Source organism: Variovorax paradoxus NBRC 15149 (assembly GCF_001591365.1).
Classification (GTDB): Bacteria; Pseudomonadota; Gammaproteobacteria; order Burkholderiales; family Burkholderiaceae_C; genus Variovorax; species Variovorax paradoxus.
This window is the reverse complement of the sequence record NZ_BCUT01000001.1, coordinates 2,512,148-2,951,954: the sequence shown is the minus strand read 5'-3', so window position 1 is coordinate 2,951,954 and position 439,807 is coordinate 2,512,148. Positions and strand designations below refer to the sequence as shown.

General features: G+C 68.3%; 430 protein-coding genes, 2 tRNA genes, 1 pseudogene and 1 riboswitch (2 of these 434 cut by a window edge). Of the genes and pseudogenes, 171 read left to right on the top strand and 262 right to left on the bottom strand.

Features of this window, described 5'->3' with window-relative positions; translation table 11 throughout:
* Positions 1–198: the end of an MBL fold metallo-hydrolase gene (locus tag VPA02S_RS13760; RefSeq protein ID WP_062364160.1), read on the top strand. The gene continues 852 nt to the left of window position 1, outside the view; the window shows 198 of its 1,050 coding nt (coding positions 853–1,050); the start codon falls outside the window, past its left edge; the stop codon is at positions 196–198.
* 85 nt (positions 199–283) lie between these two features.
* Here VPA02S_RS13760 and VPA02S_RS13755 read toward each other — a convergent pair whose 3' ends face one another.
* From VPA02S_RS13755 to VPA02S_RS13740, 4 genes are all read right to left on the bottom strand, one after another.
* Positions 284–541, bottom strand: coding sequence for a hypothetical protein (locus VPA02S_RS13755; RefSeq protein WP_015867751.1), 258 nt, complete (start codon positions 539–541; stop codon positions 284–286).
* Positions 542–563: 22 nt separating this feature from the next.
* On the bottom strand, positions 564–1,331 hold the full coding sequence (locus VPA02S_RS13750) for an SDR family NAD(P)-dependent oxidoreductase (RefSeq protein WP_018905145.1): 768 nt from the start codon (positions 1,329–1,331) through the stop codon (positions 564–566).
* Positions 1,332–1,392: 61 nt separating this feature from the next.
* Positions 1,393–1,866, bottom strand: a complete 474-nt coding sequence (locus tag VPA02S_RS13745; protein WP_015867753.1) for a hypothetical protein — start codon at positions 1,864–1,866, stop codon at positions 1,393–1,395.
* Positions 1,863–2,648: a Crp/Fnr family transcriptional regulator gene (locus VPA02S_RS13740; RefSeq protein ID WP_062364158.1), complete on the bottom strand. Its 786-nt coding sequence runs from the start codon at positions 2,646–2,648 to the stop codon at positions 1,863–1,865. Before VPA02S_RS13740 ends, VPA02S_RS13745 begins: the two co-directional genes overlap by 4 nt.
* 84 nt (positions 2,649–2,732) lie before the next feature.
* On the opposite strand from VPA02S_RS13740, the gene VPA02S_RS13735 reads away from it, so the two are divergent.
* From VPA02S_RS13735 to VPA02S_RS13705, 7 genes are all read left to right on the top strand, one after another.
* Positions 2,733–4,688: an AMP-dependent synthetase/ligase gene (locus tag VPA02S_RS13735; RefSeq protein ID WP_062364156.1), complete on the top strand. Its 1,956-nt coding sequence runs from the start codon at positions 2,733–2,735 to the stop codon at positions 4,686–4,688.
* Positions 4,685–5,470, top strand: coding sequence for an ABC transporter ATP-binding protein (locus tag VPA02S_RS13730; protein ID WP_015867756.1), 786 nt, complete (start codon positions 4,685–4,687; stop codon positions 5,468–5,470). The genes VPA02S_RS13735 and VPA02S_RS13730 overlap by 4 nt, the downstream gene beginning before the upstream one ends.
* A 168-nt stretch (positions 5,471–5,638) precedes the next feature.
* Positions 5,639–6,568, top strand: a complete 930-nt coding sequence (locus tag VPA02S_RS13725) for a branched-chain amino acid ABC transporter permease (RefSeq protein ID WP_015867757.1) — start codon at positions 5,639–5,641, stop codon at positions 6,566–6,568.
* A gap of 3 nt (positions 6,569–6,571) precedes the next feature.
* Complete coding sequence (locus tag VPA02S_RS13720) at positions 6,572–7,636, top strand: branched-chain amino acid ABC transporter permease (protein WP_018905148.1); 1,065 nt, start codon at positions 6,572–6,574, stop codon at positions 7,634–7,636.
* A gap of 51 nt (positions 7,637–7,687) precedes the next feature.
* Positions 7,688–9,019, top strand: coding sequence for an ABC transporter substrate-binding protein (locus VPA02S_RS13715; protein ID WP_015867759.1), 1,332 nt, complete (start codon positions 7,688–7,690; stop codon positions 9,017–9,019).
* A gap of 86 nt (positions 9,020–9,105) precedes the next feature.
* Complete coding sequence (locus VPA02S_RS13710) at positions 9,106–9,918, top strand: ABC transporter ATP-binding protein (RefSeq protein ID WP_015867760.1); 813 nt, start codon at positions 9,106–9,108, stop codon at positions 9,916–9,918.
* 91 nt (positions 9,919–10,009) lie between these two features.
* Positions 10,010–11,260, top strand: coding sequence for a phenylacetate--CoA ligase family protein (locus tag VPA02S_RS13705; RefSeq protein WP_018905149.1), 1,251 nt, complete (start codon positions 10,010–10,012; stop codon positions 11,258–11,260).
* A gap of 44 nt (positions 11,261–11,304) precedes the next feature.
* Here VPA02S_RS13705 and VPA02S_RS13700 read toward each other — a convergent pair whose 3' ends face one another.
* Together VPA02S_RS13700 and VPA02S_RS32300 are read right to left on the bottom strand one after the other, a co-directional pair.
* Positions 11,305–11,880, bottom strand: coding sequence for a type 1 glutamine amidotransferase domain-containing protein (locus VPA02S_RS13700; RefSeq protein ID WP_018905150.1), 576 nt, complete (start codon positions 11,878–11,880; stop codon positions 11,305–11,307).
* Between the two features lie 145 nt (positions 11,881–12,025).
* Complete coding sequence (locus tag VPA02S_RS32300; protein ID WP_018905151.1) at positions 12,026–13,216, bottom strand: M48 family metalloprotease; 1,191 nt, start codon at positions 13,214–13,216, stop codon at positions 12,026–12,028.
* Positions 13,217–13,420: 204 nt separating this feature from the next.
* On the opposite strand from VPA02S_RS32300, the gene VPA02S_RS13690 reads away from it, so the two are divergent.
* Entirely contained in the window at positions 13,421–14,395 is a 975-nt protein-coding gene (locus tag VPA02S_RS13690) for a tripartite tricarboxylate transporter substrate-binding protein (RefSeq protein ID WP_018905152.1), read from the top strand.
* A gap of 76 nt (positions 14,396–14,471) precedes the next feature.
* Here the strand turns inward: VPA02S_RS13690 and VPA02S_RS13685 are convergent, their stop codons facing one another.
* Entirely contained in the window at positions 14,472–16,598 is a 2,127-nt protein-coding gene (locus VPA02S_RS13685; RefSeq protein ID WP_062364154.1) for a carboxypeptidase-like regulatory domain-containing protein, read from the bottom strand.
* A 181-nt stretch (positions 16,599–16,779) separates the two neighbouring features.
* Here VPA02S_RS13685 and VPA02S_RS13680 point away from each other — a divergent pair, with 181 nt between their 5' ends.
* Positions 16,780–17,760 (top strand): helix-turn-helix transcriptional regulator, encoded by a 981-nt coding sequence (locus VPA02S_RS13680; RefSeq protein WP_062364152.1) that lies wholly within the window; start codon positions 16,780–16,782, stop codon positions 17,758–17,760.
* A 30-nt stretch (positions 17,761–17,790) separates the two neighbouring features.
* Here the strand turns inward: VPA02S_RS13680 and VPA02S_RS13675 are convergent, their stop codons facing one another.
* Positions 17,791–19,884, bottom strand: a complete 2,094-nt coding sequence (locus VPA02S_RS13675) for a PQQ-dependent dehydrogenase, methanol/ethanol family (protein WP_015867766.1) — start codon at positions 19,882–19,884, stop codon at positions 17,791–17,793.
* Positions 19,885–20,043: 159 nt separating this feature from the next.
* On the opposite strand from VPA02S_RS13675, the gene VPA02S_RS13670 reads away from it, so the two are divergent.
* Positions 20,044–21,315, top strand: a complete 1,272-nt coding sequence (locus VPA02S_RS13670; RefSeq protein WP_062364150.1) for a helix-turn-helix domain-containing protein — start codon at positions 20,044–20,046, stop codon at positions 21,313–21,315.
* Positions 21,316–21,319: 4 nt separating this feature from the next.
* Here the strand turns inward: VPA02S_RS13670 and VPA02S_RS13665 are convergent, their stop codons facing one another.
* The 5 genes from VPA02S_RS13665 to xylF all read right to left on the bottom strand — a co-directional run bounded on the left by VPA02S_RS13665 (position 21,320) and on the right by xylF (position 28,372).
* On the bottom strand, positions 21,320–23,758 hold the full coding sequence (locus VPA02S_RS13665) for a membrane-bound PQQ-dependent dehydrogenase, glucose/quinate/shikimate family (RefSeq protein ID WP_062364148.1): 2,439 nt from the start codon (positions 23,756–23,758) through the stop codon (positions 21,320–21,322).
* 116 nt (positions 23,759–23,874) lie between these two features.
* A complete protein-coding gene (locus VPA02S_RS13660; protein ID WP_018905158.1) occupies positions 23,875–25,041 on the bottom strand; it encodes an ROK family transcriptional regulator in 1,167 nt (388 codons plus the stop codon).
* Between the two features lie 19 nt (positions 25,042–25,060).
* A complete protein-coding gene (locus tag VPA02S_RS13655) occupies positions 25,061–25,837 on the bottom strand; it encodes an ATP-binding cassette domain-containing protein (RefSeq protein WP_062364146.1) in 777 nt (258 codons plus the stop codon).
* A 211-nt stretch (positions 25,838–26,048) separates the two neighbouring features.
* Positions 26,049–27,239: a sugar ABC transporter permease gene (locus VPA02S_RS13650; RefSeq protein ID WP_015867771.1), complete on the bottom strand. Its 1,191-nt coding sequence runs from the start codon at positions 27,237–27,239 to the stop codon at positions 26,049–26,051.
* A gap of 110 nt (positions 27,240–27,349) precedes the next feature.
* The gene (gene xylF / locus VPA02S_RS13645; protein ID WP_015867772.1) at positions 27,350–28,372 is read right to left on the bottom strand and encodes a D-xylose ABC transporter substrate-binding protein; all 1,023 of its coding nucleotides are present in this window, start codon (positions 28,370–28,372) and stop codon (positions 27,350–27,352) included.
* Positions 28,373–28,624: 252 nt separating this feature from the next.
* Here xylF and VPA02S_RS13640 point away from each other — a divergent pair, with 252 nt between their 5' ends.
* The 3 genes from VPA02S_RS13640 to VPA02S_RS13630 are packed head-to-tail and all read left to right on the top strand — an operon-like array spanning position 28,625 to position 30,883.
* Positions 28,625–29,056, top strand: coding sequence for a VOC family protein (locus VPA02S_RS13640; RefSeq protein WP_026284081.1), 432 nt, complete (start codon positions 28,625–28,627; stop codon positions 29,054–29,056).
* Positions 29,057–29,065: 9 nt separating this feature from the next.
* Positions 29,066–29,977 carry an amino acid ABC transporter substrate-binding protein gene (locus VPA02S_RS13635; RefSeq protein ID WP_062364143.1) on the top strand — a complete coding sequence of 304 codons (912 nt, stop codon included), beginning with the start codon at positions 29,066–29,068 and terminating at the stop codon, positions 29,975–29,977.
* 39 nt (positions 29,978–30,016) lie between these two features.
* Positions 30,017–30,883, top strand: coding sequence for a LysR family transcriptional regulator (locus VPA02S_RS13630; RefSeq protein ID WP_062364142.1), 867 nt, complete (start codon positions 30,017–30,019; stop codon positions 30,881–30,883).
* Here VPA02S_RS13630 and VPA02S_RS13625 read toward each other — a convergent pair.
* Positions 30,877–33,435, bottom strand: a complete 2,559-nt coding sequence (locus tag VPA02S_RS13625) for a PepSY domain-containing protein (protein WP_062364140.1) — start codon at positions 33,433–33,435, stop codon at positions 30,877–30,879. The two genes, VPA02S_RS13630 and VPA02S_RS13625, sit on opposite strands and share 7 nt — an antisense overlap.
* A 53-nt stretch (positions 33,436–33,488) precedes the next feature.
* Positions 33,489–35,615: a TonB-dependent siderophore receptor gene (locus VPA02S_RS13620; protein ID WP_062364487.1), complete on the bottom strand. Its 2,127-nt coding sequence runs from the start codon at positions 35,613–35,615 to the stop codon at positions 33,489–33,491.
* 211 nt (positions 35,616–35,826) lie between these two features.
* Between VPA02S_RS13620 and VPA02S_RS13615 the strand changes: the two genes are divergently transcribed.
* Genes VPA02S_RS13615 through VPA02S_RS13605 form a run of 3 tightly spaced genes read left to right on the top strand, consistent with a single transcriptional unit; the run spans position 35,827 to position 38,229 of the window.
* Positions 35,827–36,840, top strand: a complete 1,014-nt coding sequence (locus VPA02S_RS13615) for a thiamine pyrophosphate-dependent dehydrogenase E1 component subunit alpha (RefSeq protein ID WP_062364138.1) — start codon at positions 35,827–35,829, stop codon at positions 36,838–36,840.
* Complete coding sequence (locus VPA02S_RS13610) at positions 36,831–37,793, top strand: alpha-ketoacid dehydrogenase subunit beta (RefSeq protein ID WP_062364136.1); 963 nt, start codon at positions 36,831–36,833, stop codon at positions 37,791–37,793. Before VPA02S_RS13615 ends, VPA02S_RS13610 begins: the two co-directional genes overlap by 10 nt.
* Before the next feature lie 13 nt (positions 37,794–37,806).
* Positions 37,807–38,229, top strand: coding sequence for a MarR family winged helix-turn-helix transcriptional regulator (locus tag VPA02S_RS13605; RefSeq protein ID WP_062364134.1), 423 nt, complete (start codon positions 37,807–37,809; stop codon positions 38,227–38,229).
* 3 nt (positions 38,230–38,232) lie between these two features.
* Here the strand turns inward: VPA02S_RS13605 and VPA02S_RS13600 are convergent, their stop codons facing one another.
* Positions 38,233–38,994, bottom strand: a complete 762-nt coding sequence (locus VPA02S_RS13600) for an SDR family oxidoreductase (protein ID WP_015867781.1) — start codon at positions 38,992–38,994, stop codon at positions 38,233–38,235.
* 116 nt (positions 38,995–39,110) lie between these two features.
* Here VPA02S_RS13600 and VPA02S_RS13595 point away from each other — a divergent pair, with 116 nt between their 5' ends.
* Together VPA02S_RS13595 and VPA02S_RS13590 are read left to right on the top strand one after the other, a co-directional pair.
* Positions 39,111–40,037 (top strand): LysR family transcriptional regulator, encoded by a 927-nt coding sequence (locus tag VPA02S_RS13595; protein ID WP_062364132.1) that lies wholly within the window; start codon positions 39,111–39,113, stop codon positions 40,035–40,037.
* Between the two features lie 63 nt (positions 40,038–40,100).
* Positions 40,101–41,120: a Bug family tripartite tricarboxylate transporter substrate binding protein gene (locus VPA02S_RS13590; RefSeq protein ID WP_018905171.1), complete on the top strand. Its 1,020-nt coding sequence runs from the start codon at positions 40,101–40,103 to the stop codon at positions 41,118–41,120.
* 112 nt (positions 41,121–41,232) lie between these two features.
* Here VPA02S_RS13590 and VPA02S_RS13585 read toward each other — a convergent pair whose 3' ends face one another.
* Both VPA02S_RS13585 and VPA02S_RS13580 read right to left on the bottom strand, forming a co-directional pair.
* Positions 41,233–41,556, bottom strand: coding sequence for a DUF1840 domain-containing protein (locus VPA02S_RS13585; RefSeq protein ID WP_015867784.1), 324 nt, complete (start codon positions 41,554–41,556; stop codon positions 41,233–41,235).
* A gap of 12 nt (positions 41,557–41,568) precedes the next feature.
* Positions 41,569–42,837 (bottom strand): class I SAM-dependent methyltransferase, encoded by a 1,269-nt coding sequence (locus VPA02S_RS13580; RefSeq protein ID WP_062364129.1) that lies wholly within the window; start codon positions 42,835–42,837, stop codon positions 41,569–41,571.
* Positions 42,838–42,992: 155 nt separating this feature from the next.
* Here VPA02S_RS13580 and VPA02S_RS13575 point away from each other — a divergent pair, with 155 nt between their 5' ends.
* The 6 genes from VPA02S_RS13575 to VPA02S_RS13550 are packed head-to-tail and all read left to right on the top strand — an operon-like array spanning position 42,993 to position 49,896.
* Positions 42,993–45,341, top strand: coding sequence for a bifunctional salicylyl-CoA 5-hydroxylase/oxidoreductase (locus VPA02S_RS13575; protein WP_244883459.1), 2,349 nt, complete (start codon positions 42,993–42,995; stop codon positions 45,339–45,341).
* Position 45,342: 1 nt separating this feature from the next.
* Complete coding sequence (locus VPA02S_RS13570) at positions 45,343–45,819, top strand: MarR family winged helix-turn-helix transcriptional regulator (RefSeq protein ID WP_015867787.1); 477 nt, start codon at positions 45,343–45,345, stop codon at positions 45,817–45,819.
* Positions 45,816–46,670 carry an enoyl-CoA hydratase family protein gene (locus VPA02S_RS13565; RefSeq protein WP_018905174.1) on the top strand — a complete coding sequence of 285 codons (855 nt, stop codon included), beginning with the start codon at positions 45,816–45,818 and terminating at the stop codon, positions 46,668–46,670. Before VPA02S_RS13570 ends, VPA02S_RS13565 begins: the two co-directional genes overlap by 4 nt.
* A gap of 3 nt (positions 46,671–46,673) precedes the next feature.
* Positions 46,674–47,867 carry an acyl-CoA dehydrogenase family protein gene (locus tag VPA02S_RS13560; RefSeq protein ID WP_062364119.1) on the top strand — a complete coding sequence of 398 codons (1,194 nt, stop codon included), beginning with the start codon at positions 46,674–46,676 and terminating at the stop codon, positions 47,865–47,867.
* 5 nt (positions 47,868–47,872) lie between these two features.
* Entirely contained in the window at positions 47,873–49,501 is a 1,629-nt protein-coding gene (locus VPA02S_RS13555; RefSeq protein WP_062364117.1) for an AMP-binding protein, read from the top strand.
* Positions 49,498–49,896, top strand: coding sequence for a RidA family protein (locus tag VPA02S_RS13550; RefSeq protein ID WP_015867791.1), 399 nt, complete (start codon positions 49,498–49,500; stop codon positions 49,894–49,896). The genes VPA02S_RS13555 and VPA02S_RS13550 overlap by 4 nt, the downstream gene beginning before the upstream one ends.
* A 152-nt stretch (positions 49,897–50,048) precedes the next feature.
* On the opposite strand, the gene VPA02S_RS13545 is transcribed toward VPA02S_RS13550, so the two are convergent.
* The 18 genes from VPA02S_RS13545 to rplN form a co-directional block, all read right to left on the bottom strand.
* A tRNA-Met gene (locus VPA02S_RS13545) sits at positions 50,049–50,125 on the bottom strand.
* Positions 50,126–50,143: 18 nt separating this feature from the next.
* Positions 50,144–50,542: a 50S ribosomal protein L17 gene (gene rplQ, locus VPA02S_RS13540; protein ID WP_015867792.1), complete on the bottom strand. Its 399-nt coding sequence runs from the start codon at positions 50,540–50,542 to the stop codon at positions 50,144–50,146.
* 83 nt (positions 50,543–50,625) lie between these two features.
* The gene (locus tag VPA02S_RS13535) at positions 50,626–51,615 is read right to left on the bottom strand and encodes a DNA-directed RNA polymerase subunit alpha (protein ID WP_009124827.1); all 990 of its coding nucleotides are present in this window, start codon (positions 51,613–51,615) and stop codon (positions 50,626–50,628) included.
* Positions 51,616–51,743: 128 nt separating this feature from the next.
* Positions 51,744–52,367, bottom strand: coding sequence for a 30S ribosomal protein S4 (gene rpsD / locus VPA02S_RS13530; protein WP_013544104.1), 624 nt, complete (start codon positions 52,365–52,367; stop codon positions 51,744–51,746).
* Between the two features lie 130 nt (positions 52,368–52,497).
* A complete protein-coding gene (gene rpsK, locus VPA02S_RS13525; RefSeq protein WP_009124825.1) occupies positions 52,498–52,902 on the bottom strand; it encodes a 30S ribosomal protein S11 in 405 nt (134 codons plus the stop codon).
* 12 nt (positions 52,903–52,914) lie between these two features.
* On the bottom strand, positions 52,915–53,280 hold the full coding sequence (gene rpsM / locus VPA02S_RS13520) for a 30S ribosomal protein S13 (protein ID WP_013544105.1): 366 nt from the start codon (positions 53,278–53,280) through the stop codon (positions 52,915–52,917).
* Positions 53,281–53,303: 23 nt separating this feature from the next.
* A complete protein-coding gene (rpmJ, locus tag VPA02S_RS31360) occupies positions 53,304–53,417 on the bottom strand; it encodes a 50S ribosomal protein L36 (RefSeq protein WP_013544106.1) in 114 nt (37 codons plus the stop codon).
* Between the two features lie 74 nt (positions 53,418–53,491).
* The gene (gene secY / locus VPA02S_RS13515; RefSeq protein WP_018905177.1) at positions 53,492–54,805 is read right to left on the bottom strand and encodes a preprotein translocase subunit SecY; all 1,314 of its coding nucleotides are present in this window, start codon (positions 54,803–54,805) and stop codon (positions 53,492–53,494) included.
* Positions 54,806–54,831: 26 nt separating this feature from the next.
* Positions 54,832–55,263, bottom strand: a complete 432-nt coding sequence (gene rplO / locus VPA02S_RS13510; RefSeq protein WP_062364115.1) for a 50S ribosomal protein L15 — start codon at positions 55,261–55,263, stop codon at positions 54,832–54,834.
* An 11-nt stretch (positions 55,264–55,274) separates the two neighbouring features.
* Complete coding sequence (rpmD, locus tag VPA02S_RS13505) at positions 55,275–55,460, bottom strand: 50S ribosomal protein L30 (protein ID WP_009124818.1); 186 nt, start codon at positions 55,458–55,460, stop codon at positions 55,275–55,277.
* Between the two features lie 35 nt (positions 55,461–55,495).
* The gene (gene rpsE, locus VPA02S_RS13500) at positions 55,496–56,014 is read right to left on the bottom strand and encodes a 30S ribosomal protein S5 (RefSeq protein ID WP_015867795.1); all 519 of its coding nucleotides are present in this window, start codon (positions 56,012–56,014) and stop codon (positions 55,496–55,498) included.
* 18 nt (positions 56,015–56,032) lie between these two features.
* Positions 56,033–56,398: a 50S ribosomal protein L18 gene (gene rplR / locus VPA02S_RS13495; protein ID WP_021012927.1), complete on the bottom strand. Its 366-nt coding sequence runs from the start codon at positions 56,396–56,398 to the stop codon at positions 56,033–56,035.
* Between the two features lie 14 nt (positions 56,399–56,412).
* Positions 56,413–56,946: a 50S ribosomal protein L6 gene (gene rplF / locus VPA02S_RS13490; RefSeq protein WP_013544111.1), complete on the bottom strand. Its 534-nt coding sequence runs from the start codon at positions 56,944–56,946 to the stop codon at positions 56,413–56,415.
* A 24-nt stretch (positions 56,947–56,970) separates the two neighbouring features.
* On the bottom strand, positions 56,971–57,366 hold the full coding sequence (gene rpsH, locus VPA02S_RS13485) for a 30S ribosomal protein S8 (protein ID WP_015867797.1): 396 nt from the start codon (positions 57,364–57,366) through the stop codon (positions 56,971–56,973).
* Between the two features lie 20 nt (positions 57,367–57,386).
* Positions 57,387–57,692 (bottom strand): 30S ribosomal protein S14, encoded by a 306-nt coding sequence (gene rpsN, locus VPA02S_RS13480; RefSeq protein WP_015867798.1) that lies wholly within the window; start codon positions 57,690–57,692, stop codon positions 57,387–57,389.
* Between the two features lie 8 nt (positions 57,693–57,700).
* On the bottom strand, positions 57,701–58,240 hold the full coding sequence (gene rplE / locus VPA02S_RS13475; RefSeq protein WP_013544114.1) for a 50S ribosomal protein L5: 540 nt from the start codon (positions 58,238–58,240) through the stop codon (positions 57,701–57,703).
* An 11-nt stretch (positions 58,241–58,251) separates the two neighbouring features.
* Entirely contained in the window at positions 58,252–58,584 is a 333-nt protein-coding gene (gene rplX / locus VPA02S_RS13470) for a 50S ribosomal protein L24 (protein ID WP_015867799.1), read from the bottom strand.
* A 13-nt stretch (positions 58,585–58,597) separates the two neighbouring features.
* Positions 58,598–58,966, bottom strand: coding sequence for a 50S ribosomal protein L14 (gene rplN / locus VPA02S_RS13465; protein ID WP_009124801.1), 369 nt, complete (start codon positions 58,964–58,966; stop codon positions 58,598–58,600).
* A 247-nt stretch (positions 58,967–59,213) separates the two neighbouring features.
* Between rplN and VPA02S_RS13460 the strand changes: the two genes are divergently transcribed.
* Both VPA02S_RS13460 and proC read left to right on the top strand, forming a co-directional pair.
* Positions 59,214–60,356 carry an esterase-like activity of phytase family protein gene (locus VPA02S_RS13460; RefSeq protein ID WP_062364485.1) on the top strand — a complete coding sequence of 381 codons (1,143 nt, stop codon included), beginning with the start codon at positions 59,214–59,216 and terminating at the stop codon, positions 60,354–60,356.
* On the top strand, positions 60,353–61,210 hold the full coding sequence (gene proC / locus VPA02S_RS13455) for a pyrroline-5-carboxylate reductase (RefSeq protein WP_062364113.1): 858 nt from the start codon (positions 60,353–60,355) through the stop codon (positions 61,208–61,210). Before VPA02S_RS13460 ends, proC begins: the two co-directional genes overlap by 4 nt.
* Before the next feature lie 6 nt (positions 61,211–61,216).
* Here the strand turns inward: proC and VPA02S_RS13450 are convergent, their stop codons facing one another.
* The 4 genes from VPA02S_RS13450 to VPA02S_RS13435 all read right to left on the bottom strand — a co-directional run bounded on the left by VPA02S_RS13450 (position 61,217) and on the right by VPA02S_RS13435 (position 64,296).
* Positions 61,217–61,684: a MaoC/PaaZ C-terminal domain-containing protein gene (locus VPA02S_RS13450; RefSeq protein ID WP_062364112.1), complete on the bottom strand. Its 468-nt coding sequence runs from the start codon at positions 61,682–61,684 to the stop codon at positions 61,217–61,219.
* A gap of 19 nt (positions 61,685–61,703) precedes the next feature.
* Complete coding sequence (gene ubiA, locus VPA02S_RS13445; protein WP_062364110.1) at positions 61,704–62,564, bottom strand: 4-hydroxybenzoate octaprenyltransferase; 861 nt, start codon at positions 62,562–62,564, stop codon at positions 61,704–61,706.
* A gap of 58 nt (positions 62,565–62,622) precedes the next feature.
* Positions 62,623–63,189, bottom strand: a complete 567-nt coding sequence (locus VPA02S_RS13440; protein WP_062364108.1) for a Dps family protein — start codon at positions 63,187–63,189, stop codon at positions 62,623–62,625.
* A 141-nt stretch (positions 63,190–63,330) separates the two neighbouring features.
* The gene (locus tag VPA02S_RS13435; protein WP_015867805.1) at positions 63,331–64,296 is read right to left on the bottom strand and encodes a LysR substrate-binding domain-containing protein; all 966 of its coding nucleotides are present in this window, start codon (positions 64,294–64,296) and stop codon (positions 63,331–63,333) included.
* A 92-nt stretch (positions 64,297–64,388) separates the two neighbouring features.
* Here VPA02S_RS13435 and VPA02S_RS13430 point away from each other — a divergent pair, with 92 nt between their 5' ends.
* Complete coding sequence (locus tag VPA02S_RS13430; RefSeq protein WP_018905182.1) at positions 64,389–65,021, top strand: LysE family translocator; 633 nt, start codon at positions 64,389–64,391, stop codon at positions 65,019–65,021.
* 9 nt (positions 65,022–65,030) lie between these two features.
* Here VPA02S_RS13430 and recG read toward each other — a convergent pair whose 3' ends face one another.
* Positions 65,031–67,160 (bottom strand): ATP-dependent DNA helicase RecG, encoded by a 2,130-nt coding sequence (gene recG, locus VPA02S_RS13425; protein WP_027730904.1) that lies wholly within the window; start codon positions 67,158–67,160, stop codon positions 65,031–65,033.
* 82 nt (positions 67,161–67,242) lie between these two features.
* On the opposite strand from recG, the gene queA reads away from it, so the two are divergent.
* Genes queA through tgt form a run of 3 tightly spaced genes read left to right on the top strand, consistent with a single transcriptional unit; the run spans position 67,243 to position 70,735 of the window.
* Complete coding sequence (gene queA / locus VPA02S_RS13420; RefSeq protein ID WP_062364106.1) at positions 67,243–68,289, top strand: tRNA preQ1(34) S-adenosylmethionine ribosyltransferase-isomerase QueA; 1,047 nt, start codon at positions 67,243–67,245, stop codon at positions 68,287–68,289.
* Entirely contained in the window at positions 68,286–69,539 is a 1,254-nt protein-coding gene (locus tag VPA02S_RS13415) for a PQQ-dependent sugar dehydrogenase (RefSeq protein WP_062364104.1), read from the top strand. Before queA ends, VPA02S_RS13415 begins: the two co-directional genes overlap by 4 nt.
* Positions 69,536–70,735 (top strand): tRNA guanosine(34) transglycosylase Tgt, encoded by a 1,200-nt coding sequence (gene tgt / locus VPA02S_RS13410; protein WP_062364102.1) that lies wholly within the window; start codon positions 69,536–69,538, stop codon positions 70,733–70,735. Before VPA02S_RS13415 ends, tgt begins: the two co-directional genes overlap by 4 nt.
* A gap of 9 nt (positions 70,736–70,744) precedes the next feature.
* Here the strand turns inward: tgt and VPA02S_RS13405 are convergent, their stop codons facing one another.
* A complete protein-coding gene (locus VPA02S_RS13405) occupies positions 70,745–71,113 on the bottom strand; it encodes a hypothetical protein (protein WP_244883457.1) in 369 nt (122 codons plus the stop codon).
* Positions 71,114–71,250: 137 nt separating this feature from the next.
* Here VPA02S_RS13405 and VPA02S_RS13400 point away from each other — a divergent pair, with 137 nt between their 5' ends.
* Complete coding sequence (locus tag VPA02S_RS13400) at positions 71,251–72,036, top strand: SDR family NAD(P)-dependent oxidoreductase (RefSeq protein WP_062364098.1); 786 nt, start codon at positions 71,251–71,253, stop codon at positions 72,034–72,036.
* Between the two features lie 133 nt (positions 72,037–72,169).
* Here VPA02S_RS13400 and VPA02S_RS13395 read toward each other — a convergent pair whose 3' ends face one another.
* The 7 genes from VPA02S_RS13395 to VPA02S_RS13365 form a co-directional block, all read right to left on the bottom strand.
* Positions 72,170–72,547 carry a DUF3597 domain-containing protein gene (locus VPA02S_RS13395; protein WP_015867813.1) on the bottom strand — a complete coding sequence of 126 codons (378 nt, stop codon included), beginning with the start codon at positions 72,545–72,547 and terminating at the stop codon, positions 72,170–72,172.
* 91 nt (positions 72,548–72,638) lie between these two features.
* The gene (locus VPA02S_RS13390) at positions 72,639–73,751 is read right to left on the bottom strand and encodes a zinc ribbon domain-containing protein (RefSeq protein ID WP_062364096.1); all 1,113 of its coding nucleotides are present in this window, start codon (positions 73,749–73,751) and stop codon (positions 72,639–72,641) included.
* 1 nt (position 73,752) lies between these two features.
* Positions 73,753–74,577, bottom strand: a complete 825-nt coding sequence (locus VPA02S_RS13385; protein WP_062364094.1) for a DUF2145 domain-containing protein — start codon at positions 74,575–74,577, stop codon at positions 73,753–73,755.
* On the bottom strand, positions 74,574–75,032 hold the full coding sequence (locus VPA02S_RS13380) for a hypothetical protein (protein WP_155736567.1): 459 nt from the start codon (positions 75,030–75,032) through the stop codon (positions 74,574–74,576). The genes VPA02S_RS13385 and VPA02S_RS13380 overlap by 4 nt, the downstream gene beginning before the upstream one ends.
* 41 nt (positions 75,033–75,073) lie before the next feature.
* Positions 75,074–75,580, bottom strand: coding sequence for a YiaA/YiaB family inner membrane protein (locus tag VPA02S_RS13375; protein WP_062364091.1), 507 nt, complete (start codon positions 75,578–75,580; stop codon positions 75,074–75,076).
* A gap of 125 nt (positions 75,581–75,705) precedes the next feature.
* Positions 75,706–77,664 carry an MFS transporter gene (locus VPA02S_RS13370; RefSeq protein ID WP_062364088.1) on the bottom strand — a complete coding sequence of 653 codons (1,959 nt, stop codon included), beginning with the start codon at positions 77,662–77,664 and terminating at the stop codon, positions 75,706–75,708.
* Positions 77,665–77,678: 14 nt separating this feature from the next.
* The gene (locus VPA02S_RS13365; protein ID WP_062364087.1) at positions 77,679–78,539 is read right to left on the bottom strand and encodes a hypothetical protein; all 861 of its coding nucleotides are present in this window, start codon (positions 78,537–78,539) and stop codon (positions 77,679–77,681) included.
* A gap of 138 nt (positions 78,540–78,677) precedes the next feature.
* Between VPA02S_RS13365 and VPA02S_RS13360 the strand changes: the two genes are divergently transcribed.
* Positions 78,678–79,412 (top strand): helix-turn-helix domain-containing protein, encoded by a 735-nt coding sequence (locus tag VPA02S_RS13360; protein WP_015867820.1) that lies wholly within the window; start codon positions 78,678–78,680, stop codon positions 79,410–79,412.
* 3 nt (positions 79,413–79,415) lie between these two features.
* Here VPA02S_RS13360 and pyrF read toward each other — a convergent pair whose 3' ends face one another.
* The 6 genes from pyrF to VPA02S_RS13330 all read right to left on the bottom strand — a co-directional run bounded on the left by pyrF (position 79,416) and on the right by VPA02S_RS13330 (position 84,238).
* Positions 79,416–80,240 carry an orotidine-5'-phosphate decarboxylase gene (pyrF, locus tag VPA02S_RS13355; protein ID WP_015867821.1) on the bottom strand — a complete coding sequence of 275 codons (825 nt, stop codon included), beginning with the start codon at positions 80,238–80,240 and terminating at the stop codon, positions 79,416–79,418.
* A gap of 33 nt (positions 80,241–80,273) precedes the next feature.
* On the bottom strand, positions 80,274–81,068 hold the full coding sequence (locus VPA02S_RS13350; protein ID WP_062364085.1) for a uracil-DNA glycosylase family protein: 795 nt from the start codon (positions 81,066–81,068) through the stop codon (positions 80,274–80,276).
* Positions 81,065–81,607 (bottom strand): ribosomal protein S18-alanine N-acetyltransferase, encoded by a 543-nt coding sequence (gene rimI / locus VPA02S_RS13345; protein ID WP_062364083.1) that lies wholly within the window; start codon positions 81,605–81,607, stop codon positions 81,065–81,067. Before rimI ends, VPA02S_RS13350 begins: the two co-directional genes overlap by 4 nt.
* 61 nt (positions 81,608–81,668) lie before the next feature.
* Positions 81,669–82,388 carry a tRNA (adenosine(37)-N6)-threonylcarbamoyltransferase complex dimerization subunit type 1 TsaB gene (gene tsaB, locus VPA02S_RS13340; protein ID WP_062364081.1) on the bottom strand — a complete coding sequence of 240 codons (720 nt, stop codon included), beginning with the start codon at positions 82,386–82,388 and terminating at the stop codon, positions 81,669–81,671.
* On the bottom strand, positions 82,381–83,397 hold the full coding sequence (locus VPA02S_RS13335) for a DMT family transporter (RefSeq protein ID WP_018905198.1): 1,017 nt from the start codon (positions 83,395–83,397) through the stop codon (positions 82,381–82,383). The genes tsaB and VPA02S_RS13335 overlap by 8 nt, the downstream gene beginning before the upstream one ends.
* A gap of 76 nt (positions 83,398–83,473) precedes the next feature.
* Complete coding sequence (locus tag VPA02S_RS13330) at positions 83,474–84,238, bottom strand: DeoR/GlpR family DNA-binding transcription regulator (protein ID WP_062364079.1); 765 nt, start codon at positions 84,236–84,238, stop codon at positions 83,474–83,476.
* A gap of 79 nt (positions 84,239–84,317) precedes the next feature.
* Here VPA02S_RS13330 and VPA02S_RS13325 point away from each other — a divergent pair, with 79 nt between their 5' ends.
* From VPA02S_RS13325 to VPA02S_RS13315, 3 genes are all read left to right on the top strand, one after another.
* The gene (locus tag VPA02S_RS13325) at positions 84,318–84,908 is read left to right on the top strand and encodes an NUDIX hydrolase (protein WP_062364483.1); all 591 of its coding nucleotides are present in this window, start codon (positions 84,318–84,320) and stop codon (positions 84,906–84,908) included.
* 8 nt (positions 84,909–84,916) lie between these two features.
* Positions 84,917–86,350, top strand: a complete 1,434-nt coding sequence (gene dacB, locus VPA02S_RS13320) for a D-alanyl-D-alanine carboxypeptidase/D-alanyl-D-alanine endopeptidase (protein ID WP_062364077.1) — start codon at positions 84,917–84,919, stop codon at positions 86,348–86,350.
* Positions 86,351–86,478: 128 nt separating this feature from the next.
* Positions 86,479–88,062 carry an alpha/beta hydrolase family protein gene (locus tag VPA02S_RS13315; protein ID WP_062364075.1) on the top strand — a complete coding sequence of 528 codons (1,584 nt, stop codon included), beginning with the start codon at positions 86,479–86,481 and terminating at the stop codon, positions 88,060–88,062.
* A gap of 15 nt (positions 88,063–88,077) precedes the next feature.
* Here the strand turns inward: VPA02S_RS13315 and VPA02S_RS13310 are convergent, their stop codons facing one another.
* From VPA02S_RS13310 to purE, 3 genes are read right to left on the bottom strand one after another with little or no spacing between them, the layout of a single operon-like run.
* The gene (locus VPA02S_RS13310) at positions 88,078–89,079 is read right to left on the bottom strand and encodes an L-threonylcarbamoyladenylate synthase (protein ID WP_062364073.1); all 1,002 of its coding nucleotides are present in this window, start codon (positions 89,077–89,079) and stop codon (positions 88,078–88,080) included.
* A complete protein-coding gene (locus tag VPA02S_RS13305; protein ID WP_062364071.1) occupies positions 89,076–90,272 on the bottom strand; it encodes a 5-(carboxyamino)imidazole ribonucleotide synthase in 1,197 nt (398 codons plus the stop codon). The genes VPA02S_RS13310 and VPA02S_RS13305 overlap by 4 nt, the downstream gene beginning before the upstream one ends.
* Positions 90,269–90,820, bottom strand: coding sequence for a 5-(carboxyamino)imidazole ribonucleotide mutase (purE, locus tag VPA02S_RS13300; protein WP_062364069.1), 552 nt, complete (start codon positions 90,818–90,820; stop codon positions 90,269–90,271). The genes VPA02S_RS13305 and purE overlap by 4 nt, the downstream gene beginning before the upstream one ends.
* Before the next feature lie 36 nt (positions 90,821–90,856).
* Between purE and VPA02S_RS13295 the strand changes: the two genes are divergently transcribed.
* Positions 90,857–91,777: a tetratricopeptide repeat protein gene (locus VPA02S_RS13295; protein ID WP_062364067.1), complete on the top strand. Its 921-nt coding sequence runs from the start codon at positions 90,857–90,859 to the stop codon at positions 91,775–91,777.
* 115 nt (positions 91,778–91,892) lie between these two features.
* Positions 91,893–92,345, top strand: coding sequence for an META domain-containing protein (locus VPA02S_RS13290; RefSeq protein ID WP_018905205.1), 453 nt, complete (start codon positions 91,893–91,895; stop codon positions 92,343–92,345).
* A 19-nt stretch (positions 92,346–92,364) separates the two neighbouring features.
* On the opposite strand, the gene VPA02S_RS13285 is transcribed toward VPA02S_RS13290, so the two are convergent.
* The 3 genes from VPA02S_RS13285 to VPA02S_RS13275 all read right to left on the bottom strand — a co-directional run bounded on the left by VPA02S_RS13285 (position 92,365) and on the right by VPA02S_RS13275 (position 95,072).
* Complete coding sequence (locus VPA02S_RS13285) at positions 92,365–93,270, bottom strand: phosphoribosylaminoimidazolesuccinocarboxamide synthase (protein ID WP_015867835.1); 906 nt, start codon at positions 93,268–93,270, stop codon at positions 92,365–92,367.
* Positions 93,271–93,376: 106 nt separating this feature from the next.
* The gene (gene fba, locus VPA02S_RS13280; protein WP_018905207.1) at positions 93,377–94,441 is read right to left on the bottom strand and encodes a class II fructose-bisphosphate aldolase; all 1,065 of its coding nucleotides are present in this window, start codon (positions 94,439–94,441) and stop codon (positions 93,377–93,379) included.
* Positions 94,442–94,553: 112 nt separating this feature from the next.
* Complete coding sequence (locus tag VPA02S_RS13275; protein ID WP_062364065.1) at positions 94,554–95,072, bottom strand: Lrp/AsnC family transcriptional regulator; 519 nt, start codon at positions 95,070–95,072, stop codon at positions 94,554–94,556.
* 136 nt (positions 95,073–95,208) lie between these two features.
* Here VPA02S_RS13275 and VPA02S_RS13270 point away from each other — a divergent pair, with 136 nt between their 5' ends.
* Positions 95,209–96,225 (top strand): 1-aminocyclopropane-1-carboxylate deaminase, encoded by a 1,017-nt coding sequence (locus tag VPA02S_RS13270; RefSeq protein WP_015867838.1) that lies wholly within the window; start codon positions 95,209–95,211, stop codon positions 96,223–96,225.
* A 6-nt stretch (positions 96,226–96,231) separates the two neighbouring features.
* On the opposite strand, the gene pyk is transcribed toward VPA02S_RS13270, so the two are convergent.
* From pyk to VPA02S_RS13255, 3 genes are all read right to left on the bottom strand, one after another.
* Complete coding sequence (gene pyk, locus VPA02S_RS13265) at positions 96,232–97,680, bottom strand: pyruvate kinase (protein ID WP_062364063.1); 1,449 nt, start codon at positions 97,678–97,680, stop codon at positions 96,232–96,234.
* An 84-nt stretch (positions 97,681–97,764) separates the two neighbouring features.
* Positions 97,765–98,958 carry a phosphoglycerate kinase gene (locus VPA02S_RS13260; RefSeq protein ID WP_062364060.1) on the bottom strand — a complete coding sequence of 398 codons (1,194 nt, stop codon included), beginning with the start codon at positions 98,956–98,958 and terminating at the stop codon, positions 97,765–97,767.
* 94 nt (positions 98,959–99,052) lie between these two features.
* The gene (locus VPA02S_RS13255; protein ID WP_062364058.1) at positions 99,053–99,961 is read right to left on the bottom strand and encodes a LysR family transcriptional regulator; all 909 of its coding nucleotides are present in this window, start codon (positions 99,959–99,961) and stop codon (positions 99,053–99,055) included.
* Between the two features lie 88 nt (positions 99,962–100,049).
* Between VPA02S_RS13255 and VPA02S_RS13250 the strand changes: the two genes are divergently transcribed.
* Genes VPA02S_RS13250 through VPA02S_RS13225 form a run of 6 tightly spaced genes read left to right on the top strand, consistent with a single transcriptional unit; the run spans position 100,050 to position 105,575 of the window.
* On the top strand, positions 100,050–100,598 hold the full coding sequence (locus VPA02S_RS13250) for a VOC family protein (protein WP_062364056.1): 549 nt from the start codon (positions 100,050–100,052) through the stop codon (positions 100,596–100,598).
* The gene (locus tag VPA02S_RS13245; RefSeq protein ID WP_062364054.1) at positions 100,591–101,712 is read left to right on the top strand and encodes an alpha/beta hydrolase family protein; all 1,122 of its coding nucleotides are present in this window, start codon (positions 100,591–100,593) and stop codon (positions 101,710–101,712) included. Before VPA02S_RS13250 ends, VPA02S_RS13245 begins: the two co-directional genes overlap by 8 nt.
* A gap of 6 nt (positions 101,713–101,718) precedes the next feature.
* Complete coding sequence (locus VPA02S_RS13240) at positions 101,719–103,371, top strand: FAD-dependent monooxygenase (protein WP_062364052.1); 1,653 nt, start codon at positions 101,719–101,721, stop codon at positions 103,369–103,371.
* Entirely contained in the window at positions 103,368–103,574 is a 207-nt protein-coding gene (locus tag VPA02S_RS13235; protein ID WP_018905213.1) for a DUF2783 domain-containing protein, read from the top strand. The genes VPA02S_RS13240 and VPA02S_RS13235 overlap by 4 nt, the downstream gene beginning before the upstream one ends.
* On the top strand, positions 103,571–104,560 hold the full coding sequence (locus tag VPA02S_RS13230; RefSeq protein ID WP_062364050.1) for an MBL fold metallo-hydrolase: 990 nt from the start codon (positions 103,571–103,573) through the stop codon (positions 104,558–104,560). Before VPA02S_RS13235 ends, VPA02S_RS13230 begins: the two co-directional genes overlap by 4 nt.
* A 40-nt stretch (positions 104,561–104,600) precedes the next feature.
* Positions 104,601–105,575, top strand: a complete 975-nt coding sequence (locus tag VPA02S_RS13225) for a Bug family tripartite tricarboxylate transporter substrate binding protein (RefSeq protein ID WP_062364048.1) — start codon at positions 104,601–104,603, stop codon at positions 105,573–105,575.
* A 13-nt stretch (positions 105,576–105,588) separates the two neighbouring features.
* Here the strand turns inward: VPA02S_RS13225 and VPA02S_RS13220 are convergent, their stop codons facing one another.
* The 5 genes from VPA02S_RS13220 to def are packed head-to-tail and all read right to left on the bottom strand — an operon-like array spanning position 105,589 to position 108,632.
* Positions 105,589–105,924 (bottom strand): AzlD domain-containing protein, encoded by a 336-nt coding sequence (locus VPA02S_RS13220; RefSeq protein ID WP_015867848.1) that lies wholly within the window; start codon positions 105,922–105,924, stop codon positions 105,589–105,591.
* Complete coding sequence (locus VPA02S_RS13215) at positions 105,921–106,661, bottom strand: AzlC family ABC transporter permease (RefSeq protein ID WP_062364046.1); 741 nt, start codon at positions 106,659–106,661, stop codon at positions 105,921–105,923. Before VPA02S_RS13215 ends, VPA02S_RS13220 begins: the two co-directional genes overlap by 4 nt.
* Positions 106,661–107,617 carry a methionyl-tRNA formyltransferase gene (fmt, locus tag VPA02S_RS13210; protein ID WP_081247517.1) on the bottom strand — a complete coding sequence of 319 codons (957 nt, stop codon included), beginning with the start codon at positions 107,615–107,617 and terminating at the stop codon, positions 106,661–106,663. Before fmt ends, VPA02S_RS13215 begins: the two co-directional genes overlap by 1 nt.
* Positions 107,614–108,114 carry a hypothetical protein gene (locus tag VPA02S_RS13205; protein WP_062364044.1) on the bottom strand — a complete coding sequence of 167 codons (501 nt, stop codon included), beginning with the start codon at positions 108,112–108,114 and terminating at the stop codon, positions 107,614–107,616. The genes fmt and VPA02S_RS13205 overlap by 4 nt, the downstream gene beginning before the upstream one ends.
* Positions 108,111–108,632, bottom strand: a complete 522-nt coding sequence (gene def / locus VPA02S_RS13200) for a peptide deformylase (protein WP_015867852.1) — start codon at positions 108,630–108,632, stop codon at positions 108,111–108,113. The genes VPA02S_RS13205 and def overlap by 4 nt, the downstream gene beginning before the upstream one ends.
* A 160-nt stretch (positions 108,633–108,792) precedes the next feature.
* On the opposite strand from def, the gene VPA02S_RS13195 reads away from it, so the two are divergent.
* Genes VPA02S_RS13195 through VPA02S_RS13185 form a run of 3 tightly spaced genes read left to right on the top strand, consistent with a single transcriptional unit; the run spans position 108,793 to position 111,768 of the window.
* Positions 108,793–110,010, top strand: coding sequence for a LysM peptidoglycan-binding domain-containing protein (locus VPA02S_RS13195; protein ID WP_062364042.1), 1,218 nt, complete (start codon positions 108,793–108,795; stop codon positions 110,008–110,010).
* A 33-nt stretch (positions 110,011–110,043) separates the two neighbouring features.
* Positions 110,044–111,198 carry a DNA-processing protein DprA gene (gene dprA, locus VPA02S_RS13190; protein WP_062364040.1) on the top strand — a complete coding sequence of 385 codons (1,155 nt, stop codon included), beginning with the start codon at positions 110,044–110,046 and terminating at the stop codon, positions 111,196–111,198.
* Between the two features lie 51 nt (positions 111,199–111,249).
* Positions 111,250–111,768, top strand: a complete 519-nt coding sequence (locus VPA02S_RS13185) for a Smg family protein (protein ID WP_018905222.1) — start codon at positions 111,250–111,252, stop codon at positions 111,766–111,768.
* 4 nt (positions 111,769–111,772) lie between these two features.
* Here the strand turns inward: VPA02S_RS13185 and VPA02S_RS13180 are convergent, their stop codons facing one another.
* From VPA02S_RS13180 to VPA02S_RS31705, 6 genes are all read right to left on the bottom strand, one after another.
* Complete coding sequence (locus VPA02S_RS13180) at positions 111,773–114,178, bottom strand: DUF1631 family protein (RefSeq protein WP_062364038.1); 2,406 nt, start codon at positions 114,176–114,178, stop codon at positions 111,773–111,775.
* 140 nt (positions 114,179–114,318) lie between these two features.
* A complete protein-coding gene (gene secF / locus VPA02S_RS13175) occupies positions 114,319–115,278 on the bottom strand; it encodes a protein translocase subunit SecF (protein ID WP_015867857.1) in 960 nt (319 codons plus the stop codon).
* 18 nt (positions 115,279–115,296) lie between these two features.
* Positions 115,297–117,180, bottom strand: a complete 1,884-nt coding sequence (gene secD, locus VPA02S_RS13170) for a protein translocase subunit SecD (protein ID WP_062364036.1) — start codon at positions 117,178–117,180, stop codon at positions 115,297–115,299.
* Between the two features lie 101 nt (positions 117,181–117,281).
* Positions 117,282–117,617: a preprotein translocase subunit YajC gene (yajC, locus tag VPA02S_RS13165; RefSeq protein ID WP_018905224.1), complete on the bottom strand. Its 336-nt coding sequence runs from the start codon at positions 117,615–117,617 to the stop codon at positions 117,282–117,284.
* 272 nt (positions 117,618–117,889) lie between these two features.
* On the bottom strand, positions 117,890–121,498 hold the full coding sequence (locus tag VPA02S_RS13160) for an indolepyruvate ferredoxin oxidoreductase family protein (RefSeq protein WP_062364034.1): 3,609 nt from the start codon (positions 121,496–121,498) through the stop codon (positions 117,890–117,892).
* Positions 121,495–121,659, bottom strand: a complete 165-nt coding sequence (locus VPA02S_RS31705; protein WP_155736566.1) for a hypothetical protein — start codon at positions 121,657–121,659, stop codon at positions 121,495–121,497. The genes VPA02S_RS13160 and VPA02S_RS31705 overlap by 4 nt, the downstream gene beginning before the upstream one ends.
* Before the next feature lie 179 nt (positions 121,660–121,838).
* Here VPA02S_RS31705 and VPA02S_RS13155 point away from each other — a divergent pair, with 179 nt between their 5' ends.
* The 4 genes from VPA02S_RS13155 to VPA02S_RS13140 all read left to right on the top strand — a co-directional run bounded on the left by VPA02S_RS13155 (position 121,839) and on the right by VPA02S_RS13140 (position 125,585).
* A complete protein-coding gene (locus VPA02S_RS13155; protein WP_062364032.1) occupies positions 121,839–122,315 on the top strand; it encodes an Lrp/AsnC family transcriptional regulator in 477 nt (158 codons plus the stop codon).
* A 64-nt stretch (positions 122,316–122,379) separates the two neighbouring features.
* Complete coding sequence (locus tag VPA02S_RS13150) at positions 122,380–123,138, top strand: basic amino acid ABC transporter substrate-binding protein (RefSeq protein WP_015867862.1); 759 nt, start codon at positions 122,380–122,382, stop codon at positions 123,136–123,138.
* Between the two features lie 32 nt (positions 123,139–123,170).
* Positions 123,171–123,941: an amino acid ABC transporter permease gene (locus VPA02S_RS13145; protein ID WP_062364030.1), complete on the top strand. Its 771-nt coding sequence runs from the start codon at positions 123,171–123,173 to the stop codon at positions 123,939–123,941.
* Between the two features lie 15 nt (positions 123,942–123,956).
* Positions 123,957–125,585, top strand: a complete 1,629-nt coding sequence (locus VPA02S_RS13140) for an MFS transporter (protein ID WP_062364028.1) — start codon at positions 123,957–123,959, stop codon at positions 125,583–125,585.
* A gap of 17 nt (positions 125,586–125,602) precedes the next feature.
* Here VPA02S_RS13140 and VPA02S_RS13135 read toward each other — a convergent pair whose 3' ends face one another.
* From VPA02S_RS13135 to VPA02S_RS13110, 6 genes and pseudogenes are all read right to left on the bottom strand, one after another.
* On the bottom strand, positions 125,603–125,917 hold the full coding sequence (locus tag VPA02S_RS13135; RefSeq protein WP_062364025.1) for a cytochrome C oxidase subunit IV family protein: 315 nt from the start codon (positions 125,915–125,917) through the stop codon (positions 125,603–125,605).
* Between the two features lie 17 nt (positions 125,918–125,934).
* A complete protein-coding gene (locus VPA02S_RS13130) occupies positions 125,935–126,639 on the bottom strand; it encodes a heme-copper oxidase subunit III family protein (protein WP_062364022.1) in 705 nt (234 codons plus the stop codon).
* An 11-nt stretch (positions 126,640–126,650) separates the two neighbouring features.
* Positions 126,651–127,280: a cytochrome c oxidase subunit 3 family protein gene (locus VPA02S_RS13125; RefSeq protein ID WP_062364020.1), complete on the bottom strand. Its 630-nt coding sequence runs from the start codon at positions 127,278–127,280 to the stop codon at positions 126,651–126,653.
* Complete coding sequence (ctaD, locus tag VPA02S_RS13120; RefSeq protein WP_062364018.1) at positions 127,277–129,049, bottom strand: cytochrome c oxidase subunit I; 1,773 nt, start codon at positions 129,047–129,049, stop codon at positions 127,277–127,279. Before ctaD ends, VPA02S_RS13125 begins: the two co-directional genes overlap by 4 nt.
* Positions 129,046–130,206, bottom strand: a complete 1,161-nt coding sequence (locus VPA02S_RS13115; protein WP_062364016.1) for a cytochrome c oxidase subunit II — start codon at positions 130,204–130,206, stop codon at positions 129,046–129,048. The genes ctaD and VPA02S_RS13115 overlap by 4 nt, the downstream gene beginning before the upstream one ends.
* Before the next feature lie 46 nt (positions 130,207–130,252).
* A pseudogene (locus VPA02S_RS13110) lies at positions 130,253–130,767 on the bottom strand (DUF1269 domain-containing protein).
* Between the two features lie 196 nt (positions 130,768–130,963).
* On the opposite strand from VPA02S_RS13110, the gene VPA02S_RS13105 reads away from it, so the two are divergent.
* The 8 genes from VPA02S_RS13105 (at position 130,964) to VPA02S_RS13070 (ending at position 138,638) form a co-directional block, all read left to right on the top strand.
* Positions 130,964–131,785, top strand: coding sequence for a creatininase family protein (locus VPA02S_RS13105; protein WP_062364014.1), 822 nt, complete (start codon positions 130,964–130,966; stop codon positions 131,783–131,785).
* 13 nt (positions 131,786–131,798) lie between these two features.
* Positions 131,799–132,599, top strand: coding sequence for an ABC transporter ATP-binding protein (locus VPA02S_RS13100; protein WP_062364012.1), 801 nt, complete (start codon positions 131,799–131,801; stop codon positions 132,597–132,599).
* Positions 132,577–133,461, top strand: a complete 885-nt coding sequence (locus VPA02S_RS13095) for an ABC transporter permease (protein WP_015867873.1) — start codon at positions 132,577–132,579, stop codon at positions 133,459–133,461. The genes VPA02S_RS13100 and VPA02S_RS13095 overlap by 23 nt, the downstream gene beginning before the upstream one ends.
* Before the next feature lie 4 nt (positions 133,462–133,465).
* Complete coding sequence (locus VPA02S_RS13090; protein WP_081247516.1) at positions 133,466–134,830, top strand: FAD-binding oxidoreductase; 1,365 nt, start codon at positions 133,466–133,468, stop codon at positions 134,828–134,830.
* Between the two features lie 381 nt (positions 134,831–135,211).
* Complete coding sequence (locus VPA02S_RS13085; RefSeq protein ID WP_015867875.1) at positions 135,212–136,240, top strand: ABC transporter substrate-binding protein; 1,029 nt, start codon at positions 135,212–135,214, stop codon at positions 136,238–136,240.
* A gap of 145 nt (positions 136,241–136,385) precedes the next feature.
* Positions 136,386–136,976, top strand: a complete 591-nt coding sequence (locus VPA02S_RS13080; RefSeq protein WP_015867876.1) for an NAD(P)H-dependent oxidoreductase — start codon at positions 136,386–136,388, stop codon at positions 136,974–136,976.
* Between the two features lie 25 nt (positions 136,977–137,001).
* Positions 137,002–137,979, top strand: a complete 978-nt coding sequence (locus VPA02S_RS13075; protein WP_062364008.1) for a PDR/VanB family oxidoreductase — start codon at positions 137,002–137,004, stop codon at positions 137,977–137,979.
* Complete coding sequence (locus VPA02S_RS13070) at positions 137,976–138,638, top strand: TetR family transcriptional regulator C-terminal domain-containing protein (protein ID WP_018905243.1); 663 nt, start codon at positions 137,976–137,978, stop codon at positions 138,636–138,638. The genes VPA02S_RS13075 and VPA02S_RS13070 overlap by 4 nt, the downstream gene beginning before the upstream one ends.
* Here the strand turns inward: VPA02S_RS13070 and VPA02S_RS13065 are convergent.
* The 10 genes from VPA02S_RS13065 to mdeB form a co-directional block, all read right to left on the bottom strand.
* Entirely contained in the window at positions 138,631–139,098 is a 468-nt protein-coding gene (locus VPA02S_RS13065) for a RidA family protein (RefSeq protein WP_062364006.1), read from the bottom strand. The genes VPA02S_RS13070 and VPA02S_RS13065 overlap by 8 nt on opposite strands.
* On the bottom strand, positions 139,095–140,294 hold the full coding sequence (locus VPA02S_RS13060; protein ID WP_062364004.1) for an amidohydrolase family protein: 1,200 nt from the start codon (positions 140,292–140,294) through the stop codon (positions 139,095–139,097). The genes VPA02S_RS13065 and VPA02S_RS13060 overlap by 4 nt, the downstream gene beginning before the upstream one ends.
* Complete coding sequence (otnI, locus tag VPA02S_RS13055; protein ID WP_062364002.1) at positions 140,291–141,109, bottom strand: 2-oxo-tetronate isomerase; 819 nt, start codon at positions 141,107–141,109, stop codon at positions 140,291–140,293. Before otnI ends, VPA02S_RS13060 begins: the two co-directional genes overlap by 4 nt.
* 25 nt (positions 141,110–141,134) lie before the next feature.
* Positions 141,135–141,803: a class II aldolase/adducin family protein gene (locus VPA02S_RS13050; RefSeq protein WP_062364000.1), complete on the bottom strand. Its 669-nt coding sequence runs from the start codon at positions 141,801–141,803 to the stop codon at positions 141,135–141,137.
* Positions 141,804–142,138: 335 nt separating this feature from the next.
* Positions 142,139–143,407: a 3-oxo-tetronate kinase gene (gene otnK, locus VPA02S_RS13045; RefSeq protein WP_062363993.1), complete on the bottom strand. Its 1,269-nt coding sequence runs from the start codon at positions 143,405–143,407 to the stop codon at positions 142,139–142,141.
* Positions 143,408–143,410: 3 nt separating this feature from the next.
* Positions 143,411–144,433 (bottom strand): D-erythronate dehydrogenase, encoded by a 1,023-nt coding sequence (gene denD / locus VPA02S_RS13040; protein WP_062363991.1) that lies wholly within the window; start codon positions 144,431–144,433, stop codon positions 143,411–143,413.
* Positions 144,434–144,454: 21 nt separating this feature from the next.
* On the bottom strand, positions 144,455–145,378 hold the full coding sequence (gene ltnD, locus VPA02S_RS13035) for an L-threonate dehydrogenase (RefSeq protein ID WP_015867885.1): 924 nt from the start codon (positions 145,376–145,378) through the stop codon (positions 144,455–144,457).
* A 16-nt stretch (positions 145,379–145,394) separates the two neighbouring features.
* Entirely contained in the window at positions 145,395–146,717 is a 1,323-nt protein-coding gene (locus VPA02S_RS13030; RefSeq protein WP_062363989.1) for an MFS transporter, read from the bottom strand.
* A gap of 175 nt (positions 146,718–146,892) precedes the next feature.
* Positions 146,893–147,669, bottom strand: a complete 777-nt coding sequence (locus VPA02S_RS13025) for a FadR/GntR family transcriptional regulator (RefSeq protein WP_062363987.1) — start codon at positions 147,667–147,669, stop codon at positions 146,893–146,895.
* A gap of 67 nt (positions 147,670–147,736) precedes the next feature.
* Positions 147,737–150,403: an alpha-ketoglutarate dehydrogenase gene (gene mdeB / locus VPA02S_RS13020; RefSeq protein ID WP_062363985.1), complete on the bottom strand. Its 2,667-nt coding sequence runs from the start codon at positions 150,401–150,403 to the stop codon at positions 147,737–147,739.
* Between the two features lie 105 nt (positions 150,404–150,508).
* Between mdeB and VPA02S_RS13015 the strand changes: the two genes are divergently transcribed.
* Entirely contained in the window at positions 150,509–150,973 is a 465-nt protein-coding gene (locus tag VPA02S_RS13015; RefSeq protein WP_015867889.1) for an Lrp/AsnC family transcriptional regulator, read from the top strand.
* Between the two features lie 24 nt (positions 150,974–150,997).
* Here the strand turns inward: VPA02S_RS13015 and VPA02S_RS13010 are convergent, their stop codons facing one another.
* Both VPA02S_RS13010 and mltA read right to left on the bottom strand, forming a co-directional pair.
* On the bottom strand, positions 150,998–153,259 hold the full coding sequence (locus VPA02S_RS13010; protein ID WP_062363984.1) for a PhoX family protein: 2,262 nt from the start codon (positions 153,257–153,259) through the stop codon (positions 150,998–151,000).
* Between the two features lie 109 nt (positions 153,260–153,368).
* Positions 153,369–154,517 carry a murein transglycosylase A gene (gene mltA / locus VPA02S_RS13005; RefSeq protein WP_018903531.1) on the bottom strand — a complete coding sequence of 383 codons (1,149 nt, stop codon included), beginning with the start codon at positions 154,515–154,517 and terminating at the stop codon, positions 153,369–153,371.
* Between mltA and VPA02S_RS31990 the strand changes: the two genes are divergently transcribed.
* From VPA02S_RS31990 to VPA02S_RS12995, 3 genes are all read left to right on the top strand, one after another.
* Positions 154,516–154,680 carry a hypothetical protein gene (locus VPA02S_RS31990; protein WP_018903530.1) on the top strand — a complete coding sequence of 55 codons (165 nt, stop codon included), beginning with the start codon at positions 154,516–154,518 and terminating at the stop codon, positions 154,678–154,680. The genes mltA and VPA02S_RS31990 overlap by 2 nt on opposite strands.
* A 197-nt stretch (positions 154,681–154,877) precedes the next feature.
* Entirely contained in the window at positions 154,878–155,537 is a 660-nt protein-coding gene (locus tag VPA02S_RS13000) for a YiaD family glycine zipper/OmpA-like lipoprotein (RefSeq protein WP_015867893.1), read from the top strand.
* A 98-nt stretch (positions 155,538–155,635) separates the two neighbouring features.
* Positions 155,636–156,199, top strand: a complete 564-nt coding sequence (locus VPA02S_RS12995) for an OmpA family protein (RefSeq protein ID WP_018903529.1) — start codon at positions 155,636–155,638, stop codon at positions 156,197–156,199.
* A 4-nt stretch (positions 156,200–156,203) separates the two neighbouring features.
* Here VPA02S_RS12995 and VPA02S_RS12990 read toward each other — a convergent pair whose 3' ends face one another.
* Genes VPA02S_RS12990 through VPA02S_RS12975 form a run of 4 tightly spaced genes read right to left on the bottom strand, consistent with a single transcriptional unit; the run spans position 156,204 to position 163,942 of the window.
* Positions 156,204–156,830 (bottom strand): response regulator transcription factor, encoded by a 627-nt coding sequence (locus VPA02S_RS12990; protein ID WP_015867895.1) that lies wholly within the window; start codon positions 156,828–156,830, stop codon positions 156,204–156,206.
* Between the two features lie 43 nt (positions 156,831–156,873).
* Positions 156,874–158,925 carry a two-component system sensor histidine kinase NtrB gene (locus tag VPA02S_RS12985; protein ID WP_062363982.1) on the bottom strand — a complete coding sequence of 684 codons (2,052 nt, stop codon included), beginning with the start codon at positions 158,923–158,925 and terminating at the stop codon, positions 156,874–156,876.
* On the bottom strand, positions 158,926–159,741 hold the full coding sequence (locus VPA02S_RS12980) for a carbon-nitrogen hydrolase family protein (RefSeq protein WP_062363980.1): 816 nt from the start codon (positions 159,739–159,741) through the stop codon (positions 158,926–158,928).
* Positions 159,742–159,757: 16 nt separating this feature from the next.
* Positions 159,758–163,942 carry a YhdP family protein gene (locus VPA02S_RS12975; RefSeq protein ID WP_062363978.1) on the bottom strand — a complete coding sequence of 1,395 codons (4,185 nt, stop codon included), beginning with the start codon at positions 163,940–163,942 and terminating at the stop codon, positions 159,758–159,760.
* A 25-nt stretch (positions 163,943–163,967) separates the two neighbouring features.
* Here VPA02S_RS12975 and glnE point away from each other — a divergent pair, with 25 nt between their 5' ends.
* Both glnE and VPA02S_RS12965 read left to right on the top strand, forming a co-directional pair.
* Positions 163,968–166,763: a bifunctional [glutamate--ammonia ligase]-adenylyl-L-tyrosine phosphorylase/[glutamate--ammonia-ligase] adenylyltransferase gene (gene glnE, locus VPA02S_RS12970; RefSeq protein ID WP_062363976.1), complete on the top strand. Its 2,796-nt coding sequence runs from the start codon at positions 163,968–163,970 to the stop codon at positions 166,761–166,763.
* On the top strand, positions 166,756–167,925 hold the full coding sequence (locus tag VPA02S_RS12965; RefSeq protein ID WP_062363973.1) for a septal ring lytic transglycosylase RlpA family protein: 1,170 nt from the start codon (positions 166,756–166,758) through the stop codon (positions 167,923–167,925). Before glnE ends, VPA02S_RS12965 begins: the two co-directional genes overlap by 8 nt.
* 9 nt (positions 167,926–167,934) lie before the next feature.
* Here the strand turns inward: VPA02S_RS12965 and VPA02S_RS12960 are convergent, their stop codons facing one another.
* The 3 genes from VPA02S_RS12960 to VPA02S_RS12950 all read right to left on the bottom strand — a co-directional run bounded on the left by VPA02S_RS12960 (position 167,935) and on the right by VPA02S_RS12950 (position 170,273).
* Positions 167,935–168,402, bottom strand: coding sequence for a carboxymuconolactone decarboxylase family protein (locus tag VPA02S_RS12960; protein WP_062363971.1), 468 nt, complete (start codon positions 168,400–168,402; stop codon positions 167,935–167,937).
* Positions 168,403–168,493: 91 nt separating this feature from the next.
* The gene (locus VPA02S_RS12955; RefSeq protein WP_018903522.1) at positions 168,494–169,375 is read right to left on the bottom strand and encodes an RNA polymerase sigma-70 factor; all 882 of its coding nucleotides are present in this window, start codon (positions 169,373–169,375) and stop codon (positions 168,494–168,496) included.
* Between the two features lie 40 nt (positions 169,376–169,415).
* On the bottom strand, positions 169,416–170,273 hold the full coding sequence (locus VPA02S_RS12950) for a ferritin family protein (protein WP_015867903.1): 858 nt from the start codon (positions 170,271–170,273) through the stop codon (positions 169,416–169,418).
* 130 nt (positions 170,274–170,403) lie between these two features.
* Here VPA02S_RS12950 and VPA02S_RS12945 point away from each other — a divergent pair, with 130 nt between their 5' ends.
* Positions 170,404–171,021, top strand: a complete 618-nt coding sequence (locus VPA02S_RS12945) for a glutathione peroxidase (protein ID WP_155736565.1) — start codon at positions 170,404–170,406, stop codon at positions 171,019–171,021.
* Between the two features lie 289 nt (positions 171,022–171,310).
* Here the strand turns inward: VPA02S_RS12945 and VPA02S_RS12940 are convergent, their stop codons facing one another.
* Complete coding sequence (locus VPA02S_RS12940) at positions 171,311–171,922, bottom strand: glutathione S-transferase N-terminal domain-containing protein (RefSeq protein ID WP_015867905.1); 612 nt, start codon at positions 171,920–171,922, stop codon at positions 171,311–171,313.
* Between the two features lie 121 nt (positions 171,923–172,043).
* On the opposite strand from VPA02S_RS12940, the gene purB reads away from it, so the two are divergent.
* From purB to VPA02S_RS12920, 4 genes are all read left to right on the top strand, one after another.
* On the top strand, positions 172,044–173,423 hold the full coding sequence (purB, locus tag VPA02S_RS12935) for an adenylosuccinate lyase (RefSeq protein ID WP_015867906.1): 1,380 nt from the start codon (positions 172,044–172,046) through the stop codon (positions 173,421–173,423).
* 134 nt (positions 173,424–173,557) lie between these two features.
* Complete coding sequence (locus VPA02S_RS12930; RefSeq protein ID WP_028256440.1) at positions 173,558–174,700, top strand: PepSY-associated TM helix domain-containing protein; 1,143 nt, start codon at positions 173,558–173,560, stop codon at positions 174,698–174,700.
* An 82-nt stretch (positions 174,701–174,782) separates the two neighbouring features.
* Complete coding sequence (locus VPA02S_RS12925; RefSeq protein WP_049809420.1) at positions 174,783–176,921, top strand: TonB-dependent receptor family protein; 2,139 nt, start codon at positions 174,783–174,785, stop codon at positions 176,919–176,921.
* 34 nt (positions 176,922–176,955) lie between these two features.
* Positions 176,956–177,516 (top strand): YaeQ family protein, encoded by a 561-nt coding sequence (locus VPA02S_RS12920; RefSeq protein WP_028254001.1) that lies wholly within the window; start codon positions 176,956–176,958, stop codon positions 177,514–177,516.
* Positions 177,517–177,518: 2 nt separating this feature from the next.
* Here VPA02S_RS12920 and VPA02S_RS12915 read toward each other — a convergent pair whose 3' ends face one another.
* Entirely contained in the window at positions 177,519–177,824 is a 306-nt protein-coding gene (locus VPA02S_RS12915; protein ID WP_015867910.1) for a putative signal transducing protein, read from the bottom strand.
* Positions 177,825–177,837: 13 nt separating this feature from the next.
* Positions 177,838–178,302 carry a DUF3717 domain-containing protein gene (locus VPA02S_RS12910; protein WP_062363969.1) on the bottom strand — a complete coding sequence of 155 codons (465 nt, stop codon included), beginning with the start codon at positions 178,300–178,302 and terminating at the stop codon, positions 177,838–177,840.
* 484 nt (positions 178,303–178,786) lie between these two features.
* Here VPA02S_RS12910 and VPA02S_RS12905 point away from each other — a divergent pair, with 484 nt between their 5' ends.
* The 3 genes from VPA02S_RS12905 (at position 178,787) to VPA02S_RS12895 (ending at position 180,494) form a co-directional block, all read left to right on the top strand.
* Positions 178,787–179,536, top strand: coding sequence for a TerC family protein (locus VPA02S_RS12905; RefSeq protein ID WP_025569529.1), 750 nt, complete (start codon positions 178,787–178,789; stop codon positions 179,534–179,536).
* 54 nt (positions 179,537–179,590) lie between these two features.
* Positions 179,591–180,055 (top strand): hypothetical protein, encoded by a 465-nt coding sequence (locus VPA02S_RS12900; RefSeq protein WP_018903515.1) that lies wholly within the window; start codon positions 179,591–179,593, stop codon positions 180,053–180,055.
* Positions 180,056–180,140: 85 nt separating this feature from the next.
* The gene (locus VPA02S_RS12895; protein WP_015867914.1) at positions 180,141–180,494 is read left to right on the top strand and encodes a phage holin family protein; all 354 of its coding nucleotides are present in this window, start codon (positions 180,141–180,143) and stop codon (positions 180,492–180,494) included.
* A gap of 30 nt (positions 180,495–180,524) precedes the next feature.
* Here VPA02S_RS12895 and VPA02S_RS12890 read toward each other — a convergent pair whose 3' ends face one another.
* Positions 180,525–182,090, bottom strand: a complete 1,566-nt coding sequence (locus tag VPA02S_RS12890; protein ID WP_025569526.1) for a M48 family metalloprotease — start codon at positions 182,088–182,090, stop codon at positions 180,525–180,527.
* A gap of 54 nt (positions 182,091–182,144) precedes the next feature.
* Between VPA02S_RS12890 and moaC the strand changes: the two genes are divergently transcribed.
* Complete coding sequence (gene moaC / locus VPA02S_RS12885; RefSeq protein WP_018903513.1) at positions 182,145–182,636, top strand: cyclic pyranopterin monophosphate synthase MoaC; 492 nt, start codon at positions 182,145–182,147, stop codon at positions 182,634–182,636.
* Here the strand turns inward: moaC and VPA02S_RS12880 are convergent.
* On the bottom strand, positions 182,633–184,375 hold the full coding sequence (locus tag VPA02S_RS12880) for a PglL family O-oligosaccharyltransferase (protein WP_025569524.1): 1,743 nt from the start codon (positions 184,373–184,375) through the stop codon (positions 182,633–182,635). The two genes, moaC and VPA02S_RS12880, sit on opposite strands and share 4 nt — an antisense overlap.
* Before the next feature lie 157 nt (positions 184,376–184,532).
* Here VPA02S_RS12880 and VPA02S_RS31355 point away from each other — a divergent pair, with 157 nt between their 5' ends.
* Genes VPA02S_RS31355 through VPA02S_RS31350 form a run of 6 tightly spaced genes read left to right on the top strand, consistent with a single transcriptional unit; the run spans position 184,533 to position 191,439 of the window.
* Positions 184,533–184,994, top strand: coding sequence for a type IV pilin protein (locus VPA02S_RS31355; protein ID WP_027729495.1), 462 nt, complete (start codon positions 184,533–184,535; stop codon positions 184,992–184,994).
* Positions 184,991–185,581, top strand: a complete 591-nt coding sequence (locus tag VPA02S_RS12875) for a GspH/FimT family pseudopilin (RefSeq protein WP_081247515.1) — start codon at positions 184,991–184,993, stop codon at positions 185,579–185,581. The genes VPA02S_RS31355 and VPA02S_RS12875 overlap by 4 nt, the downstream gene beginning before the upstream one ends.
* Before the next feature lie 53 nt (positions 185,582–185,634).
* Positions 185,635–186,057, top strand: a complete 423-nt coding sequence (locus VPA02S_RS12870) for a type IV pilus modification PilV family protein (RefSeq protein WP_049805750.1) — start codon at positions 185,635–185,637, stop codon at positions 186,055–186,057.
* A 4-nt stretch (positions 186,058–186,061) separates the two neighbouring features.
* The gene (locus VPA02S_RS12865; RefSeq protein WP_081247514.1) at positions 186,062–187,201 is read left to right on the top strand and encodes a PilW family protein; all 1,140 of its coding nucleotides are present in this window, start codon (positions 186,062–186,064) and stop codon (positions 187,199–187,201) included.
* Positions 187,198–187,887 (top strand): pilus assembly PilX family protein, encoded by a 690-nt coding sequence (locus VPA02S_RS12860; protein WP_027729493.1) that lies wholly within the window; start codon positions 187,198–187,200, stop codon positions 187,885–187,887. The genes VPA02S_RS12865 and VPA02S_RS12860 overlap by 4 nt, the downstream gene beginning before the upstream one ends.
* 33 nt (positions 187,888–187,920) lie before the next feature.
* Positions 187,921–191,439 (top strand): pilus assembly protein, encoded by a 3,519-nt coding sequence (locus tag VPA02S_RS31350; protein ID WP_081247513.1) that lies wholly within the window; start codon positions 187,921–187,923, stop codon positions 191,437–191,439.
* A 1,056-nt stretch (positions 191,440–192,495) separates the two neighbouring features.
* Here VPA02S_RS31350 and VPA02S_RS32355 read toward each other — a convergent pair.
* From VPA02S_RS32355 to sucC, 8 genes are all read right to left on the bottom strand, one after another.
* A complete protein-coding gene (locus VPA02S_RS32355) occupies positions 192,496–192,987 on the bottom strand; it encodes a pilin (RefSeq protein ID WP_027729490.1) in 492 nt (163 codons plus the stop codon).
* A 205-nt stretch (positions 192,988–193,192) separates the two neighbouring features.
* A complete protein-coding gene (locus VPA02S_RS12850) occupies positions 193,193–193,996 on the bottom strand; it encodes a 3',5'-cyclic-nucleotide phosphodiesterase (RefSeq protein ID WP_025569723.1) in 804 nt (267 codons plus the stop codon).
* A gap of 32 nt (positions 193,997–194,028) precedes the next feature.
* Positions 194,029–196,305, bottom strand: coding sequence for a CHASE2 domain-containing protein (locus VPA02S_RS12845; RefSeq protein ID WP_028254154.1), 2,277 nt, complete (start codon positions 196,303–196,305; stop codon positions 194,029–194,031).
* A gap of 36 nt (positions 196,306–196,341) precedes the next feature.
* Positions 196,342–196,998: an FHA domain-containing protein gene (locus VPA02S_RS12840; RefSeq protein WP_018903498.1), complete on the bottom strand. Its 657-nt coding sequence runs from the start codon at positions 196,996–196,998 to the stop codon at positions 196,342–196,344.
* 24 nt (positions 196,999–197,022) lie between these two features.
* A complete protein-coding gene (locus VPA02S_RS12835) occupies positions 197,023–197,823 on the bottom strand; it encodes a Stp1/IreP family PP2C-type Ser/Thr phosphatase (protein ID WP_062363967.1) in 801 nt (266 codons plus the stop codon).
* A gap of 32 nt (positions 197,824–197,855) precedes the next feature.
* Positions 197,856–198,542 carry a TerC family protein gene (locus tag VPA02S_RS12830; RefSeq protein WP_015867929.1) on the bottom strand — a complete coding sequence of 229 codons (687 nt, stop codon included), beginning with the start codon at positions 198,540–198,542 and terminating at the stop codon, positions 197,856–197,858.
* Between the two features lie 102 nt (positions 198,543–198,644).
* A complete protein-coding gene (gene sucD / locus VPA02S_RS12825) occupies positions 198,645–199,538 on the bottom strand; it encodes a succinate--CoA ligase subunit alpha (RefSeq protein WP_015867930.1) in 894 nt (297 codons plus the stop codon).
* 10 nt (positions 199,539–199,548) lie between these two features.
* Positions 199,549–200,715: an ADP-forming succinate--CoA ligase subunit beta gene (gene sucC / locus VPA02S_RS12820; RefSeq protein WP_015867931.1), complete on the bottom strand. Its 1,167-nt coding sequence runs from the start codon at positions 200,713–200,715 to the stop codon at positions 199,549–199,551.
* A 206-nt stretch (positions 200,716–200,921) separates the two neighbouring features.
* Here sucC and argC point away from each other — a divergent pair, with 206 nt between their 5' ends.
* Complete coding sequence (argC, locus tag VPA02S_RS12815; RefSeq protein ID WP_015867932.1) at positions 200,922–201,845, top strand: N-acetyl-gamma-glutamyl-phosphate reductase; 924 nt, start codon at positions 200,922–200,924, stop codon at positions 201,843–201,845.
* Between the two features lie 48 nt (positions 201,846–201,893).
* On the opposite strand, the gene recX is transcribed toward argC, so the two are convergent.
* A complete protein-coding gene (gene recX, locus VPA02S_RS12810) occupies positions 201,894–202,346 on the bottom strand; it encodes a recombination regulator RecX (protein ID WP_062363965.1) in 453 nt (150 codons plus the stop codon).
* 27 nt (positions 202,347–202,373) lie between these two features.
* Positions 202,374–203,492, bottom strand: coding sequence for a recombinase RecA (recA, locus tag VPA02S_RS12805; protein ID WP_062363963.1), 1,119 nt, complete (start codon positions 203,490–203,492; stop codon positions 202,374–202,376).
* 145 nt (positions 203,493–203,637) lie between these two features.
* Here recA and VPA02S_RS12800 point away from each other — a divergent pair, with 145 nt between their 5' ends.
* The 3 genes from VPA02S_RS12800 (at position 203,638) to VPA02S_RS12790 (ending at position 206,351) form a co-directional block, all read left to right on the top strand.
* Complete coding sequence (locus tag VPA02S_RS12800; RefSeq protein WP_018903493.1) at positions 203,638–204,123, top strand: MarR family winged helix-turn-helix transcriptional regulator; 486 nt, start codon at positions 203,638–203,640, stop codon at positions 204,121–204,123.
* 65 nt (positions 204,124–204,188) lie between these two features.
* Entirely contained in the window at positions 204,189–204,860 is a 672-nt protein-coding gene (locus VPA02S_RS12795) for a response regulator (protein WP_015867936.1), read from the top strand.
* A gap of 45 nt (positions 204,861–204,905) precedes the next feature.
* Positions 204,906–206,351: a sensor histidine kinase gene (locus tag VPA02S_RS12790; protein WP_015867937.1), complete on the top strand. Its 1,446-nt coding sequence runs from the start codon at positions 204,906–204,908 to the stop codon at positions 206,349–206,351.
* A 21-nt stretch (positions 206,352–206,372) separates the two neighbouring features.
* Here the strand turns inward: VPA02S_RS12790 and VPA02S_RS12785 are convergent, their stop codons facing one another.
* From VPA02S_RS12785 to VPA02S_RS12775, 3 genes are read right to left on the bottom strand one after another with little or no spacing between them, the layout of a single operon-like run.
* Positions 206,373–206,561: a hypothetical protein gene (locus VPA02S_RS12785; RefSeq protein WP_015867938.1), complete on the bottom strand. Its 189-nt coding sequence runs from the start codon at positions 206,559–206,561 to the stop codon at positions 206,373–206,375.
* 11 nt (positions 206,562–206,572) lie between these two features.
* The gene (locus VPA02S_RS12780) at positions 206,573–207,400 is read right to left on the bottom strand and encodes a biotin--[acetyl-CoA-carboxylase] ligase (protein WP_018903492.1); all 828 of its coding nucleotides are present in this window, start codon (positions 207,398–207,400) and stop codon (positions 206,573–206,575) included.
* A 2-nt stretch (positions 207,401–207,402) separates the two neighbouring features.
* Positions 207,403–208,035 carry an SET domain-containing protein gene (locus VPA02S_RS12775; protein WP_062363961.1) on the bottom strand — a complete coding sequence of 211 codons (633 nt, stop codon included), beginning with the start codon at positions 208,033–208,035 and terminating at the stop codon, positions 207,403–207,405.
* A 182-nt stretch (positions 208,036–208,217) separates the two neighbouring features.
* Between VPA02S_RS12775 and VPA02S_RS12770 the strand changes: the two genes are divergently transcribed.
* Positions 208,218–211,160 (top strand): DNA topoisomerase III, encoded by a 2,943-nt coding sequence (locus tag VPA02S_RS12770; RefSeq protein WP_062363959.1) that lies wholly within the window; start codon positions 208,218–208,220, stop codon positions 211,158–211,160.
* Positions 211,157–212,155, top strand: coding sequence for a tripartite tricarboxylate transporter substrate binding protein (locus tag VPA02S_RS12765; protein WP_062363957.1), 999 nt, complete (start codon positions 211,157–211,159; stop codon positions 212,153–212,155). Before VPA02S_RS12770 ends, VPA02S_RS12765 begins: the two co-directional genes overlap by 4 nt.
* 19 nt (positions 212,156–212,174) lie before the next feature.
* Here the strand turns inward: VPA02S_RS12765 and VPA02S_RS12760 are convergent, their stop codons facing one another.
* Positions 212,175–213,104 carry a LysR substrate-binding domain-containing protein gene (locus VPA02S_RS12760; RefSeq protein ID WP_015867943.1) on the bottom strand — a complete coding sequence of 310 codons (930 nt, stop codon included), beginning with the start codon at positions 213,102–213,104 and terminating at the stop codon, positions 212,175–212,177.
* Between the two features lie 112 nt (positions 213,105–213,216).
* Between VPA02S_RS12760 and VPA02S_RS12755 the strand changes: the two genes are divergently transcribed.
* The 3 genes from VPA02S_RS12755 to VPA02S_RS12745 all read left to right on the top strand — a co-directional run bounded on the left by VPA02S_RS12755 (position 213,217) and on the right by VPA02S_RS12745 (position 215,365).
* A complete protein-coding gene (locus VPA02S_RS12755; protein ID WP_018903487.1) occupies positions 213,217–214,182 on the top strand; it encodes a tripartite tricarboxylate transporter substrate binding protein BugE in 966 nt (321 codons plus the stop codon).
* Between the two features lie 12 nt (positions 214,183–214,194).
* On the top strand, positions 214,195–215,067 hold the full coding sequence (locus tag VPA02S_RS12750) for an N-formylglutamate amidohydrolase (RefSeq protein ID WP_062363955.1): 873 nt from the start codon (positions 214,195–214,197) through the stop codon (positions 215,065–215,067).
* A gap of 115 nt (positions 215,068–215,182) precedes the next feature.
* Complete coding sequence (locus VPA02S_RS12745) at positions 215,183–215,365, top strand: hypothetical protein (protein ID WP_018903485.1); 183 nt, start codon at positions 215,183–215,185, stop codon at positions 215,363–215,365.
* Positions 215,366–215,378: 13 nt separating this feature from the next.
* Here VPA02S_RS12745 and VPA02S_RS12740 read toward each other — a convergent pair whose 3' ends face one another.
* Entirely contained in the window at positions 215,379–216,266 is an 888-nt protein-coding gene (locus VPA02S_RS12740) for a gamma-glutamyl-gamma-aminobutyrate hydrolase family protein (RefSeq protein ID WP_062363953.1), read from the bottom strand.
* A gap of 128 nt (positions 216,267–216,394) precedes the next feature.
* Between VPA02S_RS12740 and VPA02S_RS12735 the strand changes: the two genes are divergently transcribed.
* From VPA02S_RS12735 to VPA02S_RS12715, 6 genes are all read left to right on the top strand, one after another.
* Entirely contained in the window at positions 216,395–217,450 is a 1,056-nt protein-coding gene (locus VPA02S_RS12735) for a sugar phosphate isomerase/epimerase family protein (protein ID WP_062363951.1), read from the top strand.
* Positions 217,451–217,838: 388 nt separating this feature from the next.
* Positions 217,839–218,099, top strand: a complete 261-nt coding sequence (locus VPA02S_RS12730; protein ID WP_015867949.1) for a hypothetical protein — start codon at positions 217,839–217,841, stop codon at positions 218,097–218,099.
* A 61-nt stretch (positions 218,100–218,160) separates the two neighbouring features.
* On the top strand, positions 218,161–218,433 hold the full coding sequence (gene infA, locus VPA02S_RS12725; protein WP_015867950.1) for a translation initiation factor IF-1: 273 nt from the start codon (positions 218,161–218,163) through the stop codon (positions 218,431–218,433).
* A gap of 88 nt (positions 218,434–218,521) precedes the next feature.
* On the top strand, positions 218,522–219,952 hold the full coding sequence (gene dbpA, locus VPA02S_RS12720; RefSeq protein WP_062363949.1) for an ATP-dependent RNA helicase DbpA: 1,431 nt from the start codon (positions 218,522–218,524) through the stop codon (positions 219,950–219,952).
* 99 nt (positions 219,953–220,051) lie between these two features.
* The gene (locus VPA02S_RS31985; protein WP_015867952.1) at positions 220,052–220,222 is read left to right on the top strand and encodes a hypothetical protein; all 171 of its coding nucleotides are present in this window, start codon (positions 220,052–220,054) and stop codon (positions 220,220–220,222) included.
* Between the two features lie 87 nt (positions 220,223–220,309).
* Entirely contained in the window at positions 220,310–220,624 is a 315-nt protein-coding gene (locus VPA02S_RS12715) for a hypothetical protein (protein ID WP_015867953.1), read from the top strand.
* A 21-nt stretch (positions 220,625–220,645) separates the two neighbouring features.
* On the opposite strand, the gene VPA02S_RS12710 is transcribed toward VPA02S_RS12715, so the two are convergent.
* The 24 genes from VPA02S_RS12710 to VPA02S_RS12595 all read right to left on the bottom strand — a co-directional run bounded on the left by VPA02S_RS12710 (position 220,646) and on the right by VPA02S_RS12595 (position 245,881).
* Positions 220,646–221,569 (bottom strand): fatty acid desaturase family protein, encoded by a 924-nt coding sequence (locus tag VPA02S_RS12710; protein WP_062363947.1) that lies wholly within the window; start codon positions 221,567–221,569, stop codon positions 220,646–220,648.
* A 53-nt stretch (positions 221,570–221,622) separates the two neighbouring features.
* Complete coding sequence (locus VPA02S_RS12705) at positions 221,623–222,291, bottom strand: GntR family transcriptional regulator (RefSeq protein ID WP_062364477.1); 669 nt, start codon at positions 222,289–222,291, stop codon at positions 221,623–221,625.
* A gap of 38 nt (positions 222,292–222,329) precedes the next feature.
* Positions 222,330–223,625: an NAD(P)/FAD-dependent oxidoreductase gene (locus tag VPA02S_RS12700; RefSeq protein WP_062363945.1), complete on the bottom strand. Its 1,296-nt coding sequence runs from the start codon at positions 223,623–223,625 to the stop codon at positions 222,330–222,332.
* Positions 223,622–223,870 (bottom strand): (2Fe-2S)-binding protein, encoded by a 249-nt coding sequence (locus VPA02S_RS12695; RefSeq protein ID WP_062363943.1) that lies wholly within the window; start codon positions 223,868–223,870, stop codon positions 223,622–223,624. The genes VPA02S_RS12700 and VPA02S_RS12695 overlap by 4 nt, the downstream gene beginning before the upstream one ends.
* The gene (locus VPA02S_RS12690; protein WP_062363941.1) at positions 223,867–224,973 is read right to left on the bottom strand and encodes an NAD(P)/FAD-dependent oxidoreductase; all 1,107 of its coding nucleotides are present in this window, start codon (positions 224,971–224,973) and stop codon (positions 223,867–223,869) included. Before VPA02S_RS12690 ends, VPA02S_RS12695 begins: the two co-directional genes overlap by 4 nt.
* Before the next feature lie 11 nt (positions 224,974–224,984).
* Positions 224,985–225,935, bottom strand: coding sequence for a 4-hydroxyproline epimerase (locus tag VPA02S_RS12685; protein WP_062363940.1), 951 nt, complete (start codon positions 225,933–225,935; stop codon positions 224,985–224,987).
* A gap of 14 nt (positions 225,936–225,949) precedes the next feature.
* Positions 225,950–227,089: a branched-chain amino acid ABC transporter substrate-binding protein gene (locus VPA02S_RS12680; RefSeq protein ID WP_062363938.1), complete on the bottom strand. Its 1,140-nt coding sequence runs from the start codon at positions 227,087–227,089 to the stop codon at positions 225,950–225,952.
* 45 nt (positions 227,090–227,134) lie between these two features.
* A complete protein-coding gene (locus VPA02S_RS12675) occupies positions 227,135–228,052 on the bottom strand; it encodes a dihydrodipicolinate synthase family protein (RefSeq protein ID WP_062363936.1) in 918 nt (305 codons plus the stop codon).
* A gap of 436 nt (positions 228,053–228,488) precedes the next feature.
* Positions 228,489–229,463 (bottom strand): tripartite tricarboxylate transporter substrate-binding protein, encoded by a 975-nt coding sequence (locus VPA02S_RS12670; protein ID WP_244883455.1) that lies wholly within the window; start codon positions 229,461–229,463, stop codon positions 228,489–228,491.
* 48 nt (positions 229,464–229,511) lie between these two features.
* Positions 229,512–230,717 (bottom strand): M20 aminoacylase family protein, encoded by a 1,206-nt coding sequence (locus tag VPA02S_RS12665; RefSeq protein ID WP_062363932.1) that lies wholly within the window; start codon positions 230,715–230,717, stop codon positions 229,512–229,514.
* A gap of 84 nt (positions 230,718–230,801) precedes the next feature.
* Positions 230,802–232,085, bottom strand: coding sequence for an aspartate aminotransferase family protein (locus tag VPA02S_RS12660; RefSeq protein WP_062363930.1), 1,284 nt, complete (start codon positions 232,083–232,085; stop codon positions 230,802–230,804).
* A 10-nt stretch (positions 232,086–232,095) separates the two neighbouring features.
* Entirely contained in the window at positions 232,096–233,151 is a 1,056-nt protein-coding gene (locus VPA02S_RS12655; RefSeq protein ID WP_062363928.1) for a phosphotransferase, read from the bottom strand.
* Positions 233,148–234,176: a histone deacetylase family protein gene (locus VPA02S_RS12650; RefSeq protein ID WP_062363926.1), complete on the bottom strand. Its 1,029-nt coding sequence runs from the start codon at positions 234,174–234,176 to the stop codon at positions 233,148–233,150. The genes VPA02S_RS12655 and VPA02S_RS12650 overlap by 4 nt, the downstream gene beginning before the upstream one ends.
* An 18-nt stretch (positions 234,177–234,194) precedes the next feature.
* Positions 234,195–234,983: a GntR family transcriptional regulator gene (locus VPA02S_RS12645; protein ID WP_062363924.1), complete on the bottom strand. Its 789-nt coding sequence runs from the start codon at positions 234,981–234,983 to the stop codon at positions 234,195–234,197.
* Positions 234,970–235,896, bottom strand: coding sequence for a DMT family transporter (locus VPA02S_RS12640; RefSeq protein WP_018903467.1), 927 nt, complete (start codon positions 235,894–235,896; stop codon positions 234,970–234,972). Before VPA02S_RS12640 ends, VPA02S_RS12645 begins: the two co-directional genes overlap by 14 nt.
* Before the next feature lie 49 nt (positions 235,897–235,945).
* Complete coding sequence (locus VPA02S_RS12635; RefSeq protein ID WP_062363922.1) at positions 235,946–237,316, bottom strand: aminotransferase; 1,371 nt, start codon at positions 237,314–237,316, stop codon at positions 235,946–235,948.
* A gap of 30 nt (positions 237,317–237,346) precedes the next feature.
* On the bottom strand, positions 237,347–238,309 hold the full coding sequence (locus tag VPA02S_RS12630) for a 2-hydroxyacid dehydrogenase (RefSeq protein ID WP_062363920.1): 963 nt from the start codon (positions 238,307–238,309) through the stop codon (positions 237,347–237,349).
* On the bottom strand, positions 238,309–239,967 hold the full coding sequence (locus VPA02S_RS12625) for an ABC transporter ATP-binding protein (RefSeq protein ID WP_062363919.1): 1,659 nt from the start codon (positions 239,965–239,967) through the stop codon (positions 238,309–238,311). The genes VPA02S_RS12630 and VPA02S_RS12625 overlap by 1 nt, the downstream gene beginning before the upstream one ends.
* On the bottom strand, positions 239,964–240,815 hold the full coding sequence (locus tag VPA02S_RS12620; protein WP_062363917.1) for an ABC transporter permease: 852 nt from the start codon (positions 240,813–240,815) through the stop codon (positions 239,964–239,966). The genes VPA02S_RS12625 and VPA02S_RS12620 overlap by 4 nt, the downstream gene beginning before the upstream one ends.
* On the bottom strand, positions 240,812–241,783 hold the full coding sequence (locus VPA02S_RS12615) for an ABC transporter permease (RefSeq protein WP_018903463.1): 972 nt from the start codon (positions 241,781–241,783) through the stop codon (positions 240,812–240,814). Before VPA02S_RS12615 ends, VPA02S_RS12620 begins: the two co-directional genes overlap by 4 nt.
* A gap of 40 nt (positions 241,784–241,823) precedes the next feature.
* Complete coding sequence (locus VPA02S_RS12610; protein ID WP_062363915.1) at positions 241,824–243,392, bottom strand: ABC transporter substrate-binding protein; 1,569 nt, start codon at positions 243,390–243,392, stop codon at positions 241,824–241,826.
* Between the two features lie 95 nt (positions 243,393–243,487).
* Entirely contained in the window at positions 243,488–244,279 is a 792-nt protein-coding gene (locus tag VPA02S_RS12605) for a class II aldolase/adducin family protein (RefSeq protein WP_174545060.1), read from the bottom strand.
* A gap of 315 nt (positions 244,280–244,594) precedes the next feature.
* Positions 244,595–245,455, bottom strand: a complete 861-nt coding sequence (locus VPA02S_RS12600; RefSeq protein ID WP_062363911.1) for a pirin family protein — start codon at positions 245,453–245,455, stop codon at positions 244,595–244,597.
* 36 nt (positions 245,456–245,491) lie between these two features.
* The gene (locus tag VPA02S_RS12595; protein ID WP_018903459.1) at positions 245,492–245,881 is read right to left on the bottom strand and encodes a DoxX family protein; all 390 of its coding nucleotides are present in this window, start codon (positions 245,879–245,881) and stop codon (positions 245,492–245,494) included.
* Positions 245,882–245,966: 85 nt separating this feature from the next.
* Between VPA02S_RS12595 and VPA02S_RS12590 the strand changes: the two genes are divergently transcribed.
* Positions 245,967–246,890, top strand: coding sequence for a LysR family transcriptional regulator (locus tag VPA02S_RS12590; RefSeq protein WP_062363910.1), 924 nt, complete (start codon positions 245,967–245,969; stop codon positions 246,888–246,890).
* A 19-nt stretch (positions 246,891–246,909) separates the two neighbouring features.
* On the opposite strand, the gene VPA02S_RS12585 is transcribed toward VPA02S_RS12590, so the two are convergent.
* Genes VPA02S_RS12585 through VPA02S_RS12560 form a run of 6 tightly spaced genes read right to left on the bottom strand, consistent with a single transcriptional unit; the run spans position 246,910 to position 251,679 of the window.
* Entirely contained in the window at positions 246,910–247,593 is a 684-nt protein-coding gene (locus VPA02S_RS12585) for a GntR family transcriptional regulator (RefSeq protein ID WP_062363908.1), read from the bottom strand.
* 37 nt (positions 247,594–247,630) lie between these two features.
* Complete coding sequence (locus tag VPA02S_RS12580) at positions 247,631–248,299, bottom strand: amino acid ABC transporter permease (protein WP_015867980.1); 669 nt, start codon at positions 248,297–248,299, stop codon at positions 247,631–247,633.
* A 2-nt stretch (positions 248,300–248,301) separates the two neighbouring features.
* Positions 248,302–248,982: an amino acid ABC transporter permease gene (locus tag VPA02S_RS12575; protein ID WP_062363906.1), complete on the bottom strand. Its 681-nt coding sequence runs from the start codon at positions 248,980–248,982 to the stop codon at positions 248,302–248,304.
* Positions 248,983–249,015: 33 nt separating this feature from the next.
* The gene (locus VPA02S_RS12570) at positions 249,016–249,867 is read right to left on the bottom strand and encodes a transporter substrate-binding domain-containing protein (protein ID WP_062363904.1); all 852 of its coding nucleotides are present in this window, start codon (positions 249,865–249,867) and stop codon (positions 249,016–249,018) included.
* Positions 249,868–249,920: 53 nt separating this feature from the next.
* Positions 249,921–250,874 (bottom strand): aminotransferase class IV, encoded by a 954-nt coding sequence (locus tag VPA02S_RS12565; protein WP_062363902.1) that lies wholly within the window; start codon positions 250,872–250,874, stop codon positions 249,921–249,923.
* Between the two features lie 19 nt (positions 250,875–250,893).
* Positions 250,894–251,679, bottom strand: a complete 786-nt coding sequence (locus tag VPA02S_RS12560; RefSeq protein ID WP_018903453.1) for an amino acid ABC transporter ATP-binding protein — start codon at positions 251,677–251,679, stop codon at positions 250,894–250,896.
* 138 nt (positions 251,680–251,817) lie between these two features.
* On the opposite strand from VPA02S_RS12560, the gene VPA02S_RS12555 reads away from it, so the two are divergent.
* Together VPA02S_RS12555 and VPA02S_RS12550 are read left to right on the top strand one after the other, a co-directional pair.
* Entirely contained in the window at positions 251,818–252,294 is a 477-nt protein-coding gene (locus tag VPA02S_RS12555; protein WP_062363900.1) for an FKBP-type peptidyl-prolyl cis-trans isomerase, read from the top strand.
* A gap of 14 nt (positions 252,295–252,308) precedes the next feature.
* Positions 252,309–253,145: a DUF6216 family protein gene (locus VPA02S_RS12550; protein ID WP_062363898.1), complete on the top strand. Its 837-nt coding sequence runs from the start codon at positions 252,309–252,311 to the stop codon at positions 253,143–253,145.
* Here VPA02S_RS12550 and VPA02S_RS12545 read toward each other — a convergent pair.
* On the bottom strand, positions 253,142–254,761 hold the full coding sequence (locus VPA02S_RS12545) for a CYTH and CHAD domain-containing protein (protein ID WP_062363897.1): 1,620 nt from the start codon (positions 254,759–254,761) through the stop codon (positions 253,142–253,144). The genes VPA02S_RS12550 and VPA02S_RS12545 overlap by 4 nt on opposite strands.
* A 75-nt stretch (positions 254,762–254,836) precedes the next feature.
* On the opposite strand from VPA02S_RS12545, the gene VPA02S_RS12540 reads away from it, so the two are divergent.
* The 3 genes from VPA02S_RS12540 (at position 254,837) to VPA02S_RS12530 (ending at position 257,990) form a co-directional block, all read left to right on the top strand.
* The gene (locus VPA02S_RS12540) at positions 254,837–256,210 is read left to right on the top strand and encodes an amidase family protein (protein ID WP_062363895.1); all 1,374 of its coding nucleotides are present in this window, start codon (positions 254,837–254,839) and stop codon (positions 256,208–256,210) included.
* Positions 256,211–256,317: 107 nt separating this feature from the next.
* The gene (locus tag VPA02S_RS12535; protein WP_015867988.1) at positions 256,318–256,740 is read left to right on the top strand and encodes a VOC family protein; all 423 of its coding nucleotides are present in this window, start codon (positions 256,318–256,320) and stop codon (positions 256,738–256,740) included.
* A 77-nt stretch (positions 256,741–256,817) separates the two neighbouring features.
* Complete coding sequence (locus tag VPA02S_RS12530) at positions 256,818–257,990, top strand: pirin family protein (RefSeq protein ID WP_081247534.1); 1,173 nt, start codon at positions 256,818–256,820, stop codon at positions 257,988–257,990.
* 19 nt (positions 257,991–258,009) lie between these two features.
* Here VPA02S_RS12530 and VPA02S_RS12525 read toward each other — a convergent pair whose 3' ends face one another.
* Entirely contained in the window at positions 258,010–258,300 is a 291-nt protein-coding gene (locus tag VPA02S_RS12525) for a YciI family protein (RefSeq protein ID WP_015867990.1), read from the bottom strand.
* 147 nt (positions 258,301–258,447) lie between these two features.
* On the opposite strand from VPA02S_RS12525, the gene VPA02S_RS12520 reads away from it, so the two are divergent.
* Positions 258,448–259,518 (top strand): M4 family metallopeptidase, encoded by a 1,071-nt coding sequence (locus VPA02S_RS12520; RefSeq protein WP_062363893.1) that lies wholly within the window; start codon positions 258,448–258,450, stop codon positions 259,516–259,518.
* Positions 259,515–259,856: a protealysin inhibitor emfourin gene (locus VPA02S_RS12515; RefSeq protein WP_062363891.1), complete on the top strand. Its 342-nt coding sequence runs from the start codon at positions 259,515–259,517 to the stop codon at positions 259,854–259,856. Before VPA02S_RS12520 ends, VPA02S_RS12515 begins: the two co-directional genes overlap by 4 nt.
* A 21-nt stretch (positions 259,857–259,877) precedes the next feature.
* Here the strand turns inward: VPA02S_RS12515 and VPA02S_RS12510 are convergent, their stop codons facing one another.
* Positions 259,878–261,206 (bottom strand): Nramp family divalent metal transporter, encoded by a 1,329-nt coding sequence (locus tag VPA02S_RS12510; protein WP_062363889.1) that lies wholly within the window; start codon positions 261,204–261,206, stop codon positions 259,878–259,880.
* A 102-nt stretch (positions 261,207–261,308) separates the two neighbouring features.
* Between VPA02S_RS12510 and VPA02S_RS12505 the strand changes: the two genes are divergently transcribed.
* From VPA02S_RS12505 to VPA02S_RS12495, 3 genes are all read left to right on the top strand, one after another.
* Entirely contained in the window at positions 261,309–261,617 is a 309-nt protein-coding gene (locus VPA02S_RS12505; protein ID WP_015867994.1) for a putative quinol monooxygenase, read from the top strand.
* 103 nt (positions 261,618–261,720) lie between these two features.
* On the top strand, positions 261,721–262,290 hold the full coding sequence (locus tag VPA02S_RS12500; RefSeq protein ID WP_244883454.1) for a hypothetical protein: 570 nt from the start codon (positions 261,721–261,723) through the stop codon (positions 262,288–262,290).
* A 29-nt stretch (positions 262,291–262,319) separates the two neighbouring features.
* The gene (locus tag VPA02S_RS12495; RefSeq protein ID WP_081247512.1) at positions 262,320–262,916 is read left to right on the top strand and encodes a hypothetical protein; all 597 of its coding nucleotides are present in this window, start codon (positions 262,320–262,322) and stop codon (positions 262,914–262,916) included.
* Positions 262,917–262,986: 70 nt separating this feature from the next.
* On the opposite strand, the gene gap is transcribed toward VPA02S_RS12495, so the two are convergent.
* The gene (gene gap, locus VPA02S_RS12490) at positions 262,987–263,988 is read right to left on the bottom strand and encodes a type I glyceraldehyde-3-phosphate dehydrogenase (RefSeq protein WP_015867997.1); all 1,002 of its coding nucleotides are present in this window, start codon (positions 263,986–263,988) and stop codon (positions 262,987–262,989) included.
* A 63-nt stretch (positions 263,989–264,051) separates the two neighbouring features.
* Positions 264,052–266,157, bottom strand: coding sequence for a transketolase family protein (locus VPA02S_RS12485; RefSeq protein WP_062363886.1), 2,106 nt, complete (start codon positions 266,155–266,157; stop codon positions 264,052–264,054).
* Positions 266,158–266,293: 136 nt separating this feature from the next.
* Between VPA02S_RS12485 and speD the strand changes: the two genes are divergently transcribed.
* From speD to VPA02S_RS12470, 3 genes are read left to right on the top strand one after another with little or no spacing between them, the layout of a single operon-like run.
* On the top strand, positions 266,294–266,674 hold the full coding sequence (gene speD / locus VPA02S_RS12480) for an adenosylmethionine decarboxylase (protein ID WP_015867999.1): 381 nt from the start codon (positions 266,294–266,296) through the stop codon (positions 266,672–266,674).
* 26 nt (positions 266,675–266,700) lie between these two features.
* Positions 266,701–267,411, top strand: a complete 711-nt coding sequence (locus tag VPA02S_RS12475; RefSeq protein WP_062363884.1) for a nucleotidyltransferase family protein — start codon at positions 266,701–266,703, stop codon at positions 267,409–267,411.
* Positions 267,408–268,802: an aminopeptidase P N-terminal domain-containing protein gene (locus tag VPA02S_RS12470; RefSeq protein ID WP_062363882.1), complete on the top strand. Its 1,395-nt coding sequence runs from the start codon at positions 267,408–267,410 to the stop codon at positions 268,800–268,802. Before VPA02S_RS12475 ends, VPA02S_RS12470 begins: the two co-directional genes overlap by 4 nt.
* On the opposite strand, the gene VPA02S_RS12465 is transcribed toward VPA02S_RS12470, so the two are convergent.
* From VPA02S_RS12465 to VPA02S_RS12435, 7 genes are all read right to left on the bottom strand, one after another.
* A complete protein-coding gene (locus VPA02S_RS12465; RefSeq protein ID WP_062363880.1) occupies positions 268,744–269,718 on the bottom strand; it encodes a LysR family transcriptional regulator in 975 nt (324 codons plus the stop codon). The two genes, VPA02S_RS12470 and VPA02S_RS12465, sit on opposite strands and share 59 nt — an antisense overlap.
* 49 nt (positions 269,719–269,767) lie before the next feature.
* The gene (locus VPA02S_RS12460; protein ID WP_062363878.1) at positions 269,768–271,126 is read right to left on the bottom strand and encodes an esterase-like activity of phytase family protein; all 1,359 of its coding nucleotides are present in this window, start codon (positions 271,124–271,126) and stop codon (positions 269,768–269,770) included.
* Between the two features lie 87 nt (positions 271,127–271,213).
* Entirely contained in the window at positions 271,214–272,845 is a 1,632-nt protein-coding gene (locus tag VPA02S_RS12455; protein WP_062363875.1) for an FAD-dependent oxidoreductase, read from the bottom strand.
* A 4-nt stretch (positions 272,846–272,849) separates the two neighbouring features.
* A complete protein-coding gene (locus VPA02S_RS12450) occupies positions 272,850–274,394 on the bottom strand; it encodes a polyamine aminopropyltransferase (protein WP_062363873.1) in 1,545 nt (514 codons plus the stop codon).
* Positions 274,395–274,408: 14 nt separating this feature from the next.
* On the bottom strand, positions 274,409–274,627 hold the full coding sequence (locus tag VPA02S_RS12445) for a DUF350 domain-containing protein (protein WP_015868006.1): 219 nt from the start codon (positions 274,625–274,627) through the stop codon (positions 274,409–274,411).
* Positions 274,628–274,689: 62 nt separating this feature from the next.
* The gene (locus VPA02S_RS12440; RefSeq protein WP_062363871.1) at positions 274,690–276,171 is read right to left on the bottom strand and encodes a DUF4178 domain-containing protein; all 1,482 of its coding nucleotides are present in this window, start codon (positions 276,169–276,171) and stop codon (positions 274,690–274,692) included.
* A 9-nt stretch (positions 276,172–276,180) separates the two neighbouring features.
* Entirely contained in the window at positions 276,181–277,230 is a 1,050-nt protein-coding gene (locus VPA02S_RS12435; RefSeq protein WP_015868008.1) for an SPFH domain-containing protein, read from the bottom strand.
* 165 nt (positions 277,231–277,395) lie between these two features.
* Between VPA02S_RS12435 and VPA02S_RS12430 the strand changes: the two genes are divergently transcribed.
* The 3 genes from VPA02S_RS12430 (at position 277,396) to VPA02S_RS12420 (ending at position 280,805) form a co-directional block, all read left to right on the top strand.
* Positions 277,396–279,738: an NADP-dependent malic enzyme gene (locus VPA02S_RS12430; protein ID WP_062364473.1), complete on the top strand. Its 2,343-nt coding sequence runs from the start codon at positions 277,396–277,398 to the stop codon at positions 279,736–279,738.
* A 180-nt stretch (positions 279,739–279,918) separates the two neighbouring features.
* A complete protein-coding gene (locus VPA02S_RS12425; RefSeq protein WP_015868010.1) occupies positions 279,919–280,329 on the top strand; it encodes a guanyl-specific ribonuclease in 411 nt (136 codons plus the stop codon).
* 50 nt (positions 280,330–280,379) lie between these two features.
* Positions 280,380–280,805, top strand: a complete 426-nt coding sequence (locus VPA02S_RS12420) for a barstar family protein (RefSeq protein ID WP_086012221.1) — start codon at positions 280,380–280,382, stop codon at positions 280,803–280,805.
* Between the two features lie 359 nt (positions 280,806–281,164).
* Here VPA02S_RS12420 and rsmA read toward each other — a convergent pair whose 3' ends face one another.
* The 3 genes from rsmA to VPA02S_RS12405 are packed head-to-tail and all read right to left on the bottom strand — an operon-like array spanning position 281,165 to position 285,941.
* Positions 281,165–281,932: a 16S rRNA (adenine(1518)-N(6)/adenine(1519)-N(6))-dimethyltransferase RsmA gene (gene rsmA / locus VPA02S_RS12415; RefSeq protein WP_062363868.1), complete on the bottom strand. Its 768-nt coding sequence runs from the start codon at positions 281,930–281,932 to the stop codon at positions 281,165–281,167.
* Entirely contained in the window at positions 281,932–283,341 is a 1,410-nt protein-coding gene (locus VPA02S_RS12410; protein ID WP_062363866.1) for a peptidylprolyl isomerase, read from the bottom strand. The genes rsmA and VPA02S_RS12410 overlap by 1 nt, the downstream gene beginning before the upstream one ends.
* Positions 283,342–283,358: 17 nt before the next feature.
* The gene (locus tag VPA02S_RS12405; RefSeq protein ID WP_015868014.1) at positions 283,359–285,941 is read right to left on the bottom strand and encodes an LPS-assembly protein LptD; all 2,583 of its coding nucleotides are present in this window, start codon (positions 285,939–285,941) and stop codon (positions 283,359–283,361) included.
* Positions 285,942–286,175: 234 nt separating this feature from the next.
* Between VPA02S_RS12405 and VPA02S_RS12400 the strand changes: the two genes are divergently transcribed.
* From VPA02S_RS12400 to VPA02S_RS12380, 5 genes are all read left to right on the top strand, one after another.
* The gene (locus VPA02S_RS12400; protein ID WP_015868015.1) at positions 286,176–287,351 is read left to right on the top strand and encodes an aminoglycoside phosphotransferase family protein; all 1,176 of its coding nucleotides are present in this window, start codon (positions 286,176–286,178) and stop codon (positions 287,349–287,351) included.
* Positions 287,352–287,359: 8 nt separating this feature from the next.
* On the top strand, positions 287,360–288,094 hold the full coding sequence (locus VPA02S_RS12395) for a 16S rRNA (uracil(1498)-N(3))-methyltransferase (RefSeq protein ID WP_015868016.1): 735 nt from the start codon (positions 287,360–287,362) through the stop codon (positions 288,092–288,094).
* Positions 288,095–288,155: 61 nt separating this feature from the next.
* A complete protein-coding gene (locus VPA02S_RS12390) occupies positions 288,156–289,520 on the top strand; it encodes a M20/M25/M40 family metallo-hydrolase (RefSeq protein ID WP_015868017.1) in 1,365 nt (454 codons plus the stop codon).
* 100 nt (positions 289,521–289,620) lie between these two features.
* On the top strand, positions 289,621–290,085 hold the full coding sequence (locus VPA02S_RS12385; protein ID WP_015868018.1) for a YidB family protein: 465 nt from the start codon (positions 289,621–289,623) through the stop codon (positions 290,083–290,085).
* Between the two features lie 142 nt (positions 290,086–290,227).
* Positions 290,228–291,406, top strand: coding sequence for an MFS transporter (locus VPA02S_RS12380; RefSeq protein ID WP_015868019.1), 1,179 nt, complete (start codon positions 290,228–290,230; stop codon positions 291,404–291,406).
* Between the two features lie 12 nt (positions 291,407–291,418).
* Here VPA02S_RS12380 and VPA02S_RS12375 read toward each other — a convergent pair whose 3' ends face one another.
* Both VPA02S_RS12375 and VPA02S_RS12370 read right to left on the bottom strand, forming a co-directional pair.
* The gene (locus VPA02S_RS12375; RefSeq protein ID WP_015868020.1) at positions 291,419–292,285 is read right to left on the bottom strand and encodes an alpha/beta hydrolase; all 867 of its coding nucleotides are present in this window, start codon (positions 292,283–292,285) and stop codon (positions 291,419–291,421) included.
* The gene (locus VPA02S_RS12370) at positions 292,282–293,793 is read right to left on the bottom strand and encodes a M20 family metallopeptidase (protein WP_015868021.1); all 1,512 of its coding nucleotides are present in this window, start codon (positions 293,791–293,793) and stop codon (positions 292,282–292,284) included. Before VPA02S_RS12370 ends, VPA02S_RS12375 begins: the two co-directional genes overlap by 4 nt.
* 88 nt (positions 293,794–293,881) lie before the next feature.
* Here VPA02S_RS12370 and VPA02S_RS12365 point away from each other — a divergent pair, with 88 nt between their 5' ends.
* Positions 293,882–294,667, top strand: a complete 786-nt coding sequence (locus VPA02S_RS12365; RefSeq protein ID WP_015868022.1) for a DUF72 domain-containing protein — start codon at positions 293,882–293,884, stop codon at positions 294,665–294,667.
* A gap of 13 nt (positions 294,668–294,680) precedes the next feature.
* On the opposite strand, the gene VPA02S_RS12360 is transcribed toward VPA02S_RS12365, so the two are convergent.
* Positions 294,681–295,196, bottom strand: coding sequence for a bactofilin family protein (locus tag VPA02S_RS12360; RefSeq protein WP_015868023.1), 516 nt, complete (start codon positions 295,194–295,196; stop codon positions 294,681–294,683).
* Between the two features lie 135 nt (positions 295,197–295,331).
* Between VPA02S_RS12360 and VPA02S_RS12355 the strand changes: the two genes are divergently transcribed.
* Positions 295,332–296,264, top strand: coding sequence for an ion transporter (locus VPA02S_RS12355; protein ID WP_015868024.1), 933 nt, complete (start codon positions 295,332–295,334; stop codon positions 296,262–296,264).
* On the opposite strand, the gene VPA02S_RS12350 is transcribed toward VPA02S_RS12355, so the two are convergent.
* The 4 genes from VPA02S_RS12350 to VPA02S_RS12335 all read right to left on the bottom strand — a co-directional run bounded on the left by VPA02S_RS12350 (position 296,209) and on the right by VPA02S_RS12335 (position 299,294).
* Positions 296,209–296,799, bottom strand: coding sequence for an IMPACT family protein (locus tag VPA02S_RS12350; protein WP_015868025.1), 591 nt, complete (start codon positions 296,797–296,799; stop codon positions 296,209–296,211). The two genes, VPA02S_RS12355 and VPA02S_RS12350, sit on opposite strands and share 56 nt — an antisense overlap.
* A 37-nt stretch (positions 296,800–296,836) precedes the next feature.
* A complete protein-coding gene (gene metW / locus VPA02S_RS12345) occupies positions 296,837–297,424 on the bottom strand; it encodes a methionine biosynthesis protein MetW (RefSeq protein WP_015868026.1) in 588 nt (195 codons plus the stop codon).
* Positions 297,421–298,596, bottom strand: coding sequence for a homoserine O-succinyltransferase MetX (gene metX / locus VPA02S_RS12340; RefSeq protein WP_015868027.1), 1,176 nt, complete (start codon positions 298,594–298,596; stop codon positions 297,421–297,423). The genes metW and metX overlap by 4 nt, the downstream gene beginning before the upstream one ends.
* Before the next feature lie 134 nt (positions 298,597–298,730).
* Positions 298,731–299,294 carry a TMEM165/GDT1 family protein gene (locus VPA02S_RS12335; protein WP_015868028.1) on the bottom strand — a complete coding sequence of 188 codons (564 nt, stop codon included), beginning with the start codon at positions 299,292–299,294 and terminating at the stop codon, positions 298,731–298,733.
* 6 nt (positions 299,295–299,300) lie between these two features.
* Positions 299,301–299,485, bottom strand: a riboswitch (yybP-ykoY riboswitch).
* Positions 299,486–299,748: 263 nt separating this feature from the next.
* Here VPA02S_RS12335 and rbp point away from each other — a divergent pair.
* A complete protein-coding gene (gene rbp, locus VPA02S_RS31340; protein ID WP_015868029.1) occupies positions 299,749–300,294 on the top strand; it encodes an RNA-binding regulator in 546 nt (181 codons plus the stop codon).
* Between the two features lie 81 nt (positions 300,295–300,375).
* Here the strand turns inward: rbp and VPA02S_RS12325 are convergent, their stop codons facing one another.
* The 4 genes from VPA02S_RS12325 to VPA02S_RS12310 are packed head-to-tail and all read right to left on the bottom strand — an operon-like array spanning position 300,376 to position 303,344.
* Positions 300,376–301,158 (bottom strand): SDR family oxidoreductase, encoded by a 783-nt coding sequence (locus tag VPA02S_RS12325; RefSeq protein ID WP_015868030.1) that lies wholly within the window; start codon positions 301,156–301,158, stop codon positions 300,376–300,378.
* Positions 301,159–301,165: 7 nt separating this feature from the next.
* Complete coding sequence (lptC, locus tag VPA02S_RS12320; protein WP_015868031.1) at positions 301,166–301,801, bottom strand: LPS export ABC transporter periplasmic protein LptC; 636 nt, start codon at positions 301,799–301,801, stop codon at positions 301,166–301,168.
* The gene (locus VPA02S_RS12315) at positions 301,798–302,346 is read right to left on the bottom strand and encodes a KdsC family phosphatase (protein WP_015868032.1); all 549 of its coding nucleotides are present in this window, start codon (positions 302,344–302,346) and stop codon (positions 301,798–301,800) included. Before VPA02S_RS12315 ends, lptC begins: the two co-directional genes overlap by 4 nt.
* Complete coding sequence (locus tag VPA02S_RS12310; protein WP_015868033.1) at positions 302,346–303,344, bottom strand: KpsF/GutQ family sugar-phosphate isomerase; 999 nt, start codon at positions 303,342–303,344, stop codon at positions 302,346–302,348. Before VPA02S_RS12310 ends, VPA02S_RS12315 begins: the two co-directional genes overlap by 1 nt.
* 87 nt (positions 303,345–303,431) lie before the next feature.
* Between VPA02S_RS12310 and VPA02S_RS12305 the strand changes: the two genes are divergently transcribed.
* Complete coding sequence (locus tag VPA02S_RS12305; RefSeq protein ID WP_018903420.1) at positions 303,432–305,417, top strand: monovalent cation:proton antiporter family protein; 1,986 nt, start codon at positions 303,432–303,434, stop codon at positions 305,415–305,417.
* A gap of 22 nt (positions 305,418–305,439) precedes the next feature.
* Here VPA02S_RS12305 and VPA02S_RS12300 read toward each other — a convergent pair whose 3' ends face one another.
* The 7 genes from VPA02S_RS12300 to rpmH all read right to left on the bottom strand — a co-directional run bounded on the left by VPA02S_RS12300 (position 305,440) and on the right by rpmH (position 311,186).
* Positions 305,440–306,408 carry a hypothetical protein gene (locus VPA02S_RS12300; RefSeq protein ID WP_018903419.1) on the bottom strand — a complete coding sequence of 323 codons (969 nt, stop codon included), beginning with the start codon at positions 306,406–306,408 and terminating at the stop codon, positions 305,440–305,442.
* Positions 306,409–306,503: 95 nt separating this feature from the next.
* Positions 306,504–306,968: a Crp/Fnr family transcriptional regulator gene (locus VPA02S_RS12295; RefSeq protein WP_015868036.1), complete on the bottom strand. Its 465-nt coding sequence runs from the start codon at positions 306,966–306,968 to the stop codon at positions 306,504–306,506.
* 90 nt (positions 306,969–307,058) lie between these two features.
* Entirely contained in the window at positions 307,059–308,477 is a 1,419-nt protein-coding gene (gene mnmE / locus VPA02S_RS12290; protein WP_018903418.1) for a tRNA uridine-5-carboxymethylaminomethyl(34) synthesis GTPase MnmE, read from the bottom strand.
* 69 nt (positions 308,478–308,546) lie between these two features.
* Positions 308,547–310,244, bottom strand: coding sequence for a membrane protein insertase YidC (gene yidC / locus VPA02S_RS12285; RefSeq protein WP_062363864.1), 1,698 nt, complete (start codon positions 310,242–310,244; stop codon positions 308,547–308,549).
* A complete protein-coding gene (yidD, locus tag VPA02S_RS12280) occupies positions 310,241–310,528 on the bottom strand; it encodes a membrane protein insertion efficiency factor YidD (RefSeq protein WP_015868039.1) in 288 nt (95 codons plus the stop codon). Before yidD ends, yidC begins: the two co-directional genes overlap by 4 nt.
* The gene (locus tag VPA02S_RS12275; RefSeq protein WP_062363863.1) at positions 310,525–310,950 is read right to left on the bottom strand and encodes a ribonuclease P protein component; all 426 of its coding nucleotides are present in this window, start codon (positions 310,948–310,950) and stop codon (positions 310,525–310,527) included. Before VPA02S_RS12275 ends, yidD begins: the two co-directional genes overlap by 4 nt.
* Before the next feature lie 101 nt (positions 310,951–311,051).
* Positions 311,052–311,186, bottom strand: a complete 135-nt coding sequence (gene rpmH / locus VPA02S_RS12270) for a 50S ribosomal protein L34 (protein ID WP_007834827.1) — start codon at positions 311,184–311,186, stop codon at positions 311,052–311,054.
* A 287-nt stretch (positions 311,187–311,473) separates the two neighbouring features.
* Here rpmH and dnaA point away from each other — a divergent pair, with 287 nt between their 5' ends.
* From dnaA to VPA02S_RS12250, 4 genes are all read left to right on the top strand, one after another.
* Positions 311,474–312,853 (top strand): chromosomal replication initiator protein DnaA, encoded by a 1,380-nt coding sequence (gene dnaA, locus VPA02S_RS12265; RefSeq protein ID WP_012745166.1) that lies wholly within the window; start codon positions 311,474–311,476, stop codon positions 312,851–312,853.
* An 89-nt stretch (positions 312,854–312,942) separates the two neighbouring features.
* Positions 312,943–314,049, top strand: a complete 1,107-nt coding sequence (gene dnaN / locus VPA02S_RS12260) for a DNA polymerase III subunit beta (RefSeq protein WP_012745167.1) — start codon at positions 312,943–312,945, stop codon at positions 314,047–314,049.
* A 134-nt stretch (positions 314,050–314,183) separates the two neighbouring features.
* Complete coding sequence (gene gyrB / locus VPA02S_RS12255; RefSeq protein WP_012745168.1) at positions 314,184–316,808, top strand: DNA topoisomerase (ATP-hydrolyzing) subunit B; 2,625 nt, start codon at positions 314,184–314,186, stop codon at positions 316,806–316,808.
* A 287-nt stretch (positions 316,809–317,095) separates the two neighbouring features.
* Positions 317,096–318,082, top strand: a complete 987-nt coding sequence (locus VPA02S_RS12250; RefSeq protein WP_012745169.1) for a JmjC domain-containing protein — start codon at positions 317,096–317,098, stop codon at positions 318,080–318,082.
* A gap of 99 nt (positions 318,083–318,181) precedes the next feature.
* Here the strand turns inward: VPA02S_RS12250 and VPA02S_RS12245 are convergent, their stop codons facing one another.
* The gene (locus tag VPA02S_RS12245; RefSeq protein ID WP_012745170.1) at positions 318,182–318,469 is read right to left on the bottom strand and encodes a hypothetical protein; all 288 of its coding nucleotides are present in this window, start codon (positions 318,467–318,469) and stop codon (positions 318,182–318,184) included.
* 302 nt (positions 318,470–318,771) lie between these two features.
* Between VPA02S_RS12245 and VPA02S_RS12240 the strand changes: the two genes are divergently transcribed.
* The 3 genes from VPA02S_RS12240 (at position 318,772) to VPA02S_RS12230 (ending at position 321,281) form a co-directional block, all read left to right on the top strand.
* Positions 318,772–319,284 carry a hypothetical protein gene (locus tag VPA02S_RS12240; RefSeq protein ID WP_012745171.1) on the top strand — a complete coding sequence of 171 codons (513 nt, stop codon included), beginning with the start codon at positions 318,772–318,774 and terminating at the stop codon, positions 319,282–319,284.
* A gap of 129 nt (positions 319,285–319,413) precedes the next feature.
* Positions 319,414–319,902 (top strand): hypothetical protein, encoded by a 489-nt coding sequence (locus VPA02S_RS12235; protein WP_012745172.1) that lies wholly within the window; start codon positions 319,414–319,416, stop codon positions 319,900–319,902.
* Between the two features lie 131 nt (positions 319,903–320,033).
* Complete coding sequence (locus VPA02S_RS12230) at positions 320,034–321,281, top strand: metallophosphoesterase (RefSeq protein WP_012745173.1); 1,248 nt, start codon at positions 320,034–320,036, stop codon at positions 321,279–321,281.
* Between the two features lie 15 nt (positions 321,282–321,296).
* On the opposite strand, the gene VPA02S_RS12225 is transcribed toward VPA02S_RS12230, so the two are convergent.
* A complete protein-coding gene (locus VPA02S_RS12225) occupies positions 321,297–321,797 on the bottom strand; it encodes a polyhydroxyalkanoate granule-associated phasin (protein ID WP_012745174.1) in 501 nt (166 codons plus the stop codon).
* A 204-nt stretch (positions 321,798–322,001) separates the two neighbouring features.
* On the opposite strand from VPA02S_RS12225, the gene VPA02S_RS12220 reads away from it, so the two are divergent.
* Entirely contained in the window at positions 322,002–322,577 is a 576-nt protein-coding gene (locus tag VPA02S_RS12220) for an acyloxyacyl hydrolase (protein WP_012745175.1), read from the top strand.
* Here the strand turns inward: VPA02S_RS12220 and VPA02S_RS12215 are convergent.
* The 3 genes from VPA02S_RS12215 to VPA02S_RS12205 are packed head-to-tail and all read right to left on the bottom strand — an operon-like array spanning position 322,574 to position 325,626.
* Positions 322,574–323,545: a lysylphosphatidylglycerol synthase domain-containing protein gene (locus VPA02S_RS12215; RefSeq protein ID WP_062363862.1), complete on the bottom strand. Its 972-nt coding sequence runs from the start codon at positions 323,543–323,545 to the stop codon at positions 322,574–322,576. The two genes, VPA02S_RS12220 and VPA02S_RS12215, sit on opposite strands and share 4 nt — an antisense overlap.
* Complete coding sequence (clsB, locus tag VPA02S_RS12210; RefSeq protein WP_012745177.1) at positions 323,542–324,810, bottom strand: cardiolipin synthase ClsB; 1,269 nt, start codon at positions 324,808–324,810, stop codon at positions 323,542–323,544. Before clsB ends, VPA02S_RS12215 begins: the two co-directional genes overlap by 4 nt.
* Before the next feature lie 33 nt (positions 324,811–324,843).
* Positions 324,844–325,626, bottom strand: a complete 783-nt coding sequence (locus VPA02S_RS12205; RefSeq protein WP_018903409.1) for an endonuclease/exonuclease/phosphatase family protein — start codon at positions 325,624–325,626, stop codon at positions 324,844–324,846.
* Positions 325,627–325,837: 211 nt separating this feature from the next.
* Here VPA02S_RS12205 and VPA02S_RS12200 point away from each other — a divergent pair, with 211 nt between their 5' ends.
* Positions 325,838–326,266: a hypothetical protein gene (locus tag VPA02S_RS12200; protein WP_012745179.1), complete on the top strand. Its 429-nt coding sequence runs from the start codon at positions 325,838–325,840 to the stop codon at positions 326,264–326,266.
* 92 nt (positions 326,267–326,358) lie between these two features.
* On the opposite strand, the gene VPA02S_RS12195 is transcribed toward VPA02S_RS12200, so the two are convergent.
* The 8 genes from VPA02S_RS12195 to VPA02S_RS12160 form a co-directional block, all read right to left on the bottom strand.
* Complete coding sequence (locus VPA02S_RS12195; RefSeq protein WP_012745180.1) at positions 326,359–326,937, bottom strand: Spy/CpxP family protein refolding chaperone; 579 nt, start codon at positions 326,935–326,937, stop codon at positions 326,359–326,361.
* 149 nt (positions 326,938–327,086) lie between these two features.
* Positions 327,087–328,178 carry a flavodoxin family protein gene (locus VPA02S_RS12190; protein WP_012745181.1) on the bottom strand — a complete coding sequence of 364 codons (1,092 nt, stop codon included), beginning with the start codon at positions 328,176–328,178 and terminating at the stop codon, positions 327,087–327,089.
* 75 nt (positions 328,179–328,253) lie between these two features.
* Entirely contained in the window at positions 328,254–329,153 is a 900-nt protein-coding gene (locus VPA02S_RS12185) for a pirin family protein (protein ID WP_012745182.1), read from the bottom strand.
* A 56-nt stretch (positions 329,154–329,209) separates the two neighbouring features.
* Positions 329,210–329,962, bottom strand: coding sequence for a GNAT family N-acetyltransferase (locus VPA02S_RS12180; protein WP_012745183.1), 753 nt, complete (start codon positions 329,960–329,962; stop codon positions 329,210–329,212).
* Complete coding sequence (locus VPA02S_RS12175) at positions 329,959–331,233, bottom strand: biosynthetic peptidoglycan transglycosylase (protein WP_012745184.1); 1,275 nt, start codon at positions 331,231–331,233, stop codon at positions 329,959–329,961. The genes VPA02S_RS12180 and VPA02S_RS12175 overlap by 4 nt, the downstream gene beginning before the upstream one ends.
* A 10-nt stretch (positions 331,234–331,243) precedes the next feature.
* The gene (gene xrtQb / locus VPA02S_RS12170) at positions 331,244–331,813 is read right to left on the bottom strand and encodes an exosortase Q subunit 2 (RefSeq protein ID WP_012745185.1); all 570 of its coding nucleotides are present in this window, start codon (positions 331,811–331,813) and stop codon (positions 331,244–331,246) included.
* Positions 331,794–332,723 (bottom strand): exosortase Q, encoded by a 930-nt coding sequence (gene xrtQa / locus VPA02S_RS12165; RefSeq protein ID WP_012745186.1) that lies wholly within the window; start codon positions 332,721–332,723, stop codon positions 331,794–331,796. Before xrtQa ends, xrtQb begins: the two co-directional genes overlap by 20 nt.
* Before the next feature lie 18 nt (positions 332,724–332,741).
* Entirely contained in the window at positions 332,742–334,817 is a 2,076-nt protein-coding gene (locus VPA02S_RS12160) for a VIT and vWA domain-containing protein (RefSeq protein WP_062363861.1), read from the bottom strand.
* A gap of 210 nt (positions 334,818–335,027) precedes the next feature.
* Here VPA02S_RS12160 and creD point away from each other — a divergent pair, with 210 nt between their 5' ends.
* The 3 genes from creD (at position 335,028) to VPA02S_RS12145 (ending at position 339,651) form a co-directional block, all read left to right on the top strand.
* Positions 335,028–336,509 carry a cell envelope integrity protein CreD gene (creD, locus tag VPA02S_RS12155; protein WP_012745188.1) on the top strand — a complete coding sequence of 494 codons (1,482 nt, stop codon included), beginning with the start codon at positions 335,028–335,030 and terminating at the stop codon, positions 336,507–336,509.
* Between the two features lie 48 nt (positions 336,510–336,557).
* Positions 336,558–338,966 (top strand): penicillin-binding protein 1A, encoded by a 2,409-nt coding sequence (locus VPA02S_RS12150; RefSeq protein ID WP_012745189.1) that lies wholly within the window; start codon positions 336,558–336,560, stop codon positions 338,964–338,966.
* Positions 338,967–339,045: 79 nt separating this feature from the next.
* The gene (locus VPA02S_RS12145) at positions 339,046–339,651 is read left to right on the top strand and encodes a hypothetical protein (RefSeq protein WP_012745190.1); all 606 of its coding nucleotides are present in this window, start codon (positions 339,046–339,048) and stop codon (positions 339,649–339,651) included.
* A 6-nt stretch (positions 339,652–339,657) separates the two neighbouring features.
* Here VPA02S_RS12145 and creC read toward each other — a convergent pair whose 3' ends face one another.
* Both creC and creB read right to left on the bottom strand, forming a co-directional pair.
* A complete protein-coding gene (creC, locus tag VPA02S_RS12140) occupies positions 339,658–341,100 on the bottom strand; it encodes a two-component system sensor histidine kinase CreC (protein WP_012745191.1) in 1,443 nt (480 codons plus the stop codon).
* A complete protein-coding gene (gene creB / locus VPA02S_RS12135) occupies positions 341,097–341,879 on the bottom strand; it encodes a two-component system response regulator CreB (protein ID WP_012745192.1) in 783 nt (260 codons plus the stop codon). Before creB ends, creC begins: the two co-directional genes overlap by 4 nt.
* 567 nt (positions 341,880–342,446) lie before the next feature.
* On the opposite strand from creB, the gene VPA02S_RS12130 reads away from it, so the two are divergent.
* A complete protein-coding gene (locus tag VPA02S_RS12130) occupies positions 342,447–343,406 on the top strand; it encodes a YcjF family protein (protein WP_062363860.1) in 960 nt (319 codons plus the stop codon).
* A gap of 12 nt (positions 343,407–343,418) precedes the next feature.
* Here VPA02S_RS12130 and cueR read toward each other — a convergent pair whose 3' ends face one another.
* Both cueR and VPA02S_RS12120 read right to left on the bottom strand, forming a co-directional pair.
* Positions 343,419–343,823 carry a Cu(I)-responsive transcriptional regulator gene (gene cueR, locus VPA02S_RS12125; protein ID WP_012745194.1) on the bottom strand — a complete coding sequence of 135 codons (405 nt, stop codon included), beginning with the start codon at positions 343,821–343,823 and terminating at the stop codon, positions 343,419–343,421.
* Complete coding sequence (locus VPA02S_RS12120; protein WP_012745195.1) at positions 343,820–344,014, bottom strand: heavy-metal-associated domain-containing protein; 195 nt, start codon at positions 344,012–344,014, stop codon at positions 343,820–343,822. The genes cueR and VPA02S_RS12120 overlap by 4 nt, the downstream gene beginning before the upstream one ends.
* Before the next feature lie 135 nt (positions 344,015–344,149).
* Here VPA02S_RS12120 and VPA02S_RS12115 point away from each other — a divergent pair, with 135 nt between their 5' ends.
* Positions 344,150–346,393, top strand: a complete 2,244-nt coding sequence (locus VPA02S_RS12115) for a heavy metal translocating P-type ATPase (protein ID WP_012745196.1) — start codon at positions 344,150–344,152, stop codon at positions 346,391–346,393.
* Positions 346,394–346,406: 13 nt separating this feature from the next.
* Here the strand turns inward: VPA02S_RS12115 and VPA02S_RS12110 are convergent, their stop codons facing one another.
* The 4 genes from VPA02S_RS12110 to VPA02S_RS12095 all read right to left on the bottom strand — a co-directional run bounded on the left by VPA02S_RS12110 (position 346,407) and on the right by VPA02S_RS12095 (position 349,378).
* Positions 346,407–346,889 (bottom strand): GNAT family N-acetyltransferase, encoded by a 483-nt coding sequence (locus VPA02S_RS12110; protein WP_012745197.1) that lies wholly within the window; start codon positions 346,887–346,889, stop codon positions 346,407–346,409.
* Positions 346,890–346,956: 67 nt separating this feature from the next.
* Positions 346,957–348,183, bottom strand: coding sequence for a beta-ketoacyl-[acyl-carrier-protein] synthase family protein (locus VPA02S_RS12105; protein ID WP_062363858.1), 1,227 nt, complete (start codon positions 348,181–348,183; stop codon positions 346,957–346,959).
* Positions 348,180–348,482, bottom strand: coding sequence for an acyl carrier protein (locus tag VPA02S_RS12100; RefSeq protein ID WP_012745199.1), 303 nt, complete (start codon positions 348,480–348,482; stop codon positions 348,180–348,182). Before VPA02S_RS12100 ends, VPA02S_RS12105 begins: the two co-directional genes overlap by 4 nt.
* Before the next feature lie 17 nt (positions 348,483–348,499).
* A complete protein-coding gene (locus tag VPA02S_RS12095) occupies positions 348,500–349,378 on the bottom strand; it encodes an alpha/beta hydrolase (RefSeq protein ID WP_012745200.1) in 879 nt (292 codons plus the stop codon).
* A gap of 142 nt (positions 349,379–349,520) precedes the next feature.
* Between VPA02S_RS12095 and VPA02S_RS12090 the strand changes: the two genes are divergently transcribed.
* Positions 349,521–350,210: a response regulator transcription factor gene (locus VPA02S_RS12090; protein ID WP_012745201.1), complete on the top strand. Its 690-nt coding sequence runs from the start codon at positions 349,521–349,523 to the stop codon at positions 350,208–350,210.
* Entirely contained in the window at positions 350,207–351,619 is a 1,413-nt protein-coding gene (locus VPA02S_RS12085; RefSeq protein ID WP_012745202.1) for a sensor histidine kinase, read from the top strand. The genes VPA02S_RS12090 and VPA02S_RS12085 overlap by 4 nt, the downstream gene beginning before the upstream one ends.
* On the opposite strand, the gene VPA02S_RS12080 is transcribed toward VPA02S_RS12085, so the two are convergent.
* From VPA02S_RS12080 to gstA, 5 genes are all read right to left on the bottom strand, one after another.
* Complete coding sequence (locus VPA02S_RS12080; protein ID WP_062363856.1) at positions 351,616–352,101, bottom strand: RidA family protein; 486 nt, start codon at positions 352,099–352,101, stop codon at positions 351,616–351,618. The genes VPA02S_RS12085 and VPA02S_RS12080 overlap by 4 nt on opposite strands.
* A 22-nt stretch (positions 352,102–352,123) precedes the next feature.
* Entirely contained in the window at positions 352,124–353,227 is a 1,104-nt protein-coding gene (locus tag VPA02S_RS12075; protein WP_012745204.1) for an alkene reductase, read from the bottom strand.
* 84 nt (positions 353,228–353,311) lie between these two features.
* Positions 353,312–355,162, bottom strand: a complete 1,851-nt coding sequence (locus VPA02S_RS12070; RefSeq protein WP_012745205.1) for an acyclic terpene utilization AtuA family protein — start codon at positions 355,160–355,162, stop codon at positions 353,312–353,314.
* Positions 355,159–355,950: an enoyl-CoA hydratase/isomerase family protein gene (locus tag VPA02S_RS12065; protein WP_012745206.1), complete on the bottom strand. Its 792-nt coding sequence runs from the start codon at positions 355,948–355,950 to the stop codon at positions 355,159–355,161. Before VPA02S_RS12065 ends, VPA02S_RS12070 begins: the two co-directional genes overlap by 4 nt.
* Positions 355,951–356,102: 152 nt before the next feature.
* Entirely contained in the window at positions 356,103–356,711 is a 609-nt protein-coding gene (gene gstA, locus VPA02S_RS12060; RefSeq protein ID WP_012745207.1) for a glutathione transferase GstA, read from the bottom strand.
* Positions 356,712–356,899: 188 nt separating this feature from the next.
* Between gstA and VPA02S_RS12055 the strand changes: the two genes are divergently transcribed.
* The 9 genes from VPA02S_RS12055 to VPA02S_RS12020 all read left to right on the top strand — a co-directional run bounded on the left by VPA02S_RS12055 (position 356,900) and on the right by VPA02S_RS12020 (position 364,170).
* The gene (locus tag VPA02S_RS12055) at positions 356,900–357,085 is read left to right on the top strand and encodes a DUF1328 family protein (RefSeq protein ID WP_012745208.1); all 186 of its coding nucleotides are present in this window, start codon (positions 356,900–356,902) and stop codon (positions 357,083–357,085) included.
* On the top strand, positions 357,085–357,231 hold the full coding sequence (locus tag VPA02S_RS31980) for a hypothetical protein (RefSeq protein ID WP_012745209.1): 147 nt from the start codon (positions 357,085–357,087) through the stop codon (positions 357,229–357,231). Before VPA02S_RS12055 ends, VPA02S_RS31980 begins: the two co-directional genes overlap by 1 nt.
* A gap of 184 nt (positions 357,232–357,415) precedes the next feature.
* Complete coding sequence (gene mnmG, locus VPA02S_RS12050; protein ID WP_012745210.1) at positions 357,416–359,374, top strand: tRNA uridine-5-carboxymethylaminomethyl(34) synthesis enzyme MnmG; 1,959 nt, start codon at positions 357,416–357,418, stop codon at positions 359,372–359,374.
* On the top strand, positions 359,371–360,012 hold the full coding sequence (rsmG, locus tag VPA02S_RS12045; RefSeq protein WP_012745211.1) for a 16S rRNA (guanine(527)-N(7))-methyltransferase RsmG: 642 nt from the start codon (positions 359,371–359,373) through the stop codon (positions 360,010–360,012). Before mnmG ends, rsmG begins: the two co-directional genes overlap by 4 nt.
* 115 nt (positions 360,013–360,127) lie before the next feature.
* A complete protein-coding gene (locus tag VPA02S_RS12040; RefSeq protein WP_012745212.1) occupies positions 360,128–360,742 on the top strand; it encodes a LysE family transporter in 615 nt (204 codons plus the stop codon).
* A 7-nt stretch (positions 360,743–360,749) separates the two neighbouring features.
* Complete coding sequence (locus VPA02S_RS12035) at positions 360,750–361,664, top strand: ParA family protein (RefSeq protein WP_012745213.1); 915 nt, start codon at positions 360,750–360,752, stop codon at positions 361,662–361,664.
* Complete coding sequence (locus tag VPA02S_RS12030; protein WP_012745214.1) at positions 361,664–362,215, top strand: RBBP9/YdeN family alpha/beta hydrolase; 552 nt, start codon at positions 361,664–361,666, stop codon at positions 362,213–362,215. The genes VPA02S_RS12035 and VPA02S_RS12030 overlap by 1 nt, the downstream gene beginning before the upstream one ends.
* A complete protein-coding gene (locus VPA02S_RS12025) occupies positions 362,215–363,162 on the top strand; it encodes a ParB/RepB/Spo0J family partition protein (RefSeq protein ID WP_012745215.1) in 948 nt (315 codons plus the stop codon). Before VPA02S_RS12030 ends, VPA02S_RS12025 begins: the two co-directional genes overlap by 1 nt.
* A gap of 108 nt (positions 363,163–363,270) precedes the next feature.
* Positions 363,271–364,170, top strand: a complete 900-nt coding sequence (locus tag VPA02S_RS12020) for a CsgG/HfaB family protein (RefSeq protein ID WP_012745216.1) — start codon at positions 363,271–363,273, stop codon at positions 364,168–364,170.
* A gap of 82 nt (positions 364,171–364,252) precedes the next feature.
* Here VPA02S_RS12020 and VPA02S_RS12015 read toward each other — a convergent pair whose 3' ends face one another.
* The gene (locus VPA02S_RS12015; protein ID WP_012745217.1) at positions 364,253–365,677 is read right to left on the bottom strand and encodes an FAD-binding oxidoreductase; all 1,425 of its coding nucleotides are present in this window, start codon (positions 365,675–365,677) and stop codon (positions 364,253–364,255) included.
* Positions 365,678–365,763: 86 nt separating this feature from the next.
* Here VPA02S_RS12015 and VPA02S_RS12010 point away from each other — a divergent pair, with 86 nt between their 5' ends.
* The 4 genes from VPA02S_RS12010 to VPA02S_RS11995 all read left to right on the top strand — a co-directional run bounded on the left by VPA02S_RS12010 (position 365,764) and on the right by VPA02S_RS11995 (position 368,109).
* Positions 365,764–366,270 (top strand): DinB family protein, encoded by a 507-nt coding sequence (locus VPA02S_RS12010; protein ID WP_012745218.1) that lies wholly within the window; start codon positions 365,764–365,766, stop codon positions 366,268–366,270.
* Between the two features lie 16 nt (positions 366,271–366,286).
* On the top strand, positions 366,287–366,895 hold the full coding sequence (locus tag VPA02S_RS12005; RefSeq protein WP_012745219.1) for a cob(I)yrinic acid a,c-diamide adenosyltransferase: 609 nt from the start codon (positions 366,287–366,289) through the stop codon (positions 366,893–366,895).
* Positions 366,892–367,260: a hypothetical protein gene (locus VPA02S_RS12000; RefSeq protein ID WP_012745220.1), complete on the top strand. Its 369-nt coding sequence runs from the start codon at positions 366,892–366,894 to the stop codon at positions 367,258–367,260. The genes VPA02S_RS12005 and VPA02S_RS12000 overlap by 4 nt, the downstream gene beginning before the upstream one ends.
* A gap of 330 nt (positions 367,261–367,590) precedes the next feature.
* A complete protein-coding gene (locus tag VPA02S_RS11995) occupies positions 367,591–368,109 on the top strand; it encodes a class IV adenylate cyclase (protein ID WP_012745221.1) in 519 nt (172 codons plus the stop codon).
* A gap of 9 nt (positions 368,110–368,118) precedes the next feature.
* On the opposite strand, the gene VPA02S_RS11990 is transcribed toward VPA02S_RS11995, so the two are convergent.
* Both VPA02S_RS11990 and VPA02S_RS11985 read right to left on the bottom strand, forming a co-directional pair.
* Positions 368,119–368,757, bottom strand: coding sequence for a GDSL-type esterase/lipase family protein (locus tag VPA02S_RS11990; protein WP_012745222.1), 639 nt, complete (start codon positions 368,755–368,757; stop codon positions 368,119–368,121).
* Positions 368,758–368,770: 13 nt separating this feature from the next.
* Complete coding sequence (locus VPA02S_RS11985) at positions 368,771–368,953, bottom strand: hypothetical protein (protein ID WP_012745223.1); 183 nt, start codon at positions 368,951–368,953, stop codon at positions 368,771–368,773.
* 178 nt (positions 368,954–369,131) lie between these two features.
* Here VPA02S_RS11985 and VPA02S_RS11980 point away from each other — a divergent pair, with 178 nt between their 5' ends.
* A complete protein-coding gene (locus VPA02S_RS11980) occupies positions 369,132–369,563 on the top strand; it encodes an RcnB family protein (RefSeq protein WP_012745224.1) in 432 nt (143 codons plus the stop codon).
* A 19-nt stretch (positions 369,564–369,582) separates the two neighbouring features.
* Here the strand turns inward: VPA02S_RS11980 and VPA02S_RS11975 are convergent, their stop codons facing one another.
* Together VPA02S_RS11975 and VPA02S_RS11970 are read right to left on the bottom strand one after the other, a co-directional pair.
* Complete coding sequence (locus tag VPA02S_RS11975; protein ID WP_012745225.1) at positions 369,583–369,843, bottom strand: hypothetical protein; 261 nt, start codon at positions 369,841–369,843, stop codon at positions 369,583–369,585.
* A gap of 114 nt (positions 369,844–369,957) precedes the next feature.
* Entirely contained in the window at positions 369,958–370,902 is a 945-nt protein-coding gene (locus tag VPA02S_RS11970) for a CysB family HTH-type transcriptional regulator (RefSeq protein ID WP_012745226.1), read from the bottom strand.
* 195 nt (positions 370,903–371,097) lie between these two features.
* On the opposite strand from VPA02S_RS11970, the gene VPA02S_RS11965 reads away from it, so the two are divergent.
* Both VPA02S_RS11965 and VPA02S_RS11960 read left to right on the top strand, forming a co-directional pair.
* Positions 371,098–371,700 carry a TetR/AcrR family transcriptional regulator gene (locus tag VPA02S_RS11965; protein ID WP_012745227.1) on the top strand — a complete coding sequence of 201 codons (603 nt, stop codon included), beginning with the start codon at positions 371,098–371,100 and terminating at the stop codon, positions 371,698–371,700.
* Between the two features lie 209 nt (positions 371,701–371,909).
* Positions 371,910–372,827 (top strand): alpha/beta fold hydrolase, encoded by a 918-nt coding sequence (locus VPA02S_RS11960; RefSeq protein WP_012745229.1) that lies wholly within the window; start codon positions 371,910–371,912, stop codon positions 372,825–372,827.
* A 57-nt stretch (positions 372,828–372,884) separates the two neighbouring features.
* Here VPA02S_RS11960 and minE read toward each other — a convergent pair whose 3' ends face one another.
* The 5 genes from minE to VPA02S_RS11935 all read right to left on the bottom strand — a co-directional run bounded on the left by minE (position 372,885) and on the right by VPA02S_RS11935 (position 376,737).
* Positions 372,885–373,163, bottom strand: a complete 279-nt coding sequence (gene minE, locus VPA02S_RS11955; RefSeq protein ID WP_012745230.1) for a cell division topological specificity factor MinE — start codon at positions 373,161–373,163, stop codon at positions 372,885–372,887.
* A 3-nt stretch (positions 373,164–373,166) separates the two neighbouring features.
* Positions 373,167–373,982, bottom strand: coding sequence for a septum site-determining protein MinD (gene minD / locus VPA02S_RS11950; RefSeq protein WP_012745231.1), 816 nt, complete (start codon positions 373,980–373,982; stop codon positions 373,167–373,169).
* 55 nt (positions 373,983–374,037) lie between these two features.
* Positions 374,038–374,811 (bottom strand): septum site-determining protein MinC, encoded by a 774-nt coding sequence (gene minC / locus VPA02S_RS11945; protein WP_012745232.1) that lies wholly within the window; start codon positions 374,809–374,811, stop codon positions 374,038–374,040.
* Between the two features lie 121 nt (positions 374,812–374,932).
* Entirely contained in the window at positions 374,933–376,219 is a 1,287-nt protein-coding gene (locus VPA02S_RS11940) for a solute carrier family 23 protein (protein WP_062363854.1), read from the bottom strand.
* 95 nt (positions 376,220–376,314) lie between these two features.
* Positions 376,315–376,737: a hotdog fold thioesterase gene (locus VPA02S_RS11935; protein WP_012745234.1), complete on the bottom strand. Its 423-nt coding sequence runs from the start codon at positions 376,735–376,737 to the stop codon at positions 376,315–376,317.
* 83 nt (positions 376,738–376,820) lie between these two features.
* On the opposite strand from VPA02S_RS11935, the gene VPA02S_RS11930 reads away from it, so the two are divergent.
* Positions 376,821–378,161: an AsmA family protein gene (locus VPA02S_RS11930; RefSeq protein ID WP_012745235.1), complete on the top strand. Its 1,341-nt coding sequence runs from the start codon at positions 376,821–376,823 to the stop codon at positions 378,159–378,161.
* Positions 378,162–378,175: 14 nt separating this feature from the next.
* On the opposite strand, the gene VPA02S_RS11925 is transcribed toward VPA02S_RS11930, so the two are convergent.
* From VPA02S_RS11925 to VPA02S_RS11910, 4 genes are read right to left on the bottom strand one after another with little or no spacing between them, the layout of a single operon-like run.
* Positions 378,176–379,993: a feruloyl-CoA synthase gene (locus tag VPA02S_RS11925; RefSeq protein ID WP_012745236.1), complete on the bottom strand. Its 1,818-nt coding sequence runs from the start codon at positions 379,991–379,993 to the stop codon at positions 378,176–378,178.
* 1 nt (position 379,994) lies between these two features.
* The gene (locus VPA02S_RS11920) at positions 379,995–380,936 is read right to left on the bottom strand and encodes a 3-hydroxyacyl-CoA dehydrogenase NAD-binding domain-containing protein (RefSeq protein WP_012745237.1); all 942 of its coding nucleotides are present in this window, start codon (positions 380,934–380,936) and stop codon (positions 379,995–379,997) included.
* A gap of 10 nt (positions 380,937–380,946) precedes the next feature.
* Positions 380,947–381,939 carry a Bug family tripartite tricarboxylate transporter substrate binding protein gene (locus VPA02S_RS11915; RefSeq protein ID WP_012745238.1) on the bottom strand — a complete coding sequence of 331 codons (993 nt, stop codon included), beginning with the start codon at positions 381,937–381,939 and terminating at the stop codon, positions 380,947–380,949.
* 23 nt (positions 381,940–381,962) lie between these two features.
* Positions 381,963–382,889, bottom strand: a complete 927-nt coding sequence (locus VPA02S_RS11910) for a beta-keto acid cleavage family enzyme (protein WP_012745239.1) — start codon at positions 382,887–382,889, stop codon at positions 381,963–381,965.
* Between the two features lie 131 nt (positions 382,890–383,020).
* Between VPA02S_RS11910 and VPA02S_RS11905 the strand changes: the two genes are divergently transcribed.
* Positions 383,021–383,731 (top strand): Crp/Fnr family transcriptional regulator, encoded by a 711-nt coding sequence (locus tag VPA02S_RS11905; RefSeq protein ID WP_012745240.1) that lies wholly within the window; start codon positions 383,021–383,023, stop codon positions 383,729–383,731.
* Positions 383,732–383,774: 43 nt separating this feature from the next.
* On the opposite strand, the gene VPA02S_RS11900 is transcribed toward VPA02S_RS11905, so the two are convergent.
* The 4 genes from VPA02S_RS11900 to VPA02S_RS11885 form a co-directional block, all read right to left on the bottom strand.
* Complete coding sequence (locus tag VPA02S_RS11900) at positions 383,775–385,577, bottom strand: NAD(P)/FAD-dependent oxidoreductase (protein ID WP_012745241.1); 1,803 nt, start codon at positions 385,575–385,577, stop codon at positions 383,775–383,777.
* 203 nt (positions 385,578–385,780) lie between these two features.
* A complete protein-coding gene (locus VPA02S_RS11895) occupies positions 385,781–387,727 on the bottom strand; it encodes a sigma-54-dependent Fis family transcriptional regulator (RefSeq protein WP_012745242.1) in 1,947 nt (648 codons plus the stop codon).
* A 144-nt stretch (positions 387,728–387,871) separates the two neighbouring features.
* The gene (locus tag VPA02S_RS11890) at positions 387,872–388,093 is read right to left on the bottom strand and encodes a tautomerase family protein (RefSeq protein ID WP_012745243.1); all 222 of its coding nucleotides are present in this window, start codon (positions 388,091–388,093) and stop codon (positions 387,872–387,874) included.
* Between the two features lie 10 nt (positions 388,094–388,103).
* Positions 388,104–388,844: an SDR family NAD(P)-dependent oxidoreductase gene (locus VPA02S_RS11885; protein ID WP_012745244.1), complete on the bottom strand. Its 741-nt coding sequence runs from the start codon at positions 388,842–388,844 to the stop codon at positions 388,104–388,106.
* Positions 388,845–388,955: 111 nt separating this feature from the next.
* Between VPA02S_RS11885 and VPA02S_RS11880 the strand changes: the two genes are divergently transcribed.
* The gene (locus VPA02S_RS11880) at positions 388,956–389,867 is read left to right on the top strand and encodes a LysR family transcriptional regulator (RefSeq protein ID WP_012745245.1); all 912 of its coding nucleotides are present in this window, start codon (positions 388,956–388,958) and stop codon (positions 389,865–389,867) included.
* Between the two features lie 12 nt (positions 389,868–389,879).
* Here the strand turns inward: VPA02S_RS11880 and VPA02S_RS11875 are convergent, their stop codons facing one another.
* The 11 genes from VPA02S_RS11875 to VPA02S_RS11825 form a co-directional block, all read right to left on the bottom strand.
* Positions 389,880–391,790, bottom strand: a complete 1,911-nt coding sequence (locus VPA02S_RS11875; protein WP_012745246.1) for a tannase/feruloyl esterase family alpha/beta hydrolase — start codon at positions 391,788–391,790, stop codon at positions 389,880–389,882.
* A gap of 108 nt (positions 391,791–391,898) precedes the next feature.
* Entirely contained in the window at positions 391,899–392,777 is an 879-nt protein-coding gene (locus VPA02S_RS11870) for a helix-turn-helix domain-containing protein (RefSeq protein WP_012745247.1), read from the bottom strand.
* A 27-nt stretch (positions 392,778–392,804) separates the two neighbouring features.
* Positions 392,805–393,506 carry an ABC transporter ATP-binding protein gene (locus VPA02S_RS11865; protein WP_012745248.1) on the bottom strand — a complete coding sequence of 234 codons (702 nt, stop codon included), beginning with the start codon at positions 393,504–393,506 and terminating at the stop codon, positions 392,805–392,807.
* Between the two features lies 1 nt (position 393,507).
* Positions 393,508–394,254 (bottom strand): ABC transporter ATP-binding protein, encoded by a 747-nt coding sequence (locus VPA02S_RS11860; RefSeq protein WP_012745249.1) that lies wholly within the window; start codon positions 394,252–394,254, stop codon positions 393,508–393,510.
* Positions 394,255–394,393: 139 nt separating this feature from the next.
* Complete coding sequence (locus VPA02S_RS11855) at positions 394,394–395,368, bottom strand: branched-chain amino acid ABC transporter permease (RefSeq protein ID WP_012745250.1); 975 nt, start codon at positions 395,366–395,368, stop codon at positions 394,394–394,396.
* Entirely contained in the window at positions 395,365–396,237 is an 873-nt protein-coding gene (locus VPA02S_RS11850) for a branched-chain amino acid ABC transporter permease (RefSeq protein ID WP_012745251.1), read from the bottom strand. The genes VPA02S_RS11855 and VPA02S_RS11850 overlap by 4 nt, the downstream gene beginning before the upstream one ends.
* A 155-nt stretch (positions 396,238–396,392) precedes the next feature.
* Entirely contained in the window at positions 396,393–397,577 is a 1,185-nt protein-coding gene (locus tag VPA02S_RS11845) for an ABC transporter substrate-binding protein (protein WP_012745252.1), read from the bottom strand.
* Positions 397,574–398,377, bottom strand: coding sequence for an alpha/beta fold hydrolase (locus tag VPA02S_RS11840; protein ID WP_012745253.1), 804 nt, complete (start codon positions 398,375–398,377; stop codon positions 397,574–397,576). The genes VPA02S_RS11845 and VPA02S_RS11840 overlap by 4 nt, the downstream gene beginning before the upstream one ends.
* 139 nt (positions 398,378–398,516) lie before the next feature.
* Complete coding sequence (locus VPA02S_RS11835) at positions 398,517–400,064, bottom strand: benzoate-CoA ligase family protein (RefSeq protein ID WP_012745254.1); 1,548 nt, start codon at positions 400,062–400,064, stop codon at positions 398,517–398,519.
* A gap of 28 nt (positions 400,065–400,092) precedes the next feature.
* Entirely contained in the window at positions 400,093–401,643 is a 1,551-nt protein-coding gene (locus VPA02S_RS11830) for a 3,4-dehydroadipyl-CoA semialdehyde dehydrogenase (protein ID WP_012745255.1), read from the bottom strand.
* Entirely contained in the window at positions 401,640–402,113 is a 474-nt protein-coding gene (locus tag VPA02S_RS11825; protein WP_012745256.1) for a 4-hydroxylaminobenzoate lyase, read from the bottom strand. The genes VPA02S_RS11830 and VPA02S_RS11825 overlap by 4 nt, the downstream gene beginning before the upstream one ends.
* A gap of 200 nt (positions 402,114–402,313) precedes the next feature.
* Between VPA02S_RS11825 and VPA02S_RS11820 the strand changes: the two genes are divergently transcribed.
* The 5 genes from VPA02S_RS11820 to VPA02S_RS11800 all read left to right on the top strand — a co-directional run bounded on the left by VPA02S_RS11820 (position 402,314) and on the right by VPA02S_RS11800 (position 408,408).
* Positions 402,314–403,264, top strand: a complete 951-nt coding sequence (locus tag VPA02S_RS11820; protein WP_012745257.1) for a helix-turn-helix transcriptional regulator — start codon at positions 402,314–402,316, stop codon at positions 403,262–403,264.
* 129 nt (positions 403,265–403,393) lie between these two features.
* Positions 403,394–405,070: a 2,3-epoxybenzoyl-CoA dihydrolase gene (gene boxC, locus VPA02S_RS11815; protein WP_012745258.1), complete on the top strand. Its 1,677-nt coding sequence runs from the start codon at positions 403,394–403,396 to the stop codon at positions 405,068–405,070.
* Positions 405,071–405,111: 41 nt separating this feature from the next.
* On the top strand, positions 405,112–406,539 hold the full coding sequence (boxB, locus tag VPA02S_RS11810; RefSeq protein ID WP_012745259.1) for a benzoyl-CoA 2,3-epoxidase subunit BoxB: 1,428 nt from the start codon (positions 405,112–405,114) through the stop codon (positions 406,537–406,539).
* A 128-nt stretch (positions 406,540–406,667) separates the two neighbouring features.
* Complete coding sequence (boxA, locus tag VPA02S_RS11805; RefSeq protein WP_012745260.1) at positions 406,668–407,954, top strand: benzoyl-CoA 2,3-epoxidase subunit BoxA; 1,287 nt, start codon at positions 406,668–406,670, stop codon at positions 407,952–407,954.
* A gap of 10 nt (positions 407,955–407,964) precedes the next feature.
* Complete coding sequence (locus VPA02S_RS11800) at positions 407,965–408,408, top strand: MaoC family dehydratase (protein ID WP_012745261.1); 444 nt, start codon at positions 407,965–407,967, stop codon at positions 408,406–408,408.
* 51 nt (positions 408,409–408,459) lie between these two features.
* Here VPA02S_RS11800 and VPA02S_RS11795 read toward each other — a convergent pair whose 3' ends face one another.
* The gene (locus VPA02S_RS11795) at positions 408,460–408,999 is read right to left on the bottom strand and encodes a hypothetical protein (protein ID WP_012745262.1); all 540 of its coding nucleotides are present in this window, start codon (positions 408,997–408,999) and stop codon (positions 408,460–408,462) included.
* A 251-nt stretch (positions 409,000–409,250) separates the two neighbouring features.
* Here VPA02S_RS11795 and VPA02S_RS11790 point away from each other — a divergent pair, with 251 nt between their 5' ends.
* From VPA02S_RS11790 to VPA02S_RS11780, 3 genes are all read left to right on the top strand, one after another.
* Positions 409,251–409,712 carry an RrF2 family transcriptional regulator gene (locus VPA02S_RS11790; RefSeq protein ID WP_012745263.1) on the top strand — a complete coding sequence of 154 codons (462 nt, stop codon included), beginning with the start codon at positions 409,251–409,253 and terminating at the stop codon, positions 409,710–409,712.
* The gene (locus tag VPA02S_RS11785; RefSeq protein WP_012745264.1) at positions 409,702–410,610 is read left to right on the top strand and encodes an NAD(P)/FAD-dependent oxidoreductase; all 909 of its coding nucleotides are present in this window, start codon (positions 409,702–409,704) and stop codon (positions 410,608–410,610) included. The genes VPA02S_RS11790 and VPA02S_RS11785 overlap by 11 nt, the downstream gene beginning before the upstream one ends.
* Positions 410,611–410,664: 54 nt before the next feature.
* A tRNA-Gly gene (locus tag VPA02S_RS11780) sits at positions 410,665–410,740 on the top strand.
* 62 nt (positions 410,741–410,802) lie between these two features.
* On the opposite strand, the gene fahA is transcribed toward VPA02S_RS11780, so the two are convergent.
* The 7 genes from fahA to VPA02S_RS11745 are packed head-to-tail and all read right to left on the bottom strand — an operon-like array spanning position 410,803 to position 416,993.
* Positions 410,803–412,128: a fumarylacetoacetase gene (gene fahA / locus VPA02S_RS11775; RefSeq protein ID WP_062363852.1), complete on the bottom strand. Its 1,326-nt coding sequence runs from the start codon at positions 412,126–412,128 to the stop codon at positions 410,803–410,805.
* Positions 412,129–412,147: 19 nt separating this feature from the next.
* Entirely contained in the window at positions 412,148–412,954 is an 807-nt protein-coding gene (locus VPA02S_RS11770) for a cyclase family protein (protein ID WP_062363850.1), read from the bottom strand.
* Positions 412,955–412,993: 39 nt separating this feature from the next.
* Positions 412,994–413,785: an ABC transporter permease gene (locus VPA02S_RS11765; protein WP_062363848.1), complete on the bottom strand. Its 792-nt coding sequence runs from the start codon at positions 413,783–413,785 to the stop codon at positions 412,994–412,996.
* Positions 413,782–414,552: an ABC transporter permease gene (locus tag VPA02S_RS11760; RefSeq protein WP_018903341.1), complete on the bottom strand. Its 771-nt coding sequence runs from the start codon at positions 414,550–414,552 to the stop codon at positions 413,782–413,784. The genes VPA02S_RS11765 and VPA02S_RS11760 overlap by 4 nt, the downstream gene beginning before the upstream one ends.
* Complete coding sequence (locus VPA02S_RS11755) at positions 414,545–415,327, bottom strand: ABC transporter ATP-binding protein (protein WP_018903340.1); 783 nt, start codon at positions 415,325–415,327, stop codon at positions 414,545–414,547. The genes VPA02S_RS11760 and VPA02S_RS11755 overlap by 8 nt, the downstream gene beginning before the upstream one ends.
* Positions 415,324–416,268: an ABC transporter substrate-binding protein gene (locus tag VPA02S_RS11750; RefSeq protein ID WP_012745270.1), complete on the bottom strand. Its 945-nt coding sequence runs from the start codon at positions 416,266–416,268 to the stop codon at positions 415,324–415,326. Before VPA02S_RS11750 ends, VPA02S_RS11755 begins: the two co-directional genes overlap by 4 nt.
* Positions 416,265–416,993 (bottom strand): TetR/AcrR family transcriptional regulator, encoded by a 729-nt coding sequence (locus tag VPA02S_RS11745; RefSeq protein WP_012745271.1) that lies wholly within the window; start codon positions 416,991–416,993, stop codon positions 416,265–416,267. The genes VPA02S_RS11750 and VPA02S_RS11745 overlap by 4 nt, the downstream gene beginning before the upstream one ends.
* Before the next feature lie 99 nt (positions 416,994–417,092).
* Between VPA02S_RS11745 and VPA02S_RS11740 the strand changes: the two genes are divergently transcribed.
* Positions 417,093–419,108 carry an acetoacetate--CoA ligase gene (locus VPA02S_RS11740; protein WP_012745272.1) on the top strand — a complete coding sequence of 672 codons (2,016 nt, stop codon included), beginning with the start codon at positions 417,093–417,095 and terminating at the stop codon, positions 419,106–419,108.
* Here VPA02S_RS11740 and VPA02S_RS11735 read toward each other — a convergent pair.
* The 10 genes from VPA02S_RS11735 to VPA02S_RS11690 all read right to left on the bottom strand — a co-directional run bounded on the left by VPA02S_RS11735 (position 419,087) and on the right by VPA02S_RS11690 (position 429,803).
* Positions 419,087–421,033 (bottom strand): adenylate/guanylate cyclase domain-containing protein, encoded by a 1,947-nt coding sequence (locus tag VPA02S_RS11735; protein WP_012745273.1) that lies wholly within the window; start codon positions 421,031–421,033, stop codon positions 419,087–419,089. The genes VPA02S_RS11740 and VPA02S_RS11735 overlap by 22 nt on opposite strands.
* A gap of 189 nt (positions 421,034–421,222) precedes the next feature.
* Positions 421,223–421,936 (bottom strand): 2OG-Fe(II) oxygenase, encoded by a 714-nt coding sequence (locus VPA02S_RS11730; protein ID WP_012745274.1) that lies wholly within the window; start codon positions 421,934–421,936, stop codon positions 421,223–421,225.
* 83 nt (positions 421,937–422,019) lie between these two features.
* Positions 422,020–422,805, bottom strand: a complete 786-nt coding sequence (locus VPA02S_RS11725; RefSeq protein ID WP_244883452.1) for a 2-keto-4-pentenoate hydratase — start codon at positions 422,803–422,805, stop codon at positions 422,020–422,022.
* Positions 422,781–424,160 (bottom strand): amidase, encoded by a 1,380-nt coding sequence (locus VPA02S_RS11720; protein WP_012745276.1) that lies wholly within the window; start codon positions 424,158–424,160, stop codon positions 422,781–422,783. The genes VPA02S_RS11725 and VPA02S_RS11720 overlap by 25 nt, the downstream gene beginning before the upstream one ends.
* A 25-nt stretch (positions 424,161–424,185) precedes the next feature.
* Complete coding sequence (locus VPA02S_RS11715) at positions 424,186–425,478, bottom strand: TRAP transporter large permease (RefSeq protein ID WP_012745277.1); 1,293 nt, start codon at positions 425,476–425,478, stop codon at positions 424,186–424,188.
* Positions 425,475–426,134 (bottom strand): TRAP transporter small permease subunit, encoded by a 660-nt coding sequence (locus tag VPA02S_RS11710; protein ID WP_012745278.1) that lies wholly within the window; start codon positions 426,132–426,134, stop codon positions 425,475–425,477. The genes VPA02S_RS11715 and VPA02S_RS11710 overlap by 4 nt, the downstream gene beginning before the upstream one ends.
* An 11-nt stretch (positions 426,135–426,145) precedes the next feature.
* The gene (locus VPA02S_RS11705; RefSeq protein ID WP_012745279.1) at positions 426,146–427,228 is read right to left on the bottom strand and encodes a TRAP transporter substrate-binding protein; all 1,083 of its coding nucleotides are present in this window, start codon (positions 427,226–427,228) and stop codon (positions 426,146–426,148) included.
* A 175-nt stretch (positions 427,229–427,403) separates the two neighbouring features.
* Positions 427,404–428,243, bottom strand: a complete 840-nt coding sequence (locus VPA02S_RS11700) for an IclR family transcriptional regulator (protein WP_012745280.1) — start codon at positions 428,241–428,243, stop codon at positions 427,404–427,406.
* Between the two features lie 184 nt (positions 428,244–428,427).
* Positions 428,428–428,832 carry a phage holin family protein gene (locus tag VPA02S_RS11695; protein WP_012745281.1) on the bottom strand — a complete coding sequence of 135 codons (405 nt, stop codon included), beginning with the start codon at positions 428,830–428,832 and terminating at the stop codon, positions 428,428–428,430.
* Between the two features lie 62 nt (positions 428,833–428,894).
* Positions 428,895–429,803 carry a LysR substrate-binding domain-containing protein gene (locus VPA02S_RS11690; RefSeq protein WP_012745282.1) on the bottom strand — a complete coding sequence of 303 codons (909 nt, stop codon included), beginning with the start codon at positions 429,801–429,803 and terminating at the stop codon, positions 428,895–428,897.
* A 176-nt stretch (positions 429,804–429,979) separates the two neighbouring features.
* Between VPA02S_RS11690 and VPA02S_RS11685 the strand changes: the two genes are divergently transcribed.
* Genes VPA02S_RS11685 through VPA02S_RS11675 form a run of 3 tightly spaced genes read left to right on the top strand, consistent with a single transcriptional unit; the run spans position 429,980 to position 432,885 of the window.
* A complete protein-coding gene (locus VPA02S_RS11685; RefSeq protein ID WP_012745283.1) occupies positions 429,980–431,179 on the top strand; it encodes an acyl-CoA dehydrogenase in 1,200 nt (399 codons plus the stop codon).
* An 11-nt stretch (positions 431,180–431,190) separates the two neighbouring features.
* A complete protein-coding gene (locus tag VPA02S_RS11680; protein WP_012745284.1) occupies positions 431,191–432,432 on the top strand; it encodes a CaiB/BaiF CoA transferase family protein in 1,242 nt (413 codons plus the stop codon).
* 15 nt (positions 432,433–432,447) lie between these two features.
* Positions 432,448–432,885 carry a VOC family protein gene (locus tag VPA02S_RS11675; RefSeq protein ID WP_012745285.1) on the top strand — a complete coding sequence of 146 codons (438 nt, stop codon included), beginning with the start codon at positions 432,448–432,450 and terminating at the stop codon, positions 432,883–432,885.
* On the opposite strand, the gene VPA02S_RS11670 is transcribed toward VPA02S_RS11675, so the two are convergent.
* The gene (locus VPA02S_RS11670) at positions 432,882–433,340 is read right to left on the bottom strand and encodes a CopD family protein (RefSeq protein ID WP_062363846.1); all 459 of its coding nucleotides are present in this window, start codon (positions 433,338–433,340) and stop codon (positions 432,882–432,884) included. The two genes, VPA02S_RS11675 and VPA02S_RS11670, sit on opposite strands and share 4 nt — an antisense overlap.
* 98 nt (positions 433,341–433,438) lie before the next feature.
* Here VPA02S_RS11670 and VPA02S_RS11665 point away from each other — a divergent pair, with 98 nt between their 5' ends.
* Positions 433,439–434,269 (top strand): isocitrate lyase/PEP mutase family protein, encoded by an 831-nt coding sequence (locus VPA02S_RS11665; protein WP_012745287.1) that lies wholly within the window; start codon positions 433,439–433,441, stop codon positions 434,267–434,269.
* 16 nt (positions 434,270–434,285) lie between these two features.
* Positions 434,286–434,864: a uracil-DNA glycosylase family protein gene (locus VPA02S_RS11660; protein WP_012745288.1), complete on the top strand. Its 579-nt coding sequence runs from the start codon at positions 434,286–434,288 to the stop codon at positions 434,862–434,864.
* On the opposite strand, the gene VPA02S_RS11655 is transcribed toward VPA02S_RS11660, so the two are convergent.
* From VPA02S_RS11655 to VPA02S_RS11635, 5 genes are all read right to left on the bottom strand, one after another.
* On the bottom strand, positions 434,861–436,534 hold the full coding sequence (locus tag VPA02S_RS11655) for an amidohydrolase (protein WP_012745289.1): 1,674 nt from the start codon (positions 436,532–436,534) through the stop codon (positions 434,861–434,863). The two genes, VPA02S_RS11660 and VPA02S_RS11655, sit on opposite strands and share 4 nt — an antisense overlap.
* A gap of 2 nt (positions 436,535–436,536) precedes the next feature.
* Positions 436,537–437,532 carry a tripartite tricarboxylate transporter substrate binding protein gene (locus VPA02S_RS11650; protein ID WP_012745290.1) on the bottom strand — a complete coding sequence of 332 codons (996 nt, stop codon included), beginning with the start codon at positions 437,530–437,532 and terminating at the stop codon, positions 436,537–436,539.
* Positions 437,533–437,586: 54 nt separating this feature from the next.
* A complete protein-coding gene (locus tag VPA02S_RS11645) occupies positions 437,587–437,949 on the bottom strand; it encodes a cupin domain-containing protein (protein WP_012745291.1) in 363 nt (120 codons plus the stop codon).
* A 25-nt stretch (positions 437,950–437,974) separates the two neighbouring features.
* Positions 437,975–438,973: a quinone oxidoreductase family protein gene (locus VPA02S_RS11640; RefSeq protein WP_012745292.1), complete on the bottom strand. Its 999-nt coding sequence runs from the start codon at positions 438,971–438,973 to the stop codon at positions 437,975–437,977.
* 372 nt (positions 438,974–439,345) lie between these two features.
* On the bottom strand, positions 439,346–439,807 hold the 3' portion of the coding sequence (locus VPA02S_RS11635) for a beta-keto acid cleavage family enzyme (RefSeq protein ID WP_018906670.1). The gene runs 429 nt beyond the window's last position; 462 of the gene's 891 nt are visible here — the last part of the coding sequence; its start codon lies beyond the right edge, outside the window — the gene reads right to left on this strand; it ends in the stop codon at positions 439,346–439,348.

The following is a 439,807-nucleotide window of genomic DNA, read 5'->3' as shown; positions in this document are numbered from 1 at the left end:
ATCGCGCAGAGCCAGCGCATCGACGTGATGCTGTCGAACCATTCGAACATCGACGGCTCGCAGGCCAAGCTCGCCGCGCTGCGGCAGCAGCCTGCGCCGGCGGCGAACCCCTTCGTGCTCGGCACACCGACGGTGGAGCGTGCGCTGGCCGTGATGGGCGAGTGCGCGCAGGCGCAGCGCGACAGGTTCTTGCTGTAGCCCCTTCGGCACTGCGCGGAAGTTGACGTCGCCGTGCCCCCATCCCGGCCCTCCCCCGGGAGGGGAGGGAGAAACACGGAGAGGATCAGTCCGGCGTGAACTTCTTGTTGAAGATGTCGACGTCCGATGCCAGCTCGAAGGTCGCCACCTGGCCCATCTTGCCGTCGCTGAGGCGGCAGGCGGAGAACAGGCTGTAGCGGCCCTTGAAGTAGAACTCGTCCATCACGATCAGCGCGTACGGATACGGCACGAAGACCTGGTGCTCGAAGATGACGCGGTGCACGTTCCTCGGCGACGGAAAGAGCTTGTAGTCGCCGGTATCGATCGACTTTGCGGTGGCCATGGTGTGCTCTCCTTGCCGGCGCTCAGGCCGGGTCGCGCACGTCGGCCACGGGGTTGCGGCCGAAGTCTTCGCGCGCCAGGTACCCAAGCACCTTGGCCGCGGCGGCGGCCGGGCTGTCGAGCCGGCCTTCCTCCTTCATGCTCACGAAGCGCGTGCGGTCCGGAAAATTCTCGGCCGATGCGCCGCGCAGCTGCACCTGCATGTCGGTGTCGATGATGCCGGGCGCGAGCGAGACGATGCGCGCGCCGTTCGGCGCAGCCGCCTCCTCGAGCGCCACGGCGCGCGAGAAGTGGTCCATGCCGGCCTTGGCCGCGCAGTACGGCGCCTGGCTGCCCATGGCGTTGCGCCCCAGGCCCGAGGAGATGTTGAGCACCTTGCGCGCGCCGCGCCATCCGCGCGTGGCGCCCAGGAAGGCGGCCGTCAGGAGCATCGGCGCCTCCAGGCCGATGCGCAGCGCCTGCGACAGCTCGGCGCCGACCGCGCTCGCGAGCGGTGCGGGGTTGCCGACGGTACCGGCGTTGTTGATCAGGGTGACGCTGTCGAAGCGCTGGCCGTCGAGCGTCTTGAGCCAGGCCGAGAGGCGCGCCGATGCGGCCACCGGATCGGACAGGTCCTGCTCCCACTGGATGAGTTCTGCGCCGGCCTGTTGCGCGGCTTGCGCAAGCTGCGGGTCCTGCCTGCGCGAAATGCCGAGCACCGTGTGGCCGGCCTGCAGCAGCTGTTCGGCCATGGCGCGGCCCAGGCCGCGCGAGGCGCCGGTGATCAGGGTGAGGTGGGAAGAAGCGGTCATCGGGAAAAGAGTCTTTCTGGAACGAAGGCGCGAGGTTAAGCGGTATCGGGAGGCCCCGGGCTCAGCCGGTGCGGAACTGGTTGCGCAGGAAGTTGCGGTGCCGCGCGATGTGCTGCAGCTGCGCTGGCGCGATGGTGCCGCCAAGGTCGACCTCGTCGGCCCCGTTGAGCACCGCGTTGGCATGGGTCATTGCACGCGCCACGACTTCTTCCTCGCTCAGGCCGAGCTGCGCCGCCAGGTCGAGCGCCACGCGGCGCATGGCGCGCTGCGAGAGCATCCACATCGCGCCGAAGCGGTCCCAGGCGAGCGCGGCCTCGTCGGCCTTCTCGCGCTCGGCAAGGATCTCGGCGAGCGGCTTGGCCAGCACCGCGTCGAGCGCGTCGATCTTCTCGGTGAGCGCCTCGCTGCGCGCGATGGCTTCCTCGAGCGTCGGGCCGGTGTCTGCGGCCTTGGCCTTTGCTGGCGCCTCGGGCGGCGGAATGAAGGCGGCCTGCGCATCCGCGGGCACGATCTGGAGCTGGTCTTCGAGGGTCATGGGTTTTCCGTTTCGGGTGAGCGGCTGTTGCTGCTGTTCTTCTTGTTCGACATCGCGCTCGCGCGCAGGCCCGGCAGGTCGAGCACGCGCAGCCCACCGTACTCCACCCGGATCAACCCCTCTGCCGACAGGCCGTTGAGCGCCTCGTTCACGCGCTGGCGCGACAGGCCGACCAGGTAGGCCAGCTCCTGCTGCGTGATGCGCAGCACTTCGCCCACGCCCGGGTAGAGCACCGGGTTGAACAGCGACACGAGGTTGCGCGCCACGCGCGCGTCGGGGTTGTTGAGCCGGTCGATCTCCAGCGCCGCAATGAACTGGCCGAGCCGCTCGTTGAGCTGGTTCATCACGAAGCGGTTGAAGCCGATCGAATGATCGAGCAGCCAGTGGAAGCTCTCGATCGGCAGCCCCGCCACCACGCTGCGCCGCAGCGCCTGGATGTTGTAGCGGTAGGGCTCGCGCTTCATCACCGTGCCTTCGCCGAACCAGCCGCCGGGCGGCACGCCGGTGTAGGTGACGGAGCCGCCGTCGGCGTTGTCGTTGCTCATCTTGAGCAGGCCCTCGACCACGCCGAACCAGTAGGTGGGCGAGCGGCCGACGCGGCAGACCAGGTCGCCAACCTCGGCCTCGCCCACCACCAGCGCGGCTTCGGCGCGGCGGCGCTCGGCCGGCGTGAGCGTGGGCAGCCACGGGATGCCGCCGAGTTCGGCAGCGTTGGCGGGACGCACGCGGTCCTTGATGGAACCGCCCAGCACGTTGCGTTGATTGGGATTGCCGTGAGGCATCGGGAAACTCCGGGGAGTAGTGTCCCTAGGATTGTCGTTGGAACGACAACACGGCGTCAAAGTGGGGCCTACGATCCGCCCACTGTGCAAACCACCGCCCCCACCTTTCCCCGTCTGCTGCTTGCGCATGCGCAAGCCCAGCCCCAGGCGCCCGCCATCCGCGAGAAGGATCTCGGCATCTGGCAAACCTGGAGCTGGAGCGCCGTGGCGCAGGAAGTGCGCGAAATGGCCTGCGGCCTCGCGAGCCTGGGCTTCAAGCCCTTCGACAACCTGTCCATCGTGGGCGCCAACCGCCCGCACCTGTACATGGCGGTGCTCGCGGCGCAGAGCCTGCGCGGCGTGCCGGTGCCGCTCTACCAGGACGCGGTGGCCAGCGAGATGGTCTTCATGCTGCAGGACGCGGCCATCGACTTCGTGATCGTGGAGGACCAGGAGCAGGTCGACAAGCTGCTCGAATGCCGCGAGCTGCAGAAGGACCAGCAGCACGGCATCCGCCACATCATCTACGACGACCCCAAGGGCCTGCGCCACTACGACCAGCCCGGGCTCATGAGCTACGAGCAGCTGCGCGAACTGGGCCGCGAATTCGACAAGACCCACGTCGGCTACTACGACCGCGCGGTGGCCAGCGGCGAGGCCACCGACGTCGGCGTGATCCTCTACACCTCGGGCACCACCGGCCGGCCCAAGGGCGTATGCCAGACGCATGCGAGCTTCATCGCGGCGGGCCGCGGCGGCGTGGAGACCGACAGGCTCGGCCCCGGCGACAACATCATGAGCTACCTGCCGATGGCCTGGGTCGGCGACCACCTGTTCTCGGTGGCGCAGTGGCTGGTGGGCGGCTTCACGCTCAACTGCCCCGAGTCGTCCGAGACGGTGATGAACGACATGCGCGAGATCGGCCCGAGCTACTACTTCGGTCCGCCGCGCACCTTCGAGGGCCTGCTCACGGCCGTGTCGATCCGCATGGAAGACGCGGCCGCGCCCAAGCGCTGGCTGTACGGCAAGTTCATGGCGCTCGCGCAGCGCGTGGGCGCCGACATCCTGAACGGCGCGCCGGTGGGCACGGGCGACCGGCTGATGTACAGCCTTGGCAACCTGCTGGTCTACGGGCCGCTGCGCAACGTGCTGGGCATGAGCCGCATCCGCGTGGCCTACACGGCCGGCGCGGCCATCGGGCCGGACCTGTTCCGCTTCTACCGCTCGATCGGCGTCAACCTCAAGCAGTTCTACGGCCAGACCGAGACCTGCGCGTACGTGTGCCTGCAGCAGGACGGCAAGGTCAAGCTGCAGACCGTGGGCACGGCCGCGCCGGGCATCGAACTGAAGATCGCCGAGGACGGCGAGGTGCTGGTGCGCGGCGTCTCGGTGCTCAAGGAATACTACAAGCGCCCCGACGCCACGGCCGAGGTGCTCGACGCCAACGGCTACTTCCACACCGGCGACGCCGGCGTGCTCGACAGCGAGGGCCACCTGCGCATCATCGACCGCGCCAAGGACGTGGGCCGGCTCGCGAGCGGCGCGATCTTTGCGCCCAACTACATCGAGAACAAGCTCAAGTTCTTCCCGCAGATCAAGGAAGCCGTGTGCTTCGGCAACGCACGCGAGGAGGTCTGCGCGGCCATCAACATCGACTTCGAGGCGGTGGGCAACTGGGCCGAGCGCCGGGGGCTGGCCTATGGCGGCTACGTCGACCTGGCCGGCAAGCCCGAGGTGCTGGCGCTCGTCGCCGAATGCATCGCCAAGGTGAATGCCGACCTGGCGAGCGAAGACGGCATGGGCGAGACGCAGATCGCGCGCTTCCTGGTGCTGCACAAGGAGCTCGACCCCGACGACGACGAGCTCACGCGCACGCGCAAGGTGCGGCGCGGCTTCATCGCCGAGAAATACGCGGTGCTGGTCAGCGCGCTGTACGGCGGCAAGAGCGAGCAGTTCATCGAGACCCAGGTCAAGTTCGAGGACGGACGCACGGGGGTTGTCAGCGCCAAGCTGAAGATCACCGAAGCCAAGACCTTCCCCATCGTGAAGGCCGCTGCATGAGCAATCGGAAAATCGGCGACGTCATCCTCGACGTCCAGAACATCAGCCTGAGCTTCGGCGGCGTGAAGGCGCTCACGGACATCAGCTTCAACGTGCGCGAGCACGAGGTGCGGGCCATCATCGGCCCCAATGGCGCGGGCAAGAGCTCGATGCTCAACTGCATCAATGGCGTGTACTGGCCGCAGCAGGGCTCCATCACTTTCCGCGGCCAGACCTTCAAGCACATGAACTCGCGCCAGGTGGCCGAGATGGGCGTGGCGCGCACCTTCCAGAACCTGGCGCTCTTCAAGGGCATGAGCGTGCTCGACAACATCATGACGGGGCGCAATCTCAAGATGAAGAGCGGCCTGCTCGCGCAGGCGCTGCGCTGGGGCCCGGCCGAGCGCGAGGAGCTGCAGCATCGCGAGTTCGTCGAGCACATCATCGACTTCCTGGAGATCCAGGCGCACCGCAAGACGCCGGTGGGCCGCCTGCCCTACGGCCTGCAAAAGCGCGTCGACCTGGGCCGCGCGCTCGCGATGGAGCCGCAGGTGCTGCTGCTCGACGAGCCGATGGCCGGCATGAACGTGGAGGAAAAGCAGGACATGAGCCGCTTCATCCTCGACGTGAACGACGAGTTCGGCGCGACCATCGTTCTCATCGAGCACGACATGGGCGTGGTGATGGACATCTCCGACCGCGTGGTGGTGCTGGACTACGGCAAGAAGATCGGCGACGGCACGCCCCACGAGGTGCGCAACAACGAAGACGTGATCCGGGCATACCTGGGCGTGGAGCACTGACGCCATGCCACACCCGACCCTGGTGCATTGCTCCTTCCCTTCCCGGGGGAAGGCTGGGATGGGGGCACGACAGCCCTCGCAATACAGCCGCGCTTCATCGAGCGCCGCGAGCCCCCACCCCAACCCTCCCCCGGAAGGGGAGGGAGAAAAACAAGAGAGACATTGACCATGGGCTTTTTCCTCGAAACCCTGTTCGGCGGCCTGATGGTCGGCATGCTCTATTCGCTGATCGCGATCGGCTTCGTGCTGATCTACAAGGCCTCGGGCGTCTTCAACTTCGCGCAGGGCGCGATGGTGCTGTTCGCGGCGCTGGCCATGGCGCGCTTTGCCGAATGGTTCCCGCAGTGGTTCGGCTTCGAGAGCCAGGTGCTCGCGAACATCCTGGCCTTCATCGCGGCCATGGGGGTGATGGTGATCGTGGCCTGGCTGATCGAGCGGCTCGCGCTCAGCAAGCTGGTGAACCAGGAAGGCATCACGCTGCTGATGGCCACGCTGGGCATTGCCTACTTCCTCGATGGGGTGGGCCAGACGATCTTCGGCAACGACATCTACAAGATCGACGTGGGCATGCCCAAGGAACCGCTGATGGTGCTGCAGGGCACCTTCCAGGGCGGCCTGCTGCTGAGCCAGGAAGACCTGGTGGCCGCGCTGGTGGCCGCGGGCCTGGTGGTGGTGCTGGCCGTGTTCTTCCAGAAGACCGCCACGGGCCGCGCCCTTCGCGCCGTGGCCGACGACCACCAGGCCGCGCAATCCATCGGCATTCCGCTCAAGCGCATCTGGGTGATCGTGTGGTCGGTGGCGGGCTTCTCCGCGCTGGTGGCCGGGGTCATCTGGGGCTCGAAGCTGGGCGTGCAGTTCTCGCTCTCGCTGGTGGCGCTGAAGGCGCTGCCGGTGGTGATCCTCGGCGGCCTCACCTCGATCCCGGGCGCGATCATCGGCGGCCTGCTGATCGGCGTGGGCGAGAAGCTTTCTGAAATTTATCTCGGCCCCATGCTCGGTGGCGGCATCGAGATCTGGTTCGCGTATGTACTCGCACTGGTGTTCCTGCTGGTCCGTCCGCAGGGGTTGTTCGGCGAAAAAATCATTGATCGGGTCTGAGTAATGTTCTACAGAGAGAACGGCCAGTTCAAGTCGAGCTACCGCGCCGACCAGCAGATCTTCCCGATCGCGCAGGACCGCATCGCCATCCTGGTGCTGCTGCTCGCGGCCTTCGTCGCGGTGCCGCTGGGCGTGTCGGACTACTGGATGCGCGCCATCCTCACGCCCTTTCTGATCCTGTCGCTCGCGGCGCTGGGCCTCAACATCCTGGTCGGCTATTGCGGGCAGATCTCGCTCGGCACCGGCGCCTTCATGGCGGTGGGCGCGTACGCGGCCTACAACTTCCAGGTGCGCATCGACGGCATGCCGCTGATCGCGTCTCTGCTGCTGGGCGGCCTGTGCGCCACGGTGATCGGCGTGCTGTTCGGCATTCCGAGCCTGCGCATCAAGGGGCTGTACCTCGCGGTGGCCACGCTGGCGGCGCAGTTCTTTACCGACTGGGCGTTCCTGCGCATCCAGTGGTTCACCAACAACTCGTCGTCGGGTTCGGTGAGCGTGGCGGGGCTCAATGTGTTCGGCGTGCCGATCGAATCGCCGGTGCAGAAATATCTGTTCTGCCTCGTCTTCGTGGTGGTGTTCGCGCTGCTCGCGAAGAACCTGGTGCGCAGCGCCATCGGCCGCGAATGGATGGCGATGCGCGACATGGACGTGGCGGCCGCGGTGATCGGCATCCGCCCGGTGTACGCCAAGCTCACGGCCTTTGCGGTGAGCAGCTTCATCGTGGGCGTGGCGGGCGCGCTGTGGGGCTTCATCCACCTGGGCGCGTGGGAGCCGGCGGCGTTCAGCATCGACCGCTCGTTCCAGCTGCTGTTCATGGTGATCATCGGCGGGCTCGGCTCGATCATGGGCAGCTTCTTCGGTGCCGCGTTCATCGTGCTGCTGCCGCTCTTCTTGAACCAGTTGCCGGGATGGCTGGGCTTCTCGATTTCCACGGCGCTGGCCTCACACCTGGAGACCATGATCTTCGGCGCGCTGATCGTTTTCTTCCTGATCGTCGAGCCGCACGGGCTGGCGCGGCTGTGGTCCACCGCCAAGGAAAAGTTGCGGCTCTGGCCCTTCCCCCACTGATTTTTCCGTTCGTAGAAACCGGCACCGAGGTGCCCACATAAGGAGACAGGCATGAAACTGAAATCGCTCGCTCTGACCGCCGCCCTGGTGGCCAGCACCCTCGGCGCGCTGCTTGCGCCATCGCTCGCCCAGGCGCAGGCCAAGGAACAGTTCTTTCCGCTGCTGGTGTACCGCACCGGCCCCTATGCGCCCAACGGCACGCCCTGGGCCAACGGCAAGCAGGACTACATCAAGTACATCAACGCCACCGGCGGCATCAACGGCGTGAAGATCACGTACGAAGAGTGCGAGACCGGCTACGCCACCGACAAGGGCGTGGAGTGCTACGAGCGCCTGAAGGGCCGCCCCGGCGTGACGCTGTTCGACCCGCAGGCCACCGGCATCACCTTTGCGCTGACCGACAAGGTGCCCACCGACAAGATCCCGCTCATCACGCTGGGCTACGGCCTGTCGGCGTCGCAGGACGGCAGCGTGTTCAAGTGGAACTTCCCGCTCATGGGCAGCTACTGGACCGCGGCCGACATCCTGATCCAGCACATCGGCAAGAAGGAAGGCGGCATGGACAAGCTCAAGGGCAAGAAGATCGCCCTCGTGTACCACGACTCGCCGTTCGGCAAGGAGCCGATCCCGCTGCTGCAGGAGCGCGCCAAGCAGAACGGCTTCGAGCTGTCGCTGATTCCGGTCACCGCGCCCGGCGTGGAGCAGAAGTCCGCCTGGCTGCAGGTGCGCCAGTCGCGGCCCGACTACGTGCTCTTGTGGGGCTGGGGCGTGATGAACTCCACCGCGCTGAAGGAAGCCGTGGCCACCGGCTATCCGCGCGAGAAGATGTATGGCGTGTGGTGGGCCGGCGCCGAGCCTGACGTGAAGGACGTGGGCGCCAACGCCAAGGGCTACAACGCGCTGGCGCTCAACACCTCGGGCACCGAGCCGAAGGTGATCCAGGAAATCCTCAAGCAGGTGCACGACAAGGGCCAGGGCACGGGGCCGAAGGACGAAGTGGGCTCGGTGCTCTACACCCGCGGCGTGATCATCCAGATGCTGGGCGTCGAAGCCGTGAAGCGCGCGCAGGAGCGCTTCGGCAAGGGCAAGGTCATGACCGGCGAGCAGGTGCGCTGGGGCATGGAGAACCTCGCGCTCGACCAGAAGAAGCTCGATTCGCTGGGCTTCTCGGGCGTGCTGCGCCCGCTCGGCACCTCGTGCCAGGACCACATGGGCTCGACCTGGGCCCGCGTGCACACCTGGGACGGCGCCAAGTGGGGCGGCATGTCCGACTGGTACCAGGCCGACGAGCAGATCATCAAGCCGATGGTGAAGGTGGCGGCCGAGAAGTACGCGGGCGAAAAGAAGCTCACGCGCCGCGACGCGGCCGACTGCAGCATGTGACGGCTTGAGGAACCGTGGCGGCTCGCGAGAGCCGCCATTCGAAAGAACAGCCTCCTGTTGTTCTTTCGAATGCTTCGGACCACACCATGAGCGAACCCAACATCATCCTCAATGTCAACGGCATCGAGGTCATCTACAACCACGTGATCCTCGTTCTCAAGGGCGTGTCCCTCACGGTGCCCGAAGGCGGCATCGTGGCGCTGCTCGGCGGCAACGGCGCGGGCAAGACGACCACCTTGCGCGCGGTAAGCAACCTGCTCGCGGGCGAGCGCGGCGCGGTCACCAAGGGCACGATCGAACTGCGCGGCGAGCGCATCGAGGCGCTGTCCCCGGCCGAGCTGGTGAAGCGCGGGCTGATCCAGGTGATGGAAGGCCGGCACTGCTTCGCGCACCTGACGATCGAGGAAAACCTGATGACCGGCGCCTACACGCGCAGCGACGGCAAGGCCGCGGTGCAGCAGACGCTGGAGAAGGTGTATGCGTACTTCCCGCGCCTGAAGACGCGGCGCACTTCGCAGGCGGCCTACACCTCGGGCGGCGAGCAGCAGATGTGCGCCATCGGCCGCGCGCTGATGGCCAACCCGAACATGGTGCTGCTCGACGAGCCCTCGATGGGCCTGGCGCCGCAGATCGTGGAAGAGGTGTTCGAGATCGTGAAGGACCTCAACACCAAGGAACGCGTGACCTTCCTGCTGGCCGAGCAGAACACCAACATGGCGCTGCGCTATGCCGACTACGGCTACATCCTGGAGAACGGCCGCATCGTGATGGACGGGCCGGCCAAGAGCCTGCGCGAGAACGAGGACGTGAAGGAGTTCTACCTTGGTGTGGGCGGCGCGGACCGCAAGAGCTTCCGCGATGTGAAGAGCTACAAGCGGCGCAAGAGGTGGCTTGCATGACCGTCGTGGCTTCGAGGCACCGGCCCTCACCCCAGCCCTCTCCCCAAGGGGAGAGGGAGCAAGACCGAACAGAAAGACAAAGGGTACGGACATGACCGACCACTACGACGCCCTCGAAATCCGCGACCCCGCCGAGCGCGAGCGCGACCTGCTCGCCGCGCTGCCGAAGCACATCGCGCAGGCCCAGACCGCCGCGCCCGCGTTCGCCAAGATCCTCGATGGCGTGAAGCCCGCCGACATCACCACGCGCGAGGCGCTCGCCAAGCTGCCCGTCACGCGCAAGGCCGAACTGCTCGAATTGCAGAAGCAGCGCCGCGCCGACGATCCCTTCGGCGGCTTTTCCGCCATCGGCCGCGGTGCCCGCATGCCGCGCGTTTTCGCGAGCCCCGGCACCATCTACGAGCCCGAGGGCGAGGCGCGCGACTACTGGCGCACGGCGCGCGCGCTGCATGCCGCGGGTTTTCGCGGCGGCGAGCTCATCCACAACAGCTTCAGCTACCACATGACGCCCGCCGGCTCCATCATGGAAAGCGGCGCGCGCGCGCTGGGCTGCACCGTGTTCGCGGGCGGCACCGGCCAGACCGAGCAGCAGCTCGAAGCCATGGCCGACCTGAAGCCCGAAGGCTATGCGGGCACGCCGAGCTTCCTCAAGATTCTGCTGGAAAAGGCCGAGGAAAAAGGCCTGAAGCTGCCCTCGCTCACCAAGGCGCTGGTGTCGGGCGAAGCCTTTCCGCCGAGCCTGCACGACTGGATCGCCGCGCATGGCGTGCAGGGCACCCAGTGCTACGCCACCGCCGACCTGGGCCTGGTCGCCTACGAGACCAGCGCGCGCGAAGGCCTGGTGCTCGATGAAGGCGTGCTGGTCGAGATCGTGCGGCCCGGCACCGGCGACCCGGTGCCCGACGGCGAGGTCGGCGAGATCGTCGTGACCACCTTCAACCCCGACTATCCGCTGGTGCGCTTTGGCACCGGCGATCTTTCCGCCGTGCTCGCGGGCACCTGCCCCACCGGCCGCACCAACAAGCGCATCAAGGGCTGGCTCGGCCGCGCCGACCAGACCACCAAGGTGCGCGGCATGTTCGTGCACCCCTCGCAGGTGGCGGAGATCGCGCGCCGCTTTCCGGAAGTGCAGCGCGCGCGCCTCGTGGTCTCGGGCGAGATGGGCGACGACCAGATGACCTTCAGGCTCGAATGCGCAGCCGGTACGCCGGCCGGGCTCGATGCGCGCATTGCCGATGCGGTGCGCGAGGTGACCAAGCTGCGCGGCACCATCGAGCTGGTGGCGCCGGGCACGCTGCCGAACGACGGCAAGGTGATCGAGGACGCGCGCAGCTACAAGTAGCGGCGGTCCCGGGCAGGCGCCGCGCGCGCTTCACCGCCCCATGCTCAATGGATCGCAGCCTCGTGCGCGAGCTCGAACATCGTCGTCATCTCGCGGATGAACGCGGGCAGGTCGCCGGGCCTGCGGCTCGTCACCAGGCCGCTGTCGACCACCACCTCCTTGTCGACCCACTTTGCGCCGGCGTTGTGCAGGTCGGCGCGCAGCGAAGGCCACGAGGTCATCCTGCGCCCCTGCACGCCGCCGGCATCGATGAGCGTCCAGGGCCCGTGGCAGATGGCCGCGATGGGCCTGCCCGACTCGACGAAGGCACGCACGAAGGCCACGGCCTTCTGGTTGATGCGCAGCGCGTCGGGGTTGGCGACGCCGCCGGGCAGCAGCAGCGCGTCGAAGTCGTCGGCATCGGCGTTCTTGAGCGGCACGTCGACCTCGAAGGTGCCGGCGGGCTCGAGCTGCTTCCAGGCGCGCACGCTGCCGTCGAGCGGCGAAACGATCTGCGTCTGTGCGCCGGCCAGCTCAAGCGCCTTGCGCGGCTCGGTCATCTCGGCCTGCTCGAAGCCGTCCGCCACGAGGATGGCAACCTTCATTCCGTCCAGTGAAGAAGAAGAGATGGTGGTGGGCATGGGTGAGTCACTCCTTGAAGGTGGTTCTTTTGATGGCAACGACACTTCACCCTAGGGCCCGCGCCCGCGGCGCGCATCGGCGCGCGCCGGGTCCGCCTGTCGGACGGTTCGACGGGCGGCAACCTTCTTTTACGGCGTGCCGCTGCTATTTGCGGCAGCTGGCCGGCAGCGCCTTGTCCTGGAGGCCGTCGCCGGCCACGCAGTTCCACGCGATGCCGTCCTCGGTGGCCGAGGGCTCCATGCGCAGCGTGCCCTTGGCCTTTGGAAGCACCGCCTCGACCACCATGGTGTCGGGGTCGAGCGTCAGCTCCGAGCCGCCTGGCAGGGTTTCGGGTGCGCCGGCCGCAGCCAGGGAATCGGGAATCTCTTCCTTCTGCTTGTAGTAGCTGCCGAGCGCTTCGCGCACCGGTGCGGCTTCGGACCAGGCCTGCGAAACGGCCGCGCGCGACTCGTATTGCTGATAGGCCGGCAGCGCCACCGCGGCCAGCACGCCGATGATGGCCACCACCACCAGAAGCGCCAGCGCGCCGCCGCCGGCTCGGCCGGCGTACGGCACGAAGACCGCGAGCAGGTAGGCCACCGGATTGCGGCTCGGCAGCTTCGCGCCCGGATCGATGGCGCGCGCCACGCGCTTGGTGAGCCAGGGGTAGCCGGCGATCAGTTCATGGAACGAGGCCCAGAAGCCGCTGTTGCCCACCGACTGGTCGGCGTAGCGCTGCAGGTCGACGTGGCGCCACTGCTGCGCGCCGGCGGCCAGCGCCACGAGCGCGCGGGGCGCGGAGTCGGTCTGCGTGCAGCAGGCGGCGCCATGCAGGTCGCAGGTGTATTCCTGGGCCCGCGAATAGGCGGCGCCGAGCAGCGGCAGCCACAGCACCGGGGCGCGCCAGATGTGGCCCGTGAGATGGCCGCGCCGGATATGGCCGAGCTCGTGGCCGATGTAGAAGTTGATGCCGTCGGGCTGGGCTTCCATGGCGTCGACCACGTCGGACAGCAGCACCACGAAGTTGCGGCCGAAGAAGCGCGTGGCAAAGGCATTGAAGATGCCGTCGCCGTGCAGCAGGTAGGCCTCGGGCGGGTTCTGGATGCCCAGATGGCCGCAGCAGGCCAGGAACCGCGCATGCAGTTCCGGCAGCTGGGTGGGGGAGAGCTTCACGGCCGTGCCCTTGATCCAGGCGATGACGGCCGATTGCGCGAACACGTAGGCGATGAAGCCGAGCAGCACATAGACGAGCGCGATGCCCAGGGTGCCCAGGACCAGCAGCGCCCAGACCAGCAGGCCAAGCCCGAGCGTGATGTTGCCGAGCCAGCGCTCGCGCGGATAGACCCATGGATCCATTGGAATTTCCTCCTCGATGCGGCCCGAAGGCCTGCGGTGTTGTGGTTTTTCTTCGCGCCCCTCCAGGCGCGGCTTGCGAGCCGCATCATGCCCCAGGAAGGGGCGCATCTCGGCCCACCCCTAAGGGCTATTCGCTATTCGTCAGGTCATGGTCAGCCTTTATGATCGCGGCCATTTTTGAATTTCACCAACCGAGAGACACTCATGAAGAAACTGCTTGCACTCACGGCATTCGCCGCTGCTGCCGCCGGCGCCCATGCCCAGGATTTCCCCGCAGGCAAGACCGTCACGCTGGTGGTGCCTTTCTCCGCCGGCGGCCCGACCGACCGCGTGGCCCGCGACCTGGCCGAAGCCCTGCAAAAGACCCTGGGCACGACGATCGTGGTGGACAACACCGCGGGCGCCGGCAGCTCCATCGGTACCGCCAAGGTGGCCCGCGCGGCGCCGGACGGCTACACGCTGCTGCTCAACCACATCGGCATGTCGACGATGCCTGCGCTCTACCGCAAGCTGCCGTTCAACGTGGAGAACGACTTCGAATACCTGGGCATGGTCAATGAAGTGCCGATGACGCTCATCGGCAAGCCGACGCTGCCGGCCAACAACTACAAGGAGCTCACGGCCTGGATCGCGGCCAACAAGGGCAAGATCAACCTCGGCAATGCCGGCCTGGGCGCCGCCTCGCACCTGTGCGGCCTCTTGTTCCAGAGCGCGCTCAAGGTCGAGATGACGCCGGTTCCCTACAAGGGCACCGCGCCGGCCATCGCCGACCTGCTGGGCGGCCAGATCGACCTCCTGTGCGACCAGACCACCAACACCACCTCGCAGATCGAGGCCAAGAAGGTCAAGGCCTACGCCGTGACCACCAGCAAGCGCCTGACCACGCCGGCCCTGAAGGACCTGCCGACGCTCGCCGAATCGGGCCTGAAGGACTTCGAGGTTTCGATCTGGCACGGCGTGTACGCGCCCAAGGGCACGCCGGCACCGGTGCTGAAGAAGCTCAACGAAGCCATCAAGGCCGCCATGAAGGACCCGGGCTTCATCAAGCGCGAGGAAGCGCTGGGCGCGGTGATCACCACCGACAAGCGCACCGAGCCGGCCGAGCACAAGAAGTTCGTCTCGGCGGAAATTGCCAAGTGGGGCCCGATCATCAAGGCCGCCGGCGTGTACGCCGACTGATTTCCCCCGCGCTCAAAAAAAGAGCCGCCGGCCCTCGGGACCGGCGGCTTTTTTCATGGCGTGACAGCAGAAAAAATCAGGGCAGCGTGACCGTCCACACCTCGAAGTTCTTGCGCACGTCGACCTGGCGCGTGGTGCGGGCCGTGAAGCCGAAGGTGCTGATCGAGGAGCCCTGGGCGTACTGCCAGCTGCTGTTGCCGGCCGGCACGCAGTGCGTGTCGCTCGCGCCCACCGGCTGGCAATAGACCATGGCCTTGCGCGCGGTGCTGCGCACGGTGACGGTTTCGCTGAAGCGCGCGCCGCCGGCGCCCGGCGCCCTGCCGAAGACGCTGAACGAGGTGGGCGCGAGCGCACCGGCCGGAACCGTCCAGCCGTCGAGGCCGCCGTCGGCGCTGAAGTCGACGTTGTTGGGCTCCGAAGGCGTGGGTGCCGCAAAGACGATGCCGCGCGGGCTGCCCAGGCTTTCCGCGAGCACTTCCGCACGCAGCGCGGGCGTGAGTTCCACCATGGGCGTCTGCACGGCTTCCGCGATGGTGGGCACGCGGGAGAAGGTGCGCACGTACTGCACCACGTTCGGCGTCGCGCCGTCGGCGTGGAAGAACTCGAGCTTCCACACCGACTGGTCGGCGATCTTGCCAAGCTCCTCGTCGGTGTACGCCGGCGTGGCAAAGAGGTTGGCGTTGTCGAAATCGCTCGGGCTGCCGGGCTGGGCCGGGTCCAGGTAGCGTGCGGACATGCGCCATACCGCCGAATTCAGGGCCGAACCGGCCGTGCCGTCCGGCGTGAGCACCAGCGTGTTGAGGCCGGCCTTGGGCACCAGCACCAGTTCCTTGCCGGGCAGCGATGCGGTGGTTGCCACCACCTTCGACAGCACCGGGTTGCCATTGCCGTCGCGCACGTTGTCGACCGAAACCGCGTAGCCGACCGAATGGAACACCAGGTTCTGGTGCTTCAGGTAGTCCTTCTTGTCGAGCTGGGGACGCACGAAGGCGCGGTAGGTGTTGCCGTTGCCGGTGAGCTTCAGCGCACCGTCCACGATCTTCGCGTTGAAGACGTCGTTGTCGGTGTTGCCCAGGACGTCGGTCCAGCGGTAGGTGAGAGCGATGTCGCCGTTCTTGTGGAAGTATTCGAAGTTGCCGCGGTCGTGCTTCAGGTTGGTGGGGCCGGAGCGGAACAGGCTTTCGAACGAGCGGCGCGCACCGCTGCTCACGCGGCCGATGGGCGCGCCGGCCGCCACGAAGCTGGCCGGATCGTCGTTCACGAACAGCGTGCGGCAGGCCGGCGCCACCACGTTGGCGGCGCTGCCGTAGGCATTGCCGTCGGCCTCGATGGGGCTGTCGACGCGCTGTGCGAGCGGCAGCGCATAGCAGGCGTTGATGCGATCGAGCAGCGCCTGCACCATGGCCGGCGTGGGCGGCTGCACCAGCGTTGCGGCATCGATGGCGGGCAGCTTTGCAATGGTGGCGTCGCCGCTGCGAAAGACGATGGACACCGGCGGGCTGTCGTCGCCGGCGGGCAGCGCCTTCACCGTGATCTCGATGTTGGATGCCGTGCCGTCGGGGCGCACCGACACGTTGAGCGCGTCGAGCACGCGGTCCTGGCCGGTGCCGTTGGCCTGGAACTCGCCGCTCATCGGGTCGATGCTCGCGTCGAGTGCGCTCAGCAGCGGCTGCAGCGCAGCCAGCAGCTTGGACACCTGGTCGCCGATCGACCCTGCCGTGACGGCGCCGGCGTCGGCCTGGATCGCGGCGGCCAGCTTGGCCGGATCGCCGTTGGGCGCGAGCTGCGCCACCACGATGGTGGTCAGCGGCGTCACGTTGGTGGTGCCGGTGGCGGTGCTGGCGGTGGTGCTGTAGAGGGTGAGGTCGTCGCGCACGGCCTGGATCACCAGCGGCGCCTTGGTGCCGGCGGGCAGCGAGCAGCTGTAGCTGCCTTCGGCCGTGGTGGTCACTTCGCAGACCTTGGCGCCGGTCTGGTCGAACACCGTGAGCACCGCGCCGGCCAGGGCTGCGCCGGTGGCGACGGTGCCGCTCAAGGTGGTGCCGGCCGCCGCGGGCGGGTCGCCGCCGTTCGAGGCCGGCGGGATGAAGCCGAACCCGCCGCCGCCACCACCACCACCTCCACCTCCTCCGCCGCACGCGCCAAGCAGCGCCAGGGTGACAACGGACAGCGCATGGGGAATCTTGCGGGTGAGAGAGGGCATCGGTGGGCTCTTCGAAAAGGTTTGAAAGCCCCGGACCATCCGGGGCCTGCAAACAATAGCTTTCACTTTTCCAAAAAAAATGATGCAAATGCATCATTCTTGAAATCCGCCGGCGGGCCGCAGGATGGAATCACCTGAACATGGGATGCGCGCTGCGCGGGCGCGATGGAAAACTTCGGCGATGACCCGGCCTGCCGCCCTGCACGACTTCAGCGAGCTGCTGCTGCGGCTCTACCGGCTCTCGCACGAGCTGCCGATCGATGCCTTCCAGGATGCCGCGCTCGATCTCATCAAGCCGGTGCTGGCCTTCGACTCGTCGATGTGGGGCACCGCCACCCGCACCGACAGCGGCATCGACATCCACACCATCCACCTGCACAACCAGCCAGCGGAAATGCTGGCGGCCTATGAAGAGGTGAAGCACCTCGACACCGCCGCGGTGGAAGTGGGCAAGCGGCCGAAGTCGACGCTCTCGTTCAATGCCAATGCCTGGTTCCACCGCAAGGACCAGGCGCAGCTGCGCGCATATGGCGAGCGCTTCGAGCAGTCCAACTTCTTCATCAGCTCGGACGTGCACCCGCAGACGAATTTCGTGCACTGGCTCAGCCTGTTCCGCTCGGACCCCGATGCGCACGGCACCGAAGACGAACGGCAGCTGCTCGCGAGCCTCGCGCCGCACGTGATGCAGGCGCTGGCGCTCAACCGCATCGTGCACCTCGACCGGCTCGAGACCGGTGGCCAGGCGCCCGGCGGCTCCGCCATCGGCGACCTGCGCGGCGTGCTCTATCACGCCGACGGCCCCTTCGAGGCGACGATGAAGGCCGAGTGGCCGTCCTGGCACGGGCGGACCCTGCCCGATGCGCTGCTCAAGCACTTCCTCGGCGGCCATGCGCGCTACAGCGGCCGGGCGGTCGTGGTCACGCACCACGTGGAGCAGCGGTTGCTGTTCCTCAAGAGCCGCATGCGCTGCCTGGCCGACAGCCTGACGCCGCGCGAGCACACCATTGCCGAGCTGCTGGCCCGCGGCGACACGCACAAGGACATCGCGGCCATGCTGAACCGCTCGCCCGCCACCGTGCGAAACCACATCCAGTCGATCTACGACAAGCTGCAGGTGGGCAACGTGGCGGGCCTGATCCAGGAGCTGCGGCTCGCGGGCTGACCGGCCCGCGCCGCTTGCAGCCCCGCGGCCTCACTTCGGCCGGATCGCGTCGGCCGTGCCCTGGATGAAGGCCTTGATGCTCTCGATGTCCTCGCCCGAGAGCTTGCCCGTGAAGTCGGGCATGCCGCGCGCCATGGCCGGGCCCTTGAGGATGAACTTGTCGAGGTTCTCGATGTAGGCCGCATCCATGTAGCCGAGGTTCGGGATGTTGCCGCCGCGGTCCACGCCCGGCACGCCGTGGCAGAACACGCAGTTGCTCACATAGAGCATGGTGCCGGCCTGGACCTTGGCGGGGTCGTACTTCACGCCCTGCACCAGCTTGTCCATGCGGTACTGCACGAACTCGGGCATCTTCGCGCTGCCGCCCACGGCAAAGGTGTAGACCGTGCCCGGACCCTGCCGCTCGGTGGCGCGCTGCGCGAGGCCGTACACGCCGCCCCAGCCCACCGCGACCGACACGTACTGCTTGCCATCGACCATGTAGGTGGTGGGCGCGGCCACCACGCCGGTGCCGGTGGCCGTTTCCCAGAGCTTCTCGCCGGTCTTCGCGTTGTAGGCCACCAGGCGGCCGTCGGCCGTGCCCTGGAACACCAGGTTGCCGGCGGTGGTGAGCGTGCCGCCGTTCCAGGGCGAGACGTAGTCCACGCCCCAGGCCTCCTTCTGCGCCACCGGGTCCCAGGCGACGAGGCGGCCGAAGGGCTTGCTCTTGGGCGGCTCGGCGTTGGCGAACATGGCGGTGTTCCAGCCGAGCGCGGCGTGCGGCCGGCCCGGTGCGTTCTGGTCGAACTTCCAGTCCTTGTCGTCCATCAGGTTGATCGGGATGTTCTGCGCCGGCAGGTAGGCCAGGCCGGTCTGCGGGTTGAACGACATCGGGTGCCAGTTGTGCGCACCGAAGGGGCCGGGAATGCTGTCGCCGGGCTTGTCGTTCTGGCGCGCGGCCGCGATCTCGATGGGGCGGCCGTTCTTGTCGTAGCCCGTGGCCCAGTTCACGTCGACGAAATTCTTCGCCGAGATGAACTTGCCGTTGGTGCGGTCGATGACGAAGAAGAAGCCGTTCTTCGGCGCATGCAGCAGCACCTTGCGCGCCTTGCCGCCGAGCGTGACGTTGGCCAGGATCATCGACTGGGTGGAGGTGTAGTCCCAGTTGTCGCCGGGCGTCTCCTGGTAGTGCCACACGTACTTGCCGGTGTCGGGGTTCAGGGCCACCACCGAGCCCAGGTAGAGGTTGTCGCCGCCCTTGGGGCTGCGCTTCTTGTGCGCCCAGGGCGAGCCGTTGCCGGTGCCCACGTACATCAGGTTGAGCTCGGGGTCGAAGGCGAAGCTGTCCCATGCGGTGCCGCCGCCGCCGGCCTCCCAGTACTTGCCCGAAGGGTCCCAGGTCTTGGCGGCGCGCGCCATCGATTCGTCCTCGAAGGGCTTGGCCGGGTCGCCCGGCACCACGAACCAGCGCCACTTCTGCTCGCCGGTCTTCGCGTCGTAGGCCGTGACATAGCCGCGCACGCCGTACTCGGCGCCGCCGTTGCCGATGATGACCTTGCCCTTGAAGACGCGCGGCGCGCCGGTGATGGTGTAGCTGCCCTTTTGCCCCTCGATGGTGTTCTTCTCCCAGACCTTCTGCCCGGTGGCCGCGTCGAGCGCGATCAGCCGTCCGTCGAAGGCGCCGACGTAGACCTTGCCCTCGTGCAGCGCCACGCCGCGGTTCACCACGTCGCAGCAGCCCCTGAAGCCCTTGGACTTGTCGACCTGCGGATCGAAGCTCCAGAGCTTCTGCCCGGTGCGCGTGTCGATGGCATGCACCACGCTCCACGACGCGGTCACGTACATGACGCCGTCCACCACCAGCGGCGTGGCCTCGACGCCGCGCGTGGACTCGAGGTTGTAGGACCAGGCCAGCCCCAGCTGCTTCACGTTGCCGGCATTCACCTGGTCGAGCTTGCTGAAGCGCGACTCGGCGTAGTCCAGGCCGTAGCTCGGCCAGTCGGGCGTCTTCTTCTGGGCCGCATTGGCGCGAACGAAGTCGCCGTTCACCTGCTTGGCGGCCGAGGCCTGCGCCGCGGCGGGCGAGCTGCCCAGGCACAGCAATGCACCGGCGAGCGCAAGCCAACCGGAGTGGATCTTTTTCATCGTGGGTCTCCTTTGTGGCGCAAGGATCGGTTGTGCCGCGCTCGCGTTCACCTTCGGGATTTCCCCAGTCCGGCGCTGTTCCATTGCGGAACACATTCGACGGGGGCAGCGATCTCCCCTTCCTTCCTGATCCCCCCATTTCGAGGAGCGGCGAACAGCATGGCTTTCGAACGGCTGGGCACGGCAACCGCGCCGCGCCAACTTTTTTCCAGCACGCCGGCGCAGCGCGTGGCGCTCGCGCGGCAGCAGTTCTTCGAGGAAGGCGTGCGGCCATCGGGCCTGGTCGGCGAGGCGGTGATCCAGTCGTGGCTGCGCTGCACCCGCAACCACAGCGACCGGCAGCGCATCGTGCCTTTCGATGCGGTCACGCCGAGCCGCCTGCACGCCACGCTGGCGCGCAACCGCGAGCTGCTCGAGGTGGCGCGGCAGGAACTCGCGAGCATGGAAAGCGCGCTCGCGGGCACCGACTGCCGCGTGATCCTGACCGACGGCGAAGGCGTGGTGGTGCACGTCACGCACCAGCCGGCCGCCGCGCACCAGCCGGTGCTGCGCAAGACCGCGCGCGTGGGCGTGAACATTTCCGAGCGCATCGTCGGCACCACCGCGCCGGGCATCGTGGCGACCACCGGGCTGGCCTGCACGGTCGACGGCGCGGAGCACTACTTCGACGTGCTGTCGCAGATGCAGTGCGCCGCGGCGCCGATCCGCGACGTGGCGGGCCGGCTCGCGGGCGTGCTCGACATCACGATGGAGGCGCGGCGCTTCGGCTTCGATGCGGCCTCGATGGTGGCGCTCTACGCCACGACCATCGAGAACCGCCTGCTGCAGGCGCAGTCGCGCGACCACCTGATCCTGCGTTTCCAGGCCAGCCCCACGCTGCTGGGCACGCCGATGGAAGCGCTGGCCGGCGTGGCGCCCGACGGCACCATCGCCTGGCTCAACGGTGCCGGCGCGCGGCTGATCGGCCGCCTGCCCGAAGAGGCCTGCGAGCGGGATGTCGAATCGATGCTGGGCCACGACCTCGCGAGCCTGCTGCGGCTCGAAAGGCGCGAAGCCGCGCAGCCGCTGCGCCTGGCGAGCGGCCTGGGCGTGTGGGTGCAGGCGCGCCTGAAGGCTGCGGATGGCGTGGACTTCAGGCATGCGGTGGCGATGCCCGGCGACGCCGGCGCGGTGTTGTCCGCCGAGCCCGCGGCGGCGGCCCAGCCGTTGGAGGCGCACGAGCACACGCCAGCCATCGCCTCCCACCACGTGCCGGTGGAAGCGCTGCAGGGCGAAACGCTGCGCGAGCACAGCCGCAAGCTGATCGAGGACACGCTGGCGGCGCAGGGCGGCAACGTCTCGCAGGCGGCGCGGCAGCTGGGCGTGTCGCGCGGCACGCTGTACCGGCGGCTGCGCGGCTGGCGCGAAGAGGACAAGGTCGCGCCGGACTGAAGGTTCAGCGCCTGGGCAGCGCGTAGGCGATCACGTGGTCGCCGGTGCGCGTGCCCAGCGAGCCGTGGCCGCCCGCGGCCACCACCACGTACTGGCGCCCGTCGCTGCCGCGGTAGCTCATCGGCGTGGCCTGTCCGCCCGCGGGCAGGCGGCTGCGCCAGAGCTCCTTGCCGCTGGCCACGTCGTAGGCGCGCAGGTAGTAGTCGAGCGTGCCCGAGAGAAAGGCCACGCCGCCGGCCGTCATCATCGGCCCGCCGAGGCTGGGCACGCCCATCGCAAAGGGCAGCGGCAGCGGCGAGCTGTCGCGCACGGTGCCGTTCTTGTGCTTCCACACCACGCGGCCGGTGCGCAGGTCGGCCCCGGCCACATGGCCCCAGGGCGGCGCCTGGCACGGCAGGCCGAACACCGAGGTGAAGGCGCTCAGCTGCACCGCGAACGGCGCGCCGAAGTTCTCGTTGAGCGCGGGCAGGCTGTCGTTGGGCCGGTCCTTGCCCTGCACGTAGAGCGAGGTGTCGTCGGCGCGCGGAATGAGCCTGGACACGAAGGCCAGCGAGGCCGGCGTGGTGAACGCCATCTGCCGCACCGGGTCGACCGCCACGCCGCCCCAGTTGAAGACGCCGAAGTTGCCGGGGTAGATCAGCGAGCCCTCGGTCGACGGCGGCGTGTAGCGGCCTTCGTAGCGCAGCCGGTGAAAGGCGATGCGGCAGGCCAGCTGGTCGAACACGGTGCCGCCCCACATGTCGGCCGGCGTGAGCGCGGGCGGATCGAAGGACAGCTCCGACACCGGCTGCGTGAGCGAGGTGTGGTCGCCCGCGGCCGGCCCCTGCGGCGCGGGCCGTTCATGAACCTTGGTCAGGGGCTTGCCGTCGCGCCGGTCGAGCACGAACAGCTCGCCCTGCTTGGTCGGCTGCACGAGCGCGGGCACCGTCTCGCTGCCGATGCGCAGGTCGACGAGGCTGGGCTGCGAGGGTACGTCGTAGTCCCAGAGGTCGTGGTGCACGGTCTGGAAGCTCCAGCGCACGCGGCCGGTGGCCAGGTCCAGCGCCACCACCGAGGACGAATAGCGCTCGGCCCCTTCGGTGCGCTTGCCGCCCCACTGGTCGGGCGGCTGGTTGCCGGTGGGCACGTAGACCAGCCCGAGCGCCTCGTCCACGCTGGAGATCGACCAGCTGTTCGGCGAGTTGGCCGTGTAGCTGCGGTCGGCCGCGATGGGTGCGGTGTCGTCCGGGTTGCCCGAATCCCAGTTCCACACCAGCGCGCCGGTGTCGATGTCGAAGGCCCGGATCACGCCCGAGGTCTCCTTGGTCGAGACGTTGTCCAGCACCGTGCCGCCCACGATGACGAGCGAGCGCGTCACCACCACGGGGGAGGTCGAGTAATACGAGCCGGGCTTCACGTTGGGCATGTTCTTCCAGAGGTCGATCTGGCCCGTGCCGCCGCCAAAGCGCATGCAGGGCTTGCCGCTCCCGGGGTCGAGCGCGATGACGCGGCCGTCGGCCGTGGGCATGAAAAGCTTGGCGTCGCAGTCGCCGCCGGCCGCGGGTGGCGATGAAGCAGCAGCCGCTGCGGGCGCGGGCCGCACCGCGCTGCCCGGATCGTAGGACAGGCCGCGGCAGGTCAGGTGCTGCAAGGCCAGCGGGCGCCGGATCTCGGGCGTGTAGCGCCAGAGCTGCTGGCCGGTGGTCGCGTTCAGCGCCACCACCGACTGGTGCGGCGTGCAAAGAAAAAGCCGCTCGCCGATCTTCAGCGGCGTGACCTCGAAGGTCGTCTCCTCGGGGTCGCCGCTCTGGCCGCGCACGTCGCCGGTGCGGAAGTGCCATGCCTCCTGCAGCTCGCCGACGTTGGCCGGCGTGATCTGGTCGAGCGCCGAATAGCGCTGGCCCATGCCGTTGCCGCCGTAGGCCGTCCAGTCGTCCTTCGGCGGGGCCGGTGCGGCATTGCCCGATGCCGCGGCGGGTGCCGCGGCCGCCGGCATGGTGCCTTCGATGCGCGTTGCATCGCGCGTCCACGAGAACACCGCGGCGGCCAGGAAGGCCAGCAGCACCACGCCGAGGAAGCCGCGCGCGGGCGCCACGCCCGCGGCGCTGCGGCGCGCGAGCGCACGCGCCACCCAGGGCGTGAGCAGGAACAGGCCGAGTACGAAGAACACGTCGCCGCGCGCTGCCAGCGGCCACCAGTCGAAGCCCACTTCCCACAGGGCCCACACCAGCGTGAACGCCACCACGGCCGCATAGGCCCAGAGGCCCGCGCCGCTGCCGCGCGGCAGCAGCACCGCGCAGGCGATGAGCCCGAGCCCTGCCACCAGGTAGTACCACGAGCCGCCGAGCACGACGAGCCATGCGCCTGCCGCCCCCAGCCCCAGGCCTGCAAGGCCGATGACGGCGGCAGTGATGTTGAGCAGCGCGGAAGAAGGCGCACGGACGCGCGCGGGGGCATCGGGCATGGCATGGGCTCCAAGGTTTTTGATCGAACCTAGGCCAAGGCCGCGGCGATGCGCGTAGGCGGTTTGCGCATGTCGCCGTGCATCACCGGAGGCGCGGCCGCTTGCCGCCCGTCTTCTTAAACAGAAGGTATTCGGTATTCGTCGTTGCGCGCGGCGCGGGCCCGGCGCGTGCGCGCATCGGGCTGCAGCGGCCGGAGGTATTCGTGCAGCGCCAGCGCGGCGGCACCCACGGCGGGTGCAAGCGCAAGGTAGCGCGCGATGCGCAGGTCGGGCGCGGGCATGCCGGCCGCATCGGCATGGCGCCCGACCCACTCGAAGGCCGCCTGCGCGAGGCCGAGATGGCCGGTGCAGGACTTGCCGCCGAGCACGATGGCGCGCGGATCGAAGGTGACCCACAGGTTCTGCAGCAGCACGCCGAAGAAGGCCGCCGCATGCGCCATGCCGGGCGCCTCGCGCTCGAGCGCGCGCGAGCCGAAGAAGGCCTCGGCGCAGCCGCGCCGCCCGCACGAGCACAGCGGCCCATCGAGCTGCAGGATGGTGTGGCCGATCTCGCCCGCCATGCCTTGCGCGCCCGTGAAGAGGCGGTCGTTCAGCACCACGCCGGCGCCCACGCCCACGTCGCAGCTCACGAAGATCAGCGGGTCCGCGCTTTCGCCGCCGGAGAACTCGTACTCGCCGAGCGCGGCGGCATCGGCGTCGTTCTGCAGCTGCACCGTGACACCCGGCAGCCCGGCCGCGGCAAAGGCTTCTTCCAGCGCGGGCAGCAGGCTCACGTTGCGCCAGCCGAGGTTGGGCGCAAAGCGGACCATGCCGGTGCAGTCGTCCACCGCGCCGGGCACGCAGACGCCGATGCTCGACAGCCGCAGCCCCAGTGCGTTGAGCTGCCCGTGCGCCGCCGCGGCCATGCGCGCGACCTGCGCACAGGCGCCGGCCGGTGCGCTGTCGGCCAGCGCCTGCGTGTCGGCATGCAGCACCTCACCCTGCAGCGAGACGCACACCAGGCGCACCGTCTCGACCGCGATCTCGACACCCATCAGCGCGCGCACGCCGACGTTGATCCGCAGCGGCGTGGAAGGCCGCCCCAGGCCATCGGCAACGGTGGTGCCGGCTTCGCTGAGCCAGCCCTCGTCGAGCAGTTCGCGCACCAGCAGGCTCACGGTCGACTTGGTGAGGCCGCTCTCGCTCGCGAGCCGTGCGCGCGACAGGCCCGGGCGCGCGCGCAGGAGCCGCAGCAGCACGCTGCGGTTCATGCGCTTGAGCAGCTGCTGGTCGCCGATGGTCACGGGGCCACCCTGCCTTCGTTCACCTGTGGGCCTGCTCTTTTCCTTCGGGGCGCTTGCCGGCGATGATCATGCCGAGCACTTCGTCTTCGGTGACGTCCGCGGTGCGGTAGGTGCCCACGAGCCTGCCGTTCTTCATGACCGCGACGCGGTCGCTCAGCGAGAACACGTCGGGCATGTCGTGCGTGATCAGGAAGATGCCGACGCCGTCGGCCTTGAGCTGCTTCACGAGCCCGCCGACCATCGCGGTTTCCTCGGGCCCGAGCGCGGCGCAGGGCTCGTCCATGATCAGGATGCGCGCGTTGAAGTACAGCGCGCGCGAGATCGCCACCACCTGCCGCTGCCCGCCCGAGAGGCGGCGCACCGGAATGCGGATGTTGGTGAAGTTCTTGTTCAGGCGCTGGAACACCTTGCGCGCCTGCACTTCCATGAAGTGGTCGTCGAGCGTGTTCCAGCGCGTCATCTTCTCGCGGCCGAGAAAGAGGTTCGATACGGAGTCGAGGTTGTCGGCCAGCGCGAGGGTCTGGTAGATGGTCTCGATGCCGAGCGCCTGCGCCTCGGCGGGCGTGCGGATGTGGACCTTCTCGCCCGCGATCAGCGTGTCGCCCGAATCGACCGGGTAGGCGCCCGCGAGCATCTTCATGAGCGTGGACTTGCCCGCGCCGTTGTGGCCGAGCACGGCCACCACTTCGCCGGGATGGAGGTTGATGCTCACGCCGTCCACGGCCTTCACGCCGCCGAAGGCCTTGCGGATCTCCTTCAGTTCGACCAGGGGGTGCGAGGTGTCGACCGTGGTCATTTGAATTCCTTTTGCGGTGCGGCGCTTTTTGCGTGCGGGGCTCCGATGTTCAGGGCGCGTGCCCAGGCCACCGGGTACTCCCCTCCGCGAATGTCCCCCGCCTTCGGCTCCTCCTTGATTTCGCTGCGGGGAGCACCCGATGCCCTGTGCACAGAGCACGCTCGTGGTGTACCGCCGATCAACGACTGCTCTGTCCAACGCACTTTCATCTCTAGTTCTCCCCGAACTTGCGCCGGTACAGCACGTCGAACACCACCGCCACGATCAGCACCTGCCCGATGATCACCATGCGCTTGCCGATCGGCACGTCGAGCAGCAGCATGCCGCTGTCGAGCGACTGCATGATGAGCGCGCCCAGCACCGAGCCGAAGATCGAGCCGGTGCCGCCCGCGAGCGCCGTGCCGCCGATCACGGCCGCCGCGATCACGTACAGCTCCATGCCGGTGCCGAGCGAGTTGGTGCCCGCATTGAGCCGCGCGATCGACACAATGGCCGCCACCGTCACCAGCACCGCGAGCAGCGCGAACAGCATCAGCGTGACGCGCTTGACCGGAATGCCCACCAGCGCCGCCGCATCGGGGTTGCCGCCCATCGCGAACACATAGCGGCCGAAGCGCGTGCGGTGCACGATGAACGACAGCACGATCGCCACCACGGCCCAGATCAGCACCGGGATCGGCAGGCCCTGCGGCGCGTCCTTCGAGGCGATCTGGTAGTTGTTCATGACCGCCGCGAAGACGAACACCACGGCCGCCGGCACCGCCGTGAGAAGCAGCTCCAGCCACAGCGGCTCGTTGGGCATCCCGTGGTGCGCGCGAGCGCGGCGCTTCTGCAGCATGCGCGCGAACAGCACCAGCGCCACGAAGGCCGCGAGCACCCAGGTCATGGTGGTGCCGATGCCGCCGTCGTAGCCGCCGCCCAGGCGCTGGAAGAATTCGTCGTTCACGGGCTGCGTCTTGCCGTCGGCCACCAGGAAGGCCGCGCCGCGGAACGACATCAGCCCGCCGAGCGTGACCACGAACGAGGGCACGCCCAGCATCGCCGTGAGCCAGCCCTGGTAGATCGACACCAGCAGCGCCACCGCGAGCCCCGCGAGGCAGGCCGCGGGCCACGACCAGCCCGAGGTGTATTGCAGGTAGGCGATCAGCACGCCGACAAAGCCCATGACCGAGCCGACCGACAGGTCGATGTGGCGCGCCACGATCACCAGCACCATCACCGTCGACACGATGCCCACCACCGCCGTCTGCTGCGCCACGTTGTAGAGGTTCTCGGGCGACAGGAACACGCCGCCCGACATCACGTTGAAGACCACCCCCATGGCGATCAGCAGCACGCTCATCAGCAGGAGCCGCAGGTCGACGCCCGTGCGCCGCCACCAGCCTGGCGTTGGATTGCTCATTTTTCAGGTCCTCTCGAAGGAACAACAGGTGCGCGGCGGCGGTCCGGACAGGCCCGTGGGCCCGCCGGACGCGGCAGTGCGGCGCGGATCGGCGGCGCTTCTTCTTGCTGCTACTTGCAGGCCGCGGGTGCGCTGGCGGCCGGGACGCCCTTGCAGAGCTCGTCCTTCTTGATCCAGCCGGCCTTCACGACCACGTCGAGGTTGTCGCGCGTGATCGGCACCGGCGTGAGCAGGCGCGACGACAGCGAGATCTTCTTCGGCCCGGAATTCCAGGGCGCGGCCTTCTCGACCGGCTTGCCCTGCGACAGCGCGATGGCCGCGCTGGCGGCCTCGCGGCCGAGTTCGCGCGAGTCCTTGAAGATGGTCGCGGTCTGCGTGCCCAGCGCAATGCGGTTGAGCGCCGCAAAGTCGGCGTCCTGCCCCGACACCGGAATGCCGCGCAGGCCCTTGGCCGTGAGCGCGGCCACCGCGCCGCCGGCCGTGCCGTCGTTGGCCGCCACCACCGCGTCGACCTTGTTGGCGTTCTTGGTGAGGATCTGCTCCATGTTCTTCTGCGCCACCTCGGGCTTCCAGCCTTCGGTGTATTCGTCGCCGACGATCTTGATGTCGCCCTTCTTCACCGCCGCGTCCAGCACCTCCTGCTGGCCCGCGCGCAGGAAGTCGGCGTTCGGGTCGCTCGGCGAGCCCTTGATGATCACGTAGTTGCCCTTGGGCTTGACCTTGAAGACCTCGCGCGCCTCCATGCGGCCGACCTCGACGTTGTCGAAGGTGATGTAGAAGACGCCGGGCGCCTCGATCAGCCGGTCGTACGCCACCACGGGCACCTTCTGGCGCGTGGCCTTGGTGACGGCCGGAAGGATCGCGTCCTTGTCCATGGCCAGCACGATGAGCGCCTTGGCGCCCTTCGACATCAGCCCCTCGATGTCGCCCAGCTGCTTCTCGGGCGAGCCGCCCGCGTCCGCGCTGATGTACTTGGCGCCGAGCTTCTCGAGCTGCGCCTTGATCGCCGCCTCGTCGGTCTTCCAGCGCTCTTCCTGGAAGTTGGACCAGCTCACGCCGACCACGGTCTGGGCCACTGCGCCCACGGCAGAAAGGCCGAAGGCCATGGCGGCCAGGGTGTGCTTGAGTTGCATGGATGTCTCTCCTTGGAAGGGTGTGCCTGGCGAAGAACGCCGTGTAAGAAATTAGTTAGTTTGAAGGGCGAACTAACTATCCCATCGCGGCCGCGCGCTGGGCACCCGGGAATTCCCGGGGGAATGCGCTTGGCCTGCGGGCGCGTCGAGCATCGAGAAGATCGATGCTCAGCAAGAAAATATATCGTTTTCGGTTATGAGGCGCGCTGCTTAAAGTCCGGGCCATCCTGAACTCACAGACCGATGGCCGCCATGAATGCATCCCCCACGAGAATTCCGTTCCACCTGGCTTTCCCCGTCCGCGACATTGCCGAGGCCCGCGCCTTCTACGGCGAGCTGCTCGGATGCCCCGAGGGCCGCAGCGCGCCCGAATGGGTCGACTTCGACTTCTACGGCCACCAGATCGTGGCGCACCTCGCCCCCGATGAATGCGGCCACAAGGCCAGCAGCGCGGTCGACGGGCACGACGTGCCGGTGCGCCATTTCGGCGCCATCCTCCCGATGGACCAATGGCAGGCGCTGGCCGACAAGCTGGTTGCGCGCCAGACCCGCTTCGTGATCGAGCCCTACATCCGCTTCAAGGGCGAGCCGGGCGAACAGGCGACGATGTTCTTCCTCGATCCGTCGGGCAATGCCATCGAGATGAAGTCGTTCGCGAATCTCGATTCGCTGTTCGCCGTCTGAGGGCGCCGCGTGAAGACACGACGCTTTCTTGCAGCCGCGGCTGCCGCAGCACTGCTGCTGTCCGCCGCAGGCGCCAGTGCGCAAACCGACACCTTGAAGAAGATCAGGGAGTCCGGCGCCATCACCATGGGCGTGCGCGACGCCTCGGGCGCCATGTCCTTCACGCTCGGGCCGGGGAGCTACACGGGCTTTCACGTCGAAGTCTGCGAGCGTGTCGTCGCTGACATCGGCCGGGCGTTGCAGATCGAGAAGATCCACGTGAAGTACCAGCTGGTCACGCCGCAGAATCGCATTGCCCTGGTGCAGAACGGCACCGTCGACATCGAGTGCGGCACCACGACCAACAACACGGCGCGCCAGAAAGACGTGGCGTTCGCGCCCACGCTCTACGTCGAAGGGGTTCGCATTGCCGTGAAGGCGGCCTCCGGCATCGTGTCGCCCGCGCAGCTCTCGGGCAAGGCGGTGGCCGCGACAACCGGCGCCACCTCCGTCCAGCTCCTCAGGAAGCTCAAGCGCGAGGGTGCGGGCGAGATCGCGGAAGTGCTCGCCAAGGACAACAGCGAAGGCTTCCTGCTGCTCGAATCGGGCCGGGTGGATGGCTTTGCGGCCGACGGCCAGATCCTTGCCACGCTGATCTCCAAGAGCAGGGAGCCGGCGCAGTACAGGCTGCTCGACCAGGTTCTCAGTGTCGAGCCGATCGCGATCATGCTTGCGAAGGGCGACCCCGCGTTCAAGAAGCTCGTCGACCAGAGCGTGCTGTCGCTGGCCAGGAGCGGAGAAGCCGCGCGGCTCTACGACAAGTGGTTCATGCAGCCCATTCCTCCGCACAACTCGAAGGTCGGGCTGCCGGCCAGCGCGTTGACGAAGGCCGCCTGGGCCAGTCCGAGCGACAAGCCGATGGAAGCGTACGAGGCGCGATGAATCATTGAACCTTGCATCGATTCTTGAGATGCTCGGTTCATGATCAACGAACTCAGAACCTTCATCGCCGTCTGCCGCCACGGCACCTTCGCCGCCGCGGGAGAGCGGATCGGCCTGACGCAGTCGGCGGTCAGCAGCCAGGTCAAGCGGCTCGAGGAAGCGCTGGGGTTCGCGCTGTTCGAGCGCACCGGGCGCTCCGCCACCTTGAATGCGGCCGGCCAGACGACGCTGGCGCGCGCGGAGGAGATCTGCGCGCTCTACGCCAAGCTCGGCGAGCTTCCCGATGACGCCGCGAGCGGTGGGCTGCTGCGCATCGGCGCGATTGCCTCGGCGCAGTCGACGCTGGTCGCACGGGCGCTTGCAAGGCTGCGCAAGCAGCAGCCGCTGCTGCGCGTGCATGTGTCGCCCGGCGTGTCGATGCGGCTGATGGACGAACTCGATGCAGGCACGATCGATGCCGCGGTGATCATCCGGCCGCCGTTCGGCATTCTTCCGGAGCTGGCGTGGCAGCCGCTGGTGCAGGAGCCGTACGTGCTCATCGCGCCCAGGAAACTGCCGGGAAAGGACTGGCGCGCGCTGCTCCAGGAGCAGCCCTTCCTGCGCTACGACCGCGCATCATTCGGCGGCCGCATGGTGGAAAGATTCCTCCGGCGCGAAGGCATCGCGGTCAACGATTCGATCGAACTCGACGAGATCGCCGGGCTCATCCACATGGCGTCCAAGGGGCTGGGCGTTGCGCTCGTTCCGCTGGTCGAGGCGCACCTTCCGCTGCCCGCGGGTGTTCGCATGCTCTCGCTCGGCGAGCTCACGTTCCACCGCGAGGTGGGCCTGCTGCTGCGCAAGCCGCGCGCCAGCCCGCCTGCCGCCGCGCAGTTTGCGCAGTGCCTGCGGGAAGCCGCTCAATAGACATCGCGCCGGTAGCGGCCCTCTGCCACCAGCGCGTCGCAGGCCGGCGCGCCCAGCAACTCGCGCAAGGCCAGGTCGACGCCCGGCGCCATGCCTTCGAGGCTGCCGCAGACGTAGACCACCGCACCCTCGGCCACCCATTGGCGCAGCAGGCCGGCCGCCTCGCGCAGCCGGTGCTGCACATACAGGCGCTCGGCCTGGTCGCGGGAGAACACCAGGTCGACGCGCTCGAGCGCCGCGGCCGCCTGCCACTGCGCGATCTCCTCGGCGCAGAAGGCGTCGTGCGCGGCATTCCGCTCGCCGAACACCAGCCAGTTGCGCCCGTGGCCCCGGCGCACGCGCTCGCGAAGATGCGCGCGCAGGCCGGCAAAGCCGGAGCCATTGCCGATGAAGACGCAGGGCACCTCGTCGTCGACGAGCGCGAACGCGGGATTGGGCAGCAGGCGAAGCTCGACCTGCGCATCCAGCGGCGCCCCGTCGGTCAGCCAGCCCGAGGCCACGCCCATGCCGTGCGCGTGGCGCGCCTGGCGCACCAGCAGCTGCACGCAGCCGTCGGCCGTGGTCGAGGCCACCGAATAGCGCCGCGGCGCAAGCGGCACCAGCATGTCGGCCAGTGCCTGCGCGCTGGCCGCCGGCGCGGCCGGAAGCATGCTGCGGGACAGCGCATCTTCGAGCGTGCACGCGCGGCCATCGCAGCGCACGTGCGTTCGCCCGTCGAGGCCGGCGCGGCGCAGCAGTTGTTCGACCGCGTGGCCGGACTGGCGCGGCAATAGTTCGACGAGCGCGCCCGGCGCCCAGTCGGCCGCGCCCGCATGCGCGAGCTCGACCTCGAAGAGCGGATCGCCCTGGCTGCCGGCATTGAGCAGGGTGCGCCGCACGACGCGCCAGGGCTCGAAGGGTGCCGCCTCCGCTTCGTGCGACTTCCATGCGCCGGGCTGCAGCACGCCGAAGGCTTCGGCCAACGCGTGCTGCCAGCGCGCCAGCGCACCGGCATCGCCGTTGTGCACTTCGATCATCGGGAACAGCGCCTCTGCGCCATGGCCGCGCAGGTCGCGGTCGAGCGATCGGCCGAAGCCGCAGAAGTTGGCGTAGTGCCGGTCCCCGAGCGCGAGCAGGCCGTAGTGCACATGCTGCAGGCCGGAGCCGGTCTGCAGCGCGAACTGGCGCGCAAAGGCGCGCAGGCTGTCCGGCGGATCTCCATCGCCGAAGGTGCTGGCCACCAGCAGCACCTTGCGGTAGCGCCGCAGCGCATCCACGCTCAGGCGCACCAGCGGCTGCAGCACCACCGCGACACCGGCCGACTGCAGCACCGCGGCCGTCTGCAGCGCGATGCGCTCCGCCTGGCCGGTCTGGCTTGCGAAGGCGAGCAGCACGGGCTCGGCGCCGGGCGCGTCCGGCTGCAGTACCGGACCGAGCCGCGTGCGCTCTTCGCGCACGGCCCGCTTGGTGCGCCGGCGTCCGAGGTAGAGCATCCACCCCGTGACCGCGAACAGCGCCAGGCCCAGGCTGCTGAGCAGCATCACGATGCGGCCCGGCAATCCCCAGTAGGTGCCCATGTGCATCGGATAGATGCTGTTGACCAGGCGGCCGGCCAGCGGCTTGTCGGCGTAGCGCTGGTGCCGGGAGGGCTCGCCGGTGGCGGCGTCGAGGTAGAGGCGGTTGCGTGCGCGTTCGTGCTCGGGGCGGGCACGCAGGTAGGTCACTTCCACCTGCGATGCATTGCGCGCCGGCGGGCGCAGCGTGGCCAGGCTCCAGTCGCCGCCGGTTTCATCGAGGAAGGACTGCCACACGCGCTGCAGGTCGGGCGCCGCCTGCGCCTTGGCGGGCGCGCCGCCGGCCTGCATGCCCTGCGCACGGACCACGCGCCCTTCGCCCGCAGCGTTGTCGACCATGGCGCGCACGGCGTCGAAGCCCCAGTAGATGCCCGTGAGGCTCGAGACCAGGTACACCAGCAGCGCAAGGGTGCCGGCCACCGCATGCAGGTTCCAGAGAAAGGCGCGGCCGGTCAGCGCGAAGTCCAGCTTCAGCCAGGCCCGCCACGCGAGCGGCCGGCGCGGCCAGCGCAGGTAGAGGCCCGACAGCGCAAGCACCAGCAGCCCCGCGGCCAGCGTGCCGGTGACGGGCTTGCCCGCGTCGCGCGGCAGCAGCAGCCAGCGATGCAGGTGCTCGGCGAACTCGAAGAAGGCCTCGCCCGTGGACACGGGCAGCAGCGCGCCGGTCCAGGGATCGATCAGCCGGACCTCGCCCTGGCGCTCGCCTTCGCGCGGCGCGAAGTTGACGCGCGCCGGCCGCCCGGCTTCGGCAAACACCGTGAGCGCGGCGATGCGCAGTGCCGGCTCCGCCGCCCGCACCCGCGCCGCGAGTGCCGCGGGCCGCAGCGCCGATGCACCGGCGGGGTTGGGAATGTGGCGCAGCGCGGGATTGAGCGCGTCGACGATCTCCGCGCGAAAGGAGAGCACCGCGCCGCTCAGCCCGATCACGACGAGCACGCTTCCGGCCGTGATGCCGATGAACCAGTGGATCTGGAACCAGATCCGTCTCAGGAGAGCCATGGTGGAAAAACGCCGAAGGATGTGGAGGGCCGCGCTGCTTGTTGCGGATGCGTTCAAAGGTCGACCTTGAGCGTCGCCTTGATGCTGCGCGGCGCGCCCACGGCCAGCCGCGTGCCGGCCGCCGCCCAGTAGCGCTTGTCGGCCACGTTGTCGATGTTGACCTGCCACAGCGTGCGCTTGCCGAACAGCTGCGTCACGTAGCGCGCGCCCAGGCCGAACAGGGTGTTGCCGCCGATGAAGGCCTGGTTCAGGTCGTCCACCGGCCGGCGCCCCGTGTAGTAGGCGCCCGCGTTGACCGAGAGGCCCGGCACCGCGGCAATGTCGTACGAGAGGAAGGCGCTGGCCGTCTGCCTGGCGGTGTTCTCGGGCATCTTGCCGTTGTATTGCGCGTTGATGCCGCGGAACTCGGCATCGAGCGACTGGGCCGACAGCTGCCAGGCGAGCGCGCGCGTCAGGCGGCCCTGCGCCGAAATTTCAAGTCCGCGGTAGCGCTGGCGCCCGTCGGCCACGAAGGTGTTGGCGCTGTTGGTGTAGGCGCCGGGGCGTTCGATGTCGAACAGCGCGCCCGACAGCAGCATGCCGCCGTCGGTGAGCCAGCGCAGGCCGATTTCCTTCTGCTTGCTCACGCCGGGCGGCATGTGGGCGTTCTGGTTGGCGGTGCCGGCCGGTGCGATCTCGCCTTCCTCCACGCCCTCCGCATAGGAGACGTAGCCCACCAGCGCGGGCGTGAACCTGTAGCTCAGCGCCGCGAGCGGCGTGGTCTTGCGCACGTCGTAGGCAAGCGACGGGATCGTGGCGCCCGCGCCCTGCGTGCTCTCGTAGTGGGTGCGGCGCAGGCCGGCCACCAGCTGCCACTGCGGCGAGAAGGTGATGCGGTCGAGCGCATAGAGCCCGAGCTCCTCGCTCTCCTGGGCGCCGGTGGTGGGCCGGGCCGGCCGCGCCGTCAGCGGCAAATAGCCGATGGGCACCGGGTTGTACAGGTTCTGCACGGTGCCGGCGCCGCCGTAGTTGCGCTGGAAGATCGGGTCCTGCGTCTTCTTGCTGCGCGCGGCGCCGAGCGTGAGCTCGTGCTGCACGCTGCCGGTCGAGAAGGTGCCGAACAGTTCGGTGCGCAGCAGGTCGGAGGTCTGCTTCAGGCTCTGGTCGTTGCCGGTGATGCGGCCGGCGCCGGTCAGCACGTTGTAGTTGCTGAAGCTTGCGAGCCGGCGATCGCGCTCGGCTTCGGAGTGGCCGGCTTCCACGGTCAGCGCCCAGTTGCCTCCGAGCGAATAGTCGGCGCGCAATTGCGTGTTGGTGACCTCGGCATCGAACACGGCCCACGGCGGCCCGAGCAGCTTGTCGGGGTTGGGCAGGGCGGGCAGCGCGATCACGCCGTTGACGGCCGCGAGCCGGGTGATGCCGGCCTGCTCGGTGATGCGCTTGCGGTAGTTCTCGACGTCGGCCTTCAGCGTGAGCCGGCTGTTGACGCGCCAGTCGAACGCGGCCGACACGAACCTGCGGTGGCCGTCCACGTCGTCGATGTTGGAACCGATGCGCCCGCCGGCCGCGTTGATGCGCAGCCCGTACTGCTGCTGGTCGCCGAACTGCCGCCCGAGGTCGAGCAGCGCCTGCGCCGAGCCGCGGTCGTCGAGCGTGAGGCCGACGGTGCTCACGGGCGTGCTGCCGGCGCGCTTGGTCACGAGGTTGACGATGCCCGCCGGCGTGGTGAAGCCGTAGTAGAGCGCCGATGCGCCCTTCAGCACCTCGACGCGCTCCTTGTTCTCCATCGGAATCTCGGAGACGTTGGGAATTGCGAGCGAGCCGTTGAGCCGGTAGTTCGTGCGGTTCTCCACCGCGATGCCGCGGATCACGAGCTGGTCGAAGGTGTCGCCGCCGTTCTGCTGGCGCGTCACGCCGGCCGTGTTGCGCAGCGCCTCGTAGATGCTGGCCGCGCCCTGCAGCTCCAGCACCTCGCGCGTGACGGTGTTGACCGTGGCGGGCACGTCCATGATGCCGGCGCCGCGGAAGGTGCCGGCCTCCACGGTGTTGGCGACGAAGCCGGTGGTCGCGCTGGATTCCACCGTGACGGTACCGAGCTGCCCGCGCGCCTCGGCGGCGGGATCGGCGGCGGGATCGGTGGTTTGGGCGTGGGAAAAGGCCCCCGCGAGCGCGAGAGGCGTTGCCAGAAAGAACTTGTGCATGGGAAAAGCAAGGGCCGGCGCTGCTTCGATCGACAGGGGCAGCAGCCGCAAAGGAATCGTGCGGACGGGGGCGCCATTCTACCGATGCATTTGAGAATCATTCTCAGACTTCCGCTGCTGGCGCATGAGAGGGGTAAGCCCTGTGAGGCGATATCGTCACGCTTGATACGATTTTTGCCGGAACGCCCTCGTCAAGGGCGCTGGAGACAAGATGGACCCGAGCAATTCAGGCACGGCGCTGTACCGCGCCATGGTGCGCATCCGCGCCTTCGAGAACGCCGCCGAAGCTGCGAGCCAGGGCGGCGTGAGCGCCTATGGCCAGCAGGCCGCCGGTGCCGCCAAGGTGCGCGGGCCGCTGCACCTTTCGACCGGCCAGGAGGCGGTGCCCGCGGGCGTCTGCGCGCATCTGCGCACGAGCGACTACCTCACCTCCACCCACCGCGGCCACGGCCACACGCTGGCCAAGGGCGCCGACCTCGCCCGCATGATGTGCGAGCTGTTCGGCAAGGCCACCGGCTTCAACGGCGGCAAGGGCGGCTCGATGCACATCGCGGATTTCTCGGTCGGCATGCTGGGCGCGAACGGCGTGGTGGCCGCGGGGCTGCCGATTGCGGTGGGCGCGGCGCATGCGCAGAAGCTGCTCGGAAAGAACAATGACATCACGGTCTGCTTCTTCGGCGACGGCGCGATCAACCGTGGTCCTTTTCTCGAAGCACTGAACTGGGCGCGCGTGTACGGCCTGCCGGTGCTCTTCGTCTGCGAGGACAACCGCTGGAGCGCCACCACCGCGAGCGGCCCGATGACGGCGGGCGAGGGCGCCTCGGCACGCGCCGCGTCGATGGACATCGCGGCCACGCAGGTCGATGGCAACGACGTGTTCGCGGTGCACGAAACCGCCGCGCGGCTGGTCGCCGAAGTGCGCGGCGGCGGCGGACCGCGGCTGCTGCATGCGCTGACCTACCGCGTGAAGGGGCATGTGTCGGTCGACCTCGCGGCCTATCGCGATCCGACCGAACTGGCGGCCGCGCTCGAAACCGATCCGATCGCGCGGGCGCGCGGGCAGCTGCTGGACATGGGCGTGGCCGCCGCGGCGCTGGATGCCATCGAGAATGCCGCGCGCGACGAGGTCGATACCGCGCTGGCCATCGCCGACGCGGCGCCCTGGCCCGAGCCGAGTGCCGCGTTCACCGACGTGCAGACCACGGGAGCAGGCCAATGGTATTGAAGGATTTGAGCTATTCCGAAGCCGCCGTGCTCGCAATCCAGCGCGAAATGGAAGCCGACCCGCGCGTGGTGGTGCTCGGCGAGGACGTGGGCCGCGGCGGCATCTTCGGCCAGTACAAGGGCCTGCAGCTGGCCTTCGGCGACGAGCGCGTGATCGACACGCCGATCAGCGAGGCCGCGATCATGGGCGCCGGCGTGGGCATGGCGCTCGCGGGCCTGCGGCCCGTGGTCGAGATGCGCGTGGTCGACTTCGCGCTCTGCGGCATGGACGAGCTGGTGAACCAGGCCGCCAAGAACCGCTTCATGTTCGGCGGCCAGGGCCGCGTGCCGCTGGTGGCGCGCATGCCGGGCGGGATCTGGGACGCCTCGGCCGCGCAGCATTCGCAGTCGCTCGAGGCCTGGTTCGCGCACCTGCCCGGCCTGGTGGTGGTGAGCCCGTCGACGCCGCAGGACAACTACGGCCTCCTGCGCGCCGCGCTCGCGTGCGGCGACCCGGTGGTCTACATCGAGCACAAGACGCTCTGGGGCCTGCGCGGCGAGGTCGACGAAGACATCGCCGTGCCGCTCGGCAAGGCGCGGCGCGTGCGCGAAGGCAATGCGCTCACGCTCGTGAGCTGGAGCCGGCAGATGCAGGCCTGCGCGGCGGCCTGCGATGCGCTGGCGGCCGAAGGCATCGCGGTCGACCTGATCGACCTGCGCACGCTCTGGCCCTGGGACCGCGAAACGGTGCTCGCGTCGTGCGCGCGCACCGGGCGGCTGCTGGTGGTGCACGAGGCGGTGCAGGTGGCCGGCTTCGGTGCCGAGATTGCCGCCAGCGCCGCGGAGGCCACGGGCTGCCGGGTGGCGCGGCTCGGCGCGCCGCGCATTCCGGTAGGCTATGCGCCGGTGCTGGAGGCGCAATCGCGCGTCGGCGCCGAAGCCATCGCGGCCGCGGCGAGAAAACTGCTGGGCTGAACCGCGCCGCGCCATGGACCCGCTGTTCTTCAAGCTGGTGCGGGTGGTCAACCTCACGGCGCGGCCCTTTCACGAGAAGGTGGGCCGCGAGCACCACCTCACGCTCAACGAATGGCGTGCCATGGCGGTGCTCGGCGCGCAGCCGGGGCTCCATGCCACGCAGATCGCCGATCTCACCGGCCTCGACAAGATGGCGGTGAGCCGCGCCCTGGCCGGCCTGAAGCGCCACAAGCGCGTGCAGCTCCTGGGCGACCCCACCGACCGGCGCCGCAGCCGGCTTTACCTCACGGCGGCGGGCAAGGCGCTGCACGAAACCGTCGGCATGCTGGGCCGGCAGCGCGAGGCCGCGCTGTTCGAGGGCATCGCAGCCGACGAGCTCGTCCGCCTCGATGCCACCCTGGACAAGCTCATTGCCGCCGTCCAGCGCGCCGGGTAGCCGTCAGGCTGCAAAGCCGCCGTCGATGTTGAGGCTGGCGCCCGTCACGAAGGCGGCTTCGGGGCTTGCGAGGTAGGCCACCATGCCGGCGATTTCCTCGGGGCGCGCGTGGCGGGCCAGCGCCATCAGGCCGTGCATCGCGGCGGCGTTGGGGCCGTCGACCGGGTTCATGTCGGTGTTGACCGGGCCGGGCTGCACGTTGTTGACCGTGATGCCGCGCGGGCCGAGGTCGCGCGACAGGCCCTGCACCAGGCCCTTGAGCGCCGACTTGCTCATCGCATAGGCGCTGCCGCCGGGCCAGGGCATGCGCTCGGCGTTGGTGCTGCCGATGTTGATGATGCGGCCGCCCTCGCCCATGTGGCGCACGGCGGCCTTGGCCGCCACGAACACGGCGCGCACGTTGATGTCCAGCGTGCGGTCGAAATCCTCGAGCGAGAAATCGTCGATGGTGCCGGGCAGGAAGACGCCGGCGTTGTTGACCAGCACATCGATGCGGCCGAGCTTGCGCGCGGCCTCGTCGATGCCGGCGGTGAGCGCGGCGGCGTCGGCGCTGTCAATCTTCAGCGCCAGCGCGCGGCCGCCTTCGGCCTCGAGGCTGCGCACGAGCTCGTCGGCCGGCGCGCTCGAGCTCGCGTAGCTGAAGGCAACGGCGGCGCCGTCCTCGGCCAGGCGCCGCACGATGGCGGCGCCGATGCCGCGCGAACCGCCGGTAACGAAAGCGACCTTGCCCGCGAGCACGGGGGAAGTGGATTTGCTGAGAGCCATGGTGATGGTTTCCTGTGTGTTGTGAGGTGGAAGGCCTCCAGTGTCGGGATTCCATTACCGTTGCGGTAGCCATCAATCGGTCCAATCAGATTCAACTACTGGTTGAAAATAGGCCCATGGAACCGCTCAATCACCTCCAGTCCTTCGTGCAGAGCGCCGAAAGCGGCAGCTTCTCGGCCGCCGCCCGCCGGCTCGGGCTCACGCCGGCCGCGGTCAGCAAGAACGTCGCGCGGCTCGAAGCGCGGCTGGGCGTGCGGCTGTTCCAGCGCAGCACCCGCCGCCTCACGCTGACCGAAGGTGGCGAGCGTTTTCTCGGCCAGATCGGCGGTGCCCTTGCCACGCTGCAGGACGCGGTGGCCGGGCTCTCGAAGGACGACGGCCAGCCCGCCGGCACGCTCAAGGTGAGCATGGGCCAGGCCTTCGGCCGCGAGCATGTGCTGCCGATGATGGGCGACTTTCTGGCCCGCTATCCGTCCATCCTGCCCGACTGGCACTTCGACAACCAGCAGGTGGACCTCGTGGGCGAAGGCTTCGACGCGGCCATCGGCGGCGGCATCGAGCTGTCGCCCGGCGTGGTGGCGCGCGAACTGGCGCGCATCCACGTGGTGGCGGTGGCCGCGCCGGCCTACCTGGCGGGCCGCGCACTGCCGGCGCAGCCCGCGGAACTGGCGCAGCTCGACGCCCTGCTGCGGCGCTCCTCGCCCACCGGCCGGCTTCGCAGCTGGACGCTGCAGCACGCGGGCGGCGACCAGGCCACGGTGGAACTGCCGCGGCCGCGCGCGATCTTCAACGACCCCGAAGCCATTGCGCATGCCGCGCTGATGGGCCTGGGCGTCGCCATGCTGCCGATGCCCTTCGTCGAACGCGGCCTGCGCAGTGGCGAGCTGGTGCGCCTGCTGCCCGAGTGGCACTTCGATGCGGGCGCGGTCTGGCTCTACTACCCGAGCAAGAAGCTGCTGCCCGCGAAGACCCGCGTGTTCATCGACTTCGTGCTCGAGCGCTTTCGCAGCGAGCGTTTCGCCGAGCGCATGCAGGTGGCATAGACCGGCGCCGCACGGGGTTTTTACCCGCCATGCGCGCGGCGGTTCCCCTGTACAAACGCCCGCATGACCTCTTCTTCAAATTTCAAGACGAACCGCCGCGCCGCACTGGCCGCTTCCGCCGCCGCCATCGCCCTCGCGGCCACTCCTTCCTGGGCCCAGAGCACCTGGCCGACCAAGCCGGTGCGCATCGTCGTGCCCTTTGCGGCCGGCGGCACCACCGACATCCTGGCGCGCGCCGTTGCGCCCGAACTGTCGAAGGCCTTCGGCCAGCAGTTCATCGTCGACAACCGCGCGGGCGCGGGCGGCAACGTGGGCGCCGAGATCGTGGCGCGCGCGCCGAACGACGGCTATACGCTCCTGATGGGCACGGTCGGCACGCACGGCATCAACCGCGCGCTCTATCCCAAGCTGCCGTTCGACCCGATCAAGGATTTCGTGCCGATCACGCTGGTGGCGGCCGTGCCGAACGTGATGGAAATGAACGCCGACAAGGCCAAGGCGCTGAACATCCACAACGTGCAGGACTTCATCAAGTACGCCAAGGCCAACCCCGGCAAGCTCAACATGGCCTCGAGCGGCAGCGGCACCTCGATCCACCTGGCGGGCGAACTCTTCAAGAGCATGACCGGCACCTTCATGGCCCACATCCCGTACAAGGGCTCGGGCCCGGCGCTGCTGGACATGGTGGGCGGCAATGCCGACGTGATGTTCGACAACCTGCCCTCGTCGATGGCGCAGATCAAGGGCGGCAAGCTCACGGCGCTGGCCGTGACCAGCGCCAAGCGTTCGCCGGCGCTGCCCGACATCCCGACGGTCGAGGAAGCGGGCGGTCCGTCGCTCAAGGGCTTCGAGGCGAGCTCGTGGTTCGGCCTGCTGGCGCCGGCCGGCACCTCGCCCGAGATCGTGAACCGGATCCAGCAGGAAGTGGCCAAGTCGCTCGGCACCCCCGCCATCAAGGAAAAGATGCTCGCCCAGGGCGCCATCCCGAGCGGCAATTCGCCGGCCGACTTCGCCAAGCTGATTGCCAGCGAGCACGTGAAGTGGGCGAAGGTGGTGAAGGACTCCGGCGCGAAAGTGGACTAACCCCCAGGCTTCGCGCACTTCGTGTCGCTTCTCCCTCCCCCTTGCAGGGGGCAGCGCCTGCGGCCCGGCGAAGCCGGTTCCGCGGCGCTCCTCGAAACAAAAAGACAGGCGCTCAGGTCTTCCAGGTCACGTCTTTTTTCTCGGCCAGGGAGTCCCTGAGCATGTGGAGCAGCGGGGCTGCGCGCTGGTGCAGGCCCACGTGCTGCTTCTCGGCCTCGTTGGCGTGGCCTTCGACGGCGTAGTCGTCGTGGTTGTGCGGGTTGCTGGCCTCGCGCGCCAGCGCGGACTCGAGCGCCGCAATGGCGCCCGGGATCTGCTCGACCGTGACGATGCCTTGCGGCGCGGGTGCCTTGCCGATGATGTCGAACAGCTGGCGGGCATGCACCTCCAGCATCACGAAGTCAGGGGAGGCCCGGGACTGGAATCGGTACAGCATGGTTGTTCTCACTCACTTGTAGATGTAGTCACGGGCAAAAGGGTACACCGATTGCGAACCGCGCAAAACACCATGCTCGACCCGGCCGTCGGGCTTGGTCGAAAGCATCTGGTGCAGTGAGATCCAGCCCTGCTCGAAGCTCATGGCCGAGCCCGCCAGGTAGAGGCGGTAGGCGCGCAGGATGCGCTCGGCATTCTCGCCCTGCCGCCCGCCCGCGCGCGCGAGCACTTCGCGCGCCGTGTCCAGCTGCGACTCCAGCGCGTCCGACCAGGCCCACAGCGTGCGCGCATAGTGCGGGCGCAGGCTTTCGGTATCGACCATCTCCAGGCCCGCGGCCGCCGTCTCGCGCAGCACATGCGTCACGTGCAGCAGCTCGCCGCCCGGAAAGATGTACTTCTCGATGAAGTCGCCCATGCCCGCGCCCAGCTGGCGGTAGTCGAGCTGGCCCGAGGTGATGCCGTGGTTCAGCACCAGCCCGCCGGGCTTGAGCAGCGAATGGATCTTGCGGAAATAGGTGGGCATGTTGGCCGCGCCCACGTGCTCGAACATGCCGACCGACGCGATCTTGTCGAAAGGTGCGTCAGCGGAAAGTTCGCGGTAGTCGCGCAGCTCCACCCGCACGCGGCCCTGCAGGCCCTTTTCCTGGATCAGGCGCTGCACGTGTGCATGCTGGTTCTTCGACAGCGTGATGCCGGTGGCGTCGACGCCGTAGTGCTCCGCCGCCCACAGCAGCAGCCCGCCCCAGCCGGAGCCGATGTCGAGAAAACGCTCGCCGGGCTGCAGCATGAGCTTGCGGCAGATGTGGTCCAGCTTGGCCTCCTGAGCCTCTGCCAGCGTCAGCCCGGGGGTGCGAAAGTACGCACACGAATACACCCGGCGCGGATCGAGCCACAGCGCGTAGAAGTCGTCGGAAACGTCGTAGTGGAACTGGATCTGCTCGGCATCCTTGTGCAGCGAATGCGAGCTGTGGGACTTGGCCAGCCGCATCAGGCGGGTCCACCAGGTGGTGTTGGTCTCCGCCGGGTTGCCCGGCAGCATGCCGACCGTGGCGTCGATCAGGTCGCGCATCGCGCCTTCGATCTGCACCCGGCCTTCGACGTAGGCCTCGCCGATGGCCCCCACCTGGTGCGCCGCCAGCTTGGCCAGCGCCGACCACTCGCTGAACGCCAGGGTGACACGCGACCCCGGCTTGGCAACTCTTCGGCCATCAGGCAGTTCCAGCGCGATGGGCACGGGCAGCGACGCAAGCTGCGACTCGATCTTGGGTATCAAGCTTTGCATGGTGAGGTGATGGTATTGATTTTTTCGATTTTTTGCATGACACCCGCCGCGCCCCGGGTACCCCGCTGGGGATGGCCCCGTTGACACCAGATTGTTTATGCTTAAACTATTCAACCATGAACAGCCTATCCACCGGCTCCCCTGCCGCACCCGCCATGGACCTTCAACGCATCCTGTGCATCGGCGGCGGCCCCGCGGGCCTGTACTTCGCGCTGCTGATGAAGGCGCGCAATCCCGCGCTCGAGATCACCGTGGTGGAGCGCAACCGCCCCTTCGACACCTTCGGCTGGGGCGTGGTGCTCAGCGACCAGACGCTCGCCAACCTGCGCGCGGCCGACGCCGAGACCGCGGCGCTGATCGGCAGCGAGTTCCACCACTGGGACGACATCCAGGTGTTCTTCAAGGGCCGGCAGGTGCGCTCGGGCGGCCATGGCTTCTGCGGCATCGGCCGCAAGCGCCTCCTGAACATCCTGCAGGAGCGCTGTCTCGCGCTCGGCGTGAAGCTGGTCTTCGAGACCGACGCCACCGACGACCAGGCGATCGCCGCCCAGTACAACGCCGACCTGGTGATTGCGAGCGACGGCCTGAACAGCCGCATCCGCCAGCGCTATGCCGACGTGTTCAAGCCCGACATCGACCTGCGCAACTGCCGCTTCGTGTGGCTGGGCACGCACCAGACCTTCGACGCCTTCACCTTCGCCTTCGAACAGACAGAGCACGGCTGGTTCCAGGCCCATGCCTACCAGTTCGACGACAAGACCTCGACCTTCATCGTCGAGACGCCCGAGGCCGTGTGGAAAGCCCACGGCCTCGACCAGATGGAGCAGCCCGAGGCCATCGCCTTCTGCGAGAAGCTGTTCGCCAAGTACCTGGGCGGCCATTCGCTCATCAGCAATGCCACGCACCTGCGCGGCTCGGCCAACTGGATCCGATTTCCGCGCGTGGTGTGCGAGCGCTGGACCCACCGCATCGATGTCGAAGGCCGCTCGGTGCCCGTGGTGCTGATGGGCGACGCGGCGCACACGGCGCACTTCTCGATCGGCTCGGGCACCAAGCTCGCGCTGGAAGACGCGATCGACCTGGCCAACGAGTTCGCGCAGGGCGGCACCGTCGACCACGTGCTCGAGGGCTACGAGGCACGCCGCAGCGTCGAGGTGCTCAAGATCCAGAACGCCGCGCGCAACTCCACCGAATGGTTCGAGAACGTACCGCGCTACACCGGCATGCAGATCGAGCAGTTCGCTTATTCGCTGCTCACGCGCTCCCAGCGCATCAGCCACGAGAACCTGCGTGTGCGCGACACGCAATGGCTCGGCGGCTACGAGCAGTGGCTCGCCGGCGGCAAGCCCGTTGCGCCCATGCTGATGCCGCTGCAGGTGCGCGGCCTCACGCTCAAGAACCGCATCCTGGTGTCGCCGATGGCCACCTACAGCGCGGTCGACGGCGTGCCGCAGGACTTTTTGCTGGTGCACCTGGGCGCCCGCGCGCTCGGCGGCGCCGCCATGGTGTTCGTCGAAATGACGAGCCCGACGCCCGAAGGCCGCATCACCCCCGGCTGCACGGGCCTGTACAACGACGCGCAGCAGGCCGCGTTCAAGCGCATCGTCGACTTCGTGCACACGCAGTCGAGCGCCAAGATCGCCATGCAGCTCGGCCACAGCGGCCCCAAGGGCTCGACCCGCGTGGGCTGGGAAGGCACCGACGAGCCGCTCGAAAGCGGCAACTGGCCGCTGCTGGCCGCCAGCGCGGTGGCCTACGGCGAACAGAACCAGCTGCCGGCCGCGATGACGCGCGAGCAGATGGACGCCATGCGCGACCAGTTCGTGGCGTCCACGCGCCGCGCCGCCGAATGCGGCTTCGACTGGCTCGAGCTGCACTGCGCACACGGCTACCTGCTGTCGGCCTTCATCAGCCCGCTCACCAACCTGCGCACCGACGAATACGGCGGCGACATCGAAGCGCGCTGCCGCTACCCGCTCGAGGTGTTCCGGGCCATGCGCGCCGCCTGGCCGCAAGACAAGCCGATGAGCGTGCGCATCTCGGCGCACGACTGGGCCCCTGGCGGCAACACCGACGCCGACGCCGTGGTGGTGGCGCGTCTCTTCAAGGAGGCCGGCGCCGATTTCATCGACGTGTCCTCCGGCCAGACCACGCGCACCGCCAAGCCGGTGTACGGCCGCATGTACCAGACGCCGTTCTCGGACCGCATCCGCAACGAGGTCGGCATCTCGACCATTGCGGTCGGCGCCATCACCGACGCCGACCAGGCCAACAGCATCATCGCGGCCGGCCGCGCCGACCTCTGCGCCATCGCCCGCCCGCACCTTGCCGATCCCGCATGGACCCTGCACGAGGCCGCCAAGCTGCAAAGCCGCGACGTCGACTGGCCCAAGCAGTACCTGAGCGGGCGCGACCAGATGTACCGCGAGATCGCCAAGCAGCAGCAGATCGCTGCCGCTGCGAACGCCGCATTGGCTGCCTCCAACAACGAGGAGACGCACTGACATGGACCTCGAAGCACGCGCCCACAGCGAGCACCCCGAGGCCCTGCGCCTCTGGCTGCGGCTGCTCACCTGCACCCAGCTGATCGAGAAGCAGGTGCGCAACGAACTGCGCTCGCAGTTCGCCACCACGCTGCCGCGCTTCGACCTGATGTCGCAGCTCGAGCGCTCGCCCGACGGCCTGAAGATGAACGAGCTCTCGCGCCGCATGATGGTGACGGGCGGCAACGTCACCGGCATCACCGACCAGCTCGTGACCGAAGGGCTGGTCGAGCGCATCAACGTCGAGGGCGACCGCCGCGCCTGGCGCGTGCGGCTCACGGCGCGCGGCCGCAAGCTCTTCAACGAGATGGCGCAGCAGCACGAAGACTGGATCGTCGATGCCTTCGCGGCGCTCAGCGCCAAGGAGATCGCGCAGCTGCACAAGCTGCTCGGCAAGGTCAAGCAACACTCACACAGCCAGATGGCGGAGGCCGAATGAAGCACTACATCGGCGCGGGCAATCCCATGCACGCGCAATTCGAGGCCAAGGCGCCTTACGCGGCGAAGCACTTCGCGTGGCACTACGAAGCGGGCGTCGGCACCATCACGCTGAACCGCCCCGAGCGCAAGAATCCGCTGACCTTCGATTCGTACGCCGAGCTGCGCGACCTGTTCCGTGCGTTGACCTATGCAACCGACGTGAAGGCCATCGTGGTCACCGGCGCCGGCGGCAACTTCTGCTCGGGCGGCGACGTGCACGAGATCATCGGCCCGCTCACCGGCATGCGCATGCCCGAGCTGCTCGAGTTCACACGCATGACCGGCGACCTGGTCAAGGCCATCCGCCATTGCCCGCAGCCGATCGTCGGCGCGATCGACGGCGTGTGCGCCGGCGCCGGCGCGATGATCGCGCTGGCCTGCGACCTGCGCTACGGCTCGCCCGCCACGCGCACCGCCTTCCTGTTCACGCGCGTCGGCCTGGCCGGCGCCGACATGGGTGCCTGCGCCTTGCTGCCGCGCGTGATCGGCCAGGGCCGCGCCTCGGAACTGCTCTTCACCGGCCGCGCGATGACGGCACAGGAAGGCCAGGCCTGGGGCTTCTTCAATGCGCTGCACGAAAGCGATGCACTGCTCGAAGCGGCCACCAAGGTAGCGCGCGAACTGGCCGAAGGCCCGAGCTTCGCGCACGGCATGACCAAGACCATGCTCTCGCAGGAATGGTCGATGACCATCGACCAGGCCATCGAGGCCGAGGCACAGGCACAGGCCATCTGCATGCAAACCGAGGACTTCAAGCGCGCCTACGAAGCCTTTGCAGCCAAGCGCAAGCCCGTGTTCGGCGGAGACTGAGTCATGATGGCCAAGATCCCCGCACCGCCCTCGACAACGCACCTCGCGCTGCCGTTCTTCGATGACGCGCATCGCGCGCTCGCAAGCGAGCTGCTGCCCTGGTGCGCCGCGCAGGAAGTCGACGAGCGCGACGACCGCGCGGCCTGCCGCGAATGGGTGCGCCGCCTCGGCGACGGCGGCTGGCTGCGCTATGCCGTGCCCGGCAGCGCAGGCGGCGCGCTGGAGCGCCTCGACTCGCGCGCGCTCGTGCTGCTGCGCGAGACGCTCGGCTACCACTCGCCGCTGGCGGACTTCGCGTTTGCGATGCAAGGACTGGGCAGCGGCGCGATCACGCTCGCGGGCACGCCCGAGCAGCAGTCGCACTACCTCACAGCTGTGGGCAAGGGCGAGAAGATCGCGGCCTTTGCTCTCAGCGAACCCGATGCGGGCTCCGACGTGGCTGCGATGGCGATGCGCGCCGAAGCCATGCCCGACGGCTGGCGCCTCAACGGCGAGAAGACCTGGATCAGCAATGGCGGCATCGCCGACTTCTACTGCCTGTTCGCCAAGACCGATCCCGCGGGCGGCACGCGCGGCATCACGGCGTTCATCGTCGATGCAACCGCCGCCGGCCTCGACACCTCCGGGCACATCGACGTGATGGCGCCGCACCCGCTCGCCACGCTGCGCTTCCAGGACTGCATCGTGCCGCGCGCGGCGCAGCTCGGCGAACTCAACGGTGGTTTCAAGCTCGCGATGCGCACGCTCGACATCTTCCGTGCCTCCGTTGCAGCGGCGGCATTGGGCATGGGACGCCGCGCGCTCGCCGAAGCCATCGCGCATGCAAAGGGCCGGCGCATGTTCGGCCAGACGCTCGCCGATTTCCAGCTCACGCAGGCCAAGCTCGGCGAGATGGCCGCGCTGATCGACAGCGCCGCATTGCTCACCTACCGCGCCGCATGGATGCGCGACGACGCCGAACAGCGCGGCGCCCCCGCGGTGGGCGACGTGTCGGCCGCCGCGGCCATGGCCAAGATGTGCGCCACCGAGAACGCGAGCCGCGTGATCGACATGGCGCTGCAGATGCACGGCGGCCTTGGCGTGAAGGTTGGCACGAAGATTGAAAGTCTCTACCGCGACATCCGCTCGCTGCGCATCTACGAAGGCGCGACGGAGGTTCAGCAACTGATCATCGGCAAATCCGTTTTGCGGGGATAAACATCGTGTCAGCCCAAGTCGACCGCTTCGTTCACGACCGCCTGCCGCCCGCCGAGCAGCTGCCGGTCTTCCGCTACGACCTTCCGGAGCTGCAGCTGCCCGATCAGCTGAACCTCGTCGAGGAGCTCCTGGACAAGGCGCCCGCCAAGGGCTTCGGCGACAAGCCGATGCTGCGTTCGCCCGCCGGCACGCTGACCTATTCGCAGGCCGCCGTCGAGGTCAACCGCATCGCGCAGGTGCTGGTCGAAGACCTCGGCCTCGTGCCCGGCAACCGCGTGCTGCTGCGCGGCGGCAACTCGGTGGCCATGGCCTTGTCATGGCTCGCAGTGGTCAAGGCCGGCCTGATCGCGGTGGCCACCATGCCGCTGCTGCGCGCCAAGGAACTGGGCGAGATCATCGAGAAGGCGCGCCCCGTGGCGGCGCTGTGCGACGGGCGCCTGCTCGACGAGCTCGTGCTGGCACAGCGGGAGCATCCCGTGCTCGCATCGGTGATCGCGTTCAACAAACCCGATGCGCCCGATTCGCTGTCGGCACGCGCGGCCGGCAAGAGCGGCGTGTTCACCGCCTGCCCCACGGCGTCGGACGACATCGCCCTGCTCGCGTTCACCTCCGGCACCACGGGCAAGCCCAAGGCGCCGGTCACCACGCACCGCGACGTGCTCGCGATGTGCCAAACCTGGCCGCGCCATGTGCTGCAGGCGCGCAGCGACGACATCGTGATCGGCTCGCCGCCGCTGGCCTTCACCTTCGGGCTCGGCGGCCTGCTGGTGTTTCCGATGTGGGCCGGCGCCTCGGTGTACTTTGCCGATGCGCCGTTCACGCCCGAAGGTTTAGTGAAGCTCATCAACGAGGTCGGCGCGACCATCTGCTACACGGCCCCCACCTTCTATCGCCAGATGGCGCCCTTCGTGCGGCAGCACGGCGCGCCGAGCCTGCGCATCTGCGTGAGCGCGGGCGAGGCGCTGCCCGACGCCACGCGCCAGCTCTGGAAGGAAGCCACCGGCATCGAGATGCTCGACGGCATCGGCGGCACCGAGGTGTTCCACATCTACATCTCGGCCGCCGGCGACCAGGTGCGCCGCGGCGCGGTCGGCAAGGTGGTGCCCGGCTTCACCGCCAAGGTGGTGGACGACCAGGGCAACGAAGTGCCGCGCGGCACGGTCGGCAAGCTGGCGCTGCAGGGCCCCGTGGGCTGCCGCTACCTGGACGATCCGCGCCAGGCCGACTACGTGAAGAACGGCTGGAACTACCCCGGCGATTCGTTCGTGCAGGACGACGACGGCTACTTCTTCTACCAGGCGCGCGCCGACGACATGATCATCACGGCCGGCTACAACGTCGGCGGGCCCGAGGTCGAGGATGCGCTGCTCAAGCACCCGGCCGTGGCCGAGTGCGGCGTGATCGGCAAGCCCGATGCGGACCGCGGCATGATCGTGAAGGCCTTCTGCGTGCTCAAGCCCGGCCACGAAGGCGACGCGGCGCTCGTCAAGGCGCTGCAGGACCATGTGAAGGCCACCATCGCGCCCTTCAAATACCCGCGGGAGATCGAGTTCGTGCCGGTGCTGCCGCGCACCGAGACCGGCAAGCTCCAGCGATTCAAACTGAGACAACTCAACGAGACCACCCCATCATGATGAACAAACTCTTGCAGCCCCCGGGCTGGTTGCCCCCCAAGGGCTATGCGAATGGCGTGGCCGCACGCGGCACCATGGTGTTCGTCGGCGGCCAGATCGGCTGGAATGCGCAGCAGCAGTTCGAGTCGGACGACTTCATCGAGCAATGCGGCCTGGCGCTGCGCAACATCGCCGAGGTGCTGCGCGAAGCCGGCGCCGGCCCCGAGCACATGGTGCGCATGACCTGGTACGTGACCGACCGCGACGAATACAGCCGCCGGCTCGGCGAGCTCGGCCCGGTGTATCGCGACGCGATGGGGCGCAATTTCCCGGCCATGACCTGCGTGCAGGTGGCGGCGCTGGTCGAGCACCGCGCCAAGGTCGAGATCGAGGTCACGGCGGTCATTCCGGACTGACGGAACACCTGCGGGAAGCCGCCCCGTGCGGCGCAAACAAGAATGCCCTCTTCGCGAGGGCATTTTTCATGGCATGGGTGCATGGATCTGCCGACCTGAAGATCGGCGGGCCAAAGAAAAAGGCCCTTTGAATTTCAAAGGGCCTTTTAAATTGGTTGCGCGAGCAAGATTTGAACTTGCGACCTTTGGGTTATGAGCCCAACGAGCTACCAGGCTGCTCCATCGCGCGGCAAGATGGAATTATACCTTATTCAGCAGCGCCTTGCTCGGCGGCTTCTTCTTTAATTTCAGGACGGTCGACCAGTTCGACCAGAGCCATGGGTGCATTGTCGCCAACGCGGAAACCCATCTTCAGGATGCGGGTGTAGCCGCCCGGACGTGCTGCGAAGCGCGGGCCGAGTTCGCCGAAGAGCTTGACGACGCTGTCGCGGTCGCGCAGGCGGTCGAAGGCCAGGCGCTTGTTGGCAACCGTGGGCTTCTTGGCGAGCGTGATCATCGGTTCGATGACGCGGCGCAGTTCCTTGGCCTTGGGGACCGTGGTCTTGATGACTTCGTGCTCGATGAGCGAATTCATCATGTTCTGCAGCATCGCAAGGCGGTGCGAGCTGGTGCGGTTGAGTTTGCGGAGTCCGTGTCCGTGACGCATGGTGCTTTCCTTTACTTTATTAAACAGGCAGCCGTATCAGGTACTGCCCGGGCACGAGCCCTCATGGGCTCAATCTTCAAAAATCAACGCTTGTCGAGGCCGGCCGGCGGCCAGCTTTCAAGCTTCATACCCAAGGTCAGGCCGCGCGAGGCAAGCACTTCCTTGATTTCGTTGAGCGACTTGCGACCCAGGTTCGGGGTCTTGAGCAGCTCGTTCTCGGTGCGCTGGATCAGGTCGCCGATGTAGTAGATGTTTTCGGCCTTCAGGCAATTGGCCGAACGCACGGTGAGCTCGAGCTCGTCGACAGGGCGCAGCAGGATCGGATCGAATTGCTGTGCGCTGCGCGGTGCCGGCGCATCGAATGCAGCCAGTTCGCCGCCTTCGAGCTGCGCGAACACGGCCAGCTGCTCGACCAGGATTTTAGCCGAGGCGCGCACGGCGTCTTCGGCGGTGATCGCACCGTTGGTTTCGATCTCGACCAGCAGCTTGTCCAGGTCGGTGCGCTGTTCGACACGGGCGCTTTCGACCGTATAGCTCACGCGCTTGACGGGCGAGAACGAGGCGTCCAGGACGATGCGGCCGATCGACTTGGTCGGCTCGTCGGCATAGCGGCGCATCGTGCCGGGCACGTAGCCGCGGCCCTTTTCGACCTTGATCTGCATGTCGAGCTTGCCGCCTTGCGACAGGTGCGCGATCACGTGGTCGGGGTTGATGATCTCGACGTCGTGCGGGGTCTGGATGTCCGACGCCAGCACCGGGCCTTCGCCGTCCTTGCGCAGGCTCAGCGTGACTTCGTCGCGGTTGTGGAGCTTGAACACCACGCCCTTGAGATTCAGCAGGATGTTGACGACATCTTCCTGCACGCCGTCGATCGACGAGTACTCGTGCAGCACGCCGGCGATCGTGACTTCAGTGGCCGAATAACCGACCATCGACGACAGCAGGACGCGGCGCAGCGCGTTGCCGAGCGTGTGGCCGTAGCCGCGCTCGAAAGGCTCGAGCGTGACCTTGGCCTTGTTGGCGGCAAGTTGCTCGACCTGGATGGTCTTGGGTTTCAGCAGGGTGGTTTGCATGCAGACTTCCTCTCAATACCCCCGGCTCGTTACACCGGTAAGGCTGGTGAAGCACCCGTCGGGAGTGCCTCCCGATGGGAACAAAAAAATCAAAAGCGGACCGCAAAGCGCGGCCCGTTGTCGCCCGCTTAGCGCGAGTACAGTTCGACGATCAGCGATTCGTTGATGTCGGCTGCGAATTCGTCGCGATCGGGCACCTTCTTGAAGGTACCTTCGGCCTTGTCGGCGTTCACTTCGACCCAGGCCGGGATGCCGACCTGCTGGGCGAGCTGGAGCGCTTCGGCAATGCGGGTCTGCTTCTTCGACTTGTCGCGAACGGCGATCACGTCGCCGGTCTTCACCAGGTACGACGGGATGTTGACCGACTGGCCATTCACCGTGATCGCCTTGTGCGACACGAGCTGGCGCGCTTCGGCGCGCGTCGAGCCGAAGCCCATGCGGTAGACGACGTTGTCCAGGCGCGATTCGAGGATGAACAGCAGGTTGGCGCCGGTGTTGCCACGGCGGCGGTCGGCTTCTTCGAAGTAGCGGCGGAACTGCTTCTCGAGCACGCCGTACATGCGCTTGACCTTCTGCTTTTCGCGCAGCTGCAGGCCGTAGTCGGAGGTACGCTGACCCGAAGTGCGGCCATGCTGGCCGGGCTTGGAATCGAACTTGGCCTTGTCCTGGATGGAGCGGCGGGCGCTCTTGAGGAACAGGTCGGTGCCTTCACGGCGGGAGAGTTTGGCCTTGGGGCCGAGGTAGCGTGCCACGATTTTTCCTTTGTGTCATCTGCCGCAGTTGCCTGCGGGAGCCATCGGCGAAGACGCGGATGGCGGTGGGCTTAGTAAAAAAACAAATGCGCAGCCGCTCAAAAGCCGGCTGCGCCTTGCGGACTGACGATCAGATGCGGCGACGCTTCTGGGGACGGCAGCCGTTGTGCGGAACGGGCGTCACGTCGGCAATGGAATTGATCCGGATGCCGAGCGCAGCCAGTGCGCGCACCGACGATTCGCGACCGGGGCCGGGGCCCTTGATCTCGACGTCGAGGTTCTTGATGCCTTGTTCGACAGCAGCACGGCCGGCCACTTCGGAAGCCACCTGCGCAGCGAACGGGGTCGACTTGCGCGAGCCCTTGAAGCCCTGGCCACCCGACGAAGCCCACGACAGGGCGTTGCCCTGGCGATCGGTGATCGTGATGATGGTGTTGTTGAACGAGGCATGCACGTGGGCGATGCCGTCCGCAACGTTCTTGCGAACCTTCTTGCGAACGCGCTGTGCGGCGTTGTTTGCAGGTGCTTTAGCCATGCTGGTCTATCCTTATTTCTTCAGGGACTGCGCTGCCTTGCGCGGACCCTTGCGGGTGCGGGCATTGGTGCGCGTGCGCTGGCCGCGCATCGGCAGGCCGCGACGGTGACGGAAGCCGCGATAGCAGCCGATGTCCATCAAACGCTTGATGTTCATCGTCGTCTCGCGACGCAGATCGCCTTCGATGGTGAACAAGGCGATCTGGTCGCGGATCTTTTCGAGATCGGCGTCAGTCAGGTCCTTGATCTTCTTCGAATATTCGATGCCGCTCGCTTCGCAGATCTGACGGGCGCGGGTGCGACCGATGCCGAAGATGGCGGTCAGGCCGATTTCAGCGTGCTTGTGCGGCGGAATGTTGATGCCAGCAATACGTGCCATGTGCGTCCTCTAATACTCTTCAATCAACCCTGGCGCTGCTTGTGGCGCGGGTCGGTGCAAATCACACGCACCACACCTTTACGGCGGATGACCTTGCAATTACGGCAGATGGTTTTGACCGAAGCCGAAACTCTCATTTCATTCTCCTAAAACTGTTTAACGTGGCGGTACACCGCCCACACCCAAATTCTCAATACTGAAACTCACAGCCCTACGATGTCTTGAAGTTGGCCTTCTTCAGCAGCGATTCGTACTGCTGGGACATCATGTAGTTTTGCACCTGGGCCATGAAGTCCATCGTGACGACCACGATGATCAGCAGGGAGGTACCACCGAAGTAGAACGGGACGTTGTACTTCAGGATCAGGAACTCGGGCAGCAGGCAGACGAAGGTGATGTACACCGCGCCAGCCAACGTCAGGCGAACCAGAATCTTGTCGATATAGCGAGCGGTCTGGTCACCCGGACGGATGCCCGGAATGAATGCACCGCTCTTCTTCAGGTTGTCGGCCGTTTCCTTGCTGTTGAACACGAGTGCCGTGTAGAAGAAGCAGAAGAAAACGATCGCAGCAGCGTACAGCAGCACGTAGATCGGCTCGCCCGGACGCAATGCGCCGGCCACGTCCTTGATCCAGCCGAAACCACCTTCGCCGGTGCTGAACCAGCCGACCACCGTTGCGGGCAGCAGGATGATCGAGGAGGCGAAGATCGGCGGAATCACGCCGGCCATGTTCAGCTTCAAGGGCAGGTGCGACGACTGGCCGCCATAGACTTTGTTGCCGACCTGGCGCCGCGCATAGTTCACGAGGATCTTGCGCTGGCCGCGTTCGACGAACACCACGAAGTAGGTGACCAGCACCACGATCGCGATGATGAAGAGCGCAATGATCGGGTTCATCGCACCGGTGGTCACCAGCGAAGCGAGGCCGCCGATGGCATTGGGCAGACCGGCCGCGATACCTGCAAAGATCAGGATCGAGATGCCGTTGCCGAGGCCCCGTTCGGTGATCTGCTCGCCGAGCCACATCAGGAACATCGAACCTGCCGTGAGGCTCACCATGGCGGTCAGGCGGAAGCCGAAACCGGGCGAGATGACCAGGCCGGCCGAAGACTCGAGCGCCACTGCAATGCTGAACGACTGGAACAGGGCCAGGCCGAGCGCGCCATAGCGCGTGTACTGCGTGATCTTGCGGCGGCCGGCCTCGCCTTCCTTCTTCAATTGCTCGAAGGTCGGAATCACGTAGGTCATCAGCTGCATGATGATCGACGCCGAGATGTACGGCATGATCCCCAACGCGAACACGGTGAAGCGCGACAGCGCCCCGCCCGAGAACATGTTGAACAGGCTCAGGATGCCGCCCTGCTGGCCCTGGAACAACGCCGCCAGCTGATCCGGGTTGATGCCCGGCACAGGAATGTGCGCGCCGATCCGATAGACCACGAGCGCGAGCAGCAAGAAGACGAGCCGGCGACGCAGGTCGCCGAACTTGCCTGTCTTTGCGATCGTTGCCGCGTTAGTTGCCACGAAGAACTTCTTTCAGTCCAGTGTGATCAGGCGATGCTGCCGCCGGCTGCTTCGATCGCAGCCTTGGCACCAGCGGTTGCACCCACGCCCGTCAGCTTGACGGCCTTGGTGAGTTCACCGGTCTTGACGATCTTGACGACCTTGGCGAGCTGGCCCACGAGGCCGGCTTGCTTGAGCGCCAGGATGTCCACTTCGGCCAGGCCGAGCTGCTCGAGGGCAGTCAGCGTGACTTCGGCGTTGAACTTCAGCAGGTGCGACTTGAAGCCGCGCTTGGGCAGGCGGCGCTGCAGCGGCATTTGACCGCCTTCGAAGCCGACCTTGTGGAAGCCGCCTGCGCGCGACTTCTGACCCTTGTGACCACGGCCTGCGGTCTTGCCGATACCGGAGCCGATACCGCGGCCGACGCGGCGCTTGGCGTGCTTGGCGCCAGCTGCCGGCTTGATGCCATTGAGTTCCATATCAGTCTCTCTTACAGAACTTTGACCAGATAACTGATCTTGTTGATCATGCCGCGCACCGCCGGGGTGTCCTGCAGCTCGCTCACGCTGTTGAGCTTGCGCAGGCCGAGGCCACGCACGGTCGCGCGATGCGATTCCTTGGTGCCAATCGGGCTCTTGACCAATTGCACCTTGAGGGTTTGTTGTTGCGTCGTCATTTGAATGCTTCCTTCAGCCTTGCGAGAGCTTGCGCTCAGGCGAAGATTTCTTCGACGGTCAGGCCGCGCTTGGCAGCCACTTCGGACGCGGTCGTCGAGTTCTTCAACCCGTCGAGCGTGGCGCGAACCATGTTGTAGGGGTTCGACGAACCATGGCTCTTGGCCACGATGTCGGTGATGCCCATGACTTCGAACACGGCGCGCATCGGGCCGCCGGCGATGATGCCGGTACCCTTCGGGGCCGGGATCATGACCACCGAGGCAGCGCCCCAGTGGCCCGTCACGCGGTGATGCAGCGTGCCGTTCTTGATCGAGATCTTGGCCAGGTTGCGACGGGCTTCTTCCATCGCCTTCTGCACGGCAGCAGGCACTTCCTTGGACTTGCCCTTGCCCATGCCGACGCGGCCGTCGCCGTCGCCCACGACGGTGAGTGCTGCGAAACCGAGGATACGACCACCCTTCACCACCTTGGTGACGCGGTTGATCGCGATCATCTTCTCGCGCAAACCGTCTTCAGGGCCTTCGTTCTGCGTTCTTGCTTGAATCTTTGCCATTTTGAATCTCGTGTCCGTTTAGAACTGCAGGCCGGCTTCGCGGGCAGCGTCGGCCAGCGCCTTGACGCGGCCGTGGTACGCGAAACCAGCGCGGTCGAAGGCGACCTTCTCGACGCCGGCAGCCTTCGCCTTTTCAGCGATGCGCTTGCCGATGGCCGTTGCAGCGGCGGCATTGCCGCCCTTGCCCGAACCGCCGAGTGCAGCGCGCACTTCGGCTTCGGCCGTCGATGCGGTGGCGATCACCTTGGTGCCGTCGTCGGAGATGACGGTGGCATAGATGTGCAGGTTGGTGCGGTTCACCGTCAGACGGGCCACGCCCTGCGTCGCGATGCGGATGCGGGTCTGGCGCGAGCGGCGAAGACGCTGTGCTTTTTTGGTCAACATCATTTTGCTGCCCCTTACTTCTTCTTGGTCTCTTTGATCACGATCTTCTCGTCCGAATAACGGATGCCCTTGCCCTTGTAGGGCTCAGGCGGACGAACAGCGCGGATCTCAGCGGCGATTTGACCAACGCGCTGACGGTCAGCACCCTTGATCACGATTTCGGTCGGGGTCGCAGTGGCCACCGTGATGCCTTGGGGCATGTCGATGTTGACCGGGTGCGAATAGCCGACTTGCAGGTTCAACTTGTTGTTGGACGCTGCAGCCTTGTAGCCGACGCCGACCAGGTTGAGCTTCTTTTCGAAGCCCTTGGTCACGCCAACCACCATGTTGTTCACCAGCTGGCGGATCGTGCCGCTCATCGCGTTCGCTTCACGCGACTCGTTGGCGGGCTCGAAATTCAGCTTGCCGTCGTTGCTGACGACCTTGACCAGGGGGTTGCGTGCAAGGTTGAGCGTGCCGCCCGTGCCCTTGACGCTGATCTGGTCTTCCTTGATCGACACATCCACGCCTGCGGGGATGGTGATCGGCATTTTTCCTACTCGGGACATTTCAGTTACTCCTCGATGTCTCGGTTAGGCGACGTAGCACAGCACTTCGCCACCGACACCGGTAGCGCGCGCCTTGCGGTCGGTCATCACGCCCTTGGGGGTCGTGACGATCGCGACGCCCAGGCCGTTCTGGACTTGCGGAATGGAAGCACTGGCCTTGTAGACGCGCAGGCCGGGACGGCTCACGCGCTCGATGCGCTCGATGACCGGACGGCCAGCGTAGTACTTCAGGGTAATGACGAGTTCGGTCTTGCCGTCTTCGGTCTTGACCTGGAAACCGTCGATATAGCCTTCGTCCTTCAGGACCTGCGAGATCGCGATCTTCACCTTGGAAGACGGGACCGACACAGTGGGCTTCGCCACCATCTGCGCGTTACGGATACGCGTCAGCAGGTCGGCAATGGGATCACTCATGCTCATGTTGTTTGCTCCTGCCTGGCTTACCAGCTGGCCTTGGTGACACCGGGGATGTCGCCATTGAAGGCCAGTTCGCGGATCTTGGCGCGGGCCAGACCGAATTGACGGAAGGTGCCACGGGGGCGACCGGTGATTTCGCAACGGTTGCGCTGGCGCGTGGGGTTCGCGTTGCGCGGAAGCTTCTGCAGGCCCAGGCGGGCAGCAGCGCGCTCTTCGTCGCTCTTCTTCAGGTCGTTGGAGATTGCCTTCAGTTCCGCGTGCTTCGCAGCGTACTTGGCGACCAGCTTGTCGCGCTTGAGTTCGCGTTGGATCAGGGATTGTTTAGCCACGGTGCGCCTCAGTTCTTGAACGGGAAACGGAAACCAGCGAGAAGCGCCTTGGCTTCTTCGTCGGTCTTGGCCGTCGTCGTGATGCTGATGTTGAGACCGCGCAGGGCATCGACCTTGTCGTATTCGATCTCGGGGAAAATGATCTGTTCCTTGACGCCGATGTTGTAGTTGCCACGGCCGTCGAACGCACGGCCGGAAATGCCGCGGAAGTCGCGAACACGCGGCAGCGCGATGGTCACGAAACGGTCCAGGAACTCATACATCTGCACGCCACGCAGCGTGACCATGCAGCCGATCGGCTGGTTTTCGCGGATCTTGAAACCGGCGATGGCCTTCTTCGACTTGGTGACCACGGGCTTCTGGCCGGCGATCTTGGTCAGGTCGGCAACTGCGTTGTCCAGGACCTTCTTGTCGGCGACAGCTTCACCCACGCCCATGTTGAGCGTGATCTTGGTGAGGCGGGGGACCTGCATCGGCGACTTGTAGCCGAACTTTTCCGTCAGGTCTTTCGCGATCTTTTCGCGATAGTGTTGTTGGAGACGTGCCATGTGAGTACCTCTTAGGCGAACTTGATTTCGTCGCCGCTGGACTTGAAGACGCGAACAGCCACGCGCTTGCCGTCAGCACCCTGGGTGATCTTGATGCCCACGCGATCGGCCTTGCCGGTCGCGGCATTGAAGATCGCCACGTTGGATTGGTGGATGGGCATGGTCTTCTCGACGATGCCGCCGGTCGTACCCTTGAGGGGGTTCGGCTTGGCGTGCTTCTTGACGATGTTCACGCCCTCGACGACGAGGTGCGAATCATCCTTGCGCAGCGAGACGGTGCCGCGCTTGCCTTTGTCGCGCCCGGCCAACACGATGACCTGGTCGCCTTTGCGAATCTTGTTCATGGCGTTGTTGTCCTTAGAGAACTTCGGGGGCCAGCGACACGATCTTCATGAACTTTTCGGTGCGCAGCTCGCGCGTCACCGGTCCGAAGATGCGGGTGCCGATCGGCTCCAGCTTGGCGTTGAGCAACACGGCTGCGTTGCCATCGAATTTGACGAGCGAACCGTCGGCGCGACGGATGCCCTTGGCGGTGCGGACCACCACTGCGCTGTAGATCTCGCCCTTTTTGACGCGACCACGCGGAGCGGCTTCCTTGATGCTCACCTTGATGACGTCGCCCACGCTGGCATAACGCCGCTTGGAGCCACCGAGCACCTTGATACACAGGACGGACTTCGCGCCTGTGTTGTCGGCCACTTCGAGCCGGGATTCAGTTTGGATCATTGCTAGTAGTTCCCAACTTGTACCGATGCGCCTCCGGGAGGGAAACGCTGCGGTCAGTCTTGGGCCCGTCGTCCGCACCTCGAACCACTCGAGGCACTTCCGCTTTGGGCTGAAAGCTTCGCCTTTTGAAGCGAAGCCTGCGATTGTTGCACGCAGGCCAAGGCATGTCAACTGCCTTCTGAGATCGAATCGAACTGGAACTAGACTCGGCGGCGTGCGCACCTTCGATCCAGGCCCCATATCGCCCATGCGCCGCCGGCTGCTGGCGGGGGCGGGCGCCATGGCGGCGGGGCTCGCAGCGCTGGGATTGGCCGGCTGCCGCAGTCCGGCCATTCCGCCGGCGGGGCCACAGCGGCTGCGCCGCCTTGCCGAGGCGCACTGGCCGCACCGGCTGAATATACAGGGCACGACCGCCGGCGGCCTCTCGGGCATCGACTACGATGCAAAAAGAAGTGAGTACCTGCTGCTCAGCGACGATCGGTCAGACCTCGATCCTGCGCGTTTCTATGTGGCGCAATGGGCGCCTCCCTGGGCGCTGCCACCCGAACCGAAAGGTGTCGTGCAGCTGCAACGCCCGGGCGGCGGTCCCTGGCCTGCGCGGCGCCGCGCCGAGCCCGGCACCCCGGTTCCGGACCCCGAATCGCTGCGCCTGCGCCCAGGCGCCGGAACCCTGCTCTGGACGAGCGAAGGCGATGTGGGCCGGGGATTCGGCCCGGCCTTGTACGAGTCGGCGCGCGACGGCCGCCTGCTGCGCGAGTTCGCGCTGCCGGCCATGTTCAACCCCGATCCGGCCCAGCGCCGGGGCCCGCGCGACAACCTGGGCCTCGAGGGCCTGGCGCTGGCGCCCGACGGCCGCCACGCCTGGCTTGGCATGGAAAACGCGCTGATCCAGGACGGCCCGGTTCCCACCACGAGGGCGCCGGGCGGTCCCTGCCGGCTGACCCGGATCGACCTGGAGACCGGCCAGGCCACGCGCCAGATCGCCTATGTGCCCGATGCGATCCCGCTGCGGCCGCTCATTCCTGGCAGCCATGCGGACAACGGCATCAGCGAGATCCTGATGCTCGACGCCGACCGCATGCTGGTGCTGGAACGCGCCTATGCCACCGGCGCCGGAAACTCGCTGCGCCTGTACGAGATCGATACCCGCAACGCCACCGACGTGCTGGCGATCGACGCGCTCGCCGCGGACAACCACCGCCCCGCGCCGAAAACCCTGGTCGCCGACTTCGCCTGGCTCGGCCTTTCGCGCCTCGACAACACCGAGGGCATGTGCTGGGGACCGCCGCTGCCGGACGGCAAGCGCATGCTGGTGGTCGTGAGCGACGACAATTTCAACCCGCTGCAGACAACCCAGTTTGCGGCATTCGAATACACCGACCGACCATGACCATCGCCGTCACCTTCCTGCCCCGCACCGCACCGCCGCCGCTGCCTCCGATCGCCTTCATCGGCGGCGGCAACATGGCCAGCGCCATCATCGGCGGCCTCATCAAGCAGGGTACGCCCGCCGGCAGCTTCGAAGTGGTCGAGCCCTTCGAGGAGGCCCGCACCAAGCTTGCGCAATCCTTCGGCATTGCCGCCCACGCCGAGGCCGGCGACGCCCTTTCGCGCTGCTCGGTGGTGGTGTGGGCGGTCAAGCCGCAGACTTTCGCGGACGCGGCCGCCCCGGTGCGCGCATTCGCGGCCAACGCACTGCACCTGAGCGTGGCGGCCGGCATTCCGTCGGGCAGCATCGCGCGCTGGCTCGGCAGCGAACGCGTGGTGCGCGCCATGCCCAACACGCCGGCGCTGGTGGGCCAGGGCATGACCGGCCTTTTTGCGCGGGCCGCGGTGGAGGCCGCCGACCGCGCCCTGGTCGGCCAGCTGCTGGCGCCGACCGGCGAGCTGCTCTGGGTCGACGACGAAGCCGCGCTCGATGCGGTGACGGCCATGTCCGGCTCCGGCCCGGCCTATGTGTTCTATTTCATCGAGGCCATGACCGAAGCCGGCGTCGAGATGGGCCTGCCGCTCGAGCAGGCCCAGCGGCTGGCCATCGGCACCTTCACCGGCGCTTCGGCGCTGGCGCACAGCGCCACCGAGCCGCCGTCGGTGCTGCGCGAACGCGTGACCTCCAAGGGCGGCACCACCCATGCGGCGATCAGCGCGCTCGAAGGCGCCGACGTCAAGGCGAAGTTCAAGGCCGCCATCCGCGCGGCGCAGAAGCGCGCCGCCGAGCTGGGCGAGGAATTCGGCCGCGCCTGAGCCTCGTCAGGCCGCCAGTGCGCGCGGCCCGAGGAAGACCAGCCACTCGGCCGCCAGCGTGACGGTGCCGTCCTCGAGCTCCAGCAGCACCGCCTCCTTCAGCAGGAAGCTCTCTCCGGGCTTGGGCATCGCCTCGAGAATGCGCACACGCGCCCGGAAGCGCGCGCCGACGGGCATCGGCCTGACGAAGCGCAAGCGGTCGAATCCATAGTTCAGCGCGTGGTTCGCATCGAAGGGCAGCAGCGTCCGCATGGCCTCGCCGGTCAGCCGGATCAGGTGCGACACCTGGAAGAAGCCCGGCACGATCGTTCCGCCGTAGTTCGCCTCGCGGGCGGCGCGCTCCGGATCGAGGTGGATCCATTCGCCCTCGCCGTCGCCCGAGAGCGCCGCGTACCGGTCGACCATCTCCTGCGTGATGAGGTGCCATCCGGACAGGCCTTCCTGGCCGATCTTCTGCGTCAGGCGATCGAGCATGTGCGTCCTGTCTTTCTAGCTAGCGAATGGCGTAGCCGGCCGCGATGCCGGCAAACACGGTGAAGCCGAGCCAGTGGTTCAGCCGGAAGGCCTTGAAGCAGCCGTCGCGCGTGCGCTCGCGGATCAGCCGCCAGTGCCAGGCGGCCTGTCCCGCGGCCGCGGCGATCCCCGCGAAGAACGGGGCCCCCAGCGACCGGCTCGCGCCGGCCCAGGTCCAGACCGCCAGGAAGACCGCGTAGCTCAGCATCACCGCCGCCACGTCGAAGCGGCCGAAGGTGATGGCCGAGGTCTTCATGCCGATCTTGAGGTCGTCGTCGCGGTCGACCATCGCGTACTCGGTGTCGTAGGCCAGCACCCAGAACAGGTTGCCGGCCAGCAGCCAGGCGGCGAACACGGGCACGCTGGCTTGCACCGCCGCAAAAGCCATCGGGATGCCGAAGCTGAAGGCGATGCCGAGCACCGCCTGCGGGACCGACACGAAGCGCTTGGCGAAGGGATAGGCCAGCGTGATGGCCAGCGCCGCGAACGACCACAGGATGGTGAGCCGGTTGGTCGTGAGCACCAGCCCGAAAGCCAGGAGTGCCAGCACCGCGCCCAGCGCGAGCGCCTCCCTGACCGAGACCGCGCCGCTGGTCACCGGCCGCTGGGCGGTCCGCTTCACGTGGCGGTCGAAGTCGCGGTCGGCCACGTCGTTAACGCAGCAGCCTGCGCTGCGCATCAGGATGGTGCCCAGCACGAACACGGCCAGCAGGTGCCAGCCCGGCCAGCCTTCGGCCGCGAACCAGAGCGCGCCCAGCGTGGGCCACAGCAGCAGCAGCCAGCCGGCGGGGCGGTTCCAGCGGATCAGGTCGAGATAGAGCGCAAAACGGCGGGCAAGCATGCGGCGGGCAAAAAAAGAGCGGCCATTGTGCCGCTCCTGGGTTCGCGGGCTCGGAGGGTCAGTCCTCGAGCAGCGAACGCAGCATCCATGCGGTCTGGTCGTGCACGGTGCAGCGCGCGGTCAGCATGTCGGCCGTCGGGTCGTCGCCGGCTTCCTCGGCCACGGGGATGAATTCGCGTGCGATGCGCGACACGGTTTCGTGGCCCTTGACCAGGATGCGCACCATCTCCATCGCCTTGGGCGGGGTCTGGGGCACGTCGGGCACGGTGGCGATCTTGCTGAACTCGGCGTAGGAGCCCGGTGCGTAGTGGCCCAGCGCGCGGATGCGCTCGGCAATGATGTCGGTGGCGCCCCAGAGCTCTGTGTACTGGCCCATGAACATCGCATGCAGCGAGTTGAAGTGCGGCCCCGTCACGTTCCAGTGGAAGTTGTGGGTCGTGAGGTAGAGCGTGTAGGTGTCGGCCAGCACGCGGCTCAGGCCCTCGGCAATGGCGGCGCGGTCCTGGCGCTCGATGCCGATGTTGATGAGGGGCGCGTTGCGGCTGCCCGATTCCTGCGCCACCACGGTGCCGCCCTTCTTGGGCACCTTGCCGGACGACGATGCTTTCTTCGATGCTTTGGCCATGGCTGGAAACTCTTTCTTCAGGTTTTGCGGAACACGCCGTTATTCTGAAAGCCGACCCGCGGCTTCGCAACAGCGCCACTCTATCCCGGCGATCAACGAATTCGAACGGCCCCCGCGTAGGCGAAGTTCGCGTCTTTCCCTCTACGACAGCCGCTTGACGCCCGGCAGCTCGCAGGCATAGATCGCGTTGCGCAAGGCCGCGATCGCCTCGTAGCGCGTGAAGGTGCGGCGCCAGGCCAGCACCACGCGCCGCGTCGGCGGATCGCGGTCCTGCGCGTCGCGCACCGGCAGGTAGCGCACCATCTGCTCGGGCTCCTTGCGTCCCTTGACCTTGGGCTTGAGGGCTTCGGCCGGCACCGACAGGCGCGGCACCAGCGTCACGCCCATGCCCGATGCCACCATGTGCTTGATGGTCTCGAGCGACGAGCCCTCGAAGCTCTTGCGGATGCCCTCGGCGTTGCTCGAGAAGCGCGCGAACTCGGGGCAGACCTCGAGCACGTGGTCGCGAAAGCAGTGGCCGGTGCCCAGCAGCAGCATGGTCTCGTTCTGCAGCTCTTCCGAAGTGACCGATTCGCGGTCGGCGAACTTGTGCTTCGTGGGCAGCGCCGCCATGAAGGGCTCGTCGTACAGCGGCGCCATGGCCAGGCCGGTGTCGGGGAAGGGCTCGGCCATGATCGCGCAGTCGATCTCGCCGGCACGCAGCATCTCGAGCAGCTTGGCGGTGAAGTTCTCCTGCAGCACCAGCGGCATCTGCGGCGTGCGCGCAATCACCTGGCGCACCAGGTCGGGCAGCAGGTAGGGCCCGATGGTGTAGATCACGCCGAGGTTCAGCGGGCCGGCCAGCGGGTCTTTTCCGCGCTTGGCGATTTCCTTGATGCTGGCGGCCTGGTCGAGCACGCTCTGCGCCTGCTGCACGATCTGCTCGCCGAGCGGCGTGACGGTGACTTCGCCGGCACTGCGCTCGAAGAGCTTGACCTCGAGTTCGTCCTCGAGCTTCTTGATGGCCACCGAGAGGGTGGGTTGGGAGACGTAGCAGGCCTCGGCCGCCTTGCCGAAGTGCCGTTCGCGGGCCACTGCGACGATGTATTTGAGTTCGGTGAGAGTCATAGCTTGCTTCAATTATGCGCAAGCGTCCGTGACCGAGCGTTCTCTGGGGTCGGCCTGCGGATAATGGTGGCCCCATCGACACCGGTGCAGCCATGACCTTGTCCACCTATCTGCTGTTCCTGCCGGCCTGCTTCGCCATCAACATGGCTTTCGGCCCCAACAACCTGCTGTCGGTCACCAACGGCGCGCGCCACGGCGTTTCGCCGGCGGTCATCGCGGCCGGCGGGCGCCTCGCGGCCTTCGCCATCATGATCGCCATCGCGGGCCTGGGCATGGGCGCGGTGCTGGTCGCGTCGGAGCTGGCCTTCGACGTCATCAAGTACATCGGCGCCGCCTACCTTGTGTGGATCGGCGTCCGCCTGCTGCGCGCCCCGGCGCCGGCGGCCGAAGCGCAGGCAGCGGACGCGGCCGCGCCGCCCTCGATGCGCGCGCTGGTGCGCCAGGAGTTCACCGTGGCGGCGGGCAATCCCAAGGCGATCCTGGTGTTCACGGCCTTCTTTCCGCAGTTCGTGGTGCCGGGGGCCTATGCCACCAGCTACCTGCTGCTGGGCACCACCTTCCTGCTGCTCGAAGTGGTTGCGATCGCGCTCTACGCGATGCTCGGCGCCCGCATGCGCCGGCTCGCCAACGGCAGCCGCGCGATGCGCTGGTTCAACAAGGTGAGCGGCAGCATGATGGTCGGCTTCGGGCTGCTGCTGGCCTTCACGCGCCGCCCCGCCGCCTGAGCGAGGCCTTCAGGCCTTCAGGTACTCGGCCTTGGTGCCGAGCCAGCGGTCGATGTGGCGCTGGGCCAGGTCGGGGTGCTTGTCGAGCATCAGCGGCGCGAGTTCGCGCGCCCAGTCGAGCAGCATCGTGTCGGTGCTGAGGTCGGCAAAGCGCAGCAGCGGCGCGCCCGACTGGCGCGCACCCAGGAATTCGCCGGGGCCGCGGATCTCGAGGTCGCGCCGCGCGATCTCGAAACCATCGCTGGTTTCGGCCATGGCCTTGAGCCGGGCGCGGGCCGCTTCGCCGACACGGCCGCTGTCGCCCGGCGCGTAGAGCAGCACGCAGGCCGAGGCCGCGGCGCCGCGGCCCACGCGGCCGCGCAGCTGGTGCAGCTGCGAGAGCCCGAAGCGCTCGGCATGCTCGATCACCATCAGCGAGGCGTTCGGCACGTCCACGCCCACCTCGATCACCGTGGTGCTCACCAGCACCTGGATCTCGTTGGCCGTGAAGGCGGCCATCACCGCCTGCTTCTCGGCCGTGGGCATGCGCGAATGCAGCAGCCCGACGTTGACGGCCGCGCCGAGCGCATCGGCGAGCTCGTCGCGCGTCTCGGTGGCGTTGCGCAGGTCGACCGCTTCGCTCTCCTCGATCAGCGGGCAGACCCAGTAGACCTGCCGGCCCTGCGCGATCTGCGCCTGGATGCGGTCGATCACCTCCTCGCGCCGGTGGTCGGCCACCAGCTTGGTGACGATGGGCGTGCGGCCCGGCGGCAGCTCGTCGAGCGTGGAAACGTCCAGGTCGGCGTAGTAGCTCATCGCCAGCGTGCGCGGGATCGGGGTGGCGCTCATCATCAGCAGGTGCGGCTCGAGATGGCCCACGGCCTTGCCGCGCAGCGCGAGCCGCTGCGCCACGCCGAAGCGGTGCTGCTCGTCGATGATCGCCAATGCGAGGTTCTTGAAGCGCACCTTCTCCGAAATGACGGCATGGGTGCCGATGACCAGCGCCGCCTCGCCGCTCTCGACCGCGGCCGACATTGCGTCGCGCTCCTTCTTCTTCTGGCTGCCGGTGAGCCAGGCCACGCGCAGGCCGCGCTCGGCCAGCAGTGGATCGAGCCAGCCGACCAGCTTGCCGAAGTGCTGGGCCGCGAGGATCTCGGTCGGCGCCATCAGCGCGCACTGGAAGCCCGCATCGATGCAGCGCGCCGCCGCGAGCGCCGCCACCACGGTCTTGCCCGAGCCCACGTCACCCTGCAGCAGCCGGTGCATCGGGATCTCGCGGCCGAGGTCGCGCGTGATTTCCTCGCCCACGCGCTGCTGCGCGCCGGTCAGGCCGAAGGGCAGCACCGCGAGCAGTTGCGCATGCAGCGAGCTCGCCTGCGGCTCGGCCGAGGAAGGCAGCATCGGCGCCCGCTGCGCCGCGCGCTCCAGCCGCGCCTGCAATTGCGAGAGCTGCTGCGCGAGCAGCTCTTCCGCCTTGATGCGCTGCCATGCCGGATGGCTGTGGTCTTCCAGCGTGGCCATGGCCACATCGGGTGTCGGGTAGTGCAGGAAGGTCAGCGAACTGCGCAGGTCCCAGGCGCCGCGCCATCCGATCTGCACGGGGATCGTCTCGTCGAGCACCGCGCGAGCCAGGCCCGAGCGCACCTCGCGCCGGAGCACCGGCTGCGGCAGCCCGGCAATGGTCGAGTAGACCGGCGTCAGTGCCTGCGGCAATGCCGTGCCGGCCGCCTTGACGGTGGGATGCATCATCTGCCGCCCGACGAAGCCGCCGCGCATCTCGCCCCGCACGCGCACGCGCGCGCCGACGGCCAGCTGCTTCTGCTGCGAGGGGTAGAAATTGAAGAAGCGCAGCTGGCAGGTGTCGCTGCCGTCGTCGATGGTGGCGATCAGCTGCCGGCGCGGGCGGAACACCACCTCGCATTCGGTCACCACGCCCTCGACCTGCGCCATGTCGCCGTCGCGCGTGTCGGCCAGGCGCACGATGCGCGTCTCGTCTTCGTAGCGCATCGGCAGGTAGAGCGCGAAGTCGATGTCGCGCACCAGGCCGAGCTTGCGCAGCGCGCGCTGCACGGCGCTCAGCCCGGCCCCGGGCGCGGCCGGAGCGGCAGCGGGCGGGCTTGTGGTCTTTTCGGGCGGCACGGACTTCGCGGAAGCGGGCATGGGACAATTCTGCCCGGCTCCGGCCACGTCTCGCTCATCTTCCACGCCTCCTTGGCACGGGCCCGTCCGGCCCTCAAGCACCATGCGCGCCTTCACGCTTTCCGATTTCGATTTCGACTTGCCGCCCGAGCTGGTGGCACAACACCCGGCCTCCGAACGCACCGCCTCCCGTCTGCTCGACGGCACCGGCAGCACCCCGGCCGACCGCATCTTCAAGAGCCTGCCCTCGCTGCTGCGCGCGGGCGACCTGCTGGTCTTCAACGACACGCGCGTGGTCAAGGCGCGCCTGTTCGGCGAGAAGCCGACCGGCGGCAAGCTCGAACTGCTGGTCGAGCGCGTGCTGCAGGGGCAAGAAGTGGTGGCGCACATGAAGGTCAGCAAGAAGCCGCCCGTGGGCACGATGCTGCAGATGGTCGGCGGCTTTCGCGCCACGCTGCTGGGCCGCTGGCCGGAGGAAGACGGCGCGCTGTTCCGCTTCGCTTTCGAGAGCGATGCCGGCGAGGACCCGTACGCATTGATGGCCCGCTGCGGCCACGTGCCGCTGCCGCCCTACATCACGCACAGCGATTCGGCCGACGACGAGCGTCGCTACCAGACCGTGTTCGCGCGCGTGCCCGGCGCCGTGGCTGCGCCGACCGCCGCACTGCATTTCGACGAGGCGCTGCTGGCCGAACTCGAAGCGCGGGGCGTGCAGCGCGCCAGCGTCACGCTGCACGTGGGCGCCGGCACCTTCCAGCCGGTCAAGACCGAGAACATTGCAGAGCACACGATGCACGCCGAGCGCTACGAAGTGCCCGAGGCCACACAGCGCGCGATTGCCGAGTGCAAGGCGCGCGGCGGCCGCGTGGTCGCGGTCGGCACCACCACCGTGCGCACGCTCGAATCGTGGGCCAAGAGCGGCGAGGCCGCGGGCGACACGCGCATCTTCATCACGCCGGGCTTCGTGTTCGAGCATGTCGACCTGCTGGTCACCAACTTCCACTTGCCCAAGAGCACGCTGATGATGCTGGTCTCGGCCTTTGCGGGCTATGAACGCGTGATGGCGCTCTATGCCCACGCCATCGCGCAGCACTACCGCTTCTTCAGCTACGGCGACGCCATGCTGCTGGCGCGCGCTGCTCCCGCATGAAACCCCTCAACACCATCCGCTCCTCGCTGGCCGCGATCGCATTCGGATGCGCGCTGCTGCTGCCCGTGGCCGTCCAAGCACGCGGCTACACGCCGCAGGGTCTGTGCGGCGGCTATGCGCGGCTGGACATCGGCAGCCCCGCGGGCACCTGCGTCGCGCTGCTGGCCGACGAGGCCCAGGGCCTGCGTGCGCCCCGGCGCATCCTCGAGGTGGCGCCGGGCCGCTACTGGGTCGTCGACATGGGCTCGTGGGAGCCGCGCCGCGGCCGCCTGCTCGAGATGGTGCTGCCCACCGAGGGCCCGGCGCCGCGGCGCGCGCGCTTCAGCGTGCTGGCCGAGCAGCTCGACCGGCCGCTCGGCCTTGCCGCCGGACCCGACGGCAGGATCTACATCGGCGAGTCGGGCATGATCTGGCGCACACCCATCCCTTCTTCGCCCGGCGGCGCGCTGCAGCGCGAAACGGTGATCGACGGCCTGCCGGGCGACGGCACGCATCCGCTCAAGGAACTGGCCTTCGGACCGGACGGGCGGCTCTACGTCAACGTCGGCTCCGACTCCGATGCCTGCCGCGATGCCTCGTCGAAGCAATACCCGCTGCCCTGCCCCGACCTGGCCGGACCGAAGCCGCGCGCCGCGGTGTACGAGGCCGTGCTCGCCGGGCCGGACCACAAGCTGCAGAGCTTCAAGCCCTTTGCCACCGGCCTGCGCAACTCGGTCGCCTTGACCGTGCTGCCGGACGGCCCCGCCAAGGGCACCGTGCTGCAGGGCGAGAACTCCATCGATTACGAAGACGTGGGCCAGCCGCCCGAAGAGCTGAACCGGCTGCAGGCCGGGCGCGACTACGGCTGGCCCTATTGCGTGGGCAACCGCCAGCCCGCGCGCGGCTACGAGAACCGGCCGGGTTGCAAGGCCACCGAGGCGCCGCTGATGCTCTGGCCCGCGCACGCCGCGCCGCTGCAGATGATCACCGGGCCCGCGGGCAGCCGCTTCGCGGGCCAGCTGCTGGTTGCCTGGCGCGGCCACCAGCCGCCCGGCCACCGCGTGGTGGGCTACAGGCTCGATGCGCGCGGCCTGCCGTCGGGCAAGCCGGTCGAATGGCTCGCCGGCTGGAGCCCCAAGGCCGGCGTGCGGCCGATGGGCCGGCCCACCGGCATCACCGTCGACCGGCAGGGCCGCCTGCTCGCCGTCGAAGACTTCAACCGTACCATCCTGATGCTGCTGCCGGACACCGGCGCCGCCCCCCAGAAATGACCGCCACCACGTCCTCCCTGCCGCGCCTGAAGTTCGAACTTCTCAAGACCGATCCCGCGAGCCACGCGCGCCGCGGCACGCTCACGCTCAACCATGGCGTGGTGCAGACGCCGATCTTCATGCCCGTGGGCACCTACGGCACCGTCAAGGGCGTGATGCCGCGCAGCCTCGAGGAGATGGGCGCGCAGATCATCCTGGGCAACACCTTCCACCTGTGGATGCGCCCCGGCCTCGACGTGATGGCCAGCTTCGGCGGGCTGCATTCGTTCGAGAAATGGAACAAGCCCATCCTCACCGACTCGGGCGGCTTCCAGGTCTGGTCGCTGGGCGCGATGCGCAAGATCAGCGAGGAAGGCGTGAAGTTCGCCTCGCCCGTCAACGGCGACAAGCTGTTCCTCACGCCCGAGGTGTCGATGCAGATCCAGACCATCCTCAACAGCGACATCGTGATGCAGTTCGACGAGTGCACGCCCTACGACACCAAGGGCCACATCACGACCGAGGCCGAGGCGCGCATCTCGATGGAACTGAGCCTGCGCTGGGCCAAGCGCTGCCAGCACGAGTTCGCGCGGCTCCAGAACCCGAACGCGCTGTTCGGCATCGTGCAGGGCGGCATGTTCGAGAACCTGCGCGAGGAATCGCTCGCGGCGCTGGTCGACATGGACTTTCCGGGCTACGCCATCGGCGGCGTGAGCGTGGGCGAGCCCAAGGAAGAGATGCTGCACATCATGGGCCACACGCCGCACCGGCTGCCCGCGAACAAGCCGCGCTACCTGATGGGCGTGGGCACGCCCGAAGACCTGGTGCAGGGCGTGGCCGACGGCGTCGACATGTTCGACTGCGTGATGCCGACCCGCAATGCGCGCAACGGCACGCTGTTCACGCGCTTCGGCGACCTGAAGATGCGCAATGCGCGCCACAAGAGCGATCCGCAGCCCATCGACCCGAGCTGCACCTGCCATGCCTGCGCGGGCACCTCGGGCGTTTCGTGGAACGACGGCGGGCGCGAGGGCTTCAGCCGTGCCTACCTGCACCACCTCGACCGCTGCGCCGAGATGCTCGGGCCGATGCTCGCCACCATCCACAACCTGCACTACTACCTGAACCTGATGCGCGAGATCCGCGAATCGCTCGAGGCGGGCACCTTCACGGAATTCCGCGCGCGGTTCAAGTCGGAGCGCGCGCGCGGCATCTGAGGCGCAGGGCTACTTCGGCGGCTGGATCGCGAGCGGCGTGGCGTAGGGCTCGATGCGCAGCAGCTCGTTCCTGAACACCACGATCTGTTTGAGCGGCGCCTGCACCAGCGCGCCGCCCGCGTCCTTGTGCGAGGCGTACTGCCACAGCGTGAGCTGGCCCTTGGCCGCGAGCTGAGCGGCCAGCCGCTCAACGGCCGGGTTGGAACCCGGGCCCAGCTGCGCCGCATCGGCACCCACGATCACCTCGTCGCGCGGCGAGACCACCTTGAAGAGCTGCATGGAGGCCGCCGCCTGGGCGCGCACCGGGCGCACCGCCAGCGCGACGGGAAGAAGCGCCAACCCAAGAAGGGTGCGGCGGAAAAGCGTGTTCGTCGTCATGGAGAAGGAGCGTAGCCACGCACGGCCGCGCCGGCCATTCACCGTAAGCCATACGCCGGCCGGCGCCCCCTCGCGCGGCAGGGGCACGCCCATCCGGTACGCTTGCCGCCCGTGTCCATCGCCGTTGCTGCATTCACATGACCACCGACGCCTCACCACTTTCGTCCTACACCGCCCGCTATCCTTCGCTGGCCGGCCGCACCGTCTTCATCTCCGGCGGCGCGAGCGGCATCGGCGAGGCGCTGGTGCGGGCCTTCCATGCGCAGGGCGCGAAGGTCGGCTTCTGCGACCTCGACACGGCCGCCGGCACCGCGCTCGCGGCGCAGCTCCAAGGCGCAACGCCCGCGCTGTTCCGCGAATGCGACGTGACCGACACGGCGGCGCTCGCGGCCACCATTGCCGCGGTGCGCGCGCAATTCGGCCCGATCGGCGTGCTGCTCAACAATGCCGCCAACGACCGGCGCCACGAGATGGCCGAGGTCACGAGCGAAGACTTCGACCGCCTCGTGGCCGTCAACTTCAAGCACCAGTTCTTTGCCGCGCAGGCCGTGGCCGACGACATGCGCGCGCTGGGCGGCGGCTCGATCATCAACTTCGGCTCGATCAGCTGGATGATCAAGGGCCGCGGCTACCCGGTCTACCAGGCCTGCAAGGCGGCCGCGCGCGGCCTCACGCGCTCGCTGGCGCGCGACCTGGGCAAAGAGAACATCCGCGTCAATTCGATCGTGCCGGGCTGGGTGATGACCGAGCGGCAGATCAAGCTGTGGGTCAAGCCCGAGTCGGCCGCGGAGATCGATGCGGCGCAATGCCTGCCGGGGCGCGTGATGGCGGAAGACATCGCCGCGATGGCGCTGTTCCTGGCGGCCGACGATTCGAAGATGTGCACCGCGCAGGACTACGTGGTGGATGCCGGCTGGACATAAATAGGCTCGCCCCCAGTCTTCGCGCACTTCGTGTCGCTACGCCAACCCCCTACCGGGGGCAACACCAGCGGCCCGGCGAAGCCGGTTCCGCGGTGTTCCTGGAAATTCCTTTTTCGGCAGAAGCCGCCTTTATTTAGTCGCGCAGTTCGGCTGGCAGCGTGCCGCCATTGGCGGCGATGCGAGTCATCACCTGCTTGTGCAGGCCGATGTTCCATTCGGCCGAACCCGGTTCGCCGTTGCTGTAGAGAATTTCGCTGGCCAGTTCCTTGCGCGCGGCGAGGCTGCTGTCCAGGCCCAGCAACTTGAGCAGGTCGACGATCGAGGTGCGCCAGTTCAGGCCGGCGGCACCAGGCATCGCGTCCAGGACGGCGGGCACGTCGCCCAGTGGGATCGCAGGCGGCGGTGCAACAGCGGCCGGCGCGCCGGGTGCAGCCGCCGGCGGTGCGGCGACGACTTCAGCGGCGTTGGCCGACGGAAAAATCTTGGAAAAAATCTTGCCGAAAATGCTCATGGGTGTGCTCCGTCAATGTGAATGGGAAAACCCGCGGCACGGCGTTGCGTGACGCAGCCCGGGGTTGTAGCACGACCGTGCGGCGCTTTCGCTACGTGGCCGGCTGAACCGGCGCGCCCGGCGTGACCGATTGCGCAGTGCCGGTCACAGATGTGTGCGGCGCCTGCGTTGCGGCCGCGGAGGTACCGCAGGCATGGCAGAACTTCGAGAACGCGCTCTTGCGCGTCTCGCACTGGCCGCAATGGTCGAACAGGCCGATGCCGCAGTGCGGGCAGAAGTCGATCTCGCCGTTCTTCAAATCGACCGGGCGCTCGCAGCCGGGGCACACGCCCTTGCCGAGCCGCGCGAGCGCGACGTCGTAGCTGAGTTCCTCGCGCCGCACCTGGTCGGGCTGCTGCTCGGCGAGCTTCTGGCGCGCGAGGTAGGCATTGAGCGCCACGATCGCATAGCGCCCGACGAGCACCGTCACCACAATGCCCACCACGTAGCGCACGTAGCCGCCGTAGCTCGGCAGGTAGGGCACCAGCTCGACGAAGAAAGCGAACAGCGCAAAGAAGATGAAACCCCAGACGAAAGGCCAGTAGGTGCTCTTGCGCTTCCTTGCGAACAGCCAGCCGGCCACGACCAGCAGCGGCAGCGTGAGCGCCAGGCGGTAGGCGAACACGCGCAGTTCGACGCGGCGGTACTCGGCGTTGAGCTTTTCCCGCGCATCGCGCTCCAGCAGCGACAGCGCCTCGCGGGCGCGCTGCTCGGCCTGGCGCGCGTCGAGCACGGCCTGCTGCTGCGCATTCACCAGGCGCTGGACCTCGTCCTCCTTCTGCTTGAAGGCATCGAGCTGCTTGGTGCGTGCGATCAGCTCCGTGTCCTGGTCGGGCTGCGCGGTGGCGCGCCGCGTGGCGATCCAGTTGCCGAAGGTCTCGCGCGCGTTGGCGCTGGCCTGCCGAGCGGCGCTCTGCTGCAGGCGGACCTGCTCCAGCTGCCGCGTCGCCTGCAGCTCGGCGGTCTCCGACGCCTTGATGGTGCTGCGCAGCGGCTCGGCCGCGGGGCGGTCGATGAAGTCGTCGAGCTCGAGCGCCCGCTCGACCCGCGGCAGGTCGTCCACGACGGCGCCGCCGAGCCCGATCAAAAAGCTCGCGAACGCCAGCGCCACGAGCCAGAGCCCGCGGCGAAACCATTTTTCGGACAGACGCAGTGACTTGCTCATTTCATTCTTTCGGTAGGAGAGAGATTTCTTGTGGCAGCTTGAACGCCACCGGCGCCGCGCCGAGCCCCGCGCGCGGCATCCATGCGAACACCGAGTCGACCGTCACCGTCTCGATGCGGTCCGAGAACCGCTTCTCGTTCGGATGGTCGTCGAAGGCCACGTTGGCCGAGCCCACGCGGCCGCCCAGCCGCGTGAGCGGGCCGAGCCTGAGCGTGGTCGGCTCGTAGCCCTTGAACTGCATCCATGCCTGCGCCTGCGCGCGGCTGTTGATGGTGGCCGGCTCCATCGCCGCGGCCAGCGTCTCGATGGCCCACTGGTTCGACTGCTGGTACTTCTGCCCCCAGGCGTAGCTCACGATGCTGTAGGGCGCGATGTTCAGCCGCACGATGCGCGCAGGCGGCTCGCGGAGCGCGGCCAGCAGCTGCGCCTGCACGGCAGGCGTGGGCACGACCCAGGCAGCCTCGTAGCGCCACAGGTCGTCGAGGAAGAACTCGCCAAGCCCCTGCCGGTAGACCGCGGCCACGGCGCTGCCGCACTGGTTGAGCTTGTGCACCACGCGCCATGGACCCTCGTCGCTCTTGTAGGCGATGCCCAGGTGCGAATAGCGCAGGCCGTACTTGCCCAGGTCCTGCCCGGCGCGCGCCAGCAGCACGGCGCGCGCGCCGCTGGCATCGAGCTGCTGCGAGGTGCGCTCGGCCATCTGCATGCCCTTGACGATCAGTTCGGCGGTCGGCCTGGCCTGTTCGCAGGAGCGGCCGGCCTGCGCCTGCAGCGGCAGCGCCACAGCGAGCGCGAGCAGGAGCGCAGGAAAGACCGCGCGCTTCACGACAGCCTCTCGTTGTGCAGCAGCGCGCGGCCGATGGCATTGGGCACGAAGGCCAGCACCTCGCCCGCGGCCGACAGCACGACGCCGCTGCCGATCACGCTGACCAGGACGCCCGTGCCCACCGCCGCCGACACGCCGTTGGCCGCGCGCCCCATCACCTTGACGCTGGCACGCGCGCCGTCCGAGGCACGCTCCAGCAGGTAGACGGTGCCATCGGCCGAGGCCTCGACCGCCACCACCGTGAGCATCGAGCCGCCCACCGAGAGTGCGGCGGGCAGCGCGACCACGGCCGTGGCGGAAGCGCCCACCGCGGAGGCAGCGCCCACGACCGAGGCCACCGGCAGCAGCGAGAGCGCGGCCGAAGCCTCGCTCTGCGCCTGGGCATGGAAGGGCAGCGCGGCGCCCGCGAAAGCGGTGCAGGCGGCAACCAGAAGCGCAGCAACGGATTTTTTCATGGCGGTCTTTCGTGGATGGATGATGAAGAAGAAGGCGGCGCTCATTCGGCCGAGCCGGCGGCAGCGGCTTCCTGGCGGGCGGCGCGGCGGCCCTGCAGGCGCGCGTCGATCAGGTCGGCCTCGTGGCGGTCGCGCAGGGTCTTGGCCAGCGTGAAGGCCGAGCTGATCAGGAACAGCCAGCTCACACCGAGGAAGGCCTTGTAGGCGTCGTTGATCTCCATGCGGACCAGGCCCCAGCCGGTCAGGCCCATCGCGGTGAAGAAGCTGCCCCAGACCACCAGGCGCCACATCGGCACGTCGCGGCTCGCTGCCGTGCCGCCGGCGCCTGCCGGCTGGCTGTCGCGCACGAACTTGGCCAGCATGAAGGCGGTGCTCAGGCAGAACACATAGCCCATCACCATGAACGCGCGGTCCAGCGCCTCGCCCGGCAGCCAGCTCAGGCCGGTGGCGCACAGGAACACGGCGGCCGCGAACGAAGCCCAGACCTGGAACTGCCAGGCCCGCGTGTCGCGCTGGATCGAAACGGTGGTGGAAGGGAAGGTTTGCATGCGTGCCTCGCGGCGTAGTGAAGGTGAGCGAATGATGGTTCGCTCCCGCACCGCGGGGCTCGAATGCTTCGACCAGTCCCGGTTTGAGCCGCTACTGGTATCTCGAAAGGATACTTTTTGCCGCCTCAGGCGGCCAGCAAACCGCTCACGCGCTGCTGCAGCGCCTCGGGCCGCACCTCGACCGGCGGCACGGCATGGCCGACGTTGAGCCCCACGCGGCTGAAGAAGCCGCGGCGGAAGGGCTTGGCCATGGCCACGTTCTCGCCGCCGCGCAGCTCGATGCGGCTGAAGTACGAGCCCCAGAGGTTGGTCAGCGCCATCGGGATCACCGGCGGCTCGATGCCTTCGGCACGCGCGCTTTCGATGATCTTCATCACGCCGCCCTTGAAGGGCTGCAACTGGCCGTCGCGCGTGATCGCGCCCTCGGGAAAGATGGCCAGCAGGTCGCCTTCGCGCAGCACGCCCAGCGCCCTGGCAAAGGCCGCTTCGTAGGCCGCCGGGTCTTCCTTCTGCGGCGCGATCGGAATCGCCTTGGCCAGCTTGAACAGCCAGCCGAGCACCGGCACCTTGAAGATGCGGTGGTCCATGATGAAGCGGATCGGGCGCGGGCTCGCGGCCATCAGCAATATCGCGTCGATGAAGCTCACGTGGTTGCACACCAGCACCGCGGCGCCTTCGGTGGGAATGTGCTCGTCGCCCTTGATCTCGAAGCGGTAGACGAAGTGCGACAGCATCCACGCGATGAAGCGCAGCAGGTATTCCGGCACCAGCATGAAGATGTAGAACGCCACCAGCGCGTTGGCAATGCCCGTGAACAGGAAGATCTGCGGAATCGTGAAGCCGGCGCCGAGCAAGGCACCCGCGATCACCGAGCTGCCGATCATGAACAGCGCATTGAGGATGTTGTTGGCCGCGATGATGCGTGCGCGGTGCGTGGGCTGGCTGCGCAGCTGGATCAGCGCGTACATCGGCACGCTGTAGAGCCCCGCGAAGAGCGACAGCAGCGCCAGGTCGGCCATCACGCGCCAGTGCGCGGCCTGGCCCATGAAGGCGCCCAGCCCCATGCCGGCGGACGGCGGCAGCGCGCGCGACGCAAAGTACAGGTCGATGGCGAACACGCTCATGCCGATCGCGCCCAGCGGCACCAGGCCGATCTCCACCTGCCGCCGGCTCAGCGTCTCGCACAGCAGCGAGCCCGCGCCGATGCCCACCGAGAACACCACCAGCAGCAGCGAGGCCACCTGCTCGTCGCCGTGCAGCACTTCCTTCGCGAAGCTGGGGAACTGGCTCAGGAACACCGCGCCGAAGAACCACATCCACGAGATGCCCAGGAGCGAGCGGAACACCACGATGTTGCCGTGCGCGAGCTTGAGGTTGCGCCAGGTCTCGCTGAACGGGTTCCAGTTGATCACCAGGCCCGGGTCGGTGGCGGGCGCCGGCGGAATGGCCTGCGCCACGCCGCGCCCGACCAGTGCCAGCAGCACGCAGGCCACCGCCACCGTGGCGTGGCCGACCTGCGGCAGCGCCACCAGCAGCCCGCCCGCCACCTGCCCGAGCAGGATGGCGACGAAGGTGCCCATCTCGACCATGCCGTTGCCGCCCGTGAGCTCGCGCGCGTCGAGCACCTGCGGCAGGTAGGCAAACTTGACCGGCCCGAACAGCGTGGAATGCAGGCCCATGAGGAACACGCAGCCCAGCAGCACCACCGCATCGGCGCGCACGAAGCCCCAGGCCGCAATCAGCATGATCGCGATCTCGAGGTTCTTGACGAAGCGGATCATCTTCGTCTTGTCGAACTTGTCGGTGAGCTGCCCCGCCGTGGCCGAGAACAGCAGGAACGGCAGGATGAACAGCGCGCCGATGGCCAGGCCCGCCATGGCCGGCGGCATCCAGCTCAGCTGGAGCTGGTAGGTCACCATCACGGTGAAGGCGAACTTGAAGAGGTTGTCGTTGGCCGCGCCCGCGAACTGGGTCCAGAAGAAGGGCGCGAAGCGCCGCTGCCTGAGAAGCGCGAACTGGTTGGCGTGGGCGTTCGCCTCGTGGGGCGCGGTGGCGGCAGTGGCAGCAGCGGCGGGGGTTGTCATTCGAAGAATTCTCCTCATGCCGTCAGGGCGGCGGCTGCGTCGGGATTGTGCCGCAGCAGGGTCGCGCGCCAGTTCATGTCGAGCTTGCGCAGCGCCGCCAGCACCGGCAGGCCCGCCAGCGATGCGGTCAGGTGCTTGAGGGTGTGGCCCGAAACCACCTGCTGCGTCGCCTCGTAGATCGCGTGGTCCGCCAGTTCGGAGACCTTGGCCAGCGCATAGAAGCAGATCACCCAGCCCAGCTTGAGCCCGACCGCGCCGCGCATCGGCGTGGCCAGCGCGAGCGTCAGCACCAGCGCCATGCCGCCGAACTGCACGATCGCCCAGGGCAGCACGTTGCCGCTTTCCTGGAACACCTCGGCCGACAGCAGCCCGGCCATCAGCACGAACCAGGCGGCCGGCCAGCCGGCGCGCTGGCTCACGCGCTCGCAGACCGCGATGCCGATCAGCCCCGCAAAAGCCACCGCCATGCCGGCGCGGTCGGCCGCGAGCCGGGCGCCGTCGGGCATCAGGTGGAAGAAGGCCGATCCCGCGGCCGTGGCAACCAGCCCCGCGAAGAAAAGCCAGGCGCAGTCGAGCGTGTTGTCCGGCGGGTCGTTGGCCGGCGGTGCCAGCGGGAACTGCGCCAACGCCTCCTGGTGGGCGCGGTCGATCCGGTTGAGCCGGTACAGGCCCCAGAAGCCGATCAGCAGGAAGGGCAGGTTGCTCAGCACGTCCATCGCGTTGGGCAGGCCGTGCCAGCTGCGGTCGTCGGCAAACACGGCGGCAATGGCCACCTCGGCCGCCGGCAGGGCAGGTCCGAACAGGGCCACCAGCGCGAGCAGCGCGAAGGTGAAGAGCAGTCCGCGTTCGCGGCGGCTGAGGGTGGGCAAAGGCATGGCGGTCCTCGGTGGTGGATGGCAGGAGCCGCGGAATTTAGTTGCCAGTCGCTCCACAGGCATCGAGAATCGATACGAGGCACTAATTCACACCTTTCGGTATCTTTTTCTAATACCTTCTTCCGCAACGCCACCCTCATGAGCACCACCGTCGACCTCGTCCAAGCCCTCAAGAACGAACTCAAGAGCGCCCGCATGACCTACGCCGACCTGGCGCGCTCGCTCGACATGGCCGAATCCAGCGTGAAGCGCATGCTGGCCAAGAGCGACATGCCGCTGTCGCGGGTCGACGCGATCTGCCGCGCGCTCAAGATCGACTTCGCCGAGCTGGCGCGCCGCGTGGCCGACGCCCAGCCGCTCCTGAAGGAACTCACGCACGAGCAGGAAAAGGCGGTGGTCAAGGACAAGAAGCTGCTGCTGGTGGCCATCAGCGTGCTGAGCCAGTGGACGCTGGAGCAGATCGTGGCGGCCTACCGGATCAGCGAGGCCGAGTGCATCGGCTGCCTGGCGCAACTGGACCGCATCGGCATCATCGAGCTGCGCCCGCTGAACCGCTACCGGCTGAAGCTGGCCAAGACCTTCCGCTGGCGGCCGCACGGCCCGGTGATGGAGTTCTTCCGCGAGAACGTGGTGCTCGACTACTACGCGGGCGGCTTCGACGGCCCGGCCGAGGGCCTGCTGCTGGTGCACGGGCAGATCAGCCGCTCGCTCGCGCCGGCCTTCCTCGAACGCCTGCAGCGCGTGGCGCAGGACTTTGCGCAGCAGCACCAGACCGACCAGAAGCTGGCCGCGAAGGACCGCGAGGGCTACACGCTGCTGCTGGGCATGCGGAACTGGGAGTTCGAGGCCTTCACGCGCCTGCGCCGCGCCTGACGATCAGGGCTTCGCGGCTTCCAGCGCGTCGCGCGTAGAGCGTGCGGCCTTTTGGGCCGCCTCGGCAAAGTCGTCGCCCGAGGAGGCGTAGATGATGGCGCGCGACGAGTTCACGATGATCGGCGCATCGGGGCGCCAGCCGGCGCGCACCGTGGCCACGGCATCGCCGCCCTGGGCGCCGACGCCGGGGATCAGCAGCGGCACCGTCGGTGCGAGTTCGCGCACGCGCTCGATCTCGGCCGGGTAGGTCGCACCCACCACGAGGCCGAGCTGGCCGTTGAGGTTCCACGGGCCCTGCGCCAGCCGGGCGACGTGTTCGTAGAGGAAGGGCTGGCCCTCGATGCCCGCCAGGCGCTGGCCCTGCAGGTCGGAGCCGCCGGGGTTGCTGGTGCGGCAGAGCAGGAAGGCGCCCTTGCCCTGGTGCTTGAGGTAGGGCGCCACCGAGTCGAAGCCCATGAAGGGCGACAGGGTCACGGCGTCGGCGCCGTAGCGCTCGAAGGCCTCGATGGCGTACTGCTCGGCCGTGGAGCCGATGTCGCCGCGCTTGGCGTCCAGGATCACGGGCACGCCGGGCGCGTTGCGGCGCATGTGCTCCATCAGTTGTTCGAGCTGGGCTTCGGCGCGATGGGCCGCGAAATAGGCGATCTGCGGCTTGAAGGCGATGACCAGGCCGGCCGTCGCGTCGACGATGCGCGCGCAGAAGTCATAGATGCGGCTGGCGTCGCCCTTGAGCTGCCCCGGGAACTTGGCTGGCTCCGGATCGAGCCCCACGCAGAGCAACGAACCGTTTGTTTGCTGTGCGGTGGCCAGCTTGTCGAGGAAAGTCATGGGGTCCGATTTTAAGGACCCGGCCGCCGGCCCTCAGTTCGACGGTGTTTGCTGCTCGGCCGCCAGGCATAGATCGGCCCAGGCGCGGGCCTTGTCGGCCGGGTTGCGCAGCAGGTAGGCCGGATGGTAGGTGGCCACCACCGGCACGCCGCTGGCCGAGGGCAGCGGCACCGCGCGGCCACGCAGCTTGCCGAGCGGATCGGCGCTCTGCATCAGGCTCTGGGCGGCCAGCGGGCCCATGGCAAGCACCAGGCTCGGCGCCAGCGCGGCCGCATGTTCCGCGAACGCCTCGTCCATCGGATGCGGGCTGCCGGGCTGGCCGGCGCCCACGCCGCGGTGCGTGCGCATCAGGTGCACCGGCGTTTTGCCGTCGTGCAGCTTGAGGGCGCGCAGCATGTTGTCGAGCAGCTTGCCGGCATCGCCCGCAAAGGGCTCGCCGTGGCGGCCATCGGCTTCGGGCGGCATGTCGGCCACCACCAGCCAGCCGCCTTGCGCCGCTTCGGCGGCGGCCTCGGCCGAGGCCTCGGCATAAAGGCGGCGCGGCGCGTCGACCAGCACGGCGGCGCCCTGCGCGAGCAGTGCGGGCGCGGTGGGGCGCGCCGCCGGGGCCGGTGCTGCAGCGGGCCTTGCGGCCGGGGCCGCCGGCGCCTCGGCCACGGAGGGCGCGCGCTCGCGGACGGCGGGCGGCGGCGCGGCCACCGCAGCCGCTTCCCGGGCCGCGGGCGCCGCTTCGGCAGCTTCAGGCATCGGCCACCAGACCTTCACGCCCATCTCGTCGAGCATCGCGCGCTGGCGGGCGTCGAGCTTCAGTGTCTGTACCGCGTTCATCGCAAGGCTCCCCAGGCAGAGCCTGATTCGTTCAATCGCAGGCTCATGACCACCGCGTCCTCGCGCTTGCCTTCATGCGCCGGGTAGTAGCCCTTGCGCACGCCCACGCTGCGGAAACCCTGGCGCATGTAGATGTCGAGCGCGCGCCGGTTGCTCTGGCGCACCTCGAGCCAGAGCCACTGCGCGCCCTGCGCGCGCGACCAGCCGGTCAGCGCCTCGAGCATCAGCGGCGCCCAGCCCTGGCGCTGGAAGGCCGGCGCCACGGTGATGTTGAGCAGGTGCACTTCGTCCACGCCCTTCATGGCGACGAAGTAGCCGATCAGCGTCTCGCCGAGGCTGGTGATCGGCGTGCCCAGGTCGGGCCGTGAAACCGGGGCCAGCAGGCATTGGCAGTGGTAGCCGACCGCCATCGAATCGATGAAGTTGGCCCGCGTCCACGGATGGCTGTAGGCCGTCTGCTCGACCGCGCAGACGGCATCGAGCCGCTCGACGGTGAGCGGCTCGAGGCGGGCTTCGACGGGCTGGAGGACGGCGCTCATTCAATGACCTTCGTGCTTCGCACTGCGGCGCGAGCTTGCTTGGGGCGGCCCGGCGCGGCGCTCATGACTGGTTGGCAACAGGTGGACCCGCCAGCGCGGCCGCCTTGATGGCGGCGCGCTCATCGGTGGTTTGCGCCACTTTATCGCGAACATAGAGCGGCCAGGCATGTGCCGCATCCACCGTGCGCCCCGCGGCCAGCAGCGCGGGCGCCAGCCGCAGCATGGCGGTGGCCGTGGGCAGCACCTCGTGGCGCGTCGCGGCCGGGGCCAGGCGGGGGCCGTAGGCGGCAAAGGCGTTGCCGGCAAGGGACCAGCCGGCGGGCACTTCGAGCGCCTCGGGCGCGAGCAGCAGCGGCTCGCTGTCCGCGCCGCCCAGCGCCCCGCCGCCATCGAAGTCGTAGCGCGCGGCATAGAGCTGGTCCATGCGCGCGTCGAGCACCGCCACCACCTGGCGTGCGCCGAAGGCATGGCGCGCCTCCTCGGCCACGGCCAGCAGCGTGTCGACCGGCAGCAGCGGCACGCCGGCGCCGAAGGCCAGGCCCTGCGCCACCGAGCAGGCGGTGCGCAGGCCCGTGAAGGAGCCCGGCCCGCGGCCGAAGGCGATGGCGTCGAGTGCGGCCAGTTCGAGCCCGGCCTCGGCCAGCAGTTGCAGGATGAGCGGGATCAGCGTGCTCGACGCCTGCGCGCCGCCGGCCCCGCTGTGCGTGAACAGGCGCTCGCCGTGGCGCACCGCCACCGACAGGTGCTCGGTGCTGGTGTCGAAAGCCAGGAGCCTAGGCATCGCGGCACCCCGTGGCGGTGGCCGGCATGGCGGGCCGCGCAGCCGCGCGCCCACCGGCCGATGTTTTCTGCACGCCGAACAAAATGCCGGCGGTCACCAGCAGCAGGCCGGCGATCAGGTTCCAGTAAAGCGGCTCGTCGAGCCAGATCACCGCGCCGAAGGCCGAGAGGCCGGGCACCAGGGCCGTGATCATGGTGCTGCGCACCGGCCCGAAGTACTGGATCATCTTCGTGAAGGTGATGCCCGAGACGACGACCGAGCCGACGCCCTGGAACAGCATCTGGAACGCCACCTCGCCCCAGGGCGCGGTGCCGATGCGGCTCACGACCGCGCCGCCCGCCACCAGCAGGCCGTAGACCGGAACATAGGCCAGCAGCGCGAACACGGTGATGGCGATGGTCGCGCGCACGGCGTCCAGCCCGTGGCGGCGCGCCACCACGCTGTAGCAGGCCCAGCAGAAGGCCGCGGCCATGAAGAGCAGGTCGCCCTTCCAGACCTCGCCGCCCTCGAAGGCATGCAGCAGGCTGCGCCCGCCGACGACCAGGTCGCCGGCCACGATCAGCGCGAGCCCGAAGGCGCGGCCCGGCGTGATGCGGTCGCGCAGCACCAGCGCGGCCAGCAGCGTGGTCCACAGCGGCAGGCTGCCGGGCATCAGCACCGAGGCATGGCCCGCGGGCGCGAAGAAGAAGCCGCTGTAGGCCAGCAGGGCATAGGCCACGCCGCCGAAGATGCCGGCGCCGGCCGTGAGGCGCAGCGACAGCGGCGAAAGCCCGAACAGCGACGACGCGCTGCCGTCCTTTTGCCGCTGGCCCTTCATGACCATCCAGGCGCCCCAGGGCACCAGCACCAGGCTCGCGCCGCAGATGCGCGCCAGCGCCAGGTCGAGCGGGGTGAGCGAGCGTGCGGCCGAGGCCCGCGCGATCACGATGAAGGCGGTCCAGACCAGCACGGTGACCACGGCCGCGCCGATGCCGATCGTGCGGGGCGAGAAGCGGGGCAGGGCGGGCATCCCCCGATTATCCAGGGCAGGCCGCGGCCGCGCCGGCCAGGGGCGAATGGATCGAATCGGCGGCGGACCGGCGCGCTCAGCCGCCGTCGCTGCGCAGGATGGCGAGCCCGGCCTTGCGCAGCGGTGCCAGCGCGGCGGCCGGCGCTTCCGGCGACACCAGCAGGCTGGTCGCGGCCGAAACGGGGTGGATGACCCAGGCCGAGGCCGCACCGATCTTTTCCGACGAGGCCAGCACCACCGTCTCAGCCGCGGCGGCCATGAGCGCGCGCTTGATCGCGGCCTCCTCGACGTCGCCGGTGGTCAGGCCCGCCTCGGCATGTACCCCCGTCACGCCCAGGAAGCAGGTGTCGGCGTGGACGCGCGAGATGGCGTCCATGGCCGCGGCGCCCACCGCCACCATCGAATGCCTGAACAGGCGCCCGCCGATCAGCACCACCTCGATGCCGGCATGGCCCGCCAACTCGACCGCCACCGACGGGCTGTGCGTCACCACGGTGGCGCGCAGGCTGGCCGGCAGGTGCCGCGCCATCTGCACGGCCGTGGTGCCGCCGTCGATCAAGACCACCTGCCCGGGCCGCACCAGCCGTGCCGCGGCGCGGCCGATCGCCACCTTCTCCGCGGTTGCGAGCTGCAGCCGGCCCGCGAAGTCGGCTTCGGCCCTGGCGACCGGCAGCGCGCCGCCGTGCACGCGCTGCAGCAGCCCCTCGGCGGCCAGTTCGCGCAGGTCGCGGCGGATGGTGTCTTCCGACAGCGCCAGCTCCTCGCTGAGCGACTTGGCCACGACGTTGCCGTCGCGCTGCAGGACCGAGAGGATGTGTTGCTTGCGCTGGCGGGTGAGCATCGGGCGATGGTAGCGGGCAGGACCGCTGATTGCACGAATTTTCTTGTTTCTGCACGAACTTGCGCATAAGCTGCGCGCCATGACGACCCTCCACGACCGCGTCCGGGTGCACGAAGTCACCCTGCTTTCCGACAACTGGTACACGCTCAAGACCACCGCCTTCGACTGGCGGCGCAACGACGGCCAGTGGCAGCGCATGCACCGCGAGACCTACGACCGCGGCAACGGCGCCACGCTGCTGCCCTGCAACCTCGCGCAGCGCACGGTGCTGCTGACGCGGCAGTTCCGCTATCCGGCCTTCGTCAACGGACACGGCGACCTGCTGATCGAGGCGGCCGCCGGCCTGCTCGACAACGCGGCGCCCGAGGAACGCATCCGCGCCGAGGTGGAAGAAGAACTGGGCTATCGCCTGGGCGCGGTGCAGAAGGTCTTCGAAGCCTTCATGAGCCCGGGTTCGGTGACCGAGAAGCTGCACTTCTTCATCGCCGAATACGAGCCGTCGATGCGCATCGGCGACGGCGGCGGCCTGGCCGAGGAGGGCGAGGACATCGAGGTGCTCGAGCTCGGCATCGACGAGGCGCTGGCCATGGTGGCCGACGGGCGCATTGCCGACGCCAAGACCGTGATGCTGCTGTATCACGCGCAACTGCATGTTTTTCCGCCGAGATAATCGGCACGATGCGTCTTCGCCGTCTCTCCTTCTTCCTGCGCACCGCCTGCGCGCTTTCCTTCACCGCCCTGTCCATTCCGGGCGCGCTTGCACAGCAGGTCTTTCCAGGCGAAGTGGAGGCCGCCCTCGCGCGCGCCAAGGTGCCGCGTGATTCGGTGACGATGCTGGTGGCCGATGCCGACGGCCTGCGCCCGCCGCGCCTGGCCTGGCGCACGCAGGTGCCGGTGAATCCGGCGTCGATCATGAAGCTGGTCACCACCTACGCGGCGCTCGACCTGCTCGGGCCGGCCTACAGCTGGAGCACGCCGGTCTACATCGACGGCACGGTGAGCAACGGCGTGCTCAACGGCAACCTCTACATCAAGGGCCAGGGCGATCCCAAGCTGGTGCTGGAGCGCGCCTGGCTGCTGCTGCGGCGCGTGCAGGGCCTGGGCATCACCAGCGTGAGCGGCGACATCGTGCTGGACCGCAGCGCCTTCGACGCCGCGATCGAGAACGACCCGGCCGCCTTCGACGGCGAGCCGCTGCGGCCCTACAACGCCTCGCCCGAGGCGCTGCTGGTCAACTTCAAGTCGGTCAACATGGTCTTCACGCCCGAACGCGGCGGCCAGCAGGCGCGCGTGAGCTACGAGCCGCCGCTCGCCAGCGTGTCGATGCAGCCCACGGTGGCGCTCGCGCCCGGCGAATGCGGTGACTGGCGCGCGGCCATCAAGCCCGACTTCAGCGACCCGAACCGCATCCGCTTCCTGGGCGCCCTGCCGGCCGCCTGCGGCGAGAAAAGCTGGGCCGTGGCCTATGCCGATCCGCGCACCTACGGCCTGCGCGCCATCGGCGGCATGTGGGCCGAGATGGGCGGCCGGGTCGGCGGCCAGATGCGCGACGGCCGCGTGCCGGCCGGGCTCTGGCCGGCGTTCGAGTTCGGCTCGCCGCCGCTTTCGGAGGTGGTGCGCGACATCAACAAGTACAGCAACAACGTGATGGCGCAGCAGCTGTTCCTCACGCTCGGGCTCACGCAGAAGAACCGCGGCAGCTTCGAGGCCTCGCGCAGCGCGCTGGGCCAGTGGTGGCGCGAGCGCATCGGCACCGGCGAGGCGCCGCCGGTGTTCGACAACGGCTCGGGCCTGTCGCGCGACGAGCGCATCAGCGCCGCGGCGCTCGGCCGGATGCTGCAGGTGGCCTGGCGCTCGCCGCTGATGCCGGAACTGGTGTCCTCGCTGCCCGCCATGGGGGTGGACGGCACGCTCAGGAAGCGCACGCTGCGCTCGGGCGGCGCGGCCCACCTGAAGACCGGCTCGCTGCGCGATGCGGCCGGCGTGGCCGGCTATGTGCACGGCGCGAGCGGCCGCCGCTACGTGCTGGTGGCGATTGCCAACGGAGAGAACGCCGGGGCTGCGCGCGCCGCGTTCGACGCGCTGGTCGACTGGGCGTCGCAGGACAACTGAGGGCCTTCGGCCGCTTGGCAGCGGCCGTGTACTGAAAACTTCTCTAGGTAGACGCGCCGCTTGCGCGCGGCCGTGGCGCTGCACAGAATCGGACGCCCGTTCGATTCGACAACATCAGGAGCCACGCCTTGAAAAAGCCGCAACGACAACTCCCCACTCCGCTGCACAAGGTTGCGGCTCTGGCCGGCGCCACGCTGCTGCTGGCGGCCTGCGGCGGTGGTGGAGGGGGCGGCGGCATCGGCATCGGCTTTCCACCGCCAACCGGCGACACCGGCCGCGGCTCGGTCGTCACGGACCCGCCCGAGCAGACCGCCAAGCTCTCGGCCGACCAGCTTCGCACCAACCTCCAGGCGACCGACCAAGGCAAGGCCCTGCTGCAGGTGGCGGGCACGCCACGGTGCGGGGTCGAGGTGCGCTACCTCGAATACCGCACCATCGGCGGCAAGAACGAGGCCACCAACGCCACCGCCGCGATCATGCTGCCCTCCGGCGCCGACGTGGCCTGCAACGGGCCGCGGCCGGTGGTGCTGTATGCGCACGGCACCACGGCCGCGCGCAACTACAACCTTGCCAGGTGGACCGACTCCACCCAGCCGGCCGCCGGCGAAGGCCTGACGGTCGCCGCCATGTTCGCGGCGCAGGGCTACATCGTGGTGGCGCCCAACTATGCGGGCTACGACAAGTCGACGCTGCCCTACCACCCCTATCTCAACGGCGACCAGCAGGGCAAGGACATGGTGGACGCGCTCACCGCGGCGCGCAAGACCTTCGCGGGCATCGACGCCACCGACGCGGGCTCGCTGCTGATCACCGGCTATTCGCAGGGCGGCTACGTGGCGCTGGCGGCGCACCGCGAGATGCAGGCCACGGGCCGGGCGGTGACGGCGTCGGCGCCGCTCTCCGCGCCTTCGGCCATCGGGCTGCTGGCGGACTACACCTTCATGGGCTGGCCGGCGCTCGGCAGCACGCTGTTCGTGCCGCTGCTCTCGGCCAGCTGGCAGCAGCAGTTCGGCGATGTCTACGGCAGCACCAGCGACATCTACGAAGCGCAGTACGCCACCGGCATCGACACCCTGCTGCCGAGCCTCACGCCCATCACCACGCTGTATGCCAACGGCAAGCTGCCGCAGCTCGCGCTGTTTCCCGCGGGTGCGACGCCGGGCCCGGTGAGCCCGGAGCTGTCGATCTTCTACGGCGCCAACAACCTGATCCGCCAGAGCTACCTGACGCAGGCGGCCGGTGACATCCAGGCGAACCCCTGCCCCGGCAATGCGCTGCCCGCCACGGCGGCCTCGCTGAGCACGACCTCGCCGCTCGATTGCAGGCCGGCCGTGGGCTTTCGCAAGGCGGCGCGCGCCAACGACCTGCGCACCTGGCTGCCGACGCGGCCGGTGCTCATGTGCGGCGGCGCCAACGATCCGACCGTGAACTTCCTGAGCACCCGCGCCACCGCCGGCTACTTCCGCGCCCGCGGCATGCCTGCCGCCGCGCTGACGGTGGTCGACCTGGAGGATTCCGGCACCACCGACTCGTACTCCGCCGCGCGCGCCGGCTTCGCGCAGGCCAAGAGCACCCTGGCGCAGAACACCCCGGGCAGCGACGCCGACAAGCGGCAGGCCGTCACCCTGGCCTACCACGGCAGCCTGGTGCCGCCGTTCTGCCTGGCTTCGGCGCGCGGCTTCTTCCAGGGCGTGCTGGCCGCCGGCGGCTAGCAGCGAAGACCGGGGTCAGCCCATGGACGCGCGATGCAGGCGGTCGCGCACGCCTTCCCATTCGGGCGTGTCGGGCGGGGTCTCGACCCAGATCAGCTTGACACCCTCGGCATCGAACTCGCGCAGCACCGCGAACAGCTGGTGCGCGCTGGCCGCCGCGTCGTCCGGCATGCGCCGCTGCAGCACGCGCTGCGAGTGGCTGCGCACCTCGACGCGCGTCCACACGGCGATGTGGGCCGCGCCCGGGCCGAGCACGTCGAGGCCGGCCTGGATGGCCTTGGCATCCATCAGCCGCAGCTTGGCATTCGGCGCGTAGTGCGCTTCCAGCGTGCCGGAGGCGCGCGGATCGGGCGTCTCGAGCACCTCGCGGTTGCTCAGGCGCTCGCCCGCGGCGGCCTCGATCTGCGCGCGCGTGATCAGGCCCGGGCGCAGCAGCACGGGCGCGCCGCGGCTGCAGTCGACGATGGTCGACTCGATGCCGACCTCGCAGGCGCCGCCGTCGATCACCGTCAGCGCGTCGCCGAACTCGTCACGCACGTGCTGCGCGGTGGTGGGGCTCACGCGGCCGAAGCGGTTGGCGCTCGGGCCCGCGAGCCCTGGCACGCCCTGCTCGGCGCAGGCCTCGAGCAGGGCCTGCGCGACCGGATGCGAGGGACAGCGCAGGCCGATGGTGTCCTGCCCGCCGGCGGCCGCGGCCGCCACGCCGGGCTGGCGCGTGACGATCAGCGTCAGCGGGCCGGGCCAGAAGGCCTGCACCAGCTTCTGCGCGAAGGGCGGCAGCGGCTGCGCGAAGCGCGAGAGCGCCTCGGTGCCCTTGATGCCGGCCGCCACGTGGACGATCAGCGGATGGTCGGCCGGCCGGCCCTTGGCCTTGAAGATGCCCGCCACCGCCATGTCGCTGGTGGCATCGGCGCCCAGGCCGTAGACGGTTTCGGTCGGGAACGCGACCAGCCCGCCCGCGCGCAGCACGCGCACGGCCTCGGCAATGGCCTCCGGGGATTGGCCGTCGAGGATCATGCGAAGTCGGCCGCCGACAGTGCCGGCAGGCCGAGCATGGTGGCGGCCTGGGAGGCCGCGGCGCGCACATTTTCGAGGGTGGCGCCGGTGAGCGTCAGGTGGCCCATCTTGCGGCCGCGGCGCGGTTCGATCTTGCCGTACAAGTGCAGGTGCACGCCGGGCAGCGCGAGCACGTCGCTCCAGCGCGGCGCCACCGGCTTGTCGCCGCCCGCGGTGAACCACAGGTCGCCCAGCAGGTTCAGCATGACCGCCGGGCTGTGCTGGCGCGGCGCGGCCAGCGGCAGGCCCGCAAGGGTGCGCACCTGCAGCTCGAACTGCGAGACGTCGCAGGCTTCCATGGTGTAGTGGCCGCTGTTGTGCGGCCGGGGCGCCATTTCGTTCACCACCAGCGAGCCGTCGGCCAGCGCGAAGAACTCCACGCACAGCACGCCCACGTAGTCCAGCCCGGTGGCAATGCTCCTGGCCGAGTTGATGGCCGCCTGGGCCACGGTCTTGGGCATGTTCTGGGCGTGCACCTCGGTCACGGCCAGGATGCCGTCCCGGTGCAGGTTGCGCTGGGGCGGAAAGTGCACCAGCTGCCCGTCGCGGCCGCGCGCGACGATCACCGAGCATTCGAATTCGAGCGGCAGCAGCTTTTCGAGCACGCAGGGCACGCAGCCCGCGGCCTGCCAGGCGTCGACCAGTTCGGCGCGCGTGGACACGCGCTGCTGGCCCTTGCCGTCGTAGCCCAGGCGCGCGGTCTTGAGGATGCCGGGCAGCAGCGCATCTTCCACCGCGGCGAGCTGGGCCGCGGTCTCGATGACCGCATAGGGCGCGCAGGCCACGCCGCAGCGCGTGAAGTGGGCCTTTTCGGCGATGCGGTCCTGCGCGATGGCGATGGCGCCCGCGTCGGGGGCCACGGGCCGGGCCACCGACAGCTTCTCCAGCGAGGGCGCCGGCACGTTCTCGAACTCCGTGGTGACCGCATCGGCCAGGCCCGCGAGCCGCGCGAGGCCGTCGACGTCGGCGTAGTCGGTGTGGATGTGGTGGTGGCTCACGCGGCCGGCGGGGCTGTCGGCGTCAGGGTCGAGCACGGCCGTGAAATAGCCCATGCGCTGGGCGGCGTGGGCGAACATGCGGCCCAGCTGGCCGCCGCCGAGCACGCCGAGCGTGGCGCCCGGAAGAATGGGAAGGCCGTTGCCGCTGTGGTTCACAGCGCACCCCCGCCCTGGGGCGAGAACGGCGACACGGCGGCGGCATCCGCGGCCGCCGGCGGCGGCAGCGTCATGGCCTCGGCCGCGGCGGTCTGCGCGGCACGGAAGGCATCGAGCCGGGCCCGCAGCGCCGGATCGTTCACCGCCAGCATCGCCACCGCGAACAGCGCCGCATTGGCCGCCCCCGCGTTGCCGATGGCAAAGGTGGCCACCGGCACGCCCTTGGGCATCTGCACGATGCTGTAGAGCGAGTCGACGCCCTGCAGGTGGCGGCTGGCCACCGGCACGCCGAGCACCGGCACCGTGGTCTTGGCGGCCAGCATGCCCGGCAGGTGGGCGGCGCCGCCCGCACCCGCGATGATCGCGGAAAGCCCGCGCCCGGCGGCGCTTTCGGCATAGGCGAAGAGCGCATCGGGCATCCGGTGGGCCGAGACCACCTTCGCTTCGTGCTGGATCCCGAATTGCTGGAGAATCTCGACCGCGTTGCGCATCGTCTCCCAATCGGAGTTCGAGCCCATCACTACACCGACCTGAATGGTTTCGTTCATGGTTCCAATTTTACGTTTCACCCCCAGTTGTTCCCGATGATCGACATCACTCTCGAAAATTTTCAGGCTGAACTGATCGAAGGCTCGGTCGCCACGCCGGTGCTGCTCGACATCTGGGCCGAATGGTGCGGACCGTGCAAGCAGCTCGGCCCGGTGCTCGAAAAGCTCGAAACCGAGTACGCCGGGCGCTTCACGCTGGCCAAGCTGGACGCCGACAAGGTGCCCCAGATCTCGTCGCAGCTGTCCGAAATGTTCGGCGTGCGCAGCATCCCGTTCTGCGTGATGTTCAAGGACGGCCAGCCGGTGGACGGCTTCGTCGGCGCCATTCCCGCCGACAAGATCCGCGAATTCCTCGACAAGCACGTGCCCGCCGCCGAGCAGCTCGAAGCCGCCTCCCAGGAGGCCGCGGCCCAGGAAGCGCTGGCCGAAGGCGACACCGAGGGCGCGCTCGAGCGCCTGCAGCATGCGGTGGCCACCGACCCGGCCAACGACGATGCGCGCTTCGACTACGTCAAGCTGCTGCTGCAGATGGGCCGCATCGACGATGCCAAGGTGGCGTTCGCGCCGGTGATCGCCAGGACCACGCTGGTGCGCCGCTTCGATTCGCTGCAGCGCTGGATGGACGCGATCGATTTTGCGGCCCCGGCCTCGGGCGCCGCGCCCGCCATCGCCGAGTTCGACGCGAAGATCGCCGCCGGCAAGCGCGACTTCGACGCCCGCTTCGGCCGCGCCCGCCTGCTGATGGCCGGGCAGCGCTGGACCGACGCCATGGACGAGCTGCTCGAGATCCTGATGCGCGACAAGGCCTGGAACGAGGAGCTCGCGCGCAAGACCTACATCGCGATCCTCGACCTGATCGAGCCGCCCAAGGTGAAGGTGGCGGACGGCCAGATTCCGCCGGACGATCCGGTGGTGGCCACCTACCGCCGCCGGCTCAGCAGCGTCGTGCTGAGCTGAGCCGGGCAAGCGCGGCCGGTTGCGGCAAGCGCACGCATCTTGGCGAGCCGGGGCGGCCTCGCATACGATGGCGGCGATTCAACTTGTTGCAATTGAGAAGAAGGACACCCCGGCCATGCGCTTTCCCGCCCGCCACCGCGCCCGCATCGCGCTTTCCGTTTTCGCGTCCGCACTGATGGCCGCCGCCCTGGCCGGCTGCGGCAGCGGCATCAGCCTCGACGAGCCGATCGAGGGGCCGGTCTGGCGCCTGGTGCAACTGGGCGACGAGCCCGTGGCGTCCGGCGGCGAAGCGCAGATCCAGTTCGACCGCAGCAGCGGGCGCGTCAGCGGAACGGGCGGCTGCAACCGCGTGTCGGGGTCGTTCACGCGCAGCGGCATCACGCTGCGCATCGGCCAGCTGGCCTCGACCCGCATGGCCTGTGCGGACCCGGTGCGCGGCGCCAACGAGGCGCAATTCATCTCGGCGCTGCAGACCACCGCAACTTATCGCCTCGCCGGCCCGGGACGGCTCGCGCTGCTCGACGCGAGCGGGCGCACGGTGGCCACGCTGAATTCGGCGAGCCGCTGAAGCGGCGCGCCCTTTTTCCTCAGCCCGTGAGCCGCTCCAGCGCTTCGCGGTACTTGGCCGCGGTCTTTTCGATGACCTCGGCCGGCAGGCGCGGCGCCGGCGGGGTCTTGTCCCAGGGCTTGCCGTTGATCTTGGTGGCTTCGAGCCAATCGCGCACGAACTGCTTGTCGTAGCTCGGCGGATTGGCGCCCGCGGCCAGCGCGGCCTGGTAGCCCTCGACCGGCCAGTAGCGCGAGCTGTCGGGCGTGAGCACCTCGTCCATCAGCACCAGCGTGCCGGCTTCGTCCAGGCCGAACTCGAACTTGGTGTCGGCAATGATCATTCCCTTGCCCAGCGCGATCTGCGCGGCGGTTTCGTAGATCTCCAGGCTGGTCTCGCGGATCTGCTGCGCCAGCTTGGGGCCGACGATCTCGACCACGCGGTCGTAGCTGATGTTCTCGTCGTGCTCGCCGGCCGCGGCCTTGGCGGCGGGCGTGAAGATCGGGCGCGGCAGCTTGCTGGCGTTGGTGAGCCCTTCGGGCAGCGGCACGCCGCAGACCGAACGGCTTTCCTGGTATTCCTTCCAGCCGCTGCCGGCCAGGTAGCCGCGCACCACGGCCTCGACCGGGATCGGCGTCAGGCGCTTGACCAGCATCGAGCGGCCGGTGACCTGCGGCACTTCTTCGGGCGTGACCACGCTCTCGGGCGCTTCGCCCGTCAGGTGGTTGGGGCACAGCTGGCCGAGGCGGTCGAACCACCACAGCGCCATCTGCGTGAGGATCTCGCCCTTGCCCGGGATCGGCTCGCCCATGATCACGTCGAAGGCGCTGAGCCGGTCGCTCGCGACCATCAGGATGCGGTCTTCGCCGACGGCGTAGTTGTCTCGCACCTTGCCGCGCGCAAGCAGGGGCAGGCTCTGGATGGAAGAGGTGTGGACGGTGGTCATGGAACGGTGCTGCTGTGCGGAAACGGGTGACGAGGGAAAACGGATTGTGCGCGCAGAAAAAAGCCACCGCGAACGGTGGCCTGCGATTCGCGGAAAAAGTTTGTCTTCAGACCACTTCTTGCGCGAGTTCGCCCTTGGCGTACTTGGCGGCGACCACCTGCAGCGTGTCGCCCTTGATCTTGGCGCCCTGGCCTTCACAGCCGAACTCGATGTAGCGCTGCTTGCAGATCAGCCTGGCGGCTTCGCGCGCGGGCTTGAGCCATTCGCGGGCGTCGAACTTCTCGGGGTTCTCGGCCAGGAACTTGCGCACCGCGCCGGTCATGGCCAAGCGGATGTCGGTGTCGATGTTGATCTTGCGCACGCCGTGCTTGATGGCTTCCTGGATTTCCTTCACGGGCACGCCGTAGGTTTCCTTCATGTTGCCGCCGTACTGGCGAATGATGGCCAGCAGCTCCTGCGGGACGCTCGACGAGCCGTGCATCACCAGGTGGGTGTTGGGAATGCGGCGGTGGATTTCCTTGATGCGGTCGATCGCCAGGATGTCGCCGGTGGGCTCGCGCGTGAACTTGTAGGCGCCGTGGCTGGTGCCGATGGCAATGGCCAGCGCGTCGATCTGGGTGCGCTTGACGAAGTCGGCAGCCTGCTCGGGGTCGGTGAGCAGCTGCTCGCGCGTCATGGTGTCGTCGGTGCCGTGGCCGTCTTCCTTGTCGCCCTTCATGGTCTCGAGCGAGCCCAGGCAGCCGAGCTCGCCTTCGACGGTCACGCCCAGGCGGTGGGCCATGTCCGACACCTTCTTGGTGACGTCCACGTTGTAGTCGTAGCTGGCAATGGTCTTGCCGTCGGCCTCCAGCGAGCCGTCCATCATCACCGAGCTGAAGCCCAGGTCGATGGCGCCCTTGCAGACGTCGGGGTTCTGGCCGTGGTCCTGGTGCATGACCAGCGGGATGTTCGGGTACTGCTCGATCGCGGCCTGGATCAGGTGCTTGATGAAGGCTTCGCCGGCGTATTTGCGGGCACCGGCGCTGGCCTGCAGGATGACGGGCGCGCCGGTTTCCTTGGCGGCCTCCATCACGGCCTGGACCTGTTCGAGGTTGTTGACGTTGAAGGCCGGAATGCCGTAGCCGTTGGCGGCTGCGTGGTCCAGCAGTTCGCGCATCGAGACGAGTGCCATGGGAAATACCTCGCGGAAATAGGGGAAAAAGAAGGCGGAAAGTCGAGAGAAAACTGCCCCAATTCTATCGAGCCCCCTTGTGGGACGGCACTGACACGCGGCGCGGGCGCTCCTAGATGGGCAGCTGCGTGGTCGACAGCACCTGCTTGAGCACCACGAAGGTCCGGATCTGCCGCACGCCCGGCAGGTACAGCAGCTGCTCGGCATGCAGGCGGTTGAAGCTGTCGTTGTCGCGCGTTCGCACGAGCATGAAGTAGTCGAACTCGCCCGTGACCACGTGGCATTCGAGGCAGCCCGAGACTTTTTGCGCGGCCTTCTCGAAATCGGCGAAGGAATCGGGCGTGGAGCGGTCGAGCACCACGCCGATCATCACCAGCATGCCGAGCTCCAGCGCCTGGGCGTCGAGCAGCGCCACGATGCCCTTGACGAGCCCCGCGGCCTTGAGCCGCTCCACGCGGCGCAGGCAGGCCGGCGCGCTCAGGTTGACTTTGGCGGCCAGCGCCACGTTGGACACCGAGGCATCGCGCTGCAGGGCCCGCAGGATCGCGCGATCGGTGCGGTCGAGCTCCGCTGCCGCTTCGGCCGCTTCGGCCGCTTGCGCCGGCGTGGTACGCAACTTTGTTGTGCTCATTGGGGTATTGGCAAATCAAAAATCTCTGATTCCCCGATCTTGTCTTTTTTTGCGCCGCAATTCCACCAAAGTTTGCAAGCACGTTTCGGCGGCTTCTTCCTACGATCGATGGCATCCCTTTCCTGGAGCAGCACCGATGAACCTGAAGAAATTCCCGCGCCACGCGCTCACCTTCGGCCCCACGCCGATCCATCCCCTCAAGCGCCTGAGCGCCCACCTGGGCGGCGAGGTCGAGCTCTACGCCAAGCGCGAGGACTGCAACAGCGGCCTGGCCTTCGGCGGCAACAAGACGCGCAAGCTCGAATACCTGATTCCCGAGGCGCTCGAGGGCGGCTACGACACGCTGGTGTCGATCGGCGGCATCCAGTCGAACCAGACGCGCCAGGTGGCGGCGGTGGCCGCGCACCTGGGCCTGAAGTGCGTGCTGGTGCAGGAGAACTGGGTCAACTATTCCGATGCGGTGTACGACCGCGTCGGCAATATCGAGATGTCCCGCATCATGGGCGCCGACGTGCGGCTGGACAGCGCGGGCTTCGACATCGGCATCCGCAAGAGCTGGGAAGAAGCCATGGCCGACGTGCGCAAGGCCGGCGGCAAGCCCTTTCCGATTCCGGCCGGCTGCTCGGAGCATCCGCGCGGCGGCCTGGGCTTCGTCGGCTTTGCCGAGGAAGTACGGCAGCAGGAGGCCGAGCTGGGCTTCAAGTTCGACTACATCGTGACCTGCTCGGTCACGGGCAGCACGCAGGCCGGCATGGTGGTGGGCTTTGCGGCCGACGGCCGGGCCGACCGCGTGATCGGCATCGACGCCTCGGCCAAGCCCGAGCAGACCTTCGCGCAGATCGTGCGCATTGCCAAGGGCACGGCCGAGCTGGTCGAGCTGGGCCGCGACATCACCGACAAGGACGTGGTGCTCGACCGCCGCTTCGGCGGCCCCGAATACGGCCTGCCCAACGAAGGCACGCTGGAATCGATCCGCCTCTGCGCGCGCCTGGAAGGCATGCTGACCGACCCCGTGTACGAGGGCAAGTCGATGCACGGGATGATCGAGAAGGTGCGCCTGGGCGAATTCCCGGCCGGCTCGAAGGTGCTCTATGCGCACCTGGGCGGTGTGCCGGCGCTGAACGCCTACAGCTTCCTGTTCAGGAACGGCTGAGCGGGCTCAGCTCGCGCGGCAAATTTTCAGCATGTTGGTGCCGCCCGGGGCACCCATCGGCTCGCCGCAGGTGATGGCGTAGACATCGCCGGTCTGCACGATGCCGCGTTTCTTCAGGTGGGCTTCGGCCTGCTCGAGCGCGGTGTCGCGGTCGCTCTCCGAATCCATCAGCAGCGGGCGCACGTTGCGGTAGAGCGCCATGCGGCGCTGCGTGGCCAGGCGCGAGGTCAGCGCGTACATCGGGATGTGCGCGCGATGGCGGCTCATCCACAGCGGCGTGGAGCCCGACTCGGTGAGCGCCACGATGGCCTTGGCGCCCAGGTGGTGGGCCGTGAACAGCGCGCCCATGGCAATCGACTGGTCGATGCGGCTGTAGGTCTTGCCGCTGAAGTCGGCGTCCAGCGTCTTGTCTTCGGCCGCTTCGGCGGCTTCGCAGATGCGGCTCATCTCCTGCACGGTCTCGAGCGGGTAGCGGCCCGAGGCGGTTTCGGCCGAGAGCATCACGGCGTCGGTGCCGTCGAGCACGGCGTTGGCCACGTCGCTCACCTCGGCGCGCGTCGGCACCGGGTTGGTGATCATCGACTCCATCATCTGGGTCGCGGTGATCACCACCTTGTCCATGTCGCGCGCCATGCGGATCATTTTTTTCTGCAGCGCCGGCACGGCGGCATTGCCCACCTCGACGGCGAGGTCGCCGCGCGCCACCATGATGCCGTCGCTCGCGCGCAGGATCTCTTCCAGCTTGGGAATGGCCTCGGCGCGCTCGATCTTGGCGATGAGGCCCGGCTTGTGGCCGTACTCGGCCGCGGCCACGTTGCACAACTGGCGCGCCATTTCCATGTCGGTGGCGTTCTTGGGAAAGCTCACGGCCACGTAGTCGGCCTGGAAGCTCATCGCGGTCTTGATGTCTTCCATGTCCTTGGCCGTCAACGCGGGGGCGGTGAGGCCGCCGCCCTGCTTGTTGATGCCCTTGTTGTTGGAGAGCTCACCGCCGAGCTTGACGGTGGTGTGCACCGCCTCGCCGCGCACGGCGTCGACCGTGAGCACGATGAGGCCGTCGTTCAGCAGCAGCCGGTCGCCGGGGCGCACGTCGCGCGGCAGGTCCTTGTAGTCGAGGCCCACAGCCTCGGCGTCGCCGGGCTCGGTGCGCGAGGCGTCGAGCACGAACTTGGCGCCCGGCTCGAGCCAGACCTTGCCCTGCGCGAACTTGCCGACGCGGATCTTGGGGCCCTGCAGGTCGGCCATGATCGCCACCTCGCGGCCCGTCTTGCGTGCGGCCTCGCGCACCATGGCGGCGCGGTCGATGTGGTCCTGCGCGGTGCCGTGGCTGAAATTGAGCCGCACCACGCTGACCTTGTTCAGGATCATCTGCTCCAGCAGCTCGGGCGTGTTGGACGCCGGGCCGAGCGTGGCGACGATCTTGGTGGCGTGGCGGGGAAGGCGATCCGTGATCATTGAGCTTGTCTCCATTTTGTATCCGCTACTGTATACACTTTGTGCGACAACAGGAAGCGGGCACCGCGGCGCGGGCGCGAAAAATCAGCCCGCGGCACGCTTGGCAAGGATTTCGAAAGCCGGGAGCGTCTTGCCCTCGAGCACTTCGAGGAAGGCGCCGCCGCCGGTCGAGATGTAGCCGACCTGCTTCTCGATGCCGTACTTGGCAATGGCCGCGAGCGTGTCGCCGCCGCCGGCAATCGAGAACGCGCTGCTCTCGGCAATGGCCTGGGCGATGGCCTTGGTGCCGCCCGCGAAGGCGTCGAACTCGAACACGCCCACCGGGCCGTTCCAGACGATGGTGCCGGCCTTGCGCAATTGCGCGGCCAGGATCGCGGCGGTCTTGGGGCCGATGTCCAGGATCAGGTCGTCGTCGGCCACGGAGTCCGCGTCCTTGACGGTGGCGGGCGCATCGGCCGCGAAGGTCTTGGCCGTGACCACATCCACCGGGATCGGCACGTCGGCGCCGCGCGCGCGCATGGCTTCGATCACCGCCTTGGCTTGGTCGACCAGGTCGGGCTCGGCCAGCGACTTGCCGATCGAAAGGCCAGCCGCGAGCATGAAGGTGTTGGCAATGCCGCCGCCGACGATCAGCTGGTCGACGTTGGCCGACAGGCTCTTCAAGATGGTGAGCTTGGTGCTGACCTTGGAGCCCGCCACGATGGCCACCAGCGGCCGCTTGGGCTGGGCCAGCGCCTTGGTGATGGCGTCGATCTCGGCCGCGAGCAGCGGACCGGCCGCCGCCACCTTGGCGAACTGCGCAATGCCGTAGGTGGTGGCTTCGGCGCGGTGGGCGGTGCCGAAGGCGTCGTTCACGTAGATGTTGGTGAGCGCGGCGAGCTTGCGCGCGAGCGCCTCGTCGTTCTTCTTCTCGCCTTTGTTGACGCGGCAGTTCTCGAGCAGCACGACCTGGCCGGGCTTCACGTCAACGCCGTCGACCCAGTTGGCGACCAGCGGCACTTCGCGGCCGAGCAGCTCGCCCAGGCGCTTGGCGACGGGGGCGAGCGAGTCCTCGGGCTTGAATTCGCCTTCGGTCGGGCGGCCCAGGTGCGAGGTCACCATCACGGCGGCGCCGGCGTCGAGCGCCAGCTGGATGCAGGGCACCGAGGCGCGGATGCGCGTGTCTTCGGTGATGTTGCCGGCATCGTCCTGCGGCACGTTGAGGTCGGCACGGATGAAGACGCGCTGGCCGGCGGCCTTGCCCTGCGCGCAGAGGTCGGTGAATCGAATGACGTTCATGGATCTGGAGGAGGTGGTGGAAGACAGGTCGCCTTCCATTGTAGGTTTGGCCCCGGCGCCGCTCTATGCGCCTCGTGCGGCCCGCCGATGCTTTTCATCCGGCCTTGGGCTGCGTCCGGGCATGGCGCTCGAGGATCTCGACAAAGCTCGCGGCAGCCGGCGAGAGGGTGCGCCGCGCCGCGCTGTAGATGCACACCTCGCGGTGGAAGTCGGGCGATTCGAGCCGCACCATCTGCAGCCCGTGGGCGCGCACCAGCGGCGCCGAATAGGTCGGGCACACCGTGAGCCCGAGCCCCGAGGCCACCATGCCGAGCGCGGTGGTCATGTACGACACCTCCTGGGTGCCCGGGCGCAGCATGAGCTCGCGCTCGGCCGGCGCCAGCTCGGGCAGCACGCGCTGGCGGAAGTCGCGCGTGGGCGCGATGAAGGTGTAGGGGCCGAGTTCATGCCAGCGCACCTTGCGGCGCTTCGCAAAGGCGTGGCCGGGCGGGCAGATCAGCCAGTGGCGGTCGCGGAACAGCGTGCGGCGCTCGACGGCGCCGTCGATCGCCACGTCCTGTCCCACCGCGAGTTCGACGTCGCCGGCCGTCACGCCGGCCAGCAGGTGCTCGGGCAGCGTGTCGGCCAGGCGCACATCGACGTCGGGGAACGCCTCGCGGTAGAGCGCGATCACGCGCGGCATCAGCGTGCAGGCCATGAGCTGCGGCGCTGCAAGCCGCAACAGCCCTTTCTTCTTGTCACGCAAATCCGTGACGCCCGCCACCGCGCCCGCAAGGTCGCCCAGCAGCCGGTGCACCGAAGGCAGGAACTCGCGCCCGGCCTCGGACAACTGCACGCGCCGCGTGTGGCGGTCGAGCAGCTGCACGCCCATCTCGCGCTCGAGCTCGCGCACCAGCACGCTGAGCGCCGACTGCGTGAGGTGCAGCTGCTGCGCGGCCGCGGTGAAGCTGCCGGTCTCGGCCACGGCCGCGAAGGCGCGCAATTGGCGCAGGGTCAGATTCATATGCTTATTTCATCAATCGATGAATTAATTTCGATTGCATCATAAGACGCGGCATTGCCCAATCGCGGCTCACCGGAGACAAAAAGCCATGCCGACGACCGCCCCCGCGGCCCCGCCAGTTCGCGGGCTGCACCATTTCGCCTGGCGCTGCCGCGACAGCGAGGAAACCCGCCGCTTCTACGAAGACCTGCTGGGCCTGCCGCTCGCGCACGTCATCAAGAGCGACCATGTGCCGAGCACGGGCGAGTACTGCCCCTACGTGCACATCTTCTTCCGCATGCGCGACGGTTCGTACATCGCCTTCTTCGACCTGGGCGACGACATCGCCGCGCTGCCTTCGCCCAATACGCCGGCGTGGGTCAACCACATCGCGCTGCGGGTCGATTCGTTGGCCGACCTGCTTGCCGCCAAGACGCGGCTCGAGGGCGCGGGCGTCGAGGTGCTGGGCGTGACCGACCACCACATCATCGAATCGATCTACTTCTTCGATCCCAACGGCCTTCGCGTCGAGCTCACCACGCCGACGGTGCCGCAGGCCGAGATGGAGGCGCATGCGCTGCGCGCCCGCGCAGACCTCGACGCGTGGACCGCGCGCAAGGCCGGGCTGCGTGCAGCGAAGGGTTCGCCAAATGCCTGAGCTGCAACTCGCCGTCATCGATGTGAAGCCCGGCGCGGCCATGGAGAGCCAGTCGGGCCTGCAGATGCTGCGCCCACGCATCTACGGCGCCTTCCGCGCGCCGCCCGGTCCGAAAAGAATCGCCGCCATCGTGATGCATCCGACCAGCAACTTCATGGGCCACTACCTGATCGGCCCGCTGGCCGAGCGCGGCATCTGCTGCATGGGGCTGAACTCGCGCTACGTGGGCAACGACACGGTGCTGCTGATGGAGCGCGCGATCCAGGACCTGGGCGCCGGCGTGCAGTACCTGCACGCGGCCGGCTACGAGAAGGTGTTCCTGGTCGGCAACTCCGGCGGCGCGGCGCTCTCGGCCTTCTACCAGGCGCAGGCCGAGAAGCTCACCGCCACCCACCTGCCCGACGGCGACCCCACGCACCTGCATCCCAGCGACCTGCCGCCCGTGGACGGCCTCGCGCTGTGCGCCGCGCACCTGGGCCGCACGCGACTGATGCGCGACTGGATCGACCCGTCCGTCACCGACGAGCACGACCCGCTCTCGGTGGACCCCGAGCTCGACATGTACGACCCGCGCCACCGCGTGCCCTACGACCGCGGCTTTCTCGCGCGCTTCAGCGCGGCGCAGCAGGCGCGGCTGGGTCGCATCGAGCAGTGGTGCGTCGACCGCCTCGCGCTGCTGCGCAGCACGCCAGGCGCGCCGCGCGACCAGACCTTCATCGTCTACCGCACGCATGCCGATCCGCGCTGCGTGGATCTGTCGCTCGATGCCAACGACCGCCTGCCGGGCAGCGTGTGGGGCGATGCGCGCCAGGTCAACTACTCGGCCAATGCGATGGGCCGCACCACTTCGCTCACCGCGTTTCTCTCGCAATGGTCTTCGCGCTCGCAGGCCGACGGGCCGACGAATCTCGCGCGCACCACGGTGCCGAAGCTGCTGCTGACCTACACCGGCGACCAGTCGACCTTCCCGAGCACGCGCGATGCGTGGATGGCCGCGGGCGGCGCGCGCATCTGCAACGTCGACATCGTGGGCGGCAACCACTACCTCGCGGGCCAGCCCGAGCTGATCCCCCAGGCGGCCGATGCCATCGCCGAATTCGCCCACGCGCTGTAGAAAAACATGGAAAGCTTTGCATTTGCGCCGGCCTACGAGCTGCCGGCCTGGCCCTTCGTGCCGCCGCCCGAACTGGGCCACGCGAAGATCGTTCGCCACCCGATCGTGATCGTCGGCGCCGGCCCCTCGGGCCTCACGCTGGCCTGCGATCTTGCGCAGCGCGGCGGGCGCGCGGTGCTGCTCGACGAGGACGACACCGTCGGCGTGCGCGGCGCGTCCTCGCGCGGCATCTGCTATGCGCAGAAGAGCCTCGAGATCTTCGAGCGCCTGGGCATCTACGAGCGCATCGCGGCCAAGGGCATCACCTGGTCGCTCGGGCGCACCTTCTCGGGCGAGCAGGAGGTCTACAGCTTCAACCTGCAGGCGGAGAGCGTCTCGAGGCAGCCACCCTTCATCAACCTGCAGCAGTTCTACATCGAGTGGTTCCTGGTCGAGCGCATCCTCGAACTCGGGCTCACCGACGTGCGCTGGAAAAGCCGCGTGACGCGCGTCGAGCCCTTGAGCGACGGCGTGCGCATCGACATTGAAACGCCCGCCGGCAACTACACCATCGAGGCCGACCGCCTGATCGATGCGACCGGCGCCAACAGCCCGATCCGCACGCAGCTCGGCATCGACGCGCATGCCTCGCGCAGCACCGACCGCTGGTGCATCAGCGACGTGCGCTTCAAGAAGCCGCTGCCCACCGAGCGCTGGACCTGGGTCGACGCGCCCTTCAACGAGGGCCGCGGCGTCTGGCAGCACCTGATGGCCGATGGCGTCTGGCGCATCGACTACCAGATGCCCGAGGACTGCGACACCGCCCACATCAGCCGGCCCGAAGTGGCGGGCGCGCGGCTGCGCGAGCAGCTCGGGCCGGGCGTGGAGTTCGAGTTCGTCTGGATCGGCCCGTACGGCTACCGCGACCACCTGCTGGACAGCTTCCGCCACGGCCGCGTGTTCTTCATCGGCGATGCCGCGCACGTGGTGAGCCCCTTCGGCGCGCGCGGCGGCAACAGCGGCATCCAGGATGCGGCGAACCTCGGCTGGAAGCTGGCGCTGGTCGTGCAAGGCCAAGCGAACGATGCGCTGCTCGACAGCTACGACGCCGAACGCCAGCCGGCCGCGAAGGAGAACCTCAAGGTCACGAGCCGATCGGCGCGCTTTCTTGCGCCGCGCTCGCCGGCCGAGCACACGCTGCGCCGCGCGGTGGTGGCGCTGGCCGCGCGCCATCCGTTCGCGCGTGCGCTGGTCAACACCGGCCGCATGTCGGTTGCCAACGACTATCCACCCGCGCCGCAGTTGCCGGAAGGCGCGCGCACGGTGCAGAACCTGCCGCTGCGCTGGGCCGATGGCCGCGAGACCACGCTGATGCAGCTGCTGGCCGAGGGCACGCAGTGCCTGGGCCTGTGGCTCGCGCCGACACGCGCCGAAGCCAGGACGGCCATGGATGCCACGGCGGCGCTGCCGCTGCGCCTGCTCGCGATCGGCGGCGACAGCGGGCTGCCGGCGCTGCAGGCCGACGAGACGCTCGTGCGCCACCTCGGCCTGCGCGACGCGGGCAGCTTCGTGCTCGTGCGGCCCGATGCCTACCGCGCCGCGCCGCTGCCGCGCGCCACGCCCGATGCCATCGCCACCGCGCTGCGCACGGCCCTCGCCCTCGACCACCACGCCCCATGATCACCGAGCCCCGCATCCCCGACCCCGACGGCTTCTATGCCGCGCTGCTCGCCGCGCACGAGGGCCTCGGCGAAGCGCAGAGCGCCGACCTCAACGCCCGCCTCGTGCTGCTGCTGGCCAACCAGTGCGGCGACCAAGCCGTGCTGCTCGCCTGCATCCGCGCCGCGGCCGAAGACCCCACGACAACTCCGGAAACCCCATGACCGCCCACGTCTCCTTCGCCTCGGCCTCCGACACGCGCGAGCAGAAGCTGCAGCTGCGCGAACTCGCACCCAACGTGTACGGCTACATCAGCGACTTCGATCCCAACTGCGGCTTCGTCGTCGGCGACGACCAGGTGGTGCTGATCGACACGCGCCCCACACCGCGCATGGCGCGCGACTTTCTCGCAGCCATCCGCACGGTGACCGACAAACCAATCAAGACCATCGTGCTCACGCACTACCACGCGGTGCGCGTGATGGGCGCGAGCGCTTTCGGCGAGGTCGAGGCCATCATCGCGAGCAACGGCACGCTCGACTGGATCCGCACGCGCGGCCAGGCCGATTTCGATTCCGAGGTCGGCCGCTTCCCGCGCCTCTTCGCGGGCGTGGAAGAAATTCCGGGCCTGACCTTTCCGACGCAGAGCTTCGAGCGCGAGATGAGCCTGTGGCTCGGCCCCGGCCCCGGCCCCGGCCGCGGCCAAGGCCGCGAGCTTCGCCTGATGGCGCTGGGCCGCGGCCATTCGAGCGGCGACACGGTCGCGTGGCTGCCCGACTGCGGCGTGCTGTTCTCGGGCGACGTGGTCGAGAACCGCTGCGGCGTCTACGCCGGCGACGCCTACATCGGCGACTGGGCCGGCACGCTCGATGCGGTGCGGGCCCTGAAGCCGCGCGTGCTGGTGCCGGGCCGCGGCGCCGTGCTGCGGGGCGAGGCCGAATGCGCCGAGGCGATCGGGTTCACCCAGGCTTTTCTCCAGGCCTTGCTCGACAGCGTGAAGGCCGGCATGGCCGCGGGCGAAACGCTCAAGGGCTGCTTCGCACGCGCCGAAGCGGCCATGGCGCCGCGTTTCGGCAGCTGGCCCGTGTTCCAGCACGTGCTGCCCTTCGACGTCTCGCGCGCGTACGACGAACTGCGCGGCATCGAACACCCCGTGGTGTGGACCGCGGAGCGCGACCGCGAACTGTGGCAGACGCTGCGCGGCGAATGAGCTGAACAGATTCCAAGACAAGCAACGGAGACAAGAAACGATGAAGCGACTGATTCCCCTCATGGCCGCGGCCCTCGCGCTGGCCAGCCCTTTCGCATCGGCGCAGCAGCCTGCCGCCTACCCGAGCCAGCCCGTCAGATGGATCGTGCCCTACGTGGCCGGCGGCGGCACCGACAACCTCGCGCGCTCGCTGGCCGAGGCGATGCAGCCGTCGCTGGGCCAGCCGCTGATCATCGACAACCGCCCCGGCGCCTCGACCAACATCGGCGTCTCGGTGCTGATGCAGGCCAAGCCCGACGGCTACACCATCATGCAGGCCGAGAACGCGGCGCTGCTCTTCAACGAACACATGTTCGCCAAGCTGCCCTACAAGCCCGCGAGCGACTTCAGCTACATCGGCGCCATTGGCCGCTTTCCGGTGGCGCTGGTGGTGCACCCGGACTTCCCCGCGAAGAACGTGGCCGAGTTCGCGCGCTACGTGAAGGCCAACCCCGAGAAGGTGAGCTATGCCTCGCCGGGCAACGGCTCGCCGCACCATATGGCAATGGAGCTCTTCAAGCAGAAGGCCGGGCTCAGCATCACGCATGTGCCCTACAAGGGCGCCGCGCCCGCCATGACCGACGTGATGGGCGGCCAGGTGCCCACGATGATGCTCGACCTGGCCTCGGGCCTGCCGATCATCAAGGCGGGCAAGGTGCGGGTGCTGGCGATTGCGCTGCCGCAGCGCGCGGGCGCACTGCCCGAGGTGCCCACCTTCGTCGAGGCTGGCTTCAGCGACGTCAATGCCTACGCCTTCCACGGCCTGATCGGCCCGGCCGGCATGCCGCCCGAGGCGGTGGCGCGCATCAACAACGAGTTGCACAAGGCGATGAAGGCACCGAAGGTGGTGGAGCTGTTCTCGAAGTTCGGCTTCGAGGCGCTGCCGGGCACGCCGCAGGAGTTCTACAAGCTCTCGCGGGCCGAGAGCGAGCGCTGGGGCAGGATCATCGCGGCCGCCGGCGTGAAGCTGGACTGAAGGGAAGCGCGGCCTACCAGCCCAGGCCCAGGTGCAGCGGCAGGTACACCGCCATGCCCGCGAGCATCGTGCCGAGCACGCCGCGCCGCCAGTAGTAGTAAGCGGCGCCGACCACGGCCGCATACAGGCGGGCGTCGTGCAGCGTGGTGATCAGGTGGCCCTGGGTCATCACGATCTCGGGCGCGATCACGCCGGCCAGCGCGGCGGCCGGCGCGTAGTGCAGCGCGCGGTGCGCCCACTCGGGCAGGCCCCAGGGCCGGTCGAGGATGAAGAAGAAGCAGCGCGTGAGCACCGTGACCGCGGCCAGCCCGACGATCACGCCCATCGTCCACAGGTCGGTGCCCCTCACTTGTCGTCCTCCGCGTCGGGGTCGAGCCCGAACCGCTTCTCGAGCCAGAAGCACAGCAGCACCGCGGCGCCGATGGCCACCACGATGTTGAGCTTGAGCGGCAGGGCATAGGCGGCCACCGCGGTGGCGCTCGCGGCCAGCGCGGCCAGCACGCGCAGCCGGGTGGTGGCCATCGAGCAGACGATTGCCACCAGGCTCAGCACGCCGGCAAAGCCCAGGCCCCAGCTCTGCGGAATGAAGTTGGCCAGCGCAATGCCCAGAAGGCTCATGCCCATCCAGGAGCACCAGGTCACGAAGTAGTTGCCCGTGAGGTAGGCCTCCTGCGACTGCTGCTCGGCAGCGGTGGCCGGCGGCGCGGCGTACTGCCGGGTGAAGAGCGCATAGCTCAGGTCGGCCGTGAGGTAGCCGTGCGTCATGCGGCGCCAGCGCGGCATGTGCATGAGGTAGGGCCGCAGGTGCAGGCTGAAGACCACGAAGCGCAGGTTGACGCAAAAGCCCGTGGCCAGGATCACCCAGGCCGGCGCGCCCGCGAACAGCAGCGGAATGGCCGCGAGTTGGGAGCTGCCGGCGTAGACCAGCAGCGTCATGGCCACCGACTCCAGCACGCTCATGTCCGACTTGACCATGGCCACGCCGGTCATGAGGCCCCAGGCGCCGATGCCCAGCGCGGCCGAGGACATGTCGCGGATGCCGGCGCGGAATTCGGGCCGGCGGCGAATGGCTGCGGAGAGGAACATCAGCCGAACCGCTGCCCGGGCTTCAGGTCGAAGCCGCGCAGGAAGTCGGCCACGGCCAGGCGCTTGCCGCCGGGCCGCTGCAGTTCGGTGGCCATCACCACCGAGCCGGCCGCCGCCACCGCCACGCCGGTGTCGCTCACGGCCAGCAGGGTGCCGGGCGCGGCCGAAACCTCGGCCGGCAGCACCGCATGCGCGGCCCAGAGCTTGATGGTCTCGCCGTCGAGCACGCTGTTGGCGCCCGGAAACGGGTCGAAGGCCCGGATGCGCCGCACGATGGCGTCGGCGGGCTGGTTCCAGTCGATCTGGGCTTCTTGCTTCTCGACCTTGCTGGCGTAGGTGACGCCTTCGGCCGGCTGCGGCGTGCGTACAAGGTGGCCGATGTCGGCCAGCGCCTGGACGATCAGGCGGCCGCCCAGCTCGGCCAGCCGGTCGTGCAGCCGCGCGGTGGTGTCGCTGCCGATGTCGACGGCTTCGCGCAGCAGCATGTCGCCGGTGTCCAGGCCGGCGTCCATCTGCATGATGGTGATGCCGGTCTGCGCGTCGCCGGCCTCGATGGCGCGGTGGATCGGCGCCGCGCCGCGCCAGCGCGGCAGCAGGCTGGCGTGGATGTTGAGGCAGCCGTGCACCGGCAGGTCGAGCACCCATTGCGGCAGGATGAGGCCGTAGGCCGCCACCACCATCACGTCGGGCCGGGCCGCCAGCAGGGCCTCGCGCGCGGCCGCGGCGTCTTGCGGGTACTTGCCGTCCAGCCGCAGGCTGCGCGGCTGCGCCACCGGCCAGCCGTGGGCAACGGCGCATTGCTTGACGGGCGAGGCCTGCAGCTTCATGCCGCGGCCCGCGGGCCGGTCGGGCTGGCTCAGCACCAGCGCGATCTCATGGCCGGCGGCGGCAATGGCTTCGAGCGCGGCGCGCGCGAACTCGGGCGTGCCCGCAAAAACGACTTTCAGCGGGGTCAATCGCGGATCCGATCGAGTTCGAGGTCGTCCCCCGTGTGATAGCGGCGGACCACGCCGGTGGGATCGATGTAGATATAGAGCATGCGGCGCTCGTTCACGGCCTTGTAGCGCCAGGTCCAGACCACGCCGTCGAAGGAGCTGACGCGGCTGGTTTCATAGGGCCGGCCGTAGAAGGCGAGCACGTCGTTCTGGCGCCACTGGCCGACCTTGATGTCGTGGCCGAAGCGCGCCTCGCTGAGCACCTGGGTCACGGAGACGACCTTGCCGGAGGCGTCGACGTCGATGTCGACCACCTCGAAGCCCGCCGGCATGCGCGAATACTGCAGGCGCTCGCCGCCGCCGTTGAGCGGATAGCGGCCCGTGGGCGCACCCAGGCGCTGCAGGGTTTCGGCGGCGGTGGTGCCGGGGGCGATGCGCGTGGGTTCGCTCACGCAGCCCGCGAGCACGAGCCCCGCTGCGGCAAGGCCGAGCGCCCAGGGCCGCAGGGAAGCTGTCACGCCCGGCCCTCTTTGGCCTCTTCGCGCTGCTGCTTGAGCAGCTTGCTCTTGATGCGGTTGCGCTTGAGCGGCGACAGGTATTCGACGAACACCTTGCCCAGCAGGTGGTCGAGCTCGTGCTGGATGCACACGGCCAGGAGGCCTTCGGCCTCGATCGTGCGCAGCTCGCCGTTCTCGTCCAGCGCCTGGACCTTGACCGAGGTGGAACGCATGACGCCGTCGTAGATGCCCGGCACCGAGAGGCAGCCCTCCTCGTTCAACACCTTTTCGTCGCTTGCCCAGATAATTTCGGGGTTGATGAGCACCAGCGGCTCGTTGCGCTCCTCGGACACGTCGATGACCACCAGCCGCTCGTGCACGTCGACCTGGGTCGCGGCCAGGCCGATGCCGCTGGCGTCGTACATGGTCTCGAGCATGTCGGCCACCAGGGCCTTGATGCGCGCGTCGACGCCCTGCACGGGCTTGGCAACCGTGTGCAGGCGCTTGTCCGGGTAACTCAGAATGATTCGTTTGGCCATGAAACAGGGGGAAAGTTGTGGCTATTTTCGCCAATTCCGCGACGCGGCGACTCCGGATCGCCTGAAAACGTTGCCCTCCCAAGGGCTTCGGGCGCAGAATTCGTAGCAAATTGTGAGATTCGTATGTGCGCCGATACGCGGCGCGCTCACCCATCCAGACATGAAAAAGCTCCGAATCACTGTCCGCCAGCGCCCGCATCTTCTCGCCACGTTGGCTGCCCTTGCGGTGATCACCGGCGGCACGACGGCGGCCTGGGCACAGAACTACCCCGTCACGCCGCAGCAGCGCGCCACCGCCCAGCAAACCGCCCAGAACGGCGTTCCGCTGAGCGAGCTGGCGCCCAATGCGCCCGACGAATACACGGTCAAGCCCGGCGACACGCTCTGGGCGATCTCGCGCCTGTACCTGCTGCGTCCCTGGCGCTGGCCGGAACTGTGGGGCATGAACATCAGCGAGATCGCGAACCCGCACCGCATCTACCCCGGCCAGGTCCTCTACCTGGACAAGACCGGCGGCCGCGCGCGCCTGACCATGCGCCGCGGCGCGGGCGGCAGCGCCGATGGCGGCACCATCAAGCTGTCGCCGCGCACGCGCTTCGACTCGCTGGCCGGCATGGCCCTGCCTACGCTCAACCCGAGCATCATCGAGCCCTTCCTGAGCGAGCCGATCGTGGTCGATGCCGACACGCTGCAGGCCGCGCCGCGCATCGTTGCCGGCAACGACAGCCGCGTCCTGCTGTCGCGCGGCGACCGCGCCTATGCGCGCGGCAATGCCGAGACGCCGCTGCTCGAAACGCCGGGCCCGCTGAAGAATTTCCGCGTGTTCCGCAGCGCCACGCCTCTCAAGGACCCGGGAACCGGTGAAATCCTCGGCTACGAGGCGCAGTACCTGGGCAAGGCGCAGCTCCAGCGCGGCGAATCGACCACGGTCGAAACCACCGACGACAAGGACGTCATCACCGTGGTGCCGGCCAGCGTCGACATCATCGCGGCGCGCGAGGAAATCCGCGCCGGCGACCGCCTGCTGCCCGAGCCGCCGCGCCAGCTGCTGAGCTATGTGCCGCGCGCGCCCTCCTCGCAGGTCGAGGGCCGCATCATCTCGGTCTATGGCAACGCGGTGCAGTTCGCGGCGCAGAACCAGGTGGTCGCCATCAACAAGGGCACCCGCGACGGCATCGACAGCGGCCACGTGCTGGCCATCCTGAAGAACGGCGAGACCATTCTCGACCGCACCGGCGCGCGCAAGGAAACCATCAAGCTGCCGAACGAACGCATCGGCCTCTTGATGGTGTTCCGGCCGTTCGAAAAGGTTTCGTACGCACTGGTGCTCGAGATCACCGACACTCCGAAGGCGGGCGACTTCCTCGTCAATCCCTGACACTTTTTCCGCTTTCTTCTTTCTCCGCTTCATTTGGACCGAGCAGAACTCGCAGGCTGGCTGCGGCTTTCACTGACGCCGGGCATCGGCGATGGCGCCGCGCGCCGGCTGCTGGCGGCTTTCGGCCTGCCCGAGAAAGTCTTTGCGCAGACCGGCGAGGCGCTGCGGCAGGTGGTGTCGGCGGCGCAGGCCGACGCGCTGCACCAGCCGCCGCCGGGCCTGCAGGCCCAAGTCGACCAGACCTGGCAGTGGCTGCAGCCCGGCCACGATGACGGTGCCGCGCGCCGCCTGGTCACGCTGGGCGATGCCGCCTACCCCGCCTCGCTGCTCGAGATGGCCGACCCGCCGCTGATGCTCTACGTGCTCGGCGCCGCGGACTTCGACCTGACCCAACTCGGCCACAGCATTGCGGTGGTCGGCAGCCGCAATCCCACGCCGCAGGGCGCCGCCAACGCCCGCGCCTTTGCGCGCGCGCTGGGCGACGCGGGCCTGCCGGTGGTGTCGGGCCTCGCGCTCGGCGTCGATGGCGCCGCGCACCAGGGCGCACTCGATGCGGCCGGCGACATGCCGCGGCTGGCCACGGTGGCCGTGGTGGGCACCGGCCTGGACCGCGTCTATCCGGCGCGGCACCGCGACCTCGCGCACCGCATCACGCTGCAGGGCCTGATCGTGAGCGAGCTGCCGCTCGGCACGCCGCCGCTCACGCAGAACTTTCCCAAGCGCAACCGCCTCATCGCCGGCCTGGCGCGCGGCACGCTGGTGGTCGAGGCCGCGCTCGCCTCGGGCTCGCTGATCACCGCGCGGCTCACCTCGGAGCAGGGCAAGGAAGTGTTCGCCATTCCGGGCTCGATCCATTCGCCGCAGTCGCGCGGCTGCCATGCGCTGATCCGCCAGGGCGCGAAGCTGGTCGAATCGGTCAACGACATCCTCGAGGAGCTGCCGTCTTTTCTGCACGCGGGCAGCGCGGCGGCACCGGCGGCCGTGAACGGCGATGCCGGCGCCGTGTCCGCCGCGCGCGAAGAGCCCTTGCTGGACGCGCTCGGTTTCGATCCCGTGAGCCTGGACGCGCTGGGCGCGCGCACCGGCTGGAGCGCCGCCGCGCTGCAGGCCCGGCTGCTCGAACTCGAGCTCGACGGCCATGTCGCGCGGCTGCCCGGCGGCCTGTTCCAGAGAGCGGCCATCGGCTGACGCCCGGGCCCGCGCCCGCTTTTCCACGGTTTCCTCGGCTATATTGGGCCCATGTTCGAAGTGCTCGTGTTTGTCTACGAAAACTATTGGCGCGGCGATGCCTGCCCCGAACCCCAGCAATTGGGCCGCAAGCTCAGCGCCCACGGCTTCGAGCCCGAAGAAATCCGCGATGCGCTGCACTGGCTCGACGGCCTGAGCCTTGCCACCCAAGGCCTGCAGCTCGAACGAAGTCCCGGCGACGACACCGTGGCCACGGTCACGCTGCGCGGCGCGCCCGAAGCGGCCCTGCCCCAGTCGGACAACGCCATGCGGGTCTACTCGCAGGCCGAGCAGGAGCATCTGGGCGCCGACTGCCTGGGCTTCATCCGCTTTCTCGAATCGTCGAACGTGCTGTCCTGCGGCCTGCGCGAGATCGTCATCGAGCGCGCCATGGCGGCGCCGGGCGATCCGGTCGCGCTCGACGAGCTCAAGATCATCGTGCTGATGGTGCACTGGAGCACCGGCATCGAGCCCGACGCGCTGGTGCTCGACGAACTCTGCGAAAGCCGCGAAGGCCGCGTCGCGCACTAGCCGGCTAGTTCAGCAGGCGCTCCGGATTGGCATCGAGCTTGGCCAGCGCCTCGCGCGTGGCGCGCACCGTGAGCGTTTCTTCCTCGGCGGGCACCAGCAGGCCGGCCTGCAGGTAGTTGGCCAGCCGGCCGACCTGGATCAGGAAGCTGCGGCCGTCGGCCGAGGCGAACAGGTGCAGCTGCTTGCGGTCGCTGCGCCAGACGAACTGCACCTGGCTCACGCGGTCGTTGTGGTCGAGCATGAACCAGTTGCCCACCTCCAGCTCGTGGGCCCATGCCAGCATGTCTTCGGCCGGTACGCCGCCCACGGTGTCGGCCACGACCTCGATCGAGGCTGCATCCACGCCCAGCAGCAGTTCGATGCTGGTCGCATCGAGCGGCAGGCTGGAGGCGCCGCCGTCGTCGGTGACGAAATCTTCCAGGTGCGCGAGGCGCTCGGCCATGGCCTCGATCTTGGCCGCGGGAATGGCCTCGGTCTTCGACAGGAAGGCGTCGGACAAGGTGGCGCCGATGGCCTTGATGTGGGCTTCCTGCGGCTCGTCGATGATGCCCAGCAGGTTCATGCCCAGGCGCAGGCGCTGCAGCAGCTGCGGCAGGTCCTGGATCACGCGGGCGCGGTCGGCGCGGTTGGGCTTGGCGCTCGCCGCCCACACCAGCTCGGAGGCCACGCGCTTGAGCATCACCGTCTGCTCGCCCTGGGCGCCGTAGCGCAGCGCGGCAATCGCCAGCACCTCGGCCCAGACCTTGAAGAGGAACTCGCGGATCTCCTCGCGCACCGGCATGTCGTTGAGCATCTTGCGCAGCTCGATGGTGTACTGGATCGCCATCGTTTCCTTCTGCTCGACCTGCTGCGCCACGCTCATGACGCGCTGGGTGGCGTCGCTTTGCGTGAGATAGCGATTCAGGAAGGCCACGAACTCGTCGAACACCAGCTTGAAGACGCGCTGGCCGGTTTCGGGATACTGCTCGATCACCTGCACCACGCGCCGGATCTCGCCCTCGAGCGCACTGCCCGAGATGGCCGCGGCATCGAAGCCCATCACGCAGGAGCCCATGCGGTCGATCAGCATGCGCGCCGGGTGCTGCAGCGTGCCGAAGAACTCGGGCTCGGCAATGGCCACGCGCAGCACCGGCATCTGCAGGCGCGCAAACCACACGCGCGCCGAGAAGGGAATGCGCTCCTCGGCAAGGATGGCCTGGAACATGAGCGCGACGATCTCGACCGTGGCCTTGTCGGCGGTGGTGGGCGCCTTTTTCTTGAGTTCCGCGCTGCGCCGCCGAAGGTCGACCGAGGCCTGCTGGATGAGGGTGGCCTGCTCCGCGGCGCCCGGCGCCGAGCCCTGCATGTACTGCGTGGCGGCGGCCCGGTAGGCGGCTTCGGCCTCGGCGATCATGCCGGCGAAGGTCTGGGAGACGGCACGCGGGGCAGCCGCACCGGTCGCGCCGGACCCCGCGACGGCCGCATGGCCGTCCATTCCCGTGGTCGTCATCGAAGCCGAAGGCGAGGCCGGCGTTTCCGCGGCGATGCGCGCGGCGACAAAGCGCTTGAGGCTCAGCAGCGCCGTCTGCGCACGCTGGCGCGCGGCCAGCAGCGGCGAGCCGCCCGTGGTGAAGGCCGGCGCGAACGCCCCCCGTGCCTGCGGGGATGTATCGGCACCGCCCTGGCGCTGCACGGCCCCTGCGGGCCGCATGGCGCCGCCGGCATGGGGCGAGGCCGGCATCGTGGCCGGCCCGGTGGCGCCGCCGCCGGTGGTGCTGCTGCCGGTGCGGCGCACGAAGCTCTTGAGATCGATTTCGGGCATCACGCCCTGCGAAACCAGGAAGGCGTTGGCGTCTTCGTAGGCCTTGACGACCACGCCGACCAGCTGCTGCTGCACGGTGTCCTGCACGCGGGCCCAGAGCGCGCGGCTCAGGCCGGCCGCCAGCCACTGGTCCACCAGCAGCCGGGCCAGGGTTTCGGGCCTGAGCACGTCGTGGGCGTCGAGTTCTGCGGTGCCTTCCAGGAACTGGATGCGCAGCCGCAGGTCGCTGAGTTCGAAGCTGGCCTTGTCGTGGATCAGCTGCGCCAGGCGCGACGACAGGATGCTGCTCTCCATGGCATCGTCGCCGATGAGTTCGAGCCGCAGCTTCGCGGCCGGCGCGGCGGGCACCGCACCTGCTGGCGCGTCCACCGACTTGCGCCAGCCCGCCTGCGCGAGCGACACCCATTGCGAGGCCTGGCCCTGGAACGCCACGAAGTCGTCGCGGCTCTCCTGCATGGCGCGCGCACTGCCGATTTCCGAGGCCTGCTGCGTCAGGCGGTCCCGTATCGCCTGCGCCAGCGGGACGATGACGCCCTCGGTGGCGCGAACGAAGCGCTCGCGCGTCTCGCGTGCGAGCTGCAGGGAGGAAGCGGACCGCGCGGTGCTCATTGAAGGATCAGGAAGGCCAACGGGACTCTATTTTTCGGCGAAAGCCGAGAGCTTGCATCGGCAAGCGCCACCGCACAAGTGTGCATCACCTGCGGCATGGCGGCGGGCTTTGCGCAGCGCGTCCCGTTGATCCGGCGCAATCAGACCACGGCGCCGGCGTTCGGGTCGTCCTCGGAGCCGCCGTCGCGCTTGGCCGGGCCGCCCTTGATCAGGTCTTCGCGCTTGATGCCCAGCCACATGGCAATGGCCGCCGCCACGAAGCAGGACGAGTAGATGCCAAAGCAGATGCCGATGGTCAGCGCCAGTGCAAAGTAGTGCAGCGTCGGGCCGCCGAAGAAGAACATCGAGAGCACCACCAGCTGCGTCGAGCCGTGCGTGATGATGGTGCGGCTGATGGTCGAGGTGATCGCGTTGTCGATGATCTCGACGGTGTTCATCTTGCGGTAGCGCCGGAAGTTCTCGCGCACCCGGTCGAAGATCACGACCGATTCGTTGACCGAGTAGCCCAGCACCGCCAGCACCGCCGCCAGCACCGCGAGCGAGAACTCCCACTGGAAGAAGGCGAAGAAGCCCAGGATGATGACCACGTCGTGCAGGTTGGCGAGCACGGTGGCAAGCGCAAACTTCCATTCGAAGCGGATCGCCAGGTAGATCATGATGCCCACCACCACCATGCCGAGCGCCTTGAGCCCGTTGGTGGTGAGCTCCTCGCCGACCTGCGGGCCGACCACCTCGATGCCGCGCTGCGTGGCCGAGGGATCGACCGACTTGAGCGCCTGCATGACCTGCGCGCTCTGCTGGTCGGAGCTCATGCCCTTTTGCGCCGGCAGGCGGATCTGCACGTCGCGCGAGGTGCCGTAGCTCTGCACCTGCACGTCGGGGTAGCCGAGCTTGCCGATGGCCTCGCGCACCTTGCCGATGTCGGCGGACTGCTGGTAGGCCACCTCCATCACGGTGCCGCCCGTGAACTCCACCGACAGGTGCAGCCCGCGGTGCAGCAGGAAGAACACCGCCAGCGCGAAGGTGACGAAGGAGACGATGTTCAGCACCAGCGCGTGGCGCATGAACGGGATGGTCTTGTGGATGCGGAAGAATTCCATGGCGCTTGTCCTTGACCTTTACTTGCCTTCAGCCACGGCAGTGCCGTCGGTCTTGGGGCGCCAGACCGTGCCGATCGACACCGTCTTGAGCTTCTTCTTCTGGCCGTACCAGAAGTTCACGAGGCCGCGCGAGAAGAACACGGCGGAGAACATCGAGGTGACGATGCCGATGCAGTGCACCACCGCGAAGCCGCGCACCGGGCCCGAGCCGAAGGCCAGCAGCGCGATGCCGGCGATCAGCGTGGTCACGTTGGAGTCGAGGATGGTGCCCCAGGCGCGGTCGTAGCCGGCGTGGATGGCCGCCTGCGGCGAGGCGCCGTTGCGCAGCTCCTCGCGCACGCGCTCGTTGATCAGCACGTTGGAGTCGATGGCCACGCCGATGGCCAGCGCCATGGCCGCGATGCCGGGCAGCGTGAGCGTGGCCTGCAGCATCGAGAGAATGGCCACCAGCAGCATCAGGTTGACGGCCAGCGCGATCGACGAGAACAGGCCGAACAGCGCATAGTAGGCGCACATGAACACCATGATGGCCAGGAAGCCATACATCACGCTCTTGAAGCCCTTCTCGATGTTGTCGGCGCCCAGGCTCGGGCCGATGGTGCGTTCCTGGATGATTTCCATCGGCGCGGCCAGCGAGCCGGCGCGCAGCAGCAGCGCGAGGTCGGCGGCCTCGGCCACGGTCATCGAGCCGGAAATCTGGAAGCGGTTGCCGAGTTCGCCGTTGATCGACGGGGCCGTGAGCACTTCGCCCTTGCCCTTCTCGAAGATCAGCATGGCCATGCGCTTCTTGTAGTTCTCGCGGCTCACGTCGCGCATGATGCGGCCGCCCTTGGCGTCCATGGTCAGGTCGACCTTGGGCTGGTTGCTCTGCTGGTCGAAGCCGGGCTGCGCGTCGGTGAGGTTCTCGCCGGTGACCAGCACCTGCTTCTTCACGATCACCGGGCGGCCGTTGCGCTCGAGGAATTTCTCGGAGCCGAAGGGCACCGGCCCGCCGCTCAGCTCGGCCGCGCGGCCTTCGGCGCTTTCGTCGACCAGGCGCATCTCGAGCGTGGCGGTGCGCCCCAGGATGTCCTTGGCCTTGGCCGTGTCCTGCACGCCGGGCAGCTGCACCACGATGCGGTCCAGGCCCTGCTGCTGGATCACGGGCTCGGCCACGCCGAGTTCGTTGATCCGGTTGTGCAGCGTGGTGATGTTCTGCTTGAGCGCCGCGTCCTGCAGCCGGCGCGCGGCTTCGGGCTTGATGGTGGCCACCAGGCGCCAGTTGCCGCCGTCCTGGCTGTCGGTGGTGGCGAGGTCCTGGAACTGGTCCTGGATCAGGCGCTTGGCCGCTTCGAGCGCGGCCGCGTCGCGGAAGGAAACCTCGATGGCCTGGCCGTTGCGGTTCACCGAGGTGCCGCGGATGCCCTTGTCGCGGAAGGTGGTGCGCAGGTCGCTCGCGAAGGATTCGGCCTTCTTGTCGATGGCGCCCTTCATGTCGACCTGCAGCAGGAAGTCGACGCCGCCGCGCAGGTCCAGGCCCAGGTACATCGGGAACGCATGCAGCGCCGTGAGCCAGGCCGGCGAGCGCGAGACCAGGTTCAGCGCCACCACGTAGGGCGGATCGGCCGGATCGGGCACCAGCGTGCGCTGCAGCGTGTCGCGCGCCTTGAGCTGCTCGTCGGGCGTGGCGAAGCGCGCGCGCAGCGAGCCGCCCTCGAGCGTGAGCAGGTCGGGCGCGAGCCCGGCTGCCTTGAGCGCCTCCTCGACCCGGCTCTGGGTGGCCGCGTCGACCTTGACGGTGGACTTGGCCGCGGACACCTGCACGGCAGGCGCCTCGCCGAAGAAGTTCGGCAGGGAATAGATCAACCCCACAAGCAGCACGATCACGATGATCGCGTACTTCCAGACCGGATAACGGTTCATGAGCGGGCGCTTTTCACAAACTTATTAAAGATGGGACACAGGCGTGACTTGAGGCCATGCGCCGCAAAGCGCAAGGCCGAGCCGCGCGTTGATTGCTGGGCTTACTGCTTGACGGCGCCCTTGGGCAGGACCTGGACCACAGCGCTGCGCTGGATCTTGATCTCCACGCCATTGGCGATTTCGAGGCCGAGGTACTGGTCGCCCAGCGAGGTGATCTTGCCGAGCACGCCGCCGGCCGTGGCCACTTCGTCGCCCTTGGCCAGCGCCTCGATCATGGCGCGCGCTTCCTTCTGGCGCTTCATTTGCGGGCGGATCATCACGAAATACAGCACCACGAACATCAGCACCAGGGGCAGCATGCTGCCCAGCGAGGACAGCATGTCGCCGCCGCCGGAAGCTGCGGGTGCGGTTTGGGCGAAAGCAGAGGAAATGAACAAGAGAGTCTCCAGCAGAGAGAAGAGAGGAATGTCAGAAGCGCGGATCGGGCCCGCGGTTCCGCGGCCCCGTGGAAAAGGCCGCGAGTCAGAGCTTGGGGCGGCGTCGGCCGCGCGCAGCAGCGGGCATTGTATTCGTGGCAATGCCCCGCTCCGCGCGCTTATCCGGCGCGCGGGGCAGGGCTTTCCATGGGCTGCGGCTGCGCGTCTTTTGCTAGCTTTTCAGGAGCAAGCGCGCGGTGCGGCCGGCCGTGCCGGGCCGGCCTCCGGAAAAATCACGCGGCGGCGCGCTGCGCCTCTTGCGGGTTGCGCCACTTGGCGAGCAGCTCGCTCCAGCGGCTGCGGGCCGCGGCAAGGTTGCGCTCCTTCACATGGCCGTAGCCGCGGATCTGCTCGGGCAGGCTTGCGATCTCCAGCGCCAGCGCATGGTTCTCGGCGCGAAGGCCAGCAATCACTTCCTCGATGCTCGCGCGGTACTCGCCGATCAGCGCGCGCTCGGTCCTGCGCTCCTCGGTGCGCCCGAAGATGTCCAGCGCCGTGCCGCGCAGGCCCTTGAGCCGGGCCAGCAGCCGGAAGCCGGAAAGCATCCAGGGGCCGAACTTCTGCTTCTGCAGCTGGCCCTTGGCGTTCTTCCTGGCAATGATGGGCGGCGCGAGGTGGTAGTTGAGCTTGAAATCCTTGCCCATCTCGCCCTCGAACATGCCCTCGACGCGGGCGAGGAAGCTGCGGTCGGTGTGCAGCCGCGCCACCTCGTACTCGTCCTTGTAGGCCATGAGCTTGAACAGGTAGCGCGCCACCGTCTCGGCCAGCGCGCTCTTGCCGAGCGCCGATTCGGCCTGCCGGACCTTGTCCACGAACTGCCTGTATTCCTCGGCATAGGCCGCGTTCTGGTAGCCCGCGAGGAATTCGACCCGGCGCGCCACCAGGCTCTCGACGGTTTCGCGCTTCTTGAACTCGATCACCTGGCCCGGGCGCAGGCGCTTTTGCAGCTCGTCCGGACGGACGGCCGCCTGGCGGCCCCAGGCGAAGGCGGCCTTGTTGTTCTCGACCGCCACCGCGTTGAGCTCGATGGCGCGTAGCAGCGACTCGAGCGCCAGCGGGATCCAGCCCTTTTGCCAGGCAAAGCCCAGCAGCATCGGGTTGGCATAGAGGCTGTCGCCCATCAGCGTGGTGGCCGCGGCATCGGCGTCGAAGGTGCCGAGTGCATCGGCGCCGATGGCGCGCGCGATCTGGCTGGCGCAGTCGTCCTGCGGGTTCACCCAATTGGCGTTGCGCACGAAGGCGGCGGTGGGCGTGCTGTGCGTGTTGAGCGCCACATGCGTGCGCCCCTCGCGCATGCGCGCCAGGGTTTCGGCGTTGACGGCCACCAGCGGATCGGCCGCCAGGATGAGGTCGGCCGCGGCGGTGCCCACGCGCGTGGTGCGGATCGCGTCCTGCGACTGGCCGATCAGCGCATGGCTCCAGGTGGCGCCGCCCTTTTGCGCGAGGCCGGCGGCGTCCTGCGTGACGATGCCCTTGCCCTCGATGTGCGCCGCCATGCCCAGCAGCTGGCCGATGGTGATGACGCCCGTGCCGCCGACGCCGGCCACCACGATGCCCCACACCTGGTCCTGCGCCAGCACCGGCACGGCCGGATCGGGCAGCGGACCGAGTGCGAGCGGCGAGTCGGCCTTGTCCCTGGCCTTCTTCTTGAGCTGGCCGCCCTCGACCGTGACGAAGCTCGGGCAGAAGCCCTTCAGGCAGCTCATGTCCTTGTTGCAGCTGCTCTGGTTGATGGTGCGCTTGCGGCCGAACTCGGTTTCCAGCGGCTCGACCGACAGGCAGTTGCTCTGCACGCTGCAGTCGCCGCAGCCTTCGCAGACCAGCTCGTTGATGACCACGCGCTTGGCCGGATCGACGGCCGTGCCCCGCTTGCGGCGGCGGCGCTTCTCGGTGGCGCAGGTCTGGTCGTAGATGATGGCGGTGGTGCCGGCGATCTCGCGGAACTCGCGCTGGATTTCGTCGAGCAGGTCGCGGTGCTTGACCGCCACGTGGTCGCCCGGGATGTTCACGCCCTCGTATTTCTCGGGCTCGTCGGTCACGATGACGACCTTCTTGGCGCCCTCGGCATGCAGGCTCTCGGCAATCTGCAGCACCGAGTGGCCCTCGGGCCGCTCGCCGACCTGCTGGCCGCCGGTCATGGCCACGGCGTCGTTGTAGAGGATCTTGTAGGTGATGTTCACGCCCGCGGCGATGCTCTGGCGGATGGCGAGCAGGCCGCTGTGGAAGTAGGTGCCGTCGCCCAGGTTCGCGAAGATGTGCTGGTCGGTGGTGAAGGGCTGCTGGCCGACCCACGGCACGCCCTCGCCGCCCATCTGCGTGAAGCCGATGGTGGAGCGGTCCATCCAGGTGGCCATGAAGTGGCAGCCGATGCCGCCCATCGCGCGCGAGCCCTCGGGCACCACCGTGCTGGTGTTGTGCGGGCAGCCCGAGCAGAACCAGGGCTGGCGGTCGGCACCCTGCACGCCGCCCACCTTGAGCACTTCCATCGAGCGCTCCTTGGCTTCGAGGATGGCCATCTGCGCGTCGATGCGCGCGCGCATGTCGGCGCCGGCCTGCTCCAGGATGCCGAGCTTGTGCAGGCGCTGCGCAATCGCCTTGGCGATGAGCGCCGGGTTGAGGTCTGCATTGGCGCGCAGCAGCGTGTTGGCGGTGGGGTTGGGCATGGCCCATTCGCCGCCGGAGAAATCGCCGTCGAGCTCGTTGAACTTGCCGAGTACGGTGGGGCGCACGTCGGCGCGCCAGTTGTAGAGCTCTTCCTTCAGCTGGTATTCGATGACCTGGCGCTTTTCCTCGACCACCAGGATCTCCTGCAGGCCGGTGGCGAAGTCGCGGGTGAGCTGCGCTTCCAGCGGCCACACCACGCCCACCTTGTGCAGCCGGATGCCCAGCTGGCGGCAGGTGGCGTCGTCCAGGCCCAGGTCGATCAACGCCTGGCGCGTGTCGTTGTAGGCCTTGCCGCTGGCCATGATGCCGAAGCGGTCGTTCGGGCCCTCGATCACGTTGTGGTTCAGCCGGTTGGCGCGGATGTAGGCGAGCGCGGCGTACCACTTGTAGTGCATGAGCCGCGCCTCCTGCTCGAGCGCGTGGTCAGGCCAGCGGATGTGCAGGCCGCCGGGCGGCATCTGGAAATCGGTGGGGATGACGATCTCGACGCGGTCCGGGTCGATCATGGCGGTGGCGCTCGACTCGACGATTTCCTGGATCGTCTTCATGCCCGACCAGATGCCCGAGAAGCGGCTCATCGCAAAGGCGTGGATGCCCAGGTCCAGGATTTCCTGCACGTTGGCCGGAAAGAACACCGGCGTGCCGCAGGCCTTGAAGATGTGGTCGCTCTGGTGCGCGGCCGTGCTGCTCTTGGAGATGTGGTCGTCGCCCGCCACCGCGATCACGCCGCCCCATTCGGTGGTGCCTGCCATGTTGGCATGCTTGAAGACGTCGGAGCAGCGGTCCACGCCCGGGCCCTTGCCATACCAGATGCCGAAGACACCGTCGAACCGGTTGGTGCCCGCGGGCGAGAAGCCCAGCTGCTGGGTGCCCCAGAGCGCGGTGGCGGCGAGCTCTTCGTTCACGCCGGGCTGGAAGACGATGTTCTGTTCCTTCAGGAACTTGCTGGCCTTCCACAGCGCCTGGTCGTAGCCGCCGAGCGGGGAGCCGCGGTAGCCGCTGATGAAGCCCGCGGTGTTCTTGCCGGCCTGCTTGTCGCGCAGGCGCTGCAGCATCGGCAGCTTGACCAGCGCCTGCACCCCGCTCATGAAGGCACGGCCGTAGTCGAGGCTGTATTTGTCGTCGAGCGTGACCGTTTCGAGGGCCTTGCGAATGTGCTCCGGCAGTGGGGCGTTCATGCAGCATCTCCTTCGCAAGCACGCTCGACGCCAAATCCAGTGCGTCCGGCTACGCCGCCCGCGTCGTACTTGTGCCTGCGGCGCAACCCGCGTTGCGGGTTGTCGTCGAGCGTGACGGTTTCCAGCGCGCGGCGAATGTGCTCGGGCAGCGGTGCGTTCATGTTTGTCTGTCTCCGTGTGGCAGGGCCTCGTGGGCCTGGCTGATGGGTGTGGGTCTGTGCCCGGGTAGGGCGCGAGCCCATGATCACGCAAAGTGTATGCCGGGGTGCGCGACAGGTGTTTGCGTTCTGTGCCCCAAAAAACCAGCTTCCAGGAAGAATCTTGCTTAATATCGCCCTCCATGGAAAGCATTGACAAGTTCGACCTCGCAATCCTGCAAGAACTGCAGGCCGACGGCCGCCTCACCAACGCCGAGCTTGCGCAGCGCGTGGGGCTCTCGGCCGCGCCCTGCTGGCGCCGTGTGCGCGCGCTGGAGGAGGCCGGCTTCATCAAGGGCTACCACGCCGAGATCGACCGCCACAAGATCGGGCTGGGCGTGCTCGCTTTCGTGCGCGTGGACACCGAGCGCGTCACCAACGATGCAACGCTGAAACTGGAGGACGCGATCCGCAAGCTGCCCGAGGTGGTGGCCTGCCACTACATCAGCGGCACCGGCACCTTCGAGCTGCAGGTGGTGGCGCAGGACCTGGACGGCTTCTCGGCCTTCGCGCGCCAGCACCTCATGAACCTGCCGAACGTGAAGGACCTGCACACCAGCTTCTCGCTGGGCGAGGTGAAGGCCAGCAGCGCCTGGCCGCTCGGGCACCTGGCGCCCTAGAATTCCCGCCCACCCCACAGACACATCCCGCCGTCCGGCGGAACAAAGAGGAAGAGGTCCCCGCATGAACTCCATCCGCCGCGCCCTGGCGCTCGGCCTTGCCGCCGCCACGCTCGCCTTCGGCGCCCAGGCCCAGAACCGCGAACTCATCGTGGCCTCCAGCGCCACCTACGCGCCCTTCGCCTTCGAGAACAAGGACAAGCAGATCGTCGGCTTCGACATCGACATCATCAACGCCATTGCCAGGCAGCAGGGCCTGAAGATCAAGGTGGTGAACACGCCGTTCACGGGCATCTTCGGCGCGCTCAACAACGGCGACGTCGACCTCGTGATCTCGGGCGTCACCATCAACGAGAAGCGCAAGCAGAGCTACGACTTCACGCCGCCCTACTTCGCGGCGCGCCAGCTGATCGCGCTGCCCAAGGGCAGCACGGTGGCCTCGCTGAAGGACCTGGCGGGCAAGAAGATTGCCGTGGTGAGCGCCTCCACGGCCGACGACATCGCCTCGCGCGAGTTCGGCAAGACCAGCCCCAACATCCGCCGCTTCGAGAGCACGCCGCTCATCATTTCCGAGCTGGCCGGCGGCGGCGTCGATGCCGCCATGGGCGACAACGGCGTGATCGCCTACCGCGTGGCGCAGAACCCCGAGCTCAAGACGCTCGACGACAAGTCCTTCCCCGAGGAAGGCTTCGGCATCGTCGTGAAGAAGGGCGACAAGGCGCTGCTCGACAAGCTCACGGCCGGCCTGGCCGCGATCCGCGCGGACGGCAGCTACGCCGCCATCTACAAGAAGTGGTTCAACAAGGACCCGAACGCCCGATGAGCGCACACTGCACGACCGCGCGAAAGCCCTAGATGGAGCAGCCGATCCTCTTGTTCGGATGGTTCCGCTGGGACATCCTGGTCGAATACAGGGACCTGTTCTGGCAGGGCGCCTGGATGACGCTGCGCATGACGGTGGTGTGCGTGCTGCTGGGTTCGAGCTGGGGCCTGTGCCTGGCGCTCGCGCGGCTCGCCCGGCCGCGCCATGCGCCCTGGAGCTGGATGGCGCGCTTCTTCCTGCGCTGGCCGGCCACGGTGTACGTGAGCTTCTTCCGCGGCACGCCTTTGTTCGTGCAGATCCTGCTGATCCACTTTGCGGTGATGCCGGTGTTCATCCATCCGGCGACCGGCCTCCTGATCAGCGGCGACCTGGCGCGCGAGCTCAAGCAGGAGCACGGCGCGCTGATCTCCGGCGTGGTGGCGCTCACGCTCAATTCGGCGGCCTACATCTCGGAGGTGTTCCGCGCCGGCATCCAGTCGATCTCGCGCGGGCAGTTCGACGCCGGCCGCTCGATCGGCTTCACGCCGCTGCAGGTGATGCGCTACGTGGTGCTGCCGCAGGCCTTCAGGCGCATGCTGCCGCCTCTCGGCAACAACGCGATCGCGCTGCTGAAAGACACCTCGCTGGTCTCGGCCATCGGCCTGGCCGAGCTGGCCTATGCGGCGCGCACGGTGGCCGGTGCCTATGCGCGCTACTGGGAGCCGTACCTCGCGATCTCGGTGGTGTACTGGGTGATGACGCTCGTGCTCACGACGATGCTGCGGCGGCTCGAACACCGCCTGGCGCGCAGCGACAGGGGATAGGCACAATCGGGCGACATGCCGCCGATTTCGCCCGAAGAAACACCCATTCCCCCCACCCGGCCGCAGCCGCCGAAGTTCGCGGCGCTCGAGCCGCTCAAGCTGCCCGTGTTCCGCATGCTGTGGAGCACCTGGCTCATCGCCAACATCTGCATGTGGATGAACGACGTGGCGGCGGCATGGATGATGACCTCGCTGACCACCTCGCCGATCTGGGTGGCGCTGGTGCAGTCGGCCTCCACCCTGCCGGTGTTCCTGCTGGGCCTGCCCAGCGGCGCGCTGGCCGACATCCTGGACCGCCGGCGCTGGCTGGTGGCCACGCAGTTCTGGCTCGCGGGCACGGCCATCGTGCTGTGCGCGGCCATCGCCATGGACCTGATGACCGCGCCGCTCTTGCTGGCGCTCACCTTCGCCAACGGCATCGGGCTGGCGCTGCGCTGGCCGGTGTTCTCGGCCATCGTGCCCGAGCTGGTGCCGCGGCCGCAGTTGCCGGCGGCGCTGGGCCTGAACGGCATTGCGATGAACGCCTCGCGCATCATCGGCCCGCTCACGGCCGGCATGCTGATTGCCAGTGCGGGCAGCGTCTGGGTGTTTGCGCTCAACGCGGTGCTGTCGGTGGCCTCGGGCTTCGTGGTGCTGCGCTGGCGGCGCGAGCACACGCCCAATCCGCTGGGCCGCGAGAAGCTCATCAGCGCGATGCGCGTGGGCGTGCAGTTCGTCTGGCAGTCGCAGCGCATGCGCGCGGTGCTCTCGCGCATCACGATCTTCTTCTTCCACTCCACCGCGCTGCTCGCGCTGCTGCCGCTCCTGGCACGCAACCTCAAGGGCGGCGGCGCGGCCACCTTCACGCTGCTGCTCGCGGCCATGGGCGCGGGCGCGATCATCGCGGTGCTGTTCCTGCCGCGGCTGCGCCAGGCGCTCGGGCGCGACCAGCTGGTGCTGCGCGGAACGGTGCTGCAGTCGCTCGCCACCGCGGTGATGGCCTTCGCACCCAACGCCTGGGTGGCGGTGCCCGCGATGTTCTTCGGCGGCATGGCCTGGATCACGGTGGCCAACTCGCTCTCGGTCTCGGCGCAGCTCGCGCTGCCCGACTGGGTGCGCGCGCGCGGCATGTCGACCTACCAGATGGCGATCATGGGCGCGAGCGCGATCGGCGCGGCGCTCTGGGGCCAGGTGGCCACCGTCACCGACCTGCGCTCCAGCCTCGAGGTCGCCGCCGTGAGCGGCACCCTGCTGATGCTGGCGGCGCTGCGCTGGGTCACCGACGTCTCGGGCGAGGAAGCCGACATGAGCCCGGCGCGCGCCGGCTGGGCCGCAGGCCCGCCGGCGGAAACGCCGGAAGAAAACGGCCGCGTGGTCATCACCATCGAATACATGATCGACCCCGCGCGCGCGGCCGCCTTCCACCTGGTGATGCACCAGACCCGGCGCGCGCGCCTGGGCCAGGGCGCCATCGGCTGGGAACTGCTGCACGACATCGCGGAGCCGGGCCGCTACCTGGAAGAGATCGTGGACGAAAGCTGGACCGACCACCTGCGCCGCTTCAACCGCGCCACGGCCGCCGACATGGCGCTGCGCGAGCGGCGGCTGGCCTTCCACATCGGCGAATCGCCGCCCGTGGTGACGCGCTACGTGGTGAAGCGCTGAGCGGGCCTGCAGCGGCTTCAGTGGAAGAACAACAGCCGCGTCAGGAAGGTGTGGTCGGCCTCCGCCGCCATCAGCCCGACCAGCACCAGCAGGCACAGCGGCGGCACCAGGATGGCATAGACCAGCGACAGCCGCTCCCACGCCATGTGCATGAAGACCGCGACGATCAGCCCCGCCTTCAGCAGCATGAAGGTGATGATCAGCGTCCAGCGCAGGTAGCCCTGGAAATGGAAATAGTCGACCAGGTAGGACATCGTGCTGAGCACGAACAGCAGCCCCCAGATCTTGAGATAGAGGCCGATCGGATGCTGCTGGCCGGTGGCGGGGTTCATGGTCTTCTTCCTCCTTCTCACCAGAGATAGAACAGCGCAAAGATGAACACCCACACCAGGTCCACGAAGTGCCAGTACAGGCCGGCAATCTCGACGATCTGGTAGTTGCCGGACTTGTCGTAGTCGCCGCGCATCAGCTTGAAGGCCACGGTGAACAGGAAGACCACGCCGGCCGACACGTGCAGCCCATGGAAGCCCGTGATCATGAAGAAGGCCGAGCCGAACTGCGCCGCGCCCATCGGGTTGCCCCAGGGCCGCACGCCCTCCTCGAGGATCAGCTTGGACCACTCGAAGGCCTGCATGCCGACGAAGAGTTCGCCGCAGGTCGCGGTCACGAGCATCAGCGTGGCGGCGTTCACGCGGTCGCGGCGGTAGGCGAAATTGACGGCCATCGCCATCGTGCCGCTGCTGCTGATGAGCACGAAGGTCATGATCGCGATCAGCAGCAGCGGGATGTCGGCGCCCCCCACATGGAGCGCGAACACCTCGCTCGGGTTGGGCCACGGCACCGTGGTCGAGACGCGCACCGTCATGTAGCCGGTCAGGAAGCAGCTGAAGACGAAGGTGTCGCTGAGCAGGAAGATCCACATCATCGCCTTGCCCCACGAGACGTGGAACGCCTGGCGGTCGGAGGACCAGTCGGCGACCAGCCCGCGCCAGCCGGTGGCGGCGATGGCCTGCGGGTTCAGCGGCGCAGCAGCGGCGGTTGCGGTGTGGTTCATGGGACGCCTCCTCAGGATGTGCCGCAGATGAAGCGCGCCACCTCCGGCGTCACCCAGCCCAGCAGCACGAACAGCACCAGCCACACCGCCAGCATGAAGTGCCAGTAGCGCGCGCACAGCGCGATGCGCCAGGCGGAGCGGGCCGGATCGGGCCACGCGGCGTGCGCCGTCCAGGCCCACCCGACCAGCCCGCCCATCAGGTGGAGCCCATGCATGGCGGTCAGCAGGTAGAAGAAGCTGCCCGCCGGATTGCCGGCCGGCATCACCTGCGCGCCCAGCAGCGCCTGCCAGGCCCACAGCTGCACGGCCAGGAAGCCGAATGCGAAGAGACCCCCCGCCAGCAGCAGGCGACGCGCCCGCATCGGGCCGGGACCGCGCGGTGCGCCGCTGGCCCGTTGCAGCGCCACGCTGCCCGCCACCAGCAATGCCGTGCTGAGCCAGAGCTGCCACGGCAGCGCGATGGTCATCGCATCGCCGCCGCTCATGCGCATCACATAGGCCACGATGAAGAGGGAGAACAACGCAGTCACCACGCCCATGAAGACCCACAGGCCGATGCCGGCCGCGCTCGCATGCGGATCGCGGGCGCGGCCAGCGCCGCGGCCGGCACCGCGGATGCCCAAAGCGGCTCCTGAAATCATGCCGGTGCTCCCCGGACCTCGCCCTGGCCCTCCGGCTCGGGCTCCCCGGGCCCGGCTTCCGGCGGCGCGTTCTGCGCGATGAAATCCTCCGCCGCACCCGGCTCCCCATAGGCATAGGCCCACCGGTAGACCACCGGCAGCCGCGGTCCCCAGTTGCCGTGGCCCGGCGGCGTGGCGGGCGTCTGCCATTCGAGCGAGGCGGCGCGCCATGGATTGGCGTCGGCCGGCCGGCCGCGCCACGCGCTCCAGGCAAGATTGGCAATGAACAGCAGCTGCGCCACGCCGACGATCAGCGCAACCACGGTGATGAAGGTGTTCAGGCTGAACGCCGAGGGCGGAATGAACGCATAGCCGTCGAAGTTGTAGTAGCGCCGCGGCATGCCCAGCACACCCAGGTAGTGCATCGGAAAATAGATCAGGTAGGTGCCGAGGAAGGTGATCCAGAAATGCAGCCGGCCGAGCCGGTCGTCGAGCATGCGGCCGGTGACCTTGGGGAACCAGTGGTAGATGCCGCCGAACACCACCAAGAGCGGCGCCACGCCCATCACCATGTGGAAGTGCGCCACCACGAAGTACGTGCCCGACAGCGGAATGTCCACGCTCACGTTGCCGAGGAACAGGCCCGTGAGCCCGCCGATGAGGAAGGTGCACAGGAAGGCCAGCGCGAACAGCATCGGCACCGTCAGGTGGATGTCGCCGCGCCACAGCGTCAGGATCCAGTTGTAGACCTTGATCGCGGTGGGCACCGCAATGATCAGCGTGGTGGTCGCGAAGAAGAATCCGAAGTACGGATTCATGCCGCTCACGAACATGTGGTGCGCCCACACCACCACGCTGAGCGCGCCGATGGCCACGATGGCCCACACCATCATGCGGTAGCCGAAGATGCACTTGCGCGCATGCACGCTGATCAGGTCCGAGACGATGCCGAAGGCCGGCAGCGCGACGATGTAGACCTCGGGATGGCCGAAGAACCAGAACAGGTGCTGGAACAGCAGCGGGCTGCCGCCCTTGTAGCCGGTCACCTGGCCCATCGACACCAGCGCCGGCATGAAGAAGCTGGTGCCCAGCGTCCGGTCGAGCAGCAGCATCACGCCGCTCACGAACAGCGCCGGAAAACCGAGCAGCGCGAGGATGGTGGCCACGAAGATGCCCCACACCGTGAGCGGCATGCGCAGCAGCGTCATGCCTTCGCAGCGCGCCTGCAGCACGGTGGTCACGTAGTTGAGGCCGCCCATCGTCGTTGCCACGATGAAGATGAGCAGCGACACCAGCATCAGCACGATGCCGCCCGCATGGCCCGGCGTGCCGGGCAGGATCGACTGCGGCGGATACAGCGTCCAGCCCGCGCCGGTGGGACCGCCCGCGACGAAGAAGCTCGCCATCAGGACCACCACCGACAGCAGGTAGACCCAGAAGCTCAGCATGTTGAGATAGGGAAACACCATGTCCCGCGCGCCCACCATCAGCGGGATCAGGTAGTTGCCGAAGCCGCCGAGGAACAGCGCCGTGAGCAGGTAGATCACCATGATCATCCCGTGCATGGTCACGAACTGGTAGTAGCGCTCGGCATTGATGAACTCGAACTGGCCCGGAAAGCCGAGCTGCAGCCGCATCAGGTTGGACAGCACCACGCCCACCACGCCCACTGCGATGGCGGTGCAGGCGTACTGCACCGCGATCACCTTGTGGTCCTGGCTCCAGACGTAGCGGGTCAGGAAGCTCTGCGGCGCGGGGTGGTCGCCGCCGTCGGCGTGGGACGAGTTCATCGCGCAGCCTTCTGTTCGGCGGCAGCCTGCGCCGGCGGGCTGCCCAGACTCTGGATATAGGCCACCAGCGCGGCCAGTTCTTCATCGCTCAACTCGATCTTCGGCATGACCGGCGGGAAGCCCTTCACCTGGCGGGCCTGCGGATCGCGGATGAAGCTGCGCAGATAGGCTTCGTCGACCAGCGCGGTGCTGCCGTCCGCCATGGTTTCGGTCTTGCCGTGCAGGCCCTTCCAGGTCGGCCCGACGCGCGGGCTGCCGTCGACCGTGTGGCAGGCCACGCAGCCCTTGCTGTCCGCCAGGGCGCGCCCCTGCTGGACGCGTGCATCGCCGCCGGCCGCCGCGGCGCCGGCCGGGGGCTCGGGCGCCTTGGCCTGCGACTTGGCGAAGGTGGGCAGCGCCGCGTGCCAGGCCTGGTAGGCCGCCGGGTCTTCCACCACCACGTAGCCGCGCATGTTGGGATGGCCCACGCCGCACAGCTGCGCGCACAGCGCTTCGTAGCGGCCCGCGACGGCCGGCGTGAACCAGAAGCGGCTGACCTGTCCCGGCACCATGTTCATCCGGGCGCGGAAGTTCGGCACGAAGAAGTCGTGCAGCACGTCGTTCGAACGCATCAGCACCAGCACCGGCTTGCCGAGCGGCAGGTGCACCTCGTTGCCGGCGATCAGGAGGTCGTCCTGGCCGGCGCGGTCGGCGGGGTCGATGCCGAACGGATTGGTGGCGCTGACGAAGCGCGCATCGGTCGCGCCCAGCTTGCCGTCCTCGCCCGGGAAGCGGAAGCGCCATTGCCATTGCTGGCCCAGCACCTCGAGCACGAGGGCGTCGCGGGGCTCCCTGACATAGTTCGCGTACACCACGAGGCCGGGCGCCAGCAGCGCCATGATGCCGACGGTGGTGCCGCCGATCAGCCAGCGCTCGAGCTTCCTGTTCTCGGGCTCATGCGCCGCGCGGCGTCCCTCGCGGTGGCGAAAGCGCACCAGCATGTAGGCGACGAACACGTTGATGGCAATGAAGAAGATCCCCGTGATCACCAGCGTGATGGCCAGGGTGTCGTCCATCGGCTGCCAGTTCGACGCAAGGGGCGTCGTCCACCACGGATTGAAGACGTGGAACAGCACCGAGCCGAGCACGATGAGCAGCAGGGCGACGGCCATGGTCATGTGCGCTCCCTCGGCTCGGCATGGTTTCCGGGCTCATGCGCGCGCTTCAGGGAAAGGCCGGGACTTGCGGCTCTTCGCCCTCGAACCGGGCTTCGGGATGCGCGGAGCGCAGCAGCGCCTCGATGTCCCGCACGCGCGAACGCGGCAGGTCCACCATCAGCAGGATCTGCCCCTGCGCGATGGCGCCCTCGAAACGTTGCAGCCTGGGGCTCGGGATCGAAATGCCGATCATGCTGGCCGACCAGGCGCCCACCACGCCGCCAGCAGGGCCACCGGCACCGCCACTTCCCATTCGGGGCCGTCGCCGAAAATCGGGAACAGCAGCGCGGCCATGAGGCCGACGACGATGCCGCAGGCACTGCCGACCACCCACCCGGTCTTGGCTGCGTGGACGAGGTCCGAGGTCTGCCACACGTTGGCCGCATGGAGCCCGGCCATGTCCATGCCTTCCGGTCCGGCGAAATGAATGTGCGCGACGTCGACGCGTGCCCACACCAGATCGTCCATTGCCCGCCTGGCGCTCGCCAGGTCCGGCATCAGCCAGTAGATGCGCCTCTTCATAGCGCCCCCTTTCGTCTTGCGACGAGTCAAGGAACCATGGATGACTTATATGCCCATGGAAGGCCGCCATCAAGTGGCCGCCGCATTTCACGCGGCAGCGGCATGGGGGTTATTGCCGAGCCATCTTTTTTTGACCGATTGGATAATTTAGCTCATCATCCCGCCCCTGTTGCCCGCCATCACGAGGTACGCCACGATGAACCCGCACCCCCTGCGCAGCCGCTTCTGGTCCGACCTGACCAGCGAAGAGTTCTCCCGCCTCGACCGCGAACGGCTGATCGCCGTGCTGCCGGTGGGCGCGACCGAGCAGCACGGCCCCCACCTGCCGATGTCGACCGACACCGCCACCATCGACGGCATGGTGCAGGCCGCGCTGCCGCACCTGCCGGGCGACCTGCCGGTGCTCTTCCTGCCCACCGTGGCCTACGGCAAGAGCAACGAGCATTCGCGCTACCCGGGCACGCTCACCGTCTCGGCCACCACGCTGATCGCGCTGTGGAAGGACATCGGCGCCTGCGTGGCGAAGGCCGGCGTGCGCAAGCTGGTGCTCTACAACAGCCACGGCGGGCAGATGAGCGTGATGGACATCGTGGCACGCGACCTGCGCGAGGAACACGGCATGATGGTCGTGGCCGCCAACTGGTACACGCTGGGCCTGCCCGAGGGGCTCTTCACCGCGCACGAGGGCAAGCACGGCATCCATGCCGGCGATCTCGAAAGCTCGGTCATGCTGCACCTCGCGCCGAACGACGTGCGTCCCGACCAGTTCCGCAACTTCCGCTCGATGACCGAAGACCTCGCCGCCGAGAACCAATTCCTCTCGATCACGCCCAGCGGCAAGCTCGGCTGGCAGATGCACGACATCAACCCCGCGGGCGCGGCCGGCGACGCCACGCGCGCCACCGCCGAGAAGGGCGCCGCGGTGCTCGACCACGTGGGGCGGCGCTTCGTGGAGCTGCTGCAGGAGGTGGACCGCTTCCCGCTGTCGCGCCTCGCCAACGAACCTGCCTGGCGCTAGGCTCGCACCCACCATGGAAAGCTTCGCGCCTCCTTCCCCGCCGCTGGTCAGCCTGCGCCGCGTCAGCAAGCGCTTTGCCAACGGCACGCTCGCGCTGCAGGGCATGACGCTGGACATCGGCGAGCACGACTTCATCAGCTTTCTCGGCCCCTCGGGCTGCGGCAAGAGCACCGCGCTCAGGCTGATCGCCGGCCTGACGCGCCTGAGTTCGGGCGAGATGCAGTGGTCCGGCGCCAACACCGGCAAGACACAGAGCGACCGCGATCTTGGCTTCGTGTTCCAGGAGCCCACGCTCATGCCCTGGGCCAAGGTGTTCGACAACGTCTGGCTGCCGCTCAAGCTCGCGGGCCAGAGCCGCGATGCGGCCGCGCCGGTGGTGCAGCAGGCGCTCGAGATGGTCGGCCTCTCGCGCTTTGCGGGCGTGTACCCGCGCGAGCTTTCGGGCGGCATGAAGATGCGCGTGTCGATCGCGCGCGCGCTGGTCACGCATCCGCGCCTCTTGCTGATGGACGAGCCCTTTGCCGCGCTCGACGAGATGACGCGCATCAAGCTCAACAACGACCTGCTCGCGATCTGGCGCGAGCACCGCTTCTCGGTGGTGTTCGTCACCCACAGCGTCTACGAGTCGGTGTACCTCTCGAACCGCATCGTGGTGATGGCCGCGCGCCCGGGCCGCGTGATCGACGAGATCCGCATCGACGAGCCCTATCCGCGCGGCGAGGAATTCCGCACCTCGAGCCGCTACAACGTGCACTGCACCGCCGTGTCGCAATCCCTCCACGGAGCCCTGCATGGCGTCGACATCGATCACTGATGAGCCCGCCGCGCTCGCGGACGCGGACACGGCGCCCTCCGAGGCCGCGCTGCGCGCACACGAAGACGGCTTGCGCCGGCGCGAATCGATGCTGCGCATCGCGGTGCCCGCGGGCATCGTCATTGCGCTGCTGCTGGCCTGGGAATGGATGGTGCGCGCCAACAACATCCCGCACTACATCCTGCCCGCGCCTTCGCTCATTCTTCGCACGCTGTTCGACAACTGGGGCTCGCTCTCCAGCGCGCTGTGGTTCACGGTGAAGCTCACGCTGCTCGCGCTCGGCGCGGCCATCGTGGGCGGCGTGCTGCTGGCCATTGCCTTCGCGCTCTTCAAGTGGGTGGAGATCGGCCTGTTCCCGATCGCCGTGATCCTGCAGGTGACGCCGATCATCGCGATCGCGCCGCTCATACTGATCTACGTGTCGAGCACCACCGCGGCGCTCCTGCTGTGCGCGTGGATCGTGGCCTTCTTCCCGATCCTGTCGAACACCGTCATCGGCCTGAAAAGCGCCGACAGCAACCTGCGCGACCTGTTCCAGCTCTACAAGGCCTCGCCGTGGCAGACCTTCCGCTACCTGCTCGCGCCGAGCGCGCTGCCCTACTTCATGGCGGGGCTGAAGATCGCGGGCGGGCTGAGCCTGATCGGCGCGGTGGTGGCCGAGTTCACGGCCGGCACCGCGGGCAAGGAAACGGGCCTGGCCTCGCGCATCCTCGAATCGAGCTTCCGCACCGAGATCCCGATGATGTTCGCGGCGCTGCTGCTGGTGTCCCTGCTCGGCATCGTGATCTTCATCGTGTTCGCTGCACTGTCCAGGCTGGTGCTCGGCCACTGGCACGAGAGCGAGATGCGCCGTGAACGCTAGGGCCATGCACGCGACCGCCGACTGGGACGCCGTGCGCAATGATTTGCGCGGCCTCAACCTCGTCACCGCGCCGGCCCAGCGCAAGCAGCTGTCCAAGGATTTCTACTGGTACAGCCCCATCCTCAGCGCGCAGCTCGCGGGCTGCGTGGCCGACCTCGTCGTCAAGGTCAGCACCGAGGACGACGTGCGCCAGGCCGCGGCCGTGGCCGCCAAGTGGAAGCTGCCGCTCACCGTGCGCGCCGGCGGCACCGGCAACTACGGCCAGTGCGTGCCGCTCGAAGGCGGCATCGTGCTCGACGTGACGCAGATGTGCCGCGTGCTCGACATCCAGGACGGCCGCATCCGCGTGGAGGCCGGCGCGCGCATGCACGACATCGACCTTGCGGCGCGCGAAACCGGCCAGGCGCTGCGCATGTGGCCCTCGACCTGGCACGTGGCCACCATCGGCGGCTTCATCGCGGGCGGCTTCGGCGGCATCGGCTCGTTCCGCCACGGCATCCTGCGCGACCCCGGCAACCTGCTGCGCGCGCGCGTGATGACGGTGGAGCGCGAGCCGCGCATCATCGAGCTGCACGGCGACGAGATCCAGCAGGTGCACCACGCCTACGGCACCAATGGCGTGATCCTCGACGTGGAAGTGGCGCTGAGCCCGGCCGTCGAGTGGGTGCACTGCACGGTGCTGTTCGAGACGTACCGCGGCGCGCTCGACTTCGGCATTGCCGCGCAGGCGCCGACGCTCGACATCTTTTTGCTCTCCACGGTCGAGGCCCGCTTCTCGCCCTACTACACGGCGATGCGCGACCGCTTTCCGCGCGACCGGCATGCCGCGTTCGCGATGGTCTCGCCCGATTCGATGGCCGGGTTCCGCGCGCTGGCCGCCGCGCATGGCGGCACCCTCTCCGTCGCCGGTACCGAGCCCGAACTGCTTGCCGAGGGCCTGCCGCCCGCGTACGAATGCGCGTTCAACCACACGACGCTGCAGGCGCTCAAGGCCGACCGCGGCTGGACCTACCTGCAGGTGGCCTACGCCCAGCCCTTCGACCCGGCGGTGGTCGAGCGCCATCTGCAAATCTTCGGCGACGAGGTGCTGCAGCACCAGGATTTCGCGCGCGCCGGCGGCGAATGCGGCACCTTCGGCATCCTGCTGGTGCGCTGGAAGGGCGAAGCCCACCAGTACGAGGTGATCCGCGAGATCGAGTCGCAGGGCGGCTGCAAGATCTTCAATCCGCATGTCGTGACCATCGAGGACGGCGGCATGAAGACCATCGACACGCAGCAGATCGAGTTCAAGAAGCGCAGCGATCCGATGGGGCTCATGAACCCCGGCAAGACGCGCGGCTGGACTTCCGAGATGGCTGTCGAGCGTTGAAATGAAGCGTTGCTTGGTCGTCCGTCGCGTTGATGGTTTCGAGCGCTGCTGTTCAGGGCGCGCTCCCGCCGACGGGGTACCTTGCTCCGCGAATGTCCTCCGGCCTGCGGCCTCCCCCTTGATTTCGCTGCGCAAGGCACCCCATCGACGGGCGCGTTGGACAGAGCGGCCGTTGATCAGCGGTACACCACGAGCGTGCCCAAGTGCGCAGGGCGTCGGGTACTTCCCGCAGCGAAATCAAGGAGGAGGGGCGCAGCCCCGGGGGACATTCGCGGAGGGAAGTACCCGGCGGCCTGTGCACCCGTCCCGAACAACAGCCTAGGCCATCGCGCGAGCTGACATGAAAATACCCCGTCGAATTCACACCAGGAGTCCACTGCCATGCACGTTCCCGCTCTGACCATCCGTCCGCTTGCCCTAGCCCTCGCCCTCGCGGCCGCCGCCTTCGCCGCACAGGCGCAGGAAAAAGTGGTGTTCGCCACCAACTGGAAGGCGCAGGCCGGCCACGGCGGCTTCTACCAGGCGCTGGTGGACGGCACCTACAAGAAGTACGGCCTCGACGTCGACATCCAGCAGGGCGGACCCATGGTCAACAACCGGCCCATGCTGCCGGCCGGCAAGATCGACTTCCTCATGACCGGCAACCTGCTGCAGTCCTTCGACAACGTGAAGAACGGCGTGCCCACCGTCGTGGTCGCGGCCTTCTTCCAGAAAGACCCACAGGCCATGTTCGCGCATCCGGGACAGGGCTTCGACACCTTCAAGGACATGGCCAAGGCGCCCGTGGCCTTCATCGGCAAGGATGGCCAGTTCAGCTTCTGGCAGTGGATGAAGTCGGAGCACGGCTTCAAGGATTCGCAGCTCAAGCCCTACACCTTCAACGTGGGCCCGTTCCTCGCGGACAAGAAATCCATCCAGCAGGGCTACGCCATCTCCGAGCCGCTTTCCATCAAGGCCCAGGCCGGCTTCGACCCGGTGGTGCAGCTGCTGGCCGACAACGGCTTCTCGACCTACTCGACCACCATCGAAACGCGGGCCGACCTCGTCAAGACCAAGCCCGAGACCGTGCGCAAGTTCGTCGAGGCCTCGATCATCGGCTGGAACAACTACCTCTACGGCGACAACAAGGCCGCCAACGAGATGATCGCCAAGATCAACCCCGACTCGCCCGTCGCCGCGTCCCAAGGCTCCATCGAGCTCATGAAGAAGATGGGCATCGTCGACAGCGGCGAATCGCTCGCCAAGGGCATCGGCGCAATGGACGAGGCCCGCGTGAAGGACTTCTACGACAAGATGGTGAAGGCCGGCCTCTACAAGCCGGGCGAGGTCGACCTCTCGAAGGTCGTGACCACGCAGTTCGTCAACAAGGGCGTCGGTCTCGACATCCGCAAGAAGCTCGCTGGAAAGTAGGCGCGCCGATTTTTTTCTCCCGTGGGCCGCGCGGGGCTTGCGCCGGGGTCAGATGCCGGCGCCTGGGTTGCCATAAGGCACTGCGCGGCTCTTCATTCCCTGGGCTCTGACCCCGTCTCGCCGAACCGGCGAACCGGCCCTCCTCATGAAAACGCTCGTCGTCCACTGCCATCCGAACCCTGACAGCTTCAACCACGCGCTCTACCGCACCGCCCTCGAGGCCCTCGAGCCGCGGCACCCCGTCAAGGCCATCGACCTCTACGCCGAAGGCTTCGAGCCCACGCTCACGCGCGAAGAGCGCATCGCCTATCTCGACAACCCCGAACTGATCCGCGAACGCGTCAAACCGCATGTCGAAGCGCTGCTGTGGGCCGAGCACCTGGTGTTCGTCTATCCCACCTGGTTCCATGGACCGCCGTCGATGCTCAAGGGCTGGCTCGAGCGCGTGTGGCTGCCGGGCGTGGCCTTCCTGCCGGCAGAGCGCAAGGGACAGCTCGCGAGGTCGGGCATGCGGCACATCCGGCGGCTGACGGTGGTGACCACGGGCGGCTCGCCGCGCTGGTTCGTGATGCTCATCGGCGACCCGGGCCGGCGGCTCTTCACGCGCGCGCTGCGGGCGCTGTTCGCATGGCGCTGCAAGGTCACGTGGCTGCAGCTGCACGACATGAACGCGGTCACCGCGCGCGACCGCAGCCACTTCATCGAACGCGTTGCGCGCAAGCTGCAGAGCATCTAGCAGGACAGAGGAGACAGTCCCCACCATGAGCCTCGAACGCACGCTCACCGTCCGCGTCGAACGCATCTCGCGCGAGACGCCGGAAATCCTGGCCTTCGAGTTGGCCCACCCGTGGGGCCGGGCCCTGCCGGGCTACGAGGCCGGCGCGCACATCGACGTGCACATGCCCGGCGGCTTCTCGCGCCAGTACTCGCTGGCGCGGTGGTCTCTTTCGAACGCGCCGTCGCACGCCGCCTCGTCCTACGTGATCGGCGTCAAGCGCGAGGCCCAAAGCCGCGGCGGCTCGGCCTCGATGCACGAGCGCGTGCGCGAAGGCGACCTGCTCGCGATCAGCGTGCCGCGCAACACCTTTGCGCTGCGCGAAGAGGCCGGGCACCATCTGCTGATGGCCGGCGGCATCGGCATGACGCCGCTGCTGGCCATGGCGCAGGCGCTCGCAGCGCGCGGTGCCTCGTTCACGCTCTGCGTGTTCGCGCGCAGCGAGGAGCACCTGGCCTTTGCCGATGCGCTGCATTCGTCCGCGCTGGCGCCGCACCTGCGCCTGCACCTCGACCAGGGCGGCGCCAGCCAGCGCATCGACCTGCGCGCACTGCTGTCCGAGCGCGCACCCAACACGCACCTGTACGTCTGCGGCCCCGGCGGCTTCATGAAGGCGGTGCGCGAGGCCGCGGCGCACTGGCCCGAAGACACGCTGCACACCGAATACTTCGCCGCCCCCACCGATGCGAACGCGAGCACCGGCCTGCCCTTCACGCTGAAGCTCGCGCAGCGCGGCATCAGCGTGCCGGTGGCGGCCGACCAGACCGCCGTCGATGCGCTGCACGAAGTGGGCATCGACATTCCGGTGTCGTGCCAGCAGGGCCTGTGCGGCACCTGCGTGGTCGAGGGCGATGGCGAAGGCGCGGAGCACCGCGACTTCTGCCTCACGGGCAGCGAGCGGCGCCACAAGGTGGCCCTGTGCTGCTCGCGCGCCAGGGGCCGGGAACTGGTGCTGCAGCTGTGAGCATCGGAGAAGAGGAAAGAGAAAGCGACAGCGAGGCGCCCGCCACGCGCGGCCGCTCGCGCAAGTACACGCAGGTGCTCGGCCTCATCAACCGGGCCGCCATCGAGGTGTTCGCAAGCGAGGGCCTGGCCGGCGCATCGACCCAGGCCATTGCCGACAAGGCCGGGCTTTCGAAGGCGCAGCTGCACTACTACATCGAGAGCAAGGAAGCGCTCTACCGGCAGATCCTGCAGGACATCCTCAACGACTGGATCGTGGTGTTCGGCTTTGCCGACGAGGCCTTCGGCCCGCGCAAGGTGCTGGGCGACCTGATCCGCCGCAAGATGGTGTTCTCGTTCGAGCACCCGCTGCGCTCGCGCATCTTCACGGCCGAGATGATGCGCGGCGCGCCGGTGCTCAACGCCATGATGGACACGAGCAAGCAGCGCACCGACCAGGCCGCCGCCGTGATCCAGAACTGGATGAACCAGGGCCTGATGGACAAGGCCGACCCGATGCTGGTGCTGTTCCACATCTGGGCGGTGACGCAGTTCTATGCCGACCACGCCACGCAGGCGGCCTACTTCCGCAACGTGGCGCAGCAGGGCGACGACAAGGACCGGCGCTACCTGATCGAGCAGGTGACCGAGTTCCTGCTGAAAGGCGCGGGCGTCAGGTAGGGCGGTGCTGCGGCAGGTACATGGTGGCTTCCACTTCCACCAGCACCTCGTCGCTCGGCAGGAAGCGCGACACCTCGACCACCGTGCTGACCGGCGGCTCGCCCGGATAGAACAGGCCGCGCACGCGGTTGTAGAAGGCGTAGTGCGGCAGCTGGCGGAAGTACTGCACCAGCTTCACCACGTCTTCCATGGTGCCGCCATGCTCGGCCGCGATCTGGTGGATGCGCTCGAGCACGAACCAGCTCTGCGCCACGATGGGCGCCTCGAAGATGTCGACCGACATCTGGCCCGTGGCATAGCCCAGGCCCTGCAGGGCCGTGCGGCCTTCCTCGGGCAGGGCCTCGTAGCCGGCCACGGCGCGGCGCGTGGCCGGGTCGACCGCAACCACGCCGCTCATGAAGACGAAATCGCCCACGCGCTTGGCGGCGGCGTAGTTGGCCATTGGCTTGCCCATGCTCATCGTGTCTGCTCCAGAATTTCTTGACCGCCACGGATCACGGTGCGTCGGCGCCCGCGCGGGCCGACCAGCTCATGCTCGCCGGTGGCCGCGAGCAGCACCAGGTCCGCGGGGCAGCCCGGCGCAATGCGGCCGTCCCATGCCAGGCCGAGCGCCTTCGCGGGGCTGACGGTGATCGCGTCGAGCCATTCGTCCGCGGGCGCGAGGTGCGCCATCTGCACACCGAGGCCGAAGGTTTCGAGAAGGTCGTAGCTGCCATAGGGATAGAAGGCGTCCTGCACGTTGTCCGTGGCCAGGCTCGCACGCAAGCCCCGTGCCGCCGCCTCGCGGATGCGCGTGATGCCGCGCGGCACGGGCGTGCGGTCCCAGGCGCCCTGCAGGTAGAGGTTGGTGGTCGGCAGCGCGACGATGTGGATGCCGGCGCCCGCGCACAGCGCCAGCGTCTCGTTGGCAACGGCATCGTCCTGCATCGCCAGCGAGCAGCAGTGGCCGCAGACCACGCCGCGCCGGAAGTCGCGTGCGCGCATCAGCTGCGCAATGCTGCGCAGGCCGCTCGCGTCGGCGTCGAGCCCTTCGTCGACATGGAAGTCGAGGCCCAGGCCGTGGTCCTGCGCGAGGTCGAACACGCGGCCCAGCTTGTGCACCAGGCCTTCGTTGCGATAGACGAAGGCGCCCAGCACGCCGCCCGCGCGCTTCACCTCGCGCGCAATGCGCTCGCCGGCCGCGAGGTCCGCGAACAGGTCGAGCGGCGTGAGAGAGACGAACTGCAGCTCGATGCGGCCGCGCCATTCTTCGCGCAACGCCTCGAACACCGCCAGCGCGGCGGGCGGCTCGCCCTCCACCCAGTCGATGTGGGTGCGCAGCGCCCGCGTGCCCGACTGCCAGGCCTCGTGCAGCGCGCGCTCCATGCGCGGGCGCAGCGTCTGGCCGCTCCAGCCCGCGCGGTGCTTCGCCATGCGGTCGATGGCCGCGAACAGGTTGCCCTCGGCCGCGCCGACTTCCTGCACGGTGTAGTTCTTGTCGATGTGCGCATGCGCCTCGACGAGCGCGCTCAGCAAGGTGCCGCGCGCCTGCGACTGCGATGCGCTCGGCACGACGGCCTGCACCCTGTCGCCGGCCAGCGTGACGTCGAAGACCTGCGCATCGCCCGCGGCAAAGCCGCGCAGCCGCGACGGAATGCGCAGCGACTCGAGCTTCATGCGCGCTGTTGCAACGCCCGCAGCCAGCCGAGCCCCGCCGAGGTGCCGCCGGGTTCCGAGCCGCGCCGGGGCCGGTACTCGCAGCCGACCCAGCCCTGCCAGCCGGACTGCGCCGACACCTCGTCGATCAGGTCGAACAGGTAGGGGTAGTTCTGCTCGCCGATGTCGGGCTCGTGGCGCTCGGGCACGCCGGCAATCTGGATGTGGCCCACGCGCCCGGTGGGCAGGTACTTGCGGATCTTCATGGCCACGTCGCCCTCGACGATCTGGCAATGGTACAGGTCCATCTGCACCTTGAGGTTGGGTGCGCCCGCCATGTCGACGATCTCGTGCGCATGGTCCTGCCGGTTGAGGAAGAAGCGCGGGATGTCGCGCGTGTTGATGGGCTCGATCAGCACGTCGCGCCCGGCCTTGGCCGCCTCGGCCGCGGCCCAGCGCAGGTTGTCGACGTACACGGGCTGCACGGCCTCGCGCTCCAGGCCTTCGGGCACCAGGCCCGCCATGACGTGGATGCGCGGGCAGCCGAGCGCCACGGCGTAGTCGATGGCGCTGGCCATGCCTTCGCGGAATTCGGCGCCGCGGCCCGGCAGGCAGGCCAGGCCGCGCTCGCCGCGGTCCCAGTCGCCCGGAGGGGCGTTGAAGAGCACCTGCTGCAGGCCGTTGTGCTGGAGCCGCGCGGCGAGCTCTTCCTTTGCGAAGGCATAGGGAAAAAGATATTCGACGGCCTTGAAGCCGTCTTTCGCGGCGGCTTCGAAGCGGTCGAGGAAGTCGAGCTCCGGATAGAGCATCGAGAGGTTGGCTGCGAATTGGGGCATGGCGTGTTTTTACTACTACTGGCGGCTACCAGCGCGCACCGAAGATGCGGCGCAGTTCATCGATCTGTTCAGTGCCGAGCAGCTCGGGCCTGGCGGGGCCGGCGAGGAGCTGGAGCTTGGCGGTTTCCTCGAGTTCCTCGAGCACGGCCATGGCGGCGGCCGGGTTCCCGTGCCACACGTTGGGGCCGAGGCGTTCGAGCATCACGGCGCGAATCGGCGTGCCGGCCGCGCCATGGCGCTCGATGGCCTGCGCCACGAGTTCGGCCGCCTCGGGCGCGCCGGGGCGGTGGTACGGAATGAGCGGCACGTGGCCGACCTTCATGACGAAGTACGGCGTGAGCGCGGGCAGCAGCTCGTCGCCCGGCGTGTTCGCCAGCGTGAGCGCGACGCAGTGCGTGCTGTGCGTGTGGATCACGCAGGCCGTGCCTGCATCGAACTTGCGGGCGGCGGCGTAGATGCGCGTGTGCAGCGCGATGGTCTTGCTGGCGCGGTCGCCGCCGGTCTGCTGGCCTTGCGCGTCGAGTTTGGCAAGACGCGCGGGGTCGAGAAAACCCAGGCAGGCATCGGTCGGCGTGATCAGAAAACCATCGTCCAGCCGCACGCTGATGTTGCCGGCGGTGGCATGCACGTAGCCGCGTTCGAACAGGCTGCGGCCGACTCGGCAGATTTCTTCTCGGGCTTGGGTTTCTTTCATGTCTTTTTTAACTGCGCGAGTTTGGCTGTGTTCGGGCGGTCTTGTTCAGGGTGCTGTTGTCCGGGGCGTGTGCACAGATCACCGGGTACTCCCCTCCGCGAATGTCCCCCGGCCTGCGGCCTCCTCCTTGATTTCGCTGCGGGGAGCACCCGATGCTCTGTGCACATGGACACGCTTTGGGTGCACAGCTGATCAACCAGTGCTCTGATCACGCTCCCGCTGATGGGGTGCCTTGCGCAGCGAAATCAAGGAGGAGCCCGAAGGGCGGGGGACATTCGCGGAGCAAGGTACCCCGTCGGCGGGAGCGCGCCCTGAAAAAACGCCGAGCATGAACATCATCCAAGCACTGTAAAGGCCTTGGTGAAAAAATCGTCCCCCCCGAAGTTCCCGGACTTCAGCGCAATGTGCACCGGCAAGCCTTCGACATCCGTGCGCGCATGGCACCACGGCACCCCCGGATCGATCTGCGGGCCGATCTGCATCTGCGCGATGCCCAGTGCCTGAACGCAGGCACCGGAGGTTTCGCCGCCCGCCACCACCAGCTGGCGCACACCCCGCTCGACCAGGCCGCGCGCAATCGCGGCAATGGTGCGCTCGACCATTGCGCCGGCCTCCTCGACGCCGAGCTTGCCCTGCACCGATTTCACGGCGCCGGCCTCGGCCGTGGAATAGACCAACACCGGCTGCTTCTGGACCAGCGGCGCGGCCCAGGCCAATGCCTCGGCCGCGACGTCCACGCCCGCGGCAATGCGCAGCGGATCGACGGCCAGCGCCGCGCCGCCGCGCTGGATGAAGTCGAGCACCTGCCGGTTGGTGGCCAGCGAGCAGCTGCCCGACACCACGGCGCGCAGTCCGCCGGCTGTCGGCAGCGCACTGGCCTGCGACGACGGCGCGAGGCCGAAGTTGGCCGGCAGCCCGATGGCCACGCCCGAGCCGGCCGTGACCAGCGGCATCTTCGCGAGCGCCGGGCCCAGGCGCAGCAGGTCGTCGTTCGACACCGCGTCGACGATGGCGATCGACACGCCCTCGCCTTGGAGCTGCTCGATGCGTTCGGTGACGGCTGCCGCGCCGCGCGCCACCACCGCGTGGTCGATCAGCCCGACCTTGCGCGTGCACTGCGCCTGCAGCACGCGAACCAGGTTCGGGTCGGTCATCGGCGTGAGCGGATGGTTCTGCATGCCGCTCTCATTGAGCAGCACCTCGCCCGCGAACAGGTAGCCCTTGAACACGGTGCGCTTGTTGTCGGGGAAGGCGGGCGTGGCGATGGTGAAGCCGCACTTCAGCGCCTCCATCAGCGCCTCGGTCACCGGGCCGATGTTGCCCTGCGGCGTGCTGTCGAAGGTGGAGCAATACTTGAAGTAGATCTGCTGCGCGCCCTGCGCCTGCAGCCAGCGCAGCGCCTCGAGCGACTGCGCGATGGCCTCGGCCGGCGCAATGGTGCGCGACTTGAGCGCCACCACCACCGCATCGACTTCCGCATCGAGCGGCGTGGCGGGCACGCCGATCGCCTGCACCACGCGCATGCCGGCGCGCACGAGGTTGTTGGCGAGGTCGGTCGCGCCGGTGAAATCGTCGGCGATGCAGCCGAGCAGCAACTTGGCCATGGCTCAGTCCTTGGTGGCGACGACAGGCAGCTTCACCGCCTGCGGGTTCTCGCGCACGTAGTCGCGCAGGATGGCGTCGAAGCTCGCGTCGGCCGCGAGGCCCAGCGCCTCGGCGCGCGCGGCGTGGATGCGGCTGGGCCAGCTGGTCACGATCTTCGCGATGGCCGCATCGGGTTCCCAGTCGATCAGCCCGGTGGCGTCCTTGCCGGCGATGCGTTCGAGCGCATCGGCCATCTCGCGCACGGTGGTGGTCAGCGCGGGCAGGTTGACGGCGGTGCGTGCGCCCCATTCGGCGGCGCTGGCCGTGGCCGCGCGCACGATGCCCGCGACGGTGTTGCCGGGCGATGCGAGCGCGACTGCCGTTTCTGGCGCCACGGGGCAGCGCGCGCGTTCGCCCGCCAGCGGCTCGCGCAGCATGCCGCTCAGGAAGCTGGAGGCCGCGCCGTTGGGCCGGCCCGGCCGCACCGAGACCGTCATGAGCCGCACGTTGCGGCCCTGCACGAAACCCTTGCGCGTGAAGTCGGCCACCAGCTGCTCGCCGATGAACTTCTGGATGCCGTAGCTGTTCTGCGGCGTCGGCAAGGTGGTGTCCTCGATCACCGCGGGCAGCCGCTGCTCGGGCGAATCGCCGAACACCGCGACCGAGCTGGAGAACACGAACACCGGCGCATGGCCCGCGCGGCGGCAGGCGTCGAGCAGCGCGCGCGTGGTGTCGAGGTTGCTGCGCATGCCCAGGTCGAAGTCGGCCTCGCATTCGCCGCTCACGGCCGCGGCCAGGTGGAACACGGCGTGCGTGTCGGCCAGCGGCAGCGTGCTGTTGGCGGCCTGCTCGTACAGGTCGCCCTGCACGAACTGCACGCGCGCATCGGCCGCGAGGTCGGCGGGCGGCGCCACGCGGTCGGCCAGCGTGATGCGCGAGATGGACTGGGCCGCGCCGCCGGCCAGTGCCAGCGGGCCGCCTGCGAGCAGCGTGCGCGCGAGCCGCGCGCCGACGAAACCGCAGCCTCCGGTGATGAGAATGTTCATGGTGCTTGTCTTCCTTTGACTTCAGGCTTTCTTGTCGGCAGCCGGCAGTTCGATGCCGGGAAAAATCTTGATGACCGCGCTGTCGTCCTCGCGCGCGAAGCCCGCGGTGGAGGCCTGCATGAACATCTGGTGCGCGGTGGACGACAGCGGCAGCGGAAACTTGCTGGCACGCGCCACGTCAAGCACCAGGCCCAGGTCCTTCACGAAGATGTCGACGGCCGACAGCGGCGTGTAGTCGCCCGCCAGCACGTGCGCCATGCGGTTCTCGAACATCCAGCTGTTGCCCGCGCTATGCGTGATGACCTCGTACAGCGCGGCCGGGTCCACGCCTTCACGCAGGCCCAGCGCCATGGCCTCGGCCGCCGCGGCAATGTGCACGCCGGCCAGCAGCTGGTTGATGACCTTGACCTTGCTGCCCGCCCCCGCGCGGTCGCCCAGACGATAAACCTTGGCCGCCATCGCGTCGAGCACGGCGCCGGCCTTTTCATAGGCCGCGGGCGTGCCCGCGGTCATCATCGTCATCTGGCCGCTCGCGGCCTTGGCGGCGCCGCCGGAGATCGGCGCGTCGAGGTACAGGATGCCCTTTGCGGCCAGGCGCGCCTCGAGCGCGACCGACCAGTTCGGGTCGACGGTGGAGCACATCACGAACAGGCTGCCGGGCTTCATCGACGCCGCGCAGCCGGGCGTGGTGCCATCGCCGAACAACACCGATTCGGTCTGCGCCGCATTGACCACCACGGAAACCACGATGTCGCACTGCGCGCCGAGCGCGGCCAGCGTGTCGCAGGCCACGCCGCCGTCGCGCGCAAAGGCGTGGGCCACGTCCAGCCGCACGTCGAACACGTGCGGCTCGTAGCCCGCGCGGCGCAGCGACTGCGCCATGCCGCTGCCCATGGCGCCGAGGCCCACGACGCCGACGGCGGGTGTTGGGGTGTTGGAAGTCATGTGAGGGTTCCTTCGATCATCTGTTGACGAGTTGCTTGGGCGTGAGCCACACGCCGATGGCCCCGAGCACCAGCGCACCGGCCAGCACGTACATGCCGATCTGCGTGCTGCCCGTCAGGTCCTTCAGGTAGCCGATGAGGTAGGGGCTCGCGAACCCCGCAAGATTACCCACCGAATTGATGGCCGCAATGCCGGCCGCCGCCGCCGTGCCCGAGAGGAAGGCGGTGGGCAGCGACCAGAAGAGCGGCGCGCAGGTCAGCACGCCGGCTGCCGCGAGCGAGAGGAAGGCCAGCGACACGACCGTGTTCTGCGTGTACGACGCCGCCACCGTGAAGCCCACCGCGCCCATCAGCGCCGGCACGATCAGGTGCCAGCGCCGCTCCTGCCGGCGGTCGGCGCTGCGGCCGAAGAGATTCATCGCGACGATCGCGCAGATGAACGGAATGGCACTCAAGAGGCCGATGTGCAGGTTGCCCTTCACGCCCGTGGCCTTGACCAGCGTGGGCAGCCAGAAGGTCAGCGCGTACTGGCCCATCACGAAGGCGAAGTAGATGAGCGCCATCCACCACACGCGCATGTCGCGGAACATGGCGGCCACCGAGTGCGGGCCCTTGGCGCCATGCGCCTGGTCGCGCTCGACCTCGCGCTGCAGCAGGCTCTTTTCCTCGGGCGAGAGCCAGCGTGCATGCTGGATGCCGTTGTCCAGGTAGAGCAGCACCATCACGCCGACGAGCACGGCCGGAACGGCCTCGATGATGAACATCCACTGCCAGCCGTGCATCGACGACACGCCGTGGAAGGCGTCCATGATCCAGCCCGACAGCGGATTGCCGAAGATGCCCGCCACCGGAATGGCCGACATGAAGACCGCGATGATCCGCGCGCGCCGGTGCGCCGGATACCAGTGCGTGAGGTAGAGGATCACGCCGGGATAGAAGCCCGCCTCCGCCACGCCCAGCAGAAAGCGCAGGATGTAGAAGCTGCTCGGCGTTTCCACGAACACGAAGCAGGCCGACAGCACGCCCCAGGTGATCATGATCCGCGCGATCCAGATGCGCGCGCCCACCCGGTTGAGCAGCAGGTTGCTCGGCACCTCGAACAGGAAGTAGCCGAGGAAGAAGATGCCCGCGCCCAGGCCGAACACCGTTTCGCTGAAGCCCAGGTCCTGCCCCATCTGCAGCTTGGCAAAGCCCACGTTCACGCGGTCGAGGTACGCGACCACGTAGCACAGCATCAAAAAGGGAACCAGGCGCCAGAACACCTTGGCATAGGTGCGCTTCTCGAGCGCGGTGTCGGCGGGCACGGGCAGTGCGCCGACCGGTAGGGTGGAGGAAGTCATGAGAAGGTTTGTCCCGCTTTGGATGAGAAAGAGGCCTTGCCGCCGCTGGCTCGCGCGGCCGTCGCCTTATTTGTCAGGTCATCATACAAATTTGACCTCGGAGCTTTGCCTCGGGTAAACCCGCAGGCGCCCTCGTCCGCAGCGCCTTTTTGGTGAGCGTGTGTGTCGCGGCCGCTCAGCTGCCGAGCGGCCAGCCTTCGACCAGCGGCCGCGCGAGTTGCGCGCCCTCCTGCTGCCAGAAGGCGGGGTCGGCCTGCTCGATGCGGCGGATCGCGTTGTCCATGTGGGACTTGGCCGCCTCGCGCGCCCGCAGCGCATCGCCGGCCTCGATGGCCTCGACGATGCGCGCATGCTCCTGCGCCACCTCGCGCGCGAAGTCGGCGCGGCGCGCCTCGTTGGCGCGTGTGACGCGCGTGGCGCCGTGCAGGAACTGCCGCAGGTACTGCAGCGTGCCGACCAGGAACGGGTTGCGTGCGGCCTCGGCAATGGCGCGGTGAAAGCGCACGTCTTCCTCGGCGCCGTTGCCGCCCGCGGCCACGGCCGCATGCAGCGCGTCGATGGCGTCGCGGATGCGCTGCACGTCGTCGGCCGTGCGGCGCTCGGCCGCCAGCGCGGCCACCTCGGCTTCGAGCGCACGGCGCAGTTCGACCATCTGGATCACCGCTTCGCGCGAGGCCACGTGCGGCATCTCGAAGCGCAGCGGCTCCACGCCCGCGGCGCGCACGTACACGCCGCTGCCCTGGCGCGAATCGAGCAGCCCCAGCGACTTGAGCCGCGACACCGCCTCGCGCACCACCGTGCGGCTCACGCCGAACTGCTCGGCCAGCGCGCTCTCGGTCGGCAGGCGGTCGCCCTCGGACAGGCGACCGCTGCGCACTTCGGCGGCCAAGGCGTCGGCCACCTGGTCGGCGAGGCGGGCACCGGGAGCGATGGATTGGAAGCGGGCGGTCATGGGCGCGAAAGGGAGGGGGCCTGCGACTCTAACGCAGGCCCGAACGACGAGGCGCCGCCCGCGGGACTCAGCCGAGCGCGTGGCGTGCCGCGTTCGCGATGCTCGCCGCGTCCACCCCGAAGAAGCTGCGCAGCGCCGCGCGCGTGTCGCTGCGCCCGAACCCGTCGGTGCCGAGCGTGAGGTAGCGGCGGCCCTCGGGCAGGAAGGCGCGCACGCTCTCGGGCACGGCGCGCACGTAGTCGGTGGCGGCGATGATCGGCGCCTTGCCGGCGCCGAGCTGCTGCGCGACGAACGGCACGCCCGCTTCCTTCTTGCCCGCGATCGCGCGCTGCTCGCAGGCCAGCCCGTCGCGCGCGAGCTCGCTCCAGCTCGTCACGCTGAACACCTCGGCCTCGATGCCTTCATCGGCCAGCCGCTGCGCGGCCTTGACCACCTCGGTGAGGATCGCGCCCGAGCCCATCAGCGTGACCTTCTTCTTCGCCTTGCCCGAGGCCGGCGCGTACGTGCCGAAGCGGTAGCAGCCGCGCAGGATGCCGGCCTCCGCGCCTTCAGGCACATCGGGCTGCGCGTAGTTCTCGTTCATGAGCGTGACGTAATAGAACACGTCCTTCTGCTCGACCATCATCTCGCGGATGCCGGCATCGACGATCACCGCCATCTCGCCCGCGAAGGCCGGGTCGTAGGCCTTGCAGTTGGGAATGGTCGCGGCCACGAGGTGGCTCGTGCCGTCCTGGTGCTGCAGGCCTTCGCCGCCGAGCGTGGTGCGGCCCGAGGTGGCGCCCAGCAGGAAGCCGCGCGCGCGCTGGTCGGCCGCGGCCCAGATCGCATCGCCCACGCGCTGGAAGCCGAACATCGAGTAGTAGATGTAGAACGGCAGCATCGCGAGGCCGTGCACGCTGTAGCTGGTGGCAGCGGCCGTCCAACTGGCGATGGCGCCGGCCTCGCTGATGCCTTCCTCGAGGATCTGCCCATCGGTGGCTTCGCGATAGCTCAGCACCGAGCCGATGTCCTCGGGTGCATAGCGCTGGCCCACGCTCGAATAGATGCCGACCTGCTTGAACAGGTTGGCCATGCCGAAGGTGCGCGCTTCGTCGGCCACGATGGGCACGATGCGCGGGCCCAGCGCCTTGTCCTTGAGCAGGTTGCCCAGCATGCGCACGAAGGCCATGGTGGTGCTCATTTCCTTGCCGGCAGCCGCCGTCGCAAACTGCGCATAGCTTGCGATGTCGGGCTTGGGCACCAACTCGCAGGCCGTCTCGCGGCGCGGCATGGCGCCGCCGAGCGCTTCGCGGTGGCTGCGCAGGTACTTCATCTCGGCGCTGTCTTCGGGCGGACGGTAGAAGTCCATCGCAATGGCCTGCGCATCGGTCAGCGGCAGGCTGAAGCGGTCACGGAATTCGATGAGGTCGACGTCGCCCATCTTCTTGTGCGAGTGCGTGGTCATCTTGCCCTGCGCGGCGCTGCCCATGCCGTAGCCCTTCTTGGTGTGGGCAAGGATCACGGTGGGCCGGCCCTTGTGCGCGGCCGCGGCGGCATAGGCGGCATGGATCTTCACGAGGTCGTGGCCGCCGCGCTTCAGGCGGTCGATCTGCTCGTCGGTCATGCCTTCGGCCAGGCGCGCGAGCTCGGGGTTCTGGCCGAAGAAGTTGTCGCGGTTGAAGCGGCCGTCCTTGGCCGCGAAGGTCTGCATCTGGCCGTCGACGGTTTCGGCGAACACGCGCGCCAGCGCACCGCTCACGTCCTGCGCGAAGAGGCCGTCCCAGTCGCTGCCCCAGACCAGCTTGATGACGTTCCATCCTGCCCCGGCAAAGAGCTTCTCGAGCTCGTCGATGATGCGGCCGTTGCCGCGCACCGGGCCATCGAGGCGCTGCAGGTTGCAGTTGACGACCCACACGAGGTTGTCGAGTTTTTCGCGCGCGGCCAGCGTGAGGGCGCTCATCGATTCGGGCTCGTCCATCTCGCCGTCGCCGAACACGCCCCAGACCTTGCGGCCTTCGCAGTTCAAGAGGTTGCGGTGCGTGAGGTAGCGCATGAAGCGCGCGTGGTAGATCGAGCTGATCGGGCCGATGCCCATCGAGCCGGTCGGGAACTGCCAGAAGTCCGGCATCAGGTAGGGATGCGGGTAGCTGCTGAGGCCGCGCGCGCCGCGGCCTTCGGTGAAGGCGGGGGCGGTGAGTTCCTGGCGGTAGTGCTTGAGGTCTTCTTCGGTCAGGCGGCCTTCGAGGTAGGCGCGCGCATAGACGCCGGGTGCGCTGTGCGGCTGGAAGAACACGAGGTCGCCGCGGTGTGTGGCTTCGCCCGTGTCCTTGCGCGCATGGAAGAAATGATTGAACCCCGTCTCGAACAGATCGGCCGCGCTCGCATAGCTCGCGATGTGGCCGCCGAGCTCGCCATAGGCCTGGTTGGCGCGCGCCACCATCGCGAGCGCGTTCCAGCGCATCAGCGAAGCCAGCCGCTCCTCGACGGCCAGGTCGCCCGGGAACGGCGGCTGGTCTTCCACCGCGATGGTGTTGACGTACGGCGTCGCCAGCTCGGGCTGCCAGCCGATGCGCTGCTGCCGCGCGAGGCGGGCGAGCTCCGCCAGCATCTGCCGTGCGCGCTGCGGGCCGTGCGCCTGGGCCAGTGCCAGGAAGGCCTCGCGCCATTCGGCGGTCTCGGCAGGGTCGGGATCGTGCGAGAGCGGCGTGTCCGGCAGCAGCGCGCGCATCTGGTCGGCGGAAATGGGGGCGTTCATGCCGGCACTTTAGGCCGCCATGCGACAAATTAGCTACCGGTGCAGCCAATCCCATGCGCGCCTCGCAGCATAAAATTCCGGCAATTCTTCATTTGGCGGCATTTCATGCAACTGGACACGATCGACCTGCGCATCCTCGACGAACTGCAGCGCGACGGCGCGCTGTCGAACGTGGAGCTGGCGCGCCGCGTGCACCTGTCGCCCTCGCCGTGCCTCGCGCGCGTGAAGATGCTCGAGGCGAATGGCGTGATCGACCGCTACGTGGCGCTCGCAAGCGCCAAGGCGCTGGGCCTGGGGCTCAACGTGTTCATCTCGATCAGCCTGACGACGCAGAGCAAGCAGTCGCTCGCCGACTTCGAACAGCGCATTGCCGAGCACGACGAGGTGATGGAGTGCTACCTGATGACGGGCGACAGCGACTACCTGATCCGCATCGCCGTGGCCGACATGGCGGCGCTGGAGAAATTCATCCTGGAACAGCTCACGCCGATTCCAGGCATCGAGAAGATCCGCTCGAGCTTTGCGCTCAAGCAGGTGCGCTACAAGACGGCGCTGCCGCTGCCCCGGTAGGAAGCAGCGGCAGCGCGCGGCCGATCAGAGGCCGATCAGGCCGCCGTCGTCCCTGGTGATGACCACCGTGGCCGAGCGCGGGCGGGCGCTGCCGCCTTCGGGCCAATGGCTGCCGAACTTGGTCGGGTCGCCGATGCTCGCCGCGGGGGTGGTTTCGCCCGGATGCTGGATGTTCACGAACAGCGCGCGGCCGTCGCCCGACTCGGCAATGCCGGTGATCTCGCAATCCTTCGGGCCGACCAGGAAGCGGCGCAGGCCGTCGGCGCCGGGCGCCTTGCCCACGAAGGTGTCCTGCGTGCGCGTGGTGGCGCCGTCGACGTTGGTGATGGTCCTGGCGCCGCCGTCGCCAACCTTGCCCGGCAGCGCGGCCAGCAGCATGCAGTTGGTGACGTCGGTGTAGGCGCCGTCGTCGGTCTCCAGCCAGAGCAGGCCGGCGGTGGCGTGGCTGAACCACATGCCGTCGGGGCTGGAGAAGTCGTTGTCGGCGCTCAGTTGCGACACGTTGATGTCGGCCGAGGCGGTGGCGCGCGCGCCGAACAGGTACACGTCCCACTTGAAGGCCAGCGCGGCGGGGTCGCCGCCCTCGTCCGCAAAGCGCACGATGTGGCCGTTGGGGTTGCCGGTCTGCGCGGTGGCGGTGGGGCCCTTGGGATCGTTGTAGAAGCGCGGGTTGGCGCCGTCGGTGGCGGTGATGGGGCGCGAGGCGGCGTTGGTGTTGGTGAGGGTGACGTAGACCTCGCCGGTCTTCGGGTTGACGGCCGTCCACTCGGGGCGGTCCATCTTGGTGGCGCCGGCGGCGTCGGCCGCGAGGCGGGCGTTGACCACCACGTCGGCCGCGTCGGCAAAGGCGTAGGCCGGATTGCTCGCGGTGATGCCGTTCACGCCGAGCTTCAGCTCGAGCCACGCGCCGGTGCCGTCGGCGTTGAACCTGGCCACGTAGAGGCGGCCGTCGTCCATGTACTTGTCGCCCGCCGTGGTGCCGCCGCCCACGTCGGCCGCATCCCAGTTCTTCGTCGAGACGAACTTGTAGATGTACTCGTTGCGCGAGTCGTCGCCCATGTACCAGACCAGCGGCTTGCCGACCACGACCGGGCCGAGGCAGGCGCCTTCATGGCCGAAGCGGCCGAGCGCGGTGCGCTTCTTGGGGGTGCTGGAGGGGTTGAAGGGATCGATCTCGACCACCCAGCCGTAGGTGTTGGCGCCGTTGCGGAAGTCGTCGGTGGCGGTGGCGCCGACCACCTGGGCGTTCCAGCGGCCATAGAGGTTGTCGGCCGTGTCGGGCGTGACGGTGGCCCAGAGTTCGCGGCCGGTGCTGGCCACGCCGTAGCGCGTGAACGCTGCAATTTCCTTCGCCGTGCGGCTGGGGTCGTCGGTGGCCTTGATGCGGCGGAAGTAGCCGGCCCAGTTTTCTTCGCAGGTCAGGTAGGTGCCCCAGGGCGTGGTGCCGTTGGCGCAGTTGTTGAGCGTGCCGCGGGTCTTGCTGCCGTCGGTCGAGTACTTGGTCTTCAGGTAGTCGGTCTTGGCGGCCGGGCCCGAGAACGCCATTTCGGTCAGCGTGTGGACGCGGCGGTTGAAGCTCGAGTCCTGCTTGTAGCTCCAGGCGCTGCCGCTCTTGTTGATCTCGATCACGCTCACGCCGTGCAGGTAGAACTCGCGCAGCACTTCGTCGGCGGAGGTGCGCACCGCCGCATTGCCGGTGCCGCTGATGGTCTGGCCCGCGGGGTGCAGGAACAGCGGCGTGATGGCTTCGTGGTTCATCACGAGCAGGCCGCGCGCGGCGCTGGCGGCGTCCCACTTGTTCGACGCGTTCATGCCGAAGAAGGTCATGCCGTCGTGGTGGTCGCCGGCGCGCCGGTCATAGGTGGCCGGATCGTCGGTGCCGTCGTTCTTGTAGGCGGCCACGCCCGCGGCGATCGGGTCGCCCAGGCGATAGAGCACGCTGGCGGTGTAGCCGGCGGGCACGGTGACCACGTCGGCCAGGCCCTTGGCCACGGCATCGAAGCCGAGCTTCATCGGCGTGGGCGCCGGTGCGGGGGTCGGTGCAGGCGCCGGCGCGGGAGCGGGTGCCGGTGCGGGCGGAATGATCGGGAAAGCCGTGCCGCCGCCGCCACCGCCGCCGCACGCCTGCAGCAGCGCGGTGCCGGCGGTGCCGACGCCCAGGCCGAACAGATGGCGGCGGCTGAGGCGCGAAGCGATCAGGTCGGTGAATGAGGGGTTCGCAGTGGGATTGGTGCCAACGTCGTCAAGATCGATGCCGTTGTCGTCGGTACGGGTGTTTGCGGTCATGCGCAATCGCTTTCGTGGGTTGAAAAGGAAATCAACCCGCGAAGTTAGGCAATTCGCATGACACCCGCGTGAAACGCTCAGCCCGCGGTCAGGCGCATCTGCTTGGCGCTCAGGGCGCCGGCGTTTGCCTTGGCCACAGCGCCCACAGGCGCAGCGGCTGGTTCATGCTGGCGGCCAGGCGGCCCGCATCGGCGCCGGTGCCGGCAAAGTAGTCCGCGCGCACCGCGCCGACGATGGCGCTGCCGGTGTCCTGCGCCACCACCAGCTTCTGCAGCTGCGCCGCCGGCCCGCTCGACGCGAGCCAGACCGGCGTGCCGTACGGGATGCTGTCGCGGTCGACCGCGATGGAGCGCCCGGCCGTCAGCGGCACGCCCTGCGCGCCGCGCGGGCCGAAGGCCGCATCGAGCTCGCTCATGGTCTCCTCGCGGAAGAACACGTAGCGCGGATTGCTCCACAGGAGCTGCGTCACGCGCTGCGGGTTCTGCGCGGCCCAGGCCTTGGTGTCGTCGGGCCACTTGCCGATCTTGGTCACCCCCTGGCCGATCAGCCATTGCTGCACGCTCTTGTACGGCTGCTCGTTGGTGGCCGAGTACGCCACGCGCACGGTGCGCTGCACGCCGTTGGCCTCGATGATGCGAAGGCGCCCCGAGCCCTGGATGTGCAGCATCAGCGCGTCGATCGGGTCGGCCATCCAGGCGATCTCGCGGCCGCGCAGCGCGGCCTGGGCTTCGGGCAGGGTTTCGATTTCCTGGCGGGTGTACCAGGGCCGCCGCGGCACCAGGCCGTCGGGCGCCTGGTAGATCGGAATGTTGAAGGCGGCGGTGGGCACGCGCGAGGCCTCGTACACCGGCTCGTAGTAGCTCGTGAGCTTGCCTTCGCTCGAGCCCGCGAGCGACTCGACGCGGTAGGGCTGCAGCCGCTCGGTCATCCACTGGCGCTGCTCCTCGGGCGTGGCGATGGCCAGCTGGCGCACCTCGCGGCACAGCGGCGCAAAGGCGGCGTTGGGCCGCGCGCAGTTGGCCAGGAGCGCAATCCAGGCTTCGTGCAGCGGGTCGTCGCCGAAACCCGGCAGCTCCGACCAGCCGACCGGCACCCACCGGCTCTTGGGATGCGCGAGCGAACCGGTCAGCGGTCCGAGCTCGCGCGGCGGCGTGGCGGCCGGCCGGGCCGGGGTGTCGGGCGCACGCGGGGCGACCGAGCAGCCGGCCAGCGTTGCTACGATCGCGAGCCCAACCAGCCACTGGAGTCCATTTCTCATGGGTTTGATTTTGCTTGAAGCCCTCGGGGCCGGGCTCGTGTTCATCTTGATCGTCTGGTGGACCATGTTTTCCGGTCGAAAAAAAGGCGAGCTGCACGACGACGACGACGCCGCCGATGGCAAGGGAGCCAACGAAAAGAAGAATCTCCCGCCCAAAGCGTGAATTCCTTGCGTAGCCCGGGACCGCAGTGGAATGTCGGAGAACAGCCCAATAGCTATTACTTTAGTAGCAATCATCGCAGCAAACACGGGCCTTTGCAGAAAGTTTTCCTCTTTCCTGCAAGTTGGGAAGGCCGTACCATCGCATGCTCGCCGAGGCTAAGCTGTGGCCCGCCTGATTCAACCTTGAAAGGGATTGCCATGAAAAAGTTTGTACTCGCCACCACCGCTGCCGCCCTCGTCCTGTCCGGCTGCGCCGGCGGCATGACCGACACCCAGCGCAACACCGGCATCGGCGCCGGCATCGGCGCGCTCGGCGGCGCCGCCATCGGCTCCGCCACCGGCGGCAACCGCGGCGCCATCGGCACGGGTGCCGTGGTCGGCGCCGCAGCCGGCGCGCTCGGCGGCTACCTGTGGTCGCAGCGCATGGAAAACCAGAAGCGCCAGATGGAAGCCGCCACCCAGGGCACCGGCGTGGCCGTGACCCAAACCCCGAACAACGAGCTCAAGCTGCAGATCCCGAGCGACGTCTCCTTCGACGTGGGCCGCTCCAACATCAAGTCCAACTTCGCTCCGGTGCTCGACCAGTTCGCGAGCGGCCTGCGCAACAACCCGAACGCCGAGGTGCGCATCATCGGCCACACCGACAACACCGGCTCGGACGCCATCAACAACCCGCTGTCGGTCGACCGCGCCGCCAGCACGCGCGACTACCTGGTGGCGCGCGGCGTGAGCGCCGCCGCCTTCCGCATCGAAGGCCGCGGCTCGCACGAACCGATCGCCAACAACAACAGCGATGCCGGCCGGGCGCAGAACCGCCGCGTCGAGATCTACGTGGGCGAGCGCGCGCCGCGGGGCTGACCGGATCGGCTGATGCAGTAAATAAAAACAAAGCCGGCCGTGCGGGAGCGGCCGGCGCCCATCGTCATCGTTTCATGTTCACAAAGAGGGAAAAACTCATGAGGAAGCTTGTTGTTTCGGGTGCGGCTGCGGCCGCATTGTTCGTTGCGGGGTGCGCCTCGCAATCGCCCGCGCCGGGATCGGCCGCTGCGCCGGCCGCCCAGGCGGCTGCACCGGCCAACAGCTGGACTGCGCGCCTGGCGGCGCTCAAGACCGAGCTGGAAAGTTCCACCAAGGGCACGGGCGTGGTGATCGAGCAGACCGCGGACAACCAGCTGCATCTCGTGGTTCCCAATGAACTGTCGTTCGACGTGGGCCGCGCCAACGTCAAGCGCAACCTGGCGCAGGTGCTCGACAAGGTGGCCGAAGGCCTGCGCAGCGCGGCCGCGGCCAGCGTGCGCGTGGTGGGCCATACCGACAACACCGGCAGCGAGGAAGGCAACGAGCGCCTCTCGGTGAGCCGCGCCGACAGTGTGCGCAACCACCTGGTGAGCCGCGGCGTCTCGACCACGGCCATCACCACCGACGGCCGCGGCTCGCGCGAGCCGATCGCCGACAACGGCACGCCGGCCGGCCGGGCCCAGAACCGCCGCGTCGAGATCTTCGTCGCGGAAAAGGTCTGATCTTCTAGAGATCCCGCAGGCGGTTGGCCAGCTCGACCGCCGATTTCACTTCCATCTTGTCGAACACGCGTGCGCGGTGGACCTCCACCGTGCGCACGCTGATGGCCAGCTGATCGGCGATCAGCTTGTTCGGCAGGCCCTCGACCACGAGCCGCATCACGTCGCGCTCGCGCTCGGTCAGTTCGGCGACGCGGCCGGCCAGGCTGCGCCGCACGCGCCGCACCTCCAGCGCCCGCAGCGAAGCGCCCAGCGCCTGCTCGATGCGGTCGACCAGGGCGTTGTCGGAGAACGGCTTCTCGCAGAAGTCGAAGGCGCCGCGCTTCACCGCATCCACGGCCGTGGGCACGTCGGCATGGCCGGTCAGGAAGATCACCGGCATGGCGTCCAGCAGGCCGCGCTCGGCGAGCCGGTCGAACAGCACCAGGCCGCTGGTGCCGGGCATGCGCACGTCCAGCAGCAGGCACAGCGGCTGGTCGGGCAGCGGGCCTTCGGCCAGGCGCAGCTCGAAGGCCTCGGCGCTCGCGAAGTGCTCGCTTTCGAGGCGGCGCGAGCGCAGCAGCCAGGCCAGCGCCTCGCGCACGCTGGCGTCGTCGTCCACGATGAAGATCAGGCCGTCGATCAGCGGTTGCATGTCATGTCGATTCCAGAGACGGGCACAAAAGCGCGGGGGTTGATCATGTACTCGGCAGGGTAAACCGGAACACGGTGCCCCGGGGCCGGTTGGGCTCGAACACCAGCACCCCGCCATGCTGCTCCACCACGGTGCGGCACAGGCTCAGTCCCAGGCCCATGCCGTCGGCGCGCGTGGTGAAGAAAGGCGTGAAGAGGCGGCCCGCCACCTCTTCGCTGATGCCGCAGCCCAGGTCGGCCACGGCAAACTCCAGCCAGCGGCGGGCATCCTCCGCGCCCGGGCCGCCGACCGCGACGACGCGCGACACGCGCAGCCGCAGCACGCGCTCGCCCCGGTGGTCCGGCGTGTCCATGGCCTGCATGGCATTGCGCGCGAGGTTGAGCAGCACCTGCTCGACCAGCGTGCGGTCGCACACGGCCGCGGGCAGGCGGTCTTCGAGCACCACCTCGATGCTCACGCCGAGCTTGCGCGCCTGCAGCCGCACCAGCGGCAGCACCGCATCGATCAGCGCCTGCGGCGCCACCGCCTCGCGCGTGCGGTCGCGGCGGCGCACGAAGTCGTGCACGCTGCGGATCACCTGGCCGGCGCGGTCGGCCTGCTCGGCAATGCGCCGCACCGCCATGGCCACCTCGGCCTGCTCGCCCTTGGCGTGCGGCCCGAGCATGTTGAGCGAGCCGGTCGCATAGCTGGCAATGGCGGCCAGCGGCTGCGTGAGCTCGTGGCTCAGCAGCGAGGCCATCTCGCCCACCGTGGCAAGCCGCGCGCTGGCCTGCAGCCGCTCCTGGCTGGCGCGCGAGAGCTCCTCGATGCGGCGCTGCTCGCTGATGTCGATGAAGGCGCTCATCCAGCCGGTCTGCACGCGGTGCGCGTTGATCAGCGGGGCCTCGAAGATGAGCACCGGAAAGCGCGTGCCGTCCTTGCGCATGAAGACCGACTCGAAGCCCTCGCGCGGCGGCATGCCGCCGGCCAGCCGGCGGGCCTGCCGCTGCTGGTATTCGTGCGCCAGCTCGGTGGGCCAGTAGGGCGCCTCGATGTCTTCGCCGCTGCCGGCCATCAGCTCTTCGGGGCTGAAGCCGACCATTTCGCAGAACGCGGGGTTCACGTAGGTGATGCGCCCCTGCAGGTCGCGCGCGCGCAGGCCGGTGATGACCGAGTCTTCCATCGCCTTGCGGAAGGCCAGCGCATCGGCCAGGTCGCGCTCGGCGCGCAGCCGGCGGCGCGTGTCGCGCGCAAGCAGCACCAGCACCGACACCAGCGCGATCGAAATCGCCGTGACCAGCGCCGTCAGCACGTTCGGAAAAAGATCGGGCGCAGCGCGCCAGCCGTCCACGCGCAGCATCAGCGCGGCGCCGGGCAGGTCGATCAGCTGCTGCGAGGTGAAGACGCGCGTCCCGGTGCGGCGCGAGGTGCCGAGCGCCACCAGGCGCGTGCCGTCGGCCTCGGTGAAGGCCACCTCCTGGCCGCGCGTGAGCGTGGGGCCGACCAGTTCGATCAGCGTGTCGCGCAGCGAGTAGCTCGCCACCAGGAAGCCGCCCGCGTCGATCGGCACGCACAGTTCCATCACCTCGACGCCGCCCCCGCCGAGGATCGGCACGTAGTGGCTCGGCGAATAGGCCGGCGCGCCCAGCTTGCGCGCGGCCGCACAGGCGAGCCCCACGTCCGACTGGTCGGCGCCGCGGCTGTCCTCGGCGATCAGCCGCATGCGGTAGGGCGTGTTCACCGCTTCGAGCGGCCGCAGCGCGGCGTCGCGCCATTCGAGCCGGAGCCATTCGCGGTGCTCGCGCAGCAGCGAGGCCGCGGCTTCGGGCCAATGCGTGCGGTCCAGGCCCGGGGCCTGGGTGGCGCGCAGGCTCTGGGCATTGCGCTGCAGGCCGATGCGAAGGTCGGACACCGCATCGGCGGTGTCGCGGTCGAGCGTGGCCTGCACCTGCTCGACCTCGTGCCGGCCCGCGAGCCACACCACGGTGACCAGCAGCGCCGACACCAGCACGGCCAGGATCAGCCAGAGGAACCAGCGCTGCCACAGCGAGCGCAGCCGCGCGAACGCCGACAGTGCCCATCGCGGCGGAGCGACAGTCAGGGCGGCCTCCTGCATCTAGAGCACGCAGTGCGAGAGCACGGGCAGCTGCGCGCGCACGCGCTCGATCTGCCCGGCGTCCAGGTCGAACAGCACCACGCCTTCTTCGCTCGCCTGCTGCGCCACCACCGTGCCCCAGGGATCGACCACCATCGACTGGCCCCAGGTGTGGCGGCCGTTCTCGTGCGTGCCGCCCTGCGCGGGCGCCACCACCCAGGCCAGGTTCTCGATGGCCCGCGCGCGCAGCAGCACCTCCCAGTGCGCGGCGCCCGTGGTGCGGGTGAAGGCGCTGGGCACCAGCAGCAGCTCGGCGCCGCGCTTGGCGAGCGCGCGGTACAGCTCGGGAAAGCGCAGGTCGTAGCACACGCTCATGCCCACGCGCCAGCGGTGGCCGTCGCGCGAGGGCAGCTCGAACATCACGGGCTCGGCGCCCGGCGCGATGACGCGGCGCTCGTCGTAGCGCTCGCTGCCGTTGTCGAAGAAAAAGAGATGGATCTTGTCGTAGCGCGCCACGCACTGGCCGTCGGGCGAATAGCACAGCGAGCTGTTGAACACGTGCTCGGCGTCGCCGCTTTCGATGGGCAGCGTGCCGCCCACGATCCAGAGCCCGAACTCGCGCGCCGCATCGGCCAGAAAGCCCTGCACGGTGCCCGCGCCGGCGGTCTCGCGCAGGCCGAGCTTGTCGGTATCGCGCGCGCCCATCATGCAGAAATACTCGGGCAGCACCGCCAGCTCGGCGCCGGCCGCGGCGGCTTGCGCGAGCAGGCCGTGGGCGCGCGCGAGGTTGGCTTCGCGGGCGATGGCCGACACCATCTGGATGGCTGCGACTTTCATGGCGTGGTCTCCGTTTTCACTTGCCCTGGCCGCCGGGCGGCACCGCGGCAGCGCCGGGCACGTTCGGCAGGATGGATCGTGGCACCTTGGCTATTTTGGGGTCGGCCCAGGTGCCTTGGATATGGAACTCCTGCGTGGCGGCGGCCGCAAGCGGCTTGCTCAGCACCCACTGCGCGAGGAAGGTGCCCAGGCCGATCGCGGGATTGATCGCGGTGGCCACCAGCGCGGCGGTGCCGGCGTTGATCTCGGGCACCACCACCACGCGCAGGTCCTGCGTTTCGCGCACGATGTCGGCCGAGCCGTCCATCAGCGCGCCCGCGTTGACGCCCTTCATCTGCAGGTTGTTGGTGCTCGCGATGCCGTTGTGGATTTTTGCGTCGCCGCGGATGAAGTCGAAGGCGAAGCCCTGGCTGAAGACATCGCGGAAATCCAGCGTGAGCCGGCGCGGCAGCGCCTGCAGGCTCAGCACGCCGAGCAGCTTGGCCAGCCCCGGGTCGGCCTTGAGGAACTGGCCCGATTCGACATTGACCTGGAGCTGCCCGCCCAGGCTCGGATAGTCGAGCGAGAACGGCGAGCCGCGCCAGTTGACGTCGCCTTCGAGCCGCCCGCTGCCGCGCCGCAGCACGCCGGACATGCCGAAGCGCGTGAGCAGGTCGCCGGCATCGGCGATGTCCAGCTTGAAGGTCATGGCCGTGCGGCGCTGCTCTGCGCGCCCGGGGGTGCCGCCCGGCGCGGCGGCCCAGGTGCCCTTGGCCGAGAAACTGGCCTCGGGCATGGTGAAGCTCAACTTGTTGAGCAGCCATTCGCGGCCCGCGCCGCCGCGGTTGACGGCGTCGATCTCGGCGCGGCCCAGGCGCTTGCCCAGCAGCTCGAAGTCGTCGATGACGATGTCGAGCGCGGGCAGCGTGCCCGGCTGCTCGTCGAGCAGGGTTTCGACCTGCCTGGCTTCGGTGGGCGCGATCTTGAGCCGCGCGAGCCGCGCATAGAGCCGCCCGGCCTGGGTGTGGCGGTATTCGGCGTAGCCGCTGAGCTCGGTGGCGTCGATGTTGGCGCGCCAGAGCGCGCCGTCGCGCGTGCCGCCGAGCACCACGTTGTGCAGCGTGCGCCCCGCGATGCCGAGCTCCTGCGCCCGCACCGCGATGCGCGTGGGCAGGTAGCCCGTGGCCGCGTCTTCGGGCCGCTCGGCACCGCCCGCCGCTTCGGGGGCGCTGCTTGCGGTGTCGCCGACCAGCGCCTGCCATGCGGGCATGTCGAGCTTCGCGACGTTGACGTTGGCCAGCACGCCCTTGTCGGGCACCGGGGCGGCCTCGCCCGGCGCAAGGCCGATGCCGATGCTGCCGCGCAGCACGCGCGCCTCGGCGCCGGAGATGTCGCGCACATACTGGGCGGCGCCGATGCGGCCGAGCTCCATCGAGAGCTGGTCCTGCACGGCGACGGCGGCGCCCGCGCGGGTCTCGCGCTGCAGCACCTTCTTCTCGATGCGCAGCGGCATCTGTTCATCCGCCGCCTTCACGAGCGGCGCGGGCAGCTGCAGCGCCAAGCCCTGCAGCGTGCTGGTGAGCAAGAACTCCGGCGCGCCGTCGCGCATCGAGAAGGTGGCCGCATAGGGCGTGCTGCCGCTCGCCTTGGCCGCGATGCGCGCGAGCCACTCGGCCTCGCGCGCCGCGCGCAGGCCCTCGGCCGTGGCGGTGCCCTGCGCCTTCAATGCCACCTCGCGGCCGGGCCCGGCAAAGCGGCCGCGGCCTTCGACGCGGACCTCGCCGCCCAGCAGCCTGGCGCTGACGCCGGCCAGCGAAAACCCCGTTTCGGTGAAGCCGACGACGCCCTTCGCATGGGCGAAGGACGGCGCCTCGGGCACCAGCTGCAGCTCGTTGTCGGTGAGCGCGATGCTGGCCTGGACCTTGGCCGCCTCGAGTGCGGCCAGCGGCAGTTCGAGGTGCAGGCGGTAGTCGGCCGTGCCGGTGGCGCGCACGCGGGACAGCACCTCGCCGGTTTCCCCGGCCAGCGGCGCGCCCACGCGCAGCAGTTCGGCGAGCGGCCCCTTGGCCTGCGCATCGACGCGCAGCAGCGCGGCATGGTGCGACATGTCGGCAATCTGCGCCTCGGCCTTGCTCACCTCGATGCCGGTGGCACCGGCCAGCCGGCCGCGCGCATTGCGCACCAGCATGCCCGCGCGCTCGAACACCAGCTCGCCCGAGAGCCCGGTGAGCGCGGGCCACACGGGCGCCGGCGCGCCGGCGCGGGCCGCGGAGGCCGGCGCCTTGGATGCCGTCGACGCTGCAATCGCCGAGGCCGGCGGCACATAGGCGTAGTTGACGTCGGCCACCTTGGCCGCGATGCGGAACTCGCCCTGCTTCGGGTCCATGAACGGCATGTCGTGCAGGTCGCCGCGCACGCGGAAGTCGACGCTGCTGGCGGTGCCCTTGGTGACCGCATCGCGCACGTAGTCGCGCGTGTGCTGGGGAATCTCGAGCGGCAGGTAGCGGAACACGCGCGTGCCGTCGGCGCGGGTCAGCTTGCCCTGCAGGTCGAGCACGCCGGGGTAGAGCGACTGCCCGCGGGACACGGCGGGATCGCTGGTGCGCCAGCTGGCTTCGGCTTCGCCGTCGGCATCGGCATTGGAGAAGCGCAGCTTGGAAACCTGCAGCTGCGCATGGCCCTTGTCGAGCTTCCACTGCAATTGGGCCGCGAGCCGGTCGATGGGAATGACCGGTTCCTCGAACACGCCCGGGAATTCGAGCGTGCCCTGCGCCATCGACAGTGCGGCGCTGCCGCCGGCCTGGGTGGCGTCGAACTCGACGGTGGCACCGCTCAGGCCCGGGGAGCCGGCATGCGGCCGCGGGGTGGCCGGCGCGGTGCTGCTGGGTCGGGCTGCAGTGGCTGGCGGGGCGGGGGTGCTTTCAGGCGCGGCTGCGGCCTGCGAGGCGACGCGCAGGCCGCTGACCCGCCCCTTGGCCTGGTAGCGCTCGGGAGCGCCCAGCGAGCCTTGCCAGTTCAGGTCGATGCGCTCGACCAGCCCGCGCGGCGCATAGGCGTCGAGCACGCGGTGCGTCGCATCGCCGAGCGGCAGCCGGTCGGCAATGAGGGCCAGCGCGGCCAGGTCGAGCCGGTCGGCGCGCAAGGCGCCCTGCTCCGGCGTGCGGCCGCGCGCGGGCGAATGCTGCAGCCACAGGTTGCCGCCGGGCCAGCGCATGCCGTCGGCGGTGTCGAACTGCAGGGCGGCGGTCGAGAACTCGAGCTTTTCCTCGTCCAGCTGGCCGGCCAGCCGCCCGGTCACCGCGCGCAGCACCAGCGGCTGCAGGCCCCGGCCCAGCGAGGCGTCGATGCGGTCGAGCCCGAGGTCGGCCGCGCCGCCCACGATCTGCCCCCGCTTCACGTCGGCCCACAGGCGCAGCGCGCCGCTGCCTTCGCGGATGCGGGCGTCGAGGGAGACATAGCGGCCCAGGCGCGTGACGTCCATGTAGGGCAGGTCGGCATAGACCTGGCCGTCCCAGCTCTGCCAGCGGCCCGAGCGCACCGACAGCAGCGGCTGGCGGAACTGCCCGCGCAGCGTGAAGCGCTCGCCCCAGCCGACCGGCGGCGTGGCGTCGAGCCTGAGGCCATGGCGCCGGGCCGTGTTGCGCGCCACAAAGCGCACGTCGGTCAGGAGCAGGGGCTCGGCCTGGCGCTGCTCGTCGGTCCAGCGCACGGTGCCGCCCTCGACCACCAACTCGCGCTGGGCGAAAAACCAGTCGGCGGCGCGGGTCTCTCCGGTGGTGTCGGTGTCCATGTGCAGGCCCGCCACGTGCAGCTTGCCGAGCACGTCGCGGCGCACGTCGAGCTGCGGCCCCTCGATGTAGAGCTGCTCGAAATTGAGGCGCCACAGCGAGCGCGGCGACACGCTGGCCACCACCCGCACGAGGCGCAGGGCTTCCCGCTTCTGGGCGTCGTGCAGCACCACGTCGCGCAATTCGAAGGCGGGAAAGAGACTATCGGAACGCGCCGTGATCGACCCGATGCGCACGGGTACCCCGATGGCCTTGCTGGCTTGTGCCTCGAGCGCGCCACGGTAATCGCCGATTCGCGGCACAATCCACGCGTGTAGGACAACCACTGACAGTGCCAGCAGAAGCCATGCAGCGATCAGTAAACCCAGCAGCCAGCGCGCCGTCGCAGCGGTGATCTTGAGCAGACGTGAAGGGGAAGACGCCGTGTCGTTCATTGAGGATCGCGCTGTGTCCGGAATTATGACCGCCAGCATTCAGAGGGGTTCCACGGAAACCAACACCAGTGTGAACCAGTTGCCAGCCACGCCATCGACAGAAGCGACCGAGGTCGCGTTCTCTTCCTATTCGCGCTTCGTCCAGCGCCTGCGCCGCAGGTATGCGGCCGAGCTTGCATTGCTTTCCCCTGGCGCGCCGCGGCGCGAGTCGATGTCAAAGGCCTACGAGGCACTGCGCGAACGCGGGGACGGCGTCGGCGATGCGCTGCGCATTGTGCGGCAGCTCGTGATGGAACGCCTGGTCACCCTCGATTGCGACGCCAACGCGCCGCTGGCCGTGGTGACCACCGCCGTGACCGAGCTCGCGGAATTCGCGCTCGACGTCGCCTGCCGCGACGCCTGCCAGGAACTCGACGCGGTGCACGGCGCGCCGCTCGGCCCCGAAGGCCAGCGCGCGCAGCTCTGGGTGGTGGGCATGGGCAAGCTCGGCGCGCGCGAGCTCAATGTGTCGAGCGACATCGACCTGATCTACCTCTACGACCTGGACGGCGAAACCCGCGGCGATGCCGACGGCCGCGGCCGCCTCTCCAACCAGGAGTATTTCTCGCGCGCCGTGAAGCGCATCTATGCGCTGGTGGGCGACGTCACCGAGCACGGCTTCGTGTTCCGCGTCGACCTTGCGCTGCGGCCGAACGGCAACTCCGGGCCCAGCGTGGTGTCGCTCGATGCGCTCGAGGAATATTTCCAGGTGCAGGGCCGCGAGTGGGAGCGCTTTGCCTGGATGAAGAGCCGGGTGGTCGCGCCGCGCGACATCGTCGCAGAAGGCCTTGCGCAGGGCCTGCGCGCCACCGTGCTGCCCTTCGTGTTCCGCCGCTACCTGGACTACAGCGTGTTCGATTCGCTGCGCACGCTGCACCGGCAGATCCGCGAGCAGTCGGCCCGGCGCAGCGCGGGGCGGCCCGAGCGCGCCAACGACGTCAAGCTCTCGCGCGGCGGCATCCGCGAGATCGAATTTACCGTGCAGCTGCTGCAGGTGGTGCGCGGCGGCCAGTTCCCCGAGCTGCGCACCCGCCCCACGCTCGACGCCCTGCAGCGGCTCGCGCGCGCCGGCCTGATGCCGCAGGAAACCGCCGACACCCTGGCTGCGGCCTACGAATTCCTGCGCCGCGTGGAGCACCGCATCCAGTACCTGGACGACCAGCAGACCCACGTGCTGCCGGTGGCTGACGACGACCTGCGCTGGATCGCGCAGACCATGGGCTACGCCGGCTGCTGCCCCTTCCTCGAGCAGCTCGACACGCACCGCGAGTTCGTGGCGCAGGAGTTCGACAAGCTGCTCGGCGGCGAGAAACCCTGCAACGGCAAGTGCAACGGCAAGAAGGCCGCCGCCCCCGCCGACCTGGCCGACCTGCTCGGCGACCTGCCGCCGGCCTTTGCCGACCGCATCCGCAACTGGTGCGAGCAGCCCCGCGTGCTGGCGCTGCGCGAGGAAACGCGCGCACGGCTGCGGCAGCTGGTGCAGCGCACCGGGCAATGGCTGAAGGAGCCCGACGGCGACGGCCCCGGCCAGACGCCGCGCCATGTCGATGCCGCCCTGCGCTGGGCCGACTGGATCGAGCCGCTCCTGCGGCGCGAGAGCTACCTGGCGCTGCTGGTCGAGCGGCCCGCGGTGCAGGAACGGCTGCTGCGGCTGCTGGGCGCCGCGAAGTGGCCGGCACGCTACCTGATGCAGCATCCGGGCGTGATCGACGAGCTCGCAAGCGACGAAATGCTCTCGGGCCGTTTCATGGCGGCCGAGTTCGAGCGCGAGCTCGAGGCGCGCCACGCCTCCCTCAGCCGCACCGGCGAAGCCGACGAGGAGCGCCTGCTGAACCTGCTGCGCCACGCCCACCACGCCGAGGTGTTCCGCACGCTGGCACGCGACGTGGACGGCCGGCTCACGGTGGAACAGGTCGCCGACGACCTGAGCGCGCTGGCCGACATCACGCTGCGCGTGACCGCCCATTGGTGCTGGCCGCACGTGCGCAACAGGCACCGCGAGCTGCCGCAGTTCGCCATCATCGGCTACGGCAAGCTCGGCGGAAAGGAGCTGGGCTACGGCAGCGACCTCGACATCGTGTTCGTCTACGAGGACGACGACGAGCGCGCGGGCGAGGTCTATGCGGCCTACGTGCGCAAGCTGATCAACTGGCTCACCGTGAAGACGCGCGAAGGCGACCTGTTCGAGATCGACACCGCCCTGCGGCCGAACGGCAATTCGGGCCTGCTGACCACGAGCTTCGAAGCCTACGAGCGCTACCAGCTCGGACGCGGCAGCAACACCGCATGGACCTGGGAGCACCAGGCCATGACGCGCGCGCGCTTCGTGCTCGGCAGCACCGAGCTCGGCACGCGCTTCGACCAGGTGCGCGAGGCCGTGCTGGTGGCGCCGCGCGACCGCGAGGCGCTCAAGGCCGAGATCATCGCCATGCGCAACAAGCTGCGCGGCGCGCGGCCGGTGAAGGCCGATCGCTTCGACGTCAAGCACAGCCCCGGCGGCATGGTCGATGCCGAGTTCGCGGTGCAGTTCCTGGTGCTGTCGGCCTCGGGCGAGCATCCGGAGCTGATTCCCAACGTCGGCAACATCGCGCTGCTGCTGCGCGCGGAAGAAGCCGGCCTGCTGCCCGAGGGCGTCGGCCGCAACGCCGCCGCCGCCTACCGCGAGCTGCGCCGCGTGCAGCACCGCGCGCGCCTCAACGAAGAACCGACCCAGGTCACCCCGCCCGCACTGGCCGCCGAGCGCGACGCCATGCTGGCGCTATGGAAGGCGGTATTTGGCTGAGCGCGCACTCTCCTTTTCCACCCCCGCGCTGGCGGCCTGCGCGGTGGCCGTCGCCGTCCTCCTTGCGGGCTGCGCGAGCGGCACGCGCAGCGGCGGCGGCGCACTGAGCGGCCGCGACGGCCCGGGCAGCAACATCCCGTCCGACCTGGACCGCGTGCCCGACGCCGAGCCCCGCATCGAAGCCATCCGCGGCAGCGGCGGCACCAGCAAGCCCTACACGGTGCTGGGCCGGGCCTACCAGCCGATCACCGACGACCGGCCGTTCCGCGAATCGGGCATTGCCTCGTGGTACGGCCGCAAGTTCCACAGCGCCTCGACCGCGAGCGGCGAGCCCTACGACATGTACGCCATGACGGCCGCGCACAAGACGCTGCCGCTGCCCAGCTACGTGCGGGTGCGCAACCCGGCCAACGGGCGCGAGGTGATCGTGCGGGTGAACGACCGCGGGCCTTTTGTCGACGGCCGCATCATCGACCTGAGCTACACGGCGGCGCTCAAGCTCGACCTGCTGCGCGGCGTGGCGCCGGTGGAAATCGAGCGCATCACGAACGAGGACATCCGCACGGGCGCATGGCGGCGCGATGCGGGGACGGCCTATGCCTCGGCCTCGCAGGCGCCGGCGCCGGCGCAGCGCGTGGCGGCTGCGCCGGTGGCCGTGCCCTCGGCCTGGGTGGCGCCGGTGGCGATGAACGCTGCAGCGCCGGCCTCGGCGACGCCGGTCGCGCCGCAAACGCCCATGGCATCCATGGCGCCCGACGACCGGGTCGCGCAGGCCGCACCGGCGCCCGAGCCGGAGGCCGCATCGCCGCGCCAGCCGATCATGGTCAGCGACCTGCCGCCGATGGCGCCGCTCACCGCGCCACCGCCGGCGCCGCGGGCCGCCGCATCGCAGGACTCTGCGCCCTCCTCCTCGCCCGCGGCCGCGGCCGCGGGCTTCTGGGTGCAGCTCGGCGCCTTCCGCGAGCGCGATGGCGCCGAGAGCCTGCGCAGCCAGGCCGCGCGCGGACTGCCCACGCTGGCGCCGCAGCTGCGCGTGTTCAGCGAAGCCGGCACGCACCGCCTGCAGGCCGGGCCCTTCGCCTCGCGCAGCGAAGCCGGCGAGGCCGTCACGCAGCTGCGCGAGAGCCTGCGCATCGCGCCGATGGTGGTCGAGCGCCGCTGATTCAAGGCCTCAGGGCATCGCCTTGGCCGCCACCGGCAGGCGCATGCCCACACCCATGCGGTTCCACGCGTTGATCTGCGCAATCGCGATCGAGAGTTCGACGATCTCGAGTTCGCTGAAATGCGCCTGGAGCGCCTCGAACTCGGCGTCGCGGGCTTCGTGGTGGCCCGGCAGGCGCGTCAGCGTTTCGGCCCAGTCCAGCGCCGCGCGTTCGCGCTCGCTGAAGAAGCTCACTTCGCGCCAGGTGGCCAGGCTGTTGATGCGCTGCCAGTCCTCGCCCTGCTGGCGCAGGTCGCGCACGTGCATGTCGAGGCAGTAGGCGCAGCCGTTGATCTGCGAGACGCGGGCAAAGACGAGGTCGATCAGCACCTTGCCGAGGCTGGACGATTCGATGGCGCCGTTGACGGCGATCATGGCCTGGAAGGCCTTGGGGGCGATCTTGAACCAGGCGAGGCGAGGGGTGGTGGTGCTGCTCATGGCGCGTACTCCAGGTGGTTGAGATGAAAAATCTGCTTGCTACCTGTTGAAGACGGGCCAGCCATCGGCCCTGTGACACGCCGCCGGAAAACTATTTCAGCGAATAGAGCTGCGCGATGCGCGCGAGCTTGTCGGGATTGCGCTGCACGCGCACGCGCACGATGCGCTCGTCCTCGATCTCGAAGGTCTGCGCCGATTCGAGCTCACCATCCAGAAAGCGCAACAGCCCCGGCTCGCCGTTGAGCTCCACCAGTTCCATGCGCACCGCGGCGCCCATGCGGCGCCAGAGCGCGAAGTACAGCTGCGCGAGCCGCTGGCTGCCGCGCAGGACCTTGCTGAAGCTCTGCACCTTGCCGCCGCCGTCGCCGATGAGCTCCACGTCTTCCGCCATCAGCGCCTTCAGCTCCTGCAGGCTGCCGCGTGCGGCCGCATCGGCAAAGGCGCGCAGCAGGCGCTGGTGGGTTTCGCGCGGCACCTGGAAGCGCGGGCGCGCCTCCTGCACCTGCGCCTTGGCGCGGTGCACCAGCTGCCGGCAGGCGGCTTCGCTCTTGCCGAGCGTGCGGGCCACCTCGTCGTAGTCGGCGTCGAACACTTCGCGCAGCAGGAAGGCGGCGCGCGCCTCGGGCGCCAGGCGCTCGAGCACGGCCAGGAAGGCGACGGAGATGTTGTCGGCGCGTTCGAGCAGCTGCTCCGGGGTGTCCGGCCCGCCGGTCAGCGTGGGCTCGGGCATCCAGGCGCCGATGTAGTGCTCGCGCTGCACCTTGGCCGCGCGCAGCCGGTCGATCGAAAGACGGGTGACGACGGTGACCAGCCAGGCTTCGGCGCTACCGAGGGCGGCCTTGTCGGCCTCGTGCCAGCGCAGCCAGGCGTCCTGCACCACCTCTTCGGCTTCCGCGACGGAGCCGAGCATGCGGTAGGCAATGCCCTGCAGGCGGCTGCGGTGGCTGTTGAAGGCGAGGGTGGGATCGTCCATGCTCACAAGACGGGCGACCCACCGGGTTTGTGACAGGCGCTTATGCGCCCTGGTACTCGGGCCTGGGGCCGAGCGTGGCGGCCAGTTCCTTGCGGTAGCGGTTGAGCTCCTGCACCGTCTTGAAGCTGCGGTTCATCAGGAGGCTCAGGTTGTGCAGGATGCGCTCGCCGACCTTGCTTTCCCAGACCGCGTCGAACTTGATCTGCTTGTCCAGCCAGTGCTCGAGCCAGTCGGGATCGGGCATGCGGCTCTGGATGGTGTCGTTGGGGAACAGCGCCTTGTTGACGTGCAGGTTGGTCGGGTGCAGCGCCTGGGCGGTGCGGCGCGCGCTGGCCATCAGCACGCCAACCTTGGTGAAGGCGGCGCGCGCCTCGTCGCCGAACTTCTCCATGGCGCGCTTCATGTAGCGCAAGTAGGCGCCGCCGTGGCGGGCCTCGTCCTGGCTCAGCGTGGTGTAGATGTGCTTGATGACCGGCTCGGTGTGCCACTGGGCGGCACGGCGGTACCAGTGGTTGAGGCGGATTTCGCCGCAGAAATGCAGCATCAGGGTTTCGAGCGGCGGGGCCGGGTCGAAGTCGAAGCGCACTTCGTGCAGTTCCTGCTCGGTGGGCGCATGCTGGGGGCTGAAGCGCTTGAGGTACTCCATGAGCACCAGCGAGTGCTTCTGCTCCTCGAAGAACCAGATCGACATGAAAGCCGAAAAATCGCTATCGTGGCGGTTGTCGCGCAGGAACATCTCGGTGGCCGGCAGTGCCGCCCACTCGGTGATGGCGTTCATCTTGATGGTCTGCGCCTGCTCTTCGGACAGCAGCGAAGCATCGAACGACTGCCAGGGAATGTCCTTGTCCATGTCCCAGCGGACAGATTCGAGTTGTCTGAAGAGTTCCGGATAAAGCATCAAAGTCTTTCTAAGGCCGTCGATTTTAGTCGGCTCGTTTGGCGCACCCATGACAGACGCGCGATGATGTGTGCATAAGCGCGGTCTTATGGCGCGAAATGCACACTTTTTTGTCTTCAGGAGCCCCCTTATGCGAATCCCTGCCGCCCTGGCCGCATGCCTTCTTGCCGCTGGCACAGCGGTCGCACAGGCCCCCTCTCCCAGCTCGTCTCCCAGTCCCACAGCCGCCCCATCCGCCCCGGCCGACGGCACCGCCGCTGCGGCCTGCCCGTCCACCCTGCAGCACACCTTCCCGCGGCTGCAGGATGAAAAACCCCAATCGCTGTGCCAGTACGCGGGCAAGGTGGTGCTGGTGGTGAACACCGCGAGCTTCTGCGGCTTTACCCCGCAATACAAGGGGCTGGAGGCGCTGGACAGCAAATACCGCGCGCGCGGGCTGGTGGTGCTGGGCTTCCCGTCCAACGATTTCGCACAGGAATCGGGCTCGAACAAGGAAATTGCCGATTTCTGCGAAAGCACCTTCGGCGTGAAATTTCCGATGTTCGCGAAGTCGTCGGTGCGCGGCGCCAATGCCAACCCGCTGTTCAAGCAGCTCGCGCTGGCCTCGGGCACCACGCCGAAGTGGAATTTCTACAAATACCTGATCGGGCGCGACGGCAAGGTGGTGCAGGCCTGGTCCAGCATGACGGCGCCTGACGAGAGCGCCTTCGTCAAGGTCATCGAGAGCCAGCTCGCGGCGGGCGGCTGAGGGCCTTGCCACCATGAACTAACGGTCACAAACGTTTACCACTGGAGGGGGAACCGGGCTGGCACACTGTGCTCATAACGAACGAGGGCAGCACATGCCTTCCAGTTTTCATGTTGCGAGGTCTTCCAGGCGTCCAGTCTGGTCGAAATCCCGAGGCGATTCTTCTCCTCCTCCCTCCCTCCCTCCTTCGCGTCGGGGCGCCTCGCAGCATTTTTGTATTTCCCGCAACGGGCGGGGCGCGGCAGATGCCGGCGCCCTGAAACGAAAAAGGCGCCTCTGGCGCCTTTTTTCATGGTTGGGTGTCGATGAAGCTGGGCCGCAGCATCAGCTTGTCGTACAGCTTGGCCAGATTGGTGTGCTGGCTGCGCCAGTCGATTTCGGGAAAGCGCAGCCCCAGCCAGCCCAGCGCGCAGCCGACGGCGATGTCCGACAGGCTCAGGTGGATGCCGCTGCAAAAGGGCTTGTCGGCCAGCCCCTTGGCCATGGCGGCGATCCCGCCTTCGACCTTGGCGCGCTGGCGCTCGATCCAGGCGGCGCTGCGCTCGCCGTCGCTGCGGCCGGACCAGGTGGCTTCCAGGCGCCAGAGCACGCCGGCGTCCATGACGCCGTCGGCCAGCGCTTCCCAGGTCTTGACCTCGGCGCGCTCGCGGCCTTGCTGGGGGATCAGCTTGCCCACGGGGGACAGGGTGTCGAGGTATTCGACGATCACGCGCGAATCGAACATCGCGTCGCCGCCTTCCATGATGAGGCAAGGCACCTTCCCGAGGGGGTTGGAGTGCGCGATGGTGGTGTCGGCCGCCCAGACGTCCTCGATCACGAACTGGTAGTCGAGACGCTTTTCAGCCAGCACCACGCGCACCTTGCGCACATAAGGGCTGGCGGCCGATCCGATCAGTTTCATGAAAGCTCTCTCCCCTTGCATTGATGACGTTTGTTCATGGTCATTTTAGGGGAAGGGCCAAAGAGCGGGCCCCGATCCGTGGCAAACGTGCATCGGCGCCAAGCCACCTAAAATTCGGGGAATGAGCTTCTCCACCGTTTCCGCCCTCTCCCCACTTGATGGCCGCTATGCGGCCAAACTCGCGGCCTTGCGCCCGCTGATGAGCGAACAGGGCTACATGCACCGGCGCGTGCAGGTCGAAGTGGCGTGGTTCATCGCGCTGTCGGACTGCGGCTTTGCCGAATTCAAGCCGCTCACGGGCGGCGCCCGCAAGTACCTGCTGGGACTGGTTTCGCACTTCTCCGAGGCCGACGCGCTGGCCATCAAGGACATCGAGAAGACCACCAACCACGACGTGAAGGCGGTCGAATACTGGATCAAGTCCAAGTTCGAAGCCCGCCCCGAGCTGCTGGCCGCCGCCGAATTCGTGCACTTTGCCTGCACCAGCGAAGACATCAACAACACCAGCCATGCGCTGCAGATCCAGGCCGCGCGCGAAAAGGTCATGCTGCCGGCCATCGACGGGCTGATTGCCAAGCTGCGCGAAATGGCGCACCAGTTCGCCGGCGTCTCGATGCTGTCGCGCACGCACGGCCAGACCGCGAGCCCCACCACCGTGGGCAAGGAAATCGCCAACGTGGCGGTACGGCTCTCGAAGGCGCGCGCGCAGATCGCTTCCGTGCAGCTGCTCGGGAAGATGAACGGCGCCGTGGGCAACTACAACGCCCACCTGGCCGCCTGGCCCGATTTCGACTGGGAGGCATTCAGCCGCAAGGTCATCGAAACGCCGGCGCCGCTCGGCCTGGGCCTGAGCTTCCAGCCCTACAGCATCCAGATCGAGCCGCACGACTACATGGCCGAGCTGTTCGACGCGGTGGCGCGCGCCAACACCATCCTGATCGACTTCTCGCGCGACGTCTGGGGCTACGTGAGCCTGGGCTACTTCAAGCAGCGGCTCAAGAAGGGCGAGATCGGCTCCTCGACCATGCCGCACAAGGTCAACCCGATCGACTTCGAGAATGCCGAGGGCAACCTGGGCCTGGCCAACGCGGTGCTGCGCCACCTGAGCGAGAAGCTGCCGATCAGCCGCTGGCAGCGCGACCTGACCGACAGCACGGTGCTGCGCAACATCGGCGTGGCCTTCGGCTATGCCACGCTGGCCTACGCGAGCCTGGCCACGGGCCTGGGCAAGCTGGAGCTCAACCAGGAAGCGCTGGCCGAAGACCTCGACGCCTCGTGGGAAGTGCTGGCCGAGCCGATCCAGACGGTGATGCGCCGCTTCGGCGTGCAGGGCGCCTACGAGCAGCTCAAGGAAGTGACGCGCGGCAAAACCGTGACGGCCGAGGCGCTGCACGGCCTGATCCGCTCGCTCGACATTCCCGAAGCGGAAAAGGAGCGCCTGCTGGCCATGACGCCCGCGAGCTACGTGGGCAAGGCGGCGGAGCTCGCCAGTAGAATCTAGCTTCCCCGCACGCCGATGCAGCAGCCGCCCGAGGGCGGCTGTTTTCTTCGTGCCACGCCCCCTTTCAGCCAACGCGCCCTCGGCGGCGCGCCAGCCAACAACCAGGCGGGGCTTTTTCGACGCCCCTGTTGTCCATGCTGCGCGCATCCCTGAGACGCCTCTGGCTCAAGATTCACCGCTGGATCGGCCTTTCGCTCGGTCCGGTCCTGGCCCTCACGGCCCTGCTTGGCGCCGTGCTGGTGGTGGCCTTGCCGATCGACCGCGATGCGCATCCCGCGCTCTTCGTCGCGCGCAGCGCGGCCGATGCGGGAACGGGGACGCCCGCGCTGCCGCTCGAACCGCTGCGCCAGCGCCTCGTGGCCGAGTTCGGCCCCGACACCACCTTCACGCTGCGCCCGCCGCGCAGCCCCGGCGAAACGCTCTGGGTGTACGTGCGCGGGCCCTGGGACGGCACGCTCTACCTCGACCCCGCGACCGGCGCGGAGCAAGGCCGGCGCGGCTCGCACGAAGGCGCCTACAACCTGCTCTTCGAGCTGCACAGCAGCCTGCTGCTGGAAGACACGGGCAAGGGCATCCTGGCGTTCGTGGCGCTGGCCTATCTTTTCCTGCTGGTCACCGGCCTGGTGCTCTGGTGGCCCGCGCGCTGGCCGCCGTCGCTGCGCATCTCGCTGAATCGCGGCCTGCTGCGCGGGCTGTTCGACCTGCACCGCACCGGCGGCGCGGTGCTCGGGCTGCTGATCGCGGTGTCGGTCTTCACGGGCGCCTACATGGCCTGGCGGCCACTCGGCGGCTTCATTTCCGCCGCCATGGGCCAGGAGGTGGTCAAGCCGCCCGTGGTTCCCAAGGGGCCCGCAACAGGTCCGCGGCTCCCGCTCGACGAACTGGTGGCCCGCGCGCAGAACGTGTTCCCAGGCCAGCCGATCGGCTACGTGCAGGTGCCGGCCAGGCCGAACCGCCCGGTGCGCGTGCGCTTCCGGCTGGCCGACGATCCGCATCCGAACGGCATCAGCTCCGTGTGGCTGCATCCGCTCACGGGCGAGGTGCTGGCGGTGCGCCGCTGGCAGGACCTGGACGCCGGCAACGGTGCGGTGGTGGTGATCTATCCGCTGCACACCGGGGTGCTGGGCGGGCCGGTGCACCAGGCGGTCACCCTGCTGCTCGGGCTGGCGCTTGGCGGGCTGGGCCTGAGCGGGATCTGGCTCTGGTGGCGGCGCCGGCGCGCGGCGGCCGCGGCCCGCGGCATCGCGCTTTCGGCCGGCAACCGCACCACGTCCTGAGCCGGACGCCCCGCAGCTTTCGATTTCTATTGGTATCCGAGGAGAAGCCTTGTTCAAGCAAAAGAAGTGCGCCGCACTGGTCATGGCGCTGTTCCCCATCAGCTTCCAGAGCCTGGCGGCCGAAGCCGAGCCGGCCGGTGCCGCATCCGGCGCGAAATCGCTGGAGGCGGTGACCGTCACCGGCGACTGGCTCGGCACGCCCAGCGAGACCAAGGTGCTCGAGCACCCGGGCGCGCGCAGCATCATCGAGCGCACGCAGATCCAGGAAAGCGGCGCCACCAGCGTGCGCGAGGCGCTGCGCCAGGTTCCCGGCGTGCAGGTGCAGGAGAGCAACGGGACGGGCGGCAGCGACATCTCGCTCAACGTGGGCGTGCGCGGCCTCACCTCGCGGCTGTCGCCGCGCTCGACCATCCTGCTGGACGGCGTGCCGCTGGCCTATGCGCCCTACGGCCAGCCGCAGCTGTCGCTGGCGCCGCTGTCGCTCGGCAGCCTGGAAGCGGTCGACGTGGTGCGCGGCGCGGGCTCGGTGCGCTATGGCCCGCAGAACGTGGGCGGCATCATCAACTTCGTGACGCGCTCGATTCCGAAGCAGTTCGCGGGCGAAGTGGGCGTGGGCGTGGAAGGCGCGGGCCATGGCGGCGGCACCAAGACCTCGCCCAGCCTGTTCGTGGGCGGCACCAACGAGAACGGCCTGGGCCTGGCGCTGCTCTATTCGGGCACGCACGGCGACGGTTTTCGCCGGAGCAACGACCACACCAGCATCGACGACCTGATGCTCAAGGGCGCCTACCGCCTGTCGAAGACCGACGACATCGCGGTGACGCTGCATCACTTCGAGGGCAAGGGCCGCATGCCGGGCGGGCTGACCACCGCGCAGTTCGCGGCCGACCCGTTCCAGTCGGACCGTCCGTTCGACGAATTCACGGGACGCCGCACCGATGGCTCGGTCAAGTACACGCACGACGACGGTGTGAACAAGTTCGAGATGCTGAGCTACTACACGGACTCCTACCGCAGCAGCTACCTCGAACAGGAAGGCACCGGCGCCAACACGGGCCGGCGGCGCCTGACCTCGGCACCGCGCAACTACAAGACCTACGCCTTCGAGCCCCGCTACTCGCGCCTGATCGACTCGGGCAGCGTGGTGCAGGAGATCAGCGTCGGCGCGCGCTACCTCAAGGAAGAGGCCTCCGAGGTGGCGACGCGCAGCGGCTACTACCAGCCGCGCCCGGGCTTCGACGCCTACGCGCTCGCCCAGCCGGCCTACCAGTCGAGCAAGGGCGGCACCACCGCCCATGCGGTCTACATCGACGACCGCATCGACTTCGGCAACTGGACGGTCACGCCCGGCGTGCGCTATGAATCGATCCGCTCGCACAACGACGTCTTCACGCTCGCGAACGGCCGGGTCACCGGCGCGAACTATCCGAAAATCGACTCCAACGAAGTGCTGCCGACGCTGTCGGTGCTCTACCGCATGAACGAGCGCTGGTCGGTGTTCGCGAACGCCGGCGTGTCGTTCGGGCCGCAGCAGTATGCGCAGCTCGCGCAGTCCACCAGCGGCCTGCACCCCGAGAAGGCCAAGACCTACGAGATCGGCACGCACTACAAGGGCGAGGCCTGGAGCGGCGAGCTCACGCTGTTCAACATCAACTTCGACAAGGAACTGTTGCTGGCCCGCTCCATCACCGGCGACGTCGGCCAGTGGACCGACCTGGGCGCCACGCGGCACCGCGGCCTGGAGTCGGCGCTGCGCTACCAGCTCGGCAGCCTGAGCGATTCGCTCAAGGGCCTGTCGGTGTCGGCCACCTACACCTACACGCAGGCGATTGCCAAGGCCGGGGCCTTTGCCGGCCGCGACCTGCCCTTCTACTCGCGCCAGGTGGCCACGCTCGGCGCGCGCTACGAGCGCGGGCCCTGGACCTTCAATGCCGACGTGTACGCGCAGTCGAAGCAGCGCTCGCCGGGCTCGCCAGACGACGGCGCGCAGTACATCACGCTGGAAGACCCGAACGGCCGGCTCGGCAACATTCCGGGCTACGCCACCATGAACCTGCGCGCGGCGTACGACTTCGGCCCCTCGATGAGCAACCTGAAGCTCGCCGTCGGCATCAAGAACCTGTTCGACCGCCGCTACTACAACCGCTCGGTCGACAACAACGGCGGCAAGTACGTGGGCCAGCCGCGCACGGTGTACCTGCAGGCCTCGGTGGCGTTCTGACGCGGCCCGTGGGGGCGCATACACTCGCGCACCCATGGCCCTCAAATCCACCATCTTCAAGGCCGCCCTCGCGGTGGCCGACATCGACCACGGCTACTACGCCGACCATGCGCTGACCCTGGCGCGCCACCCGAGCGAGACCGACGAGCGGATGATGATCCGGCTCGTCGCGCTCGCGCTCAACGCGCACAAGCTGCAGGACGTGTGCAACGGCGACGGCACGCTGGCCTTCGGCGCGGGCCTGTCGAACGTGGACGAGCCCGATGTCTGGCTGCGCGACTTCACGGGCGAGACCAAGCTGTGGATCGAGGTCGGCCAGCCCGAGGACAAGCCCGTCATCAAGGCCTGCGGCAAGGCGGACGAGGTGATCGTCTACTGCTTCAACCACGCCGCCGAGATCTGGTGGCGCGGCATCGAGAACAAGCTCACGCGCCCGCAGAACCTGCAGGTCTACCGGGTGCCGACCGAGGCCTCGCAAGCGCTGGCCGCGCTCGCGCAGCGCAGCATGCAGCTGCAGGCGACGATCCAGGAGAACACGCTGACGCTGGGCGACGGCACCCACAGCATCGACGTCGAACTGCTGCGCTGGAAGTAGCCTCAGGCCACCGGCATCATCGCGCCGCAGTGCCAGCACTGCTCGAAGCCGCCTTCGATGCGCTCGCCGCAGGCGCACTGCCAGTTGCGCTGCGGCCGGTGCTGGGCCGCATGCAGCACCTGCTGCGCGCGCTCGAACTGGGTTTCGTCGTCGATCCAGATCTCGGGCAGGCACTGGTCGGGCGGCAGCTGGCCCATGACGGCGCCCAGGTATTCGCGCTGCACCGTCGCCTCCACGCCCTCCTCCCGCAGCGCATGCACCCACAGCGCGGCAATCGCGAGGTTCGGAGCCTGGGCAAGGCGGCGCATGGGGCGGCCTCTTTCAGGGCGTGTCGTCGGGGCCGAGGGGCTCGGCGGGATCGCCCGGCCACTGCGGCGGCTCGGCCTCGCGTGCCCGCTCGGCGTACTTGTTGAAGCGCCAGGCCGAGTCTTCCATGGTGATGCGGCGCCAGGTCACGCGCTTTTCGGCCGGCGTCATGGCGGGCCAGTGCTGCACCTCGTCGAAGCTGCGCCCGCAGCCCTTGCACTGGTCGTCGCCCTGGCTGGTGGAGCAGATGGCAATGCAGGGGGTGTCGGGCGTGCTGTGGTACCAGTCGAGCCAGGCGGCCCAGGCTTTTTCAGGGAAGCCGACCTCGTCGACCTCGTCCTCGTGGTGGAACACCATGAGCGCGTAGACCTCGGCCAGCGCGCGCAACTCGGGCGCCAGCGTGATGCCGTCGGGCGAGGGGCTCTTCTCCCGCCAATGGTTGATGGCGGCCTCGATGTCGGTGATGTGAATGGCGGCCATGAAGAGAGAAAAAACAGCGAGCCGGCGATCATAGTCCGGCAATGTCCCGCGTCAGTCGAAGGTTATATGCGCTACCAAACACATAGCGACAAAGCCATTAGTCACAAGGCTTTCGAGAGCATTCCTTTTGAAGCCCGGTAATTTCGAGGTTGCCAGAACGGGGTTTGCAATGCTCTAATTCTCCTCACGAAGGGGAGTAGCTCCCAGCCGCCGTGCACCACGGCGGCATCGACAGGTCGTCAATACGAAGCACAACACTTCCGGCCTGTTGGACAACACGTGCCTCCGGGCGCGCGCTGTCGAGCAAGACCTTCGATTTGAACCTGCGCAGGTTTGGTCGAAGCGTTCCTGAATCCCCGGTCATCGCCCGGTCTTCGCCATCGCTTCGGCCTACCCGCACGGGATGGATCGAAATGCAACGCATGCGCCGGACCGCCGCCATCCAGCCCAGGATGGACGGGCCGCGCGAAGACAAGAGGAACCTATGGAACAGTTCATGACCCCGGAATTCTGGGTCGCGGTCGGTCAGATCATCATGATCGACATCCTGCTCGGCGGCGACAACGCCGTCGTCATTGCCCTGGCCTGCCGCAAGCTGCCGCCCGCGCAACGCACCAAGGGCATCCTCTGGGGCACGGCCGGTGCCATTGCGCTGCGCGTGATATTGATCTTCTTCGCGCTCACGCTGCTGGCCATTCCGTTCCTGAAACTGGTCGGCGCCGCATTGCTGTTGTGGATCGGCATCAAGCTGCTGGCGCCCGACCATGACGACGCGCACGGCAACATCCAGAGCAGCGACAAGCTGTGGGGCGCGGTCAAGACCGTGATCGTGGCCGACCTGGTGATGAGCGTGGACAACGTGATTGCGATTGCCGGTGCCGCGCAAGGCGCCGGCCAGGCGCACCAGATGCCGCTGGTGATCTTCGGCCTGCTGGTGAGCATTCCGATCATCGTCTGGGGCAGCCAGCTGGTCATCAAGCTGATGGACCGCTTCCCGATCATCATCACGCTCGGCGGCATGCTGCTGGGCTGGATTGCCGGCACCATGGCGGTGTCCGATCCCGCGCTGTCGAACACCGCGGCCTGGACCTGGGTGCCAAAGCTGCCGCAGACCGATACCATCCGGTACGCCGCAGGCATTGCCGGCGCGCTGGTGGTGCTGGCCGTCGGCAAGTGGGTGGCCATGCGCCAGGCTCGCCAGAAGCCGGCCGAAGCCGCAACGTCGTCGAGCTGACGGCTCTTCCCCCGCGCCCGGTCTTAGCCACTCTCATTACTTGAAGGAGCACCCATGGAAAAGGTCATTCTGTACGTCGACGACGCCGGCTATGCGGCCGAGCAGTTCGCCGAGCTTGCCCCCGACGCCAGCAGCGTCGTGGCTCGCCACTGGGTGCTCGTGGCCTGCGCTCCGCGCATGACGCACCGCATCAGCAAGTGGGTGAGCCACAGCGCGCGCGAGAACTGGCGCGCCAAGTGGTTCAGCAAGGTGCAGGCGCAACTGCTGCCGCTGCTCGAGCGCAATGGCGGCCAGGTGACGCCGGTGCTGGCCAAGGGCCCGCTGGCCGACCTGACGCAGCAGCTCAAGCGCGAGCATTCGGCCACGCTGGTGGTCGATGCGCGCCGCCCCAAGATCGGCGTCGACCTGGAGCCGGTCACGCCCGAACAGGCGCCCGCGCGCCAGTCGGGCTGGGCCTTTCCGGGCGCCGTGATGGGCATGGGCGCGCTGCTGGTGCTTGCGAACGAGCTGGCCGAATAACCGCGCAACCCCGTCCCCGACGAGCCCCGGTGCGGCAACGCCCCGGGGCTCGTTGTTTTGGGGGCTCTGGGGTATCCTGCGCCGCATGCGCATCATCATCAAATGGCTGCTCAGCGCTGTCGCGCTGCTGGCGGTGGCTTATCTCTACAGCGGTGTCCAGGTTGCCAGCTTCGGCTCCGCGCTGATTGCCGCGGCCGTCATCGGCCTGCTCAACATGGTCGTGCGGCCGGTGCTGGTGGTGCTGACGCTGCCGGTCACCATCGTCACGCTCGGGCTGTTCCTGTTCGTGATCAACGCACTGCTGTTCTGGGCCGCGTCGGGGCTCCTGTCCGGCTTCCAGGTCAGCGGCTTCGTGGCGGCGCTGATCGGCTCGCTGATCTATTCGCTGCTGGGCCTGGTGATCGAAGCCGCGCTGGGCGGGCTGCTCTCCAAGGGCTGAACCGGCGCTTCTCGCGCTGCCCGGCTCACCTCACTTCAGCGGCGGCTCCTCGGCTTGCCGCTTCACCAGCACCTCCACGGCCCGCGCGCGGGTGTCGATGATCGACGCCTCGTAGTGGTCGACCGGCGCGCCGGGCTTGCGCATCAGCTCCTGCGCGGCCTTGAGGCGGTCGCGTGCGGCCGGATAGTCGAGGATGGCCACGTTGGCCTCGGCATCGGCGCGCACCGCGCGCACCGAATCGTTCTGCGCGCCGTACAGGTTGGCCAGGGCCCGCCACGCGGTGGCGTCGCGCGGGTTCGTGGCCACCCAGTCGCGCAGCACCGGCACCAGGGGCGCGGGCTGGCGCGTGGCCACGGCAGCATCGGCCGCGAGCAGCATCTCGGGCCGCTCCTTCGACTTGGCGTCGAGCAGGCTCGCGGCCTTGGGGGCGCCGCCGCCGGCCAGCTCGATCTCGGCATGGAGCCAGCGCGCCAGCCTGGCGGCGGAGGCGCCGTCGGCGGTGCGCGCCGTCAGCCGCTCGGCCATGGCGCGCGCGGCCCGGAAGTCGCGCAGTTCCTTGGCCGACAGCGCGGCCGCGTAGAGCGTGCCGGCCTGCTGGGCCGCGCTGCTCTTGGCGAATTCGCCGGTGGAGGCCGCATCGACCCACAGCCGCAGCACGTCGACGCCCGGCCGCGTGAGCACGCGGGCGCGCGCGGCGATCATGGCGTGGTCCATGGCCAGCGGCATGGCCGGGGCGGTATCGAGGCGGAACTGGAAGCGCCCCTGCATGTCCGAGATGCGCTCCGACGTGAGCGGATGGCTGCGCAGGTACGGGTAGGAGCCGTTGTCGTTCAGGCGCGAGGCGTACTGCAGCTTTTCGAACATGGCGGCCGCGCCCTGCGGCGCGAAGCCGGCCTGCGTCATCACGCCAAAGCCGACGCGGTCGGCCTCGCGCTCCATGTCGCGCGAGAAGCTCAGCTGGTTCTGCATGAACAGCGCCTGGCTGCCCATCATCACGGCCTGGCCTGCATCGGCGTTGCGGCTCTTGCTGGCCGCGATCATGCCGAGGATCAGGCCGGCCAGCATCAGCGGCATCTGCCTGCCCTGCTGGTTCATGATGCGCGAGATGTGGCGCTGCGTGACGTGCGACAGCTCGTGCCCGAGCACCGTGGCCAGCTCGTCGCGGCTGCCCACCGTGGCAATCAGCCCCATGTTCAGGCCCAGGTAGCCGCCCGGCAGCGCAAAGGCATTGATGTTGCGGTCGCGCCCCAGCAGGATGGTCCAGGCAAAGCGCTCGTCGAGCTCGGGCGTGAGCTCGCCGCGCTGGCGTGCGGCGGCCAAAAGGCGCTGCCAGATGTCCTGCACGTAGGCGGCGATCACCGGGTCGTCGATGTAGTCGGTGTCGCGGTAGAGCTCGCGCGCAATCTGGTCGCCCAGCTGGCGCTCGGCACTGGCGGTCATTTCGCCGCCGTCGCCCAGGCCCGGCAGCACCTGCATCTGGGCGCGGGCCGGTATCGGCAGCAGGATCTGGCACGCTATTAAAACGGTAGCGCAGAGCGACCGCAGTGCGGACGCGGCGAAAGTTTTTTTGGTGGCAAAGGGAGTCAAGCGCGGCATTCCTCGTCCATGGCTCGGGCTCGTATGATGCACCTCCACACCGATCGTTCACACATGAGTTCCCTCACCCATTTCGACGCCCAGGGCCAGGCCCACATGGTCGACGTGGCGGCCAAGCCCGCCACCCATCGCGTGGCCGTGGCCACCGGCCGCATCGAGATGCAGCCCGCCACGCTGGCGCTGATCGAATCGGGCACCGCCAAGAAGGGCGACGTGCTCGGCATCGCGCGCATCGCCGGCATCCAGGCCGCCAAGAAGACCAGCGACCTGATCCCGCTGTGCCACCCGCTGGCGCTCACGCGCGTGGCGCTGGCCTTTGCGCTGGCCGAAAAAGGCAACGCGCCGCAGGTGGTGTGCACCGCCACCGTCGAGACCGTGGGGCCCACCGGCGTCGAGATGGAAGCGCTCACCGCCGTGCAGGTGGCGCTGCTCACCATCTACGACATGTGCAAGGCCGTGGACCGGGGCATGCGCATCACCGACGTGCATGTGCTGGAAAAGCACGGCGGCAAGTCGGGGAGCTACGTGGCCGACCCTCAAGGCTAGGGCGCTTGGCCGTCGACGGACAGCCCCTTCAGCCAGCGCTCGTACTCCGACGGAAAGGCGATGCGAAAACGCTCCGCCTGGTCGCGGGCCTCCTCGCCCCGCCCCATCAGCTCGGCGCTTTCGATCAGCTTGGTGATCACGCGCGGCTCGGGCGAGAAATGCAGCGTGCGCTCGGCCAGTGAATGCATCGCGGCGGCGTTGTCCGGCGTGACCGCCGTGAGCGTGAGTTCGGCAAAGTCGACCTGCCTGGCAAAGAGCCACGATTTCCTGGCCTTGGCGAGCGTGCCGTCTTCATAGGCCGGCAAACGCTCGTCGCGCGCCAGGTAGATCTGGCTGATGCGGATGTAGTCCCAGGTGGCATAGCCGACCACCGCCATCAGCACCGCGGCCGCGACGCAAGACAGCACCGGCGGCTCGAGCCACCGGGTCTTCTTCTTCAGCCGCTCCCGCATCGAGGCCGGGCCGCCAGCACCCCGCGCGGGCCACAGCATGCCCAGGCACAGCCCGAACACCAGCTGGAACGGCCCGTACCAGAGCGGATATTCGAGCAGGCTGTGCAGCGCGATCGCGCCCAGCATGCCCCAGGCCATGAGCCGCACCGAATCGCGCTCGCGCCAGGGCCGTGCCGCCAACACCATCCAGACGAAGCCGCCGCAGACCAGCACCGACACCGGAATGCCCATTTCCACCGCCAGGTGCAGCGGCAGGTTGTGCGCGTTGTCCAATATCTCGGGGAAGCGCGGCCCGTCGTACAGCGTGCTGTAGTGCGCGAAGGCCAGCTCGCCCCAGCCCCACCCCGCGAGCGGATGCGCGGCAATCAGCGAGAGCACGTTGCGCCACAGGATCATCCGCGTGTGGTCGCCCGGCGCGCCCTCCTGCAGCCGCTGCATCATGCCCTCGACCTCGCCCGCCGCAAGCTGCGGCAGCAGCCAGGCGATGGCGAAATAGACCGGAACCATCGCCAGCAGCACCAGCGGCGGCGGCAGGCTGAAGGGCGGCGCGCCGGCAGCGCCATCCGGGGCCGCGCCGCGGCGCTCCCGCCGCGCGATGAACGCCGCAACGCCCACGATCGACAGCAGCTGGAGCAGGCCCGTGCGCGAAGTGGACGCTGCCGCAGCCACCAGCAGCAGCAGCGCCGCCGCCACCAGCCAGCGCCGGATGCGCGCCGAGGGCTGCGCCGCGTAGATCCATAGCGCAGCCACCAGTGCCATGCTGATCAGCGTGGCGAACTGGTTGCGCTGGCGCAGGTTGCCATACGCCTGGCCCAGCGCGGGCGTGGTGGTCCAGGGCACCAGCGGCTCCGCCAGGCCGTAGTACTGGAGCAGGCCCAGCACGGCGCTGACCAGGCCGGCCACCAGCACGCCCACCGCCAGCACCCCCGAGGTGCCGGGCCCTCCGCGCACCATGCCCGCACCCACGCAGGCCGCGGCCGCCATGGCGGCGAGCACCACCGCGGGCGGCAGCCATGCGGCGGCGCCGGCATGCGGGGAGGAGAAAAGCACGACCGCCGCCGCCCCGGCGCCCAGCCAGGCCCAGATGCCGCGCGCCGGCATGGCAGAAGGAATGGCCAGAAGCATCGCCGCGAGGCAGACCCAGGTGGCCAGCAGCTGCCAAGCCTGGACCGAAGGGCCGGCGACGAGGGGACAGAGAAACGGAAACGCCACCAGCCCGGCGCGCACGGCGCCGACGGCCTTGGATGGGAGAGCGGCCGCCTCGGCAGGCGCTGCGCGGGAAGTCATTCCGCTAATTGTGCCGACCGGCCGGGCCGACGAATGGCGGCGGGTGGGAGACGAGCGGTTTTGCGGAAAAACACATTTGGAGACATTCTTAGACAACTGTCTACAACTGTTGCCCGCCCTCTGGCGGGAGGCCCGGAATCGGTCCGAAAGGTGTCTCTTGAAGAAACAAGCAAGCTATTTCCGTCGTCCTGTCCAGGCACGGGGCGGCTCGTCCGGCTTTACGTTGATTGAAGTGATGATCGTCATAGCAATCGTCGCCATTCTGGCTTCCATTGCAGTGCCTTCGTATAACGACTATCTGCGCCGCGGGCAGGTCCAGGAAGCTCCCAGCACCCTGTCCAATTTTCGAGCACAGATGGAGCAGTACTACCAAGACCACCGCAATTACGGTTCGGGCACTACCTGTGGAATTGCAAATCCGGCCGGCACGTACTTCCAGTATTCCTGCACGACAGCAGGGCAGACATACACGGCGACTGCAAGTCCCGCCAATACTGGTGGTTTGGTCGCAGGCCTCACCTACACGATTAATGAACAAAACAGCCAGCAAACAACTTGCAGCGGCTGTGCTTGGAACTTCAGCAGTCCCCGGTCCGCTTGGATCCTTCGCAAGCCATGAGCCCCGACGTGCGACGCTCAGCAATGGGCTTCACCCTTATTGAGCTCATGGTGACCATCGCGCTGTTTGCTTTGTTGCTCACATTCGCGTACCCAAGTTATACAAGCTTCATCCGAAACGCCCAAGTTCGCACAGCCGCTGAATCGATCGTCAATGGCCTGCAGCTTGCCCGGGCCGAGGCCATACGCCGCAACAGCAACGTCCGGTTCCGATTGCTAAACACCTCCCAGGGTACGGCGGTCACGGGCGGAACGGACTGGGACATCATGTATTCGCTCCCGGCAACGCCGACGACGTTCGACCAGTCGGTTCAGACCCGCCGCGAAACCTCCACCACGTCCAATGCACGGGTTCAGGTCGCGAATGCGGTGGGGACGGTAACGGCAAATCCTGGTGCCGGCCTGCCCGCGAGCATTCTTTTTACAGGCCTGGGACGGCTCAATACCGCAACCACCGTGCGCCAGATAGACATCACGGGAGCCACAACAGACGTGCGAAGGCTGGCGATTGTCCTGACCCCTGGAGGCGATGTCAGGCTCTGCGATCCCGCGCTGTCTCTGGCAACCAATCCTCAAGGTTGTGTATGAAGCAAAAGCGCTCTGTCCAAACGCAGCGTTCGTCCCGTTCGCAGAGTGGCGTGATGCTGATCGAAGCGCTCGTTGCCATCGCCATCTTCTCGTTCGCAGTCCTGGGCATCATGGGCCTGCAGGCGACCGCCATCCGCACTGTGCGTGATGCCGACTACCGCGCGAAGGCAAGCCTGTTTGCCAATCAGATCGTGGGGCAAATGTGGGCCGACCGCTTCAACGTGCCCACCTATGCATTGAATGCGGGCAGCACGACTTGCGCTGAAGGTACGAATACCGCGGCCAATCCTGCTGTGACCAGTTGGCTTGCCGGTCTGACCGATACAACCAATCAGGGTTCGCTCCCGGGCGCGGCCGCCCTGCTGCAGCAGATCACCGTGGGAGCGAACAACACCGTCACGGTGACGCTTTGCTGGCAAGCCCCGCAGGACACGGCGCCCCACAACTTCACGCTCACGACGCAGATTCAAGGCTGACAGCATGTCATCACCTCAACAGCACATTCGACAGCAGCGGGGTTTCGGACTCGTGGAGATTCTTGTCGGCATGGCCGTGGGCTTCGTTGTCACGATCGTCATCTACCAGGTGATCTCGACCTACGAGGGCATCAAGCGCACGACAACCTCTGGCGCGGACACCCAGCAGAACGGGATCTTCAGCCTCTCGATGCTGGAGCGGGACATTCGCGCGGCTGGCTGGGGCATGCCGACAGCGGCTGTCATGCCTTGCACCACGTACTTCACCTACTACAGCACGGGAGCGGCAAGCGGTTCGGTTCCCAACTTTCCAAACACTCCCGTCCGAATCACGGACGGCGGCGCCGCGGCGGGCGCTTCCGACAGCATCACCATGCTATGGGGAAGCTCCGTTCGCAGCAACGTACGCAATGCCCTGCTGCAGAACGTCACAGCCAATCCTCCCGGAACATCGGTGTCCAACCTTCAACCGGCCACACAGGTTGCTCTGTCGTCTGTTGGTGGCTTCGTTTGGCTGACGGATGATGCCGGCAACTGCGCCCTGACCCGCATCACTGCCTCGGTCGCCAACCCGGCGAGTCCGACCAGCGTCATTCTTTCGCACGATGTGGCAACGGGCACCGCAACGCAGCCCAGCTACAACCCGCCAGCCGCCTACATGACGGCGAACGGCTGGCCCGTGAGCTACACCGCAAACCCGCGCATTTACGACCTGGGTGCATTCACACAGCGTACGTACTCTGTTGTTAACGGCTCGCTGGTCTCGCAGGATTTCTTCAGTTCGCTGACTCAGGTTCAGCTTGCAAACAATGTCGTGAGCCTCAAGGCCTATTACGGCATCAGCGATGCAGGCAGCCAGGTCGTCAACAACTGGGTCAGCGCCACCGGCAGTTGGGCAACTCCTACGGCGGAAGACTTCAAGCGCATCAAGGCACTGCGCGTTGCGGTCGTCGTTCGCAGTCCGCTCAAGGAAAGACTTCCTTCGGGGCAAACCGTCTGCGCAATCACGACCACAGCCCCCGAAAGTTGGCCGGGCGGTCCGACCATCGATTTAAGCAACGATTCCGATTGGCGCTGCTATCGCTATCGCACCTTCGAAACCGTGGTGCCGCTGCGCAATGTTCTTTGGGCCAACCTGTCATGACCCTTTTCCCATCTTCCTATTCCACTGCCGAGGTCCGCGCTCGGGCAAACCGGGCGCAGCGCGGCGTCATCGTCTTCATTGCGCTCATTGCGGTGCTGGTTCTTTCGCTGGCAGCGGTGGCACTGCTTCGCTCCACAGACACGGCGGGGGTGATATCGGGCAACGTGGCTTTCAAAAGCGCCACCACGAGTGCGGCCGACACGGGGGCAGAACGCGCTTTCAACGCGCTGCCAACTCTCGCAACGGCGGATGCCGATGTCACCGGCAAGTATTTTCGGCTCATGCAAGCGGTAGACGCCAACGGCATCCCGACTGCGGTGGCCAGCAACAACTGGGCCGATGTGCCCTGCTATGACGCGACAGGTGGCGCCACCGCAATCAGCTGCAGTGACGAATCGAGTTATCGGGTGCAGTACGTCATCGACAGGCTCTGCACCACCGCGCCTGCAACAACCGATCCGCTGACCTTGCTAACCAGCAAATGCGTAGCGGGGCAGCCGTTTTCCTCGGGCGGATCTGCCGGCGACGACCTCAACAGCCATGCGCAGACCACCAATGTCTTCGGCAGCCTGACGCCGCCGCCGCCGACCCGCCCCACCATTCACTACCGGGTGACGGTGCGTGTCCAGGGTCCCCGCAATGCACTCAGCATTGTCCAGACCACCATCGAATTGCCTTTTGGCTGAAATCTCGAAGTTGAAATAACAACGAACACGATCATGCAATCAATAGCCAAAAGAACATCGACCAGCATCGTCGCAATGATGGTGGCTTCGCTGGTGTTTCAACCCTTTGCCGCCCTTGCAGCGACCGACCTGACAGATGTTCCGCTCATTGTGCAGAGCCGGGCCAAGCCGAACATTCTTTTCACGCTCGACAACTCTGGAAGTATGGAGTGGGGATCGATCACCGGCACCGACGCGACAGCGGAATTCTCGAAGAGCCGGAGAGCCTACTACTCGCCGACGTTCAACGAACTCTATTACAACCCTACCATCACCTATTTGCCCGGCGTCAAGTACGACAGCACCGCGCCGACCTTCACTTCGTCGATGCCTGCGAGTTCGGCCGCATCAGCACGAGTCGATCCTTATGCGACCACCAACGGCTCCACTGCGACGGTTGATCTTACGGAGACATGCTGGAATACAACGACCCCACCAGATCTGCCACGCTATACCAGCAGCTTTGCAGCAAACAGGAACTGCGCGGACACGTCGAGCGGGACGAAGACCACGAGTTATGCCCGTTATGCTTTCTACTATGTTTGGAAGGGTTCGGGTACCGAAAGCGGTTCAAGCGGGCAGGATTCCGACAGCAATTACAACCGGGTCGAGATCACCAGCGCGACGGCTACCTACCCCAAAGCCTCCACAAGAACCGACTGTGGAACGGGAGCAACTTGTACCTATGCTCAGGAAATACAGAACTTTGCCAACTGGTTCTCTTACTACCGCACGCGCATTCATACGGCAAAAAGCTCGCTGGGTCTCGCCTTCTCAGTTCTCGATAACAAGTCGCGCGTAGGTTTTTCGACAATCAATAACAACAGCAGTGACGTCAATACGAACGCAACGAATTTTGTCGCGTTGTCGGATTTCGGCAGCACGCAAAAAAATACTTGGTACAACAAGCTGTATTCCATCAATCCAGGTGGCGGCACACCTTTGATTCCAGCGCTTGAGCGCGCGGGTGAATATTTCAGAACTGGAACCATGCCAGGGGCAAACACGACGACCGCGCGGTCGACGACGGTCCCTCTGGCTTGTACGCCCAACTACACCATTCTCTCCACCGACGGCTACTGGAATGGGAGTGACAGTGCCTCCGTAGGAAACACGGACCAAACCGTTCCGACCTTGCCAGCCAATGTCTATAGAGATGCTGATACAGGAGCGGCCATCAACGACCCCATTGCAGGCGTACCTCTTGTGGCGGGGCAGCGCTTTCCAGCTCCTTTCTACGGCGGCTCCGATACTTCGGACACGCTCGCCGATGTAGCGATGAAGTATTGGATTTCGGACCTTACTGCGCCCACATCCTCGGCAGGCAAGGTGGCTTCCAATCCTTCCGACCCGGCCACATGGCAGCACATGGTCACCTTTACCATCGGTCTTGGCGCCAGTGGCACGGTTTCCACGCCGCCCACCGGCACAGACGCCTGGCCGGCGCCAGCAGCAGATTCGGCCACCGCCATCGACGACCTCTGGCATGCGGCGCTCAACGGCCACGGCCAATACTTCAATGCGAAGGATCCGGCCAAGCTGCAAACCGCGCTCGGCTCCATCCTCAACAACATCGTCAATCGCACGGGCGCAGCGGCCTCGGTGGCGGTGAGCAACCCGAACGTGCAATCGGGGGACAACACGGCCTTTGCCTCGAGCTTCAATTCAGGGACGTGGTACGGCGATCTCGAAGCCTTTGCGATCGACGTTAATACCGGATTGCTGGGCAGCACACCGCTTTGGTCTGCCCAGTCGCTGCTCGATAGCAAGGCATTCGGAACGCGGAAAATCGCGAGCTTCGACGGCAGCAATGGCGTGCCTTTCACCACCACCGGCCTGAGCGCGAAGGTATCGCGCTTCAACTCGGTGGCAACCCCTCCGGGCCCAAGCGACAACGCTGCGGTGTTCTCCTACCTGCGGGGCGATCGCAGCAAGGAAGGCACCGACAGCACCAGCGGCCAACCGTACCGTACCCGCACGCACGTGCTGGGCGACATTGTGAACGGCGAACCAACCTACGTATCGGCGCCCCGTTCGAGCTATACCGACCCGGGCTATTCGACATTCAAGGCCGGAACGGCCGCAAGCCGTACCCGGGTGGTGTATCAAGGCGCCAACGACGGCATGCTTCATGCCTTTGACGCCGCAACCGGCAATGAGTTGTGGGCCTACGTGCCGGGCGGCATTGTCGATGCCAACCTCTCCACGACTTCAACCGGCACCAGTTCGCTGGTTGGTCTGACACAACAAAGCCCCACGTTCCAGCATCGCTTCTACGTGGACGGAACCTCGGTAGCCACGGACGTCGATCTCAGCAACACGCTCGCAAACCAGCCCACGCCTCCGACGCCCAGCTGGGCCACGGTCCTGATCGGCGGCCTCGCCAAGGGCGGAAGAGGCTATTTCGCGCTGAACGTGACCGACCCCACGGCGGCTTCGGACACTGCGGTAGCCAGCAAAGTCATGTGGGAGTTTCCCAATGCCAGCACCCCGGCGGCGGTCAAGAACAACATCGGCTACAGCTACGGCACGCCGCTCAACGTGAAGACGAAGGCGGCTGGCTGGGTCACGCTGGTGACGTCGGGCTACAACAACGGCGCCGATACCGGCGGCGATGGTGCCGGCCACCTGTTTGTGCTGAATACCGCCACCGGCGCCCTGATCAAGGACCTAAGCACCGGTACGGGCAGCAGCGCCAACCCCAGTGGCCTCGCAAAAGTCAGCGCGTTCCTGGTGAGTCCTGGCACCGACGACACCGCGGACTATGTCTACGGCGGCGACCTGCTCGGCAACGTGTGGCGGTTCGACCTTTCGGCCACCTCGACAACTGACTGGAACGTCAAGCGCCTCGCAACCCTGGTAGACACCAGCGGCAGGGTGCAGCCCATTACCGCCTCGCCCGAGTTGGGCGTGGTGAAGGGCAAGCGTATGGTCTACGTGGGCACCGGCCAATACCTTGGAGCTTCCGACATTCCGGGCGCCACAGGGGCCAATGCCAGCGCCAGCCTGCCGCAATCGTTCTATGGCCTGCTCGACGACAAATCCGACAATCCGACGATCACGCCACTGCGCACTCAGCTCGTACGGCAGACCGCCACGACGTCGGGTACGAACGTCAACGTCACCACTAATCCACTGGATCTCACGACCAAGAAAGGCTGGGTCCTCGACTTTGCAACGACGCCAGTCGGCGAGCGCGCTTATACGAGTCCGGTGCTGTTCCAGGGCGTGCTTGCGTTCACGACAAACATTCCATCGAGCGACCCCTGCACGCCCGGCGGGAGTTCGAATCTTTATTTCCTGAACTACAGCAACGGCGGGGCCATTCCCAATCTGACCAGCCGTTTTGTGGGGAATGTGCTCGCGAGCCGCGTGCAACCTGAAGGACTGCCAAACGGCACAGTGAAGATTCTTGTGCGAACTTCGGATGGCAAGAACAAGGTCTATGACGTGGCAGTTCCATCGGCCACCACCCCAACCCGCATCATGTGGCGGGAAATAATTACAAATTGATCGATCGAAAGACGCTCGGAGGTGCGGCAAATGCCAGCGGCGTGGAGCACACTTCAAAAGGCTCGCTATTGCTTTCATTAGATGTCAACCGGCATCCGCGATGCTTTGAGCTTGCCTATCTAGCGGTTGAGGCAACCGAAAATAAAGTTCCAATTTAGTCTGGTTTTAAATAGAAGTTAAGCCAATCTTCGCAACCGCAAATGAGATCATTCCCTCTAGCGTTCGACTTGAAATTCAAAGCCGGATCAAAAAGTGGGACGCCTACCCAGATCGACAAATCCGCTCACATTTCCACAAAAAGATCACAGATGCCGACCCACAATTGCAGTATTCACTGCAATTGAATTGGCTTAAATTCTTCTACCAACGCGTGGGTCTGCTGGGTTTTCGCAGAGTCGAGCACTCAGCTGCCGCGCCGCTGGTGCCGATCTACACAGTTCGTGGCCTGCGGCACTTCGCAAACTCGATAGGGATGTCGTCTGCCGAGGCGAGCTACTTCGGCGCAAGCTGCGATCACACTAGGCCCTCGATCCCCGTTCCACCACGCTCGGTACATTTCAGCGATGGCATCAGCACGTTGAGCCCACCTGCTCAGCTTCGATGACCGACTTGTGCAAGATGGCGTGTGCTCAGCCTGACTATGCCATCGATGCGCCGGACTGTAAGCAAGCGCACGACTGAAGCTTAATTCAGGCCACGCACTCCTCATGCGGCGAATCCAGACCGTCTCGCACCGCTAAGTGTCATGCCTGATGAGAATCGAGCGCACGCGCCGTTCCCAGCCGCAAGCGTGAGATCAAACTTATTTCGCTGATTGCTTACTCTGAAACTCTTCGCTTTTTCGAATACCCACCTGCTGCTGTCGAGGTCCGACAGATTTGGTGGTTCGACCGCAGTAGCGCTTCGTTAATGACGTGTGTTGCTGAGCTGCATAGCGCGTTTTATCCACCGGCGACTTCAGGACCCTGAGGAATGCTCTAAATTAGAATAAGCCGAATAAACAAAAAAGCCGCCCGAAGGCGGCTCGATACATGCTATTTTTGGGCGTAATCGATTTTAGCGACCCGTCGTCTTTACGTAGTTGCCCAGGGTGTCAGTACCTGTCGCAGTACATGCGATATTGCCGCTCGCGTTGATTGCGCAGTCGGCGTTATAAACCAACGATTTCACTTCAGCCGTTCCGGTGAAAGCGATATTCACTTTACCAGGAGTAGGAGTGGCGCCCGAAGTTGCGGCCGTGCCAGTAAGAGCGACGACAGCTGCATACTTGGGGGTCGGCAGCGCAGTACCAGCAAAGCCGTACTTCTGCAGTTCTGTCAGCGAGTCGCAAAGAGTGCCATCACCGGCCGAGTCATCCATGCATGCCTTAATGGCGGACTTGACACCTTCAATTTCAGTGATGTTGACGGCCCACTTAGATTTCACAATGTAATCTTGATACGCCGGCAGAGCCACAGCAGCCAAGATACCAATGATCGCCACAACGATCATCAATTCGATAAGGGTGAAACCCTTTTGCACGTTACGTGCGATAGAACGACGGTTCATTCAAAACTCCAGGTTGGTTTGTACAGCCCGGGAACCAAGCCCGGAGCGTAGTACCTTCCGCAGCATCTGTGCCATCCCGCTTGCGAGCCCCGGAACCGCCAAAACCGAGCACTTTGCACTCAATCCGGTTACATCGAGTGACAGAAACTGCTTCCAAATGCTACAGAGCGTGACAAATTTGTCAGCCCGCTCGGCCTCCACCGACTCAAAAAGTCAGCACCCCATTCGCCTTCAACCACCGAATATCCCGCTGCGCCAGCCCCGCCACCTGGTGCCCGGCCAGATGCTCGATTTGCCACATGATCTCTTCGGTTTCCGCCGGCTTGGTGTGGGTGATGTAGATCGGAAACTGCTTGCCCGGATCGATGTGCGCCAGCTCATCGGCCAGGGCGCGGGGCGACAGGTGCAGGCTGCGTTCGGCCAGGGCCTGCTCGCGGTTGCTGAATGCGGTTTCTATGACGAGCATGGCCACGTCCAGGGCGTTGAGGCGGTCCCAGAAGGGGGTGTTGCGCTCGGTGTCGCCGGTGAAGACCCAGTTGGCGCCGCCCTCGGCGCGGCTCACGGCAAAGCCGCAGGCGGGCACGGTGTGCACGGCGGGCAGCACCTCGATGCGCTTGGGGGCGGCGGTGCCCAGTTGCAGCACCTGGCCCACGGCAATGTCGTGAAAGCTCACGAAGGGGGCCTCGGGGCTGGGAATGCTCTCGAAGTCGGGCCAGATGACGTTGTTGAACACATGGGCGCGCAGCGCCTCGATGGTGGCGCGCAGGGCGTGCACGCGCAGCGAGCGGGTGCGGCGGCCGCCGACGGCGTCGAGCATGAGGGGCAACGCGGCGATGTGGTCGAGGTGGCAGTGGGTGAGCACCACGTCGTCGATGCCGGCCATTTCGTCGAGGGTGAGGTCGCCCACGCCGGTGCCCGCATCGACGAGCAGGTCGGTGTCGATCAGGAACGAGGTGGTCCGGCAGTCCTTGGCAATGGCGCCCGAGCAACCCAGCACGCGAACCTGCATTGTGAGAGACCCTCTGCTTGTGTCTTCTGCCGTCATTTGGTTTCGAAGCGGGTTGCGCCGTCCCATTCGGGGTCTTGGGGCCGCAACGCCATGGAGGCTAATCGTTGTGCGTAGAGCTGGTAAAGGACTTTTTTGGCATCCGCGGTCAGCAGCGGATCCAGCAGGTTGCGGCCCATGGCCCAGTCCTGGCGGCGGTAGGCGGCCAGCACTTCGGCCCAGCGCTGCAGCTGGGCGGATTGCTGCAGTGCGGCAGGGCTCTGGGCCTCTGCCTGCGCGGTGGCGCCGAGCGGCGTGAAGACGGCCACGGCCTGCGCCCGGCCCTTGACGAGCACGCTGTCGAGCTCCTGCCAGACGAAGCCGGGCGCGAGTTCGCGGGTGGCGCCGCTGGCGACGATTTCCACGCCGTAGTGCACGCTCAGGCCTTCGAGGCGGGAGGCCAGGTTGACCGCATCGCCAACGACGGTGTAGCTGCGCCGCGCGGCCGAGCCCATGTCGCCCACGCTCATGACGCCGCTGTTGATGCCGATGCCCACGCTGATCTCGGGCCGGCCGGTGGTGCGGTGGATGTTGTTGATGTCGCGCACAGCCTCGGCCATGTCGAGCGCGGCGCGCACGGCCAGGGTGGCGTGCTCGGGGGTGTCGATGGGGGCGCCCCAGAAGGCCATGACGCAGTCGCCCATGTATTTGTCGACGGTGCCGCGGTGGGTGCTGATGACGCTGGTGAGCCGGTTGAACACGTTGTTCAGGAAGGCCTGCAGTTCGGCCGGAGCCATCTGCTCCGACAGGCGGGTGAAGTTGCGCATGTCGCAGAACATGACGGTCATGTGCTTGCTCTCGGCGCGCATGCTGTAGCGGCCGGGGGTGACGAGCATTTCCTTGACGAGCTGCGGCGGCACGTAGGTGCCGAAGAGCCGCACCAGCCCCCGGCGCGCGCGCGACTCGATGAAGTAGCCCCAGCCCATGTTGAAGGCAAAGGCGAGCACCGCCATGGTCAGCGCGGAGGCAAGCGGCAGCACGAGGCTGTGGCGCTGGTAGAGCCAGGCATTGACGCCGACCAGCGCCGCGAGGGTGGCAATGGCCAGCACCACGGCGCGCGGGGCGGGCAGCAGCGACAGCCCCAGCGCCAGCACGAGGCCCGCGGCCAGCACGCTGAGCACTTCATAACCCGGGGCATAGTCGGGCACCGCGAGCAGGCGGTGGTCGAGCATGGCCGAGACGATGTTGGCATGCACTTCGACGCCGGGGAAGGCAGCGCCGACGGGGGTGGCGCGCAGGTCCTGCAGGCCCGGCGCGGTGGCGCCGACGAGCACGATGCGGTCCTTCAGCTCGCCGGGCGCGAGCCGCCCTTCGAGCACGTCGCCGGCCGACACGTAGCGGAACGATCCGCCGTGCGCGCCGCCGGGGCCGCGGAACGGCACCTGCATGGAAGCGGCTTCGTTGACGGGGATGCGCAGGCCGCCGACCAGCAGGGATTGGAGCGGCGGCGCGGCGCCGCCGGATCCGCCGGGTGCAAAGGCCGGCCGCACGGGCGGCGAGCCGCTGGCAAGCCGGTAGACGGCCAGGCCCAGCGATTCGTAGTAGCCGGGCCGGGCGCGGTCGCCCTCATAGCGGGCGATGAGCGGCACGGCGCGGATGACGCCGTCGCCGTTCGACATGACCAGCGTGTTGAGAAAGCCCGCCGCCGGCGCGGCATCGGCCAGCACCGGCAGGCTGGCGCCAAAGCCGTTCCAGGCGGTGGCATAGCCGCGGCCCGGCGGAAAGGCCTCGGCCTGCAGCACGGGGGCCGGCGGCAGCTGGCCCTTGGCGCCGGGCTTTTCGGTGCGCGTGAAGTAGTAGCCGAGCGCCACGCGCTGGCCCTGCATGGCGGCGGCAAAGATGGCGTCGTTGTCGAGCGTGGGGGCGAGCCGGTCGATTTCAGAGGCCAGCCCCGGCATTTCGCGCAGCGGCCCGCGTGCGATCTGGCGCAGCTTGTCGAGGCCGGAGCTGCGGTCGGGCTCGACGAACATCACGTCGAAGCCCAGCGCCGCCGCCTGCTGCCGCCCGGTGAGCTCCCGGGTGAGCCGGGCCAGCTTGTCGCGCGACCAGGGCCATTGGCCCTGCCGGGTGAGGCTGGCGTCGTCGACGTCGACGATCACGATGCGCGGGTCGAGCGTGCCCGGCATGGTGGCGCGCAGGCGGGTGTCGTAGATCAGGTGGTCGAGCCGGTCGATGGCATCCAGGCGCCAGAGGCCGGTGGCATGCGCGAGCGCGAGCAAAACCGGCAGCAGGGTGATGGCAATGCGCGGCCAGTGGCGCCTGAGCGCGGTCACTGGTGCTGCACCCTTGGCGCTGTTGCGCCGCGGGAATCAGACGCGCACGAACTGCATGCGCGTGGCGCCGCCAAGCTCGAGCACGTCGCCTTCCTGCAGCCCGACGGGCTCGGCACCGAGCGGTGCGCCGTTGAGCGTGACGCCGCCCATGATGGTGGAAGCCATGTAGCTCTGGCGGCGGCGCGTGACCACGGCCACCGCAACGCCGGGCTTGCCGATGGTGGTGACCACCTTCTGCAGCGGCACTTCCTGGCCCTGGTCGGTGCCCGAGAGAACGCGCAGTGCGGGCATGCCCAGTTCGAGCAGCGCGCCGGCTTCGGTGGGTGCGGCCGACAGCGGAACGGAGGCCGCGTAGTCGCCGCGCGCAGCACCGCGGGGGGAACCGGCGTCGGCGGCCGCGCTGCTGCGGGCGCGGAAGTGCAGGCGGCAGCCGCCGATTTCGATGACGTCGTTGTCCTTGAGCTTCTGCTGCTTCTGGACGACGATCGCATTGACGTAGGTGCCGTTGGTGCTGTTGAGATCTTCAATTTCGACTTCAGCGCCGCGCATGTGCAGCACGGCATGCTCGCCGCTGACCGCGAGATTGTCGAGCACGATGTCGTTGTAGGCGCGCCGCCCCAGCGTGGTCCGGTCCTTGGCAAGCGCCATTTGTCCGATGACAGTGCCATCGATCGAAATGATCATCTTCGGCATTGCCGACTCCCTGAATGCATGTTTTTATTCAGGCGCACTGCCAATGCGCGCCCTGGCCAGGACAACTGAAATATTGTCTCGGCCGCCATTGTCGTTGGCAACGGCCACCAGAAGTGATGCTTTCTGCTGAAGCTCGACATCGTGATTCAAAAGCGTGAAAAGCTGCGCATCCGGGACCATCTCGCTGAGCCCGTCGGAGCAGAGCATATAGAGGTCGTCGGGCCTTGCGGTGTGCTCGTGCATCTCGAGCACCACCTGCGGCTCCACGCCCATGGCACGCGTCACGAGGTTGCGGTGCGGGGAGATCAGCGCCTCCTCGGCGGTGATGGCGCCGGCGTCGAGCTGCTGCTGGCGCAGTGAATGGTCGCGCGTGAGCTGCTCGAGCTTGTTGTTGCGAAGGCGGTAGCAGCGCGAATCGCCGATGTGGCCGACCAGCACGCGCTGCGGCCGGAACGCGGCCAGCACCAGGGTGGTTCCCATGCCCTGGAGTTCGGCATTGGCCAGGCCGGCTTCGAGGATGGCGGAATTGGCCTCGTCGGTGGCCGCCTGCAAGGCACGCCGCACCACGCGCGCGGGCGCCTGCAGGCCGGCCTGCGCGAACCAGCGCGCAAAGCTGGCGTGCACCAGCGACACCGCCATGGCGCTGGCCACTTCGCCGCCCTTGTAGCCGCCCATGCCGTCGGCCAGCACGGCCAGGCCGAGGGCCGGGTCGATGTGCAGGTCGTCCTCGTTGTGGGCCCGCGCGCGGCCGACGTCGGTCAGCCCTGCAAAGTCCCAGGAGAGCTGGGGCCGGGTGGAGAAAAGGGACGCGCCGACACTCGCCATATGTTTTCAGGAAGCGTCGACGCGCGACGGTTTCAGTGCCCCTCGGCGGCCTGCGCGCGCCGCTGCAGCAGGCGGCCCACGGCCACCACGAAGAAGGCGCCGGCAGCCGCGGCCGCATAGTGCAGCCAGGGGTTGGCAGCCAGCACGCCGTGCAGCGACACGTCGCTGGCAATGGTTTCGCCGCCGACCCAGCCGATCAGGGCGGCGCCCAGCATGACGACGATCGGAAAGCGTTCCATGAGCTTGATCATGAGCGTGCTGCCGAAGATCACCAGCGGAATGCTGATGGCCAGGCCAAGCACCAGGAGCACCATGTTGCCCTGCGCGGCGGCGGCCACGGCAATCACGTTGTCCAGGCTCATGACGAGGTCCGCCAGCAGGATGGTGCGCACGGCCGCCATCATGCTGCCGTATTCCTTGGCTTCGCCTTCGCCTTCATCTTCTTCGCTCAGCAGCTGCAGGCCGATCCACAGCAGCAGCAGGCCGCCGACGATCTGCAGGTAGGGCAGCGCCAGCAGCCTGGCCGCCACCACCGTGAGCACGATGCGCAGCACCACGGCCGCGCCCGAGCCGAACAGCACGGCCTTTTTCTGCTGCGCGGGCGGCAGCGATCGGGCCGCCATGGCAATCACCACGGCGTTGTCGCCCGAAAGAATGATGTTGATCCAGACAATCTTGATCAGACCGATCCAGAAGTCGGCGCCTTGAAGGAGTTCCATGTCTCTTGTTCCACTGTGTTGTAGTGAAAAAAGCGCCCGCAATCCAGATTGCGGGCGCTTTTTCTTTTTGCGTGGTTGCGCGGAGAACTGCCGGGGGCTTGTTTAGAGCTGGGCCTTGAGCAGTTTTGCCAGTTCCGAGAAGTTGCGCGTCACGGTGAAGCCGCACTCTTCCATGATGGCGAGCTTGGCATCGGCCGTGTCGGCACCGCCCGAGATCAGCGCGCCGGCGTGGCCCATGCGCTTGCCGGGAGGGGCGGTGACGCCGGCGATGAAGCCGACCACCGGCTTCTTCATGTGTTCCTTGCACCAGCGGGCCGCGTCGGCTTCGTCGGGGCCGCCGATTTCGCCGATCATGATGACGGCGTCGGTGTCGGGATCGTCGTTGAAGGCCTTCATCACGTCGATGTGCTTGAGGCCGTTGATCGGGTCGCCGCCGATGCCGACTGCCGACGATTGGCCCAGGCCGATTTCGGTCAGCTGCGCCACGGCTTCATACGTGAGCGTGCCCGAGCGCGAGACCACGCCGATGCGGCCCTTGCGGTGGATGTGGCCAGGCATGATGCCGATCTTGATTTCGTCGGGCGTGATGAGGCCGGGGCAGTTGGGGCCCAGCAGCAGGGTCTTCTTGCCGCCGGCCGCTTCCTTGGCCTTCATCTTGTTGCGCACTTCGAGCATGTCGCGAACCGGGATGCCTTCGGTGATGCAGATCGCCAGGTCCAGGTCGGCCTCGACGGCTTCCCAGATGGCAGCGGCTGCGCCTGCCGGCGGCACGTAGATCACCGACACGGTGGCGCCGGTCTGCGAAGCGGCTTCCTTCACCGAACCGAAGATCGGGATGTTGAAGATCGACTCGCCGGCCTTCTTGGGGTTCACGCCCGCGACGAAGCAGTTCTTGCCGTTCGCGTATTCCTGGCACTTCTCGGTGTGGAACTGGCCGGTCTTGCCGGTGATGCCTTGCGTGATGACTTTGGTGTCTTTGTTGATGTAGATCGACATGACTTGTTCCTTAGGCCTTCTTGACTGCTGCGACGACCTTCTGGGCCGCGTCCGCCATGGTGTCGGCGCTGATGATCGGCAGGCCCGAATCGGCCAGCAGCTTCTTGCCTTCGACTTCGTTGGTGCCCTTCATGCGCACGACCAGCGGCACTTGCAGGTTCACGGCCTTGCAGGCTGCGATCACGCCGGTGGCGATGGTGTCGCACTTCATGATGCCGCCGAAGATGTTCACGAGGATGGCTTCCACGTTCTTGTTCTTCAGCATGATCTTGAAGGCTTCGGTGACCTTCTCGGGGGTGGCGCCGCCGCCCACGTCCAGGAAGTTGGCCGGCTCGCCGCCGAACAGCTTGATGGTGTCCATGGTGGCCATGGCCAGGCCGGCACCGTTCACCAGGCAGCCGATGTTGCCGTCCAGGCTGATGTAGGCGAGGTCGAACTTGGAGGCTTCGACTTCGGCCGCGTCTTCTTCGTCGAGGTCGCGCAGGGCCACGATTTCGGGGTGGCGGAACAGCGCGTTGCTGTCGAAGTTGAACTTGGCGTCCAGCGCCATGACCTTGCCCTTGCTGTCACGGTTGAGCGGGTTGATCTCGACCAGCGAGGCGTCCGTCTCCATGTAGCAGGTGTAGAGCTTCTTGAGGATGTCGACCGTCTGGGCGGTGGAATCGGCCGGCATGCCGATGCCGTCGGCGATCTGCTTGGCCTGCTCGTCGGTCAGGCCCTTTTCGGGGTCCGCGAACACGGTGATGATCTTCTCGGGCGAGGAGTGGGCCACTTCCTCGATGTCCATGCCGCCTTCGCTGGAGGCGATGAACGCGACCTTCTGCGTGGCGCGGTCGGTCACGGCCGAGACGTAGTATTCCTTGTTGATGTCGGCGCCATCTTCGATGTAGAGGCGGCGCACCTTCTGGCCTTCGGGGCCGGTCTGGTGGGTCTTGAGCTGCATGCCGAGGATCTCGCCGGCGAGCTTCTTGACGTCCTCGATGGACTTGGCGACCTTGACGCCGCCGCCCTTGCCGCGGCCACCCGCGTGGATCTGGGCCTTGACGACCCACACCGGGCCTCCAAGTTTCTGGGCGGCCTCGACCGCCTCCTGAACCGTATAGGCCGGAATGCCGCGCGGCACCGGCACGCCGAACTTGGCAAGGATTTCCTTGCCTTGGTACTCGTGAATCTTCATGAGGGATGTCTCTCGGAAGGAGGAGGTTGAGAACGGGGGATCTGGGGTCTGAGGCGTCTTTGGCTCTGTTGCTCGCGGGCGACGGCAGCCTGACGGCTGGGGGCGGCGAACAACCGCGGACTGTATCATGGTGCGGCGCACCAATACTCGACGTGGCCTTGCGGTCAATACGTACTTTCTTCTAGCCCCTCTACGCATACTCCGATATGGCCAAGGTTTTCATCGACGGCGAAGCCGGCACCACCGGCTTGCAAATCCGCGAGCGGCTCCAGACGATGCCGCAGATCGAACTCGTGAGCATTGCGCCCGAGCTGCGAAAAGACGTGGCCGCCAAGCGCGAGCTGATGGCCGGCGTCGACCTGGTGGTGCTGTGCCTGCACGACGATGCAGCGCGCGAATCGGTCGCGCTGATCGACCAGCTGCCCGGCAAGAAGCCCAAGATCATCGACGCCTCCACCGCGCACCGCGTGGCGCCCGGCTGGGTGTTCGGCTTTCCCGAACTGGCGGCCGGCCACTGGCAGGCCGTGGCCGCGGCCGACCGCGTCGGCAACCCGGGCTGCTATGCCACCGGCGCCATCGCCATGGTGCGTCCGCTGGTCGACGCCGGCCTGCTGCCGGCCGACTTTCCGATCTCGCTGCCTTCGGTGAGCGGCTATTCGGGCGGCGGCCGGGCCATGATCGAGGACTACGAGAACGGCAAGGCGCCGCTTTTCGAGACCTACGCGCTCGGCCTCAAGCACAAGCACATTCCTGAAATCATGAAGTACACCGGCCTCACGCGCCGGCCGGTCTTCATTCCTTCGGTGGGCAATTTCAAGCAGGGCATGCTGGTGCAGCTGCCGCTGCACCTCGACCTGCTGCCCGGCAAGCCGAAGGCCGGCGACCTGCAAGAGGCCCTGGCCGCGCACTACGCCAAGAGCAACACGCCCGAGCAGTTCGTGAAGGTGCTGCCGCCCACCGATGACGGCAAGCTCGACGCGCTGGCGCTCAACGACACCAACAATCTCGAAATTCGCGTGTTCCCGAACGAGGACCACCGCCACGCCGTGGTGATTGCGCGCCTGGACAACCTGGGCAAGGGCGCAAGCGGCGCCGCGGTGCAGAACCTGAAGCTGATGCTGGCGCTCTGAGCGCCCGCGGCTGAGCCCTTCCTGGCAGGCCGGGGCCGCGCCCGGCCGTCAGTCTTCGTCGAAATCACTCCGCAGCACCTTGGCCACCACCGCGCCCGCAAAGCCGCGCGCCAGCAGGAAGCGCGTTTGCCTGGCGCGCTCCTTCGCATCGGCGGGCGGTGCGTCGAAGCGGCGGCGCCACAGGGCCGTGGCGCGCTCCACCTCGGTGTCCTGAAGGCTGGCCACGGCCTGTGCAATGGCCTCGGGCGCAATGCCCTTGGCCTGCAGCTCCTGCCGCACCCGCAGCGCGCCCGAGCGGGCGGCGCGCTGGTTCAGCACCGAGGCCACCACGCGCGGCTCGCTGATGAAGTCCTTGGCGGCCAGCTCGTCGAGCGCGCGGGCCAGTTCGCCGGGTGCTTCTTCGTGCCTGGCCAGCTTGCGCTCCAGTTCCGCGCGCGAATGCTCGCGCTGGCTCAGGAGCCGCAGTGCGCGGCCTTTGAGGGAGGGGGCGCCGAAAGCCATGCGCTGCCTCCGTGCGTGCTCGCCGGCTTACTCGCCCTTGTCGGCTTTGTCGGCCTTGGGCGCCTTCGCCGGCTTCTCGGCCTTTTCGGGGGCGGGAGCGTTGGCATCGGCCGCCAGCAGGGGAATGCCCAGCGATTCGCGCACCTTGTTCTCGATCTCGCGCGAGAGTTCGGGGTTCTCGCGCAGGAACTCGCGGGCGTTGTCGCGGCCCTGGCCGATCTTTTCGCCGTTGTAGGCGTACCAGGCACCCGACTTGTCGAGGATCTTGGCGTTCACGCCCATGTCGATGATCTCGCCTTCGCGGCTGATGCCTTCGCCGAACAGGATGTCGAACTCGGCCGTCTTGAACGGAGGCGAGACCTTGTTCTTCACCACCTTGACCTTGGTTTCGTTGCCGATGGCCTCGTCGCCCTTCTTGATGGTGCCGATGCGGCGGATGTCCAGCCGCACCGAGGCGTAGAACTTCAGCGCATTGCCGCCGGTGGTGGTTTCGGGCGAGCCGAACATCACGCCGATCTTCATGCGGATCTGGTTGATGAAGATGACCATGCAGTTGGTCTTCTTGATGGTGGCGGTGAGCTTGCGCAGCGCCTGGCTCATCAGGCGGGCCTGCAGGCCGGGCAGCGAGTCGCCCATTTCGCCTTCGATTTCGGCCTTGGGCGTGAGCGCGGCGACCGAGTCGACCACGATCAGGTCGACGGCGCCCGAGCGCACCAGCGAATCGACGATTTCGAGGGCCTGCTCGCCGGTGTCGGGCTGGCTGATGAGCAGGTCGGACAGGTTCACGCCGAGCTTCTGGGCGTACTGCACGTCGAGCGCGTGTTCGGCGTCGACGAAGGCGCAGGTGCCGGCCTGCTTCTGCATCTGGGCGATGACCTGCAGCGTGAGCGTGGTCTTGCCCGAGGATTCCGGGCCGTAGATTTCGATGACGCGGCCGCGCGGCAGGCCGCCGACGCCCAGCGCGATGTCCAGGCCGAGCGAGCCGGTGGAGACCACCTGGACGTCTTCGAGTGCCTCGCCCTCGCCGAGCCGCATGATCGTGCCCTTGCCGAACTGCTTTTCGATCTGGGCCAGTGCGGCCTGCAGGGCCTTGGCTTTTTCGCTGCCTGCGACCGAGATGCTGGTGCCCTTGACGAGTGCGTCCATGAAGAAATCTCCTTGAAAATCAACGGTTTGTGTGTGGATGCGGTCCATCTGCTTTTAATCACAGGCTGGATGCTTGAACAGTAGTGTAGGGGCTGATTGGTTTGAGTAAACCCATTTTTTGGTCAGTTTGCTTTACCATCTGCCGATGGCCGAATCCGCTTTTCCGACCGACCCGGACGCCTGGCGCCAGACCCACCTGGGCCGCCTGCTGGGCCATGCGATGCGCCGCTTCGACGAGCGCGTGCTCGAACTCATGGCGCATGACGTGAACGTGCCGCTGGCGCTGTCGAACCTTGCGGCGCGCGCGCAGGTGAGCGCGGCGCACATCCACATCACGCGGCACCTGGCGCGCGAGGGCTCGCGCCTGACCGAGCTCGCGCAGCGCGCCGGCATGACCAAGCAGGCGATGGGCGCGCTGGTGGACCAATGCGAGGCCTGGGGCCTGGTCACGCGCGGGCCCGATCCGCTCGATGCGCGGGCGCGGCGCGTGCTCTTCACCACCGACGGCCTGGCCTGGCTCGACGCCTTCCGCGGCGCCGTGACGCAGGCCGAGCGCGAGTTCCGCGCGAGCGTGGGCAACGACATTGCCACCGTGGTAACCATCGGACTCGAGGCCTACACGGCGGGCTAGACTCGGCAAAGAGACATATGTGAACGCGGCGCCAGTGCGGCGCCCGAACCGGCCGGAGGTGGCTCATGCGGATTCTGATTGCGGAAGACGACCAGGTGCTGGCCGATGCCCTGCTGCGCAGCCTGCGCACCTCGGGCGCGGCGGTCGACCACGTGGCGAACGGATCGCAGGCCGACACCGCGCTCATGACGCACAGCGAGTTCGACCTGCTGATCCTCGACCTGGGGCTGCCCAACCTGCACGGCATCGAGATCCTGAAGCGGCTGCGCGCACGCGGCTCGCAGCTGCCGGTGCTGGTGCTCACCGCGGCCGACAGCGTGGAGGAACGCGTCAAGGGCCTGGACCACGGCGCCGACGACTACATGGCCAAGCCCTTCAGCCTGCAGGAGCTCGAGGCGCGCGTGCGGGCGCTCACGCGGCGCGGCATGGGCGCCACCAGCAACACGATCCGCCACGGCCCGCTGGTGTACGACCAGGCCGGCCGGGTGGCCACCATCGACGGCAAGATGGTCGAGCTCTCGGCGCGCGAGCTGGGCCTGCTGGAGGTGCTGCTGCAGCGCGCCGGCCGCCTGGTCAGCAAGGACCAGCTGGTGGAGCGCCTGTGCGAATGGGGCGAGGAAGTGAGCCTGAACGCGATCGAGGTCTACATCCACCGGCTGCGCAAGAAGATCGAGAAAGGCCCGGTGCGCATTGCAACGGTCCGAGGCCTCGGCTACTGCCTCGAGAAGATTCCTTGACGCGCCGCCACGCGTAGTGCCCGAAGACCCCCGGGGGCAACTGCCTTGAAACTCTTCCAGCGCGCGCAGCGCTCCCTGTTCGGCGAGATCCTCGACTGGATGCTCACGCCGCTCCTGCTGCTGGTGCCGGTGAGCATCGGCGTGACCTGGCTGGTGGCGCAGGGCATTGCCAATGCGCCCTTCGACCGCGCGCTCGAATACAACGTGCAGACGCTGGCGCGGCTGGTCACGGTGCAGCAGGGGCAGACGCAGTTCGTGCTGCCGCAGCCGGCGCGCGAGATCCTGCGGGCCGACGGCGCCGACCGCGTCTATTACCAGGTGCTCGACAGCCACGGCGCGCTGCTCAGCGGCGAGCCCGACGTGCCGCATCCCAACTCCGATGAGCCCCCGGTTCCCGGCGTGGTCACGCTCCGCAACGGCGAGATGCGCGGCAAGTCGGTGCGCGTGGCCTCGCTCTGGCTCGCGGGCCCCGACAGCGACGCGGAGCCGGCGCTGCTGCAGGTGGCCGAGACGCGCGAGAAGCAGTCGGTGCTGGCCACCGAGATCATCAAGGGCGTGCTGCTGCCGCAGTTCGCGATCCTGCCGCTGGCCGTGCTGCTGATCTGGCTGGCGCTGGTGCGCGGCATCAAGCCGCTGTCGGTGGTGGAGGCGCGCATCCGCGAGCGCCGCCCGGGCGACCTGAGCCCGCTGGACGAGTCGTCGGTTCCGCTCGAAGTGGTGCCGCTGGTGTCGTCGGTCAACGAGCTGCTCGACAAGCTCAACGATTCGATCCACACGCAAAAGCGCTTCCTGGCCGATGCGGCGCACCAGCTCAAGACGCCGCTCGCGGGCCTGCGCATGCAGGCCGACCTGGCGCAGCGCGAGGGCGCCAATGCCGACGAGCTCAAGCAGTCGCTCAAGCAGATCGGCCGCGCCAGCGTGCGCGCCACCCACACGGTGAACCAGCTGCTCTCGCTCGCGCGCGCCGAAAGCACCGGCGCCGGCACCGGCCGCCAGGCCTGCGACCTGGCGCGGCTCACCATCGAGGTGGTGCGCGAAGCGGTGCCGCGCGCGATCGAGAAGCGCATCGACCTGGGCTACGACGGCGCCGAGGCGGGCGCGCCCGGCGTGGTGATCGAAGGCAACCAGACCCTGCTCAAGGAGCTGGTGCGCAACCTGCTCGACAACGCGATCAACTACACGCCCTCGACCGCCGAGCGGCCCGGCGTGATCACCGCGCGCGTGCTGGCCGACCCGTTCGGCCACGTGGTGCTGCTGCAGGTGGAGGACAACGGGCCGGGCATTGCGGAGTCCGACCGCGAACTGGTGTTCGAGCCGTTCTACCGCGTGCTCGGCAACGAGGCCGACGGCTCGGGGCTGGGCCTGCCGATCGTGCGCGAGATCGCCAACCAGCACCATGCGCAGGTGAAGCTGGAAGACGCGCATCCGGGCCGGCAGCCGCCGGGGGCGCGCTTCACGGTGCGCTTCGAGGGCGAAGAAGCCGCGGCCTGACGAGACGCGGCGGCGGGGTCGTCAGGGCGTGCCCTTGGCGTCCTTGCGGATCTGGAGCCACTCGGGATGCACCTGGCGCGCGAGGCGCTGCGGCTCGCGCTCGTTGAAGCCGGCGGGCGTGAGGCCGAAGCCGGCCAGGTCGCCGCGCGACCACAGCCAGTAGCCCAGGTTGGCGGCGAGCAGGGCCATCAGCACCAGGCGCAGTTTCATGGTGGCTGGCCTCAGAACGCCATGCCGCTCGGGCGCACGCTGACTTCGTCGCTCGAGACCAGCTGCAGCCCGCCGGCGGTGCGCACCTGGAGCTCGCCGCCCCAGGCCACGCCCTCGCACAGGCCGAAGCTGCCGTCGCTGAGCTGGACTTGCCGCCCGCGCAAGGCGTCGCGCGCGGCAAAGCGCTCGGCAAACGGCCCGAAGCCCTCGGCCTCGAAGGCCTGCACGCTGCGCACCAGCGGCGCGGCCAGCTCGGCCAGCACCTGCGGCGCGGTGGCATCGGGGCGCCACTGGCGCAGCCAGGCCGGCGGGGTGCGCATGCCATCGCCCTCGCGCGGGCCGATGTTGATGCCGATGCCGATCACCAGGTAGCGCGGCGGGGCCGGCGCATCGGCGCGGCCCGCATGCGGCATGGCGGTTTCGATCAGGATGCCGGCCAGCTTGCGGTCCTCCACCCACAGGTCGTTGGGCCACTTGAGCGCGACCTTGGCCGCGCCCGTGGGATCGAGGCTTTCCGCCACGCTCACGCCCACGGCCAGCGAGAGGCCGGCCCAGTCGCGCGGCGCGAGCGGCAGGCCCAGCGAGAAGGTGAGGGAGGCGGCGCCTTGTTCTTCGCCCTGCTGCGCGCTCTGCCAGGGCCGGCCGAGGCGGCCGCGGCCGGCCGTCTGGCGCTCGGCCACCAGCAGCACCGGTTCGACACGTCCGGCGCGCGCGCGGCGCATCAGTTCGGTATTGGTGGAGTCGATCTCGGCCACCGCCTCGACCGCGAAGCCGGGCAAGAGCGGCGCCACCGCCGCAGCGATCCGGTCTTCGAGCCAGGCGGCCTGGGTACCCATCATGCTCAGCCCTTGGCGGCTCCGTCGGCCTTCTTGGACTTCTTTTCTTCCGACTTCTTTTCAGCTTTTTTTTCGGCTTTCTTGTCCGCCTTCCTGGCTTCCTTTTTCTCGGCCTTTTTCTTTTCGGCCTTCTTCCTGGCCTTTTTCTTCTTTTTCTTTTCTTCGTCTTCGTCCTTGGGCGTCAGCAGCGTGCCGCGGCAATTCTCGGAACCGCACCAGCAGGGAAACTCGGACAGCAGCTTCGGCGTGTAGGGCTCGTCGATGATCAGGCCGTAGTCGTAGTTGAGCTCTTCTCCTGCAGCGATGTTGCGCAGCGCCTTGATATAAACGCGCCCATCGATCTCGTCGGCCTCGCAGTTCGGCTCGCACGAATGGTTGATCCAGCGCGCGTCGTTGCCCTTGACGTTGCCGTCGATCACGCGCCCGTCGTCGATGTGGAAGTAGAAGGTGTGGTTCGGCTGGGCCGGGTCGTGCGGGTGGCGGCGCAGCGCCTCTTTCCAGCTGATGACTTCGCCCTTGTATTCGATCAGCGTTTCGCCCTCGGCCAGGTCGTCCACGGCGAACACGCCGTTGCCGTGGACATCCGAGCGCCGCATCTGGATGCGGCGGCCGGCGAATTGTGGGGATTTGGAAGGCATCGCCGAAGTCTGTTAGGTTGAATATGCACACATGCGCGTGTGCGCGTGCGCACGCGGGAAGCCGCAGATTGTATGTGGCCCCCACGCTCCCGCACTGCGTGTCGTCGCTGCCCCCCGAGGGGGCCGCAGGCCGCCTTGAGGCGGCTCGGCGGCGGCCTGAGAACTCTTTTAGGAATTTGTTGATGAAGACCTTGGTAATCGCAGAAAAGCCGTCGGTGGCACAGGACATCGTCCGTGCACTCACGCCCGTGGCCGGCAAGTTCGAGAAGCATGATGAGCATTTCGAGAACGACAGCTACGTGGTAACCAGCGCGGTCGGCCACCTGGTCGAAATCCAGGCGCCCGAGGAGTTCGACGTCAAGCGGGGCAAGTGGAGCTTCGCGAACCTGCCGGTGATTCCGCCGCATTTCGACCTGAAGCCGGTCGACAAGACCAAGACGCGCCTGAACGCCGTGGTCAAGCAGGCCAAGCGCAAGGACGTGACGCAGCTCATCAACGCCTGCGACGCGGGCCGCGAGGGCGAGCTGATCTTCCGCCTGATCGAGCAGTACGCGGGCGGCAAGACCGGCCTGAACAAGCCCGTGAAGCGCCTGTGGCTGCAGTCGATGACGCCGCAGGCCATCCGCGACGGCTTCGACGCGCTGCGCACCGAAAAGCAGATGCAGGGTCTGGCCGATGCCGCGCGCTCGCGCTCCGAGGCCGACTGGCTGGTGGGCATCAACGGCACGCGCGCCATGACCGCCTTCAATTCGCGCGACGGCGGCTTCTTCCTGACGACCGTGGGCCGCGTGCAGACGCCCACGCTGTCGGTGGTGGTCGAGCGGGAGGAGAAGATCCGCAAGTTCGTGAGCCGCGACTACTGGGAAATCCACGGCGTGTTCCAGGCCGAGGCCGGCCAGTACCCGGGCAAGTGGTTCGACGCCAACTTCAAGAAGCCGCCGCCGGGCCCCGACGGCACGGCCGACGCCGAGATCCGCGCCGACCGCGTGTGGAGCGAGCGCGAGGCGCGCGAGATCGCCGATGCGGCGCGCGGCAAGCCCGCCAGCGTCACCGAGGAAAGCAAGCCCACCACCCAGGCCTCGCCGATGCTGTTCGACCTGACCTCGCTGCAGCGCGAGGCCAACGGCCGCTTCGGCTTCTCGGCCAAGACCACGCTGGCGCTGGCGCAGAGCCTGTACGAGCGCCACAAGGCGCTGACCTATCCGCGGACCGACTCGCGCGCACTGCCCGAGGACTACCTGCCGGTGGTCAAGGACACCATGAAGATGCTCGCCGAGAGCGGCATGAAGCACTTGGCGCCCTTCGCGCAGCAGGCGGTCGACGGCAGCTACGTCAAGCCGAACAAGCGCATCTTCGACAACGCCAAGGTGTCGGATCACTTCGCCATCATCCCCACGCTGCAGGCGCCGAGCGGCCTTTCCGACGCCGAGCAGAAGCTCTACGACTTCGTGGTGCGCCGCTTCATGTCGGTGTTCTTCCCGAGCGCCGAATTCCAGGTGACCACGCGCATCAGCACGGTCGAGACCAATGGCAAAAAATACCCGTTCCGCAGCGACGGCAAGGTGCTGGTCAAGCCGGGCTGGCTCGCGATCTGGGGCAAGGAAGCGATCAGCGACGACGACGAGAAGGACGGCAAGAACCTGGTGGTCGTGAAGCCGGGCGAAACGGTGAAGACCGAGTCGGCCGACCTCAAGGCACTGAAGACCCGGCCGCCCGCGCGCTATTCGGAAGCCACGCTGCTGGGCGCGATGGAGGGCGCCGGCAAGACCATCGACGACGACGAACTGCGCGAAGCGATGCAGGAGAAGGGCCTGGGCACGCCAGCCACGCGCGCGGCCACCATCGAAGGCCTGATCACCGAAAAATACATGCTGCGCGAAGGCCGCGAGCTGATCCCCACGGCCAAGGCCTTCCAGCTCATGACGCTGCTGCGCGGCCTGGGCGTGGAGGAACTCTCCAAGGCCGAGCTCACGGGCGAGTGGGAATACAAGCTCGCGCAGATGGAAAAAGGTGCGCTGAGCCGCGACGCCTTCATGCGCGAGATCGCCGAGATGACGCAGCACATCGTCAAGAAGGCCAAGGAATACGACCGCGACACCGTGCCGGGCGACTACACGACGCTGTCGACGCCATGCCCCAACTGCGGCGGCGTGGTGAAGGAAAACTACCGCCGCTACAGCTGCACCGGCAAGGCCGGGCAGGAACCCTGCGGCTTCTCGTTCGGCAAGTCGCCGGCGGGGCGCACCTTCGAGGTGGCCGAGGCGGAAGTGCTGCTGCGCGACAAGCACATCGGCCCGCTGGAAGGCTTCCGCTCCAAGGCCGGCTGGCCCTTCACGTCCGAGATCGTCCTCAAGTACGACGAAGAGGCGAAGAACTGGAAGCTGGAGTTCGACTTCGGCGACGACAAGAACGCCGACACCGGCGAGATCGTCGATTTCAGCGAGCAGGACACGGTGGGCCCGTGTCCGATCTGCGGCGCGCCGGTGTTCGAGCACGGCAGCAACTACGTCTGCGAGAAGTCGGTGCCCACCACTGCGCAGCCGACGCCCAGCTGCACCTTCAAGACCGGCAAGATCATCCTGCAGCAGCCGGTGGAGCGCGCGCAGATGGAAAAGCTGCTGGCCACGGGCAAGACCGACCTGCTCGACAAGTTCGTGAGCATGCGCACGCGCCGCGCCTTCAAGGCCTTCCTGACCTGGAACGCCGAGGAGGGCAAGGTGACCTTCGAATTCGCGCCGCGCGAAGGCGGCAGCAAGTTCCCGCCGCGCAAGACCTTCGGCAAGGCCGCGCCGGCGGGCAAGACCGCGGCGGCCAAGAAGGTGGCGGCCAAGAAGACGCCCGCCGCCAAGAAGGCACCGGCCGCGAAGAAGGCTGCCGCGCCGCGCAAGCCGGGCGCGGGCCTCAAGCCCAGCGACTCGCTGGCCGCGGTGATCGGCGCCGAACCGGTGGCGCGCACCGAGGTCATCAAGAAGCTCTGGGACTACATCAAGGCCAACGGCCTGCAGGACGCGGCCAACAAGCGCGCGATCAATGCCGATGCCAAGCTCAAGCCGGTGTTCGGCAAGGACCAGGTGACGATGTTCGAGCTCGCGGGCATCGTGGGCAAGCACCTGTCGGCGCCATGAGGGCGGGGCGCAGGCATTTCGCTACCGGGCTGGCGGCTGGTGCGGCGGCCCTGCTGCTTGCCGGCACGGCCGGCCTCGCGCAGGCCGCCGCGTGGCCCGACCGGCCCGTGAAGCTGGTGGTGCCGTTCCCGCCCGGGCAGGCCACCGACATCTTCGCGCGCGCACTCGCCGAGCAGCTCGGCAAGCGGCTGGGCCAGCCGGTGATCGTCGACAACAAGGCCGGTGCCGGCAGCAACATCGGCACCGAGTTCGTGGTGCGCGCGCCGGCCGACGGCTACACGCTGGTGGTGGCCGGCAGCGCGATGGCGGTGAACCAGACGCTCTACGCCAAGCCGGGCTTCGACCCGCGCAAGGACCTGGTGGGCATCTCGCTGATCGCCACGGTGCCGCTGGTGTTCCTGGCCACGCCCGAAAGCGGCATCCGCAGCATGGCCGACCTGGCGGCGCGCGCCAAGGCCGAACCGGGCCGGCTGAGCTATGCGAGCGCCGGCATCGGCGGCACGCAGCACCTGTCGGGCGAGATGTTCAAGTCGGCCGCGCGCGTCTTCATCACCCACATTCCGTACCGCGGCAGCGGGCCGGCGCAGTCGGACTTCCTGGGCAACCAGATTCCGCTGATGGTCGACTCGGTGACGGCCGCGCTGCCGCACATCAAGTCGGGCAGGGCGGTGGCGCTGGCGGTGACCTCGGCCAAGCGCTCCTCCCAGCTGCCCGACGTGCCCACCGTGCGCGAAAGCGGCGTGGCCGGCACCAGGGACTTCGAGGCCGTGGGCTGGCTCGGCCTGATGGCGCCGCGCGGCACGCCGCCCGAGATCACGGCGCGGCTGAACCAGGAAGTGACCGACATCCTCAAGAGCGAGCAGATGGCGCGCTTCATCCGCGACCGCGGCTCCGAGCCCGCGCCCACCACGGGCGCCGAGTTCGACCGCTTCGTGGCGAACGAGATCCAGCGCTGGGGCGGCGCGGTGAAGGCCTCGGGCGCCAAGCCCGAGTAGTTCTTCTTTCGCGCGCCGGTCAGGCAAGGGCCGGCGGCGCCTGCTCCTCCGCGCTGCGGTCGGCATCCGCCAGCAGCCAGCGGCGGAAGTGGTCGAGCGTGGCCAGCTGGCCGCGGCCCTCGGGGTAGCAGAACCAGTAGCCCTGGTCGCCGCGGTAGCCGCCGCCCGGCAGCGGCTCGTCCACCAGCCCCGAGGCGATCTCGTCCTGCACCAGGCAGCGCGGCACCAGCGCCACGCCCATGCCCACCATCACCGCGCGGATCATGGTCTGGAACTGGTCGAACTGCGGGCCGGCGAGCGGATCGAGCCCGCGCACGCCATGCGCCTCGCTCCATTGCAGCCACGACTGCGGCACGGTGACGTGGCGCAGCAGGGTGCAGCGCGCCACGTCCTGCGGCGTGCGGATGGCGGCTTCGGCCAGGCCCGCACGCGGCGCGATCAGCGCCACGTCCCGCCCGGCCAGGTAGTGCGAGCGCGCGCCGGGCCAGTGGCCGTCGCCGAAGAGGATGGCGCAGTCGAGCTCGGGGCGCTCGAAGTCGTAGCCATGCACGAAGGGCACGAAATGCAGCGTGATCTGGGGATGCAGGCGCTGGAAGTCGGGCAGGCGCGGAATCAGCCACTTGGCGCCGAAGGTGGGCAGGGTGGACAGGTGCAGCGCGCCGCCGCCGTCGCCGCTGGTGATGAATTCCAGCGTGGCCGCCTCCAGCTGCGCGAGCAGGGCGCGCACGGCTTTTTCGTAGCGCTCGCCCGCGGGCGTGAGCGCCAGGCGCTTGCGGCTGCGCTCGAACAGCGGCACGCCGATCCAGCGCTCCAGCTCCTGCACCTGCTTGCTGACCGCGCCCTGCGTGAGATGCAGCGCCTCGGCGGCGCGCGAGACGCCGCCGAAGCGCACCACCGTGGAAAAGGCGCGCAGCAGGTTCAGCGGCGGGTTGAGGCGGCGGAGCGACATGGCTGGATGCCCATTAAAACATTCCAGATCAGAATGTTAGCTGGTCTATCCTTTGCTTCAAGTAACGCAGCAACTTTTGCTTCATTACTTCCGTCTCATTGGAGAAACCCCCATGCAACGTCGTCATCTTCTTTCCGCCCTGGCCGCTGTTTCTGTCGCGCCTGGAATATCCTTTGCCCAGCAAGGCAAGCCGATCCGCATGATCGTGCCCTTCCCGCCCGGCGGCGCCACCGACATCACGGCGCGCGTGCTGTCGGAGCCGCTGGCCAAGATCCTCCAGCAGCCCGTGGTCATCGACAACCGCGCCGGTGCCGGCGGCTCCATCGGCATGGCCGAGGTGGCCCGCTCCGCACCGGACGGCCTCGCCTTTGGCGTGGCCACGCTCTCCACGCACGGCGTGAACCCGGCCGTCTACCAGAAGCTGCCTTATGACCCGCTCAAGGGCTTCGTGGCCGTGACCGAGCTGGTGAAGGCGCCGGGCGTGGTCGTCATCAACCCGCGGGTGCTGCCGGTGCAGAGCTTCGCGGAACTCGTGAAGTACCTGAAGGCCAATCCGGGCAAGGTGTCGTACGCGTCGCCGGGCAACGGCACCATCGGCCACATGTGGGGCGAACTCTTCAAGAGCAGCACCGGAACCTCGATGGTGCACATCCCCTATCGCGGTGCGGGCCCGGCCATCAACGACGTGCTCGCGGGCGAGGTGCCGGTGTATTTCGACCAGGTGGCCTCGTCGCTGCCGCACGTGAAGGCAGGCAAGCTGAAGGCGCTGGCCGTGTCCTGGAGCAGCCGGCTCGACGTGCTGCCCGAAGTGCCGACCTACCGCGAGCTCGGCTACCCGGCCAACAACGATCCGTCGTGGTTCGGACTCGTGGCGCCCGCCGGCACGCCGGCCGACATCGCGCTGCGCATGCAGCAGGCGGTGGCCACGGCGCTGAAGGACAGCACGGTGCGCGAGCGCCTGGCGCTGCAGGGGCTGTACGCCTCGGGCACCACGCCGGCCGAATTTGCCAAGCAGATCGACAGCGAGATCGAGAAGATGAAAAAAGTCGCCGCCTTCGCGCGCATCCGATTGGACTGATCCCGCCTGCCTATGCATCCTGTTCTGAAGCTCATCCAAACCCGCGCCCAGGTGACCAGCGTCGCCGGGCACACGCCGCTGGTGCTCGATTCACCGCACAGCGGCACCGTCTACCCCGAGGACTTCCGGCCCGCCTGCGACCTGGCCACGCTGCGCCGGGCCGAGGACACGCACGTCGAGAAGCTCTATGCCTTTGCGCCCGAAATGGGCGCGGCATGGATCGAGGCGCACTTTCCGCGCAGCTACCTGGACGCCAACCGCGACACCACCGAGCTGGACACCGCGCTGCTCGACGGCCCGTGGACCGGGCCCCTGTCGGCCGACCCGCGCGTGCTGGCCAAGGTGCGGCTCGGCAAGGGCCTGGTCTGGAAGCTCACCGACGAGGGCCTGCCGATCTACGACCGGCTGCTCACTGTGGACGAGGTGCGCGCGCGCATCGACAGCTGCTGGCGGCCCTACCATGCGGCGGTGGCCGAGGCCATCGACGCGGCGCATGCGCGGCACGGCTACAGCATCCACATCAACTGCCACTCGATGCCGGCGGTGGCGGGCAGCCATGCCACCGATTTTCCGGGCCTCGTGCATGCGGACTTCGTGATCGGCGACCGCGACGGCAGCACCGCCGACCCGGCGCTGTCGCAAAGGATCTGCGCGCACCTGCGCGCGCGCGGCTACAGCGTGGACTACAACCATCCCTACAAGGGCGTGGAACTGGTGCGCCGGCATGGCCGGCCGGCCGAGCACCGGCACAGCATCCAGGTGGAGGTCAACCGCAAGCTCTACATGGACGAGGCCACGCTGGCGCTCGACGAGGCCGGCGCGGCGCGGCTGCGGCAGGACCTGCAGTCGATGGTGGCGATGCTGCTGGCCACCGATCCGCGCTGACCGACAACAACAACAACAACAACAACCCTGCCGCCGGCGCGTGTGTTGCGGCAGGGCGCGAAGGCGCGCGGCCTATAGTGGCCGCCAGTCTTTTCATCTTCGCCTGGAGTTTGACGTGAAGCCATTCCTTGCAGCTGTTCTTGCCATCGCGATGGGCGCCCTGGCGGCGGGCTGTGCCGGCACGGGCTCGGCCGGCAGCGGCGACCGCGCCGCCGCGTCGTCGGGCAGCGGCGTGACGGTGTTCGGCACCATCGACGCGGGCGTCAGCGGCAGCACGAACCGTTCCGAGCGGCGCTAAGCCGGCCGGGGCGTCAGCGCCGCAGCAGCGCCTGGCGCAGCACCCGCGCCGCGCGGTCGCGGATGCGGCCGTGCCCGGCATCCGGCAGGGTGCGCGGCGCCACCTTCGCGGTGGCGCAGGCCCACAGAAAGTCGTGCAGGATCGGCGTGTCGTCGACCGTCTCGGTGCTGCCGTATTTGTGGAATTCAGGGTGCCACTGCGTGGCGGCGATGTAGCTGCGGCCCCTGTCGGCGCGGCGGCGGATGGCCTCGGGCACGCGGTCGGGCAGGCTCCAGGCCTCGATCTCGAAACCCGGCGCGAGGTCTTTCACGCCCTGGTGGTGGATGCTGTTGACCTTGGCGGTCTTGACCTCGGGGTAGAGCTTGGCCAGGCGCGTGCCCTCGACGATCTCGATCTGATGGAAGTTCTGGTCGTAGGTCACCGGGTCGCGGTGCCGCACGGTTTCGGGGTGCTCGTGCTGCGCCTCGATGTCCTGGTAGAGCGTGCCGCCGAAGGCCACATTGATCAGCTGCAGCCCGCGGCAGACGCCGAAGATGGGCTTGCCGGCCTGCTCGAAGGCCTCGACCAGCGCCAGGTCGTACAGGTCGCGGATGCGGTCGCCCACCCAGGCGTCCTTGAGCGGCACCTCGCCGTAGCTGCCGGGCCAGACGTCGGCGCCGCCGTGCATCACCACGCCGTCGAGCCATTCGGCATAGTGCGAGAGCTTGGTGTCGCCGCGCGCGGTTTCGCCCGTGGGGCAGGGCACCATCACCACCATGGCACCGGCCGACATGAGCCAGTGCGCAATGGACTGCTCGACGTACTGCAGCGTCTTGTTGGTGAAGAGCGAACGCGCCGGATCGGCGTGGGAAAAGCAGGCGGACAAGCCGATCTTCAGCCGGGCGGAAACGGGTTGCGGCATCGCGGGACGAGCAGGGCGTGCTGTGCGAAAAGGAAAGTCCATTGTGGCGCTTTGGCCTCTCGCACGGGGTCGGACGACACGCCAAAGTATGCTTTCAACGCCGCCACGACCAAGAAGGAAGACAAGCCATGAAAACGATCCAGGGCCCGGCCATATTCCTGGCCCAGTTCGCCGGGGACGAAGCCCCGTTCAACTCGCTCGACGCCATTGCCGGCTGGGCCGCCGGGCTGGGCTACAAGGGCGTGCAGATCCCGAGCTGGGACGCGCGCCTGTTCGACCTGAAGAAGGCCGCCGAGAGCAGGACCTACTGCGACGAGGTCAAGGGCACGCTGGCCGCGCACGGCCTGGAGATCACCGAGCTGTCGACCCACCTCCAGGGCCAGCTGGTCGCGGTGCATCCGGCCTACGACGCGGGCTTCGACGGCTTCGCGGCGCCCGAGGTGCGCGGCGATCCGGTGCGGCGCCAGCAGTGGGCGGTGGAGCAGCTGCACTTCGCCGCGAAGGCCTCGGCCAACCTGGGGCTCACGGCGCATGCCACCTTCTCGGGCGCGCTCGCCTGGCCGTACCTCTATTCGTGGCCGCCGCGCCCGCCGGGACTCATCGAGGAGGCCTTCGACGAGCTCGCGCGCCGCTGGCGCCCGATCCTCGATGCCTTCGACGCGGCGGGCGTGGACGTGGGCTACGAGATCCACCCGGGCGAAGACCTGCACGACGGCGTGAGCTACGAGATGTTCCTGGAGCGCGTGGACAACCACCCGCGTGCCTGCCTCCTGTACGACCCGAGCCACTTCATGCTGCAGCAGCTCGATTACCTGGCGTACATCGACCACTACCACGAGCGCATCAAGATCTTCCACGTGAAGGATGCCGAGTTCAACCCGACCGGCAAGCAGGGCGTCTACGGCGGCTTCCAGAGCTGGATCAACCGCGCGGGGCGCTTCCGCTCGCTGGGCGACGGGCAGGTCGATTTCGGCGCCATCTTCTCGAAGATGGCGCAGTACGACTTCCCGGGCTGGGCGGTGCTCGAATGGGAGTGCTGCATCAAGCAGCCCGAGGACGGCGCGCGCGAGGGCGCGGCCTTCATTGCCGACCACATCATCCGGGTGGCGGAGCGGGCTTTTGACGATTTTGCGGCGGGCGGCGTGGACGTGGCCGCCAACAAGCGGATGCTGGGGATCGGCTGAGGCGCTTTTGAGCTATATTTTTGATAGCATCAAACACTTGGCCGGCGGGTGTTTGATGCCGAATTCGCCAAGGCGTTGTTTTTAAGACAAGCAACTGTCATGCCCCGCGGGCTATAATGCCGGGTTCGTTTCGATACCACGACGAAGCACTTTTCGTCACTCCGCCGGCTGACCTGCACTGTCCCTTGGATTTTTCAGGCCTCTTTCCCCCAAGCCGGCTTCACAGTGTGTTGGAGCGCCAGACCGGGCGCCCATGATTGCCACCACTGCCTTCGTTCTTGTTGAAGCGAATAGCGCGTCCGCCGCGCCATTCCGGCCGGCCCACGCCCGTTTTCAATTATTTTTCCGGCATCTTGCGCACACTTTCCGCGCAGGGTGCCAAGGCTTCATGGACATCATTCAACACAGTATCGCGGTGGGCAAGTACCTTGTTTCTCCGCTCATCCGCCACCAGGACGACGGCAATTTCGCCGCATCCGTCTCGATCCGCTCCGGCCGGGGCAGCGGCATGCACGACCGCGTCATGCGTTTCACGCCGCGCTTTGCCAGCCATGCCGCCGCGGCACGCTATGCCGTCGCCCAGGGGCTCGGCTGGGTGCGCGAACGCCACCCCCGCAGCGCGCCGCTCGCTTTGCCGTGCGCGGGCTGAAACAATTACGCCCATCTTCATCTCCAACACACATCGAACGAGAATTCAGAGGTAATCACACATGCCCAAGGAAGAACTGATCGAAATGAACGGCGCAGTGACCGAAGTCCTGCCCGACTCGCGCTACCGCGTGACGCTCGACAACGGCCATCAGCTGATCGCCTACAGCGGCGGCAAGATGCGCAAGCACCACATCCGCATCCTGGCGGGTGACAAGGTGTCGCTCGAACTCTCGCCCTACGACCTGACCAAGGGCCGTATCACCTTCCGCCACCTGGAGCGCCGCGGCCCGCCGCCGACCAACTCCGGCAACAACAACGCACCTCGCCGCTGATCCGCGACGGACGAAGGGCCTTGCAAGCGCCCCGCGCGGGCGCTTGGCAAGGCCTTTGTTTTTGTTGCGGCCGCCCGGCTGCAAAACGATGACCACATCCCCTTCCACCGCCGGCGGCCCGCCAGCCGGCAACGGCTTTGCCACGCTGGCGCTCTCGCCCCAGATGCTGGCCAACCTCACGCAGCTGGGCTACACGCAGATGACGGCGATCCAGGCGGCCGCGCTGCCGCCGGCGCTGCTCGGCAAGGATCTGATCGCGCAGGCCAAGACCGGCAGCGGCAAGACCGCCGCCTTTGCCCTCGCGCTGCTCTCCAACCTGAACCCGCGCCGCTTCGCCATCCAGGCGATGGTGCTGTGCCCCACGCGCGAACTGGCCGACCAGGTCACGACCGAAATCCGCCGCCTGGCGCGCGCGGAAGAGAACATCAAGGTGGTCACGCTCTGCGGCGGCGTTGCGCTGCGCGGGCAGATCGCGAGCCTGGAGCACGGCGCGCACATCGTGGTGGGCACGCCGGGCCGCATCATGGACCACCTGGAGCGCGAGAACCTGAACCTCGAGGCGCTCAACACGCTGGTGCTCGACGAAGCCGACCGCATGCTGGACATGGGCTTCTTCGACGACATCGTGAAGGTGGCGCGCCAGTGCCCCAAGGAGCGCCAGACGCTGCTGTTCTCGGCCACCTACCCCGAAGGCATCGCCAAGCTCGCGCAGCAGTTCATGAAGAGCCCCGAGCAGATCACGGTGCAGGCGCAGCATGAAGGCAGCAAGATCCGCCAGCGCTGGTACCAGGTGAAGGAAAGCGAACGGCTGCATACCGTGAGCCTTTTGCTCGACCATTTCCGCCCCGTGAGCACGCTGGCCTTCTGCAACACCAAGCAGCAGTGCCGCGACCTCGTCGAAGTGCTGCAGGGCCAGGGCTTCAGCGCGCTGGCCCTCTTCGGCGAACTGGAGCAGCGCGAGCGCGACCAGGTGCTGGTGCAGTTTGCCAACCGCAGCTGCTCGGTGCTGGTGGCGACCGACGTGGCGGCGCGCGGGCTCGACATTGCGCAGCTCGAAGCCGTGATCAACGTCGACGTGACGCCCGACGCCGAAATCCACATCCACCGCATCGGCCGCACCGGCCGCGTGGGCCAGCAGGGCGGCGCCGAGGGCCTCGCGCTGAACCTGGCGAGCATGGACGAGATGGGCAGCGTCGGCAAGATCGAGCAGCTGCAGGGCCGCGAATCCGAATGGCACCCGCTGGCCGAGCTCACGCCGGCCCAGGGCGCGCCGCTCGCGCCGCCCATGGCCACCTTGCAGATCGTGGGCGGGCGCAAGGAGAAGATCCGCGCCGGCGACGTGCTGGGCGCGCTCACCGGCGACTGCGGCTACGCCAAGGACCAGGTCGGCAAGATCAACGTCAACGAGTTCTCGACCTACGTGGCCGTGGAGCGCGGCATTGCGGCCGAAGCGGCGCGCAAGCTCTCGAGCGGCCGCGTGAAGGGCAAGAGCGTGAAGGTGCGCCTGCTGGAGCTCTGAAAGTCACCCCGCCGTGCCGGTTGCTTCGGCTTCCGGCAGGCAAAATCCCCGCTGTGGCCTAATTGAGCCTCGAACATCACTTTTTTACCCGAGCTTTTCATGCCCAAGAAAATTCGTACCGAAGCCGACCGCGTTGCCACCCCGAAGCCGACGCCCATGCCCGGCTACGCCCTGCCCAAGTCCGGTGGCGGCCAGAAGGTCAGCCTGGAACGCGGCACCGCCACGCGCAGCAAGAAGAACCCCGGCAAGCGCGCCAAGAAGGGCGGCTGATCCGGCCCCCCGGAGGCTCGCAAGAGCCGCGACGAACGCGCCCCCGGGCGCGTTTTGTCATTGGGACCGCCATAAAGCCAATCCGCGATGTCCGACGACAACCAGATCTTCATTCCGCCCTCGTTCTTCGCGGTCTACAGCGATGCGCGCCAGCGCCTCTCGGAGCCGATCGGCGTGGTGCGCGAGCGCTACGAGATCTGCGAGGACCTGGCCAGCCACCTGGTGGGCCACGCGCAGATCCAGCACCACACCGAGGTGCCGGTCGAGAGCGAGATCCTGCGGCGCATCCATGCCGGGCTCAGGGCGCCCGAAGCCGGCGTGTCGGCCGCCGAGGCCGGCTGGATCGTGCAGCGGCTGGCTGAATTGCTGGGCTGGCCCGGACCCGAGCTGGCTGCGGACTGACGCAGAGCGGCCGGGCACCCGTCAGGCCGGCGCGGCGCGCCTGAGCAGGCTCAGGTAGCCAGGCTGCACTTCCATGCGCGCGATGGCGCCACGCCGCTGGAGCAGCCGGTGCGCCTTTGGCAGGCTCCAGCAGGGCAGGCCGGTGAACATGTGGTGCTCGCAGTGGTAGTTGACCCAGTAGGGCGCCACCAGCGCGCGTTCGAGCCAGCCGGCCTGCGTGGTGCGCGCCTGGCGCAGCGGATCGGCCTCGTTCTGCGCCACCAGCGCATGCTCGGCGATGTTGCGCACGCGGCTCACGAGCGGCAGCCAGGTGGCCATCGGCAGCAGCCACATCAAAAGCCAGGCCCACCCATACCCGGCCAGCGCGAAGGCCAGGAAGCCGAGGCCGTTGCCGGCCAGGAAGCGCCGGTCCTTCGCCAGCTCGCGCCCGAATGCCTTCAGCGCCGATTCGCCCGGGGCACGATGCCGGATGCCCTCGGCAATGTGGCCGAAGCGCTGCTTGTAGAAGGTCTGGCCGCTCAAATCGCGCACGACCTTGCGCCACATCGAATCGCGCGAGATGGGGAAGGGCGCGGACAGCACGAGGTCCGGGTCTTCGGTCTGCTGCACGAAGCGGTGGTGCTGCAGGTGGTAGGGCCGGTAGTCGCGCAGCGTGGAGGAGCACAGCCAGTAGCCCACCCAGTCGTTGATCCGGCGATTGCGGTGCAGGCCCGCATGCGCGGCATCGTGCATGAGGATGAAGAGCCCGAGCTGCCGCGCGCCGACGATCGGCACCATGAGCGGCATGGTCCACGGCCACAGGATGCCCGCGAGCATCGCGGCGCCGATGACGCCCCAGCAGTGCGCCACCAGCCACAGGCCCTTCCATGAAGAGCGGGTGGTAAGCGACTGCCACTCTTCGTTGGAGAAGAAGTCCTCGGGTTGCGCGCGGGGGGCGACGGCCATCGGGCCAGTATGCGCCGATGGCCCGGCCGCGGCACGCGGAATTCCCCGGGGCTTCAGTTGTCGATCACCTTGCGGGCGAACAGCTCGAGGTAGTCCATCAGGCGGTTGGCGCCGGCAATGGCCGCGGCCTCGTCGCCGGTCGCGATGCCCTGTGCGAGTTCGAGGTGCGCATTGGCGCCCTCGACGATCTCGCCTTCGTGCTGGTAGGCGTACCAGAAGCGGCGGCACTGCACGATGAGCGGGATCACGGCCTTCACTGCCGAATCGTTGTGGCTCGCCTGGTGGTTGACGAGGTCGAGCGCGCGGTCGGCCTGCATGTAGTCGTTCAGGTCGCCGCGATGGGCGGCCTTCACCATCAGCTCGGCGCAGCGCACGATCTCCTTGCGCTGCAGCGCGGTGGCGCGGCGCGCCGAGCAGGCCGCGATCAGCCGTTCGAGCACGCGCCGGGTCTGGATCACGTCGAGGTGGTCGGCCAGGTCGATGGTGGACACCAGCAGGCCGCGGCGCGGCTGCTGCACGATGAGGCCGATCGACACCATGCGCATCAGCACCTCGCGCACCGGCGTGCGGCCGAGGCCGGTGCGCTCGGCCAGGTCGGCCTCGACGATCTGGCTGCCAGGCTCCAATTGCAGCGTGGACAGCAGCGTCTCGATCGCGTCGTAGGCGAGGTCGGCGGCCCGTCGCTTGGGCTGGGGGCGGGGCGCGGTCTTCGGAGGGGCCATTGTTTTGTTTTGCTGCTGGTGCTGCTGCTGCTTCGGCTTCATTGTCGGTCCACATCGACATCCGGGCGCACGAGGCCGGCCAGCGTGGCGATGCGCGCCGGCGAGAGCGGCGGCCGCGGCGCGGGCGGCGTCCAGCCGAACAGGAACTGCGCCGCATCGCCGCAGACGCGGCCCTGGCAAGCGCCCATGCCGCAGCGGCGGTGGAGCTTGGCGTCGGTCCAGCCGCTGCAATCCGCGAGTGCCGAAAAGGGCACGTCTTCGCAGCGGCACATGAGGGTGTCGGGCTGCGGCATCTGCCGGATGGCGGGGGCTAGCGCGAAGCTGCGGTGCAGCTGCGCGGCAAAGGCATTCCAGCGGGCGCGCTCGCGTTCGTTCTGCTTCGCTGCGCGCTCGTTGCCGATGGCTGCGTAGCCGGCGATGGTGCCCTGGGCGAGGGCGCGCTCGCTGCCGCCGAAGCCGGTGCATTCGCCGGCCGCGTAGACACCGGGCAGGCTGGTGGCTTGCAGCGCATCGACGGCCAGCGCCTGGGCGCCGGCCTCCGCGGGTGTCAGGTCGCAGCCGAGCATCCGGCCAAGCTGCGTGTTGGGCGTGAGGCCGAAGCCGCAGGCGATGCGGTCGCAGGCGATCTCCACCTCGCGCTCGCCCAGCAGGAGCCGAACCGATTCGACCTGCGTGCCGCCGTGGGCCGAGACGATGCGCGACGAAGTGCGGTACTGAGGATCGGCCAGCGCCGCCGCCTGCATCGCCTTGCCCGGCCAGCGCAGCAGGCTGGCGGCAAAGCCCGCGACCGCCGCGAACGAGGCCTGCTCGGCGATGCGCACGACCTTGGCGCCCGCCGCGCGCGCCGTTGATGCAGCGGCCAGCAGCAAGGGCCCGCTGCCGGCGATCACGATGCGCTCGCCCTCGACCGGCAGCCCCGCCTTGATGAGCGCCTGCAACCCACCCGCGCCCGTGACGCCGGGCAGCGTCCAGCCCGGGAAGGGCAGCAGCAGCTCGCGCGCGCCGGTGCAGAGGATCAGCTTGCTCCAACGCATGCGCCAGCCGCGCTCGGCGTCTTCGAGCAGCAGTTCGTTGCGCCCGGGCGCCGCGACGACGCGCGTGCCGCTGCACACGCGGATGTTGGCGTGGCGCTCGAGCGCATCGCGCCACCTGCGCGCAGCCGCGGGCAGCGACGCGCCGGGCCCGTCGCGCCAGATCTGGCCGCCGGCCGCGGGGTTGTCGTCGATCACGGCGATCGAAGCGCCGCTCGGTGCTGCCGCCACGGCCGCCGCCATGCCGGCCGGGCCGGCGCCGACGATCAGCAGGTCGCAGTGCTCCAGCGCCATGGCCGTCATGCCGAGGTCTCCACGCGCATGCCTTCGGCGCAGACCGCCTGGCAGGCGAGCCTTTGCCGGCCATCGATCCGCACGCGGCATTCCTGGCACACGCCCATGCCGCAGAAGGGCGCGCGCGGCTGGCCCGTGACGGAGCTGCGCGCCACGCCCATGGCGCCGGCCACGCGCAAGGCGGCGGCGACCGAGCTGCCCGCCTTCACGCGGACGGGTTGGCCGTCGATGTGCAGCAAGGTCTCGCCGCTCATGCGCGCTTCTCCAGCAAGCCGCGCGGCGCATACGGCGCCGCATCGAATTCAGGCGCGGCGCCGGTCATCAGCGCCGCGAGCAGGTGCGCGCTGCCCGGCGCGGTGGTCACGCCCAGGCCTTCGTGGCCGACCGCGAGCCAGAGCTTCTCGCGCCAGGGGTGCTTGCCCAGCAGCGGCAGCCCGTCGGGCGTGGCGGCGCGCAGGCCGGTCCACGAGCGGACCGCATTGAGCTCCGCGAGCCCCGGCAGGTAGCCGAGCGCGCGCTGCAGCATGCGCGCGAGCATCGGCGCTTCGACCGCCGGATCGGTGGTGTCGAACTGGCGCGAGGAGCCGATCAGCAGTTGGCCCGTCGGCCGCGGCTGCACGTTGAAGGCCACCGAATCGCCGTCGCTGTGGTGCGCACTCGTCACATAGCCGAGCTCGACGAGCTGGTGGCGCACCGTGCCCGGGTAGCGGTCGGTGATCAGCAGGTGGCCCTTCTTGGGGCGGATCGGAAGTTCGGGGCACAGCGCCGTGGCCTCGATGCCGTTGGCCAGCACGATCTGCGGCGCGCTGCGGCGGCTGCCGTCGGCAAGCCGCAACGTGCCGTCGTCTTCGATCGCATCGACTTTCGCGTGCTCGACGCGGATCGAAGCGCCGCCCTCTGCGAGCAGCCAGCGCGCCGCGTTCGGCGCATAGAGGATGCCGTCGCCGGGCACTTCGAGCGCGCCTGCGAGGCCCTTGCGCAGCGCGGGCTCGGCGCGCGCGAGCGCGGGCGCATCGAGCAGGCGGCTGTCGACGCCGTGTGCATACAGCCGCTCGCGCTTGCGCTCGGCCTCGGCCATTTCTTCTTCGTTCGCGGCGATCCAGAGCGTGCCGCAGGCGCGGTACGCGCAGTCTTCGCCCATGCGGAGCGCCAGGGCGCGCCACTGCGCGATCGAATGGCGGCTCAACGCAAGCTCGGCCGGGTTGTCGTCCATCACCACCAGGTGCCCCATGCCCGCGCCGGTGGCACCGCCGATGCGCGCATCGAGCACCAGCACGCGGCGGCCGGCCTGCACCAGCGCATGCGCGCAGGCCGCGCCGACGATGCCGGCGCCGATGACGATGGCATCCGCGTCCATGCCGCGCGAGCTCAGAGCCGGATGCCCCAGCCGAAGGGATCGCTGTCGTCGATCAGCAGCGTGGCTTCGGCGCTGATGTGGGCGCGGCCGCGCAGCGTCGGAACGACCTTGCCGCCGTCTTCCAGCGTGTAGCTGGCCTCGAAGCGGCTGCCGATCACGCTGGCCTGCGTCCACACCTCGCCCGGCGCGAGCTTGCCGTCGGCCGCGAGGCAGGCGATCTTGGCGCTGGTGCCGGTGCCGCAGGGCGAGCGGTCGTAGGCGTTGCCGGGGCACAGCACGAAGTTGCGGCTGTCGGCGCCTTCGCTGTCGTCGGCAAAGAGTTCGATGTGGTCGATCTCCGCGCCCTCGGCGCCCGTGATGCCCTGTGCCGCGAGCGCGCGGCGCAAGGCGGCGGTGTAGCCGGTCAGCGCGGCGAGGTTGTCGCTCGCCACGCGCTGTCCGTGCTCGCTCACGAGGAAGAACCAGTTGCCGCCCCAGGCGACATCTCCGCGCACAGTCTCGCGCACGGTGCCATGACCGGGCAGCTTGACCGCCACCTGGTGCAGGTGCCGATACGCCGGCACGTTGCGCACGCTGACCGAACCATCGGCATGCAGCGTGGCGGTGACGGTGCCCACGGGTGTTTCGATGCGGTGCTCGCCGGCGCCGATGCGCCCCATGTGCGCGAGGCTCGCGACCAGGCCGATGGTGCCGTGGCCGCACATGCCGAGATAGCCGGTGTTGTTGAAGAAGACCACGCCGGCCGCGGCATCCTTCGACACCGGCTCGCACAAGAGCGCGCCCACCACCACGTCGCTGCCGCGCGGCTCGAGCACCGTGGCCGCGCGCCATTGGTCGTGCCGCTCGGCCAGCAGCGCGCGGCGCTCGGCCATGGAGCCGCCGCCCAGGTCGGGAAAGCCGCCGACGACCAGCCGCGTGGGCTCGCCGCCCGTGTGCGAATCGATGATCTGGATGCGCTGCATGTCGTCCTTCAGGCTCAGTAGCTCGCGAGGGGAACGGGCGCGGCGTTCTTGAAGGTGAACACCGTGATCGGCGCCTGTTTCATGTTGCCCTTGTCGTCGTAGCTGTAGGTGGCGGCCACGCCCTTGTAGGTGGTCTTGTAGAGCTCGGCGCCCACCTTGTCGGGGTCGATGGAGTTGGCCTTCTGCATCGACTCGCCGATGAACATCTGCTGGTCGTAGTACGAGGCGGCATACGCATCCGCATCGGCGTTGAAGCGCTTCTTGAACTTGGCCTTGAAGGCCGGGCCGCTCTGCGCCTTTTCAAGGATGGAGCCGCCCTGCGCGCAGAACACCAGGTCGTTGACCGCGTCGCCGCCGAGCTTGCCGGTGGCCGGGCTGCAGACGGTGTCGCCGCCGAGCAGCTTGCCGGGCACGGCCAGCTGCTTCATCTGGCGCGCCATGGGTGCGGCCTGCGGCGCATAGCCGCCGAAGAAGATGGCTTCGGGCGCCTTGGCCTTCATGTTGGTGAGGATCGCGGTGAAGTCCACGGCCTTGTCGGTGGTGAACTCCTGGCCCACGATGGTGAGGCCCTGCTTCTTCGCTTCCTTGCTGAACTCTTCCGCCAGGCCCTGGCCGAAGGCGGTGCGGTCGTCGATCACGCCCACCTTCGTGACCTTGAGCACCTTGGCTGCGTACACCGCCATGCTGGAGCCGATCTGGTTGTCGCTTGCGATGATGCGAAAGAGGTTCTTGTAGCCGCCCTGCGTGACCTTCGGGTTGGTGCCCACGGTGGAGACCATGGTGCCGCCGTCGGCATAGATGCGCGACGCCGGGATGGCCACGCCCGAGCAATACGGCCCCATCACGTACTTGACGCCGTCGTCCACCAGTTTCTGCGCCACGCTGACGCCGGTCTTGGCGTCGCACTGGTCGTCTTCGGACACGAGTTCGAACTTCAGCGCCTTGCCGCCGACGCTGATCTTCTTCGCGTTGAGTTCCTCGATGGCCAGGCGCACGCCGTTTTCGTTGTCCTTGCCCGCGAAGGCATTGGGGCCCGAGAGCGGCCCGCTGTGGCCGATCTTGACGACCTGCTCCTGCTGCGCATGCGCGTGGCCTGCAACGGCGATGGCCGCCACGAGGCCGAGAAACGGAATCATGTGTGCTTTGGACTTCATGCTTGTTCCCAGGTAAGGACGATGAAAAAAGAGTGAGAGCGCGCATTATGACACGACCGACTGGTATTGCACAGGCCGCGTGGCCAGCGCCTTCTTCACGATGGCCTCGATGGCGGCCCGCTCCTGGCCGATGAGCGGCAGCCGCGGGCGGCGCATGTGCTCGCTGCCCACGCCCACCAGCACGTCGATCAGCTTGAGGTTCTGCACCAGCTTGGTCGACACGTCCAGGTGCAGCATCGGCGTCATCCACTGGTAGAGCTTCAGCGCCTCGGCGAAGCGGCCCGCCTTCATCAGGTCGTACAGCGCCACCGTCTCGCGCGGGAACGCGCAGCCCACCCCGGCCAAGAGGCCATCGCAGCCCAGCGCCAGGCCTTCGTAGGCCAGGTCGTCCACGCCCAGGAACAGCTGGTAGCGGTCGCCCACGGTGTTGCGCAGGTCGGTGATGCGGCGGATGTCGTCCGAGCTTTCCTTGATGGCCGCGATCCATTCGCAGTCCGCCAGTTCCAGCATGTGCTCGGGCTTCAGGTCGACCCGGTAGGCCACCGGGTTGTTGTAGACCATGATGGGCTTTTGCGCCGCGTTGGCGATGGTGCGCACATTGAGCATGGCTTCGCGCGCATCGGCCACGTAGATCACCGAGGGCATCACCATGAAGCCGGCCACGCCGAGCTTGTTGGCCCCGTCCACGTAGCGCAGCGCCTCGCGCGTGCTGGTTTCCGACACATTGGCCAGCACCGGGATGCGGCCGTCGGCGGCTTCGAGCGCGATCTGGGCGACCTGCAGCTTCTCTTCGAGCGTGAGCGTGCTGGCTTCGCCCAGCGAGCCGCAGGTGACGAGGCCGTGGATGCCATTGCGGATCTGGAAGTCGATGTGCCGCGCGGTGCCTTCGGCATCGATGCTTTCGTCGGCGTGGAACTTGGTGGTGATGGCGGGAAAGATGCCTTGCCAGCGGGGTTGGGTCACGTGAGCGCTCCTGGATGTGCGGTGGGGAAGGGTCTTACTTTAAATATATTAACGATATATCGTCAAGATATGCGTAGGGTGGGCGCTCTTCCGGGTTGGGTTCTTCTGTGATATCGGGGCGAAGGCGGATTCGTTATTCAGGGTGCGATCACGCCGACGGGGTACCTTGCTCCGCGAATGTCCCCCGGCCTTCGGCCTCCTCCTTGATTTCGCTGCGCAGGGCACCCCATCAGCGTGCTCGTGTTCAGAGCACTGGTTGATCAGCCGCGAACCGACAGCGTGGCTCGTGCACAGGGCATCGGGTGCTCCCCGCAGCGAAATCAAGGAGGAGGCCGCAGGCCGGGGGACATTCGCGGAGGGGAGTACCCGGTGGCCTGTGCACGCGCCCTGAACAACAGCGCCAAAAAACTACAGCGCCAAAAACAACAGCACAAGATCAGTCGATCTTCGCCCCCGAAGCCTTGACCACCGCCCCCATCGCATCCCAGTCCGCGCGCAGCAGCTTCTGGAACTCTTCTGCGCTCTGCATGCGCGGCTCCACGCCCAGGCGCTTGAAGCGCTCCTGGATCGCCGGATCGGACAGCACCTTGTTGGTGGCCGCGTTGAGGCGCTCGACCTCGGCCTTGGGTGTGCCGGCCGGGGCGAGCAGGCCGATCCATGAATCGAAGGCGTAGCCCGGCAGGCCGCTCTCGGCCACCGTCGGCAAGTTTGGCAGGAACGGGCTGCGCGCCTGGCCCGTGGAGGCGAGCAGCTTCATGCGCGGATCGGCCTGGAAGCCCATCACGCCGATGCTCGACGAGATCACCGCCTGCACGCGGCCCGCGAGCACCTCGTTGACCGCCTCGCCGGTCGACTTGGTCGGGATGTGCGTCATCTGCAGCCCCGCCTTGGCAAGGAACGACGCCATCGCCAGGTGCGTGGCGCTGCCGTTGCCGGCCGAGGCGTAGTTGTACTTGCCCGGATTGGCCTTGACCTCCTTGATGAAGTCGGCCGTGTTCGACACATTGAGCCCGCTCGATACGGCCAGCGCGTAGCCCGCGTTGCCGATGTTGGCCACGCCCACGAAATCCTTCAGCGGGTCGTAGGACAGCTTGCTGTACAGGAAGCCCGCGATGTTGTGGCTCGCGGCCGCGAGCAGCAGCGTGTTGCCGTCCGCAGGCGCCTTGGCCACCGCGGCCGCGCCCACCGTGCCGCCCGCGCCCGCGCGGTTCTCGACGATGGCGCTGGCATTGAGCGCCGCACCCAGTTCGGCGTTGAAGGCGCGCGCCACCGTGTCCTGCACCGCGCCGGTGCCGAAGGGCACGACGATGTGGATCACGCGCTGTTGGGCATGCACGGGCGCGAACGCGCCGAGCGCCGTGGCGGCGGCAAGGGCAGCGAGCGAACGCCGGGTGAACAGGGAGGAGGTCATCGAAGTGGCCGCTTTCATCATCATCATCATCGTTGGCAGTGAAAGATCTCAGCCGCCCGCGGGCAGCCAGCGCTGCACCAGCTTCACGAAGTAGCTGGCGCCGATCGGAATGATCTCGTCGTTGAAGTCGAACGAGGTGTTGTGGATGATGCAAGGGCCGGGACCGTGGCCGTCGGGCCGGTGGTCGCCGTCGCCATTGCCGAGAAACGCATAGCAGCCGGGCCGCGCGAGCAGCATGTGCGCGAAGTCCTCGGCGCCCATCACGGCGGGGAAGTTGTCGGTGACCATGCCGTCGCCCACCACCTCGCGCATCACGCCCGCGGCAAAGCGCGCCTCGGCCGGGTGATTGACCACCGGCGGCGAGGAGCGGTTGAAGAAGACCTCGGCCGTGCAGCCGTGCGCCGCGGCCACACCCGCCGCCACTTCGCGCAGGCGTGCCTCGATCTTGTCGATGGCCTCGATGGAGAAGGTGCGGATCGTGCCGCCCACCGTGGCCACGTCGGGAATCACGTTGGGCGCATCCGAGCCCTGCAGCTGCGTGACCGCGAGCAGGGCGCGCTCGGTGCTCTGAATGGTGCGCGGCACGATGGTCTGCAGCTGCTGCGCGAGCGTGACCACCGCGGCCACCGGGTCGATGCCGGTGTGCGGCATCGAGGCGTGCGTCCCGCGCCCGCGCACGGTGATCTTGTAGGTGTTGCTCGAGGCCATCAGCGCGCCTTCGTTGAGCGCGAAGCGGCCCACGTCGCCGACCGGGAAGTTGTGCAGCGCAAAGACCGCGTCGCACGGAAAGCGCTCGAACAGGCCGTCCTGGATCATCTTCTTCGCGCCGGCCTTGCCCATCTCCTCGGCGGGCTGGAAGATGAAATGCACGGTGCCGTCGAAGTCATCGGGCCCCTGCTGCGACAGGTGCCAGGCGGCGGCCAGCAGCATGGTGGTGTGGCCGTCGTGGCCGCAGGCATGCATGCGGCCGGCGTGCGTGGACTTGTGGGCGAACTCGTTGGCCTCGTGCAGCGGCAGCGCATCCATGTCGGCGCGCAGGCCGATGGTGCGTGTGCCGCTGCCCTTGCGCAGCACGCCGACCAGGCCGGTGCCGGCAATGCCGCGGTGCACCTCGATGCCCCATTCGGCGAGCAGGCCCGCCACCTTTTCGGAGGTGCGGTGCTCCTCGAAGCCGAGCTCGGGATGGGCATGGATGTCGCGCCGGATATCGACGAAGCGGGAGGCGTGGGCGGCAAAGGAATCGACGATGTTCATGGTGGCAGGCAAGGGTCGTGGGGTCGAATGATTCTGGCGCAAGGTGGCGATCGGCGCCACGCGCAGCAGCGAAGAGGCGATTGGTCAGAGGCCGGCCAGCACCTGCCCGAGCGTCTCGGCCAGCAGGTCGGCATGGGCTTCGGAGAACACCAGCGGCGGGCGGATCTTGAGCGTGTTGGCATGTTCGCCGGTGGCGCTCAGCAGCACCTGCCGCTCGCGCAGGCCGTTGACGATGCGCGCGGTTTCCGCGGTGGCGGGCGTGCGGGTGCGGCGGTCGGTGACGAGCTCCACGCCCACGAACAGGCCCGCGCCGCGCACGTCGCCGATCAGCGCATGGCGCTCGGCGAGCTTCGCGATCTGCGCACGCAGGTAACGGCCGACGCGCTGCGCGTTGGCCATCAGGCCTTCGCGCTCGACCACGTCGAGCACCGCCATGCCCGCGGCCATCGACACCGGATTGCCGCCGAAGGTGTTGAAGTAGCGGCACTCGCGGCCGAAGGCGGCCAGCGCCTCGGGCCGCACCGCGAGGCCGGCCAGCGGGTGGCCGGCGCCCAGCGGCTTGCCCATGGTGACGATGTCGGGCACCACGCCGTGCCGCTGGAAGCCCCAGAACGCGTCGCCGGTGCGGCCGAGGCCGGGCTGCACTTCGTCGGCGATGAAGAGGCCGCCGGCCTCGCGCACCGCGTCCACCGCCTCGGCCATGAAGCCCGGCGGGTCGGTGAAGATGCCATCGCTCGAGAACACAGTGTCGACCATCAGCGCGGCCGGGCGCATGCCGTGCGCCTTCAGGTCGGCGATGGCCTCGCGCACGCCGTTCGCGAACGCGCGGCCCAGTTCGCCGGGCGCGATGCGGTAGCTGTCGGGCGCAGGCACGGTGCGCACCGCATCGCCGAGCTGCACGAACTTGCCGAGCGAGGGCGAAGCCTCGGCGATGGACGCGGTGACGCCGTGGTACGCAAAGCGCGTGACGATCAGCCCCTCGGCTTTGGTGTGTGCGCGTGCGATGCGCATCGCAAGGTCGTTGGCCTCGCTGCCGGTGCAGGTGAACATCGCGTGTGCGAGCTCGGCCGGCAGGGTGGCGAGCAGCCGCTCGGCGTAGTCGAGCACGCCTTCGTGCAGGTAGCGCGTGTGGGTGTTGAGCACGCCGGCCTGGCGCGCGATGGCCTCGACCACGTGTGGGTGGCAATGGCCGACGGAGGCGACGTTGTTGTAGGCGTCGAGATGGGGCCGGCCCTCGGCGTCGTACAGCCACACGCCTTCGCCACGCACCGGGTGCAGCGGCGTCTCGTAGAACAGGCGGTAGGCCGGGCCGAGCACGCGCGCGCGGCGCTCGACCAGGGCCTGGGTCGAAGGGGCGAGGGAAGTCATGGGCGGTCTCTCAGAGGTTCAGCGCGCGGCGAAAGGCTGCTGTCGCCGCGGCGCTGCCGACGCGCTCGCAAGCCTGCAGCCGCGCCCACGACAGCGGGTTGTTGCGCAGCAGGTAGGGCGCGTTCTCGGGATAGCGCGCGGCGCGCCAGCCGCTGATGGCCACCACCATCACGAGCCGCGCGGCGATCAGGTCGAACAGCACGCCGATCTCGGCCGGCGACAGCGGCCGCACGGCGTGGTAGGCGGCCACCAGCGGCACGATGGCCGCGAGCGGATCGTCGCCGGTGCCGGCCTGGTAGGCGGCGGCCACGGCCAGGTCGTTGATGCACGGCGCGCGCACCATGTCGCCGAAGTCGAGGATCGCGGCAATGCGGTCGGTGTCGGCCGGGTCGACCAGCAGGTTGTAGATGTTGAAGTCGTTGTGGATCGGCTGTGCGGGCAGCGTGCGCAGCACCGGCTTGGCATCGCGCTCGAAGCGGTCGAGCGCGGCGGCGGCCAGCGCGCGGCGCTCCGGCTCGGCGATGTGCGCGAGCAGGCCGCGCACGCTGTCGGCGCGCTGCAGGTCCCAGGGCAGCGGCAGGTCGCCGGCCGGATGGTCGAAGCCCGCGAGCGCCACGTCGAGCCGGGCCAGCATGCGCGCGAGGTTCTGCTGCTGCAGCGGCGTGCGCGGCGCCTCGGGCAGCGGCAGGCCGGGCAGGTAGCTGAAAAGGCGCACCACGCGCGGCAGGCCGTCGCCCGGATCGCAGGTCAAGGAGGCGGCGCCGTCCCGCGTCGGCACGATGCGCTGCACCGGCAGACCCGGGTCGACGGCCGCGAGATGCAGCAGGGCCTGGGTCTGGAAGTCGGCGACCAGCGCGGTCTCGGCCGGGTGCGAGATCTTCAGCATGAAGCGGGCGCCGTCGGCGGCGCGCTCGAGCCGGTAGTTGCGGTCGCGCTCGCCGGTCAGCGGCTTCATCTCGCCGTCGATGCCGTAGTGCTCGCGCGCGAGTTCGCGCACCCAGGCGCCGTCGAGCGCGGGCGAGGCTTCGCTGAGCACCTGCGTGTCGGCGAACTCTGCAATCGTCATGCCGCGCTCTCGAAACCGCGCAGCGCGCTCGCGATGTTGGGCCCCAGGTCATCGGACAGATAGCCGCCTTCCTGCACCAGCACCGTCGGCAGTCCCAGGCGCGCGATCTCGGCCAGCAGCACGGCGAAGCCGGCGGTCTGGATCTTCATGCCCTTGTAGGGATCGCGCTCGTGCGCGTCGAGGCCCAGCGCCACCACCAGCGCGCCAGGCGCATAGGCGCGGATGCTGTCGCAGGCGTCGCGCAGCGCGGGCAGGTAGCCGTCGATGTCGGTACCCAGCGCGAGCGGCTTGTTGATGTTGTAGCCCAGGCCTTCGCCTTCGCCGCGCTCGTGCGCGTGACCGATGAAGAAGGGCGTGAAGTTGCGCGGGTCGCCGTGCAGCGAGATGGTCAGCACGTCGGCGCGGCGGTAGAAGATGCCTTGTGTGCCGTTGCCGTGGTGCACGTCGATGTCGAGGATCGCCACGCGATCGTGCACGCCGCGCAGGTGCTGCGCGGCAATCGCCACGTTGTTGAGGTAGCAGAAGCCGTTGGCGCGGTCGGCATACGCGTGGTGGCCGGGCGGGCGGCACAGCGCATAGGCCGCGCGCTCGCCACCCCGCACGAGCTGCGCGGCATGCGTCGCCATGTTGGCCGAGGCGACGGCGGCCTCCCAGGTGCGCGCGCCGATCGAGCAGGCGTTGTCGCCCATGTGGAAGCCGGCCTGGCCGACCACGCTGTCGGGGTAGGTGCAGGGCTGGCCCGGGAACGGATGGATGTTGGGCATCACCTCTTCGGACGGATCGTCCAGCAGCTGCCAGCGCGCGTAGGCGGTCTCGAGAAAGCGCAGGTACTCGGGCGTGTGGATGGCGGCGCGCGGGCCGGCGCCGAAGTCGCGCGGAGCAACGATCTCGTGGCCCTCCCGTTGTACCGCCTCGAGCAGGCGGAAGGCGCGCTCGGGCTGCTCGTTGCTGCGCTTGAGCTTGCCGCGCACCATGAAGAGCTGCGGGTCGTGGTCCTTGTGGGTGTCGCTGTAGACGACTTTCATCGGTGTGTTTCTCCGGTCTCAGGCATTGGCGGGAAGGGGCGCGGCGCCGTGCTGCTTCACGAACAGCGCGCGCACGTGCTGCCAGGCATCTTCCAGGTGCACGCGCATCGCGGCCTTGGCGGCCTCGGGGTCGCGGCGCACCAGGGCATCGACGATGGGGCGGTGGGTCTCGGCCATGGCGGTGGGGTCGTGGTAGACCGCGTCGATCAGCGCGATGATCATCTGCATCTCGGTCTGCGTGTTCATGAAGATGCGGTGCAGGTGCGCGTTGCCCGAGAGCTCGCAGATCAGCGTGTGCAGCGCCAGGTCGTTGGCGATGCGGTGGTGCTGCGGCTGCGTGTTGGCCTCGCGCACCATGGCCTCGACCAGCGCCTGCACGCGCGCGATGCCCGCGTCGTCGGCCTTGCGGCAGGCCAGCTCGATCGAAGTCAGCTCGAGGCTCAGGCGCACTTCGAACAGGTCGTCGATCTCCTGCACGCTGATGGTCCGCACCGCGAAGCCGTGGCGCGGCTTGGCGACCAGCACGCCCTGACGCTCGAGCCGCCGCGCCGCCTCGCGCACGGGCGCGCGGCTCACGCCCATGCGGCGCGCGATGTCGGCCTCGACGATGCGGCTGCCGGGCGCCAGGCGGCCTTCGACGATGGCGCGCGTCAGCTGGGCCTCGACCAGGCCGACGAGGTCGGTCGACTCGACCGATTCGAACAGGGCCGCGTCGGCAGCAGGAGGAGGAGGAGAAATTGTGGAAATTGCCATGTTGCTTGTCTCGTCATTGGTATGCGCCAGGGGCGATTCTTCACCGGATGGCATCTGGCGCAGCCGGTGCGGTCTTCAGGCCCCGCCCCGCGCGCGCCAGGTAGATGCCCGCCGCCATGATCAGCGCGATGCCGGCCATCGCGATCGCGTCGGGCGGCCGGCGGAACCAGAAGGTGCTGAAGGCCACGGCCAGCAGCAGCTGGAAGTAGTTGAGCGGCGCCAGCGTGGAGGCCTCGACGCGCTCGAAGGCAGCCAGCAGCAGCCACTGCGCCGCCGCGCTGCAGGCGCCGCCCGCGAGCAGCAGCGCCACGTCGCCCCAGGGCGGCGGGTGGGCGGGCAGGAAGAAGGGCGCGGGCAGCAGCGTGACGACGAAGCAGGCCAGCGCGGTCCAGGCGTACTGCACCGGCCCCGCGACCAGGCCCGCGAGCCGCCGCGTGAGCAGCTGGAAGATCGCGTAGCAGACGGCGGCCACCGCCATCAGCACCGTGCCGAGCAGCGGCAGGTCGGCGCCCGGCCGCACGATCAGCAACATGCCGCCGAAGCCGACCGTCACCGCCACCCAGCGGCTGCGCCGCACCTGCTCGCCCAACAGCCACGGCGACAGCGCCACCATCAGAAGCGGCGCGGTGAAGTAGATGGCCGTGGCCTCGGCCAGCGGCATCCAGATGAGCGCCGTCATGAAGCAGGTGGCCACCGTCGCGAGCATCAGCCCGCGCAGCAGCAGCAAGGGCTTGTGCGGCGTGCGCCACATGCGCAGGTCGCCATGGCGCAGCAGCATCGCCAAGGCAATGCCGCTCACCGCGACGTAGCGCATCACGTTGACGAAGGGCGCCGGGTAGAACTGCAGCATGTACTTGCAGAACGCGTCGTAGGAAGCAAAGGCCACCAGTGCGCAGAAGAACAGCGCCACGCCGGCGCGCCTGGAGCCCGCGGGGTGCAGTGCGAGAGCCGTGGCGGCGGTGCTCATCGCTCGGCCTGGAAGCCCCGCGGGAAGCTCTCGTCCGTGCAGAAGGCCTTCACGCGAAGCTTTCCTCGAAGATCGCCATCGCGCGGGCGAAGCGCGCGAACATGTCGTCGACCTGTTCGGCCGTGATGATGAGCGGCGGGCAGAAGGCGATGGAGTCGCCCATCGCGCGCACGATGAGCCCCTGCGCCAGCGCGAGTTCGGCGAGGCGTGCGCCGGCCTTCTGCGCGGGATCGAAGGGCGTGCGCCTGGCGGGGTCGGCATACTGCTCGATTGCGCCGATGAGCCCCACGCCGCGCACCTCGCCGACGTACTTTCGCCCGGCGTAACTCTGCAGCCCTTGCTGGAATTGCGGCACCAGCGACTGCACGTGCGCGAGGATGTTCTCGTCCTCGTAGACCTTGAGCGTCTCCAGCGCAATGGCGCAAGCCACCGGATGGCCCGAGTAGGTGAAGCCGTGGCCGAAGGTGCCGATCTTGCCGCTGTTGGCGGCCACGGCCGCATGCACCTTCTCGTTGACCATCACGGCCGAGATCGGCACATAGCCCGACGAGAGCGCCTTGGCCGCGGTCAGGATGTCGGGCTTCAAGCCGAAGGTGGCCGAGCCGAACATCTGGCCGGTGCGGCCGAAGCCGCAGATCACCTCGTCGGCGATCAGCAGCACCTCGTACCTGGCCAGCACCTTCTGCACCTTGTCGAAGTAGGTGGCCGGCGGCACCAGCACGCCGCCCGCGCCCATCACGGGCTCGGCGATGAAGGCGCCGACCGTGTGGGGGCCTTCGTCGAGGATGCGCTGCTCGAGCGCAGCGGCCAGCCGCGTCGCGAAGTCTTGCTCGCTCTCACCGGCTTCGGCGTAGCGGAAATGGTGCGGGCAGTCGACATGCAGGATGCGGTCGATCGGCAGGTCGAAGTCGCGGTGGTTCGGCACCAGGCCGCTCAGGCTCGCGGCCGCGACGGTGACGCCGTGGTACGCGTTGCGGCGCGCGATGATCTTTTTCTTTTCAGGCTTGCCGATGGCGTTGTGGTAGTACCAGACCAGCTTGACCGCGGAGTCGTTGGCCTCCGAACCCGAGTTGGCGAAGAACACCTTGGACATCGGCACCGGCGCCAGCGCGAGCAGTTTTTCGGCCAGCGCGATGGCGGCCGGGTTGGAGCGGCCGTTGAAGGTGTGGTAGTACGGCAGCCCGTGCAGCGCTTCGCTGCCGGCCTTGGCGAGGCGTGCGTTGCTGAAGCCCAGCGAGGCGCACCACAGGCCCGACATCGCCTCGAGATAGCGGCGGCCCTGGTCGTCCTCCACGAAGATGCCATCGCCGCGCTGGATCACCAGCGGGCCGAGCTGCGGATGCGTCGCAAGGTTGGTGAAGGGATGCAGATGCGCGGCGATGTCGTTGGCGGCGTTCTCTGCGTGCGTGCTGGCGTTCATGAAGGCGGTTCCGTTGTGTAGGGAGTTCGATCAATAGCCGCGCGCCAGGTCGACCTGGTTGGCGGGGCGCCGGCCCTGGCGCAGCGACGCAAGGTTGTCGAGCGTCTGGCGCGCGATCACGAGGCTGTCGGTGCGCGTGGCGATGTGCGGCGTGACGAGGATGCGCGGGTCGCCCCAGAACGGATGGTCCGGCGGCAGCGGCTCCTGCGAGAAGGCGTCGAGCGTGGCCGCCGAGAGCTGGCCCACGTCGAGCGCCGGCTGCAGGTCGGCCTCGACCAGGTGGTCGCCGCGGCCGACGTTGATCAGGTGCGCGCCGCGCGGCAGCCTGGCGAACAGCGCGGCATCGAGAAAACCGTGCGTCTCGGCGGTGAGCGGCAGCAGGCACACCAGCGTGTCGCAGCCCGAGAGAAATTCATCGAGCTGCGCGGCGCCGTGGAAGCCCTCGACGCCGGCCGGCAGGGCCTCCTTCGCGCTGCGGCTCCAGCCGCGCACCGGGTAGCCGATGGCGGCCAGCGCCTCGGCGCAGGCCATGCCCAGCGTGCCCAGGCCCGCAATGCCCACGCGGTGGTGGCGCGGCGATTCGATCGGCTGCTCCTCCCATCGGCGGGCCGCGGAACTCGCAACGTAGGCGCGCATGCCGCGGTGCTGCTGCACCACGGCCCAGCAGACATAGGCCTTCATGCCGGCCGCCATGCCGGTGTCGACGATGCGGCACAGCGGCAGGTGGCGCGGCAGCTGTGCATCGGCCGTGATGTGCTCGATGCCCGCGGCCAGCGACTGCACGAGCCGCAGCTTCGGCATCCGGGCGAGCAGGCCGTGCGGCGGAAACCAGCAGACGGCCGCATCGATCTGGTCGAGCGCACCGAGTTCCGCGCCCAGGCGCAGGTCGATGCCCGGATGGGCCTCGCGGAAGGCCGTGGCGAGGTACTCCATGTCCAGCACCTCGCTCAGGATCGCCACGCAGGGCGTGCCGCCCTTCTCGTTCAGCGCCATCACGCGACCAGCGCCTCGGCCGGCGACGCGGCGGACACCAGCCGCGGCACCGCCTCGATCAGCTTGCGCGTGTAGGCGTGCTTCGGATCGCCGAGCACCTTGTGCGTCTCGCCGTATTCGACGACCTCGCCGCGCTGCATCACCGCGATGTGGTCGCACATCTGGCCGGCCACGCGCAGGTCGTGCGTGATGAAGACCATCGCAAGCTGGAACTGCTCGCGCACCTGCGCGAAGAGCTCGAGCACCTGCGCCTGCACCGAGACGTCGAGCGCCGACACCGGCTCGTCGGCCACCAGCAGTTCGGGCTGCATGGCCAGCGCACGCGCAATGCCGATGCGCTGGCGCTGCCCGCCCGAGAACTCATGCGGATAGCGCTCGGCCGCATCGGCGCCCAGGCCCACGAGCTTCAGCAGCTCCATCGCGCGCGCCATGGCTTCGGCCTTGCCCACGCCCTGCGCAATGGGCCCGCCTGCGATGGCCGCGCCCACGCGGTGGCGCGGGTTGAGCGATGCGTACGGGTCCTGGAACACCATCTGGATCTTTCCCGCGGCCTCGCGCCGGAAGGCCGGCCCCTGCGACAGGCTGCGGCCCTTGAAGAGAATGCGGCCGCTGTCGAACGGCGAGAGCCCCACCAGGCAGCGGCCCACGCTCGACTTGCCCGAGCCCGATTCACCGACCAGCCCCAGCGTTTCGCCGCGGCGCAGTTCGAAGCTGACGTTCTTCGCGGCCTGCACCGAGCGGCCGCGCTTGAAGAGGCCGTTGCCCGAGCTGTAGGTCTTGCACAGGTCCTGCACCTGCAGCACGCGCACCACCTCGCCGCTTGGCGTGTCGCGCTCGGCAGTGCCGGTGGGAATGGCGGCGATCAGCTTGCGCGTGTAGGGGTGCTGCGGCGCATCGAGTACCTGGCGCACCGGCCCGGCCTCGACCACCTGGCCGGTCTGCATCACGACCACGTGGTCGGCAATCTCGGACACCACGCCGAAGTCGTGCGTGATGAACAGCACCGCCGTGCCGCGGCGCTGCTGCAGCTCGCGGATCAGCGCGAGGATCTGCGCCTGCGTGGTCACGTCGAGCGCGGTGGTCGGCTCGTCGGCGATCAGCAGCACGGGCTCGAGCACCAGTGCGCAGGCGATCATCACGCGCTGGCGCTGGCCGCCCGAGAGGCGGAACGGATAGGCGTCGATCAGCAGCTCCGGATCGGGCAGGCCCACGTCGGCCAGCGCAGCCAGGATGCGCCGCCGCTTCTCGGCCGCGGGCACGCTGCCGTGCGCATCGAAGACTTCGCCGATCTGCTCGCCGATGCGCATCACCGGGTTGAGCGCCGTCATCGGCTCCTGGAACACCATGCCGATGCGCCGGCCGCGCAGCTCGCGCAGCTGCGGCTCGGTGAGCTGCAGCAGGTCGCGGCCCTCGAACAAAATCTGCCCGGCCACGGGCTCCACGTGCGGGCGCGGCAGCAGGCCCATCACGGCATTGGCGATCATCGATTTGCCCGAGCCGGATTCGCCGACCACGCACAGCGTCTGGCCCGGCAGCACCGACAGCGTGGCGCCGTCGACGGCCAGCGCGCGGTCCGCGCCCCTGGGCAGGCGGATGCCCAGGTTGACGACATCGAGCACCGGCTGCACCGGCTTCATGGGTGTGACGGTAGCGCTCATTTGCCCCTCCCGTCGAGCCGCGTGTTGAGCCCGTCGCTCAGGCCTTCGCCCACCAGGTTGAGCGCGAGCACGGTCAGCACGATGGCCAGGCCCGGAAACAGCGCCATCCACCAGGCCTGGCGCAGCACGGTGCGCGCCGCGCCCACCATGTAGCCCCAGCTCATCTGGTTCGGGTCGCCGAGGCCGAGGAAGCTCAGGCTCGACTCCAGCAGGATGGCCGTGGCCGTCATGAGCGAGGCCATCACGATGATCGGCGACATGGCGTTGGGCAATATCTGCGTCAGGATGATGCGCGGCGTCGACTGGCCCGCGAGCAGCGCGGCCTGCACGAAGTCGCGCTGGCGCAGCGTGAGGAATTCGCTGCGCACCAGCCGCGCCACCGGCGGCCACGAGACGATGGCAATGGCCACCACGATCGAATGGACCGAAGGCTGGAAGATCGCCACCAGCACGATCGCGAGCGCGAAGCTCGGCACCGCCTGGAACAGCTCGGTGAAGCGCATCAGCGCCGCGTCGATCCAGCCGCCGAAGTAGCCGGCAATGGCGCCGAGCGTCACGCCGATCAGCAGCGCGACCACGGTCGACACCAGTCCGATCAACAGCGAGATGCGCGCGCCATAAATCACGCCCGAGAGGATGTCGCGGCCCAGCGTGTCGGTGCCGAGCGCAAAGCCCGGCTCGGTCCACGGCCGCAGGAAGGGCTGCTCGACCATGTTCCACGGATCGTTGGTCGCGACCCACGGGCCGATGAGGGCGACAACCGCGACCAGCACCAGCACGGCCATGCCGAGCACGGCGCCCTTGTTGCGGCAGAAGCGCCGCCAGAATGGACTTTGCAGCAGGGTCATAGCTCGATCCGGGGATCGACCAGCGTGTAGACGAGGTCGGTGATGAGGTTGAACAGCACGGCCATGGCCGCGGTCACAAGGAAGGCGCCGAGCAGCAGGTTGTAGTCGCGCTGCAGCAGCGCGTCGAACATCAGGCGGCCGATGCCGGGCCAGGCGAACACGGTCTCGGTCAGCACCGCGCCGCCGATCATTCCGCCGGCCTGGATGCCCGCGAGCGTGACCACCGGCAGCAGCGCGTTGCGCAGCACGTGCGCGCGCAGGATGCGGCCGGGCTTCACGCCCTTGGCGCGCGCGGTCTTCACGAAGTCCATCTGCGCCACCTCGAGCATGGCGGCGCGCGTCATGCGCGCATACACCGCCATGTAGAAGAGCGCGAGCGTCAGCGCCGGCAGCACCAGGTGGCCCGCGATGTCCCAGGCCAGCGCCAGGCCGGTGGCGCCGGAGCCCACGGTGCTGAAGCCGAAGCCCGGCAGCCAGTCGAGCTGCACCGTGAACACCAGCACCGCCATCAGCGCGAGCCAGTAGAGCGGCGTGGCATAGAAGATGAGCGCCACCACGGTGATCGAGCTGTCGACCCAGCTGCCGGCGCGCCGCGCGGCCAGCGCACCGAGCGTGATGCCGAACAGCAGCGACAGCGCAAACGCGGTGCCGGTGAGCAGCAGCGTGGCGGGCAGCCGGTCCATGATGAGCTTCAGCACCGGCTGCTGCTGCCGGTAGGAGAAGCCCAGGTCGAGCCGCACCACCTTGCCGACGTAGGTGGCGAGCTGCGTCGTGATCGGCTGGTCGAGCCCGAACTGCGCGCGCAGCTGCGCCACGAACTGCGGATCGGACGCGCCCGCCTCGCCCGCCAGCACCGACACCGGATCGCCCGGCGCCGCGCGCACCAGCATGAAGTTGACTGTGGCGATCAGCAAGATCGCCAGCAGGCCCTGCATCACGCGGCCCAGCATGAACTGCGTACGTTTCATCGGCGGCTCCTGTTGCGTTGCATGTGCTGCGGGCTGGCCGTCATGCGAGCGTCGCTGTGCCCAGGCTGTCGTTCAGGCCGATGCCCGATGTGATCAGGTTGCCCAGCTTGGTGCGGTACAGCGTCGGAAAGTTGAGCTCATGCAGCCAGGCCACGGGCACCTCGTCGAGCAGGATCTTCTGCACCTGCAGGTAGATGGCCTTGCGCTTCTCGGGATCGGCCTCCTTGGCGCCGGCGTCGAACAGCTCGTCGACCTTCGGGTTCGAATAGCCCTCGACGTTGTTGAACGGCGAGCCCTTGGCGATGTTGCCGGTGGTGTAGTTGCGCGCCACGCCCAGCGCCGGGTCGCCGTACTGGTAGACGTAGGTGAAGGCAAGGTCGTAGTCCCACTCGTTGAGCTTCTGGTTCCAGCCGGCCACGTCGGTGGCCACCAGTTCAACCTTGATGCCGGCCTGCGCGAGGTTCTGGCGCAGGATCTCGGCCGAACGCGCCCAGGTCTCGCCGTAGGGCAGCGGCAGCAGGCGCAGCGTCTCGCCCTTGTAGCCGGCTTCTTCGAGCAGCTTCTTGGCGGTGGCCACGTTGCGCGGGTACTTGGCGACGTCGGTGCTGTGGAACTTGATGTTGCTGTTGAACGGCCCCGTCGCCGGCTTGGCGAAGCCCTGCCAGGCGATCTTGGCCATGGCTTCGCGGTCGATCGCGTACATCACGGCCTGGCGGAACTTGAGCTTGTCCATCGGCGCCTTGCGGTTGTTGAGCCACAGCCACGAATGCGGCGCGAAGAACTCCCAGCCCTTGGTGGTGACCGCCGCGCCCGGCAGCTTGGAAAGCCGCAGCACGTCGAAGTACTCGACCGCGCCGCCTGGCACCAGGTCGACCTTGCCCGACTCGAAGGCCGCCGCGCGCGAGGCCGCATCGGGAATCACGTGGAAGTACACGCTCTCGACCAGCGGCACGTCCTTGACGTGGTACTTGTCGTTGGCCACGAGCTGGATGTAAGAGCCCTTGACCCATTCCTTGAACTTGAACGGCCCGGTGCCGATGGGCGTGGCATTGGCCGGGTTGGCCGCGAACTCGGTGCCCTCGTAGATGTGCTTGGGGATCATCGGCATGCTGCCGACCTCGAAGATGCCGATGAAGGGGCCAAAGGGGTACTTGAGCTTGAACTCCACCGTGAGCGGATCGATGGCCTTGATGCTCTCCACCGCGGCCAGGTTGGCGCGCAGCCGCGCATGCGTCTTGCGCAAAAACACGTCGGCCGAGAACACCACGTCGGCCGAGGTGAAGGGCTTGCCGTCGTGCCACGTGACGCCGGGCTTGAGCTTGAAGGTGTAGAGCGTGCCTTCCTTGTTGACGGTCCAAGAGGTGGCCAGCGAAGGTAGCGGGTTGATCTTCTCGTCGTAGCGCAGCAGGCCCTCGTAGATGTTGCCCGCGATCATCTGCGTGGGGCCGTTCTGCGTGATGCCCAGCATCAGGCCCGGCGGCTCCGGCTGCACCACGGCGTTGATCACGCCGCCCTTCTTGCCCTGCGCCAGCAGGTGCAGCGGGACACCCGCGAGCGTCAATCCGGCGGCCGAGGCGGCGCCCATCTGGATGAGGTTGCGACGTTTCATGTGCGGAAACTCCTTGTGGCTCTGTGCGAGCGGGTGGGGACGAAGAAACGGGGAACGGCAGGACGCGGGCGCCGCAGATGGCGGCGCCGCCGCGTTCAGTCGCGGTACGAGGTGGCGGGAAGCGGGTCGATGCGCTGCAGCAGTGCGCGCCATTCGCGCGCGTTGGGGTCGGGCTGGCCCGGCTGGCGCACGCTGTCGCCGCTTTCGTACTGCTGCGCGGTCTTCTCGCAGACCTCGGCCGGCACCGGATGCACCGGCAGCCCGCTCGACTGGATCGCCACCTGCACGCGGCAGGCGCGTTCCAGGTTCAGCATCAGGATGAAAGCCTCCGACACCGTGCGCCCGAGCGTGACCAGGCCGTGGTTGCGCAGGATCAGCGCACGCGCCGTCGGGCCCAGGTCGGCCACCAGGCGCTCGCGCTCATCGGCATCGAGCGCGATGCCCTCGAAGTCGTGATAGACCACGCGGTTGTAGAACTGCAGCGCCCACTGGTTGCAGGGCTGCAACCCGCCCGCCAGCGACGACACCGCCACGCCCGCCACCGTGTGCGTGTGCAGCACGCAGGCCGCGTCGTGGCGCGCCGAATGCACCGCGCTGTGGATGGTGAAGCCGGCCGGGTTCACGTCCCAGGGCGAGTCGTCGAGGATGCGGCCATCGAGGTCGATCTTCACCAGCGACGAAGCCGTGATGTCCTTGAACAGCATGCCGAAGGGGTTGATCAGGAACTGGTCCTCGGTGCCCGGCACGCGCGCGGAGATGTGCGTGTAGATGCTGTCGTCCATGCCGTAGTGCGCCACCAGCCGGTAGGCCGCGGCCAGGTCTTCGCGCACCTGGCGCTCGGCATCGGAAACGGATGGGGCCTGGCGGCCCACTGCCTGCAATTGCATGTCGCGTTCCTTTTTCAGGCCCGGCGGGAGGCCGCCGGCGCCATGTTCGGGGTTCATCGGATCGACTGCGCAAACTGTCGACAGTCAACCGACGACAGTCTTAAGCAATATGCAGGCCTGCGTGATGGGGTAAGCCCTTGGTGAGGCGGCTGGAAGTGCGCAAAGGCGCGCCGGCGAAGGGCGGGCGCCAGGAAAAACGCCGCGCGCACTGGAGAAAGTGCGCGCGGCGCGTGGGGCCGGACGGTGCCTTTGGGGCGGCATGGCTGCGCCATGAAGGCGCCGGATGCACCAGGGTGCAGCGGGAAAGTGCCCTCTTCAGCGCAGCCGGCCTTCCTCTCGCAGCCGCGCACCGATGCGGCGGATCTCGGCCTCGCCCTGCTCGAGCGCCGCCTTGCTGGTGTGCACCGAGTAGTGCCCCATCACCAGTTCATGCGGATGCTTCGCGGCCGAGCCCAGCACGAAGGAGGTGTCGCCTTGGGCCACGAAGCCGATGGCCGCGCCCGATTCCTCGAACACCGCCAGCTCGCCGGCAGTGACCGGTTCGCCATCGCCCGCATCGAGCCGGCCCGCGTCGACCGCGATCCAGCCCACCGTGTGGCCGGCGGGCGGCGTGTAGCGCCAGTGCTCGCCGTCCTTCAGCTGCACGGCCAGGTAGTTGATCGGCGCCGGGGCCGGAATGGGGCTTTGCGCCGCGCCGTGGCGCCCGAGCAGCACGCGCGCCGGGCCTTCCCGCGGCACCTGCGAGGGTGCGAGGTAGATGCTCTGCGCCGGCGCGTTTTCTTCCGAGGCCGGCAGGGCCACCCAGAGCTGGAAGCCCTGCACGCGCTGGGTGCCCGGCGCGGGCGCGCCGTCGTGCCACACGCCGTTGCCGGCGCGCATCCACTCGACACCGCCGGCCGGCAGCACGCCCTGCTCGCCGGTCGTGTCCTCGTACCGCGTGTCGCCTTCGATCAGCCAGGTCAGCGTGGCAATGCCCGAATGCGGGTGCATGCCGAAGCCCTTGCGGCCGCCCGAGGTGTCGAAGCCGAAGAGGTCGAGGAACACAAAGGGCTTGAGGAATTCGCCCAGGTCGCCCGGGCTCATGAGCCGCGTGATCGGCCCGTGCTGCGAGCCGCGCGTGCGGTAGACGATGGCGCGGGCTTCGGTGGTGATGGTGGTGGCAACGGCGGTGGTCATGGGAGGCTCCTTAACCGATGGAAGAAGAAAGAAAGATCAGGCGGCGCTGCTGGCCGCCGGCACCGGGCGCAGGCGCCACGCCACGAAGGCCGACAGCAGCAGGAGCACCACGGCCGGCGCGGGGCTGCCGCCGATCAGCACGAGGTGCGTGGCCACGGCGCCGGCCATGGTCGCGGCCAGCAGCAGGCCGCCGACGAAGCCGGTCGCCGGCACCAGCAGCAGCACCGCGCCGCCGACCTCGACCACGCCCGTCAGGTAGCGGAACCACTGGCCGAAGCCCACCGCCTCGAACACCTGGATCATCTGCGGCACGCCGGCCAGCTTGGCGAGGCCGGCGGCGCCGAAGGCCAGCGCCAGAAGAATGCGAACGCCCCAGACGATGCGGCGCTGGATCGGGGAAGTGGAAGCGGGAGATGTGGAAGTCATGGGCAGAAGGTTAGGGCGGCACCCATTGATCGACTAGACGGCAGAATCGGATTGCACTCGTCCATCAACAGAAGGAATCCCCGCCATGCTCGACCTCAACGACATTGCCATGTTCGTGCAGGTGGTGCGCCACGGCAGCTTTGCCGCGGCGGCGCGCCGGCTGGGACTGCCGCCCAACACCGTGAGCCGGCGCATCCAGCAGCTCGAGGCGCAGCTGGGCACGCGGCTGATGCAGCGCTCCACCCGCAGGCTCACGCTGACCAGCGCGGGCCGGGCGTTCCACGAGCGCTGCGCGGGCGCGGTCGACGGGCTGGTCGAGGCCGGGCAGGCGCTGATCACCGGCAGCCAGCAGCCCAGCGGCCTGGTGCGCGTGGCGGCGACGGCCGATTTCTTCGACTTCTTCCCGATGGAGTGGGTGGCCGGCTTCCTGGCCGCGCACCCGCTGGTGCGCGTCGACTTCGTACTCAGCGACGCCAGGGCCGACCTGATCGCCGAGCAGATCGACATCGCATTCCGCGGCGGCGCGCTGCCCGACTCCGGCTACGTCGGCCGCAAGCTCCTGGGCGCCCGGACCGACGGCATGGTCGCGAGCCCCGCCTACATCGCCGCGCGCGGCGCGCCCGCCACCCTGCAGGAGCTGGCGGAGCACGACTGCGTGACCTCGCCCCATCCGAGCGGCCGCGCCCTCTGGCGCCTGGCCGGCCCCGGCGGCGCGGAAGAAGAAGTGCAGGTTGGGGGCCGCTTCAGCGGCAACACCGCGCAGGCGCTGCGCAAGGCCGCGCTCGCCGGCCTTGGCATCGCGCTGCTGCCGCCCACCATGGCCCGGCTCGACCTGGAGGCCGGCCGGCTGGTGCCGGTGCTGCCGCAGTACCAGCGCACCGGGCAGGGGCTGAGCGTGCTCTACCCGAGCCGCAAGCACCTGCCGCTGGCGGTGTCGGCGTTCATCGGGATGGTGATGGAGAAGCTCAGCGCGGTGGAGGCGCTGCCGGAGATGCTGCGCACCGAATAACGGGTTTCATGACCCATGCTCAGCCGCGCGGGGCCGTGTTGCGCAGCGCGTGCCGAATGGTCGACAGGCCGCGCAGCAGGTGCGCATCGAGCTCCTCGAGCATCGCGTTGAGGTCGCTGCCGATGGCCAGCTCGAGGAACAGGTGGTGGTTCTCCGCGAAGTCGGGCTTGGGCGCATGGGTCAGGCGGCACACCGCAAAGCCGAGCTGGATCTTCTGCGTCATCTGGTGCCAGACGTCGAGCAGCAGCTGATTGCCGCAGCGCTCGTAGACCAGGCCGTGGAAGTGGGCCTCCGCCGCGCTCTCGCGATGCAGCTCGCTGCTGGAAGCGGCTTCGGCCAATGCCTCGTAGCGCGCGGTCATCTCGGCGCGAAAGGCTTCGTCGCGCTGCGGCCACAGGCGGATGAACGCCTGCCTTTCCATGATGCGGCGCACCTCGTACACGTCGCTCATGGTTTCCTCGCTGATGTCGGTCACGTAGGTGCCGGCGTAGGGCTTGTTCACGAGCAGGCCGGTCTCGATGAGCTCGCGGATCGCCTCGCGCAGCAGGCCGCGGCTGACGCCGAACTGGGTGGCGAAGTGGCTCTCGACCAGCTGCGTGCCGGGCGCGATCCTGCCGGTGAGGATGGCGTCGCGCAGGGTCTGCGCCACGTAGTCGCGCCGCGTGGCCGAGGGGGCGGGGGCGAAATCGGGGAGGGTCTTCATCGCGGCGGGTCGGGTGTCGGGGCGTGGGCGGTGGACGTCAATGGCTGCGCAGGGCAAGGCGCTTTTCGAGGCGGCTTGCGGCATAGGCGCCAGGGTAGATGAGCACGAAGTACACCACGGCCACGGCCGTCAGGATTTCCAGCGGCCGGTAGTAGGCGGCGCTCAGCGCGCGGCCCTGGTACATGAGCTCGTGCACCGCGATGACGGACGCGATGGACGTGTTCTTCGCCAGCTCGATGCCGCGGTTGGTGAAGGCCGGCAGCATGCGCTTGAGCACCTGCGGCAGCACCACGCGGCGCAGCACCTGCACGCGCCGCATGCCCAGGGCGCGCGCGCCTTCCCACTGGCCCGCCGGCAGCGAGGCGATGCCGCCGCGGAAGATCTCCGAGCAGTAGGCCGATGCGTTGAGCGAGAGCGCGAGCAGCGCCGCCACATAGGGCGTGAGCTGCCAGCCCGTGAGGATCGGAAACGCGTAGAAGAACCACACCAGCTGGATCAGGATCGGGATGTTGCGGAACAGCTCCATGTAGCCGCGCGTCGCGGCGCCCACGAGGCGGCTTTTCGAGCGCGCGCCCAGCGCGATCAGCAGGCCGATCGCCATCGCCGAGGGAAAGGCGACGGCCCACAGGCCGGCCGTGACGCCCACGCCCTTGAGCAGCACGGGCCAGTGCTGCAGCACGGCCGAGAAGTCCCAGGTGAAATCCATCGTCAGTGTCCTGCAGCGCGGGTGGAAATGGCCAGGCGGTGCTCGGCCACGCGTGCGACGAGGCTCAGCGAGAACAGCGCCAGGAAGAAGATGGCCGCGACCACCGTGTACACCTCCAGCGGCCGGAAGGTGATCGAGTTGAGCTGCATGGCCTGGTAGAGCAGGTCGGAGTAGGCCAGCGTGGAGGCCAGCGCGGTGGTCTTGATGAGTTCGAACGAACGCTCGATGAACGGCGGCAGCATGCGCGCGAGCGCCTGCGGCAGCACCACGCGGCGCAAGGCCTGGTGCGAGCGCATGCCGACGGCGCGCGCCGCTTCCCACTGCCCGCGCTCGATCGACACCAGGCCGCCGCGGAACACCTCGGCGAAGAACGCGCCCGACTGCGTCGACAGCGCGATGACCGCCGCCGCATACGGGTCCAGGCTCACGCCGATGAGCACCGGCAATGCGTAGAAGGCCCAGAAGAAATGCACCAGCGGCGGCGTGTTGCGATAGAACTCGATGACCCACAGCGCGGGCCTGGCGAGCCACGTCCTGCCCGACAGCCGAAGAGCCGCGAGCACGACGCCGAACACCACGCCCAGCGCAATGGCGACGGCGGCGATCTTCATCGTGCCGAGGAAGCCCGCCAGGAGCATGTCGCGGTGCGCCCAGACGCCGCTGAAGTCCCATTCGTAGTTCATGTGCGCCCGCCCGCCGGTTCGATGCGTCCCGGCCTACTGGCCGAGCGTTTCCTTCATCACGCCGGGCACGGTGGCCGGGTCGATGCCCTTGGTCTTGAGGTACTGGCCGTACAGCGCCTGCGTCTGGCCCGAGGCGTAGAGCTTGCCGATCAAACCGTCGAGCTGGTTGCGAAAGCCCGCATCGGCCTCGCGCCGGATGCCCACGCTGGTCGGCAGCGCGACGACCGGCTGCGGCACCTGCACCTTGCCCTTGCGGATCTTCGAATACGCGATGACCAGCGCCGGGTGATAGAAGCCGATCGCGTCGACGCGGCCCGACATGAAGGCCGCCACGGTCTCGTCGGTATTGGTGAAGCGCTCGATCTTCGCCTTCGGCAGGCGCGTGGTCAGGTCGCGGTCGGTCGCCGTGCCGAGCGCCACGCCGATGCGCACTTCGGGCTTGTCGAGGTCGGCCCAGTTCTTGGCGACGAGGCCGTCCTTCGCGAGCACGCCCTGCGCATACCAGAGCAGCGGGCTGGCCGGAAAGTCGATCGCCTTCTTGCGCTCCTCGGTGGCGTCGAGCACGAACATGGCATCGATCTGCCCGGCCTGCAGCGCCGCCACGCTGTTGCCCCAGGTGGTTTCGACCGGCGTCATCTTCACGCCCATCTCCTTGGCGACCTGTTCGCCGAGCAGCACGCCGAGCCCGGTCCAGGTGCCCGAGGCGGGATCGCGGAAGTACCACGGATCGCCGGGCGCGACGCCGATGCGCAGCTCGCCGCTCTGCTTGATCTTCTGCAGCGTGTGGGTCTGCGCGCCGGCGGCAAGGCTGCCGAGCGACAGGGAGGCGGCGAGCGCCAGGGCGACGGCACGGCGCAGGCGCTGGAAGGGAGTGGTGGCGTTCATGGGATGGGCTTTCCGTGGACTGGAGTTGAAGGGAGCAGGCGGTGTGGCGGTGTTCAGGCGGCCGCGGGCAGCGCGCCATGGGCCTCGTTCGCGCTCGCGATGTAGGCGCGGTAAAGCGCGTCGAGCCGCTGCGTGAGCGGGCCGAGCGGCGCCAGCGCGCGGCCGTCGACCGACGACACCGGCGTGAGGCCGGCCAGCGTGCCGGTGACGAAGGCCTCGTCGGCCGCGTAGACCTCGGCCAGCGTGAAGTCGCCCTCGTGCACCGGGATGCCCGCCTCGCGTGCGAGCCGCACCACGGTGGCGCGCGTGATGCCGTTGAAGCAGTAGCGCCCCGACGAGGTCCACAGCGCGCCGCCCCGCACCGCGAAGAAGTTGGTGGAATTGCAGCTCGAGACGAAGCCGTGGGGGTCGAGCATCAGCGCCTCGTCCGCGCCGGCCTGGATGGCCTGGATCAGGGCCTGGATCAGGTTGAGGCGGCTGTGCGAGTTGAGCCGCAGGTCGAACACGTCCGGCCCGCTGCAGCGCAAGGTCGAGGTGAAGAGCTTCAGGCCGTTGCGCTTGGCCTCCGGCGTGACCACCTTGTGCTCGGCCACGCACACCACGGTGGCGCCGCCGATGATGAAGCGCGGGTCCTGGTTGGGCGTTTTCTTGACGCCGCGCGTGACCATGAGCCGGGCGTGCGCGCCGTCGCGCATGCCGTTGCGCAGAAAGGTGTCGACGACCACCTGCTTCATCTGCGCCCGGGTCATGCCGATGTCCAGCGCGATCGACTTCGCGCCCTCGTACATGCGGTCGATGTGGGCGTCGAACGAGATGATGCGGCCGTCGACCAGGCGCACGCCCTCCCACACGCCGTCGCCGCACACGTAGCCGGCGTCGAACACCGACACCACCGCCTGGTGACGCGGCACGAACTGCCCGTTCACGTAGACGAGCACTTGGTCGTTGCGTGCATCGGGGGCGTAGGCCTGGGAACTGGTCTTCGAGGGGGCGCTGTCGGCGTGCATATGAATGAGGGTCCTGGGATCAGAAGTGGAAGGCGGTGAAGCGCTCGATGAAGCGCTGCGTGCGCTCCTGCTTCGGGTGCTTGAGCACCTCGTCGGGCGTGCCGCTCTCGTGCAGCAGCCCGTCGGCGAGGAACACCACCTTGTTGGCAAAGTGATAGGCAAAGCCGAGCTCGTGCGTCACGAGCAGCATGGTCCGGCCTTCGTCGGCCAGCGCGCGGATGGTGCCGAGCACCTCGCCGACCAGCTCGGGATCGAGCGAGGACGTGGGCTCGTCGAACAGCAGCACCTCGGGCTCCATGGCCAGCGCGCGGGCGATGGCAACGCGCTGCTGCTGGCCGCCGGACAGGTGGCCCGGGTAGGCGGCGGCTTTTTCCGCGAGCCCCACCTTGGCGATTTCGGCCAGCGCGCGCTCGCGGGCCTCTGCCGCGGGCAGGCGCTTGACGGTCACCAGCCCCTCCATGACGTTCTGCAGCACCGTCATATGCGGGAACAGGTTGAACTGCTGGAACACCATGCCGACCTGCTTGCGCACCTCGCTGAGCTCGGCCTCGCCATAGCGCAGCGTGTCGGAACCCGGCACGGGCCGGCCCACGGCGCGTCCCTTGAGGACCACCTGCCCGGCGGAAGGCACTTCCATGAAGTTGAGGCAGCGCAGCAGCGTGCTTTTGCCAGAACCGCTCGAACCGATGATGGCGATGCGGTCGCCGGGCAGCACGTCGAGGTCGATGCCGCGCAGCACGTGGTGGCTGCCGTAGCGCTTGTGCAGGGCCTGGATGCGGAGAACGGGCGGCGGGGCGGCTGTCATGGCATGCAATGGTATGGATTGTCGAACAATCGACAATCGGGAGTTGTACTATCCATGCAAAGTCCATGCCATGCTTCCCCACGAGGGCGCTCGACAGCCGTGTGCGGCCGCTTCGCCCCTGCGGGAGAATCGCCCCCCATGAAAATCGAAAAAGACACAGTCGTCACCCTCAAGTACAAGGTCGCCGACGCCCAGGGCAAGCTCATCGAAGCCAGCCCCGAGCCGATGGCCTACCTGCATGGCGGCTACGAGAACACGCTGCCCAAGATCGAGGAAGCGCTCGATGGCAAGGAAAAGGGCTTCCAGACCACGCTGAACCTGGCGCCCGAAGACGCCTTCGGCCTGCGCGACGAGTCGCTGGTGCGCAGCATCCCCAAGTCCGAATTCCCGCCGGGCGTGAAGGTGGGCGGGCAACTCGAGGGGCGGCTCGACGATGGCACCGAGCACCTCTTCACCGTGATGAAGATCAAGGGCCCGGTCGTGCTGCTGGACGGCAACCACCCCTGGGCCGGCAAGGCGCTGAAGTTCAGCCTCCAGGTGACGGACGTGCGCGCGGCGCTGCCGGTGGAGATCGAGCATCGGCACGTGCATGGTGTGCATGGGCACCATCACTGACCTGTAGCCGGGTCATGGATTTCCCGAACGCCTCCAACATCTCCAGTGTTTTCGGCGTCGTCGCGCCCCTGCTTATCGGGGTGGCTTTCCTTTGGGTGGTGTGGCGCACCGAGTCGCGCCATGTCCTTCTGAACCGCTTGTGGCAGCTAGTTCATGGGAAACAGGAAATTTCCGATCCGCAGGTGCGCGCATTTGTTGATGAGCAGACAAGCCTGATCTCCTTTCGCATGTTTGCCGGCGTGCCCGTCGCCAGCTTGAAAGAAGCGCATCAACTCATTGAATGGACGAAGCTGAACGGAGTGCAGATGCGCACGCTGAGCATGTGCGGAGAACTCTTTGATGCGGAGCTTCGTCAAGTCCGGGTTCACAAGCTGCCGTCGCGTTTTTCGCAAACTTTGAGGCTGGTCTGGCTTTTTTTCGTAGTCGCGATCGGCTTCGTCTGTGTGACAAGTCTCTTCTCCTCTCAGACGCTCCTCACGCTGAAAAGCACGCAGCGATCTTTCTGGGCAAGTCCAACTGAGATGAAGTCTGCTTGGCCTCTCGGCGCTGCGGCATTGAGAGCCGGCGATTGCTCACAAGCTGCAAGTGCGAATTCAGCGCGCACGTCGTTCAGCGAACAGGAAGTCAACATTCTTTGCGGCATTCTGAAATCGGATGGCATGGCCGAGTTCGTGAAAAAGGCATTGAGCGAGCAGCGATGGTCGCTGGTCATGTTGATTGCGTTCGCCCTGTGGCTCTCATGGATGGGCCTGTTTTCATGGGCGTCCGGATCCGTAGCTCACAAGTTGGCAAAGCGCGGCATTGATCCATCGCTGCCAGGTACTCAGCTGAGCTTGGACCTCCGCGACTAGCTGCGCTTCTTCCAGAACCGCGGCGCCTTCCCGATCCGGCCCAGTGCCTTGCGGCAGGCCTTCGCGCCCGCCGCGTGGCGCGCGCTGAACCACCCGACGGCGAACCATGCGCGCGCATCGCGCGCCGTGGCTTCGCGGTAGAGCGCGAGCGCCACGGCTTCGTCGTTGAATTCGCCCAGCGCGTCCTGTGCGGGGCGCAGGCGCTTCAGGTAGTGCTCGGCGGCCGGCTTTTCCTTGTCGTCGTCTGCATCGGCGGCGAACAGCGGCGCCGCGAATTCGGCCAGGTAGCGCAGGCGCTTGAGCCGCTTGCGCGTGCGGTGCTGGTCTTCGGCCGACAGCGATTCGAAGCGGCGGCCGTCGCGCACCGCCTGCCGATGCAGCCGCTGCAGGCGCTTGCGCAGAAGGCGGCGCGCCTCGGCGGCGTCGAGCGGCGCCGGCGCTGACGCGGGCTGCCCGGCACCTTCGGCCTCGGCCTGCGGCGCAGCTTCCCCGGCGGTGGCCGCGGTGAAGCCGATCAGCGACACCAGCACCGCCTGGAACGCCGGCGCGCGCACCACCTCGCCGGGCGAGGGCGCCTCGGGCGCCGCATCGTCGCCAGCCAGCGGATCGAACTCCGGCGCCCCCGCCTCGCGCAGTTGCGGCTGCGCCAGCCTCACGACCTGCTCGCGGTCGCGCAGCGCGCCGAGCGCGCGGAAGGCCTCGACCAGCGGCGGCTCCCATTCGCCGCCGTTGAAAAGACCGGTGCGCGGGTCGAGCCCCGCGAGTTCGCGCAGCGCGGTGCGCAGGCGCCGGATGCCGATGCGCAGTTGGTGGATCTGCTCTTCATCCGTGCTGCCCGCGGCGATCTCGCTCGCGTTGGGCAGCATCTGCGCGAGGCAGGACGCGACCACGGCCTGCTGGATGGCGGGGCCGCCCGGCTTTTCTTTCTCGTTGGCAAAGCGCGGCGCCTCGGCCTTCACGGCCGGCACCGCATCGACTTTTGCCAGCAGCCGCGCGCCGCGCTCGGCCTTGGACACGGTGCTGAACCACAGGCCGTGCTGCTGCGACCAGCGGCGCGCGAGCGCGACGAGCCCCTGCACGCCGCCGCGCTTGAGCTCGAGCTCCAGTTCGCACACGGGCGACTCGCGCTCGTCCGGCGTGCCCGCATGGGCGATGACCTTGCCGACATCGAGCGCCAGTTCCACCACGGCGGCGCCGGCGCCGGTGGTGCGCACATCGCGCGTGAGCCGCACGATGTCGGTGGACTGGCGCTCCACCAGCGGTGCGCCGCTCGCGGCCAGCACCTGGGCAAGCCGTTCGCCCACGGGCGTGCCCTGGTGGCGCTGCGGGTCGATGGCCGGCGCGCCGCCGCCGGCTGCTGCGGCGCCCAGGTCGACGTTGTGTTCGAGCCGGTGCAGCGCGTTGTCGCCGGTGGCCTTGACCGTCTGCACCCAGCGCGGCCCCTCCTTGCGCAGGCGCAGCACGATGCCCTGGGCGGCCAGCGCCTGGTCCGCGGTGTCGAAATAGCGCGCCTGCAGCCGCGTGCGCACCACGCTGCCGCGCCGCATGGCGGCCTCGACGGCTTTCAGGCGCTGTGCGGGAACATGAAACTTGAACTCGATTTCCATGCCGGCCATGATGCCCGGTCTTGTTCATCGCGCCGCCGGCTTTGCGCCTGCCGCTGCGCATCAGGAAAGAAGGAAAGGCTCGCCATGGCCACACCGCTCGATCCCACCGCCCTGCTCGCCGCAGGCGCCGCCCCATCGGCCAGGGCACTGGCCGCCGGCCAGCTGAGCGCCGCGGCGCTGTGCGAAGCCGCCATCGCCCGCATCGAGGCGATCGACGGTGCGCTCAACGCGGTGGTGGTGCGCGACTTCGCCCGCGCGCGCCGCCAGGCCGCCGAAGCCGACGCGGCCCTCGCGCGCGGCGAGCGCCGGCCGCTGCTGGGCGTGCCGATGACGGTGAAGGAGGCTTTCAACGTGGCCGGCCTGCCGACCAGCTGGGGCCTGCCGCAGTTCCGCGATTTCGTGCCGCAGCAGGACGCCGTGGCCGTGGCGCGCCTCAAGGCGGCGGGCGCGGTGATTCTCGGCAAGACCAACGTGCCGCCGGCGCTGGCCGACTGGCAGAGCGCCAACCCGGTGTACGGCCGCACGGTGCACCCGCTCGACGCCGGGCGCACGCCGGGCGGCTCGTCGGGCGGCGGCGCGGCGGCCGTGGCCACCGGCATGGTGGCGCTGGAGCTGGGCTCCGACCTCACGGGCTCGCTGCGTGTTCCCGCGAGCTTTTGCGGCGTGTACGCGCACAAGCCGAGCCACGGCCTGCTGCCGACGCGCGGCTTCGCGTTTCCGGGCACCGAGGAGGCGCTGGCCTCACTGCCCTCGGTGATCGGACCGATCGGCCATGGCGCCGAGGACCTCTCGCTGGCGCTCGACGTGCTGGCCGGGCCCGATGCGGCCCACGTGGCGCAGGGCCGCTTCATGCTGCCGGCGGCGCGCCATGCGGCGGCCAAGGACTGGCGCGTGCTGGTGGTCACCGCGCATCCGCAGGCCGCGGTGGCGGCCGATGTGCGCGCCGCCGTCGAAGGCGCCGGGCAGCGGCTGGCAAAGGCCGGCGCCTCGGTGGCCCGAGCCTCGGACCTGCTGCCCGACCTGGCCGAAGTCGGCGACACCTACGGCCAGATCGTGCAGACCGTGCTCGCGCATGCCGAGCCCGGCGGCCGCTCGCCGATGCAGCTTCGCACCTGGTTCGACCTGCTGGCCACGCGCACGCGCATCCGGGCGCAGCTGCGCACGCTGTTCACGCAATTCGACGCCGTGCTGTGCCCGGCGGTGGGCTGTGCAGCCTTCGAGCACATGGCCGAGCCCGATTTCGAGAAGCGCACGCTCACTATCGACGGAAGGCCCACACCGTATGGCGAGCTGGCGGCCTGGTCCGGGCTCGCGAGCCTGGGCGGGCTGCCCGCCACGGTCGCGCCCGCGGGCTTCACGGCCGGCGGATTGCCGCTGGGCGTGCAGATCGTCGGCCCGTATTTCGAGGATCGCAGCACCCTCGCGCTGGCCGGGCTGCTGGCCAAAAGTGCCGCTTGAAAAAAAATGTGGACACCGTACATTTTCTTTGGTATCTTTTGTGGACGGTGTACACAACACACCGGCAAAGCTCCGCTCCACTCTTCATCGACACAGGAAAGACAACCATGGCCAACAAGCAGATCTTCGTGAACCTCGCCGTCAAGAACCTCGACAAGTCCAAGGCATTCTTTGCCGCGCTGGGCTACACCTTCAACGAGAAGTTCACGGACGCCAACGCCGCCTGCATGGTGATCCAGGAAGGCAGCATCCACGCGATGCTGCTGGTGGAAGACTTCTTCAAGACCTTCACGAGCAAGAGCCTCGCCGACACCAGCAAGAGCACCGAGGTGCTGCTGTGCCTGTCGTGCGAAAGCCGCGCCGAGGTCGACGAGATGGTGGCCAAGGCGGTGGCCGCGGGCGGCACGGTGCCGCGCGAGCCGCAGGACTACGGCTTCATGTACGGCCACGGCTTCCAGGACCTCGACGGCCACCTGTGGGAGCTGATGTACATGGACCCGAACGCCGAAGTGACCCACCAGAACGCCTGAGGGCGCGCCGCCAAGCACGCAGAACGATGCCCATCGTTCCATATGCGCTCCTCACTGTTGCGCGGAAGGCCCCTTCCCTGAAGCGGGTGCGCCCCGATATTCCCGACAGCAGCGTTGCCGCGCATCCGGCCGCGGCACGCCCAACCGAAAGGAATACCGAGGTGTCCAGCAACAACGACAGCAGCAGCCCTATCGACGAAGGCCGCAGCCCCGTGCTGCAGGTGAGCCCGCTCGGCTTCCCGTGGCAGACGATCGACCCGTTCCTGTTCTGCGTCTATCACGATGACGCCTATCCGAAGGCCAACGCGCAGATGGGGCCCGAGGCCCCGCTCGCGGGCCGCCAGATCGGCCAGGACTTCAGCCGCAAGGACGGCTGGAGCATGTACCACGGCGACACGGTGCCGGGCTTTCCCTCGCACCCGCACCGCGGCTTCGAGACGGTGACCATCGTGCGCAAGGGGCTGGTCGACCATTCCGATTCGCTGGGCGCCACCGCGCGCTTCGGCGGCGGCGACGTGCAGTGGCTCACGGCGGGCAAGGGCATCGTGCATTCGGAGATGTTTCCGCTGCTCGATGCCAACGCGCCCAATCCGCTCGAACTGTTCCAGATCTGGCTCAACCTGCCGGCCAGCAGCAAGATGGCCGAGCCGCACTTCACGATGTTCTGGTCGGAAGCCATCCCGCGCCTTGCGTCCGACGACGCGGCGGGCGGCCGCACCGAGATCGCGGTGGTCGCGGGCCGTTTCGGCGGCACGGCCGCGGGCAACGGAGAGCCGATCCGCCCGCTGCCGCCGCCGCCCGATTCATGGGCCGCGCAGGCCGATGCCGACGTCGCGATCTGGACGCTCAAGATGACGCCCGGCGCGCAATGGACGCTGCCGCCCGCCGCGGGCGAAGGCACGCGGCGCATGCTGTACTTCTTCAAGGGCGCGGTGGCCACCATCGCAGGCCGGCGCGTGGAAGGCCCGGCCGCCATCGAACTGCGCGCGGACACCGCCGTCGAGCTGTGCAACGGCGATGAAGAGCCGGGCGAATTCCTGCTGCTGCAGGGGCGCCCCATTGCCGAGCCGGTGGCGCAGTACGGTCCGTTCGTGATGAACACGCAGGCCGAGATCAGCCAGACGCTGGCCGACTACCGCCGCACGCAGTTCGGCGGCTGGCCCTGGAGCGATCCGGCGCCGGTGCATGGCCGCGATGCGGCGCGCTTTGCGCGGCACCCCGGCGGGCGCGAGGAAAAGCCGGCGACCTGAGCCGTGCGGCTGCGCGGCCTCAGAGCGCCTTGAGGATCTCCGTCGCGGGCGCGGTCATGCTCGGCACGAACTCGATCACGTGCGTGCTGGCCACGCCGTTCTGCACGAAGGGGTCGCGTGCGAGCACGGCCTCGAGCTCTGCCCGGTCGCCCGAGCGCGCGAAGATCACGCCGCCCTTGCGCGGCACCTGCCGGCCCGAGGCCAGGAACAGACCACTTTGGTAGTGCTTTCGCAGCCACGCCATGTGCCCATCCATCAACACATCGAGCTCTTCAAGCGGACGGATGTAGGTGAGCGTGACGATGAACATGGCAGGGGCGGCAAGTGGATCGGAAGGCTCCGATCGTATGGCCTGGAACGCGGCCACCGCATGACCAGAAGTAACGGTGTGATCCAGGTTTTACGGCTTTCTGATACCGTCTTTTTTGTTGCCCTCAACTGCAAAGGAGAGTCGCCCATGCCGCTTCGCTCGCCTGGCCTTTTGCCGCCCAGCTTCGTACCGCCGTACCTGCTGGACCGGCTGGCGCAACATGCCGGTGCGCATGCCAGCGCGAAGGCGGCGCAGACGCTGATGATCGACCTGCAGCACCGCGGCCTGCGCGAGGCGGTGGCCGGGCAGGGCGTGTCGTCGGGCCCCGCGCCCAGCTATGTGCGGCGCGGCTCGCCCGCGCGCGCCATCCACGACGCAGAGCACACCATGGTCCTGCCGGGGCGGCTGGTGCGTGCCGAAGGACAGGCCGCCACCGGCGACATCGCCGCCGACGAGGCCTACGACTACCTGGGCGCCACCTACCGCCTGTACCACGACATCTTCGAGCGCGATTCCATCGACGGCGCGGGCATGCCGCTCACGGGCAGCGTGCACTACGGCAACGACTACGACAACGCCTTCTGGAACGGCAGGCAGATGGTGTTCGGCGACGGCGACGGCGAGGTCATGAACCGCTTCACCATCGCGGTGGACATCATCGGCCACGAGCTCACGCACGGCGTGATCGACCACGAGTCGGGCCTGGTCTACCAGGGGCAGCCGGGCGCGCTCAACGAGTCGATCTGCGACGTGTTCGGCGCGCTGGTCAAGCAGCACCTGCTCAAGCAGACCGCGCAGCAGGCCGACTGGCTGGTGGGCGCGGGGCTCTTCACCGGCAAGGTCAAGGCGCGCGCGCTGCGCTCGATGGCCGAGCCCGGCACGGCCTACGACGACCCGGTGCTCGGCAAGGACCCGCAGCCTGCCCACATGAAGGACTTTGTCGACACGCGGCAGGACAATGGCGGCGTGCACATCAATTCCGGCATTCCGAACCGCGCCTTCCATCTCGCTGCCACGGCCATCCAGGGTCCGGCATGGGAGACGGCCGGGCGCGTCTGGTACGACACGGTATGCGACCGGCGGCTGCGCCAGGACGCCGATTTCCTGGCCTTCGCACAGCTCAGCGTGGAAAATGCGGCCAGGCGCTTCGGCGCCGGCAGCGCGGCGCACCAGGCCGTTGGCGCTGCATGGAACACCGTGGGAGTCACACCATCATGATTCAGCTTCCGCCCCTGGACCAGGCCTCCGTCGTGCGGGTGACGCGCGAGGGCGGCGTGGCCTACGTGCCGGGCCTGTCGCGCCCGCGCAGCTACCAGCTGGGCAACTGCAGCGAGGAACTGCGCCAGCAGATCGGCGAGGCGCTGCAAAGCGCGGCGCCGCACGCGGAGCCGCGCGGCGGCCCCGGTTCGCCGGGCGGCGACCAGCGCTTCTACCGCGTGGAAGTGGTGGTGGAAAGCGCCACCTCCCGTTCAGGTTCTTCGGTCAGCTTCGAGGTGCCCGAGAACGAGGCGCCCGCGTCGCTGGTGCACCTGTGGAAAGACGCGGCCGAGCGCTGAGGCTTTTTCTTCTCCGCCGAATCAAGGGCCGCCGAGCACCGCCGACGCCACCAGCCACACGTTGGCCGCGCTGATCACGCCGAACAGCCCCCAGGCCAGCAGCTTGACCAGCGTGCCGTTGGCAAAGCCACCCATCAGCGCGCGGCTGCTCGTGAAGCGGATCAGCGGCCACATCGCGAAGGGCAGCTGAAAACTCAGCACCACCTGGCTCAGCACCAGCATCTTGCCCACGCCGCCATCGCCGAACCACCAGACCCCCAGGAACGCCGGCCCGAGCGCCAGCCCCCGCGTGATCAGGCGGCGCTGCCAGCACGGGATCTTCAGGTCGAGAAAGCCTTCCATGATGATCTGGCCCGCAATGGTGCCGGTGAAGGTCGAGCTCTGGCCCGAGGCCAGCAGCGCAATGCCGAACAGCGTGGCCGCGAACGCGCTGCCCACGATGGGCTCGATGAGCCGGTAGGCGTCGTCGATCTCGGTCACTTCCACATGGCCGGTGCTGTGGAAGGCGCTGGCCGCCAGCACCATGATGGCCGCGTTGACCAGGAGCGCGAGCGAAAGCGAGAACACCGCGTCGAAGGTGCAGAAGCGCACCGCCTCGCGCCGCGCCGCATCGCTGTCGGCCACCAGCCGGGTCTGCACGATGGACGAATGCAGGTACAGGTTGTGCGGCATCACGGTGGCGCCCACCACGCCGATCGCAAGGTACAGCGCGCCCGGCTGCTGCAGCCGCTCGAAGCTGGGCGCGAAGCCCATTGCCACGCCGAACCAGTTGGGCTGCGACATCGCAAGCTCCACCACGAAGCAGCCCGCGATGGTGCCCACCAGCCCGAGCACGATCGCCTCCACGCGCCGGAAGCCCGCGCCCTGCAGCCCCAGCACGAGCAGCGTGTCGAACGCCGTGATGCCGATGCCGACCGGGATCGACACGCCGAACAGCAGGTGCAATGCGAGCGCGCTGCCCAGCACCTCGGCCAGGTCGCAGGCCACGATGGCCAGCTCCGCGCCCAGCCACAGGAAGCGGTTCACGCGCGGCGAATAGTGCTCGCGGCAGGCGCGCGCCAGGTCTTTCTGCACCACCAGGCCAAGCCGCACGCACAGCGTCTGCAGCAGCATGGCCGCGAGGCTCGCGAGCAGCACCACGAAGAGCAGGCCGTAGCCGAAGCGCGAACCGGCCTCGATGTCGGTCGCCCAGTTGCCCGGGTCCATGTAGCCCACCGATACCAGTAGGCCCGGCCCCGCGTAGCGCAGCAGCTTCTTGCCGAACGGCAGGTCCTGCGGGACCGCCACGCTGCCCTTGACTTCGGAGGGACAGAAGGGCGCGGTGGCCGTGCGGGGCAGGGGAAAGAACATGCGGGCGATGATAGGGTCGCGCGCGGGACCGCTGTCCCAGCGGCCGGTCTTTTAGATTCGGCGGTCCCATTCCACACACATGAAACTACGGAGCTTTTTTCCATGATCCACGTCGTCGCCGTCATCACCGCCAAGCCGGGCCAGCGCGCCAGCCTGCTCGAAGCCTTTGCCGCCAACCGCGCGGCCGTGCTGGCCGAGGAGGGCTGCATCGAATACGGCGCCACGGTCGACGCGGCGGGCGTGCCGGCATCGAAGGCCAGCTTCGGCCCCGACACCTTCGTGGTGATCGAGAAATGGGAAACGCTGGCCCACCTGCAGGCCCATGCGGTGGCACCGCACATGGCGGCCCACGGCGCGAAGACGAAGGAGCTGGTCCAGAGCAAGCTGATCCACGTGCTCGAGCCGGTCTGAAAATCGGCCTTCGCGCGCGGCGCAATGCCTGCTACCCTCGCGCCGGGATCAGGCATCCCGAGGAGGGACACGAGGCATGGCGATCTTCTTCAGACCGCGGGGTATGCGCCTGCGCGCTTTCACCGCAAGGCTCTTCGCATCGGCCGCGCTGATGCTGGCGTCCGGCTGCGCGCAGCTCGCCGCGCCGCCCTATGCAGCCGACTACGAGGCGCTCGACCGCCTCGAAGCCGCGCGCCCCGGCATGGTGGCGGTCGCCAAGGTGCAGCCGACCGACCCGAACGACAGCGTCAACACCCTGCGCCTGCGCCGCGCGAAACTGCTTTCGCCCAGCGGCAGCTTCGCGCAGTACCTGGAAGACGCGCTGACGCGCGACCTGGGAGAAATATCGGCCTACGACCCCAAGGCCCCGACCCGCATCGCGGCGCGGATTCTCGTCAACGAACTCGACCTTGGCGTGATCAACGGCACCGGCCGCATGGAGGTGGAGGTGGTCGTGACGCGCGCGTCCGCGCAGAGGCTGCGCAAGACCTACCGCGGCGAGCTGGCCTTCGATTCGAGCTACGCCAACATCGTCGCCGTGCCCGCCGGACAGGCCGCCTATCCGAGGCTGGTGCGCGCGCTGCTGCGCCAGGTGTATGCCGATCCGCAGTTCATCGCGGCCATTGCGCCCTAGCCACAGCCATCGCCGGAGAAAACCGCACCATGCCTTTTCCTTTTTCTTCGACCGCTCGCCTGCTTGCCGCGGCAGTCCTGGCGGCCTTGCTGGCGGCCTGCGCCCATCCGATCACGATGATCACGGAAACCGCGCCGCCGCGGTCACAGGCGCGCCTCCTTCCCAAGAAGGTGGCCTACGTGATGACCGACGCCCAGCGCGACCAGCAGGTGACCACCGCCGGCGGCAGCGGCGACCGCGTGAGCTACTACCCGTACCGCGACCTCGAGAAGTCGATCCGCGATGCGCTGCGCGCGGTCTACCGCGACGTGGTCGTGCTGCGCACCGCCGGCGATGCCAAGGCCAACGAGGCGGCGGGCGTGTCGCTGGTGTTCACGCCGCAGATCAGGACCGATTCGAGCTCGTCCTCGTGGATCACCTGGCCGCCCACCTCGTTCACCGCCGAGGTGAGCTGCGTGGTGAGCGATGCCGCCGGCGCCGAGCTCACGCGGGTGCGCGCGGTCGGCAACGGCACGGCGGAGTTCGGCGAGTTCAATGGCGACTACGGGCTCGCCGCCCGCCGCGCCGCCACGCGGCTGACGTCGCAGCTCAGCAGCGAGATCCGCAGGAACGAGAAGCTGCGCTGAAACGCCCGGTGCTCGCCCATGAAAAAACGCGCCCTCGGGCGCGTTTTTGTTGTCGGAGCCGCGAAGCCTTTTACTTCGCCACGACCTTCACCATCTCCAGGCACTTGTTCGAGTAGCCCCATTCGTTGTCGTACCAGCTCACGAGCTTCACGAAGGTGCCGTCCAGCGCAATGCCGGCTTCGGCGTCGAAGATCGAGGTGCGCGGGTCGCCGCGGAAGTCGGTGGCCACCACCTTGTCCTCGGTGTAGCCCAGCACGCCCTTGAGCGCGCCTTCGCTCTGCGACTTCATCTCGGCGCAGATTTCCTTGTAGGTGGCTTCCTTCTCGAGCTCCACCGTGAGGTCGACCACCGACACGTCGGAGGTCGGCACGCGGAAGCTCATGCCCGTGAGCTTCTTGTTGAGCTCGGGGATCACCACGCCCACCGCCTTGGCGGCGCCGGTGCTCGAGGGAATGATGTTTTCCAGGATGCCGCGGCCGCCGCGCCAGTCCTTGTTGCTCGGGCCGTCGACGGTCTTCTGCGTGGCGGTGGCGGCGTGCACGGTGGTCATCAGGCCGCGCTTGATGCCCCACTTGTCGTTCAGCACCTTGGCCAGCGGCGCCAGGCAGTTGGTGGTGCAGCTGGCGTTGCTGACGATGGCTTCGCCGGCGTACTTCTTGTCGTTCACGCCGTAGACGAACATGGGGGTGTCGTCCTTCGACGGCGCCGACATGATCACCTTCTTCGCGCCCGCGTCGAGGTGCTTCTGGCAGGTTTCCTTGGTGAGGAAGAGGCCGGTGGATTCGAGCACGATGTCGGCGCCGACTTCATTCCACTTCAGCTGCGCGGGGTCGCGCTCCTGCGTGAGGCGGATCTTCTTGCCGTTGACGATCAGCGTGTTGCCTTCCACCGTGACTTCGCCCTTGAAGCGGCCATGCACCGAGTCGTACTGGAGCATGTAGGCCAGGTAGTCGGGCTCGAGCAGGTCGTTGATGGCGACGATCTCGATGTCGTTCTTGAAGTTCTGCACCGCTGCGCGCAGCACGTTGCGACCGATGCGACCGAAGCCATTGATACCGAGTTTGATAGCCATCTGATTTGCTCCTAAGGTTGAAAAACTTGTGGTCGGACAGAAAGGAAAAACGCCTCGCCGGGCTCAGCCGCGCAGGGCGGCTTCGACCGTGGCGGCAACGTTCTCGGCCGTGAAGCCGAAGTGCTTGAACAGCGCCGGTGCCGGTGCCGACTCGCCGTAGCTGTCGATGCCCACGACGGCCGCGCAGCCGTACTTCCACCAGCCGCCGGTGCAGCCCATTTCCACCGCGATGCGCGGCAGCTTCTTGGGCAGCACGGCCTTCTTGTAGGCCACGTCCTGGCGGTCGAAGGTGGTGGTCGAGGGCATCGACACCACGCGCACGGCAATCTTCTTTTCGGCCAGCAGCTTCTGCGCGGCCAGCGCGAGCTGCACTTCGGAGCCGGTCGCGATGATGACCGCGGCGGTCTTCTTGCTCTTGAGGCCGACGGCTTCGGGCTCCGACAGCACGTAGGCGCCGCGGCTGATGTCGCCGAGGTCGCCCTTGGGCGCATAGGCGATGTTCTGGCGGCTCAGGAGCAGCGCAGTGGGGCGCGACCGGTTCTGCAGCGCCACGGCCCAGGCCACGGCGGTTTCGGCGGTGTCGCCCGGGCGCCAGACGTCGAGGTTGGGAATCAGGCGCAGCGAGGCGGCATGCTCGATCGACTGGTGCGTCGGGCCGTCTTCGCCCAGGCCGATGGAGTCGTGCGTGAACACGTGCACCACGCGGCGCTTCATGAGCGCGGCCATGCGGATGGCGTTGCGGCTGTAGTCGCTGAAGGTCAGGAAGGTGCCGCCGTAGGGAATGAAGCCGCCATGCAGCGCAATGCCGTTCATGATGGCCGCCATGCCGAACTCGCGCACGCCGTAGTTGATGTGGCGGCCGATCTCGCCGTGCGGCGGCTCGACGGCTGCGCCCTGCGAGGCTTCGTCTTCGGCGCCTTGCGGGGACTGCGTCGCGATTGGCGCATTCAGCACCACGGCGCCGGTCTTGGCGTCGAAGCGCAGCGCGGCGGTGCTCTTGGTGTTGGTGAGGTTGGAGCCCGTGAGGTCGGCGCTGCCGCCGAGCATTTCGGGCAGCGCGGCGGTGAAGGCCTCGAGCGCGAGCTGGCTGGCCTTGCGGCTGGCCACGGTTTCGCCCTTGGTGTGGGCGGCGACCACGGTGTCGAACGCCACCTGGTGGAAGTTCTTCGGCAGCTCGCCCTTCATGCGGCGGGTGAACTCGGCGGCCAGGCCGGGGTAGGCCCTGGCGTAGGCGTCGAAGCGGTCGTTCCAGGCGGCTTCGGCCTTGGCGCCTTCTTCCTTGTGGTTCCAGTCGGCATACGCCTCCTGCGGCACTTCGAAGGCCGCGTACGGCCAGTTCAGCGCGGCGCGGGTGAGCGCGATTTCGTCGGCGCCCAGCGGCTCGCCATGGGCCTTGGCGGTGTTGGCGCGGTTCGGGCTGCCCTTGCCGATCTGCGTCTTGCAGATGATGAGGGTGGGCTTCGAATCTTCCTTCTTCGCCTTGGCGATGGCCTTGGACACGTCCTTGGCGTCGTTGCCGTCGATCGGGCCGATCACGTTCCAGCCGTAGGCCTTGAAGCGTTCTTCGGTGTTGTCGATGAACCAGGGCTTGACTTGGCCGTCGATGCTGATGCCGTTGTCGTCGTACAGCGCAATCAGCTTGTTCAGGTGCCAGGCGCCGGCCAGCGCGCAGGCTTCATGGCTGATGCCTTCCATCATGCAGCCGTCGCCCAGGAAGGCGTAGGTGTGGTGGTCGACGATGGCGTGGTCCTTGCGGTTGAACTCGGCCGCGAGCAGCTTCTCGGCCAGCGCAAAGCCCACGGCATTGGTGATGCCCTGGCCCAGCGGGCCGGTGGTGGTTTCCACGCCGGGGGTCACGTCGACCTCGGGGTGGCCCGCGGTCTTGCTGTGCAGCTGGCGGAAGTTCTTGAGCTCGCTGATGGGCAGGTCGTAGCCCGTGAGGTGCAGCACCGAATACAGCAGCATCGAGGCGTGGCCGTTCGACAGCACGAAGCGGTCGCGGTCGAACCAGTGCGGGTTCGCGGGGTTGTAGCGCAGGTGTTCGCCCCAGAGTGCGACGGCCATGTCGGCCATGCCCATCGGTGCGCCCGGATGGCCGGAGTTTGCTTGTTGGACGGCATCCATGGCCAGCGCGCGAATCGCGTTGGCCATCAGGGCTTGGTTTGCCATGGGCGGTGGGCTTTCGGGGAATGTGGATTAGGGGGAACCCGCGATTTTACCGGCCTCGCTCCAACCCCCTCCCGCAGCGGCCAGAACACCCCACTGATGCTCTTTGGCGACACCCGGGCTGCTAGAGTTGCCACCCATGCACGGGCTGCACCTCACCGCCGATCTCCACGACTGCCAATGCGCCATGCAATGGCTCACCGACAAGGAGGCGCTCGGCGCCGTCTGCCTCAAGGCGGCAACGGCCGCCGGGCTGCAGCCGGTGGGCAAGCTGGTCCACGGCTTTCCGGCCACGCCGCAAGGGCCGGGCGGCGTCACGGCCACCGTGCTGCTGGCCGAATCGCACCTGTGCATCCACACCTGGCCCGAACAGCGCGGCGCCACGCTCGACGTCTACGTGTGCAACTTCGGCGGCGACCATTCGGCCAAGGCGCATGCGCTGATGGAATGCCTGGTCTCTCTGTTCAAGCCCGGCCACAGCGAACGCAACGAGCTGTTGCGCGGCAAGGTGGCGGCTTGAAGCCTTCTTCTTCTGCGGTACGGGCGATGATCCTGGCCGCCGGCCGCGGCGAGCGCATGCGGCCGCTGACCGACAGCCTGCCCAAGCCGCTGCTCGAAGTGCACGGCAAGCCGCTGATGCAGTGGCCGATGGAGGCACTGGCCGCCGGCGGCTTCACCGAACTGGTGGTCAACACCGCCTGGCTCGGCGAGAAGATCTCCAGCCGCTTCGGCCTCAATGCCTTGCTGGATGGGCATCCTGCGCTATCGATTTCATACTCCGACGAAGGCCATGACTTCGGCGAAGCGCTCGAGACGGCCGGCGGCATCGTGCGCGCCCTGCCGCAACTGGGCGAGATTTTCTGGGTGGCGGCCGGCGACGTGTTCGCGCCGGATTTCGCCTTCACGCAGGCCTCGGTGGACCGCTTCGCGGCCAGCGGCAAGCTGGCGCACCTGTGGCTGGTGCCGAACCCGGCGCACAACCCGAAGGGCGACTTCGGCATTTCCGCGGAAGGCCTGGCGCTCAATTCGGCGGCCGAGAAGTACACCTTCTCGACCATCGGCCTCTACCGGGCCGCGCTCTTTGCGCTGCCTTACTGCGGCATTCCGGCCGGCAACCCGGCGGGCGCCAAAGCCCCGCTGGCCCCGATCCTGCGCGCCGCGATGGACAATGAACGCGTGAGCGCCGAGCTCTATGCCGGTCCCTGGACCGATGTGGGAACGCCCGAACGGCTTCTTCAACTGAACACGCCAAGATGACCTCAGAAGACAACCGGATCTACGCCGAGCGCCGCGCGCGCCTCGCCTCGCAACTGGGCAAGGACGGCATCGCCATCGTCCCGACCGCGCCCGAGCGCCAGCGCAACCGCGACAGCGACTTCCTGTTCCGGCACGACAGCTACTTCTACTACCTGACCGGCTTCACAGAACCCAACGCCTGGCTGGTGCTCGCGGGCGACGGCCGCAGCATGCTGTTCTGCGCGCCCAAGGACCTGGAGCGCGAGATCTGGGACGGCTATCGCCTGGGCCCCGACGCGGCCCCCGCGGCGCTTGGCGTGGACGAGGCCTTCTCGGTCGGCGAGCTCGACGCCCGGCTGCCGAAGCTGCTCGAGAACAAGTCGACCGTGTGGTTTCCGTTCGCGATCCACAAGGGCCTGGAAACCCGCGTCGACGGCTGGCTGCAATCGGTGCGCGCGCGCGTGCGCTACGGCGCGCTGTGCCCCGAGGAACTGCACGACCTGTGCGGCCCGCTCGACGAAATGCGCCTGGTGAAGGACGCCCACGAGCAGGACATCATGCGGCGCGCCGCGCAGATCAGCGCGCGCGCCCACGTCCGCGCGATGCAGCTGTCGGCGCGCATGCTGCGTGAAGGCAAGGACGTGCGCGAGTACCACCTCGATGCCGAGCTGCTGCACGAGTTCCGCCTGGGCGGCTCGCAGTACCCGGCCTACGGCTCCATCGTGGCCGCGGGCGCCAATGCCTGCGTGCTGCACTACCGCGCCGACGCAGCGCCGGTGCGCAGCGGCGAGCTGGTGCTGATCGACGCGGGCTGCGAGCTCGACGGCTACGCCAGCGACATCACCCGCACCTTCCCCGCCAACGGCAAGTTCAGCGGCCCGCAGCGCGCGCTGTACGACCTGGTGCTGGCCAGCCAGGATGCCTCGGCCGCGGCCACCAGGGCCGGCAACCGCTTCAACGATCCGCACGATGCGGCCGTCAAGGTGCTGGCGCAGGGCATGCTCGACCTGGGCCTGCTCGATGCCGGCAAGGTGGGCAGCGTCGACGACGTGATCGACTCGCGCGCCTACTTCCAGTTCTACATGCACCGCACCGGCCACTGGCTCGGCATGGACGTGCACGACTGCGGCAGCTACGTGGAGCCCACGCAGGTCGGCGAGGTCAGCGAGCGCAAGGACCCGCTGTCCAACGAAGTCATCAAGAACCGGCCGAGCCGCATCCTGCATCCCGGCATGGTGCTGACGCTGGAGCCCGGCATCTATGTGCGCCCCGCCGAGGGCGTGCCCGAGCAGTTCCACAACATCGGCATCCGCATCGAGGACGACGCGATCGTCACGGCCACGGGCTGCGAGCTCATTTCGCGCGGCGTGCCGGTGAAGGCGGACGAGATCGAGGCGCTGATGCGAGCTTGACGGCGCGCTGCGACACCGGCGGCGGCGCATGCCGCGCCTGCAGGAAGTCGATGAACACCCTGAGCTTGCGCGGCATCTGCGCGCGGCTCGGGTGGTACAGGTAGAAGCCCGGAAAGGTGGGCCACCAGGGCTCGAGCAGCGGCACCAGGCGGCCGCTTTCCAGGTCGCCGCGCACCATGCCTTCGAAGGCCACCATGATGCCCGCGCCGTCGCGCGCGGCGGCCAGCAGCACATCGCCGTCGTTGCTGATCAGCGGCCCGGCCACTTCGACATCGAGCACGCGGCCGTCCTGCGCGTATTCCCAGCGGTAGAGGCTGCCCGTGGTCAGGCGGTAGTTCAGGCACTGGTGCTCGCGCAGGTCCTCGGGCGTCTTCGGCGGCTTGCGCCCCGCCAGGTAGCGCGGCGACGCCAGGGTCACCATGCGCTGCGGCCCACCCACCGGCAGGGCCACCACGTCCTGCGCCAGGCTTTCGCCGAGCCGGATGCCGGCATCGAAGCCGCCTTCGACCAGTTCGATCATGCGGTTGTCGCAGACCAGCTCCAGCGTGATGTCGGGATAGGCCTCGGCAAAGTCCGCGAAGTGCGGGTTCAGCAGCAATTCGGCCGACACGCGCGCGACGTTCAGGCGCAGCAGCCCGGCCGGCTTGTCGCGCGCCTCGTCGAGGCCTTCGACCGCCTGCGCGAGCGCGGCCAGCGCCGGCTGCGCGCCCTTGAGCAATTGCTGGCCCAGCTCGGTCACGCCGACGCGCCGCGTGGTGCGGTCGAGCAGGCGCACGCCCAGCCGGGCCTCGAGCGTGCGCACGGTCTGCGACAGGGCCGAGGGCGATACGCCCAGCTCTTGCGCAGCCCGCGTGAAGCTGGCGTGGTGCGCAATGCGTGCGAAGGCGGCGATCGCGGGGAGCAGTTCGGGGGACATGCGCGGATTATGAGGACGCGCTTCCGCCGGCGGCTCGCGCCGGCGCTGCCTACCTGGCCTGCAGCAGCGCGCCGGCTTCGAGCAGCACCAGCTCGTTGTCGTCCGCCTTGTTGGGCTCGCGGCTGCTGGAGAACGGCAGGTTGTTGTCGTTGCCCACCACGATGTGCGTGGCATCGACCACGTCGACGTTCTCGATCGTGAAGAACGGGAACTTGAGCACGCCGTCATTCAGCGGCTTGCGCGCGAGCCTGGCCGGGTCGGCGATGTTCAGCAGGTCGATGTAGCCGATCTTGCGCACCGCGCCGCCCACGTTGGCATCGCTCAGCTCGATCTTGTAGACGCGCTTGAACCTGGCGATGTCGTGGAAGCAGTCGCTGCGCTTCTGACCCTCGGGGCAGGCCTTGTCGCTGGTGCCTTCGCCGTTGTCGCGCTCGATGACCAGCGCTGTGGTCGCGTCGATCATGTTGAAGTCGCCGATGGCGTGGCCGTTGGCTTCGAGCGGGTACTTCCAGTGGCGGCCGGTCCATTTTTCAGACGCCACGTCGAACTCCAGCACGCGCAGCGCTTCCTTGCCGTCGACACGTTCGTAGTCCTTGGCCTCGGCGTTCCACACCGGGCCTTCGAGCAGCGCGTAGAGCCTGCTGCCGTCCTTCGACGCGGCCATGCCTTCGAAGCCCTTGGAGCGCTTGACCTGGAAATCGACCGTGCCGCCCGGGGCGCCCGGCGTGGTGAGCGCCGGATGGTCGGGCGAGCGCACGGCCTTGCCGTCGACCTCGGTGTCGAACACCGCGAGCACCTTGCCCTTCAGATCGGCCTTGATCAGGAAGGGGCCGAACTCCTCGCCGATCCACAGTGCGCCGCCGGCAAACTGGAAGCTCTCGGGGTCGAAGTCGGAGCCGGTCAGGTAGCGCTGCTTCGTGCCTTCATGGACGATGCGGAACGGCACCTTCTTGTCCGGGTCGTGCAGGAAGATGGTGTTCAGGCGGTTGAACCTGCCGCTCTTGAAGTCCACCTTGTAGTGGTTCAGGTAGAGCATGAAGTCGGGCGAGTTGGCCTTGGCGCCGGCGCCGTTGTCGGTGAGGATCCAGAACGTGCCGTCGTCCATCTTCTTGATGCCCGAGTGGCCCTGCAGCGGCTGGCCCTTGAAGGGCAGCGAGACGCCGGTGCCGCGCCCGCCGGAGAGGCCTTCGATGGTGCCCACCGCCTCCACGCGCTTGCCCGAGGTGAACTTGCCGCTCACCTGCAGGTCGGCGGGCGCGTCCTTGGGCGCAGCGACGAAGCTTTGCGCGGGCAGCACGGCGTGGCCCGCGAGCGTGGCGGGGAAGGCGGTCTGTGCAGCGGCATGGCCGCAGGCGAGCGCCGCGGCCAGCGCGATGAAAGAAGAGATGAAAGAGGCAGGACGCGTCATTGGGAAAGAGAGGTTCCGTGTCGAAACGCGAGACCATGCCGGCCACGCGTGACGCGACCATGACATGGCCGGCAGGCCCCTGCGGCTTCAGCCCAGCGCCGCGCCCGCGACGTGCCCGCGCGTGAACGCCTCCTCGAAGATCGAGTAGCCCGACCAGTCGGCATGCGCGAACGAAAGCCGTCCCGCGACGACGCGGCCACGGTGCGCCGCGTCCGGCGACATGCGCTGCCCGCCGATCTGCGCGAGCAGCCCCGGCCGCGGGATCGACATGGCGTGGCCGTAGCGCGTGATCTCGACGCGCGTTGCGAGCGAAGGCAGGTCGGGATGCGGCACCGAGAGTTCGGCGAGCAGGTCGTCGCGCCAGCCGGTCCAGGGCCGCTCGAGCAGCAGGCGGCGGCCGTCGGCGCCGTCATGGCGGCTCGGGCCGAGCGGGCGGTACCAGCTCAGCACGGTGCCGCGCGGCGTGGGGTCGAGCGTCTGATGGCGCGCATCGACATAGCCGAGGCCGCGCGTGCCGTGGATCACGTTGTCCCAGCTCGGCGCGGCGCCGGGGCGGTCGGCGAGCGGCCCGCGCAGGTGCACGTTGGCCACGAGCCAGGGGGCATAGCGCAGCTGCGCGGCGGCGTTCTTCAACACCTGCGGCGTGTTCTCGACCACGCGCGCGGCGATGAACACCGGCAGCGCGACGATGCAGCGCTCGGCCTGCCAGCGCACCAATGATTTGGACGCGGCGTCCCATGCGTCGACCTCGACGCCGCCGCGAAGATCGGCGATGCGCGTGACGGCCTGGCCGGTGTGCAGGCGATCGCCGAGCGGCCCGGCCAGCCGCTTCGTGAGCCAGCCGTTGCCCTCTGGCCAGGTCAGCACGCCGTCGCGCTCGGCGTTCGAATCGGCGCCACTGCCCGACGAGCCCGGCGCGTGAAAGCCGTGCCGGCTCGCGAAGTAGTGGATGCCGGCCCAGGCCGAGACTTCTTCGATGCCCGCGCCGTAGTCGTCGCGGCAGCAGTAGTCGAGGTACCAGCGCAGCTGCGCATCGCCGAAGCCCTCGCTGTCGAGCCAGTGCGCGAAGCTCACGGCATCGAGCGCCAGCAGCTCGGGCGTGACGTCGGCCTTGAGCGTGGGAATGACGAAGTGCGCCGCGTGCTGCAGCGTGTCGATGCGCTGCGCGAACTTGCGGTACTGCGCATGCGTCTCGGCGCCCACGCCGTGCACGGGCAGCAGGCCTTCCTGCCATTCGCCGCGGAAGAACAGCCGCTCCTGCGGGCTGTGGCAGAGGTGGCGCTCGTCGTATTCCCAGCGGCCCGCCACGCGCCGGCGCAGGCCGAGTTCCTCGAGCAGGTCCTGCACTTCGCGCGCATCGTCGCCGGGCGTCGGCAGGTAGTGCGCGCCGAGCGGGCAGGCAATGCCGCTCACCATGCCGCCGCGCGCATTGCCGCCTGCCGCGTCCTCGAGCTCGAGCAGCACGAAGTCCTCGACGCCCGCGAGCCGCAGTGCGCGCGCGGCGGCGAGGCCTGCGACACCGCCACCGGCGATCACCACGCGCGTGCGCTTGACGCTTGCGGGAGACGGGCCTTTGAGCGCGCCATCGCGCAGCGCATGGCCGCGCGCCACATCGATGCCGGTGAAGCCGCCTTCGATGGGCGGCGGCGGGGCCTCGCAGCCGGAGAGCGCAAGGGCACCCGCCGCACCGGCCACGCTGAGGAAATCGCGCCGCTGCATGGCCCTAGTGCGTCGTGATCACCTTGCCCCACTCCTGCTCGTAGGTGGTGACAAGGGTCTGGTTCGACAGCCGGTTCACTTCGGCCGGCACGCGCGCCATGTCGAGCGGAAAGTCGAACATCAGCGGCAAGGTGGAAGGCGAGAGAAAACGCAGGCCCGAAGGCAGCGCATCGGGCATGCGGTACGGCCGCCGGCTCGCGATGATGTAGCCCCATTCGCCGAAGCTCGGCACATGCGCGTGGTAGGGCGTCGCCTGCAGGCCGACCGATTCGATGGTTGCCGCCACGGTCCAGTAGCTCTTGCGCGCGACCAGCGGCGAAGTGGTCTGGACCACCGCGTAGCCGCTCGCCGAGAGGCGCTTCTCGAGCAGCGCATAGAAGCTGTTGGTGTAGAGCTTGCCGATCGCGAAGTTGGTGGGGTCGGGAAAGTCCACCACGATCACATCAAAAATATCCCCAGGCTGCTGCAGCCACTGGAACGCATCGGTATTGACGATCTTCACCTTCGGCGACGAGAGCGAATGGCCGTTGAGCGCCGCCAGCGTTTCGTGCGTTGTGAAAAGCTGGGTCATGTTCGGATCGAGCTCCACCAGCGTGACCGATTCGACCGAGGGATATTTCAGGATCTCGCGCACCGCCATGCCGTCGCCGCCGCCGAGCACCGCGACCTTCTTCGGTGCGCCCTGCGCAGCCATCACCGGATGGACGAGCGCCTCGTGGTAGCGGTACTCGTCGCGCTCGGCGAACTGCAGGTTGCCGTTCAGGAACAGCCGGTGCCCGAGCTGCCCGCGCGTGACCACGATGCGCTGGTAGGGCGAGGTGGCGCTGAACACGATGCGGTCCTGGTAGAACTTGTCCTCGGCCAGCGTGGTGATGTGGCCGGCCCCGGCGAAGGCGCCGACCAGCGCGGCCAGCGCCAGCAGGCAGGCCAGCGCATGCGCGCCGATGCGGCGCAGCTCATGGCGGAACAGCCACAGCGCCCACACGGCCACGGCGGCATTCATGATGCCGAACAGCAGGCCGGTGCGGATCATGCCCAGCTGCGGCACCAGGATGAGCGGAAAGGCCACCGACACCGCCAGCGCGCCGAGGTAGTCGAAGGTGAGCACCTGCGACACCAGGTTCTTGAGCTGGATGTTGCGCTTGAGGATCCGCATCACCAGCGGAATCTCGAGCCCGACCAGCGTGCCGACCACCACCACGAGCCCGTAGAGCAGCAGGCGGAATGCGCCGGGCACGTAGGCGTTCGCAAGGAAAAGAATGGCCGGCAGCGCGCCGCCGACCAGCGCCACGAGCAGTTCGATCCGCAGGAAGTGCGCCGGCAGCTGGCGCTCGAAGAAGCGCGAGAGCCACGAGCCCACGCCCATCGCAAACAGGTAGGTGCCGATGATGGTGCTGAACTGCAGCACCGAATCGCCGAGCAGGTAGGAGCTCAGCGCGGCCGCGGTCAGCTCGTAGACCAGCCCGCAGGCCGCGACCACGAACACGCTGGCCAGCAGCGCGATCTCGACCGGCTGCGGCCCGCGCGCATCGGCGGAATGCGCGGACACGGCCGCCTCCCCGCTCAATGGATCGCTGCGGCGACGATGACGCAGATGCCCAGGCTCATGGCGGCCACCACCAGGCCCAGCGCCACGTTCTGCTTCTCGACGATCTCGCCCCACAGGTCGTAGGGCGTGAGCTTGTCGATGATGAGAAAGCAGAGCCAGAAGATCAGCACGCCAAGCAGCGCATACACGAGCGATCCGAGGACCACGCCCGGTTTCAGCCATTCAAATCCCATGGGGACCTCCAGTCGTAGTTGCAGTAGTGGGTGACATCAGCGCGAAGCCATGTTGCGCTTGTTCATTTGTGGCCGCCGCCGCTCGAGTAGCCGCCGTAGGAGCCGCCGTAGCTGCGCGACCCGCCGGACGAGCCACCGCTGCAGGTGCTCAGGATGACCAGCAGCACGACGATCACGATCACGATGAGGATGATGGTGCCGCAGCCCAGGCCCGATGCGGCGCTGACCGGCAGCGCATCGCCGCGCGCGAACATGTCCTTCTTGTCGTCGAGCTTGAATGCGGCGGACACCAGGCCGCTGTCGAGCTTGCTGCCCGAGGACCAGGTCAGCTCGTTGGCCGAGCGCTCCATCGACAGCAGCGCGTTGCCACTCGCGAAATCGCGGTTGAAGGTTTTCTGCCCACGCTCGACCTGCCAGTAGAACTCGCCCGCCACGTAGGTGGTCTCGGCGTTGTAGGCGTATTGCTGCGTGTAGCGCTTGCCCAGGTAGCTGGCGCTGCTGCCGTTCTCGGCCATCACCGGCGCGCCGGTGGTCGGCTTGACCATGCTCCAGCCGTCCTCGGCATCGACCAGGAAGCTGAAGCCGCGCTTCTTGTTGTAGAGCAGGTATTCGTTCCAGCCAAAGTGCTCGTCGTCGCCGGGCTCCACGCCCATGCGGTGCTGGAAGCCCACCACCTGCCATTGCGCGCCCTGCAGCTGGCCGGTGCTGCCGATGGGAATGAGCGGGCGCACGGGCTCGTCCTGCGCCGCGTGCTTCAGCTCGCCGCCGATACCCTGCGACAGGTCGATGATGCTGTTGCACGAGCCGCAGGTGATGCTCTTGCTGTCGGCCAGGTTGACGGTGACGGGCGCGCCGCAATTCGGGCAATTGAAGGCGCGGCCTTTTTCGTCCTTGGCGGATTCGTCGCGCAGGCCCGTGAGCTGCAGGTCCTCCAGCTGCACCGAGCGGCCCAGGTAGGCGCCCGGCGGCTCGGTGCCGTAGTCGATGCTGAGCACCAGCCCCTTGTCGCTGCGCAGTTCGACCATCGGGAAGGGGCGGCCCAGCTCGGGCAGGTGCGGCAGTTCGCCCTGGGCGGACAGCAGCGCCACCTGCTCGTTCGACGAGACGGTGTAGCTCTGGCCGTTGAATGCGCTGGTGGCGCCCACGCGCAGGTCGCCCGGCGGTGGTGCGGCGCGCTGCAGTTCGAAGGGCAGCGCGAACACGTAGGCGCCGTTGTCCTCGCTCAGGATGCCGGTGCGGTCGCCGTCCAGCGCGGCGATCCACTCGGTCCAGCGCCCGCCGGGGTTGCTGTATTGCAGCCGGCCGACGATGGTGAACGGCTGGTTCTGGATGCGGCCCGCGGCAAACAGCTGCAGCGGGCTGAAGTCGTCGAACAGCTCCGCCATCTTGCCGACGCGCGCGAGCGTCTCGCCCTGGCGCACGACGGTGCTCTGGCAGTAGGGGCAAACGGCGAAGGCCGATTGCGCGGACCTGAATTCGACCGGTGCGCCGCAGCCAGGGCAGGGCGCACGGTAGGCGCGCTGGGCGCCTGCTTGCTCAGCCATTGCCGGTGCTTAGACCAGCTTCTTGAGCAGTTCCGCCTTCTTGGCGTCGAACTCTTCCTGCGTGAGGATGCCCTTGGTCTTGAGCTCGCCGAGCTTCTCGAGCGTGGTCATCACGTCGGCCGGGCTCACCACGGCCACGGCCGGCTGCTGCTGGGTTGCGGCCGCCTGTGCCGCCGCGCCCGGGCTCAGCCCCTGCGCGAGGTTCTGCGCCAGCACCTGGCCGAGCGCCACGCCGGCGCCCAGGCCCATGGCATCGCCCGCGATGCCGCTGCCGCCGCCCGCGCCTTCGGCGAACTTGGGAATGGCCTGCGCGGTCTGGTACTGCATGAACTTGCCCATGTCGTTGCCGACCATGCCCATGCCGATCTTCTGGTCGAGGATCTTCTGCAGTTCTTCGGGCAGCGAGACGTTCTGGACCGTGATGTTCTCGAGCTTGATGCCGATCTTCTCGAACTCGGGCACCAGCTGGGCCGCCAGCGCCTGGGCGAACTGGATCTGGTTGGCGGCAAGGTCGAGGAACGGCACGCCGCTGGACGCGATGGCGTTGCTGATGTTCTGCAGCACCAGCCCGCGCAGCTGGCCGTCGAGGTCGGCCACGCCGTAGATGTCGCGCGTGCCCGAGATCTCGGTGTGGAACAGCTTGGCATCGCCGATGCGGAAGCTGTAGTTGCCGAAGGCGCGCAGGCGCACGGCGCCGAAGTCCTTGTCGCGGATGGTGATGGGCTGCGGCGTGCCCCACTTCTGGTCGACCTGCTGGCGCGTGCTGAAGAAGTAGACGTCGCTCTTGAACGGGGACTCGAACAGCTTGTCCCAGTTCTTGAGGTACGTGAGCACGGGCAGCGTCTGCGTCGTGAGCTTGTACATGCCCGGGCCGAACACGTCGGCCACCTGGCCTTCGTTGACGAACACCGCCACCTGCGACTCGCGCACGGTGAGCGAGGCGCCGTTCTGGATTTCCATCTCCGCCATCGGGAAGCGCCAGGCCAGCGTGCCGTCGCCGGTCTCGGTCCACTGGATGATGTCGATGAACTGTTTCTTGATGAAATCCATCAGGGCCATGGCTGCTCCTCGTCGGTTTTTTTCCGGATTGCGCATATTGCCACATCGTCTTGACGGGTCTGCGCGCTTTCGGCAGGGCCGATCTGCGCCATGCGGCCTATGGCGCCGCGGGCCGAGGTCTACAATCGGCGCCCCCAGAAGAAGCGCCACCAGGAGCAACGGCCCATGTCCGATTCGACGACCTCATCGACCCCCACGCCCGAAGACAAGCGCGCCGAACTGCGGCGCGCCGCCCTCGAGTACCACGAGCTTCCGGTGCCGGGCAAGATTGCCATTGCCGCCACCAAGCAGATGATCAACCAGCGCGACCTGTCGCTGGCCTATTCGCCCGGCGTGGCCGCGCCCTGCGAAGAGATCGTCAAGGACCCGGCCAACGCCTTCAAGTACACGGCGCGCGGCAACCTGGTGGCGGTGATCACCAACGGCACCGCCGTGCTCGGCCTGGGCGACATCGGCCCGCTGGCCTCCAAGCCGGTGATGGAAGGCAAGGGCGTGCTGTTCAAGAAGTTCGCCGGCGTCGACGTGTTCGACATCGAGATCGACGAGAAGGACCCGGCCAGGCTGGTCGAGGTGATCGCCGCGCTGGAGCCCACCTTCGGCGCCATCAACCTGGAGGACATCAAGGCCCCCGACTGCTTCTACGTCGAGCGCGAGCTGCGCAAGCGCATGAAGATCCCCGTCTTCCACGACGACCAGCACGGCACGGCCATCACCGTGGCGGCGGCCATGCTCAACGGCCTCAAGGTGGCGGGCAAGGACATCAGCGAGGTCAAGCTGGTCACCTCGGGCGCGGGCGCCGCGGCGCTGGCCTGCCTGAACCTGCTGCTCAAGGTGGGCCTCCAGCGCGAGAACGTGTTCGTGACCGACCTGGCCGGCGTGGTCTACGAAGGCCGCGAAGAGCTCATGGACGACGACAAGCGCCAGTACATGCAGAAAACCACGGCGCGCACGCTGGCCGAGGTGATCGAGGGCGCCGACGTGTTCCTGGGCCTGTCGGCCGGCGGTGTGCTCAAGCCCGCCATGGTGGCCAAGATGGCGCCCAAGCCCGTGATCTTCGCGCTGGCCAACCCGAACCCGGAAATCGCTCCCGAGGACGCCCATGCGGTGCGCCCCGACGTGATCATGGCCACCGGCCGCACCGACTACCCGAACCAGGTCAACAACGTCCTGTGCTTCCCATACATCTTCCGCGGCGCGCTCGATTCGGGCGCCACCACGATCACCGACGAGATGGAAATTGCCGCGGTGCGTGCGATTGCCGATCTCGCCCAGGCCGAGCAGAGCGAGCGCGTCGCGGCCGCCTACGTCGGCGAAAAGCTGACTTTCGGGCCTGAATACCTGATTCCGAAGCCCTTCGATCCGCGCCTCATGATGAAGATCGCGCCCGCGGTGGCCAAGGCCGCCGAGGAGAGCGGCGTGGCCTCGCGCCCGATCAAGGACATGGACGCCTACCGCGACCGCCTGCAGAGCTTCGTCTACGCCTCGGGCACCACGATGAAGCCGATCTTCGACGCCGCCAAGCGGGCGCAGAAGAAGCGCGTGGCCTATTGCGAAGGCGAGGAAGAGCGCGTGCTGCGCGCCGCCCAGATCGTGGTCGACGAAGGCATTGCGCGCCCCACGCTGATCGGCCGCCCGGCCATCATCGCGCAGCGCATCGAGAAGTTCGGCCTGCGGCTGAAGGAAGAGCTGGACTACGACGTGGTCAACGTCGAGCAGGACCACCGCTACCGCGACTTCTGGCAGACCTACCACCGCATGACCGAGCGCAAGGGCCAGACGGTGCAGACCGCCAAGATCGAGATGCGCCGCCGCCTGACGCTGATCGGCGCCATGCTGCTGCACAAGGACGAGGTCGACGGCATGATCTGCGGCACCTGGGGCACCACGCTGATCCACCTGCACTACATCGACCAGGTGATCGGCAAGCGCCCCGGCGGCTGCGAAAGCACGCCGCAGGACGTGCCGGTGTACGCCTGCATGAACGGCCTGCTCTTGCCCGACCGCCAGGTGTTCCTGGTCGACACCCACGTCAACTACGACCCCTCGCCCGAGGAACTGGCCGAGATCACGACCATGGCGGCCGAGGAAATGATGCGCTTCGGCCTCAAGCCCAAGGCCGCGCTGCTGTCGCATTCGAACTTCGGCACCAGCAACGAGCCCAGCGCGGTCAAGATGCGCAAGACGCTCGACCTCTTGCGCGTGCAGGCGCCCTGGCTCGAGGTGGACGGCGAAATGCACGGCGACGTGGCGCTCGACAGCAAGCAGCGCGCGATCGTCATGCCGCACAGTGCGCTGGCGGGCGACGCCAACCTGCTGGTTTTCCCGAACATCGACGCGGCCAATATTTCCTACAACCTGCTCAAGACCGCGGCCGGCGGCAATATCGCGATCGGCCCGGTGCTGCTCGGAGCCGCCAAACCTGTGCATATTCTCACGGCCAGCGCAACAGTTCGGCGCATCGTGAACATGACAGCCTTGACAGTCGCCGACGCAAACGCAGAGCGATAAGCCATTTGGCGAGAGTGGCCGCCAACTTAAAGCGCCACTCGATCCCCTTGCGACTGCTCAAACTTTGGGCAGTCGCTTGCTATTTTCGCCAGCGTGGTGCACACTCGCGGGCTTGAATTTGCGGGTTAACCCCAGGGTTGGCTGCCAATTCGGAACCCCGCTCTTTTCTTGTGGTGCCCCATGGCGGCTTACGCCTCGATCACGTCCTCTGTCACTAAGTTTGCGCTCACCGGCTTGATGCTGGTGGCATTGGCGACGGGGGCCGAGGCCCGCGGATGGTTCGGCACCGGAAAGCCCGCCCAGGAATCGATTGCACTGTCCGAACTGCCGGTTCAGGGCCAGCGAACCTACGAAGCCATCCTGAGTGGCGGCCCCTTCCGATTCGAAAAGGACGGCACGGTATTTGGCAACCGCGAGCGTCTTTTGCCGCCCGCGCGGCGCGGTCACTACCGCGAGTACACGGTGGCAACGCCCGGCTCGCGCGATCGCGGTGCACGGCGCATTGTCTGCGGCGGAGAACAGCGCACCACACCCGAGGCCTGCTGGTACACGGCAGACCACTACGCGAGTTTCAGACGGATTGCACCATGAGCGATGACAACGACTTGAGCGGCGCCCCGAAGCGCCCCGAAGAAATGATGATGACTATGGAAAGACCAGCGGAGATGACTTTATCCCTTCGTGCCGTACGCCCGAACATCGTGCAGTCGATTCGTGCGTTCCGCGTGAACGACCTGCAGGAAGCCGCCAACGCCGCGGGCCAGCACTTCCTGTACGCCAATCTGGGGAACGCCCAGACCAAGCAGGACGTTCTGGACCTGATCGCCCAGCAGTTCACCTTTCCGGCGCATTTCGGCAAGAATTTCGACGCGCTGTACGACTGCATGACCGATCCATTGCATAAATCGGGCCCGCAGCCCGGCTTCGTGATCGTGCTCGAGCAGATCCCGGCCAACGCCAAGTTCGACAAGGAAGCGCGCGAGCAGCTGCTCGACATCTTCCGCGATGCCTCCGATTACTGGGGAGACCGGAAAGTCCCGTTCCGCTGCTTCTATTCTTTTCTGTAGCCCGTTCTGCACACACCAGCCAAGCAGAACGGGCGAACGAGGCTCAGCCGAACGGCGCAGCACTCGATGGCATCGAAATCAACGGCAACACCGCCAATGCGGCAGCCGGCACGGAACCCGAAGGCGAAAAGATGCCGACCGACAAACTGGTCGACGTCTCGCCGCTCGCATTGCGCATGAGCAGCCCCTTCAACGCGGGCTACTGGCTCGCGGCGGCCTGAACGAGCCCACCCCCGAAGCGGCTCGCTTCGTGTAGCCGCCTCCCCCTCGAGGGGGCAACACCTGCGGCCCGGCGTAGCCGGTTCCGCGGTGTTCGCGAATCAAAGCCAAAAGCCCGCCTTTGCCAAGGCGGGCTTTTTTCATGGGCGCGGGGGGACGGCTTGGGCCAGGGCGACGTATTCGGCCACCGGCACCTCTTCGGCGCGGCGCTGGGCGTCGAACTGGCCTGCGAAGCCGTGCTCGTCGAGCCACTTGCCCAGCGTGTGCCGCATGATCTTGCGGCGCTGGCTGAAGGCCACCTGCACGATCTCGCCCAGGCGGGCGGCATCCACGGCCGGCGGCTCGGCCAGCGGCACCATGCGCACCACGGCGCTGTCGACGCGCGGCGGCGGATCGAAGCTCTCGGGCGGCACGAACAGCACGTTTTCCATCCTGTAGCGCCACTGCAGCATCACGCTCAGGCGGCTGTAGTCGGAGGTGGCGGGCCGCGCGACCATGCGGTCGATCACTTCCTTCTGCAGCATGAAGTGCTGGTCGGCGATCAGGTGCGCGAAGCCCAGCAGATGGAACAGGATCGGCGTGGAGATGTTGTAGGGCAGGTTGCCCACCACGCGCAGCGGCGCCGCGAACCTGGCGGCCAGCGCGGCGAAATCGACCTTGAGCACGTCGGACTCGATGACCTCCAGCTGCGGATGCTCGCGCAGCCGCTTGGCCAGGTCGCGGTCGAGCTCGATGACCGTCAGGCGCCCGAGCCGCTCGACCAGCGGCTGGGTGAGCGCCGCCAAGCCCGGACCGATCTCGACCATGGCGTCGCCGGGCTGCGGCGCGATCTCCTGCACGATGGCATCGATGATGCCGCCGTCGGACAGGAAGTGCTGCCCGAACCGCTTCCTGGCGATGTGTGCCATCAGGACTGGGGCGGCTCGCGGTATTCGACGTAGGCGCGCGCGCGCGTTTCCTGCACCCACGTGCTGAAGGCTTCCTCGACCCGCTGCTCGCGCAGCACGGCCCGCGCGGCTTCGCGCTGCTCGGCCTGCGTGAGCTTGGATTCGCGCCGGCCGACCACCTGGATCAGGTGCACGCCGAAGCGCGAGACCACCGGGTCGCTGATCTGGCCCGGCGCCAGGCGGTCCATGGCTTCCTCGAACTCGGGCACGAACTGGCCCGGGCGCGACCAGCCCAGGTCGCCGCCCTCCTTGGCGCTCGCGTCCTGCGAGTTGTCGCGCGCGAGGCCGGCGAAGTCGGCCGTGCGGGCCTGCAGGCGGCGCTTGAATTCCGCGAGCTGCGCCACGGCCTGGGCGGTGGTGCGCTTCGGGTCGTTGAGCAGCAGGATGTGGCGCACCTGCGTCTGGGTCACGGTGGCGTCGGTGGCGCCGAGCTGGGCCTTGGCCAGCACCTTGAGCACGTGGAAGCCCGCACCCGAGCGGATCGGGCCGGCAATGCCGTTGACCGGCGTCGACTGCGTGGCTTCGACGAACAGCGACGGATAGCGGTCGGCGGTGCGCATGCCGACGGCGCCGCCGTTGGCGCGGTCCGGCGAATCGGAGTTCTCCTGCACCAGCTTGGCGAAGTCTTCGCCGGCGCGGGCGCGCTGCGCGAGGCCCTGGGCCCGCTGCTGCAGGCTGGCGACCTGCGCCTCGGTGGCGTTCTCGGGCACGGCGACCAGCAGGTGCGCGAGGTTGATGTTCTGCAGCGCCGCGTCCTTGGTGGGGGCGTTGCGCTGGTCGCGCAGGTATTCGTCGGCCTCGGCGTCGCTGATCTTGATCTTGGACTCGACCTCGCGGTCGCGCAGGCGCGTGAGCAGCAGCTGGTCGCGCAGGTCGTTGCGGAATTCGCGCTGCGAAATACCCTCGGCCACCACGCGGCGGCGCAGCTCCTCGACGCTGATCTGGTTCTGCCGCGCCACGGTCTGCTCGGCCTGGTCGATGGCGACCTCGTCCACCTTGATGCCGTTTTCCTTGGCCAGCTGGAGCTGTGCGCGCTCGGAGATCAGGCGCTCGAGCACCAGGCGCGTGAGCTCGGCGCGCGGCACGCGCTCGGCTTCGGCGTTTTCGCGGATCAGGCGCGTGACGCGCGACTGCACCTCGGTGTTGGTGATCGGTTCGGAATTGACCAGTGCGACGATGTATTCGGCCGCGCGCTGCACCGGCGCGGCGGTGGAAGGCGCGGTGCGCGGCGCCGGTGGCGCCAGCCGGGGACCGGCGCGCATGATGTCGGTGATGCCGCTGCCGCCACCGGGACGCAGGCCTTGCGCGCCCGAGGCCGCGGCCAGTGCCGCGAGGCAGCCCAGGGTCAGGATGGAACGGATGTGTTTCATGGCGTTGCTCAATCGTCTCAGTCGTAATTGGTGAAGCGGCTCGGCCCTTCGGTGGGCTGGCGAAGGGGCTGGTAGCGCTGGATGTTGGTCCGCAAGGTCTGCATCGGGCTCGACCCGATGCTGGAGAACCCGACGAATTCGAGCTGGAACATGATGCGGGTGTTGGCGGTCACCGTGCCGGTCGTGATGCGCTGCAGCACCACGCGCCCGATCCAGCAGCAGCCGTCGTACTCGAAGCCCAGCACGCCGTCCGTGAGTTTCTTGTCCTGCAGGCTGTAGTTGAGCCGGCCGACCGCGTACCACCGCCCGCCGCCCTGGCCCTTGCCCGGCCCGAGGTCCTTGCCCTTGTCGCCCCACAGGTCGTTGAGCGGCCACTGCCAGCCCACGTCGAAGGACTTGTTGCCGTCGGTGGCAAGGGGCGTGGTGGGCGCCTGGTAGCGGAAGGCCGCGCTCAGGTTGCGGTAGGGCCCTGGGTTGTAGCGCGCGGTGATGGCCGAGCGGTCCGACTTGTGCGTGTCGGGGTTGTACTGGACGACCGTGTCCAGGCTCCACTTGGGCGTCCAGTTGATCTGGGCGCCCAGCAGCAGGTCGCTCGCGCGGTCGGTCACCGGCGTGCCGCCCGGCAGCGTGACCTTCTGGTCGCTGAAGCGCAGCCGCTGCGCAATGCCGAAGCGCGCCGCCTCGACGCCGGTGTCGGGGTCGATCAGGCGCGAGGTGACGCCGAGCGTGAGCGTGTTGGTGTCGGAGATGCGGTCGTTGCCCGAGAAGGCGTTCTCGGTGTAGATGGTCGCAAAGCTGAAATCGTTGGCCGCCGAATCGTAGTTCGGCAGCATGCTCTGGTTGCGGAACGGCGTGTAGACGTAGTAGGCGCGCGGCTCCAGCGTCTGGCGGAAGGCGCGGCCGAAGTAGTTCGCGTCGCGCTCGAAGATCAGGCCGCTGTCGAGGCTGAAGGTCGGCACCGTCCGGTTGCTCGAGGTCGGGAAGAAATACAGCGAGTTCGGGTTGTAGGGCACGCCGTTGACGTACTGGGTTCCGTTGACGGTGAGCCTCGGAACGTCGGACTGCGGCAGGTAGTAGTTGTATGAAGCCGTGTTCAGCTGCAGCTTGGGGATGACGAAGGAGCTCGGCGTGATGAACGGCCGGCTGATGGTGGCAATGGCCAGGGCGCGGTCGCCGTCGGGCTGCGACTGCTGGTTGATGTCGAAGCCCGGCTGGCCGGCCAGGATGGTGTTGACGCGAAAGCGCGTGTAGTCCAGGTTCAGCGAAACGTCGAAGCCGTGCCAGTCGTACTTGTTGTAGTTGGCCGTGATCTGCGGCATCCGGTCATAGGACGGCACGATCGGCGACAGGCTGTATTGCAGCGTCTGGTAGCGCAGCGCCCGGATGCCGCCGCTCCAGTCGCCCTTGCTCCAGTTGAGCGAGGCGTCGTTCGTCAGCTGGCGCTGCGCCAGGGTGGGCGTGCGCGTGAAGTCGCGCCAGTAGTCGTTGTCGCTGACGCGGTTGATGTTGATGTTGGCCGAGAGCGAATCGAGCCCCAGCGCCTTCGCGTTGAAATCCTGGTGGTGGTTGGCCCAGATGCCCCAGCGCTTGCTGCTGGGCGGCGCGCCGAAATTCAGGGCCGAGGCCTGGATTTCCCCGTTGGCGAGCTGCTGCAGCTGCGCCGCGCGCGTTTCGTTGTAGCGCTGGCCCACGAGGCGGTCGCTGCCCATCAGGTCCAGGCGGATGCTGCCGCTGTATTCCTTCTCGAGGTAGCGGAATTCCGAGCCCAGGTTGAGGCCGCGCTTGCTCATCAGCGTGGGCGTGAAGGTGGCGTCGCGGTTGGGCGCGATGTTCCAGTAGTACGGCTGCGAGATCTCGATGCCGTTGGTGTTGTCGATGCCGATCGTGGGCGGCAGCAGGCCGCTCTTGCGCTCGTTCGACAGCGGAAAGCTCACGCTCGGCAGCGGCGGCGTGCTGATGCCCATGAAGCTCAGCCGCGCGTCGGTGGCCACGCCGACGTTTTCCTCGGTGTCGGTGGTCAGCGTGGCTGCAGACAGCAGCCAGGCCGGCATCCAGCCCGGAAAGTCCTCGCGGCGGCAGGTGGTGTAGGTGGCGGTGCGGGCCACCGACACGTTGCTGTCGACGAAATCGATGCGCTGCGCCTCGCCATGTCCGCCGGTGGCAAGGAAGGAATAGCGCACGTTGTTGAAGAAGCCCTCGAAGGTCTCGAGCTTGAGCTCGAGCTCGGGGCCTTCGTACACATTGCCGGCCTGGTTGACGCGCACGTTGCCGCGCGCCCTGGCGCGGTCGTCGGGCTGGTAGTACTCGAGCCGGTCGGCGGTGATGGCGACTTCGCCGCGGCGCAGCGTGGCATGGCCTTCGACCACGGTTTCGAGATCCTGGCGGCCCGACAGGCGGTCGCCGGTGATCAGGCTGGGCAACTGGCTGCGCTCGGCGGGCGGCAGCGTTTCGGTCAGCTGCGGCGTGCGCTTGAGCGTGAGCGGGCCATCGAGGCCCCCGGCCGGCTGGGCCGAGGCGCCGTGCGCATGCAGCAGCGCCAGCGACAACAGGGCCAATGGCAGGGGCGGGCCGGAACGCCGCAAGGCAACGCGCCGCCTCATCAGGCCTCCCGCCGCATCGTTCCGGAGAAGGTCCGCAGTCTTCCTGGGGAGGGCTGCGAGTGCACAGGGTGCCAAGCGTGGGGGCTTTGGGTCGTAGGCATCGGTCAGGAACGAAGGATCGTCGGGAGGACGGCGCGGCAGGCCGGCAGGTTGCAGGAGCCGGCGGCAACTCTGTTCGACCAGGGAGGACCGCAGGAGTTGCCGCGCCAGGCGGATTTGTAGAATCGATTATCCATGACAGCACCCCCGCTCCCGGCCTCCGAGCCCACACCCTCCGCCACGGCCATTCTCTGGGCAGATCCGCAGCGGGCCGCGGCGTTCCAGAACTGGCTGGCCGGCATCGGCGCCGCGCACGGCCTGCGGCCCGAGACGGTGCGCCTTGCGTCCGCCGATGCGAGCTTTCGCCGCTACTTCCGCATCGACGCCACGGGGAGCGCCGCCAGCCGCATCGTGATGGATGCGCCGCCCGACAAGGAGAACAGCGAGCCCTTCGTGCAGGTCGCCCGCCTGATGGCCGAGGCCGGCGTGACCGCGCCGCAGGTGCTCGAGTGGGACCGGACCCACGGCTTCCTGCTGCTCGACGACCTGGGCCGCGAGACCATGCTCGACGTGATCGATCCGGCCCGGCCCGACGCCAGCCGCCCGCTCTACGACCAGGCGATCGATGCGCTGATCCGCTGGCAGCTGGCCTCCAGGCCAGGCGTGCTGCCGCCCTACGACAGGGCGCTGCTCGAGCGCGAACTGGCGCTTTTTCCCGAGTGGTACATCGGGCGGCATCGCGGCATCGCGGTGGAGGGCCAGCTCAAGGAGCGGCTGGAACGCAGCTTCAGGCTGATCGTCGAGAGCAACCTGGCCTCGCCGAGCGTCTACGTGCACCGCGACTTCATGCCGCGCAACCTGATGGTCAATGTGGCCCCCACGCTCGGCACTGGCGTGTCCTCGCTGCCCCCCGAGGGGGCGCTCGCCGCCTTGGGGCGGCCCGGCGGCGGCTCGGCTGCCGATCTCGGCGTGCTCGACTTCCAGGACGCGGTCTACGGCCCGATCACCTACGACATCGCCAGCCTGATGCGCGACGCCTTCCTGAGCTGGGACGAGGAATTCGTGCTCGACGTCACCATTCGTTACTGGGAAGCCGCGCGCAAGGCCAGGCTGCCGGTCGATGCCGATTTCGGCGCGTTCTACCGCTCGGTCGAATGGATGGGGCTGCAGCGCCACCTCAAGGTGGCCGGCATCTTCGCCCGCCTCACGCTGCGCGACGGCAAGCCGCGCTATTTGGCGGACACGCCGCGCTTCATCGCCTACATCCGCTCCACCGCCAGCCGCTACATGGAGCTCACGCCGCTGCTGCGGGTGATCGACGAGATCGAAGGCACGTCGGCGCTGAGCGGCTTCGCCTACGGCAGGGTCTAGGGCTCTAGATGCCCCGTTTCCACTGTCCGGTGCCCTTGACCGCGGGTGCCTCGCTCGAACTGCCTCCCGGCCCCGCGCGCCACGTTCAGGTGCTGCGCATGCAGCCCGGCGATGCGCTCACCTTGTTCGACGGCTCGGGCGGCGAATATGCGGCAACCGTGGAGCGCATGGGGCGCAGCGATGTGTCGGTGGCGATCGGCGCCCATGCGCCGGCCGAGCGCGAGGCCGTGCGCTCGGTGCACCTGGCCGTCGGCATGCCGGCCAACGAGCGCATGGACTGGCTGGTCGAAAAAGCCACCGAACTGGGCGTCGCGAGCATCCAGCCACTGGCCACGGCCCATGGCGTGCTGCGCCTTTCGGGCGAGCGCGCCGAGAAGAAGAGGGCGCATTGGGAAGCGATTGCGATTGCCGCCTGCGAGCAATGCGGCCGCAACCGCGTGCCGCGGATCCATCCGGTGCGGCCGTTCTCGGGCCCCTCGGCCTGGATCGGCGCGCATGCGGGCGAGGCCCCGCTGCGCCTTGTCCTGAGCCTGGCCGAAGGCATGCGGCGCCTGGCCGATGCCACCGCCTCGGCGCCGGCCGATCGCAGCGTGCTGGTGCTGAGCGGCCCCGAGGGCGGCCTGAGCAGCGCCGAGGAACAGAAAGCGCTGGCCTGCGGCTTTGCGCCGGTCACGCTCGGGCCGCGCGTGCTGCGCGCCGAAACCGCGGCGCTGGCCGCGCTGGTATTGCTCGCGGGCCCCTGAGCGGCGCTTCCGCCAAGGCCCGCCTCACCCATCCCCATCACAAGAAAAGGATCTCCACGCCATGCCTCGTTCGCCACGCGCCCTCCGGCTTGCCCCCCTCGCGCCCCTTGTGCTGGCCCTGCTGTGCGCCGCGCCGGGCGCGCAGGCCCAGAACACCGCCGTCGCCCCCACGCCGGCGCAGGTCACTCCCGAGGTGGAAAAAACCTTTACGCAGCTGATGGCGGCGCCCGCGGTCCTGAAGCTGCTCGACGCGGTCAAGGCCGACCACGAGCGTTCGGTCGAAGACCTGAAGATGCTGACCGAGATCGAAGCGCCGCCGTTCAAGGAAAGCAAGCGCGCCGAGGCCTTCCTGGCGCGCATGAAGGCGCTCGGGCTCGCCGACGCAAAGATCGATGCCGAGGGCAACGTGGTCGGGCTGCGCAAGGGCACCGGCAACGGCCCCAAGCTGCTGGTCTCGGCCCACCTGGACACCGTGTTCCCCGCCGGCACCGACGTGAAGGTGAAGGAGCATGACGGCAAGCTCCACGCCCCCGGCATCGCGGACGATACGCGCGGCCTGTCGGTGCTGCTGTCGTGGCTCAAGGTGCTCAACGACAACAAGGTCCAGACCGTGGGCGACCTGCTCTTCGTTGCCAATGTGGGCGAGGAAGAGCTCGGCAACCTGCGCGGCATGAAGGCCATCTTCCGCGACCACCTCGACATCGACGGCATGGTGGGGCTGGAGCCTTCGCCGGACGGCAACGTGCTGGTGCTCGGCACGGCGAGCCACCGCTATGAAGTCACGTTCAAGGGCCCGGGCGGCCACAGCTTTGCCGCCTTCGGCCAGGTGCCCAGTGCGATCCACGGCATGGGCCGCGCCATTGCCAAGATCGCCGAAGTCCGCACGCCCAGCTTTCCCAAGACCACCTTCACCGTCGGCACCGTCGGCGGCGGCACCTCGGTGAACACCATTGCGCCCGATGCCCGCATGGCCATCGACATCCGCTCGGACGACATGGCGTCGCTGCTGGAGACCGAAAAGAAGATCCTCGCAGCCATCGACGAAGCGGTGGCCGAGGAGAACAAGCGCTGGAACGTGGCGACGCTGAGCGCCAGCAACAAGCTGATCGGCGACCGGCCGGGCGGGCGCACGCCTTCAGATTCGGTGATCGTGGAAGCGGCTGTGCGCTCGAACACCGCCTTCGGCCACAAGACGCTGCTGCGCGGCGGCAGCACCGACGCCAACGTGCCGATGTCGTACGGCATCCCGGCCATCATCATCGGCGGCGGCGGAAAGTCGACCGGCTTCCATGCCCTGAGCGAAGCGATCGACGTGACAGATGCCTGGAAAGGCGCGCAGAATTCGCTGGTGACAGTGCTGGGTCTGGTCGGCGTGCAAGGGGTAAGCCCCGCATTGCTGCCCAAACGCGCACCGCGACCCAGGTAATTTGTCACGCTGCGGGCTTAAAAGTAAACAAGCTTGTTCGCCCGCGGCCCCTCGCGCTGGGAAAATGCCAGCGGTTCTGTCACACACCAAGGAAACGTCCATGGGAATGCTCGATTCGGTACTCGGCCAGGTTCTCGGGGGCGCCGCCCAGCAGCAGCAGCAGCCGCAAGGCGGCGGCATCGGCGGGCTGGGAGACCTGGGGGGCCTTGCCGGCGCGCTGGGCGGCCTGCTGGCCAACAACGGCGGCGCGGGCGGCCTGGGAGGGCTGGTCTCGAAATTCGAGCAGGCCGGCATGGGCGACGTGATCGGCTCCTGGATCGGCAAGGGCGAAAACCAGCCCGTGTCCGGCGGCCAACTGGAGAACGCGCTGGGCAGCGACACCATCGCCAGCATCGCCTCCAAGCTCGGCATCAATGCGCAAACGCTGCTGCCCATGCTGGCCACCATGCTGCCGGCCCTGATCGACCAGCTCACGCCGCACGGCAAGGTGCCGGAGCAGGGCCTGGACAACCCGAACGACCTGCTGGCTACGCTCGGCGGCCTGCTGCAGAACAGGCAGCCTTGAGCGAACTGTTTGCTCATCGGAAATTCCGGCGCCCGCGAGGGCGCTTTTTTTTCGCCCGCCGCAGTTCGGCTGGCGCATCCGGGGCGATTCGCGTAGAACCGCAGCCTTCCATGCCGCAACGCGCCTTCGCCGCCATTTCTCCATGAACCGCAACCTCTGGCTGCTCGCCATCTGCCAGGGCCTGTTCCTGACCAACAACGTCACCTTCATCGCCATCAACGGGCTGGTGGGCCTGAGCATCGCGCCGCGCGGCTGGATGGCCACGCTGCCGGTCATGGGCTACGTGGTGGGCGGTGCGCTCACCACCGGGCTGGTGGCGCGCACGCAGCAGCGCTTCGGGCGGCGCGGGTCGTTCCAGATCGGGCTGGCGGTGGGGCTGGGCTCGGCCTTGCTGTGCGCATTCGCGGCCATCTCGAAGAACTTCTGGCTCCTGTGCCTGGCCACGGTGGTGGCGGGCTACTACAACGCCAACGCGAACCTCTATCGCTTCGCTGCCGCCGAACTCGCGGCCCCGGCCTGGCGCGAGAAGGCGGTGTCGCTGGTGATGGCCGGCGGCTTGATCGGCGCGGTGGCGGGGCCCAACCTGGCGGCCGCCACGCGCGAAGCGTTCGCGGTGCCGTTCGCGGGCGCCTACATCGCGCTGGCGGCGGTGGCGCTGCTGTCGATGGCAGTCATGCGCTTCATCGAGTTTCCCGCCACGCTCACGCGCCAGGAGGCGCTGGGCGGACGGCCGCTGTCGCAGATCGTGCGCCAGCCGGTGTTCATCGTGGCGGCCGCGGCAGGCGCGCTGGGCTTTGGCGTGATGAACCTGCTGATGGCCGCCACGCCCATTGCCATGCAGATCTGCAGCCTGCCTTTTTCCGATGCCGCGCTGGTGCTGGAATGGCACGTGATCGGCATGTTCGCGCCGGGCTTCTTCACCGGCCACCTGATCCGCCGCTTCGGCGCGCTGCCGGTGATGGGGGTGGGGCTTGCGCTCAACTTCGGCTGCATCGCCGTTGCGCTGTCGGGCGTGGAGCTGCAGCACTTCCTCGTGGCGCTGTGCCTCTTGGGCGTGGGATGGAATTTCCTGTTCACGGGCAGCACCACGCTCTCGCTCACGGCCTACACCCCGCAAGAGCGCGACCGGGCGCAGGGCGCGCTCAATTTCTGCGTGTTCGCGACGCTCGCGCTGACTTCGTTCGCCTCGGGCGTGCTGGTCACGACGCAGGGCTGGCAGCTGCTGAACTACGGCTCGCTGGTGCCGGTGGTGCTCACGGGCGCGGCGCTGCTGTGGCTTGCGCAGACGCGCCGGCGCGAGGCCGCAGCCGCGAGCGCCTGAAAGGCTTCTTCTTCAGTCCGGCGGAAAGCGCTTGCCGAGCCAGCGCTGCAGCGCGGCGAACACGGGTTCGGCCTCGAGCTCGTTGAATATCTCGTGGTACATCGATTCGAAGCACTGTGCTTCGACCATGCCGCCGGGCGCCGCGGCGGCCGCGAAGGCGCGGCTCGCGGCCGGCACCACCAGCCGGTCGTCGCCCGCATACAGCAGCAGGGTCGGCACCGGCCAGTGTGCCGCGGCCTGCTGCACCACCGCCCCTTCGTGCGCCAGAAAGCGCGCGAGCCGGCCGCCGATGCGGTCGTGCGTGAGCGGATCGTCGCGGTAGGCCTGCACCACGGCCCGGTCGTGCGAAAGAAAGTTGTCGTCCAGGCCGTTGCCGACGCGCAGCCCGGGCGCAATGCGCGGCAGCACCGCGAGCAGCGCCTTCTGGAATCCGCTCAGGCCCGGGTCGAGCCCCGGCGAAGACAGCACCAGGCCGTCGACCGGCCGCACACCGCGTGCCACCAGGCTGGCAGCGACCAGCCCGCCCAGGCTGTGGCCGAGCAGCAGCAGCGGCAAGCCGGGGTTCCCGCGGCGCGCATCGTCGATGACCAGCGCGAGGTCTTCGACCAGCCGCAGTTCGCCGGGCAGTGCGCCGCGCGCGCCGGACGATCCGCCGTGGCCATGGTGGTCGTGGGCCCACACCGCGAAGCCCCATGCATGCAGGCGCGCCGCGAGCTGGTGATAGCGCCCGGCATGCTCGCCGAGGCCATGCACCAGCACGACGACGCCGCGCGATGCGCCGGCCGCCGGAAGGCGGCGCAGCAGCAGCGTTTCGCCGTCCGGCGTGGGCAGCGAAACCCGCTGCGGCAAAGGCAGCGGCGCCGGCGCCGCCGGGCTCAAGCGGCTGCCGGCTCCGCGGTGGCGGCGCGGTGCGCCGCCGGCAGGGCCGCAATCACCTCGGCCACCGCGGCCGTGAGCTTCTTGGCGTAGGGCACGTGCAGGAATTCATTCGGGCCGTGGGCATTGCTCTTCGGACCCAGCACGCCGCAGACCATCATCTGCGCCTTGGGAAAGCCGGCGCTCAGCATGTTCATCAGCGGGATCGTGCCGCCCTGGCCGATGTAGCCGCAGGATGCGCCGAAATGCGCCTGCGAGGCCTTGTTGAGCGCATCCTCGAACCACGGCGTGATGGTCGGCGCATTCCAGCCGGTGGCGCCGCCGCCGCTTTCGAAGGTCACGCGCGCCTGGTAGGGCGCGTTGTCCTCGAGCAGCGCCTTCAGCTGCTGCACCGACTCGGCCGCATCGACCAGCGGCGGCAGGCGCAGCGACAGCTTGAAGGCGGTGTAGGGGCGCAGCACGTTGCCCGCGTCCTTCAGCGCCGGAAAGCCTTCGGCGCCGGTCACCGACAGCGTGGGCTTCCAGGTGCGGTTGAGCAGCGCCTCGACCGGATCGGTGGTGGTCGGCAGCGCGAACATGGTCGAGCCGCCGCAGTCGTAGTGGGCCCACGGAAAGCGCTTGTAGACCTCGTCGCCCAGGATCGCCGCGGTGGCCCTGGCCTGCGCCAGGCGGTCGGCCGGCACTTCGCAGTGGAAGCTCGCGGGAAGCAGCCGGCCGGTGGCGCTGTCCTCGAGGCGGTCGAGCACCTGCCGCATGATCCGGAAGCTCGAGGGCACGAGGCCCGAGGCGTCGCCCGAGTGGATGCCTTCGGTCAGCACCTCGACCTTGAGCGTGCCGCTGGCCATGCCGCGCAGCGAGGTGGTGAGCCACAGCTGGTCGTAGTTGCCGGCGCCGGAGTCCAGGCAGATCACCAGCTCGACGTTGCCCAGCCGCGGGCGCAATGCATCGACGTACGGCAGCAGGTCGTAGGAGCCGCTTTCCTCGCAGGTCTCGATCAGCCCGACGATGCGCGGATGCGCCGCGCCCTGGTTCTTGAGCGCCTGCAGCGCGGCGATGCTGGCGTAGACCGCATAGCCGTCGTCGGCGCCGCCGCGGCCGTAGAGCAGGCCGTTCTCGTACTTGGGCGTCCAGGGGCCGAGGTCGTTGCGCCAGCCGGTGAATTCGGGCTGCTTGTCGAGGTGGCCGTACATCAGCACGGTCTCGCCCATATCGGTGCCGCTGGCGGCCACTTCGAAGAACAGCACCGGCGTGCGGCCTTCCAGGCGCACGATCTCGAGCTTCAGGCCCTCGACCTTCTGCGCCTCGACCCAGGCCGCCGCATTGCGCAGCACGGTTTCCAGGTAGCCGTGGGCCGACCAGTCCTTGTCGAAGCCGGGCGACTTGGCAGGAATGGCGATGTAGTCGGTGAGCTGCTTGAGGATGTCGCCGTCCCATTGGGCGCTGACATCGGACAGGGCACGCTCGGCATCGAGCAGGCCGGCGGGCATTTCGCGGTGCAAGGGGGCGTTCATCGGGTTCTCCGCGGCTAAGGAAAAAATCGCATTTTGCGCCCTTGGGCGAGCGCGCGTAGAGTGCGGCGATCTCAACCCGGAGCGCAATGTGAGCAAGGCAGCATCGACTCGGATCAAGGTGGGCATCGGCGGCTGGACCTACGAGCCCTGGCGCGACAACTTCTATCCCAAGGGGCTCGCGCAGGCGAAGGAGCTGCGCTATGCGAGCCGGCAGGTGAGCGCCATCGAGATCAACGGCACCTACTACAGCACCTTCAAGCCCGAGACCTTCCGCAAATGGCACGACGAGGTGCCGGAAGACTTCGTGTTCTCGATGAAGGCCTCGCGCTTTGCCACCAACCGCAAGGTGCTGGCCAGCGCGGGCGATTCGATCAAGCGCTTCATCGACAGCGGCGTGAGCGAGCTCGGCGACAAGCTCGGCCCGATCGTGTGGCAGTTCATGCCCACGAAGCCTTTCGATGCGGAAGACTTCGAGGCCTTTCTCGAGCTGCTGCCCAGGAAGGAAGGCAGCCGCGCGCTGCGCCACGTGATGGACGTGCGGCACCCGAGCTTCATCACGCCCGGCTACCAGGCGCTCGCGAAGAAGCACAAGGTCTCGACGGTGTTCACCGACGCCGACAAGTTTCCTTCGTTCGAGGAGCCCGAGGGCGACTTCGCCTATGCGCGGCTCATGATGGCCGACGCCAAGCTCAAGACGGGCTATGCGCCGAAGGCGCTCGACGCCTGGGCCGAACGCGCACAGCGTTGGGCCGAAGCACCCAAGAAGCGCGACGTGTTCGTCTACTTCATCAACGGCGCCAAAGAGAAAGCACCGGCCGCGGCCGGTGCCTTGCTGGAGCGCCTGGGTTGGAAGCCGCCCGAAGAGGCGGCCTGAGCCGAAAGCCTGATCAGGCTGCGGCTTGCAGCGACGGCTTGGCGCCGAAGCTGATTTCGCCCGACAGCTGGCCGCCTTCCTCGATCACGATCTTGCCGTAGCGGATCTTGCCGGTGACCTTGCCGGTCGAGTGGATCACGAGCTTTTCGCGCACCGTGAGGTTGCCGTCGAACACGCCGCGGATCTCGGCGATGTCGATCTCGGCCGAGCCCTTGAACTCGCCCTGTTCGGCGATCTGCATCAGGCGCGAGTCCATGGTCGCCTCGACCAGGCCTTCGACCACGAGCGTGTCGCAATCGGTGATCTCGACGCCCTTGAGCTTGATGTTGGGGCCGACGGTGAGCTTGCTGCCGCCTTCCTTGGCCGGTGCGGCCGCTGCGGAGAGGCCCCCTTGCTGCGCGGTCAGCGACGAAGGATTGACGGGCGAGCCCGAGAGATTGGTGCCCGAGCCCACCAACGGCGCGGGGCGAGAGGTCAACGAGTCGGTATCACGATCACGCTTGCCGAAAAAGGGGGACTGTGTGGCCAATGGGGAGCTCCTCAACAAAACGACTATCGTAAGAACCCGCTCGCGGCCTGCGGCACTTCATTGCGCAATAAACGTAACCGAATAAATCCCGCGGCGCCCGACAATGACACTCTCCAGTGACCCCGGCCCCGCAAGATGACCCGATCGAACACCGCGCCCGCCGCCCGGAGCCTCGCGATCTCCTCGACCATCGATTCGCGCTTCGACAAGCCTGCCAGCGGCTGGCGGCGCGGGCTGTTCACGGTGATCTTCGAGGCCGACACGCGCGCGGGCCTGCTGTTCGACCTGGCCTTGATCGCGGTGATCGTGGCCAGCGTGCTGGTGGTGATCCTCGACAGCGTGCAGTCGATCCGCGAGCAGTGGCGGCCCGTGTTCAACGTGCTCGAATGGGTGTTCACCATTTTGTTCACGCTCGAGTACATCGCGCGGCTCGCCTGCGTGAACAAGCCGCTGCGCTATGCGCTGAGCTTCTACGGCGTGATCGACCTGCTCGCGCTGCTGCCGACCTTCCTGGTGGCGCTCGCGCCCGAGCTCGCCTACCTGATCGACGTGCGCATTCTTCGGCTTTTGCGCGTGTTCCGCATCTTCAAGCTCTCGCGCTATTCGGTGGAATACCGCGCGCTGGTCTCGGCCGTGGCCGCGAGCCGCCGCAAGATCACGGTGTTCGTGGGCTTCGTGATGCTGGTGGTGCTGGTGATGGGCACGCTGATGTATGTGGTGGAAGGCCCGCAGCACGGCTTCACCAGCATTCCGGTGGCGATCTACTGGGCCATCTCGACCATGGCCACCGTGGGCTTCGGCGATCTCGTGCCCAAGACGGACCTCGGCCGCGCGATTGCCTCGGTGATGATGCTGCTGGGCTGGGGCGTGCTGGCCGTGCCGACCGGCATCGTGACGGCCGAGATGGCGCGGCGCGGTCCCGACGACGATACGCCAGTGCCCGTGGCGCTCGCGCCGCGCGGCGTGCTGGCGATGGCGCCGCCCTCGGCCGTGGCCGCACCGGCGCGCCGGCTCACGCCTGCGGCCAGACGGCGCGCCCTTGCGCAGCATCGTCGAGGCGGGCGATGAAGGCATCCGCATCGGGCTCGGGCAGCGTGAAGGTGAAGTCCACCGCATCGCCATGCCGCACATCGACCAGCGACGCGCCGGGCGCCGCGGCAATTTCGCGCCGTACCAGTCCTTCGAGCGCATAGGGCACGGCGCATTGCAGCAGCCGCTGGCGCACCAGCGGCACCAGCGTGGCCCCGAGGCAGGCCTGCGCCACCGCGTCGGTGTAGGCCCGCACGAGTCCGCCCGCGCCCAGCTTGATGCCGCCGAAGTACCGCACCACCGTGGCAAGCACGCCTTCGAGCTGCTGGTGCCGCAGCACTTCGAGCATGGGGCGCCCGGCCGTGCCGCCCGGCTCGCCGTCGTCGTTGGCGGCCGACTGGCCGCCCGCCATGAGCGCCCAGCAGACATGCGCGGCGGCGGGATGCTCGCTGCGCAGGGATGCCACCACGGCCAGGGCCGCGGCCCGGTCGGCCACCGGCTGCACGCAGCCGATGAAGCGGCTCTTCTTGATCAGCAGCTCGCTGTGCGCCGGTTGCGGGAGCGTGAAGCTCATGGAGCGGCCGTTGTTTTCAGTCGGGGCGCGGAATCGCTCAGCGCTCCCGCTCGAACTTGAACACGGCCGTACCGGCGCGCGCATTGGGCAGCCAGCGCACGCTGCGGCCTTCCTGCACGCCGAAGGCATCGAGCACGCGCAGGCTGTTCTTCTGTGCCAGCACTTCGAAGTCCTTGAAGGTGCCGACCCGGATGTTGGGCGTGTCGTACCACTGGTAGGGCAGGCGGCGCGTCACCGGCATGCGGCCGCGCGCAATGCTGATGCGGTTGGGCCAGTGCGCAAAGTTGGGAAAGGCCACGATGCCGATGCGGCCCACGCGCGCGGTTTCGCGCAGCATGATCTCGGCGTTTCGCAGATGCTGCAGCGTGTCGATCTGCAGCACCACGTCGAACGAGGCGTCGTCGAACATCGCCAGGCCTTCGTCGAGGTTCAGCTGGATCACGTCGACGCCACGGCGGATGCACTGCAGCACGTTGCCGTCGGCAATTTCCACGCCGTAGCCGGTGCAGCCGCGCTCGCGCTGCAGCAGGTCGAGCAGGGCGCCGTCGCCGCAGCCGAGGTCGAGCACGCGCGCGCCCTCGGGCACGAGGTTGGCAATGAGCCGCTGGGTCTGGATGTCGCTCACGACGCGCTCCCTTCGGCCTGGATCTCGTGCGCCACGCGCTCGAAGTAGGAGCGCACCACGCCCATGTAGCGCACGTCGTCGAGCAGGAAGGCGTCGTGCCCGTGCGGCGCGTCGATCTCGGCGTAGCTCACGTTGCGGCGGTTGTCCAGCAGCGCCTTCACCAGCTCGCGGCTGCGCGCGGGCGAGAAGCGCCAGTCGGTCTTGAAGCTCACGAGCAGGAACTTGGCCGTGGCGCCGGCGAATGCCGCGCTGAGGTTGCCGCCATGCGAACGCGCGGGGTCGAAGTAGTCGAGCGCCCGCGTGATCAGCAGGTAGGTGTTGGCGTCGAAGTATTCGCTGAACTTGTCGCCCTGGTAGCGCAGGTAGCTCTCGATCTGGAACTCGACGTCCTGCGTGGAATAGCGGTAGTCGAGCCCCGCCGCCTCGCCCTCGACCGCGCTGCGCAGGATGCGGCCGAACTTCGCGTTCATGACGTCGTCGCTCAGGTAGGTGATGTGGCCGATCATCCGCGCGATGCGCAGGCCCCGCTTGGGGATCACGCCGTGCTCGTAGAAATGGCCGCCGTGGAAGTCGGGGTCGGTGACGATGGCGCGGCGCGCCACCTCGTTGAAGGCGATGTTCTCGGCCGTGAGGTTGGGGGCGCTGGCCACCACCACGGCATGCCGCACGCGGTCGGGGTACTGCAGCGTCCACGACAGCGCCTGCATGCCGCCCAGGCTGCCGCCCATCACGGCCGCGAGCGTGCGGATGCCGAGCGCATCGAGCAGCGCCGCCTGCGCATCGACCCAGTCTTCGACCGTGACCACCGGAAAGTCCGCGCCGTAGACGCGGCCGGTGGCGGGATCGACGTGCATCGGGCCGGTGGAGCCGAAGCAGGAACCCAGGTTGTTCACGCCGATCACGAAGAAGCGGTCGGTGTCGACCGGCTTGCCCGGGCCCACCATGTTGTCCCACCAGCCTTCGGACCGCGCCTGGCCTTCGTAGGTGCCGGCCACGTGGTGCGAGGCATTGAGCGCATGGCACACCAGCACCGCGTTGCTGCGCTCGGCGTTCAGGGTGCCGTAGGTTTCGTAGGCGAGCGTGTAGCTGCCGAGCGACGCGCCGCTGCGCAGGGCCAGCGGGCCTTCGAACTGCATCGACTGCGCAGTGACGACCAAGGGAGGTGACGACATCAATGAAAAAACCCGGCCTCGCCAAAAACGAGCCGGGTTGCTTGTTCGCCAACTGGACTGTCTTTAGCTGAATTTATTAAGCGCCCGCAAGCTGAAGCAAATCGGCGCAGCCGGCAGTATATCGCCCCGCCGCGCTACCAGCCGACGATCATCACGATGCCGAGCACGAGGAAGATCGCGGCCGAGACGCCGTGCACCAGCTTGATGGGCACGCGCCGTACGATCTTCTCGCCGAGCCACACCACCGGTGCGTTGGCCAGCATCATGCCGAGCGTCGTGCCGGCGACCACCCAGACGTAGTCCTGCGTGAAGCGGGCGGCCAGCATGACGGTCGCGATCTGGGTCTTGTCGCCCATTTCGGCCAGGAAGAACGCGACCAGCGTGGTGCCGAAGACCCCGTAGTGGCTGGCCGCGGGCGCGTCGTCTTCGTCGAGCTTGTCGGGAATCAGCATCCACGCCGCCATGGCGATGAACGAGCCCCCCAGGATCCAGCGCAGCACGTCGGGCCCGAGCCAGTGGGTGATCCAGTTGCCGACCGCGCCGGCCAGCGCGTGGTTGACGATGGTGGCCGCGAAGATCCCGAGCACGATCGGCCAGGGTTTCCGGAAACGCGCCGCGAGCAGAAGAGCCAGCAGTTGGGTCTTGTCGCCCATTTCGGCGAGCGCAACCACGCCGGTTGCAACGAGAAAAGCTTCCATGAAAGAGAGGGTTCCTTGGGCCGAAGGACGCAATTGACCGTGCAACACCTTCGGCCATATTCCCGAAGTTGCACGGTCAAAGGTCTCGCCAGGTGTGTTCACTGCACGCGCCATGTCCTGTGGGGCAGGACAAGTCTGTTGACGCGGGCCCTTCTCGCGATGGAAGGCGGCTACTCCCCAATGACGGGTCGGATTCTACCTGCTGCGCGGCAGCCACCGGCCGGGTTTGTAAGCGTGCGCTAGCTTTCTGTAAATTTTTCGAGGCCCTACAGGATGCGGCAAATTACTGCTTGCATTTCACGTATTTCACCCATAATGCACGAGCCTCCCTCTTCATTTTGCCGGGGAGGAAGTTCGGTGATCGGTCAGTTTCGCGCGACTCGACGGCTCTCGTTTGAGTGATGCTTTCGGGACTCCATCGCTTTTCTTGCTATGTGTTTATAGGAGTCCCTTGATGGGCAACAAACTGTATGTCGGCAACCTGCCTTACTCGGTGCGCGACAGTGATCTCGAACAGGCTTTTGGACAATTCGGCGCGGTGACCAGCGCCAAGGTCATGATGGAACGCGACACGGGCCGCTCGAAGGGCTTCGGCTTCGTCGAGATGGGCAGTGACGCGGAAGCGCAAGCAGCCATCAATGGCATGAACGGCCAGCCGCTCGGCGGCCGCAGCGTCGTCGTCAACGAAGCACGTCCCATGGAAGCACGTCCGCCCCGCAGCGGTGGTGGCGGCTACGGCGGCGGCGGTGGTGGTTATGGCGGCGGTGGTGGCGGTGGCTACGGCGGCGGCGGTGGTGGCGGCTACGGTGGTGGCGGCGGCGGCCGCTCCGGCGGTGGTGGCGGCTATGGCGGCGGTGGCGGTGGCCGCTCCGGCGGCGGTGGTGGTGGCGGCGATGGCGGCTTCCGCAGCCCCTACGGTGCCGGCCCCCGTGGCGGTGGCGGCGGTGGCCGCTCCGGCGGTGGTGGTGGCTACGGCGGCGGCGGCAACAGCGGCTACTGAATGCTGCATCCCGTCACGCACAAGTAAAAAAGGCTCCTCAGGGAGCCTTTTTTCATTGGAGCCGCCGCTCCGGCGAAGTCATCAGCTTTCGCCGCTGCGCTTCTTGCGGGCGCGGCCCTGCACGGCGCGGTCGAGCAGCGCATTCGGCAGCATGCGCATCAGCTTGGCGACCACGCCCATCTGCCAGGGAATCACGCGGTAGCTGGTGCCCGCCTCGATGGCGCGCAGCGCCTGGTCGGCAAAGTCCCGGGCCTTCATGAGAAAGGGCATGCCGTAGCGGTTGCCCTGGGTCAGCGGCGTGTCGATGTAGCCGGGGCAGAGCGTGACGACCTTGACGCCGCTGTTGTGCAGCTCGCCGCGCAGGCTCTCGCAATACGCGACCACGCCCGCCTTGCTGGCGCAGTAGGCGCCGTGCCCCGGCAGCCCGCGAATGGCCGCGACGCTCGCGATGCCCACCAGCCGGCCGCTGCCGCGCTGCCGCATCGCGGCCACGAAAGGATGGAAGGTGGCCATCAGGCCGACGTTGTTGGTGGCGAAGGTCCGGGCCATCACCTCGATGTCCTCGCGCTCCGCGGTGTCGATACCCACGCTGATGCCGGCGTTGGCAATCACCACGTCGGGCAGGCCCTGGCGCGCGATGCAGGCGGCGCCGGCGGCCACGATGCTGTCGGTTTGCGCGACGTCCGCGCCATAGACCTGGTAGCGGGCGGGGTCCAGCTGGCGCTCGCCGGCCCAGGATTCGATCTCCGCGGTGCGCCGCGCCACCAGCGCCAGGCGGTAGCCCGCCTCGTAGAAGCTGGCGGCCAGGGCCTGGCCGATGCCGCTCGATGCGCCGGTGATGAAGACAAGCGGAGACGGGCTCATGCGCAGTTCAGCGCGGCTTGCCGGCCGCCGAGGGAATCAGCACGCCGCGCACGCGGCCGGTCAGGTTGGCGACGCCGCTCAGGTTGTCGTAGTCGAGGTGGTCGGCGGTGAACTGGTCGCTGCCGCGGATGAGCGTGACCGGCTTGTTCGAGGTCACGCGTTCGGTATCGAGGAAGGCGTGCAGGAAATCGCCGCGGAACTCCAGGCGCGGCGTGGACTTGCCGCTGGGCCCCACCACCGGGTCGCGGATGACGATGGCGTTGCCGAAGAGCTGGATCTCGCTGCCGTCGGAGTTCGAGATGCCGCGATTGGCCGTCGCGTGCGTGGTGTAGCCCTGCGGCGAAACGGAGCGCATGCGCACGTCGTCGACCTCGACGGTGTCGGTGTCGGGGTAGTGCCGGCCTTCCTTGCCGTGGAGTTCGCTGCGCAGGTCGCCGTTGGGCAGGAAGTTCTTGATCACGAAGCCGCGCATGAAATAGTCGGGCTCGTGCGTGGGCGCGGCCTTGGCGGTGGGTGCGAGCAGCTTGGGCGCGTTGCGCACCAGCCAGTAGGTGCCGAGCGCAACCGCTGCCGTGAGAATGATGGGCAGATAGATGGTGGCGCGGTCGAGCACGTCGCGCAGCAGGTTCCAGGCACGCTTCATTGCCTCGGACCCCGGGCGGCGTCGAGCAGGCGGCGGTACTGGCCGCAGGCCGTCAGCAGCAGATCGCAGAACTCGCGCGCCGCGCCTTCTCCGCCGCGTGCGCGCGTGACGTAGTTGACCGCCTGGCGCACTTCGGCATGCGCATTGGCGGGCGCGGCCGCAAAGCCGGCGCGCGCCAGCACGGGCAGGTCGGGCCAGTCGTCGCCGATGGCCGCGGCCTGCAGCCAGCTGAAACCGAGCTCCTCGAGCATGGCCTGGGCCGCGGGCAGCTTGTCTTCGGTGCCGTAGCGCACGTGCTGGATGCCCAGCGCTTCGAGCCGCACGCGCAGCGGCTTGGAGTCGCGCCCGGTGATCACCGCCGGCGTGATGCCCGCCAGGCGCAGCAGCTTGAGGCCGTAGCCGTCCAGGATGCTGAAGCGCTTGAGGGTTTCGCCATGCTCGGTGAAATACACGCCGCCGTCGGTCAGCACGCCGTCGATGTCGAAGAACGCGACGCGCACGTCCTGCGCGGCGAGCAAGGTCTCGGCCTGGAAGTCGATCGGCATCAGATGACCTTCGCGCGCATCAGGTCGTTGATGCTGAGCGCGCCGATCAGGAGCCCCTCGGGGTCGACGATGAGCACGCTGGTGATGCGGTGTTCTTCCATCAGCTCGGCCGCCTCGACCGCCAGCGCCTCGGCGCGCAGCGTGCGCGGGCCGGGGTGCATCACGTCGGCGGCGGTGAGGCCGCGCAGGTCGCCGCCGGTCTCGACCTGGCGGCGCAGGTCGCCGTCGGTGAAGATGCCGATGGCGCGGCCTTGCGCGTCGACCACGGCGGTGGCGCCCAGGCCCTTGGAGCTCATCTCGCGCATCAGCTCGCTGAGCGTTGCAGTGGGCGCCACGCGCGGCACCTCGTCGCCCGAGCGCATCACGTCGCTCACATGCGTGAGCAGCTTGCGGCCGAGCGCACCGCCGGGGTGCGAGCGCGCGAAGTCCTCGGAGCCGAAGCCGCGCGCGTCGAGCAGCGCCACTGCCAGCGCATCGCCCATCGCCATCTGGGCGGTGGTGCTTGCGGTGGGGGCGAGGTTGAGCGGGCAGGCCTCCTTGGCCACGCCGGCGTCGATCACGATGTCGGCGTGGCGCGCGAGGGTGGAATCGGTGCGGCCGGTCATCGCGATGAGGGGCACGCCCTGGCGCTTGACCACCGGCAGGATCACGGTGAGCTCGTCGACCTCGCCGCTGTTGGAGATGGCCAGCACCAGGTCGACCGGCTTGATCATGCCGAGATCGCCGTGGCTCGCTTCGGCCGGGTGGACGAACATGGCCGGCGTGCCGGTGGAGGCCAGGGTCGCCGCGATCTTGCGGCCGACGTGGCCGCTCTTGCCCATGCCCATGACGACCACGCGGCCGCGCACGTCCAGGATCTTGCGCACGGCCTCGACGAAGCTCGGACCCACGCGCGACTTCAGGCCGATCACGGCATCGGACTCGATGTCGAAGGTGGCGCGCGCCCGCGCCAGGATTGCGTCGGCGTCGACCACGGGGGGCAGGGGAGCTGAACTCATCGGCGGATTTTACGGGCCGGCCGGCGCGCGCCGCCGCTCGATGCAAGCCGCACGTTCGGGGCATGGACATTGCTCTAGCATCCGGCAATGTCCTCGTTCGATCTCACGCTGATGTATTTGCTGGCCGCAGTGCTCGGCGTGGTGGTCTGCCGCTCGCTGAAACTGCCGCCGATGCTGGGCTATCTGTCGGCCGGCGTGCTGATCGGGCCGCATGCGCTGGCATTGGCGCAGAACTCCGAAGCCATCCGCCATCTCGGCGAATTCGGCGTGGTGTTCCTGATGTTCGTGATCGGGCTCGAATTCAGCCTGCCCAAGCTGCGCGCCATGCGCAAGCACGTGTTCGGCCTGGGCCTGCTGCAGGTGCTGCTGACCATGGCCATTGCCACCGCCGGGGCGCTCGCCATCGCCTCGCAGCTCCCTCCGGCCTGGCGGCTCGGGTGGCAGACGGCGCTGGCGCTGTCGGGCGCCCTCACGATGAGCAGCACCGCGATCGTGGTCAAGCTGATGGCCGAGCGGCTCGAGCTCGAGAGCGAACACGGCAAGCGCGTGATGGGCGTGCTGCTGTTCCAGGACCTGGCGGTGGTGCCGCTGCTGGTGCTGATTCCCGCGCTGGGCGCGCCGCCCGAGGCGCTGGCCAAGGCGATCGGCCTGGCGCTCGTGAAGGCCACGCTGCTGATCGGCGTGCTGCTCTATGGCGGCCCGCGCATCATGCGCTGGTGGCTCACGCTCGTTGCGCGGCGGCGCAGCGAGGAGCTCTTCATCCTGAACGTGCTGCTGGTCACGCTCGGCCTGGCCTGGCTCACCGAACTGGCCGGCCTGAGCCTGGCGCTGGGCGCCTTCATCGCCGGCATGCTGGTGTCGGAGACCGAATACAAGCACCAGGTCGAAACCGACATCCGTCCGTTCCACGACGTGCTGCTGGGCCTGTTCTTCATCACGGTGGGCATGTCGCTCGACTGGCACATCGTGGTGCAGCGCTGGGCGCTGGTGGCCGTGCTGCTGCTGCTGCCGCTGGCGTTCAAGCTGGCGCTGGTGACGCTGCTGGCGCGGGTGCTGGGCGCCACCGCGGGCGTGTCGCTGCGCACCGGCCTCTACCTGGCGCAGGCCGGCGAATTCGGCTTTGTGCTGCTGGCGCTGGCGCAGGAGCGCAGCCTGCTGCCGCCGTGGCTGGCCAACCCGGTGCTGGCGTCGATGGTGCTGTCGATGCTCGCCACGCCCTTCATCGTGATGTACACCAACGCCATCGTGCGCAAGCTGGTGGCGAGCGACTGGCTCCAGCAATCGCTGCAGATGACCACGATCGCGCGCAAGACCATCAATACCGCCAAGCACGTGATCATCTGCGGCTACGGGCGCTGCGGCCAGAACCTGGCGCGCATCCTGGAGCGCGAAGGCATTCCCTACATGGCGCTGGACCTCGACCCCGACCGTGTGCGCCAGGCCGCAGCGGCGGGCGATTCGGTGGTGTTCGGCGACGCGGCCCGGCTGCAGGCGCTGATGGCGGCCGGCCTGGCGCGCGCCAGCGCCGTGGTCGTGACCTATCTCGATGTGCCGGGTGCCATGAAGGTGCTGGCCAACATCCGCTCCCACGCGCCGCAGGTGCCGGTGATCGTGCGCACGCAGGACGACCTCGACCTCGAGAAGCTGCAGGCCGCCGGCGCGACCGAGGTGGTGCCCGAGGCCATCGAGGGCTCGCTGATGCTCGCGAGCCATGCGCTGGCGCTGGTCGGCGTGCCGATGCGGCGCGTGATCCGCGTGGTGCAGGACCAGCGCGATGCGCGCTACAACCTGCTGCGCGGCTACTTCCACGGCGCGGACGACGACAACGCCGACGAGCTCGACCACGAGCGGCTCAACACCTTCACGCTCACGCCCGGCGCCCGCGCCGTCGGCCAGACCCTGGCGCGGCTGGCACTCGACAGCCTGGGCGTGCGCGTCGCCAGCCTGCGCCGCCACGACGGCCAGAACCAGGTGTTCACCGACGACACGGTGCTGACCGATGGCGACACGCTCGTGCTGTGCGGCAAGCCCGCCGCCCTGGCCGTGGCCATCGAGCGGCTGCAGAAGGGCTGAGCCTCTGCGCCGCAGCGCGCGCTCAGTTCACCAGGGTGGGGTTGCGCTTTTCTTCCTCGATGCGCTGCTGCCGGCGCACGGCTTCGCACTGCGCATGCGGCTTGTATTCGGGCTTGAGGCACTGCGCGGCCATGCACTGGGCCTTCGCGATGAAGTTCCGGTCGCCGCAGAGGGCCTGGGGATCGGTGGGCGCTGGCGCGGCCGGCGATGCAGGCGGCGCGGCGGCGGGAGCCGGTGCGGGATCGGCCATCGCGCCGGCCTGCAAGGGTGCCGCCGGTGCCGGCTTGCGGGACTTGGCGGTGGCGGCTGGCGGCTTGTTATTGGCTGCCGCCGGCGTGTCGCTTGCCGCAGCTGGTGCGGCCGTCTCCGCGACCGGCGCTTCGGCGGCTGGAGGTTCCGGCAGCGCCGCAGCGGCCGGCTCGGGCAACGGGACAGGTGGCGCGGGCGGCGCGGCAGGCGCTGCTGCAGCAGCAGCCGGCGTCTCTTCGGACGGCTTGCCGGTCCCGTAGCCGTACCAGCCGGCGGCGATCATGAGCAGGCCCACCGCCAGCAGCGCCCCCCACAGCCACATGCCGCGGGAGCGCGAAGGCTTCTTTTGCGCCTCGGCGCCGGAAGACCGCCGCGTCCTGCTCCCGGAAGAAGAAGCAGAAGAAGATTTCTTCCTCGCACGGCCCTCCCGCGGCCGCGAAGGCAGCCGCCCGGAAGACCCCGGCGCAACGATGACAGTCTTGTCCTCGTCCGGCAGGCTCGCGCTCGCGGAAGAGGCCGCGGAAGCCGCGTAGGCACCGGCTTCGAACAGCCCGCCCGGAATGGTGGGCGCACGCAGTTGCGCGGGCGCCGTGGCGGCCCACTCGCGCTCCGATCTGCTGCCGGGCGGCGGAGGCGGCGCCATCGGCGCGGGTGCCGCAGGGGCCAGCTTGCCGCCGCAGCCGCGGCAGAAATTGGCGCCGGCGCGGTTCTCCGCGCTGCACACCGGACAGATCAAGGCCATGACGACGGACTTCTAGGGAAAAACGATTTCAGAAAAAACTGGCGGCGAAGAGCCGTCGAGGGCCGAATTCGAGGCGCGAAGCGGCAGGCCGGTGCTCAGGTCACCGCAACGCGCTTGGAGCGGTGTGCCATGCGCTTGGCGATCACCGCGCCGAGCCCCATGGCAATCTCCAGGGCCAGGTTGGGCTGCCGGTTCGACATTTCCGCGAAACGGATTGCCGTGAGGCGCCACACGCGGCCCGCGCCGGTGACCACCACGTTGGCGGAGTGCGGCTGGCGCGAGAAGAAGGAGCCTTCGCCCACCACCGATCCGGGCATGAGCACGGCCAGCTTCATCTGTTCCTTGCTGCTCACGCGGTGCACGCTGATGGCGCCGCTCTCGAGGAAGTACACCGACCGGTCGTGCGTGCCCTGCTCGATGAGAACGTCCCCCACGCCGGTGTCGATGGGCTGCAGGTAGCCCGCCAGCGTTTCCCACTGCTGTACGTTGAGCGTCAACGCGAAGGCGTCGCTGCTGCTGTTGTTGTCCGCGATTGCGCGGCTCAGGTTCTGGATGGACATGCTTTTCTCAACCCCCGCATCTGTGCCGGAGTATCCGCGAAGGGCGCGGTTTTCGGCTACAACTCTTTACGTTTTTCGGACGAGCTGTCGCTATTTGCCGATACAGAAGCGAGAAAAGATGACGCCCAGCAGGTCGTCGGCGCCGAATTCGCCGGTGATTTCGTTCAGTGCGTTCTGCGCAAGGCGAAGCTCCTCGGCCAGCAGGTCGAGCAGTTGTGCCTGCGCCGCCAGATGGCTCGCGGCCAGCGCCAGGTGCGTTTCCACCTGGCCCAGCGCCTGCACATGGCGCGCCCGCGCCAGGTAGACGCCCTCGGGCACGGCCTGCCAGCCGGCCATGGCCAGCAGCTGTTCGCGCAGCGCCTCGATGCCGAGGCCGGTCTTGGCGGACAGGGCGATGCCTTGTTGGGCCGCACCCGCCGTCTCCGGCATTGGCGCGGCGTCCTGCTTGTTCCAGACATCGAGCACCGGCACGCTCGCGGGCAGCTTGTGTTGCAGCACGCGCAGGATCTCGGCGTCGGCGGCGGCGTACTCGGGCTGGCCGGCACGCGTCAGGTCGTGCAGGAACAGCACGGCATCGGCGCCCTCGATCTGGCCCCAGGCGCGGGCCACGCCGATCTGTTCGACCTCGTCGCTGCTTTCGCGCAGGCCGGCCGTGTCCACCACGTGCAGCGGCACGCCGTGGATCTGGATGGTCTCGGACACCACGTCGCGCGTCGTGCCCGCCACCGCGCTCACGATGGCCAGCTCGGCGCCGGCCAGCGCATTGAGCAGCGAACTCTTGCCCGCATTGGGCTGGCCCGCAATGACCACCTTGATGCCTTCGCGCAGCAGCGCACCTTGTTTGGCGCGCTGCTGAACTGCCGCCAGCTGCGCCTGCAGCTTCGCCAGCTGCCCCGTCGCATCGGCCTTCTGGAGAAAGTCGATTTCCTCTTCCGGAAAGTCGAGCGTCGCCTCCACCAGCATGCGCAGGTGGATCAGCGCATCGCGCAGCGCGTGGATCTCGCGCGAGAAGGCACCCGACAGCGAACGCCCGGCGCTGCGCGCGGCTGCCTCGGTGCTGGCGTCGATCAGGTCGGCAATGGCTTCGGCCTGGGCGAGGTCGATCTTGCCGTTGAGAAAGGCGCGCTGGCTGAACTCGCCCGGCTCGGCCACGCGCAGGCCCGGCAGGCGCGGCCGGCCGGTGACCGGATCGGCCTCGGCGGCGGCTTCGAGGCAGCGCGCCAGCAGCAGCTGCAGCACGACCGTTCCGCCATGGGCCTGCAGTTCGAGCACGTCTTCGCCCGTGAACGAATGGGGCGAGGGAAAGTGGATGGCCAGGCCGTGGTCGACCGGCTCGCCGGCCGCATCGCGAAAGGGAAGGTAGGTGGCTTCGCGCGGCTTCAGCGGCCGGCCGCAGAGCGCGTCGACCAGCGGCGCGAGCCGGGCGCCAGACACCCGCACGATGCCGACCGCCCCGCGCCCCGAGGCGGTGGCGATGGCGACGATGGGATCGGTGGTGCGGGCGAGCATGGTGCGGATTCTTTCAGCAAAAAGGGCCGCTGACGCGGCCCTTCGGGGATGGTTCGGAGCGCGGGCGGGCTACTTGGTGCCCAGCACGCCCAGCCGCTTGTTGATGAACCACTGCTGCGCGATCGACAGCACGTTGTTGGTGATCCAGTACAGCACCAGGCCGGCCGGGAAGAAGATGAACATCACGCTGAACGCGAGCGGCATGATCCACATCAGCTTGGCCTGCATCGGATCGGGCGGCGTCGGGTTGAGCCAGGTCTGGAACAGCGAGGTGAGCGTCATCACGACCGGCAGGATGTACCAGGGGTCCGGTGCCGACAGGTCGGTGATCCAGCCGATCCACGGCGCGTGGCGCATTTCGACCGACGACAGCAGCACCCAATAGAGCGCGATGAACACCGGGATCTGGATCACGATCGGGAAGCAGCCGCCCATCGGATTGACCTTCTCGGTCTTGTAGATCCGCATCATTTCCTGCTGCATTTCCTGCGGCTTGTCCTTCAGCCGCTCGCGCATTTCCATGATCTTGGGGTTGATGGCCTTCATCTTGGCCATGCTTGCGTAGGCCTTGGCATTGAGCCAGTAGAAGGCCGCCTTCAGCAGCACCACCAGCGCCACGATGGCCCAGCCCCAGTTGCCCAGGATGCCGTGCAGCTGCGTGAGCAGCCAGTACAGCGGCTTGGAGATGATCGCGAAGATGCCGTAGTCCTTGACCAGGTCCAGGCCAGGGGCGATGGCTTCGAGCTTCTTTTCTTCCTCGGGGCCGGCGAACAGCGCGCTGTTCACGACCTGCGTGGCGCCCGGAGCGATCTTCGGCAGCGTCGCCACCATGGCGACGGTGTAGAGGTTGTCGCCCAGGTCCTTCACGCGGAACTCGCGGCGCAGCTGTTCGCTGGCCGGGTCGCCCTTGAGCAGCCAGGCCGACGCGAAGTAATGCTGCACCATCGCGATCCAGCCGTCGTTGGCGGGCGGCGGCGGCTCGATCTTGCCCTTGGCAATGTCCTTGAAGTCGAGCTTGTGGAACTTCTTCTCGTTGGTGTAGGCGGCCGGGCCGGTGAAGGTGTTGGTGCCGAACATGGTGCCGGCGGCCACGGTGCCGTGGCGCAGCAGCTGCATGTAGAGCTGCGCATCGCGCGGCTGGTCGCTCACGTTGACGACTTCATGGCGCACGCCGATGGCGTAGTCGCCGCGCTTGAAGACGTAGGTCTTGACGTATTTCAGGCCGCCGACCGGCGCGCTTTCGAAGCTCACTTCCAGCGTGTTCTGGCCTTCGGGCATTTCGCGCGGACCGGCCTTGGGCGCCATCGGCGTCAGGTGGTTGGGGAAGCGCTCGCCCGAATCGACCGGGTTCAGCAGGCCGGTCTGCGCCACGTAGCGGGTGGCCGGCGAGGCGTTCTCGAACAGCACGACGTGCTTGGTGCGGTCGGCCTCGTCGTACTTGAGCAGTTCGAGGTAGTTGACCGTGGCGCCTTCGCTGTCGATCACCGCCTTGAACAGGTCGGTGGTCACGTTGACCTGCTCGCGCGGCGCGGCCGCGGCGGCCTGCGTGGGCACGGCGCCCGCGCTGCCCGTGGCGGCGGACGCGCTGGGCACGCCGTTGCCGGCAGCGGGTGCGGCGGCGCCCGCCGGAGCGGAGGCCACGGCGGCCGGCTTGCTCGAGGGCAGGAAGGTCGGCTTGTTGCCGTTGAAGACCTGCCATTGGTCCCACAGCAGCACCAGCGAGAAACCAAAAATCACCCACAGGATCGTGCGGCGGATATCGTTCATGACGAAGACTTCTTGTCGGAGGAGAGGAGAGACGAAAACAGTGAGCCTGACTTGTCAGTACGACACTGTGATGCCGGAGGAACCGGATCGTGCCCGCCCTGGCACCAGGGCTGGCAGCGCGCGATGCGGTGCAGCGTGAGATAGCTGCCCTTGAGCGCGCCGTGCACTTCCAGCGCCTCGATCGAATACACCGAGCAGGTCGGCGTGAAGCGGCACGACTGGCCGAGCCAGGGGCTCAGCAGCAGGCGATAGCCCTTCACGAGGCCGATCAGCAGGCGTTTCATGTGGAGGAGGAAGAGGGAGAAGAGGGCGCGGCCGGAGCCGCTGGCGCACGCGCGGCGCGCGCCAGCAGCTGCTGGAGCTCGGCCCGAACGGCCGCCTTGAGCTTGTCCGAAGAGGCGCTCACGAACTCCTTGCGGTCGAAACCCGCGCGCAGGCGCACCACGTGCGCAGCACGCGGCAGGCCGGCGCCGGGCGCAGCGCTCACGGTGTAGATCTGGCGCTTGATGGCATTGCGCGTGACCGCTCGGCGCGCCCAGCGCTTGGGCACCATGGCGCCCAGCCAGACATCGTCGGACGCGAACAGCGGCTGTGCGCTCGACGAAAGATCGAGCGCACAGCGATGCAATGCGAAATGAGCAGTGCGCGCCACGGTGGCACCTGCGAGGACGGCCTGGAATTGCGCGCGGGTCTTGAGCCGCTGCATGGAAACCGAGCCGAGTCCGCCGTTACGGGTCGGGCCAGAAGCGCTGGCTGCAGGAGCTGGCGCTGGCGGTTCGGCTGCTGGCAACGGCAGGCGGGCTGCCGTCAGACGGCCAGGCGCTTGCGGCCCTTGGCGCGGCGTGCGTTGATGACGGCACGGCCGCCGCGGGTCTTCATGCGGACCAGAAAGCCGTGGGTACGGGCGCGGCGGACTTTGGATGCTTGGTATGTGCGTTTCATGATGGTTCCTGATTCCCTGTTTCCGCAGGCGAAAAAGCCGCGGGCGCCGGAGAGCGTGTTTCGGATTGGCCCCCGAAAGACGCAATGAGGTTTTCAGGGAAACCCGCAATTATCGCAAACATTCGGCCCCTGAACAATCTTCGACTGGATTTGCGGGCCTTTCGCCGCCGCCGGCGGCGTGTGGATAAGGTTTTGACAAGTTAGAATGCGAGGCGCCTTCAGCAGAGAATATCCACAATACATATACCAAAAAATGCCCGAGGGTTTCACCATTTTTTCAAGCGCCCATGTCCACTGACGGCATCGGCGAAAGCCTCTGGCAGGCCTGCGTCGACCAGCTCGCGCAGGAGCTGTCCGAGCAGCAGTTCAACACCTGGATCAAGCCCCTGACAGCGCAGGTCGCGGACGACCTTTCGCGCATGACGGTGTTCGTTGCCAACCGCTTCAAGCTCGACTGGATCCGGGCCCAGTACGCCGGCAAGATCGCCGCCATGGCCGAGAAGATGTACGGCCAGCCGGTCGCAGTTGAGTTAGCGCTTGCTCCGCGAGAAGCGCCCGTGCGCTCTGCCCCAGTTGCCGTGCTGGCCGAAACCGACGTGCCGCGCGACGTGGCCGGCCCGGGCGAGGAGCCCGCCAACGCCGGCTTCAAGAACCGGCTGAATTCGGGCCTCACCTTCGACACCCTGGTGGAGGGCACGGCCAACCGCATGGCGCGCGCCGCCGCCATGCACGTGGCCGGCATGCCGGGCCACCTGTACAACCCGCTGTTCATCTACGGCGGCGTCGGCCTGGGCAAGACCCACCTGATGCACGCGGTGGGCAACCGGCTGCTGGCCGACCGCCCGGATTCCAAAGTTCTCTACATCCATGCCGAGCAGTTCGTCTCGGATGTGGTCAAAGCCTATCAGCGCAAGACTTTCGACGAGTTCAAGGAGCGCTACCACTCGCTCGACCTGCTCCTGATCGACGATGTGCAGTTCTTCGCCAACAAGGACCGCACGCAGGAAGAATTCTTCAATGCGTTCGAGGCCCTGCTGGCCAAGAAGTCGCACATCGTGATGACCAGCGACACCTATCCCAAGGGCCTGGCCGACATCCACGAGCGGCTGGTCTCGCGCTTCGATTCGGGCCTCACGGTGGCCATCGAGCCGCCCGAGCTCGAAATGCGCGTGGCCATCCTGATCAACAAGGCGCGCGCCGAATCGGCCGAAATGCCGGAAGAAGTGGCCTTCTTCGTTGCCAAGAACGTGCGCTCCAACGTGCGCGAGCTCGAAGGGGCGCTGCGCAAGATCCTGGCCTACTCGCGCTTCAACCAGAAGGAGATCTCGATCGCCCTGGCGCGCGAGGCGCTGCGCGACCTGCTGTCGATCCAGAATCGGCAGATCTCGGTCGAAAATATCCAGAAGACGGTGGCCGACTACTACAAGATCAAGGTCGCCGACATGTACAGCAAGAAGCGCCCGGCCAGCATTGCGCGGCCGCGGCAGATCGCGATGTACCTGGCCAAGGAGCTCACGCAGAAGAGCCTGCCCGAAATCGGCGAGCTGTTCGGCGGGCGCGACCACACGACGGTGCTGCACGCGGTGCGCAAGATCTCGGGCGAGCGCCAGCAGCTCACCGAACTCAACCAGCAGCTGCACGTGCTCGAGCAGACGCTCAAGGGCTGATCCCGGATGTCGCCAGGCATGCCCCTCGCAACAGCGGAGAATGGCGTCTCAATGGCGGATTCAAAGAGATAAGAGAAGAGGAAGAAGACATGATCGTTTTGAAGGCAACCCAAGACAAGGTCCTCGCCGCGCTGCAGTCGGTGGCTGGCATCGTGGAGCGGCGCCACACCTTGCCGATCCTGGCCAACGTGCTGATCCGCAAGACCGGCGGCCAGCTGCAGCTGACCACCAGCGACCTCGAGATCCAGATCCGCACCACGGCCGAGCTCGGCGGCGACGAAGGCAACTTCACCACCACCATCGGCGCGCGCAAGCTGATCGACATCCTGCGCACCATGCCGGCCGACCAGACCGTGAGCCTCGAATCGAGCGCGAGCAAGCTGGTGCTCAAGGGCGGCAAGAGCCGCTTCACGCTGCAGTCGCTGCCGGCCGAGGACTTTCCGCTGGTGCAGGAAGCCGCCAACTTCGGCCCGGTGTTCAGCGTGCCGCAAAAGACGCTGAAGGACCTGCTCTCGCAGGTTTCCTTTGCCATGGCCGTGCACGACATCCGCTACTACCTGAACGGCATCCTGTTCGTGGCCGAAGGCAAGCAGCTGAGCCTGGTGGCCACCGACGGCCACCGCCTGGCGTTCTCGTCGGCCACGCTCGACGTCGAGGTGCCGCGCCAGGAAGTCATTCTTCCGCGCAAGACCGTGCTCGAGATGCAGCGCCTGCTGTCGGACGCCGAAGGCGCCATCGAGATGCAGTTTGCGAACAACCAGGCCAAGTTCAGCTTTGGCGGCATGGAGTTCGTCACCAAGCTGGTCGAGGGCAAGTTCCCCGACTACAACCGCGTGATCCCCAAGAACCACAAGAACAGCGTCACGCTCGGCCGCGCGCCGCTCTTGGCCAGCCTGCAGCGCACCGCCATCCTGACGAGCGAGAAGTTCAAGGGTGTGCGCCTGAACATCGAGCCCGGCACGCTGCGCATCGCGTCGAACAACGCCGAGCAGGAAGAGGCCCAGGACGAACTCGACATCGACTACGGCGGCGACGCCATCGAGATCGGCTTCAACGTGACCTACCTGATCGACGCGCTGTCCAACATGGACCAGGACATGGTCAAGCTGGACCTGGCCGACTCCAACAGCTCGGCCCTTTTGACCATCCCCGAGAACGCATCCTTCAAGTACGTCGTGATGCCGATGCGAATCTAGAAGCCAGAAAACACAGCGCCTTGCGCAGACAGCCCGCGGCCCTCCGCGGGTTTGCGCTTTCAAGAGGCAGGAAAAACCGGCTCCGAGAGCCCGAGAAATCCCGTGAATGCCGTGAGAGATAGAGGAATATCCGAATGAGTGCAGAAGAGAACAAGCCCGAAGTACCCCACACCGAGCCGGTCTACACGCCCGAGATCGAGAGTGCGGTACCGATCGAGATCACGCCCGCCGACACCAGCTACGGCGAAGGCTCGATCACGATCCTCGAAGGGCTCGAGGCGGTGCGCAAGCGCCCCGGCATGTACATCGGCGACACCTCCGACGGCACGGGCCTGCACCACCTGGTGTTCGAGGTGGTCGACAACTCCATCGACGAGGCGCTGGCCGGGCATTGCGACGACATCGTCGTGACCATCCACACCGACAACTCGATCTCCGTCACCGACAACGGCCGCGGCATTCCCACGGGCGTGAAGATGGACGACAAGCACGAGCCCAAGCGCTCGGCCTCCGAAATCGCGCTCACCGAGCTGCACGCGGGCGGCAAGTTCAACCAGAACAGCTACAAGGTGTCGGGCGGCCTGCACGGCGTGGGCGTGAGCTGCGTGAACGCGCTGAGCGTGATGCTGCGCCTGGTGGTGCGGCGCGAAGGCAAGATCCACGAGCTCGAATTCAGCCGCGGCTTCGTGCAGAACCGCCTGATCGAGACCGTGAACGGCGTCGAGGTGTCGCCGATGCGGATCATCGGGGAGACCGACAAGCGCGGCACCGAAGTCCACTTCCTGCCCGACACCGAGATCTTCAAGGAGAACGCCGATTTCCACTATGAAATCCTCTCCAAGCGGTTGCGCGAGCTGAGCTTTTTGAACAACGGCGTGCGCATCCGCCTGAAGGACGAGCGCAGCGGCAAGGAAGACGACTTCTCGGGCGCCGGCGGCGTCAAGGGTTTTGTCGATTTCATCAACAAGGGCAAGACCGTCCTGCACCCCAACGTGTTCTACGCAATGGGCGAGAAGCCGGCCGACACCTACGGCGGCATCCCGGGCACGCACATCGGCGTCGAAGTGGCGATGCAGTGGAACAGCGGCTACAACGAGCAGGTGCTGTGCTTCACCAACAACATCCCGCAGCGTGACGGCGGCACCCACCTCACGGGCCTGCGCGCCGCGATGACACGCGTCATCAACAAGTACATCGAAGAAAACGAGTTCGCCAAGAAGGCGAAGGTCGAAGTCACCGGTGACGACATGCGCGAAGGCCTGTGCTGCGTGCTGAGCGTGAAGGTGCCCGAGCCCAAGTTCTCGAGCCAGACCAAGGACAAGCTGGTGTCCAGCGAAGTGCGCGCGCCGGTGGAAGACATCGTCGGCCGCCTCCTGACCGACTACCTGCAGGAACGCCCGAACGACGCCAAGATCATCTGCGGCAAGATCGTCGAGGCCGCCCGCGCCCGCGAGGCTGCGCGCAAGGCCCGCGAGATGACGCGCCGCAAGGGCGTGCTCGACGGCATGGGCCTGCCCGGCAAGCTGGCCGACTGCCAGGAAAAGGATCCCGCGCTGTGCGAGGTCTACCTGGTGGAGGGCGACTCCGCCGGCGGCTCCGCCAAGCAGGGCCGCGACCGGAAGTTCCAGGCCATCCTGCCACTGCGTGGCAAGATCCTGAACGTGGAAAAGGCGCGCTACGAGAAGCTGCTCACCAGCAACGAAATCCTCACCATGATCACGGCGCTGGGCACCGGCATCGGCCGTGCCGGCGCCACCAGCGCGGGCGGCGGGGCGGACGACTTCAACGTCGCCAAGCTGCGCTACCACCGCATCATCATCATGACCGACGCCGACGTCGACGGCGCCCACATCCGCACGCTGCTGCTCACCTTCTTCTACCGGCAGATGCCGGAGCTGGTCGAGCGCGGCCACATCTACATCGCGCAGCCGCCGCTGTACAAGGTGAAGGTCGGCAAGGAAGAGCAGTACCTGAAGGACGGCCCCGCGCTGGACGCCTTCCTGCTCAAGGTGGCGCTGAAGGACGCGAGCATCGAGACCGGCGGCCCCAACTCGACCACCCTCTCCGGCGACACGCTGGCCGAGCTCGCGCGCAAGCACCAGCTGGCCGAAGCCGTGATCGCGCGGCTGCGCAACTTCATGGATGCCGAGGCCCTGCGCGCCATTGCCGACGGCGTGGCGCTCGACCTCGACACCACGCCCGCGGCCGAAGCCTCGGCCGTGGCGCTGCAGGCCAAGCTGCGCGAGCTCAACACCACCGGCGTGCCGGCCGAGGTAAGCAGCGAATTCGACGCCCGCACCGACAAGCCGCTGCTGCGCATCAGCCGCCGCCACCACGGCAACATCAAGAGCAGCGTGCTCACGCAGGACTTCGTGCACGGCGCCGACTACGCCGCGCTCGCCGAAGCCGCCAACACCTTCCGCAACCTCCTGAGCAGCGAAGGCGCCACCGTCCGCCGCGGCGAAGGCGAACGCGCCAAGGAAGAAAAGGTGGCCGACTTCCGCATCGCCATGAAGTGGCTCATCGGCCAGGCCGAGAACGCCACCTCGCGACAGCGCTACAAGGGCCTGGGCGAAATGAACCCCGCACAGCTGTGGGAAACCACCATGGACCCGACCGTGCGCCGCCTGCTGCGCGTGCAGATCGACGACGCGATCGAAGCCGACCGCGTGTTCACGATGCTGATGGGCGACGAGGTCGAACCGCGCCGCGAATTCATCGAGCAGAACGCGCTGCGGGCGGCGAATATCGACGTCTGATCGCTGAAGAAATCCGACAGCGTCGGTGAAACAAAAAAGAGCGCCCGGCAATGCCGGGCGTTTTTTTTGTTTCTTCGAGCCACAGGCCCGCCAACCTGCCACGCGCGCCAACCCACTCCGATAGCCCTTTAGTCGCCCATAGGTACTTTCACCAATAAGCCCTGTTTTGTCAGGCAAAAGTCAGCAGTTAATCTCAGAATTGAGTTCCAAAGTATTACTTTTGCTCGCGGACTTTGCCTTGACCTTGTTTGAGGGAAAAGGCGCCCAGAAGCGATCTGGAGGGTGCGATGTGCGTCACCAGCATGAATTCCGTCGGGGCTTCGGAAACGACGTATCGGGTGTGGACGGACGATCCCGGCAGCTTCTCTACCCAGAGGATCACGCCGATGCACCACAACTTCCACGAGCATCCGCTATTCCAGGTGCCCGAGCTCGTGAGGCTCGGGATGGAACTCTCGAAGCTGGACCAGTGCAGGTTCATGAACCCCGACAGGACGGTCGCTTCCAGGCTCGCGCACGACAGCCGGCCGCCCGACGGGCGCAGCATCGCGGAATTCTTCAAGCGCGTGGAGGAGCCAGGTTCGTCGGTGGCCTTCTACAACATCGAAGTCATCCCGCGCTACCAGGCCCTGCTGATGTCGGTGGTGAATTCGATGCGCTCCCTCGTCGAGCGCGAGCAGCCGGACATCTTCAGGGTGAACGGATTCGTTTTCTTCTCTGCGCCGCCTTCCGTCACGCCCTTTCACATCGATCGCGAGAACAACTTCTGGCTGCAGTTGCATGGCCACAAGATCCTCAACGTCTGGGACCACCGCGACCGCAGCATCGTGCCGGCGGAAGCGGTGGAGGATTTCATCGTCACGCAGTCGCTCCAGAAAGTGCGCTTCAACCAAGCGTTCTTGCCGCGCGGGCTGGAATTCGATGCGCAGCCCGGCGATGCCGTCTATTTCCCGAGCACCTCGCCCCACATGACGAGATCCACGGCCGACCGGGCCGCCACCCCTGGCGGTCGCCTGTCGATCTCGATCGGCGTGACCTTCTACACCGCTTCGACGCGCAAGGTGGCACGCATTCACCAAGTGAACCGGCTGATGCGCAAGTGCGGAATGTCTCCCTCCTATCCGAGCGAATCGCCCACCGCAGATACCGCCAAATCCGCCGTCGGCGGCTTGGTGGGCGCCTGCCGCGCACGGCTCGGCGCTGCGCGGGCCCGGTTCATCTGCATGACCTCGGCACGGCGAGTCAAGCACGCGCCGCCGCCGGGCTCCTACTGAAACGCCCGGCCATTCCGCCGATCATTCGCCCGATCAGCGGCAGCCCAGGCGGAACCGCCCGGAGTTCAGCCGCCTCTTTCAGCAAATAGGCGGCCTGGCTCAAATGGACCGGTGGACGTGAACGCGGCCTCTGCCTGCGCTCCGCTCGCCCCGGCCACCGTGCATCATTTGCGCGACGCGTGCCAGCCCGCCGGTTCCGCTGGCCGCGCGGCCGACCAGCGCACCGCCGGCGGCGCCCGCCAGCAGGCGGCGCGCCAGGGAGTGGCTGCGCCCCGCGGTCAGCAGCAGCAGGACACCTGTGCCGAGCACGGCAAGGTGCTCGCCCGGGAAGCCGGGCCGCCGCGCGTCCTTCTGCTTGATTGCCTCGATCCTGGATCCAATGGTCATTTGAAGCTCCTTTCTGCTGTACGAACTTTCTTCATAACGAGCGGTACGGTGCACCTCTGTAGGCGCCGATGACGTGCACCGCGTCGAATCGGGCCCACAGCGGCGGCTTCTCAGGGTTTTCATAGGGAGGAGCCTCCGAAAGGGCGTCGACGCCCGTCACACGTCTGTCACCAGCTATTAAAACAATAGCGTTCAGTCCTTCCCCGAAGATCCTTCCTCGTAAACGCTATATCTAGCCCGACTCTTGCTAAGCAAAATCCTCGACGGATTTCACGTCACCCCATGATCGAGGACTCGAAGCAATGAACCTTATGCGTCTGCGGCAGCCGATGGCTGCATTGGTACTGGGCGGCACAGCAGCATTCTTCGGGGCGATGACATCGGCCCATGCGTTCTCGAACCCGCCCATCCAGATGGCGCAGGGCGTCGAATACATGTGCGGCGGCACGAACAAGGCCGAGGCGGCCTTCATGCAGATGGTCTCGCCGCGCTGGGCAGCCACCATCGAGTTCGGTATCAACGACAGCGCGCAGCGCGGCAGCTTCCCCGCGCGCGCGGCGGTCCAGGTGCGCGAGAAGTACACGGGCCGCCCCGTGATGGAGGCGCAGTCGCAGGGGCCCTACATGCTCGCGCGGCTGGACCCGGGCGCCTACGACGTGAACGTGACGCTCGGCGGCCTCACGATGACACAGACGCTGACGGTGATCGCAGGCGTGCCGGCCCGGGCAGTGTTCATGTGGCCGTCGAACTTCGACATGGCCTCGGTGATGCCGCCGATGCCGCAGGCGCTCGCGCAGACCTCGGCGGCGCGCTGAGCTTCCTCCCTTTCCTTCCCGGCCCGGCCGGGCCTGGACCTTTTCGTTAAGCCTTGCCTAAGCCGTGCGCCGCACAGTGGCGCACGTGGCCTTCCCCGGCCACGCAGACAAGGAAGAAAGGACCCAGACATGACCCCCCGGATTTCATCGCATGCGCGGCCTCTCGCGGCCGCCATGCTGTGCGGCGCCGTTCTCCTCGCGGCGCTTTCTTCTTCGGCACACGCGACGGTCAACCCGCCGATCCGCATGGCGCACGGCATCGAATACATGAGCGGCGGCATCGGCAGCGACGAGGCCAAGCTGATGGAGACGGTGGCGCCGCGCTGGCCGGCCACCTTCGAATTCGCGATCAAGGACCACGCGGGCGCCGAGTTCGCCTCCGACGTGCGCGTGACCGTGCGCGACAGCCATGGCACGGTGCTGCTCGACAACGTGGAGTCGGCCGGTCCGTTCATGGTGGCGCGGCTCGACCCCGGCACCTATGAAGTGGAGGCTCGCTTGCGTGGAAACACGCTCAAGCAGACGCTGCAGGTCAGGCCCGGCGCGCCCGCTCGGGTGGCATTCGTCTGGCCGGCGGGCACCGATATGGCTTCTGCCGGCACGCGCGCGGTGCAGTGACTGGCGAGCGCCGGCCCGGTGGCGGCGCGGCGCAACGGGAGCCTCGCCGCCCGCTTCGACCGCAGCGCACGCTATCCGGCTGCCCGGCGCTATAGAAAAAATAGCGAGGCAGCGGCCGGAGACCGCCTTGAATGCGCGGCATGCGCCTTGCAGATGCCGTGTCCCGGGCCACGCCCGTTCCCATTGCCCCCATGCCGATACGTTCCCTGAGCGTGCTCACCGCGCTCCTGCATGTCTACATTGCGCTGCGGCTGCTGCCCGCGCTGGCCATGCTCACGCCGGCCTGGCCGCTCGCGCTGGCCGCGCTCGCCATCTCGGCCCTGACGATCCCGCTGCCCTTTGTCTCGCGCGGCAGGGAGCGCGGCGCCTCGGCGGGCGAACTGCTCCAGTGGACGGGGCTCATCAGCATGGGCTGGTTCTCCTCGCTGTTCGTGTCGACGCTGCTGCGCGACGCGGGCCTGCTGCTCGCCTGGCTGGCGAGCGTGCTGTTCGGCGCGCCAGTGCCCTGGCATGCCGTGCTGCCATGGAGCGCAATGGCCGTGCTGGTGCTGGCCACGCTGGTGTCGATGGTGGGTTTTCTCAATGCCCGCCGCACCGCGGACGTGAAGCGCGTGGAGGTTCCGATCCGCGGCCTGCCGGCGGCGCTCGAGGGCTTCACGATCGCGCAGCTCAGCGACATCCACGTCGGCCCCACGATCCGCAGCGCCTACATCCAGCGCATCGTCGATGCGGTGAACCGGCTCGGCGCCGATGCCATCGCGATCACCGGCGACCTGGTGGACGGCAGCGTGGCCGAGCTGCGCGAGCACATCGCGCCGCTGGCCGGGCTGCGTGCGAAGCACGGCACTTTCGTGGTCACCGGCAATCACGAGTACTACGCCGGCGCGCACGCATGGATCGACGAGCTGCGCAGGCTGGGCCTGAGGGTGCTGCTCAACGAGCACGTGGTGCTGCAGACGCGCAACGTGCGGGGCGCCCAGAACGACGAAGAGCTGTTCGAGAGCCAGCTGGTGCTGGCGGGCGTGACCGACTACACCGCAGGCCATTTCGATGCCGCGCACGCCAGCGATCCGCACCTGGCGCTGTTCGACGCGCCGCCGCTGGTGCACACGCGGGTGCTGCTCGCGCACCAGCCGCGCAGCGCGACGCTGGCGGCCCAGGCCGGCTACCAGCTGCAGCTGTCGGGCCACACGCACGGCGGCCAGTTCTTTCCGTGGAACCTGTTCGTGCCGATGCAGCAGCCCTTCACCGCCGGGCTGCACCGGCTGCACGACATGTGGGTCTACGTGAGCCGCGGCACCGGCTACTGGGGGCCGCCCAAGCGCTTTGGCGCGCCGTCCGAGATCACGCTGCTGACATTGGTGATGGCGCGCGGCTGACGCACACCCGCGCGCTCAGCCGCGCAGTTCTGCGGCCAGCCGCCGGGCGTTCGAGGTGGCGGCGGCGTGGATCGGCTTCAGTCCTTCGCGTGCGATGCGCACCGCCGCGCCCGAGAGCCGGCTGGCCGTGCCCGCCGCCCGGGCCGTGGCCTGCACGAAGGCGTCGCTGCGCTCCGCGGCCTGCGCCGGCGTGACGCTGCCGGCCATCGACAGAAAGGCTCCGGCACTCAGAATCCATTGCTGCAGCGCGCGGTTCGCCAGCGAGACGTGGCTGCTGTGCCATTGCCGGACCATGGCGGCCCCGGACTGGCCTGCGGCGGCAATTTTTTCATCGCCCATGAGCTGGAACTCCGCGAGATCGGCTGCGCTGGGCGCGAGCCCCGCCTTGGCCATGCGCCCGGTGCGCATCTGGATCACGGAGCCGGAGGACAGCAGCATCTCCTGGGTCTTGAGGGCCACGTCGACCCACAGCATCAGCGGGTTGGACAGGCGGGCGACGGAGGTGAGGGATGGCATGGGGCGCGATCTATGAGGACGGACGAGCCCCACTATAGACGCGAGGCGCGGCAATTGCTGCGCCGCAACAAAACCGATTCCGCAATTCTGTTGAACAAGTCCTACTTTCCGACATGGCAATAGCCTCGGGCCCAGGCGCGGACTGCAGCGGAAAGTAATTATTTCTCTTCTTTTCTTTCATTATTTGCAGTTAACAACCACATCATGAAAACACACAGGTCCGCGTCCCTCGGGGCCGCCGTGTTCGCAGGCGTCCTGAGCCTGCTGGGCGCACCGGCTCATGCGTTCGAAGACAGCGCGCGCGGCTACTACTTCGAGGGCGGCCATGCGCCGCATGGCGACCAGGGCGGCACCGAGTCGGCCACGGTGGGCGTCACGCTGCCGTGGTCGCCGCGCCAGCCGGTGCATGAAGGGGCGCTCACTTCTTACTGGGATCTGTTCGCGAGCCATTGGCATGCGCCGGCCCTGGGCGGCGGTTCGCGCAACTACACGCAGATCGGCGCGATCTACACCTGGCGCTACCGCTTCGACAGCGGCAGTTCGCCGTGGTTTGCCGAAGGTGGCGTCGGCGGCACGGTGATGGACCACCTCTACCGGACGCCCGACCGCAGCTTCAGCACCGCGTTCCAGTTCACCGAAGTGCTGGGCGTGGGACGCAGCTTCGGCGAGAACGGCAGGCACGAACTCACATTGCGGCTGCAGCATTTTTCGAATGCCGGCATCAAGAAGCCCAACCCGGGCGAAAACTTTGTGCGGCTGCGCTACACCTATCACTTCTAGCGCTTCAACGTCGCGGCGTGACGCCAGCGCCGCGCACGCAGCTCGGTGACGAAGTACGCCACCGTGGCCACGCCGAGCGGCAACAGGTAGTAAAGCCCGCGGTAGACCAGCAGCACGCCCAGCAGCCGGCCCTGCGCCACCTCATGCGAGAGCAGCGCAAGGAACACCGCCTCCAGCACGCCCAGGCCCGCCGGCACGTGCGTGACCACGCCGGCCACCGCGGCCACCAGCAGCACCGCGAGCACCGTGTGGTAGGCCACCGCGCCCTGCAGCAGGACCCAGATCACGCTGCCGATCAGCGCCCAGTTCAGGCACGACAGGGCCAGCTGGAGCCAGGCCATCCGAAGGGACGGCACCTTGAACGGATAGTGGCGCAGCCGGAACACGTGCCCGCTGGCCAGGGCGCACAGCACGAAGTAGCCCGCGGCCAGCAGCAGCAGCACCGCGCCCAGGATGCGCAGCCCGCCGTTGCCGACCTTCCATTCGGCCGGCAGCACCAGCGGCCAGAAGCAGAAGGCCACTCCCGCCACCACCAGGTAGCCGAGCCAGTTGGTCAGCATGCTGAAGCCGAGCACGCGCGTGATGGTGCCGTTGGGAAGGCCCAGCCGCGAATAGAGCCGGTAGCGGAACGCCACGCCGCCCACCAGTGAACCGAGGTTCAGGTTGAAGGCATAGCTGATGAAGGTCACGCCCATGACGGTGCGGGCGCCGAGCGGGTGGCGCGTGAGATGGCGGCCCAGCAGGTCGTAGGTGCTGTAGGTGGCAAAGCTGCCGGCGGCCAGCGCACCGGCCAGCCACAGCGTGGCCGCGGGCAGCGCGCGCATGGCGTCGAACACCTCCTGCCAGTCGATGGCACGCGCCTGGCTCACGAGCAGCCAGGCGATCAGGCCGAAGAAGGCCCAGACCGCGATGCGCCGCAGCCAGGGCCACCAGGGCCGGTGCGCGGGCTTCGCAGTGGAGATGCTCATGCCGCTTCCGTCGGCGTGGCCCCGTTGTCGCCGGCGCCTTCGCGCTTTTCGCGCTTCTCGGCAAGCTCGATGGCTTCGGCCGGGGTGAGGCGCGGCACCTGCCGCGGCAGCCAGCCGAGCCACGACGGATACCAGCGCAGGAAGTGGAAGATGAAGAAGCTGCGCACCAGCCGCCAGCCGCTCCATCCGCTCTCCAGGTCGGCCTCGCCGATCTGCTGGCAGCTCTCGCGCATGAGCTTGTCCATGCGTTCCCACAGCAGCTGGTTGAAGGCCCTGCCACGCGCAAACACGTTGGCCTCCAGGTTGAGCGACAGGCTCAGCGGATCGAGATTGCTCGAGCCGACCGTGGTCCATCCGTCGTCCATCAGCGCGACCTTGGCGTGCAGCGGGCGGTCGCAGTATTCGTAGATGCGCACGCCCGCATGCAGCAGGTGGTGGTAGAGCATGGTGGCGGCCGTCTTGACGATCGGCATGTCGGGCTCGCCTTGCAGGATGAGCCGCACGTCCACGCCGCGCCGGGCAGCGCGGCGCAGCTCCTTGATGAGCCTGTAGCCGGGAAAGAAATACGCGTTGGCAATCACGATGCGCTTGCGCGCGGCGCGGATCGCGGCCAGGTACTCGCGTTCGATGTCGCTGGTGTGGCGGCGGTTGTCGCGCGTGATGAGCACCGCCTCCACATCGCCGACGGACTCGCGGTCGACGGGCGGCGCCTGCTTGAGCCGGCGGCGGAACCAGCGCGGCCCCTTGTCGCCGAGCGCGATGGCGCGCAGCACGAACTGGTGGATCTGCGCCACGACGGGTCCGCGCAGCTCCACCGCGTAGTCCTGCTTGGCCTTGGGCCCGTAGTCCAGCAGGTGGTCGGCCGAATAGTTGATGCCGCCCACGAACGCGAGTTCTCCATCGACCACCACGATCTTGCGGTGCATCCGCCGAAACACGTTGAGCCGCTTGCCGAGGACGGGTTGCCCCGGATCGAACACCCGCACCCGCACGCCCACGGCGCTCAGCTGCGAGATGAATTCGCGCGAGAGATCCGGCGAGCCGAAGCCGTCGACCAGCAGATCGATCTTCACGCCGCGCTGGGCCGCCGAGCGCATGGCGGCATGCAGCGCCAAGCCGACCTTGTCCTCGAACAGGATGAAGGTCTCGATGATGACTTCGCGCTGCGCCCCGCGAATGGCATCGAACACGCGCGGGAAGAACTCCTCGCCGTTCTCGAGCAGCGCGATGCGGTTGCCGCCCACCCATTGGCCGACGTTATCCATGGCGTTCACCACAGGTCATGGCTCGTGTCCGCTTCAAAGATCAATGTTCGCCACCAGCGGCGCATGGTCCGACAGGTGCGACCAGGGCTTGCGCGGCAGCACCACGGGCGCATGCACGCCCGCGTTGCGAACATAGATGCGGTCCAGAGGCAGCAGCGGAAAGCGCGCCGGAAAGGTCTTGGCGGCCGAGCCGTTCGCATGCACGAAGACCTCGCGCAGCGCGGCGCCTTCCTCCAGCACCTGGTGGGCGCGGCCGCGCCAGTCGTTGAAGTCGCCTGCGACGATCAGCGGCGCGTCGGCCGGCACCTCGTCGCGCACGATGTGCAGCAGCAGTTCGAGCTGCTGCTGCCGGTGCGCCTCGGCCAGGCCGAGATGTGCGCAGATCGCGTGGACGTCGACCGTGCGGCCCGGCAGGCGCAGCACGCAATGGAGCAGGCCGCGCTTTTCGGGCCCGGCCACCGACACGTCATGGTTGCGGAAATGCACGATCGGAAACTTGGACAGCACCGCGTTGCCGTGATGGCCCCTCGGGTACACGGCGTTGCGGCCATAGGCGAACTGCGGCCACATGGTGTCGGCCAGGAATTCGTAGTGCGGCGCCTCGGGCCAGTTGTTGACCTTGCGCGAGTGGCGCGAATGGGTGCCGAGCACTTCCTGCAGAAACACCACGTCGGCTCCCACCGTGCGCACCGCGTCGCGCAGCTCCGGCAGGATGAACTTGCGGTTGAGCGCGGTGAAGCCCTTGTGGGTGTTCACCGTCATGACCTTGAGCGAAGTCGGCGCCGCGGCGGCAAGTGGAATCGGTGAGGAAGACATCGGTGTTGTGGTTGTACGTTGCCGCGCCCGGCGCGCCTGTAGGAACGCGCCACCTTCTTTGCCGCCTTTCGCGAGGCGACGGCCGGCTCCTACAGGCAGGCCTGCCGCACCCCGACACGGGCCGCATGGGGGGCCTCCTACGGTGGTTTTCAGGCCGCAGCAAAAACAAGCCGGCGGTCCTCTTCATCATCATTTTTTAAAGGAACGCACCATGAAGCACGCAATCCTTCACGCCACGGCGCTGGCCGGCCTGATGGCCGCGGCCGGTGCCGCCATGGCGCAAGCCACGTCGATACCTGCGCAGCCGGACCCCGCCGTGAGCGGCCAGGCCAGCACGCAGACGCCCTCCGGCGTGCCCAACCCGCCGCAGCGCCCCGACGCCAGCATGCCGGTGTCGCGCGAAGCCGTGAAGGCCGAGGCGCGCGCCCACAACCGCAACAACGCCAACAACCCGGTGCCCAAGGGCGAGGCCAGCACCACCGTGAATGCGCAGCCGAACGCGATGCCGCAACCCACCGGCGAAATGTCGCGCGCCGAGGTGAGCCAGATGGCCCGCAAGACCAAGCCCCGGTTCGGCCAGCCCGGCGAGCGGCCGGACGTGCCCACCAATCCGTCCGAAAGGACCGGCACGCCCCAATAGCCGTCCATGTACGAAGAAAGAAAGCCCGCGGTGCTCGAGGCATCGCGGGCTTTTTCATGCGTGGGCGCCGGTTCCGGCGCCCCGGCGGCGGGTCAGCTCTTGGCGGGTGCTGCCGAAGGTTGCCCGTCAGCGCCGCCGTGGCGGTGGTGGCCGCGGTGGCCATGCATGCCGACATGCACCGTCTCCGCGTCGAAGGTCTTCTGCTGCTCGGGCGTCAGCGCGGCATAGAAGGCCTTGGTGGCTTCGGTGCGCTTGGCGAACCTGGCGCTGCGCTCGGCCTGGCGGGCCTGCATGCGCTCCAGGCGCTCGGGCGTGGTGAGCTTGGCGAATTCCGCGCGGTCCATGCGCTGCGTGCGGGCCGGCGGCTGGCTGGCCGCTGCGAAGGTGGTCCACGCGCTTTCCTGTCCGGCATTCAGCTTGAGCTTTTCCTTCAGCGCGGCAAGCCGCTTGGTGCGGTGCTCCTGCATGCGCTCCATGCGCTGGGCCGGGTCCATGCGCTTGTGCTGCGCCTTGGGTGCCGCGCTGCCCTCGGCCTGCGCAACGGCGGCCGTGGGCGTGGAAGGCGAAGTGCCGGGTGCCGCCGGGGCCTGTTGTGCGAAGGCGCCCGAAGAGGCGAGGGCGGCCGAGCCCAGAAGGCTGGCCCAGACGATGCGTTGGCGAAGAGAGATCATGAGAAGTGCTTCCTTTCGAAGAAGCCCGCCGCCAAGGGGCAGCAGGTGAGACGAAGTGTGGAAGACCTCTGTATCGGCCAGGTGAGCCGCAAGTGAGCCTGCGTAAAGAATCATGAACGGGCGCGCGGCTTCCGGCGGCGCGGCATGCCTCATTTGAGTCGCGGCGGCTTCAGCCCGCGGTCGGGCGCCTGCAGCTTGCCCGCGCGCAGTTCGCCCACGGCCAGTGCCACGGCACGGGCCACGTTGCGCACTTCCTCCTGCACGCCTTCGTCGGCATCGAGGCTGTCGTGGCTGGTGGCGTAGGGCTCGTAGTAGCCGATGTAGCGGTCGAGCCGGGCCTGCGCACCCGCGTCGATGAGGCCCATCCAGTCGAGCCAGTCCGACAGGTTGCGCCGCACGCTCTCGGCGCCGGCCACGTCGCCGTGCACCACCAGGCCGTAGACCCGCCCCGCCAGGTGCTTGGGATAGCCCCAGCCCTGGAGTTCGAGGGCCTTGGCTTCGTCGGGCTTCTTGCCGTGGGTGCTGGTGGGGTCGGGGTTGCCGCCGTCGGCGCACACCAGCCGGTCGGTCATGAGCTTGAGCGGGCTGGCGGACTGGTACCAGTGCGTGGGCGTGAACAGGATCACGCCGTGCGCGGACACCCAGCGCTCGTAGATCTCGTTCATCCAGTCGCCGGTCTGGCGCAACGCATGGTTGGGATAGCAGCTGCAGGGCCAGTGGCACAGCGGCATGGCGGTGGACACGCAGCCCTTGCAGGGATGGATGTGGCGCCCGTAGTCGGAAGCGAGAAGGCTCAGGTCGAGCACGTCGACCTCGATGCCGCAGCCATCGAGCACCTCGCGCGCGAGTTGCAGCAGCCGCCAGCTCTTGGATATCTCCCCCGGACAGGTGCCGTCGTTGCGCGGCGAGCCGTTGACGAGCAGCGCGCGCGAGCGCGTCTGCGGGCTGCCCCAGGCGGCCTGCGCGGCGTCGATGCGCGCCCTGGCTTCGAGCCAGTCGACCGAAAGTTCGTAGTCGGGGTCGGCATGGCCCGGACCGGCCTTGCGCGTGACGGGCGACTTGCGGCCCTGTTCGTAGGCCTCCCACGCGATGAGCTCGATGCGCCGCAGCGCCTCCTTTTCGGACTGGAAGGCGGGGTCCTGGAAGGGCTGCATGAAGCGCTCGTGGAACTGGTCGCGCTTCAGTGTTTCGGGCGCCTGTCCCTTGCGGACCTCGGGGGCTTTGGTCGTGCGATGCGGCATGGCGGCCAATCTATGCCCCATGCGTGCGCCCGTGACCTGCGGGCGATGCCGATTTTCGGTAGGCCTGCGACTACATCAGGCGCCGAACTTGCCGCTCTGGAAGTCCTGCACGGCCTCCTTCAGCTGCTCCTGCGTGTTCATCACGAAGGGGCCGTACTGCGCGATCGGTTCGTGCAGCGGCTTGCCGGCAATCAGCAGCGCGCGCGCCGGGCTGTGGTTGGTGGCCCCGGCGCGCAGCACCACGCCGTCGCTGCCGGGATCGTTCGCCAGAATGGCCATGCGGCGCGTGGGCACCTCGCTGCCCGCGATCCACACCGACTCGCGGAACGCATAGACGAGCGCGTTGTGGTCGTCGGGCAGGGGCTGGGCGAACTCGGCGCCGGGCGGCAGCGTGATGTCGAGGTAGAGCGGCTCGGTGTGCTCGCGCCGCACCGCGCCCTCGATGCCGTGGCTCGCGCCCGCGATCACGCGCACGTGCACGCCCGCGGCGGTGGTGTATTCCGGAATCTCCTCGCTCTGGATGTCGCGATACCAGGGCTCGCGCATCTTGTCCTTGGCCGGCAGGTTGAGCCAGAGCTGGAAGCCTTCCATCAGGCCGTCCTCCTGCTCGGGCAGTTCGCTGTGGACGAGGCCGCGGCCGGCCGTCATCCATTGCACGCCGCCGTTCTGCAGCAGCCCTTCGTGGCCGGCGCTGTCGCGGTGCCGCATGCGGCCCGCGATCATGTAGGTCACGGTTTCGAAGCCGCGGTGCGGATGGCTGGGAAAGCCGCCGATGTAGTCACCCGGGTTGTCGCTGCCGAAGGCGTCGAGCATCAGGTAGGGGTCGAGCCTTTTCTGCAGCGGCTGCTGCAGCACGCGGGTGAGCTTGACGCCGTCGCCATCGCTGGTGGAAACACCGGCCACGATGTGGTCGATGCCGCGCGGCGTGGCCACGGGATCGGTCGGGTGGTTGGCGTGGTGGTTTGCATTCGTCATGCAGCCATGGTGGCACTAACGGCCCGACCGCGCCACCCGGTAGGAATTGCCCGTCTTCAGCGCGGCCACTGCTGGCGCTGCCAGTAGCGGTACTGCCACCGGGTCGAGAAACCGGCGCGCCGGTAGAGCGCATGGGCCGCCAGGTTGTGCGCGTCGACCTGCAGGAACACCTGCTCGAAGCCGCGCGCGAGCGCCGCCTGCGCAAGGCCTGCCAGCACGCGCCCGGCGAGGCCCCGGCCGCGCTGCGACTGCTCGGTCCGCATGCCGTGCACGCTGGCCCATCCGTGGCCGAAGGCCATGGCGCCGGCCGCGACGGTCTGGCGGCCCTCGCGCACGCTGGCATAGAGCGAGCCCTGGGCGCGCGAGAGCGCACGCACGCGGTGGGCGCCGTCCACCGGATCGAAGCCTTCGCCAAGGAACAGGGTGGCCCAGGCGTCGTCGGGCGCCAGGTCGACATCGGCCAGCGGGGCGCCGGCCGCGGCCACCTCGCGCATGCGCCGTGCGGAGCCGACCTGCACGCAGGTCGGCGAGTCGCCGACGTAGTGCCGCTGCTCCAGCTCGGACTGCAGCGCCACGAAGGAGGGCACATCGGCCAGGCGGAAGGCGGGCACGAAGTGCCGGCGGTCGTAGCGGTCCTCGATGCGGTCGATCGTGCGGCCGGCGACCGGCTCGCGGTGCAGCGGCACGGCCGACCTGGCGCGCTTGACGGTGCCGTCGTCGAAGGGCAGCAGCCAGCCGTCGAGCTCTTCGACGACCAGCGGCGACACGGCGGCCACGGTGGCGCGCTCGATGGCCTCGACCTCGTTCATGGAAAGGCCTCCGGTGCGGTGAATCTGGCAGCCGCCACGCTCTTGAGCAGCGACTCGCGCTGGTTGCGGCTGATGCCGCGCACGCTCTCGGCGACCCACTTGGTGCGGTCCGGGTCGATCTGTCCGTCGCGCCGCCATTGCTCGAGCACCGCCTGCGGCTTGTGCAGCATGGACGCGAGCCAGACCGCCTGCGCGGGCTCCAGGCTGCGCGCGGAACGCTTGAAATAGCGCCGGGCGGCGGCTTCGGCGCCGCACAGGTTGCCGCCCCACGGCGCGTTGTCCAGGTAGAGCTGCAGGATGCGCGCCTTGCCCAGGGTCTGTTCCATTTCGACCGCGTAGAGCAGCTCGCGCAGCTTGCGTTCCGCGGTGCGGTCGCTGCCGGTCACCAGCATCTTGGCGAGCTGCTGCGTCAGCGTGCTGCCGCCGCGCTTGGGCTGGCCTTCCTTCTGGTTGTTGTCGATCGACGCGACGATCTCCGTCAGGTCGTAGCCGGCGTGGGTGAAGAAGCGCTGGTCTTCGGCCGCGATGACGGCGCGCGCCAGCCAGCTGTCGTTGGCCAGCTTCGACGGCGCGCCGCAGCTGGTGCGCGCGCCCAGCATGGCTTCGGTGCCCAGTCCCTCGACGGTGAACTGGCTCACGGTGGGCTGCACCGCGAACGTGGCCTCGGGCAGCATGACCTGCCCGCGCAGCGCCAGCGTGCCGCCGATGCGCGCGCGCTGCAGCTCGGGCAGGCTGGGCGCGAGCACGGCATACCAGCGGGCAATGGGCGCGTCCTTGATGTCGACGCTGAGCTGCAGGCCCTTGCCCTTGGGCACCAGCTGTCCTTGCCACTGGCCCTGGAGCACGGCGGCGGCCTCGGCGCTGCGCGGCGTGGCCTCGATGGTGCCGGCCAGCGTGTTGCCTTCGCGCTTCACGGTGGCGACCAGGCCTTCGAACACGATCGGCTGCGTGCCGAGCGCGGCAACCTCGGCGCTGCAGGGCGAGCAGCGCACTTCGAGCACGCCCGCCGCGTCCTTCCAGGCGAAGTGCAGGGTGCCGAAGCGGCTGTCGAATGAATGCCCGTCCAGCCGCGGCGCGAACCAGGACGACGTGGCCAGGCGCACCGCCGTGGGCACGCCCACCGCAAAGCGCAGCGGGCCGGCCTCGACCGTGGTGCTCCACTCCCCCGCGGCCGGTGCAAGCACCAGTTTTACTATCAGGAAGATAGCAACGCAGGTTGTCACGACAAGGGCCAGCAGCCCGTAGATCACGAATCGCAGAAACTGTTTCACAAAACTCTCATCACATCGGCCTCGCCACCGTCACAGCTTGCCACGGACCGCTCGAGCGTCCACTGGCCGCCGCCCAGTACCAGGCTGAAGTGTCGGTGAAAGCCGTGCCTTCGGCATCGACGATGCGCTCACAGACACGGATCTTTTGCGCACTGTGCCGTTGCGCAACAAAACAGCGCCACAGCCGCTCCTGCGCGTCGCGCTCGAGCCGCGCCTGTTCAATGCGAAAGCCCAGTGCGCGGTAGCAGTCGGCCGCCGGATGCAGCATGCGCGTGGGGGCGTTCACCGCGCGCATCACGATGGTCTGCGTGCCGTCGGTCATGCGGCCGATGGCACCCGGAAAGCGGTCGGCAAAGCGCTGCTCGACGTCGCCGAGCGCCAGCGGCCGCAGTGGAACGCCGTCCCACTGGCTCGGCCATTCGTGCGAGGCCATGGCCATCGAGGGTTCGGGCGGCGCACGCAGCGCCGCCGCGGTCGACCACAGCATGCACAGCAGCATCAGGAGCGCAAAGGCGGTCTTGTGGCCGATGCGGTTGATGAAATGGTTGGCAAACAGGACTTCAAAGAACCGTGTCGACATGGCGGCCTCCTTGCGTGGTGATCAGGCCCGGGATCGGCCGGTCGGCGAACGCGGGCTCGGTGCGCACCGGCACCATCAGGCGGGCGATGCCGCCGCACACCGCGGCCAGAATCAACAGCCCGAGCAGGTTGTGCGCCCAGGGCGCGAGCGGATGGCCCGCGCCTTCGAACGCGATCAGCATGCTGTTGCGCAGGATGTTGCCGCCCAGCACCATGAGGCCGACCATCGGCAGCCGGCGCAGGAAGCCGCGGTCGCTGCGGCGGGCCCAGAGCGCCACCGCGCAGGCCGTGAAGTAGCCGAGCCACACCATCTGCACGCCCGAGCACGGCGCGTCGACGATCACCAGCCGGCCATCGACCACCAGGCTGCTTCCCTCGCGCGCCACGCTGAAGCCCGGTGCCAGCAGCCAGCGGCTCGCCTCGGCCGTGACCACGCGCAGCGGATAGCCCGCATAGAACTGCAGCGACGACAGCAGCGGCAGCGCGAGCACCGCCAGGCCGGCCACCGGCAGCGCGGCGACGCGCCGCGGCAGGAAGGCCAGCAGGCCGCAGGCCAGCGCCAGCACGGCCACCAGGCCCGTGGCGAGCGGCGGCAGCGCGGGCAGGGCGCCGAGCCCCGTGCGCAGCGCGGTCGCCAGCACGGTGCCGGCGCCTGCCAGTGCCAGCCAGCCCAGCTGCGGCGCAGCGCGCAATTCGCGCCGGCAATGCCAAGCCAGCGCGGCCAGGGCAGCCAGTGCCAGCAGGCCCAGCGGATCGTCGGAACCGTCGCGCAGCCGCCGGGCCATCCAGGCCCAGGTCGGCGCGAGCGCGGCGAATTGCAGTGCGAGCCAGCCGGCAGCCGGTGCGCGGTCGACGTGGATGCCCCAATCCACGATGCGCGGATGGCGATGGGCGAGTGCAGCCAATGACATTTTTTCTTTTCCCCTGGCTCAGGCCGTGAAGCGGCGCGGGTCGTTGCGGCGCGCGCGGCGGCGCAGCATCGCGAGCATCGACAGCACCACGGCAATCGCGCCCAGCGTCTCGGGTTCCGGCGTGCTCGGCACCTCGGCGCCGAGTGCGAGTTCGCTCACGCCCTGCGGCAATGGCAGCGGCTGGTTCACGCCCACGCTGTTCTGCGGCGCGGGGTTGCGCACCACCTTGTCGACGGCGATGAAGCTGGTGTACTGGGTCAGCAGGCTGTACTTCAGGCCGAGCTCGGTGATGCGCTCCTTGAACGCGCTGCCGCCCTCGAGCGTTTCCTGGTCGCTCAGGCTCTGGATGCGGTGGCGCGCCCACAGCGTGCGCAGCGCGGCCGTGTCCTGGCGCAGTTGCGGGTCGATGCGCAGCTCCTGGCGGTACGGGCCGTTGGCGCCCTGGCCTTCGACGATCACGCGGCCCTTGGCCTTGCCCTCCGCGTCCGCGCGCCACTTGCCGAACACGATCACCGGGCGCTCGCCCAGCACGTCGGGCAGTGCCTGCGGTTCCACGTCGTACACGTCGAGCCCGCCGAAAGTCACCTTCACATTGGTGAGCACCGGCGACTCCACCATGCGGCGGAAGCGCGCGGCCTGCTCGGGCGCCTGGATCGGGTCGGTGATGATGAAGGGCTCGCCCATGCCGGCGCGCGCAATGCCTTCCATCAGGCTGCGGTTGCCCGACGACCCGATGCCGAAGGCGAACACATTGGCCTTCGAAAGGTTCTTGCGCACCAGCTCGAAAGCCTCGCGCTCCACGCTCACGTAGCCGTCCGTCACCAGCACCACGGTGCGCGAGACCTTCTCCTCCTTCGGCTCGGCGTAGACGCGCTTGAGCGCGGGAATCAGCTCGGTGCTGCCGCTGCCGCCGTAGTTCTGGATGGTGGCCAGCGCCTGCTCGATGTTGGCGCGCGTGGCCGGCACCGATCGGGGCGAGAGCATCTTGTTGCTGCCCGAGAACAGCAGCACGTTGAAGGTGTCGCTGGGCCTGAGGCCGCCAATCAGGCGTTCGAGCACCGTCTTGGCGGTGTCGAGCGGAAAGCCGTGCATCGACCCCGAGATGTCGACCACGAAGATGTAGTCGCGCGGCGAGATCGCGCTGGCGGCCACGGCCTTGGGCGGCTCGACCATCGCGAGGAAGAAGTTCTCGGCGCTGCCATCGGTGTTCTGGCCCTTGTAGAGCATCAGGCCCGATTCGATCCTTTCGCCCGCAAGGCGGTAGTCGAGCACGAAGTCGCGGTTGTCCGCGGGCCGGCCATCGGCCGCGAGCACGATGTCGGCGTGCCGGTCTTCATCGCTCTTCTTCACCTCGATGGTGTGGGACGAGGAGCGCACCTCCTTCAGCCCCATGGGCGTGTCGATGCTGGCCTTGAGCCTGAAGCTGGTGTTCGGCGCCACGTCCGCGCGCAGCGTGGGCTGCGCCACCCACTTCGCCTGGGCGTTCTCCGACTGCGGGCTGTTGTAGCGCGGGCCCACCACGGTGGGAAAGACGAACGCGTAGTTGCCCGACTGCGGCACCAGCAGTTCGGTATAGCGCAGCTCCACCTTCACGTCGTCGCCCGGCAGGATGTTGGCGACGTTCATCTGGAACACGTTGGGCAGGTGCTGCTCGAGCAGCGCGGCGGTCTTGCCTTCCTTCTTGGCGCTGTCGTATTCGATCTGCGCCTGCTGCTTCTCGCGGATCTGCGCGGTGATCAGCCGGTCGGCCAGGCGCACGTTGAGGCCGCTCACGGCCGCCTTGGTCGAGCCGGGGAACACGTACTTGGCCTCGATGGCGCGCTGGCCTTCGTTGCGGTAGGTCTGCGTGACGGTCACGTCGGCAATGACGCCCGAGATCTTCACCGCCACCTCGGTGGCCTTGAGCGGCAGGCGGTCGACCGCGGGATCGTCGCTCTTCACGAAGAAGTACGGGCTCTCGGTCTTCAGCCGCGGGCCCGGTGCTTCCTGGGCATGCACGGGGTTGAGGCTGAGCGCGACGAAGCCCGCCGTGGCCAGGCTCACGGTGGCGAGCCAGAGCCAGCGGCCGGGACGGGTGGAGGTGTGGGCATCCATGGCGGTGTGGGTGTTGGTGTCCGTGCGAACTTGCACAGCCGCAACTGTCGGCACCGCGCGAGAAGGAAATTGGAAGGCTCCTTGAAGTCCGGCGCGTGGATGCGGCGTTGTGTGAAGCCTGTGTGAAGTCCGCCGGCGGCTGCGCTTCACACGCGCTTCGGATGGCGCAGCGAGCATCGCGGCTTCGACAACCGACGAGGAGAAAAAAACATGTTCCAGTTGCTGAAGGCCCTGCAGGGTTCGATGCTGGTCAAGGTGGCCGGACTGCTGATGCTCACGCTCCTGCTGTGCATTCCGCTGGCCGAGATCAATGCGATCAACCGCGAGCGCGGCAACAGCCAGCGCGAAGCGGCTGCGGAGCTCGCAGCCACCTATGCGGGCCCGCAGACCGTAGTGGGTCCGCTGCTGCTGGTGCCCTATGTGGAGCGCTGGATGGAGCCGGTGCGCAATGCGCAGGGCCAGGTGATTGGCCAGGAGGCGCGCAGCAAGGAAATGACCCATGTGGTGTTTCCCGACAAGCTGCACATCGAAGGTTCGATGGCACCGCACGAGCGCTACCGGGGCATCTTCAGGATTCCGTTCTATACGCTCAGCGCCACGCTGGGCGGCGGCTTTTCGGCCTTCGATCCCAAGTCCGTGGCGCACAGCGAAACCGATTCGCGCATCGAGTTCAAGGCACCGTTCGCCGTCTTCGGCGCGAGCGACCTGCGCGGGCTCGACGGTTCGCCTTCGATCGCGATGAACGGCGAGGCCTTGCGTTTCAGGCAGCGGGTGCCCGGCCTGGCGGACGACGCCCTGCTGGCCGACGGCATCCACGCACCGCTCACCGGCGCCGCGCTCGCTGCATGGGAGGCGAAGGCACCGTTGTCCTTCGAGATGAAGCTCGGCCTCGTGGGGCAGGACACGCTCTCGATGGTGCCGATTGCCGAGGAGACCACCGCCCATCTGAAGTCGCCCTGGGCGCATCCGAGTTTCGGCGGCCGTTTTCTCGCCACCCAGCGCGAAGTGACGCCGCAGGGCTTCGATGCGCACTGGCGCGTGTCCTCGCTCGTGACCTCGGCGCGCGAGCAGGTGCGCGCCGGGCTGCCGGGCCGCGGCGATGCCGCCAGTGCCGCGACGGCGGCGGCCGTGGCTGCAACCAGCCATGCGCAGCGCAACCTCGGCCCGCTGCAGACCTTCGACGTGTCGCTCGCGCAGCCGGTCAATGTGTATTCGATGAGCACGCGCGCCGGCAAGTACGGCGCGCTCTTCATCGGCCTGGTGATCATGGCGGCCTTCATGTTCGAGCTGTTCCGCAGGCAGCGCATGCACCCGGTGCAGTACGGCCTGGTCGGCCTCTCGATCGCGCTGTTCTTCCTGCTGCTGCTGGCCCTGTCCGAGAAGCTGGCCTTCTGGCTGGCCTATGCCAGCGCGGCCGGCGCGAGCGTGCTGCTGCTGGGCATCTATTTCAGCGCGGTCTTGCAAAGCTGGACACGCGGCGCGGGCTTCGGGGCCTATGTCGCGGTACTCTATGGCGCGCTCTACGGCCTGCTGGCATCGGAAAGCAATGCGCTGCTGCTCGGCGCCCTGCTGACATTCGGCATGCTGACGGTGCTGATGCTCGCCACGCGCAAGGTCGACTGGTATGCGCTGTCGGCCGGGAACCCCCGAATACCCGAGCCGGTCTTACCCGAGGCGGCCGCGTCCGTGTAACCAACGCTACGGACTGTTTTTTTCCTTACCTTTTTGCCACTGATTCCCATGGACGATTCTTCTCCCTCCGCCGAGCCCGCGCGCTCGCAGCGTTCAGTGAAGCTGCGGCGCGCGGCGCGGTGGAGCGCCATCGCGCTCGGCTGCGGCGCGCTGGTGCTGCTGGTGGCCGCCGTCGTTGCGGTGGCCTCCATCTATCCCCGGCTGCCCGACATTTCCGAGCTGGCCGACTACCGGCCCAAGCTGCCCCTGCGCGTGTACACGGTCGAAGGCACGCTGATCGGCGAGTTCGGCGAAGAGCGCCGCATGCTCACGCCCTTTGCGAGCATTCCCAAGGTCATGAAGGACGCCGTGCTCGCGGTGGAAGACGCGCGCTTCTACGACCACGGCGGCGTCGACTACAAGGGCTTCGCGCGCGCGGCCGTGGCCAGCCTCAAGGGCGGCCGCAAGCAGGGCGCCTCGACCATCACGATGCAGGTGGCGCGCAACGTCTACCTGAGCTCCGAACGCACGCTGAGCCGCAAGGCCTACGAGATATTGCTGGCGCTGCGCCTGGAGCAGCAGCTCAGCAAGGACCAGATCCTGGAGATCTACCTGAACCAGATCTACCTGGGCAACCGCGCCTATGGTTTTGCCGCCGCATCGGAAGCGTATTTCGGCAAGCCGCTACAGAACGTCACGCTGGCCGAAGCCGCCATGCTGGCCGGCCTGCCCAAGGCGCCCGGCGCCAACAACCCGGTGGCCAATCCGCGGCGCGCCCGCGCCCGCCAGCTCTACGTGATCGACCGCATGCACGAAACCGGCTTCATCACCGCCGAGCAGGCGGCCGAGGCCAAGAAGGAAGAGCTGCACCTGCGCGATGCCGCCGACCCGGAGCGGCTGCATGCGGAATACGTGGCCGAGACGGTGCGCCAGATGATGTACGCGCAGTACGGCGACAGCATCTATACCAGCGGCATGAAGGTCTACACCTCGCTGGTCGCGGCCGACCAGGCGGCGGCCTACAGGTCGCTGCGCAAGGGCATCATGGACTACGAGCGGCGCCAGCCCTATCGCGGGCCCGAGCGCTTCGTCGACCTGCCGGACGATCCCAAGGAAGTCGACGAGGCGGTGGACGACGCGCTGGCCGAGCATCCCGACAACGGCGACGTGATGGCCGCGGTGGTGCTGGAGGCCGGCAGCAAGGAAATCAACGCGGTGCGCGCGAACGGCGAAACCGTGCAGATCACCGGCGAAGGCCTCCGGCCTGCGCAGTCGGGCCTTGCGGCGAAGGCGCCGCCGCACATCAAGATCCGTCGCGGCGCGGTGATCCGCGTGGCCCGCACGCCGAAGAACACCTGGGAGATCACGCAGCTGCCCGAAGTGGAGGGCGCCTTCATCGGCATGGATCCGCGCAGCGGCGCCATCAAGTCGCTGGTGGGCGGCTTCGACTTCGGCAAGAACAAGTTCAACCACGTGACGCAGGCCTGGCGCCAGCCGGGCTCGAGCTTCAAGCCCTTCATCTATTCGGCCGCGCTCGAAAAAGGCTTCACGCCCGCGACCATCGTCAACGACGCGCCGCTGCACTTCGAGCCGGGCACCGCGGGCGGCCAGCCCTGGGAACCGAAGAACTTCGATGGCGGCTTCGAAGGGCCGATGCCGCTGCGCACCGCGCTCATGAAGTCGAAGAACCTGGTGACGGTGCGCCTGCTGCAGGCCATCGGCGCGCCGTATGCGCAGGAGTGGATCACCCGCTTCGGCTTCGACAAGGACAAGCACCCGGCCTACCTGCCGATGGCACTGGGCGCCGGTTCGGTCACGCCGATGCAGATGGCCACGGCGTACTCGGTGTTCGCCAACGGCGGCTACAAGGTCAATCCGTACCTCGTCACGCGCATCACCGACCTGCGCGACAAGGTGCTGGTCGAGACCGAGCCGCCGGTGCTCGACGAAAGCCGCCGCGCCATTCCCGAGCGCAACGCCTTCATCATGGATTCGCTGTTGCAGAGCGTGGTGAAGGGCGGCACCGCCGCGCGCGCCTACCAGGCGCTCAAGCGCGACGACCTGTTCGGCAAGACCGGCACCACCAACGATTCCTTCGACACCTGGTTCGCGGGCTTCCAGCCCACCACCGTGGGCATTGCATGGATCGGCTACGACACGCCGCGCCAGCTGGGCGTGCGCGGCGAAACCGGCGGCAGCCTGAGCCTGCCGATCTGGATCGGCTACATGCAGGCCGCGCTCAAGGGCGTGCCGGTCAGCAAGATGGCCGAGCCGCCGGGCGTCGTCAACATCGACGGCGAGTGGTACTTCGACGACTTCACCCCAGGCCACAGCGTGGCCAGCCTGGGCGTGGAGAGCGAGCCGCCGCCGGTGCCGGCCGAAGAACTCACGGGTGTGCCGCCGGCCGCCGTCCCGGTGCCGCTGGGCCCGCCGCCGCAGCCCGAAGAGCGCAACCGCATCCTCGATTTCTTCCGCTGAGGCATGGCGGGAAGAAGCCGCAGCGAGTCTCTACACTCGGTGCGGCTTCTTTCGCTTGACCTTCCCACGCTTCTTCCCCATGGAAATCCTCACCCTGGCGACATTGATCGTCGTCGGCGCCTACATCCTCAAGTCCAGGGACCAGCGCCAGCGCATCGCGCTGCTGGGCAGCCACCTGGGCCGATACCAGATCGAAAGGCTGATGGAGAGCCTCACCGAAGGCTACCTGCGCTGCCTGGGCGAGGACAACGCCGAGCGGCGCCAGCAGATCTGGAGCCTGCTCGATTCCACCGAGGAAAAGCTCTCGGCCCAGTTCGACAGCTTTGCCGCCGAGTTCGCGCGGGTCGACGCGGCGGATGCGCGCGTGAGCAAGCTGCCAGTGGCCATTCCGTTCGCGCACAGGCTGTTTCCGGCCGCCACCTTCGACCTGCGCCAGGCGCTGGCGATCCACGCGCGCGGCATTGCCGAGGTCATGCGCAACGACGCGGGCCGCACGCCCAAGGCCAAGGCCTTCACCATGTCGGCCGAGCTGTTCCTGATGCAGCACACCTGCCACTGGTTCTGCAAGTCGAAGACGGTGGCCTCGGCGCGCATGCTGGCGCGGCACAAGACCTCGTACGAGCAACTGCTCGAGGCCGTGAGCCCCGCAACGCGCCGGGCCTACGCGGCGCTCACGGGCCAGTGACCCCCTTCAGTGGTGTGACGGCAGCAGCGGCAGCGTGAGCGTGGCCACCGCGCCGCCGCGCGCCGCATTGCCGAGCTCGATGCGCCCGCGGTGCAGCGCGGCAATCTCCTTCACGAAGGCCAGCCCGAGCCCGGTGCTCTTCTTTTGGCTGTGCGGCCGCGCGAGCGAATAGAACTTCTGGAAGACCTTTTCCTGTGCGTAGTCCGGAATGCCCGGGCCATGGTCGCGCACGCTCACGCGCGCGAGCTTCGAGGTGGTCTCCAGCGTCAGCAGCACCTCGCTGCCCTGCGGTGAAAAATCGATCGCGTTGTCCAGCAGGTTGCTGATGGCGCGCCGCAGCAGGAAGGGGTCGCCCTCCGCGCGCGCCTCGGCGCGGATGTTCACGCGCACGCCGATGTTGCGCTTGGCCGCCGCGGGCTGCGCGCTGATCGCGATGTCCTCGATCAGCGAAGCCAGCGCCACCGGCTCCGTGCGGTCCAGCCCGTGGCGGGTTTCCAGCGCGGTGAGCTCCATCATGCGGTCGACGATTTCCTGGATGCGCTGCGTTTCGCGTTCGATGTTCTTCAGGAAGCGCTCGCGCTCGGCATGCGGCATCGACGGCTCCTGCAGCAGCTCGGCCGCGCCGCGGATCGCCGAGAGCGGGCTCTTCACTTCGTGCGTGAAGGTCTGCACGTAGTCGGCCACGTAGTTGCGGCCGGTCAGCGCATCGCGCATTTCGCTGAAGCCGGTGCGCACCGCATCGACCGCGCGCCGCGCCATGCGCGAAAGGCTCAGCGTGCGCTGCGCGCGCACCCAGGCCCAGTAGTCCGAGATCAGCCCGAAAGGCCGCACCAGCCAGACCGAGACGATCACCGCCAGCAGCAGCAGCGCCAGCCCCGATCCCACGCCCACCCACAGCGTGCGGGCGCGCGCGTCCTCCACGAACTGGCCGAAGCTCTGCACCGGCTTGCCGACGCTGACCATGCCGACGATCTCGTTGTTCCACCGGATCGGCGCGCCCACGTACATCACCGAAGTGCGCGGGTCGCCGTCGACGTCGCGCGAGGTGCGCGCACCGTACAGGCCGGCGAGCGTGCGGCTCACGTCGCTCCACTGCGAATAGTCGGTGCCCAGGTGCCGGCCGAGCGAATCGAACACCACGCGGCCGCTGCGGTCGGTGACGTACACGCGCAGCTCGACGCGGTTCTTGTGCAGGTTGTAGATCTGCGCGGAGAACTCGCGCGCATAGACCGTGCGGAACAGCGGCTCCAGCCGCGCGGTGTTGAGGGCGCCCGCGATCACGTCCTGCTCGACCAGGCTGGCCACGAGCTGCGAAGTCTCGACCAGCGATTCCTCGGCCGATTCGCGGTAGCGCGGATCGATGTCCGACACCACGCGGTAGAGCAGGAAGGCGATGCCCGCCGTGTAGATCAGCAGGATGCCGATAAAAATCCGCGTGCGCCGACTCACGGCGTCTGGGGCAGTTCTTCGTTCAGCGCATAGCCGGTGCCGCGCAGCGTGCGGATCGGCTCCACCTCGGGCGCCACGGCCTTGAGCTTGGCGCGCAGGGTCTTCACATGCGCATCGACCGTGCGGTCGAAGCTGTCGCTCGCGTCATCCCAGACCATCTGCAGCAGCTCGTCGCGCGTGAACACGCGTCCGGGCCGCTGGACCAGCAGGCGCAGCAGCCCGTATTCGTAGCGCGAGAGCTCGAGCAGGCGTCCGTAGTAGCGGATCTGCATGCGCTCGTTGTCCAGCGCAAACGGCATTGCGGGGGGCTGGGCGGTCGCTGGAGGCGCCGCGCCCGGAATTCGAGGGGGTACCCCATCGCCGGGGCCCGCGGCCCCTCCAGCGCCCGCTCGTGCGCTGCGCCGCAGGATGGTGCGCACCCGCGCCACCAGCTCGCGCGGCGAAAAGGGCTTGGCGATGTAGTCGTCGGCACCGAGTTCCAGCCCCACCACGCGGTCGATCTCGTCGCTCCTCGCCGTGAGAAACAGCATCGGCACCTCGGCGCCGCCCTGCGACTGGTTCAGCGCGCGCAGCCGCTTGAACAGCTCGAAGCCGTTGAGGTCGGGCAGGCCGACATCCAGGATCGCGAGCGCTGGCGGCTCCTGCGCGAATTGCGCGATGGCGTCTTCGGCCGTGGCGCACCAGACCGGCGTGAAGCCATCGCTCTTGAGCACGTACTGGAGGGTGTCGGCAATGCCCGATTCGTCTTCGGCGATCAGGATCCGCGGTTTGAAGCTCATCCCCGGATGTTAGCGAGCGGGCGCCGTCCGGCGAGGCTGGTTTGGCTGCGTGGCGCCGCGAACACGGCGCGGCCGTCCACGGACTTTTTTTCGGGCGCGGCGCTGTCCCCGTTTCTATTTCTTATTTCTCTTATTCAAATTAGTAGTAGTAGATAAGGGCAGCGCCGGTCTGTGGACATGGCACTTTTTTCCTTGCGTGACATGGACTTGTCATGCCCGCGTCACTGTGCGCAGCTGCGCTTTTGTGCTGTCGCGCCAAAAGGAACAACATTGCCGGAAGCGCCGGCCCTGTGGATAACGCCCTGCTTGTGCCGGAAATCTCCCCAGAGTTGTCCTTTGACAGGCTCCGGAAAATCTGCCAAAGGCGTTTTCCGGCGCGAGAAATTCATTGCCTCATATTTGGGCAGACTGTAGATTTTCCTTAAAGATCAACCACTTAGCTTTCTCTTACAAGGAAGTGCGAGTGTTATCCACAGAGTTGCCCAAGCTTTGTGGGGAGAACCGGCGGCGGAACCTTCGGGCGCCATGCCGAACGAACTTTGTCCCTCAACCAGTGGAAATTCGAACGTGACACCTTCCGAAACCCGGGCCATCGTGTCCCTCAGCCTGCTGGCCGCCTTTGTCGACGGCGAGAAGCACGAGCGCGAACGCGCCGAGATCAAGCGCATTGCCGAAGGTCTTTCGCAAGCCGACGGCATGAACCTGCCCACGCTCTACCAGGACGTGCTGATGAAGCGCGTCTCGCTGGCCTCGGTCGCGGGCGATCTCAAGAGCACGGAATCGAAGCAGCTGGCCTACGAGATGGCGGTGTGCGTGTGCGATGCGGATGGCACGCAGTCCGATGCCGAGCGCATGTTCCTGGCGGACGTGCGCAGCTCGCTCGGGCTCGATGCCTCGGCGGCGCAGTTCTCGCAGCAGGCGGAAGAGATTGCCGCGGCGGTGCCGGCGGCGGCCGCCGGTACGGCCACGGCCGTGGCGCCCGCCGCTGTTGCTGCTGCTGCGCCATCGCCCGACAGCGCGGAGCTCGACAAGTCGATCCTCAACGCCTCCATCCTCAACGGCGCGCTCGAACTGCTGCCCGAGACGCTCTCGACCATGGCGATCATTCCGCTGCAGATGAAGCTGGTCTACCGCATCGGCAAGGCCTACGGCTACGAGCTCGACAGCGGCCATGTGAAGGATTTTCTGGCGACGGTCGGCGTGGGCCTGACTTCGCAGTACCTGGAGCAGGCCGGGCGCAAGCTGCTTGGCGGCCTGCTCGGCAAGATGGGTGGCGGTTTGTTGCGCGGCCTCGGCAACCAGGCGGTGAGCTCGGGCATGAGCTTCGCCTCGACCTATGCGCTCGGGCACGTGGCCAAGCGCTACTACGCCGGCGGCCGCACGCTCTCGGCGCAGATGCTCAAGGAAACTTTCTCGGGCGTGGTGCAGGAAGGCAAGAGCCTGCAGACCCAGTACCTGCCGGCGATCCAGGAAAAGGCCCGCACCCTCGACGCCGGAAAAGTGCTGTCGCTCGTCAGGGGAGCGTGAGTCTTTCTTCGCTTATTTCGCGAGGTCGTCGAGGATGGGGCAGTCGGGGCGTGCGTCGCCGTGGCAGCAGTGCACCAGGTGCGCAAGCGTGCTGCGCATCGACTGCATGTCGGCAATGCGCTGCTCCAGTTCGCCCAGGTGCCTTTGCGCAATGCGCTTCACGCTGGCGCTCGCACGGCGGCGGTTGTGCCACAGGCCCACGAGCTCGGCGATCTCTTCCATCGAGAAGCCGAGATCGCGCGAACGCTTGATGAAGCGCAGCGTGTGGATGTCGGCATCGCCGTACTGGCGGTAGCCGCTGTCGGTGCGCGCCACCGGGGGCAGCAGGCCCAGCCCTTCGTAGTGGCGCACCATGCGCGCCGAGACACCCGAGAGCCGCGCGGCCTCGCCAATGGAAACGGTGCCGAAGCCGCTCATTGGACCCGGTAGCCGGCGTTCTCGATGGCCGCCACGATGTCCTTTCGGGGCTGCGCGCTCACCACGTCGACATGGCCGGTTTCAAGATCCACCGTGACCTGCGCTTCGGGGTCCACCGTCTGTACCGCGTTCTGCACCGCGCTCACGCAGTGGCCGCAGCTCATGCCCGATACCTGGAATTTCTGGCTCATCGTGTTTGCTCCTTTTGGATGAAATGAAGTGAACGAAGCGCCAGTTTGAACCTTCTCATGATGTCAATGTCCAGCGCAGGGACACTGCGCGTGCCGGCTTGACCTTGCCATGATGTGAGACTTTAGCCTCGGGGCATGGACAATCTGCTGCACAACCTACACGACCCGATGAGCACCCTCGATCTTTCCGTCGGCGGCATGACCTGCGCCTCTTGCGTGATGCGCGTGGAACGCGCGCTCAAGAACGTGCCGGGCGTGCAGGACGTGAGTGTCAACCTCGCGACCGAATCGGCCCGCGTGGTGACCGCCGCCGGCGGCGAAGACATGAACGCCCGCCTGCGCCGCGCCGTGCGCGCCGCCGGCTACGAGCCGCGCGCGGCCAGCAGCGCGGCCGACGACGCCGCTGCGCTGTCGCCCTGGTACGGTTTCGGGCCCGTGGGCGTCGGGCTGCTGCTCTCGATACCGCTCTTGGCACCGATGCTCGGCCAACCCTTCGGGCAGGACTGGATGCTGGCGCCCTGGCTGCAGCTGCTGCTGGCGGCGCCAGTGCAGTTCTGGCTCGGCGCGCGCTTCTACCGCGCGGGCTGGCATGCCGCAAGGGCGGGCACCGGCAACATGGACCTGCTGGTGGCGCTCGGCACCAGCGCGGCATTCGGCTTGTCGCTCTGGCTCTGGTGGCGCGCGGCCACGGGCGATCATGCGGGGCACGGCGGCATGCCGCATCTGTATTTCGAAGCCTCGGCCGTGGTGATCACGCTGGTGCTGCTCGGCAAGTGGCTGGAGGCGCGCGCCAAGCGGCAGGCCACCTCGGCCATCCGCGCGCTGCAGCAGTTGCGGCCCGAGACCGCGCACCTGGTCGGTCCGCGCGGCGAAAGCGACGTGCCGTTGGCCGAGGTGATGGTGGGCGACCGGCTCGCGGTGCGTCCGGGCGAACGCGTGCCCGCCGATGCGCGCGTGATCGAGGGGCAGTCCGAGGTCGATGAATCGATGCTCACGGGCGAGCCGCTGCCGGTGCCGAAGGGCCCTGGCGACGCACTGACGGGCGGCGCCGTGAACGGCGACGGCCGCATGGTCGTCGAGGTGAGTGCGGTGGGTGCCGAGAGCGTGCTGGCGCGCATCATCCGCCTGGTCGAGGATGCGCAGGCCGCCAAGGCGCCGATCCAGCGCCTGGTGGACCAGGTCGCGGCCGTGTTCGTGCCGGTGGTGCTGGCGATTGCGCTGGCCACGCTGGCGGGCTGGCTGCTCGCGGGCGCCGGCATCGAGCTTGCGATGATCCATGCGGTGGCCGTGCTGGTGATTGCCTGCCCCTGTGCACTGGGCCTGGCAACGCCGGTCGCGGTGATGGCCGGCACCGGCGTGGCGGCGCGTCGCGGCATCCTCATCAAGGACGCGCGGGCGCTGGAGCTGGCGCACCGTGTCGGCACCGTGGCCTTCGACAAGACCGGCACGCTGACGCTGGGCCGCCCGGTGCTCACGGCGCTGGTGCCGGTGGCGGGCGGCGGCGACGAAGCCGCATTGCTCGCCATCGCTGCGAGCCTGCAAGGCGGCAGCGAGCATCCGCTGGCACGCGCCGTGATGGCGGCTGCCGCGCAGCGTGGCCTGCAGCCGCCGCCGTTGAGCGCGATGCAGGCGATGCCGGGCCGCGGCGTGCGCGGCCTGGTGGATGGCGAGCCCTGGGCCATTGCCAGCCTGCGCTGGTGCGCGGAGCTCGGCGCCATGCCCGACGCCGCACAGCTCGAGCGCCTGCATGCGCAGGGCGCCACGGTGTCCGCGTTGCTGCGTTTCGACGCGGCGGGCGCTGCCCGGGTGCAGGCGCTGCTGGCCTTTGCCGACGAGCCCAAGCCCGAAGCCGCGCAAGCCATCCGCACGCTGCATGCACGCGGCTTGCGCGTGGTGATGATCTCGGGCGACAACCTGCGCGCTGCGCAGGCGATGGCCGCGCGGCTCGGCATTGCGGCCGAGGACGTGCGCGCCGAGGTGCTGCCCGCCGACAAGGCGGCGCAGGTCAGCGCCCTGAAGAAGAACGGCCAGGTGGTCGCGATGATCGGCGACGGTGCCAACGACGCACCCGCACTGGCCGCGGCCGACGTGGGCATTGCGATGGCGCCTGCGGGCGGCGGCACCGACGTGGCAATGGAAGCGGCGGGCATCACGCTGATGCGCGGCGACCTGGCGCTCGTGGCCGAGGCGCTCGAGCTCTCGGCACGCACGGTGGCCAAGATCCGGCAGAACCTGTTCTGGGCCTTTGCCTACAACGTGGCCGGGATTCCGCTGGCCGCCTTCGGGCTGCTGAGCCCGGTGGTGGCGGGTGCGGCGATGGCGTTGTCGAGCGTCAGCGTGATGGCCAACGCGCTGCTGCTGCGGCGCTGGAAGCCCTGAGCCTTCGCCGATCTCAATCGATCAGCAGCGCCAGCAGGTGATCGTCGATGTAGTCGGCCTCGCCGGCGCGCTTGTAGAACCTGCGCAGGGTGCCTTCGTACTCGAAGCCCAGCTTCTCGTAGAAGCGCAGGCCCGGCGCGTTGTCGCTCTCGGCATAGAGCTCGATGCGCTTGACGCCCTCGGCCTTGAGCCTGGCAATGGCATCGTTCACCATCGCCTGCGCAATGCCCTTGCCGTGCAGCGACGGATCGACCGCCAGCGTGCCGAAGCAGGCCACGTGCCGCGCGCGGCCCGGGTAGCGCGTCGCACGGTAGAAGCCCGCGACGCGGCCCTCGGCTTCATAGAGGTAGAAGCTGCGGCTGTCGACCAGCTCCTTGTAGATGGCGCGGAATTCATCGAGCGGCATCGGGTCGTAGCCGAGGAACGGCACCACGCTCTCGTGCATGTAGATGGTGAAGACCGCTTCGAGGTCCTGGGGTGTGGCGAGCCTGCGCATGGATGACGGGTTTTCTGCGGATGCGGCGAAGGCGCCAGCATACCCAGTCCCGCCGGCACGCTGTTCTTCAACGGCCCGCAACCAGCACGGCGTTGGTGCCTCCGAACGCGAACGAATTGGAAAGCACGTAGCGCAGGTGGCGGGCTTCGCGCGGCTCGCCGCGCACGAAGTCCAGATCGAAGGCCGCATCGGGCACGCGCAGGTTGGCGGTCGGCGGAAGCACCCCTTGCGCCAGCGTTCGCAGCGCCGCCACCAGCTCGATGGCACCGCCGCCGCCCAGCGCATGGCCGTGGATGGCCTTGGTGGCGCTCACGGGCGTGGCGTTGCCGAACACTTCGCGGATCGAGGCAGCCTCGGCGGCGTCGCCGGCAATGGTCGCCGTGCCGTGCGCATTGATGTGGCCGACCTGCGCGGCCTCGATCCCCGCATCGCGCAGCGCCGCGCGCATGGCACGCACCTGGCCGGCGGAGTCGGGGTTGGTGATGTGCGTGGCGTCGCAATTGGTGGCATAGCCCGCCAGGAAGAGCGAAGAGGCGTGGACGGCGCCTCGCGCGCTGGCATGCGCTTCCGATTCGAGCACCAGCGCCGCCGCGCCTTCGCCGAGTGCGAAGCCCGCGCGGTCGCTCGAGAACGGCCGACAGGCGCTGGCGGGTGCACCGGGCGGCGGCGGCGCCGTGACGCGCATCGCATGCCAGCTGGCCATCACGCCCGGCGTGAGCATGGCCTCGTGTCCCCCGACGATGGCCACATCGATCCAGCCGCCCCGGATGGCGCGCATCGCCTCGCCGATGGCCACGGCCGAGGAGGCGCAGGCGCAGGCGTATGCAATGGCCGCGCCCTGTGCGCCGAACTGCAATGCGAGCTCCGCCACCGCCGCGTTGGGCATCACGGTGAGCACGGTGGTCGGCCGCATGCGGCGCTGCTCACCGTAGAGCGCGCGCGTGGTGTCGTCGAAGCTGCCGGCGCCCGCCAGCCCGCTGCCCCAGTAGATGCCCAGGCGTTCGGGGTCGACGCTGCCGGCAGCCAGGCGCGCCTGCGCTGCGGCATCGCGCGCGGCCGCGAGTGCCATGGCGGTGCCTCGATCGAGCGGCAGGCGCGAATTGCTGCGCACGGCGGCCGCGTCGAAATCGCAGGCGGCCACGGCCAGCGTGATCGGATCGAGGCCCGCGATCTCGAGCGCTCGCGCGCGCACCGCGGAACGGCCGCTGAAGAGCGCATCGTCGAAGGATTCGACGGTGCCGCCCAGCGGTGTGACCAAGCCGATGCCGGTGACGTGAACGCGGGCGCCGCTCACGCCTGCGCGGCCATCGGCGAATCGAGCTTGCAGTCGATCTGGGCTTCGATCGCCTCGCACAGGTGGCCGAGCGTGATGCCGGCCTCGCGCGGATCGAGGCGGTCTTCGGGCAGGCGCAGATGGAAGGCGTCTTCCACCGCGAACACGAATTCCATCAGCGAGAGCGAATCCAGGCCGAGCTCGGACAAGGCCGCGCCGGGCGCGATGGCATCGCGCGCCACGTCGAACTGGTTCACCAGGATCGCGGCGATGCTGTTGAAGACGGTCGAAGACGAGGAGGAGGAGGAGGAAGAAGACATGGCGTGCTTTCTTTCTTTCAGGCGGCCAGCGGGCGCGCGGACAGGGCGCCGAAGGGCTCGGGCGTGCCGTGGGCCACGGCATCGGCGAAGGCGCAGGTTTCGCGCACCACCTGGTGGCGGTCGTTGTCGATCGTGATCATGTGGTAGCTGTTGCCCAGCACCACGCTGCGGAAGGACTGGCAGCGAAGGCCGCGCGCAAGGAGGTCGACATTGGCGAGGCTGGCCACCTCGTCCTCGCGCGCATGCAGCGCGAGCACGCTGGCGCATTGCACGCGGTGCAGGTTGCGCCGCACGTGGCGGATCAGCCGATCGTGCTCGCGCAGGTGGCCCACGCCGATCACCGCGCTGCCGGCGCTCGACACCTTGCGGTGGCGCAGCTCGCGCTCGATCCAGGCACGCACGCGTTCGTTCTTCACGCCGTAGGGCGCGCGTTCGCGGTATTGCCAGAAGCGGCCGAGCGGCGTGTAGAAGGCCAGCGGCAGCAGCACCTGCGTTCGCGGCACGGCCCAGCCGTCGAAGCGCAGCGTGGTCGACATCAGCACCAGCGCATCGACGCCGCTGCCGCAGCGGATGGCCGCGCCCAGCGCCAGCGACGAACCGGCCGAGATGCCCACCAGCACCACGCGATCGTGCGCTGTGCGCAGCGCCTTCACCCGTGCTTCGATGGCGTCGATCCAGCGTTCGTACGGCAGCGCCTGCTGCACCGGTGCGGCGGCATCGAAGGAGTAGCCGTCGACACGCATCGGATGCACCGGGTAGCCACTCGCGCGCAGGGACGATTGCACGGTCAGGAGCTCGTCAGGTGTGCTGCATAAACCATGCAGCAGCACAATGGCCGTGCGCCGCACCGCGGGATGCACGACGCTCAGGAGATCGGAGGGATCGCGGGCGCTCATCGCGTGGTGCGAGCGGCCCGGAAAGAGACCCGTGCCGCAGGTTGCTGTCGTATGCTCATGGCGCGTTTATCGCCGGGGTGTGCTGACCGGCCGCTGACCCTCCTTCGCGCAAGAATAGGCACTTCCAACCACCACACACACCATGCGAATCCTGCTTGTCGAAGACGATGCCGTGCTGCGCGACGTGATGCTGCGCAGCCTTGCGGATGCCGGCCACCGGGTCGACGTGTCGACCAACATCGAGGACGCCGACCACCTCTGGCGCGTGCAGCCCTTCGATGCGGTGCTGCTCGACCTGAACCTGCCGGCCACGGCCAGCCCCACCAGCGGTCTGGCGAGCGGCCTCAATGCCCTGCGCCAGGCGCGCGCCCGCGGCGACCGCACGCCGGTGCTGGTGCTGACCGCGCGCGGCCGCACCGAGGAGCGCATCGCGGGCCTCGACGCCGGCGCCGACGACTACCTGGGCAAGCCCTTCGACCTGGCCGAGGTCGAGGCACGGCTGCGCGCACTGGTGCGGCGGGCCAAGGGCACCGAGGACATCGTGCTGCTGGGCCAGCTCAAGCTCGACCGCAAGGCGCGCCGCTTTTCCACCGCGAGCGGGCCGCTCGACCTGCCGGCGCGCGAGTTCGAGGTGCTGTGGGAGCTGATGAGCCCGCCGGGCCGCACGGTGAGCAAGCGGGCGCTGTCCGACAAGCTCTCCAGCTTCGACGAATCGCTGGGCGACAACGCGCTGGAGGCCTTCATCTCGCGGCTGCGCAAGAAGCTGGCCGGTTCGGGCGCGGGCATCCGCACGCTGCGCGGCATCGGCTACCTGCTCGAAGCCGAAGTGTGAGCCGCACGCAGCCGGCCGCGCCCGGGCCATCGAAGGCAGCGCCTTCGCTCACGCGGCGCGTGCTGCGCAACGTGCTGGTGCCGCTGGCGCTCACGTGGATGGTGGGCGCGGTGATCGCGCTGGTCATCGCCAACTATTTTTCCGAGCAGGCCTTCGACCGCGCGATGCTCGACGACGCCTATGCGCTTTCGGCCAACGTGCAGGCGGGCGAGCGCGGCATCGAGCTGCTGCTTACGCCGCGCGAAGTGGCCACGGTGCTGTTCGACCAGGTCGACAAGATCTACTTCGCGGTGCAGCGGCTCGACGGCACGCTGATCTCGGGACAGCCGGGCCTGACTGCGCCGCTGCCCACGGGCGATGCGCGCTACCGCTTCTCGGACGTCAACTTCGATGGCAAGGTCCTGCGCGCGGTGGTGCTCGAGCCGGTTGCCGAGGCGGGCACTCTGATGCCCTACCGGGTGGTGATTGCCCAGACCACGCTGAGCCGCGCGGCGCTGGTGCAGCGGCTGCTCGGCTATGCGCTGGCGCCGCAGGTGCTGCTGCTGGTTCTGCTCGCGGTATGGCTCTGGCATGGCATTCGCAGCGACCTGCGTCCGCTCGGCGAACTCCAGCAGGCGCTGGACCGGCGCGATGTGTACGACCTCTCCCCGGTCGCGGTGGTGCGCACCTCGCGCGAGGTGCAGCGCCTGGGCGATGCCGTCAATGCGCTGTTCGACCGGCTGAACCACAGCGTGCGTGCGCAGCGCGAGTTCGTGGGCAACGTCGCGCATGAGCTGCGCACGCCGCTCGCGGGCATTCGCGCACTGGCCGAATACGGGCTCGCGCAGCACGACTCCACCGTGTGGCGCGAGCAGCTCGCGCGCGTGGCCGAGCGGCAGGCGCGCGCGAGCCACCTGATCGACCAGCTGCTGGCGCTCGCGCTCGCGGATGAAGCGCGCACCGGCCTCGCGCGCGAGCCGGTGCGGCTCGACATGCTGGCCGAGCAGACGGTGCTGCGGCACCTGGCCCGCGCCGACGCGCACGGCGTCGACCTGGGCGCGCGCGGCCTCGACGAGCGCGTGACGGTGCTGGCCAACGAAGCGCTGGTCGAGGGCATTCTCGACAACCTGATCGACAACGCGCTGCGCTACGGCGGACGCACCATCACCGTCGAGCTGGCGGGCCGCACCCTGAGCGTGATCGACGACGGCCCCGGCATTCCGCTGGAAGCGCAGCGCGACCTGATGCAGCGCTGGTCGCAGGGCCCGGCGGGCCAGAAGCTCGGGCAGGGCTCGGGCCTGGGCCTGTCGATCGTCGCGCGCTATGCGGAGCTGCTGGGCGCCGAGCTGCGGCTCGATGCGGCCGAGCCCACGGGGCTGCGCGTGAGCATCAGCTTCGCGGAACTGCGCCTGGCGGCGGCCGGCGATTAATCCCCGAACTCCACTTCGCCTTCGATCTCGACCGGGAGGTTGAACGGAAGCTCCGCCATGCCGACGGCACTGCGTGCGTGCGCGCCGATCTCCGGGCCGAAGAGCTCGAGCACGAGGTCCGAGAAGCCGTTGATGACGGCGGGCTGCCTGTCGAAGCCCGGTGCCGAAGCCACCATGCCGAACACGCGCGTCCAGGCGGTGATGCGGTCGAGGTCGCCGAGCGCGCGCTGCAGGCTGCCGAGCATCGCCAGCGCGGTGAGCCGCGCCGCCGCGTAGCCCTGCTCGACCGTCAGCTCGCGGCCCAGCTTGCCGAGCGGCGCGGCAATGGTGCCGTCGGCATTCAGCGGGCCGTGGCCCGAGATGATGGCGCGGCGCCCGGCGATGCGCACGAAGGCGAAAGGCAGCACCACGCCGGGCGGCGGCGTGACCGGCGGCGGCAGCACGAGACCGAGCGTGGCGAGTCGCTGTTCGATGCGGGCCATGGCGTTTTTTTCTACTGCGAACTCAGTCCAGCGCCGGATAGTCCGTGTAGCCCTGGGTGCCGCCGCCGTACATGGTGGCCTTGTCCACGGCGTTGAGCGGCGCGTTCTCGCGCAGGCGGCGCACCAGGTCGGGGTTGGCGATGAAGGGCTTGCCGAAGGCGACGAGGTCATCGCCTTCCTTGACGGCCTGGTCCGCCAGCGGCTTGTCATAGCCGTTGTTGACCATCCATGCGCCCTTGCCGCCGGCCTCGCGGTAGGCGGCCTTGAGCGCCTCGTAGTCGAAGGGGCGGTCCTCGATCTCGCGCGGGCCGCCGGTGGCGCCTTCGATCACGTGGATGTAGGCCAGGCCGAGCGGGGCGAGCTGCTTCACCACGTAGGTGAAGAGCGGCTGCGGATCGGAGTCGTGCACGTCGTTGGCCGGCGTGACGGGCGACAGGCGGATGCCGGTCTTGCCGCCGCCGACCGCGTCGACCACGGCGCGCGTGGCCTCCAGCAGCAGGCGGGCGCGGTTCTCGATGCTGCCGCCGTAGTCGTCGGTGCGCTTGTTGCTGCCGTCCTTGAGGAACTGGTCGAGCAGGTAGCCGTTGGCGCCGTGGAGTTCCACGCCATCGAAGCCGGCGGTTTCCACCGCGTTGCGCGCGGCGGCCGCGTAGGTGTGGACGATGCCGGGCAGCTCTTCGGCATCAAGGGCGCGCGGTTCGGAGGTTTCGACGAAGGTCGGCATGCCCTCCTTGATGAGCACGGTCTTGGTCCTGGCCGTGATGGCCGAGGGCGCGACGGGCTTGCCGCCGCCGGGCTGCAGTTCGCTGTGCGAGACGCGGCCCACATGCCAGAGCTGCACCACGATCTTGCCGCCCTTGGCATGCACCGCATCGGTCACGCGCTTCCAGGCGTCGAGCTGCTCGGTGCCGTAGAGGCCCGGCACGTCGGCATAGCCCTGGCCCTGGTGGCTGATGGCGGTGGCTTCGGTGATGAGCAGGCCGGCGCTGGCGCGCTGCGCGTAGTAGGTGGCGGCAATGTCCTGGGGAATCGCGTTGGGCGAACGGTTGCGCGTGAGCGGCGCCATCACGATGCGGTTGGCGAGCTGCAGGTCACCGGCCTGTACGGGATCGAAGAGGGAGGGCATGGCGAAACGTCAAAGAGTGGGACAGAGGCCGCGAGGCTAAACCTGCACAGTCAAACCTGCTGTCGCACGGTTGTCCGTTTGCTGCTAGGCGTTCAGGGCGCTGCGATCGGACCCTGCGAGCGCGAGCAGCTCCGCGCTCACGCGCACGGGCATCGCAAGCAGGATCTGCCCCATGCCCTTGCCGAGCGGATCGTTGCGCAGCGAGGCCATGCCGCCGCCGCCGAGCGCCTGCTCGCAGACGAAGTTGAAGGCGCCGATGCCCGGCACTTCGTAGCGCGTCACCGGTCCCTTGACGAGGTGCGCGAGCCATTCGGCCACGCGCGCTTCGCTGAGCTGGCTGCGCAACAGCGGCAGCAGGGCAGGGTGGCGCGCGATGACGCCGATGTTCGAGGTGTCGCCCTTGTCACCGCTGCGGGCCCAGGCCAGGCGGATGAGCGGCACTTCGATGGCGTCGGCATCGACGGAGGCCACGGCATTCGCATCGACGGCCGCCTGTCGTGGCGAAGGCGCATCGGCCGCCGCCGCAACCACGGCGTCGCGCGGGATCTCGATGTGCTGTCCGTCGATGCTCACGCGCGCTTCGACCATCGTCTTGTCGAGCAGGAAGGCGTACTGCCGGATCGACGCCGCTACCGAGGGCCGCCCGCCCGCGCCCGTGGTGCCCGGCGCCCACGAGGTGCCGGCCGGTGCCACTTCGCGCGCGAAGAGTTCGAGCGCCTCCTTGTGCGCATGCGTGACCGCGAGCCGCAGCACGGCCTCGCGCGTCTGCAGGGCCTGCGCATGCGGGCCATAGCAGGATTCGGCGCCGAGCACTTCGAGCTGCGTGCCGCTGTAGGGACCAAGGCCTTGCTGGTCGAACAGCGCACCGGTGCGCGCAAGGATCGCCTCGCCGGTGCGCCTAGCCTTGGCCACGGCGTCGAAGCCGACGATGGTGAGCTGCGCCGCGGTCTTGAAGCCCTCTGCATAGGTGGCGCAGACCTTGTAGCTCGCGGTGGGCGCGCGGCCCCGCGCGCCATGCACGCGCACGCGGTGCTCGCCGGCCTGCGCGATGCGCACCTGCGTGAAGTCGGCCACCACGTCGGGCAGCAGGTAGGCCGACGGATCGCCGATCTCGTAGAGCAATTGCTCGCCCACCACAGCCGGCGTGAGCTTGCCGCCGGTGCCCGCGGGCTTGGTGACGATGAAGCCGCCATCGGCGCTGCACTCGACGATCGGATAGCCGATGTTCGGCCAGTCGGGCACGGTGTCCCAGTCGGTGTGCAGGCCGCCGGTGGCCTGGCAGCCGCATTCGATGATGTGGCCCGCGAGGCTGCCGGCTGCGAGCAGGTCGTGGTCGCCGGGTTGCCAGCCGAACGCATGCATCAGCACGCCGAGCGTCACGGCCGAATCGACGCAGCGGCCGGTGATGACCACCTGCGCGCCTGCATCGAGCGCGGCCTGGATCGGCCGTGCGCCCAGGTAGGCATTGGCCGTGAGCACGCGCCCGGGCAGCGGCGCGCCGCTCTGCAGTTCGCGCACCGGAGGCTGCTGCTGGCGCAACTGCGGCAGCAGCGGCGAGACGTCGTCGCCGCTGACCACCGCGATCTTCAGCGCGACGCCCTGCTCGGCCGCGAGCGCGGCCAGTGCATCGGCGCAGCCCTGCGGATTGACGCCGCCCGCATTGCTCACCACGCGGATGCCCTGCTGCACGACATCCTTCAGCACCGCCTTCATCGCGATGGAGACGAAGTCGGTGGCGTAGCCGAGCTCCGGTTTCTTGAGCCGCGCGCCCGCGAGGATCGACATCGTGAGCTCGGCCAGGTAGTCGAACACCAGGTAGTCGATCTGCCCGCTGGCCACGAGCTGCGGCGCGCCCACGCTGCTGTCGCCCCAAAAGCCCGAGGCGCCGCCGATGCGCACGATGCGTTCGCTGCTGTTGTTGCTGCTCGCGTTCATCGGCCGCTCCACTGCGGCTTGCGCTTTTCGCGGAAGGCGAGCTGGCCTTCGGCCGCATCTTCCGTGAGCGCGAAGAGGCCGATCTGGCTCTCGGTGAAGGCGATCGATTCCTCGAAGGCCATGGCCTCGATCTTCTTCATCGTATACAGGCCGCGGCGGATGGCGGCGGGCGACTTGTCGAGCATGCGGCCGAGCAGCCAGTCCAGGCTTTCGTCGACGTTCTCGCCCACGCGGTTCACGAGCCCGTGCTCGAGCGCCTGCGCGGCGGTGATGGGCTCGCCCGTGAGGCACATCTGGGCCAGCACGCGGCGCGGCAGCAGGTTGCCGAGCACGCTGAGCACCTGGGCGGGAAAGAGGCCGACCTTGACCTCGGGCAGGCCGAACACGGCGTGGCTGCCGGCAACCGCCATGTCGCACATGCCCAGGAGGCCCATGCCGCCCGCCATGCAGGCACCGTTGACGCGCGCGACCAGCGGCACCGTCAGCTGCCGGGCCTGGCGCAGGAGGTTGGCGAAGCCCTGGTACGGCTCGGCAGGGTCGAACCTGAAAGAGGCGCCGCCTTGCAGGTCGGCACCGGCGCAGAAGGCGCGCGTGCCCGCGCCGGTGATGACCACGGCGCGCACGTCGCGGTCGGCGTCGGCGCGGGACAGTGCGGCCGAGAGCGCCGCGAGCACGCCGGGGCTGATGGCGTTGCGGCGCTCCTCGCGGTCGATGGTGAGCCACATCACGGGCCCGCGCATCTCCTCGCGCAGTTCTTGGTGATGATGAAATGCGGGGGCTTCGGCCATCGTCGGGTCCTTCGCTAAGGGGTCTGGAAGAGGCCCGTAGCGTGAGCCGAAAAAAAAGCCGCGGCATGCGGCTTGTGGCTGAAGCAGCCCGGGTTTTCCCGAGGCTGGGGCGGGCTGCTCCAGGGCTCTTGCGAGCTTCTGCCCGCTTCTTCTTACTTCAGCAGGCCTTCGGCCTTCATCGCCGCTTGAACGGCGGGACGGGCGGCCACGCGTGCATGCCAGGCCTGGAGGTTGGCGAAGCCCGAAATGTCGACGCCCGTGGACTTGGCCCAGTTGGTGACGGTGAACAGGTAGCCGTCGGCCACGCTGAACTGCTCGCCCATCAAATACTGCTTGTCGGCAAGCTGGCCGTCGAGCCATTGATAGCGCGACTTGAGCTTGTCCTTGAAGATGGCCTTGGCTTCTTCGGGCATGTTCGGGTTGAACAGCGGGCTGTAGCCCTTGTGCATCTCGGTGCCGATGAAGGTCAGCCACTCCTGCAGGCGGTAGCGCTGCAGCGTGCCGGCGGCCGGCGCGAGGTTCTTGGTAGGGGCCAGGTCGGCGATGTACTGGACGATGGCCGGGCCTTCGCGCAGGCGCGTGCCGTCGTCGAGCTCGAGCATGGGCACGTAGCCCAGCGGATTGATGCCGTAGTAGTCAGTGCCGTCCTGCAGCTTGTGGGTCTTGGTGCTGGCCAGCACGGGCTCGAAGGCAAGGCCCGCCTCGTGCAGCGCGATGTGGGGCGAAAGGGAGCAGGCACCGGGCGAGTAATACAGCTTCATGCGAAGAAATCTCCAATGTTGGGAATATGGATAGCGGGAATCGATCCATCGACCCACGGGATGCTAGCGGGTTTGCGCGCTGGGCGTTTGTCCTACGGCCGCTCGCGCGGCGCGACTATCGGGGCAGCAGTGGCCGGTTCCTAAGCTCCCCCGCACGGCGGGCGAGGCTCGCCGCAAGGAGTTTTCAGATGTTGAAGTACGCGATTATTTTTGCCTTGATCTCGCTGGTGGCCGGGGTGCTGGGCTTCGGCGGCATTGCGGCAGGCGCAGCCGGCATCGCAAAGCTGCTGTTCGGGCTGTTCCTGGTCCTGGCGGTGGTGTTCGTGGTCCTGGCGGCGCTGGGGATCGGCGCGGTGAAAAAGGCGATCGACTGATGCAGCATCCGGCACCCGTCTGGCCGCGGCCCCGTCCGCTCGGCTTGCTGCTGCAGAGCCCGGCGCATCGCGTGGTGCGCGTGCTGCTGGTGACGCAGACGCACTGGCAGCTTCCAGAGCATCGCTCGCGCCGGCGGCACGCCTGAGTGTCGAGTTTGCTATAAAAATAATAGCAAACTTCCCAACATATAAGAGGGATCGGCCGGGTTCTGGGTGGTTTAGGCGCCATTAACCATATTGCCCGCATTTCGAACGCAAACCGGCACCCCCGATTAAAATCGGTGCCCCCTTTGCGCAGCGCACGCGTCAGTAGTGCGCCCCCTCTTTCAAATGCTGTACCCCGAAGAATTCGATGTGATCGTCGTCGGCGGTGGCCATGCCGGCACCGAAGCCGCGCTGGCCGCTGCGCGCATGGGCGCCAAGACGCTGCTGCTCTCCCACAACATCGAGACGCTGGGGCAGATGAGCTGCAACCCGTCGATCGGCGGCATCGGCAAGGGCCACCTCGTGAAAGAGGTGGATGCGCTGGGCGGCGCCATGGCCATTGCCACCGACGAGGCGGGCATCCAGTTTCGCATTCTCAATTCGAGCAAGGGCCCGGCGGTGCGCGCGACCCGCGCGCAGGCCGACCGTGTGCTGTACAAGGCCGCGATCCGCCATCGCCTGGAGAACCAGCCGAACCTGAGCCTGTTCCAGCAGGCCGTCGATGACCTGATGGTGGAGGGCGACCGCGTGGTCGGCGCCGTCACGCAGGTGGGCATTGCCTTTCGTGCGCGCACGGTGGTGCTCACCGCCGGGACTTTTCTCGACGGCCGCATCCATGTGGGCCTGGACAACTACCAGGCCGGCCGCGCGGGCGATCCGCCGGCGGTCAGCCTGTCGGCCCGGCTCAAGGAGCTCAAGCTGCCGCAGGGCCGGCTGAAGACCGGCACGCCGCCGCGGCTGGACGGCCGGAGCATCGACTTTTCGAAGTGCACCGAGCAAGCCGGCGACGGCATGCCGGGCGGGGCAGGGCCGATGCCGGTGTTCAGCTTCATGGGCCGGGCCGACATGCATCCGCAGCAGATGCCGTGCTGGATCACCCACACCAATGCGCGCACCCACGACATCATCCGCTCGGGCTTCGACCGCAGCCCGATGTTCACCGGCAAGATCGACGGCGTCGGTCCGCGCTACTGCCCGAGCGTCGAAGACAAGATCAACCGCTTTGCCGACAAGGAAAGCCACCAGATCTTTCTCGAGCCCGAAGGCCTGACGACCAACGAGTACTACCCCAACGGCATCTCGACCAGCCTGCCGTTCGACATCCAGTACCAACTCGTGCGCTCGATGCCGGGCCTGGAGAACGCCCACATTCTTCGGCCCGGCTACGCGATCGAGTACGACTACTTCGATCCGCGCGAACTCAAGAGCAGCTTCGAGACGCGTTCGATCAAGGGCCTGTTCTTTGCCGGGCAGATCAACGGCACCACCGGCTACGAAGAGGCGGCGGCCCAGGGCCTGTTTGCCGGCATCAATGCGGCGCTGCAGTGCCGCGGCGAGGAGGCCTGGTTGCCGCGCCGCGACGAGGCCTACCTGGGCGTGCTGGTCGACGACCTGATCACCAAGGGCGTGACCGAGCCGTACCGCATGTTCACGAGCCGCGCCGAGTTCCGGCTGCAGCTGCGCGAGGACAACGCCGACATGCGCTTGACCGAAGCAGGGCGCAAGCTGGGCTTGGTGGACGATGCGCGCTGGGATGCTTTCAGCCGTAAGCGCGACACTGTTTCACGTGAAACAGAACGGCTCAAGTCGATCTGGGTGAATCCGCGCAACCTGCCCGCTGCCGAATCGGAGCGCGTGCTCGGCAAGGCCATCGAGCACGAATACAACCTGGCCGACCTGCTGCGCCGGCCCGATGTGAACTACGAGACGCTGATGTCGCTGGACGGAGGAAAGTACAGCGCAGGGTCGCCGCTCAGTGAAATCGAGATCGAGCAGATCGAGATCTCGGCCAAGTACTCTGGCTACATCGAGCGCCAGCACGACGAAGTAGAACGCGCTGCGCATTTCGAGAACCTGCGCCTGCCGGCCGACTTCGACTACAGCCAGGTCAAGGCGCTGAGTTTCGAGGTTCGCCAGAAGCTCGACAAGCACCGGCCTGAAACCCTGGGCCTGGCGTCGCGCATTTCGGGTGTCACGCCCGCCGCAATTTCCCTGTTGATGATCCATTTGCGAAAAGGTGGCCACAAGGCATTCAACCGCGACGCCGCCACGGAAGCCGCCGCAGAATCGCAGCCCGCCCAATGAGCGCGCCCATCGACACGCTGCGCCAGGGCGCGGCAGCCCTGGGCACGGCCTTGTCCGATGCGCAGGCGGAACAGCTGCTGGCCTACGGCACGCTGATGCTCAAGTGGAACAAGGTCTACAACCTCACGGCGCTGCGCGATCCGGCCAGCGTGCTGACGCACCATCTGCTCGACAGCCTCGCGGCCGTGGCGCCGCTGCAGCGCGAATGGGCAGGGAAGGGCAAGCTGCTCGACGTGGGATCGGGCGGTGGCCTGCCGGGCGTGGTGATTGCCGTCCTGCGGCCAGACCTTGAGGTGAGCTGCCTCGACGCCGTGGCCAAGAAGGCGGCCTTCGTCCAGCAGGTGGCGGCCGAGCTCGAATTGCCCAACCTGCGCGGTCTGCATGCGCGCGTCGAATCGCTGACGGGCAGCTATGAAGTCATCAGCTCCCGGGCCTTTGCCTCGCTGCCTGATTTCTTCAACGGTTCGCGGCACCTGCTCGCGCCGGGCGGTGTCTGGCTGGCCATGAAAGGCAAGATGCCCACCGATGAGCTCGCCGCCTTGCCTCAGGGTATCGCGGTGTTTCACGTGGAACAATTGACTGTTCCCGGCCTAGACGCCGAGCGCTGCATCGTTTGGGCGCGCCAGGAAGCGGCCTGAATCGCCAAAAAAGAGGTCGCCGCATCGGTGAAAGCCGGTGCCGAACGATCCTCGCCGGGCCGGCCTCGCTTAGACTCGACGCCTCCCCCTGGCTCTCCTTTTCGAGGCAAATCCCATGTTCGGCATTGCTGACTACGGCGCATTCGTCGCCGCCATCGTCCTCTTTCTCCTGATTCCCGGTCCGGGCAACCTCGCGTTGATCACCTCGACCAGCAAAGGCGGAATCCGTGGCGGCCTGGCGGCCACCTTGGGCGTGATCGTCGGCGACCAGTTCCTGATGTGGGCGGCGGTGGCGGGCGTGGCGGCCGTGCTGGCGGCCTATCCGGCCGCATTCAAGGCGGTGCAGTGGCTGGGCGCCGTCTACCTGGCATGGTTGGGCGCCAAGATGCTGCTGGCCAAGCCCGGCGCGGCACCCATCCTCAACATCCGCCCCAGCCACTTCATGCGCCAGGCGCTGGCCATCACCTTGCTGAATCCCAAGGCCATCGTGTTCTACATGGCCTTCTTTCCGCTGTTCGTCGACCCTGCGCGCCACCAGGGCGTGGTCACTTTCGGTGCCATGGCGGTGACAATCGCCGCGCTGACCTTCCTCTACGGCCTCACGTCGACGCTGCTCACGCACTTCCTGGCGGAGCGCATCCGCGCCAATCCGCGCATTTCGGGCAGGCTCGAAAAGCTCGCGGGCGTCTTCCTGATCGCCTTCGGCATCAAGCTCGCCATTTCCCGCTGATCCTCATATGGCCAAGATTTTCTGCATTGCCAACCAAAAGGGCGGCGTCGGCAAGACCACAACCACCGTCAACCTGGCCGCCGGCCTGGCCAAGGTGGGCCAGCGGGTGCTGATGATCGACCTCGATCCCCAAGGCAATGCAACCATGGGTTCGGGCATCGACAAGCGCCAGCTGGAGCTCACGGTGTACGACGTGCTGCTCGAGTCGGCTTCGGTGGCCGAGGCGCGCGTCAAGGCCGACAAGCTGGTGGAGGGCGGCTGTGGCTACGACGTGCTCGGTGCCAACCGCGAGCTGGCCGGCGCCGAAGTCGAAATGGTGGCGCTCGACCGCCGCGAAAAGCGCTTGCGCACCGCACTTGCGACGGTGGGCGCCGAGTACGACTTTGTGCTGATCGACTGCCCGCCGAGCCTGAGCCTGCTGACGCTCAACGGCCTGTGCGCCGCCCACGGCGTGATCGTGCCGATGCAGTGCGAGTACTTCGCGCTCGAGGGGCTCACGGACCTGGTCAACACCATCAAGCAGGTGCATGCCAACCTCAACAAGAACCTGCAGATCATCGGCCTGCTGCGCGTGATGTTCGATCCGCGCATCACGCTGCAGCAGCAGGTGAGCGAGCAGCTCAAGGCCCACTTCGGCGACAAGGTGTTCGACACCGTGATCCCGCGCAATGTGCGGCTGGCCGAAGCGCCCAGCTATGGCCTGCCGGGCGTGGTGTTCGATCCGGCCGCGCGCGGCAGCCAGGCCTTCGTTGCCTTTGCCAAGGAGCTGGTCGAGAAGATGCCGCCCGCCAGCGCCTTCGCATCCGGTGCCGTTGCGCCGCCCATTGCGCCGGTCGGGCCGGTCGCGCCGCCCAACCTGGCGGTCCCGGAGGATGTGCTGTCGCCGGCAGGCGGCCCCGATTCGGGCGAGAAAAGCTTCTGATGGGCGTGTTGTCTCGCGTCTTCCTGCTGCCGGGTTGGCAGAACAGCGGCCCCGGCCATTGGCAGACCCGCTGGGAATCGGTCCACGGCGACCACCGCGTCGAGCAGCACGACTGGATGCGGCCGCTGCGCGGCGACTGGTCCGCGCGGCTCGAGGAAGAGGTGCTGGCGGCACCCGAGCCCGTGGTCTTTGCGGCGCACAGCCTGGGATGCATCCTCGTTGCAGCCTGGGCTGCGCATTCGCGCAATACGCACAAGGTGCGGGGCGCGCTGCTGGTGGCACCCGGCGACGTCGAACGCGACGACCTGCGCCAGCTGATTCCGGGCTGGGCGCCGATCGTGCGCCAGCCGCTGCCCTTTGCCTCGGTGCTGATCGCCGCCAACGACGACCCCTACTGCGAGGCCGCGCGCTCGCGCCAGATGGCTGCCGACTGGGGCGCGCGCTTCGTCGACGCCGGTGCGGGTGGCCACCTGAACGCCGAATCCGGCCTGGGCGACTGGTCCCAGGGCCGGCAACTACTGAACGAAATCTCGACGAAAGACACGCACTGATGGCGACCAAGAAACCCAAGGGCCTGGGGCGCGGCCTCGAAGCGCTGCTCGGCCCCACGGCCGCGCCGTCCGCCGACTCCAGCGGCACCGACGAAGGCGCCGCTGCGCAAAATCCGAACACGCTGATGCTCGACGAGATGGTGGCCGGCGTCTACCAGCCGCGCACCCGCATGGACGAAGGCGCGCTCTACGAGCTGGCCGAGAGCATCAAGGCGCAGGGCATCATGCAGCCGATCCTGGTGCGCCGGCTCGATGCCGAATCGGCTGCCGCCAAGAACGCCGAATACGAAATCATCGCGGGCGAGCGCCGCTTCCGCGCCGCCCGGCTCGCGGGCCTCGACCGCGTGCCGGTGCTGGTGCGCGACGTGCCCAACGAGGCCGCGGCGGCCATGTCGCTGATCGAGAACATCCAGCGCGAAGACCTCAATCCGCTCGAAGAAGCCCAAGGCCTGCAACGCCTGGTCTCAGAGTTTGGGCTCACTCACGAAGCGGCTGCACAGGCCGTGGGCCGGTCGCGCAGCGCGGCCAGCAACCTGCTGCGGCTGCTGAACCTGGCCGAGCCGGCGCAGCAGATGCTGATGGCCGGCGACATCGACATGGGCCATGCCCGCGCGCTGCTCTCGCTGGACCGCGGCACGCAGATCACGGCCGCCAACCAGATCGCGGCCAAGAAGATGTCGGTGCGCGAAGCCGAGGCGCTGGTCAAAAGGCTGGCGGCCGAGTTCACCCTCACGCCGTCCCGCCGCAGCAACGACGGCGAGAAGTCGCGCGACCTGCAGCGCGTGGAAGAGGAACTGGCCGACCTGCTGACCGCCGAGGTCGAGGTCCGCATCAAGAAGCGCAGCAAGCGCGGCGGCAAGGTGGAGGAGAGCGGCGAGCTGGCGATCCACTTCGGCTCGATCGAGGCGCTCAACGGGCTGATCGAGCGCATCCGCCGAACGGCCTAGGTACGGACGCGTCCAGTCGGACATTCGCGCGATTGATTCTTGCAATCTTTTACGCGTATCCTCGCCGCTGACGTTTCAACACCAGATCTCGAGGAGAGGGAGTTCATCATGAAGTTCAGGACAAGGTTTCCGTTCGCGGCCGTGGCCGTCGGCGCACTGCTGCTGACCGGTTGCGCGACCACCGACATGCAGATGGGCAGCCAGTCGGCCAAGACCATGGCCACGGGCAGCGCCGCGGGTTCCGCCACCGCCGGCGAAAGCAGCCAGCTCGAGCGCTGCGAATCGCCGCTGGGCACCGTCTCGCTGATCGAGAACGTGAATGCCGGCTGGTACACCATCCTCACCGGCGAGTACCGCCTGCCGCCCACGGCCAACCTGCTGCGCCTCTTGGTGCAGCAGTCGAACTGCTTCGTGGTGGTGGAGCGCGGCGCGGCCGGCATGAACGCGATGACGCGCGAGCGCGCGCTCATGCAGTCGGGCGAAATGCGCGGCGGCAGCAACTTCGGCCGCGGCCAGATGGTGGCGTCCGACTACGGCCTGTCGCCCGAGATCGTGTTCAGCAACAGCGATGCCGGCGGCATCGGCGGCGCGCTGGGCGGGCTGGTCGGCGGCGGCCGGGGCCGCGCGCTGGCCACCATCGGCGGCAACATGCAGACCAAGGAAGCCAGCGCGCTGCTGACGCTCATCGACAACCGCTCGGGCGTGCAGGTCGCGGCTTCGGAAGGCAGCGCCTCCAAGACCGATTTCGGCGCCTTCGGTGCACTGGCCGGCCGCAGTGCCGGCGGCGGCCTCGGCGGCTACACCAACACGGCGCAAGGCAAGGTGATTGCCGCGGCCTTCATGGACGCGTTCAACCAGATGGTCCGTTCGCTGCGCAGCTACAAGGCGCAGACGGTGCGCGGCCAGGGCCTGGGCGGCGGCGGCCGGCTCGGCGTGGATGGCGGCGCGGCACCGTCGCAGACCTACGTGCCGGCCGAGCAGCCGGCGCCCGCACGCCGCCGCAGGTAAGGCAAGGCGTTCGGCCAGCGGCAAAAAAGCCCGGGGCTCTTGCGAGCCGCCGGGCTTTTTCATGGGCGTGCTTCCGAAAGGATCAGAGCGCGAAGATCTTTCCGGGATTCATGATGTTCTTCGGGTCGAGCGCGCGCTTGATCGTGCGCATCATGTCGATCGCACCCACGCCAGCTTCCGTCACCAGGAAGTCCATCTTGTGCAGCCCCACGCCGTGCTCGCCGGTGCAGGTGCCCTCGAGCGCCAGTGCGCGGCTCACGAGCGAATGGTTCAGTTCCTCGGCCTTCACGCGCTCTTCGGGGATGTTCGGGTCGAGCAGGTAGCCGAAGTGGAAATTGCCGTCGCCCACGTGGCCGACCAGGAAGTAGGGGATGCCGCTGGCATCGGCTTCGGCCACGGAGTCGAGCAGGCAGTCGGCCAGGCGCGAGATCGGCACGCAGGTGTCGGTCGAGATCACGCGGCAGCCGGGGCGCGACTGCACAGCCGCAAAGTAGGCGTTGTGCCGCGCGGTCCACAGGCGTGTGCGCTCTTCCGGCGTGCTGGCCCATTCGAAGGCGTTGCCGCCATGGCCGCTCGCGAGCTCCTGCACCGTCTCGGCCTGCTCCTTCACGCCGGCCGGCGAGCCGTGGAATTCCATCAGCAGCATCGGCTCTTCGCGCAGGTCGAGCTTGGCGTAGGTGTTGACCATGCGCACCGTGTTCACGTCGATCAGCTCCACGCGCGCAATCGGCACGCCGAGCTGGATGGTCTCGATGGTGGTGCGCACCGCGGCCTCGATGCTCGGGAACGAGCAGATCGCGGCCGACACCGCCTCGGGCAGCGGGTAGATGCGCAGCGTGACTTCGGTGACCACGCCCAGCGTGCCCTCGCTGCCCACCATGAGGCGCGTGAGGTCGTAGCCGGCCGACGACTTCTTCGCGCGCGTGCCGGTGCGGATCACGTCGCCGCTGGCCGTGACCACTTCGAGCGCCAGCACGTTCTCGCGCATGGTGCCGTAGCGCACCGCGTTCGTGCCGCTCGCGCGCGTGGCGGTCATGCCGCCGATGGAAGCGTCCGCACCCGGATCGATGGGAAAGAACAGGCCCGTGCTCTTGATCTCGTCATTGAGCTGCTTGCGCGTGACGCCGGGCTGCACGGTCACGGTGAGGTCGTCGGCATTGACCGACAGTACGCGGTTCATGCGCGAGACGTCGATGCTGATGCCGCCCTGCACCGCCAGCAGGTGGCCTTCGAGCGACGAGCCCACGCCAAAGGGAATGACCGGCACGCTGTGCTCGCTTGCGAGCTTCACCGCGTCGGCCACGTCCTGCGTGCTTTCGGCAAACACCACGGCCGAGGGGGGCGGCGCATCGAACGAGGACTCGTCGCGGCCATGCTGGGTGCGCACGGCCATGGCCGTGGAACAGTTGCTGCCGAAGCGCGCTTTCAGGCCCTCGATCAGGCTGTCGGGCACATTGCGCAGATGAAGCTCCGGCAGCAGGTGCGAGGTTGGGGTCGGGGCGTTCATCGGGCGTCTCCTGGGCGTGAAAGGGGGGCGGGGCTCTGTCCGGCCATTTTACGGAGCGCGCACCATAATGCGCTTCGGAAAAAGCCATGAACCCCACGACCCTCGCAGCGCTTGCCGCATTTCCTTCGCAGCTCGAAGCCCACTACGCGGCCATTCCCCATGCCTTCCGGCACTGGGCGCCGCCCTCGTGGGAGGGTGTGCCCAGCGAGGCCTTCACGGCCATCGAGCAGCTCTGCCATGTGCGCGACATCGAGGTGGAGGGTTATCACGTGCGCTTTCGCCGCACGCTGGAAGAAAGCCATCCGACGCTGGCCTCGATCGACAGCGAGCCGCTCGCCATTGCGCGTGCCTATGGCATGGCCGACGCGGAAAAGGTGCTCGCTGAATTCCGCATTGCGCGTGCCCGGACCATGGACATCGTCTCGAACCTGACGGACGTGCAACTTGCGCGCACGGCGGTGTTCGAAGGCTATGGGGCACTCACGATGCGCAGCCTTGTCCACTACCTCTGCAGCCACGACCAGCAGCATCTGGCGGGCCTGCAATGGCTGGCCCGCAAGATCGATGCGTCGAAGGCCGCGGCCGCCGCATAAACCAGGAGCACCCATCATGGGCAACCGACTCTCGCAGATCGCCACCCGCACCGGCGACGACGGCACCACCGGCCTCGGCGACAACACCCGCGTGCCCAAGGACCACCTGCGCGTGCACGCGATGGGCGACGTGGACGAGCTCAACTCGCAGATCGGCCTCTTGCTGTGCGAGCCCATGCCGGAGCCCGTGCGCGAACTGCTGGTCGACGTGCAGCACCAGCTCTTCAACCTGGGCGGCGAGCTTTCGATGCCGGGTTACACGCTGCTGAAGGCCGATGCGCTGCTGCAGCTGGACAACGCGCTGGCCGAGCACAACGCCGCCTTGCCGCGCCTGGCCGAATTCATCCTGCCCGCGGGCACGCGCGCGGCCTCGCTCGCGCATGTGTGCCGCACGGTGGCACGGCGGGCCGAACGCGCCGTGGTGGCGCTCGGCGCAACGGCCGAACTCAACGATGCACTGCGCCAATATCTCAACCGGCTCAGCGACCTGCTCTTCGTGCTCGCGCGCGTGCTCAACCGGATGAACGGCGGCGACGACGTCTACTGGAAGAGCGAACGCATGGCGCGCGCCGCGGCGGCGGCGGATGCAGCCGAGCCCATCGACGAAGAAGGAAGTCCATCATGACGATAAAGAAAACACCCGCCCATGGATTCGCGCTGGCCGCGGCAAGCGCCGCGCTCCTGCTGCTGTCCGCCGCCACCGTTCACGCGCAGAGCGCCGACAACCCGCCCAGGGCGCAGCCGGCGCACACGCTCAAGCCGCCGCCGCGTGACAGCAAGGTCGTGAACAGCGTGCAGCGCGGCACCAACGCCGCCGGCCGCGGCATCGACCGCGCCGAGAACGCGACGCGGCGCGGCGTCAACAACGTTTCGGAAAAAGCCAGCCGGCCGGTGCGCCGGGTCGGCGAAGCCTTCGGACGCAAGCTCGCGCCGGGTTCGAGCGGGCGCACTGCGCCGCCGCCTGTGGGGCCGCAGGGTAGCGCGCCTTGATGTGAGCGCTTTGTTCGTGTGAGCGCTTTGTTCGGGGCGCGCTCCCGCCGACGGGATACCTTGCTCCGCGAATGTCCTCCGGCCTGCGGCCTCCCCCTTGATTTCGCTGCGCAAGGCACCCCATCAGCGGGAGCGTTGGACAGAGCATTGGTTGATCAGCGATGCACCACGAGCGTGCCCTGGTGCCCAGGGCATCGGGTGCTCCCCGCAGCGAAATCAAGGAGGAGGCCGCAGGCCGGGGGACATTCGCGGAGGGGAGTACCCGGTGGCCTGGGCACGCGCCCTGAACAAGAACGCGAACAAAAGCCGCAACACACAGACCACCAGAAAATGGCAAGAAACATAGAGATCAAGGCCCGCATCGACAGCGTCGAACGCGTGGCACTCATCGCCGCAAAGCTCGCCGATTCAGGCCCGATCGAAATCGCGCAGGACGACACTTTCTTCCGCTGCGACAACAACGCCGACCGCCTCAAGCTGCGCACCTTCGCGCCCGACCGCGCCGAGCTGATCTTCTATCGCCGCGCCAACAGCAGCGGCCCGAAGGAATCGTTCTACCTGATCTCGCCCACCACCACGCCCGACGCGCTGCGCGAATCGCTCACGCTCGCCTGGGGCCAGGCCGGGCGCGTGCGCAAGCAGCGAAGGCTCTTCATCGTGGGCCGCACGCGCGTGCACCTCGACCGCGTGGAGGGCCTGGGCGAATTTCTCGAACTCGAGGTGGTGCTGAAAGATGGCGAGCCCGCCGAGGTTGGCACGGCCGAAGCGCATGCGCTCATGGCGCAGCTGGGCATTGCGTCCGAGCAGCTCGTGCAGGGTGCCTACGTCGACCTGCTGCAGGCAGCCTGAGCCTTGCCGTCAGCGCCAGCCTGCGGCCTTGAGCTGGTCGGCGAGCTGCTGCGCAATGCGCGCATAGCCTTCGGCATTGGCATGGATGCGGTCGGAGCGCAGCGATGCGTCCGACAGCACGCTCGAATACACATTGGGCACGAGCAGCGCCTGCCCCGACTTCGCCACCTCCTCGTAGAACAGTGCATCGCTCAGCGAGCCGACGACCGCGCGCATCGCGTCGGGCGAGGGCGTGGCCAGCAGCGCCACGTAGGGTGTGTGTGCGCGCGCCTGGCTCACGAGAGCCGCGAGGTTCTCGCGCGTGGCCGCGGGCGGCACGCCGCGCAGCATGTCGTTGCCGCCGATGCCGATCAATACCGCGTCGTAGCTGCCGGCAGCCAGCAGCGGCGCGAGGCGCTCCAGCGCGCCGGCCGAGGTGTCGCCATTGAGGCCCGCGTTCTCGATCTGCCAACCGGTGAGCTCGCCCAGCTTCACGGGCCAGGCGGCTTCGGGCGGCGCGCCGTAGCCGAAAGTCAGGCTGTCGCCCAGCGCGAGCACGCGGGCATCGGATTTCAGCGCGGCGGCGGAGGGCTTGCGCTTGCCGCAGGCGGCCACAAGGGCGGCTGCGGGCACGCCGGCCAATAGGTGGAGGAGGTGACGTCGCTTCATGCTGCGCGCCGCCTCAGTCAGGACGCTTGAAGAAGCGGTACAGGCCCGCAACCAGCATGACCGCGCCCAGCAGGGCCATGGCGGTCTGGCCGCCTTGGTAGCCGCCGATGCCGGCCGGCGGGCCCGACATGAGCCACCTCAGGAGCATGCCGCCGCCCCACACGATGCCGATGGCGCCAATGATCTTGTCACGCATGTTGATGATGGCGCCTCCACGCCGGCGATGGTTGGGAGGCCCATTGTCGCCAGGGTCGGACAGCACGCCGCCCGGATACCTGCACTTACCTGATTTCACCTGACCGCGACCTGATGCGTGCGGGGCAGACACAAGCGCCGCTGACAATGGACTCGTCATCAACACGAAGGAGTTCCAGATGATCATCAAGTCAAAGAGCATGGCCGTCGCTGCTGCGGCGCTCGCGATGTGCATGGCAGCGGGGAGCGCCTTCGCGCAAGGCCGCGGCCATGACGGCGACCACGACAACCGCGGCAACGGCCGCTACGAACAGCAGCACCGCGACTTCGACCGGCACGACGATCGCCGCGGCGACCGCTATGGCCGCGAGGACTATCGCCCCGGCCGCCAGTTCGATCGCCGCGGCTATCCGCAGCCGCACGCGGAATGGCGCCGCGGCGGGCGCGTGCCCAGCGAATACCGCGGCCGCAACTACGTGGTGAACGACTGGCGCAGCTATCGCCTGCAGCAGCCGCCGCGCGGCTACCAGTGGGTGGGCGTGGGCGGCGACTACGTGCTCGCGGCCATTGCGACCGGCGTGATCGCGCAGATCATCGTGGGCAGCCAGTAACCCGCCGGGCGCGGGACTCTCAGGCCACCACCGTGGGCAGCGACTGGGCGCAGACGTTGCGCCCGGTGATGGTGAGCCGCAGGCCGCCGCCGTGCCATTCGAGCCAGTTCAGGCTCACGTAGGCCTCGATGTCGCTGTCGTCGATGCGGTCCGCCTGGCGGCTCTGCAGCAGTTCCACCGTGGCGGGCAACGCCCGCCTCAGCCGCTCTCGCCGTTCGGCGGCGTCGGCGGCCTTCAGGGCGGCCCTTGTTTTCTGTTGCTGCTGCGGGGTCGATGCCATTGCTGATCCGTTCCGGGAAGCCAAGGAATTAACCCGAATGTACGCCCCCTTTGTGAAGCAGCGCGCATCTTTCTAAAACCTGTTGCAGCGGGCGCCGAAGGCGTTGCGCGCGCACTAGATTTCGTAGTGCGATCCCTTCGCTTCATCGCCCAGAGCCTTTTCGACGACCGCGCGCGTGAGCGTGGGTGCGAACGATTCGATGAAGGCGTAGACGTACTTGCGCAGGTAGTTGCCGCGCCGCACCGCGAGCTTGGTCATGTTGATGCCGAAGAGCCGGCCCGCATCGAGCGCGCGCAGCTGCGTGTCGCGCTCCGTCTCGTAGGCCACGCCGGCCACGATGCCCACGCCCATGCCCAGCTGCACGTAGGTCTTGATCACGTCGGCGTCCATCGCGGCCAGCACGATGTTGGGCGCGAGCCCGCGCTGTGCAAAGGCCTCGTCGATGCGCGAGCGCCCGGTGAAGCCGGTGTCGTAGGTGATCAGCGGATGGCGCGTGAGCGCCTCGAGCGTCAGCGGCGCATCGAGCAGCGCATGGCCCGGCGGCACGATCACCGAATGCGTCCAGCGGTAGCAGGGCAGGGCCACCAGCTGGGGATAGTCGCCCAGCGCCTCCGTGGCAATGCCCACGTCGGCCTCGCCGTCGATCAGCATCTGCGCGATCTGCTTGGGCGAGCCCTGGTGCAGGTGCAGCTTCACGTTGGGAAACTGCGCGCGGAATTCCTGCACCGCCACCGGCATCGCATAGCGCGCCTGCGAATGCGTGGCCGCCACCGAGAGCAGGCCGCTTTGCTGCGCGACGAACTCCTGCCCGGCATGGCGCAGGTTGCTGCTTTCCAGCAGCATGCGCTCGATGATCGGCAGCACGTGGCCGCCCGGCTCGGTGAGTCCGGTGAGGCGCTTGCCGGCGCGCACGAAGAGCTCGATGCCGAGCTCTTCCTCCAGCTCGCGGATCTGCCGGCTCACGCCCGGCTGGGACGTGTGGAGGGTATGGGCGACTTCGGTCAGGTTGAAGCCGCAACGAACGGCCTCGCGTACCGAGCGCAGTTGTTGGAAGTTCATCTGGCGCGGAAGAAGATCGGGAGGAGGAAAAGGCACGGGCCCGCAGCGGGCCGAGCGGCGATTCTCGGCACAAGTGCTTATGCGGGGAACGATGCGTTTGTTGGTTTCACATGAGAAAAACATCTGTGCGGGCCTTCCGCCAATGCCGCAACGGGTGAATTTGCAATTTCGCACGACTGTGCTAAAGTGGCCCGCATGGACGCCAAGACCCAGAAAAGCGAACTCACCCGCGCCGCCATCGTCGGCGCGGCGATGGACCTTGCGCTGGCCGAAGGCCTGGAGGCCATCACGCTGCAGGCCGTGGCCAGCCGCCTGGCGCTCTCCAAGAGCGGCGTGTTCTCGCGCGTGGGTTCGCGCGAGGCGCTGCAGAAGGCCGTGATCGAGGAATACGGCCGCCGCTTCCTGGCCGACGTGTTCGTGCCGGCCATGCAAAAGCCCAAGGGCCTTGCGCGGCTCGACGACATCGTCGGGCGCTGGATTGCCCGCACCCGCGACATCGAGGCCGAAACCGGCTGCATCTACATGGCGGGCGCCTTCGAATACGACGACCGCGAAGGCGAACTGCGCGACCTGCTGTTCGGCGAGATCACGCGCTGGCGCGCCGCGCTGCGCCGCACGGTGCTCCAGGCGGTGGAAACCGGCGAGCTGCGGGCCGACACCGACCCGGCGCAGCTGGTCAGCGAATTGAACGGCCTCATCATGGGCCTGCTGCACGACGCGCGCTTCCTGCGCGACCCCCAGGCCGCCGATCGCGCCACGCAGACCTGGCAGCGGCTTCTTTCGAGCTACCGCGCCTGAGCCACGGCACAGGCCATTCCGTTTTCGTCTTTCTTTGTACTGATTTCGCACGATCGTGCGATAAAAAGGAGAAGCACCATGCTGATCATTGCCCTCTGCCTTGCCGTCTATGTGGGCGCCATCGGCGCCGACGCCACCCGCGATGCGCTGCGCAGCCTGCCGCGCAGCAACGAGGACTGGGTCTGGTACTGAACGCAGGAGCCCATGGCATGACGAGCACCACCACCTCCGCGGCCACGCACGCCGCGCAGTCCAACTACTACCGCCCGGGCCGGCTGATGCGCGCCTTGCGCTTCGGCCTGACCGCCTCGCAGCGCCTGTGGCCCGCGCTGGGCGTGCGCGCGGCCTACCGCGTGTTCGGCACGCCGCTGCCGCCCAAGTGGCTCTACCGCGGCCAGGGGCCGGGCGCGGCGTGGCGGCGCGAGGCCTGGGCCTTCGAAGACGCCGGCCTCGGCCTCTATCACCTGGCTGCGCAGGACTTCGGTGCGGAATCGGCGCCCGTCGTGCTGCTGGTGCACGGCTGGGGCGGGCATGCAGGGCAGATGCTGGCACTCGCGCAGGCGCTGGCTGATGCGGGCCTGCGGCCGGTGCTGCTCGAACTGCCGGCCCATGGCCGCAGCGCGGGCACCATGAGCAACTCGCCGCAGTTCGCGCGGGCCATTGCGTACGTGGTTGCCAGGCTGGCGGCCGACGGCCATGCGCTGCGCGCGGTGGCCGCCCATTCGCTGGGCGCCAACGGGCTGGCGCTGGCGGCCGCGCAGGGCCTGCAGGCCCTGCGGCTGGTGCTGCTCGCGCCGCCAGCCTCGCCACGCGAATACACGCGCTACTTCGCGCACACCTTCGGCCTCAGCGAAGCGACGCGCCTGGCCATGCAGCGGCGGTTCGAGGCGCGCGAAGGCGTCCTGATGGCGCAGCTGGAGCCGGCGGCCGTCGGTCCGCGCATCGCGCAGCCGACGCTGATCGTGCATGACCACGACGACCGCGTGAACCGCTTTGCCGATGCCGAGGCCTACAGGGACGCGATCAAGGGAGCGCGGCTGGTGGCCACGCAGGGACTGGGGCACCGCCGCATCCTCAAGGAGGAGGACGTGGTCCGCCAGGTGGTGCGCTTCGTGGCGCAGCCCTGAGCGGCGCGGACGGCAAGCACGGGCGGGCGGTGCTGCCCGCCGCACGTTCTTTTTTCTTCAGCGCGCCGGCGAGGGTGCCGGGTCGGGCAGCTCGATCTTGATGTCGAGCACTTCGAGGTCGTCCTGCTTCTCCAGGTGAACCTTGATGTCGTCGGCATTGATCTTCACGTACTTGGAGATCACCGCCATCAGCTCGCGCTGCAGGTCGGGCAGGTAGTCGGGGCGCTTCTTGCCGCTGAGGCTGGACCGCTCGTGCGCGAGGATGATCTGCAGCCGCTCCTTGGCGACGCTGGCCGTCTTCTTCTTTTCGCCGAGCAGGAACGAGAAAAAGGACATGGCCTACTTGCCTCCGAAAATTCGCTTGAAGAAGCCCGGCTTTTCGGCGTCGACGAAGCGCATCGGGCGGTCTTCGCCCAGGAAGCGCGCGACCACGTCGCTGTAGGCCTTGGCCACGTCGGTATCCTTGTCGTGGATTGCGGGCACGCCCTGGTTGGACGCCTGCAGCACGCTTTCCGACTCGGGAATGACGCCGATCAGCTTGATGCGCAGGATGTCCTGGATGTCTTCCAGCGAGAGCATCTGGCCGCCGGCCACGCGGTTGGGGTTGTAGCGGGTGATCAGCAGGTGCTCCTTGATGGGGTCGCCGCCTTCCTTCGCCCGCTTGGTCTTGCTGCTGAGCATGCCCAGGATGCGGTCGGAGTCGCGCACCGAGGATACCTCGGGGTTGGTCACCACGAGCGCCTCGTCGGCAAAGTGCATGGCCATCATCGCGCCGGTCTCGATGCCGGCGGGCGAATCGCAGACGATGTAGTCGAAGTCCATGGCGGCCAGGTCGGCCAGCACCTTTTCGACGCCTTCCTGCGTGAGCGCTTCCTTGTCGCGCGTCTGCGAGGCCGCGAGCACGAACAGGTTGTCGCACTGCTTGTCCTTGATGAGCGCCTGGCTCAGGTTGGCCTCGCCCTGGATCACGTTGATGAGGTCGTACACCACGCGGCGTTCGCAGCCCATGATGAGGTCGAGGTTGCGCAGGCCCACGTCGAAGTCGATCACCGCCGTCTTCTTGCCCGCGAGCGCGAGGCCCGACGCGAAGCTGGCGCTCGTCGTGGTCTTGCCGACGCCGCCCTTGCCTGAGGTCACCACCACAATTTTGGCCATGGCCATTCCTTCTTGTTTCAATTCGGTTGTTGTTGGTCGGATGTGCCTCGGCACATCAGATCGGATCGATCACCAGCTTCTTGCCATCCAGGCGTATCTGGGCCGGCTTGCCGAGCACCGGGTCGGGCAGCGGCACCTCGTTGGTGCGATAGATGCCCGCAATGGCCACGAGCTGCGCTTCCATGCAGGTCGAGAAGATGCGCGCCTCGGTGTTGCCGCGCGCGCCGGCAATGGCCTTGCCCCGCAGCGGCGCGTAGACGTGCACGTTGCCGTCGGCAATGACCTCGGCGCCGAAGCTCACCACGGCGGTCACCACCACGTCGCCGCCGCGGGCGTAGACCTGCTGGCCCGAACGCAGCGGCTTGTCGATCAGCAGCGTGCCGTTGGCCGGCACCGGCACTTCGCGCACGATCTGCGGTGCTTCGCTGGCGGGCGCCGGCGAAGCGGCTGGCGGCGCCGGTGAGCGCGGCGCGGGCGCCACCGGCATGGCCGTGAGCGACAGGCCGGCGGCGCGCGCCGCGGCATTCTGGGCGTTGTTGCCCCCGCGCACCGCAATCGGCTGCGTCTGGTGGCGCGCCAGCAGGCCGCGCAGCGCCGCGAAGTCGAGCGCCGGGGATTCCTCGCCGCTTTCCTCGTCCGGCTGAAGCTGCGAGAGGTCGATGACCACCGGCTCCTGCTCGAAGAAATCGGGCGAATCGGCCAGCTGCGCGTCGAGGGCCTCGGCCAGCACGGCCAGGTCGGCCGTCTTGAGGATCACTGCGATCAGCGGCAGCGTGGCGCTCTTGAATTCGAAAACCGCCTTGGTGCGCGCGGCGGAGACATCGGCCATTGGAAAACGTCGGTGCGAAAAGCGTTGAAGTCTAACGGGCGCGGGCTTCCGGCCAGTGAACGGGGCCCGCTTCAATCACCCCGCAGAACATTTATTGCACGAGGTTTCACTTTTAAAAGGCTCAGGCGTTGCGCGATCTGCCGAGCAGTGCGTAAAGAATGATCGCGCCGAAAGTCGCGGTGCCGATGCCGCCCAATGCGAAATCGCCGAACTTCAGCGTGAAGTCGCCGGTGCCGATGATCAGCGTGATGGCGGCCACGATCAGGTTCTTGTTCTGCGAGAAGTCGACCTTGTTGTCGACCCAGATCTTGGCGCCCGCAATGGCGATCAAGCCGAACACCACGATGCTCACGCCGCCCATCACCGGCAGCGGAATCGCCTGGATCAGCGCGCCGAACTTGGGGCTGAAGCCCAGCACCAGCGCAATGAGCGCGGCCACCACGAACACCGCCGTCGAGTAGATGCGCGTGGCCGCCATCACGCCGATGTTCTCGGCATAGGTGGTCACGCCGGTGCCGCCCGAGGCGCCGCTCACCACCGTGGCAATGCCGTCGCCGATGAAGGCGCGGCCGATGTAGGGGTCGAGGTTGCGCCCCGTCATGGCCGTGACCGCCTTCAGGTGGCCGAGGTTCTCGGCCACCAGGATGATGGCCACGGGGGCGATCAGCAGCATGGCGTTGGTGGTGAACACCGGCGCGGTGAAGGTGGGCATGCCGAACCAGGCCGCATTGGCAATGCCGGACAGGTCGACCGGCTTGCCCATGCCCAAGAGGTTGGTCAGCAGCGCATAGACCGCAGTAGCCAGGATGAGCCCGACCAGGATCAGCAGGCGCTGCAGCATGCCGCGCGTGAACACCGCCACCAGCCCCACGCAGAGAAAGGTGACGGCCTGCATCCACGAGTCGAAATTGCTGGCCGCCATGTTCTTGATCGGCACGCCCGCCAGGTTGAGCCCGATCACCGCCACCACGGCGCCCGTGACCACCGGCGGCATGAAGCGCTCGATCCAGCCGGTGCCGATCGCCTGCACGAGGGCGCCGATCAGGATGTAGACCACCCCGCAGGCCACGATGCCGCCCAGCGCCACCGCGATGTTGGCGTTGGGCCCCTTGCCCGCGTAGCCGCTGGCCGCGATCACCACGCCGATGAACGCGAAGCTCGAGCCCAGGTAGCTGGGCACCTTGCCGCCCGTCACCAGGAAGAAGATCAGCGTGCCGATGCCGCTCATCAGGATGGCGATGTTGGGGCTGAAGCCCATGAGGATGGGCGCCAGCACCGTGGCGCCGAACATCGCGATCACGTGCTGCACGCCCATCGCGCCGGTCTGCAGCCAGGGCAGGCGTTCGTCGGGCGCGACCACGCGGCCCTCGGTGGCGGCGACTTCGCGCCAGCTGAACAGGTTGCTCATGAGTGGTTATCTCCTCGGTAGTTATTGATGTTCCTGGGGCTTCTCTCGGCCCGCTGCCGCCCGCGTGCCGGGCGGATTTTCTTCTCTTCTCCTGGCTAGCGCGGCGGCAGCACCGCCATTGTGATGCGCGAGACGCAGGTCAATTCGCCCGCGTCGTTCGTCATGTCGATCTGCCACACCTGCGTGGTGCGCCCGCGGTGCACCGGCCGCGCGGTGCCCGTGACCCAGCCGCTCGTGGCGGAGCGGATGTGGTTGGCGTTGATGTCCAGCCCCACGGCCCGGTCGCCCTCGGGGGCCGAGTAGTGCGCGCCGCAGGAGCCCAGTGTCTCGGCCAGCACCACCGAGACGCCGCCATGCAGGATGCCGTAGGGCTGGCGGGTGCGTTCGTCCACCGGCACGCGGGCGCGGATGAAGTCGTCGCCCACCTCCAGGAACTCCATGCCCAGCGTGGACACGGCGGTGCCGATGTGGTTGCGGGTCAGTTCCTCGACAGAGATGTCTTTTTTCCAGATACGCATTCGGTTTCTCCAGTGCAGGGTTTGGGAAACTATAGCGACGGGGGCTGACAACGGCAGTCGCCTTTGCGTGCTAAGTTGGCGCGATGAAACGCCCCCTTCGCCGTTGGCTCATCGGCATTGCCGCGGTCCTGCTGCTGGGCACCGGCGCGCTGCTGTGGGTGGCGAGCACCCACCTGCCCAGCGACGAGGAAGTGGCCGCGCGCATCGCCGAGGGTTTCGAGAAGCGCTTCGGCGTCGGCCTGAAGATCGGCGGCGCGCACTGGGCGCTGTGGCCCAGCCCCGTGCTGGTGCTGTCCGACCTGGCCACCGAGCAGCCGCGCCCTGTCACGCTGCGCCGCATCACGGTCCAGCTCAAGCTCAGGGAGCTGCTGCGGCGGGTCGTCGCCATCGACGAGGTCGAGATCGAGAGCCTGGTGCTGCCGCGCGAGTCGGTGCGCGCAATCCGCGGCGGCAGCCCCAAGCCGAAGGAGGACGGGCGCATCGTCGCGCTGCCCGCGCCCTGGACGCTGGCGCCGGTTCCGCTCGAAAAGCTGCGCTGGCGCGACCTGGTCTGGATCGACCGGCGCAACATGGCGCTGGCCTACGACGGCGAAATCACTTTCGACGCCGGCTGGCGCCCGCGCCAGGCGCGCATCGAGCGCGCCGGCGCCTCGCCGCCCGCCCGGCTGCGCCTGGACCGCGCCGCCGGCCAGGACCGGTGGCGCACCCGCATCGACATTGGCGGCGGCACGGCGAACGGCGTGGCCTGGTTCGAGACCCTGCCGCCGAACGACCTGCTGCGCGTGTCGGCCGAACTCGAGCCGCGGCAGGTGGACATCGAGGGCATGCTGCAGGCCTTCGGCCGGCGCAGCGCCGTGGCCGGCAAGGCCTCGGGCCAATCGATGCTGGTGGCCGAGGCCGAAGAGGTAGGTGCGCTCTTGCGCAGCCTGCGCACCCGCACCACCTTCTCGGTCCAGCCCGCCACGCTCACGCGGCTGGACCTGGCCAAGGCCGTGACCACCGCCGGCATCAGCCGCGGCGGCACCACGCCGCTGGACGAGCTCACCGGCGTGCTCGACACGCAGGGCACCGATGACGGGGTCGTGATGCGCTACACCGGGCTCAAGGCGCGCTCGGGCGTGCTCACCGCGAGCGGCCGCCTGCGGCTCTTCAACCGCAAGCTGGACGGCGAGATCGCGGTCGACCTCATCGACGGCGTGGTGGGCATGCCGCTCAAGATCGGCGGGACCATGAGCGAGCCGGAGGTCTCGCTGACCGGCGGCGCGCTGGCCGGCGCGGCGGTCGGCACCGCGGTGCTGCCGGGCGTGGGCACGGCCCTCGGCGCGCGCGCGGGGCAGCAGTTGGAAAAGCTCTTCGGCGCGGAAGAGCCGGTGAAGAAGAAGCCGGCGCCGGCAGCCCGCAAGGGGGCGCGGGCTTCGCCTTGAGGCGACTGGCTCGCTCAGTCGCGCAGCCGGATGACCTGCAGGTCGTGATGCGCGCCGGCATGCAGCCGCGCCACCTCGGCCGCGCGCCGCGTGAGCACCGCGCGCTGGTTGATGTAGCCCTTGTCGGTGATCTCGCCCGCGTCCAGGCTCGGCGGCTCGGCGAGCACCAACGCGCGCGTGGGGCACTTCGAGGAACCCGCGCCTTCGCTGCGCAGCGTGCGCAGCACTTCGGCGATGCGTGCTTGCAGCGCCTGCGGCGCGAGCGAGGCGGCCTGCGGGCTCGCGAACACCAGCATGCCGATCTCGTCGCGGTCATGGCCGGTGAGCACCACGTCCTGCACATGCGGCGCCAGCATCGAGACCAGCTTCACGCGCAGCGTGCCCACCGAGACCCAGGTGCCGCTCGAGAGCTTGAAGTCCTCGGCCACGCGGCCATTGAAGATCACGCCCTGCGAGGGCTCGGCGGGGTTGGCGAGAAAGCCGGCATCGCCGATGCGGTAGTAGCCCTCATCGTCGAAGGCTTCGGCCGTTTCGCGCGGTGCGTGGCGGTAGCCCGGGAACACAGAGACGCCCTTGACGCGCATCTCGAGCTTCTGGCCGTTGGGCACGAACTTGAGTTCGAGCCCCGGCAGCGGCGCGCCGATGCAGCCCGCGCCATCGAGCTTCCAGTGCGCCGAGGTGATGGCCGGCGAGGTCTCCGTGGCGCCCCAGGAGGTGGTGAGCCACAGCGGCCGCTCGGGCCGCACGCGCTGGGCCACGGCTTCGAGCCGCTGCCAGCTCGAGGGCGCGAGCGCCGCGGCCGCATAGAAGGCCAGCCGCAGCCGCGAGAGCACTTCGCGCGCGAGCGCATCGTCGGCTTCGAGAAAAGGCAGCAGCATGTCGAAGCCGCGCGGCACGTTGAACAGCAGCGTGGGCTTCACCTCGCGCAGGTTGCGCACGGTCTTCTCGATCAGGCCCGGCGCGGGCCGGCCCTCGTCGATGTAGAGCGCGCCGCCATGGGCGAGCACCATGTGCAGGTTGTGGTTGCCGCCGAAGGTGTGACTCCAGGGCAGCCAGTCGACCAGCACCGGCTTCTCGTATTCGAGGAAGCGCCAAGTCTGCGCCATCATCTGCTGGTTGGCGCAGAGCATGCGGTGCGTGTTGATCACCACCTTGGGCTTGCCGGTGGAGCCCGAGGTCAGCAGGTACTTGGCGTGGGTGTCGGGCAGGATGGCTTCGTAGGCCTGCATCACGGCCGGCGTCTCGCTCGCCTGCAGCAGTTGCGCAAAGGGCAGGGCGCCCGCATGCGCATCGGCGTTGCGGCTGAACACCGCGGGCGCCTCGACGCCGCAGCCCGCGAGCGCGCCGCCGTAGACCTTGGCATCCGAGGCGTAGATCAGCGCCGGCTGCAGCGCCTGCAGCATGCCGTGCAGCCGCGACGGATCCTTGGCCATGCGCGAATACGCGCTCGACAGCGAGCAGGCGGTGCGGCCGATATGCATGGCCGCGAGCATCAGCACCGCGTGGTCGATCGCGTTGTCCGAGAGGATCACGATGGGCTTGTCGGCCGGCAGCTTCAGGTCGAGCAGCGCCTGCGCGACGGCACCCACGGCTTGGCGCAGCGCGCGGTAGTCGAGCTTGCGCCAGCCTTCGCCGCTGTCGTCGCGTTCCGCGAAGGCCAGCGCCTCGGGCGTCTCGCGCGCCCAGCGCTCCAGCCATTCGCCGATGCAGCGCGCATAGGGCTTGAGCGCCATCGGCGAACGCAGCGCGAAGGAGCCGTCGTCGAAGTCGATGCGCACGGTGCGCGGCGGGGCGATCTGGCTGGGGTCCAAAAGGAAGTGGTCGTCGTTCATTTCAATCGAGTCTGCCGGTGTCGGCCTTGGCGCGAATCAGGTCTAACAGCAGCATGTCGCGCGCAACCTCGAGCTCGGCCACGCGCCGGGCGCCCAGTTCTGCGGCCACGCCCTCGGCTACCTTCTGCTTGAGTTCTTCCGTCATCGACGGCGCGCCCAGGTCCTTCCACCAGTCCTCGATCGGTCCGCCCAGGTGCGCGAGCACATGTTCGATGCCGCCCGCGCCGCCCGAAAGATGCAGGTTCATGAACGGCCCCATCACCGCCCAGCGCAGGCCGGGGCCGTGCGCAATGGCGGTGTCGATGTCGGCCACGCTCGCCACGCCCTCGTCGACCAGGTGGAAGGCCTCGCGCCAGAGCGCGGCCTGCAGCCGGTTCGCGATGTGGCCCTTGACCTCGCGCTTCACATGGATCGGCCGCTTGCCGATGGCGGCGTAGAAGGCCATCGCGCGTTCGATGGCCTGAGCCGAGGTGCGCTCGCCGCCGACCACCTCCACCAGCGGGATCAGGTGCGGCGGGTTGAAGGGATGGCCCAGCACCACGCGTTCCGGATGCTTGCATTCGGCCTGCACCGCGCTGATCGCGAGCCCCGAGGAGCTCGACGCCAGGATCGCGTGGGCCGGCGCGGCCTCGTCCATGCGCCGGAACAGGCCGGTCTTGAAATCCAGCCGCTCGGGGCCGCTTTCCTGGACGAAGTCGGCCTGCGCCACCGCGTCTTCGAGCCGCGCATGAAAGCGCAGCCGCCCGGGCGAGGCGCTGGTCGCCAGGCCGAAGCGCTCCAGCGTGGGCCAGTGCGCGGCCACGGCCGCGTGCAGCCGCGCCTCGGCATCGAGCGAGGGGTCGGTGGCCTCCACGTCGAGGCCGCGCGCGAGGAAGTAGGCGGCCCAGCTGGCGCCGATGACGCCGGTGGCAACCACCGCGACGCGTTGAGGAGTCGGTTCCATCTGCATCCCCTCAGGAGTCGGCCGTGAAGCCGATCTTCCTGACCAGCGGGCCCCAGCGCTCGGCCTCGGCGCGCTGCGAGCGCGCCATCTCCTCGGCGGTGGAGCCCTGGGCGATCAGGCCGACCACGGCCAGGCTGTCGGTCACCACCTTTTCCTTGATGGCCGCGTTGATCGCCGCATTGGCCGTTGCCACCACGCTGGCCGGCGTCCGGGCCGGCGCGTAGAAGCCGAACCATTCCTCGGTGGTCAGCTCGGCGAAGCCCTGCTCGGCAAAGGTCGGCACCTCGGGCGAGAAGGGCGAGCGGGCCTTGCCCGAGGTGGCGAGCAGCCGCAGCTTGCCGGCCTTGTGGTTGGGAATGAAGTCGCCGCTGGGCGTGACCATGGCGGCGATCTGTCCGCCCACCACGTCGGTCACGCCCGGAATGGAGCCGCGGTAGGGCACGTGCTTGAGATCGACCCCGTGGTTGAGGCCGAGCAGCGCGCCGATGAAGTGCGGCGTCGAGCCGGCCGCCGGCGAGCCGTAGCTGGCCTGGTTCGGGTTGGCCTTGGCCCAGGCGAGGAAGTCCTTCACCGTGCGCACCTCGGGCGGCACCAGCGGGCCGACCGCGAGGCCGTGGTGCATGACGGCGGCGATCGACACCGGCGCGAAATCCTTGGCCGGGTCGTAGCTGAGCTTGCTGTAGATGTGCGGATAGATCGAGGTGCACGAGAAGGGCGACAGCGCCAGCACGCTGCCGTCGGCCGACGCGCTCCTGAGGGTTTCCAGCGCGATGCGCCCGCCGGCGCCCGGCTTGTTCTCGACCACGGCCGCGTTGCGGCAGTAGGCCGAGCCCGCGAGCTTTTCGCCCACGCGGCGCGCCACGCTGTCGCCGGCACTGCCGGCCGGGAAGCCGTAGTAGATCTTGACCTGCTCGAGCGCCTGGGCCAGCGCGGCCAGCGGCGAGAGGGCGCCCAGCGCAGTGGCTGCGCCGAGCGTGTGGAGGAAGTGGCGGCGGGTGTCCATGCGATGTCTCCTTGGGTTGTTCTTCAGCGCGGCGCGAACTCGGGGCGCGGGCCGCCTCTGCGCGGCAGGCCCATCATCTGCCTGGCTTCGGCCGGCGTGGCCACGTCCATGTCGAGTTCATGGATGACGCGCACGATACGTTCGGTGAGCTGCACGTTGGTGGCCAGCTCGCCATGGCGGAAGTAGAGGTTGTCTTCCAGCCCCACGCGCGCATGGCCGCCCAGCAGCAGCGCCGCCACATTGGCTTCCAGCTGCGAGGGGCCGATGCCGCTCACGCCGAAGATGCTGCCGCGCGGCAGGGTGTCGACCATCATCTGCAGGAAGCGCGGCGAATACGGCATCGCGTTCTGGAAGTTGCGGTGCACGTTCATCACCAGGTTGATGAAGTAGGGCTCGTCGTCATGGCCTTCCTCGATCAGCGTGGTGGTGTCCTGCAGGATGTGCGTGGGGCTGAACACCTCCCACTCGGGCTTGATGCCGCGCGCCTTCATGCCGGCGGCGAGCTCGCGGCCGCGGGTGATGGGCGTGTCCATCAGGATCTGCCTGCCCTCGAAGCTCAGGTTGAGCGTGGTGGCGTCGAGCGTGCACATCTCGGCGCCCGCGTCCATGCCCTTGATGCGCTCTTTCCAGGCGATCTCCCAGCGGTCGCCGGCCAGCGGCTTCACCATGTCGCCATGCACGCCGCCGCCGGTGGAGTTGTTGATGACGATGTCGCAGCCGGCGTTGCGGATGCGGCTGTTGATGTCGCGGTACACGTCGGCGCTGCAGGTGGCGCCGTCGTCGGGGCGGCGCGCATGGATGGCGGCCACGCTCGCGCCGGCGTTCCAGCAGCGCAGCACGTCGGCCGCGATCTCGTCGGGCTGGGTGGGAAGGTGGGGGTTCTGCGACTTGTGCGCCATGCCGCCGGTGGGGGCGATGGTCACGATCACTTTGCGCTTGGACGACGACATGCTCCGGGTCTCCTGGGTGTCTTCTTGCATGAGGGGCGCGCTATTATTTTTGGCGGCGCAGGCACACTCAGTCATTGCGACGACATTTGGGCTCAGGGTTTACGCACCCGGGCCTCAGGAGCTTTCATTTCATGGCCACGACGAAGCCGGCCTTCAAGGCGGCATCGCTGACGATTCCCCAGTTGCTGCAGCGCTCGGCCTGGTATCCGCTGCTCGACGAAGCGGCGCGCGAGCGCGTGCTCGACGAGATCCGCGAGGTCGACGTGGCGGCCGGCGCCGCGCTGTGCCGGCGCGGCGACACGCCGCTGCACTGGTACGGCACGCTCGAAGGCTTGCTCAAGTGGTCGATCACCTCGAGCGACGGCCGCTCGGTGACCTTCGGCGGGCTGTCGGTCGGCAGCTGGTTCGGCGAAGGCACGCTGCTGCGCGGCGCTCCGCGCTCGGCCGACGTCATTGCGCTGCGGTCCAGCCGCGTGGCCCAGTTGCCGCTGGAGACTTTCGAGTGGCTGCACCGCACGCAGCGCGGCTTCGATCATTTCCTGCTGCAGCAGCTCAACGAGCGGCTGCACTGGTTCATGGGCAACTACGCGGCGCACCGGCTGCTCGACGCCGACGGCCAGGTGGCCCGTGCGCTGGCGGGGCTGTTCCATCCGTGGCTGTATCCGGGCAGCGAGCTGCACCTGCAGACCTCGCAGGAGGAGATCGCCAATCTTTCGGGCGTGTCGCGGCAGCGGTGCAATGCGGCGCTGAACCGGCTGAAGGAAGCGGGCTTTCTTCGCATCGAATACGGCGGCATCACCGTGATCGATCTCGAAGGGTTGCGGCGCTTCATCAGCGAATGAATGACTCGCTCCCTCTCCCCGTGGGGAGAGGGGACAACACGGGTCAGCGCGTGTGATACGACGGCGCGCGCTCGTACACCGGCGTGTCGATGCCTTCCATGCGCGCCTTCAGCTGCAGCGCCAGGAACTGCGAGTAGTGGCGCGACTGGTGCAGGTTGCCGCCGTGGAACCAGAGGTGCTCGACCTGCGTGGGCTTCCACATGTTGCGCAGCTCGCCCTCCCACGGGCCCGGGTCCTTCGGCGTGCCGGAGCCCAGGCCCCAGCACTTGCCGACCTTGTCGGCGATCTCGGGCGAGATCAGGTCGGCCAGCCAGCCGTTCATGGAGCCGTAGCCGGTGGCGTACACCAGCAGGTCAGCCGGCAGCTCGGTGCCGTCGGTCAGCGTGACCGAGCGCTCGTTCACCCGCTCGATGTTCACGCCGCTTTTCAGGTGGATGCTGCCGTTGGCCACCAGCTCGGAGGCGCCCACGTCGATGTAGTAGCCCGAGCCGCGCCGCAGGTACTTCATGAAGAGTCCCGAGCCGTCGACACCGAAGTCCAGCAGGAAGCCCGCCTTCTCGAGCCGCGCGTACAGGTCGGCATCGCGCTTCTTCATCTCCTCGTACACCGGGATGTGGAAGGTGTGCATGATCCTGTAGGGCACCGAGGCGAAGATCAGGTCGCCCTTGTGGTGGTCGATGCCGTTCTTCACGGCCTGCTCGGAGTAGAGCCCGCCCAGTGCCAGCTCCATCAGCGACTGCGACGGCGCGATGTGCGTGGACGAGCGCTGGACCATCGTCACGTCGGCGCCGTGCTCCCACAGCGCCGCGCAGATGTCGTGCGCCGAGTTGTTCGAGCCCAGCACCACGCACTTCTTGCCGGCATAGGCCTCGGGCCCGGGGTGCTGGCTCGAATGGTGCTGGTCGCCCTTGAAGTTCTCTGCGCCCGCGATCTTCGGCACGTTCGGGTAGCCCGAGACGCCGAGCGCGAACACAAGCTGCCTCGGCCGCAGCACCACCGGCTTGCCTTCGCGCTCGACCGTCACTTCCCAGCGCTGCGCGGCCTCGTCGAAGCGGGCCTTCCTCGCGTGGGTGGAGCTCCAGTAGTTGAGCTCCATGATCTTGGTGTACATCTCGAGCCAATCGCCGATCTTGTCCTTGGGCGCGAACACCGGCCAGTCGTCGGGAAAGGGCATGTAGGGCAGGTGGTCGTACCAGACCGGGTCGTGCAGGCACAGCGACTTGTAGCGCTTGCGCCAGGAGTCGCCGGCCTTCGCGTTGCGCTCCACGATGATGGTCGGCACGCCCAGCCGGCGCAGCCGCGCGCCCAGCGCGATGCCGCCCTGGCCGCCGCCGATGATCACTACCTCGGGCTGCTCGGTGTAGCCGAGCGCGGCCTCTTCGTCGCGGCGCTTCTCGAGCCAGTTCTTGCGGCCCTTGTGCACGCCGTGCTCCGCGCCCTTGATGCGGTTCTCGCCCGTCTTTTCCTCGAAGCCCTTGAGCTCGGTCATGGTGGTGAGCAGCGTCCAGGCCTTGCCGCCACGCAGCCGAAGGTGGCCGCGGCCGCGCGCCACGCGCGTCTCGAAAGTGAACCAGGCATCGACCACGCCGTCGGCCTCGGTCGCCTCGCCCTCCAGCGCAAAGGCCGCGGGCTGCGTGTCGGCCAGCCGCGCCTGCAGCATCGCGCGGATGGCATCGGCGCCTTCCTGCGTGCGGATGTTCCAGGTGAAGGCGACGAGGTCGCGCCAGTAGCTGTCGGCCTCGAACAGCGAGACGGCCGCATCGGCGTCGCCGCGCGCGAGGGCGGCGGCAAAGTCGGCGAGCCAGGTGGCGGCGGCCCGGTTGGGACCGGTGGTCGGGTCTGTCATTGCATGTCTCCGTGTGTCGTTGAACGAATCGAATCGAATCGCGGCGCGGCAAGGCGCACGCAGGATTCATGGCGCAGCTTTCGTGCCGCGTGGCACGGGACGAAGAATCAACGGCTTGGCCGCGGTTTTGTCGCACACCCGCGCCCGTCGCATGTCGCATGCGACGGCATTGCGACAGTTGTCGCACCTCTGGCCTGGCGGCCTTACATCCGCTGCGGCGGCGCGATGCCGTGCCGCTTCATGTGCCGGTACACGGTGGCGCGGCACACGCCGAGCTCGGCGGCCGCGCGCGCCACGTGCCAGCGATGGCGCTGGAGCAGGGCGCGCAGCTCGTCCGCGCCCTCGAGGCCGCCGTCGCCAGCACCGGCTTCGGCGCTCGCGGGAGCTGAAGGCACGGCGGCCGCCGCGGCAGAATCGGAAGGCGCGGGCAGCTGGAGGTCCTGCGCGCCCACCGTGCCATCCGCACACAGCGCAAGCGCCAGCCGCAGCACGTTGCGCAGCTCGCGCAGGTTGCCGGGCCACGCATGGGCCAGCAGCCGCTGCAATGCCGCGTCGGACAGCCGCGCACCAGGGCGCATCGCCGCCGCCTCTTCATTGAACATCGCCTCGATCAGGTAGCGCCGGTCACCCCGCGCGCGCAGCGGCGGCAGCTTGAGCACCGCGCCGCACAGGCGGTAGTACAGGTCTTCGCGGAAGCGCCCGGCCGCGACCAGCGCCGACAGGTTGCGGTGCGTGGCCGCCACCACGGCAAGGTCCACGCGCTGCGGCGACTCCGCCCCCAGCGGCAGCACCTCGCCTTCGGACAGCACGCGCAAGAGCCGCGTCTGCAGCGCCATCGGCATGTCGCCGATCTCGTCGAGGAACAGCGTGCCGCGGTCGGCCTGCGCGATCAGCCCCTTCATGCCCTTGGCACGGCCGCCGGTGAAGCTGCCGGGCGTGTAGCCGAAGAGCTCGCTCTCGATCAGCGAATCGGGAATGGCCGCGCAGTTCACCGCCACGAAGGGCATGGCCGCGCGGCGGCTCGCGCCGTGCATGGCGCGCGCCAGCACTTCCTTGCCGCTGCCGGTCTCGCCTTCGACCAGCACATGGATGCCGCGGTCCACCAGACGCTGCGCCTGCGCGAGAAGCTGCTGCATGGCCGGATCGTCGCCGGCGATGCGCGCGAGCGGCGGCAGGCGGTCGGAGGGACGGGCAATGTCCGGCGCGGGCGCCGCCGCCCGCCGCACGCGCGGCGCCAGCAGCGAGGCGTGGTATTCGCCGCCGCCCGGCAGCAGCACCGTGTGCGCGAAAGGCATGGCCGATGCGCCGCCGTTGCCCAGGCGCCAGATCGCATCCATCGGTATGTGCAGCAGCTGCGACACCTCGCGGCCCAGCGGGTTTTCGGCCAGGGCCTGCCGCGCGCCGCTGTTGGCGCCGACCACCGTGCCGCCCTCGTCGAAGGCCAGCATCAGCTCGCCGGCCACGTCGACCAGCCCGTAGGCCGTGCCCAGCCGCAGGATCCAGTGGCCGCGGAAGCTGCGCAGGAAATCGGCGTCCTCGATCATCCGCGCGTAGATCGACACCAGGTGCCGCACCAGGTGCTGGCTCTCCCGGGCCTCGGGCGAGCGCAGCGCCGAGACGTCGAGGATGGCCGTGAGCCTGCCGCTGTGGTCGAACAGCGGCGCCGTCGTGCAGGTCAGCGCGATGTGCGTGGCATCGAAGTGCTCGGTCTGGTGGCAGGTCATCGGCTGGCGCTCGATCAGGCAGGTGCCCACGCCGCAGGTGCCCGCATGGGCTTCGTTCCAGTCGGCGCCCAGGTAGAGGCCGGCGCGGCGCAGCTGGTCGTCCCAGGCCGGGTTGCCGATGTAGTCGACCGTGATGCCTTCGGCGTCGGTCAGCAGCACCATGTAGCCGAGGTCCGCCACGCGGCGGTAGATGTCTTCCATGCCGGCGCGCGCCGCGCGCAAAAAATGCTCCAGCTGCTGCTGGTGCGCGCGCACCTCCTGCGCCGGCAGGATGCGCGCGGGGCTCGGCTTCGTCGGATCGAGCCCATGCTCGCGCACGCAGCGCGCCCACGACTTGTGGACCAGGCTCGCCGCCGGATCGGCCAGCGCCGTGCCGGTGGCGATGGAGTAGACGTTGTCGATGTGACGCGATTGCAGGGAAGTCATGCTCAACCTTGCGGTGCGCACGGCCCCCGCGGGGATCCATGGGGCGTGCAGCCGCACATCATTCGGCGGCCGCATGGCCCGGGGTGAGAGGTGAAACCCGGTGGAACGGAGGTTTTACGCTCCCTCACACCGTGGGCATGCCGCTCACGCCGGTTTCGCACGGTCGGCCAGCCGCTTGCGGTATTCGGTGGTGGTCAGGCCCGCGAAGCCCCAGTCGTCGGTGTCGATCTCCTCGATCACGATGTGCGTCCATTCCGGCGGCTTCTTCAGCACCCGTTCGAGCGTTTCCGTGAACTCGGCGATGACCTGGGTTTTCTGTTCGCGCGTGACACCGTCGCGCGTGATCTTCAGATTGACGAAAGGCATGGCGTGCTCCTTACCACTTGCCGGAGCTCATGCCGCCGTCCACGGGCAGCACCACGCCGGTCGTGAAATCCGCGCTCGTGAGGTAGAGCACCGCATCAGCGATCTCGCGCACGGTCGCGATGCGGCCGGCGGGCGCCAGGCCGTTGAGGAAGCCGTGCTGCTCGGGCGTGTACAGCGGCGTGTCCACGATGCCGGGTGCCACCGCATTCACCTTGACGTTGTGCGGTGCGAGTTCGAGCGCCAGCGCGCGCGTCGCGGCATTGATGCCGCCCTTGATCAGCACCGGCAACGCAGCCGGCACCTGCTGGTTCGGCTGCAGCGCGATGCTGGCGGTGATGTTCACGATGTGGCCCTGCCGGCGCGCCACCATGTGCTTCGCTGCGGCCTGCGAGGCATAGACGAAGCCCTTGAGGTTCGTGGCCACCATTTGCTCGAGGTCGTCTTCGGTGTATTCGACGAAGGGCTTCGCGTTGAAGATGCCCGCGTTGTTGATGAGCACGTCGACCTGGCCGAAGCGTTCCACGGCGCGCTCGACCAGTTGCTGCGCAGTGTCGCGGCGGCCGATGTCGCCCGCGACGCCGAGAAGGCGCGCCGGGTTGCCGAGCTGCTTCGCGGCGGCTGCGAGCCGCTCTTCGGTGCGGGCATTCGCGACCACGTTGAAGCCGCGCTCGAGGTACGCCTGCGCAAGGCCCAGGCCGATGCCGCTCGAGGCACCGGTGATGACCACGGTGGGGGATGTGTTGTCCTGCATGTCGGTTCTCCAAGGAAGTTGATGAGGTGGGGAGAACTGTATTGATGACGTGGCAATAGATAAATCACTAGACTCGCACTTCACTTGATACGCGAGGTAATCAATCAATCCATGCAGCGGCAATTCGGCGACATCCTCCTGGGCAGCATCGAGTTGTTCTGCCTTGCTGCGGAGACCGGCGGCTTCACCTCGGCCGCACTTGCTGCCGGTGTGACGCCGGCGGCCGTGAGCCGCTCGATCTCTCGGCTCGAGAAGCGGCTGGGTTTGCGGCTTTTCGTGCGCACCACGCGCAGCGTGCGGCTCACCGACGCGGGCCGCTCCTACTTTGCGCAGTGCCGCCAGGCGCTGGCGCAGCTTGCCGAGGCCGAGCGCGAGGTGATGGGCCAGCAGGCGCTGCCTTCGGGCATGCTGCGCATCAGCGTGCCGACCACCTACGGCCACCACCGCATCCTGCCCTTGCTGCCGGCGTTTCGCGAACGCTTTCCCGACATCCGGCTGCACGTGCACCTGAGCAACCGCAACATCGATTTCGTGGAAGAGGGCTACGACATGGCCGTGCGCGTGCGGGCCCAGCCCGATTCCACGCTGATCGCGCGGCACCTCGAGGATGCGGATCTTGTCGTGGTCGCCACGCGCAAATACCTGAGGAGGGCCGGCACGCCGCGCACGCTGGACGATCTTGCGGCGCACGAGTGCATCCAGTTCGAGCTGCCCAGCAGCGGCCGCCGCATTTCGTGGCTCTTCAAGGAGAACGGCAAGGACCGCGAAGTCTTCGCAGACGGCGCCTACAGCTGCTCCGACGACGTCCTTGGCGGCGTCACGCTCGCGAAAAGCAGCGCCGGGTTGTTCCAGACCTACCGCTTCGTCGTGGAGAAGGAACTGGCCGACGGCTCGCTCGTCGAGGTGCTCAAACCCTTCGCGGGCTGTTCGCGGCCCTACACGCTGCTGTACCCAGACGGACGCCACGTGCCGCTGCGCATGCGGGTGTTCATCGACTTCCTGATGGCGCAGCGCGGCGCGTGACGCCCGCCGGCGTCAGCGGCAGGCGAAGCTCGCCGCCGCCTTCACATCGCCGCCCGTGTAGGCGACCTTTTTCGGATAGGTGCAAAGCGGCCGCGCAAGCGACTTGTCGGCGTTCTGCAGCACCAGGTTGTCGGGTGCAATGCCTTTCTCGACCCAGTCCGTGAGGGCCGAGAACAGCTGGTCGGGCGCCGGCAGCGGCGGGTTGGCCGCGGGGCTCACGCCGGCGAGCCCGTTGACCGAGCCGACGCCTACGCAGTGGCCCATCGCCGGGATTTCGAGATAGCGGTAGAACTTCTGCGTGGCCTCGATGCCGCCCATCGTCTTGGCCACGCGCTCGTAGTAGTTCGCCGTGCCGGAGCTGGCGATCAGCTGGTCGGCCAGGCCGTGATAGGTCAGCAGCTTGGCGCCGCGGTCGCGGAACCTGGCGAGGTCGGGGTTGTCGGCGTTGATGCCCGCGAACGCGGATTGCAGCGCCTTGCCGCGATCGCTGGCATTGGCCAGTTGGGCGTACGACAGGCCCTTCCAGTTGTTCGCGCCGTTGCCGGTTGCGTTCACGAAGTCGGGCGTTGCGATCGTCGGGTCCTGCAGGTTCAGGGCCACCTGGTGCGCCGCGATCGGAAACGGATGGGGCGTGCCCGCCGTGGAGTCCGCCAGCGAGAATCCCGGCGCGCCGGGGCTGTTGAGCGAGGTGCCGCGCGTGAGGCCGTACCAGAGCTGGCCCGGCGCCAGCGTGGCGCCGTAGCCGATGTCGCTCGCGGGAGCGGGCGCGCTGCCGTCGCGCGTCTGGCCGTACCAGATCTTGTTGACGGCCTGTGCCTGCACGGTGCTCAGGCAGGCCGCGGTGGCGTTGGTGCCGCCGCTGCCGATGCACAGCACCGCCTTGTCCTGCACGGGGTCGTACTTGCAGGCGGCCGGGTCGCTGATGAAGCCTTCGTGCTGGCCGGTGAGCGTACTGTCGCAAGCGCTCACCGCGGCGGACGACACCAGCGCGAGCTGCTCGGCCGCGAGCGGCGTGCCGCCCAGGTCGCGCTGCATCACGATCTGCGGATAGAGCTCGGAGGTGATGAAGGTGGTCCAGTTGATGGCGCTGTTGCCCGCCAGGATGCCGTCGAAGTCGCCGGGGTTCACCTGCGCCTGCATGTGGCCCTGGCGGCCGCCGGTGGAGCAGCCGTCCCAATAGGCGTACTGCGCGTCGCGCTGGTAGAAGCCGGATGCGAGCGCCTTGGCCTTCACGGCCATCTCGTGGATGCCGCGGCTCGCGAAGTCGGTCCAGAGCGTGGTGTTGACGGTGCCGTCGGGGTTCATGGCGAACGAGCCGTCCACCGCGGGCACGGGCAATTTCGATGCATGCCCCGCATCGGTCACTGCACTCACCGATCCTTGGCCCGCCGCAATGGCCGCCGCACCGGCACCGCCGATCTGCGTCCTGGAGCTGATGCCCGCATCGCCCACAAAGCCGCCGCCGCCCAGCACGCGCAGGCGGTTGTTCCATTTGGCTGCCGCCGGCAGCCATACCTCGATGCCGATGCCGGGCGAGGTGGACGGCGCATCGGCCGGTCCCGCATGGCCCGGCCCCACGTTGAGCTTGACCATGCACACGTCGCTGGCCGCCACGGTGCCCGATGCCTTGCCGTCGAGGTTCAGGTCATCGCCCTGCTTGAACTGCTTCACCACCGTGACGGTGGTGTTTGCGTCGGGCTTGAAGGCGGTCTTCAGGCTTTCGTCGCATGCGAGCGCGCTCGATGTGCCGGGCGTGGAGGGCGGCGGCACCACGGGAAGGAAAGGCAGCGAAGCGCCCGAAGAGCCGCTGCCGCCGCAGGCCGCGAGCGTTGCAAGAGTGCCGATGCCCAGGCAGGCGGCGGCCAGCCGCGCGGCGATGGCGGTGCGCGATGCGGTGCGCGTGCGGCGTTGAGGACGAGGCATGGCGGGATCTCCGGTTGTTGTATGGAGATCGAATTTGCCCTTCGCCTGCGTTCCGGTCTATCGACAAGCGATCATCGCTTGCGGGATCCATTCACCTCGCACCGGGACTTACCCGAGCCGTGCGCGCGCGGGCGTGGTGCCCACCAGTTGCTTGAACACCTGCGTGAAGTGCGCCTGGCTCGAAAAGCCGACCGTGTGCGCGATCTCGGCCAGCGACAACCGGCCCTCCAGCAGCGTGAGCGCGTGGCGCACGCGCTGCTCCATCACATAGCGGTATGGCGTTGAGCCGGTGCTGGCCCTGAAGAGGCGCGTGAAGTGCACCGCGCTCATGTTCAGCTCGGCCGCGAGTTCGTCGATGCCGAAGTCTTCGCCCAGGTGCTGCATCACCCAGTCGTACACCCTGCGCAGGTCCGCCTGCGAGAGCCGCCCCGGCGCGCGCTTCGCGTTGCGCGCGCCGCCGTAGCGGCTTTGCAGATAGCTCACCAATGCCATGGACAGGCCCTGCGCATGCATGCGGCCCGACGTGCAGCCGCGCTCGACCTCGTCGCGCATGGCAATGGCGAGCGAGGTCAGCGTGGCGTCGGTGGTCGAGAGATGCGTCTGCAGGTGCAGCTCGCCATCGCTCTCGGGCATCAGGCTGCGCAGGGTTTCGGGGCGGATCTCCAGTGCAATCACTTCGTCGCACTGGCCGGACCACGTCACGCGGTCGACCTCGTAGCCCTGGTCGAAGATACACACGCTGCCGGGCCGGCTCTCGACGTGGCTGGTGCGGCGCCCCGTGGTCATTGCGGACTTCACATGGCCGCGCATGCAAAAGGCGAGCAGCGGATGGGGGTTGTAGCAGGCCGGGTTTTCGCCGTCGCCGTGCATCGCGCGCACTTCCAGCGCAAAGCCCTGCCATGGCGTGGCGGCCGCGTTCATTAGCATCCTGCCGTCGAACCGCACGGGCTTGCCCGAAAGATCGAGGAGGCTGATCTCGCGTGCCATCGCCATGCGCTCCTTCTACATCCCGCTCTACACGCCCAGCAAGTCTTCGAGCGCCTTCGGCTCGGACAGCAGGTCGGCCGACGCGCCATGCCGCACGATCTGGCCCTTTTCCATCACCACCGCCAGATCGGTGTGCGCAAGCACCTTGCGGTAGTCGCGGTCCACGATCAGCGTGGCGATGCCGGTCGCGCGGATCTCGCTGATCACGCGCCAGATCTCGGCCACGATCAGCGGCGCGAGGCCCTCGGTGGCCTCGTCGAGGATCAGCAGGCGCGGGTTGGTCATGAGCGCGCGGCCGATCGAGAGCATCTGCTGCTCGCCGCCCGAGAGCTGCTGGCCGCCGTGCGAGAGCCGCTCGGCCAGCCGCGGAAAGGTGGCCATCACGCGGTCGAAGGTCCAGGCGCGCCGGCCGTCGATGCCCGCGCGCTCGCTCATCACGAGGTTCTCGCGCACCGAGAGATTCGGAAAGATGCCGCGGCCTTCGGGCACGTAGCCGATGCCCAGGCGCGCCATCTTCTCGGGCGGCCAGCCGGTGACGGTGCGGCCATCGACCTGCACCTCGCCCGAAGCGGGTCGCACATAGCCCATGACCGTGCGGATCAGCGTGGTCTTGCCCATGCCGTTGCGCCCGAGCAGGCCGACCGAGGTGGCGGCCGGAATGCCGGCATGCACGCCGCGCAGGATGTGGCTGTTGCCGTAGTAGGTGTTGAGATCGCGGACGACGAGCATGTCAGTGGTCTTCTCCGAGGTAGGCGGTACGCACTTCGGGGTTCTCTCGGATCGACCGAGGGTCGCCGGTCGCGATGACCGTGCCGTTCACCATCACCGTGATGCGGTCGGCAATGCGGAACACCGCATCCATGTCGTGCTCCACCAGCAGGATCGCGTGCGTGGCCTTCAGCCGCGCGAGCAGCGTGAGCATGCGGTCGGTTTCCTCGGCGCCCATGCCCGCGAGCGGCTCGTCGAGCAGCAGCACGCGGGGCCTGGTGGCAAGGCACATCGCCACTTCGAGCTGGCGCTGCGCGCCGTGGCTCAGCGTGCCGGCGATGCGCAGCGCTTCGTTCGACAGGCCCGCGGCCTCGAGCGCCGCGTCGGCCGCCGCATTGCTGGCCGCGCAGCGCCCGGACGACTGCCACACCGTCCAGGGCCGCGCCGTGGCGGCCTGCGCCGCGAGGCGGCAGTTCTCGTGCACGCTGAACTCCGGGAAGATGGTGGTGCGCTGGTAGCTGCGGCCCACGCCCGCGCGCGCGCGGCGCCACTGCGCGCGCCGCGTGATGTCGACGCCGTCGAGCGCGATGCGGCCTTCGGAGGCTTCGATCTCGCCCGAGAGCATGTTGATGAGCGTCGACTTGCCCGCGCCGTTGGTGCCGATCACCGCATGGACTTCGCCGACGTGCAGGTCGAGCGTGATGGCATTGACGGCTGTGAGGCCGCCGAAGCGGCGGGTGAGGCCTTCGACGGAAAGCAGTGCGGTCATGGTGTTGCTCCTTCCCCTTCCGGGGGAAGGTGGGGATGGGGGCTCGCGGCCTTCGAGGCTGCGCGGCGTTGGAGGCCGCGTGCCCCCACCCCGGCCCTCCCCCGGGAGGGGAGGGAGAAAGAGGGAATGCAGGGGCCGGTCATGCAGCCCCCTTCGGCGACAGCCGCTTCGCCAGGCCGATCAGCCCCTTGGGCAGCCACGCCACGAACACGATGATCGCGATGCCCAGCGTCAGCTGCCAGTGGTCCGCGAGCGGCCCCATCACGGCGTGCGTCGAGAAGATTTCCTTCAGCAGCGTGAACGCGATGGCGCCGATGACAGCGCCGCGCAGATGGCCGAGGCCGCCGAGGATCACCATCAGCAGCACCTCGCCCGAGTTGTGCCAGGCCATCAGCTCGGGGTTGACCACGCCGTCGCGCGAGGCCAGCAGAAAGCCCGCGAGCCCGGCCAGCGCGCCCGCCAGCACGAAGGCCGCGAGCTTGTAGCCGTACACCGGAAAGCCCGCCGCGCGCATGCGCTGCTCGTTCACGCGGATGCCCGCGAGCGCCGCGCCGAAGCGCGAGCGCCGCACCAGCGCCAAAAGGCCGTAGGTGAACACCAGCGATGCGAGCACGATGTAGAACAGCACCATGCGGTTCTCCATGTCGAGCTTGCCGATGGCCGGCCGCACGTACATGTAGATGCCGTCGCTGCCGCCGCCCACCTTGGTGTCGTGGAACACGAAAAAAGCCATCTGCGCGAAGGCCAGCGTCACCATGATGAAGTACACGCCGCGCGTGCGCAGGCTCAGCGCGCCCACGAACAATGCGTAGAGCGCCGCCGCGCCCATGGCCAGCGGCAGCAGCAGCGCGAGGTTGCCGCCCTCGCTGCCCGAGGCCAGCACCGTGACGTAGGCGCCGATGCCGTAGAACGCCGCGTGGCCCAGGCTCACGAGCCCCGTCATGCCGACCAGCAGTTCGAGGCTCAGCGCGAAGATCGACAGGATCATCACCTTGACGACGAAGTCCGAGACGTAGTTGCCCATGAGCGGGCCGAGCACGCCGATGGCAATGGCGCAGGCCACCGGCACGAGGAACGCGCCGCGCCGCATGGAAGAAGTGTGGACCTGCATCATGGCCGCCTCCCCATCAGCCCTTCGGGCCTCCAGATCAGCACGATGGCCATCAGGAGGTAGATGCCGATGCCGCTCAGGTCCGCGAAGAACACCTTGCCGAAGGTGTCGACGAAGCCCACCAGCAGCGAGGCCACGAGCGCGCCCGTGATCGAGCCGATGCCGCCGATCACCACCAGCACGAAGCAGATGATGAGCACGCTCGCACCCATGTTGGGATAGACCGAGGACATCGGCGCCGCGATCATCCCGGCCAGCGCCGCGAGCGCCACGCCGGCCGCGAACACGATGCGGTAGAGCCTCTTCACGTCGATGCCCAGGCCCCGCACCATGTCGCGGTTGCTCGCGCCGGCGCGGATCATCATGCCCAGCCGCGTGCGGTTGACCACCCAGTACAGCGCCACCGCCAGCACGATGCAGGCGGCCGAAGCGAAGAGCCGGTACCACGGATAGCTCATGACGTTGCCGAGCGCGAAGCTGCCGTCGAGCCAGGCCGGCACCTTCACGCCGTGCACGTCGTTGCCCACGAGAATCGAGCGCAGCTCCTCGAACACCAGGATGAGCCCGTAGGTCATCAGCACCTGCTGCAGGTGGTCGCGCTGGTAGAGGTAGCTGAAGAAGGCCCATTCGAGCAGGTAGCCGAAGATCGCCGCCAGCACCACGCCGGCCACCAGCATCAGCAAGAACTGGTCGCCGAACAGCGGCGAGAGCGCGAACGCCATGTACGCGCCGATCATGTAGAAGCTGCCGTGCGCAAGGTTGATCACGCCCATGATCCCGAAGATCAGCGTGAGCCCCGAGGCCACCAGGAACAGAAGAAGTCCGTACTGAACCGAGTTCAGGCACTGGACAAGGAAGGTGCCGAAATCCACGTTAGGTCATCCCGGTAGCGGCTTGAAGAAAGAGCGTGGCGCGCAGCGCCCGCGATGTTCGTGAGACACCGCGGATCCGGCTTTGCCGGTCCGCCGGTGTCGCCCCCTCGAGGGGGGAGTCGAGCTACACGAAGTGAGCGAGGGACGGGGGTGGGTCACATCCTGCAGCCGCGGGCCGGGTCCGTGAGGCCCTTGATCGCGATGCTCACCAGCTTGTTCTCCTTGCCTTCCACCTTGCGCAGGTAGATGTCCTGCACCGGGTTGTGCGACTTGCTCATGGTGAACGTGCCGCGCGGGCTGTCGATCTTCGCCTTCTCGATGGCGGCCGTGAATTCGGCCTTCTTGCCGATGTCGCCCTTGGTGGCGGCCAGGCCCACGCCCAGCATCTGCGCCGCGTCGTAGCCCTGCACGGCATACACGTCGGGCTGCAGCTTGAAGGCCTTGGCGTAGCCGACCCGGAAGGCGTTGTCGCGCGCCGTGTTGAGGCCGTCGGCATAGTGCAGCGTGGTCAGCATGCCTTGCGCGGCCTCGCCCTGCGCATCCAAGGTGCCGTCGGTCAGGAAGCCCGGGCCGTAGAGCGGAATGGTCTTGTTCAGGCCCGCGGCCTGGTAGTCCTTGACGAACTTCACCGCGCCGCCACCTGCGAAGAAGGCATACACCGCATCGGGCTTGGCCGCCGCGATCTCGGTCAGGAGCGCCTGGAACTCGACGTTGGGAAACGGCAGCGTGAGCTGCTTGTCGACCTTGCCGCCGTTCTTCTCGAAGCCTTCCTTGAAGCCGTTGACCGACTCGTCGCCCGCCGCGTACTTCCAGGTGATGGTCATCGCCTTCTTCTTGCCCTGCTGCTTGGCCGCCACTTCGCCCATCGCGAAGGCCGGCTGCCAGTTGCTGAACGAACTGCGGAAGATGTTGGGTGCGCACATCGGGCCTGTGACCGCGTCGGCGCCCGCGTTCGGCACGATCAGCACGGTGCCGCTTTCCTTGGCGGCCTTGGCCATGGCCATGGCCACGCCCGAGTGCACGGTGCCGACGATCACGTCGACGTTGTCGCGCTTGATGAGCTTGTTGACGTTGTCGGTGGCCTTGGCCGGGTCGGACTCGTCGTCGACCTTGAAGTATTCGATCTCGCGGCCCGCGAGCTTGCCGCCGTGCTCGTCGACATAGAGCTTGAAGCCGTTCTCGATGGCCACGCCCAGCGCGGTGTAGGTGCCGCTGTAGGGCAGCATCAGGCCGACCTTGAGCTTGGCCGAACCCTGCGCGCCGGCGGCGCTGGCCAGGGCGGCGAAGGCGATGGCTGTGAGGGCCAGGCGGGCAGTGCGAACCGGGGTGAATGGGGTCATGGTGTTTGTCTCCTGTTTTTGGTAATGAAAGAAGTGGCCGCGACGATGACACGATCCGGCTGATCGCGATGCGGGGAATGCCCGCATTCCGGGATTTCGAGCAGCTCGCATCCCCCGACGCGCGCCGCGATGCCGTGGATCTGCGCGAGCGTGCCGTACTCGTCGCCCGTGCCCTGGATGGCGAGGACGGGGCAGCGGATGGTGTCGAGTTCGGCCTCGATGTTCCATTCGCGGAAGGGCGGGTGCAGCCAGATGCGGTTCCAGCCCCAGAAGGCCGAGTCGGCGCTGTCGTGGTAGCGGCCGAGCTTTGCCGGCAGGTCGGTCGAGAGGTACGCGGTGCGGGCCTGTTCGATGTTCGCGACGGTCACGTCTTCCACGAAGATGTGCGGCGCGAGCACGATCAGGCCGCTGACGCGGTCCGCAAAGCGCGAGGCATACAGCAGCGAGATCGAGCCGCCGTCGCTGTGGCCGAAGAGCCAGGGCTTTTCATCGTCGAGCTTCAGTGCGGTGAAGAGGGCGGGCAGCACCTCGTGTGCCTGGCGGTGCATGAAGTCGACGTCCCAGATCTCGTCGTCGGCGCGCGGCGTCGAGCGGCCGTAGCCGGGGCGCGAGAACACGAGGCCGCGGGCGTTGGCGGCGTTGCAGACTTGCGCGGGGAAGTCCTTCCACATCGCGATGGAGCCGAGGCCTTCGTGCAGGAAGACGATGAGCGGGGCATCGGTGCGCTCGGGGGCGATCCATTGGCATTCGATGTGCACGGGGCGGCCGCGCCAGTTGATGGTGGCGAAGTCGGGAGTCATGGCTGTTGCTCCCTCTCCCTCTGGGAGAGGGCGGGGGTGAGGGCCAGCGGCGCTGGCGAAGGCGGTGCTTTTGCGAAGGCCGAAGCCCTCACCCTAGCCCTCTCCCGGAGGGAGAGGGAACAACGCGGGAACCTCATGCTCATGCCTGCCTCTCCCGCTCCCGCAGCCTGAACCGCTGGATCTTCCCCGTCGCCGTCTTCGGCAGCTCCTGCACGAACTCCAGGAAGCGCGGGTACTTGTACGGCGCGAGCCTTTCCTTCACGAAGGCCTTCAGCTCCTCGTCGCTGACCGACTGGCCGTCCTTCAGCACGACAAAGGCCTTGGTCTTGGTCAGCCCGTCCGCGTCTTCCTTGCCGATCACCGCGGCCTCGAGCACCGCGGGGTGCTGCATCAGCGTGGCTTCCACCTCGAAGGGCGACACATAGATGCCGCTGACCTTGAGCATGTCGTCGCTGCGCCCGGCATAGGTGTAGTAGCCGTCGGCGTCGCGCGTGTACTTGTCGCCGCTCTTGGTCCAGCCGCCCTGGAAGGTCTCGCGCGACTTCTCGCGGTTGCACCAGTACATGAGCGCCGCGCTCGGGCCGCGGATGTAGAGGTCGCCCACTTCGCCATCGGGCACCGGGCGGCCGTCCTCGCCGCGCAGCTCGACCTCGTAGCCTTCCACCGGCCGGCCCGTGGTGCCGTAGCGCACGTCGCCGGGGCGGTTGGAGATGAAGATGTGCAGCATCTCGGTGGAGCCGATGCCGTCGATGATCTCGCAGCCGAAGTGCGCCTTGAAGCGCTGCGCGATCTCGCCGGGCAATGCCTCGCCGGCGGAAGAACACATGCGCAGGGCCACGGCTTCGCGCGCCGGCAGCTTCGGCGAGGCGAGCATGCCCGCGAAGCCGGTGGGCGCGCCGAAGAAGACCGTGGGTTTGTGCTCCACCCAGCGGCGGAAGGTGGCGTCGGGCGTGGGGCGCTCGGCCATCAGCACCACCGTGGCCCCGACCGACAGCGGAAAGGTCAGCGCATTGCCCAGCCCGTACGCGAAGTACATCTTGGCGGCCGAGAAGCACACGTCGTTCTCGGTCAGCCCGAGTATCGGCTTGCCGTAGAGCTCGGCCGTCCACCACAGGTTGGCGTGCGTGTGGACCGTGCCCTTGGGCTTGCCGGTGGAGCCGGAGGAATACAGCCAGAAGCCGGGATCGTCGGAGGCCGTGGGCGCGGGCGCCGCCATCGGCGCGGCGGCGGCCAGCGCGGCTTCGAATTCCTGCGCGCCTTCGGGCAGCGCGCCCGTGGGCTGCGAGACGATCAGCGTGTGCACTTCGTGCGGGCCGAGCGCCATCGCCTCCTGCAGCGTGGGCAGCAGCGCGCCCGACACCAGCGCGGCCTGTGCGCGGCTGTGGTCGAGCATGTAGGCGTAGTCCGCGGGCGTGAGCAGCGTGTTGACGGCGACGGGGACCACGCCGGCATAGAGGCAGCCGAGAAAGCTCACGGGCCAGTCGCTGCTGTCGAGCATCAGCAGCAGCACGCGCTCTTCGCGCCGCACGCCGGCGGCCTTGAGCGCGGCGGCCAGGCGGCGCGCGCGGTCCTCGAGCTGGCCGTAGGCGAGCGTGCCGCGGTCGTCGATGTAGGCGGTGCGCTCGGCGCGGCCGCGGTTCAGCGCGAACAGGTGCTCGGCGAAATTGAATCGGTGGGGCAGGGTCATGGTTGTCTCCTTCGGCCGGGTTCTTTTTCTAGAGGCCCAGTGCGGCCAGCACGCCGGGGCTCGCCTGCACGGCGCTGCGGCGATGGTAGAAGTCCAGCGCGCGCAGGCCGCCGAGCTCGGCGCCGCCGCCCGCGCGGCCCGGGCCGCCGTGCAGCGACATCGGCATCACGTTGCCGTGGCCGGTGTGGGCTTGCGCCACCTCGGGCGTGATCACGTGCACGCGGCCGTGGCTCGGCGCCACCGCGAGCGCGGCCTGCGCCAGCGCGGCGTCGTCGCTGCCGTAGAGCGAAGTCACGAGCGAACCCTGGCCGCGATGCGCCAGCGCGATGCCGTGCGCCAAGTCGCGGTAGGGCAGCAGCGTGGCGACGGGCCCGAACACTTCCACGTCGTGCACGCGCTGCGCCGCATCGGCGTCGCGCGCACCCAGCAGCACGGGGCCGATGCAGGCGGCCACCGACGGTTCGGCATCGATCAGCGGCGTGTTGCGGCCGTCATACAGCACGGTGGCCTGCGCAGAGAGCGCTTCCAGGCCCTCGCTCACTGCGTTCATCTGCGCCCGGCTCACGAGCGAACCCATGCGCACGCTCTCGTTGCGCGGATTGCCCACCGTCACACCTTTGAGCTTCGCGCCGATGGCCTGGGCCGCGGCGTCGTAGAGCTCGGCCGGCACCAGGATGCGGCGTATCGCGGTGCATTTCTGGCCAGCCTTGACCGTCATCTCGCGCACCACTTCGCGCACCAGCAGGTTGAAGGCCTCGCTGCCGGCCGCGGCGCCGGGCAGCAGCAGGGCGCTGTTGAGGCTGTCGGCCTCGATGTTCACGCGCACCGAGCGCTGGGCCACGGCCGGGTGCGAGCGGATCACCGCCGCGGTTTCGGCCGAGCCGGTGAACGAGACCACGTCGAAGGGCTGCAGCGCATCCATCAGGCCCGCCGAGCTGCCGCAGACGACCGAGAGCGCGCCCGCGGGCAGCACGCCCGCATCGACCACGTCCTTGACCATGCGCTGCGTGAGCCAGGCGGTGGCCGTGGCGGGCTTCACGATCACCGGCACGCCCGAGAGCAGCGCCGGCGCGGCCTTTTCCCACAGCCCCCATGACGGGAAGTTGAAGGCGTTGATGAACAGCGCCACGCCGTGCGTCGGCAGCTGCAGGTGCTGCGACTGGAACACCGGTTCCTTGCCGAGCTTCACGGCCTCGCCATCGCGCAGCGCGCGCACGTCGCCGAGCGCATCGCCCCACTTCGCGTACTGGCCCAGCGTGAAGATCGCGCCGTCGATGTCGACGGCCGAGTCGTTCTTCACCGTGCCGGAGTTCGCGGTGGCGATCTCGTAGTAGGCATCGCGGTTCGCCTGCAGCACCTTCACGATGGCGCCGAGCAGCCCGGCACGCTGGCGATAGGTGAGGGCGCGCAGCGCGTGGCCGCCCTCATCGCGCGCAAAGGCAAAGGCGGCGGGCAGGTCCAGGCCGGTGGCGTCGACGCGCACGAGCTCGGTGCCCAGCACCGGGTCGAAGAGCGGCGTGCCGGCGCCCGATCCGCCTTGCCAGCGGCCGGCGACGTAGTTGGGGAGGAGTTCGGTCATGGGGTGAACTTGATCTGCCCTTCAGGCAGGAGATAGAGAACGAGGGCGCGGCCGTTCGCCACGGTCGGGCGGTGCGCGGTGCCGGGACCGTAGACGCACCAGCCTGCGGGCCGGCCGTCGAAGGTGGCGCCGGGGCTGCCTTCGAGCGGCATGATCAGGTCGATCTCGCCGTTCGGATGGGTGTGGTGCGGCCCCGCGATGTCCTGCATGTCGACCACGTCGACCGAGAAGCGCTGCAGCGCGTCCTCCGCCTTGAACACGCGGCCGTAGCGGATGCCGCCGCCCTCGCGCTCGCACAGCCAGCCCTCGGCCACGCCGCCGATGCAGGCCTGGCGCAGCGCCTCGAAGCGCGCGCTGCCCGCGCCATGGGTGGCGTTGAGCCACTGGTCGAGCTGTGCGTCGAGCGGCCGGCCGGCAATTTCGGCGGCCAGGCCGGCGATCAACTGGTGAAATGCTTCCTTGCTGGACATGGGCGGGCTTCCTTTTTGGAGGCTGGCTGGCAGGGTGAATGGCGCAGCGAACTTTCGGACTACCTTGCAGGATTGGTGCGCGTGCAGTATCTTGCTTGTGGCCGAACGATAAGCATCGACTCCATGGGTGTCAAGCAATATAGTGCATCTATGGTGTTTACCCTGAGCGCGCACAATCCCGGCCAAGAACGAGGACATGCATGAACGAGCACGTAGACGCGGTGCTGGCCCCCGCGCCCGAAGAAGGCCAGCGCGCCGGCAACCCCGCGGCACCGGCCGGGGAGGCCAAGAATCCATTGCTGGCGGCATTGGGCGAGCGCGTGCGCAACCTGCGCGCGCAGCGCGGCCTCACGCGCAAGGCGGTGGCCATTGCGGCCGACGTGTCGGAGCGGCATCTGGCCAATCTCGAATACGGCATCGGCAATGCGTCGATCCTGGTGCTGCAGCAGGTGGCCGGCGCGCTGCACTGCTCGCTGGCCGAGCTGGTCGGCGACGTGACCACCAGCTCGCCCGAGTGGCTGCTGATCCGCGAGCTGCTAGAGAACCGCAGCGAGGCCGACCTGCGCCGCGTGCGCGTGGCCGTGGGTGAGCTGCTGGGCACGGCCTCGGTCGATCCGGCGCGCCACCGCCGCATTGCGCTCGTGGGCCTGCGCGGCGCGGGCAAGTCGACGCTCGGGCAGATGCTGGCCGACGACCTCGACGTGCCCTTCGTGGAACTGAGCCGCGACATCGAGAAGCTCGCAGGCTGCAGCGTGCGCGAGATCCACGACCTCTACGGCACCAACGCCTACCGCCGCTACGAGCGCCGCGCGCTCGAGGAAGCCATCCAGATCTACGGCGAGGTGGTCATCGCCACGCCGGGCGGCATCGTCTCGGACCCCGCCACCTTCAACGAGCTGCTCGCGCACTGCACCACCGTGTGGCTGCAGGCCGCGCCCGAGGAGCACATGGGCCGCGTGGCCGCGCAGGGCGACACCCGCCCCATGGCCGCCAGCAAGGAAGCCATGGAAGACCTGCGCCGCATCCTGAACGGCCGCGCCGCCTTCTATTCGAAGGCCGATCTCTCGGTGGACACCAGCGGCAAGACGCTGGCGCAGAGCTTCCAGGCGCTGCGCACGGTGGCCCGCCAGGCGATCGGCACCGGCGCCTGAACTGAAGTTTTGAAAAAAAGCGCTTCAGGCATTGACTTGCCTGTTCGCATGCAGCATGATGCATGTCATCGACGCCAGAAGTTGCATTATTCTTCCGGTTTCGCATCTGCCCCCACAGGAGACTTCCGTATGACCGAGACCACGACCCTTCAGGCGCCTCTGCGCGTCGACTACCGCATCGAACCCGCGCAATACAGGCACTGGAAGCTCAGCTTCGAAGGCCCGGTGGCGCGCCTGGTGCTCGACATCGCGGAAGACGGCGGCATCCGCCCCGGCTACAAGCTCAAGCTCAACAGCTACGACCTGGGCGTGGACATCGAACTGAACGACGCGCTCAACCGCGTGCGCTTCGAGCACCCTGAAGTGCGCAGCGTGATCGTCACCAGCGGCAAGGACCGCATCTTCTGCTCGGGCGCCAACATCTTCATGCTGGGCGTGTCGAGCCATGCCTGGAAGGTGAACTTCTGCAAGTTCACCAACGAGACGCGCAACGGCATCGAGGATTCGTCGAAGCATTCGGGCCTGAAGTTCATCGCGGCCGTGAACGGCGCCTGCGCCGGCGGCGGCTACGAGCTGGCGCTGGCCTGCGACGAGATCCTGCTGGTGGACGACCGCTCTTCCTCGGTCTCGCTGCCCGAGGTGCCGCTGCTCGGCGTGCTGCCCGGCACCGGCGGCCTGACCCGCGTGACCGACAAGCGCCATGTGCGCCATGACCTCGCCGACATCTTCTGCACCAGCGTCGAAGGCGTGCGCGGCCAGCGCGCGGTCGACTGGCGCCTGGTCGATGCCGTGGCCAAGCCCGCGCAGTTTGCCGCCGCCGTGCAGGAGCGTGCCGCGCAGCTGGCCGCCGCGAGCGACCGCCCGGCCAGCGGCAAGGGCGTGGCGCTGACCCGGCTCGAGCGCACCGACAGCGCCGACGGCATCGCCTATTCGAACGTCGACGTGAAGATCGACCGCAGCAAGCGCACCGCCACGATCACCGTCAAGGCACCCACCGGCACGCAGCCGGCCGACATTGCCGCCATCGAGGCTGCGGGCGCCGCCTGGTGGCCGCTGGCCGTGTGCCGCGAGCTCGACGACGCCATCCTCAACCTGCGCACCAACGAGCTCGACATCGGCACCTGGCTGCTCAAGACCGAAGGCGACGCGGCCGCCGTGCTCGCATCGGACGCCCTGATGCTGGCCCACAAGGACCACTGGCTGGTGCGCGAGACCATCGGCGCGCTGCGCCGCACGCTGGCGCGGCTGGACGTGTCGTCGCGCAGCCTGTTCGCGCTGGTCGAAGCCGGCTCGTGCTTTGCCGGCACGCTGGCCGAGCTGGCCTTTGCGGCCGACCGCAGCTACATGCTCGCGCTGCCCGACGATGCCGCGCGCGCACCGAAGCTCGTGCTCAACGAATTCAACTTCGGCTTCTTCCCGATGGTGAACGACCAGAGCCGCCTGCAGCGCCGCTTCTACGAAGAGGCCGCGCCGCTGGACGCCGCCCGCGCCGCGGCCGGCAAGCCGCTCGATGCCGACGAAGCACTGAAGCTCGGCCTCGTCACCGCCGCGCCCGACGACATCGACTGGGACGACGAGATCCGCATCGCCGTCGAGGAGCGCGCCGCCATGTCGCCCGATGCGCTCACCGGCCTCGAAGCCAACCTGCGCTTCGCCAGCAAAGAGAACATGGCCACCCGCATCTTCGGCCGGCTCACCGCCTGGCAGAACTGGATCTTCAACCGCCCCAACGCCGTCGGCGAAAAGGGCGCGCTCAAGGTCTACGGCACCGGCCAGAAAGCCGGCTTCGACTTGAACCGCGTCTGAATGAAGAAGAACCCCCAGTCCGCACAACCCAAGGAACAGCGATGAGCACGATCAACTACAGCGAGAAGATCCCCAACAACGTCAACCTCGGCGAAGACCGCACGCTGCAGCGCGCGCTCGAAGGCTGGCAGCCCAACTTCATCAACTGGTGGGACGACGTGGGCCCCGAGGGCTCGACCAACCACGAGGTCTACCTGCGCACGGCCGTGAGCGTCGACCCGCAGGGCTGGGCCCAGTTCGGCCACGTGAAGATGCGCGACTACCGCTGGGGCATCTTCCTGAACCCGGGCGATGCCAACCGCGAGATCCACTTCGGCGACCACAAGGGCGAGAAGGCCTGGCAGGACGTGCCCGGCGAACACCGCGCCAACCTGCGCCGCATCATCGTGACGCAGGGCGACACCGAGCCCGCATCGGTCGAGCAGCAGCGCCACCTGGGCCTGACCGCGCCGAGCATGTACGACCTGCGCAACCTGTTCCAGATCAACGTGGAAGAGGGCCGCCACCTGTGGGCCATGGTCTACCTGCTGCACAAGCACTTCGGCCGCGACGGCCGCGAGGAAGCCGAGGCGCTCTTGCAGCGCACCTCGGGCGACCAGGACAACCCGCGCATCCTGGGTGCCTTCAACGAGAAGACGCCCGACTGGCTCGCGTTCTTCATGTTCACCTACTTCACCGACCGCGACGGCAAGTTCCAGCTGGCCGCGCTGGCCGAGAGCGCCTTCGATCCGCTCGCGCGCACCACCAAGTTCATGCTGACCGAGGAAGCGCACCACATGTTCGTGGGCGAGAGCGGCGTCTCGCGCGTGCTGGCGCGCACCGCGCAGGTCATGAACGAACTCAAGACCGACGACGCGCAGAAGGTGCGCGCGGCCGGCGCCATCGACCTTGGCACCATCCAGCGCTACCTGAACTTCCACTACAGCGTGACGATCGACCTGTTCGGCGCCGACCAGTCGAGCAACGCCGCCATCTTCTACAGCTCGGGCCTGAAGGGCCGCTACGAGGAAGGCAAGCGCGGCGACGACCACGTGCTCAAGGGCCAGACCTACAAGGTGCTCGAGGTCAAGGACGGCCAACTCGTCGAAAAGGACGTGCCGATGCTCAACGCACTCAACGAAGTGCTGCGCGACGACTTCATCAAGGACTCGGTGGCCGGCGTCGGCCGCTGGAACAAGGTGCTCGAGAAGGCCGGCATCCCCACGCGCCTGACCGTGCCGCACAAGGCCTTCAACCGCCAGATCGGCGCGCTCGCCGGCATCAAGATGTCGCCCGAGGGCCGCGTGGTGAACGAGGTCGAATGGGCCGCCAAGCGCAATGAATGGCTGCCGAGCGCCGAAGACTTCGCTTTCGTGGCATCGTTGATGGGCCGCGTGGTCGAGCCCGGCAAGTTCGCAGGCTGGATCTCGCCGCCGGTGATGGGCATCAACCGCCAGCCGGTGGATTTCGAGTACGTGCGTTTCGGTTGATTGGTATTGGTATTGCTCCTTCCCCTCCCGGGGGAAGGCTGGGATGGGGGCCAGCAGCGCGACCACGACAAGCGCCGCAAGCCCCCACCCAACCCTCCCCCGAAAGGGGAGGGCTCTAGGAGAACAACATGGACATGGCCGTTGAAGCCGGGGTCATCAAGCAGCACCTGATCGACCCCGAGATCTGCATCCGCTGCAACACCTGCGAGGCCACCTGCCCCGTCAACGCGATCACGCACGACGACAACAACTACGTCGTGCGCGCCGACATCTGCAATGGCTGCATGGCCTGCATCTCGCCGTGCCCCACGGGCTCGATCGACAACTGGCGCACCATGCCGCTGGTGCGTGCCTACACGATCGAGGAACAGCTCAGCTGGGAATCGCTGCCCGCGGAGCTCACGCCCGAGGAGCTCGAGGCCGCGGGCGTTTCCGCCTCCGAGGCCGGCGATGAAGCCGCGCCGGCTGCCGCGCCCGCATCGAGCCAGACCGCCGTCGACGCCATCGAGCCGGTCTTCAACTCGGCCCAGTACGGCGCCACCGTGCCGCCCTGGTCGGCCGCGCACGCCTACACCAACCTCTTTGCGCCGAAGTCGCCGACCACGGCCACCGTGGTGGGCAACTTCAACTGCACCGAGGCGGGCTTCGACAGCGAGACCCACCACATCGTGCTCGACTTCGGCGTGGTGCCGTTCCCGGTGCTCGAAGGCCAGTCGATCGGCATCGTGCCGCCGGGCGTCGATGCCATCGGCAAACGCCACCATGCGCGCCAGTACTCGGTTGCGAGCCCGCGCAACGGCGAGCGGCCCGGCTACAACAACGTGTCGCTCACCGTGAAGCGCGTGACCGAAGACCACCAGGGCGACCCGGTGCGCGGCGTGTGCTCCAACTACGTCTGCGACCTGAAGGTCGGCGACACGGTGCAGGTGGTGGGGCCCTTCGGTTCCTCGTTCCTGATGCCGAACCATCCCAGGTCGCACATCGTGATGATCTGCACCGGCACCGGCAGCGCGCCGATGCGCGCCATGACCGAATGGCGCCGGCGCCTGCGCAAGAGCGGCAAGTTCGAAGGCGGCAAGCTCATGCTGTTCTTCGGCGCGCGCACGCAGCAGGAGCTGCCGTACTTCGGGCCGCTGCAGTCGCTGCCCAAGGACTTCATCGACATCAACCTCGCGTTCTCGCGCACGCCGGGCCAACCCAGGCGCTACGTGCAGGACCTGATGCGCGAACGCGCCGCCGACCTGGCCGCGTTGCTGAAGGACGGTGCGAGCCACTTCTACGTATGCGGGCTCAAGAGCATGGAAGAGGGCGTGGTGCTTGCCTTGCGCGACGTGGCGAAGGAAGCGGGCCTGGACTGGGACACCGTGGGTGCCGCATTGAAGCGCGAAGGCCGCCTGCACCTCGAAACCTATTAAGCTGCGGCGAATGAAGTTCGCCGACTTCCACCCCGGCCAGGTCATCGAGGCCGGACCCTATGTCGTGTCCGAAGCGGAGCTCATCGGCTTTGCGCAGGCCTACGACCCGCAGTGGTTCCACACCGACGCCGTCGCCGCGGCGGACAGCGCCTTCGGCGGGCTGATCGCGAGCGGCTGGCACACCTGCTCGATCGCGATGCGGCTCGTGGTCGATGCCGCGCTCAGGGGCTCGGAATCTTTTGCCTCGCCGGGGCTCGAGCATGTGCGCTGGCCGCATCCGGTGCGGCCCGGCGATGCCTTGCGGCTGGTGGCCGACGTCATCGAGGCGCGGCGCTCCGAAAAGCGGCCCACGCTCGGCATCCTGCGCTGGCGCTGGCGGCTCTTCAACCAGCGCGAGCTGATGGTGCTCGACGTGGAAGTGACCAGCCTGTTCAGGCTGGAAGCAAGCCATTGAAAAAGCCCGCGGCGCAGGCGCACCGCGGGCTTCTTTCCCTGAGCGAAGTGCTTATTTCTTGACGTCGACCGCGCCGGATCCCTTGGCCTTGCCGCTGGCCTTGGCGCCCACGGCCGGTGCCTTCAGCGCGCCGCCGGCCGAGCCTGCGGCACCGGTCACGCCGCCCACCGTGTCACCGACGACATTGGTCGCGCCGGTCACGTTGCCGGCCGCGCCAGTCGCGGCATTGGTGGCACCGCCCACGGCGCTGGTCGCACCGCCGACTGCGTTGGTGGCACCGCCGACCGCACCCGTCGCGCCGCCGACCACGCCGCCCAGGGTGTTGCCCAGCCCGCCTGCGGCCTTGCCGGGGACTTCGACCGGCTGCACGCCGGCATTCGTGGCGGCACTGCCGCCGGCACTTCCCTCGGTGCGTGCACCGGCGCCCGCGGCGCCTTGGCGTTGGGGCGCGGTCGCGCTGCCCGATGTGTTGACGTCGGCATTCACGCCCACGCCAACGCCTACGCTCTGTGCCTGTGCGAAGCCGCTCATGGCAAGAAGGCCTGCGAGCAAGGCGCCGACGAAAAGGGATTTGTGTTGTTGCTGCTTCATAGGTGACTTTTCCTTTCGTTGAATGGTCCCTGAACCGGCTTTGGGCCAGTTCGGTCGCTACCGTGACCACCTGCGCACATGTCGCCGTGTGCGAGGTGGCCCCCGGCGCGTGTGGGACGCCTCCGTCGTCCGGAATGGGGGGTCGTGCGTTAGGCGGCGCGCCCCTCCCCGGGGGAAGGCAACCGCAATGCCCGCAGGGTCAAATGCAGCCCTCTCGAGCGCTTCCGATTTCACGCAACTAATAATGTTGCATGAAACGAGACAGCAAGCTTTCAGGTGTTCTCCACGCACTGCTGCACATGGCCGAGATGGAGGGGCCCGTCACCTCCGAATCGCTGGCCATGGCCATGCAGACCCATCCCGTCGTGGTGCGCCGGGTCATGGCAGGCCTGCGCGAGGCGGGCTTCGTGAGTTCGGCCAAGGGCCATGGCGGCGGCTGGGTGCTGTCGTGCCCGCTCGATGCCGTGACGCTCGGCGACATCCACCAGGCGGTGGGATCTCCGGCGCTGCTGGCCATGGGCAACCGCACCGAGAGCCCGGGCTGCATCGTCGAGCAGGCCGTGAATGCGGCGCTCGACGGCGCCTGCCGCGAGGCCGAGGCCCTGCTGCTCGAGCGTTTCAACAGCATCACGCTGGCCGATCTTTCCAGGGATTTTCATCGCCGCATGACGGGCGGCGGCTTTACTCGCAAGGACATCGAACATGCACTATGACGCTCTGGTCGTGGGCGGCAGCTTTGCCGGCCTTTCCGCTGCCCTGCAGCTTGCGCGCGCGCGAAAAACGGTCTGCATCGTCGATGCGGGCGCGCCGCGCAACCGCTTCGCCGCGGCCTCGCACGGCTTCTTCGGGCAGGACGGCACGCCGCCGCTGAAGATGATTGCCGATGCGCGCGCCAAGGTGCTCGCGTATCCGAATGCCAGCTTCGTCGAGGGCCGCGTTGCCGAGGCGCGGGCCGACGGCGCGGGCGGGTTCGCTGTTTCGCTCGAAGGCGGCGGCGCGCCGCTGACGGCCAGCCGGATCGTGCTCGCCTTCGGCGTCGAGGACGGCTTTCCTGAGATCGAGGGCGTGCGCGAACGCTGGGGCCGAAGCGTGCTGCACTGCCCGTACTGCCACGGCTATGAAGTCAGCGGCCGGCGCCTGGGCATCCTGATCGAGCGGCCGCATGCGCCCGAGCATGCGATCCTGTTCGCCGAATGGGGATCGGCCACGCTGTTCCTCAACGGCAACAACACGGTGGACGACGAGACGCGCGCGAGGCTGCAGGCGCGCGGCGTGGCGATCGAGCCGGGCCGCATCGCGGCGCTCGAGGGGCCGTCGCCTACCGAGCTCTCGGGCGTCCGATTCGCGGACGGCCGGCGCGTGTCGCTCGATGCGATGTTCCTCGTGCCGCGCACGCGGCTGTCGAGCCCGCTGGCCGAGCAGCTCGGATGCGCGATCGACGAGGGCGGCTTCGGCCCGCTGATCCGCACCGACGCCATGAAGATGACCACGGTGCCCGGCGTGTTCGCGGCCGGGGATGCGGCCATGATGTTCCACAACGCCACGATGGCTTCGGCCGATGGCGTGATGGCCGGCATTTCGCTGCACCGTGCCTCGGTGTTCGGCCACTGAGCGAAGAGCCGAAGAAAGCCTGAAAAAACCAGGCTATAATCTGCGGCTCGAAATGCGGGAATAGCTCAGTTGGTAGAGCGCAACCTTGCCAAGGTTGAGGTCGAGAGTTCGAGACTCTTTTCCCGCTCCACATTTCATGCAAAAGGCCACCTCACCGGTGGCCTTTTCTTTTGGCGCGCCGGATGGATGCCTTCAGCCCTTGGCGGGCAGCACCGTCCCGCGGCTTTCGCCGAAGCCGATGCGCGCATGGCCCGGCTTCTCGCACCAGCCGCGCAGCAGCACCGCATCGCCGTCTTCCAGGAAGCCGCGCTGCTCGCCGTTGGCCAGCGTGACCGGGTCTTGCGCGGCGCGCGTCAGCTCGATGATCGCGCCGGCCTCGCCCGGCCCCGGTCCCGAGATGGTGCCGCTGCCGAACAGGTCGCCCGGGTTCAGGCTGCAGCCGCCCACCGTGTGGTGCGCCACCATCTGTGCCACGCTCCAGTACTGGTGCCTGAAGCTGGTGCGCGACAGGCGCGAAGGCCCGCTCCCCTCGTTGCGCGCCCTCTCGCTTTCGAGCCAGACCTCCAGCCGGATGTCGATCGCGCCACTTTCGCGGTTGCCGCCGCTTTCGAGGTAGGCCAGCGGCTGGGGCTCGTTTGCGGGCCGCGTCCAGGCCTGGCGGTAGGGCGCGAGCGCCTCCATCGTCACGATCCACGGCGAGATGGTGGTCGCGAAATTCTTCGCAAGGAAGGGACCGAGCGGCGCCATCTCCCAGAACTGGATGTCGCGCGCCGACCAGTCGTTGAGCAGGCAGATGCCGAAGATGTGCTCTTCCGCGCGTTCGAGCGGAATCGGTTCGCCGGCCGCATTGCCTTCGCCGATCCAGATGCCAAGCTCGAGCTCGTAGTCGAGCCGCGCGCAGGCGTGGAAGGTGGGCGCCTTGGCGCCCGGCGCCATGGTCTGCCCCATCGGGCGGTGAAAGCGCTGGCCGCTGATGCCGATGGTCGACACGCGCCCGTGGTAGGCCGTCGGAATCCAGCGGAAGTTGGGCGTCACGTCGCCTTCGGGGTTCATCAGGCGGCTGATGTTCAGCGCATGGTCGATGGAGGTGTAGAAGTCGGTGTAGTCGCCGATGCGCGCGGGCAAGGTGTATTCGACCTCGGCCTGCGGCACCAGGCATTCGCGCATGGCCTTCACCGTGGCGGCCGGTGTGTCGTCGCGCAGCAAGGCGAACACCGCGTGGCGCAGCGCACGCCAGGCGGTGCCGCCGAGCGCGAAGAAATCGTTGAGCGTGGGCAGCGCGGCAGCCCGGGCCGCGTCGAGCGCGAGTCCGTCGAGCAGCTGGCGCGCGGAGAGCGCGGCCATGTCGAGCACCTGGTCGCCAATGGCCACGCCGCCGCGAAAGGGCTGCGGGCTGCCGGTGCGGCGGAACACCGCGTAGGGCAGGTTCTGGATCGGAAAGTCGGTGCCTTCCGTGTTGGCAGCGGCGACCCAGCTCCTGGCGTTGGCGTCGTGCGTGTGGTTGAGCGCGGCATTCATGGCCCTGGCCTCCCGCGTTTCAGGCCGACGCCATCAGCGCATCGTCGAAGATCGCCACCGCGCGCGTCCAGCCGGCCGATGCGCCGCGGATCTTGTGCGGAAAGCAGCTGATGAAAAAGCCCGTGGGCGGCAGCGCCTCGAGGTTGTGCAGCTTCTCGATGTGGCAGTAGCCGATGTCGCGGCCGGCCTTGTGGCCTTCCCAGATCAGCGAGGCGTCGTGCGTCTCGCCGTACTTCCTGGCGGTGTGCACGAAAGGCGCGTCCCAGCTCCAGGCGTCGGTGCCCGTGAGGCGCACGCCGCGCTCCAGCAAATACATGGTGGCCTCGTAGCCCATGCCCGCGCCGGCCGAGACGTAGTCGTTGTGGCCGTAGCGCGAGCCCGCGCGCGTGTTCACCACCACGATCTCCAGCGGGCTCAGCGTGTGGCCGATGCGCTGGAGCTCGGCCTCGACGTCGCCGGCCGTGACCACGTAGCCATCGCCAAAGTGGCGGAAGTCGAGCTTCACGCCGGGCTGGAAGCACCATTCGAGCGGCACCTCGTGGATCGCGATGGCGGGCTTCTTCTCGCCCAGCGCCTTGTCCATGGTCGAGTGGAAGTGATAGGGCGCATCGAGGTGCGTGCCGTTGTGCGTCGACAGCTGCACCAGCTCCACGGCCCAGCCTTCGCCGTCGGGCAGGTCTTCTTTCTTGAGGCCCGGAAAGAAGGGCTCGATCTGCTCGTAGGTCTGCTCGTGCGTGAAGTACTGGATCTTGGGCGCGAAGGCCGGCGGATCGGACAGCACATCGTTTTCGAGAAAGATCGAAAGGTCGACGAATTTGCGTGGCATGGCGGGGCTCCTTGTGGAATGGGGGTGTGAGGGAGGGCGTCAGGGCTGCTGCCAGCGCAGCAGCCGCTTTTCTGCAAAGGCCAGCAGCGCATTGCTCGCGAAGCCGATCAGCCCGAGCAGCACGATGCCGGCGAACAGGTCGCTCGAGCGGAAGGCGCGCGCGGCCAGCAAAATGGCCTGGCCCAGGCCGCTTTGCGAGGCGATCATTTCGCCCACCACCGCGACGATCAGCGCAATGGTCAGCGCAAGCCGCATGCCGGCCAGGATGTCGGGCATGGCGTTGGGCAGGCCCATCTTCCAGACAAAGGCCGCGCGCGACATCTGCAGGCAGCGCGCCACTTCCGAGAGCCGCGGCTCCACGGCCGCGAAGCCGTGCACCGTGGCCAGCAGCACCGGCCACATCGCGCCGAAGGCCACCACGAACAGCACCATGCCGGGGTTCAGCCCGAAGATCGAGATCGCGAGCGGCAGCAGCGCGGAGGCGGGCAGCGGGCGAATGAATTCGAGCGTCGGCTGCACCCACGCGCGCACCGCGGGCGACACGCCGATGGCCGCGCCCAGCAGCACGCCGAACAGCGACGCCAGCAGCCAGCCCTGCAGCATGCGGCCGACCGTGGCCTGCGTGAAGGCGAGCAGTTCGCCGTTGCTGTTCGGGCCGCGGAGGTTGAGGCCTTCGAGCAGGCTGGCGAAGGTGGCCTGCGGTGTCGGCAGGAACACGCGGCTCACCCAGCCCGCGTTGCTCGCCATCCACCACAGCGCAATCAATGCAAAGAGCACGGCGAGCGAGCCGAGCCGGTTCACCAAGATGCCAACGCGGCCGTTGCCGTTCATGGCAGCACCCCCATGCGCCGAGCCACCACGCGCTGCAGCAGCACCATGCCCGCATTGACCGCAAAGCCCACCACGCCGATCCAGCCCAGCCACGCAAGCATCAGCGCGGGGTCGAAGCTCTGCTGCGCGATCATCATCGCGTAGCCCATGCCATTGGGATTGGCCGCGATCTCCACCGTGACGGCCACCACCAGCGCCACCGCCACGCCGAGGCGCAGCGCCACGAACAGGCGCGCCGCGATGGCCGGCAGCACGATCTTGAAGGCACGCTCGCGCGCCGAGAGCCCCAGCACGCGGCTCACCTCGAGCAGCCGCGGTTCGATCTGCTGCACCGCCGACTGCACCAGCACCAGCAGCGGCCAGAAGGTGGCAAAGGCGACGATGGCCAGTTCCATGCGCACGCCGAAACCGAAGGTCAGCATCGCGAGCGGAATCAGCGCCACCGAGGGCACGGGCCGCAGCACCTCGATGGAAAGCGAGCCGAGCTGCGCCGCGCGGCGCGAGAGCCCGAGCACCAGGCCCAGCGCAATGCCCAGCACCGCACCCAGCAGCAGGCCGAGCGCGGCCGTGCCCAGCGTGAAGCCCGTCGCCTGCCACAGCGAGCCATCGAGTGCCGCGCCCATGAAGGCCCGGGCCGCCGCGCTCGGCGGGGCGAGCGCATCGCTGCCCAAGGCGGCTGCGCGCCGCGCATACCACTCGAAGGCGCCGACCAGCAGGGCCGGAAAGACCCAGGGCCGCAGCCAGCGCAGGAGGCGGCGTTCAGTCATGGCTTTGCTCGATGAAGGCGAAGAGTTCGCGTCGCAGCTGCAGGTATTCCGGATGCTCCTTGGTCGTGAGCTGGTCGCGCGGCCGCGGAATCTTCACGTCGATCATCCGCGCCAGGCTGGGCCGCCCCGGCCCGGGGTTGGCCTGCAGCGCGATCACGCGGTCGCCCAGGTAGATGGCCTCTTCGAGATCGTGCGTGACGAACAGCACCGTGAGCCCGTCGTCGCGCACCAGCCGCGCGAGCTCGTCCTGCAGGCTCTGGCGCGTGAGCGCATCGAGCGCGCCGAAGGGCTCGTCCATCATCATGAGCTCGGGCTTCTGCGCGAGGCAGCGGGCAATCTGCGCGCGCTGCTGCATGCCGCCCGAAAGCTGCACCGGAAACTTCTGCGCATGCTTCGCGAGGCCGACCTTGCCGAGCACCTCGGCAATGCGCGGCGCGCGCTCGGCCGCAGGCACGCCAGCCGCTTCGAGCGCGAGGCTCACGTTGCCTTCGACCGTGCGCCAGGGCAGCAGCGCGCGGCCGTAGTCCTGGAACACGAAGGCCACTTCGCGCGACGGCTCGCTCATCTTCACGCCCTTGCGCCGCACCTCGCCGGCGCTCGCGGCGACCAGGCCGCTGGCCGCGCGCAGCAGCGTGGTCTTGCCGCAGCCGCTCGGCCCCACGATGCAGACGAACTCGCCGCGCGCCACGTCGAACGAGGTGGGCGACAGGATCTCGCGTCCGCCGAGCCGGATCGCGACGCCGTCGAAGCGAAGGAAGTCGGCGGCCGTGCTCACTTGGCGATCAGCTTCGCAACGTCGATGGAGGTCTTGAGCATGTCCTGGTCCTTCATCAGGCCGACCCAGTAGCCCAGCTGCTTCTCGCTCACCGTGGCGCCGGGCGGCGAGATCTGGATCTTCGCGAGCACTTCGGGCGGCAGCTTGATGTACTTGCCGATGGCCGCGCGCACCTTGGCGTCGTTCTTGGGCTGCTGCATGAAGGCCGCGGCCTCGACCAGCGACTCGCGGAACGCGCGCGCGGCGCCCGGGTTCTTCAACACCCATTCGCGCTTGGCCGCATGCACGATGGTCTGGTTGTTCTCGGGCAGGAAGGTGGAGTAGTACGAGGCCACGTAGCCCGCGCCGCTTTCGGTGATGCGGCTCATGAACGGGTCGGCCGACACCACCGCGTCGACCGAGCCGCCGCGCAGCAGGTCGGCATGCTGCGGGAACGAGGCCTCGACGAAGTTGACCTTGCGGTAGTCCACGCCGCTCTCCTTGAGCCAGGCACGGAAGGTCACGTGCAGGAACGCGCCGAGCCCCGGCACGCCGATCTTCTTGCCCACGCAGTCCTGCGGCCCCTTGATGCCCGAGCCGGCGCGCGCCACCAGGCCGAAGCCCGTGATGGTCTTGGACGTGAGCCCGCCGCCGGCCACCAGCACCAGGTCGAGCCCGCCGTCCACCGCCTGCAGGAACACCGAGGGCGTGGGCCCGCCGATCTGCAGCGAGTCGGACTGCAGCGCCGCGGGAATGGTGGAGTTGAGCGGAATGAACTTGAGCTCGACGTCGAGATTGCGCTTCTTGAAGTAGCCCTCTTCCGCGGCCACGAAGACCGAGGCGAAGTCGGACACGGCCGTGTAGCCGAACACGATCTTCGGGTTCGATTGCGCGCGCGAGGGCAGCGCCGCGGCGGCCGAGGCGGCGGCCAGCGCCGACAGCAGGGTGCGTCGTTTCATCATGTCTTCTGTCTCCTGGGGGTGGTTTTCTTCTGCGGGGCCTTGGGTCGCGGCAGCGCGGCGCGCAGCCCGCCGACGATGAAGTTCACCAGCATCGGCGCCACGGCCGGATCGCTGCGCCGGTTCTCGCCGCGCGAGAGCCGCTCGATGCGGCTGTCGTTCAGGTGGTGCAGCAGCGCCCCGAGCGAGAACTGGTAGCCCCAGGCGGCCTGCCCGCGCGTGGCATGCGGCAGCGCGACGTGCAGCGCGTCGATGTAGGCCTCGGCCAGCGGGTCGAAGTAGCCGCGCAGCACGCGGTCGGCTTCCTCGGTGGCGTGATAGAGCTCGCGCGCCACCAGCAGCGCGTAGTACTCGCCCTCGGCGCTCGCACGCAGCGCCAGCACCGGCCCGGTGAAGGCCTCGATGATGCGAGGCAGCGTGCGCGCGTCGTCAGGGTCGTTATCCACGGCCTTCAGGCCCGCGAGCCGCTCCTCGATGCTGTGGCTCCAGTGCTCGAAGATCGCGTGGAAGAGCTCGTGCTTCGGACCGAAGTAGTAGCCCACCAGCGCCAGCGGCACGCCCGCTTCCTCGGCGATCTGGCGGATGGTGACCGCGTGGTAGCCGTGCTGCGCAAAAAGCTTTTCCGCCGCCAGCAGGATGGCGTGGCGCCGATCGGGCCGGGCGGCTTCGGCAGCGGCGGCCGGGGCGCGGTGGGCGCTTCGCCTGGCGGGCGGGGTGCGGGTGTTCATCGGGCGTATTGAACGTCTGTACAAAACTATTGAACACGCGTACAAACCCTGAGGTCAAACCCGGTTGAACGGCGCGGAATGCGGCATTAGGCTCGGTGCATGCCCGCTCCCAACATTCCCCAGATCCGCCTCTACCAGGACTGGCTGCGCGAGCAGCGCGGCCTGTCCTTCGACACCTATGACGCGCTGTGGCGCTGGTCCGTGACCGATCTCGACGCCTTCTGGCAGAGCATCTGGGACTACATGGGCATCGTGTCGCCCACGCCGCACACGGCGGTGCTGGCCGACGACCGCATGCCCGGCGCCACGTGGTTTCCGGGCGCCGAGGTCAACTACGCGCGCGAGGTGCTGCGCCATGCCGATGCGGCGCATGCGGCCGGCCTGCCGGCCATCGTGAGCGACAACGAGCTGGGCGAAGTGCGCGAGATGCCCTGGCCCGAGCTGCGCCGGCAGGTGGCCTCGGTGGCGCTCACGCTCAAGTCGCTGGGTGTGCAGCGCGGCGACCGCGTGGCCGCCTACCTGCCCAATGTGCCCGAGACCATGGTGGCCTTTCTCGCGTGTTCGAGCATCGGCGCGGTGTGGAGCGTGTGCGCGCCCGACATGGGCACGGCCGCCGTGGTCGACCGTTTCCGCCAGATCGAGCCCAAGCTGCTGATCGCCGCCGACGGCGTGCACTACGGTGCCAAGCCCATCGACCGCAGCGCGGTGGTGCAGGAGCTGCGCGATGCGCTGCCCAGCGTGCAGAAGCTGCTGTTGCTGCGGACGCCCCATGCCGCGCAGCAGCTCGCCGCCGACGCCGACTGGCAGGCCGCCAGCGCGCGCCGCGACGCCGAGGTGGCGGCCTTCGAGCCCGAATGGCTGCCCTTCGACCACCCGATCTGGATCGTCTATTCGAGCGGCACCACCGGCCTGCCCAAGCCCATCGTGCACGGGCAGGGCGGCATCATCATGACGATGTACGCCTGCGGCCTGCACAACGACATCGGCGCGAGCTACGGCGCCAACAACTTCGACGAGCGCTTCCACTGGTACAGCTCGACCGGCTGGGTCATGTGGAACTGCCAGCTCGCGGGCCTGGCCTTCGGCGCGACCATCGTCATCTACGACGGCCATCCGGCCGGCAGCAAGGAGAAGCCCGACTGGGCCGTGCTGTGGCGCTTCGTCGCGAAGCACCGCATCACTTTCTTCGGTGCCGGCGCGGCCTACTTCACCAACTGCATGAAGGCCGGCGTGGTCGCGGCCGAGTGCGGCGACCTGTCGCGCGTGCGCGCGCTCGGCAGCACCGGCTCGCCGCTGTCGGAAGAGGTGCAGCGCTGGGGCACGGCGCAGCTGCTGGCCGCGGGCGCGAGCAGCGTGTGGTGGTGCAACATTTCCGGCGGCACGGATTTTTGCGGCGCCTTCGTCGGCGGCAACCGCGAGCTGCCCGAAGTGCCCGGGCAGATGCAGTGCCGCCAGATCGGCCATGCGGTGGAAGCCTGGAACGAAGACGGCAAGCCCGTCATCGGCGAGGTGGGCGAGCTGGTCTGCACGCGGCCCATCCCATCGATGCCGCTGTACTTCTGGGGCGACGAAGGCAACGCGCGCTACCTGTCGAGCTACTTCGACACCTACCCCGGCGTCTGGCGCCACGGCGACTGGATCAGGATCGGCGAGGACGGCGGCTGCATCATCTACGGCCGCAGCGACGCCACCATCAACCGCCTGGGCCTGCGCATGGGCACCAGCGAGATCTACAGCGCCGTCGAGGCGCTGCCCGAAGTGCTCGACTCCATGGTGGTCGACCTCGAATACCTGGGCCGCGAAAGCTACATGCCGCTGTTCGTGGTGCTGCGCCCCGGCGTGGCGCTCGACGATGCGATGCGCGGCAAGATCAACCACGCGATCAAGACCTCGCTCTCGCCGCGCTTCCTGCCCAACGACATCTTCCAGGTGGCCGAGATCCCGCGCACGCTCTCGGGCAAGAAGCAGGAGCTGCCGATCAAGAAGCTGCTGCTGGGCCAGCCGCTTCAGAAGGTGGTCAACCCCGAGGCCATGGCCAACCCCGGCTCGCTCGGCTGGTACGTGGAGTTTGCGGCGCGGCGCGCCGCGGCCTCTCAGGGCATCAGCAGTTCGTAGAGCACCATGCGCGTCTGGCGGCCGCGCAGCGCCACCCGCTCGTCGATGCGGCGCGTCTGCAGCCGGCCCTTCAGGCCCGCGCAGGTGACCTCCGAGATCAGCGTGTGCGTGCCCAGCTGCTTGTTGATGCCCTCGATGCGGCTGGCCACGTTGACCACGTCGCCCAGCGCCGTGTAGGACAGCCGGTCGTTGGAGCCCAGCACGCCCGCGATCGCCACGCCGGTGTGGATCCCCACGCGCGTGCGGAACTCGGGCAGCCCGTCGGCGCGCCACCTGCGGTTGAGCGCACTCGTCTCGATGTGCAGCTGCAGCGCGGCCAGGCAGGCGCGGTACTCCGCGTCCTTCAGGTCGGCGGGCGCGCCCCACAGCACCATGATGCCGTCGCCCATGAACTTGTCGACCACGCCGCCGTAGCGCGCCAGCACGCGGGTGGCCAGGTTGAAGTATTCGGTCAGCATGCGCACCAGCACATTGGCTTCCATCGATTCGGAGATCCGCGTGAAGCCCTCGATGTCGGTGAACATCACGGTCATGCGCCGCGGCGACCCGCTGGGCGCCAGCGCCTGGCCCTCGGCCACGAGCTGGCTGATCACGTCCACCGGCACGAACTTGCTGAACGCCCTGAGGCTGCGCGCCGATTCGTCCAGCGCCCGGTCCAGGTTCTGGATCTCGAGCACGCGGCTCGGCTCGCGCGGCAGGTCGTCGAGCTCCAGCAGGCCGATGCGGCGCGCGATTTGCGCGAGCTTCTCGACCGGCGAGGTGACCAGCCTGGACAGCTGCAGCGACACGAACAGCGCGGCCGCGAGCAGCGCCAGGCCCAGCAGCAGCCACCACAGCACGGCGCGCCGCAGGGCGCCGAGCACGAAGTCCTCGGGCACCCAGCTCACCAGCTGCCAGCCGGCCGAAGGAATGCGCGAAGCCTGGGCCAGGTAGCCGCGCCCTTCGTGCTCGAACGAGAAGGCCGCGCCGCCCGCGCCGTCCGGCGTGCGGTTCTCCAGCATCTGGGCGTGCAGCGCGCCCAGCACGCCGGTGGGCGGCTCGGGCTGGCGCAGCACGCCGGGCTGGTCGCTGCGCGCGAGCACCTGGTCGCCGGCGTCCAGCAGGGCGCCGTCGCCGCGGCCGTCGCTTGCGAACAGCCGCACGAACTGCGAGAGCCGGCCCAGCGAGACATCGCCGCCCACCACCAGCAGCCGGGGGCCGCCTTCGGCCGCGCGGCGCTTGCTGGGCAAGGCATAGCTCACGCCCAGCTCCTGCGTCGCGGCGAAGGCGTAGGGCGCGGTCCACACGGGCCTTTGCATCTGGCGCGCCTGCTGGTACCAGCGCTGCAGCCGCGGGTCGTAGCCGCTGCGGAAGGACTCGATGCGCTGCGTGGCGAAGCGCTGCTGCGCGTCGATCTCGGGCGCGGGCGGCAGCTTGTACTGCCAGGTCTCGATGGCGAGTTCGCCGGTGCCCGCGCCGCGCGCGATGCGCCGGATGGCCGGCACCGGGTAGCGCAGCGCCATCAGCATCTGGCCCGTGTCGTCGGCCACGTAGAGGCTGTCGAGCTCGGGCGCCTGCTGCAGCAGGGTCCACAGAAGCTCGGCCGTGCGCTGGGCATGCTCGCCCGCGGCGCCGAGGCTGGGCGCGCCGGCCAGCGCACCGACCGCCGACTCGGTCTTGGCGAGGACCGCGAGCATGTTGTCCTCGGTGCGGTAGTGGTTGGCCGCGTGCGCGGAGGCGCCGATCTTCGCCACCAGCCGCTGCGAGCCCCAGTAGCCGAGCGTGGCCAGCAGCAGCGACTGCGTCAGCGCCACCGCGCTCACGATGGTGCTCACGTCGACCCTGAAGCGGCGCGAAAGCCGCGCCACGGCGGCGGAAAATTCAAAGAATGCGAGAGGCGGCTTTCCCGCCCCACCCGCAGACCCGGATGAGTTCTTCTTGTTCATACAGCTCCCTGTCGACCACTCGAACGCACCCGCGGCCGTCACGTCGGGCCGCGGATCGCATCCGGCCGCTCGCTGCCCCGATCGTTTGGTTGTCGGAAATCATGGCGAGCACCCGGGGTGCAGGGCGGATTTTGCGCGACTTCGGGCCGCGCGCGTCATGGCACGGTCGTGCGCAAGAAGCGGGCTTGGCTAGCGCGCGTCGTGGAAGATGATTCCCAGCGTGTGCCGCCGCCCCGCGCGCACGCGGCTCACGCCGTGCCGCATGGTGACGCGGTAGCTGCCGCGCGTGCCCGCCACGGGCCGCTGGTTGACCGCGAAGACCACCGCCTCGCCCTGCGCGAGCGCCACCACCTCGGCGCGCGACTGCATGCGCGGGCGCTGCTCGGTGAGCACGAATTCGCCGCCCGTGAAGTCTTCGCCCGGCCGGCTCAGCAGCACCGTGAGCTGCATCGGGAACTGCAGGTCGCCGTACAGGTCCTGGTGCAGGCAGTTGTAGTCGCCTTCGACATAGCGCAGCAGCAGCGGCGTGGGCCGCAGCTGGCCCGCCGCATGGCAGCGCGCGAGATAGGCCGCGTGGTCCGCCGGGTAGTCGGCCGGCTGGCCCATCGCGGCGGCCCATGCGTTCGCGAGCGGCGCGAGGCGCTCGTACAGCGCGCTGCGCCAGGCCGCGACCGGAGCCGGCAGCGGGTTGCCGAAGTACTGGTACTCGCCCTGGCCGAAGCCGTGGCGCTGCATCACCACGCGGCTGCGGAAATGGCCGGGCTCGTCATACAGCGCGGCCAGCGCGGCGCACTCCTTCGGGCTGAACAGCACGCCCGTGGTTGCGCAGCCGCGCGTGGCAAGCTCGGTTTCGATGCGGGGCCAGTCGAGGGCGCGGACGATGTGGGCAGGAGAGGTCGGCATGCCGAAAGTGTGCGGCCGCCGCGGGCGCGGCGCTCGCTGTTTCCGGACATGGGTTCCGGCCGCGGCGATGCCGCAAGAGGACGTCAGAACGAGAGGGCCACGGGCGCGAGCTCGCCGATCTCCACGCGCACGGCAGTGCCCGCCGACGCGAACAGCATGCCGGTGCACGAACCGCTCGTGACGATCTGCCCGGCCTTGAGTCCGGCGCCGCGCGCGGCGCAATGGTTGGCCAGCCACACCAGCAGCGCGCCCGCGTCGGGGCTCGGATGCTCGCCCACGGTGTGCGCGACGGTCTGCCCGTCGAAGTGCAGCGCGGCCTCGGCGCGCTGCAGGTCGAACCAGGCCGGCGCGAAGGGCTGGCGCTGCCCCAGCACCAGCGCGCCATGGCTCAGCAGGTCGGCCAGCAGGGCGTTGGCATGGGCGCCGAACCAGTCGGCCAGCCGGGTCTCGACGACCTCGATCACCGGCAGCACCGACTCGACGGCGCCTGCCACATCGGCCAGCGTGTAGGGCGCGGCGCGCGGCGGCAGGTCGGCGCCCAGCTGGAAGCCGACCTCGGCCTCGATGCCGCGCAGCCGCCATGCCGGACCCTGCAGGCGCACGCCGCCGGGCAGCAGCCCCTCGGCCGGCAGCGGCGCGCAGGTGGGCTCCTGGCCGGGCGCGCGCGCGCCCACCTTCCAGCCGCCGACCGGGCCGATCGCCGCCAGCGTGGCGTCCTGGATGGCATAGGCCTCGGCGCGGCTGGCCGTCTGCAGCAGCGCCGAGGGCACGCGCCGGCCCTCGCGCCGCGCGAGGTGCAGCGCGTGCGCGGCGCTGGCGGGCGCAAGGCCGCCGGCCGCCGCGCTCACAGGGCGGGAAAGCGCTGCCACGGATGGGCGCGTTCGAAATCGCGGGCCAGCGCCAGCAGCGCGTCGTCGCCGCCTTCGCGCGCGACCAGCTGCAGCCCCACCGGCAGGCCTTCGGCAAAGCCGCAGGGCAGCGCGATCGCGGGCAGGCCCAGGGCGTTGACGAAGCCCGCGAACACCGCATGGCCGCGCGGGCCGACCTCGCGGCCATCGATGCGCGGCGGATGGGTGTCGGCCGCGGGCCAGGGCAGCGCCGCGGTCGCGGGGGTCAGCAAAAAGTCGTGCTGCTCGAACAGGCCCGCGAGTTCGCTGCGCAGGCGCTCGGCCTCGAACAGCAGCTCGAACAGCTCGCGCGCCGAGGCGGCGCGGCCGGTCCCGGTGTTGGCCTGCATCGCGGGGCCGAACAGCGCGGGATCGAAGGGCCGCGGCCAGAGTTCGCGCGGATGGTCCACCAGCCAGGCCAGCCCTACCTGCGCGAGCAGCGGCCAGCGCTGGTTCACCGCCTCGGCCAGTTCGAAGCGCGGCAGCGTCGTGACCTCGTGCCCGAGCGCGGCCAGCTTCTCGGCCGCGGCATCCACCAGCCGCGCGATGCGCGGGTCCACCGGGTGGTCCGCGAAGCGCGGCAGGTAGAGGATGCGCGCGGCCTTGGCTTTGTGCGGCGCATCGGCCGCCGCGCGCGGCGCGATCGCCCGCATGACCGCGGCCACGTCGTCCACGCAGCGTGCCATCGGCCCCACCACCTCGAAGTCCAGGAAGATCGGCGGCAGGCCATTGCCGCGCCGCACGCGGCCGCGCGAAGGCTTGAGCCCGACGAGGTTGGTGTGCGAGGCGGGCCGGCGGATGGAGCCGCCGCCATCGGTGCCCAGCGCGATCGGGCAGCCGCCCGCGGCCACCAGTGCCACCGCGCCGCCCGAGGAGCCGCCGGGCGTGAGCGCCGGGTTCCACGGATTGCCGGTGGGCCCGAAGACCGGGTTGGCGGTGTAGCCCTGCATCGTGAACTCGGGCACGTTGGTCTTGCCGAAGATCACCGCGCCGGCTTCACGCAGCCGCGCCACCGGCAGCTCGTCGCGCTCGGCGACAAAGCCGGCCAGCGCGCGGCTGCCCCAGTGCGTGGGCAGGCCGCGCACCTGCAGGTTGTCCTTGATGGTGGCGGGCACGCCGTCGAGCGCGCCTAGCGCGCGGCCCGAACGCCAGCGCGCGGTGCTTTGCGCCGCGGCCTCGGCCGCGCCTTCGGCATCGAGCACCACCAGCGCATTGAGCCGCGGGTTCACCTCGGCCGTGCGCGCCAGGCAGGCCGCGAGCGCCTGCTCCGGCGTGAAGGCGCCGGCGCCAAAGCCTTCGGCGAGCTGGGCCGCCGTGAGTTGCCAGAGTGCTTTCATCGTGCGCTTGCCGCAGTGGCCCGGCTCACATGTGGCCCGGCAGCCAGGTCACCAGCTGCGGCACGGCCAGCAGCAGCAGGGTGAACAGGATCATGATCAGCGCATAGGGCAGCGCGCCGTAGATCGCGTCCTCGATGCCGCCCCTGTCGGGCCGGATGCCGTGCACCACGAACAGGTTCATGCCGACCGGCGGCGTGATGAGCCCGAGCTCGCACATCAGCACGATGAAGATGCCGAACCAGATCGGATCGACCCCCAGCGCGGTGGCGATCGGATAGGTGATCGGAATGGTCGCCACCTGCATCGACAGCACGTCCATGAACATGCCCAGCACCAGGTAGAACAGCATCAGCGCAAGGATCAGCCCGGTGGCCGACAGGCCCAGGCCCGAGACCCACTTGGTCATGGCCTCGGCCACGCCGGTGAGGCTCACCGTCAGGTTCAGCACGAAGGCCGCCACCACGATCAAGAGGATCATGCCGCTCACGCGCGCGGTCGAGACGAAGCAGTTGCGCATCAGCTCCCAGCTGAGCTTGCCCGAATGCAGCACGAAGCCCAGCGCCGCAATCACGCCGAGCGCGGCGCTCTCGGCCGCGGTGGCAATGCCGAAGTAGAGGCTGCCCATGACGATGCCGAACACCACCGCCGGCGGCACCAGGTGCACCAGCGCGCGGATGCGCGCCTTCAGCGGCACCTTGGGCTCGCGCATCGCGTTGCCGCTCGCCAGGCTGGAGCCCGCGATCCACAGCATGAAGAAGCCGGTCAGCAGCAGGCCCGGGATGATGCCCGCGATGAACAGCTTGCCGATCGAGTTGTTGGTGAGCGAGCCATACACGATCATGTTCACGCTCGGCGGAATCAGGATGCCCAGCGTGCCGCCGGCGGCCAGGCTTCCGAGCGAGGCGCGCATCGAGTAGCCGCGGCGGTGCAGCGACGGCAGCGCCACCGTGCCCACCGTGGCCGCGGTGGCCACCGACGAACCCGAGGTGGCCGCGAACAGCGCGCAGCTGCCGATGTTGGTGTGCAGCAGCCCGCCGGGCAGGCGGCCGAGCCAGGCCGACAGCGCGATGTACATGCGGTCGGCAATGCCCGAGCGCAGCAGCAGTTCGCCGAGCAGCACGAACAGCGGCACCGAGGTCAGCAGGTTCTCGTTCTGCACGCCCCAGACCACGGGCGCGATCGAGTCCATGAAGGGCGCGCCGTAGGCCGCGATGCCGCCGACGATGCCCACCAGCGCCATCGAAACGGCAATCGGCATGCCAACCAGCATCATGCCCAGCATCGCGAGGAACGCGAGCCCTATGACGAAGAGGTTCATGGCCTGCCTCCTTCGCCGGGCTGCGGGGCCTGGCGCACCGCGAGGTCGTCGAGCTCTTCCTTGAGCTCTTCCTTCGCGCTCTTGGGATGGAAGTCGGTGTTCAGCGCCGCGATGTCGCCGCGCAGCAGCAGCTGGGTGGCGCGCAGCGCGAGCCCGCAGGCCACCAGCGCGAAGACCACGAGCCCCGCATACCAGACGCCCTGCGGAATGATCAGCGGCGTGGCCCACGGCGTCTGCGCGGTGCTGCGGTAGGCCATGGTGTCGCCGATCACCTTGAACGCCACCCAGCCGATGAACACCGCGAGCGCGGCCAGCGACACCGCCGAGATCCAGTTCAGCAGCGCCTGCACGCGGGCCGGGAACTTCTCGTGGAACACGTCGACGCGGATGTGGTTGCGCCCCATGAGCGCGAGGCTGAAGGCAATGGTCGAGCCCACCGCGAGCGCATAGCCGCCGAGCTCGTCCGCGCCCTGCAGCGAGATGTTGAACAGCTTGCGCGCGGCGGTCTCGACGGTCACGATGACCGACAGGCCAAGGAAGATCGCCCCGAAGACGGTGGCCAGCACCGTCTCCACGCGCGTCTTGAAGCTGGCGTGCCGCGGCGCGGCCGGCGCTTCTTCCGGCGATGCGGCGGTGGGCTGCGGCCGCTCGCTCATGGCCGCGCTGCTCACTTGTTGAGCCCCAGCACCGGCGCCACCGTGGCCTGCCAGCCCTTGGAGCAGCCCGGGTTCGACTTGTCGCAGACCTCGGCCCACACCGGCAGCGATACCTTGCCGACCGCGCCGCGCACCAGCTCGAGGTCGGCCGGCGTGACCGGCACGTCGACCAGCTTGAACTTCTTGCCGGTGGTGCACGGGTCCCTGCCGGCGTTGCAGTTGAGCGCATCGCGGAACAGCTCCTCGGAGTACTTCCACACCTCGTCGGTCAGGCCGTCGAAGGCGGCCTTGAGCTTGGCCTGCTGGTCGGGCTTGAGCGCGTTCCATGACTTCATCGTCATGCCGTAGCCGTTGAGCGCCATCTGGAAGCCGATGGCCAGCTGGTGCGTGGTGACCTCGGGCCAGCCGGCCGAGTTGGCCGAGCTCGGCCCGGTGATGGCGCAGTCGACCACGCCGAGCGACAGCGACTGGTGCGTGTCGGCGAACGACACCGGCACCGGCGTTGCGCCCACCAGCTCGATGAACTTGGCCAGGTTCTGGTCGTACACGCGCACCTTCATGCCCTTGATGTCGGCCAGCGAGGCAATCGGCTTCTTGCAGAACAGGATCTGCGGGCCGAAGGGCCATACGCCGAGCAGCTTCACGTTGAACTGCTGCTGCAGCCGCGCATCGACCGTGTCGAAGTAGGCCTTGGCCACCTTGCGGCCGGTGGCAAAGTCGGGCGCGGCGCCGACCAGGTCGAGGCCCAGGATCGTCGGTTCGTCGCGCGAGTTCTGCGACACGCGCAGCGAGACGATGTCGAACAGGCCCGCCTTCATCACGCGCAGCTGCTCGGTGTCCTTGATGCCGAGCGTGTCGATGGGCTTGTAGTCGACGTCGATCGGCAGGCCCGTGCGGGCCGCGAAGTTCTCGAAGAAGGGCTGTTCCTTGTTCTTCTGGATGAGCCCGGTGGCCAGCGGCTGGCCGATAGCCTTGAGCTTGATCCGCTCCTGCGCCTGGGCGGCGGGAAGGGCGAGCACGGTGGCCAGCGCGAGCAGGCAGGCCGCGGCGAACGGCCTTGGAAAAGAGGGCTTGGCAAGAGGGCGCAGCGGCATGATTTCTCCTGGAAGGGCAAAGGTGGGCGGATCGGCAAGGCGGCAATGCAGGAGGCCATTGAAGCGCGCCGCATGGCGCCCGCGCAGAGTTTTCCGCGCACCGGGAACGGCAGAAAAAATCTTTGCGGATCAAGCACTTGGCGCTGCGCGCCGGTGGAAGACGCGCGGCCGGCGGCTACTTCAGGCGCCCGCCGTAGGCCGCGGTGATCTCGTCGGCGGCGCCGCGCACCGTGGCGCCCAGCTGCGCGAAGTCGGCCGCCTTGATGCGCTGCGTCGGCCCCACCAGCGAGATCGCGCCGAAGGGCTGGCCGTGCTCGTCGCGGATGGCGGCGGCAATGCAGCGCAGGCCCACGGCGTTCTGCTCGTCGTCCACCGCATAGCCCGCGCGGCGCACCTCGCCCAGCGTTTCGTGCAGCCGCGATGCGCGTGCGATGGTGTTGGGCGTGAGCTTGGGCAGGCCGTAGGTGCGCAGGTACTGCAGCACGTCGTCCTCGGCCATGGCGGCCAGGATCGCCTGCCCCATGGCGGTGCCGTGCAGCGGTGCGCGGAAACCCGGCTTGCCGATGGCGCGCATCAGCTCGCGGCTTTCCACCTGTGTGACGAACACGATGTCGCCCAGGTCGGCAATGCCCAGGTTGATGCTTTCGCCCGAGCTGTCGCGCAGCCGCCGCATCACCGGCAGCGCCAGGTGCGCAATGCGGCGCCGGCGCCCGAAGGCCGCGCCCACCGAGAAGCAGCGCACGCCCACATACCAGAGGCTGGTTTCGCGGTCGAACTGGACGAACTGGCGCTGCTCCAGCGTGGTGAGCAGGCGGTGCGCGGTGGACGATGAGAGGCCGCTGCGCGCCGCGATGTCGACCAGGCGGTAGCCCTCGTCGTCGTCGGCCAGCAGTTCGAGCAGCTGCATGGCGCGCGTGAGCGATTGCACGGTGCCGTCGCCGTCGCGGTCGATGCGCATGACCTTGCCGGCGGCCTTGGAAGAGGAGGAGGAGCGGGGGGAGCTGCTGTCCGTCATGTCCAGATCCTTGCAAGTTGCACGCCACCCCCGCCGCCGGCACGGCCTCAGCCGCTCAGCGCCGGTGCGTCCGGCTATTTTTGTCGACAAAAGTATTGAATATTGTCGACATCATCCTCGCCAATCGAGTGCCCCGGGGGCAGTGATTACGCGGATGCCGGCCATCGGCGGCATCCCGCCGCGGCTACAGCCACTTGCCGCTGCCCGTCGGCATCTGGATGGTGGTGGCGGGGTCGCCGCTGCTCACCAGCGAATCGATCGCAATGCTCAGCAGCGAGATGAAGATGCTCGCGAAGAACGCGGTCCAGAAGCCCGAGAGCTTGAACCCGCGCACCAGCGCGGCCACCAGCATGATCATCAGCGCGTTGATCACCAGCAGGAACAGGCCGAGCGTCAACAGCGTCAGCGGCAGCGTGAGCACGATCAGGAGCGGCTTGACGACGGCATTGGCCAGGCCCAGCAGCAGGGCCGAGATCACGAGCGCGGAAGTGCTCTCGAACTTGATGCCGCGAAAGATCAGGCTGGCCACCCACAGCGACAGCGCGGTGATGGCCCAGTGCACGAGAAAGGGAGCGAGGTTGTTCAGCATGGTATGAGGGGCGCAAGGCGGTGCGCGCGATGGTGCGGACCATCATATCGGCACTGTCTTGGCTAGACGGCGCTGCGCTGCGCCTCGGCCAGCAGCCAGTCGCTGAAGAACTTCAGCAGCGGCCGCTGGTCGGCGCGCTCGGGCGTCACGAGGTAGTAGTTGCGCTCGCCCGACAGCGGCCGCGCGCAGGCCACCACGAGTTCGCCGCGCGCGAGTTCGTCGGCCACCAGCATGGTGGGCATCAGCGCCACGCCCAGGCCGTGCGAGGCGGCCGCGGCCAAGATGGAAAAGAGCTCGTAGCGCGGCCCGCCGCGTGCATTGGGTGCATCGACCTGCTGCGCGTCGAACCACTGGCGCCAGCCGTCGGGCCGCGTGCTCTGCTGCAGGAGCGGCATCTGCGCGATGGCCGCGGGCGCGACCGCCTTGCCGCGCAGCAACAGCGAGGGGCTGCACACCGGCACCACGTCCTCGTGCATCAGCATGAGCGCGCGCGTGCCGGCCCAGTTCTCGACCTGCGCGGGCGTGCCGGCATACAGCGCGGCGTCGAACTCCGCGTCGGCAAACAGGAAAGGCCGGGTGCGCGTCTCGATGTGCACCACCACGTCGGGCTGCAGCGCCGCAAAGCCCTTGAGCCGCGGCATCAGCCAGCGCGTGGCAAAGGTGGGCACCGCCGCCAATGAGAGCGAGCCGCCTTCGCCCTGGTGCGCCATGGCGTCGAGCGTGTCGCGCTCCATCGCCTCGAGCCGCTTGGTGATCTGGCGCGCATAGGCCGCGCCGCTCGCGGTGAGCGCCACGCCGTGGCGCGTGCGGCGGAACAGCGCCACGCCCAGGAAGGCCTCGAGCGTGCCGATCTGGCGCGACACCGCGCTCTGCGTGAGCGCGAGTTCCTGCGCGGCGCGGGTGTAGCTCTCGTGGCGCGCGGCGGCGTCGAAGCACACGAGGGTCTGCAGGGGCGGGATCTTGCGGCGCATGTATGCCGCAAGTGTATGACTGGAGGAGTGCCGTCACCAATGGAAACGTCTCCTCCTATGGGTGTCAGATGTGCACAAGACGCATATCTGGGTGAGGATTCATCGTTTGCGCCCAACCCCCCGCATGGCTAGGATCGGCCCATTCCCCCCTTTTTCCCTCTTCCGGAGACAAGCACATGGCCGCCAAAGCGCAATTCCACTGGGACGATCCCCTTCTTCTCGACCAGCAGCTGACCGACGAAGAACGCATGATCCGCGACGCGGCCAATGCCTACTGCCAGGAGCGCCTCGCGCCCCGCGTCATCGAGGGCTTTCGCAGCGGCGAGACCGACCCCGCCATCTTCCGCGAAATGGGCGCGCTCGGCCTGCTCGGCCCCACGATCCCCGAGCAGTACGGCGGCCCCGGCCTCAACTACGTGGCCTACGGCCTGATCGCGCGCGAAGTCGAGCGCGTCGACTCGGGCTACCGCTCGATGGCCAGCGTGCAGAGCTCGCTCGTGATGGTGCCGATCAACGAATTCGGCACCGAGGCGCAGAAGCAGAAATTCCTGCCCAAGCTCGCCACCGGCGAATGGATCGGCTGCTTCGGCCTGACCGAACCCGACCACGGCTCCGACCCCGGCAGCATGGTCACGCGCGCCAAGAAGGTGCCGGGCGGCTACTCGCTTTCCGGCGCCAAGATGTGGATCAGCAACTCGCCCATCGCCGACGTGTTCGTGGTCTGGGCCAAGGAAGTCAGCGAAAGCGGCACCGTGGGCCCGATCCGCGGCTTCGTGCTCGAGAAGGGCACGAAGGGCCTGAGCGCTCCGGCGATCCACGGCAAGGTCGGCCTGCGCGCCAGCATCACCGGCGAAATCGTGATGGACGGCGTGTTCTGCCCCGAGGAAAACGCCTTCCCCGAAGTGCAGGGCCTCAAGGGCCCCTTCACCTGCCTCAACAGCGCGCGCTACGGCATCTCCTGGGGCGCGCTCGGCGCCGCCGAAGACTGCTGGCACCGCGCCCGCCAGTACACGCTGGACCGCAAGCAGTTCGGCCGCCCGCTCGCCGCCAACCAGCTGATCCAGAAGAAGCTGGCCGACATGCAGACCGAGATCACGCTGGGCCTGCAAGGGAGCCTGCGCCTGGGCCGCATGAAGGACGAGGGCACGGCCTCGGTCGAGATCACCTCGATCATGAAGCGCAACAACTGCGGCAAGGCCCTGGACATCGCCCGCCTGGCGCGCGACATGATGGGCGGCAACGGCATCAGCGACGAGTTCGGCGTGGCGCGCCACCTGGTGAACCTGGAAGTGGTCAACACCTACGAAGGCACGCACGACATCCACGCGCTCATCCTGGGCCGTGCCATCACCGGCATCGCCGCCTTCGCCAACTGAACGAAGAGCGCATGACGGCCACCAAGCCCGCAGCCCTGGACGGCATCAAGGTCCTCGATCTGTCCCGCGTGCTCGCGGGCCCCTGGTGCACGCAGATCCTCGCGGACCTGGGCGCCGACGTCGTCAAGATCGAACGCCCCGGCGTCGGCGACGACACGCGCACCTGGGGCCCTCCGTTCATCAAGGACGCGGACGGCAACGACACCGACCAGGCCAGCTACTTCACGGCCTGCAACCGCAACAAGCGCTCGGTCACGGTCGACATGGCCACGCCCGACGGCCAGGCGCTCCTGAAGCAGATGGCGGCGCAGGCCGACATCGTGGTGGAGAACTTCAAGACCGGCGGCCTGAAGCAGTACGGCCTCGACCACGAGAGCCTGCGCGCGGCCAACCCGCGCCTCATCTACTGCAGCGTGACCGGCTTCGGCCACGACGGCCCCTACGCCGAGCGCGCGGGCTACGACCTGATGATCCAGGCCATGACCGGCATGATGAGCATCACCGGCCGTCCCGACGGCGAGCCCGGCGGCGGCCCGCTGCGCGTGGGCGTGGCGCTCACCGACCTGTTCACCGGCGTCTATGCAAGCACCGCCATCCTCGCGGCGCTGCAGGTGCGCGGCCGCACGGGCGAAGGCCAGCACATCGACATGGCGCTGCTCGACGTGGGCATGGCCATCCTCGCCAACCAGGCGAGCGCCTTCCTCAACACCGGCAAGGCACCGCAGCGCCAGGGCAACACGCACCCGAGCCTCGCGCCGTATCAAGACTTTCCGACGCAGGACGGCTCGATGCTGCTGGCCATCGGCAACAACGGCCAGTTCGCGCGCTTCTGCGAAGCGGCTGGCCATGCCGAGTGGGCCGCCGATGCGCGCTTTGCGACCAACACGCTGCGCGTGAAGCACCGCGGCGTGCTCATCCCGATGATGGAAGAGCTCACGCGCACCCGCAGCACCGCCGACTGGGTCGCGCTGCTCGAAGACAAGGCCGTGCCCTGCGGCCCGATCAACGACATTGCGCAGGCTTTCGACGACGCGCAGGTCAAGTCGCGCGGCCTCGCGGTCACGCTGCCGCGCGATGCGGGCGACGGCATCGCCAGCATCACCGGCGTGGCGAGCCCGCTGCGCCTCACGGCCACGCCGCCCGTGCTGCGCCATGCGCCGCCCGCGCTCGGGCAGCACACGCGCGAGGTGCTGGCCGAGTTCGGCATCGATGGCGCGCGCTTCGACGCGCTGCGCGCGGCCGGCGTGGTGTAGCAAGGAGAGCAAACCATGACGGACCCGATACACAGCCCGCCGTTCTCGGTGCTGCGCATCGATCATGTCGTGCTGCGCGTGAAGGACGCGGAGCGCGCCATTGCCTTCTACCGCGACGTGCTCGGCTGCGCGGTCGAGAGGCGCCGCGACAACCTGGGGCTCGTGCATCTGCGCGCCGGCACCAACCTCATCGACCTCGTCACGCCCGATGGCCCGCTTGGCAAGCAGGGCGGCGCGCTGGCCGGCAAGGAAGGCCGCAACGTCGACCATCTCTGCCTGCGCATCGAGCCCTTCGACGAAGCGGCGATCCGCGCATTGATGGCGCGGCACGGCGTGCCGGTGCACGGCGAGGTGCAGAACAACTTCGGCGCCGAGGGCAATGGGCCTTCGATCTACATCACCGACCCTGACGGCAACAGCGTCGAGCTCAAAGGGCCGGCAGGCAACAGTTAGCTGGCGCGTCCCAGGATCGCCACGCCAAACACCGCCACGCCGAGCGCGAGGTTCAGGCTCACCAACTTGCGGACCATGTCGAGCCGCCCGGCCGCCACCGGCCACGCGCTTTCCTCCACCGCGCGCCGCAGCGCCTTGAACACCGAGGCGCGGATGTACACGTAGATGCCGGCCATCCCGATGGCGATGCCCATCATCGCCTCGATGCGCCAGTGCACCGCGCGGAAGCCGCCCGCGAGCAGGATCATCGCCACGCCGGTCACGAACAGCAGCGTGACGGCCGCGTCCACGCCCACGAAGAAGCGCCGCAGCACCGCCGCCATGGTGCGCAGCCGCAGCGGCGGCTCCAGCGTGGCGACCGCGGCGGGGCGCACCGCGAAGTGCAGGGTGGCCATGCCGCCGACCCAGAAGGCGGCGGCGAGAAGATGGATGAAGAGCAGGAAGGCGTAGGACATGGGGCCGATCAGAACACCGAAAGCTGTGCCCGCGCAATGTCCGAGCCGTTGCGTTAAAACCCCATCCTTCGCACGCAACAAAGAAAGATGAGGCTTCCATGACCCGCACCGTCGCCCAGAAACGCGCCGAGTTCCGCGCGCTGCACGAACAGGGCTGCTTCGCCATTCCGAACCCCTGGGACAAGGGCAGCGCGCGCTACCTGCAGGGCCTGGGTTTCAAGGCGCTGGCCACCACGAGCTCGGGCCATGCCTGGTCGCAGGGCCTGGCCGACGGAGGGCAGTCGCGCGACACCATGCTGGCCCACCTGCGCGACATCGTCGGTGCCACCGACCTGCCCGTGAATGCGGACTTCGAGAACGGCTTCGCGGCCGATGTAGAGGGCGTGGCCGAAAGCGTGCGCCTCGCGGTCGAGACCGGCGTGGCAGGCCTGTCGATCGAGGATTCGACCGGCGATGCGGCCAATCCACTGTTCGAGATCGGCGTGGCGGTCGAACGGCTGCGCGCGGCGCGCCGCGCCATCGACGCGGCCGGCGGCGACACGCTGCTGGTGGGCCGCGCCGAGAACTTCTTTGTCGGCCGCCCCGACCTGGACGACGCCATCGCCCGCCTCAAGGCCTACGCCGAGGCCGGCGCCGACTGCCTCTACGCGCCGGGCATCCGCACGCGCGAGCAGATCGCGGCGGTGGTGGCCGCGGTGGCGCCCAAGCCGGTCAACCTGCTGATCGGCTGGGCCAGCGAGCTCGGCATGCAGGACATTGCCGCGCTCGGCGTGCGGCGCGTCAGCGTGGGCGGCGCGCTCGCCCGCGCGGCCTGGGGCGGCTTCGACCGCGCCGCCCGGGCGCTGGCCGAGAAGGGACGTTTCGATGGCTTCGAAGGCGCGGCCTCCGGGGCCGATCTCGATGGCTTCTTCGGCCGGTTCTCCGAATAGCGCGCGGGCCGGCGCCATGGATGCGCTGCTCGCGGAAATCCGCGGCTGCACCGCCTGCGCCGCGCAGCTGCCGCTGGGCCCGCGGCCCGTGGTGCAGGCCAGCGCCAGCGCGCGCCTCTTGATCGTCGGCCAGGCGCCGAGCCTGACGGTGCACGCCACCGGCCTGCCATGGGACGACAAGAGCGGCGAGCAGCTGCGCCGCTGGCTCGGCATCGAGCGCGAGGTTTTCTACGACGCTGCGCGCATCGCGATCATGCCGATGGGCTACTGCTACCCCGGCCGCGGCAGCAGCGGCGACCTGCCGCCGCGCCGCGAGTGTGCCGAGCTCTGGCATGCGCGCCTGCTCGCGCAGATGAGCCGGGTCGAGCTCACGCTGCTGATCGGCCAGTACGCGCAGCGCCATTTTTTGGGCGCGGCGCGCAAGGCCGGCGTCACCGAGACCGTCGCGGCCTTTGCGGAATTTGCGCCGCGCTTCATTCCGCTGCCGCATCCGTCGCCGCGCAACACCGGCTGGTTCAAGCACCATCCGTGGTTCGAGAGCGAGGTGCTGCCGGTGCTGCGCGAACGCGTGCGGCAGGCGCTCGCGCAGCCCTAGGGTGCCGCAGCCACCGAGGTGCCTGCCCCATCGAAGGGCCGCGCGGCATAGACCACGCGCCCGCCCACCACCGTCATCAGCGACACGGTCTTGCCGATGCGCTCCAGCGGCACCGAGAAAAAGTCCTGGTCGAGGATCGCGAAGTCCGCGAGCTTGCCCACTTCGAGCGTGCCGCGCCTTGCCTCGTCGAAGCTGAACCACGCGCTGCCCACCGTGTAGAGCCGCAGCGCCTGTTCGCGCGTGGGCGTCTCGTCGGCACCGCGCATCGCCTTGCCGCTCACGGTCCTGCCGTCGAGCATCCATTGCAGCGCGACAAAAGGGTTGTACGAAGCCACGCGGTGCGCATCGGTGCCGGCGCCCACGTTCACGCCGGTGCGCAGTGCGCTGCCGATGGGCGGCATGCGGCGCGCCGCCTCGCCGCGCGTGGCGAGCGCGCGGTCGCCCTGGAAGTACATCGCGTCCTGCATGGTCCAGCCGATGCCCAGCGCCTTCATGCGCGCGAGCGTCTCGGGCGAGGCGTCGTCCAGGTGCGCGATCGACCAGCGCAGCTCCTTGATCGGCACTTCGGCGTTGAGCTTCTCGTAGAGACCGAGCAGGTGGTCGACCGAGCCGTTCTCCTGCCAGTGGATGGTGACCGCGAGCCTGCGCATCGCCGCCCACTTGATGAGCTCGTAGAACTTCTCCTTCGCGGCTGCGTCGGGAAAATTGTTGTTGTACATCGCGAGCGTCACGCGCTCGCCGAGGCCGTTGAACTTGAGCATGTCGTCGCCAAAGCCCATCGGCAGCATCTGCGTGAGCTCTCGGAACTCCTGCAGCTCGGCGCCGGGCTTCTGCGCGAACACGCTGTAGGCCACGCGCAGCGTCAGCGCCTTCTCGCGCCACAGCTCGAACAGCGCCGCGTACTGCGACGGCGCAATGCTGAAGCCGCCCGGGTCCACCAGGCCGGTGACGCCCAGGCGGTTCAGCTCGCGGAAAAAGGCGCGCGTGCCGGCCAGGTTGTCGTCGTAGGTCGGCTTGGGCAGCTTGTCGAAGAGGGCCGAGATGCCGACGATGTCGCCCGTCATCCAGCCCGGCGCACCGTCCGCCGCGGGCTTCATGCCGGCCGGCAGCGTGCCCGCCGGAACGCCCAGCGCCTCGAGCGCCTTGGGCGTCATCACCACCGCTTCGTAGAACAGCTGCACGTACACCGGATGGTTCGGTGCCGCCTCCTGCAGCTCGGCCGCGGTGGGGCGGCGGCGCTCGACGAACTGCTGCTCGGTCCAGCCACCCGCCACGATCAGCCAGCCGCCGGGCCGCGCACGCGCGGCCGCGGCGCGGATGCGCTCCATGGCTTCGCCGATGCTGCCGGCGCCGATCCAGTTGACCTCGGTCGAATAGCTCAGCGCCGCGCGCACCGCATGCATGTGCGAGTCGATGAGCCCCGGGACCACGGTGCGCCCGCCCGCATCCACCGTGCGCGTGATCGGGCCCGAGAGCGCGCGCACCTGCGCGGCATTGCCGACCGCCACGATGCGGCCGTCGCGCACGGCCAGGGCCTGCGCGGTGGTGGCGGCCGCGTCGAGCGTGGCGATCTTCGCGTTGGTGACGATCAGGTCGGCCGGCTGGGCCTGTGCGGCAGGCGGCCGCAGCAGCAGTGCAGCCGCCCCGGCCGCCATGAGCAGTGTGCGCATGTTCAATCCACCTTGATGCTCGCGGCCTTGACCACCTGCTGCGCCTTGGTGGTTTCATCGGCAATGAACTTGTTGAACTGCGCCGACGGCATCGTGAAGGGCTCGGCGCCGAGCTTGTCGAGCCGTTCCTTGAGTTCGGGCGAGGCCATGATCTTCGCGACCTCGGCCTGCAGCCGGTCCACCACCGGCTGCGGCGTCTTCGCGGGTGCAAAGAGCCCGACCCAGAACAGGTACTCGGAACCCGGCACGCCGGCCTCCACCGTGGTGGGCGCCTCGGGCAGCGCGGGCGAGCGCTTCGCGGTGCCCACGGCCAGCGCCTGCAGCTTGCCGCTCTTGATGAGCGGCAGGGCCGACACCATCGGCGCGAAGAACCAGTCGACACGTCCGGCCATCACCTCGGTCATGGCCTCGGGCGTGCCGCGGAAGGGCACGTGCTGCGCATCGAGCCCGGCCGCGAGGCGGAACACCTCGGCATTCATGTGCGTGGCCGAGCCATTGCCCGCGGAGCCGTAGTTGAGTCCGCCCGGATTGGCCTTGGCCTTTGCGACCAGGTCCCGCACGTTCGCGAAGTGCGAAGGCCCGGTCACCAGCACGTTGGGCAGGCTCGCCATGGGCGTGATGCCGGTGAAGTCCTTGATCGTGTCGTACGACAGGCCCTTGTAGATCCATGGATTCACCAGGTGCCCGGCCGAATGCACCAGCAGCGTGTAGCCGTCGGCTGGCGCCTTGGCCGTGATGGCCGCACCCAGCGTGCCGCCGGCGCCGGGCTTGTTGTCCACCACCACGCTGGTGCCCAGCGCGGGCCCGAGCTTCTCGGCCACGAGCCGCGCGACGATGTCGGTGCCGCTGCCCGCCGTGAAGGGCACCACGAGCTTGATCGGCTGCGTGCCGGGCCATGGGTTCTGCGCGTGTGCGGCGCCGAGCGTGCCGATGGCCGCGAGCGCCGCGGCCAGCGTGAGCGCCTGCCGGCGGCTCCAGGTGTCGAATGTCTTCTTCATGCGTCTTGTCTCCGTTGATTTAATTTGGGTGAGCGATGAAAGACTGGAGCCGGCCTATGCGGCTGGCGGCACGCTGTTCGGCATCACCAGCGCCACCAGCACCGGCCGGTTGCTGCGGTTCTCGAGCTGGCGCTTTTCGCCGGGTGCGAAGCGGCAGCTGTCGTAGGGGCCGAGCACTTCTTCCTGGTGCGCGCCGTCGAGCTCGCCGACCACATGGAGCTGGCCTTCGAGCACGAGGTAGAGCTTCTCCATCGGCGAGCCGTCGAGCCCGGTGCGGCCGCCGGGCAGGATCTGGCTCATGCCCATCCACATCTGCGTCGAAGGCCCGGCCTCCTTGCCTTGCAGGCGGAGGCAGCGCATGTCGAAATGGTTGGGCGCCTCGTAGTGCGGCGCCTCGCTGAAACGGGTCACGTGCATGGCGGTGTTCCTTGGGTTGTTCGATTCAGGGGCGCAGCACGACGCGGTCGGTGCTGCCCGAGAGCACGAGGCGGTAGGCGTCCATCGCTTCGTCGAGCGCGAAGTGCCGCGCCACCGGAAAGGGCTTGAGCGTGCCGCGTTCGAAGCCTTCCCGCATCGCGTCGAGCTGGGCGGTGGAGGCCACGCAGTCCATCGCGAGCGAGTCGATGCCCACGAAGGTGTGCATGCCGCGGTAGAACGCGAAGATGTCGAAGGGCACGGCGCGTTCGTGCGTGGCGATGAAGATCTGCGTCGCGCCCTTGGCCATGGCCTTGTTGGCGGCCTCGAAGTAGGCGCTGCCGACGGTGTTGTAGACGATGTTCGCGCCGCGCCCGCCGGTGAGCTCGCGCACCTGCGCGCCCACGTCGGCATGGTGGCGCGCATCGATCACGTCGACCGGCCCGCACGCGAAGCCCTCGAACGGACCGGCGCGGCGTTGCACCGCGATCACGCGCGCACCAGCCTGCGAGGCCAGCTGCACCGCCGCCTGGCCGACCTTGCCGTTGGCGCCGAGCACCAGCACGGTCTGCCCGGCCTGCGGCATGCCGCAGCGTCTGAAGCCTTCGTAGGCGGTGACGAAGGGCACGCCCACGGCACCGGCTTCGTCCATCGAGATGCCTTGGGGCTTGGCGCGCAGCGCGGCCTCGGGCAGCACGAGATAGCGCGCATGCGAGCCGTCGCGCGTGATGCCGATGTCGCCGCCCGAGCCATAGACTTCGCGGCCGATCCATTCGCTGGGACCACTCACCACGGTGCCTGCGAAGTCGCGGCCCGGCGTGCGCGGCCACACGGCTTGCGGCATGAGGCCCAGCGCAGCCTTGACGTCGCTCGGGTTGACCGCGGCGGCGGCGACTTGCACCACGGCGTAGCCGGGGGGCGCGGTGGGTTCGGGCTGCGGCGCGGCTTGGAGCTGCAGCGCTTCGAGATTGGCGGCCTTTTCGTTCACGCGCAGTGCGCGGGAGGTGGGGGGCGTGTCGGTGCTCATGTTGCGGAGTGCTTGTGTTGTTCGGGCGTTCTTTTGTTCTTGGCGCTGTTATTCGGGGCGCTGTTGTTCAGGGCGTGTGCACAGATCACCGGGTACTCCCCTCCGCGAATGTCGCCCGGCCTGCGGCCTCCTCCTTGATTTCGCTGCGGGGAGCACCCGATGCTCTGTGCACGAGGGCACGCTCGTTGTGCATCGCTGATCAACGACTGCTCCGCATAACGCTCCCGTCGATGGGGTGCCTTGCGCAGCGAAATAAAGGAGGAGGGCGAAGCCCGGGGGACATTCGCGGAGCAAGGTACCCCGTCGGCGGGAGCGCGCCCTGAATCAGCTGGCACCAAACGCACCGCGCACCGAATAGAAAGAGTTCGCAAGTCAGCTCCCCCCACCAGGCAAACCCAGCATCGCGCGCGCCTCCCGCGGATTCGCAATCTCGCCCCCAAGGCTCAGCAGGATGTCGCGCGCCTTCGCCACCAGCTGCGCATTGCTTTCGGCCAGCACGCCTTTCTCCAGGTAGATGTTGTCCTCCATGCCGACGCGCACATGGCCGCCGAGCAGCCATGCCTGCGCAACGATCGGGAACTCCATGCGGCCGATGCCGAAGGCGCTCCAGAACGCGCCGCGCGGCAGCATGTTGCGGGCGTAGAGCAGCGTCTCGGGCGTGGGCGCGAAGCCGTACTTCACGCCGAGGACGAAGGTCCACATCGCGGGGCCGTCGAGCGTGCCGTCGGCGATGAGGTCGAGCGCAAGGTTGATGTCGCCCGAATCGAAGATCTCCAGCTCGGGCTTCACGCCCGCCTCGCGGATCACCCTGGCCATGCGGCGCACATTCTTCGG

What these genes read in the sequence shown, in the direction of transcription:
- VPA02S_RS13755 (WP_015867751.1), bottom strand. Translation starts at nt 541, where the DNA reads ATGGCCACCGCAAAGTCGATCGATACCGGCGACTACAAGCTCTTTCCG.
- VPA02S_RS13750 (WP_018905145.1), bottom strand. Translation starts at nt 1,331, where the DNA reads ATGACCGCTTCTTCCCACCTCACCCTGATCACCGGCGCCTCGCGCGGC.
- VPA02S_RS13745 (WP_015867753.1), bottom strand. Translation starts at nt 1,866, where the DNA reads ATGACCCTCGAAGACCAGCTCCAGATCGTGCCCGCGGATGCGCAGGCC.
- VPA02S_RS13740 (WP_062364158.1), bottom strand. Translation starts at nt 2,648, where the DNA reads ATGCCTCACGGCAATCCCAATCAACGCAACGTGCTGGGCGGTTCCATC.
- VPA02S_RS13730 (WP_015867756.1), top strand. Translation starts at nt 4,685, where the DNA reads ATGAGCAATCGGAAAATCGGCGACGTCATCCTCGACGTCCAGAACATC.
- VPA02S_RS13725 (WP_015867757.1), top strand. Translation starts at nt 5,639, where the DNA reads ATGGGCTTTTTCCTCGAAACCCTGTTCGGCGGCCTGATGGTCGGCATG.
- VPA02S_RS13720 (WP_018905148.1), top strand. Translation starts at nt 6,572, where the DNA reads ATGTTCTACAGAGAGAACGGCCAGTTCAAGTCGAGCTACCGCGCCGAC.
- VPA02S_RS13715 (WP_015867759.1), top strand. Translation starts at nt 7,688, where the DNA reads ATGAAACTGAAATCGCTCGCTCTGACCGCCGCCCTGGTGGCCAGCACC.
- VPA02S_RS13710 (WP_015867760.1), top strand. Translation starts at nt 9,106, where the DNA reads ATGAGCGAACCCAACATCATCCTCAATGTCAACGGCATCGAGGTCATC.
- VPA02S_RS13705 (WP_018905149.1), top strand. Translation starts at nt 10,010, where the DNA reads ATGACCGACCACTACGACGCCCTCGAAATCCGCGACCCCGCCGAGCGC.
- VPA02S_RS13700 (WP_018905150.1), bottom strand. Translation starts at nt 11,880, where the DNA reads ATGCCCACCACCATCTCTTCTTCTTCACTGGACGGAATGAAGGTTGCC.
- VPA02S_RS32300 (WP_018905151.1), bottom strand. Translation starts at nt 13,216, where the DNA reads ATGGATCCATGGGTCTATCCGCGCGAGCGCTGGCTCGGCAACATCACG.
- VPA02S_RS13690 (WP_018905152.1), top strand. Translation starts at nt 13,421, where the DNA reads ATGAAGAAACTGCTTGCACTCACGGCATTCGCCGCTGCTGCCGCCGGC.
- VPA02S_RS13685 (WP_062364154.1), bottom strand. Translation starts at nt 16,598, where the DNA reads ATGCCCTCTCTCACCCGCAAGATTCCCCATGCGCTGTCCGTTGTCACC.
- VPA02S_RS13680 (WP_062364152.1), top strand. Translation starts at nt 16,780, where the DNA reads ATGACCCGGCCTGCCGCCCTGCACGACTTCAGCGAGCTGCTGCTGCGG.
- VPA02S_RS13675 (WP_015867766.1), bottom strand. Translation starts at nt 19,884, where the DNA reads ATGAAAAAGATCCACTCCGGTTGGCTTGCGCTCGCCGGTGCATTGCTG.
- VPA02S_RS13670 (WP_062364150.1), top strand. Translation starts at nt 20,044, where the DNA reads ATGGCTTTCGAACGGCTGGGCACGGCAACCGCGCCGCGCCAACTTTTT.
- VPA02S_RS13665 (WP_062364148.1), bottom strand. Translation starts at nt 23,758, where the DNA reads ATGCCCGATGCCCCCGCGCGCGTCCGTGCGCCTTCTTCCGCGCTGCTC.
- VPA02S_RS13655 (WP_062364146.1), bottom strand. Translation starts at nt 25,837, where the DNA reads ATGACCACGGTCGACACCTCGCACCCCCTGGTCGAACTGAAGGAGATC.
- VPA02S_RS13650 (WP_015867771.1), bottom strand. Translation starts at nt 27,239, where the DNA reads ATGAGCAATCCAACGCCAGGCTGGTGGCGGCGCACGGGCGTCGACCTG.
- xylF (WP_015867772.1), bottom strand. Translation starts at nt 28,372, where the DNA reads ATGCAACTCAAGCACACCCTGGCCGCCATGGCCTTCGGCCTTTCTGCC.
- VPA02S_RS13640 (WP_026284081.1), top strand. Translation starts at nt 28,625, where the DNA reads ATGAATGCATCCCCCACGAGAATTCCGTTCCACCTGGCTTTCCCCGTC.
- VPA02S_RS13630 (WP_062364142.1), top strand. Translation starts at nt 30,017, where the DNA reads ATGATCAACGAACTCAGAACCTTCATCGCCGTCTGCCGCCACGGCACC.
- VPA02S_RS13625 (WP_062364140.1), bottom strand. Translation starts at nt 33,435, where the DNA reads ATGGCTCTCCTGAGACGGATCTGGTTCCAGATCCACTGGTTCATCGGC.
- VPA02S_RS13620 (WP_062364487.1), bottom strand. Translation starts at nt 35,615, where the DNA reads ATGCACAAGTTCTTTCTGGCAACGCCTCTCGCGCTCGCGGGGGCCTTT.
- VPA02S_RS13615 (WP_062364138.1), top strand. Translation starts at nt 35,827, where the DNA reads ATGGACCCGAGCAATTCAGGCACGGCGCTGTACCGCGCCATGGTGCGC.
- VPA02S_RS13610 (WP_062364136.1), top strand. Translation starts at nt 36,831, where the DNA reads ATGGTATTGAAGGATTTGAGCTATTCCGAAGCCGCCGTGCTCGCAATC.
- VPA02S_RS13605 (WP_062364134.1), top strand. Translation starts at nt 37,807, where the DNA reads ATGGACCCGCTGTTCTTCAAGCTGGTGCGGGTGGTCAACCTCACGGCG.
- VPA02S_RS13600 (WP_015867781.1), bottom strand. Translation starts at nt 38,994, where the DNA reads ATGGCTCTCAGCAAATCCACTTCCCCCGTGCTCGCGGGCAAGGTCGCT.
- VPA02S_RS13595 (WP_062364132.1), top strand. Translation starts at nt 39,111, where the DNA reads ATGGAACCGCTCAATCACCTCCAGTCCTTCGTGCAGAGCGCCGAAAGC.
- VPA02S_RS13590 (WP_018905171.1), top strand. Translation starts at nt 40,101, where the DNA reads ATGACCTCTTCTTCAAATTTCAAGACGAACCGCCGCGCCGCACTGGCC.
- VPA02S_RS13585 (WP_015867784.1), bottom strand. Translation starts at nt 41,556, where the DNA reads ATGCTGTACCGATTCCAGTCCCGGGCCTCCCCTGACTTCGTGATGCTG.
- VPA02S_RS13580 (WP_062364129.1), bottom strand. Translation starts at nt 42,837, where the DNA reads ATGCAAAGCTTGATACCCAAGATCGAGTCGCAGCTTGCGTCGCTGCCC.
- VPA02S_RS13575 (WP_244883459.1), top strand. Translation starts at nt 42,993, where the DNA reads ATGGACCTTCAACGCATCCTGTGCATCGGCGGCGGCCCCGCGGGCCTG.
- VPA02S_RS13570 (WP_015867787.1), top strand. Translation starts at nt 45,343, where the DNA reads ATGGACCTCGAAGCACGCGCCCACAGCGAGCACCCCGAGGCCCTGCGC.
- VPA02S_RS13565 (WP_018905174.1), top strand. Translation starts at nt 45,816, where the DNA reads ATGAAGCACTACATCGGCGCGGGCAATCCCATGCACGCGCAATTCGAG.
- VPA02S_RS13560 (WP_062364119.1), top strand. Translation starts at nt 46,674, where the DNA reads ATGATGGCCAAGATCCCCGCACCGCCCTCGACAACGCACCTCGCGCTG.
- VPA02S_RS13550 (WP_015867791.1), top strand. Translation starts at nt 49,498, where the DNA reads ATGATGAACAAACTCTTGCAGCCCCCGGGCTGGTTGCCCCCCAAGGGC.
- rplQ (WP_015867792.1), bottom strand. Translation starts at nt 50,542, where the DNA reads ATGCGTCACGGACACGGACTCCGCAAACTCAACCGCACCAGCTCGCAC.
- VPA02S_RS13535 (WP_009124827.1), bottom strand. Translation starts at nt 51,615, where the DNA reads ATGCAAACCACCCTGCTGAAACCCAAGACCATCCAGGTCGAGCAACTT.
- rpsK (WP_009124825.1), bottom strand. Translation starts at nt 52,902, where the DNA reads ATGGCTAAAGCACCTGCAAACAACGCCGCACAGCGCGTTCGCAAGAAG.
- rpsM (WP_013544105.1), bottom strand. Translation starts at nt 53,280, where the DNA reads ATGGCACGTATTGCTGGCATCAACATTCCGCCGCACAAGCACGCTGAA.
- rpmJ (WP_013544106.1), bottom strand. Translation starts at nt 53,417, where the DNA reads ATGAGAGTTTCGGCTTCGGTCAAAACCATCTGCCGTAATTGCAAGGTC.
- rplO (WP_062364115.1), bottom strand. Translation starts at nt 55,263, where the DNA reads ATGGAACTCAATGGCATCAAGCCGGCAGCTGGCGCCAAGCACGCCAAG.
- rpmD (WP_009124818.1), bottom strand. Translation starts at nt 55,460, where the DNA reads ATGACGACGCAACAACAAACCCTCAAGGTGCAATTGGTCAAGAGCCCG.
- rpsE (WP_015867795.1), bottom strand. Translation starts at nt 56,014, where the DNA reads ATGGCAAAGATTCAAGCAAGAACGCAGAACGAAGGCCCTGAAGACGGT.
- rplR (WP_021012927.1), bottom strand. Translation starts at nt 56,398, where the DNA reads ATGTTGACCAAAAAAGCACAGCGTCTTCGCCGCTCGCGCCAGACCCGC.
- rplF (WP_013544111.1), bottom strand. Translation starts at nt 56,946, where the DNA reads ATGTCCCGAGTAGGAAAAATGCCGATCACCATCCCCGCAGGCGTGGAT.
- rpsH (WP_015867797.1), bottom strand. Translation starts at nt 57,366, where the DNA reads ATGAGCATGAGTGATCCCATTGCCGACCTGCTGACGCGTATCCGTAAC.
- rplE (WP_013544114.1), bottom strand. Translation starts at nt 58,240, where the DNA reads ATGGCACGTCTCCAACAACACTATCGCGAAAAGATCGCGAAAGACCTG.
- rplX (WP_015867799.1), bottom strand. Translation starts at nt 58,584, where the DNA reads ATGAACAAGATTCGCAAAGGCGACCAGGTCATCGTGTTGGCCGGGCGC.
- rplN (WP_009124801.1), bottom strand. Translation starts at nt 58,966, where the DNA reads ATGATCCAAACTGAATCCCGGCTCGAAGTGGCCGACAACACAGGCGCG.
- VPA02S_RS13460 (WP_062364485.1), top strand. Translation starts at nt 59,214, where the DNA reads ATGCGCCGCCGGCTGCTGGCGGGGGCGGGCGCCATGGCGGCGGGGCTC.
- proC (WP_062364113.1), top strand. Translation starts at nt 60,353, where the DNA reads ATGACCATCGCCGTCACCTTCCTGCCCCGCACCGCACCGCCGCCGCTG.
- VPA02S_RS13450 (WP_062364112.1), bottom strand. Translation starts at nt 61,684, where the DNA reads ATGCTCGATCGCCTGACGCAGAAGATCGGCCAGGAAGGCCTGTCCGGA.
- ubiA (WP_062364110.1), bottom strand. Translation starts at nt 62,564, where the DNA reads ATGCTTGCCCGCCGTTTTGCGCTCTATCTCGACCTGATCCGCTGGAAC.
- VPA02S_RS13440 (WP_062364108.1), bottom strand. Translation starts at nt 63,189, where the DNA reads ATGGCCAAAGCATCGAAGAAAGCATCGTCGTCCGGCAAGGTGCCCAAG.
- VPA02S_RS13435 (WP_015867805.1), bottom strand. Translation starts at nt 64,296, where the DNA reads ATGACTCTCACCGAACTCAAATACATCGTCGCAGTGGCCCGCGAACGG.
- VPA02S_RS13430 (WP_018905182.1), top strand. Translation starts at nt 64,389, where the DNA reads ATGACCTTGTCCACCTATCTGCTGTTCCTGCCGGCCTGCTTCGCCATC.
- recG (WP_027730904.1), bottom strand. Translation starts at nt 67,160, where the DNA reads ATGCCCGCTTCCGCGAAGTCCGTGCCGCCCGAAAAGACCACAAGCCCG.
- queA (WP_062364106.1), top strand. Translation starts at nt 67,243, where the DNA reads ATGCGCGCCTTCACGCTTTCCGATTTCGATTTCGACTTGCCGCCCGAG.
- VPA02S_RS13415 (WP_062364104.1), top strand. Translation starts at nt 68,286, where the DNA reads ATGAAACCCCTCAACACCATCCGCTCCTCGCTGGCCGCGATCGCATTC.
- tgt (WP_062364102.1), top strand. Translation starts at nt 69,536, where the DNA reads ATGACCGCCACCACGTCCTCCCTGCCGCGCCTGAAGTTCGAACTTCTC.
- VPA02S_RS13405 (WP_244883457.1), bottom strand. Translation starts at nt 71,113, where the DNA reads ATGACGACGAACACGCTTTTCCGCCGCACCCTTCTTGGGTTGGCGCTT.
- VPA02S_RS13400 (WP_062364098.1), top strand. Translation starts at nt 71,251, where the DNA reads ATGACCACCGACGCCTCACCACTTTCGTCCTACACCGCCCGCTATCCT.
- VPA02S_RS13395 (WP_015867813.1), bottom strand. Translation starts at nt 72,547, where the DNA reads ATGAGCATTTTCGGCAAGATTTTTTCCAAGATTTTTCCGTCGGCCAAC.
- VPA02S_RS13390 (WP_062364096.1), bottom strand. Translation starts at nt 73,751, where the DNA reads ATGAGCAAGTCACTGCGTCTGTCCGAAAAATGGTTTCGCCGCGGGCTC.
- VPA02S_RS13380 (WP_155736567.1), bottom strand. Translation starts at nt 75,032, where the DNA reads ATGAAAAAATCCGTTGCTGCGCTTCTGGTTGCCGCCTGCACCGCTTTC.
- VPA02S_RS13375 (WP_062364091.1), bottom strand. Translation starts at nt 75,580, where the DNA reads ATGCAAACCTTCCCTTCCACCACCGTTTCGATCCAGCGCGACACGCGG.
- VPA02S_RS13370 (WP_062364088.1), bottom strand. Translation starts at nt 77,664, where the DNA reads ATGACAACCCCCGCCGCTGCTGCCACTGCCGCCACCGCGCCCCACGAG.
- VPA02S_RS13365 (WP_062364087.1), bottom strand. Translation starts at nt 78,539, where the DNA reads ATGCCTTTGCCCACCCTCAGCCGCCGCGAACGCGGACTGCTCTTCACC.
- VPA02S_RS13360 (WP_015867820.1), top strand. Translation starts at nt 78,678, where the DNA reads ATGAGCACCACCGTCGACCTCGTCCAAGCCCTCAAGAACGAACTCAAG.
- pyrF (WP_015867821.1), bottom strand. Translation starts at nt 80,240, where the DNA reads ATGACTTTCCTCGACAAGCTGGCCACCGCACAGCAAACAAACGGTTCG.
- VPA02S_RS13350 (WP_062364085.1), bottom strand. Translation starts at nt 81,068, where the DNA reads ATGAACGCGGTACAGACACTGAAGCTCGACGCCCGCCAGCGCGCGATG.
- rimI (WP_062364083.1), bottom strand. Translation starts at nt 81,607, where the DNA reads ATGAGCGCCGTCCTCCAGCCCGTCGAAGCCCGCCTCGAGCCGCTCACC.
- tsaB (WP_062364081.1), bottom strand. Translation starts at nt 82,388, where the DNA reads ATGCCTAGGCTCCTGGCTTTCGACACCAGCACCGAGCACCTGTCGGTG.
- VPA02S_RS13335 (WP_018905198.1), bottom strand. Translation starts at nt 83,397, where the DNA reads ATGCCCGCCCTGCCCCGCTTCTCGCCCCGCACGATCGGCATCGGCGCG.
- VPA02S_RS13330 (WP_062364079.1), bottom strand. Translation starts at nt 84,238, where the DNA reads ATGCTCACCCGCCAGCGCAAGCAACACATCCTCTCGGTCCTGCAGCGC.
- VPA02S_RS13325 (WP_062364483.1), top strand. Translation starts at nt 84,318, where the DNA reads ATGACGACCCTCCACGACCGCGTCCGGGTGCACGAAGTCACCCTGCTT.
- dacB (WP_062364077.1), top strand. Translation starts at nt 84,917, where the DNA reads ATGCGTCTTCGCCGTCTCTCCTTCTTCCTGCGCACCGCCTGCGCGCTT.
- VPA02S_RS13310 (WP_062364073.1), bottom strand. Translation starts at nt 89,079, where the DNA reads ATGATCCTCGACGGCCAATCCCCGGAGGCCATTGCCGAGGCCGTGCGC.
- purE (WP_062364069.1), bottom strand. Translation starts at nt 90,820, where the DNA reads ATGAACGAAACCATTCAGGTCGGTGTAGTGATGGGCTCGAACTCCGAT.
- VPA02S_RS13295 (WP_062364067.1), top strand. Translation starts at nt 90,857, where the DNA reads ATGATCGACATCACTCTCGAAAATTTTCAGGCTGAACTGATCGAAGGC.
- VPA02S_RS13290 (WP_018905205.1), top strand. Translation starts at nt 91,893, where the DNA reads ATGCGCTTTCCCGCCCGCCACCGCGCCCGCATCGCGCTTTCCGTTTTC.
- VPA02S_RS13285 (WP_015867835.1), bottom strand. Translation starts at nt 93,270, where the DNA reads ATGACCACCGTCCACACCTCTTCCATCCAGAGCCTGCCCCTGCTTGCG.
- fba (WP_018905207.1), bottom strand. Translation starts at nt 94,441, where the DNA reads ATGGCACTCGTCTCGATGCGCGAACTGCTGGACCACGCAGCCGCCAAC.
- VPA02S_RS13275 (WP_062364065.1), bottom strand. Translation starts at nt 95,072, where the DNA reads ATGAGCACAACAAAGTTGCGTACCACGCCGGCGCAAGCGGCCGAAGCG.
- VPA02S_RS13270 (WP_015867838.1), top strand. Translation starts at nt 95,209, where the DNA reads ATGAACCTGAAGAAATTCCCGCGCCACGCGCTCACCTTCGGCCCCACG.
- pyk (WP_062364063.1), bottom strand. Translation starts at nt 97,680, where the DNA reads ATGATCACGGATCGCCTTCCCCGCCACGCCACCAAGATCGTCGCCACG.
- VPA02S_RS13260 (WP_062364060.1), bottom strand. Translation starts at nt 98,958, where the DNA reads ATGAACGTCATTCGATTCACCGACCTCTGCGCGCAGGGCAAGGCCGCC.
- VPA02S_RS13255 (WP_062364058.1), bottom strand. Translation starts at nt 99,961, where the DNA reads ATGAATCTGACCCTGCGCCAATTGCGCGCCTTCGCGGCCGTGGCCGAG.
- VPA02S_RS13250 (WP_062364056.1), top strand. Translation starts at nt 100,050, where the DNA reads ATGCCGACGACCGCCCCCGCGGCCCCGCCAGTTCGCGGGCTGCACCAT.
- VPA02S_RS13245 (WP_062364054.1), top strand. Translation starts at nt 100,591, where the DNA reads ATGCCTGAGCTGCAACTCGCCGTCATCGATGTGAAGCCCGGCGCGGCC.
- VPA02S_RS13240 (WP_062364052.1), top strand. Translation starts at nt 101,719, where the DNA reads ATGGAAAGCTTTGCATTTGCGCCGGCCTACGAGCTGCCGGCCTGGCCC.
- VPA02S_RS13235 (WP_018905213.1), top strand. Translation starts at nt 103,368, where the DNA reads ATGATCACCGAGCCCCGCATCCCCGACCCCGACGGCTTCTATGCCGCG.
- VPA02S_RS13230 (WP_062364050.1), top strand. Translation starts at nt 103,571, where the DNA reads ATGACCGCCCACGTCTCCTTCGCCTCGGCCTCCGACACGCGCGAGCAG.
- VPA02S_RS13225 (WP_062364048.1), top strand. Translation starts at nt 104,601, where the DNA reads ATGAAGCGACTGATTCCCCTCATGGCCGCGGCCCTCGCGCTGGCCAGC.
- VPA02S_RS13215 (WP_062364046.1), bottom strand. Translation starts at nt 106,661, where the DNA reads ATGTTCCTCTCCGCAGCCATTCGCCGCCGGCCCGAATTCCGCGCCGGC.
- def (WP_015867852.1), bottom strand. Translation starts at nt 108,632, where the DNA reads ATGGCCAAACGAATCATTCTGAGTTACCCGGACAAGCGCCTGCACACG.
- VPA02S_RS13195 (WP_062364042.1), top strand. Translation starts at nt 108,793, where the DNA reads ATGAAAAAGCTCCGAATCACTGTCCGCCAGCGCCCGCATCTTCTCGCC.
- VPA02S_RS13185 (WP_018905222.1), top strand. Translation starts at nt 111,250, where the DNA reads ATGTTCGAAGTGCTCGTGTTTGTCTACGAAAACTATTGGCGCGGCGAT.
- VPA02S_RS13180 (WP_062364038.1), bottom strand. Translation starts at nt 114,178, where the DNA reads ATGAGCACCGCGCGGTCCGCTTCCTCCCTGCAGCTCGCACGCGAGACG.
- secF (WP_015867857.1), bottom strand. Translation starts at nt 115,278, where the DNA reads ATGGAATTCTTCCGCATCCACAAGACCATCCCGTTCATGCGCCACGCG.
- secD (WP_062364036.1), bottom strand. Translation starts at nt 117,180, where the DNA reads ATGAACCGTTATCCGGTCTGGAAGTACGCGATCATCGTGATCGTGCTG.
- VPA02S_RS13160 (WP_062364034.1), bottom strand. Translation starts at nt 121,498, where the DNA reads ATGAACGCCCCACTGCCGGAGCACATTCGCAAGGCCCTCGAAACGGTC.
- VPA02S_RS31705 (WP_155736566.1), bottom strand. Translation starts at nt 121,659, where the DNA reads ATGAACGCACCGCTGCCCGAGCACATTCGCCGCGCGCTGGAAACCGTC.
- VPA02S_RS13155 (WP_062364032.1), top strand. Translation starts at nt 121,839, where the DNA reads ATGGAAAGCATTGACAAGTTCGACCTCGCAATCCTGCAAGAACTGCAG.
- VPA02S_RS13150 (WP_015867862.1), top strand. Translation starts at nt 122,380, where the DNA reads ATGAACTCCATCCGCCGCGCCCTGGCGCTCGGCCTTGCCGCCGCCACG.
- VPA02S_RS13145 (WP_062364030.1), top strand. Translation starts at nt 123,171, where the DNA reads ATGGAGCAGCCGATCCTCTTGTTCGGATGGTTCCGCTGGGACATCCTG.
- VPA02S_RS13140 (WP_062364028.1), top strand. Translation starts at nt 123,957, where the DNA reads ATGCCGCCGATTTCGCCCGAAGAAACACCCATTCCCCCCACCCGGCCG.
- VPA02S_RS13135 (WP_062364025.1), bottom strand. Translation starts at nt 125,917, where the DNA reads ATGAACCCCGCCACCGGCCAGCAGCATCCGATCGGCCTCTATCTCAAG.
- VPA02S_RS13130 (WP_062364022.1), bottom strand. Translation starts at nt 126,639, where the DNA reads ATGAACCACACCGCAACCGCCGCTGCTGCGCCGCTGAACCCGCAGGCC.
- VPA02S_RS13125 (WP_062364020.1), bottom strand. Translation starts at nt 127,280, where the DNA reads ATGATTTCAGGAGCCGCTTTGGGCATCCGCGGTGCCGGCCGCGGCGCT.
- ctaD (WP_062364018.1), bottom strand. Translation starts at nt 129,049, where the DNA reads ATGAACTCGTCCCACGCCGACGGCGGCGACCACCCCGCGCCGCAGAGC.
- VPA02S_RS13115 (WP_062364016.1), bottom strand. Translation starts at nt 130,206, where the DNA reads ATGACCATGGCCGTCGCCCTGCTGCTCATCGTGCTCGGCTCGGTGCTG.
- VPA02S_RS13105 (WP_062364014.1), top strand. Translation starts at nt 130,964, where the DNA reads ATGAACCCGCACCCCCTGCGCAGCCGCTTCTGGTCCGACCTGACCAGC.
- VPA02S_RS13100 (WP_062364012.1), top strand. Translation starts at nt 131,799, where the DNA reads ATGGAAAGCTTCGCGCCTCCTTCCCCGCCGCTGGTCAGCCTGCGCCGC.
- VPA02S_RS13095 (WP_015867873.1), top strand. Translation starts at nt 132,577, where the DNA reads ATGGCGTCGACATCGATCACTGATGAGCCCGCCGCGCTCGCGGACGCG.
- VPA02S_RS13090 (WP_081247516.1), top strand. Translation starts at nt 133,466, where the DNA reads ATGCACGCGACCGCCGACTGGGACGCCGTGCGCAATGATTTGCGCGGC.
- VPA02S_RS13085 (WP_015867875.1), top strand. Translation starts at nt 135,212, where the DNA reads ATGCACGTTCCCGCTCTGACCATCCGTCCGCTTGCCCTAGCCCTCGCC.
- VPA02S_RS13080 (WP_015867876.1), top strand. Translation starts at nt 136,386, where the DNA reads ATGAAAACGCTCGTCGTCCACTGCCATCCGAACCCTGACAGCTTCAAC.
- VPA02S_RS13075 (WP_062364008.1), top strand. Translation starts at nt 137,002, where the DNA reads ATGAGCCTCGAACGCACGCTCACCGTCCGCGTCGAACGCATCTCGCGC.
- VPA02S_RS13065 (WP_062364006.1), bottom strand. Translation starts at nt 139,098, where the DNA reads ATGAGCATGGGCAAGCCAATGGCCAACTACGCCGCCGCCAAGCGCGTG.
- VPA02S_RS13060 (WP_062364004.1), bottom strand. Translation starts at nt 140,294, where the DNA reads ATGAAGCTCGAGTCGCTGCGCATTCCGTCGCGGCTGCGCGGCTTTGCC.
- otnI (WP_062364002.1), bottom strand. Translation starts at nt 141,109, where the DNA reads ATGCCCCAATTCGCAGCCAACCTCTCGATGCTCTATCCGGAGCTCGAC.
- VPA02S_RS13050 (WP_062364000.1), bottom strand. Translation starts at nt 141,803, where the DNA reads ATGAAAGAAACCCAAGCCCGAGAAGAAATCTGCCGAGTCGGCCGCAGC.
- otnK (WP_062363993.1), bottom strand. Translation starts at nt 143,407, where the DNA reads ATGGCCAAGTTGCTGCTCGGCTGCATCGCCGACGATTTCACCGGCGCG.
- denD (WP_062363991.1), bottom strand. Translation starts at nt 144,433, where the DNA reads ATGAACATTCTCATCACCGGAGGCTGCGGTTTCGTCGGCGCGCGGCTC.
- ltnD (WP_015867885.1), bottom strand. Translation starts at nt 145,378, where the DNA reads ATGACTTCCAACACCCCAACACCCGCCGTCGGCGTCGTGGGCCTCGGC.
- VPA02S_RS13030 (WP_062363989.1), bottom strand. Translation starts at nt 146,717, where the DNA reads ATGACTTCCTCCACCCTACCGGTCGGCGCACTGCCCGTGCCCGCCGAC.
- VPA02S_RS13025 (WP_062363987.1), bottom strand. Translation starts at nt 147,669, where the DNA reads ATGACCGCCCGCTTCCAATCCATCGCTCCCGGTGCCCGCCTCGCCGAC.
- mdeB (WP_062363985.1), bottom strand. Translation starts at nt 150,403, where the DNA reads ATGAACGCCCCCATTTCCGCCGACCAGATGCGCGCGCTGCTGCCGGAC.
- VPA02S_RS13015 (WP_015867889.1), top strand. Translation starts at nt 150,509, where the DNA reads ATGCAACTGGACACGATCGACCTGCGCATCCTCGACGAACTGCAGCGC.
- VPA02S_RS13010 (WP_062363984.1), bottom strand. Translation starts at nt 153,259, where the DNA reads ATGACCGCAAACACCCGTACCGACGACAACGGCATCGATCTTGACGAC.
- VPA02S_RS31990 (WP_018903530.1), top strand. Translation starts at nt 154,516, where the DNA reads ATGGGTTTGATTTTGCTTGAAGCCCTCGGGGCCGGGCTCGTGTTCATC.
- mltA (WP_018903531.1), bottom strand. Translation starts at nt 154,517, where the DNA reads ATGAGAAATGGACTCCAGTGGCTGGTTGGGCTCGCGATCGTAGCAACG.
- VPA02S_RS13000 (WP_015867893.1), top strand. Translation starts at nt 154,878, where the DNA reads ATGAAAAAGTTTGTACTCGCCACCACCGCTGCCGCCCTCGTCCTGTCC.
- VPA02S_RS12995 (WP_018903529.1), top strand. Translation starts at nt 155,636, where the DNA reads ATGAGGAAGCTTGTTGTTTCGGGTGCGGCTGCGGCCGCATTGTTCGTT.
- VPA02S_RS12990 (WP_015867895.1), bottom strand. Translation starts at nt 156,830, where the DNA reads ATGCAACCGCTGATCGACGGCCTGATCTTCATCGTGGACGACGACGCC.
- VPA02S_RS12985 (WP_062363982.1), bottom strand. Translation starts at nt 158,925, where the DNA reads ATGCAGGAGGCCGCCCTGACTGTCGCTCCGCCGCGATGGGCACTGTCG.
- VPA02S_RS12980 (WP_062363980.1), bottom strand. Translation starts at nt 159,741, where the DNA reads ATGAAAGTCGCAGCCATCCAGATGGTGTCGGCCATCGCCCGCGAAGCC.
- VPA02S_RS12975 (WP_062363978.1), bottom strand. Translation starts at nt 163,942, where the DNA reads ATGAACGACACGGCGTCTTCCCCTTCACGTCTGCTCAAGATCACCGCT.
- glnE (WP_062363976.1), top strand. Translation starts at nt 163,968, where the DNA reads ATGACCGCCAGCATTCAGAGGGGTTCCACGGAAACCAACACCAGTGTG.
- VPA02S_RS12960 (WP_062363971.1), bottom strand. Translation starts at nt 168,402, where the DNA reads ATGAGCAGCACCACCACCCCTCGCCTCGCCTGGTTCAAGATCGCCCCC.
- VPA02S_RS12955 (WP_018903522.1), bottom strand. Translation starts at nt 169,375, where the DNA reads ATGGACGATCCCACCCTCGCCTTCAACAGCCACCGCAGCCGCCTGCAG.
- VPA02S_RS12950 (WP_015867903.1), bottom strand. Translation starts at nt 170,273, where the DNA reads ATGCTTTATCCGGAACTCTTCAGACAACTCGAATCTGTCCGCTGGGAC.
- VPA02S_RS12945 (WP_155736565.1), top strand. Translation starts at nt 170,404, where the DNA reads ATGCGAATCCCTGCCGCCCTGGCCGCATGCCTTCTTGCCGCTGGCACA.
- VPA02S_RS12940 (WP_015867905.1), bottom strand. Translation starts at nt 171,922, where the DNA reads ATGAAACTGATCGGATCGGCCGCCAGCCCTTATGTGCGCAAGGTGCGC.
- purB (WP_015867906.1), top strand. Translation starts at nt 172,044, where the DNA reads ATGAGCTTCTCCACCGTTTCCGCCCTCTCCCCACTTGATGGCCGCTAT.
- VPA02S_RS12930 (WP_028256440.1), top strand. Translation starts at nt 173,558, where the DNA reads ATGCTGCGCGCATCCCTGAGACGCCTCTGGCTCAAGATTCACCGCTGG.
- VPA02S_RS12925 (WP_049809420.1), top strand. Translation starts at nt 174,783, where the DNA reads ATGGCGCTGTTCCCCATCAGCTTCCAGAGCCTGGCGGCCGAAGCCGAG.
- VPA02S_RS12920 (WP_028254001.1), top strand. Translation starts at nt 176,956, where the DNA reads ATGGCCCTCAAATCCACCATCTTCAAGGCCGCCCTCGCGGTGGCCGAC.
- VPA02S_RS12915 (WP_015867910.1), bottom strand. Translation starts at nt 177,824, where the DNA reads ATGCGCCGCCTTGCCCAGGCTCCGAACCTCGCGATTGCCGCGCTGTGG.
- VPA02S_RS12910 (WP_062363969.1), bottom strand. Translation starts at nt 178,302, where the DNA reads ATGGCCGCCATTCACATCACCGACATCGAGGCCGCCATCAACCATTGG.
- VPA02S_RS12905 (WP_025569529.1), top strand. Translation starts at nt 178,787, where the DNA reads ATGGAACAGTTCATGACCCCGGAATTCTGGGTCGCGGTCGGTCAGATC.
- VPA02S_RS12900 (WP_018903515.1), top strand. Translation starts at nt 179,591, where the DNA reads ATGGAAAAGGTCATTCTGTACGTCGACGACGCCGGCTATGCGGCCGAG.
- VPA02S_RS12895 (WP_015867914.1), top strand. Translation starts at nt 180,141, where the DNA reads ATGCGCATCATCATCAAATGGCTGCTCAGCGCTGTCGCGCTGCTGGCG.
- VPA02S_RS12890 (WP_025569526.1), bottom strand. Translation starts at nt 182,090, where the DNA reads ATGCCGCGCTTGACTCCCTTTGCCACCAAAAAAACTTTCGCCGCGTCC.
- moaC (WP_018903513.1), top strand. Translation starts at nt 182,145, where the DNA reads ATGAGTTCCCTCACCCATTTCGACGCCCAGGGCCAGGCCCACATGGTC.
- VPA02S_RS12880 (WP_025569524.1), bottom strand. Translation starts at nt 184,375, where the DNA reads ATGACTTCCCGCGCAGCGCCTGCCGAGGCGGCCGCTCTCCCATCCAAG.
- VPA02S_RS12875 (WP_081247515.1), top strand. Translation starts at nt 184,991, where the DNA reads ATGAGCCCCGACGTGCGACGCTCAGCAATGGGCTTCACCCTTATTGAG.
- VPA02S_RS12870 (WP_049805750.1), top strand. Translation starts at nt 185,635, where the DNA reads ATGCTGATCGAAGCGCTCGTTGCCATCGCCATCTTCTCGTTCGCAGTC.
- VPA02S_RS12865 (WP_081247514.1), top strand. Translation starts at nt 186,062, where the DNA reads ATGTCATCACCTCAACAGCACATTCGACAGCAGCGGGGTTTCGGACTC.
- VPA02S_RS12860 (WP_027729493.1), top strand. Translation starts at nt 187,198, where the DNA reads ATGACCCTTTTCCCATCTTCCTATTCCACTGCCGAGGTCCGCGCTCGG.
- VPA02S_RS31350 (WP_081247513.1), top strand. Translation starts at nt 187,921, where the DNA reads ATGCAATCAATAGCCAAAAGAACATCGACCAGCATCGTCGCAATGATG.
- VPA02S_RS32355 (WP_027729490.1), bottom strand. Translation starts at nt 192,987, where the DNA reads ATGAACCGTCGTTCTATCGCACGTAACGTGCAAAAGGGTTTCACCCTT.
- VPA02S_RS12850 (WP_025569723.1), bottom strand. Translation starts at nt 193,996, where the DNA reads ATGCAGGTTCGCGTGCTGGGTTGCTCGGGCGCCATTGCCAAGGACTGC.
- VPA02S_RS12840 (WP_018903498.1), bottom strand. Translation starts at nt 196,998, where the DNA reads ATGCCGAAGATGATCATTTCGATCGATGGCACTGTCATCGGACAAATG.
- VPA02S_RS12835 (WP_062363967.1), bottom strand. Translation starts at nt 197,823, where the DNA reads ATGGCGAGTGTCGGCGCGTCCCTTTTCTCCACCCGGCCCCAGCTCTCC.
- VPA02S_RS12830 (WP_015867929.1), bottom strand. Translation starts at nt 198,542, where the DNA reads ATGGAACTCCTTCAAGGCGCCGACTTCTGGATCGGTCTGATCAAGATT.
- sucD (WP_015867930.1), bottom strand. Translation starts at nt 199,538, where the DNA reads ATGTCGATCTACATCAACAAAGACACCAAAGTCATCACGCAAGGCATC.
- sucC (WP_015867931.1), bottom strand. Translation starts at nt 200,715, where the DNA reads ATGAAGATTCACGAGTACCAAGGCAAGGAAATCCTTGCCAAGTTCGGC.
- argC (WP_015867932.1), top strand. Translation starts at nt 200,922, where the DNA reads ATGGCCAAGGTTTTCATCGACGGCGAAGCCGGCACCACCGGCTTGCAA.
- recX (WP_062363965.1), bottom strand. Translation starts at nt 202,346, where the DNA reads ATGGCTTTCGGCGCCCCCTCCCTCAAAGGCCGCGCACTGCGGCTCCTG.
- recA (WP_062363963.1), bottom strand. Translation starts at nt 203,492, where the DNA reads ATGGACGCACTCGTCAAGGGCACCAGCATCTCGGTCGCAGGCAGCGAA.
- VPA02S_RS12800 (WP_018903493.1), top strand. Translation starts at nt 203,638, where the DNA reads ATGGCCGAATCCGCTTTTCCGACCGACCCGGACGCCTGGCGCCAGACC.
- VPA02S_RS12795 (WP_015867936.1), top strand. Translation starts at nt 204,189, where the DNA reads ATGCGGATTCTGATTGCGGAAGACGACCAGGTGCTGGCCGATGCCCTG.
- VPA02S_RS12785 (WP_015867938.1), bottom strand. Translation starts at nt 206,561, where the DNA reads ATGAAACTGCGCCTGGTGCTGATGGCCCTGCTCGCCGCCAACCTGGGC.
- VPA02S_RS12780 (WP_018903492.1), bottom strand. Translation starts at nt 207,400, where the DNA reads ATGATGGGTACCCAGGCCGCCTGGCTCGAAGACCGGATCGCTGCGGCG.
- VPA02S_RS12775 (WP_062363961.1), bottom strand. Translation starts at nt 208,035, where the DNA reads ATGCCTTCCAAATCCCCACAATTCGCCGGCCGCCGCATCCAGATGCGG.
- VPA02S_RS12770 (WP_062363959.1), top strand. Translation starts at nt 208,218, where the DNA reads ATGAAGACCTTGGTAATCGCAGAAAAGCCGTCGGTGGCACAGGACATC.
- VPA02S_RS12765 (WP_062363957.1), top strand. Translation starts at nt 211,157, where the DNA reads ATGAGGGCGGGGCGCAGGCATTTCGCTACCGGGCTGGCGGCTGGTGCG.
- VPA02S_RS12760 (WP_015867943.1), bottom strand. Translation starts at nt 213,104, where the DNA reads ATGTCGCTCCGCCGCCTCAACCCGCCGCTGAACCTGCTGCGCGCCTTT.
- VPA02S_RS12755 (WP_018903487.1), top strand. Translation starts at nt 213,217, where the DNA reads ATGCAACGTCGTCATCTTCTTTCCGCCCTGGCCGCTGTTTCTGTCGCG.
- VPA02S_RS12750 (WP_062363955.1), top strand. Translation starts at nt 214,195, where the DNA reads ATGCATCCTGTTCTGAAGCTCATCCAAACCCGCGCCCAGGTGACCAGC.
- VPA02S_RS12740 (WP_062363953.1), bottom strand. Translation starts at nt 216,266, where the DNA reads ATGCCGCAACCCGTTTCCGCCCGGCTGAAGATCGGCTTGTCCGCCTGC.
- VPA02S_RS12735 (WP_062363951.1), top strand. Translation starts at nt 216,395, where the DNA reads ATGAAAACGATCCAGGGCCCGGCCATATTCCTGGCCCAGTTCGCCGGG.
- VPA02S_RS12730 (WP_015867949.1), top strand. Translation starts at nt 217,839, where the DNA reads ATGGACATCATTCAACACAGTATCGCGGTGGGCAAGTACCTTGTTTCT.
- infA (WP_015867950.1), top strand. Translation starts at nt 218,161, where the DNA reads ATGCCCAAGGAAGAACTGATCGAAATGAACGGCGCAGTGACCGAAGTC.
- dbpA (WP_062363949.1), top strand. Translation starts at nt 218,522, where the DNA reads ATGACCACATCCCCTTCCACCGCCGGCGGCCCGCCAGCCGGCAACGGC.
- VPA02S_RS31985 (WP_015867952.1), top strand. Translation starts at nt 220,052, where the DNA reads ATGCCCAAGAAAATTCGTACCGAAGCCGACCGCGTTGCCACCCCGAAG.
- VPA02S_RS12715 (WP_015867953.1), top strand. Translation starts at nt 220,310, where the DNA reads ATGTCCGACGACAACCAGATCTTCATTCCGCCCTCGTTCTTCGCGGTC.
- VPA02S_RS12710 (WP_062363947.1), bottom strand. Translation starts at nt 221,569, where the DNA reads ATGGCCGTCGCCCCCCGCGCGCAACCCGAGGACTTCTTCTCCAACGAA.
- VPA02S_RS12705 (WP_062364477.1), bottom strand. Translation starts at nt 222,291, where the DNA reads ATGGCCCCTCCGAAGACCGCGCCCCGCCCCCAGCCCAAGCGACGGGCC.
- VPA02S_RS12700 (WP_062363945.1), bottom strand. Translation starts at nt 223,625, where the DNA reads ATGACGGCCATGGCGCTGGAGCACTGCGACCTGCTGATCGTCGGCGCC.
- VPA02S_RS12695 (WP_062363943.1), bottom strand. Translation starts at nt 223,870, where the DNA reads ATGAGCGGCGAGACCTTGCTGCACATCGACGGCCAACCCGTCCGCGTG.
- VPA02S_RS12690 (WP_062363941.1), bottom strand. Translation starts at nt 224,973, where the DNA reads ATGGACGCGGATGCCATCGTCATCGGCGCCGGCATCGTCGGCGCGGCC.
- VPA02S_RS12685 (WP_062363940.1), bottom strand. Translation starts at nt 225,935, where the DNA reads ATGCAGCGCATCCAGATCATCGATTCGCACACGGGCGGCGAGCCCACG.
- VPA02S_RS12680 (WP_062363938.1), bottom strand. Translation starts at nt 227,089, where the DNA reads ATGAAGTCCAAAGCACACATGATTCCGTTTCTCGGCCTCGTGGCGGCC.
- VPA02S_RS12670 (WP_244883455.1), bottom strand. Translation starts at nt 229,463, where the DNA reads ATGACCTCCTCCCTGTTCACCCGGCGTTCGCTCGCTGCCCTTGCCGCC.
- VPA02S_RS12665 (WP_062363932.1), bottom strand. Translation starts at nt 230,717, where the DNA reads ATGAACATCGTCGATTCCTTTGCCGCCCACGCCTCCCGCTTCGTCGAT.
- VPA02S_RS12660 (WP_062363930.1), bottom strand. Translation starts at nt 232,085, where the DNA reads ATGACTTCCCTCGCCCCTTCGACCCAGGCCCTGGTCGAGCGCCGCGCG.
- VPA02S_RS12655 (WP_062363928.1), bottom strand. Translation starts at nt 233,151, where the DNA reads ATGACGATTGCAGAGTTCGCCGACACGCAGGTGCTCAGCGAAGCCTCG.
- VPA02S_RS12650 (WP_062363926.1), bottom strand. Translation starts at nt 234,176, where the DNA reads ATGAAAGTCGTCTACAGCGACACCCACAAGGACCACGACCCGCAGCTC.
- VPA02S_RS12645 (WP_062363924.1), bottom strand. Translation starts at nt 234,983, where the DNA reads ATGCCATCCGGTGAAGAATCGCCCCTGGCGCATACCAATGACGAGACA.
- VPA02S_RS12640 (WP_018903467.1), bottom strand. Translation starts at nt 235,896, where the DNA reads ATGAGCACCGCCGCCACGGCTCTCGCACTGCACCCCGCGGGCTCCAGG.
- VPA02S_RS12635 (WP_062363922.1), bottom strand. Translation starts at nt 237,316, where the DNA reads ATGAACGCCAGCACGCACGCAGAGAACGCCGCCAACGACATCGCCGCG.
- VPA02S_RS12630 (WP_062363920.1), bottom strand. Translation starts at nt 238,309, where the DNA reads ATGGCGCTGAACGAGAAGGGCGGCACGCCCTGCGTGGCGATCCTGAGC.
- VPA02S_RS12625 (WP_062363919.1), bottom strand. Translation starts at nt 239,967, where the DNA reads ATGAGCGCTACCGTCACACCCATGAAGCCGGTGCAGCCGGTGCTCGAT.
- VPA02S_RS12620 (WP_062363917.1), bottom strand. Translation starts at nt 240,815, where the DNA reads ATGACCCTGCTGCAAAGTCCATTCTGGCGGCGCTTCTGCCGCAACAAG.
- VPA02S_RS12615 (WP_018903463.1), bottom strand. Translation starts at nt 241,783, where the DNA reads ATGAAACGTACGCAGTTCATGCTGGGCCGCGTGATGCAGGGCCTGCTG.
- VPA02S_RS12610 (WP_062363915.1), bottom strand. Translation starts at nt 243,392, where the DNA reads ATGAAACGTCGCAACCTCATCCAGATGGGCGCCGCCTCGGCCGCCGGA.
- VPA02S_RS12605 (WP_174545060.1), bottom strand. Translation starts at nt 244,279, where the DNA reads ATGCAATTGCAGGCAGTGGGCCGCCAGGCCCCATCCGTTTCCGATGCC.
- VPA02S_RS12600 (WP_062363911.1), bottom strand. Translation starts at nt 245,455, where the DNA reads ATGACCACCGCCGTTGCCACCACCATCACCACCGAAGCCCGCGCCATC.
- VPA02S_RS12595 (WP_018903459.1), bottom strand. Translation starts at nt 245,881, where the DNA reads ATGACTTCCACATCTCCCGCTTCCACTTCCCCGATCCAGCGCCGCATC.
- VPA02S_RS12590 (WP_062363910.1), top strand. Translation starts at nt 245,967, where the DNA reads ATGCTCGACCTCAACGACATTGCCATGTTCGTGCAGGTGGTGCGCCAC.
- VPA02S_RS12585 (WP_062363908.1), bottom strand. Translation starts at nt 247,593, where the DNA reads ATGAAGACCCTCCCCGATTTCGCCCCCGCCCCCTCGGCCACGCGGCGC.
- VPA02S_RS12580 (WP_015867980.1), bottom strand. Translation starts at nt 248,299, where the DNA reads ATGGATTTCACCTGGGACTTCTCGGCCGTGCTGCAGCACTGGCCCGTG.
- VPA02S_RS12575 (WP_062363906.1), bottom strand. Translation starts at nt 248,982, where the DNA reads ATGAACTACGAATGGGACTTCAGCGGCGTCTGGGCGCACCGCGACATG.
- VPA02S_RS12570 (WP_062363904.1), bottom strand. Translation starts at nt 249,867, where the DNA reads ATGAACGCCACCACTCCCTTCCAGCGCCTGCGCCGTGCCGTCGCCCTG.
- VPA02S_RS12565 (WP_062363902.1), bottom strand. Translation starts at nt 250,874, where the DNA reads ATGCACGCCGACAGCGCCCCCTCGAAGACCAGTTCCCAGGCCTACGCC.
- VPA02S_RS12560 (WP_018903453.1), bottom strand. Translation starts at nt 251,679, where the DNA reads ATGACAGCCGCCCCGCCGCCCGTTCTCCGCATCCAGGCCCTGCACAAG.
- VPA02S_RS12555 (WP_062363900.1), top strand. Translation starts at nt 251,818, where the DNA reads ATGAAAATCGAAAAAGACACAGTCGTCACCCTCAAGTACAAGGTCGCC.
- VPA02S_RS12550 (WP_062363898.1), top strand. Translation starts at nt 252,309, where the DNA reads ATGGATTTCCCGAACGCCTCCAACATCTCCAGTGTTTTCGGCGTCGTC.
- VPA02S_RS12545 (WP_062363897.1), bottom strand. Translation starts at nt 254,761, where the DNA reads ATGGCCGGCATGGAAATCGAGTTCAAGTTTCATGTTCCCGCACAGCGC.
- VPA02S_RS12540 (WP_062363895.1), top strand. Translation starts at nt 254,837, where the DNA reads ATGGCCACACCGCTCGATCCCACCGCCCTGCTCGCCGCAGGCGCCGCC.
- VPA02S_RS12535 (WP_015867988.1), top strand. Translation starts at nt 256,318, where the DNA reads ATGGCCAACAAGCAGATCTTCGTGAACCTCGCCGTCAAGAACCTCGAC.
- VPA02S_RS12525 (WP_015867990.1), bottom strand. Translation starts at nt 258,300, where the DNA reads ATGTTCATCGTCACGCTCACCTACATCCGTCCGCTTGAAGAGCTCGAT.
- VPA02S_RS12520 (WP_062363893.1), top strand. Translation starts at nt 258,448, where the DNA reads ATGCCGCTTCGCTCGCCTGGCCTTTTGCCGCCCAGCTTCGTACCGCCG.
- VPA02S_RS12515 (WP_062363891.1), top strand. Translation starts at nt 259,515, where the DNA reads ATGATTCAGCTTCCGCCCCTGGACCAGGCCTCCGTCGTGCGGGTGACG.
- VPA02S_RS12510 (WP_062363889.1), bottom strand. Translation starts at nt 261,206, where the DNA reads ATGTTCTTTCCCCTGCCCCGCACGGCCACCGCGCCCTTCTGTCCCTCC.
- VPA02S_RS12505 (WP_015867994.1), top strand. Translation starts at nt 261,309, where the DNA reads ATGATCCACGTCGTCGCCGTCATCACCGCCAAGCCGGGCCAGCGCGCC.
- VPA02S_RS12500 (WP_244883454.1), top strand. Translation starts at nt 261,721, where the DNA reads ATGCGCCTGCGCGCTTTCACCGCAAGGCTCTTCGCATCGGCCGCGCTG.
- VPA02S_RS12495 (WP_081247512.1), top strand. Translation starts at nt 262,320, where the DNA reads ATGCCTTTTCCTTTTTCTTCGACCGCTCGCCTGCTTGCCGCGGCAGTC.
- gap (WP_015867997.1), bottom strand. Translation starts at nt 263,988, where the DNA reads ATGGCTATCAAACTCGGTATCAATGGCTTCGGTCGCATCGGTCGCAAC.
- VPA02S_RS12485 (WP_062363886.1), bottom strand. Translation starts at nt 266,157, where the DNA reads ATGGCAAACCAAGCCCTGATGGCCAACGCGATTCGCGCGCTGGCCATG.
- speD (WP_015867999.1), top strand. Translation starts at nt 266,294, where the DNA reads ATGCACGGGCTGCACCTCACCGCCGATCTCCACGACTGCCAATGCGCC.
- VPA02S_RS12475 (WP_062363884.1), top strand. Translation starts at nt 266,701, where the DNA reads ATGATCCTGGCCGCCGGCCGCGGCGAGCGCATGCGGCCGCTGACCGAC.
- VPA02S_RS12470 (WP_062363882.1), top strand. Translation starts at nt 267,408, where the DNA reads ATGACCTCAGAAGACAACCGGATCTACGCCGAGCGCCGCGCGCGCCTC.
- VPA02S_RS12465 (WP_062363880.1), bottom strand. Translation starts at nt 269,718, where the DNA reads ATGTCCCCCGAACTGCTCCCCGCGATCGCCGCCTTCGCACGCATTGCG.
- VPA02S_RS12460 (WP_062363878.1), bottom strand. Translation starts at nt 271,126, where the DNA reads ATGACGCGTCCTGCCTCTTTCATCTCTTCTTTCATCGCGCTGGCCGCG.
- VPA02S_RS12455 (WP_062363875.1), bottom strand. Translation starts at nt 272,845, where the DNA reads ATGCAGCGGCGCGATTTCCTCAGCGTGGCCGGTGCGGCGGGTGCCCTT.
- VPA02S_RS12445 (WP_015868006.1), bottom strand. Translation starts at nt 274,627, where the DNA reads ATGGGATTTGAATGGCTGAAACCGGGCGTGGTCCTCGGATCGCTCGTG.
- VPA02S_RS12440 (WP_062363871.1), bottom strand. Translation starts at nt 276,171, where the DNA reads ATGGCTGAGCAAGCAGGCGCCCAGCGCGCCTACCGTGCGCCCTGCCCT.
- VPA02S_RS12435 (WP_015868008.1), bottom strand. Translation starts at nt 277,230, where the DNA reads ATGGCCCTGATGGATTTCATCAAGAAACAGTTCATCGACATCATCCAG.
- VPA02S_RS12430 (WP_062364473.1), top strand. Translation starts at nt 277,396, where the DNA reads ATGTCCGATTCGACGACCTCATCGACCCCCACGCCCGAAGACAAGCGC.
- VPA02S_RS12425 (WP_015868010.1), top strand. Translation starts at nt 279,919, where the DNA reads ATGGCGGCTTACGCCTCGATCACGTCCTCTGTCACTAAGTTTGCGCTC.
- VPA02S_RS12420 (WP_086012221.1), top strand. Translation starts at nt 280,380, where the DNA reads ATGACTATGGAAAGACCAGCGGAGATGACTTTATCCCTTCGTGCCGTA.
- rsmA (WP_062363868.1), bottom strand. Translation starts at nt 281,932, where the DNA reads ATGGCACACATCGCCAGGAAGCGGTTCGGGCAGCACTTCCTGTCCGAC.
- VPA02S_RS12410 (WP_062363866.1), bottom strand. Translation starts at nt 283,341, where the DNA reads ATGAAACACATCCGTTCCATCCTGACCCTGGGCTGCCTCGCGGCACTG.
- VPA02S_RS12405 (WP_015868014.1), bottom strand. Translation starts at nt 285,941, where the DNA reads ATGAGGCGGCGCGTTGCCTTGCGGCGTTCCGGCCCGCCCCTGCCATTG.
- VPA02S_RS12400 (WP_015868015.1), top strand. Translation starts at nt 286,176, where the DNA reads ATGACAGCACCCCCGCTCCCGGCCTCCGAGCCCACACCCTCCGCCACG.
- VPA02S_RS12395 (WP_015868016.1), top strand. Translation starts at nt 287,360, where the DNA reads ATGCCCCGTTTCCACTGTCCGGTGCCCTTGACCGCGGGTGCCTCGCTC.
- VPA02S_RS12390 (WP_015868017.1), top strand. Translation starts at nt 288,156, where the DNA reads ATGCCTCGTTCGCCACGCGCCCTCCGGCTTGCCCCCCTCGCGCCCCTT.
- VPA02S_RS12385 (WP_015868018.1), top strand. Translation starts at nt 289,621, where the DNA reads ATGGGAATGCTCGATTCGGTACTCGGCCAGGTTCTCGGGGGCGCCGCC.
- VPA02S_RS12380 (WP_015868019.1), top strand. Translation starts at nt 290,228, where the DNA reads ATGAACCGCAACCTCTGGCTGCTCGCCATCTGCCAGGGCCTGTTCCTG.
- VPA02S_RS12370 (WP_015868021.1), bottom strand. Translation starts at nt 293,793, where the DNA reads ATGAACGCCCCCTTGCACCGCGAAATGCCCGCCGGCCTGCTCGATGCC.
- VPA02S_RS12355 (WP_015868024.1), top strand. Translation starts at nt 295,332, where the DNA reads ATGACCCGATCGAACACCGCGCCCGCCGCCCGGAGCCTCGCGATCTCC.
- VPA02S_RS12350 (WP_015868025.1), bottom strand. Translation starts at nt 296,799, where the DNA reads ATGAGCTTCACGCTCCCGCAACCGGCGCACAGCGAGCTGCTGATCAAG.
- metX (WP_015868027.1), bottom strand. Translation starts at nt 298,596, where the DNA reads ATGTCGTCACCTCCCTTGGTCGTCACTGCGCAGTCGATGCAGTTCGAA.
- VPA02S_RS12335 (WP_015868028.1), bottom strand. Translation starts at nt 299,294, where the DNA reads ATGGAAGCTTTTCTCGTTGCAACCGGCGTGGTTGCGCTCGCCGAAATG.
- rbp (WP_015868029.1), top strand. Translation starts at nt 299,749, where the DNA reads ATGGGCAACAAACTGTATGTCGGCAACCTGCCTTACTCGGTGCGCGAC.
- VPA02S_RS12325 (WP_015868030.1), bottom strand. Translation starts at nt 301,158, where the DNA reads ATGAGCCCGTCTCCGCTTGTCTTCATCACCGGCGCATCGAGCGGCATC.
- lptC (WP_015868031.1), bottom strand. Translation starts at nt 301,801, where the DNA reads ATGAAGCGTGCCTGGAACCTGCTGCGCGACGTGCTCGACCGCGCCACC.
- VPA02S_RS12315 (WP_015868032.1), bottom strand. Translation starts at nt 302,346, where the DNA reads ATGCCGATCGACTTCCAGGCCGAGACCTTGCTCGCCGCGCAGGACGTG.
- VPA02S_RS12310 (WP_015868033.1), bottom strand. Translation starts at nt 303,344, where the DNA reads ATGAGTTCAGCTCCCCTGCCCCCCGTGGTCGACGCCGACGCAATCCTG.
- VPA02S_RS12305 (WP_018903420.1), top strand. Translation starts at nt 303,432, where the DNA reads ATGTCCTCGTTCGATCTCACGCTGATGTATTTGCTGGCCGCAGTGCTC.
- VPA02S_RS12300 (WP_018903419.1), bottom strand. Translation starts at nt 306,408, where the DNA reads ATGGCCTTGATCTGTCCGGTGTGCAGCGCGGAGAACCGCGCCGGCGCC.
- VPA02S_RS12295 (WP_015868036.1), bottom strand. Translation starts at nt 306,968, where the DNA reads ATGTCCATCCAGAACCTGAGCCGCGCAATCGCGGACAACAACAGCAGC.
- mnmE (WP_018903418.1), bottom strand. Translation starts at nt 308,477, where the DNA reads ATGCTCGCCCGCACCACCGATCCCATCGTCGCCATCGCCACCGCCTCG.
- yidC (WP_062363864.1), bottom strand. Translation starts at nt 310,244, where the DNA reads ATGAACGATATCCGCCGCACGATCCTGTGGGTGATTTTTGGTTTCTCG.
- yidD (WP_015868039.1), bottom strand. Translation starts at nt 310,528, where the DNA reads ATGAAACGCCTGCTGATCGGCCTCGTGAAGGGCTATCGCCTGCTGCTG.
- VPA02S_RS12275 (WP_062363863.1), bottom strand. Translation starts at nt 310,950, where the DNA reads ATGCAGCGGCTCAAGACCCGCGCGCAATTCCAGGCCGTCCTCGCAGGT.
- rpmH (WP_007834827.1), bottom strand. Translation starts at nt 311,186, where the DNA reads ATGAAACGCACATACCAAGCATCCAAAGTCCGCCGCGCCCGTACCCAC.
- dnaA (WP_012745166.1), top strand. Translation starts at nt 311,474, where the DNA reads ATGTCCACTGACGGCATCGGCGAAAGCCTCTGGCAGGCCTGCGTCGAC.
- dnaN (WP_012745167.1), top strand. Translation starts at nt 312,943, where the DNA reads ATGATCGTTTTGAAGGCAACCCAAGACAAGGTCCTCGCCGCGCTGCAG.
- gyrB (WP_012745168.1), top strand. Translation starts at nt 314,184, where the DNA reads ATGAGTGCAGAAGAGAACAAGCCCGAAGTACCCCACACCGAGCCGGTC.
- VPA02S_RS12250 (WP_012745169.1), top strand. Translation starts at nt 317,096, where the DNA reads ATGTGCGTCACCAGCATGAATTCCGTCGGGGCTTCGGAAACGACGTAT.
- VPA02S_RS12245 (WP_012745170.1), bottom strand. Translation starts at nt 318,469, where the DNA reads ATGACCATTGGATCCAGGATCGAGGCAATCAAGCAGAAGGACGCGCGG.
- VPA02S_RS12240 (WP_012745171.1), top strand. Translation starts at nt 318,772, where the DNA reads ATGAACCTTATGCGTCTGCGGCAGCCGATGGCTGCATTGGTACTGGGC.
- VPA02S_RS12235 (WP_012745172.1), top strand. Translation starts at nt 319,414, where the DNA reads ATGACCCCCCGGATTTCATCGCATGCGCGGCCTCTCGCGGCCGCCATG.
- VPA02S_RS12230 (WP_012745173.1), top strand. Translation starts at nt 320,034, where the DNA reads ATGCGCGGCATGCGCCTTGCAGATGCCGTGTCCCGGGCCACGCCCGTT.
- VPA02S_RS12225 (WP_012745174.1), bottom strand. Translation starts at nt 321,797, where the DNA reads ATGCCATCCCTCACCTCCGTCGCCCGCCTGTCCAACCCGCTGATGCTG.
- VPA02S_RS12220 (WP_012745175.1), top strand. Translation starts at nt 322,002, where the DNA reads ATGAAAACACACAGGTCCGCGTCCCTCGGGGCCGCCGTGTTCGCAGGC.
- VPA02S_RS12215 (WP_062363862.1), bottom strand. Translation starts at nt 323,545, where the DNA reads ATGAGCATCTCCACTGCGAAGCCCGCGCACCGGCCCTGGTGGCCCTGG.
- clsB (WP_012745177.1), bottom strand. Translation starts at nt 324,810, where the DNA reads ATGGATAACGTCGGCCAATGGGTGGGCGGCAACCGCATCGCGCTGCTC.
- VPA02S_RS12205 (WP_018903409.1), bottom strand. Translation starts at nt 325,626, where the DNA reads ATGTCTTCCTCACCGATTCCACTTGCCGCCGCGGCGCCGACTTCGCTC.
- VPA02S_RS12200 (WP_012745179.1), top strand. Translation starts at nt 325,838, where the DNA reads ATGAAGCACGCAATCCTTCACGCCACGGCGCTGGCCGGCCTGATGGCC.
- VPA02S_RS12195 (WP_012745180.1), bottom strand. Translation starts at nt 326,937, where the DNA reads ATGATCTCTCTTCGCCAACGCATCGTCTGGGCCAGCCTTCTGGGCTCG.
- VPA02S_RS12190 (WP_012745181.1), bottom strand. Translation starts at nt 328,178, where the DNA reads ATGCCGCATCGCACGACCAAAGCCCCCGAGGTCCGCAAGGGACAGGCG.
- VPA02S_RS12185 (WP_012745182.1), bottom strand. Translation starts at nt 329,153, where the DNA reads ATGACGAATGCAAACCACCACGCCAACCACCCGACCGATCCCGTGGCC.
- VPA02S_RS12180 (WP_012745183.1), bottom strand. Translation starts at nt 329,962, where the DNA reads ATGAACGAGGTCGAGGCCATCGAGCGCGCCACCGTGGCCGCCGTGTCG.
- xrtQb (WP_012745185.1), bottom strand. Translation starts at nt 331,813, where the DNA reads ATGTCGACACGGTTCTTTGAAGTCCTGTTTGCCAACCATTTCATCAAC.
- xrtQa (WP_012745186.1), bottom strand. Translation starts at nt 332,723, where the DNA reads ATGTCATTGGCTGCACTCGCCCATCGCCATCCGCGCATCGTGGATTGG.
- VPA02S_RS12160 (WP_062363861.1), bottom strand. Translation starts at nt 334,817, where the DNA reads ATGGATGCCCACACCTCCACCCGTCCCGGCCGCTGGCTCTGGCTCGCC.
- creD (WP_012745188.1), top strand. Translation starts at nt 335,028, where the DNA reads ATGTTCCAGTTGCTGAAGGCCCTGCAGGGTTCGATGCTGGTCAAGGTG.
- VPA02S_RS12150 (WP_012745189.1), top strand. Translation starts at nt 336,558, where the DNA reads ATGGACGATTCTTCTCCCTCCGCCGAGCCCGCGCGCTCGCAGCGTTCA.
- VPA02S_RS12145 (WP_012745190.1), top strand. Translation starts at nt 339,046, where the DNA reads ATGGAAATCCTCACCCTGGCGACATTGATCGTCGTCGGCGCCTACATC.
- creB (WP_012745192.1), bottom strand. Translation starts at nt 341,879, where the DNA reads ATGAGCTTCAAACCGCGGATCCTGATCGCCGAAGACGAATCGGGCATT.
- cueR (WP_012745194.1), bottom strand. Translation starts at nt 343,823, where the DNA reads ATGAGCGGCTTCGGCACCGTTTCCATTGGCGAGGCCGCGCGGCTCTCG.
- VPA02S_RS12120 (WP_012745195.1), bottom strand. Translation starts at nt 344,014, where the DNA reads ATGAGCCAGAAATTCCAGGTATCGGGCATGAGCTGCGGCCACTGCGTG.
- VPA02S_RS12115 (WP_012745196.1), top strand. Translation starts at nt 344,150, where the DNA reads ATGGACAATCTGCTGCACAACCTACACGACCCGATGAGCACCCTCGAT.
- VPA02S_RS12110 (WP_012745197.1), bottom strand. Translation starts at nt 346,889, where the DNA reads ATGCGCAGGCTCGCCACACCCCAGGACCTCGAAGCGGTCTTCACCATC.
- VPA02S_RS12100 (WP_012745199.1), bottom strand. Translation starts at nt 348,482, where the DNA reads ATGTCTTCTTCCTCCTCCTCCTCCTCGTCTTCGACCGTCTTCAACAGC.
- VPA02S_RS12095 (WP_012745200.1), bottom strand. Translation starts at nt 349,378, where the DNA reads ATGAGCGCCCGCGATCCCTCCGATCTCCTGAGCGTCGTGCATCCCGCG.
- VPA02S_RS12090 (WP_012745201.1), top strand. Translation starts at nt 349,521, where the DNA reads ATGCGAATCCTGCTTGTCGAAGACGATGCCGTGCTGCGCGACGTGATG.
- VPA02S_RS12080 (WP_062363856.1), bottom strand. Translation starts at nt 352,101, where the DNA reads ATGGCCCGCATCGAACAGCGACTCGCCACGCTCGGTCTCGTGCTGCCG.
- VPA02S_RS12075 (WP_012745204.1), bottom strand. Translation starts at nt 353,227, where the DNA reads ATGCCCTCCCTCTTCGATCCCGTACAGGCCGGTGACCTGCAGCTCGCC.
- VPA02S_RS12070 (WP_012745205.1), bottom strand. Translation starts at nt 355,162, where the DNA reads ATGAACGCGAGCAGCAACAACAGCAGCGAACGCATCGTGCGCATCGGC.
- VPA02S_RS12065 (WP_012745206.1), bottom strand. Translation starts at nt 355,950, where the DNA reads ATGGCCGAAGCCCCCGCATTTCATCATCACCAAGAACTGCGCGAGGAG.
- gstA (WP_012745207.1), bottom strand. Translation starts at nt 356,711, where the DNA reads ATGAAGCTGTATTACTCGCCCGGTGCCTGCTCCCTTTCGCCCCACATC.
- VPA02S_RS12055 (WP_012745208.1), top strand. Translation starts at nt 356,900, where the DNA reads ATGTTGAAGTACGCGATTATTTTTGCCTTGATCTCGCTGGTGGCCGGG.
- VPA02S_RS31980 (WP_012745209.1), top strand. Translation starts at nt 357,085, where the DNA reads ATGCAGCATCCGGCACCCGTCTGGCCGCGGCCCCGTCCGCTCGGCTTG.
- mnmG (WP_012745210.1), top strand. Translation starts at nt 357,416, where the DNA reads ATGCTGTACCCCGAAGAATTCGATGTGATCGTCGTCGGCGGTGGCCAT.
- rsmG (WP_012745211.1), top strand. Translation starts at nt 359,371, where the DNA reads ATGAGCGCGCCCATCGACACGCTGCGCCAGGGCGCGGCAGCCCTGGGC.
- VPA02S_RS12040 (WP_012745212.1), top strand. Translation starts at nt 360,128, where the DNA reads ATGTTCGGCATTGCTGACTACGGCGCATTCGTCGCCGCCATCGTCCTC.
- VPA02S_RS12035 (WP_012745213.1), top strand. Translation starts at nt 360,750, where the DNA reads ATGGCCAAGATTTTCTGCATTGCCAACCAAAAGGGCGGCGTCGGCAAG.
- VPA02S_RS12030 (WP_012745214.1), top strand. Translation starts at nt 361,664, where the DNA reads ATGGGCGTGTTGTCTCGCGTCTTCCTGCTGCCGGGTTGGCAGAACAGC.
- VPA02S_RS12025 (WP_012745215.1), top strand. Translation starts at nt 362,215, where the DNA reads ATGGCGACCAAGAAACCCAAGGGCCTGGGGCGCGGCCTCGAAGCGCTG.
- VPA02S_RS12020 (WP_012745216.1), top strand. Translation starts at nt 363,271, where the DNA reads ATGAAGTTCAGGACAAGGTTTCCGTTCGCGGCCGTGGCCGTCGGCGCA.
- VPA02S_RS12015 (WP_012745217.1), bottom strand. Translation starts at nt 365,677, where the DNA reads ATGAACGCCCCGACCCCAACCTCGCACCTGCTGCCGGAGCTTCATCTG.
- VPA02S_RS12010 (WP_012745218.1), top strand. Translation starts at nt 365,764, where the DNA reads ATGAACCCCACGACCCTCGCAGCGCTTGCCGCATTTCCTTCGCAGCTC.
- VPA02S_RS12005 (WP_012745219.1), top strand. Translation starts at nt 366,287, where the DNA reads ATGGGCAACCGACTCTCGCAGATCGCCACCCGCACCGGCGACGACGGC.
- VPA02S_RS12000 (WP_012745220.1), top strand. Translation starts at nt 366,892, where the DNA reads ATGACGATAAAGAAAACACCCGCCCATGGATTCGCGCTGGCCGCGGCA.
- VPA02S_RS11995 (WP_012745221.1), top strand. Translation starts at nt 367,591, where the DNA reads ATGGCAAGAAACATAGAGATCAAGGCCCGCATCGACAGCGTCGAACGC.
- VPA02S_RS11990 (WP_012745222.1), bottom strand. Translation starts at nt 368,757, where the DNA reads ATGAAGCGACGTCACCTCCTCCACCTATTGGCCGGCGTGCCCGCAGCC.
- VPA02S_RS11985 (WP_012745223.1), bottom strand. Translation starts at nt 368,953, where the DNA reads ATGCGTGACAAGATCATTGGCGCCATCGGCATCGTGTGGGGCGGCGGC.
- VPA02S_RS11980 (WP_012745224.1), top strand. Translation starts at nt 369,132, where the DNA reads ATGATCATCAAGTCAAAGAGCATGGCCGTCGCTGCTGCGGCGCTCGCG.
- VPA02S_RS11975 (WP_012745225.1), bottom strand. Translation starts at nt 369,843, where the DNA reads ATGGCATCGACCCCGCAGCAGCAACAGAAAACAAGGGCCGCCCTGAAG.
- VPA02S_RS11970 (WP_012745226.1), bottom strand. Translation starts at nt 370,902, where the DNA reads ATGAACTTCCAACAACTGCGCTCGGTACGCGAGGCCGTTCGTTGCGGC.
- VPA02S_RS11965 (WP_012745227.1), top strand. Translation starts at nt 371,098, where the DNA reads ATGGACGCCAAGACCCAGAAAAGCGAACTCACCCGCGCCGCCATCGTC.
- VPA02S_RS11960 (WP_012745229.1), top strand. Translation starts at nt 371,910, where the DNA reads ATGACGAGCACCACCACCTCCGCGGCCACGCACGCCGCGCAGTCCAAC.
- minE (WP_012745230.1), bottom strand. Translation starts at nt 373,163, where the DNA reads ATGTCCTTTTTCTCGTTCCTGCTCGGCGAAAAGAAGAAGACGGCCAGC.
- minD (WP_012745231.1), bottom strand. Translation starts at nt 373,982, where the DNA reads ATGGCCAAAATTGTGGTGGTGACCTCAGGCAAGGGCGGCGTCGGCAAG.
- minC (WP_012745232.1), bottom strand. Translation starts at nt 374,811, where the DNA reads ATGGCCGATGTCTCCGCCGCGCGCACCAAGGCGGTTTTCGAATTCAAG.
- VPA02S_RS11940 (WP_062363854.1), bottom strand. Translation starts at nt 376,219, where the DNA reads ATGAGCAACCTGTTCAGCTGGCGCGAAGTCGCCGCCACCGAGGGCCGC.
- VPA02S_RS11935 (WP_012745234.1), bottom strand. Translation starts at nt 376,737, where the DNA reads ATGCGTATCTGGAAAAAAGACATCTCTGTCGAGGAACTGACCCGCAAC.
- VPA02S_RS11930 (WP_012745235.1), top strand. Translation starts at nt 376,821, where the DNA reads ATGAAACGCCCCCTTCGCCGTTGGCTCATCGGCATTGCCGCGGTCCTG.
- VPA02S_RS11925 (WP_012745236.1), bottom strand. Translation starts at nt 379,993, where the DNA reads ATGAACGACGACCACTTCCTTTTGGACCCCAGCCAGATCGCCCCGCCG.
- VPA02S_RS11920 (WP_012745237.1), bottom strand. Translation starts at nt 380,936, where the DNA reads ATGGAACCGACTCCTCAACGCGTCGCGGTGGTTGCCACCGGCGTCATC.
- VPA02S_RS11915 (WP_012745238.1), bottom strand. Translation starts at nt 381,939, where the DNA reads ATGGACACCCGCCGCCACTTCCTCCACACGCTCGGCGCAGCCACTGCG.
- VPA02S_RS11910 (WP_012745239.1), bottom strand. Translation starts at nt 382,889, where the DNA reads ATGTCGTCGTCCAAGCGCAAAGTGATCGTGACCATCGCCCCCACCGGC.
- VPA02S_RS11905 (WP_012745240.1), top strand. Translation starts at nt 383,021, where the DNA reads ATGGCCACGACGAAGCCGGCCTTCAAGGCGGCATCGCTGACGATTCCC.
- VPA02S_RS11900 (WP_012745241.1), bottom strand. Translation starts at nt 385,577, where the DNA reads ATGACAGACCCGACCACCGGTCCCAACCGGGCCGCCGCCACCTGGCTC.
- VPA02S_RS11895 (WP_012745242.1), bottom strand. Translation starts at nt 387,727, where the DNA reads ATGACTTCCCTGCAATCGCGTCACATCGACAACGTCTACTCCATCGCC.
- VPA02S_RS11890 (WP_012745243.1), bottom strand. Translation starts at nt 388,093, where the DNA reads ATGCCTTTCGTCAATCTGAAGATCACGCGCGACGGTGTCACGCGCGAA.
- VPA02S_RS11885 (WP_012745244.1), bottom strand. Translation starts at nt 388,844, where the DNA reads ATGCAGGACAACACATCCCCCACCGTGGTCATCACCGGTGCCTCGAGC.
- VPA02S_RS11880 (WP_012745245.1), top strand. Translation starts at nt 388,956, where the DNA reads ATGCAGCGGCAATTCGGCGACATCCTCCTGGGCAGCATCGAGTTGTTC.
- VPA02S_RS11875 (WP_012745246.1), bottom strand. Translation starts at nt 391,790, where the DNA reads ATGCCTCGTCCTCAACGCCGCACGCGCACCGCATCGCGCACCGCCATC.
- VPA02S_RS11870 (WP_012745247.1), bottom strand. Translation starts at nt 392,777, where the DNA reads ATGGCACGCGAGATCAGCCTCCTCGATCTTTCGGGCAAGCCCGTGCGG.
- VPA02S_RS11865 (WP_012745248.1), bottom strand. Translation starts at nt 393,506, where the DNA reads ATGCTCGTCGTCCGCGATCTCAACACCTACTACGGCAACAGCCACATC.
- VPA02S_RS11860 (WP_012745249.1), bottom strand. Translation starts at nt 394,254, where the DNA reads ATGACCGCACTGCTTTCCGTCGAAGGCCTCACCCGCCGCTTCGGCGGC.
- VPA02S_RS11855 (WP_012745250.1), bottom strand. Translation starts at nt 395,368, where the DNA reads ATGATGCAGGTCCACACTTCTTCCATGCGGCGCGGCGCGTTCCTCGTG.
- VPA02S_RS11845 (WP_012745252.1), bottom strand. Translation starts at nt 397,577, where the DNA reads ATGACCCCATTCACCCCGGTTCGCACTGCCCGCCTGGCCCTCACAGCC.
- VPA02S_RS11840 (WP_012745253.1), bottom strand. Translation starts at nt 398,377, where the DNA reads ATGACTCCCGACTTCGCCACCATCAACTGGCGCGGCCGCCCCGTGCAC.
- VPA02S_RS11835 (WP_012745254.1), bottom strand. Translation starts at nt 400,064, where the DNA reads ATGACCCTGCCCCACCGATTCAATTTCGCCGAGCACCTGTTCGCGCTG.
- VPA02S_RS11830 (WP_012745255.1), bottom strand. Translation starts at nt 401,643, where the DNA reads ATGACCGAACTCCTCCCCAACTACGTCGCCGGCCGCTGGCAAGGCGGA.
- VPA02S_RS11825 (WP_012745256.1), bottom strand. Translation starts at nt 402,113, where the DNA reads ATGTCCAGCAAGGAAGCATTTCACCAGTTGATCGCCGGCCTGGCCGCC.
- VPA02S_RS11820 (WP_012745257.1), top strand. Translation starts at nt 402,314, where the DNA reads ATGAACGAGCACGTAGACGCGGTGCTGGCCCCCGCGCCCGAAGAAGGC.
- boxC (WP_012745258.1), top strand. Translation starts at nt 403,394, where the DNA reads ATGACCGAGACCACGACCCTTCAGGCGCCTCTGCGCGTCGACTACCGC.
- boxB (WP_012745259.1), top strand. Translation starts at nt 405,112, where the DNA reads ATGAGCACGATCAACTACAGCGAGAAGATCCCCAACAACGTCAACCTC.
- boxA (WP_012745260.1), top strand. Translation starts at nt 406,668, where the DNA reads ATGGACATGGCCGTTGAAGCCGGGGTCATCAAGCAGCACCTGATCGAC.
- VPA02S_RS11800 (WP_012745261.1), top strand. Translation starts at nt 407,965, where the DNA reads ATGAAGTTCGCCGACTTCCACCCCGGCCAGGTCATCGAGGCCGGACCC.
- VPA02S_RS11795 (WP_012745262.1), bottom strand. Translation starts at nt 408,999, where the DNA reads ATGAAGCAGCAACAACACAAATCCCTTTTCGTCGGCGCCTTGCTCGCA.
- VPA02S_RS11790 (WP_012745263.1), top strand. Translation starts at nt 409,251, where the DNA reads ATGAAACGAGACAGCAAGCTTTCAGGTGTTCTCCACGCACTGCTGCAC.
- VPA02S_RS11785 (WP_012745264.1), top strand. Translation starts at nt 409,702, where the DNA reads ATGCACTATGACGCTCTGGTCGTGGGCGGCAGCTTTGCCGGCCTTTCC.
- fahA (WP_062363852.1), bottom strand. Translation starts at nt 412,128, where the DNA reads ATGAATGCCGCGCTCAACCACACGCACGACGCCAACGCCAGGAGCTGG.
- VPA02S_RS11770 (WP_062363850.1), bottom strand. Translation starts at nt 412,954, where the DNA reads ATGCCACGCAAATTCGTCGACCTTTCGATCTTTCTCGAAAACGATGTG.
- VPA02S_RS11765 (WP_062363848.1), bottom strand. Translation starts at nt 413,785, where the DNA reads ATGAACGGCAACGGCCGCGTTGGCATCTTGGTGAACCGGCTCGGCTCG.
- VPA02S_RS11760 (WP_018903341.1), bottom strand. Translation starts at nt 414,552, where the DNA reads ATGACTGAACGCCGCCTCCTGCGCTGGCTGCGGCCCTGGGTCTTTCCG.
- VPA02S_RS11750 (WP_012745270.1), bottom strand. Translation starts at nt 416,268, where the DNA reads ATGATGAAACGACGCACCCTGCTGTCGGCGCTGGCCGCCGCCTCGGCC.
- VPA02S_RS11745 (WP_012745271.1), bottom strand. Translation starts at nt 416,993, where the DNA reads ATGAACACCCGCACCCCGCCCGCCAGGCGAAGCGCCCACCGCGCCCCG.
- VPA02S_RS11740 (WP_012745272.1), top strand. Translation starts at nt 417,093, where the DNA reads ATGCCCGCTCCCAACATTCCCCAGATCCGCCTCTACCAGGACTGGCTG.
- VPA02S_RS11735 (WP_012745273.1), bottom strand. Translation starts at nt 421,033, where the DNA reads ATGAACAAGAAGAACTCATCCGGGTCTGCGGGTGGGGCGGGAAAGCCG.
- VPA02S_RS11730 (WP_012745274.1), bottom strand. Translation starts at nt 421,936, where the DNA reads ATGCCGACCTCTCCTGCCCACATCGTCCGCGCCCTCGACTGGCCCCGC.
- VPA02S_RS11720 (WP_012745276.1), bottom strand. Translation starts at nt 424,160, where the DNA reads ATGAAAGCACTCTGGCAACTCACGGCGGCCCAGCTCGCCGAAGGCTTT.
- VPA02S_RS11715 (WP_012745277.1), bottom strand. Translation starts at nt 425,478, where the DNA reads ATGAACCTCTTCGTCATAGGGCTCGCGTTCCTCGCGATGCTGGGCATG.
- VPA02S_RS11710 (WP_012745278.1), bottom strand. Translation starts at nt 426,134, where the DNA reads ATGAGCGAGCGGCCGCAGCCCACCGCCGCATCGCCGGAAGAAGCGCCG.
- VPA02S_RS11705 (WP_012745279.1), bottom strand. Translation starts at nt 427,228, where the DNA reads ATGCCGCTGCGCCCTCTTGCCAAGCCCTCTTTTCCAAGGCCGTTCGCC.
- VPA02S_RS11700 (WP_012745280.1), bottom strand. Translation starts at nt 428,243, where the DNA reads ATGACGGACAGCAGCTCCCCCCGCTCCTCCTCCTCTTCCAAGGCCGCC.
- VPA02S_RS11695 (WP_012745281.1), bottom strand. Translation starts at nt 428,832, where the DNA reads ATGCTGAACAACCTCGCTCCCTTTCTCGTGCACTGGGCCATCACCGCG.
- VPA02S_RS11690 (WP_012745282.1), bottom strand. Translation starts at nt 429,803, where the DNA reads ATGCGCCGCAAGATCCCGCCCCTGCAGACCCTCGTGTGCTTCGACGCC.
- VPA02S_RS11685 (WP_012745283.1), top strand. Translation starts at nt 429,980, where the DNA reads ATGGCCGCCAAAGCGCAATTCCACTGGGACGATCCCCTTCTTCTCGAC.
- VPA02S_RS11680 (WP_012745284.1), top strand. Translation starts at nt 431,191, where the DNA reads ATGACGGCCACCAAGCCCGCAGCCCTGGACGGCATCAAGGTCCTCGAT.
- VPA02S_RS11675 (WP_012745285.1), top strand. Translation starts at nt 432,448, where the DNA reads ATGACGGACCCGATACACAGCCCGCCGTTCTCGGTGCTGCGCATCGAT.
- VPA02S_RS11670 (WP_062363846.1), bottom strand. Translation starts at nt 433,340, where the DNA reads ATGTCCTACGCCTTCCTGCTCTTCATCCATCTTCTCGCCGCCGCCTTC.
- VPA02S_RS11665 (WP_012745287.1), top strand. Translation starts at nt 433,439, where the DNA reads ATGACCCGCACCGTCGCCCAGAAACGCGCCGAGTTCCGCGCGCTGCAC.
- VPA02S_RS11660 (WP_012745288.1), top strand. Translation starts at nt 434,286, where the DNA reads ATGGATGCGCTGCTCGCGGAAATCCGCGGCTGCACCGCCTGCGCCGCG.
- VPA02S_RS11655 (WP_012745289.1), bottom strand. Translation starts at nt 436,534, where the DNA reads ATGCGCACACTGCTCATGGCGGCCGGGGCGGCTGCACTGCTGCTGCGG.
- VPA02S_RS11650 (WP_012745290.1), bottom strand. Translation starts at nt 437,532, where the DNA reads ATGAAGAAGACATTCGACACCTGGAGCCGCCGGCAGGCGCTCACGCTG.
- VPA02S_RS11645 (WP_012745291.1), bottom strand. Translation starts at nt 437,949, where the DNA reads ATGCACGTGACCCGTTTCAGCGAGGCGCCGCACTACGAGGCGCCCAAC.
- VPA02S_RS11640 (WP_012745292.1), bottom strand. Translation starts at nt 438,973, where the DNA reads ATGAGCACCGACACGCCCCCCACCTCCCGCGCACTGCGCGTGAACGAA.